The sequence below is a fragment of the Lysinibacillus sp. FSL L8-0312 genome (assembly GCF_038003285.1).
In the GTDB taxonomy this organism is placed as follows: domain Bacteria; phylum Bacillota; class Bacilli; order Bacillales_A; family Planococcaceae; genus Lysinibacillus; species Lysinibacillus fusiformis_D.
Window position 1 is genome coordinate 1784832 of sequence record NZ_JBBOOV010000001.1, and the last position, 461373, is coordinate 2246204.

Annotated in this window: 410 protein-coding genes, 41 tRNA genes, 4 rRNA genes, 5 pseudogenes, 3 riboswitches and 6 other annotated features (2 of these 469 running past the window's edge); of the genes and pseudogenes, 112 read left to right on the plus strand and 348 right to left on the minus strand. The window is 38.3% G+C overall.

Annotation, left to right across the window (positions count from 1 at the left end; genetic code table 11):
* The 7 genes from recJ to MHI22_RS09115 form a co-directional block, all read right to left on the minus strand.
* Positions 1-1160, minus strand: the 5' portion of a protein-coding gene (gene recJ, locus MHI22_RS09085) for a single-stranded-DNA-specific exonuclease RecJ (protein ID WP_101966517.1). Its footprint begins 1159 nt before the window's first position; 1160 of the gene's 2319 nt are visible here — the first part of the coding sequence; it begins with the start codon at positions 1158-1160; its stop codon lies beyond the left edge, outside the window.
* Positions 1161-1324: 164 nt separating this feature from the next.
* Complete coding sequence (trpA, locus tag MHI22_RS09090; RefSeq protein WP_340811785.1) at positions 1325-2116, minus strand: tryptophan synthase subunit alpha; 792 nt, start codon at positions 2114-2116, stop codon at positions 1325-1327.
* Complete coding sequence (gene trpB, locus MHI22_RS09095; RefSeq protein ID WP_340811786.1) at positions 2113-3324, minus strand: tryptophan synthase subunit beta; 1212 nt, start codon at positions 3322-3324, stop codon at positions 2113-2115. Before trpB ends, trpA begins: the two co-directional genes overlap by 4 nt.
* The gene (locus tag MHI22_RS09100; protein ID WP_058845304.1) at positions 3324-3938 is read right to left on the minus strand and encodes a phosphoribosylanthranilate isomerase; all 615 of its coding nucleotides are present in this window, start codon (positions 3936-3938) and stop codon (positions 3324-3326) included. The genes trpB and MHI22_RS09100 overlap by 1 nt, the downstream gene beginning before the upstream one ends.
* On the minus strand, positions 3935-4726 hold the full coding sequence (gene trpC / locus MHI22_RS09105) for an indole-3-glycerol phosphate synthase TrpC (RefSeq protein ID WP_340811788.1): 792 nt from the start codon (positions 4724-4726) through the stop codon (positions 3935-3937). Before trpC ends, MHI22_RS09100 begins: the two co-directional genes overlap by 4 nt.
* Positions 4723-5754 (minus strand): anthranilate phosphoribosyltransferase, encoded by a 1032-nt coding sequence (gene trpD / locus MHI22_RS09110; RefSeq protein WP_089934892.1) that lies wholly within the window; start codon positions 5752-5754, stop codon positions 4723-4725. The genes trpC and trpD overlap by 4 nt, the downstream gene beginning before the upstream one ends.
* The gene (locus MHI22_RS09115) at positions 5754-7121 is read right to left on the minus strand and encodes a chorismate-binding protein (RefSeq protein WP_340811791.1); all 1368 of its coding nucleotides are present in this window, start codon (positions 7119-7121) and stop codon (positions 5754-5756) included. The genes trpD and MHI22_RS09115 overlap by 1 nt, the downstream gene beginning before the upstream one ends.
* Before the next feature lie 99 nt (positions 7122-7220).
* Positions 7221-7465 (minus strand) — a binding site (T-box leader).
* A gap of 322 nt (positions 7466-7787) precedes the next feature.
* Here MHI22_RS09115 and MHI22_RS09120 point away from each other — a divergent pair.
* Positions 7788-9476, plus strand: coding sequence for a methyl-accepting chemotaxis protein (locus MHI22_RS09120; protein WP_058845300.1), 1689 nt, complete (start codon positions 7788-7790; stop codon positions 9474-9476).
* A 74-nt stretch (positions 9477-9550) separates the two neighbouring features.
* Here the strand turns inward: MHI22_RS09120 and secDF are convergent, their stop codons facing one another.
* Positions 9551-11818: a protein translocase subunit SecDF gene (secDF, locus tag MHI22_RS09125; RefSeq protein WP_101966519.1), complete on the minus strand. Its 2268-nt coding sequence runs from the start codon at positions 11816-11818 to the stop codon at positions 9551-9553.
* 347 nt (positions 11819-12165) lie between these two features.
* Positions 12166-12474 carry a post-transcriptional regulator gene (locus MHI22_RS09130; RefSeq protein ID WP_036124425.1) on the minus strand — a complete coding sequence of 103 codons (309 nt, stop codon included), beginning with the start codon at positions 12472-12474 and terminating at the stop codon, positions 12166-12168.
* A gap of 93 nt (positions 12475-12567) precedes the next feature.
* Here MHI22_RS09130 and MHI22_RS09135 point away from each other — a divergent pair, with 93 nt between their 5' ends.
* Positions 12568-14085 carry a putative polysaccharide biosynthesis protein gene (locus MHI22_RS09135; protein WP_036124428.1) on the plus strand — a complete coding sequence of 506 codons (1518 nt, stop codon included), beginning with the start codon at positions 12568-12570 and terminating at the stop codon, positions 14083-14085.
* Here the strand turns inward: MHI22_RS09135 and MHI22_RS09140 are convergent.
* A complete protein-coding gene (locus MHI22_RS09140) occupies positions 14082-14717 on the minus strand; it encodes a DUF421 domain-containing protein (RefSeq protein WP_036124431.1) in 636 nt (211 codons plus the stop codon). The two genes, MHI22_RS09135 and MHI22_RS09140, sit on opposite strands and share 4 nt — an antisense overlap.
* A gap of 136 nt (positions 14718-14853) precedes the next feature.
* Between MHI22_RS09140 and MHI22_RS09145 the strand changes: the two genes are divergently transcribed.
* Positions 14854-15696 (plus strand): polysaccharide deacetylase family protein, encoded by an 843-nt coding sequence (locus MHI22_RS09145; RefSeq protein WP_101966520.1) that lies wholly within the window; start codon positions 14854-14856, stop codon positions 15694-15696.
* 74 nt (positions 15697-15770) lie between these two features.
* Here MHI22_RS09145 and yajC read toward each other — a convergent pair whose 3' ends face one another.
* The 7 genes from yajC to MHI22_RS09180 all read right to left on the minus strand — a co-directional run bounded on the left by yajC (position 15771) and on the right by MHI22_RS09180 (position 22728).
* Positions 15771-16037 (minus strand): preprotein translocase subunit YajC, encoded by a 267-nt coding sequence (yajC, locus tag MHI22_RS09150; RefSeq protein ID WP_036124438.1) that lies wholly within the window; start codon positions 16035-16037, stop codon positions 15771-15773.
* 779 nt (positions 16038-16816) lie between these two features.
* On the minus strand, positions 16817-17962 hold the full coding sequence (gene tgt, locus MHI22_RS09155) for a tRNA guanosine(34) transglycosylase Tgt (protein ID WP_036124159.1): 1146 nt from the start codon (positions 17960-17962) through the stop codon (positions 16817-16819).
* A 56-nt stretch (positions 17963-18018) separates the two neighbouring features.
* Positions 18019-19059, minus strand: a complete 1041-nt coding sequence (queA, locus tag MHI22_RS09160) for a tRNA preQ1(34) S-adenosylmethionine ribosyltransferase-isomerase QueA (protein WP_036124157.1) — start codon at positions 19057-19059, stop codon at positions 18019-18021.
* A 16-nt stretch (positions 19060-19075) separates the two neighbouring features.
* On the minus strand, positions 19076-20080 hold the full coding sequence (gene ruvB / locus MHI22_RS09165) for a Holliday junction branch migration DNA helicase RuvB (protein ID WP_036124152.1): 1005 nt from the start codon (positions 20078-20080) through the stop codon (positions 19076-19078).
* Positions 20081-20098: 18 nt separating this feature from the next.
* Entirely contained in the window at positions 20099-20719 is a 621-nt protein-coding gene (gene ruvA / locus MHI22_RS09170; protein ID WP_058843999.1) for a Holliday junction branch migration protein RuvA, read from the minus strand.
* A 112-nt stretch (positions 20720-20831) separates the two neighbouring features.
* The gene (locus MHI22_RS09175) at positions 20832-21710 is read right to left on the minus strand and encodes a phosphotransferase (RefSeq protein ID WP_334312335.1); all 879 of its coding nucleotides are present in this window, start codon (positions 21708-21710) and stop codon (positions 20832-20834) included.
* Positions 21700-22728 (minus strand): LysM peptidoglycan-binding domain-containing protein, encoded by a 1029-nt coding sequence (locus MHI22_RS09180; RefSeq protein ID WP_036124142.1) that lies wholly within the window; start codon positions 22726-22728, stop codon positions 21700-21702. The genes MHI22_RS09175 and MHI22_RS09180 overlap by 11 nt, the downstream gene beginning before the upstream one ends.
* A 141-nt stretch (positions 22729-22869) precedes the next feature.
* On the opposite strand from MHI22_RS09180, the gene MHI22_RS09185 reads away from it, so the two are divergent.
* Entirely contained in the window at positions 22870-23403 is a 534-nt protein-coding gene (locus tag MHI22_RS09185; protein ID WP_089934703.1) for a transcription repressor NadR, read from the plus strand.
* Between the two features lie 175 nt (positions 23404-23578).
* Here MHI22_RS09185 and MHI22_RS09190 read toward each other — a convergent pair whose 3' ends face one another.
* The 41 genes and pseudogenes from MHI22_RS09190 to MHI22_RS09390 all read right to left on the minus strand — a co-directional run bounded on the left by MHI22_RS09190 (position 23579) and on the right by MHI22_RS09390 (position 67962).
* Positions 23579-23971, minus strand: coding sequence for a thiol-disulfide oxidoreductase DCC family protein (locus MHI22_RS09190; RefSeq protein WP_036124137.1), 393 nt, complete (start codon positions 23969-23971; stop codon positions 23579-23581).
* Positions 23972-23989: 18 nt separating this feature from the next.
* Positions 23990-24871 (minus strand): prephenate dehydratase, encoded by an 882-nt coding sequence (pheA, locus tag MHI22_RS09195; protein WP_036124134.1) that lies wholly within the window; start codon positions 24869-24871, stop codon positions 23990-23992.
* 164 nt (positions 24872-25035) lie between these two features.
* Positions 25036-25491, minus strand: coding sequence for an ACT domain-containing protein (locus MHI22_RS09200; protein WP_004226679.1), 456 nt, complete (start codon positions 25489-25491; stop codon positions 25036-25038).
* Between the two features lie 24 nt (positions 25492-25515).
* A complete protein-coding gene (gene obgE / locus MHI22_RS09205; protein WP_036124130.1) occupies positions 25516-26805 on the minus strand; it encodes a GTPase ObgE in 1290 nt (429 codons plus the stop codon).
* 5 nt (positions 26806-26810) lie between these two features.
* Positions 26811-27338: a Spo0B domain-containing protein gene (locus MHI22_RS09210; protein WP_036124127.1), complete on the minus strand. Its 528-nt coding sequence runs from the start codon at positions 27336-27338 to the stop codon at positions 26811-26813.
* A gap of 179 nt (positions 27339-27517) precedes the next feature.
* Positions 27518-27817, minus strand: a complete 300-nt coding sequence (gene rpmA / locus MHI22_RS09215; protein WP_016991892.1) for a 50S ribosomal protein L27 — start codon at positions 27815-27817, stop codon at positions 27518-27520.
* Entirely contained in the window at positions 27814-28170 is a 357-nt protein-coding gene (locus tag MHI22_RS09220) for a ribosomal-processing cysteine protease Prp (RefSeq protein WP_036124121.1), read from the minus strand. The genes rpmA and MHI22_RS09220 overlap by 4 nt, the downstream gene beginning before the upstream one ends.
* Positions 28171-28186: 16 nt before the next feature.
* A complete protein-coding gene (rplU, locus tag MHI22_RS09225; protein ID WP_036124117.1) occupies positions 28187-28495 on the minus strand; it encodes a 50S ribosomal protein L21 in 309 nt (102 codons plus the stop codon).
* A 14-nt stretch (positions 28496-28509) separates the two neighbouring features.
* Positions 28510-28587, minus strand: a sequence feature (ribosomal protein L21 leader region).
* A gap of 45 nt (positions 28588-28632) precedes the next feature.
* Entirely contained in the window at positions 28633-29244 is a 612-nt protein-coding gene (locus MHI22_RS09230) for a stage IV sporulation protein FB (RefSeq protein ID WP_036124114.1), read from the minus strand.
* Positions 29234-29788 carry a peptidoglycan DD-metalloendopeptidase family protein gene (locus MHI22_RS09235; RefSeq protein WP_036124111.1) on the minus strand — a complete coding sequence of 185 codons (555 nt, stop codon included), beginning with the start codon at positions 29786-29788 and terminating at the stop codon, positions 29234-29236. Before MHI22_RS09235 ends, MHI22_RS09230 begins: the two co-directional genes overlap by 11 nt.
* A 93-nt stretch (positions 29789-29881) precedes the next feature.
* The gene (gene minD, locus MHI22_RS09240; protein ID WP_036124107.1) at positions 29882-30679 is read right to left on the minus strand and encodes a septum site-determining protein MinD; all 798 of its coding nucleotides are present in this window, start codon (positions 30677-30679) and stop codon (positions 29882-29884) included.
* Between the two features lies 1 nt (position 30680).
* A complete protein-coding gene (minC, locus tag MHI22_RS09245; protein WP_036124102.1) occupies positions 30681-31349 on the minus strand; it encodes a septum site-determining protein MinC in 669 nt (222 codons plus the stop codon).
* Positions 31350-31376: 27 nt separating this feature from the next.
* Entirely contained in the window at positions 31377-31901 is a 525-nt protein-coding gene (gene mreD, locus MHI22_RS09250) for a rod shape-determining protein MreD (protein ID WP_080717089.1), read from the minus strand.
* Positions 31901-32815 (minus strand): rod shape-determining protein MreC, encoded by a 915-nt coding sequence (mreC, locus tag MHI22_RS09255; protein ID WP_036124096.1) that lies wholly within the window; start codon positions 32813-32815, stop codon positions 31901-31903. Before mreC ends, mreD begins: the two co-directional genes overlap by 1 nt.
* A 13-nt stretch (positions 32816-32828) precedes the next feature.
* Entirely contained in the window at positions 32829-33848 is a 1020-nt protein-coding gene (locus tag MHI22_RS09260; protein WP_036124163.1) for a rod shape-determining protein, read from the minus strand.
* A gap of 571 nt (positions 33849-34419) precedes the next feature.
* A pseudogene (locus tag MHI22_RS09265) lies at positions 34420-34623 on the minus strand (JAB domain-containing protein); the annotation flags it as partial.
* A 105-nt stretch (positions 34624-34728) separates the two neighbouring features.
* Positions 34729-36541 (minus strand): annotated as a pseudogene (locus MHI22_RS09270) (reverse transcriptase domain-containing protein).
* Between the two features lie 556 nt (positions 36542-37097).
* A pseudogene (gene radC, locus MHI22_RS09275) lies at positions 37098-37571 on the minus strand (RadC family protein); the annotation flags it as partial.
* A 33-nt stretch (positions 37572-37604) separates the two neighbouring features.
* A complete protein-coding gene (locus tag MHI22_RS09280; protein WP_036124089.1) occupies positions 37605-38198 on the minus strand; it encodes a Maf family protein in 594 nt (197 codons plus the stop codon).
* A gap of 98 nt (positions 38199-38296) precedes the next feature.
* Entirely contained in the window at positions 38297-38941 is a 645-nt protein-coding gene (locus MHI22_RS09285; RefSeq protein ID WP_058844888.1) for a hypothetical protein, read from the minus strand.
* Between the two features lie 199 nt (positions 38942-39140).
* A complete protein-coding gene (locus MHI22_RS09290) occupies positions 39141-40391 on the minus strand; it encodes a bifunctional folylpolyglutamate synthase/dihydrofolate synthase (protein WP_089934699.1) in 1251 nt (416 codons plus the stop codon).
* Positions 40388-41668, minus strand: a complete 1281-nt coding sequence (locus MHI22_RS09295) for a bifunctional folylpolyglutamate synthase/dihydrofolate synthase (protein ID WP_196243747.1) — start codon at positions 41666-41668, stop codon at positions 40388-40390. The genes MHI22_RS09290 and MHI22_RS09295 overlap by 4 nt, the downstream gene beginning before the upstream one ends.
* 328 nt (positions 41669-41996) lie before the next feature.
* Positions 41997-42155 (minus strand): hypothetical protein, encoded by a 159-nt coding sequence (locus tag MHI22_RS09300; RefSeq protein WP_244504887.1) that lies wholly within the window; start codon positions 42153-42155, stop codon positions 41997-41999.
* Positions 42156-42379: 224 nt separating this feature from the next.
* Positions 42380-45025 carry a valine--tRNA ligase gene (locus MHI22_RS09305; RefSeq protein ID WP_036124012.1) on the minus strand — a complete coding sequence of 882 codons (2646 nt, stop codon included), beginning with the start codon at positions 45023-45025 and terminating at the stop codon, positions 42380-42382.
* 82 nt (positions 45026-45107) lie between these two features.
* Positions 45108-45366, minus strand: a binding site (T-box leader).
* Between the two features lie 272 nt (positions 45367-45638).
* The gene (locus tag MHI22_RS09310; protein WP_170829907.1) at positions 45639-46313 is read right to left on the minus strand and encodes a valyl-tRNA synthetase; all 675 of its coding nucleotides are present in this window, start codon (positions 46311-46313) and stop codon (positions 45639-45641) included.
* A 171-nt stretch (positions 46314-46484) separates the two neighbouring features.
* Positions 46485-46931 (minus strand): CoxG family protein, encoded by a 447-nt coding sequence (locus tag MHI22_RS09315; protein ID WP_036124000.1) that lies wholly within the window; start codon positions 46929-46931, stop codon positions 46485-46487.
* A gap of 307 nt (positions 46932-47238) precedes the next feature.
* Positions 47239-48531, minus strand: a complete 1293-nt coding sequence (gene hemL / locus MHI22_RS09320) for a glutamate-1-semialdehyde 2,1-aminomutase (RefSeq protein ID WP_058844884.1) — start codon at positions 48529-48531, stop codon at positions 47239-47241.
* Positions 48532-49512 (minus strand): porphobilinogen synthase, encoded by a 981-nt coding sequence (hemB, locus tag MHI22_RS09325; RefSeq protein WP_036123992.1) that lies wholly within the window; start codon positions 49510-49512, stop codon positions 48532-48534.
* Positions 49509-50270: a uroporphyrinogen-III synthase gene (locus MHI22_RS09330; protein ID WP_141905008.1), complete on the minus strand. Its 762-nt coding sequence runs from the start codon at positions 50268-50270 to the stop codon at positions 49509-49511. The genes hemB and MHI22_RS09330 overlap by 4 nt, the downstream gene beginning before the upstream one ends.
* Entirely contained in the window at positions 50260-51192 is a 933-nt protein-coding gene (gene hemC / locus MHI22_RS09335) for a hydroxymethylbilane synthase (RefSeq protein WP_058844882.1), read from the minus strand. The genes MHI22_RS09330 and hemC overlap by 11 nt, the downstream gene beginning before the upstream one ends.
* Positions 51193-51210: 18 nt before the next feature.
* Positions 51211-52023 (minus strand): cytochrome C assembly family protein, encoded by an 813-nt coding sequence (locus MHI22_RS09340; RefSeq protein WP_231745107.1) that lies wholly within the window; start codon positions 52021-52023, stop codon positions 51211-51213.
* 197 nt (positions 52024-52220) lie between these two features.
* A complete protein-coding gene (hemA, locus tag MHI22_RS09345; protein ID WP_036123975.1) occupies positions 52221-53585 on the minus strand; it encodes a glutamyl-tRNA reductase in 1365 nt (454 codons plus the stop codon).
* A 198-nt stretch (positions 53586-53783) separates the two neighbouring features.
* Positions 53784-56705 carry a VWA domain-containing protein gene (locus MHI22_RS09350; protein ID WP_340811802.1) on the minus strand — a complete coding sequence of 974 codons (2922 nt, stop codon included), beginning with the start codon at positions 56703-56705 and terminating at the stop codon, positions 53784-53786.
* Between the two features lie 18 nt (positions 56706-56723).
* Positions 56724-58172 carry an S-layer homology domain-containing protein gene (locus MHI22_RS09355; protein ID WP_036123969.1) on the minus strand — a complete coding sequence of 483 codons (1449 nt, stop codon included), beginning with the start codon at positions 58170-58172 and terminating at the stop codon, positions 56724-56726.
* Between the two features lie 193 nt (positions 58173-58365).
* On the minus strand, positions 58366-60024 hold the full coding sequence (locus MHI22_RS09360; RefSeq protein WP_340811804.1) for a hypothetical protein: 1659 nt from the start codon (positions 60022-60024) through the stop codon (positions 58366-58368).
* Between the two features lie 140 nt (positions 60025-60164).
* Complete coding sequence (locus tag MHI22_RS09365; RefSeq protein WP_082673761.1) at positions 60165-60338, minus strand: YjfB family protein; 174 nt, start codon at positions 60336-60338, stop codon at positions 60165-60167.
* Positions 60339-60476: 138 nt separating this feature from the next.
* Complete coding sequence (gene yihA / locus MHI22_RS09370) at positions 60477-61058, minus strand: ribosome biogenesis GTP-binding protein YihA/YsxC (RefSeq protein ID WP_036123963.1); 582 nt, start codon at positions 61056-61058, stop codon at positions 60477-60479.
* Between the two features lie 4 nt (positions 61059-61062).
* Positions 61063-63387, minus strand: coding sequence for an endopeptidase La (gene lon, locus MHI22_RS09375; protein WP_058844880.1), 2325 nt, complete (start codon positions 63385-63387; stop codon positions 61063-61065).
* A 230-nt stretch (positions 63388-63617) separates the two neighbouring features.
* Positions 63618-64889, minus strand: coding sequence for an ATP-dependent protease ATP-binding subunit ClpX (clpX, locus tag MHI22_RS09380; protein WP_036123956.1), 1272 nt, complete (start codon positions 64887-64889; stop codon positions 63618-63620).
* 681 nt (positions 64890-65570) lie between these two features.
* Positions 65571-66860 carry a trigger factor gene (tig, locus tag MHI22_RS09385; protein ID WP_036123952.1) on the minus strand — a complete coding sequence of 430 codons (1290 nt, stop codon included), beginning with the start codon at positions 66858-66860 and terminating at the stop codon, positions 65571-65573.
* Positions 66861-66978: 118 nt separating this feature from the next.
* Entirely contained in the window at positions 66979-67962 is a 984-nt protein-coding gene (locus MHI22_RS09390; protein WP_058844879.1) for a DUF3196 family protein, read from the minus strand.
* 215 nt (positions 67963-68177) lie between these two features.
* On the opposite strand from MHI22_RS09390, the gene MHI22_RS09395 reads away from it, so the two are divergent.
* The 7 genes from MHI22_RS09395 to MHI22_RS09425 all read left to right on the plus strand — a co-directional run bounded on the left by MHI22_RS09395 (position 68178) and on the right by MHI22_RS09425 (position 75493).
* Positions 68178-68642 (plus strand): hypothetical protein, encoded by a 465-nt coding sequence (locus MHI22_RS09395; RefSeq protein ID WP_036123947.1) that lies wholly within the window; start codon positions 68178-68180, stop codon positions 68640-68642.
* A 242-nt stretch (positions 68643-68884) separates the two neighbouring features.
* A complete protein-coding gene (locus MHI22_RS09400; protein WP_058844878.1) occupies positions 68885-69727 on the plus strand; it encodes a DUF2785 domain-containing protein in 843 nt (280 codons plus the stop codon).
* A gap of 830 nt (positions 69728-70557) precedes the next feature.
* Positions 70558-71451 (plus strand): cytochrome aa3 quinol oxidase subunit II, encoded by an 894-nt coding sequence (qoxA, locus tag MHI22_RS09405; protein WP_036123941.1) that lies wholly within the window; start codon positions 70558-70560, stop codon positions 71449-71451.
* 56 nt (positions 71452-71507) lie between these two features.
* Positions 71508-73451: a cytochrome aa3 quinol oxidase subunit I gene (qoxB, locus tag MHI22_RS09410; RefSeq protein WP_205444708.1), complete on the plus strand. Its 1944-nt coding sequence runs from the start codon at positions 71508-71510 to the stop codon at positions 73449-73451.
* Position 73452: 1 nt separating this feature from the next.
* Positions 73453-74052 (plus strand): cytochrome aa3 quinol oxidase subunit III, encoded by a 600-nt coding sequence (qoxC, locus tag MHI22_RS09415; RefSeq protein ID WP_004226587.1) that lies wholly within the window; start codon positions 73453-73455, stop codon positions 74050-74052.
* Positions 74052-74336: a cytochrome aa3 quinol oxidase subunit IV gene (gene qoxD / locus MHI22_RS09420; RefSeq protein ID WP_004226585.1), complete on the plus strand. Its 285-nt coding sequence runs from the start codon at positions 74052-74054 to the stop codon at positions 74334-74336. Before qoxC ends, qoxD begins: the two co-directional genes overlap by 1 nt.
* A 299-nt stretch (positions 74337-74635) precedes the next feature.
* Positions 74636-75493 carry a DUF6612 family protein gene (locus MHI22_RS09425; RefSeq protein WP_058844877.1) on the plus strand — a complete coding sequence of 286 codons (858 nt, stop codon included), beginning with the start codon at positions 74636-74638 and terminating at the stop codon, positions 75491-75493.
* A 55-nt stretch (positions 75494-75548) separates the two neighbouring features.
* On the opposite strand, the gene MHI22_RS09430 is transcribed toward MHI22_RS09425, so the two are convergent.
* From MHI22_RS09430 to MHI22_RS09460, 7 genes are all read right to left on the minus strand, one after another.
* Positions 75549-75968: a universal stress protein gene (locus MHI22_RS09430; RefSeq protein ID WP_036123932.1), complete on the minus strand. Its 420-nt coding sequence runs from the start codon at positions 75966-75968 to the stop codon at positions 75549-75551.
* A 51-nt stretch (positions 75969-76019) separates the two neighbouring features.
* Complete coding sequence (locus MHI22_RS09435) at positions 76020-77099, minus strand: PQQ-dependent sugar dehydrogenase (protein ID WP_340811806.1); 1080 nt, start codon at positions 77097-77099, stop codon at positions 76020-76022.
* Positions 77100-77732: 633 nt separating this feature from the next.
* Positions 77733-77897 carry a hypothetical protein gene (locus MHI22_RS09440; RefSeq protein ID WP_186436205.1) on the minus strand — a complete coding sequence of 55 codons (165 nt, stop codon included), beginning with the start codon at positions 77895-77897 and terminating at the stop codon, positions 77733-77735.
* Positions 77898-78049: 152 nt separating this feature from the next.
* Positions 78050-78466 carry a YugN family protein gene (locus MHI22_RS09445; RefSeq protein ID WP_036128457.1) on the minus strand — a complete coding sequence of 139 codons (417 nt, stop codon included), beginning with the start codon at positions 78464-78466 and terminating at the stop codon, positions 78050-78052.
* Positions 78467-78602: 136 nt separating this feature from the next.
* On the minus strand, positions 78603-79556 hold the full coding sequence (locus MHI22_RS09450; RefSeq protein ID WP_058844355.1) for an alpha/beta hydrolase: 954 nt from the start codon (positions 79554-79556) through the stop codon (positions 78603-78605).
* 32 nt (positions 79557-79588) lie between these two features.
* Positions 79589-80314, minus strand: a complete 726-nt coding sequence (locus MHI22_RS09455; protein ID WP_196243750.1) for an SDR family NAD(P)-dependent oxidoreductase — start codon at positions 80312-80314, stop codon at positions 79589-79591.
* A gap of 26 nt (positions 80315-80340) precedes the next feature.
* A complete protein-coding gene (locus tag MHI22_RS09460) occupies positions 80341-81966 on the minus strand; it encodes a flavin-containing monooxygenase (RefSeq protein ID WP_340811811.1) in 1626 nt (541 codons plus the stop codon).
* Positions 81967-82110: 144 nt separating this feature from the next.
* Between MHI22_RS09460 and MHI22_RS09465 the strand changes: the two genes are divergently transcribed.
* Positions 82111-82806 (plus strand): response regulator transcription factor, encoded by a 696-nt coding sequence (locus MHI22_RS09465; RefSeq protein ID WP_036124263.1) that lies wholly within the window; start codon positions 82111-82113, stop codon positions 82804-82806.
* Positions 82807-82918: 112 nt separating this feature from the next.
* On the opposite strand, the gene MHI22_RS09470 is transcribed toward MHI22_RS09465, so the two are convergent.
* From MHI22_RS09470 to MHI22_RS09490, 5 genes are all read right to left on the minus strand, one after another.
* Complete coding sequence (locus tag MHI22_RS09470; RefSeq protein WP_058844358.1) at positions 82919-83380, minus strand: SAM-dependent methyltransferase; 462 nt, start codon at positions 83378-83380, stop codon at positions 82919-82921.
* Positions 83381-83609: 229 nt separating this feature from the next.
* Positions 83610-84959 carry an IS1182-like element ISBsp5 family transposase gene (locus tag MHI22_RS09475; RefSeq protein WP_340811474.1) on the minus strand — a complete coding sequence of 450 codons (1350 nt, stop codon included), beginning with the start codon at positions 84957-84959 and terminating at the stop codon, positions 83610-83612.
* 280 nt (positions 84960-85239) lie between these two features.
* A complete protein-coding gene (locus MHI22_RS09480) occupies positions 85240-86430 on the minus strand; it encodes a Ger(x)C family spore germination protein (protein ID WP_340811813.1) in 1191 nt (396 codons plus the stop codon).
* Positions 86427-87524 carry a spore germination protein gene (locus MHI22_RS09485; protein WP_036124259.1) on the minus strand — a complete coding sequence of 366 codons (1098 nt, stop codon included), beginning with the start codon at positions 87522-87524 and terminating at the stop codon, positions 86427-86429. Before MHI22_RS09485 ends, MHI22_RS09480 begins: the two co-directional genes overlap by 4 nt.
* A 21-nt stretch (positions 87525-87545) precedes the next feature.
* A complete protein-coding gene (locus tag MHI22_RS09490; RefSeq protein WP_036124257.1) occupies positions 87546-89213 on the minus strand; it encodes a spore germination protein in 1668 nt (555 codons plus the stop codon).
* A 405-nt stretch (positions 89214-89618) separates the two neighbouring features.
* Here MHI22_RS09490 and MHI22_RS09495 point away from each other — a divergent pair, with 405 nt between their 5' ends.
* From MHI22_RS09495 to MHI22_RS09530, 8 genes are all read left to right on the plus strand, one after another.
* Positions 89619-90623 (plus strand): hypothetical protein, encoded by a 1005-nt coding sequence (locus MHI22_RS09495; protein WP_340811815.1) that lies wholly within the window; start codon positions 89619-89621, stop codon positions 90621-90623.
* A 642-nt stretch (positions 90624-91265) separates the two neighbouring features.
* A complete protein-coding gene (locus MHI22_RS09500) occupies positions 91266-92393 on the plus strand; it encodes a hypothetical protein (protein ID WP_036124253.1) in 1128 nt (375 codons plus the stop codon).
* A 174-nt stretch (positions 92394-92567) separates the two neighbouring features.
* Positions 92568-94058: a serine hydrolase domain-containing protein gene (locus MHI22_RS09505; RefSeq protein WP_058844350.1), complete on the plus strand. Its 1491-nt coding sequence runs from the start codon at positions 92568-92570 to the stop codon at positions 94056-94058.
* Positions 94059-94542: 484 nt separating this feature from the next.
* A complete protein-coding gene (locus MHI22_RS23415) occupies positions 94543-94734 on the plus strand; it encodes a YjcZ family sporulation protein (RefSeq protein WP_036124248.1) in 192 nt (63 codons plus the stop codon).
* A gap of 163 nt (positions 94735-94897) precedes the next feature.
* Positions 94898-95461, plus strand: a complete 564-nt coding sequence (locus tag MHI22_RS09515; RefSeq protein ID WP_340809175.1) for a helix-turn-helix domain-containing protein — start codon at positions 94898-94900, stop codon at positions 95459-95461.
* Positions 95347-96288 carry an IS3 family transposase gene (locus tag MHI22_RS09520; RefSeq protein WP_340812710.1) on the plus strand — a complete coding sequence of 314 codons (942 nt, stop codon included), beginning with the start codon at positions 95347-95349 and terminating at the stop codon, positions 96286-96288. The genes MHI22_RS09515 and MHI22_RS09520 overlap by 115 nt, the downstream gene beginning before the upstream one ends.
* Before the next feature lie 253 nt (positions 96289-96541).
* Positions 96542-97327, plus strand: a complete 786-nt coding sequence (locus MHI22_RS09525; RefSeq protein ID WP_051891677.1) for a hypothetical protein — start codon at positions 96542-96544, stop codon at positions 97325-97327.
* A gap of 17 nt (positions 97328-97344) precedes the next feature.
* Positions 97345-97809, plus strand: a complete 465-nt coding sequence (locus MHI22_RS09530) for a hypothetical protein (RefSeq protein ID WP_036124246.1) — start codon at positions 97345-97347, stop codon at positions 97807-97809.
* A gap of 455 nt (positions 97810-98264) precedes the next feature.
* Here the strand turns inward: MHI22_RS09530 and MHI22_RS09535 are convergent, their stop codons facing one another.
* From MHI22_RS09535 to MHI22_RS09550, 4 genes are all read right to left on the minus strand, one after another.
* Entirely contained in the window at positions 98265-98846 is a 582-nt protein-coding gene (locus MHI22_RS09535; RefSeq protein ID WP_340811818.1) for a hypothetical protein, read from the minus strand.
* A 639-nt stretch (positions 98847-99485) separates the two neighbouring features.
* The gene (locus MHI22_RS09540; protein ID WP_058844347.1) at positions 99486-100097 is read right to left on the minus strand and encodes a hypothetical protein; all 612 of its coding nucleotides are present in this window, start codon (positions 100095-100097) and stop codon (positions 99486-99488) included.
* 34 nt (positions 100098-100131) lie between these two features.
* Positions 100132-100746 carry a hypothetical protein gene (locus MHI22_RS09545; protein WP_340811820.1) on the minus strand — a complete coding sequence of 205 codons (615 nt, stop codon included), beginning with the start codon at positions 100744-100746 and terminating at the stop codon, positions 100132-100134.
* Between the two features lie 267 nt (positions 100747-101013).
* Positions 101014-101499 carry a DinB family protein gene (locus MHI22_RS09550; RefSeq protein ID WP_340811822.1) on the minus strand — a complete coding sequence of 162 codons (486 nt, stop codon included), beginning with the start codon at positions 101497-101499 and terminating at the stop codon, positions 101014-101016.
* Positions 101500-101768: 269 nt separating this feature from the next.
* Between MHI22_RS09550 and MHI22_RS23420 the strand changes: the two genes are divergently transcribed.
* Together MHI22_RS23420 and MHI22_RS23425 are read left to right on the plus strand one after the other, a co-directional pair.
* Positions 101769-102008, plus strand: coding sequence for a DDE-type integrase/transposase/recombinase (locus MHI22_RS23420; protein WP_141904983.1), 240 nt, complete (start codon positions 101769-101771; stop codon positions 102006-102008).
* Positions 102009-102182 (plus strand): IS3 family transposase, encoded by a 174-nt coding sequence (locus MHI22_RS23425; RefSeq protein WP_139149539.1) that lies wholly within the window; start codon positions 102009-102011, stop codon positions 102180-102182.
* Positions 102183-102192: 10 nt separating this feature from the next.
* Here the strand turns inward: MHI22_RS23425 and MHI22_RS09560 are convergent, their stop codons facing one another.
* The 3 genes from MHI22_RS09560 to MHI22_RS09570 all read right to left on the minus strand — a co-directional run bounded on the left by MHI22_RS09560 (position 102193) and on the right by MHI22_RS09570 (position 103617).
* Positions 102193-102420, minus strand: coding sequence for a hypothetical protein (locus tag MHI22_RS09560; RefSeq protein ID WP_036125924.1), 228 nt, complete (start codon positions 102418-102420; stop codon positions 102193-102195).
* A 185-nt stretch (positions 102421-102605) separates the two neighbouring features.
* The gene (locus MHI22_RS09565; protein ID WP_141904982.1) at positions 102606-103178 is read right to left on the minus strand and encodes a hypothetical protein; all 573 of its coding nucleotides are present in this window, start codon (positions 103176-103178) and stop codon (positions 102606-102608) included.
* A gap of 365 nt (positions 103179-103543) precedes the next feature.
* Positions 103544-103617: transfer RNA gene (locus tag MHI22_RS09570), tRNA-Arg, on the minus strand.
* 220 nt (positions 103618-103837) lie between these two features.
* On the opposite strand from MHI22_RS09570, the pseudogene MHI22_RS09575 reads away from it, so the two are divergent.
* Positions 103838-104562: pseudogene (locus MHI22_RS09575) on the plus strand (SDR family NAD(P)-dependent oxidoreductase).
* Positions 104563-104690: 128 nt separating this feature from the next.
* Positions 104691-105305, plus strand: coding sequence for a hypothetical protein (locus MHI22_RS09580; protein ID WP_445668849.1), 615 nt, complete (start codon positions 104691-104693; stop codon positions 105303-105305).
* A 14-nt stretch (positions 105306-105319) separates the two neighbouring features.
* Here MHI22_RS09580 and MHI22_RS09585 read toward each other — a convergent pair whose 3' ends face one another.
* The 13 genes from MHI22_RS09585 to MHI22_RS09645 all read right to left on the minus strand — a co-directional run bounded on the left by MHI22_RS09585 (position 105320) and on the right by MHI22_RS09645 (position 115552).
* The gene (locus MHI22_RS09585) at positions 105320-105988 is read right to left on the minus strand and encodes a YqjF family protein (RefSeq protein WP_340811827.1); all 669 of its coding nucleotides are present in this window, start codon (positions 105986-105988) and stop codon (positions 105320-105322) included.
* Between the two features lie 59 nt (positions 105989-106047).
* Positions 106048-106218 (minus strand): DUF2639 domain-containing protein, encoded by a 171-nt coding sequence (locus MHI22_RS09590; RefSeq protein ID WP_170829897.1) that lies wholly within the window; start codon positions 106216-106218, stop codon positions 106048-106050.
* A gap of 98 nt (positions 106219-106316) precedes the next feature.
* Positions 106317-107777, minus strand: a complete 1461-nt coding sequence (locus MHI22_RS09595; RefSeq protein WP_340811828.1) for a protein adenylyltransferase SelO — start codon at positions 107775-107777, stop codon at positions 106317-106319.
* Between the two features lie 130 nt (positions 107778-107907).
* Positions 107908-108411: a metallophosphoesterase gene (locus MHI22_RS09600; RefSeq protein WP_036128211.1), complete on the minus strand. Its 504-nt coding sequence runs from the start codon at positions 108409-108411 to the stop codon at positions 107908-107910.
* 12 nt (positions 108412-108423) lie between these two features.
* Positions 108424-109017: an XTP/dITP diphosphatase gene (locus tag MHI22_RS09605; protein ID WP_036128214.1), complete on the minus strand. Its 594-nt coding sequence runs from the start codon at positions 109015-109017 to the stop codon at positions 108424-108426.
* A 2-nt stretch (positions 109018-109019) separates the two neighbouring features.
* On the minus strand, positions 109020-109769 hold the full coding sequence (gene rph, locus MHI22_RS09610) for a ribonuclease PH (protein ID WP_036128216.1): 750 nt from the start codon (positions 109767-109769) through the stop codon (positions 109020-109022).
* Between the two features lie 134 nt (positions 109770-109903).
* Positions 109904-110701 (minus strand): glutamate racemase, encoded by a 798-nt coding sequence (gene racE, locus MHI22_RS09615; protein ID WP_036128218.1) that lies wholly within the window; start codon positions 110699-110701, stop codon positions 109904-109906.
* A gap of 10 nt (positions 110702-110711) precedes the next feature.
* Positions 110712-111164, minus strand: a complete 453-nt coding sequence (locus MHI22_RS09620; protein ID WP_016991542.1) for a MarR family winged helix-turn-helix transcriptional regulator — start codon at positions 111162-111164, stop codon at positions 110712-110714.
* Positions 111165-111238: 74 nt separating this feature from the next.
* Entirely contained in the window at positions 111239-111460 is a 222-nt protein-coding gene (locus MHI22_RS09625) for a helix-turn-helix domain-containing protein (RefSeq protein ID WP_004226437.1), read from the minus strand.
* A 187-nt stretch (positions 111461-111647) separates the two neighbouring features.
* Positions 111648-112112 carry an acyl-CoA thioesterase gene (locus MHI22_RS09630; protein ID WP_036128221.1) on the minus strand — a complete coding sequence of 155 codons (465 nt, stop codon included), beginning with the start codon at positions 112110-112112 and terminating at the stop codon, positions 111648-111650.
* A 225-nt stretch (positions 112113-112337) separates the two neighbouring features.
* Entirely contained in the window at positions 112338-113117 is a 780-nt protein-coding gene (sdhB, locus tag MHI22_RS09635; RefSeq protein WP_058844339.1) for a succinate dehydrogenase iron-sulfur subunit, read from the minus strand.
* A 5-nt stretch (positions 113118-113122) separates the two neighbouring features.
* Entirely contained in the window at positions 113123-114877 is a 1755-nt protein-coding gene (gene sdhA / locus MHI22_RS09640; protein WP_036128225.1) for a succinate dehydrogenase flavoprotein subunit, read from the minus strand.
* A 66-nt stretch (positions 114878-114943) separates the two neighbouring features.
* The gene (locus MHI22_RS09645) at positions 114944-115552 is read right to left on the minus strand and encodes a succinate dehydrogenase cytochrome b558 subunit (RefSeq protein ID WP_036128227.1); all 609 of its coding nucleotides are present in this window, start codon (positions 115550-115552) and stop codon (positions 114944-114946) included.
* Between the two features lie 272 nt (positions 115553-115824).
* On the opposite strand from MHI22_RS09645, the gene MHI22_RS09650 reads away from it, so the two are divergent.
* The gene (locus tag MHI22_RS09650) at positions 115825-116259 is read left to right on the plus strand and encodes a YslB family protein (protein WP_036128229.1); all 435 of its coding nucleotides are present in this window, start codon (positions 115825-115827) and stop codon (positions 116257-116259) included.
* Between the two features lie 95 nt (positions 116260-116354).
* Here the strand turns inward: MHI22_RS09650 and MHI22_RS09655 are convergent, their stop codons facing one another.
* The 14 genes from MHI22_RS09655 to zapA form a co-directional block, all read right to left on the minus strand.
* Complete coding sequence (locus MHI22_RS09655) at positions 116355-117581, minus strand: aspartate kinase (RefSeq protein WP_271910643.1); 1227 nt, start codon at positions 117579-117581, stop codon at positions 116355-116357.
* A gap of 113 nt (positions 117582-117694) precedes the next feature.
* Positions 117695-117873: riboswitch (Lysine riboswitch) on the minus strand.
* 109 nt (positions 117874-117982) lie between these two features.
* A complete protein-coding gene (uvrC, locus tag MHI22_RS09660) occupies positions 117983-119773 on the minus strand; it encodes an excinuclease ABC subunit UvrC (RefSeq protein ID WP_340811830.1) in 1791 nt (596 codons plus the stop codon).
* Positions 119774-119896: 123 nt separating this feature from the next.
* Complete coding sequence (gene trxA, locus MHI22_RS09665; protein WP_004226420.1) at positions 119897-120208, minus strand: thioredoxin; 312 nt, start codon at positions 120206-120208, stop codon at positions 119897-119899.
* A gap of 121 nt (positions 120209-120329) precedes the next feature.
* Complete coding sequence (locus tag MHI22_RS09670) at positions 120330-121646, minus strand: amino acid permease (protein WP_445668850.1); 1317 nt, start codon at positions 121644-121646, stop codon at positions 120330-120332.
* Positions 121647-121737: 91 nt separating this feature from the next.
* Positions 121738-121970, minus strand: a binding site (T-box leader).
* Between the two features lie 129 nt (positions 121971-122099).
* Complete coding sequence (locus MHI22_RS09675; protein WP_058844336.1) at positions 122100-123077, minus strand: electron transfer flavoprotein subunit alpha/FixB family protein; 978 nt, start codon at positions 123075-123077, stop codon at positions 122100-122102.
* A gap of 47 nt (positions 123078-123124) precedes the next feature.
* Positions 123125-123898, minus strand: coding sequence for an electron transfer flavoprotein subunit beta/FixA family protein (locus tag MHI22_RS09680; protein ID WP_036128240.1), 774 nt, complete (start codon positions 123896-123898; stop codon positions 123125-123127).
* Between the two features lie 113 nt (positions 123899-124011).
* Positions 124012-124785: an enoyl-CoA hydratase gene (locus tag MHI22_RS09685; RefSeq protein WP_340811834.1), complete on the minus strand. Its 774-nt coding sequence runs from the start codon at positions 124783-124785 to the stop codon at positions 124012-124014.
* A gap of 14 nt (positions 124786-124799) precedes the next feature.
* Positions 124800-125381: a TetR/AcrR family transcriptional regulator gene (locus tag MHI22_RS09690; protein WP_036128243.1), complete on the minus strand. Its 582-nt coding sequence runs from the start codon at positions 125379-125381 to the stop codon at positions 124800-124802.
* A gap of 147 nt (positions 125382-125528) precedes the next feature.
* Positions 125529-127223: an AMP-binding protein gene (locus MHI22_RS09695; protein WP_036128244.1), complete on the minus strand. Its 1695-nt coding sequence runs from the start codon at positions 127221-127223 to the stop codon at positions 125529-125531.
* 428 nt (positions 127224-127651) lie between these two features.
* Positions 127652-128065, minus strand: coding sequence for a DUF350 domain-containing protein (locus MHI22_RS09700; protein WP_036128246.1), 414 nt, complete (start codon positions 128063-128065; stop codon positions 127652-127654).
* A 22-nt stretch (positions 128066-128087) separates the two neighbouring features.
* Positions 128088-130454 carry an endonuclease MutS2 gene (locus MHI22_RS09705; protein ID WP_340811836.1) on the minus strand — a complete coding sequence of 789 codons (2367 nt, stop codon included), beginning with the start codon at positions 130452-130454 and terminating at the stop codon, positions 128088-128090.
* A gap of 18 nt (positions 130455-130472) precedes the next feature.
* A complete protein-coding gene (gene polX / locus MHI22_RS09710; RefSeq protein WP_058844334.1) occupies positions 130473-132182 on the minus strand; it encodes a DNA polymerase/3'-5' exonuclease PolX in 1710 nt (569 codons plus the stop codon).
* 59 nt (positions 132183-132241) lie between these two features.
* Positions 132242-132781, minus strand: coding sequence for a CvpA family protein (locus tag MHI22_RS09715; RefSeq protein WP_036128251.1), 540 nt, complete (start codon positions 132779-132781; stop codon positions 132242-132244).
* Between the two features lie 5 nt (positions 132782-132786).
* Positions 132787-133047, minus strand: coding sequence for a cell division protein ZapA (gene zapA, locus MHI22_RS09720; RefSeq protein ID WP_036128254.1), 261 nt, complete (start codon positions 133045-133047; stop codon positions 132787-132789).
* 135 nt (positions 133048-133182) lie between these two features.
* Between zapA and rnhC the strand changes: the two genes are divergently transcribed.
* On the plus strand, positions 133183-134109 hold the full coding sequence (rnhC, locus tag MHI22_RS09725) for a ribonuclease HIII (RefSeq protein ID WP_036128256.1): 927 nt from the start codon (positions 133183-133185) through the stop codon (positions 134107-134109).
* Between the two features lie 279 nt (positions 134110-134388).
* Here the strand turns inward: rnhC and pheT are convergent, their stop codons facing one another.
* The 3 genes from pheT to MHI22_RS09740 form a co-directional block, all read right to left on the minus strand.
* Positions 134389-136806, minus strand: a complete 2418-nt coding sequence (pheT, locus tag MHI22_RS09730; protein WP_058844333.1) for a phenylalanine--tRNA ligase subunit beta — start codon at positions 136804-136806, stop codon at positions 134389-134391.
* Positions 136807-136818: 12 nt separating this feature from the next.
* Complete coding sequence (gene pheS / locus MHI22_RS09735) at positions 136819-137856, minus strand: phenylalanine--tRNA ligase subunit alpha (protein ID WP_036128260.1); 1038 nt, start codon at positions 137854-137856, stop codon at positions 136819-136821.
* Positions 137857-138248: 392 nt separating this feature from the next.
* Positions 138249-139013: a TrmH family RNA methyltransferase gene (locus MHI22_RS09740; protein ID WP_058844332.1), complete on the minus strand. Its 765-nt coding sequence runs from the start codon at positions 139011-139013 to the stop codon at positions 138249-138251.
* 172 nt (positions 139014-139185) lie between these two features.
* On the opposite strand from MHI22_RS09740, the gene MHI22_RS09745 reads away from it, so the two are divergent.
* On the plus strand, positions 139186-139581 hold the full coding sequence (locus MHI22_RS09745) for a (deoxy)nucleoside triphosphate pyrophosphohydrolase (protein WP_058844331.1): 396 nt from the start codon (positions 139186-139188) through the stop codon (positions 139579-139581).
* A gap of 6 nt (positions 139582-139587) precedes the next feature.
* Here the strand turns inward: MHI22_RS09745 and MHI22_RS09750 are convergent, their stop codons facing one another.
* Entirely contained in the window at positions 139588-139866 is a 279-nt protein-coding gene (locus MHI22_RS09750) for a diguanylate cyclase (RefSeq protein WP_058844330.1), read from the minus strand.
* 281 nt (positions 139867-140147) lie between these two features.
* Between MHI22_RS09750 and MHI22_RS09755 the strand changes: the two genes are divergently transcribed.
* From MHI22_RS09755 to MHI22_RS09765, 3 genes are all read left to right on the plus strand, one after another.
* A complete protein-coding gene (locus tag MHI22_RS09755; RefSeq protein WP_340811838.1) occupies positions 140148-141557 on the plus strand; it encodes a LysM peptidoglycan-binding domain-containing protein in 1410 nt (469 codons plus the stop codon).
* A gap of 140 nt (positions 141558-141697) precedes the next feature.
* Positions 141698-141862, plus strand: coding sequence for a YfhD family protein (locus MHI22_RS09760; RefSeq protein ID WP_139149533.1), 165 nt, complete (start codon positions 141698-141700; stop codon positions 141860-141862).
* A 12-nt stretch (positions 141863-141874) separates the two neighbouring features.
* Complete coding sequence (locus MHI22_RS09765) at positions 141875-142066, plus strand: H-type small acid-soluble spore protein (RefSeq protein ID WP_036128267.1); 192 nt, start codon at positions 141875-141877, stop codon at positions 142064-142066.
* A gap of 51 nt (positions 142067-142117) precedes the next feature.
* Here the strand turns inward: MHI22_RS09765 and MHI22_RS09770 are convergent, their stop codons facing one another.
* Together MHI22_RS09770 and MHI22_RS09775 are read right to left on the minus strand one after the other, a co-directional pair.
* Positions 142118-144262 (minus strand): bifunctional diguanylate cyclase/phosphodiesterase, encoded by a 2145-nt coding sequence (locus MHI22_RS09770; protein WP_231745058.1) that lies wholly within the window; start codon positions 144260-144262, stop codon positions 142118-142120.
* Between the two features lie 197 nt (positions 144263-144459).
* On the minus strand, positions 144460-144987 hold the full coding sequence (locus tag MHI22_RS09775; protein ID WP_271910658.1) for an RNA polymerase sigma factor: 528 nt from the start codon (positions 144985-144987) through the stop codon (positions 144460-144462).
* 238 nt (positions 144988-145225) lie between these two features.
* On the opposite strand from MHI22_RS09775, the gene sspI reads away from it, so the two are divergent.
* Entirely contained in the window at positions 145226-145435 is a 210-nt protein-coding gene (gene sspI / locus MHI22_RS09780; protein ID WP_036128269.1) for a small acid-soluble spore protein SspI, read from the plus strand.
* A gap of 78 nt (positions 145436-145513) precedes the next feature.
* Positions 145514-146893, plus strand: a complete 1380-nt coding sequence (locus MHI22_RS09785; protein WP_036128270.1) for an FAD-binding oxidoreductase — start codon at positions 145514-145516, stop codon at positions 146891-146893.
* Between the two features lie 46 nt (positions 146894-146939).
* Here MHI22_RS09785 and MHI22_RS09790 read toward each other — a convergent pair whose 3' ends face one another.
* The 24 genes from MHI22_RS09790 to MHI22_RS09905 form a co-directional block, all read right to left on the minus strand.
* Complete coding sequence (locus MHI22_RS09790) at positions 146940-147452, minus strand: GNAT family N-acetyltransferase (protein ID WP_036128271.1); 513 nt, start codon at positions 147450-147452, stop codon at positions 146940-146942.
* Between the two features lie 15 nt (positions 147453-147467).
* Positions 147468-148181 carry an amino acid ABC transporter permease gene (locus tag MHI22_RS09795; protein ID WP_036128272.1) on the minus strand — a complete coding sequence of 238 codons (714 nt, stop codon included), beginning with the start codon at positions 148179-148181 and terminating at the stop codon, positions 147468-147470.
* 12 nt (positions 148182-148193) lie between these two features.
* Positions 148194-148898, minus strand: coding sequence for an amino acid ABC transporter permease (locus tag MHI22_RS09800; RefSeq protein WP_036128280.1), 705 nt, complete (start codon positions 148896-148898; stop codon positions 148194-148196).
* A 23-nt stretch (positions 148899-148921) separates the two neighbouring features.
* Positions 148922-149746, minus strand: a complete 825-nt coding sequence (locus MHI22_RS09805) for a transporter substrate-binding domain-containing protein (protein ID WP_089934420.1) — start codon at positions 149744-149746, stop codon at positions 148922-148924.
* Positions 149747-149766: 20 nt separating this feature from the next.
* Complete coding sequence (locus MHI22_RS09810) at positions 149767-150045, minus strand: glutaredoxin family protein (RefSeq protein WP_036128274.1); 279 nt, start codon at positions 150043-150045, stop codon at positions 149767-149769.
* Between the two features lie 13 nt (positions 150046-150058).
* Positions 150059-151072, minus strand: a complete 1014-nt coding sequence (locus MHI22_RS09815; RefSeq protein WP_340809308.1) for an LLM class flavin-dependent oxidoreductase — start codon at positions 151070-151072, stop codon at positions 150059-150061.
* 45 nt (positions 151073-151117) lie between these two features.
* Positions 151118-152446 carry an LLM class flavin-dependent oxidoreductase gene (locus tag MHI22_RS09820; protein WP_036128276.1) on the minus strand — a complete coding sequence of 443 codons (1329 nt, stop codon included), beginning with the start codon at positions 152444-152446 and terminating at the stop codon, positions 151118-151120.
* Between the two features lie 184 nt (positions 152447-152630).
* A complete protein-coding gene (locus MHI22_RS09825) occupies positions 152631-153527 on the minus strand; it encodes a LysR family transcriptional regulator (protein WP_036128277.1) in 897 nt (298 codons plus the stop codon).
* A gap of 852 nt (positions 153528-154379) precedes the next feature.
* Entirely contained in the window at positions 154380-155345 is a 966-nt protein-coding gene (gene argF, locus MHI22_RS09830; RefSeq protein ID WP_036121573.1) for an ornithine carbamoyltransferase, read from the minus strand.
* Positions 155346-155574: 229 nt separating this feature from the next.
* On the minus strand, positions 155575-156345 hold the full coding sequence (locus MHI22_RS09835) for a thioesterase II family protein (RefSeq protein ID WP_271910663.1): 771 nt from the start codon (positions 156343-156345) through the stop codon (positions 155575-155577).
* Complete coding sequence (locus tag MHI22_RS09840) at positions 156336-157418, minus strand: Gfo/Idh/MocA family oxidoreductase (RefSeq protein WP_340811846.1); 1083 nt, start codon at positions 157416-157418, stop codon at positions 156336-156338. Before MHI22_RS09840 ends, MHI22_RS09835 begins: the two co-directional genes overlap by 10 nt.
* The gene (locus MHI22_RS09845) at positions 157415-158539 is read right to left on the minus strand and encodes a saccharopine dehydrogenase NADP-binding domain-containing protein (protein ID WP_271910667.1); all 1125 of its coding nucleotides are present in this window, start codon (positions 158537-158539) and stop codon (positions 157415-157417) included. The genes MHI22_RS09840 and MHI22_RS09845 overlap by 4 nt, the downstream gene beginning before the upstream one ends.
* The gene (locus MHI22_RS09850; protein ID WP_340811848.1) at positions 158523-164039 is read right to left on the minus strand and encodes an amino acid adenylation domain-containing protein; all 5517 of its coding nucleotides are present in this window, start codon (positions 164037-164039) and stop codon (positions 158523-158525) included. Before MHI22_RS09850 ends, MHI22_RS09845 begins: the two co-directional genes overlap by 17 nt.
* Position 164040: 1 nt before the next feature.
* Positions 164041-165078: a methyltransferase gene (locus MHI22_RS09855; protein WP_330493084.1), complete on the minus strand. Its 1038-nt coding sequence runs from the start codon at positions 165076-165078 to the stop codon at positions 164041-164043.
* Between the two features lie 11 nt (positions 165079-165089).
* Positions 165090-165854, minus strand: a complete 765-nt coding sequence (locus MHI22_RS09860) for an ABC transporter permease (RefSeq protein WP_330493083.1) — start codon at positions 165852-165854, stop codon at positions 165090-165092.
* A complete protein-coding gene (locus MHI22_RS09865; protein WP_036121594.1) occupies positions 165838-166596 on the minus strand; it encodes an ABC transporter ATP-binding protein in 759 nt (252 codons plus the stop codon). Before MHI22_RS09865 ends, MHI22_RS09860 begins: the two co-directional genes overlap by 17 nt.
* 14 nt (positions 166597-166610) lie before the next feature.
* Complete coding sequence (locus MHI22_RS09870) at positions 166611-167579, minus strand: ABC transporter substrate-binding protein (protein ID WP_340811851.1); 969 nt, start codon at positions 167577-167579, stop codon at positions 166611-166613.
* The gene (locus MHI22_RS09875; RefSeq protein WP_340811853.1) at positions 167576-175378 is read right to left on the minus strand and encodes an amino acid adenylation domain-containing protein; all 7803 of its coding nucleotides are present in this window, start codon (positions 175376-175378) and stop codon (positions 167576-167578) included. Before MHI22_RS09875 ends, MHI22_RS09870 begins: the two co-directional genes overlap by 4 nt.
* A complete protein-coding gene (locus MHI22_RS09880) occupies positions 175375-177018 on the minus strand; it encodes a (2,3-dihydroxybenzoyl)adenylate synthase (RefSeq protein ID WP_340811854.1) in 1644 nt (547 codons plus the stop codon). The genes MHI22_RS09875 and MHI22_RS09880 overlap by 4 nt, the downstream gene beginning before the upstream one ends.
* A gap of 37 nt (positions 177019-177055) precedes the next feature.
* Positions 177056-178768: an ABC transporter ATP-binding protein gene (locus MHI22_RS09885; RefSeq protein ID WP_036121611.1), complete on the minus strand. Its 1713-nt coding sequence runs from the start codon at positions 178766-178768 to the stop codon at positions 177056-177058.
* Between the two features lie 108 nt (positions 178769-178876).
* Entirely contained in the window at positions 178877-180625 is a 1749-nt protein-coding gene (locus MHI22_RS09890; protein WP_340811857.1) for an ABC transporter ATP-binding protein, read from the minus strand.
* A gap of 65 nt (positions 180626-180690) precedes the next feature.
* Complete coding sequence (locus MHI22_RS09895) at positions 180691-182160, minus strand: ABC transporter ATP-binding protein (RefSeq protein ID WP_330493078.1); 1470 nt, start codon at positions 182158-182160, stop codon at positions 180691-180693.
* Positions 182154-182876 (minus strand): energy-coupling factor transporter transmembrane component T, encoded by a 723-nt coding sequence (locus tag MHI22_RS09900; protein WP_051891635.1) that lies wholly within the window; start codon positions 182874-182876, stop codon positions 182154-182156. The genes MHI22_RS09895 and MHI22_RS09900 overlap by 7 nt, the downstream gene beginning before the upstream one ends.
* A 40-nt stretch (positions 182877-182916) precedes the next feature.
* Positions 182917-183510: an MptD family putative ECF transporter S component gene (locus tag MHI22_RS09905; protein ID WP_036121640.1), complete on the minus strand. Its 594-nt coding sequence runs from the start codon at positions 183508-183510 to the stop codon at positions 182917-182919.
* Between the two features lie 185 nt (positions 183511-183695).
* On the opposite strand from MHI22_RS09905, the gene MHI22_RS09910 reads away from it, so the two are divergent.
* Together MHI22_RS09910 and MHI22_RS09915 are read left to right on the plus strand one after the other, a co-directional pair.
* On the plus strand, positions 183696-184655 hold the full coding sequence (locus MHI22_RS09910) for a helix-turn-helix transcriptional regulator (RefSeq protein WP_036121620.1): 960 nt from the start codon (positions 183696-183698) through the stop codon (positions 184653-184655).
* Positions 184656-184720: 65 nt separating this feature from the next.
* Positions 184721-185380, plus strand: a complete 660-nt coding sequence (locus MHI22_RS09915) for a 4'-phosphopantetheinyl transferase family protein (protein WP_051891636.1) — start codon at positions 184721-184723, stop codon at positions 185378-185380.
* Positions 185381-185550: 170 nt separating this feature from the next.
* On the opposite strand, the gene MHI22_RS09920 is transcribed toward MHI22_RS09915, so the two are convergent.
* The 3 genes from MHI22_RS09920 to MHI22_RS09930 all read right to left on the minus strand — a co-directional run bounded on the left by MHI22_RS09920 (position 185551) and on the right by MHI22_RS09930 (position 188981).
* Positions 185551-187071 carry a thiol-activated cytolysin family protein gene (locus MHI22_RS09920; RefSeq protein WP_423791690.1) on the minus strand — a complete coding sequence of 507 codons (1521 nt, stop codon included), beginning with the start codon at positions 187069-187071 and terminating at the stop codon, positions 185551-185553.
* Positions 187072-187312: 241 nt separating this feature from the next.
* Positions 187313-188401, minus strand: coding sequence for a M42 family metallopeptidase (locus tag MHI22_RS09925; RefSeq protein WP_036121625.1), 1089 nt, complete (start codon positions 188399-188401; stop codon positions 187313-187315).
* A 94-nt stretch (positions 188402-188495) separates the two neighbouring features.
* Positions 188496-188981, minus strand: a complete 486-nt coding sequence (locus tag MHI22_RS09930; protein WP_036121628.1) for a dUTP diphosphatase — start codon at positions 188979-188981, stop codon at positions 188496-188498.
* A gap of 107 nt (positions 188982-189088) precedes the next feature.
* On the opposite strand from MHI22_RS09930, the gene MHI22_RS09935 reads away from it, so the two are divergent.
* Positions 189089-189484, plus strand: coding sequence for a hypothetical protein (locus MHI22_RS09935; RefSeq protein WP_036121631.1), 396 nt, complete (start codon positions 189089-189091; stop codon positions 189482-189484).
* A gap of 24 nt (positions 189485-189508) precedes the next feature.
* Here the strand turns inward: MHI22_RS09935 and MHI22_RS09940 are convergent, their stop codons facing one another.
* The 24 genes from MHI22_RS09940 to citZ all read right to left on the minus strand — a co-directional run bounded on the left by MHI22_RS09940 (position 189509) and on the right by citZ (position 213258).
* Positions 189509-189772 (minus strand): DUF1294 domain-containing protein, encoded by a 264-nt coding sequence (locus tag MHI22_RS09940; RefSeq protein ID WP_058843380.1) that lies wholly within the window; start codon positions 189770-189772, stop codon positions 189509-189511.
* A 176-nt stretch (positions 189773-189948) separates the two neighbouring features.
* On the minus strand, positions 189949-190308 hold the full coding sequence (gene rplT / locus MHI22_RS09945; protein ID WP_004226314.1) for a 50S ribosomal protein L20: 360 nt from the start codon (positions 190306-190308) through the stop codon (positions 189949-189951).
* Positions 190309-190363: 55 nt separating this feature from the next.
* Positions 190364-190564 (minus strand): 50S ribosomal protein L35, encoded by a 201-nt coding sequence (gene rpmI, locus MHI22_RS09950; protein ID WP_004226312.1) that lies wholly within the window; start codon positions 190562-190564, stop codon positions 190364-190366.
* Between the two features lie 31 nt (positions 190565-190595).
* Positions 190596-191099: a translation initiation factor IF-3 gene (infC, locus tag MHI22_RS09955; RefSeq protein ID WP_025114499.1), complete on the minus strand. Its 504-nt coding sequence runs from the start codon at positions 191097-191099 to the stop codon at positions 190596-190598.
* 414 nt (positions 191100-191513) lie between these two features.
* Complete coding sequence (gene thrS / locus MHI22_RS09960; RefSeq protein ID WP_036118963.1) at positions 191514-193445, minus strand: threonine--tRNA ligase; 1932 nt, start codon at positions 193443-193445, stop codon at positions 191514-191516.
* Positions 193446-193947: 502 nt separating this feature from the next.
* A complete protein-coding gene (dnaI, locus tag MHI22_RS09965) occupies positions 193948-194877 on the minus strand; it encodes a primosomal protein DnaI (protein ID WP_255358782.1) in 930 nt (309 codons plus the stop codon).
* 27 nt (positions 194878-194904) lie between these two features.
* The gene (locus MHI22_RS09970; RefSeq protein ID WP_036118960.1) at positions 194905-196269 is read right to left on the minus strand and encodes a replication initiation and membrane attachment family protein; all 1365 of its coding nucleotides are present in this window, start codon (positions 196267-196269) and stop codon (positions 194905-194907) included.
* A 16-nt stretch (positions 196270-196285) separates the two neighbouring features.
* A complete protein-coding gene (gene nrdR, locus MHI22_RS09975) occupies positions 196286-196756 on the minus strand; it encodes a transcriptional regulator NrdR (protein ID WP_036118958.1) in 471 nt (156 codons plus the stop codon).
* A 188-nt stretch (positions 196757-196944) separates the two neighbouring features.
* Positions 196945-197967: a glyceraldehyde-3-phosphate dehydrogenase gene (locus MHI22_RS09980; RefSeq protein ID WP_036118955.1), complete on the minus strand. Its 1023-nt coding sequence runs from the start codon at positions 197965-197967 to the stop codon at positions 196945-196947.
* A 204-nt stretch (positions 197968-198171) separates the two neighbouring features.
* Entirely contained in the window at positions 198172-198765 is a 594-nt protein-coding gene (gene coaE / locus MHI22_RS09985) for a dephospho-CoA kinase (RefSeq protein ID WP_141904696.1), read from the minus strand.
* 13 nt (positions 198766-198778) lie between these two features.
* A complete protein-coding gene (gene mutM / locus MHI22_RS09990; RefSeq protein ID WP_058843381.1) occupies positions 198779-199651 on the minus strand; it encodes a bifunctional DNA-formamidopyrimidine glycosylase/DNA-(apurinic or apyrimidinic site) lyase in 873 nt (290 codons plus the stop codon).
* A 12-nt stretch (positions 199652-199663) separates the two neighbouring features.
* Complete coding sequence (gene polA, locus MHI22_RS09995) at positions 199664-202291, minus strand: DNA polymerase I (protein WP_036118950.1); 2628 nt, start codon at positions 202289-202291, stop codon at positions 199664-199666.
* Positions 202288-202515 carry a hypothetical protein gene (locus tag MHI22_RS10000; protein WP_340811864.1) on the minus strand — a complete coding sequence of 76 codons (228 nt, stop codon included), beginning with the start codon at positions 202513-202515 and terminating at the stop codon, positions 202288-202290. Before MHI22_RS10000 ends, polA begins: the two co-directional genes overlap by 4 nt.
* Positions 202516-202598: 83 nt before the next feature.
* Positions 202599-203015, minus strand: coding sequence for a hypothetical protein (locus MHI22_RS10005; protein WP_036118946.1), 417 nt, complete (start codon positions 203013-203015; stop codon positions 202599-202601).
* Positions 203016-203198: 183 nt separating this feature from the next.
* Positions 203199-204209 carry a protease modulator HflC gene (hflC, locus tag MHI22_RS10010; RefSeq protein WP_330493077.1) on the minus strand — a complete coding sequence of 337 codons (1011 nt, stop codon included), beginning with the start codon at positions 204207-204209 and terminating at the stop codon, positions 203199-203201.
* Positions 204209-205171: an FtsH protease activity modulator HflK gene (hflK, locus tag MHI22_RS10015; protein WP_036118942.1), complete on the minus strand. Its 963-nt coding sequence runs from the start codon at positions 205169-205171 to the stop codon at positions 204209-204211. The genes hflC and hflK overlap by 1 nt, the downstream gene beginning before the upstream one ends.
* Positions 205172-205310: 139 nt before the next feature.
* On the minus strand, positions 205311-206024 hold the full coding sequence (locus MHI22_RS10020; RefSeq protein ID WP_340809328.1) for an LrgB family protein: 714 nt from the start codon (positions 206022-206024) through the stop codon (positions 205311-205313).
* Positions 206021-206389, minus strand: coding sequence for a CidA/LrgA family holin-like protein (locus tag MHI22_RS10025; protein ID WP_036118937.1), 369 nt, complete (start codon positions 206387-206389; stop codon positions 206021-206023). Before MHI22_RS10025 ends, MHI22_RS10020 begins: the two co-directional genes overlap by 4 nt.
* Before the next feature lie 366 nt (positions 206390-206755).
* Entirely contained in the window at positions 206756-208291 is a 1536-nt protein-coding gene (gene pnpS / locus MHI22_RS10030) for a two-component system histidine kinase PnpS (protein WP_036118935.1), read from the minus strand.
* Entirely contained in the window at positions 208288-209004 is a 717-nt protein-coding gene (locus tag MHI22_RS10035) for a response regulator transcription factor (RefSeq protein WP_036118933.1), read from the minus strand. Before MHI22_RS10035 ends, pnpS begins: the two co-directional genes overlap by 4 nt.
* Before the next feature lie 52 nt (positions 209005-209056).
* Positions 209057-209497 (minus strand): MaoC/PaaZ C-terminal domain-containing protein, encoded by a 441-nt coding sequence (locus MHI22_RS10040; RefSeq protein ID WP_036118931.1) that lies wholly within the window; start codon positions 209495-209497, stop codon positions 209057-209059.
* A gap of 186 nt (positions 209498-209683) precedes the next feature.
* On the minus strand, positions 209684-210622 hold the full coding sequence (gene mdh, locus MHI22_RS10045) for a malate dehydrogenase (RefSeq protein ID WP_036118928.1): 939 nt from the start codon (positions 210620-210622) through the stop codon (positions 209684-209686).
* 178 nt (positions 210623-210800) lie between these two features.
* A complete protein-coding gene (icd, locus tag MHI22_RS10050) occupies positions 210801-212063 on the minus strand; it encodes an NADP-dependent isocitrate dehydrogenase (protein WP_036118927.1) in 1263 nt (420 codons plus the stop codon).
* A gap of 79 nt (positions 212064-212142) precedes the next feature.
* Entirely contained in the window at positions 212143-213258 is a 1116-nt protein-coding gene (citZ, locus tag MHI22_RS10055; RefSeq protein ID WP_036118926.1) for a citrate synthase, read from the minus strand.
* 249 nt (positions 213259-213507) lie between these two features.
* Here citZ and MHI22_RS10060 point away from each other — a divergent pair, with 249 nt between their 5' ends.
* Entirely contained in the window at positions 213508-214473 is a 966-nt protein-coding gene (locus MHI22_RS10060; protein WP_082673687.1) for an AI-2E family transporter, read from the plus strand.
* Here the strand turns inward: MHI22_RS10060 and MHI22_RS10065 are convergent.
* The 8 genes from MHI22_RS10065 to MHI22_RS10100 form a co-directional block, all read right to left on the minus strand.
* The gene (locus MHI22_RS10065; protein ID WP_051891590.1) at positions 214457-214846 is read right to left on the minus strand and encodes an FxsA family protein; all 390 of its coding nucleotides are present in this window, start codon (positions 214844-214846) and stop codon (positions 214457-214459) included. The genes MHI22_RS10060 and MHI22_RS10065 overlap by 17 nt on opposite strands.
* Before the next feature lie 201 nt (positions 214847-215047).
* Entirely contained in the window at positions 215048-216808 is a 1761-nt protein-coding gene (gene pyk, locus MHI22_RS10070; RefSeq protein WP_271910704.1) for a pyruvate kinase, read from the minus strand.
* Between the two features lie 26 nt (positions 216809-216834).
* Positions 216835-217794: a 6-phosphofructokinase gene (pfkA, locus tag MHI22_RS10075; RefSeq protein ID WP_036118919.1), complete on the minus strand. Its 960-nt coding sequence runs from the start codon at positions 217792-217794 to the stop codon at positions 216835-216837.
* 323 nt (positions 217795-218117) lie between these two features.
* The gene (locus MHI22_RS10080; protein WP_036118918.1) at positions 218118-219074 is read right to left on the minus strand and encodes an acetyl-CoA carboxylase carboxyltransferase subunit alpha; all 957 of its coding nucleotides are present in this window, start codon (positions 219072-219074) and stop codon (positions 218118-218120) included.
* Positions 219067-219924 carry an acetyl-CoA carboxylase, carboxyltransferase subunit beta gene (accD, locus tag MHI22_RS10085; protein ID WP_036118916.1) on the minus strand — a complete coding sequence of 286 codons (858 nt, stop codon included), beginning with the start codon at positions 219922-219924 and terminating at the stop codon, positions 219067-219069. The genes MHI22_RS10080 and accD overlap by 8 nt, the downstream gene beginning before the upstream one ends.
* Before the next feature lie 24 nt (positions 219925-219948).
* Entirely contained in the window at positions 219949-220590 is a 642-nt protein-coding gene (locus MHI22_RS10090) for a FadR/GntR family transcriptional regulator (protein ID WP_036118914.1), read from the minus strand.
* A 131-nt stretch (positions 220591-220721) separates the two neighbouring features.
* Entirely contained in the window at positions 220722-223805 is a 3084-nt protein-coding gene (gene dnaE / locus MHI22_RS10095) for a DNA polymerase III subunit alpha (RefSeq protein ID WP_340811866.1), read from the minus strand.
* Between the two features lie 22 nt (positions 223806-223827).
* The gene (locus MHI22_RS10100) at positions 223828-224772 is read right to left on the minus strand and encodes a DHH family phosphoesterase (RefSeq protein WP_089934172.1); all 945 of its coding nucleotides are present in this window, start codon (positions 224770-224772) and stop codon (positions 223828-223830) included.
* Between the two features lie 90 nt (positions 224773-224862).
* Here MHI22_RS10100 and MHI22_RS10105 point away from each other — a divergent pair, with 90 nt between their 5' ends.
* Positions 224863-225168, plus strand: coding sequence for a YtpI family protein (locus tag MHI22_RS10105; protein WP_036118909.1), 306 nt, complete (start codon positions 224863-224865; stop codon positions 225166-225168).
* A 55-nt stretch (positions 225169-225223) separates the two neighbouring features.
* On the opposite strand, the gene MHI22_RS10110 is transcribed toward MHI22_RS10105, so the two are convergent.
* Both MHI22_RS10110 and MHI22_RS10115 read right to left on the minus strand, forming a co-directional pair.
* Positions 225224-226531, minus strand: coding sequence for a DRTGG domain-containing protein (locus MHI22_RS10110; protein ID WP_058843387.1), 1308 nt, complete (start codon positions 226529-226531; stop codon positions 225224-225226).
* Positions 226532-226683: 152 nt separating this feature from the next.
* Complete coding sequence (locus MHI22_RS10115) at positions 226684-227367, minus strand: metal-dependent hydrolase (protein ID WP_089934174.1); 684 nt, start codon at positions 227365-227367, stop codon at positions 226684-226686.
* Positions 227368-227600: 233 nt separating this feature from the next.
* Between MHI22_RS10115 and MHI22_RS10120 the strand changes: the two genes are divergently transcribed.
* Positions 227601-228689 carry a M24 family metallopeptidase gene (locus tag MHI22_RS10120; RefSeq protein WP_089934177.1) on the plus strand — a complete coding sequence of 363 codons (1089 nt, stop codon included), beginning with the start codon at positions 227601-227603 and terminating at the stop codon, positions 228687-228689.
* Positions 228690-228737: 48 nt separating this feature from the next.
* Here the strand turns inward: MHI22_RS10120 and ald are convergent, their stop codons facing one another.
* Positions 228738-229853 (minus strand): alanine dehydrogenase, encoded by a 1116-nt coding sequence (gene ald / locus MHI22_RS10125; protein WP_036118902.1) that lies wholly within the window; start codon positions 229851-229853, stop codon positions 228738-228740.
* Positions 229854-230278: 425 nt separating this feature from the next.
* Here ald and MHI22_RS10130 point away from each other — a divergent pair, with 425 nt between their 5' ends.
* Positions 230279-230728 carry a universal stress protein gene (locus MHI22_RS10130; RefSeq protein ID WP_036118901.1) on the plus strand — a complete coding sequence of 150 codons (450 nt, stop codon included), beginning with the start codon at positions 230279-230281 and terminating at the stop codon, positions 230726-230728.
* A gap of 209 nt (positions 230729-230937) precedes the next feature.
* Here MHI22_RS10130 and MHI22_RS10135 read toward each other — a convergent pair whose 3' ends face one another.
* The 5 genes from MHI22_RS10135 to mbcS form a co-directional block, all read right to left on the minus strand.
* Positions 230938-231867, minus strand: a complete 930-nt coding sequence (locus MHI22_RS10135; protein WP_271910709.1) for a class I SAM-dependent methyltransferase — start codon at positions 231865-231867, stop codon at positions 230938-230940.
* Between the two features lie 90 nt (positions 231868-231957).
* Positions 231958-232461: a thiol peroxidase gene (gene tpx, locus MHI22_RS10140; RefSeq protein WP_004226187.1), complete on the minus strand. Its 504-nt coding sequence runs from the start codon at positions 232459-232461 to the stop codon at positions 231958-231960.
* A 134-nt stretch (positions 232462-232595) separates the two neighbouring features.
* Positions 232596-233222, minus strand: a complete 627-nt coding sequence (locus MHI22_RS10145) for an RDD family protein (RefSeq protein ID WP_340811868.1) — start codon at positions 233220-233222, stop codon at positions 232596-232598.
* 12 nt (positions 233223-233234) lie between these two features.
* Entirely contained in the window at positions 233235-234248 is a 1014-nt protein-coding gene (sppA, locus tag MHI22_RS10150) for a signal peptide peptidase SppA (protein WP_036118896.1), read from the minus strand.
* Positions 234249-234414: 166 nt separating this feature from the next.
* Positions 234415-236016, minus strand: coding sequence for an acyl-CoA synthetase MbcS (gene mbcS / locus MHI22_RS10155; RefSeq protein ID WP_340811870.1), 1602 nt, complete (start codon positions 236014-236016; stop codon positions 234415-234417).
* Positions 236017-236206: 190 nt separating this feature from the next.
* Positions 236207-236304: riboswitch (TPP riboswitch) on the plus strand.
* A 92-nt stretch (positions 236305-236396) separates the two neighbouring features.
* On the opposite strand from mbcS, the gene thiM reads away from it, so the two are divergent.
* The 3 genes from thiM to thiE are packed head-to-tail and all read left to right on the plus strand — an operon-like array spanning position 236397 to position 238607.
* Positions 236397-237164 carry a hydroxyethylthiazole kinase gene (gene thiM, locus MHI22_RS10160; RefSeq protein WP_036118892.1) on the plus strand — a complete coding sequence of 256 codons (768 nt, stop codon included), beginning with the start codon at positions 236397-236399 and terminating at the stop codon, positions 237162-237164.
* A complete protein-coding gene (thiD, locus tag MHI22_RS10165; protein ID WP_036118890.1) occupies positions 237152-237976 on the plus strand; it encodes a bifunctional hydroxymethylpyrimidine kinase/phosphomethylpyrimidine kinase in 825 nt (274 codons plus the stop codon). Before thiM ends, thiD begins: the two co-directional genes overlap by 13 nt.
* A complete protein-coding gene (gene thiE / locus MHI22_RS10170) occupies positions 237966-238607 on the plus strand; it encodes a thiamine phosphate synthase (RefSeq protein WP_036118877.1) in 642 nt (213 codons plus the stop codon). The genes thiD and thiE overlap by 11 nt, the downstream gene beginning before the upstream one ends.
* 70 nt (positions 238608-238677) lie before the next feature.
* Here the strand turns inward: thiE and MHI22_RS10175 are convergent, their stop codons facing one another.
* The 5 genes from MHI22_RS10175 to ezrA form a co-directional block, all read right to left on the minus strand.
* On the minus strand, positions 238678-238893 hold the full coding sequence (locus tag MHI22_RS10175) for an alpha/beta-type small acid-soluble spore protein (RefSeq protein ID WP_036118875.1): 216 nt from the start codon (positions 238891-238893) through the stop codon (positions 238678-238680).
* A 144-nt stretch (positions 238894-239037) separates the two neighbouring features.
* On the minus strand, positions 239038-240249 hold the full coding sequence (gene thiI, locus MHI22_RS10180) for a tRNA uracil 4-sulfurtransferase ThiI (RefSeq protein ID WP_340811872.1): 1212 nt from the start codon (positions 240247-240249) through the stop codon (positions 239038-239040).
* Positions 240249-241403: a cysteine desulfurase family protein gene (locus MHI22_RS10185; RefSeq protein WP_340812711.1), complete on the minus strand. Its 1155-nt coding sequence runs from the start codon at positions 241401-241403 to the stop codon at positions 240249-240251. Before MHI22_RS10185 ends, thiI begins: the two co-directional genes overlap by 1 nt.
* Before the next feature lie 106 nt (positions 241404-241509).
* Positions 241510-241956 (minus strand): GNAT family N-acetyltransferase, encoded by a 447-nt coding sequence (locus MHI22_RS10190; protein ID WP_254777867.1) that lies wholly within the window; start codon positions 241954-241956, stop codon positions 241510-241512.
* 108 nt (positions 241957-242064) lie between these two features.
* Positions 242065-243765, minus strand: a complete 1701-nt coding sequence (gene ezrA, locus MHI22_RS10195) for a septation ring formation regulator EzrA (RefSeq protein WP_036118869.1) — start codon at positions 243763-243765, stop codon at positions 242065-242067.
* 163 nt (positions 243766-243928) lie between these two features.
* Between ezrA and hisJ the strand changes: the two genes are divergently transcribed.
* Both hisJ and MHI22_RS10205 read left to right on the plus strand, forming a co-directional pair.
* Positions 243929-244723, plus strand: coding sequence for a histidinol-phosphatase HisJ (gene hisJ / locus MHI22_RS10200; protein ID WP_271910712.1), 795 nt, complete (start codon positions 243929-243931; stop codon positions 244721-244723).
* Positions 244724-244747: 24 nt separating this feature from the next.
* Positions 244748-245227 carry a GAF domain-containing protein gene (locus tag MHI22_RS10205; RefSeq protein WP_036118867.1) on the plus strand — a complete coding sequence of 160 codons (480 nt, stop codon included), beginning with the start codon at positions 244748-244750 and terminating at the stop codon, positions 245225-245227.
* A gap of 86 nt (positions 245228-245313) precedes the next feature.
* Here MHI22_RS10205 and MHI22_RS10210 read toward each other — a convergent pair whose 3' ends face one another.
* Positions 245314-247197 (minus strand): sensor domain-containing diguanylate cyclase, encoded by a 1884-nt coding sequence (locus tag MHI22_RS10210; RefSeq protein ID WP_036118866.1) that lies wholly within the window; start codon positions 247195-247197, stop codon positions 245314-245316.
* 473 nt (positions 247198-247670) lie between these two features.
* Here MHI22_RS10210 and rpsD point away from each other — a divergent pair, with 473 nt between their 5' ends.
* On the plus strand, positions 247671-248273 hold the full coding sequence (gene rpsD, locus MHI22_RS10215; protein ID WP_036118865.1) for a 30S ribosomal protein S4: 603 nt from the start codon (positions 247671-247673) through the stop codon (positions 248271-248273).
* Positions 248274-248392: 119 nt separating this feature from the next.
* Here rpsD and MHI22_RS10220 read toward each other — a convergent pair whose 3' ends face one another.
* Both MHI22_RS10220 and MHI22_RS10225 read right to left on the minus strand, forming a co-directional pair.
* Positions 248393-249589: an MFS transporter gene (locus tag MHI22_RS10220; RefSeq protein ID WP_340811876.1), complete on the minus strand. Its 1197-nt coding sequence runs from the start codon at positions 249587-249589 to the stop codon at positions 248393-248395.
* A gap of 90 nt (positions 249590-249679) precedes the next feature.
* Positions 249680-250228 carry a MarR family winged helix-turn-helix transcriptional regulator gene (locus tag MHI22_RS10225; RefSeq protein ID WP_340811878.1) on the minus strand — a complete coding sequence of 183 codons (549 nt, stop codon included), beginning with the start codon at positions 250226-250228 and terminating at the stop codon, positions 249680-249682.
* 540 nt (positions 250229-250768) lie between these two features.
* On the opposite strand from MHI22_RS10225, the gene MHI22_RS10230 reads away from it, so the two are divergent.
* Both MHI22_RS10230 and MHI22_RS10235 read left to right on the plus strand, forming a co-directional pair.
* The gene (locus tag MHI22_RS10230) at positions 250769-251974 is read left to right on the plus strand and encodes an iron-containing alcohol dehydrogenase (protein ID WP_340811880.1); all 1206 of its coding nucleotides are present in this window, start codon (positions 250769-250771) and stop codon (positions 251972-251974) included.
* Positions 251975-252118: 144 nt separating this feature from the next.
* A complete protein-coding gene (locus MHI22_RS10235; RefSeq protein ID WP_340811881.1) occupies positions 252119-252922 on the plus strand; it encodes a cobalamin-binding protein in 804 nt (267 codons plus the stop codon).
* A 57-nt stretch (positions 252923-252979) separates the two neighbouring features.
* Here the strand turns inward: MHI22_RS10235 and tyrS are convergent, their stop codons facing one another.
* Positions 252980-254248 carry a tyrosine--tRNA ligase gene (gene tyrS, locus MHI22_RS10240; protein ID WP_340811883.1) on the minus strand — a complete coding sequence of 423 codons (1269 nt, stop codon included), beginning with the start codon at positions 254246-254248 and terminating at the stop codon, positions 252980-252982.
* An 84-nt stretch (positions 254249-254332) separates the two neighbouring features.
* Positions 254333-254541: a binding site (T-box leader), on the minus strand.
* 102 nt (positions 254542-254643) lie between these two features.
* Here tyrS and MHI22_RS10245 point away from each other — a divergent pair.
* Together MHI22_RS10245 and MHI22_RS10250 are read left to right on the plus strand one after the other, a co-directional pair.
* Complete coding sequence (locus MHI22_RS10245; RefSeq protein ID WP_089934189.1) at positions 254644-257652, plus strand: transglycosylase domain-containing protein; 3009 nt, start codon at positions 254644-254646, stop codon at positions 257650-257652.
* A gap of 124 nt (positions 257653-257776) precedes the next feature.
* Entirely contained in the window at positions 257777-258658 is an 882-nt protein-coding gene (locus MHI22_RS10250) for an NAD-dependent epimerase/dehydratase family protein (RefSeq protein ID WP_340811885.1), read from the plus strand.
* Positions 258659-258829: 171 nt separating this feature from the next.
* Here MHI22_RS10250 and MHI22_RS10255 read toward each other — a convergent pair whose 3' ends face one another.
* From MHI22_RS10255 to acsA, 5 genes are all read right to left on the minus strand, one after another.
* Positions 258830-259960 (minus strand): acetylornithine transaminase, encoded by a 1131-nt coding sequence (locus MHI22_RS10255; RefSeq protein ID WP_036118851.1) that lies wholly within the window; start codon positions 259958-259960, stop codon positions 258830-258832.
* A 73-nt stretch (positions 259961-260033) separates the two neighbouring features.
* Entirely contained in the window at positions 260034-260819 is a 786-nt protein-coding gene (argB, locus tag MHI22_RS10260) for an acetylglutamate kinase (RefSeq protein WP_249645898.1), read from the minus strand.
* Positions 260782-262014: a bifunctional glutamate N-acetyltransferase/amino-acid acetyltransferase ArgJ gene (gene argJ / locus MHI22_RS10265; protein WP_340811889.1), complete on the minus strand. Its 1233-nt coding sequence runs from the start codon at positions 262012-262014 to the stop codon at positions 260782-260784. Before argJ ends, argB begins: the two co-directional genes overlap by 38 nt.
* Positions 262015-262071: 57 nt before the next feature.
* Positions 262072-263106, minus strand: a complete 1035-nt coding sequence (gene argC / locus MHI22_RS10270; protein ID WP_170829887.1) for an N-acetyl-gamma-glutamyl-phosphate reductase — start codon at positions 263104-263106, stop codon at positions 262072-262074.
* A 235-nt stretch (positions 263107-263341) separates the two neighbouring features.
* Positions 263342-265069 carry an acetate--CoA ligase gene (gene acsA / locus MHI22_RS10275; protein WP_371327990.1) on the minus strand — a complete coding sequence of 576 codons (1728 nt, stop codon included), beginning with the start codon at positions 265067-265069 and terminating at the stop codon, positions 263342-263344.
* A gap of 321 nt (positions 265070-265390) precedes the next feature.
* Between acsA and MHI22_RS10280 the strand changes: the two genes are divergently transcribed.
* From MHI22_RS10280 to MHI22_RS10290, 3 genes are read left to right on the plus strand one after another with little or no spacing between them, the layout of a single operon-like run.
* Positions 265391-266023, plus strand: coding sequence for a GNAT family N-acetyltransferase (locus MHI22_RS10280; protein ID WP_036118837.1), 633 nt, complete (start codon positions 265391-265393; stop codon positions 266021-266023).
* A gap of 24 nt (positions 266024-266047) precedes the next feature.
* Complete coding sequence (locus MHI22_RS10285; RefSeq protein ID WP_340811891.1) at positions 266048-266695, plus strand: acetoin utilization AcuB family protein; 648 nt, start codon at positions 266048-266050, stop codon at positions 266693-266695.
* Positions 266695-267855, plus strand: coding sequence for an acetoin utilization protein AcuC (locus MHI22_RS10290; protein ID WP_036118833.1), 1161 nt, complete (start codon positions 266695-266697; stop codon positions 267853-267855). Before MHI22_RS10285 ends, MHI22_RS10290 begins: the two co-directional genes overlap by 1 nt.
* 246 nt (positions 267856-268101) lie before the next feature.
* Here MHI22_RS10290 and ccpA read toward each other — a convergent pair whose 3' ends face one another.
* Complete coding sequence (ccpA, locus tag MHI22_RS10295; RefSeq protein WP_340811893.1) at positions 268102-269106, minus strand: catabolite control protein A; 1005 nt, start codon at positions 269104-269106, stop codon at positions 268102-268104.
* Positions 269107-269280: 174 nt separating this feature from the next.
* Positions 269281-270366 (minus strand): bifunctional 3-deoxy-7-phosphoheptulonate synthase/chorismate mutase, encoded by a 1086-nt coding sequence (locus MHI22_RS10300; protein WP_036118830.1) that lies wholly within the window; start codon positions 270364-270366, stop codon positions 269281-269283.
* Between the two features lie 174 nt (positions 270367-270540).
* Between MHI22_RS10300 and pilM the strand changes: the two genes are divergently transcribed.
* On the plus strand, positions 270541-272694 hold the full coding sequence (gene pilM, locus MHI22_RS10305; RefSeq protein WP_036118828.1) for a pilus assembly protein PilM: 2154 nt from the start codon (positions 270541-270543) through the stop codon (positions 272692-272694).
* A gap of 52 nt (positions 272695-272746) precedes the next feature.
* On the opposite strand, the gene MHI22_RS10310 is transcribed toward pilM, so the two are convergent.
* From MHI22_RS10310 to MHI22_RS10350, 9 genes are all read right to left on the minus strand, one after another.
* Positions 272747-273238: a YtxH domain-containing protein gene (locus MHI22_RS10310; RefSeq protein ID WP_340811895.1), complete on the minus strand. Its 492-nt coding sequence runs from the start codon at positions 273236-273238 to the stop codon at positions 272747-272749.
* A 133-nt stretch (positions 273239-273371) separates the two neighbouring features.
* Complete coding sequence (locus tag MHI22_RS10315; RefSeq protein WP_340811897.1) at positions 273372-273875, minus strand: DUF948 domain-containing protein; 504 nt, start codon at positions 273873-273875, stop codon at positions 273372-273374.
* A 109-nt stretch (positions 273876-273984) separates the two neighbouring features.
* Complete coding sequence (gene murC / locus MHI22_RS10320; RefSeq protein ID WP_036118824.1) at positions 273985-275298, minus strand: UDP-N-acetylmuramate--L-alanine ligase; 1314 nt, start codon at positions 275296-275298, stop codon at positions 273985-273987.
* Positions 275299-275527: 229 nt separating this feature from the next.
* The gene (locus tag MHI22_RS10325; protein ID WP_340811898.1) at positions 275528-278782 is read right to left on the minus strand and encodes a DNA translocase FtsK; all 3255 of its coding nucleotides are present in this window, start codon (positions 278780-278782) and stop codon (positions 275528-275530) included.
* Positions 278783-279043: 261 nt separating this feature from the next.
* On the minus strand, positions 279044-279658 hold the full coding sequence (ytpR, locus tag MHI22_RS10330) for a YtpR family tRNA-binding protein (RefSeq protein ID WP_036118820.1): 615 nt from the start codon (positions 279656-279658) through the stop codon (positions 279044-279046).
* Positions 279655-280479, minus strand: a complete 825-nt coding sequence (locus tag MHI22_RS10335; RefSeq protein WP_036118818.1) for a DUF1444 domain-containing protein — start codon at positions 280477-280479, stop codon at positions 279655-279657. Before MHI22_RS10335 ends, ytpR begins: the two co-directional genes overlap by 4 nt.
* A 70-nt stretch (positions 280480-280549) precedes the next feature.
* The gene (locus MHI22_RS10340; protein ID WP_231745133.1) at positions 280550-281035 is read right to left on the minus strand and encodes a hypothetical protein; all 486 of its coding nucleotides are present in this window, start codon (positions 281033-281035) and stop codon (positions 280550-280552) included.
* Between the two features lie 127 nt (positions 281036-281162).
* Positions 281163-281684 carry a DUF84 family protein gene (locus MHI22_RS10345; RefSeq protein ID WP_036118814.1) on the minus strand — a complete coding sequence of 174 codons (522 nt, stop codon included), beginning with the start codon at positions 281682-281684 and terminating at the stop codon, positions 281163-281165.
* Between the two features lie 59 nt (positions 281685-281743).
* On the minus strand, positions 281744-282820 hold the full coding sequence (locus MHI22_RS10350) for a M42 family metallopeptidase (protein WP_340811901.1): 1077 nt from the start codon (positions 282818-282820) through the stop codon (positions 281744-281746).
* A 165-nt stretch (positions 282821-282985) separates the two neighbouring features.
* On the opposite strand from MHI22_RS10350, the gene MHI22_RS10355 reads away from it, so the two are divergent.
* Positions 282986-283300, plus strand: a complete 315-nt coding sequence (locus MHI22_RS10355; protein WP_036118810.1) for a peptidase M4 — start codon at positions 282986-282988, stop codon at positions 283298-283300.
* A gap of 53 nt (positions 283301-283353) precedes the next feature.
* Here MHI22_RS10355 and MHI22_RS10360 read toward each other — a convergent pair whose 3' ends face one another.
* From MHI22_RS10360 to pepV, 7 genes are all read right to left on the minus strand, one after another.
* Entirely contained in the window at positions 283354-284580 is a 1227-nt protein-coding gene (locus tag MHI22_RS10360) for a carboxylate--amine ligase (protein WP_036118808.1), read from the minus strand.
* Between the two features lie 129 nt (positions 284581-284709).
* Positions 284710-285573, minus strand: a complete 864-nt coding sequence (locus MHI22_RS10365; protein WP_058845063.1) for a YtnP family quorum-quenching lactonase — start codon at positions 285571-285573, stop codon at positions 284710-284712.
* An 11-nt stretch (positions 285574-285584) separates the two neighbouring features.
* Positions 285585-286235, minus strand: a complete 651-nt coding sequence (trmB, locus tag MHI22_RS10370) for a tRNA (guanosine(46)-N7)-methyltransferase TrmB (protein ID WP_058845062.1) — start codon at positions 286233-286235, stop codon at positions 285585-285587.
* Between the two features lie 95 nt (positions 286236-286330).
* On the minus strand, positions 286331-287263 hold the full coding sequence (locus MHI22_RS10375) for a diacylglycerol/lipid kinase family protein (protein WP_058845061.1): 933 nt from the start codon (positions 287261-287263) through the stop codon (positions 286331-286333).
* Between the two features lie 3 nt (positions 287264-287266).
* The gene (locus tag MHI22_RS10380; RefSeq protein ID WP_058845060.1) at positions 287267-288271 is read right to left on the minus strand and encodes a nuclease-related domain-containing protein; all 1005 of its coding nucleotides are present in this window, start codon (positions 288269-288271) and stop codon (positions 287267-287269) included.
* Between the two features lie 480 nt (positions 288272-288751).
* On the minus strand, positions 288752-289606 hold the full coding sequence (gene dat / locus MHI22_RS10385; protein ID WP_340811902.1) for a D-amino-acid transaminase: 855 nt from the start codon (positions 289604-289606) through the stop codon (positions 288752-288754).
* A 27-nt stretch (positions 289607-289633) separates the two neighbouring features.
* Positions 289634-291040: a dipeptidase PepV gene (gene pepV, locus MHI22_RS10390; RefSeq protein WP_058845059.1), complete on the minus strand. Its 1407-nt coding sequence runs from the start codon at positions 291038-291040 to the stop codon at positions 289634-289636.
* A 357-nt stretch (positions 291041-291397) separates the two neighbouring features.
* On the opposite strand from pepV, the gene MHI22_RS10395 reads away from it, so the two are divergent.
* Both MHI22_RS10395 and MHI22_RS10400 read left to right on the plus strand, forming a co-directional pair.
* Positions 291398-291619 (plus strand): DeoR family transcriptional regulator, encoded by a 222-nt coding sequence (locus MHI22_RS10395; RefSeq protein WP_036118795.1) that lies wholly within the window; start codon positions 291398-291400, stop codon positions 291617-291619.
* A gap of 272 nt (positions 291620-291891) precedes the next feature.
* Positions 291892-293061: an MDR family MFS transporter gene (locus MHI22_RS10400; RefSeq protein ID WP_080717032.1), complete on the plus strand. Its 1170-nt coding sequence runs from the start codon at positions 291892-291894 to the stop codon at positions 293059-293061.
* Positions 293062-293109: 48 nt separating this feature from the next.
* Here MHI22_RS10400 and MHI22_RS10405 read toward each other — a convergent pair whose 3' ends face one another.
* From MHI22_RS10405 to asnB, 4 genes are all read right to left on the minus strand, one after another.
* On the minus strand, positions 293110-294627 hold the full coding sequence (locus MHI22_RS10405) for a GGDEF domain-containing protein (protein WP_036118791.1): 1518 nt from the start codon (positions 294625-294627) through the stop codon (positions 293110-293112).
* A gap of 158 nt (positions 294628-294785) precedes the next feature.
* A complete protein-coding gene (locus MHI22_RS10410) occupies positions 294786-295499 on the minus strand; it encodes a pseudouridine synthase (RefSeq protein WP_036118789.1) in 714 nt (237 codons plus the stop codon).
* A 10-nt stretch (positions 295500-295509) separates the two neighbouring features.
* Positions 295510-297123 (minus strand): putative polysaccharide biosynthesis protein, encoded by a 1614-nt coding sequence (locus MHI22_RS10415; RefSeq protein ID WP_080717031.1) that lies wholly within the window; start codon positions 297121-297123, stop codon positions 295510-295512.
* 271 nt (positions 297124-297394) lie between these two features.
* Positions 297395-299245 (minus strand): asparagine synthase (glutamine-hydrolyzing), encoded by a 1851-nt coding sequence (gene asnB, locus MHI22_RS10420; RefSeq protein ID WP_036118787.1) that lies wholly within the window; start codon positions 299243-299245, stop codon positions 297395-297397.
* 287 nt (positions 299246-299532) lie between these two features.
* On the opposite strand from asnB, the gene MHI22_RS10425 reads away from it, so the two are divergent.
* Entirely contained in the window at positions 299533-300783 is a 1251-nt protein-coding gene (locus MHI22_RS10425) for a BaiN/RdsA family NAD(P)/FAD-dependent oxidoreductase (RefSeq protein ID WP_036118785.1), read from the plus strand.
* 467 nt (positions 300784-301250) lie between these two features.
* Here the strand turns inward: MHI22_RS10425 and MHI22_RS10430 are convergent, their stop codons facing one another.
* The 6 genes from MHI22_RS10430 to MHI22_RS10455 all read right to left on the minus strand — a co-directional run bounded on the left by MHI22_RS10430 (position 301251) and on the right by MHI22_RS10455 (position 309388).
* Positions 301251-301943 carry an AIM24 family protein gene (locus MHI22_RS10430; protein WP_036118779.1) on the minus strand — a complete coding sequence of 231 codons (693 nt, stop codon included), beginning with the start codon at positions 301941-301943 and terminating at the stop codon, positions 301251-301253.
* 276 nt (positions 301944-302219) lie between these two features.
* On the minus strand, positions 302220-303488 hold the full coding sequence (locus MHI22_RS10435) for an L-lactate MFS transporter (RefSeq protein WP_036118777.1): 1269 nt from the start codon (positions 303486-303488) through the stop codon (positions 302220-302222).
* Between the two features lie 765 nt (positions 303489-304253).
* Entirely contained in the window at positions 304254-305159 is a 906-nt protein-coding gene (locus MHI22_RS10440) for a DMT family transporter (RefSeq protein ID WP_058845057.1), read from the minus strand.
* A gap of 167 nt (positions 305160-305326) precedes the next feature.
* Positions 305327-306538, minus strand: coding sequence for an amidohydrolase (locus MHI22_RS10445; RefSeq protein WP_340811905.1), 1212 nt, complete (start codon positions 306536-306538; stop codon positions 305327-305329).
* Positions 306535-307785 carry an amidohydrolase family protein gene (locus MHI22_RS10450; RefSeq protein ID WP_340811906.1) on the minus strand — a complete coding sequence of 417 codons (1251 nt, stop codon included), beginning with the start codon at positions 307783-307785 and terminating at the stop codon, positions 306535-306537. Before MHI22_RS10450 ends, MHI22_RS10445 begins: the two co-directional genes overlap by 4 nt.
* Positions 307786-307828: 43 nt before the next feature.
* Positions 307829-309388, minus strand: coding sequence for a glutathione ABC transporter substrate-binding protein (locus MHI22_RS10455; protein WP_340811907.1), 1560 nt, complete (start codon positions 309386-309388; stop codon positions 307829-307831).
* A gap of 181 nt (positions 309389-309569) precedes the next feature.
* Here MHI22_RS10455 and MHI22_RS10460 point away from each other — a divergent pair, with 181 nt between their 5' ends.
* The 8 genes from MHI22_RS10460 (at position 309570) to MHI22_RS10495 (ending at position 317865) form a co-directional block, all read left to right on the plus strand.
* Positions 309570-310472, plus strand: coding sequence for an ABC transporter permease (locus MHI22_RS10460; protein WP_340811908.1), 903 nt, complete (start codon positions 309570-309572; stop codon positions 310470-310472).
* 14 nt (positions 310473-310486) lie between these two features.
* On the plus strand, positions 310487-311407 hold the full coding sequence (gene nikB, locus MHI22_RS10465) for a nickel ABC transporter permease (protein WP_036118771.1): 921 nt from the start codon (positions 310487-310489) through the stop codon (positions 311405-311407).
* 14 nt (positions 311408-311421) lie between these two features.
* A complete protein-coding gene (locus tag MHI22_RS10470) occupies positions 311422-312435 on the plus strand; it encodes an ABC transporter ATP-binding protein (RefSeq protein WP_058845054.1) in 1014 nt (337 codons plus the stop codon).
* Complete coding sequence (locus tag MHI22_RS10475; RefSeq protein WP_340811910.1) at positions 312432-313424, plus strand: ABC transporter ATP-binding protein; 993 nt, start codon at positions 312432-312434, stop codon at positions 313422-313424. Before MHI22_RS10470 ends, MHI22_RS10475 begins: the two co-directional genes overlap by 4 nt.
* 37 nt (positions 313425-313461) lie before the next feature.
* The gene (locus tag MHI22_RS10480) at positions 313462-314214 is read left to right on the plus strand and encodes a sensor histidine kinase (protein WP_058845052.1); all 753 of its coding nucleotides are present in this window, start codon (positions 313462-313464) and stop codon (positions 314212-314214) included.
* Positions 314215-314252: 38 nt separating this feature from the next.
* Positions 314253-314951 (plus strand): response regulator transcription factor, encoded by a 699-nt coding sequence (locus tag MHI22_RS10485; RefSeq protein WP_036118767.1) that lies wholly within the window; start codon positions 314253-314255, stop codon positions 314949-314951.
* A gap of 4 nt (positions 314952-314955) precedes the next feature.
* The gene (locus MHI22_RS10490; RefSeq protein ID WP_340811912.1) at positions 314956-316218 is read left to right on the plus strand and encodes a permease; all 1263 of its coding nucleotides are present in this window, start codon (positions 314956-314958) and stop codon (positions 316216-316218) included.
* Positions 316219-316683: 465 nt separating this feature from the next.
* Positions 316684-317865: a NupC/NupG family nucleoside CNT transporter gene (locus tag MHI22_RS10495; RefSeq protein WP_036118765.1), complete on the plus strand. Its 1182-nt coding sequence runs from the start codon at positions 316684-316686 to the stop codon at positions 317863-317865.
* A gap of 137 nt (positions 317866-318002) precedes the next feature.
* On the opposite strand, the gene leuS is transcribed toward MHI22_RS10495, so the two are convergent.
* The 4 genes from leuS to MHI22_RS10515 all read right to left on the minus strand — a co-directional run bounded on the left by leuS (position 318003) and on the right by MHI22_RS10515 (position 324256).
* Entirely contained in the window at positions 318003-320420 is a 2418-nt protein-coding gene (gene leuS / locus MHI22_RS10500; RefSeq protein ID WP_089934496.1) for a leucine--tRNA ligase, read from the minus strand.
* 87 nt (positions 320421-320507) lie between these two features.
* Positions 320508-320718: a binding site (T-box leader), on the minus strand.
* A 66-nt stretch (positions 320719-320784) separates the two neighbouring features.
* Positions 320785-322527 (minus strand): SulP family inorganic anion transporter, encoded by a 1743-nt coding sequence (locus MHI22_RS10505; RefSeq protein ID WP_089934498.1) that lies wholly within the window; start codon positions 322525-322527, stop codon positions 320785-320787.
* 56 nt (positions 322528-322583) lie between these two features.
* Positions 322584-322931 (minus strand): ArsR/SmtB family transcription factor, encoded by a 348-nt coding sequence (locus MHI22_RS10510; protein WP_036118762.1) that lies wholly within the window; start codon positions 322929-322931, stop codon positions 322584-322586.
* 146 nt (positions 322932-323077) lie between these two features.
* Positions 323078-324256, minus strand: coding sequence for an MDR family MFS transporter (locus MHI22_RS10515; RefSeq protein WP_036118761.1), 1179 nt, complete (start codon positions 324254-324256; stop codon positions 323078-323080).
* Between the two features lie 236 nt (positions 324257-324492).
* Here MHI22_RS10515 and MHI22_RS10520 point away from each other — a divergent pair, with 236 nt between their 5' ends.
* Complete coding sequence (locus MHI22_RS10520; RefSeq protein WP_036118760.1) at positions 324493-325449, plus strand: TIGR01212 family radical SAM protein; 957 nt, start codon at positions 324493-324495, stop codon at positions 325447-325449.
* Positions 325446-326021, plus strand: coding sequence for a class I SAM-dependent methyltransferase (locus MHI22_RS10525; RefSeq protein ID WP_058845048.1), 576 nt, complete (start codon positions 325446-325448; stop codon positions 326019-326021). Before MHI22_RS10520 ends, MHI22_RS10525 begins: the two co-directional genes overlap by 4 nt.
* Positions 326022-326085: 64 nt before the next feature.
* Here MHI22_RS10525 and MHI22_RS10530 read toward each other — a convergent pair whose 3' ends face one another.
* Together MHI22_RS10530 and MHI22_RS10535 are read right to left on the minus strand one after the other, a co-directional pair.
* Positions 326086-327594, minus strand: a complete 1509-nt coding sequence (locus MHI22_RS10530) for an alanine/glycine:cation symporter family protein (RefSeq protein ID WP_340811915.1) — start codon at positions 327592-327594, stop codon at positions 326086-326088.
* 127 nt (positions 327595-327721) lie between these two features.
* On the minus strand, positions 327722-328528 hold the full coding sequence (locus MHI22_RS10535; RefSeq protein ID WP_036118754.1) for an alpha/beta hydrolase: 807 nt from the start codon (positions 328526-328528) through the stop codon (positions 327722-327724).
* A gap of 134 nt (positions 328529-328662) precedes the next feature.
* On the opposite strand from MHI22_RS10535, the gene MHI22_RS10540 reads away from it, so the two are divergent.
* On the plus strand, positions 328663-329175 hold the full coding sequence (locus tag MHI22_RS10540) for a gamma carbonic anhydrase (RefSeq protein ID WP_036118752.1): 513 nt from the start codon (positions 328663-328665) through the stop codon (positions 329173-329175).
* 177 nt (positions 329176-329352) lie between these two features.
* On the opposite strand, the gene metK is transcribed toward MHI22_RS10540, so the two are convergent.
* A complete protein-coding gene (metK, locus tag MHI22_RS10545; protein ID WP_058845047.1) occupies positions 329353-330549 on the minus strand; it encodes a methionine adenosyltransferase in 1197 nt (398 codons plus the stop codon).
* Between the two features lie 257 nt (positions 330550-330806).
* Positions 330807-330925: riboswitch (SAM riboswitch) on the minus strand.
* 389 nt (positions 330926-331314) lie between these two features.
* On the opposite strand from metK, the gene pckA reads away from it, so the two are divergent.
* Both pckA and MHI22_RS10555 read left to right on the plus strand, forming a co-directional pair.
* The gene (gene pckA, locus MHI22_RS10550; protein ID WP_036118749.1) at positions 331315-332901 is read left to right on the plus strand and encodes a phosphoenolpyruvate carboxykinase (ATP); all 1587 of its coding nucleotides are present in this window, start codon (positions 331315-331317) and stop codon (positions 332899-332901) included.
* An 85-nt stretch (positions 332902-332986) separates the two neighbouring features.
* Complete coding sequence (locus tag MHI22_RS10555; RefSeq protein WP_340811917.1) at positions 332987-333943, plus strand: alpha/beta hydrolase; 957 nt, start codon at positions 332987-332989, stop codon at positions 333941-333943.
* 91 nt (positions 333944-334034) lie between these two features.
* On the opposite strand, the gene MHI22_RS10560 is transcribed toward MHI22_RS10555, so the two are convergent.
* The 10 genes from MHI22_RS10560 to MHI22_RS10605 form a co-directional block, all read right to left on the minus strand.
* Positions 334035-334811 carry an alpha/beta hydrolase family protein gene (locus MHI22_RS10560; RefSeq protein ID WP_036118745.1) on the minus strand — a complete coding sequence of 259 codons (777 nt, stop codon included), beginning with the start codon at positions 334809-334811 and terminating at the stop codon, positions 334035-334037.
* A complete protein-coding gene (locus tag MHI22_RS10565; protein WP_036118781.1) occupies positions 334795-335262 on the minus strand; it encodes an NUDIX domain-containing protein in 468 nt (155 codons plus the stop codon). The genes MHI22_RS10560 and MHI22_RS10565 overlap by 17 nt, the downstream gene beginning before the upstream one ends.
* A gap of 236 nt (positions 335263-335498) precedes the next feature.
* Positions 335499-336422 (minus strand): aminopeptidase, encoded by a 924-nt coding sequence (locus MHI22_RS10570; RefSeq protein ID WP_089934503.1) that lies wholly within the window; start codon positions 336420-336422, stop codon positions 335499-335501.
* An 11-nt stretch (positions 336423-336433) separates the two neighbouring features.
* Positions 336434-337195: an IclR family transcriptional regulator gene (locus MHI22_RS10575; RefSeq protein WP_036118741.1), complete on the minus strand. Its 762-nt coding sequence runs from the start codon at positions 337193-337195 to the stop codon at positions 336434-336436.
* 135 nt (positions 337196-337330) lie between these two features.
* Positions 337331-338599 carry a M20 family metallopeptidase gene (locus tag MHI22_RS10580; protein WP_340809370.1) on the minus strand — a complete coding sequence of 423 codons (1269 nt, stop codon included), beginning with the start codon at positions 338597-338599 and terminating at the stop codon, positions 337331-337333.
* Entirely contained in the window at positions 338592-339545 is a 954-nt protein-coding gene (locus MHI22_RS10585; RefSeq protein ID WP_036118738.1) for a DUF1177 domain-containing protein, read from the minus strand. Before MHI22_RS10585 ends, MHI22_RS10580 begins: the two co-directional genes overlap by 8 nt.
* Before the next feature lie 50 nt (positions 339546-339595).
* Positions 339596-340603 (minus strand): ABC transporter ATP-binding protein, encoded by a 1008-nt coding sequence (locus MHI22_RS10590; protein WP_036118734.1) that lies wholly within the window; start codon positions 340601-340603, stop codon positions 339596-339598.
* Positions 340587-341609 (minus strand): ABC transporter ATP-binding protein, encoded by a 1023-nt coding sequence (locus MHI22_RS10595; RefSeq protein ID WP_036118732.1) that lies wholly within the window; start codon positions 341607-341609, stop codon positions 340587-340589. The genes MHI22_RS10590 and MHI22_RS10595 overlap by 17 nt, the downstream gene beginning before the upstream one ends.
* A gap of 17 nt (positions 341610-341626) precedes the next feature.
* Positions 341627-342493 (minus strand): ABC transporter permease, encoded by an 867-nt coding sequence (locus MHI22_RS10600; protein WP_058845041.1) that lies wholly within the window; start codon positions 342491-342493, stop codon positions 341627-341629.
* A 2-nt stretch (positions 342494-342495) separates the two neighbouring features.
* Positions 342496-343458 (minus strand): ABC transporter permease, encoded by a 963-nt coding sequence (locus MHI22_RS10605; protein WP_036118726.1) that lies wholly within the window; start codon positions 343456-343458, stop codon positions 342496-342498.
* 215 nt (positions 343459-343673) lie between these two features.
* Here MHI22_RS10605 and MHI22_RS10610 point away from each other — a divergent pair, with 215 nt between their 5' ends.
* The 4 genes from MHI22_RS10610 (at position 343674) to MHI22_RS10625 (ending at position 348224) form a co-directional block, all read left to right on the plus strand.
* Positions 343674-345275 carry an ABC transporter substrate-binding protein gene (locus MHI22_RS10610; RefSeq protein ID WP_089934507.1) on the plus strand — a complete coding sequence of 534 codons (1602 nt, stop codon included), beginning with the start codon at positions 343674-343676 and terminating at the stop codon, positions 345273-345275.
* A gap of 62 nt (positions 345276-345337) precedes the next feature.
* Positions 345338-346408 carry an amidohydrolase family protein gene (locus MHI22_RS10615; protein WP_340811921.1) on the plus strand — a complete coding sequence of 357 codons (1071 nt, stop codon included), beginning with the start codon at positions 345338-345340 and terminating at the stop codon, positions 346406-346408.
* A complete protein-coding gene (locus MHI22_RS10620) occupies positions 346405-347547 on the plus strand; it encodes an amidohydrolase (protein ID WP_058845038.1) in 1143 nt (380 codons plus the stop codon). Before MHI22_RS10615 ends, MHI22_RS10620 begins: the two co-directional genes overlap by 4 nt.
* Positions 347544-348224, plus strand: a complete 681-nt coding sequence (locus tag MHI22_RS10625; RefSeq protein WP_249645902.1) for an AroM family protein — start codon at positions 347544-347546, stop codon at positions 348222-348224. The genes MHI22_RS10620 and MHI22_RS10625 overlap by 4 nt, the downstream gene beginning before the upstream one ends.
* Before the next feature lie 392 nt (positions 348225-348616).
* Here the strand turns inward: MHI22_RS10625 and MHI22_RS10630 are convergent, their stop codons facing one another.
* Positions 348617-348934, minus strand: a complete 318-nt coding sequence (locus MHI22_RS10630) for a hypothetical protein (RefSeq protein ID WP_016992524.1) — start codon at positions 348932-348934, stop codon at positions 348617-348619.
* Positions 348935-349071: 137 nt separating this feature from the next.
* On the opposite strand from MHI22_RS10630, the gene ytzI reads away from it, so the two are divergent.
* The 4 genes from ytzI to MHI22_RS10650 all read left to right on the plus strand — a co-directional run bounded on the left by ytzI (position 349072) and on the right by MHI22_RS10650 (position 350811).
* Positions 349072-349218: a YtzI protein gene (gene ytzI, locus MHI22_RS10635; protein WP_094029263.1), complete on the plus strand. Its 147-nt coding sequence runs from the start codon at positions 349072-349074 to the stop codon at positions 349216-349218.
* 30 nt (positions 349219-349248) lie between these two features.
* Entirely contained in the window at positions 349249-349410 is a 162-nt protein-coding gene (locus MHI22_RS10640; RefSeq protein ID WP_180957787.1) for a hypothetical protein, read from the plus strand.
* Entirely contained in the window at positions 349407-349640 is a 234-nt protein-coding gene (gene yidD, locus MHI22_RS10645) for a membrane protein insertion efficiency factor YidD (protein WP_036123166.1), read from the plus strand. The genes MHI22_RS10640 and yidD overlap by 4 nt, the downstream gene beginning before the upstream one ends.
* Positions 349641-349749: 109 nt before the next feature.
* The gene (locus MHI22_RS10650; protein WP_089934515.1) at positions 349750-350811 is read left to right on the plus strand and encodes a metal ABC transporter solute-binding protein, Zn/Mn family; all 1062 of its coding nucleotides are present in this window, start codon (positions 349750-349752) and stop codon (positions 350809-350811) included.
* Here MHI22_RS10650 and MHI22_RS10655 read toward each other — a convergent pair.
* From MHI22_RS10655 to MHI22_RS10680, 6 genes are all read right to left on the minus strand, one after another.
* On the minus strand, positions 350808-352031 hold the full coding sequence (locus MHI22_RS10655; RefSeq protein WP_340811930.1) for a transglutaminase domain-containing protein: 1224 nt from the start codon (positions 352029-352031) through the stop codon (positions 350808-350810). The two genes, MHI22_RS10650 and MHI22_RS10655, sit on opposite strands and share 4 nt — an antisense overlap.
* Before the next feature lie 131 nt (positions 352032-352162).
* Positions 352163-353587 (minus strand): o-succinylbenzoate--CoA ligase, encoded by a 1425-nt coding sequence (locus MHI22_RS10660; RefSeq protein ID WP_340811931.1) that lies wholly within the window; start codon positions 353585-353587, stop codon positions 352163-352165.
* A 902-nt stretch (positions 353588-354489) separates the two neighbouring features.
* Entirely contained in the window at positions 354490-355308 is an 819-nt protein-coding gene (gene menB / locus MHI22_RS10665) for a 1,4-dihydroxy-2-naphthoyl-CoA synthase (protein ID WP_036123154.1), read from the minus strand.
* A gap of 63 nt (positions 355309-355371) precedes the next feature.
* A complete protein-coding gene (gene menH / locus MHI22_RS10670; protein WP_089934524.1) occupies positions 355372-356181 on the minus strand; it encodes a 2-succinyl-6-hydroxy-2,4-cyclohexadiene-1-carboxylate synthase in 810 nt (269 codons plus the stop codon).
* On the minus strand, positions 356178-357893 hold the full coding sequence (gene menD / locus MHI22_RS10675) for a 2-succinyl-5-enolpyruvyl-6-hydroxy-3-cyclohexene-1-carboxylic-acid synthase (RefSeq protein ID WP_271910756.1): 1716 nt from the start codon (positions 357891-357893) through the stop codon (positions 356178-356180). Before menD ends, menH begins: the two co-directional genes overlap by 4 nt.
* Complete coding sequence (locus MHI22_RS10680) at positions 357886-359271, minus strand: isochorismate synthase (RefSeq protein ID WP_340811933.1); 1386 nt, start codon at positions 359269-359271, stop codon at positions 357886-357888. The genes menD and MHI22_RS10680 overlap by 8 nt, the downstream gene beginning before the upstream one ends.
* Positions 359272-359518: 247 nt before the next feature.
* Between MHI22_RS10680 and MHI22_RS10685 the strand changes: the two genes are divergently transcribed.
* Complete coding sequence (locus MHI22_RS10685) at positions 359519-360439, plus strand: 1,4-dihydroxy-2-naphthoate polyprenyltransferase (protein ID WP_036123142.1); 921 nt, start codon at positions 359519-359521, stop codon at positions 360437-360439.
* A gap of 13 nt (positions 360440-360452) precedes the next feature.
* Here MHI22_RS10685 and MHI22_RS10690 read toward each other — a convergent pair whose 3' ends face one another.
* The 3 genes from MHI22_RS10690 to MHI22_RS10700 form a co-directional block, all read right to left on the minus strand.
* Positions 360453-361379 carry a dipeptidase gene (locus MHI22_RS10690; protein WP_089934526.1) on the minus strand — a complete coding sequence of 309 codons (927 nt, stop codon included), beginning with the start codon at positions 361377-361379 and terminating at the stop codon, positions 360453-360455.
* 47 nt (positions 361380-361426) lie between these two features.
* Positions 361427-361876: a TraR/DksA C4-type zinc finger protein gene (locus MHI22_RS10695; RefSeq protein WP_089934527.1), complete on the minus strand. Its 450-nt coding sequence runs from the start codon at positions 361874-361876 to the stop codon at positions 361427-361429.
* Positions 361877-361951: 75 nt separating this feature from the next.
* Positions 361952-362713 (minus strand): MerR family transcriptional regulator, encoded by a 762-nt coding sequence (locus MHI22_RS10700; RefSeq protein ID WP_036123132.1) that lies wholly within the window; start codon positions 362711-362713, stop codon positions 361952-361954.
* A gap of 254 nt (positions 362714-362967) precedes the next feature.
* Here MHI22_RS10700 and MHI22_RS10705 point away from each other — a divergent pair, with 254 nt between their 5' ends.
* From MHI22_RS10705 to MHI22_RS23430, 3 genes are read left to right on the plus strand one after another with little or no spacing between them, the layout of a single operon-like run.
* Entirely contained in the window at positions 362968-363117 is a 150-nt protein-coding gene (locus MHI22_RS10705; RefSeq protein ID WP_230593846.1) for a hypothetical protein, read from the plus strand.
* Positions 363118-363138: 21 nt separating this feature from the next.
* On the plus strand, positions 363139-363321 hold the full coding sequence (locus MHI22_RS10710; protein ID WP_340811936.1) for a hypothetical protein: 183 nt from the start codon (positions 363139-363141) through the stop codon (positions 363319-363321).
* Positions 363305-363430: a hypothetical protein gene (locus MHI22_RS23430; RefSeq protein ID WP_340809375.1), complete on the plus strand. Its 126-nt coding sequence runs from the start codon at positions 363305-363307 to the stop codon at positions 363428-363430. The genes MHI22_RS10710 and MHI22_RS23430 overlap by 17 nt, the downstream gene beginning before the upstream one ends.
* Before the next feature lie 127 nt (positions 363431-363557).
* Here the strand turns inward: MHI22_RS23430 and MHI22_RS10715 are convergent, their stop codons facing one another.
* The 23 genes from MHI22_RS10715 to MHI22_RS10825 all read right to left on the minus strand — a co-directional run bounded on the left by MHI22_RS10715 (position 363558) and on the right by MHI22_RS10825 (position 368387).
* On the minus strand, positions 363558-364760 hold the full coding sequence (locus MHI22_RS10715) for a diaminopropionate ammonia-lyase (RefSeq protein WP_340811938.1): 1203 nt from the start codon (positions 364758-364760) through the stop codon (positions 363558-363560).
* A 260-nt stretch (positions 364761-365020) separates the two neighbouring features.
* A tRNA-Glu gene (locus MHI22_RS10720) sits at positions 365021-365092 on the minus strand.
* Between the two features lie 2 nt (positions 365093-365094).
* Positions 365095-365185, minus strand: a tRNA-Ser gene (locus tag MHI22_RS10725).
* 9 nt (positions 365186-365194) lie between these two features.
* Positions 365195-365271: transfer RNA gene (locus MHI22_RS10730), tRNA-Asn, on the minus strand.
* Between the two features lie 7 nt (positions 365272-365278).
* Positions 365279-365352 (minus strand) — tRNA-Ile (locus tag MHI22_RS10735).
* A gap of 1 nt (position 365353) precedes the next feature.
* Positions 365354-365427 (minus strand) — tRNA-Gly (locus MHI22_RS10740).
* A gap of 5 nt (positions 365428-365432) precedes the next feature.
* Positions 365433-365508 (minus strand) — tRNA-Phe (locus MHI22_RS10745).
* 57 nt (positions 365509-365565) lie between these two features.
* Positions 365566-365641: transfer RNA gene (locus tag MHI22_RS10750), tRNA-Asp, on the minus strand.
* A gap of 3 nt (positions 365642-365644) precedes the next feature.
* Positions 365645-365719, minus strand: a tRNA-Met gene (locus MHI22_RS10755).
* A gap of 53 nt (positions 365720-365772) precedes the next feature.
* Positions 365773-365865, minus strand: a tRNA-Ser gene (locus MHI22_RS10760).
* Between the two features lie 15 nt (positions 365866-365880).
* Positions 365881-365957, minus strand: a tRNA-Ile gene (locus MHI22_RS10765).
* A 7-nt stretch (positions 365958-365964) separates the two neighbouring features.
* A tRNA-Met gene (locus MHI22_RS10770) sits at positions 365965-366038 on the minus strand.
* A gap of 27 nt (positions 366039-366065) precedes the next feature.
* Positions 366066-366141: transfer RNA gene (locus MHI22_RS10775), tRNA-Ala, on the minus strand.
* A gap of 16 nt (positions 366142-366157) precedes the next feature.
* Positions 366158-366234: transfer RNA gene (locus MHI22_RS10780), tRNA-Pro, on the minus strand.
* Positions 366235-366241: 7 nt separating this feature from the next.
* Positions 366242-366318, minus strand: a tRNA-Arg gene (locus MHI22_RS10785).
* An 8-nt stretch (positions 366319-366326) separates the two neighbouring features.
* Positions 366327-366415, minus strand: a tRNA-Leu gene (locus tag MHI22_RS10790).
* 5 nt (positions 366416-366420) lie between these two features.
* Positions 366421-366495: transfer RNA gene (locus MHI22_RS10795), tRNA-Gly, on the minus strand.
* Positions 366496-366530: 35 nt separating this feature from the next.
* Positions 366531-366615: transfer RNA gene (locus MHI22_RS10800), tRNA-Leu, on the minus strand.
* 17 nt (positions 366616-366632) lie between these two features.
* Positions 366633-366708: transfer RNA gene (locus MHI22_RS10805), tRNA-Lys, on the minus strand.
* 8 nt (positions 366709-366716) lie between these two features.
* A tRNA-Thr gene (locus MHI22_RS10810) sits at positions 366717-366792 on the minus strand.
* A 3-nt stretch (positions 366793-366795) separates the two neighbouring features.
* A tRNA-Val gene (locus tag MHI22_RS10815) sits at positions 366796-366871 on the minus strand.
* A gap of 10 nt (positions 366872-366881) precedes the next feature.
* A 5S ribosomal RNA gene (gene rrf / locus MHI22_RS10820) occupies positions 366882-366997 on the minus strand.
* A 319-nt stretch (positions 366998-367316) separates the two neighbouring features.
* Positions 367317-368387 carry a cysteine desulfurase family protein gene (locus MHI22_RS10825; RefSeq protein WP_082673677.1) on the minus strand — a complete coding sequence of 357 codons (1071 nt, stop codon included), beginning with the start codon at positions 368385-368387 and terminating at the stop codon, positions 367317-367319.
* Between the two features lie 100 nt (positions 368388-368487).
* On the opposite strand from MHI22_RS10825, the gene nadB reads away from it, so the two are divergent.
* The 4 genes from nadB (at position 368488) to MHI22_RS10845 (ending at position 372595) form a co-directional block, all read left to right on the plus strand.
* A complete protein-coding gene (nadB, locus tag MHI22_RS10830) occupies positions 368488-370074 on the plus strand; it encodes an L-aspartate oxidase (RefSeq protein ID WP_058843238.1) in 1587 nt (528 codons plus the stop codon).
* Positions 370031-370891, plus strand: a complete 861-nt coding sequence (gene nadC, locus MHI22_RS10835; protein WP_249646160.1) for a carboxylating nicotinate-nucleotide diphosphorylase — start codon at positions 370031-370033, stop codon at positions 370889-370891. The genes nadB and nadC overlap by 44 nt, the downstream gene beginning before the upstream one ends.
* On the plus strand, positions 370878-371981 hold the full coding sequence (nadA, locus tag MHI22_RS10840; protein WP_058843236.1) for a quinolinate synthase NadA: 1104 nt from the start codon (positions 370878-370880) through the stop codon (positions 371979-371981). The genes nadC and nadA overlap by 14 nt, the downstream gene beginning before the upstream one ends.
* 197 nt (positions 371982-372178) lie before the next feature.
* Positions 372179-372595, plus strand: a complete 417-nt coding sequence (locus MHI22_RS10845; RefSeq protein ID WP_340811941.1) for a VOC family protein — start codon at positions 372179-372181, stop codon at positions 372593-372595.
* Between the two features lie 60 nt (positions 372596-372655).
* Here the strand turns inward: MHI22_RS10845 and MHI22_RS10850 are convergent.
* The 24 genes from MHI22_RS10850 to MHI22_RS10965 form a co-directional block, all read right to left on the minus strand.
* Positions 372656-372727, minus strand: a tRNA-Glu gene (locus MHI22_RS10850).
* A 2-nt stretch (positions 372728-372729) separates the two neighbouring features.
* Positions 372730-372820, minus strand: a tRNA-Ser gene (locus MHI22_RS10855).
* Positions 372821-372829: 9 nt separating this feature from the next.
* A tRNA-Asn gene (locus MHI22_RS10860) sits at positions 372830-372906 on the minus strand.
* A gap of 7 nt (positions 372907-372913) precedes the next feature.
* Positions 372914-372987: transfer RNA gene (locus MHI22_RS10865), tRNA-Ile, on the minus strand.
* Position 372988: 1 nt separating this feature from the next.
* Positions 372989-373062: transfer RNA gene (locus MHI22_RS10870), tRNA-Gly, on the minus strand.
* 5 nt (positions 373063-373067) lie between these two features.
* Positions 373068-373143, minus strand: a tRNA-Phe gene (locus MHI22_RS10875).
* A 57-nt stretch (positions 373144-373200) separates the two neighbouring features.
* Positions 373201-373276, minus strand: a tRNA-Asp gene (locus MHI22_RS10880).
* A gap of 3 nt (positions 373277-373279) precedes the next feature.
* Positions 373280-373354, minus strand: a tRNA-Met gene (locus MHI22_RS10885).
* A 53-nt stretch (positions 373355-373407) separates the two neighbouring features.
* Positions 373408-373500: transfer RNA gene (locus MHI22_RS10890), tRNA-Ser, on the minus strand.
* 15 nt (positions 373501-373515) lie between these two features.
* Positions 373516-373592: transfer RNA gene (locus MHI22_RS10895), tRNA-Ile, on the minus strand.
* Positions 373593-373599: 7 nt separating this feature from the next.
* A tRNA-Met gene (locus tag MHI22_RS10900) sits at positions 373600-373673 on the minus strand.
* A 27-nt stretch (positions 373674-373700) separates the two neighbouring features.
* Positions 373701-373776, minus strand: a tRNA-Ala gene (locus MHI22_RS10905).
* A gap of 16 nt (positions 373777-373792) precedes the next feature.
* Positions 373793-373869: transfer RNA gene (locus MHI22_RS10910), tRNA-Pro, on the minus strand.
* A 7-nt stretch (positions 373870-373876) separates the two neighbouring features.
* Positions 373877-373953: transfer RNA gene (locus MHI22_RS10915), tRNA-Arg, on the minus strand.
* Between the two features lie 8 nt (positions 373954-373961).
* Positions 373962-374050 (minus strand) — tRNA-Leu (locus MHI22_RS10920).
* Positions 374051-374055: 5 nt separating this feature from the next.
* Positions 374056-374130: transfer RNA gene (locus MHI22_RS10925), tRNA-Gly, on the minus strand.
* 35 nt (positions 374131-374165) lie between these two features.
* Positions 374166-374250 (minus strand) — tRNA-Leu (locus MHI22_RS10930).
* A gap of 17 nt (positions 374251-374267) precedes the next feature.
* A tRNA-Lys gene (locus MHI22_RS10935) sits at positions 374268-374343 on the minus strand.
* 8 nt (positions 374344-374351) lie between these two features.
* Positions 374352-374427 (minus strand) — tRNA-Thr (locus MHI22_RS10940).
* Positions 374428-374430: 3 nt separating this feature from the next.
* Positions 374431-374506: transfer RNA gene (locus MHI22_RS10945), tRNA-Val, on the minus strand.
* A 10-nt stretch (positions 374507-374516) separates the two neighbouring features.
* Positions 374517-374632, minus strand: a 5S ribosomal RNA gene (rrf, locus tag MHI22_RS10950).
* A 190-nt stretch (positions 374633-374822) separates the two neighbouring features.
* A 23S ribosomal RNA gene (locus MHI22_RS10955) occupies positions 374823-377750 on the minus strand.
* A gap of 367 nt (positions 377751-378117) precedes the next feature.
* Positions 378118-379669, minus strand: a 16S ribosomal RNA gene (locus MHI22_RS10960).
* Together the 16S, 23S and 5S rRNA genes with 20 tRNA genes alongside form the textbook arrangement of a ribosomal RNA operon.
* A 269-nt stretch (positions 379670-379938) precedes the next feature.
* A complete protein-coding gene (locus tag MHI22_RS10965) occupies positions 379939-380838 on the minus strand; it encodes a DMT family transporter (protein WP_340811942.1) in 900 nt (299 codons plus the stop codon).
* A 369-nt stretch (positions 380839-381207) separates the two neighbouring features.
* Here MHI22_RS10965 and MHI22_RS10970 point away from each other — a divergent pair, with 369 nt between their 5' ends.
* On the plus strand, positions 381208-381930 hold the full coding sequence (locus tag MHI22_RS10970) for an MgtC/SapB family protein (RefSeq protein WP_340811944.1): 723 nt from the start codon (positions 381208-381210) through the stop codon (positions 381928-381930).
* A gap of 14 nt (positions 381931-381944) precedes the next feature.
* The gene (locus MHI22_RS10975; protein WP_036119886.1) at positions 381945-382928 is read left to right on the plus strand and encodes a cation diffusion facilitator family transporter; all 984 of its coding nucleotides are present in this window, start codon (positions 381945-381947) and stop codon (positions 382926-382928) included.
* Positions 382929-382982: 54 nt separating this feature from the next.
* Here MHI22_RS10975 and MHI22_RS10980 read toward each other — a convergent pair whose 3' ends face one another.
* The 5 genes from MHI22_RS10980 to pruA form a co-directional block, all read right to left on the minus strand.
* On the minus strand, positions 382983-383720 hold the full coding sequence (locus MHI22_RS10980) for a hypothetical protein (protein WP_340811946.1): 738 nt from the start codon (positions 383718-383720) through the stop codon (positions 382983-382985).
* 364 nt (positions 383721-384084) lie between these two features.
* Positions 384085-385248, minus strand: coding sequence for an iron-containing alcohol dehydrogenase (locus MHI22_RS10985; protein ID WP_340811948.1), 1164 nt, complete (start codon positions 385246-385248; stop codon positions 384085-384087).
* Positions 385249-385523: 275 nt separating this feature from the next.
* Positions 385524-386768 (minus strand): Glu/Leu/Phe/Val family dehydrogenase, encoded by a 1245-nt coding sequence (locus MHI22_RS10990; protein ID WP_036119879.1) that lies wholly within the window; start codon positions 386766-386768, stop codon positions 385524-385526.
* A gap of 83 nt (positions 386769-386851) precedes the next feature.
* Positions 386852-388045 (minus strand): ornithine--oxo-acid transaminase, encoded by a 1194-nt coding sequence (locus MHI22_RS10995; RefSeq protein ID WP_036119876.1) that lies wholly within the window; start codon positions 388043-388045, stop codon positions 386852-386854.
* A 251-nt stretch (positions 388046-388296) separates the two neighbouring features.
* Entirely contained in the window at positions 388297-389841 is a 1545-nt protein-coding gene (gene pruA, locus MHI22_RS11000) for an L-glutamate gamma-semialdehyde dehydrogenase (protein WP_036119871.1), read from the minus strand.
* A 145-nt stretch (positions 389842-389986) separates the two neighbouring features.
* Here pruA and MHI22_RS11005 point away from each other — a divergent pair, with 145 nt between their 5' ends.
* On the plus strand, positions 389987-391294 hold the full coding sequence (locus tag MHI22_RS11005; RefSeq protein ID WP_058844857.1) for a sigma 54-interacting transcriptional regulator: 1308 nt from the start codon (positions 389987-389989) through the stop codon (positions 391292-391294).
* 43 nt (positions 391295-391337) lie between these two features.
* On the opposite strand, the gene yugI is transcribed toward MHI22_RS11005, so the two are convergent.
* Both yugI and MHI22_RS11015 read right to left on the minus strand, forming a co-directional pair.
* Positions 391338-391715: a S1 domain-containing post-transcriptional regulator GSP13 gene (gene yugI, locus MHI22_RS11010; RefSeq protein WP_036119858.1), complete on the minus strand. Its 378-nt coding sequence runs from the start codon at positions 391713-391715 to the stop codon at positions 391338-391340.
* An 84-nt stretch (positions 391716-391799) separates the two neighbouring features.
* Positions 391800-392342 (minus strand): RNA polymerase sigma factor, encoded by a 543-nt coding sequence (locus MHI22_RS11015; RefSeq protein ID WP_058844856.1) that lies wholly within the window; start codon positions 392340-392342, stop codon positions 391800-391802.
* Positions 392343-392561: 219 nt separating this feature from the next.
* Between MHI22_RS11015 and MHI22_RS11020 the strand changes: the two genes are divergently transcribed.
* Positions 392562-393902: a sodium-dependent transporter gene (locus MHI22_RS11020; protein ID WP_036119854.1), complete on the plus strand. Its 1341-nt coding sequence runs from the start codon at positions 392562-392564 to the stop codon at positions 393900-393902.
* Positions 393903-393983: 81 nt separating this feature from the next.
* On the opposite strand, the gene MHI22_RS11025 is transcribed toward MHI22_RS11020, so the two are convergent.
* The gene (locus MHI22_RS11025) at positions 393984-394244 is read right to left on the minus strand and encodes a DUF1871 family protein (protein ID WP_080717041.1); all 261 of its coding nucleotides are present in this window, start codon (positions 394242-394244) and stop codon (positions 393984-393986) included.
* 72 nt (positions 394245-394316) lie between these two features.
* On the opposite strand from MHI22_RS11025, the gene MHI22_RS11030 reads away from it, so the two are divergent.
* A complete protein-coding gene (locus MHI22_RS11030) occupies positions 394317-395486 on the plus strand; it encodes a MalY/PatB family protein (protein WP_036119849.1) in 1170 nt (389 codons plus the stop codon).
* A gap of 112 nt (positions 395487-395598) precedes the next feature.
* Positions 395599-397017: a hypothetical protein gene (locus MHI22_RS11035; RefSeq protein ID WP_036118111.1), complete on the plus strand. Its 1419-nt coding sequence runs from the start codon at positions 395599-395601 to the stop codon at positions 397015-397017.
* A 60-nt stretch (positions 397018-397077) separates the two neighbouring features.
* Here MHI22_RS11035 and MHI22_RS11040 read toward each other — a convergent pair whose 3' ends face one another.
* A complete protein-coding gene (locus MHI22_RS11040; RefSeq protein ID WP_089934031.1) occupies positions 397078-397290 on the minus strand; it encodes a hypothetical protein in 213 nt (70 codons plus the stop codon).
* A gap of 22 nt (positions 397291-397312) precedes the next feature.
* Positions 397313-397900 carry a peptidylprolyl isomerase gene (locus MHI22_RS11045; protein WP_036118107.1) on the minus strand — a complete coding sequence of 196 codons (588 nt, stop codon included), beginning with the start codon at positions 397898-397900 and terminating at the stop codon, positions 397313-397315.
* Positions 397901-398138: 238 nt separating this feature from the next.
* On the opposite strand from MHI22_RS11045, the gene MHI22_RS11050 reads away from it, so the two are divergent.
* Complete coding sequence (locus tag MHI22_RS11050; RefSeq protein ID WP_330493967.1) at positions 398139-399989, plus strand: transglycosylase domain-containing protein; 1851 nt, start codon at positions 398139-398141, stop codon at positions 399987-399989.
* 64 nt (positions 399990-400053) lie between these two features.
* Here MHI22_RS11050 and MHI22_RS11055 read toward each other — a convergent pair whose 3' ends face one another.
* The gene (locus MHI22_RS11055) at positions 400054-400617 is read right to left on the minus strand and encodes a DUF5366 family protein (RefSeq protein ID WP_089934034.1); all 564 of its coding nucleotides are present in this window, start codon (positions 400615-400617) and stop codon (positions 400054-400056) included.
* A 154-nt stretch (positions 400618-400771) separates the two neighbouring features.
* Between MHI22_RS11055 and MHI22_RS11060 the strand changes: the two genes are divergently transcribed.
* From MHI22_RS11060 to mnhG, 7 genes are read left to right on the plus strand one after another with little or no spacing between them, the layout of a single operon-like run.
* Complete coding sequence (locus tag MHI22_RS11060) at positions 400772-403183, plus strand: Na+/H+ antiporter subunit A (protein ID WP_340811951.1); 2412 nt, start codon at positions 400772-400774, stop codon at positions 403181-403183.
* Entirely contained in the window at positions 403170-403592 is a 423-nt protein-coding gene (locus tag MHI22_RS11065) for a Na(+)/H(+) antiporter subunit B (protein ID WP_036119837.1), read from the plus strand. The genes MHI22_RS11060 and MHI22_RS11065 overlap by 14 nt, the downstream gene beginning before the upstream one ends.
* The gene (locus tag MHI22_RS11070; RefSeq protein WP_004228379.1) at positions 403592-403933 is read left to right on the plus strand and encodes a Na(+)/H(+) antiporter subunit C; all 342 of its coding nucleotides are present in this window, start codon (positions 403592-403594) and stop codon (positions 403931-403933) included. The genes MHI22_RS11065 and MHI22_RS11070 overlap by 1 nt, the downstream gene beginning before the upstream one ends.
* The gene (locus MHI22_RS11075) at positions 403926-405413 is read left to right on the plus strand and encodes a Na+/H+ antiporter subunit D (protein WP_340811953.1); all 1488 of its coding nucleotides are present in this window, start codon (positions 403926-403928) and stop codon (positions 405411-405413) included. Before MHI22_RS11070 ends, MHI22_RS11075 begins: the two co-directional genes overlap by 8 nt.
* A 4-nt stretch (positions 405414-405417) precedes the next feature.
* Complete coding sequence (locus MHI22_RS11080; protein WP_340811955.1) at positions 405418-405897, plus strand: Na+/H+ antiporter subunit E; 480 nt, start codon at positions 405418-405420, stop codon at positions 405895-405897.
* Complete coding sequence (locus tag MHI22_RS11085) at positions 405894-406175, plus strand: Na(+)/H(+) antiporter subunit F1 (RefSeq protein ID WP_004228375.1); 282 nt, start codon at positions 405894-405896, stop codon at positions 406173-406175. Before MHI22_RS11080 ends, MHI22_RS11085 begins: the two co-directional genes overlap by 4 nt.
* Positions 406159-406527 (plus strand): monovalent cation/H(+) antiporter subunit G, encoded by a 369-nt coding sequence (mnhG, locus tag MHI22_RS11090; RefSeq protein WP_036119829.1) that lies wholly within the window; start codon positions 406159-406161, stop codon positions 406525-406527. Before MHI22_RS11085 ends, mnhG begins: the two co-directional genes overlap by 17 nt.
* A gap of 52 nt (positions 406528-406579) precedes the next feature.
* Here the strand turns inward: mnhG and cysC are convergent, their stop codons facing one another.
* From cysC to MHI22_RS11110, 4 genes are all read right to left on the minus strand, one after another.
* Positions 406580-407173, minus strand: a complete 594-nt coding sequence (cysC, locus tag MHI22_RS11095; RefSeq protein ID WP_340811957.1) for an adenylyl-sulfate kinase — start codon at positions 407171-407173, stop codon at positions 406580-406582.
* A complete protein-coding gene (sat, locus tag MHI22_RS11100) occupies positions 407170-408309 on the minus strand; it encodes a sulfate adenylyltransferase (RefSeq protein ID WP_340811959.1) in 1140 nt (379 codons plus the stop codon). Before sat ends, cysC begins: the two co-directional genes overlap by 4 nt.
* Positions 408310-408380: 71 nt before the next feature.
* Complete coding sequence (locus tag MHI22_RS11105) at positions 408381-409445, minus strand: inorganic phosphate transporter (protein ID WP_340811961.1); 1065 nt, start codon at positions 409443-409445, stop codon at positions 408381-408383.
* A gap of 12 nt (positions 409446-409457) precedes the next feature.
* On the minus strand, positions 409458-410159 hold the full coding sequence (locus MHI22_RS11110) for a phosphoadenylyl-sulfate reductase (RefSeq protein WP_036119818.1): 702 nt from the start codon (positions 410157-410159) through the stop codon (positions 409458-409460).
* Between the two features lie 464 nt (positions 410160-410623).
* On the opposite strand from MHI22_RS11110, the gene MHI22_RS11115 reads away from it, so the two are divergent.
* The 4 genes from MHI22_RS11115 to MHI22_RS11130 are packed head-to-tail and all read left to right on the plus strand — an operon-like array spanning position 410624 to position 414493.
* Positions 410624-411676, plus strand: coding sequence for a sulfate ABC transporter substrate-binding protein (locus MHI22_RS11115; RefSeq protein WP_340812712.1), 1053 nt, complete (start codon positions 410624-410626; stop codon positions 411674-411676).
* 11 nt (positions 411677-411687) lie between these two features.
* Positions 411688-412521 carry a sulfate ABC transporter permease subunit CysT gene (gene cysT / locus MHI22_RS11120; protein WP_036119812.1) on the plus strand — a complete coding sequence of 278 codons (834 nt, stop codon included), beginning with the start codon at positions 411688-411690 and terminating at the stop codon, positions 412519-412521.
* 10 nt (positions 412522-412531) lie between these two features.
* Positions 412532-413407 carry a sulfate ABC transporter permease subunit CysW gene (gene cysW / locus MHI22_RS11125; protein WP_036119808.1) on the plus strand — a complete coding sequence of 292 codons (876 nt, stop codon included), beginning with the start codon at positions 412532-412534 and terminating at the stop codon, positions 413405-413407.
* Between the two features lie 15 nt (positions 413408-413422).
* Entirely contained in the window at positions 413423-414493 is a 1071-nt protein-coding gene (locus MHI22_RS11130) for a sulfate/molybdate ABC transporter ATP-binding protein (protein WP_271910783.1), read from the plus strand.
* A gap of 577 nt (positions 414494-415070) precedes the next feature.
* Here MHI22_RS11130 and cysI read toward each other — a convergent pair.
* The 7 genes from cysI to MHI22_RS11165 form a co-directional block, all read right to left on the minus strand.
* A complete protein-coding gene (cysI, locus tag MHI22_RS11135; protein WP_271910784.1) occupies positions 415071-416786 on the minus strand; it encodes an assimilatory sulfite reductase (NADPH) hemoprotein subunit in 1716 nt (571 codons plus the stop codon).
* 122 nt (positions 416787-416908) lie between these two features.
* Entirely contained in the window at positions 416909-418702 is a 1794-nt protein-coding gene (locus MHI22_RS11140) for an assimilatory sulfite reductase (NADPH) flavoprotein subunit (protein ID WP_340811965.1), read from the minus strand.
* Positions 418703-418743: 41 nt separating this feature from the next.
* Positions 418744-418893: a YezD family protein gene (locus tag MHI22_RS11145; protein WP_080717104.1), complete on the minus strand. Its 150-nt coding sequence runs from the start codon at positions 418891-418893 to the stop codon at positions 418744-418746.
* Positions 418893-419633, minus strand: a complete 741-nt coding sequence (locus MHI22_RS11150; protein ID WP_340811967.1) for a sirohydrochlorin chelatase — start codon at positions 419631-419633, stop codon at positions 418893-418895. The genes MHI22_RS11145 and MHI22_RS11150 overlap by 1 nt, the downstream gene beginning before the upstream one ends.
* A gap of 12 nt (positions 419634-419645) precedes the next feature.
* Entirely contained in the window at positions 419646-420419 is a 774-nt protein-coding gene (gene cobA / locus MHI22_RS11155; RefSeq protein ID WP_340811968.1) for a uroporphyrinogen-III C-methyltransferase, read from the minus strand.
* 298 nt (positions 420420-420717) lie between these two features.
* A complete protein-coding gene (locus MHI22_RS11160) occupies positions 420718-420921 on the minus strand; it encodes a hypothetical protein (RefSeq protein ID WP_036119794.1) in 204 nt (67 codons plus the stop codon).
* 134 nt (positions 420922-421055) lie between these two features.
* Complete coding sequence (locus MHI22_RS11165) at positions 421056-422564, minus strand: leucyl aminopeptidase (protein WP_036119791.1); 1509 nt, start codon at positions 422562-422564, stop codon at positions 421056-421058.
* Positions 422565-422647: 83 nt separating this feature from the next.
* Here MHI22_RS11165 and MHI22_RS11170 point away from each other — a divergent pair, with 83 nt between their 5' ends.
* Entirely contained in the window at positions 422648-423172 is a 525-nt protein-coding gene (locus tag MHI22_RS11170) for a divergent PAP2 family protein (protein ID WP_058844844.1), read from the plus strand.
* 90 nt (positions 423173-423262) lie between these two features.
* On the opposite strand, the gene MHI22_RS11175 is transcribed toward MHI22_RS11170, so the two are convergent.
* The 5 genes from MHI22_RS11175 to MHI22_RS11195 form a co-directional block, all read right to left on the minus strand.
* Positions 423263-423592 carry a YuiB family protein gene (locus tag MHI22_RS11175; protein WP_036119784.1) on the minus strand — a complete coding sequence of 110 codons (330 nt, stop codon included), beginning with the start codon at positions 423590-423592 and terminating at the stop codon, positions 423263-423265.
* 318 nt (positions 423593-423910) lie between these two features.
* Positions 423911-425704 carry a carbon starvation CstA family protein gene (locus tag MHI22_RS11180; RefSeq protein WP_058844843.1) on the minus strand — a complete coding sequence of 598 codons (1794 nt, stop codon included), beginning with the start codon at positions 425702-425704 and terminating at the stop codon, positions 423911-423913.
* A gap of 118 nt (positions 425705-425822) precedes the next feature.
* Positions 425823-426560 carry a LytR/AlgR family response regulator transcription factor gene (locus tag MHI22_RS11185; RefSeq protein WP_340811970.1) on the minus strand — a complete coding sequence of 246 codons (738 nt, stop codon included), beginning with the start codon at positions 426558-426560 and terminating at the stop codon, positions 425823-425825.
* Between the two features lie 6 nt (positions 426561-426566).
* Positions 426567-428318 (minus strand): sensor histidine kinase, encoded by a 1752-nt coding sequence (locus MHI22_RS11190; protein WP_058844841.1) that lies wholly within the window; start codon positions 428316-428318, stop codon positions 426567-426569.
* Between the two features lie 24 nt (positions 428319-428342).
* Positions 428343-428840 carry an NUDIX hydrolase gene (locus MHI22_RS11195; RefSeq protein WP_058844840.1) on the minus strand — a complete coding sequence of 166 codons (498 nt, stop codon included), beginning with the start codon at positions 428838-428840 and terminating at the stop codon, positions 428343-428345.
* 169 nt (positions 428841-429009) lie between these two features.
* Here MHI22_RS11195 and MHI22_RS11200 point away from each other — a divergent pair, with 169 nt between their 5' ends.
* Positions 429010-429561 (plus strand): hypothetical protein, encoded by a 552-nt coding sequence (locus MHI22_RS11200; protein WP_036119763.1) that lies wholly within the window; start codon positions 429010-429012, stop codon positions 429559-429561.
* Between the two features lie 186 nt (positions 429562-429747).
* Positions 429748-430269 (plus strand): annotated as a pseudogene (locus MHI22_RS11205) (GNAT family N-acetyltransferase).
* A 212-nt stretch (positions 430270-430481) separates the two neighbouring features.
* Here MHI22_RS11205 and MHI22_RS11210 read toward each other — a convergent pair.
* Positions 430482-430856, minus strand: a complete 375-nt coding sequence (locus MHI22_RS11210; RefSeq protein WP_036119760.1) for a HesB/IscA family protein — start codon at positions 430854-430856, stop codon at positions 430482-430484.
* A 186-nt stretch (positions 430857-431042) separates the two neighbouring features.
* On the opposite strand from MHI22_RS11210, the gene MHI22_RS11215 reads away from it, so the two are divergent.
* The gene (locus MHI22_RS11215) at positions 431043-431735 is read left to right on the plus strand and encodes a DUF2225 domain-containing protein (RefSeq protein WP_058844838.1); all 693 of its coding nucleotides are present in this window, start codon (positions 431043-431045) and stop codon (positions 431733-431735) included.
* Positions 431736-431783: 48 nt separating this feature from the next.
* On the opposite strand, the gene MHI22_RS11220 is transcribed toward MHI22_RS11215, so the two are convergent.
* On the minus strand, positions 431784-432020 hold the full coding sequence (locus MHI22_RS11220) for a NifU family protein (RefSeq protein WP_004228295.1): 237 nt from the start codon (positions 432018-432020) through the stop codon (positions 431784-431786).
* A gap of 83 nt (positions 432021-432103) precedes the next feature.
* Here MHI22_RS11220 and MHI22_RS11225 point away from each other — a divergent pair, with 83 nt between their 5' ends.
* Positions 432104-432439, plus strand: a complete 336-nt coding sequence (locus tag MHI22_RS11225) for a YuzD family protein (RefSeq protein ID WP_141905624.1) — start codon at positions 432104-432106, stop codon at positions 432437-432439.
* A 71-nt stretch (positions 432440-432510) separates the two neighbouring features.
* Here the strand turns inward: MHI22_RS11225 and MHI22_RS11230 are convergent, their stop codons facing one another.
* A complete protein-coding gene (locus MHI22_RS11230) occupies positions 432511-433575 on the minus strand; it encodes an NAD(P)/FAD-dependent oxidoreductase (RefSeq protein WP_340811972.1) in 1065 nt (354 codons plus the stop codon).
* Between the two features lie 269 nt (positions 433576-433844).
* On the opposite strand from MHI22_RS11230, the gene MHI22_RS11235 reads away from it, so the two are divergent.
* A complete protein-coding gene (locus MHI22_RS11235) occupies positions 433845-434081 on the plus strand; it encodes a YuzB family protein (RefSeq protein ID WP_036119739.1) in 237 nt (78 codons plus the stop codon).
* Positions 434082-434161: 80 nt separating this feature from the next.
* Here MHI22_RS11235 and MHI22_RS11240 read toward each other — a convergent pair whose 3' ends face one another.
* Positions 434162-434914, minus strand: coding sequence for a TIGR01457 family HAD-type hydrolase (locus MHI22_RS11240; RefSeq protein WP_340811973.1), 753 nt, complete (start codon positions 434912-434914; stop codon positions 434162-434164).
* A complete protein-coding gene (locus MHI22_RS11245; RefSeq protein WP_036119733.1) occupies positions 434911-435369 on the minus strand; it encodes a DUF86 domain-containing protein in 459 nt (152 codons plus the stop codon). Before MHI22_RS11245 ends, MHI22_RS11240 begins: the two co-directional genes overlap by 4 nt.
* 88 nt (positions 435370-435457) lie before the next feature.
* Between MHI22_RS11245 and MHI22_RS11250 the strand changes: the two genes are divergently transcribed.
* Positions 435458-435724: a DUF3055 domain-containing protein gene (locus tag MHI22_RS11250; protein WP_036119730.1), complete on the plus strand. Its 267-nt coding sequence runs from the start codon at positions 435458-435460 to the stop codon at positions 435722-435724.
* A gap of 84 nt (positions 435725-435808) precedes the next feature.
* Here MHI22_RS11250 and MHI22_RS11255 read toward each other — a convergent pair whose 3' ends face one another.
* The 15 genes from MHI22_RS11255 to sufC all read right to left on the minus strand — a co-directional run bounded on the left by MHI22_RS11255 (position 435809) and on the right by sufC (position 449821).
* Entirely contained in the window at positions 435809-435997 is a 189-nt protein-coding gene (locus tag MHI22_RS11255; RefSeq protein WP_170829885.1) for a hypothetical protein, read from the minus strand.
* 59 nt (positions 435998-436056) lie between these two features.
* The gene (locus MHI22_RS11260; RefSeq protein WP_058844836.1) at positions 436057-436584 is read right to left on the minus strand and encodes a D-glycero-alpha-D-manno-heptose-1,7-bisphosphate 7-phosphatase; all 528 of its coding nucleotides are present in this window, start codon (positions 436582-436584) and stop codon (positions 436057-436059) included.
* Between the two features lie 117 nt (positions 436585-436701).
* The gene (locus tag MHI22_RS11265) at positions 436702-437049 is read right to left on the minus strand and encodes a YutD family protein (RefSeq protein ID WP_036119722.1); all 348 of its coding nucleotides are present in this window, start codon (positions 437047-437049) and stop codon (positions 436702-436704) included.
* 33 nt (positions 437050-437082) lie between these two features.
* Positions 437083-438000, minus strand: coding sequence for a lipoyl synthase (lipA, locus tag MHI22_RS11270; protein ID WP_036119719.1), 918 nt, complete (start codon positions 437998-438000; stop codon positions 437083-437085).
* A gap of 106 nt (positions 438001-438106) precedes the next feature.
* On the minus strand, positions 438107-438904 hold the full coding sequence (gene yunB, locus MHI22_RS11275; protein WP_051891599.1) for a sporulation protein YunB: 798 nt from the start codon (positions 438902-438904) through the stop codon (positions 438107-438109).
* Positions 438905-438927: 23 nt separating this feature from the next.
* Positions 438928-440037 carry an HD-GYP domain-containing protein gene (locus MHI22_RS11280; protein WP_036119715.1) on the minus strand — a complete coding sequence of 370 codons (1110 nt, stop codon included), beginning with the start codon at positions 440035-440037 and terminating at the stop codon, positions 438928-438930.
* 33 nt (positions 440038-440070) lie between these two features.
* Positions 440071-441438 carry a bifunctional metallophosphatase/5'-nucleotidase gene (locus MHI22_RS11285; protein WP_058844835.1) on the minus strand — a complete coding sequence of 456 codons (1368 nt, stop codon included), beginning with the start codon at positions 441436-441438 and terminating at the stop codon, positions 440071-440073.
* 20 nt (positions 441439-441458) lie between these two features.
* On the minus strand, positions 441459-442283 hold the full coding sequence (locus MHI22_RS11290) for a sulfite exporter TauE/SafE family protein (RefSeq protein ID WP_340811975.1): 825 nt from the start codon (positions 442281-442283) through the stop codon (positions 441459-441461).
* Entirely contained in the window at positions 442283-443140 is an 858-nt protein-coding gene (locus tag MHI22_RS11295; RefSeq protein WP_058844833.1) for a DUF72 domain-containing protein, read from the minus strand. The genes MHI22_RS11290 and MHI22_RS11295 overlap by 1 nt, the downstream gene beginning before the upstream one ends.
* A gap of 177 nt (positions 443141-443317) precedes the next feature.
* Positions 443318-444313, minus strand: coding sequence for an ABC transporter substrate-binding protein (locus tag MHI22_RS11300; RefSeq protein ID WP_340811977.1), 996 nt, complete (start codon positions 444311-444313; stop codon positions 443318-443320).
* 259 nt (positions 444314-444572) lie between these two features.
* Positions 444573-445970, minus strand: a complete 1398-nt coding sequence (sufB, locus tag MHI22_RS11305; protein ID WP_271910798.1) for a Fe-S cluster assembly protein SufB — start codon at positions 445968-445970, stop codon at positions 444573-444575.
* A 101-nt stretch (positions 445971-446071) separates the two neighbouring features.
* Entirely contained in the window at positions 446072-446497 is a 426-nt protein-coding gene (gene sufU / locus MHI22_RS11310) for a Fe-S cluster assembly sulfur transfer protein SufU (RefSeq protein WP_036119698.1), read from the minus strand.
* A complete protein-coding gene (locus MHI22_RS11315; RefSeq protein WP_340811980.1) occupies positions 446487-447716 on the minus strand; it encodes a cysteine desulfurase in 1230 nt (409 codons plus the stop codon). Before MHI22_RS11315 ends, sufU begins: the two co-directional genes overlap by 11 nt.
* Positions 447716-449023, minus strand: a complete 1308-nt coding sequence (sufD, locus tag MHI22_RS11320) for a Fe-S cluster assembly protein SufD (RefSeq protein WP_340811981.1) — start codon at positions 449021-449023, stop codon at positions 447716-447718. Before sufD ends, MHI22_RS11315 begins: the two co-directional genes overlap by 1 nt.
* 18 nt (positions 449024-449041) lie before the next feature.
* The gene (sufC, locus tag MHI22_RS11325) at positions 449042-449821 is read right to left on the minus strand and encodes a Fe-S cluster assembly ATPase SufC (protein WP_036119680.1); all 780 of its coding nucleotides are present in this window, start codon (positions 449819-449821) and stop codon (positions 449042-449044) included.
* 526 nt (positions 449822-450347) lie between these two features.
* Here sufC and MHI22_RS11330 point away from each other — a divergent pair.
* Positions 450348-451250: a LysR family transcriptional regulator gene (locus MHI22_RS11330; protein WP_036119678.1), complete on the plus strand. Its 903-nt coding sequence runs from the start codon at positions 450348-450350 to the stop codon at positions 451248-451250.
* A gap of 509 nt (positions 451251-451759) precedes the next feature.
* On the opposite strand, the gene MHI22_RS11335 is transcribed toward MHI22_RS11330, so the two are convergent.
* From MHI22_RS11335 to MHI22_RS11370, 8 genes are all read right to left on the minus strand, one after another.
* A complete protein-coding gene (locus MHI22_RS11335; RefSeq protein WP_230593772.1) occupies positions 451760-452806 on the minus strand; it encodes a glycosyl hydrolase family 18 protein in 1047 nt (348 codons plus the stop codon).
* A gap of 22 nt (positions 452807-452828) precedes the next feature.
* A complete protein-coding gene (locus tag MHI22_RS11340) occupies positions 452829-454580 on the minus strand; it encodes a polysaccharide deacetylase family protein (RefSeq protein ID WP_340811983.1) in 1752 nt (583 codons plus the stop codon).
* Positions 454577-456448: a glycosyltransferase family 2 protein gene (locus MHI22_RS11345; protein WP_330493981.1), complete on the minus strand. Its 1872-nt coding sequence runs from the start codon at positions 456446-456448 to the stop codon at positions 454577-454579. The genes MHI22_RS11340 and MHI22_RS11345 overlap by 4 nt, the downstream gene beginning before the upstream one ends.
* Positions 456445-457875, minus strand: a complete 1431-nt coding sequence (locus MHI22_RS11350; RefSeq protein WP_340811985.1) for a polysaccharide deacetylase family protein — start codon at positions 457873-457875, stop codon at positions 456445-456447. Before MHI22_RS11350 ends, MHI22_RS11345 begins: the two co-directional genes overlap by 4 nt.
* A gap of 16 nt (positions 457876-457891) precedes the next feature.
* Positions 457892-459217 (minus strand): nucleotide sugar dehydrogenase, encoded by a 1326-nt coding sequence (locus MHI22_RS11355; RefSeq protein ID WP_058844825.1) that lies wholly within the window; start codon positions 459215-459217, stop codon positions 457892-457894.
* A 521-nt stretch (positions 459218-459738) separates the two neighbouring features.
* Positions 459739-460587, minus strand: a complete 849-nt coding sequence (locus tag MHI22_RS11360; RefSeq protein WP_036119645.1) for a MetQ/NlpA family ABC transporter substrate-binding protein — start codon at positions 460585-460587, stop codon at positions 459739-459741.
* 70 nt (positions 460588-460657) lie between these two features.
* Positions 460658-461326, minus strand: a complete 669-nt coding sequence (locus MHI22_RS11365) for a methionine ABC transporter permease (RefSeq protein WP_036119643.1) — start codon at positions 461324-461326, stop codon at positions 460658-460660.
* On the minus strand, positions 461316-461373 hold the final stretch of the coding sequence (locus MHI22_RS11370; protein WP_036119655.1) for a methionine ABC transporter ATP-binding protein. 971 nt of this gene lie beyond the right edge of the window; 58 of the gene's 1029 nt are visible here — the last part of the coding sequence; its start codon lies off the right edge, out of view; it ends in the stop codon at positions 461316-461318. The genes MHI22_RS11365 and MHI22_RS11370 overlap by 11 nt, the downstream gene beginning before the upstream one ends.

Here is a 461373-nt window from a genome sequence, read left to right on the forward strand (position 1 = left end):
GCTGTGCCCTTTTCAGGATCAAGTGAAAGGACAATGGTTGGACGATAGTACTGCTCAACAAGTCGTGAGGCAACTATTCCAACAACGCCTGCATTCCAGCCTTCCCCCGCCACAACAAGAACTAAGGAATTGCCGATTTTTTCATCCGATTCAATAAGTGCAATGGCCTCATCTGTAATGCTTTTCACAATATCTTTGCGCTCTGTATTGCAGGCATTAAGCTGCTTTGCCAATGCGCTTGCTTTAGCACTATCATCTGCCATTAATAACTCGACTCCTGGAGCTGCTTCTCCGAGTCGACCAACAGCATTTAATCGAGGACCAAAATAAAAGCCAATTGTCTCTTCCGTAATTTTTGCCTGCTCTGTACTGGCTATATCACACATTGCTTGTACCCATGGACTAAGGGAACGACGCATTTCCTGTATACCTCGCTTCACGAGATAGCGATTTTCATCCACTAAAGGAACTAAATCGGCTACAGTTCCAATCGCCACCAATTCCATTAAATGAATTGGTAGTTCACCATATAAAGCATGTGCTAACTTAAAGGCTACACCTACTCCAGCTAGCTCTCCAAACGGATAATGACCTTCTGGTAATCGAGGATGAAGAATAATATCTGCTGGCGGTAGTTCCTCACCTGGCTCATGGTGATCTGTCACAATGACATCCATGCCAAGCTCTTTAGCCACTCGAACAGGTTCGATACCAGATATCCCGTTATCTACTGTTATGATTAACTGTACACCCTCTTCATATGCTTCACGAAATAATGCCTCATGTGGACCATAACCATGGATAAAACGATTGGGGATTTTAAAGGATACATCCGCTCCAAGATCTAGTAAAACATTTAGCATAACAGTCGTGCTTGTGACACCATCGGCATCATAATCGCCATAGACTAAAATCTTCTGCCCATTTTCTAATGCTTGCTCAATTCGTGCTACTGCTTCAGCCATACCGTACATAAGAAATGGGTCATGGACATTTGCTTCAGTCATATTTAATAAGCTTTCTGCTTCAGCCGTAGTTTCACAGCCTCGTGCTGCTAAAATTTTTGCAGCAATCGCGGAAAGTTGTAAGTCATTTTGTAATGCTTGTACAAGTGTGGCATCTGGACGCTCCACCTGCCATCTTTTTTTCGATAGAATCATCTTCTCACTTCCTTACGAAAGCTATTATACCGAAATTCTATTGGATACGCACTATCCGTTAGATTGATAGTTTTATCCATCAATGTGAAATTTCTATCCGCCCCTTTTACTGATTAATCCATCAGTTTAAACTTACTATCCATCTAGCAGCAAAAAAGCCTACTCTATAGAGTAGACTTCTCGAATACACCTTTTGAAGCGGCCACTAATGCTGCTACGGTGGTCATATCTTCTTCATGCAATGCTGTTACAATAGCACTACCAACAATAACTCCATCTCCCAATGACCCCATCCTTTTCACTTGCTCAGGTGTTGAAATACCAAAGCCTGCAAGCACAGGGATTGAACTTGCTTGACGTAGACTTGCAAAATGCTGCTCTAAGTTTGCAGCAAAACGGGACCTTGCCCCTGTAATTCCATTCACAGTCACAGCATAAACGAAGCCCTGACTAGCTGCTGCAATACGAGCAATACGCTCAGGAGGGCTTGTTAAAGAGACAAGTTGAACAACATCAATGGTATATGGGTTTAATGCCTCGCGTAATAGAGCACTTTCTTCTAATGGAACATCTGGTACGATTATTCCCTTAACGCCCCCAGCTACACAGGCTTTTGCAAAAGCCTCTAAGCCATACGCTAACACTGGATTGAAATAAGTCATGATAACTAGAGGTACCGTGATTTCATCTCTAAATGAAGTGAGCGTTTGCAATACCTTCGTTAATGTTACGCCAGCTGCGAGTGCACGTTCTCCTGCCCGCTCAATTGTTGGCCCATCTGCAACAGGGTCTGTAAAGGGGATACCTACTTCAATAGCTGTCACACCTAGCTGCTGTAGTGTTAGGATGGTTGGCTTGATCGTTTCTAGCCCTCCATCACCTGCCATGATATACGGAATAAAAGCTTTATTTCCTGCTACCTTTGCTTGTTCAATTGCTTGTTGTAACGTCGTCATTTGCCATCTCCTCCAAGTACCGCCCTAACCGTGTGTACATCCTTATCTCCGCGACCAGACAAGCACACAACAATGATCTGATCATTCTGCATGGTTCTAGCAAGTTTTGCTGTGTAAGCAATAGCATGGGAACTTTCAAGCGCAGGAAGTATCCCCTCTATTCGACTTAACAATTGTAAGCCTTCTAGTGCCTCAGCATCTGTGATAGCGTCAAACTGCGCTCGACCGATATCATGTAAATAACAATGCTCTGGCCCTTTTCCAGGATAATCTAACCCCGCGGAAATCGAATGTGCTTCTTGGACAAAGCCATTTTCATCCTGTAATAAATACATGTAGGCACCATGCAATACACCTAATTGTCCACCTGCAATTGCCGCAGCGTGTTTCCCCGTTTCAAGACCACTCCCTGCCGCCTCTACACCATATAAAGCGACTGATGCATCATCTACGAACGGATGAAACATACCAATTGCATTACTGCCACCACCAATACAAGCCACAACAGCATCAGGTAAACGACCTTCCTTTTGCAAAATTTGCTTTCTCGTTTCTACCCCAATGACACGCTGAAAGTCTCGAACGATTTTAGGAAATGGGTGAGGCCCTAAGGCAGAGCCTAAAATATAATGCGTATCCTCAACATTTGTCACCCAATAGCGTAGCGCTGCATTCACAGCATCCTTTAAAGTTTTAGAACCACTTTCCACCGATTGAACCTTTGTGCCAAGCAACTCCATGCGAAAAACATTTAACTGCTGACGTTTCATATCTTCCGCACCCATAAAAACAACACATTCTAGATTTAATAAGGCACAAGCAGTAGCCGTTGCCACACCATGCTGTCCTGCACCTGTTTCAGCAACAATTTTCTTTTTGCCCATGCGTTTGGCAAGAAGCGCCTGCCCAATCGCATTGTTAATTTTATGTGCACCTGTATGATTTAAATCTTCACGCTTTAAATAAATCTTAGCTCCTCCAAGTGCGCTCGTTAAATTTTCTGCGTAATAGAGTGGGGTTTCTCGCCCTACATACTCCTGTAAATAATAGGATAGCTCCTCTGTAAACATTGAATCCTTCATCGCTTCTTCATAAGCTGTTTCTAATTCTAGTAAAGCTGTCATTAATGTTTCTGGCACATAACGTCCACCAAATTGTCCGTAACGACCTTCCTTAGTCGGTACATTAAATGCGATTGAATTTCCCATTATTCGCTCCCCCTCTTTACTGCCTGCAAAAATGCCTGTATTTTTATAGAATCTTTGACTCCGTCTGTTTCCACGCCACTTGATACATCCACCATTACAGGAGCTACACTTAAAATGGCCGCTTCAATATTGTCCACATTGAGACCACCCGCTAATAATAATTTCTCTCGTGGAATACCTACTTCCTCAAGTAACGTCCAATCAAAAGTATGACCGCTACCACCTTTAAAATCTGTTCCAGGGGCATCAAATAAATAATAATCCACCTGATAATGAACAGCTGCTTGAACATCCTCTCTTCCTCGTATCGACAATGCCTTAATGGCTGGGTAGCCTTGCTCCTGAATAAATGCTGGCGTTTCCTCTCCATGATATTGCACATAGTCTAAAGGCACGCGCTCTACCGCTTCCTTTAATTCAGCTGGTGTGGGATTGACAAAGACACCTATTTTCAAAACACCTCGTGGCACCTCCTTCGCTAACTGTTGGGCTTGCTCAACAGTTACACGACGTTTACTTGGTGCAAAAACAAAACCAATGGCATCTGCGCCAGCATGAATAGCTGTTTTGACATGTACTTGTTCTTGTAATCCACAAATTTTGACTTTTGTCATATAGAAGCTGCCTCCTTTAGTACCTGTAAACGTTGTAGTGCTTGCCCCGCGTCTTCACTGCGCATCAATGCCTCCCCTACAAGAACGCCACTAGCTCCCATTGTGGCAACTTGATTGGCATCTTCCTGTGACCAAATACCACTTTCACTAATTAATACACGTTCCTCACTGAATGGGAAAACTTCGGCAATTTCTTTTGTCCGTTGTAGACTAACCTCAAAGGTACGTAAATCCCGATTATTGACACCAATCAACTTTGCATCTACTGCAAGAGCACGTTCAAGCTCCTCTGTATCGTGTACTTCCACTAAAACTTCTAGGCCTAAGCCCGTTGCATAACTATATAAGTCGCGTAAAGCGTCATCCGTTAAGGCCGCCACAATTAATAAAATAATAGAGGCACCTGCTGCCTTCGCAAATCGAATCTGCACCCGATCTATCATAAAATCCTTACAAAGAAGAGGCGTGTCAACAACACGAGCAACTGCCGCTAAATCTTCAAAGGAGCCTTTAAAAAACGCCTTATCTGTTAAAACAGAAATAGCTGCTGCTCCTGCCTGTGCATAGACCTGTGCTTGAGCAACTGGATCCGCCGCACCAGCGATGACCCCCCTGGAGGGCGAAGCACGTTTCATTTCAGCAACGACCTGTAATGTTGTAGCTTGACGTAATGTTTTGACTAATGAGGGTCGTGGCTTTTCTGTAAAATTTGCTAAAGGATCTGGCTGCTCTAATAAAGCACCTACCTCAATTTTCTTTTGCTGCAGAATTTTATAGAGTATATTCATTGCCCTACCTCCACTTCTTTCATTTGTTCACTGTAAGTAATAACTGCTTCCAATTTTTTCAATGCTCTCCCACTAAAAATACTTTCCTTCGCCATCGCCACACCTTCTTTAATGGTTTCTGCTTGACCATAACCGAATAAGCCAATACCCGTATTTAATAACACCGTATCTAAGTACGCACTGTGCTCTCCAGCCAATATTTTTTTCATAATGACCGCATTGTCATCTGCATTGCCACCACGGATAGCTTCTAAAGGTGCTGCTTGAAGACCAACATCTTCAGCCGACAAGGAGAAGGGAATTAAATCTCCTCTATCTACTAGGACCAATGTATTTTGTCCTGCTAAGGAAGCCTCATCAAGCCCCTTAGGACCTGAAACAACAATGGCTCGCTCCCGCCCAAGCATCTGTAGGACTGAGGCATATTCCATGACAAAATCAGGACGATTAATACCTGTGAATTGCGTAAATAATGGTACTGGATTGGTTAAAGGACCGACTAGATTAAAAATCGTTGGTTTTCCTAATGAACGACGAACTTCGCCAATTCGCTTTAATTTTGGATGAACATTCGGTGCATAGATAAAAGCGATTCCTTCTTTCTCTAGCAATTCAATCGTTTGAGGTATGGAAATAGCTGTATGAATACCTAATGCCTCCAACACATCTGAGCTACCCGAGGATGAAGATATTTTACGATTCCCATGCTTTGCCATTTTGACACCTGCTCCAGCTAGTACAAAAGCAGAGGCTGTACTAATGTTGAAGGTATGAAGACCATCTCCACCCGTACCACAATTATCCATATAGTCGTCTTCTTTTACAGCTACATCACGTGCAAAAGAACGCATAATGGTTGCTAATGCTGCTACCTCGTGTGCTGTTTCCCCCTTCACAGCTAAAGCCGTTAAAAAACTGGCGATTTCCTCTTTAGGTGTCTCATCCTGAAATAACCATTGCGCGACCTTCAGCATTTCCTCATACATCAGATGTTCACCTTGCACTACTTTCCGTTGTAATTGTTCCATCAGTTTCGCCCTCCATCGTTAACCAATAACTGTAAAAAACCTCTTTCTTCCTCTTGTACTTGCTGTAACACGTTAGGGACATTCGTATATTTAGTCATTGTTATTGTGGATTGCATATGCACCGTTTCATGTTCAACTACAATGGATTGCGCTGTTAAAGCAAAATCCAAATGGCCATTGAATCCAATAAAGCCAAGAGCATCACCAAAAATACCTGCCATGTGTGACCCATTCTCTAAGTAACGTGTCACCTGCTTCTGAGAAATCCCTGTAACTGAAAATGGTGGGATTGTTACTGCCAGTACATCCAGAGCGTGCAACATAGGTAAAAGCCGACCTTCTACTCTCGACGTCAAGTGCAATGCCTGTTTTGACCTTTCAATACGCATGGCCTCAATGACCTGAACAGAGTCTCGAAAACAAACAGACTGTAATTTTTGCTGAATGGCACTAACGAGTATTGCATGTGAATTTCGAATGTCCGTTTGTTCATATAATGTGCGCTCATTTTTTAGGTCTTCACTTTTAGTCTCCCCACGTGGATAGGTGCCCTCCGTTGGTGTGGCTATCACTCGCTCCCCCTTCACTCGTATAAGGCTGTCAGGAGAAGTGCCTAATATAACGTGATCCTCAAACTCTACATAATACATATAGGGTGCAGGTTTTTTTTTGCGTAGCTGTCTGTATAAGGAAAACGCATCACCTTGAAAATTTGCTACATAACGCTTAGGCAGTACTACCCTTGTTATGTCATCATTTAACTTGGTTTGCATCGCCTGTAACTCTGCTGCAAAGGATTCATCCGTTGCCTTTTCTATTGCGTGATAATGATAAGTTGCTTCGTCATAAGCATCACCATTTAATAATTGTTGGGCCAGCACTTCCAAATCAGGTTGCTGTTTTTCCGCATCAATATTTGTATGAATCAGTGTCACTTCATCTGTTAAATGATCGAACACAATGATCGTTTCATACACATGGAAGTGCGCATCAGGAAGCCCTATTTTCTCGTCAGCGAACATTGTCGTTCCGCCATGACCTATATATCCGACAGCACCTCCTGAAAAAGGAAATTGTGTCGTATTAGAGATACGTGGCATAAGTCGTTTAAGGAGGACAAAGAGCTCCCCTTTATGCACATATGTTTTTCCCGTTTTATAGGATATCTCCTGAATTTCTTGTCCCACACCTTTATAGGTTTTTCGTGGATTCGCACCAATAAATGAAAATCTGCCTGCTCCCTCATGCTGTGCAGAGCTCTCCAGCAAAAATTTATATTTCCCCTGTAAACGTCTGAAAATTAAAATAGGTGTTAAAGAATCGCCATTGATAGTTTTCATTTTTGTTCTTGAACTCGTTGTTTGCATAGCTTATAAGCTCCTTTTCAAAAATTCCTTTTGCTAATGTCTAGACGAATGCTGAAGCAAAATAAAAAAAGCCCTCTGCAAAAAGGATTATTCCTAATTGCAGAGGACGATCATGACCGCGTTGCCACCTCATATTAGAGCATATGCTCTCACTTTTGTGCTTTCTATGATGACCAGCTTCATTTTAGCCATACATTCAAAGCACCCCTATAACGTGGGGAATCACGTTCGCTTTTAAAAGCGACTCTCATAAGTCCATTCACATAAGCTGTAAATCAGTTCACACCACCCACTGACTCTCTAAATTACATACCTATGCTACTACTCTTATTCAACAATTTCTCAGCTATTCTCATCTAAACTCAGCTCATCTGTTCTTAGGCTGACCTCGCTCCCGAAGCCTTCTACCTTGACCGAACAAAAAGTTAGCCTTAATTCTATGCCAAACCAATTTAATTGTCAATCAATTCTGAAGAAAAAGATTGAAATTTATGTTTTCGTAAGAACTTTTTATGTAGGTATATTATCCTTCAAAAAGACCTTAAAAGGGAAAAGGTTTCCTTACTATTGAATATTTTCTGAGTATTGACCATGTAAATATATCAAGTTATAGTAATTTCAGAACAATAATTTTTTCCATATAATATATAGAAAGTAGGAACGTATATGTCCGTTCGCAAAAAATTAAATTTAGGCTTCATTTCTTTAACCTGTTTACTACTCATTTCAAGCATCTTATCATTTCTTCAATTCAAAACAACACAAAATGATTTAGAGGAAGTATTGAAGCATCGTATTGTTCAAATTCAATTAACGGAGAATATACAGCAACAACTTGCGTCTCAAGGTTTATTTTTACGCTCCTATGTTTTAAATAATAAGGATGAAGCAGCTCGGGATAATTTAGAGCGTTATCACAAACTTTTACCTGAAACAGTTCAAGAACTTTCTGGTCTTGTTCGCTCTGATTATACAAAAGATATTATGCAACAAGTCACTGCATTACAAAACGAGTTACTAGCCTCTTCAGCGAAAGCCTTGCAGACGTTTAATAGTGGCAATACGGATTTAGCTCTCACTTACATAAATAACGATGTCACAAAATACAATAAGGAAATCTTCAAGCTAACAACTGATTTATTAGCTTATCATGATGAGCAGCTTCAAAAGGTCGATCAAGAAGTAAATCATACCGTTTCACGTGCTCTTATTATTTCCATTAGTCTACTAATTGCTAGTATTATTATTGGTATATATTTTATGTATTTTGTTAAAAACTCCATTGTTCAGCCATTACGGAAGGTCACTGAAGCAGCAGACACATTAGCACAAGGAGATTTAACAATCGCTGAGCTTGACCATCAGACAAAAGATGAAATTGGCATACTTGCGGGTGCAGTCAATACATTAAAACAAAGTCTAGCTGGTCTGATGACGAACATTCAAGACAGTGCATCCCATTTATCAGCTGTCTCTGAAGAGCTTACTGCGAGCACAGAGGAAGTAACGGTAACATCCGATGATATTGCACAAAGAATTCAAGAAAACGCAACATCGCTCACTTCTTCCGCTCGTACCTCGCAGCAAAGTGCTCTGGCAATGGATGAAACAGCAGCAGGTGTTCAACGCATTGCTGAGGCGACACATAGTCTTCACCACAATGCAGAGAGTATGCGCCAACTAGCCCATACAGGAGGAGCAACGATTTCAACAGCGGAAGAACAAATGAATATCATTTCTGTGGCTACCTCTGAAATTGCCACATTGACTCAAAAGCTAAGTAAGCAATCGGAAGAAATTGGACAAATTACAACTGTCATTACAGCCATTTCAGAACAAACAAATTTACTTGCTCTTAATGCGGCCATTGAAGCAGCAAGAGCTGGAGAACATGGTAAAGGCTTTGCCGTTGTAGCTGATGAAGTACGTAAACTAGCAGAGGAATCCAATCAATCTGCTAATCAAATTGTTGCCATTACGAAGGAAATCCTAACAGATACGCGCAATGTGGCTAATGCAGTGGACCATGGCTTAGCTTCTGTACAGGACGGCGTGTCTAAAATTCACGAAGCAGGAGATGCTTTCTACTCTATTACCTCAGCGGTCACAGCCTTTACAGAGCAAATTGAAGAAATATCTGCCACATCCGAAGAAATTTCAGCAAGTGCCGAGCAGGTTGCCGCCTCTGTCACCGAAACAGCCAATGTTTCAAATCAATCAGCTAGCAATTCTCAACTGATTGCAGAGTCTGTTGACGAACAAGTGGCGACAATGCAGCAAGTGAATGCGGTTGCTGAGGAATTAAGTCAGAATGCGCAACAGCTCCAAGAAGTCCTTCAGCAATTTAAATTATAAATACACTCGGCAATCTCGCCTACAAAAAAGCAGGGAATAGAAAACGAATCGTTTTCTATTCCCTGCTTACTAAATTATACTGTAGGTTCGTCAGTTCCCCATTGTTTTTTCTCTTTCTTGAGTAGCTTTCCATCTGATTTTTTCATTTCACGAATTTTTAATGAATACCAGATTTGAGCGGCGATACAGATAGAAGAATACATACCTGTAATTAAACCAATCAATAAAGCGATAGAGAAGTTTTGAATAGATGGTGCACCAAAAATTAATAGGGATACAACAACGATAATAACAGTTAACACTGTATTAACAGAACGTCCCATCGTTTGGCGTAGCGATTTATTCACAATATTTGCCAATATTTCACGGTCATTAATGGTATCATATCGATCTAAGTTTTCACGCATACGGTCAAAGGTAACGATTGTATCATTAATGGAATAACCAACAATTGTTAAAACAGCCGCAATAAACGTAATATCTACCTCTAAACGCATGAAACTAAACACAGCAACAATTAAGAATACATCATGCAGAAGCGAAACAATTGCCCCGACCCCCATGCGCCATTCAAAGCGAATAGCCACATAAATGATAATACCTAGTGCTGCAAGAGATAATGCCTTAATGGCATTTTTCACAAGTTCCTTACCAACAGTAGGAGATACTGTACTTACAGTAGGTTTATGACCATATTCCTCAGTTGTTTCTTTTTGGAATTTCAAAATATCTGCTTGAGATAAATCGGTTTTATAACGTACAACCGCTGAGGTACTCTTTTCTCCTGAAAGAACTACATCTTCCGAAGGGAAGCCGATGCTATCAACATATTTTTCCACTGCTTCTTTTGTTAATGTTTGATCTGCTTCAATTTGAATACGTGTACCACTTGAGAAATCAATACCAAGGTTTAGACGGAAAATACCAAGAACAACTAAACCAGCCACTAAAATAGCTAATGAGAATGTATAGAATTTCTTACGATTGTGTACAAAGTCAAAGCGATCAAATTTCGTTGATAAATCTAATGCACCAATATTTTCATCCAGACTATGTTGTTTTGATTTCGCAATACCATACCAGGCTGGATTATTGAAATAGCCACTGTTCACAAGTAAACCTAATAGTACACGTGAGCCCCACACTGCTGTTAAGAAGCTCAATAAAATACTAATGATTAATGTTGTAGCGAATCCTTTAACAGAGCTTGTCCCAAAGTAGAATAGTACACCTGCTGCTAATAATGTAGTTAGCTGTGCATCAACAATGGCTGATAAAGATTGTTTAGAGCCTAGTAGGAAGGCTTGCTTCGCCGAGTAGCCGACACGTAATTCTTCTCGAATACGTTCTGCTGCTAAAATATTGGCATCTACTGCCATTCCTATACCAAGCACAATGGCTGCTATACCAGGAAGCGTTAAGACTGCATTAATCCAATCAAATACAACCAGTACTAGGAATGTAAATACACCAAGTGTGATGATCGAAATAAAGCCTGGTAAACGATAGTAGAATAGCATAAATAAGAAAATGATTACTACGCCAACAATACCAGCGAAAATAGTGCTTTTCAGTGCTTCATCACCAAATTGAGCACCCACAGAAGTTGAATAAATTTCATCAAGTTTAACAGGTAATGCCCCTGCATTTAAAATACCTGATAGATTTTTTGTTTCTTCAACAGAGAAATTACCACTTATCATTACATCTGTTGTATTTAATGTTTGAGAAACTGTTGCTGCAGATGCATAGCGAGGCTTCGCTTTCTGTGATTCCGCTTTATAAGAATCAACACCCTCTTCGAAGTCTAACCATACAACCAATAAATTTTGTCCTGCGGGTTTCGCAGCAATCTTACTTGTTACATCAGCAAATTTTTTCGCATCTTTTAATTTTAGCGAAACAATTGGGCGATTTTGTTGGTCAAAGGAAGCACTTGCTCCATTTTCTTTTAGATCATCTCCATCTAATAATAAATTATCATCAACATCACGGAATGTTAAATTCGCAGAAGTAGACAATAACTTACGTGCAGATTCTTGATCTTCAACACCTGCTAATTGCACACGGATTCGGTTTTCTCCCTCAACTTGAATGCTAGGTTCACTTACCCCAATAGCATTTACACGGTTGCCAAGAGCTGTTGCCGTAGCAGTGACGATTTCAGGTGTAATTTTTTGACCATCTTTTAATTCATTTACCTCGTAAAGTACTTCAAACCCGCCCTGTAAGTCAAGACCAAGCTTGATGTCCTTTAAGACGCCGTTTACAGTCGTACTAATTCCTGCTGCGAAAAGCACTAGAATTAATAGGAATGCAACTATACGACTTTTTAGTTTCATCAATAAATCCTCCTCGAATTGGTGTAAGGGCTGTCCTTACACGCCAAACAAGTAACTAGCAATACCTTTTGAAACGTTTAATCCTCCTTTTCCTTTAGAATCGTGTTACCTGTGCCTCAAAAAGGTTGCTCTACTTATTCAATCGTTCATAACGCGCAAGTTTATCTTTGTATTATTAGGTACTAGCCTTCCAAATGCAAGTAAAAGAGCATTCAAGACTTATGTAAGTAAAAACTTATTCAAAATAAAAACAGCGCAACACACTTATTATGAAACAGGTTGCGCTTGGTGTCAATTCAACACATTTAGGATTCTTTGAAATATTGTAAAATTTGACACATCCTTGATTACGTTCTAACTGGACCAAGCAGTAATTGTAATTCTTCCATACCTACTTCTTCAAACCAATTATTACTTTGTAAAAACTCTACTTGATTAAATGAGACAATATCAGATGGTGATACCGCAAAAATGGTCGCAATCACCTCATGTAAACGTAGCTGTTCGATTTTCTTTTTACGCCATTTTTTTTCAATACAGTAGCGCCAAAGTTCTTCCGCCGTAATGGCATCATATTGATAATGTTTGAACTCTGCCATCTTACTATCAATTGCCGGACGGATTTTTTCAAATAGTTGCTCATATTGCATACTCATTTTGAATCATCTCCAATCAAAGTCGTAACGTAAGACATGTTTGCATACAAATAGTGTAAATGAATTTTTGCGGCTTGAGAAGGGACGGATGGCATGAGTTCTTTTGTAAGAGGTACATTATTTTTAATGTTCGTGATTTTTTTATCTAAACTTTTTGGCTTCTTTTATAGAATGCAATTTATGCGTATTGCTGGTGAAGAGGCTGTCGGCATTTATATGACCGTCTATCCAGCATTTATTTTCTTTATCTCACTCATTCAACTTGGACTACCTATCGCTGTAGCTAAAATCGTGGCAGAATTACTAGCAAAAAATAAGCGCGAAAACATCTTTGGTGTCATGCGTACGGCCATTCTTTGGTCATTCATAGGTATGATCATTTTTATGCCACTCGTTGCACTCACAATACCATATATTTCGACGACGCTCTTACATAATGAACAGACAACATTTACGCTATGGATTGCACTCTTTGCTGTACCTGTGTCCGTTGGATCTGGGTTATTACGTGCTTATTTACAGGGTGTAGCTAAAATTACCCCAACTGCTTGGGCTCAAATGATTGAGCAAATTGTCCGAATTAGCTTCATTACGTTAATGCTGCCTTATGTGGCTAATTACAATAATGCGGCTGTTACTGCTGCTGCTGCAATGGGTATTACACTTCTTGCTGAGGTTGTAGCATTCCTCTATTTATGGCTACATTATATCGTTTCGAAAAAGAGACTATTGACGCGTAAAACTAAAATCGAAGGCTACCCTGCATCACCTATGCTACGTATTGCCCTTCCCTCTGCGGGCAGTAAGCTGTTTGGTTCTTTCACTTGGTTTTTAGAACCGATTATCTTTTTAAAAGCTTTGACAGTTGCAGGTTTAACCGCTTCTGCTGCTACTATTTTATATGGTGTCATCTCTGGTGTTTTAGTACCCTTACTATTGTTTCCAGCTTTTGTATCAACAGCCTTATCCATTGTACTAATTCCAGCTGTGAGTGATGCCGTCGCTCGACAGCACATCCCGCTGTTACAAGAGCGAATTTCGGTCTCCCTAAGATTATCTTCCTTAGTAGGCTGCTTTGCTGCTACGTATTTCTTTGTACATGGTGATGAATTAGCTATGAAGCTCTTCCATCTAGAAGAAAATCGAGGGTACGTTAAAATTTTAGCACCAATTTTTTATTTTTATTATATTCAAAGCCCACTCCATTCTATCTTACAAGCGATTGGTGAAGCTAAAGCTGCTATGATGAACTCCATCTATGGTGGACTCGGTAAATTATTTGTGATGTTTGTACTAGCCTCTCAACCTGGCATTCAGGAAAAAGGAGCCGTCGTAGCTATTGGCTTTGGTGTTTTACTGACGTCCTTCCTGCATATCGCAACTGTTAGACAAAGAAAAAACCTACGTGCTGGCTTCAGAATGTTTGTCGTACCTTATAGTTGCTTTATTGCCGTTTGTGTCGCACAGTATTTTCTTATTCCAATCTTATCACTACCATTTATTTTGAGCAGTGGTGTTACATTATTTTTACTGTTTACTTTTTTATTATTTACCAATCAGTTACGAATCACTGATTTCCGCTACATCAAAAAATTAGCGAAGAAGGTTTAAGATTCTTTTAATTGGATGTGGAGCTTATGGTCTTCCCAAATACAAAAAAATACCGTTTCACTGTTTGTTATATTGTTTTTAGCTAGCTCACCCATTAACCAATCCACATCTTTATGCATGGTCAATAAATGTCTTTCTTGAATATCGCCATCGATAATAAGTGGATACACGAAAGCTTTTTCATCTTTTTTATAGATGGAAAGATTGCCTGATGGCTCTAAATAGGCAAATGCCACATCTGTCACTGATGCAACGCCATTTTCTCGTAATTGCTGACATAAATCATCTAAATTATAGCGGTGTTTTCGCATCTCACTCTCTAAAATAACACCATCTTTTACTAATAAAGCTGGGTCACCATCCACTAAATCTCGTATTTTTTTGAACTTTAACGATAAGTAAGCACTTAAAATTTGAATAAAGAGCAAAATAATGATAGGTAGTATGGCATTAAAGAGAGGATTTTTAAAGTCATCTAGCGCAAAAGCAGCAACTTCTGCAATCAATACAAATACAACCAAATCTATGACTGATAATTCTCCTACTTCTCGTTTACCCATTAAACGGAAAACAATGATAATAAACACATATAAAAAACAAGTTCGAAAAATAATATGGTAATATTCTTCCATAAAAACACCCCCATACTATCAAAGTGACCTTACTTATTGTTTTTTATACAATTTTCAAGGAATAGTCTCCACTTGTTCGTACACAATAACAAAGAACAAAATGCTTAACGACTATAAAAACAAACAAGGTGAGAACATGACAAGGAAAATAATTGTTTTCGTTGTTGTTTATATGCTGCTGTTGCTAATAAGCTCCTCCCCTATTTACGGATACCAAGAGCCGGAAATACCGGTTCTTATGTATCATCATTTAGAGGAACATATAAATAATACTACAGTTATTTCACCCGAAAATTTTGAAAATCAAATGAGGGCGCTGAAAGGTGCAGGATATCATACCATTTCTGTTCAGCAATTATATGATTACTTAAATGGGCAAACGCCATTACCTCCAAAGCCTATATTAATTACGTTTGATGATGGGTATTTAAGCAATTATGAAAAAGCATACCCTGTTTTAAAAAAATACGATATGCATGCAGAAATCTTTGTGATTGCAAGCCGAATCCTAGAAAATGATGAAAAAATTCAACAGCCAAAAGAAATTCCAAAGATGAGCTGGGAGCAGTTAAAGGAAATGAAGGATTATATGACAGTTCAGAGTCACACATGGGATTTGCATTATAAATTACCTTCAGAAAACGGTAGGCTAAATGGTGCGGTATATGGACCAGGTTTTGTAGACGGACAACTTGAAAGTTATCATGCATACGAAGAAAGAGTTAGAAATGATTTTATTCGCTCACGAAAAATAATAAAAGAAAAACTTGGCTATGAGCCCATTGCTATTAGCTATCCTTACGGAATTCATTCACCATCCACCATAAAATTAGCAAAAGAAGCTGGTTTTAAGATGGCCTTTGTTATTCAAAATAAACATGTGAAAAGGGGCGATTCTCTGTTTACGTTAAGCAGAATAACTGTAAACGGCAAAGATTCTGGTGAAGTATTGATCCATAAAATAAAAACAGCTAACTAGCCATGAGTTCGCTTCATGTGTAAAAAAAGACTTACAACATAGCTAATGCCCTATTGTAAGCCTTTTCTCTTTTGTTACTGATTGTCATTAACAATTCGCCCAATTGCTTGACGGTCAAATTTCACTCGTACATTGTCAGCGATTTTTAATGTCACTGCTGTGTCCTCAATCGCATCTACGACACCATGTAGACCACCGATTGTAATGACTTTATCTCCACGTTGCAAACTACTTTGCATATTTTGTGTTTCCTGCTGTCTTTTTTTAGCTGGACGGATTAAGATAAACCACATTGCAACGAACATTAATAATATTGGCGCTAATCCTAATAATTGATCCATAATATATCTTGCCCCCTTTCCAAATCTCACTTTTTTAGTATAGACTATTCCACCAATAAAAAGCGATGGACAAGCCAAAAAATTTTCTCAATTACTAATATTTTTTCTATGATTGACATTATTTTGCTAGAAATATTCACTTTTTACAAAGATTTGAATGCTTTTACAAAACGATTGCCATAGTATAAGGACATTAGGCACTGCCTAATGTCCTTTCATAGTGTTGAAAAACAAAACCATCCATAGAATTTATATGAAAGGTGAAAAAGGATTTCCGTTGCAGGCTACTTGCTTTCCTGTGGACGAGCGCCGAGCCGCTTCCTCTGCTACCGCTCCGTTTAGAGGCACGCCTGTCTCGCTATTCCCACGGGAGTCAAGTAGCCTTCCAATCCATAAAAATGTTCACTTTTTAGCAAAAAAGTGAAGGTATTCACTACTCTTTTATGGAGGGTGTTGTCACTCATCACTTCTCCACTTTGAAAATAAGAGGCTATCCTTTCTCTAATCATACAAATACGGCTCGTATGAAGGATGATAAGGAAAAGACATTTTTGCAGAATGGTTGATTGGAGTGGAGCCAGTGTCACTCCTAGGGGATTTAGCGTCATAGAGGAGACCAGGAGACCCTGGAGCGAACGCAGTGAGTGAAGCGACGCCCCCTCTGGAAAGGACGCTGGTGGAACGGAAATCAACCCCTCGCCTTACAAAATTGCTTATTATGCCGTTGACATTACCTTTTTTATTTCGATTCAGTAACATAAAATGAAAGACGTAATGGCTTAAAAGTTCTTAGCATTTGGCCCATTGAAGCCATATTTTTCAAAGAATTCTTCTCGGAAATCACCAAGGCGGTCTTGACGAATGGCTTCACGCACTTGTTCCATCAGCTTCAATAGGAAATGTAGATTATGATAAGACGTTAAACGAATACCAAACGTTTCTTCCGTACGGATAAGGTGTCGAACATAGGCACGAGAATAGTTTTTACATGTATAGCAATCACAATTCGGATCAATTGGACCAAAATCACGTGCATACTTAGCATTTTTCACCACTAGACGGCCTTCAGATGTCATTAGTGTACCATTACGTGCAATACGTGTTGGCAGCACACAGTCAAACATATCAATCCCACGAATTGCTCCATCAATTAAAGAATCTGGTGAGCCAACCCCCATTAAATAACGTGGTTTATTTTCAGGCATCATTGGCGTCGTAAATTCTAACACTCGGTTCATCACATCTTTCGGTTCACCAACAGATAATCCACCAATTGCGTAGCCTGGGAAATCTAATTCCACTAATGCTTCTGCTGAACGACGGCGTAAATCCTCATACTCTCCGCCTTGGATGATCCCAAACAAACCTTGCTCCTCTGGACGCTTATGCGCTTCTTTACAGCGTTTTGCCCAACGTGTTGTACGATCAACTGATTGCAGCATATAATCATGTGTCGCAGGAAATGGTGGACATTCATCGAACGCCATCATAATGTCAGACCCTAAATCATTTTGAATTTCCATTGCTTTTTCAGGGCTTAAAAATAGCTTATCTCCATTAAGGTGATTACGGAAATGAACGCCTTCCTCCTCAATTTTACGGAATTGACTTAGGGAGAACACTTGGAAACCACCTGAATCCGTTAAAATAGGACGATCCCAGTTCATAAATTTATGGAGTCCGCCTGCTTCCTTGACAATATCATTGCCTGGACGAAGCCATAAATGGTACGTATTGGACAAAATGATCCCAGCATTCATTTCTTTTAATTCCTCTGGCGACATCGTTTTAACAGTTGCTTGTGTGCCCACTGGCATGAATGCTGGTGTTTCAAAGGAGCCATGTGGTGTATGGACGATGCCAAGACGTGCTCCTGTTTGTTTACAAGTATGAAGTAATTCATATCGAATTGCTGGTTGTGTCATAAACTAAAAATCCTCTCTTATCTGAAGTAAAAACAGTACTTCGATTATATCCACTATTATTTTTTCGGACGTATAAACATCGCATCTCCAAAACTAAAGAAGCGATATTTTTCCTCCACTGCTTGCTGATAGGCACTTAAAATAGTTTCTCGAGTAGCTAGCGTACTAACAAGCATGACAAGTGTTGATTTCGGTAAATGGAAGTTTGTAATTAACCCATCCACCACCGTAAAGTTGTAGCCTGGATAAATGAAAATAGACGTCCAACCTTGTTCTGCTCGCACTTCCCCCTCATATTTAGAGCCAATTGTCTCCAATGTACGTGTAGAGGTTGTCCCAACAGCTATGACCTTGCCGCCGTTTTGCTTAACACGATTAATCGTATCTGCCGCTTGTTCGGTCACACTATAGAATTCAGCGTGCATTTCATGGTTTTCAATCGAATCAACACTAACAGGACGGAAAGTGCCGAGACCCACATGTAGCGTGATAAAGACCACTTCTACACCTTTCGCTTTTACCTGCTCTAATAATTGCTCCGTGAAATGCAGTCCCGCTGTTGGTGCTGCAGCTGAGCCACGTTCTTTGGCATAAACCGTTTGGTAACGATCCTTGTCCTCAAGTTTTTCACGAATATATGGAGGCAACGGCATTTCACCAAGTTGCTCTAATATTTCATAAAAGATGCCATCATAATGAAAGTCAAATGTACGTCCGCCATGTTCAAGCTCTCCTGTACAAGTAGCTGTTAATAAACCTTCACCAAATGTGATAACAGTTCCTACTTTTACACGCTTAGCTGGTTTTACAAGTGTTTCCCACTCATCTGTACCAGCTAATTGCTTTAATAACAATACTTCTATATGTGCACCTGTTTCCTCTTTCACACCCATTAAGCGAGCAGGTAAGACTCTTGTATCATTTAATACGAGACAATCTCCAGCATGTAGCTCATCTAAAACGTGAGCAAAATGGTGGTGCTCTACTTTAGTAGCGCCAGGTGTAACAACCATTAAGCGGCTCGCAGTACGATCAATTAATGGCGTTTGAGCAATAAGCTCCTCTGGTAATTCAAAATCAAAATCTTCTACACGCATGAAAAAACTTCCTTCTTTATGTTTGTTGTGGATACTCATATCCAAAATGTTCATAGGCTAAATGTGTGGCAACTCTTCCCCGTGGTGTACGTTGAATAAGGCCAATTTGCATCAAATAAGGTTCATATACATCCTCTATCGTAACCCGTTCCTCACCAATCGATGCCGCAAGCGTATCTAAGCCCACTGGACCGCCTTGGAAGCGCTCAATCATGTTCGTTACAAGTTTATGGTCGATATGATCAAGCCCTCTAGGATCAACTTGTAACAGCTCTAGCGCTTGCTGTGCAAGACCCTCCGTTATCATACCATCTCCAAGCACTTGTGCATAATCTCGTACTCGTTTTAATAGACGATTCGCAATTCGAGGTGTTCCGCGTGAGCGTCTCGCCATTTCCATTGCCGCTACTTGCTCAATTTTCACCTCAAATAAATGAGCACTTCGCACCACAATTTCAGCAAGTGAACGATCATCATAATATTCTAAGCGTAGTAACACACCAAAGCGATCCCTTAAAGGGGCTGATAAGGCGCCAGCTCTTGTTGTAGCACCTACAAGGGTAAAGGGAGGTAAATCAAGGCGTACAGAACGTGCTTCTGGACCTTTCCCCACCACAATATCTAAACAGAAGTCCTCCATTGCTGGATATAGCACTTCTTCAATGGCACGGGAGAGTCGATGAATTTCATCTATAAATAAAACGTCCCCAGGCTCAAGTGAACTTAAAATAGCTGCTAAATCCCCTGGGCGCTCAATTGCAGGGCCACTCGTCATGCGTACATTGACATTCATCTCATTCGCAATAACAGCAGCTAATGTCGTTTTACCAAGTCCCGGAGGTCCATATAACAGCACATGGTCTAAACTTTCTTGGCGAAGCTTTGCCGCTTCAATGAATATTTGTAAGTTTTCCTTCACTTTATGTTGCCCAATATACTGCGTTAATTTTTGAGGGCGTAAAGATAATTCAAACTGCTCATCATAGCTACCTGCCTCACTTGCCATCATACGTTCAGACATGCACCTTCCCTCCTTTCCTTATTTTATTTTTAGCAATAGTTGCAACGCTTGTTTCATAAAGGCATCTGTCGTTTCCAGCTTGTCGTTGTCCTCAAGCTGTGGACGAATTTTTTCGAGCTCTTTTTCAGAATAACCAAGTGCCATTAACGCCAGTATAGCTTCTTCTAGCTCATGCTTATAAGGATTCACACCAAACAATGGTAGCTCATGTTCTGCACTAGGAAGCTCCAATGTATCTAATAACGAGCCTAGCTTGCCCTTCAAATCAAGAATCATTTGACGTGCCGTTTTTTTCCCAACCCCAGGGAACTTCACTAAAAACGCTTCGTCCTCCCGCTCAATGGCACTAATAACCTGTTGCGGATTCCCAGTAGCTAAAATCGCTAGAGCCCCCTTTGGCCCTATGCCAGATACTAATATTAGCTTTCGAAATAGCTCACGTTGATCTAGATTAGGGAAACCATATAAAACTTGTGCATCCTCTCGTACATGCAAATGAACATATATCTGTTGCTCCAGGGCTGATGTGCGGAATGCAAACGGATTGGGCGTATGAAGTTGCCAGCCAATACCTTGTTGTTCTAATACTATAAACTCAGGTGTAATACGAGTTACTTGTCCTTTTAAATAATCATACATCTATAATCCCTCACAATCATCGTCTTCGATTATAGCATATAGCGAACGAATGCTCGACAAAAAGTAGTGGCAAAAGCGCTGTTGCCAAACAAAAATGACCGCCAAATGACGGTCATTTTTTAACAAATCTATCAATATCGTACCACAGTTTTGGCCAATAGGTGAGGGCTCGTTTTGTGAATGGCACTAAATAATCTAAAAATACTAGCTGTTGCTCTAGTGGTAAATCCACTGCAAAAAGCCATTCTCGTAATAGCTCATTCGGATATTTCAAACGATGGAGCTTTCTTTTATCCAGTCGTTTCAGCTCAGGTAATTCGGCAAAAATTTTCCCAAGATCATAATCAACAGCAGGTAATACACGATGCAACCATAAAATATATTCATCATCTGCTTCGCCAAGATGTGCTAAATCAAAATCAATTAAACGTAATTGGCCATCAGAGCACCATAAAAAATTATGATGAACCACATCCCCATGTAATAGTGTGATTTCTTTTTCAGGCGCATCCTCTAATGCAATCAGTTGTAAAGATTTATCACTATAATGCACAATTTGATCGATTTCTTCTTTTGTTAAAAAAGCTCGAAACTCATTTCTTCTACTTTTAAAACGCATATGACGCATTTGCCATTTTAAAAGCTGCGAGTAGGTATGCAAGCCTGGCATTCGCTGCCAAGCTATTTTTTTATGTGTATCATGTAAAGCTATTAATAATTTAAGAGATTCTTCACGATCTTTTTTATATGCAAAGTTAGCACCATGGCTTCCTTCTTGCCATACTTGCACAATTAACTGCTCATCATCACTCTGGACCAATGGTAAGATTAGAGAAGGCTCCATGCGTCCTAACTGGCGATGAATTGCTCTCACCTTCTCTGCAATTTCCACTTGCTTCGCTCGTTTGACAAAATAATGATTCGATTCATACTTATATTTCCAAATGTTTGACTTTAACTCTTCTACAATATACGCTTTTTCACCATCGATAAGGCGTCATCCCGCCTGGGAAATAGTGCGGTGACATCCATTGTCCCCCTGCTGGTGGGCACGGCGGTGGACAATGTGTCGGACATGGTGGTGGCGGACAATGACAAGGATCCATTTGCCATGTAGGCATCATCATTGGTTGTTGATGACAGCCACAGGATTGACCCATGTTCATATCAGGCATCATCATTGGCTGTGTACCACAGCCACAAGATTGACCCATATTCATATCCATTTGTGGCTTCATTTGCTGATCCTGTGTATGGAAGAATGGTGATGTAGACTCTAAAAAGTCTTCCATCCCACCTACTTTATGATCTGGCATGTCACAAGACATTGGCTGTTGTGGCATCGTATAATGCTCGACCTGAGGTTGCATTGGCATCATCGGCCACCACATTTGATGATAGATCGGTTGATGACAACTTGAGCAATGTGGGACAGCAGGCATTTGTGGCATGATATGCATCGGTGGCTGTGGCGCTGGTTGTGGCATTGGCTTCGGTTGAGCTACAGGTGGTGGTGTAGGTGCTGGCGGTGGTGGTGGCTGTATTTGTACAGGTGGTGTTGTAACATTTTGCTCCATTTGTGGCATCACCAATTGTTGGTGCCAATTCATTTCCACAGGCTGCGGTACCCACATCGGTTGTTGTGGCATTTGCATAGGCATTGGCATCGGTATTGGAATCGGAATCATTTGTGGTTCTGGCATTGGCATAGGAGCTGGTGGTGGCGGTACAATAGGCGGCGGTGGTGGCATCGGTCGCTGTACCTCTTTTTTAGGACTTTCCTTCGGTGCCTCCTTATGCACTTGTGTTTCCTTTTTCGGCATTTCTTTATGTGATTCTCTATGCGGCTCTTTGTTTATTTTTTCAGGCAATATAATTTCCATACCTGGAACAATATAATCTGGGTTGGCAAGATGGACATTGAGCCGCTTCAAATCTTCAAACGAAATGCCGTACTCTTTCGCAATCTTCCACAAGGTGTCTCCCTTTTGAACAATATGAATACGCAATTTTTTCCTCCCTTCCTCTCTACGTATCATATGTTCAATGTTTCATTTGGATACAAAAATTTCAGCAAGTTAGAAATGCTTCATGGTACACTAAAACATAAGGAATGCTGATTCCTTTATTATGAGCAGAGGTGAACTCTTATGAAAAAAATGTTAGGCGAAGAACGCCGACTGCAACTTTTAGCGCAATTAAAAAACAGTAAAGCACCTATAACTGGGACAGACTTGGCTAAGTTCGCCAATGTTTCTAGACAAGTTATCGTCAATGATATGACTCTATTAAAGGCAAGAAATGAGCCCATTATTGCCACAAGCCAGGGCTATCTTTATATGCATCAGGAACAATTACAGCAAACCGTTGAACGTACGTTCCCTTGCTTGCATACCTCAGAGCAAACAGAGGATGAATTAATGACCATTGTCGATTGTGGTGGTACTGTCAAAAATGTTATTGTAGAACATCCAATATATGGTGAACTCACTGCCTCCATTATGGTATCAAATCGCCATGAGGTGAAACAGTTTATCGAACGTGTCAATGCCACACAGGCTAATTATTTATCCGCCCTTACTGGTGGCATTCATCTGCATGTCATCTCTGCACCCTCTGTTGAAGTTTTAACTTTAATTGAACAAGCCTTACAAAAAAAGAGTTACTTAGTGTCAGATCAATAAATAGCAAAAGCACCGTATGATATCCTTTTTCATACGGTGCTTTCTGTTTTGATTGCAAATGTTATGCTTCTGATTGGACGCTTGAGCGACGGTATTTCTTTTCTCTTCGCGAGTATTTTGATCCTGAGCGAAAGTATTTTTCCACTCTCTGCGGATATTATAAACCCGTGCGCTACTAGGAAAGAAATCGTTGCCGTTGAGAAGGTGTGGGCAATAAGCATTCACTTTTTTGACCAAATAAACGATAGCGTTGTTTAGCAAATAATCGATACAGCGCATTACGGATAATGGGGGGAACAAGAATCAAGGCATAGAAGCAAGGCCACAGTCCATCCAATTTCCTGCATATGTTTAATGCTGCGGTAGATTCCAGCGAGACGTTCCCTTGTTCAATCAGAATCACACTATCTATATTCTTTGGTATATTGTACTGATTGAGCAATGCTTGGCCGATATCACTTTGAAGTGACGCAAATTGAAAATAGCCAGCTTCATCGTGTTTGATAATAAATTGAACAGTGCTATCACAAAAATTACAGATACCATCAAATAAAATGATGCCAGCCATTACCATTCCTCCCTACAGCTATTCTGCCTCGTCTGATGTAACATAAGTGAAGTAAGTACCCAAAGATTTTACCTTACAGCCTAGTGCAGCTAATTCTTCCATGGCGCCACGCATCATCGGTTCTTTTTCATCTGCTAATACATCAATCATAAAGAAATAATCACCTAGGCCCGTTTTAAGTGGACGTGATTCAATTTTACTTAAATTCAGTTGACGCCATGCAAAAACAGAAAGCACCTGATGCAATGCCCCTGAACGATCCGTTGGCAATGTAATCATAAACGTTGTCTTAGCTTGCCCTTCAGATAGCTCTTGCGGCAATCGTTTATTTTGCTTGGACAGTACAAAGAAACGTGTATGGTTAAAATGGAAATCATGGATATTCGATTCAACTATGTCAAGGCCATATTTTTCGGCTGCTGCTGCATTGCCTACTGCGGCTATACATTCTTGTGGATTTTCTGATACATATTTCGCTGCTGCCGCTGTGGAAGTTGTTTGATGTAATGGCACATGACTGAAACGATAAAATAAGTATTTATGACATTGAGCTAGTGCATGTGGGTGGGAATAAACACCTGCGATAGACTGCCAATGATCCTTTTGCGCTTTATTCACCATTAAATGCTGCTGGATTTTTAGCAATAATTCACCTGTCACATAGAGTGTTGCCTCATGGAATAAATAATCTAATGTTAATGTTACAGAGCCCTCTAAGGCATTTTCTAGCGGAACGACGGCTAAATCCACCTTTCCCTCCGCGACAGCCTCTATACATTCTGGAATCGTCGCACACGGTACAAGCCACTCATTTGGAAAAGTAGCCTTTGTTGCTAAATATGTAAATGATGCTTCTGGTCCTAAATAGGCGATTCTATTTTCCCATTGTTGCTTTGTCATTGCAAATACCTCCTTTATGGCACAATAAGGAGCAGTCCCGCGAGATTACTCACTGTTGGGACAGCTCCTTATTTGAGCTTGTTATCGCATTCTGACCTAGCAGTCTTATTAAACACGATAATTCATTTTTGTCAAAAATTAAAGGATTGAACACTGTACTGTTATTATAATGCTCCAGAACTAATTACTTCTGCTGATTCTACAAAATCTAAGCGCTTTAATTGCTGAATGAGGTCATCAAGATCACAGGTCATGCTTGTTACATCTAATGATAAAGTAACATTGGCACGTCCCTGAATCGGAATCGTTTGATGAATTGTCAATACATTACAATGTGTAATTGTCACAGTTTCTAAAAGCTTAGCAAGTGTTCCTTTTCTATCTTGAAGCTGTAAAAAGACTGTTAAAATGCGTTCCTGCACAATTGAATGAAAAGGAAAAACCGCATCACGATATTTGTAAAACGCACTTCGCGATAAATCCACCTGCTTTACCGCATCCCAAATGGAAGATACTGAACCACTTGATAGTAAGTGTTTCGCTTCCAAAGTTTTTTGCATTGCATCCGTTAAAACATCCTCACGAACTAAATAATATCGCTGATTCGCAACATTCTTCATACGCTTCCCCCTAAAACTCATGTCTTAATCGACAAATTCAAATTCAAACTCTTGTAGGCGTACTGTATCGCCATCTTGTGCTCCACGTTGACGCAGAGCCTCATCCACACCCATTGCACGCAATTGACGAGCAAAACGACGAATACCATCTTCACGGCTAAAGTCCGTCATTTTAAATAAACGCTCAATGGCATAACCATTAATAATAAATGTACCATCATCGTCACGAGTGATCTCGAAATCTTCACCTTTTGCCTCATGCTTGTACATGACAGTTGCGTCTGATTGCTCCTCTACATCTTCATATAGTGGGAATTCAGGCGTTACTTCCAGTAGATCCGCAATGGCAAACAACAGCTCTTTTAACCCTTGACGTGAAACAGCAGAAATTGGGAAAATTTGAACATCTTCTCCTACCTTTTGGCGGAATGCTGCTAAGTTTTCTTCTGCATCTGGCATATCCATTTTATTGGCTACAATTATTTGTGGGCGCTCCGTTAAACGAAGATTATATTGTTTTAGCTCTTCATTGATTGTTAAATAATCTTCATATGGATCGCGACCTTCCATTCCTGACATATCAATAACATGGACAATAACGCGTGTACGTTCAATATGTCGTAAAAATTGATGGCCTAATCCTACCCCTTCATGTGCCCCTTCAATAAGCCCAGGTAAATCTGCCATCGCAAAGCTTCGGTGATCTTCCGTTTCAATCATGCCTAAGTTCGGTACAATTGTCGTAAAATGATATGCACCAATTTTTGGCTTAGCAGCAGAAACCACTGATAAAAGCGTTGATTTACCAACACTTGGGAAACCAACTAATCCTACATCTGCTAAAACTTTTAACTCTAATATAACATTTAATTCTTGTCCTGGCTCACCTTTTTCAGAAAGTTCTGGCGCTGGGTTGGCAGGAGTGGCAAAACGAGAATTTCCTCGTCCACCTCGGCCAGCTTTCGCAATAATGGCTCTTTGCCCATGCTCGACTAAGTCGGCAATAACTGCATTTGTTTCTTCATTCATAACCACTGTGCCTGGTGGAACTTTAACGATTAAATCCTCTGCATTTTTACCATGCATGCCTTTACTCATCCCATGTTCACCACGAGGCGCTTTAAAATGACGTTTATAGCGGAAATCCATTAACGTTCGTAAGCCTTCTTCTACTTCAAATACGACGTTACCGCCATGTCCACCATCTCCACCAGCTGGACCACCATTTGGTACATATTTTTCTCGACGGAAGGCAACCATACCATCTCCACCGTCGCCACCTTTAACAAAAATCTTTACGTGATCGACAAACATTTAGTTCACTCCCTATTTGCACTCAAGACATATTGCCAGCGCGTAGTTGTCTGCTCAATTGTTTGAATGTCGAATTGTTTCAAACCTTTTTCGGTGAATGCATCAGCACTCCATAACCCATTTAGCGTGAATGTCACGGCAAATGTATGATCGTCAACACGTACATCAAGCGTTAGGATCTGCTCTGTAAATGGATCTAATGTATCATAAACATGCATAACTGTTTTGTTTAAATAATCTACAACTTCCCGATCAATATTGTTGGTCACTGGCTTTTTTATCTCACCACTTAGCTTCCATGCTAGTGATGGATAACGCCATCCTGCTGTTTGTAGCCACTCAATTGTTTGTGGTAATTGTAGTCGATTGAGGATAGAAAACACGCGTAATTGTTCTGAATAATGTTGAATAAGTTTCTTTGATTCATCAATTCTACCTAAATCTAAATTCATGCGAATCAGTTGCAGTTGATTCACATAATCATGATTTGCAAAACGTAATACTTCACTAATGGTTAGTGATTGATTGTTCATCCCATTCACTCCAATAAAGTTATCCTTACTAGTATAACAAGTTTTGCTCTATTTTTCCCTTAATTCTTTAATCAATTATGCCTCAGCTTAATTGAGACCAGAATCGGCATTGTTGAAATTTAGCCAAAAAAAGGACTGCAATAAATGCAGTCCTCCGCTTTATGTTATCTTATAAAAGATTAAGCTTCTTGTGTAGTTGGATATACAGATACTTGTTTGCGATCGCGACCTAAGCGTTCGAATTTAACAACGCCGTCAACTTTAGCAAATAGTGTATCGTCACCACCACGACCTACGTTTGTACCTGGGTAAATTTTTGTACCGCGTTGACGGTAAAGAATTGAACCACCAGTTACGAATTGGCCATCAGCACGTTTAGCACCAAGTCGTTTAGACTCAGAATCACGTCCGTTTTTAGTAGAACCTACCCCTTTTTTCGATGCGAAAAGTTGAAGATCTAATGCTAATAATAATTTCATCGAGTTCCACCTCCTACTTGGTTGTAGTTGATTTGGATGTATTGTCCGTAATTTTGCACCATAGAATACACTTGGGCAGTCATTACTTGAACAATTAACTGTAGTTTTGCATCTACTTCAGGCTCTAAATCTGATGGTAAATCTACCTTAAGATAGCCTCCACCTTCAGCAGCTTGTTCGACTTCTGGTTGAATTTGTAATAATGCATAAATAGCATTTACTGTACCAATGGCAATAGTAGATGCTCCTGCACACACTAAATCTTTACCAGATTCATCGTACCCAGCATGTCCTGAAAATTCAAATGCTGACACATGTCTATTTTCATTGTGATGAATCGTAACTTGTATCATTCGCTACACCTCACAATTAAGCGTTGATTGCTTCAACAACTAATTTTGTGTAAGGTTGACGGTGACCTTGTTTACGACGGTAGTTCTTTTTAGCTTTCAATTTGAAAACAACGATTTTTTTCGCACGGCCTTCTTTAACAACTTTAGCTGTTACTGTAGCGCCTTCTACGAATGGAGCGCCAACTTTAACGTTTTCGCCACCTACGAATAATACTTTATCAAAAGTAACAACCTCATCAGCTTCTACGCCTAATTTCTCAACATAGATTTCTTGACCAGCTTCTACTTTGATTTGTTTACCACCAGTTTCAATAATTGCGTACATTTTACTGCACCTCCTCTTAGACTCAGACTCGCCTGTTTTAAAAGGTGATCTTATTAGATACTTAAACCTTTCCAGAGCGGTTGTAGTAGCACGGGTGCTACAAACAATAACATTAAAATATTACCATACGTTTTTTTTTAAGTCAATCTATTCATAACATATTTTTCAAAAGCAACTCTATATTTTCGATAGCGCCATTCTTTCAATGCTTGCAGCCAAATGAATAAATTAATGATGGCTAAAAAAATAGACTGTGGCAAGAACTTGAAAGTGACTAGTAATAGTGTAGTGGCAATGATGAAAGACAACCAATAATACATTTCCACCACTTGAGCTCTTGGATAACTTAAAAATAGCCAGGCTAATACTAGCCTGCCACCATCTAACGGTATGATGGGCACAATATTTACAGCCAGTAACACTAATTGTACAGTTATTAGCTTAGTGGCGAGCAGATCAGGCATAAAAAAAGCGAGGCCAATCCCAATAATGGTAGCGATTGGTCCTCCTAATGCAATCCATAGGAGTGACGAAGCTTGCACAACCGCTGGATTTTCAAATTGAATTTCTCCCCCATATGGTGTAATAACGCATGATTTCACCTTCACTCCGCACAATACTGCTGCTACTAAATGACCTGCCTCGTGCCACAGCAAAGAAAATAAAATGATGGCGTAATAAGCTAATTGTCCACTAAAAATCATGACAAATACCAGAGGGATACATAGAAGATGTAATTTAATCCTCATTGGTCTCCGTCGATTCAAGCCATTGTACAATTTGCTCTAAATCATAATGAGTATCTCCCTTTTCAATGGACATATATAATTGACCAGCTTCTTTCATACCAATTAAATCATTAGCTTGAATCGATGTATAAGGGAGCTGCGCTAAACTATCTAACATACCATAAGATACCGTTGTCCCGTCCTCATAGCTGATTGTCATAGTCTTGCCCGTATACTTTGTATGACCAGTAAAAACCACCAACCCATTCTGCCCAGCATAGATCGGTAAACCAACATCATACTGCAATAAATAACCTTCTTTAAAAACTTGGGCATTAGCAAATGTTAGAAGATCGGCCTGCCCTACATCACTTGATACCATGATGGTCTCTTTTTCTTTTTCGAACCAACTTTGTCCGAGCTCACTTAAATAGGTTAAATCTGCAGAGGTTGTTACAAGCTTTCGAACGGGTGTATCTACTACGCCTTGATCTTCTAAACGAATTACAAGCATGATTGCTGCCACAAGTAGTATCGTGACGAACCATTTCCATTTTTTAAACAAGCTCTCATCCTTTTTTCCACACTATATGAGATTGCATGTCCAAACATGCACAAGAAAAAACCTTCTCGTACATTTGTACGAAAAGGTTGTCATTTATTTTGAAAATAGAGCCTTAAGTTTTGAAAACATACCTCTTTGCTCATTTTGAATAGCCATCAATGGCACGGACTCACCAAGAATACGACGGGCAATATTGCGATAGCCCAATGATGCTTTATTTGATGGGTCCATGACGATTGGTTCACCTTTATTGGAAGATGAGATGACACCCTCACTATCGACAATAATGCCTAATAGATCAATAGAAAGATGTGTAGTAATTTCATTGACATCCAATGTATCACCGCTCTTCATCATATGCTGTCGAATACGATTAATGATGAGTTTAGGTGCTGTAATCTCTTCTTGTTCAAGTAAACCAATGATACGATCTGCATCACGAACAGCGGAGATTTCAGGTGTTGTCACAACAATCGCATGATCTGCACCAGCGACAGCATTACGATAGCCTTGTTCAATACCGGCAGGGCAATCGATTAATACATAATCATAATCCCTTTTCAATTCCTCTACTAAGCTCTTCATTTGCTCAGGGGTAACAGCGTTTTTATCCGTTGTTTGAGCAGCAGGTAATAAAAATAGTTTCTCATCTACGCGCTTATCCTTAATTAATGCTTGATGGATTTTACAGCGTCCTTCCACCACATCAACTAGGTCATAAATAATACGATTTTCGAGACCTAAAATGACATCTAAATTGCGTAGGCCGATATCTGTATCAACTAAACATATTTTTTTACCCTGTAGAGCCAATGCAGTCCCAAGGTTAGCCGTTGTCGTTGTTTTACCGACACCGCCCTTACCTGAAGTTATGACGATCGCTTCTCCCACACTAGCTTCCTCCCTTAGACACATTTAACAATGGTCGTATATTTTTTAAGGCATGAATTTGATCGTACGTAATGCGTCCATCATAGCCAAGAAATGCACAAGTCATTTCTGCCTGATTGATCGCGTTTACATGTTCATCTGACATTGCCTGAACTTGATCAGCAATCATGATATGTGTGGCTTCAAATCGAGATGCTGCAATGATTGCTTCTTTATTGCCATGCACACCCGCATGTGCAATTCCTTTTAGTCTACCTAGGACATATACATTACCGCCAGCCTCTACTCGACCGTTTGGATTTACATTGCCTACAATGATAATGTCCCCTGATGAACGCAGAACTTGTCCTGATCTGACCACACCAATATATGTATCTTGTTGACCTTCAATCATTTTCTGGTTGCTTTCTTGGACAGTCAGTACTTCACTTTGCACCTTAGATACAATAAGTTGCTCCGTTTCTTCTACAATTTTTATCAGCTCATTCATTTGTTCATCAGTACAGTATCGATAGCCTAAGTATAATTGTACATCTACTTTACCATCGATACCGCCTTCTAACACTTTCTTCTTCAATTCTTCTACTAACTCGCTATACGAACATTGATCGTCTAGACGTAGTACAAAACCGTCCTTCGTTCCCTTCATATTAACTAACTGTTTTTTCATGAATGCCTCACCTCACGTTGTTCTTTATTAAGAAACTTCACGTGCTCTCTGTAAGACACGCGCATTAATTAGATATTTGAAGGCCCAACCAAGAATCATTAAAAATAAAGCATTAGCAATAATTGTTGGTAGTAGTCGTGAACGTAAGAAATCCGCTAAAGGTATTGCTGTAAAATCAATTAGGAAGAAAAATTGATATAGTATGAATTCTAAAATGGCTACTAGTACAACTGAAATTGTCGTTGTCACAACTAAGTGCTGATGGATAACTTTCACGATAGAGCCTGCTAAAAAACATATAAGTGGATAAAGCACTGAATATAATCCAATAATATCAATGTAAAACACATCATACAAGACACCAAAAAAAACTCCATACATTACCGCACGTTTACGGCTGTAATAGATGGATATAAAAATTAAATATAAGATTAAAAAACGTGGTACCAGAAAATAGACTTCCCCTTTAATTTCAATCGGGGAAAGCATAGCAAATTCTGGCTCTAATAAGAATAGTAAAACCGCTACAGAGGGGATGAGAAATCGAACCATCATTCCGCCTCCTCTTCACTCGCCTCTTGCGGATTCGATAAATCTTCATTTGTTGTATTGCCGTCTGAGCCATCAATAACTGTTGATGTACGTTTAGCAATGACAACATGTTCTAAAATTGAAAAATCAGCAGATGGTTTGACATAAGCCATTTTTGTTAAGCCATGATCATCTGTACTAACTTCTGTAATTTCTCCGATTGGGACACCTTTTGGGAAAATACCACCAAGCCCTGAAGAAACTACTTGCTCGCCTTCTTTCACCGTTAAGCTAGAATCGATTCGCTTCATAATGAGTTTATTACGTTCTTCATCAAAGCCCTCGATTAAACCGTATGCTTCTTTTTCTCCTAATACCATCGCAGAAACACGATAGTTTGGATTATTTGTATATAAAAGCTCTACCTCAGATGTGAAAGGTGTTACTAGTATAATTTTCCCTACTAAACCTTTCGCCGTCATAACTGCCATATTTTTTTGGACACCATGAGAAGACCCTTTATCTAAAATGATTTTCTCTTCCCACTGGTCTGGATTTCTAGCAATCACTGTTGCATGAATTGGATTAAATGCCTTCAAGCTCTCGGTTTTATCCAATAGCTCTCGTAGCTTGTTATTCTCTGATTTTAAATCCGTAGCTTCAGCTTGTACAACTGCAAAATCTTCTAAGCGTGCTTTTAAACGTTTATTTTCTTCGTACGTGTTTAAGAGGGAGTCAATACTATTAAAAATACCATTAATATAATTCGCCGGCTTCGCAACAATCGATTGTGCGACGCCGACAGTATCTTTAATAATTTGCTCTGGTAAAGTTGCATTCGTCCGATCACGTAATGAGAAGCTAATCAATGCCACAAGAAAAACCATACCTACGAGCAGCAAAATTACTTTCTTATTGAAGAAAAAGTGTGGCATTGCCTCAACCTCCTTACCCTTTTACTTGTTGTTGACGAATTAAGTCGATATGATCTAATGCTTTACCTGTGCCAATTGCTACACAGTCTAACGGATCTTCTGCGATAAAGACTGGCATGTTTGTTTCTTGGCTAATAACTTTGTCTAAGTTTGTTAATAGCGCACCACCACCAGTTAATACAATACCACGTTCCATTACGTCAGCAGATAATTCAGGAGGAGTTTGTTCTAATGTTTTGCGAACGCCGTCAATAATAGAGGCAACCGCTTCACGCAATGATTCAGAAATTTCCTGTGAAGAAATTTCGATTGTTTTTGGTAAACCAGTTAATAGGTCACGTCCTCGAATATCCATTTTATCCTCTGGACCTTCTGCCAATGCCGTACCAATTTCCATTTTCACAGCTTCTGCAGTACGTTCACCAATTGTTAAATTATATGTTTTACGAATATACGAAATGATGGATTGATCCATCGCATCCCCACCAACACGTACGGATTCACTCGTTACAATACCACCTAAAGAAATAACGGCAACTTCTGTTGTACCACCACCGATATCAACAACCATTGAGCCAGTAGGATCCCATACAGGAAGATTTGAACCGATTGCTGCTGCAAATGGCTCTTCAATTGTGAACGCCTCTTTTGCACCCGCTTGTCGTGCTGCATCAATAACCGCACGTTGCTCCACTGATGTAATGCCATAAGGCACACAAATCATCACATTCGGTTTTTTCCAGTTGCCTCCAGAGTTTTTACATGCCTCTTTTAAGTAATATTCGATCATTGCTGTTGTAATATCGAAGTCAGCAATAACGCCATCTTTCATTGGACGAATTGCTACGATTGAGCCAGGTGTACGACCAATCATATTTTTCGCATCATTACCAACGGCAACGATATCTCCTGTTTTTGTATTTTTTGCTACAACTGAAGGTTCACGTAAAACGATCCCCTTTCCTTTAATAAACACTAATGTATTCGCTGTGCCGAGGTCAATCCCGACATCTTTGCTTCCTAGTCCAAACAAATTGTGTACTCCCTTTCTATATAAGCCATACTTTCGTTGACATCCATTATCTTTGACGACAATGTGCAGGAACTTTAATTGTGTAAAAAACACAATTGACTCCTCTCAAAGCCTATCACACCTGTCAAAGCTTTTATCTTCATCAGTTGGTGATTGACACCTCGAAAAAATTACACACTCATTCACCTCACCACCAATTTCGATGGGAGTCCTTCCTGAATAAAGATAAAATTCATACCGTTCATTATAACGGAAAAGCGCAAGAATTTGTAGTGTCACATACTACATCTCACAGAAAAGATACTATTTTAATTCCCTCTTAAACTAAAAATAGTACGTATAGATTAGCATATAATTTTTATTCTCATAAGACAACGTGTATCAGGCTACCAATTTTTGTGAAGATAATAGCGTTTCTATGAATACATTAACGATTTGTAAAGAAAAAGGTTCGCCAATAAACCACAAAAAAATACAAAAATTTTATAGCTGCCTAACGAAGACGTTTAACTTTCTGTATAAAAAGCATTTGCTGGCTCAACATAAAAAACTCTGCATGCTTCATGCAGAGTTAAAAATACCCTTTTTCTTTCATGCTAATAAATTGATGATCACCAATGATCACATGATCAATTAATTCAATACCGATAATATAACCGGCTTCAACAATTCGCTTCGTTACCTCAATATCCTCCGTACTAGGTGTTGGCACACCACTTGGATGATTATGAGCACAAATAATGGAAGCGGCAGACCGTTTAACAGCTTCTCGAAAGTAGGGTGAGAACCCAGCGCCTTCATATATTTCTATATTAGGTTTCCAAGAACTCCCCTCCAAACCGTACGTACTCCTCTCAGAGTATACGGCTTTCCATTTACTTTAATCTAACTTACCATTATGTAAATCGTGATGACACGATGTACATAACGCCATTGTCTTTCTTCTTTGGGCAATCATTTTTTGTTCCCACATTTTCTTGCCTTTTAAACCTTTTAGTTTATGGATGTGATGCATTTCAAGTGGTACTCCCACTATACTGCACCATTCACATTTTTCGACAAGTAATCGGTCAATCATACTCGTTCGCCCTGTATAAATTAATGTATTTTCAACTATATCAACTGTTGGCTGTTTAATCGTATCGTTCTTTTCCATTCGTTTCTCTATAAAATATAGCAATTTTTAGACCTTCTTTGGTTTCATATCGAACACCCAATTTCCCATTAATCTTATATTTAGTGATAATTTTGCTGATAGTACTTTTATATTTATTCGTATACGTTTTAATCATGCTGTATTTCATCGTTTGACGGAAAGACTGTAAAACATGTACATTACTCGCTAGACGATAGTAATTGTAGTAACCCTCTATTTCCGCATTGTACGTACGTAAAATTTCAAGATCATCATTATGCACCAAATACGGGCGATGAATGGGTTTCCAACCATTGTTTGCTCCTATTTTTAACGCATTTAACTGTAGAAGTTTTTGGATATATTTTTCATGTGGAACGAAAAGCTTTGCTTGATAGTTGAACTTACGCTTTTTTGTTCCATTTGGCATTTTCATTCTATGCCAATCTCTCATAACACGAATATCATACCCAAGAAAACGCGCATTTTTCTTACTGTGAGTAATTAAGGTCTTTTCATCGCGTAACTCTAACTTTAGTTGTTTTTTTAAGAACGTTTTCAAGTCTTGCTTAATTTGTTCGGCTTCCTTTTTACCACCGATGACACCTAGTATAAAATCATCTGCGTACCGCACATATTTTAAGCGTCGGTAATTTGGGTCAAAAAGGTCTTTACTATCATGGCTTTGTAATTCTTTATAAAGCGCTTTTAATTCTTTTAACCGTTCTTTCTTTTGTTCTTCACTTAATTTAGACCAATCACGTTTATTGTTACTTTTTCTCTTCGCAATTTTTGATGCTAAGTTATGATAAGTAAGATTGTGTGTACGTTTATCACCTTTATTATAGCTTTCTATATATTGCTCCACATATTTGTCGAGTTCATTTAAATAAATGTTCGATAACAGAGGACTAATAATCCCGCCTTGTGGTGCACCACTATAAGTTTTGTGAAATACCCAATCTTCCACATAGCCTGCTCGCAAAAACTTCCAGATTAAATTGATGAATTTTTCATCTTGAATCTGTTTTCTTAAAATATTTATTAATACATGGTGGTCTATATTATCGAAGAAGCCTTTAATATCCCCCTCAATAAACCATCTTGTCCCCGTAAAAGTATTGCGGATTTCTTTCAATGCTGTATGACAGCTAAGATTTGGTCTAAATCCATGAGAGTGTATGGAAAAATGCGGTTCATAAATACTTTCAAGTAATCGCCGAACAACTTCTTGGACTAATTTATCCTCGAAGGTAGGAATGCCAAGCGGTCTTGTTTTCCCGTTCTTTTTTGGGATATACGTCCGTCGTGCTGGATTTGGTTGATACGTTTGCGTTTTTAATTTTTCAATGAGCTTTTCAATACGTTTTATACTCATACCATCAATCGTATCTTCATTGATCCCTCTTGTATTACTACCCTTGTTTGTATACAATTTTGCGTAAGCTTCAAAATAGAACTCTTTATTGTATAAGTTACGATATAGCCGTTCAAATACATAATTCTTATCTTTTGCTTTGGCAGTTAGACGATTTAATACTACTTTTGGAATTCTCATAGAGCCTCCGCTCCTTCCCAATTTTGTATTAACGTTGTAAACTGCTCCCCTTCGCCATGTACTAGGCTTTCCCTAGCTCGGACTACTACGAGAGCTCCGTTACCATATCAGATATTCAGTGTCTATACACATAGCCCAAAGGCATTCTGACTTAGGTAATCCCCATTTAGATTTATAAAGACTTGTCGCATGTATAATGTCGGATATGACGTTCGCTCGTTACTTTTACACGAAAGTTGGGTGAAATGGTATCACATCATTGACCTCGAAATCTTTAAGGACAATGCACATTTCAAATAGCGTAAATCATGACCTCCCGCTAAAGGTCCCCGTAGTCCCCCTTGAGCTGTCATTCAAGCAGTTTAGCCTTTATCCTTATTTATACAATTCATCTCGCCATTCAGTCGTACTTCGGTCATTAAGTAACTTATGGCTTTTCCAACATGCTACACTCCCTGTCCGGTTTCCCTTTCAGATAAGTTGGCTGATGATAGGGTGAAGCTTGTGATATGTCCCTACTGCTATGCGAAAGCAGATTCCTTATAAACCCTTATGGGCGCACAATTTCCCTGGGATGAACGATCGAGGCGTTTAAACTACCTATAAAAATGGTCTGTTTATGAATAATTTGATTCTTGATATTCAGAAAAAGAACAACAAAATGCTCTTGGTTAAGCGACGTCATATCAGGCATTAAGTAGGCTGCTGCATCTTGCGGAGAACGTATCGTAAATTTCTCAATATTTTGTTTTTGAGCCAATCGTCTACCAAGTTCAATGGCTGCGAGTAATTGAATGGCTTTCACCTCACCGATTCCTTTAATAGCCACCATTTCTTCGATGGTTGCATGCTTCAAATGATGTAAACGTTCAAACACATTTAATACTCTATTTGCAAGAGCAAGTACAGATTCTTCCTTCGTCCCTGTTCTCAATAAAATGGCGAGCAGCTCTTGATTGGATAGACTTTCAGCCCCTTGCCGTAACAGCCGTTCACGAGGACGATCCTCCATATGGACATCACGTATCATCAAACTTGGTAAAACCTCTTCCAGCAAAAATACTCACTCCTTCGCAAATTGGATAATTTGTCGTGCTACCAATTGCGAAAACAAAGCTGCAAGTGGTAGACCTACAACATTGTTATAATCTCCTTCAATTCGTTTAACTAATAGTGTGCCTACTGTCTGAATACCATAACCACCAGCTTTATCAAATGGATCTCCAGAATCTACATAGGCTTCAATTAACTCTTGTGATAAATGATGAAAAATAACTGTAGTTTCCTCTACAAAAATCGTTTCTTTTCCATTTGGTTCGATAATTGCTACCGCTGTCATAACAACATGCTTGTTGTCTGACAATCGCTGTAAATGTGAAATAGCTTCCTCACGTGTTTTTGGTTTATGTAGTAGCTCATCCTTGTAAACCACGATTGTATCTGCACCAATAATCGTGGCATTAGGTGCTTTTCTGGCTACATCACGCGTCTTTAATAGAGCCACTCCCTTTACATAATCCTGCATAGTGTTGGCTTGTACACTTGTTTCCTCCACTTCACTAGTCATTACTTCAAACGGAAGTGCTAACATGCCCAGTAATTCCTTTCTCCTTGGTGACGCAGAAGCAAGGACAAGCTTATAATTTGTTTTCAACATGATCTGACCATTCCTCCTTATCCTTATGATAACGAAGAATAGACGATTTGAAAATTTTCAAAAAATCAAGATAATGATACTTTCGCGATCTTTTATGCTTAAAACTTCACCTGAAGACATGTATTTTTAGATTGATAATGCGCAAAAACATGCAGTCGAATAATGTTAACATCGTTGGAAATAGTAGAGGCAGCCGCTCCAATTGATTGCCAATCCTCTGGTAATGTAGAGTCCTTTCCATTTTCTTTAAAATTTAATTTTGTAGCTTTTTTGTCTGCTAAGGCTGTTGGCAGTTCTGCAAGTGTTGGTTCCTTACAGCTTGCGCCACTGACAGTAAATGCTTTTTTAAAGGTTGCGGGTTCCTGTAAAAATTCTAGCTGACTTTCTTCTGTTACCATGCTTGTCCATACATAGAATTTTCCATCAACCTGAACAATCGCACTCTCTTTTAATGCTGGGTATTCCGCAACAAAAGAACTGGCACTCTCATAATTCGAATACACACCTGCTTGACTGGCAAAAAACATAGGGGCATTAGATGTATTGGTTGTCTCACCGGCAGTTGGAATCGTCTCTGTTTTTGATTGATTATTTGCTACTTCACTACCATTTATCTTTAACGGTAACTGTGTACTGGCCTGTAACACGCCTAAAAAAATCGCCACACCTAATAAACCAACAAATCCACCAATAATCATTGCTCGAAATATTTGTTTTTTTATCACATGACTTACAATTTTCATGCATCTATCACCTCACCCTTCCACCGATCTATCCAACTAGTAGCGTTGCAAAAATTCGATGACTCAATATGATATAAGTATATGTAGATTACGAAGTGTAAATGCGAGTTAATTGTGATTTGCTACAGAACTGTTGAAAGGAAAACATGGTCTCTAGCTATAAAAAAACTAGGACTCCCTCTCAAGAGTCCTAGTCGGTTTATTCTTTTAATCTATTACGTACCGCTGTTAGTAAATACAATGAGCCAGATACGATTGTTCTTTGCTGACTTAGTGACTGCGCCTGTAAAAAAGGTACATAATCCACAAGGACAGCTTTGGATGCTGCATTGGAAAGGGTTAGCATTTGTTGCGCAGTCATCGCTCGCGGATTGTCAAAATCAACAAAATAAAAATTATCGCTGACCTGCTCAAAAAGGCGGAGAATCTGCTGTACGTCTTTATCTGCTAATATACCGATAACAAATGTTATGCGCTCATTTGGAAACTCACATTGAATCGTTTCCACTAATTTTTCCGCACTTGCTGGATTATGAGCACCATCTAAAATAACACAGGGCATTATTTCTTCAAAACGTCCTAAAATAGTAGCCCTTTGCACTGCCTGACGTATAGCTGCTTCACTCGTAGATACATCTAATACAGATGCCACTTCAAAAAATGCTGTAATGGCAAGTGCCATATTATTCGCTTGATGTGTTCCCTTCATAGACCGAGTTAGTTTTGCTATTTGAAACTGTTGCACTACATTGGTATAGCATTCTCCATCAGCTGTTGATTTGACAGTAAAATGTTGACCTAATGCTAGAACATTGGCATTTTTCCGAGCGGCTTCATCATCAACAATACGCTTAGCTTCATCTGGTAAATCACCTATAATGACAGGGCGAGATCGTTTAATAATGCCTGCTTTGTGACGGGCAATATGGGCAAGCGTATCTCCTAAAAATTTTGTATGTTCTAACGCGATGCTTGGGATAATGGAGACAATCGGTGTTACCACATTCGTGCTATCCAGTAACCCACCCATACCTGCTTCAATAAGCGCGATATCCACGTGCTCATTCACAAAATGTAAAAATGCAGCTACAGTTAGTAATTCAAAATCCGTTAGTTTTTCACTAAGCTCTGCCTGTTGCATTTGTTGAAAAACTCGATCCATTTCAGCTTCCGTTATAGGGTGACCAGCTATTTGAATTTGATCATGGACATCCACTATACATGGAGACATAAATTTGCCTACGCGTAAGCCATGTTCTTGAGCAATTGCCTCCAGAAACGTTAACGTAGATCCTTTACCATTTGTGCCTGCTAAGTGGACAACACGCAATGTTTGCTCGGGGTTTCCTACTAAGGACAAGGCCTCTTCAATCGCCTCAAGACCAGGTTTAATCACATCATCGCTTTTGACATGCCATTTTTCTTTATAATGATCAAGTTTTGGAATCATTGTCCTTCCTCCTGTAGCCATTGTCGAACTTCCGCTATAAAGTATAAAGAACCTGTAATGACCACAATATCCTCTTCATGGCGTTCATGTAGTACAGTTTGAACAATTTCTAGCCATTCTTCGTGATGAGTTTTATGTGCATGTGTCGATAACATCGCTAAGCTCTCGGCAGGCATTGCATTGGGCAGGTTTATTTGCGTAAAAGCAATTGAAATCGCCACAGCATCCATTAGCTCTATACTGTTGGCATGATCCTTATCAGCCAATGCTGCATAAATGAATCGATATTGGTTGTTAGGATAGACATCCTTGAGTGTTTGGATTAGGGCAGCTGTACCTTCTGAATTATGAGCGCCATCTAGCACAATATGATTTGGCCATTGCTCGAAACGGCCAGCCCACTGTGCGCGTTGTAGTCCTTGACGAATTGTATCATCAGCAAAGGAAAGGTATCCGTCTTCACGTAATAAAAGTAGAGCCGTAATAGCAAGACTTGCATTATTAATTTGATGGGGACCAGCCATTTTTAAAGGTACATCCATCATCACGACCTGTTCTTTTTTATATGTAAATTGCTGATAATCTGTGCCTTGCTCACTATTTGTCACCGTAAAATCTTGTCCTAAAACGAAGCATGGTGCGTGTCGTTCCTCTGCCGTGGCTTTAATAACAGCTAATGCCTCCTCATTCCTAACTCCTACTACAACTGGTACGCCTCTTTTGATGATGCCTGCTTTTTCACTGGCAACCTTTGCGAATGTATCACCTAAAAATGCAGTATGCTCTAGCGAAATCGTTGTAATAATCGCTAAAAGCGGCGTGACGACATTGGTCGCATCTAAACGTCCTCCAAGCCCTGTTTCAATAATCGCTATATCTACTCCTTGATGGGCAAAATATTGAAACATAATCAGTGTGACTACCTCAAAAAAGCTGGGAAAATCTCCATTGTATTGTTCTTCTATAATTTTGGCTAGTTGATTGAAATAGGCTAAAAATTGCTCATCCGAGATTTGCTTGCCGTTAATAGTCATCCGTTCATTGACTCTCTCCAAATGCGGGGACGTAAATGCTCCTACTTTGTAACCCGCATGTTGTAGCATTTCTCTTAAGGCATTCACCGTAGAGCCTTTGCCATTTGAACCTGCCACATGAATTACACGTAGTTGATTGTGCGGATGACCTAAATGGGCAAGTACTTCTCGCATGAGGACAAGTGGTGCACGTTTATGATCAACTGCTTTTAATGTAAAGATAAATTTTGTACATTCGTTCATTGTGTTAAACAAAAGAAACACTCCCTCTTACTGCAATACCTTTATTTTAGTACAAGTAATGTTTAATAACATCGTTAAATAGCAAAACACTCGAAAAAACACGCAGCTAGCGACTGTGTGTTAGTTTTATTTTTTCAATTAATGTACTTGGTGAGCACCTAATAGAGCCCCCATATTGTCAATAGCGGGAGAATATTTGGACGTTGTACTCATTCAAAGGGGTTTTTTAACATTTAAATATCGAAATTCGAGCAATACTCATTTATTTTTTGAATCGTTAATAAATCTGTACGTGATAACTGGATACAATTCTGTTGAGGTTTATTTGCTAATAGAGCACACGTCCACTGGCATTTAATAAACGATAATACTTTGCTTCTAATAATTTCAAAAGATTCGTTTCTATCAGTACCCTTGCACTTACAAAATCTAATTCATCACATGCTTTATTGACTTTCGTAATAATTGTGGCAATGTGTCCTGTCAACCTCAACACCTCCATTTTTCATACAATAGGCTCTACAAAAAGGGGGCTAGCCATCCCAATTTACCAAAACATTCAGGTTTTTTATCCTACTGAACGAATGATAACACCAATCTATTAGACTTATTATTCGAATAACACTATATTTTAACCTAATTACACACATACCTTTTGCTCCATATAAAAAGAAGCAACGGATGACTTTACAGCCATCCATTGCTTCCTCATTACATATTTTTTAATTCTTCTAAACGTTTTAACACAACAGCATGCTTGCTTTCATAATCTGCTAATTTTTCACGCTCTGCATTGACTAACGCTTCAGGTGCTTTCGATACGAACTTCTCATTTGATAACTTACCAGTAACAAGCTTTACTTCTTTTGCCCATTTCTCTAACTCTTTTTCAAGGCGAGCAATTTCTTCCTCTAAGTTAATAAGACCAACAAGTGGTAGGAACACTTGCGCTCCTGTGACAACAGCCGTCATTGATTGACCTGGAGCCTCTAAACCTTCACCAATTGTGAGGGTATCAGGATTACAGAATTTTTCTAAATAGCCTTGATTCGCTTCAAGAACAGCTACTGTTGCTGCATCTTTCGCTGAAATAAATAGCGGTACTTTTTTGCTCATCGGTGTATTCACTTCCGCACGAATATTACGTACTGAACGTATAATATCCATTAGGAGCTTCATATTATCTGCTTCATCAGCAAAATGAAGATCCGCACGTACTGTTGGCCATGCAGCCACTGTAATCGATTCACCTTCATGTGGTAAGTGCTGCCAAATTTCTTCTGTAATGAATGGCATAAATGGATGTAATAAACGCATTGTTTGATCCAGTACGTAAGCTAAAATAGAACGAGTAGTCTTTTTAGCTACTTCATCCTCACCATAAAGTGGTAATTTCGCCATTTCAATATACCAAGAACAGAAATCATCCCAAATGAAATTGTATAATTCACGACCAACTTCTCCAAATTCATAACGTTCTGCAAGAGAAGTTACACGTTCAATCGTTTCATTTAAGCGTGTTAAGATCCATTTGTCAGCAACGGATTTTTCACCTGTTAAGTCGATTTCATCATAGGTCATACCGTCCATATTCATAAGTGCGAAACGTGATGCATTCCAAATCTTATTGGCAAAATTCCATACTGCCTCTACTTTTTCAGTTGTATAGCGTAAATCTTGACCAGGTGATGAACCAGTCGCTAGGAAATAGCGTAAAGAGTCTGCACCGTATTGCTCAATAACATCCATTGGATCTACACCATTACCAAGTGACTTACTCATTTTACGACCTTCGCCATCACGTACTAAACCGTGAATTAACACATCTTTGAATGGGCGTTGACCTGTAAATTCAAGGCCTTGGAAAATCATGCGAGATACCCAGAAGAAAATAATATCATATCCCGTTACTAATGTGCTGGTTGGGTAATAACGTTTATATTCTTCATTTGCCTCATCTGGCCAGCCCATTGTAGAAAACGGCCAGAGCGCAGAAGAGAACCAAGTATCGAGTACATCTTCATCTTGCGTCCAATTTTCGGAATCAGTTGGGGCTTCTTTTCCTACGTAAACTTCGCCTGTTTCATTATGATACCAAGCTGGGATTTGATGGCCCCACCATAATTGACGAGAAATACACCAATCACGGATATTCTCCATCCAACGAGAATATGTGTTTTCAAAACGAGCTGGGACAAAGTTTACTTTCCCTTCTTCATCTTTTTGAAGCTCGAGGGAAGTGTCAGCAAGTGGTTGCATTTTAACGAACCATTGTGCTGAAAGGTATGGCTCAACAACAGCACCAGAACGTTCAGAGTGACCTACTGAATGCATATGCTCTTCAATACGAATCAGCACGCCTGCTTCTTGTAAATCAGCAACAATTTGCTTACGGCATTCAAAACGATCCATCCCTTTATATTTGCCAGCAAGATCATTCATTGTACCGTCTTCATTCATCACAAGAATGCGCTCTAGGTTGTGACGATTTCCAACTTCAAAGTCGTTCGGATCATGGGCTGGTGTCATTTTTACAACTCCAGTACCAAATTCCTTATCAACATAGTCATCAGCTACAATCGGAATTTCACGACCTACAATCGGTAAAATAACTGTTTTACCAATTAAATGCTGATAGCGCTCATCGTTCGGGTGAACAGCTACCCCAGAGTCACCGAGCATTGTTTCAGGACGTGTTGTAGCAACTTCTACATATCCTGAGCCATCCGCTAAAGGATATTTCATATGATAGAATGCACCTTGCACATCCTGATAAATTACCTCAATATCAGATAATGCTGTTTTCGCTGCTGGATCCCAGTTGATAATACGTTCGCCACGGTAAATTAAACCTTTTTCATATAACTCAACAAAAACTGTTTTAACTGCATCTGAAAGACCTTTATCTAGTGTGAAACGTTCACGTGTGTAGTCTAAACCAAGGCCAAGCTTTGCCCATTGATCACGAATATGTCCAGCATATTCTTCTTTCCATTCCCATGTTTTTTCAAGGAATTTTTCACGGCCTAAATCATAACGTGTAATATTATCCTCACGCAGTTTTGCTTCTACTTTTGCTTGTGTTGCGATCCCTGCATGGTCCATACCTGGTAACCAAAGGGCATCATAGCCTTGCATGCGTTTCATACGAGTAAGGATATCTTGTAATGTTGTATCCCAAGCATGCCCAAGATGTAATTTACCTGTTACGTTCGGTGGTGGAATAACGATGGAATAAGGCTTTTTCCCACTTTCAGGCTGTGCCTCGAAAAATTTCCCTTGTAACCACCATTCATAGCGACCGGCTTCAATGGACTGTGGGTCATATTTAGTTGGCATTGAAATGTTTTCTGTCATCTTGACTCCTCCTATTGTTTGAAGACTATTGGTAAAGAAATGCTGTTCATTTTTTTACCCAATAAAAAAAACTCCTCTCGTCTAAAAGGACGAAGGAGTTTTAATTCGCGGTACCACCTTTAATTCCAGCAGCGGTTAAGATCAATGCTAAATGACATATTTTCTCAGCCTTCCCTACTGGCTCTTAATTCGGTAACGGTGTTTAACCGGCTTTAACTACTGTTAGTTCACTAAAGCTGCTCAAGGGCTACCTTCAATTAAGTACAAATAGAAACTTCTCAGCTACCGTTTCCTCTCTGAAAATGTAGACATAATTTACTCTTCCCTATCATAGCATCTGTATTTGATTTTCCTTATTGTACCGCAGAATCGTGTCATTTTTCAAGTGATTTAGTCATCTTTTAGTAAGAGTAAAGTAAATAGAAAAGGAAGTGACAATTCAATGCGTCGACGCAAGTATAACCCTTGGCTTTTACCTCCTTGGCTACGACAAGTTCGTTTTTATTGTAGAACCATTATTGTGCCAATTTGTGCTTTTCAGTTCATCCGTGTCATTATTGTGCCAACATCAGGCGATTTAGTCTTCTTATTGCTCCTACTACTTCTCTGCTATTTACTTTTGAAAGACATCATTTGAAACACGGACTTTAAGCGGTGTATACTCTTCTGTTAGGTCCCAAATCATGGAAGGCACTTCATGCCAAGTGCTGGATTCACGTACAACAATATGGCTTGAGGATTCTCTCATTACTATCTTTTGGTCAACTGTTGTAGAGGTCTCTTGGCGTGAAGCTGCTGCTACTGCGGTAGGTTGTTTCACTTGAACACTTTCCTCGATCACAGCCATTTTTTCTTCTTGATCGAAAGCATGAGCCATTAGGTGTGGATTGTCTAAAGTATCATTTTCAACAACGGGTTCATATTCGTTAAAAATACTTGTAACTGTCCACTCAAGCTGACACATCTGATTCGACAGACTAGGGCGAATATCTTTGACCATTAAATCTTTGACATCCGATTCTTTTGGTAAATCCACATGTAAAGGGACAGCATACTCAAAATAACCAGTATCTCCTTGGACATCAAGGGCATCAATTGTAATTAAATTATCATCACCTGTAAATGCTTGCATATCTTGAAAATCAAAACGAACATGTGCCGTAATATGGTAGATGCCCATTAATCGAAGTGAATCCTCTAACTGCATGGCTTGCCACTGTGGTTTAATTTGTACAGCAGCTAATTCTGTTGGGCAACCATATCCAGGAAAACAAAATGTTTCTCGCATATTCCAAGTTTTTTGTTCGATAATAATCCCTCCCTTTGCATCATATGACGATTTAAAGGATAGTATGCTAGGGTGTTTCAAGTTGAACATAATTATAAATAGATACTACTAGAAAAATGGCATGCTAGAATATTACTTCTAGCATGCCATTTTCATGGATGTTCTTACCATTTAAACATTGACTAATTTAATTTTATTAGCTACACGATCTGTTAGCATTTGTGTTGCCTTTGGTACAATCGGTTTAAAAATCGGATTTAACACAGGGCCAGCTAAGCCGCCAGCAACGACTTCTAAAAAGCCTGTCATTTTTGTGTTTTCAGCATCAATGCTTTCTGCAAGGAAATAGCCATTTCCAGTGAAATTATCAGAAAGACCCTTTAATTCGAATGTAACTTTTGATGGTGCTACCCATTCTAAAATTGTAATTTCTACTTGTACCGTTTTTTTCAAAACGCCAACATTGCCTTTAAAAGTCCATGTTGAATGTTTGTCATCAATCATTTCGTGTGTATTATAACCTGGGACAAGCTTTGCCCATTTTTCCATATCACTGACGAATTCCCATACATTATCAATTCCTACGGGTACTTCGACCATGTGTGTGCCAGTTGCCATATTAATTCACTACTTTCTATTATGAATAGCTATATTATAAACGATATCGCCCACAATTTGGCTATGCTGAAAGATATAATTTTAACAAAAACAGGTCCTTCATCCAGTATAGAAGTTCTTATTTGCTAGTTAATATATGCTATACTTTCTCTTTTGCTCATTCATTGCTCAAGTACTAGAATGACTTCTATCATAGAAAACCATTAATCGTAAGCGCTTGCGGTTTTCTGTCTCTGTCGCTTCACTTTAAGCTGAATTAAGCTAAAAAAGGCACGCTAGATTTGTTTCTAGCATGCCCTAAACTTTGTTATCTTGCTAATTGTGCAAATACTTTATGGAAGGCATCCACTGTTTTAGCAATATGTTCTTCCGTATGCGCTGTGGAAATGAATAATCCCTCAAACTGAGAAGGTGGTAGGAAAATCCCTTCCTCTGCCATCAGGCGGAAGTATTCAGCGAATAATTGTAAATCAGATGATTTAGCAGAAGCAAAATCAATAACATCTTCATTCGTAAAGAAGAAACCAATCATAGAACCAGCACGATTAACTGTGTGCGGAATATTGTATTTTGTTGCGGCTTCACGGAAACCTGCTTCCAGCAGATCACCTAATTTTTTAAAGTAATCATACGTACTATGGTCTAAGCGTGATAACGTTTCGTAGCCGGCTGTCATCGCTAATGGATTCCCAGATAGTGTACCTGCTTGATAAATAGGACCAGCTGGTGCTACTTGCTCCATAATCTCTTTTTTCCCAGCAAACGCTCCTACTGGCAGACCACCACCGATTACTTTTCCTAAAGTAGTTATATCAGGCGTGACATCAAAATAGCCTTGTGCACAGCCATAATCTACACGGAAACCTGTCATAACCTCATCAAAGATTAATATTGCACCGTGCTCCGTTGTAAGGGCACGTAGACCTTCTAAGAAACCTGGCTGTGGTGGTACAACCCCCATATTCCCTGCAACTGGCTCCACAATGACTGCTGCTAGCTCTGCACCAAATTTCTCGAACACCGTTTTTGCCCCTTCTAAATCGTTGTAGGCAACTGTTAACGTATTTCGAGCGATATCTGCCGGTACACCAGGGCTGTCAGGTAAGCCTAATGTGGCTACACCAGAGCCAGCCTTAATCAATAAGGAATCACCATGACCATGATAAGAGCCTTCAAATTTTAAAATCTTATCACGTCCAGTAACACCACGAGCTACACGTAAGGCAGACATAGTAGCCTCTGTTCCTGAAGAAACAAAGCGAATCATTTCCATACCTGGCAGACGATCTAAAACTAATTGAGCTAAACGATTTTCTGTATAGCTTGGCGCACCAAAGGAAGAGCCTTTTGCTGCTGTGTCAGCAATTGCTTTCACTACCTCTGGATGAGTATGGCCTAAAATCAGTGGCCCCCAAGATAATACATAATCAATATATTCGTTGCCATCAATATCTTTAATAATAGCACCGTGGCCAGATTCCATGAAAATCGGATCCATATTTACTGATTTGAATGCACGTACTGGGCTACTAACGCCACCTGGCATTAATTGAACAGCTTCAGCATAAGCTTGCTTTGATTTTTCGTAAGAACGTGTCATTTATTTCTCCTCCAACCAACGTGCAGCATCTTTTGCATGATACGTAATGATTAAATCAGAGCCTGCACGTTTCATACCTAATAATGTTTCAAGCACAACTTTTTTCTCTTCAATCCAACCATTCATAGCAGCCGCTTTAATCATTGCATATTCACCTGAAACATTATACGCAACAAGCGGTAATGGATAGTTATTTTTCATATCTCGAATAATATCTAAATAGCTAAGGGCAGGTTTTACAATTAAGAAATCTGCGCCTTCTTCGATATCTGACTCTGCCTCACGGAAAGCCTCTAAACGGTTCGATGGATCCATTTGGTAGGACTTCCGATCACCAAATTGCGGTGCACCATCTGCAGCGTCACGGAACGGACCATAGTAGCTAGATGCATATTTGACTGCATACGACATGATTGGAATATGCTCGAATCCTGCTTCATCTAGACCAGCACGGATTGCTGTAACAAAGCCATCCATCATATTAGATGGAGCAATAATATCTGCACCAGCTTTTGCTTGTGACACAGCTGTACGGGCTAACACATCTAATGAAGGGTCATTTAAAATCTGATCGCCTTCAATTAAGCCACAATGTCCATGGTCTGTAAATTCACATAAGCATGTATCGGCAATGACTAATAGCTCAGGATGACGTGCTTTAATAAGTCGTGTCGCTTCTTGAACAATGCCATGATCATGGAACGCACCTGTTCCAACAGCATCTTTTTCAGCTGGTAAACCAAATAAAATAACCGCAGGAATTCCTAATGCTACAACCTCATCAATTTCAGCTTCTAGTTTATCCAATGAAAATTGAAAAACGCCAGGCATTGAATGTACTTCATTTTTAATATTTTCGCCTTCAATTACAAAAATAGGATAGATCAGGTCCTCTTTATGTAAGTATGTTTCTTTTACCATTGATCTCATCGTTGCATTAGCACGCAAACGACGATGTCTTTGAAATTGTAGTTTTGTCATGATTTGTCCCCTACTTTCATAATTTCTTCGATAACTGCTTGCATGGTATATACACTTGGCATAATCTCCACAGTAGCACCATATTGTTCAAGAGCCGCTTCCGTAATATGACCAATGGCTGCAATACGAGTTGCTCGCCAGCCAACATGTGATGCTACATCCCTTGCATACACATCAACAGCTGATGGACTAGCAAAAATGACCGTGACATCTTGATGTTGCTCGATGCATTTGAGAATAACTGAGGTTTGATCATGTCGTTCCCTCGTTTCATAAACAGTCCACTCTTTTACTTCAAAGGGCAGTCCATCCTTCAGCGTACTTTTCGCCTTCTCTCCACGAATAAACAAACATCTCGGAAGATTACCTGCTACACTCGGAAATTCTTGGACGAAAATATCAGCACTAAATACAGAAGGCATAAAGCTCACTTGAAATCCTAGCTTTTCTAATGCTGTCGTTGTTTTTGTTCCAATGGAAGCAATTTTCCCTTGGAAGTGATCGGCATTCAAATGATGCCGCAGCATTTTACGAGCAAAAGCATCGACAGCATTTTGACTCGTAAAAATAAGCCAATCAAATTGATTCGCACAATTCAATCGTTCAGCATCATGATTGTCTAATCGTTCGCATGTTTCAATTAATGGGGCAATGATGGCATGGCCACCTAAAGCTGTTATATTGTCGACAATGGTTGTTGTCTTAGATGTCCCCGTTAAAAGGATCGTTTTACCTTTTAGAGGTAAATTACTTGGCATCTTGCTCTGCCTTTACACGTTGAATCAGTTCGAAAGCGCCCTGTTCTGTTAAAATAGCAGCCAGCTCTTCCCCAATTTTTTGTGCGTCTGTTCCTACTACTGTTTCCTTATACAAAACAGAAGCATCTGGAGCTGCGACAAGGCCAGTTAATGTCATTTCGCCCCCATTTGAAGTGGCATACCCAGCGATTGGTACCTGACAGCCACCATCCATTGCTGCCAAAAAGGCACGTTCCGCATGTGCCTCTTGCCAAGTGGATGGATCCGTTAATTTTCCTAACTCAGCTAATAGCTCCGCATCATCTCCACGACATTCAATACCAAGAGAGCCTTGCGCTACTGCTGGCAGACAATGTTCTACAGGTAAAAACTCTGTGACTACATCATCACTCCAGCCAAGACGTTTCAAACCAGCGGCTGCTAGAATAATTGCATCATATTCCTCTGTCTCCAACTTAGCTAAACGTGTATCAACATTTCCTCGAATCCATTTAATCTCGATATCTGGGCGTACTGTTAATAGCTGTGCACTGCGACGTAATGAACTTGTCCCAACTACCGCTCCCGCAGGAAGTTCTGCAAATTTAACATGACCTTTCGAAATAAAGGCATCACGTGCATCTTCACGTGGAGGAATGCAACCAATCACTAACCCTTCTGGCAACACAGCAGGCATATCTTTCATAGAATGCACAGCAAAATCAATTTCTTTATCGTAGAGGGCTTGCTCAATTTCTTTCACAAACAATCCTTTTCCCCCTACTTTTGAAAGCTGCACATCTAAAATTTGATCCCCTTTTGTTACGATCTCTTTTACTTCAAATTCGAATGGGGCACCAGCCGCTTTTAATTCATTAATGAACCAATTTGTTTGAGTTAGCGCTAGCTTACTTCTCCTAGAACCTACAATAATTTTTCTCAACAGTCTCCAACCTTTCTTCTAATACCATAAATGGAATCGCGATAAACTACTTCCTAGGAAGAAGTTCACAACAACTAATAGATAGGCATAGATATGTACCCATGCATAAGTTGTTCCTGTCAGCTTGCTTTTGCGATTCACATATAGTATAAAGCAATACAAAATTAAAATAATGAAGGACCCTATGATTTTCGAATCGAAAATCGAAAGACTCTCTAATGTTAATAGTGCCCATTCAAACCCTAATATTAAACTTATAAATAACATCGGAATCCCAATAAAAAATGAAATATTCATCCAGCTACTCGTTTGCTGTAGGGATGGTAATCTTGTCCATAAATGTGTCCACTTTTTCTTTTTCAGTAAACGATATAGAACGAGATACAAAATGGCAAACACGAATGTTAAAGTGAACGCTGCATATGACAGTATCGCAAATGATATATGAATAAAAAGCATTTCCGAAATTAATGTCTCTCCGACGGCTCCTGTAGGGCGTTTAGGCATAAATGTAAAGATACTAGCGAATAAAAATCCTAGTATATTAATAATAAACACCGGTAAGTCCACCTTCGCAATACAGTGAAGGATAATCGATAACGTCACAAGTAACCAGGAATAAAATAAAATTCCCTCGGACAAGGATAGAATCGGAAAACGCTTTGTTTCCACAAATGTTAAAATAATAATGGCACTTTGAATCACCCATACAAATGAAACAAGCCAAAAAGCAATGCGTCTTGCTCGTACTTGCTTATAAAAATAATCAGTAAAGTAAAAAACTAGACTGATCGCATACAAGACGATCATCACTTCATATAGTCTCGTCATGGTCAAATCAGCCAATAGACATCCCTTCTTTGTAGTAAAATGGTCAAGCTAGTATCTCTCAGAAAACAAAAAAAACGTTTTCGTATCCTTAGTTTACCATACAGATACGAAAACGCCTCTTGTAATATCAGTAGAGAATCCAATTGCGCGAAGTACTTACGTACAACCATTTTGGCTACGCGTACACATTGGATATTTTAGAAAGAGTACTTTGGCTCAGCAGAAGTTTGAGATGCCTTTGAGCGTTCTTTACGCTCAAGATCTTGCTTTGTCATCTCCTGAACTTCAACTTCAACAGCCTCTTCTATACCAAAAATTTGTTGGAATAAACGTAACTGTTCATTTGCTTTTGGTTCATTTGCCAATTCTTTAGCTTGTAAAATTGGCTCTTTTAACAATTGATTGATAATAGATTTTGTATGTTTGCTTAAAATTTTACGTTCACGATCCGTTAAATCTGGCATTTTATTTTCGATACTAATCATCGTCTCTTCTTGAATACGATTAGCTTTTTTACGTAACGCTGAGATGACTGGTACTACACCAAGCGTTGCTACCCAATCTTTAAATTGGTCAACTTCTTTGCCAATCATATCTGTAATATCAGCAGCAGCACGTTCACGCTCTGCTAAATTCGCTTCAACAATACCTTGTAAATCATCAATATCGTATAAGAAAACATTTGGTAAGTCGCCTACTCGTGGATCAATATCACGAGGAACAGCAATATCAACCATAAACAAAGGTTTTCCTTTACGTAAACGTTCCACAAATTGCATCAGCTCATAATCAATAACAAAATCTGTTGCACCTGTTGAAGTGATTAAAATATCCGCCTCTAAGAGAGAACATTGCAATTCCTTCATTGACTTGGCTTCTCCGTGGAATTTAGCTGCTAAAGTTTCTGCTTTTTCAAATGTACGGTTGATGACAGTAACTTTTCCTACACCACTACCGTAAAGATTCTCAATAGCAAGTTCCCCCATTTTTCCTGCACCTAAAATAGCTACATGCTTACGTTGTAAAGAGCCAAAAATTTTCTTAGCTAATTCAACGGCTGCATAGGAAACAGATACTGCATTCTCACCAATCGCTGTTTCATTATGTGCACGTTTTGCAAATGTTACCGCTTGTTTAAATAGCTGATTATAAACCGTACCTGTTGTACCAATCTCTTGTCCACTTAAAAAGCTTTTTTTTACTTGCCCTAAAATTTGCGTTTCACCAAGAACCATTGAATCAATTCCAGCTGTCACTTTAAATAAATGTTCGATTGCCTCATCTTCTTCACGAATCGTTAAATACGAAGAAAATGTCTCCACAGGCAAATCAAACCATTTGGCTAAAAATTGTTTCACAAAATGACGTCCAGTATGCAATTGATCCACAACAGCATATATTTCTGTACGGTTACAAGTCGAAACAATAACGTTTTCTAAAATACTTTTTTGCTTTTGCAGCGCTTCCATTGCTTGTGGTAGTTCACTCTCAATGAATGATAACTTCTCACGTATTTCAACAGGCGCTGATTTATAATTCAAGCCTACTACGATGGTATGCATGAATAACACCTCACACGTTCTAATTCACAAATCTCATTATAGCACAGTTCGACAATAGTTCATCACTAATTTGTGAACATGTCATGAAGAACTGCAATTCGTCATCTACATTAGAATTATTATAAAATAAGTGTAACAAATTATACGTCTTGTTTCAAATTAAAAAACTGCCCCCATTGTTTGGGGGCAGTTTGCTTATTAATTTGTAATTGTAACTGTTTGTAACGCGATTATATTGCCATCTTTATCATATGCCACAAACTGGATTTCATTATTGACTTTAAAGTCCTGCATCGTTTGTACAGTTTTCGTTAACATATAAACATGATCACTACGCTTTTGTAATTCAAATTGGACATCTCCACTAATCGAATTGTAGCGTACATTCATCTTATCAACGTTTTGACAATTACCATCAACTCGAGCGCTCATTGTAAGATAGCCTTTTCGTAGCGAAACGCTTGTTTCTTCAAATAAATCTTCCGGGTTGATACAGCTTGAAGCAGGTGTTTTACATAAAATAGTATCAATTAACTTCTGGAACACTTGATGCAATTTTAGATTATCAATCGCATGGAAATATGCTCCGCCAGTTTCTGTAGACAATTGCATTAATGTGGCATCATTTACTTGTGATTTTTTGCCCATACTTACAGTGTACACTTTAACGCCTTGCTTTTTCGCCTCATTAATAACCTTCGTCATTTTGGTTTTACTTGTTTTACCGTCAGATACTACGACAATCGCTTTGGCTGTTTTTGTATCATTTGAGAATTTTGTTAGTGCGATATCAATACCAGCAAAAATATCTGTCGCACCCTTCTCTTTGGATGCTTTGTAAAGATCTTTCTTCAGCACAGCATCTGTCGTCCCTTCACCAAGAACCGTTGCTTTTGTATTCGTTTCGATGACGATATTATTTTTTGCTTTCAATTGATTGATTAGCTCAATCATTTTTTTGCCACGATAATTCGTTGGATCAACTGCCTTCATAGAAGAAGAATAGTCGACTACATAGGCAATCTCTGTTGCTAACGAACATGAATTTTTACTAAAGTATGGATTAGTAAAAATATCTTTCGTTACTGTTTTATCTTTTAAACCCCTTAAAATTGTTGCATAGCGAGGATCTATTGGATTAACGAGTGTTGCCTCCACTTTTGATTTTCCATAAATAACTGAGTCAAAGTAGGCTACGGCCGTACCTGGGCTACCTGTATTATTTAATGGATCTGAAGTATTCGTAATGAATGAAGCTGTTTTTTCCACGCCATCATACTTAATTTTAACGGTTCCTTGATAATCCGTCACAGGCTCTCCACCAGGGCGAACTAAAGTCACCATAACTTTTGTATATCGATCTTTCCCAGATGGTCTTGAGGCTGCATCGGCACTTTCTTTCAATGCATCTACACGTTTTTTGTAGGCCTCTACTTGCCCAAGTAATTTCCCGCCTTGATATTTTAATAACACCGTACGGTCATAGTTACTTAAGTTAGTGAAGATAGCATAAATTTTCATCACACTATCATAGTGCTCTAATGTTAGATTTTTTTCATCTGGCATTTCTTTCATAAGTTGAATAATGGCGCCGACCGGATTAATATTTTCAACCTGTGATGCAATATCATCATCAATCCCTTGAACGCGATAAATTGGACGACCGTCTTCCGAAATCATATACATGATTTCAGTTTTAGCAGGTGTAGTCACAGAGTCGAGAAGACGACCTTTTATTAGTTCTTCAAATAAGAAAACGGAAATATCATAGTTTTCAAATTGTAATATTGCATGTTCATACCCTAATGCTGGATATCTAGGGTCAGATCCACCATAACGCAAATAGACATTTTGTACATTCCCCAAAGCATCTGTTACATTTGTTTGCTGCCCAATACTAAATAGCTTTTTATCCCCATCATAAGCAAAAGGAATTGGATCATACACATCAATTAAGTTTTGTGTGAAGAACTCTGGCAATTTTTCATAAGGGATATATGGAGGTGTCACATTGCCATTATCATCATCTGAATTTGCAGGATCATATACTTGATAATCAATACGTAATTCTGGCTGTGGTGCGTAACGAACTTCTGCATTTAGCTTCTCCCCAACAAGACATTTCATAGCTGGATCTGTATTATTCACTAGCTCAAAAGAGATAGTATCACGTACTGATTTAGTTAATGATGGTGCGATAACGATAGCTGATACAGTCGAGCCGTCAGATTGGACAGTTTTAACTGCTTCTCCAGATGTATCAACGATTGTGCCGTAAGATGACGTAACTTTGAACGTATACGATTTATCATCCGCAATCGGGTCACCATTACAAGCCTTTAGCGATACGGTCACAAGTGTAGAATCTACATCGTTCGCAATTAAATCTGGCTTTTCCACCACAATGCTTTGCAATGCATTATTAACATTGCTAGGACCAGTAAAATCATTGGAATTATCCTTTGGTACTTCAAAATCAGAACTGTTGGAGCCCATGAAACCAGGCGGTAAAGTGATACTGTCATTATCACGACCTGCTGCACTACGTTTTAATCCTTGTACAGCAAAATTGCCATTTTGAACAGCTCTATATAAAAAGGTTGCAACATCACCACGTGTTAGTTTAGTAGAAGGATTAAAACTAGCAAATGTTTTTTTGCCTGAACTACTTGTAGATAGTTCATTTGAATATAAATATTGTACAGCCTGTGGTTCATCTAAATCTAAGCCTTTAAAGGCAGCATAAATTCGAGCAAATTGGCCACGTGTAACGGCTTTTGTTCGATTAGCATTCACATTTGTACCATTAAACGGTAAATAAAAATCACTATAGAAATTATAAGCAACACTATCAATATATGATAATGCATAGTTACGATCCAGCTTAGCAAACATCAAGATAAGCTCTCGTTCCGTTACTTGTTCATTTGGTAAAAAGTTATTGGCATTGTTCAAAGACATTAGGTCATTGTCAACTGCCCAAGAAATAGCCTTATAATTATTGCTATTTGTAGGAACATCTTTAATTGTTGGAGCTGCTTGCGTGACGACAGGCGTTGCTGTCATCAGTATTAGCATGAAGCAAAGCGTAGTGAGCAGTGCTTTTTTTACATAGGTCATTTTTGTTCAGTCCTTTCCTTAGTTAAAGAACAATATGTCATCACGATAGTTTTGCTTTAAGTCATCTTCTAAATATTTCAAGAAACGCTCTAGAACAACTGATGCCTCTGCACGAGTTAATGGTTTATTTGGATTAAAACGACCGGCCGAGTCGCCAATCATAAGACCAATTTCATTTGCAATATAGATGCCATCTCTTGCATAGTTTGGAATCTGGTTTTCATCTTTAAATTTCGTTATATAGCCAGGATTTGGTGCTCTATTTTCAAGGCCTAAGGCACGAACAAAAATAGTAGCAGCCTGTGCTCTTGTTATGGCACTATCTGGCTTAAAGTAATCAGCAGATACACCCTTAATTATCCCTTTGTTTAAGGCTGACTCTATATAACCATAATCTTTAACTGAACGCTTTAAATCTCTAAACACGCTTGTAGTTGCAGTCTTTTTCGATTTCTTTTCTTCAAACACACGTAAATCTACTGCTTTACCAATTGCTGTTGTAAAGTCTATGCGTTTCATCGGTGTGTTTGGAGAGAAGAAATTACTTGAATCTGAATAAATTCCTAGAGAATATAGCTTTTCAATGGCTTCTTTTGCGTAGTGATTAGTTAAATCACGGAATTTAGGAATAATAAGGCGCTCGATCGTTGGCATGTATTCTGTATCTAAATCAAGCGTACCTTTTTGTCCAGAAGATAAATCATAAGTGTATTCTGAAATAACATCCTTTTCACTTAAAACTGCATAGCCACCCTCAAAACTTCCTAAACTACCAAGGTTTTCTTCATAATTTAAAACACGTGATTTACTTGTAGACAAACGATTTTTCACATGGCTTGTCTTGCCATTACTATAGGAATAAACTGACTCTGTAATTTGTGTTTCTGTTGCTCCCCAAAAATTTTCATAGCCAGCATGTCGACTATCTGTTTCAATCGTTACTGTGTTTTGAACTGCGTTTTTTCCTTTTCCTGTTTCAAATGCATACGTTTTTCGCGAGATTACATTTCCTGAGTAATAATCAGAGGCTGCACGATTATCCGTAACCGTTCCTTGAGAAAATTGATAATCGACTAATGTATAAGTAATAGATCCAATCGTAATTTTCTCCGTATACTTTTTAACCTCACCATTGGATGTTTTTTGGCCGAGTACCGCATAATCTACTACATCAGATTCGTAGGCAATATTTCTTGTCAATGTAGCCCCATTGCTTGCCGTTAGCTTCATGCTATACGTTTCTGTTAACTTACCTTTGGATTCCTTTTGTGCAATTTTAAGATCTTTACTTGTTCCCTTAAAAATAACTGGTGTCCCTGACAGGAACACGGCTTCCTCATATGTATACTCGTTTTTTACAGCACCTGTTGTTTCTAATGAAGCAGCCGATGCATTGAACGGGATAGTAGTTCCAATTACAAAAATAACAAGAACTACCAACGTTATTTTGGATAAATATTTTTGCATTTGCTTTTCCTCTCTTTCACTGTGCATGAAGTGCATAATGAAGCTTGGTCTCATGACTAACAAAAAATCTGCTCGTCTATCGAATGTATTCAAGCCTATGCGAAGTACCTTCCTCTTTTCAGATCATGTATACATCGCCTTTTTGCAAATACTATTCGCATTAGACTCACAGATTCTTTCTTTGTCTTTTATGCTAATCTACTAAAATAAAATGAGCTTTCACAAATCGATCGGATAAGACAACTAAACGATCGGATGGTTGTAAGTCAGAAGCTTGAATGACTTTTCCCGCTTTAATCAACGTCGCTTGGTCAATATTCACATTAACCATTTCACCCGCTTCATACCAACGACCATTTTGCCATTGGCTCACACTCTTGACATTTAGCACAGCAGGGTACGTAGATTTTACTGATTGTAGCTTCCCTGTCAGCATTAATGGAGCAACAGGTTTAGCATTATTTAAAATATGAAGTGCTTGTACATGCCCTTCCTTCACATAGAAGTAACCATAATCACCTTCAGATAAGTAAAGTTCAATATCCGGCATAACACTATACGTTTTATTGCCATCATCCACTAAAGCTTTTGTGGAATTACTTACTGACAGTACTGTACGTTCGGTTTTCTTGAAAACATTCGATTCAATTTTCATCGCATCGTCAATCTCAATTAAATAACCATCTGCTTGAGCTAAGCGTCCATAATATAATTCATGACCAGCTAAGTTAGGTGATATAAAGCTATCACTTGTCACTTGTACCACCTGTGCATAATGATCACGAGCAGCACCGTCTGTAATGACAAAAGCAGTACCATACGCCATCAGCCCAGTAGGTTCAATTAAACGCCCATTCCGAATTAAAATGGTACCATTATGGAAGTACATTGAGCCCGCTGTTTTTAGTTTCAACAGTTTATAATCTGTATCTACAGAAAGCATTGGCTCATAATACGTTCGCTCATTATTTTTCAATACTACAATCTTCTCAATGACTTCTTTCCCAAATTGTTTAACTGTCGCATAGTATGCTTCACTACCTATATAATTTTTCAGTTGACCTTTCTCTACTTTCGTATTGCCAACATATATTGGCACCTTGGATGTAAAAGACATTGTCGAAAGGTCATTTGTTGTTTGTGAGCCAAATTGCCAATTCACAAAGGCATGTTGGTTTTTCACGGTTAATTTATTAGCATTTGGATTGACCGCTTGTATTTCGCCTTTGTATAAGTTTTCCACTAGAGTACCTGTTTCACTAATGGCTACTTTCGTCACCACAGAGGTATTTTTATTTTTAAAACTTAATTTAACTCGATCTCCAACATATAACGCACTAATATCTGTTGCTGAAGAGCCTTTTTGATAATTGGTTTCTTTGTTTATATAGTAGGTTGTTTCTGCACCAACATCTGGTTTTACCATAATAAATAATCCATTTGGATCAATACTCGTTACGACACCAGCCGACGTTTTAACGCTACCTCCAGTTGATGTTCCATTCGTTTCTATTGGTGTATTAGATGTACCACGAAGTTCTACAACACTTCTTAAGGATATTTCAGCTTCCACTGCCATGCCCATTTTAAAGCCCTCAATAGTCGTAGACGTATTATTAATTGATAAACGAGTGTTCTTATTAATATTGAATGTGACTGTTCGTCCACGATCATTTTGCAATGTCACTTTGCTAAGCTGCTTTTCTATCGTACCATCTGGCTTTGTATATTCTGAATACGTTACATCGACAAAGGTCCCCGTCACCAATTGGGCTGCTTTTGCAGGTTGGCTAAAGGAAAAAGCAATAACCATCAGTAACATCAGCATTAGTATGTATGAATACTTTCTCAAAAATCCTGCCTCCTTACTAAATATTAGTAATAGTATATCGTATTATTGGTAGTTTTTCTTATTCGAAAAGTTACATTTTAGAAGTTTCAAACATTCTTAAAAGTAAAGGTAGCTTTCAACTTCAAGCTACCTTGCCTGCATTACACTTGAATATCTATTGTATGTCCGGCTGTTGGATGTGGAGCATCTAACATTTCAACTAATTGTTCTGTGTTTTGTTGCTGCATATCCATAGCCTGTTTCGTAACAGCTAAAGATACATTTTGCATAAGTGTCGCTTGATTCATTGCCATTGATAAAGCTGCGATATCCATCTAGTCCACCTCCTATCTCATTTATCGGACAAATTGTTTAATCATCAAGCGTTTTCCCCAATTTTCTACTTATCTTACTGGTAAAAAGACAAAAAACATCTACTGTCCTAACGACTAGACACAATAGATGTTTTTACATTACATTTTATTTTCAATTGTTTCCCAAACTTCTTCAAAGCCAAGACCCGTTTCCGAAGAAAAGACAATAAGTGGATCACTTTTCTCCAGTTCCAATGTCTCTTTGACAATTTTTTTATGTTTATCCCATTTACCTTTTGGGATTTTATCTGCCTTCGTTGCAATAACAATACAAGGAATATTGTAGTGCTTTAAAAAATCATACATCATGCGATCATCTGCTGTTGGTGGGTGACGCAAATCTATAATTTGTACAACCGCTTTTAATTCCTGGCGCCCTGTAAAGTAACGCTCAATCATTTTTCCCCAAGCTTCGCGTTCAGACTTAGAAACCTTTGCATATCCATAACCCGGAACATCCACAAAAAATAATTGTTCTTCGATTTTATAAAAGTTAAGGGTTTGTGTTTTACCAGGCTTCGAAGAAATCCGCGCTAAAGCTTTACGTCCAATCATTCGATTAATGAAGGAAGATTTCCCTACATTCGAACGACCAGCTAATGCAAATTCTGGCAGTCCATCTTCTGGATATTGGTCTGGCCTTACCGCACTAATGACCATTTCGACATTATGGACTTTCATTTTTCTAAAAACCTCCGTCCAGTGCATAGGCTAATACTTCATCAGCCGACGACACTAGTTTAAATGTTAGTTGCTCACGCACACTGTCAGGAATATCTTCTATGTCACGTTCATTATCTTTTGGACAAATAATCGTTGTTAAGCCTGCACGGTGAGCACTTAATGTTTTTTCTTTTAGACCGCCAATTGGCAATACACGGCCGCGTAACGTAATTTCACCAGTCATACCTACCTCACGGCGAATCGGACGATGTAGAATCGCTGAGACAATAGCTGTTGCCATTGTAATACCAGCGGATGGTCCATCTTTTGGTACAGCCCCTTCTGGCACATGGATATGAATATCATGATTATCAAAATATTCTGCATCCACATTAAGTTGTTCCATTTTCGTACGAACATAGGATAATGCTGTCTGAGCAGATTCCTTCATGACTTCACCAAGTTTACCAGTTAGCTGTAACTTCCCTTTACCTGGTGTTAAGGATACTTCAATTTGAAGTGTATCTCCACCGACTGTTGTATAAGCAAGCCCTGTAGCGACTCCCACTTGATTTTCCTTTTCAGCCTGTCCATAACGGAAGCGATGTTTACCAAGTAATTCTTGTACAGACTTTGAGCTAACTGTTACTCGTTTTTTCTCACCAGATACAATTACTTTGGCGATTTTACGACAAAGTGTAGCAATTTGCCGTTCTAAACCACGAACGCCTGCCTCACGTGTATAATAACGTATAATGTCGAGGACTGCTTCATCCTTCATTACCACTTGTGTTTTTTTCAAGCCATGTTCTTTAAGTTGCTTTGGTATTAAGTGGTTTTTCGTTATTTGCGCTTTTTCAATTTCTGTATAACCTGCAATGGAAATCACTTCCATACGATCTAACAATGGTCCTGGAATACTGCTTAAATCATTGGCTGTTGCAATAAATAATACATTCGATAAATCATACGGTTCCTCAATATAATGATCACTAAATGTATTGTTTTGCGCAGGATCTAAAACCTCTAGCATTGCCGCTGCTGGGTCCCCTCTAAAATCATTCGACATTTTATCAATTTCATCCAATAAAAATACCGGGTTAATGGTACCCGCTTTTTTCATTCCTTGAATGATACGTCCTGGCATTGCGCCTACATATGTTCGTCGATGTCCACGAATTTCAGATTCATCACGCACGCCACCTAATGAAATACGAATAAACTTACGATCTAAGCTCTCCGCAATAGAGCGAGCTAACGATGTTTTCCCCACACCTGGTGGTCCTGCCAAGCATAAAATAGGTCCTCTAAGCGAATTTTTCAGCTGACGCACAGCTAAATACTCCAAAACTCGTTCTTTGACTTTTTCTAATCCATCATGATCTCGATTTAAAATATTCTCAGCATGGGCAATATTCATGCGATCTTCTGTTGAATTTGTCCATGGTAATGAGATGAGCCAATCGATGTAATTGCGAATAACGCCGCTTTCTGCACTGGCACTTGGTATTTTTTCATATCGATCTAATTCTTTCAGTGCCGCCTCTTTTGTTGACTCTGGCATACCCGCTTCGTCAATACGCTTACGCAATTCCGCTACTTCTCCAGTCTTCCCTTCGCGGTCTCCCAGCTCTGTTTGAATAGCTTTCATTTGCTCACGCAAATAATATTCCTTCTGCGTACGCTCCATTGATTGCTTTACTTTAGAATTAATTTTCTTTTCTAAATCTAACACTTCTTGTTCATCGTGCAAACGAATAATTAAGTGATCTAATCGTTTTTTTACATTCAGCATTTCCAATACTTCTTGCTTATCCGCAATCTTAAATGGTAAATGAGAAGCAATGATATCTGCTAAACGGCCAGGCTCTTCAATATCTGTTACAGTGTTGATGGTTTCAGTCGTAATCTTATTGGAGGATTTTGCATATTTTTCAAAATACGTCATTAATGTACGCATCAATGCCTGCGTTTCTACATCTTTATCTATTGACTCCTCTTTTACGTCAACATCCACAACAGTATACTTCTCTAGCGCACGGTAGTTATTCCAGGTAGCACGCGATACCCCTTCTACTAGTATACGCAATGTGCCATTTGGTAATTTTAGCATTTGTTTAACAAAAGCCATCGTACCAACTGCATACAAATCTTGCTCTTCTGGCTGTTCATCGTGCATTTCTTTTTGTGTCACCAATAAAATCATTTGGTCCTCTAACATCGCCTGCTCTAGCGCCGCTACAGAACGATTTCTACCCACATCAATATGTAACACCATCGATGGGTATACTAAAAGTCCACGTAAAGGCAATAATGGTACATTTGTTGTTTTTTGTATTGTCACCATGCGGGCATTCACCTCCGTCAAAATTTTCATGTTCACATCCCGCGCTACTAGTATGTGTTTAAAAAATTGATTCACACTAGTTATTGAAGCGAGCCAAAAATTTCTTCAAGTTACAGCTGGCTTTATGTAGGAATGAATAAAAAGCTGACTGTCGATATGTGCGAATATTGCACAATCGAAGTCAGCTAATTACTCTCTATCTCACAACGGTAGACAGCCACATCTATTCGTTATGCTGAAGTTTTAGTGTCGCTACCTTCATCGAGTTCAGTGCCATCTTCAAGAAGCAATTTCGGTTTTTCTTTATCCGTAATTGTTTTTGCTGTAATGATACATTTTTTTACGTCTTCACGGGAAGGCAATTCGTACATTACATCAAGCATTGTTGACTCAATAATTGAACGAAGACCACGCGCACCTGTTTTACGCTCAATCGCTTCCTTCGCAATTGCCACAAGAGCCCCTTCATCAAATTCAAGCTCAACACCATCTATTTCAAGCATTTTTTGATACTGCTTAGCTAGTGCATTTTTTGGCTCCGTTAAAATTTGTACAAGTGCAGCTTCATTTAATTGCTCTAGACTCGCAAGTACAGGTAATCGACCAATGAACTCTGGTATTAGACCAAATTTCAGTAGATCCTCAGGAATCAGCTTGGACATGATAGAACCTTCATCAACTTCTACTTTATTCGGATCTGAACCGAACCCAATTACTTTTTCCCCTTGTCGGCGTTTAATGATAGTTTCAATACCATCAAATGCACCACCAACAATGAAAAGAATATTGGTTGTATCAATTTGTAAAAACTCTTGATGAGGGTGTTTTCGTCCTCCTTGTGGTGGAACACTTGCAACTGTTCCTTCTAAAATTTTAAGGAGTGCCTGCTGAACACCTTCGCCAGAAACATCTCGTGTAATCGATGGGTTTTCTGACTTTCGTGCAACTTTATCGATTTCATCAATATAGATAATCCCTTTTTCAGCACGCTCGATATCATAATCTGCTGATTGGATTAGCTTTAATAAAATATTTTCTACGTCCTCACCGACATAACCTGCTTCAGTTAGTGAGGTAGCATCCGCAATTGCGAATGGAACATTTAATATACGTGCTAACGTTTGAGCTAATAAAGTTTTACCGCTACCAGTTGGGCCGATTAACACAATGTTCGATTTTGCTAATTCAACATCATCAATTTTACTGTTCGTATTGATGCGTTTATAGTGATTGTAAACTGCGACTGCCAATGCTTTTTTAGCACGCTCTTGTCCAATTACATACTCATCTAGAATCGTTAGGATCTCTTTCGGTTTTGGGATATCTTGGAATTCGATTTCCTCTTCTACACCTAGTTCCTCTACAACGATTTCGGAACAAAGCTCGATACATTCATCACAAATATAAACACCTGGACCTGCAACTAATTTACGTACTTGTTCCTGTGGTTTTCCACAGAATGAGCATTTTAAATTGCCTTTTTCATCATTAAATTTGAACAATATGTTTCACCCCTATTCAAGCAACAATCTTACAAGATTATTGAACCTTTATCAAATAAATTGTCTGCATCATTTACTGCTCGGCGTTCCTGCCTACATAGATTATAACGCATCGTCATGTACTTTACTTCATTTGTCTCCTGAAGCACTGTAGAAACCTGTTACCTTCGCCACCTTACGCGCTATAAAGTTACGGCTCTTCACTCCAGTTATACAAAAGAATAACTGATCTCTATTTATAAATCTACTACATGCATGGACCGAGGGCTTTTTTCATTCAAAAGAATAAGTCATGTTAATAAGATCTATCTGAATGAAGTTAAATTTAGCATCGTATCAATTTCGCCTTGACGCAAGGTCATCTAAATTTTAAATTGTGCTAGCACCTTTAATTTTTCGAAACCTGTCAATGGCTCTATCTTCATTCAGTGATTGGACACACACTACAAAGTCTATATAGAATACAACACTCCCCTAAAGAGAAGAGGTCTTTTGTACTGATCTATACTTTCAGTACAAACATCTGCTGAATGAAAATAAAAACTAAAACAATACTATGTATAAGTGAAGTAAAAAGAGAACTAAACTTTAAGGGGACTGATTTTAAGAGTTTATGTGATAAAACAAGGCACGGATTAATGCCGTACCTTGTTTTTTTTAACTATCTAATTACACAAAAACCTATTCAGTAATTTTAGCGTTTTCTACTAAAAATTCAACTGTTTTTTGGATTTTGATGTCGTTTTCAAGTACTGCTGTTCCACCTAAAGCACCTGTGATTTGATCTTTTGTCATATTGAATTGAGCAGCCATTTTTTCTAATTCTGCTTCAATATCAGCTTCAGTTGCCTCAATTTTTTCAGCTTCAGCAATCGCTTCAAGTGTTAATGACACACGTACACGGCTTTCTGCTTCTTCTTTCATTTGGCCACGTAGATCTTCTTCTGATTGACCAGAGAATTGATAGTAAAGATCTAAGTTCATACCTTGCGTTTGTAAGCGTTGACCGAACTCTTGTAACATACGATCAGTTTCAGAGTTAATCATACCTGCTGGTACTTCAAATTCAGCATTTTCAGCAGCTTTTTCTACTAGCTCATCACGAAGAGCTGCATCTGATTCTGCTACTTTTTGCTCTGCAGTTTGTTCTTTAATTTTAGCGCGTAAAGCTTCTACGCCTTCCACTTCTGGATCAATTTCTTTTGCGAATTCATCATTTAACTCTGGAAGAACTTTTGTTTTAACTTCTTTCACAGTTACTTTGAACGTAGCTTCTTTACCAGCTAATTCAGCTGCATGGTATTCTTCTGGGAATGTCACAACAACATCTTTAGATTCGCCAGCTTTTACACCTACTAATTGCTCTTCAAACCCAGGAATGAATGAACCTGAACCGATTTCTAGTGGATAGTCTTCACCTTTACCACCTTCAAAAGCTTCTCCACCTACGAAACCTTCGAAGTCGATTACAGCTGTATCACCATCTACGATTGCTTCGTCTTCTTTAATTTCTAGCTCAGCTTTACGAGCTAATTGTTCTTGAATTTGAGCATCCACTTCTTCATCTGTTACTTCTACTGGAAGTTTAGATACTTCTAGACCTTTGTAGTCACCAAGCTTTGGTTCTGGTTTCACTGTTACTTGTGCAGTGAAAGTGAAGTCTTGGCCATGTACAAAGTTTTCTGTACCAGAGATTTCTGGGTAATCAACTGGCATAATTCCAGCATCATCAATTGCTTTTGCATAAGAATCAGGAACGATGATTTCTAATGCATCTTGGTATAGAGATTCGATACCAAAACGTTGTTCAAACATTTTACGAGGCATTTTACCTTTACGGAAACCTGGTACGTTAATTTGTTTTACAACTTTTTTGAACGCTTGGTCCATTGCTGCATCTACTTCTACAGCAGGTACTTCGATTGTAAGAGTACCGATATTACCTTCTTGTTTTTCCCATTTTGCTGACATGTATAAATACCTCCAAATAAATAATCAAGTTTAGATGTTAGACAATTCATTCGTAACTACGATTTTGACAACCATTTTAGTATAACATAGATGAGTATAGTTTCAACTTATTTCATACCTAATGTAGTTCTGTTAGCTTTTCTAACATTTGTAAAAAGTCGATGAGTTCATAGTCCATTTCCTGCACATTACCTAGCATCGCTGAGACAAAATCAATATAACTATAGGCAACATCATCGGCTTCGAATGGATGCCATTCAAACGGATACGTTACAATAGCATGTTTCGCCATTAAATATTGTACCATTTCTAATGTCGTTGGGTCTTGTTCTAGCTTCTTTTCTATTATATTTTTTATCTCGCCATACTGTGGTAGCTGGTTAGGTAATACTAACTGGACAGGATTAACGTTTTTGGTTTGCTTAAATTTGGCTATGGTAACGTCAATGGCTACTTCTTGTTCCACTAATAAAATTAATGCCAAGCTCTGGACAAAAGGATGAATCGTTGAACATTCAATAATCGCTTTTAGTGCCGTTTTTAATTGTCTTACATTTGTATCCATCAGACGATGTAAACGAATGGATTGTTCATTTGGAGTAAGCGCACAAAATTTCTCCAGCTCATATTCCTGTTCCTCTATTAAAAGCTGAGCATTTTCTCTTTTTTCTAGATTTTTAGACACTTCTCTATTTAAACTCTTCAATCGTTCAAATTTCTCCACTTGATCATGAGGCAATACATTTTCTTCAAGAAGCGTCGTAATTAATGTCTCAACCTGATGGTATTCTTTCAACTGCATACATATTGTAATGTACAATTCCATCACTTCCACATAAAGTGTCGTTCCCATCGTAAATAACTGTTCACAAACACCTTTCGCTTTGTCATAGTCTTTTAATTCATATAAAGCAAAGGCATATGCACTGAGTGCAAATTCATCTCCCGCTTCATAGACAAATGCCTTTTCAAAACTGGCTACCGCCTTTTCATATTGATAATTCTCAGCAAACATATGCCCTTCACGTAGTAACGTTTGGACAGTGCCAGGAAAAACAACAATATTGTCATGTTTAAGAACATGACGCTTTCGTTTTGTCATTTTTCTCACCTCTTTATTTCTATTTTTCATTTCGGTTATTTACTAAAAAATCCACAAGTTTCTTATTTTTAACAAAAAATCATTGCTTTACATTCATATTTTGTAATAAATTGTATTATAATTAGAATAATCTAAAATTTATTACAAATTGCGGACGCTCTTTATTAATGTCTGCTACTTCAAGAAAATCAAGTTCTTAATAAGGAGTGGAATCCATGCAATTACTAGATACAATCACAGAATTTGATCATTGTATCTCATCTGCATTTGAGGCATTATCAATTAAAGTCATTTCATTTTCTACAGCGGACGGACCTTTTCAAGATAAGCCGATAGAATTTGAATTTTTAACACGCACCAAAATTGACGTCTATACGCAAGAAGCCTGCACCTATATTTTACGTATTCAAGGGTGTATTCCTGGTTCTATTGCACTTGGTCATCAAAATGAATCACTTGCCATTATTCCTCAAAAAGTAAACATTGAATGTAACTACAAGCTGTTACATGTTGATAAAAAAGATATGCAGCAAATTTTACAACATCCTGAGCCAAATCATCATTACAGTGAATGGCTTATTGATGCGATCAAAAATACCCACATTCTTGTCGAGTTAAAAACAAATCAGCACACCCTTATTGAATGGCCCATCGGCATAAAAGCGGCAATCATCGTCTAACTAGACTAAGACATACTTAAATAGGTATGTCTTTATTTATTGTTCACATTTAAGCTTTACCATTTTGTAGCGTTTCTATCATAACAACTTTCTGTAGTTTCTGGAAATAATATTGTAAAAGTTATATTGGTAATTAGCCACGTATCCTTTCTTCATATAAATGAAGGTTTCAAATTGCTCCATTCGAAATAAAAAAGGCTATAATATATAGTACAAAAATGATGATGGGGGCTTTCTCAAATATGAACATTAAAGAAACATTACAGTCTTTTTCTACAATGACACTTTCTGAACGACAGGCACTTATGCTACAGCATAGTGATTGGTTATTACAAGAAATGTTAGCTCATATCGGCTCAGTTGATGCAGAATTACGCGACCACCTAATTTATCGGACTTTCATTGAATTACTAAGTGACAATTTATTAACTCCCCAACAACTACACTATTTATTTGAAACAGCAATTAGCGAGGATTTCTTATATTTACATATTGGTGAAAAAGCTACAGATAGCGTCTTTACTCGTTCATTTTCTGCTTTACTTGTAGCAGGGCTTCTTGCAAAGGATGCTGAATTATTAGTTTTAAACGATGATGACTTACACATTTTCTTTAAAAAAATCGGACGCTATCTATTATTGGAGCAAGATATAAGAGGTTATGTACAGGATAAAGGATGGGCACATAGCATTGCACACGGTGCTGACTTAGCTGCAACGACCATTAAACATCCAAAATTCGATTTACAATACGCACCATCAATCTTACACGCATTAAAGCTTGTAACTTGGAAGGACAATGTCTATATCAATGATGAAGAGGAGCGCTTAATCAACATAGTTGACGCACTATTACAACAAAATTATTCCGAAGAAGCACTAATAGAGTTTGTAGAGCAGGCTTTTGATAGATTTGAAATGCATTTAATGACACAAGGTTATAATAATTCCTTCTTTAGTGGGCGCACCTGTACCTTAAACTTTATGAAAACATTGTATTTTTCGTTGAAAATGAATAATAAAGCACATCAACTGCAAAACACGATTTATGGGCAAGTTTCTAAATGGCTAAAGCTCGGGGATTGACAGTCAACTTCAAAAATGCTGATTTACTACATTTCCTTCTCCATAACTTAAAAATTTTCTAAAACACCAGCAAACTAGGACAAGTCTTAGTTTGCTTTTTTACTTTTCAGATAGAATAAACAAAGTAAAAAATTGGATATTAAAGAAAAGCAATAATTATATTAACATAATTAATAATCCCCTCCAATTATTCCCTTATTGCAAATTCCTTACATTGAAAATTCATCCTATAGTTTCCACACAACGCTATTGCGTGTACTCCTTTTTTTAAAAAAAGGCAAACAAAAAGTGTTGTAACGACTTATTAGGCGCTGATTTTATTACAAAACAGCGTCCAAAATGTGAAATGCTATTTTTCACAAAAAAATTTATTTACTTAGGTAAACATGAGGAATCCAGTATTTTCAACGTTTCCACAGTGTTTATTAATAAAAACCTATAAATACCAATACTAAAATAACGATTTTCGTTCAAAAAATGTTCAAATTCGGTGTCGTCTTACTATCATTTTCATAACAAAATTATGTTTTTTCTTAAAAACAGGGCGTATAATCCAATGTGCAAACAACGACAAAATGTGACAATCGTAGTCAGGCAAGTACGTCTTTAGAAACGATTGCACATCGCTTTGATTTTGCTAACGCTTGCATCACATCAATCAACACTAGATTTTATGTTTCATATTGAACCATGCCATTGTAAATTCTTATGCTGTTGATTGATACTCCAAGATAAAAGAGGTGACCTCAGTATCTACTATTTGTAAATGTGAGACTGACAAAAAACACATGAATTTTATGAATAGCCGTTCTTATAGAAAGGAGTCAAACATGAAGAAAAAATTAAGTTTAATGTTTGTAGCATTGAGTGCGCTTGCTCTTCTTGCTGGTTGTGAACCATTAACAGTGTTCAACCCAAAAGGACCTAATGCCGAAACATTATCAAACACAATTATCTTATCCATTATTACAATGGCCTTTATATTACTAGTCGTGTATGTGCTTTTAGCCTTTATGCTAACAAAATATCGCGCATCAAAAGCATCTGCAGATTATGAGCCTCCTCATGAAGAGGGTAGCCATCTTCTTGAAATTACATGGACAGTAATTCCAATTATTATCGTAGCTTTCTTAGCTGTTGTTACAGTAAGAACAACTTCTACAGTAGAAGCCCAACCTGCGGGTTATGACGATAAGGAGCCTTTAGTTATTTATGCATCATCATCAAACTGGAAATGGCACTTCAGTTATCCTGAAGAAGGTGTTGAAACAGTTAACTATGTAAACATTCCAGTGGATCGTCCAATAGAGTTTAAGCTTTATTCATTTGGTCCAATTACAAGTTTCTGGATTCCTCAATTAGCAGGTCAAAAATATGCCATGAGTGATATGTTAACAACGATTCACTTGGCTGCAGATGAAGTTGGTTCATTTATGGGACGTAACTCTAACTTTAATGGTCGTGGCTTTGCAGAAATGGAATTTGAAGCACAAACTATGACGCAAGAAGATTTCGATCAATGGGTTGCTGATGTCAAAGCAAAAGAAGCACCATTAACTGAAGAAAAATTTGACGAGCTATTAGAGGCGGAGCATGTTGGTCGCCAAAGCTTCTCATCTACACACTTAGACTTCAGACCAGCTCCAATGGAACATGGTAAACACATGAATATGGATGACATGGATCATGAGGATATGTCTGAAGAGCATTCAGGACATCACTAATTTTTTATTCGAACGAATATTTACATTTATTTTTAATTTTGAAAGGAGCGCATCCAATGAGTATGGAAGAATTATTCCATCCAATGCAAGAACCGATGATTTTAGCGGCAGCTATTAGTATCGTAGTTGGTGCAGTGGTTATCGTAGCAGGCCTTACTTATTTCAAAAAATGGGGCTATTTCTACAAAAACTGGCTATCAACTGTTGACCATAAAAAAATCGGGATTATGTATATCGCAGTAGCCTTATTAATGCTATTCCGCGGTGGTATCGATGCACTGTTAATGCGTGCACAAACAGCCGTTCCAGATAACGGACTTCTTGACGCACAACACTATAATGAAATTTTCACAACACACGGTTTATTAATGATTCTTTTTATGGCGATGCCATTTGTGATCGGCTTAATGAACATTGTCATTCCACTTCAAATCGGTGCACGTGACGTTGCTTTCCCACGTCTAAACGCTGTCAGCTTCTGGCTATTTGCAGCAGGTGCTGGTTTATTAAACTTATCATTCATTATCGGTGGTTCACCAGACGCTGGTTGGACAGCCTACTTCCCTCTTGCAAGTACGGAATTTAGTCCGACTGTAGGGAATAACTATTATTCTTTAGCACTTCAATTATCAGGTATTGGTACTTTAATGACAGGTGTTAACTTTATCACGACGATCATTAAAATGCGTGCCCCTGGTATGACATTAATGAAAATGCCAATGTTTTCTTGGTCTATTTTAATTACAAACATTATTATCGTATTCGCGTTCCCAGTATTAACTGTAGCGCTTGCACTTATGATGTTTGACCGTCAATTCGGCACAAAATTCTTTGCAATGCAAGACGGTGGTATGGATATGCTTTGGGCCAACCTATTCTGGGTTTGGGGACATCCTGAGGTTTATATCGTTATCCTACCTGCTTTCGGTATTTTCTCAGAAATCATTGCAACGTTTGCACGTAAAAACTTATACGGTTACAAATCAATGGTGATGAGTATGGTGGTCATTTCCCTACTATCATTCGTAGTTTGGGCCCACCACTTCTATACAATGGGTCACGGTGTAATGGTTAACAGTGTTTTCTCTATTACAACAATGGCAATCGCAGTTCCTACTGGTGTTAAAATATTTAACTGGCTACTCACAATGAGGCACGGGAAAATTCAATTTACAACACCGATGCTTTATGCACTTGGCTTTATTCCTATCTTCACTATTGGTGGGGTTACAGGGGTTATGCTCGCGATGGCAAGTGCCGACTACCAATATCATAATACGATGTTCTTAGTTGCCCACTTCCACTATGTATTAATTCCAGGTACAGTATTTGGTGTACTTGCAGGTTACCACTACTGGTGGCCAAAAATGTTCGGTTTCCGTTTAAATGAAAAATTAGGGAAAGCTGGCTTTTGGTTCATTGCCATTAGCTTCAACGTAACATTCTTCCCACTATTTATTTTAGGTTTAGATGGTTATGCTCGTCGTATGTACACTTATTCAGAGTCTACTGGTTATGGTCCATTGAACATGTTATCGTTCGTCGGTGCGCTAGGACTTGCAGTCGGCTTTGCATTAATTGTTTATAACATTTACTACAGCTGGAAACATATGCCTCGCAATGAAAAGGCAGATGTTTGGGATGGTCGTACACTTGAGTGGGCTACACATTCTCCAGTACCAGAATATAACTTTGCCGTAGTGCCTACTGTTACTCGCTTAGATGAGTTTTGGTTCGCGAAAAAAGAAGGTCGCGATATTACTGCAGGTCCAATCGAAAAAATTCACATGCCAAATAATACAGGCACACCATTCTGGATGAGTGGATTCTTCTTCCTTGCAGCATTCTTCGCTGTATTCAATCTATGGATTCCAGCCATCATCAGTATGCTTGGTGTATTTGGCTTCATGATCCATCGTTCATTCGAAAAAGATCATGGTCGTTACATTTCAGTTGAGGAAGTAATGGCAACTGAAAAAAGCTTGAGAGGTGATAAATAATATGAAAATCGATTCTTCACTTCCATTAGAATATAGTACAGAGGAAAACCGTCTAAAAATCTTTGGTTTCTGGATTTTCCTCGGCGCCGAAATCGTGTTATTTGCCACACTATTCACAGTGTATTTCACACTTCATACACGTACAGGTAGTGGCCCAAATGGTGCCGAAATTTTCGAATTAACTCCAGTGCTATGGGAAACATTCTTATTATTAACAAGTAGTTTCACAATTGGTCTTGGTGTTCATGCAATGCGTATTGGTCGTAAAAAAGCGATGATGACATTCTTTATCATCACTCTTTTACTAGGTCTTGGCTTCTTAGCTATTGAGATTGATGAATTTGTCACTTATGTACACGAAGGTGCGACAATTCAAACAAGCGCATTCTTATCGTCCTTAATGACTTTACTTGGAACGCACGGTGCCCACGTAACATTTGGTTTCTTCTGGGGCGTAGCTATTTTAATCCAAGTGGCTAAACGTGGTTTAAATCCACAAACAGCGAACAAAGCGTTTATCTTCTCATTGTACTGGCATTTCCTAGACGTTGTTTGGATTTTCATCTTCAGCTTCGTCTACTTGAAAGGACTGATTAGCTGATGAAGGAATTATTCCCAAAACAACATGTGATGGGCTTCGGCTTCTCACTATTACTAACAATTGTAGCTTTAGCTGTTGTTAAATTCGATATGTCTCTTAATATGGCATTTGGAATTTTACTAGTAACTGCCCTTGCACAAGCAACTGTACAATTAGTATTATTCATGCACATCGGTGAATCTGAAGATAAGAAAACGTTGTATACAACGATTTTATATTCAGTATTCGTAGGTGTAGTCACAATCATTGGTACATTATTCGCCATGATCTGGGGTTATAATTAATCCATTACATCAGGGCATTATCGCGATCAGCGGACACTTAAATCTCTGCAGAACAAAGATAATCAAAAAAGCTGTCCCAAGCTATTGTCATTGGACAATTGCTTGGTGACAGCTTTTTCCTTTTTAATTATGGCTTCTGTACCTTTATTAATTTTCACATGTTTATCACGTGCAGTTGTGAAAAGAATGTTATTTTTTTAATAAAAGATTAGTCTTTTTTAAAAAATAACGAAACTTTTCCTTTTTTAGGGCGTATAGTAGTAGATAGTGTTTTTTACCAAGAATAGGAGATGAAAGTAATGAAGAAAATTTTTAAAGTATTAGCAGTTGGGACACTAGCATTGACACTTGCAGCTTGTAACTCGAGTGCTACCCCTACGAAAGACACAACTAAAACAAGCAAACTCACTTTAGAACAAGTGTATGACAAAGCAGTGGACCGCCAGGCTGACATTAAAAGTGCAAGTGCCAATATGGACATGACACAGGTAACAAAGGTTGGATCTGGTAAAGAGGCTATGGAATTTTCTATCGACTCTAAAATGGACATGGACATCATTGTTGACCCACTTGCAATGCATTTGTCAGGTTCAATGTCGATGCCCGATATGATGAGTGAAGGCGAAGAAACAACGGACATGCCAATAGAAATGTACATGAAGAAAGACACTGGTCTTTTCATGAAAGATATGACAACTGATAGCTGGATCAAGCTACCTGATGAGAATTTTGATGAGATTTTAGATCAAACGGCTGCTTCTGCAGATGCGAAAGAACAGCTAGAACATCTAAAAAAATTCATTGGTGATTTTAAATTTGAACAAACAGACGATGAGTATGTCCTTACTTTAGAAGCAAAAGGCGATAAATTTAAAGAGCTAATTGATTCTGAGATCACTAAATCTATCGAGGATATGGGATTAGAAGAAAATCCAATGGATCAATTAACAATTGAAAAAATCAACTATGTATTACACATCGATAAAGAGACTTTCGATACAAAAAAAATGGATATGAATTTTGATTTAAAAATGGCCGTAGAAGGTGACGAATTAATCATGAATACAAAGTCAGTCGTTACTTACACTGATTTCAACCACCTAAAAACAATTGATATTCCTCAAAGCATTATTGATAACGCTCAAACAATCGAATAATAATGAAAAAACCTGCTTGTCTACTAGCACAAGCAGGTCTTTTTTATTCAAAAAATTAACGGACAATTAGCACATCACATAGAGCATAGCGCACTACTTTCTCTGCAACAGATCCTAACATCATTTTCTCCATACGATTTAACCCTGTTGCACCACAGACAATTAAGTCCACATTCGGTAATTGCGTTAAAATACCTTTTGGTGAGCCTGCTTCTACTACAGATTCCACGGTTTTGACTCCTGTCTGCAATGCCTCTTTTTCCAACTGTTCCATTTTTACAACGTTTTCTTTCTTTAGTTCCTCCGCATATTTCAAATCATATGCAGATACCGCTCCAAATGATTTTGTATCAATGACGTTCACTAATTGCAAAATAGCATTGTGTTGCATGGCTAAGTGACTTGCTCGATCCAATGCTTTTAATGATTGTTCCGAGAAATCAATTGCCACTGCGATTTTAAGATAATTAGCCAATGTTAGTCCTCCCCATTCCTTATACCCTTCTATGTCTTCACAAATAGTATATCACAATGGTATCCGATATAGTTTATCGTCCTGTGACTGTGGGCTTCCTCGACCATCTGTATTATTGCTAATAAAATAAAGAAATGCGTCATCCACAAAGACATCACGAATTCTTCCAAATTCCGACAATCGTTCAATATATTTGTTTTCTTTCACAGCAAACGCTAACACTGCACTACCTCTTAAAGCTGCGACATATAATTGATCATCCATCATATCAATGCCAGATGGTGCCCACGTTTTAGAAGTACCTGATGTAAAGAGAGGTGTGATCATACCTTGCTGTTTTTTTGTTCCTTCAATATCGGGCCAGCCATAATTCTTCCCCTTCTCGATTATATTAATTTCATCGTTTGCGGCATTGCCATGCTCACTGGCATACATCGTACCATCTGTTGCCCAGGTCAAGCCCTGTGGATTTCGATGTCCATAGCTGTATACATAGGACTGTGGAAAAGGATTATCGTTCGGTATGGAGCCATCCAAATTGATGCGTAAAATTTTTCCCTCTAGAGCATCTATATTTTGTGCTAAGGAAGGTTGCGTCGCATCACCTACTGTTGCATACAGTTTACCATCAGGCCCTATTTTTAAACGACCACCATGATGATATGTACCACTCTTTATTCGATCTATGATAAGATCCGTTTCTAACCACTTATTATCGTTCAAGGTTAATGTAACAATTCTATTAAACTGCTCGCTTCCTTCAACATACGTATAATAAGCAAAGGCAATCTGTTTGTCTGAAAAATTAGGTGCTAATACAAACCCCAATAAACCAGCTTCTGGCGCTGTTGAAAGCTCCTTATCGAGGATGACCTGTTGCCTGTCAACTGCTCCTCCTTCCTCAATTTTCACAATACTACCAGGCCTTTCTGCTACATAAAAAACAGTACCATTTTTTTGAATCGACCATGGTGTTTGCAATTGATTTGCTAGTATTTCTACTGTTGAATTTATTGAAGGAGCCATGCGCGTTTCCTCTTTTTCTAAACCTCCGTCACTCTTGTCCTTAGGTGGCACACAAGCAACACATAAAACCATTACTAGCAGTAATAGTGGCATGATACATTTCATTGTTGTTCACCCTTTCATTTTTAATGCATTAAGAAAATAGAAAAAGACGCCCCTAGACGTCTCTTAGTGTTGAAAAACAAAACGATCTATAGAAATTTTGTGAAAGGTAAAAATAGATTTCCGTTGCAGGCTACTTGCTTTCCTGTGGGCGAGCGCCGAGCCGCTTCCTCCGCTACCGCTCCGTGCAGGGGCTCGCCTGTCTCGCTATCCCACGGGAGTCAAGTAGCCTTCCATTCCAATCCATAAAGATGTTTCTTTTTAACAAAGGTTTTCAAATAAAGCGAAGGTGTTCCCTACTCTTTATGAAGAGGTGTTGTCACGCATCACTTCTCCACATTGAAAATAAGGAGCTTTCCTTTCTCTCATCAGGCAAATAAGGAGCGATTTTGATCGTGACGGCTCGTATGAAAGAGAAAGAAAAGCCACTTTTGCCAAATGGTTGATTGAAGTGGAGCCAGCGTCACTCCTAGGGGATTTAGCGTCACAGCTGAGACCCTGGAGCGAACGGAAGTGAGTGAAGCGGCTCAGCGGACGCCCCCTGGAAAGGACGCTGGCGGAACGGAAATCAACCCCTCGCTAAAAGTTCTTTTTCTGCTATTGACATGATCTTATTTCAACAACAAGAGACGTCCCCTAGACGTCTCTTTTATTACCTTTTATACCTTCAAAAGTGATTATTTCACCAAATGCTTTTGTTTTCGCTAACACATCAAGATACGCTTCTTTTCGATGGATGAGTCTTTCTTGTTGCAATTTCTGATGGGAATGTTGAAAATCATCTATAGCTATTTTGTCCATAAACTCACCTCTTCTAGTAGTGTACGTTAACACTATTATAATGTTGGAAAATTCTTACGACAATTCTATTTCTATTTTTGATTACAAGTTCCCAATAATAAAAAGGAAAAAAGGCATATAATTTTAGCCATTAGCTATTCAAATTTATCTAGCTAATGCATAAAAAAAGGTAGCACTTTTTCTTCAACAGCTTGTTCGCCTGCTTGAATCCATCTACTTTTATCGTGAATATACCCGTCTTTATCAAGCGGAGTTTGGAATTGACTAACACCAGTTGCATCAAGTAAAGACCCCTCATCATAATCTAGACCTATATTCTCAACATGCTTAATGACAAATGGTTTTTGAAAACGAATTTGGGCATCCTCATTATCAAGTTCCCCTGATGTTACGATAAAGGGAACACGCAAATAAATAGTTTCCCCTGCCTCTTTCCATAGTATCGAATCGAAGCTTCCTTTATAATACTCCCAATTCCCACCAATCGTAAAACCTCGATTGGCAATTTTATCACGTAAATAGCCGAAACCAATCTCTTTTCCAACAATTTTTGAATCAAATTGTAGCAATTTGTATTCTCCTCCTTTCACTCGATAAAAGTCTAACCTAAAAGGTGGCATTACAAACTAGTTATGATGTAATTATGATTGCCAAAAAAGTCTCGAAACTTTTTTAAATCAAAGTTTCGAGACTTTTGTAAGTTATTTATAAAGGCACTGAAATCTTTCGATGCAAAACATATTTAGCAGCTTCTACATACTCTGTGGCAGCCCTTTGACTGACTGCGGCTGTTGGAGCAATACTTTCAAAGCCATGATAGCAACCTGGGTATAAGTGAAATTCGACATCTACTCCAGCCTGACATAGCTTTGTCACATATTGTAAAGTCTCGTCACGGAATGGATCTAATTGACCAACACATGTATACGTAAACGGTAATCCTGATAAATCATCTGCTCTAGCTGCTGCGGCATATGGTGACACATTGTCGCTGCCGTTCTCTCCACTCAAATACATTTCCCAGCCTTTTTGATTGAGCGAGTGGTTCCAGATCATATGTCCCGTAATTTCCAATGAAGATGGTGTGTTATTCCGATCATCTATCATTGGATATAGAGGCATTTGGAAACTAAGCTTTGGATAATTACGATCTCGAGTAAGTAATGCGAGTGCAGCTGTGAGTCCTCCTCCAGCACTTGCTCCAGCAATTCCTAAACGACTGGGATCAATCCCTAATTCGTCCGCATGGTCTGCTACCCATTTTAACGCAGCATAACAATCTTCAAGTGGTGCTGGATAAGGATGTTCAGGAGCAAGTCGATAGTCTACAGATACAACCACACACTTCGCTTCATTAACAAAGCGCTGACAAAGCAAATCATCTCCTTCTGGAGCACCTAAGACATAGCCGCCGCCATGAATCCATAGTAGCCCTGGGGAAATTTCTTTCTGCTCTTTTGACTTATAAATACGAATGCGAAGAGAATCGTTGTCATCAGGCCCTTGAATCACTTTATTTTCAACTGTTATCTGTTCATCTATCGGAGCTGGCACAGCAACAGCTGCCATTCCTTCTCTTGTTGCCTGTACATTATCTAAATCTAATGGGGGGAAAATTGCTAACGTTTCTCTTAGTTCTGAATCAATACGATGTTCCATTAAAATTCTTCCTTTCTTATTTAAAATATTTTTTACGATGTTAAACCGCCATCAATTGGTACGACAGCGCCATTCACATAAGAGGCTTCCTCCGAAATTAAGAAAGCGATTACATTTGCGATTTCAGAAGCATCTGCTAATCTTCTTAGGGGGCCGTTTTCCTCTGGACTGGACGTTAAGCCCTTTGTCATATTAGTCATTACACCACCTGGACAAATAGCATTTACTCGTATACCGCTAGGACCATATTCAATGGCAGCAGTTCTAGTTAACCCAATAACACCGTGCTTACTAGCAGCATAGCCGCCTAAATAGGGTTGTCCTTGTATTCCTGCCGCTGAAGAAGTATTCACGATGACACCTGACTGTTGTTGCTCCATCTCTTTTAATACATATTTTAAGCCTAAAAAAGTTCCTTTTAGATTGACCGAAATGACGTTATCAAATGTCTCTTCCTCTAAATCTGCTAGTAAAGATGGCGGGCTTAACACACCTGCATTATTGATGAACGCATCAATTCTACCAAACGCTTCTTTTGCAGCCTCCACATATTTCTTCACGTCTTGGCTTTTAGAAACATCTGCGTGGACAAAGATAGCCTGTTGTTGATGTTCCTTCACAGCGTGTAGTGTGTCTTGACCACTTTTCTCATCAAAATCTACTAATACTAATGCCTTGTCCTGTGTGGCTAGTAATTTTGCTGTTTCTCTCCCTATACCATTTCCTGCACCTGTAATAATGACTACTTGTTGTCCCATATTGATATATGCTCCTCTCTTGCAAACTATGATATTGGTTTTAATCTCATTAATTTAAAGCCTTCATAATTATTTTGAGCCACCTCATGACAATGCTTTGTATAATAATCAAATCCGCCCAGATAAATTAAAAAACTGCGGGGTTTACCTTCAATATTAGCTCCCGTATACCAGGAATCACCTTTGACGTAAAGTGTTGTGTTAGCAATCTCTCGACAATGCTTGCTCCAAGCTTCCTCGGCTTCTTTATTTGGTTCCACAAGGTCAATGTCATGCTCACGCAAGTAATCGATACATTGTGCAATCCATTCTACATGCTGCTCAATAGCGATTGGCATATTCACGAGGACAGATGGACTTTCTGGACCAGTAATCATAAATAAATTAGGAAAACCTGCTGTTGTTAGTCCGAGATATGTTTGAACAGAAGCACCATCCTCCCATTTTTCCTTTAATGTCTCACCGTTCCTTCCCCTTATATCAATTTTAAATAATGGTCCTGTCATGCCATCATAGCCTGTTGCAAAAATGATACGATCTAAATCGTAATGTTCATCCGTCGTTTGAATACCTGTTTCTGTTATTTTTTTGATAGGTGATTCTTTTACATCCACCAGTACAACATTCTCCCTGTTGTAGGCTTCAAAATAATCACTATCTAAAACCTGTCTTTTCGTGCCATACATATACTTCGGACATAATTTTTCTGCTACCACAGGGTCTTTCACAATTTGTCGTATTTTAGAGCGAATAAATTCCGCTGCTTTTTCATTGGATTGTTCATTTGTTAACAGATCATCATAAGTGGCTGCGAAGGCAAAACCACCTTGTGCCCAAGCTTTCTCAAAAACCGCCATCCTTTTATCATCACTATGCTCCATTGCAGATTGCTGATTTTGTGCAAAAGGTGTACCTGATATAGAATTTCTCATCGACTGCTTTAAAGCTTCGAAATTTTGCTTGGTTTCTTTGATAAAGTTCTCATCATATGGATGATTACGAGCCGGAATCGTATATTGTGGTGTCCGTTGAAATACAGTAAGCTGCTCTGCTTCTTTCGCAATTACAGGTATGGCTTGAATACCACTGGAGCCTGTCCCGATAATTCCTACTCGTTTCCCTGTAAAATCAACCTTTTCATGTGGCCAATGCCCCGTGTGATACCAATTTCCGCTAAACTGTTGCAGTCCATGAATGTTAGGAACATTGGCAGCAGACAGACAGCCTATTCCTGTAATAAAATACTTAGCTAAGATGTGCTGTCCGTCGTTTAGATAAACAATCCATTTATGACGTTCCTCATCAAAATGTGCTGCAGTGACCCTTGTATTAAATTGGATATCCGTTCGCAATTGAAAGCGATCTGCCACGTAATTTAAATAACGTAATATTTCCGCTTGTTCTGGAAATCTAGATGTCCAAGTCCATTCTTCATACAACTCTTTTGAAAATGTATAGTTATAATAGATGCTTTCTATATCACATCTAGCGCCCGGATAACGATTCCAATACCAAACACCGCCTACACCATCTCCAGCCTCGCATACAATGGTAGAAAAACCTTTACTCCTCAGCTGATGTAACATATACAAGCCTGCAAAGCCAGCGCCTAAAACAACTGCATCCACCTCTTTAATTGTTTGGCTACTCATCCACTACACCCCTCACTCCAATAAATTATTAAATACAAATACAAGAAAATACTGGATTTCCTTAGCTTAAATACTACAACTTACAGAAAATATTGAAAATTCCTTATTTTAAGCGTAGTATATACTTAAAAAAGGGGATAGGTCATGTCCAATCTTTATACCATTCAAAAACGTTTCGACACGGTACAAAGTTATGCCAATCATGAAGAGCTGTTGATACATATTTTGCAGGTATATTTAGATTCTTTTCCTATCAAAGATGCCTACTTATTAAGGTATTCTCCAATAGGCTTTGTAGCTGAAGGAATCATTTTTTTGAATGAATCTGGAGGTAGTCATATCGGTGAAATTCGAGAGGAGATTCGTAGCTTCCCTATTATTTATGCTGCTATTGAGGATAAGAAGGCTAAATTTTGTACAGGAATGGATTATTTAAAAAATATAAGTATTAAATATTCTATTCCCTCACAAAATAATTCATTTTTAATCATTCCCATCTTCATTGGCCAATATGTTTTCGGCTATATTTGTAGTACACAATTGGAAGAGGAAATCGCTATAAATGAAAAGCTATTGGATGACATGACAGCTTTTGGAAATGTTATTGGTCAGCTTATCATGCAAACTAGAAATAGCAAAAAGGAAGGCCTTCTTAGCAAACGTGAGCTGGAGGTGATGAGACAGGTAGCACAAGGGGGAAGTACGAAGGAAATTGCAGATTTTATGGATTTAAGTGAATTAACTATTACCCAATATGTCAAATCTGCTATCAAAAAATTACATGCCAGAAATCGTTCTCATGCCATTAGCATTCTTTATCAAGAGGGAATTATTCTATAAAAATTCAGGGGGAGCATGCAACTCCCCTCGATTACTACACAAGTATGCTCTGCATCCATTGCATAATGCAACAATTTTCTTAGACTCAAATGTCTTCGCTTTAACAACTTTATTACCCCCAGTAGGCCCTCATTAAATCTATTGACCATGCTGGCTGTTGAACATCCTTTTTAGGTAAAAACTCTTTCATCACAGGCTTTATATCTAGTATAGGTGTGCCATCAATGGCATCTAGCCCTTGGACGATTAATGCTCTTGGTTTGACCTCTAATAACTCAACGATTGTACTTCCTAATTTATTGGGTCTATTCTTACCCCTTTGCGCGAAAATGCCGACCTCGGGATAATTTTGATTATTTCTAGGATGTCTCGCCTCATATTGGATATGATCGTCTGTAACTTTATCAAAATAAAAAATAATTTCTAGATGAGAAAAATCTCCTATTCCTTTTAAGGATGCCTCCTGGATATGATCAGCAAGTTCAATAGTTGAAATAATCTCTCCCCAATAATCATCTTTGATCATTTGCCGATTGTTATAAACTGTAGCGATTGATTGAACGATATATTGCATGTCTTTTATCTCCCATCTTTTCGAATGTTTAATAATACGGACTTTAATTCCAGTATATACAAAATAGACAAAAAAAGATGATTAACCTCGTTAATCACCTGAGACTGTAGACAAAAGCCCATCGAGAAGTTCACTCTCGATGGTTTTTGTCATTTTTCTTCCTATTTTATTTTTAACATTTGGTAATATACTACCAAATTCAACATACTCTTCGAGCTTAGTTGCTCTCTTAAGCTACTTGCCACGTCCAAGTAGCCAGTTTCTTCAAATTCATGGCAGCAAAAGTAAGCATCGCCTGCATGGACAATTTTTTTAGACCTCTTAAGGTTGTCCATCGCATACCATGCTTTTCTTTTGCATCGGCAAAGACACGCTCAATCGTTTCTTTGCGCTTTGCATAAATTTGTTTGATGTCATAGGAATGGCGTAAATGTTCAGCTTCCTCCACATACGACTCCCAAATATGGCGTTGAATGAGTTTTTGATGATGCTTACTTTCTGTACATTGGGAAAGGCTTGGACACTTCGCACAAATCAAAGGATTCGATTTATATTGGCGATATCCTTCCTTCGTCGTTGTCGCATACTTCAATATCTGCCCTTGTGGGCAAAGATAACAATTATAGTGCTCGTCATATGTGTACTCGTGCTTTCGGAAGAATCCATCTTTCGTTTTAGGACGTGTATACGGAAGAACAGGCAACATTTGATTCTCTAACAAAAAGTTCGTAATCGCTGGTGTTTTATAGGCTGCATCTGCCGCAACAGCGATTGGTTTTTGAACGTTTTGAATGACCCTTTCAACAAGTGGCTGTAATACATGGCTATCGTGCACATTTCCCGGAGTCACAATGGCACCTAAGACAAAGCCTTTTTCGTCTGTGGCTGCATGGAAAGAATACGCAAACTGTTTCGTACGTTCATCCTTCACGTAATAGCCACTTTCAGGATCTGTCGTGCTTTCCTTTATTTCTTTCCATTCTTCCTTTTCAAATTTCTCCGGGGGAAAGGGCTTTTTTCCGTGTTCTTCACGATCCATATTTAACTCTAATTGAAGTTTTTCTTCATAAGCCCGTGTTTCTTTTCGCACGACCTTTTTATCATACTTCCGTTTATTCGCACTCGCTTTCACATGCGTAGAATCGATAAATAAATGGTCTGCATGGAGGAGTCCTTGATGCATAATCTCTTTTAAAATACGATAGAATATCTGTTCAAATATATCAGTGTCTTGAAAGCGACGGGCATAATTTTTACCGAAGGTAGAGAAATGCGGGACTTCTGTATGGAAGCCAAATCCTAAAAACCAGCGATACGCCATATTCGTTTCAATTTCTTTGATGGTTTGACGCATGGAGCGAATGCCAAAAACATATTGAATAAACGTCATTTTGAAGAGAACGACAGGATCAATACTTGGACGCCCATTAGGTGAATAGAGATGTTCTACTAAAGGATAGATAAATGAAAAATCAATAGCAGCCTCTAGTTTTCGCACTAAATGATCGTTGGGAACTAATTGATCAATCGTTAACATTTCTAATTGTTCACGTTCATTGGTTTGATTCTTCGTCATCATGGTTGATCACCTCAAAAGTTTACTTTTCAACACCCTATGTAGATAGAGTATTTTATATAGAAGTTGATTGGAACGAAGGGCGGCGACTCCTGCGGGAAAAGCGGGAAAGTCGAGATCCTGGACTGAGCGAAGCGAGGGAAGCAGCTCGACCCCGCCCGCGGAAAGCGTCCGCCCGTAGTGGAAATCAACGGCTTTACTTTATTTTATTGTAAAAGAAAAAAGACTGTAGGCAAACTCAAAATTCAGCGAGTTTGTCTACAGTCTGAGATGATTAACCTCGTTAATCACCTGACGTCCCATAATCTTTAATGGTTACATTCACTTCACATGTGATTGGAACCTCACTAAATGTTTGATCCCAATCTTTTTTTATTTTTTGCCATACCTTTGGATAATCTATTCTTATTTTATTGCCAAATCCAGCAACATCCGTTTGAAATTCATGTTGCGTTTTTTCCAAAACCTTCTTCACTAATCGTTCAATCTCATTTTCAAATACTTTCTCCGCTTTTTTCAAAAATCGATTGTCAAATGCCTTATCTGATAGGACCCAATGTTCAGAGATTCTACCCTCTGTTTGGATTTTTATGGTAAAAGAGATTTGATCGTCCTTTATGAGAGGAATAATTTTACTTTTATCTGAAATAATTTCATAGATAATGGGTGCTCCTGACTCCTCATCAAAGCCTTTGACTAAACCACCTTTCCCTTCGCCTGTTATCCATGCAATTCCTTCCAAGTCACTTTCATTTAAAAAGCCACGCAACTTTTTCGTTTTGCCTTCAATGACAGCAGCTCCTGCAAACCTTACTTCCCCATCTTCCGCTAACACATTTTGCAATAAAAAGCTTGAGTCTGAATAGAGCTTTCCTTCTAACTTGGCAACGGTCATCGGTGGTAAAATCTTAGTCGTCCTTTCATGCCCCTCCATCATTTCCACTAATTGAAAAGCTGGAATTTTCGTTGGTTCATTCGTTTCAAGTGCCTGACTTGCACGATTTTGAGCAATAAGGAGCAGGCCACTCGGTCGTATTTCTAATTCTCTTAGAAAAAAATCTAGTGTTTGTTGAAGATTGACGGTACTGGCTAAATCTTCCCCAATAATAATCACTTTGGAATGTTCAGCAAAGGAGCGTTTATCAACTTTTAGAAGCATATTTCGTAATGTTGGCAACACCGCATCGCCCGTTTCAGTGACATTTTTATATGCTTTTTCAGGTAAGGTACCCTCTTTCGTTCCAGAAACTGTTGTCTCTGATGTAATGAATTGATTGGTAATTGTTAGCAGATCCCTATTTGCATATCTAGCATCTTGTTGCTCCTCAGAAGATACATCACCTGTTTCTAAATCCAATGATGTGCCTACAATAATACCTAAATCCTCAATCTCTTTACTACTCCAGCAACCAGTAAGAAGAAAGGATACAGTCATTAATAGAAGGTATCGGATATATTGATGTTTTCGCTTCATGCTTTATTTCCTCTCCATTTCGATATAAGGAGTAAAATTATAGGTACGGCACCAAATAAAATTAGTGCAGCATGGCCAATCTTATCGCCAAATGTAAAAAGATCATTAATATTTTTTGGCGTCATCGCAATGATATAAATAATCGGTAATAATCCGTATAAGAAAGGATTCATACTTTTCTTAAAAAGTTGAGCTAATCCTAAAGCAGCTGCATAATAGGTAATCGAGAAGGTAGCAAATATTTGCATAATCCAGATGACCAGTAAAAACGACTCAAAGCGTTCAAAAATTAATCCAGGAATTTCAAAACTTCGCATCAATTCAATCGTGGGCCATGTCCTTGTCATAACCCCTTCAATGGATAAAGCTCCAATAACCATAACAACTGTAATAACATAAAAAAGTAAAGGAATCGTTATGCCCACTAGTACAACCTTTACAGCTTTTGATTTATCTGATGGATACATAAATGCTACTATAAGCAGCATAATTTCAGGACCTAAAAATGCCAGTGTCGCTGTTTTGATCCCCTTTAACATGGGTACAACACCCAAACCTAATACTGGTCTAAGATTATCGATTTCAAAGATTCCTAAGCTTAAAAAGGCCACGAGCAAAAAAATCACAAAGGTTATAGGGAAAATGATTTCAAACAAACGAGCAATTGTATTGATGCCACCACTAATCAAATAAATCCCTACCCACAAAAAGGGCAAAATGATAGCCCATGTAGGTGTTCCTTCTAATAAGAAGAGAGAGGTTACTTCAGCCATTATGCGAACCTCAAAAGCAGAAATGGTAAAAAAGTAGACAATTACACATATACTTATGAATGAGCCCAACCATTTCCCTATAATATCTTGATTGTATTGATAAAATGTTTTGTCAGGATATTGTTGGCTTAGCTTGACAATAATTACGCCCGCAATCATGGCAACAACTCCACCTAAAAAAACACTAATCCATACATCCGGCGTTTTTACTTTTTCTACAGATGCACGAGGTAAGGTAAGAATTCCAGTGGCAAGAATATAGTTAATAATAATAACAACTGCTTGTGATGTCGTTATTTTATCTTTTAAAGTGCTGTTCATGGCTGTTTTTCTCCTTTCCTCTTATTTCCCTTTGCGGATAGAATCTTTTGGCTTTAATAATCTCGGACGATGTTTCATCACCCTGAACGGCATACGAACCATAAAGTCTTTCCAGTCACCTGCTCTATACGGAACAGTAGGACTAAGATATGGTACGCCGAAGCTCTTTAGTTTCACTAAATGACTGCAAAGGAATAAGAAAAATAGGATGATGCCATATAGTCCAAATAAAGCAGCAGAAAACATTGAGACAAATCGCAGCATTCGTAGCGTGATGCCAGCATTATATTGAGGAATAGCAAAGGAAGAAATCGCCGTTAGTGCAACAACAATAACCATAATTGGACTAACAATTCCTGCCTGTACTGCTGCTTCTCCAATGACAAGCCCCCCAACAATTCCCATTGTCGGACCAATCGGCTTAGGCAAGCGAAGGCCCGCTTCTCGTAGTATTTCAATGGCAACCTCCATAATGAGAGCTTCGATTAATGCTGGGAAGGGTACCCCTTGCCTTGTCCCCATCATGGACAACGCTAGTTTAGTGGGAATTAACCCCTGATGAAACGACACAAAAGCAATATACAAGGATGGTCCAAATAAAGTGATACCTGCAGCAAAATAACGAAGCAAACGGATAAGAGAGCTAGGCAACCAACGTTCATAATAATCTTCTGGTGATTGCAATAACATATTAAATGTGACAGGTACAATTAAAGCAAAGGGAGTGCCGTCTAATAGAATTGCAACTCGTCCTTCCAGTAAAGCTGCAACAACACGATCAGGACGCTCGGTACTCTGTACTTGCGTAAACGGACTAAGATAATTGTCCTCAATCAATTGCTCAATATAACCTGATTCAGCTACATCATCCAAATTGATTGTTTCAATCCGTTTCCTCACCTCTTTGACGAGATCAGGTTCCACAATTTCATCTATATAGGCTAAGACTAACTGTTTTTTTATTCGCTCCCCCACTTCCATTTCAATAATAGATAAATGTTGGTTTTCACCATGTTGCCTCAATAAAGAAGTATTGACACTTAATTTTTCCGTGAAGCCCACCCTTGGTCCACGTACCAATGCTTCAGAAACAGGCTCCTCAAGATTTCGAGTCTTTCCATGTGCGGTACCAATGATAAATACACTCGGTATACCGTCAACAATTAATACAGTAGAGCCAGTTAATACCTTTCCCACGGAATTCATGACATTCGATTCATCTATAAGATCACTCACTGGTAGGATTTCATTTGCAATCAATTGTTGTAATTCATAACCTCTTATCAACGTGGAACTTTCTGAAAGTCCATTCATTAATGATTTTAAAATATGCTTGTCAATCAGCTCTTTATCGCATAACCCTTTAAGAAAAACGATAGCTGCACGATTACCAGTATTTCCAATGTGAAATTCTCTGAAATGAATATCCCAATTATGACCAAGTTCTTTCCTCATTAGTAAGAGATCTTCACTGTAATTACCTGTAAATTGCTCTAACGTTTTTTGAATAGGTTTATGCACCGTCTCACTTTGATCACTATATTCTTTTATATCAATTTTGCCGTTGCCCTTTTTGACAATAAAAAAACCATTAAACAATTTGAAAATCAAATATGGAATGAAAAATGCTAAAAAGCCCTGAAAAAAAACTTGCCAATGCGGCACATAGGAAATCACCTTTTCCCACATATTGATCACCCTCTTTAGTACAATCGTACAGAGTATCCCTACATGTTTTTAGCATTATCTAAGCAACGGCATTTTAAACTTCTAATCCCCAACATTCTTCACAAAACAAGACATCTGATCTTTGATAGTCATAAAAAAACCAGCCTCAAATAATTTGAGAACTGGTATTAATAAATTGTTGTAGTATTGGATAAGTTGACTTGTCTTTCCTAAGTATTCTTCAATATCGATTCTACTTACTTTCTAAATCCAATTTTCTTTAACGACATTGATTTCATGCGTTATGAGCAGGACTCCCCATTCCCCTCTCATGCCTTATTTCCACCTTTAATGTTTAGGATAAATGAAATCTATTAAATAGGATATGGTATACTAGCTACTATGAAAAATTAGAAGGTGAAATTTATGCTAGAAGTCAGTGAAAGTAAATTAGCACAATATAGTCTACATTTTGTGAGCGAAACACTTATTTTAGGAGAAGAAGCCTTGTCTCAACCCGAAGTCATGCTAGAAGCAGCCTTTACACAGCTTGCATTTAGTAAAATAGATATGGAGCAGCAATACGAATTTTTCCATGAAACCAATATTGAGCTTAATGAAGTTTTTACGTATTCTAAGACTATTTTTGAACAGAACAGTAACTTTCTAGAACAGTCACAAAATATGGCTAGGCACTTACATAGTGTCTCACAACATCCAAACATCAAAAGCGGTGAACTGTTTATTGGTTTGTTCGAAAATTGTTTACTATTGAATGAAGCTAAAAAAGTTATTGCCATTGTCAAAATTGATGAAAAAGAAATATTTTTAGATGTAAAAAATGACCACAATCAAATGATTATCAACGGCGTTGATGGTATTAACGTCAAGAAAATAAATAATATGGCTATCATTGTTGATATGGGACCAGATCAAGCACCTGCTGTGTTTATGAAAACGAAACGTAAAGAAGATATTGTTTATTGGCAAGAACGATTTTTAAAAATTAAAGCAGCAGATGAACATTATCATAAAACGGATTTAGCATTAGCTGAATGTAAAAAATACATCTTAAAGGAAGAAAATTATACAAACACGGAGAAGCTGGGACTTCTGAATAAAACACTAGATTATTTTAGAAATGAAGAGGAGTTTCAAGTAAACCATTATATCGACACCGTATTTGAGCAAGCAGATGCTAGCCAAAAAGATATCATCATCAACTCAGTCAAACCCTATGAAACAGTCATTTCGGACAGTGCTTTAGAAAAGGCTGAGAAGAAGTATAAACGTAAAATCAAACTGGATGCCAACATTGAAATACAAGTAAATATTCAACATATCGATCAAATAGATGAGCTGATTGAAGTTGGCTATGATGAGGCAACGAATCGTAAATTCTATAAAATCTATTTCCAGGATGAACAGTAGAAAAGGCATTCACTTTTTATGAAAGCTGATTTAACATAAACAGATAAAAAATAATCATTCCCATTTCAGACTACCCGCTTTCCTGTGGATTGGCGTTAAGCTACTTCCTTCGCTATCTCTACGTGCAGGGTCTCAAAAAGGCTCGCTTACCCACTGGAATCGGTAGACTTTCACTATAGTCAGTAGTAGTGGAACATTTTAAACATTAGAATTCAATTGATGTTCATCAGAAAGTGCTCCTAAAGCTAACAATTAGGAGCACAAAGCTAAAACCATCATACTCTGCACTAATGCCTTCGTTACTCGTGCAATTCCAAGGACGTACTAGGTCGTAACGGAAAACGCTCCTCCCCTTGCAGAATAGTAACGTTCAGTTCTCTTTCTCCCTATAGAAAACACTTTCGTCATGTCCTTGTACATATACTCCTTCCTTCAATCTAAATAAGACCCAATCTTTTGTGTAAGTTGTACTGTAAATAATGGCTATTTTTCAAAGCAATCGGGTACTAAAAAAGAGAGGGCATGTCTTGAACTCCGCTCTTTTGATTTCTTTAAAAATTTTTAAAAAAGATAAAACCTTTTCAATTGGTAAAACGTCTAATTATTGGTAACACAAGTTAACCTAAAGGAGAATTGATAAACATGAAAAAACCTGTTAAAAAAACATGGCTACTGGCTTCAGCACTAACACTAGGAATGGCTGTATTAACACCGCTGCAAGCTGGTGCAACATCTGTGGAAACAACAAATAATGTCATAATGCAAATAGAACAAAAAATACAAGGTACCGTTAAATATTTTGGTGGTGATGGCCTTACTATCAAAGGTACAGATGGCAAAAATTATTATATTGGGTTACACAAATTCTCTGATCAGCAAATCGAGCAATTGAAGCTAGTGGAAGGACAGGAAATTTCAGTTGAAGGTAGCATTATAGAGGATTACTCGGACTTCTATACCTTTGATGTGTACAAAAAATCACTACCTAAGGGCGTAACGAAAGAAGAGTTAATCCAATTAGAAAAACTCTTTCATGACATGAAAAAAGCAGGAAAAGAAGAGAATTATGAGGAAATGGAACGTCTCTATCAAGCGATGGATAACATCACAAGACCCTATGAATTAGCAAACTGGCAACCTGAGCCGTTTGAAGAATTTATCAATGAAGCAGCATTTACTGAAAAGAACATTGTTATTAAAGCTCAAGATAAAGAGCAGTTGAAAACTCTTTATACAGAATGGATAAAATTCACAAAAGAAGATAAAACGGAAATGGCACAAGAAAAAATAGATAAAATTTACACGATCCTTGAGCCGTATCACCAAGAGCTGTATCCGCCACTAACGTTTGAGCAATACATGGCGGACATGGAAGTAGATTTGACAAAAGAGGAACTCACAGAGTTAAAATCTATCTATGATGAAGCTCAAAAAGCAGATAAAGATAAAAACGAAGAGTTATCAATGAAGCTTTGGGATCAATTCTACGAAAAGTTGAACTCACATTTTAAATATGAACAAATTTCCTTTGAAGAATATATGGCTGATATTGAATTCGAAATTAGTCAATCGGATTACACAAAATTAAAACAACACTATGAAAAAGCTGTTACCCTTGAGAAAGATGGGGAAGAAGAAAAAGCTGGTGAGCAATGGGAAGCCTTCTATAAAATTTTAGATCCTTATTATGAGGCCAATAAAGATATTCTCATCTCTGCATCTAAACTCATAATTAATGGGCAAGATTTACTTCCAGAGCAAACTAAATAAATTTTATTGGGGCTCTCCTATTGATATAGGAGTAGCCCTTTTTGAGTTTTCTGATGTGACAAAATTGTCATGTTATCCCTCGAATAGTCATGCTAATCGATGGTTTGACCATATTTTGGTTGTTATAGTAATCCATGTTGTAACAAATATATTTCATTCTAAGGAGAAAACAACATGACACGATTAATGAAAAAATCGATGATGATTGCTGTAATATTGATCTTTTATATTTTGATACCCAAATTAGTACAGGCTGCATCAAATGATACAATTAGGAAAATTGATCAATTTATTGAGGAACAGCAAACCATTAGCGAAATCCCAGGCCTTTCGGTAATCATTGTTGATAAAGGGAAAACGGTATATCAAAAGGGCTTTGGTTTTGCAGATATGAAAACAAAAACGCCTGTCACTTCTCATACCCTTTTTGAGCTAGGCTCCACCTCTAAAGCATTTACGGCGCTTGCTATTCTGCAATTAGAAAATCAAGGTTTGTTAAAACGCTCTGATAATGTTCAAAAATATATCCCTTGGTTATCATTAGCCTATAAAGGGGAGGAACAGGTCATGACAATTCAGCAGTTATTGTCACATACAAGCGGAATTCCCTCTAATTCAATTACTCGTATTCCAGAAAGCACGGCTGATAACGCCCTTGAGCTAACGGTCAAAACATTACTGGATCATCCATTAAATCGCAAACCAGGTAGCTCCTTTGAATATGCAACGATTAATTATGATGTCTTAGGACTAATTATTGAGCATGTTTCGAAACAGCCATTTGATCAATATATCCAGCAAAATATTTTACAACCTATTAACATGGATCAATCTTTTGTAGGGGTTCATCAAGTACAATCTAGTAATATGGCTTCTGGTTATAAAATTGGCCTTATGAGAGAGCAGGCATATATACCACCTGTCTACAGTGGGAATATCCCTGCTGGCTATATCATCAGTAACGCCAATGATATAGCGAGATGGTTGAAATTACAGTTAGGAAACAGCGAAATCTATTCACTCAGTAACAATCTCATTCAAGAATCCCATATTCCCGATCAAACAGTGGAGCCTTTTGATACGAATACTTTTTATGCAAACGGTTGGGCAGTTGTTGAAAAGGACAATAAACCATATATTTACCATGCTGGTGAAAATCCAACCTTTACTTCATATTTCATCATGCAACCAGATGAACAAATAGGCGTAGCTATTTTAGCCAATATGAATACAAGTTTTACAACAGCGATTGGACAAGGGGTCATGGATTTATGGGAAGGCAAAACGATTCAAAATCAACATGTTAGTAGCTATCAAAAGCTAGATAAAATTGTAACAATTATAAGTGCTATCGTCATCGCAATTAGTATTTTCTTCTGTTACCTATTATTTAAAAATATTCAAAGCCTCTATAACAAGCAACGTGGTTTGGCAAAATTAAATTACAAAAGAATATTCCTTTTATCTGTACATTTTGTACTCGCTACTACACTACTGGCCGCGATATTTTTTACGCCCACTATTTTACTCGGTGGCCTAAATTGGACATTTATCAAAGTTTGGGCTCCCACTTCTATTACGATATTGTTGTATAGCACCATTGTGGCAAGTTTCCTCTATTTTTCACTAGGGTTTACACTCATTGCTACAAAAAAGAAAATCTAGATAACGCCTACATTTTCGATGAAGAAAAGAAGGATAGTTCGTCACAATCAATGGATATATTTCACACATTTAAATGATAGATAAGAATTTTATCCATCTATTTTCATTGTAGGTTGAAAATTAAATGGTAGGTCCAAACAGGAAAGGTCACCTCTATACTTTTTAAGATTCTATTCGTAATGCTGAGGAGATGACAGAAGACTTTCACCTGCGCAAATTAAAAAGGCAAAAAGAATGGGTAGTCTTATGAATTGAACGATGAATGGTAAGTTGGTTCGCCCATATTGCAATAACACCAAATAATAATAAAAGCGGCGTTTTTGAAACTTGACATTTATTTTTTTATAAAAGCATCACCGCTTCATTTAAGCTAAAACACTAGCTACAATTCTGGATTGGGTCAATATAGAATAATCAATTAGACGAATACCCCTCTCCTTTCAATATCCCCACATACAATAAATTGAAGAAAGGAGAGGTCACAATGGGATACTTTGGAAACACAGGCGGTTTTAATTGTTGTTACGGAGGCTATAGTCAAGGCTTTGGTCAAGACTATGGCGGAGGTTATTGCATGGACTACGGTAAAAATAATAGTTCCACATTCGTTTTAATTGTTGTTCTATTTATTCTTTTAATTATTGTAGGCGCAACTTTCGTGCAAAAAGAATATTAATATGAATCATCTTTCACTGTAAGAAAACGAATATAAGCTAGTGCCTTCATTATTGGCAACTATCGATCATGTCGTTACAGCACCATAACAAAAGGGTCACCTCCAACTGGTCCTGCACCCCTAAAGTTAGAGTCAAAAATCTAAACTTTAGGGGTGTTTTTATATGGCGAAATACAGCGAAGAATTCAAAATACATGTGGTTAATGAATACATGAAAGGCCCTTTAGGTTATAAATTATTAGCGAAAAAACATGACATACCAAATCATTCGCAAATAAAGCGGTGGGTACGTGCCTTCAAAGAATTTGGAGAAGTTGGATTACGTAGAAAAGTAACAAAAAAGGCTTATTCTGTTCAATTCAAGCTCGATGTATTACACTTTATGAAACAAACAGGTGCTTCTTATCAAGATACAGCGATTGAATTTAACATGAATAATCCAGGCTTAATAGCGAACTGGAACAGTAAATTTTTGAAGGAAGGTATAGAAGGCCTGCAAGAAAAAGCGAAGGGACGGCCACCTATGTCTACTAATCCTAAAAATAAACCTGTCAAACAACCAAACACATTGTCTCGTGAAGAACAGCTAGAACGTGAAAATGAGCTTCTCCGATTAGAGATTGCGTACTTAAAAAAGTTAGACGCTTTCGAGGCGAATCTGGATGCCTTCCTCGAAAAGCACAAGCAGCGTTGGCATTCGAACTCAAAGAAGAAGGGTTCCGATTGAAAGATGTATTGAAAATCATTGAGATCCCAGAAGCAACGTATCATTACCATATTCAACAGTTAAAAAATGAAGATCCCAATCAAGAATGGAAAACGTTGATTTCAGCGCTATTTGAGAAGCATGAAGGTAGATATGGTTATCGCCGAATCCATGCAGAATTAAAAGCGCAAGGATACGTCATCAATCACAAAAAAGTACAGCGAATCATGAAGGAATTGGACTTAAAGTGTGTAAAATTCGTTCGTAAATCTCGTTATAAATCGTACAAGGGCAAGGTGGGTAAAGTCGCAAATAATCGATTAAACCGCCGTTTCAATACGCCAAACACTTTACAAAAACTGGTGACAGACGTAACAGAATTCAAGTGTACAGAAGATGAAAAACTTTATTTAAGTCCAATTATGGATCTCTATAATGGCGAAATTATTGGGTTTAGTATGTCTAAACGCCCAACATTGGATTTCGTATTAGAATCGCTACATCAAGTTCTACCAATTATTCAGAACCAAGCTACATATCGTGCAACAATTCATTCGGATCAAGGCTGGCATTATCAACATAATTCATGGGTGAAAACATTACGGCAAAACAAGGTTTTCCAAAGCATGTCTCGCAAAGCGACATGTGCAGATAATGCGGCGATGGAAAACTTCTTTGGCATACTTAAACAAGAGATGTATTACGGTGAAGTATTAATCCCGTTTGAAGAATTGAAGGAAAAAATCGAACGATATATCGACTACTATAACAATGAACGTATTAAACAAAAATTGGCTGGCATGAGTCCAGTAAAATACCGAACTCTAGCCAGCCAATTAGCTGCATAATAAAAACTCTAACTTTAAGGGGTCACTACCACTGGTGACCCTTTTCTTATGGCGAGAACATCTTGTTGATGTCATTATAAAACTTGCCTCGTCAAATTTTGTTAGTCCACGTAAAAAGCCAGTTCTTTTCCAAGCTTTTCATCATAAATAAATCTTATTTAAAATGAAGTTAATAACAAAATTTTACTATTGATTGTTTTTATTTATAACAATATACTATAAAATGTAAAAAACAAAAAAGGAGTTTTGTATTATGGTTTCTAGGATTACCAATTATTCTTCTAATGACTATACGATCACTTCAGCATCTAACTATGATAAAATATTTGTTAGTGCCGAAAGATTAAAAGCAGAGGGTTATAATGACTCAGTAACCATCTCTAATGAATCGAGACAAAAACATTTAGTTGCTAAACAATCTTCTTCGAATTTATTAGATAAAGTAAAAGATTGGACTAATTCAAGTGTTCAATGGTTAAAAGATGCTGGTAATTTTGTAAAGAATGCAGTAAAAGAAGGTATAGACTTCCTTGTACTGGACGATGTAAAAACTATTTTCAATCCCGATGCTGGAGTAGTTGATAAAGGACTTGCTATCATTTCTTTATTTCCAGCAGGTAAAGTCGTAAAATCGGGGAAAATCTATAGTTTATTGAAGAAATCAGGTAAAAAGGATGAGGTAAATGCATTAGCAGGATTAGGGAAAGTTCAAAAGTTTAATAGCAGAGGAATCTTAATGGATGGAAATTCTAAGACTGGATGGCAACATATTGATAAAAGACATGTGTCAGGAACTGCTGCTACAAAAGGGACAACACTTTTTCCAAAACACCTTGGTGAGGCGAAAATTAAAAATTTAATTATGGAGTCTCTAGAAAAAGGACAATTAGCAAGTGTTAATCCAAAAGATGGTACTATGGTATATAAATATAAACCTAATAAATATGGTATTGATGAAATGACAACAGTTGTGACAGATAATTATGTTATAAAAACTTCTTACCCAACCAGTGGGAAATCAGTCATCACTAAAAAATAATTAGAGGAGAACACTACATGCGAATAAAATTTAATGTCGATGAAGATATATTCGTTTTAAAAAACGAGGATCTTGGTTATGATTACTATTTCGATAGTTATTTAGAAGTATTAGTTAGTGATGGAGATGTCGAAGAATTACTCTTTTCTACAACTATGCACAGTACTATTGTAATTGAATTAAATGAGTTATTAATACGACTTCATCAAACAAATGAAGTACAAAAATTAGACCCATTTGGAAACGCTAATATTATTAGCTTTGAAAAGAAAGGTCATAATCTCATTATTACGAACTACAGTCAATTATCTGGTAATAATGAATGGGTACATACTTTCGATTTATTCGATTTTACAAGTGCTTATATTAATGAATTAAAGAGATATTTAAATTCTTTGATGGCGGTAGATAGTAATGTAATAAAATATAAAAGTTTTGTATATCTTAAAGAAGGGTTAGACTCATTACAAGCAATTAATTAATAATAATGGAGTAATTCCCTTCAAAAAACAGAGAATCATATGAACTAACCCCATAAAAGTCAGATACTAATTTAAACTTTTATGGGGGTTTTTTTATTCAAGTAGTCTAGCGATACTGCATCTATGATTGAAATTGCGAAAAATAATCTTAAACCTTCTAGCTTTCCTTTAATCAGTTCATTTTTTGTCAAACCAAGCTTTATCGACTGCTTGCTGTAATCTAGTAAGGAGCGAGAATGGAAAGGGTATACTTATCTATTCTCAACTGAGTTTGGTAAAGCTTATCTTCGTTACTCCTTCAGTAGTGATGGGATTATATTATAAAAAAATCCAGATTCGTGTTATCGATTAACGACACACTTTTGCTAATTTATATAAATAGTTATTTAATCAAGAAGCAAGAATGTAAAAACTATTTGATAATTAAAGTTATCTTATAAACATATTGTAAGGCTTTATATACTTGTTCCATCCGTAAAGATTATGGATTTAATTTTATAGTTAAAAGTCATATTCTCAAATGGTAAATTATAAAAGCGCATATCTACATCATTGAATTGATTTAAATCAACAGCAGTATTAAAGTTTGTAGAACCATTTGCAGGAATAACATCCCATTCATATTTCATTGCTGACTTGTATACTAACTCGCCGAACATATCATAAAAATATGTTTCTGCTAAAAATCCTTTAATATCTTTATCTGTGTGATTTATATATTTCATAATAAAATTTAATTCATATCCATAGACATTATTATCAGTACTAGGATCTCTAGGAATAACATCTTCTAAAACCAATGTCAAAGATGTATTTAAATGATTGTCTTCATCAGTCTCTTCATTAGTGGAAGCTTTCTCGATAGCTAAATTATCTTGATTTGTTGTTACTGCTTTTTCCTCTTGATGTAAATTCTCTACTTTTTCTTGTTCATTCTCACCTGATTTATCAACACGCTCTTCTTTCTGATTACATGCTGATAGAATTAAAATATACAATAAACATAGTAATAATAACTTTATTTTACTCTTTTCCATAATAATTCCTCCATATATGTATTAATCTATATGGTATCATAATTAGGAAATTCCACTCAATACAAAATAATCATTTTAAGTGTTAATAGTATAAATCAAATTAAAAAAATGTCCTTGCAATAAAGCTAAATAACTAGGAAAAGAAAATATGACATCTACATTGCATTTATAAATATAGCTAAGCTACTTTCCCAAAGAATGAACTTATTTTAAACAAGTAAATTTTTCACTATACCTTAGCAAACTTTTTTAATATGTTATTAATCTTAACAAAGCATATTCGTCTACACATATTGTTTTCTCATGAACGTAGCAAACGATATTTAAAATGACTACTATGTTATTTGAAGAAGATTTATTACCATCTAGATGGCTTCACGCTAAATGTTTTTTATCCTCCTTGTCGGAGAGTTGTGTGCCGAACAAAACTATACTATTAGATACTTTTGAGGTAACTGTAGCTACCTTGAAGCTTGATTGCTTCCTATTTTAGGAGATATAAAGATAAGTTGAACAGCCTTGTATTACTCTCATGGCTGGCTCAAACGATCGTCGATTTGGATTACTGTTCGAATAGTTGCTGTCTCTTTTTAACATAGTAAAAAGCACCCAAATAGGAGTGCTTAATACAATAAATAGCTATCTAATTATTTGTTCATACGTTTTCCCTTTTACAGTAATTATCGCTTTAAGCGGCTTCCCATCCTGCTCTACTTGTTCTGGAACGGAAGCTAAAAAATGTAGTGTACCATTTTTCAGAGGTTCAATTGATGTAATATTTGTAAACGTGAAATCTGATCCACCTCGATTTTCTATTGTTGAGAAAGTCTTGTATTCGTATTTTCCATCATAAATAATTTTTACATCTACAAATTCATTAGATGTTTGACCTGTTGTTAGTAAACTTTTTACTGAAATAATTGTATCTAAGTATACTTCCCCCTCCTCTTCATTTTTGTAATATGTATACACAGAACTTGGATTTGGTGGTGAAATTTGTTTACCAAAAATATTGTTGTTAATTGTGATTTCTGCATAATTATCAACTACTAATACATTACCTTTAGTAATCGTCAGAACTTCCTCTACCTCTGGTTCATTTTCTTCATTATTTTCAGATGCCTTAACTTCTTCCTCTGCATTTTTCTCAACAGACTCTTTTGTTTTGTTATCTGAACTGCTGTTTTTATCACTTTGACCACAAGCTACCAATAAAATAGACACCAATAATAATAATCCTAGCTTTTTCATGACAACTCCTCCTGTATATTAGGTGCTCTTCAAGTTACTTATCGTTATTTTCATTTAATTCATCTGGATAAACCATAGTATCAAATACTTCTCCATTTGATTCATCTTTAATATATACTGTGACTTTATAATGTTCAACGTCTGCACCGTTAAATAATTGGTAGTACATGCCTGCTAAAGCAAGCCCAAAGGATGCCAGTGCATCGAAACTACCTTCAAACTTTTCCTTATTTACTGTGAGTGTAAACTCAGAAAAAGATTTGTTATAAGCCACATCATTTATAGAAGCAAAATCTTCACTTGTTTTAAGTTCTTCTACACTTTTTACTATTCTTTCTTTTAATTCCTTCATCATTTTTTTGTGCTCGGATTTAGACATTTTATAAGTTAAAGATCCATCATCATTCTTAATAACTTCCTTAATTCCACTATTTTTTGCCTCCGAAATAATAGAATCTATGTCTTGTCCCTTGTAAAGTGTAGCCGGTATGGTAACTTCAACATTTAAAAGTCCTTTATCCACTTTTAATGTTTCTTCTGATGCTTTTTCAGCACCTTCTTTTTTCTTACCACTATCATCACCTTGGCTACAAGCTACTAACAAAATACCTAGTAGCAAAATAAGTGGTAAAATAAGCAATTTTTTCATTTATTCAAACTCCCTTCTCCACAAATATACATGGATAATCGAGGTAATTCTATGATTATTTTCATATTTCTACATTTTTTACTCCTATCAATAAAAAAACACCCTCATGCGAGAGTGTCTGATATCAAAGCTATTTTTACTTTTTCTATCCATTACTATGTTTTCATTTTCCTCTATCTAAAACCTATTTTTATAGCTTTTTATCAATCAGTATATTAAAAACTTATTAAATCTTTCCATCTATTTATATTTATTTGGTCCCTACCTCTAACCCTTCAATGATGAAGAGAGACCCCGTCTAATTAGGTTTGCAGAGATAGGCTCTCTTCCCATCTCTCTAGCCCAAATTGATAACTGTCCTATATGATGGATTTCATGTGCAATCGTATGGCGAATGACTTCACCCCATGTATGTGTCTCAATCCTTCCATCTGCTAATGTATTATGGAGTAAACGCTCTTCCATACTGTCGTCCCATTGGTTTACAAAGTTTTCTACTTCTAAATGAAATTCAGCTTCCAATTTACGAACCTTTTCCAAGCTATTATATTCCTCAAAACTCTCCTGAAAATCAGTTTTACCTTGTAAAAGTCGTATCCAACTCCATTCGACATCAATTATATGGAAAAGTGTATGTAATATACTTCCCATTCCACCAGGTCGGTTTTGCAAAAGCTCTTCTTCACTCAACTCGTCACACCAACGAAACCAGTCTTCTCTTACCATCCAATTATATTTAAAAAGTAATTGCAAAAAAGTTCCTCCTTAATTAAAAATGATTGAGTCATCTCAACAAGTTACTACTTCTTCATATAGAGTTAGGATTCCTTCTCTTTAATTCCTTCAAATGTGAGAAATTCGTACGCAAATCACGCTATAAATTATATAAAGGCACTGTTTGGGAACGTTTAAACCGTCGTTTCAGTACCGTATACCCTTCAAAAAGTCGTAACAGACATATAGACGAAAAAGCCTAATACTGGATTTATATAATGGTGAGATTATTGCTTTAGCATATCAAAATGCCCGACACTCGATTTTGTGATGGGTTAGTGCTCCTAATCATTCATGAACGTGTAAAATACCATACGACCATTCACTCAGATCAAGCGTGGCATTATCAACATAATTCGTGGGGGCAAACATTAAAACAAAACAAGATTTTCCAAAGCATATCTCGTAAAACAACTTGTGCAGACAATGCCGCAATGGATAACTTCTTTGATTTACTCAAACAAGAAATATATGACGGGGAAGAATGAATCTCCTATGAAGCGTTAAAAAAGAAAATAGAGAAGTTTATCGATTACTACAATAATGAACGAATTAAAACAAAAACTGGCTGGCTTGAGCCCAGTAAATTACCGAACTCATGCCAGCCAATTAGCTGCATAACTAAAACTTTAACATTAAAAGGTCACTACCTTTGGATGTGACTTATAATGATTAATCAAATTCTACAGTGTCTTGCACTACTGATACCTTATAAACATTTTTAGTATTAATTAATACTGTTTTATAATTTTCTGTTTCAGTAAATGAATACCAGGACTTCTCATTGAATCCATTAGTAATTTCTTCTGCAAAAGTTTCTTGTCCAATATTAGTCTTGATTTTATATTCTTCTTCACGACTTTCTTCAAAGTAAAACTTTACAGTATATTCATAATCCATTAACCAACACCCCCCATCTATCTATATCATGGGACAAATAGGATGGAAGTAATCAACGCTTTTGATCAATTCACACTGTTTTTTTGCGAACTTTCCTAGTATTAAGAAATTCATTTTCTTACTTATTTATTTTTATGAGTTAACAAAATAAAAACCACACTCTTTTTTGAATGTGGCTTTAGTATTTATTCATTAAAAAAATCACCTTTGAAAAAAGGTTTTATTCCAACTTCTCTAAATAAATATTTTATTGGATGGCAATCATTGACCAAATTTCTGTTGGGAATTAAAATTTCCTCCCTGAGTTCTTTAAATATTTCTGGATTAATTTCCGGAAACCATTCTTCATAACTCAAATGTTTATCTTTCTCTATCAGAAGTAAATAAACAACAATAATTTCAAACATATAAGGAAATTCTCGTTTAATATTTTGATAGTTATCTAACAATGAAGTTATATAGTCCTCAAAATTAAAAAATTTTGCTCCTTTTTCATTGTTATATTGTAAACGTTCCTTTTCAGGTTTAAAGACAAAAGTCGATTTATTATACCAGTTACCTAACATGCATGTAAAAAGTAGTAATGCATATTTTTTAGTTTCTTGATCCTCATCATTAAAATATTTAAAATATTCATCGTAAATATAACTCTTGGCAGTGGTAAAATACCCAATTTCAATCCCAGAAATAGTTTGTTTCACATTTTGTATAATTTTATTATTTCCCATCCCATAGTCACTTTCTTTAAAAATTTCCATAATATAGATTGTAACATAAATTTAAAATACAGGGAACATTGATACTATAATCCAATCATACTTTGAATATGACCCTGACCATGAACTCCCTTTTTGAATTGCAACCCTAACTCTTTGTCCTTCTTTAAACGAAACAAATTCTTTTGTATAACGATCTTTAACTGTAGGATCTTTTATCAATTCGTCTGTTCCATTTTAATTTCTTTGTTCACCATGTTTACATTTTGTTTACCTAATTTATTTTTTATATGTATGCGATTCTTAAAAAGATTAATATAAACAAAAAAAGCGCTCAAAACCTATTGTTCATAAGGTTTCAAGCGCTTTTCAATTTGGTTAAAAATTAACCTTTGATTTGTTATTGACGTCCCAGGAGGGATTCGAACCCCCGACCGACGGCTTAGAAGGCCGTTGCTCTATCCAGCTGAGCTACTGAGACATGGTGTCGTTTCTATGTATTTCATAGGAAGGACAATACTTATTATATGTACTTTATGGCATAATGTCAACATTAATTTTACTATGTAGGCAAGGTTTGCCTCATATTGTTCATCATATGTTGCTACAGCTTCGATTATACCATGTCTTACTCCTCTCAAGAAGACGAATATGAAAATATTTGCTACACTATTGGCGATAAAAAATTGGGAGGTATGTAGATGTTTAAGGATTCGGTCGTTGTTGTTACAGGTGGCGCACAAGGGATTGTACTTGCATATGCACGGCATGGCGCAAAGGTGGTAATTGCTGATTTAAATGACGGTTTAGGTCAACAATTAGAACAGGATATGCTTGCACAAGGCTACGCTGTTTTATTTGTTCAAACAGATGTAACGAAGGAACAGGATATCGTTCAGTTAATGCAACGAGCTGTTGAGCAATATGGGACTATTCATATTTTAATTAATAATGCTGGGCAGTTTCAGCATATCTCTCCGTATGATGTGACGTTTGAGGAGTGGAATCATCTACTACACACAAATTTAACGAATGCCTTTTTCTGTGCCAGAGAGGCTGCGAAGGTGATGAGGCACAATGTGAAAGGTGGTTCGATTGTTTCGTTAGCATCTACACGGGCTGACCTAATACAGAAGCCTACGCGGCTACAAAAGGTGGTATTGTGGCGTTAACACATGCTTTAGCGCGGTCTTTAGGTCCTGATCAAATCACGGTGAATTGTATTTCGCCTGGCTGGATTGAAACAGGCGATTATGAGGCACTTCGACCAGTCGATCATGTACAGCATTTATCAGGAAGGGTTGGTGTGCCTGAAGATATCGCACAGGCTTGTCTCTATTTAACAAACCCCGTAAATAATTTTGTGACAGGCATTAATCTTACGGTCGATGGCGGCATGACAAAGAAAATGATGTATGAAGAGTAGTTTTGTCATTTGCTCTTCCTTACTTGTTCTTCATACCCAGAGTTTCCTTAGAGTATGCTACTGTAGGAGAAAGAACAAGAAGGAGTGAAGCCTTGTACCCCTATTCAAATGGGTTTTCATTAAGCCAGCTGTATCAAGCCCCCTCTACTCAATATACGGCACCGATTCGTCACTTTTTACATTCACATGATTACCGGCGCTGTATCAGTAAAGCCGAAGCTGATTTTATGGCGATGAATCGCTTACTTTGGATGGAGCATGTCAATTGGACGCGAATGACGATTATTAGCATTGTCTTCAATTTACCTGATCTTCCTTTTGTGCAGCAGCGTCTGTTACGAAATGCGACTGATTTAGGAAATTGTCTACGTCCCTTTTACGGCGACTCTATAGCAGATCGATATACAGCATTAATTAAAGAACATCTGCTGCTGGCTGCTCAATTAGTGACAGCTGCTTCTAAAGGAGAGGCTACCACAGCGGAAGCAAAAGAGAAGGAATGGTATCGCAATGCAGATGATATTGCGCTATTTTTGCATACGATTAATCCTTACTTAAGTAGAGAGGCTGTCCAAAAAATGTTTTATACGCATTTAGCTTTAACGAAAAATGAAGCCGTGACGATGATCCAGAAAGATTATCAAGCTGATATAGACGTTTTTGATGAAATTGAAGCAGAAGCTCTAGCCATGTCAGATATGATTGCTGGCGCCATTGTGATGCAATTTTGTTATCTTTTTTAATGTAAAAATCCCATTTATTTGCGTTCAACTACTGGTGGAAAAACTTTCGCTACTTTGTTTTTAGCAAAATGAGCAATAGGCTGCGTTCCCTGAAAATTCCCCTTCATAAAAGAAGCTAATGTATTACTGTGAATCGTTGCGCTTGCCCGCTGTATTTCCCATGGTGAGTGGTGGATATCAATTCGAAAAAGGGTATCCTTCCACTTGACCCATGAATGATAACGTTCTACAATCCATTGGTCAAAATTAGTATTCGTGTGATCTTCTATTGTATAAGTAACCCTTAATCTTTCGTCACAGGCTTTGTAATGGCTTGTATATGAAAAGTGATTTTCTCTTTGTTTTGCTAAGATTTTGGAGAAGCGGTATGGTAAACTACCTAATGCCGTGATTTTTGACACGAAATAATTCGTGACATCTAAATGAAAAAAATAGATGCCTTTCATGCCGTTATACTCTACATATGTTCGGACATTCAATTGTAAATAGATATTCATTCCAGGAATGGTTGGTAGAAATCGTAGTCGATGTCGATGAACTTTAAAAAGGACAGCACTTAGCCAAGCATTTTGTTCAAAGAGATCAAGTTTTAGTTCCTCAGGTAGATGTTTTTCTAACTCTTTGGGGTCTATGGGCCAGTGTAAAAATAGAACATCTTGCCATGTCTGTGTCATCATCCACATAGAAAAACTCCTTTCTAACTACTAGCTTTTCCTAGAAAGGAGTTATTCAAACAACTGGACTATTGATCTTGCTCAGCATATTCTATTTCAACATACCGATAATATAAATTTCGTAATTCAGATTCTTTAAATAAGCCTAAATGGTTTTTAAATTGAGGATGAACCATTATCCCATGAGCTCGTAACTCTTTGACAAACCAACCTTTTGAAAATTTATGCACCGACCCCATTCTCCTTTATCTTTATTCATACATAGAGTATGCGATCGGATTCTGTAGAGTGCCTATATACAATAAAAAACGAGAGAATGAATGTCTCTCGTTTTTACTCATGTGCCACAAAAAGTACGATATGGTTGATTAGACGGTTCAGGTAATGCAGCATATTCTTGTTGCTCTTTCGTATGGGCATAAGGCTGAGCAAGGACTTTTAATAAATTATTCATAACACGATAGTCGTCTCGTTCTACAGCTGCTTCTAAAGCTTCTTCTACCCTGTGATTGCGAGGAATAACAGCAGGATTATGTTGACGCATTAATTGTTGTGACATTTCTTTCGTTTGCTGCTGTCTCGCTAATCGCTCCGTCCATTTTTGATGCCATTCTTGAAACCCTGATGCATTCATTAATGGGGTATCTTCCATTTGCTCAAAGGTTAAAGCGATAAACGTATTCGTATAATCTGCTTCGTATTGTTGCATAAGCTGTAGAAGCCCTTCAATAAGCTGGACATCTTCTTGCTCTTCATTAAAAATACCTAGCTTTGCGCGCATCCCCTTTAACCAATTTTCAACGTAGAAGTGAGGATATTGTTGTAGCGTGTCTTGTGCCAATTGAATAGCTTCTTCTTGATCATCGTGAATGAAAGGGAGTAACGTCTCAGCTAAGCGTGTTAAATTCCAGCCACCAATGTTGGGCTGATTTCCATAAGCATAACGACCTTGCCGATCAATAGAGCTAAATACAGTCGCGGGATCATAGGTGTCCATGAAAGCGCAAGGACCATAATCAATGGTTTCACCGCTAATGGTCATATTATCTGTGTTCATGACTCCATGAATAAAGCCCACTAACTGCCACTGTGCTATTAAGGATGCCTGCTTCTTCATGACTTCCTTTAGCAAATAAAGATAGCGATTTTGAGTGCCAGTATCAGCTGAGAAATGACGTTCTAATGCATAGTCAGCCAAGCGTTGGAGCTCTTCATCTGTTCCCCATTGTGCGGCATATTGAAAGGTCCCTACTCGCAAATGACTGCTGGCAACTCGCGTGACAATTGCTCCTGGTAATTCAGTTTCTCGCATAATCATTTCACCTGTAGCCACTACTGCAAGACTACGTGATGTGGGAATCCCTAACGCAAACATCGCCTCACTCATGATGTACTCCCTTAGCATTGGCCCTAACGCAGCTCGTCCATCTCCACCACGAGAATAAAGTGTTCTACCAGAACCTTTTAGTGCGATATCATACCGTTCCTGTTGAGGTGTTATATGTTCTCCATATAAAAGTGCTCTACCATCACCCAACATATTAAAATGACCAAATTGATGCCCTGCATAGGCTTGTGCAATTGGTTCGCCACCTTCTGGGATTTTATTGCCAGCTAAGATAGCGACTCCTTCTTCCCTCTGTAAAGCTTGAGCATCTAATCCAAGTGACACTGCAACAGCTTCATTTAACAAAACTAGCTTTGGTGAACGAACAGGATTTAACGAAATATCGGAATACATAATACTTGGTAGTCGAACATAACTATTATCAAAATGCCAGCCAATTGTCTTTTCCATGTTTTCTCCTTTATTGCCTTTTGATTTATTTTTGCAATTTCAACATTAATCATTCCTAGTCAAATTTACCACTAGAAAGCCTACATAAAAATCCACATAACTTTAATGTTATGCGGATTTTTATTTTATGTTAATTTCGTTGAAAAATATGAGTCGCAATACTTTGATGATCATCTGTCAAGCAAGCGACTTTAAAAGAGGTTGCAGTGATTTCCACAACCGCAAAGCTTTTCTCTTTACGACCACGTGGTTTTAATAAGCTTCCAGGATTTAAAAATAAAATATCATCAATCATTTCGGCACCAAGGATATGAGAGTGACCAAAGCATACGATTTGTGCGTCCACCTCTTTGGCCCGATAGGTTAATGATAAGATGGAATTTTTCACATTGAATAAATGGCCATGCGTCACAAAAATTTTAACATCATTGACTGTGAAAATTTCCTCTTCGGGGAAAGCTGTTTCACGATCACAGTTTCCTCTTACTTTTTTCACGCCTTTTAATGCCTCATGTGAGAAAGGAAGTTCACTATCTCCACAATGAATGACAACATCTATTTCAGGATAAAAACCTTTAACCTTTTCGATGACATGGCTATCACCATGTGTATCGCTCATAACAAGTATTTTCATGGATATCACCTCTTATTTTATAAGATTCGGTAATTGTTCCTTTAACTTGCGAATGGCATTGCCACGGTGAGAAATAGAGCCTTTTTCCTCTGGTGAAAGCTCAGCCATCATACGATTTAAGCTTGGTACGAAAAAGATTGGATCATAGCCAAATCCATTCGTTCCACGTTTTTCATGTGCAATAACCCCTTCACATGTGCCGAATACCGTTGTCGTTACAAAATCAGGTCCTGCAATTGCAATGCAGCAGCAAAAACGGGCAGTACGTTTGTCATCTTCGACACCATGTAAATTAGCTAACAATTTTACCATGTTTGCTTCGTCGTCATGATCGCCAGCATAGCGGGCAGAATACACGCCTGGCTCACCATTTAATGCATCCACTGCTAAGCCACTATCATCTGCAATCACAATTGTGCCAAGTTCCTTCGCCAACGCTTCTGCTTTTAAGATTGCATTTTCTTCAAATGTTGTACCAGTTTCTTCTATTTCCATTTCTGGTGCTACTTCAAACATTGTCACTACTTCATAACCTAGTGGACCAAATAATGCTTCAAAATCTTTTGCTTTTCCTTTATTTTTTGTGGCGATGACTACTTGTTTCATAATTATTGATTCCCTCCGACTTTGTTGGCCAGTTCACCAAGCGTTGTTTTTTGAAGATTTACTAATTGCTGAATGCCTTTTTCACCCAATGCTAACAATTCATTCAGTTCTTCACGAGAAAAGGTAGCTTCCTCACCTGTACCCTGTATTTCAACAAATCGCCCTGTGCCTGTCATCACAATATTCATATCAACAGCAGCAGCCACATCTTCTACATAATTTAAATCAAGAATGGCACCTTGTTCTTCTACAATGCCAACACTTGTTGCCGCTAAAAAGTCTGTTACTGGGAACTTCTCAAATGGCTTTTCTTCAGCAAACTTAGCAATTGCCTGTGTCATTGCAACAAATGCTCCTGTAATAGATGCTGTACGAGTGCCACCATCAGCTTGAATAACATCACAGTCAATCCATACAGTGCGTTCTCCAAGGGCTTCTAAATCGACAACAGCACGTAATGCACGCCCAATTAAGCGTTGAATTTCCATCGTACGGCCATTGACTTTTCCTCGTGAGGATTCACGTGGTGTACGTTGAGCGGTTGCACGAGGAAGCATTGAGTACTCGGCTGTGATCCATCCTTTCCCTTGGCCACGTAAAAAGCCAGGTACTTTGTCTTCAATTGTTGCTGTGCAAATTACTTTTGTATTACCTACTTGAATTAATACGGAGCCTTCTGGGTGTAATAGATACTCTGTATCCATTTTTACAGGTCGTAGCCCGTCTTCATTTCTTCCATCAAATCTTGTCATATCATTCGTTCCTCCTAAAAACTTTCGCGCCCTCATCTTATCACAATTTGTGCCATCAAAAAAGTACTCGGACGTTTATGTACATAGCTAAAAAAACGGCAAAAATCAGCCTAGCCTGTTGCTAAGCTGATTTTTTATTTTAATGTCATACGTTTTATGTCAAGAGTACCTTGCTCCAGCCAATTCTCAGCGATTGAACGGAAAATTGGAACAGAACCAGATGCAAAAAATTTATGGGCAGGCACCGCATCAGCATTTGCTAAAGTGCCGTTATACGCTAACATTTCTTGAACATCTTTTGCTGTTTCCTCCGCAGAAGATAACACATTCACATCTCCTCCGACAACAGCTTCAATTTGTTTTTGTAAAATAGGGTAATGTGTACACCCTAAAATAACCGTATCAAATTGTCGATTTTTCAACGGCTTTAAGCCTTCAGCTATTAACTTATTTGCAAAGTCACCTTTGTATTCGCCACTTTCTACAAGTGGTACGAATGTTGGACATGCTAGTGGGATAATATGTGTTGACGTATTAAGTGATAATAAGGCTTCTTCATACGCCCCACTTTTAATTGTTCCTTCTGTTGCAAGCACAACGACTTCATGTCGCTTCGTCTTTTTTACAGCTGCACGTGCGCCAGCATTAATAACGCCTAGTACCGGAAAAGGCATATTTCTTTGTAAACTTTCGAGTGCTACTGCAGTCGCTGTATTACAAGCAATAACGAGCATCTTAATATTCATTTTTTCGAGTGCTTTTGCCATTTGCCAAGTGAAATTCCGTACTTCCTGACGACTTCTTGGACCATACGGACATCTTGCTGTATCGCCAATATAATAGATCGTTTCGTTTGGCAATCGCTTCATGATTTCTTTTGCTACGGTTAAACCGCCTACTCCTGAGTCAATAACGCCTATCGGGGCATTCATACTTTCCGCCTCAATCCTGTTTCATGTGTACATGTAGTTTTTCTAAATAGCTTGATAATTGCGCGACTTCTTGTTCATTAAAACCAACAAGCATCTCCTGCAAGTATTGCTGCCTTTTTTCAATAACTTCTTGAATAATACGTTCGCCCTTTTCGAGAAGATGAACGACAACAACACGGCGATCATTTTCATCACGCACACGCTTGACTAATTCATTTTTCTCCATTCGATCCACTAAATCTGTTGTTGTGCTAAAGGCTAAATATAAACGGTTTGATAATTCGCCAATTGTAATATCACCAAGCTCTTCTAACCACTGTAATGCAACAAATTGTGGCGGCGTTATCGCATAGTCGGAAACAATTTCTCTTCCCTTTTGCTTCACGATGGCCGCTATATAGCGTAATTCCTTTTCAACCGTTGCAACGGTTTCAGGTGAGTGCTTTGTTACTTCATCCGACATATAACTATTTCACTCCTAAAAATACGTTGAATAGTTCTATTTTGTCGTTTTTTTCACGAAATAGCAAGTGTCCATTAGTCTAATTTAAATTCTTCCAAGCGTAACAGCTCAATTAACGCCTGAGATCGATTCGTTACACCTAGCTTTTGAATTGTATTGGAAATGTGATTCCGCACTGTTTTTTCACTAATACCAAGCTGCTCTGCAATATCTCTCGTTGTTTTTTCAGCTAATAAAAGCGCAAATATTTCACGTTCTCGGTTTGTTAAAAGAGAACGATGATGAGAGCCATTCATTCAGTTACACCCTCCTCCCCCGCACGTATTGTAACTTATGTTAAGGGGCTGGAAGCGGTGACGGCTATTTGCATGATTATTCCATGTTTCCTTAAAAATTTCGAAAATTACATCGATACATTCATAAATTTTATGTAAAATGCAATTCCTACTTTTTCAATAAACTTTCATATAATTACACTATAAACTAATGAGGAAGAATCGCCAATTGAATGAATTTCGTCCTATCTTCCTCAGAAATCGGCACACTCTTGCCTGTTCGAGGATCCATTTGCACAATTGTTCCACGACCAGTGAAGCAAATTTCATTCTTTTGATTTTTAGCAAGATAATGAATGTCCAGTGATGAATTTCCAACTTTCGCGATCTTTGTGTAAATTCGGAGAACATCATCAAAGAAGACCTGCTTCACATAATCACATTGTAAATCGGCCACTATCGGTATAGCCTCCACATCCTCATTAACTGCTGAAGGCATTAAAATACCTAAATGATGGAAATAATCAATTCTTGCTTGCTCAAAATATGTAAAGCTAACGGTATTGTTCATATGACCAAACATGTCTGTCTCTGAAAAACGTACACGTACCTCACTATAAAAGGAAAAATCCTTTTCCCACTCTTGAAAATCTTCAATATAGTTTGCTTTCATGTTACACCATCCCCTGTTATGTATTTGCCTGTTTTAATTATAATGACGGCAAATGAAATGAATACATATTCATTATAAAAGAAAATACTATATTATCATAGAAAAAACCGCAATTTACGCCTTTTATCACAAATATTCCTTCTGTTTATATCATATGCAACTTCAAATAAAAAAACTCCCTCACACAAAGTGTAAGAGAGTTTGGGCATTTAGCTTGTCCGTATATTAATCTACGTAGTGATCAGAACCGAAGAAGTTACGGAACATTTGCACTGTAGTTGCACGGTTTAGTGAAGCGATAGATGTTGTTAAAGGAATACCTTTTGGACATGCAGCTACACAGTTTTGAGAGTTACCACAGTTCGCAAGGCCACCATCACCCATAATAGCATTTAAACGTTCATCTTTAACCATTGCACCAGTTGGGTGAGTGTTGAAAAGACGTACTTGTGATAATGGAGCTGGTCCGATGAATGAAGCTTTTTCAGACACGTTTGGACATGCTTCCATACATACACCACAAGTCATACATTTAGATAATTCATAAGCCCATTGACGTTTACCTTCTGGCATACGTGGACCTTCACCTAAATCATAAGTACCATCAATTGGTACCCAAGCTTTCACTTTTTTAAGTGCATTGAACATACGTTCACGGTCAACTTGTAGGTCACGAATAACAGGGAATGTCTTCATTGGCTCAAGCTTAATTGGCTCAGTCAATTGATCAACAAGTGTTGAACATGATTGACGTGGACGGCCATTGATGACCATTGAACATGCACCACAAACTTCTTCTAAACAGTTCATATCCCATGATACTGGCGATGTATTTACACCATCCTCAGTAACAGGATTTTTTTGAATTTCCATTAAAATTGAGATTACGTTCATACCATGACGGTAAGGCACTTGGAATTTTTGCCAGTAGCTATTGCCGCCTTGTGTATCTTGACGTAAGATTTCCACTTTGACCATTCTTCCAGTATTAGCTGCGATTTGCATAACTTTTAGTCTCCTTTCGCAGAGTAGTCGCGTTTACGTGGTGGGATTAAAGAAACGTCGACTTCTTGGTACGTGATGATTGGATTACCAGTAGTTGGGTCAAACTTCGCCATTGTTGTTTTTAAGAACTGCTCGTCATCACGGTTAGGGAAATCAGGTTTATAGTGTGCACCACGAGATTCATTACGTAATAGTGCACCTTTTGTCATTACTTTTGCAAGCACTAACATATTTTTAAGTTGACGCGTAAAGTGCGCGCCTTGATTACTCCATTTTTGCGTATCGTTAATGTTGATGTTATTCCAACGCTCAGTAAGCTCATCAAGTTTTTTCAATGTATCTTCAAGCTGATCATTGTAACGTACTACAGTCATTGTAGCAGTCATCATTTCACCAAGCTCTTTATGCAGTAAGTAAGCGTTTTCTGTGCCTTCCATTTTCATGATAGCATCCCATTTCGCTTGCTCCTCTTTGACACGAGCATCGTAAATCTCTTGTGGAAGATCTTCTGCATGCTTTTTAAGGTGTTTTACATAATCTACTGCGTTTGGTCCTGCAACCATACCACCGTAGATAGCAGATAATAATGAGTTCGCACCAAGACGGTTTGCACCATGTTGAGAGTAATCACATTCACCTGCTGCAAATAGACCAGGAATTTCAGTCATTTGGTTGTAATCAACCCATAATCCACCCATTGAATAGTGAACTGCTGGGAAAATTTTCATTGGTAATTTACGTGGATCATCCCCTACGAATTTTTCGTAGATTTCGATGATACCACCAAGTTTAACGTCCAATTCATGTGGATCTTTATGAGAAAGATCTAGGTATACCATGTTCTCGCCATTAATACCAAGTTTTTGGTTTACACAGACATCAAAAATTTCACGTGTTGCAATATCACGTGGTACTAAGTTACCATAAGCTGGGTATTTTTCTTCTAAGAAGTACCAAGGTTTACCGTCTTTATAAGTCCAAATACGACCACCTTCACCACGAGCTGATTCTGACATTAGACGGTTTTTGTCATCTCCAGGAATCGCTGTTGGGTGAATTTGAATGAATTCACCATTCGCATATGAAGCACCTTGTTGATAAACGATAGAAGCAGCAGAACCTGTGTTAATAACAGAGTTTGTTGTTTTACCGAAGATAATACCAGGGCCACCAGTCGCCATAATAACAGCGTCTGCACGGAATGATTTAATTTCTTCTGTACGCATATCTTGCGCTACGATACCACGGCAAACGCCGTCATCATCGATGATAACACCAAGGAATTCCCAGTGTTCATATTTATTTACTAAACCAGCTACTTCATGAGAACGAACTTGCTCATCTAGCGCATATAGTAATTGTTGACCAGTTGTTGCACCAGAGAAAGCTGTACGGTGCATTAAAGTACCACCAAAACGACGGAAATCTAAAAGTCCTTCTGGTGTACGGTTGAACATAACACCCATACGGTCCATTAAGTGGATAATGCCAGGTGCTGCGTCACACATACCTTTTACTGGTGGTTGGTTCGCTAAGAAGTCCCCACCATATACTGTATCATCAAAGTGAATCCATGGAGAATCCCCTTCACCTTTTGTATTTACCGCACCATTAATTCCGCCTTGCGCACAAACAGAGTGTGAGCGTTTTACAGGAACTAATGAGAATAAATCAACTTCAGTACCAACTTCAGCTGCTTTAATCGTTGCCATCAGACCGGCAAGACCACCGCCGACAACAATTATTTTGCTTTTCGCCATGATTATTTCTCACTCCTCTTAAAAAATTGCAATGATTGCTGTTACTCTATCGTAGCTTCTATTGAATTATACGAAAGCTAAAATAGCAGCCACACCAACTACACTTAGAATTACGAAAATAATGTTTGTTACGTAAGTAGCAATCTTTTGAGACTGAGGAGATTGTGTAATACCCCAGCTTACTAGGAATGCCCATAAACCGTTAGATAAGTGGAAAGTTGCTGATATAATACCAACAATGTAGAATCCAAGCATGAATGGATTAGCAACGATATTCGCCATCATGTCGTAATCAACGTGTGTGCCAAGTGCTTTTTGAATACGAGTTTGGAAAATATGCCATGCAATGAAAATCACTAGGAATACACCAGTGAAACGTTGTAAAGAGAACATCCAGTTACGGTATGTGCTGAAACGTCCTGTGTTTGGTGTAGCAGTGAATGCAATGTAGACACCATAGAATGCGTGGAACATTAATGGAATATAGATGACAATCCATTCAACTAGGATAAGGAATGGAATCTTTTCCATTACTGCGGTAGCATCGTTGTAACTTTCTGCCCCGCCTGTTGCTGTAAAGTTAATGAACAGGTGCATCGTTAAAAACAGACCTACTGGAATGATACCAAGTAGAGAATGTAAGCGACGCCATAAAAACTCTCGATCTTTCGACAAGACTGTTACCCCCCTTAGTACTTAAAATAGCACAACAAAAGAAGTCATCATTTTGTAAATGATACTTCATTGACTGTGTATTTCATCATGGTACAATATTATGACATGTTTATTGTACTCTCAAGAGCTACGAGCGTCAAGGCAACTCGGAGTTTTTCATAGAGCTTATTAAAGAACTAATCTAGTACATGATGCGTTGTTTTTTCTCGAAAAATCTATCATTACTTTATTACTGTTGAATTTTAAGAAAATTCTAAGAAAGAAGGATAACAATGTTAAACACTCCATCTCCTACAATTTCATCATTTGGTTATGAGCTCATTCGCGATCATATTCTATCTTCTATCCTTGGTAAACATGAGAATGATGTCCTTTATTGGGCAGGTAAAGAGCTTGCTCGCAAGTTCCCATGCAAAAGTCAAGACGAACTTATCGCATTTTTCGCAGATGCCTGCTGGGGTACACTAGAGCTCATGAAGGAATCAAAGGATGGTCGCATTTTCCAATTGACAAATGACCCTGAAATATTGCAAATCAAACAACGAAGCTTTAGACTGGAAGCAGGATTTATAGCAGAGCAAATTCAATTAGCTAAAGGCTACCTTACAGAATGCTATGATGAAAAGCGAGAAAAGCAGCACTATGTCATGTTTACAGTCAAATGGGATGTCAAGGAACGTATTATGAATACCATCCCTACTGAATGATGAAAAGGATTGTCTCCCTATTCAACGGGATGACAATCCTTCTTTTTTCTTCCTTTAATTTCGGACTATTACATAAAATACTGTTTCTTCTATTATTATATATAAAGTGCTTGCTCTAAATTGAATTCATCATGCAAGGCATTTGCTGCACGAATCATATCATCCTGTGGTACAACAACAGACACTTTTATTTCAGACGTACTAACCATTTTTATAGGAATATCTTCACGACGTAATCGATCAAACATGCGAGCAGCCACACCTGGATTAGAGGCCATACCTGAGCCAATGATAGAAACCTTCGCCAACCCTATTTCAAAGTCAGCAAAACTAAAGCCAAGTGACAATTTACTATCTTCTAGAACACGCAATGTTTCCGCAAATTCTTCTTTTAAAATGGAAAAAGACACAGTTGGTTTTAAGCCATCAATGATTGCCTGTACAATAATATCTACATTAATGCGGTTTTCTGCAAGGATTGTAAACATATCTGCCAATGCACCATCGGCATACGCATCATACCCCACTGTTAAACGGATAATATCTGACTCAAAGGCTACACCACGGACGACTAAATTTTTCTCCATTTCCACTTCCTCCTTCAATAAAGTACCTACTGACTCTACTAAGCTAGAGCGTATAATAACGGGCATTTGAAATTTTTTTGCTAACTCCACTGCACGAGGATGAATAACATGTGATCCTAAATTAGATAACTCCAGCATTTCATCATAGGAGATTTCCTGCAGCTTTTGAGCTTTGCTGACATAGCGTGGATCTGCTGTATAAACACCGTCAACATTTGTGTACATATCAGTTCGCTCTGCTTCCAATGCTACCGCGAGTGCTATAGCTGTTGTTTCAGCTCCGCCTTTGCCAAGTGTAGTAATATTTTGTTCCTCATCAATACCCTGTTCTCCAGCAATCACTACAATTTGTCCCTGTACAAGATGTTCTTCAATACGACTGTCATCGATATAGTCAATACGTGCATGACGATACTTACAATCTGTATGTATACCTGCTTGCCATCCAGTTAAGGACACTGCCTCATAGCCCGCTTCCTGTAATGCGATGGCAAATAAAGCGCTGGATAATTGAGAGCCCGTAGACACGACTGCAGCTAATTCTCGTTTGGGCACTTCGTCCGTTAGTTGATGTACCATCGTTTGCACATCTTTCATTGTGTGTCCCATTGCTGCAACGACCACGACTACATCGAAGCCTCTGTCCTTTTCAGCAATCGCCTTCCTTGCTGCCTCTTGGATTTGTTCAGTAGAAGCTAGTGCAGCCCCTCCAAACTTCATCACTATTTTAGCCATTTCTTGCGTTCTCCTTTCCAGTCATATATTTCACCTGCTTCTAGAAAACTAAAAGGCAGCCTCCACATAACGTGAAAGCTGCCTATAACATGTACAATGATCGTAACTTGTGCATGTGTGATAGCTCTCCGAAACTTTTAGAATCGACAATCTTACATTTCTTAAATGTAAAACCAGTACAACAAAGGAAACAACAATGCTATACTTCGGCAAGCTCCCCTTTCACACACGATCTCTGGACTTGTTCATCCTCCATTGTGTTACTCTTGAATCTTGCACCTCTATCATCACCATAAAGTGAATGTATTCAATTGGTTTAACGCTGGCGTCAACATGCTAGCCACACCAGTTCGCTATTCATCACATTGACGAACAATGTTATTTACAACCTTAGCACATGTCTATTCCTTTGACAATGACTCTTGCTGAAAATAGCTATAAATTTGGCTCGCTAAATTAGCAGGTATTCCTGCCTCCTGCAAAGTTAGCTCGCTCGCCTCTCGAATTTTCTTAACTGAACCAAAATGTTTGAGCAACTGCTGCTTGCGTTTTGGCCCCACACCTTCAATATGGTCTAACACCGATTGAATGGCATGCTTCTCATGCTGTTGGCGCAAGAAGGTAATAGCAAAGCGGTGAACTTCGTCCTGAATTCGTTGTAATAAATAAAAGCCATCACTAGTACGCTTTAAGGCAATTACTTCTGGTGGATCACCAAACAATAGCTGCGACGTATTATGCTTATCATCTTTTGCTAAACCTGCAATCGGTATAACAAGTCCAAGCTCATCTTCTAGTACTTCACGGGCGACTTCCATTTGCCCCTTGCCACCATCAATTAAGACCAAATCTGGCAATGGCAAGCCTTCCTTTAAGACACGCGAATATCGCCGACGTATAACCTCTTGCATCGCACCGTAATCATCATGCTTTGCAGCCGTACGCGTTTTGTATTTACGATATTCCTTTTTCGCAGGCTTTCCATCAATGAAGACAACCATAGCCGATACAGCATCCGTGCCATGCATATGACTATTGTCAAATGCCTCAATTCGTAATGGCGTTGAAATACCTATTGCTTCACCAAGTGCCTCACAAGCACCAATTGTCCGTTCTTCCTGCCGTTCAATTAGCTGGAATTTAGCTGCCACAGCAATCTCAGCATTTTTAGTTGCTAATTCAACCAATTCCCTCTTTTGACCTCTTTTTGGTGTAAGAACTTTAAGCTCTAATAACTCCGTTAAGATGGCTGCATCAATTGCTTGTGGAATAAAAATTTCTTTCGGCTTAATATGCTCTGGTTTTTCATAAAAGCGGCCAACAAATGTTAAAAACTCTTCCTCAGCATCTTGATAAATTGGGAAAACCGAGACATCACGCTCAATCAGCTTTCCTTGGCGAACAAAGAAAACTTGCACACACATCCAGCCTTTTTCGACGGCATAGCCAAATACATCGCGGTTCGTTGTATCACTTGATACTATTTTTTGTTTCTGCATGACCGTATCAATATGTGCAATCTGATCGCGAAACTCCTTCGCTCGCTCAAATTCTAAGTTTTCAGCAGCTGCAAGCATTTTAACTTCAAGCTCTTTTTTGACTGCCTCGACACCACCATTTAGAAACTTCGTCATATCCTCAATCATCTCTTGATAAACCTGACCATTAATTTCTTTTACACAAGGTGCTAAACATTGCCCCATATGATAATACAAGCAAACTTTGGAAGGCAATTGGACACATTTGCGCAATGGATACAATCGATCCAATAGCTTTTTCGTTTCACTTGCCGCATAAGCATTGGGGTAAGGACCAAAATATTTAGCCTTATCCTTTTTTACCTTACGTGTCGTAATAAGACGTGGATGTTTTTCATTCGTAATTTTTAAATATGGATATGTCTTATCATCTGTTAGCATGACATTGTATTTTGGATCATGTAATTTAATGAGATTCAGCTCTAAAATAAGTGCTTCAATATTAGATGATGTCACGATATACTCAAAATCTTCTATTTCACCGACAAGCCTTTGTGTTTTGCCTTCATGTGTTCCCGTAAAATAAGAACGTACACGGTTTTTCAGTATTTTCGCTTTGCCCACATAAATGATTGTCCCTTGACGATCCTTCATCAAATAGCAGCCAGGCTGATCCGGTAAAATATCTAGTTTACGCTTGATTAAATCGTTCATTACCTACCTGCCCCCCTACGTAAAAATTCCCCTCAATTGAATATGATAGATATTACCTTTATTATATAACGAAAAAAAGCCGAACACATCTATTGATGGCCCGGCTTTTGTGAACTTCATTAATTACGCATGTTTTGCGATAAATGCTTCTAAAGCTTCTTTCGGTTGGAAGCCTACAGTTTTGTCAACTAATTCTCCATCTTTAAATAATAGTAAAGATGGAATTGACATAATTTGATACTGAGCTGCAGTACCTTGGTTATTGTCTACATCAACTTTTACAATTTTAGCCGCACTTCCTGCAGCGTCCATTTCTTCAAGAACTGGCCCAATCATTTTACAAGGTCCGCACCAAGCAGCCCAAAAGTCTACAAGTACTAACCCTTCTTTAATATCGTCCTGGAACGTAGCATCTGTTGCATGTACAATTGCCATTTGAAATCCTCCTTAAACTTACTATGATTGTAGTATAGCATGGATAAATTCACTTGAGCGAACAATCTGCCTGCAATGTATTTTTTATGAAAAACTGTGTCGAAAAAAACTATAAAGACCATTAATTGGCTTGATAACGACCTTTCCATACATAGGTGAATGTTATAAAAAGATAAATGCCTAACGTAATGCTTGTCACGATAATAGATGTTGTAAAAATAATCCCAATTAAAATCGCACTTAACGCCATAATGGCAATCCATGTTGTATACGGGAACCATTTTACTTCATAGGCACTTGTATGTTCTGCTTGTTTTTTACGGGATTTCAAATGGGCAATCGCAATAATTAACCAAATAAATAACACGGTATAGCCAAGTGATCCCATTAGAAAATCAAAAGTCTTGCTGCCAACATATAAAGATAGAATAACTCCTAAATACATCGCTAATGTACACATTAAAATAGCATATACTGGCACTTTTCTTTTAGATAAGTGGGCAAATATTTTAGGAACCCGTCCGTCTACAGCTTGTGTATATAGTACACGGGATGAGCCATAAAGCCCTGAATTCATGGAAGAAATAATGGCAAGTATCACAACAGCATTCATAATGTGATCTGCGCCTGGAATGCCAATCATTTTGAACACCATTACAAAAGGACTTTCAGGAACTCCGTTTACTTCATTCCATGGAATCAAGCTTACGATAATAAAGAAAGGCAGTAAATAGAATGTAACAATACGTACTAATGTACTACGAACCGCTTTTGGCACTACTTTCTCAGGATTTTTCGTTTCTGCTAATGTAATCCCAATGATTTCTGTACCACCATAAGAATAAATAACAACTAACATAGCAGCAATTAATCCCATAGATCCGTTAGGGAAAAAACCACCGTGCTCAGTTAAGTTAGAAAAACCAACGGCGCTATGGTTTCCAAACGTAGCAAGTAATAAAATAAGTCCTGCTATAATAAAGACAATAATAACGGTAATTTTGATCAATGCTAGCCAGTATTCTGTTTCCGCAAATATTTTCACCGATAATAAATTAATGGCTGTCACTAACACAGAAACAGACAGGGCAAGTATCCAAATTGGATATTCTGGCAACCAATATTGAATAAAAATAGCGGCGACGACAGATTCTGCTGCAATATTTAAAACCCACATTTTCCAATAGATCCAATCTAGGAAATAAGCAGGGTATTTTCCCAACACTGATTGAACTAAATCTCTGAACGTTCTTGCTTCTTTATTTCGAACAGCCATTTCTGCTAGACCTTGCATGACAAATAATAAAATAATGCCCCCTATTAAATAGGCAATCAGCACTGAAGGTCCTGCCATATCAATGGCTGCACTACTTCCTTTAAATAGACCTGCTCCGATGGCTCCACCTAACGCCATCATGGTGATATGACGCGAGGTCATAGTTCTTGTTAATTGTTGCTTGTTTTTTTCCACTTTCTTACCTCCTAAAAATCAAAAAAGCATATCATCTACTCCTTCATCATCAAATGAAAGAAGAGACGATATGCTATCAGCAAACCGCGGTACCACTCTAATTGGTTCTTGAGAACCCAGCTTAAAAACCTTGTAACGAAGGTTAATCGTCAAACAAATAGAATAATCCGACAATTCTATTTATGTTACCACTCCTAGGCAAGTTCAAAGTCTTATTGGTCTGCGTTGCACCATCCCGCAGCTCTCTTCACCGAATAATGAGCTTTTACTACTCCTAATCTTTGCGTTTCTAATCATTATTATTGTATCAATCACTATACTGGCTAACGTTAATTATGTCAATATTTTATTTTGCGATAATTTTCAAATAGTACTTCATCACAAAAAAAGCAGGAAGGATTAGCCCTTCCCGCTTGTGCATTACGCGTTTACTTTTAACGCTTTAAATTCTTCTATTAGAAGTGGGATCACATCGAATAAATCTCCAACGATACCATAATCCGCTACTTTGAAAATATTAGCTTCTGGATCTTTATTAATTGCAACAATTACTTTTGAATTTGACATTCCTGCTAAATGTTGAATCGCTCCCGAAATACCAGCCGCAATATAAAGATCTGGTGTGACTACCTTACCAGTTTGACCGATTTGTAGTGAATAGTCACAGTACTCAGCGTCACATGCACCACGTGATGCTCCAACTGCACCGCCTAGTAAATCTGCTAGCGCTTTTAATGGTTCGAAACCTTCTTCAGATTTCACCCCACGACCACCAGCAACGACTACTTTCGCTTCTGATAAATCAACACCTTCTGAAGATTTGCGAACAACCTCTTTAATAATTGTGCGAAGGTTTGTAATATCAACAGTGATTGCAGACACATCGCCAGTTTTACCCTCTGCTTTTTCTAAAGGTGTAATGTTATTTGGACGAATAGAAGCTAAAACAACGCCTTCTTTCACTTTCACTTTTTCAAAAGCTTTACCAGAGTAAATTGGTCGGATGAAGACAACATCATCGCCTGCACCCTCAATAGCAGTAACATCAGATACTAGGCCTGCTTGTAATTTACTTGCGATTTTTGGCGATAAATCTTTTCCATTTGCTGTATGTCCAAAGACAATGCCAGCAGGTTTTTCTTGCTCGATAACAGCTAATAGTGCTTGACTATAGCCATCAGATGTATATTGTTTTAAATGTGGGTGTTCCACTGTTACTACGCGGTCAGCACCATATTCAAATAATGGTCCTGTTAAACTTGCTACAGCATCTCCTAAAAGTACCCCAACAACTTCGCCACCATCAGCGATTTGTTTTGCAGCTGCAATTGCTTCGAAAGAAACATTACGTAAGCTTCCTTCACGAACTTCACTTAATACTAATACTTTTTTTGACATAGCATATTCCCTCCGTTACCCTTTAAGATTCGATTAACATCAAATAATTAAACAACTTTTGCTTCTGTGTGAAGTAGATTTACTAGCTCTTTTACTTGTACAGAAAGGTCGCCCTCTAGAATGCGGCCTGCTGCTTTTTGAGCTGGCAAGAAGATGTCTACTGTTTCAATCTTCACTTCTACATCATCTTCATCGATATCTAAATCATCTAACTCAAGCTCTGCAAGCGGTTTCTTTTTCGCTTTCATAATACCTGGTAGAGATGGGTAACGTGGCTCATTTAAACCTTGCTGAGCTGTTACTAGTAATGGTAAAGAAGTTTCAATTACCTCTGAATCTCCTTCGATATCGCGAACAATTTTCGCAGATGTTCCATCAATTTCAAGCTTTGTAATCGTTGTTACATAATTTATATCTAATAAGTCTGCAACACGTGGACCTACTTGACCTGAACCACCATCGATCGCAACATTTCCTGTTAAAATTAAATCCGCCTCTTTATCTTTTAAGTATTCCGCTAATAGATAAGCTGCTGCATTTTGGTCTAACTCATCTAAATCGTCTTCCGTATTAATTAGCACTGCTTCGTCTGCTCCCATGGCAAGTGCTGTACGTAATTGCTTCTCTGCATCCTCGCCACCAATTGTCACTACTGTTACTTTACCACCAGCAGCATCGCGAACTTGGATTGCTTCTTCAATGGCATATTCATCATAAGGGTTAATAATGAATTCTGCGCCGTCCTCTTGGATTTTACCACCCGACACTACGATTTTTTCTTCTGTATCAAACGTACGTTTAATTAATGCAAAAATATTCATATATCCATACCTCCTGGAACGTTTTATAATTCTAAGTAAACTTATAAATATTATATATTTTCAGTTTCGATAACGCCGATAACATCTTAAAACTGTTATCGACATTTGGGAAATTATTTGCCAGTAAACACAGGCTCACGCTTTTCAATGAATGCTTGAATTCCTTCTTTGGCATCTTCTGATACGAATACTGTCCCAAAGGATGTTGCCTCTGCTTCAATGCCCTCATAAAATGATGCATGCTTTGCATATTGCAATGTTTGAATAGCTGCTTTTAAAGCAATTGGGCTTTTCTTTGCAATATTTTTCGCAATTTTCAGCGTTTCATCTAGCAGTGCTTCGTCTGAGAATGTACGATTCGCTAAGCCCCACTGCACGGCTTCTGCACCAGTAATTGGCTCACTTGTAAACATCATTTCAGCAGCCTTTGCTACACCTACATAACGTGGTAAGCGCTGTGTACCGCCAAAGCCAGGTATAAGACCTAATTGTAGTTCAGGTAAACCTAGTTTTGCCGATTCAGTGACAAATCGCATATGACAGCTCATGGCTAATTCAAGCCCACCGCCTAATGCCGCACCATGAATGGCTGCAATAACAGGCTTCGAAAATGATTCAACGCGCTCAAATACTTGCTGCCCGTTGCTAGCTAGCTTCGTAAATTCTTCTCCAGATTCTACCCCAGTAAATTCTTTAATATCTGCCCCTGCAGAGAAGAAACGGCCTTCGCCATGAAGTACAAGGACTCTTACTGCATCATCGTGTTCAACAGCATTTAAGACAGCGTTAACTTCTGCAATAATACCGCGAGATAATGCATTTGCTGGTGGACGTGCAATTGTAATAATCGCTACCCCATCTTCTACTTTCCAACTTAGAAATTCCATTTCTCCACATCCTTTTAAGCTTTAATGCCGTTCAGGATTAATGCCTGAACCTTTGGAACTTGTTCCATCAAATCATATCGATAGTCATTCATAACCCACGACGTAATCGTTTCATCAATTGTTCCAAAAACCATTTGTCGTGCCAAGCGTACATCCATCGTCTGATTAAACTCCCCTGAAAGCATACCTTCGACTAAAATTTGATCGAGTAAATGTAAATACTCACGTAGTACACCATTAATTTTTAATCGTAAGTCTTTGTTTGACTGGCGAAGCTCTAATTGTGTGACGGTTGCTAGGTATCGATCTGTCGCAAGAACATTAAAATGATTGGCAATCATTCGTGAAAGTTTGTCACGAGACGTACTTCCATTTTCTATTATATCTTGTAATGACTCTACAAAAACAGCCATTTTTTCATTAAAGACAGAAATTAATATATCTTCTTTATTTTTAAAATATAAATAGATTGTTCCATCGGCCACCCCTGCCTGTTTGGCGATTTTCGATACTTGCGCTTGGTGATACCCATTTTCCGCAATAACGATGACAGCTGCATCAATAATTTGCTTATATTTCGGCTTATCTCGTTTCACTTTTATATCACCACCTAAAAAACATGCGCACGTCTACAATATCAATATGACGTGTGAACCTAAAAAAATATGAAAATATGAATGGTCATTCATTCATATTTTCATATTATATTTTACAGCATTACTTGTCAATACTTTCACACGTATTTATTTCGCTTCTTTATTCGCCAATTTTGTTTTTTCTTCGTCTACCAAAGAGCGGCGTAAAATTTTTCCTACGGCTGTTTTTGGTAGTTCCTCTCTAAATTCATAATAACGAGGAACTTTAAATGCCGCTAGATGCTGACGGCAATATTTATTTAATTCGTCCTCCGAGATCGAATATCCTTCTTTTAAAACAATATAAGCTTTTACCGTTTCTCCACGATACGGGTCAGGTATGCCTGCAACAACACACTCTTGAATTTCTTCGCGTTCGTATAACACTTCTTCCACTTCACGAGGATAAATATTAAAGCCACCCGCTATGATCAAATCTTTTTTACGATCCACTACATAGAAGAAACCTTGCTCATCCATATAACCAAGATCACCTGTTAAAAACCAGCCATCGACAAATGTCGCTGCTGTATCCTCAGGTCGGTTCCAGTAGCCCTTCATCACTTGTGGACCTTTGACAGCGATTTCACCCACTTCGCCAACTGGAAGCTCTTCCGTATCCCCTGTACGTAAAATAATAGCTTCTGTATTAGGCCAAGGTAAACCGATTGAACCAATCACTCGCTTACCCCAAATTGGCGTAGCATGTGTTACAGGTGATGTTTCTGTTAATCCGTAGCCCTCTACGAGCTTCCCACCAGTAACCGCTTCAAATTTCTCCTGAACTTCAATTGGCAATGAAGCAGAGCCACTTAAGCACGCCTTAATAGATGATAAATTATAATTCGCAATGTCTGGATGATTTAGAAGACCAATGTATAAGGTTGGTGCACCGGGGAAAAGTGTTGGTTTTTGTTTATCAATCGTTTTTAATGCCGTTTCAGCATCAAATTTCGGTAAGAGCACCATCTTATTTTGAGTGAATACTGATAATAGCATAACCGTTGTCATACCATAGACGTGGAAGAATGGAAGAATGCCCATAATGGTCTCTTCACCATGCACACATTTATACATCCAGGCATCACACATTGTCGTATTGGCAATTAAATTTTTATGGGTTAACATAACCCCTTTTGGGAACCCCGTTGTTCCACCAGTATATTGTAAGAGTGCTAGGTCTTCTTCAAAATCAAATGAGATATGATCAATTACCTTAATCGGTGCAGAGCGCATGATTTCTGAAAATAAATGATTTTGCCCGCTATGTTCAACCTTGACACTAAAGCCATACTGCTTTTTTTGAATAAATGGATAGACTAAATTTTTTGGGAATGGTAAATAATCTTTAATGGCTGTCACGATAACATTTTCAAGTGCTGTCTCTTTCATAATTTTCATCACTCTTGGATATAAAATATCCATGACAAGAATAACCTTCGCACCTGAATCAGCCATTTGGTATTGAAGCTCACGTTCAGTATAAAGTGGATTTGTTTGTACGACAACAGCACCTGCATACATAGCGCCGTAGTAAGCGATTACACTTTGTGGCGAGTTAGGTAGCATAATGGCTACTCGATCTCCCTTTTCCACACCTAATGCTTGTAAATAGTTTGCGAACCTTAAAGCTGACTCATATAGCTCGGTGTACGTCAAATCCTTCCCCATAAAATGAATCGCAACTTTGGATGGATTCTTTTTATAGGCGCGTGTCAAAAACTCTTGCACTGGAATTTCCTCAAACGTTAAAGACGGTGGTACTTCTTCAGGATAATTTGCTAGCCATGGTTTTGCTGTCATACGTCCTCTCCCCTTTGTCCCAAACTTTGTCAATTCTTATATTTATTATAATGAAAAAGAAATGCAGTTTCAAACAGAAAATAGAAAATAAATGCATTTTCGATTAATTATTATGCAATTCACAACATTAATATGACAGATGTTTAGTCTGTTTTATTTGCATACACCTTATGAATCCTCATTCATTCTCAAATCTTTCAAATAGAAAATTATGAGGATATTCCTATACTATAAAAATAATTATTTATTCAGGTTATGGAGGAAAATGAATAGCTGTTAGCAGAAATTGAAGTAAATACAAAAAACGCACCCTCATAAGAGAATGCGTTTTTTACTTAAACAGTCATCATATAGTAGACGCCCACTGCCAAAAATGCAATACAGACAATGATTAGTACTTTTGCTAATTTTTCCATGTCATGACACTCCTATGCAATACTTGCCCCAATTACAAACGATAGACCGACTGAAATGGTAAAGGAAATGAAACCAACTGAGCGATTATCATTGGCAATCTCTTGATCTACATTAAAACGAGGTGTCATAAATTCAAATAAGAAATACGCTACAATCAATAGTGTAAAGCCAAAAAGACCCCAGCCAATCATTTCACTTAATGTGCTATGGCGTGCAATGGAAAAACGAAAGATGTTGCAAATCCCTAGTATTTTTCCACCTGTTGCAAGGGCCACAGCAACATTACCATTTTTAATTTCTTCCCAATTCTTATATTTCGTAACGACTTCGAACAATGCCATCGAGACGACTAAACATAATACAACAACACTAAAATATCCTGCCGTTTCGATAATTGGATATCGCCAAAAGCCAGAATTCAGCATTTTTCTCCGTCCCCTTTATAGCTTATTTCAATTCAACAACTGTGACGCCTAAGCCCCCCTCGCCGGCTTCACCAAAACGGAAGGATTTCACGCGCTTATGCTTCTTTAAATAGCTTTGAATACCTTGACGTAAAGCCCCTGTACCAACCCCATGAATAATAGACACACGCCCATAATTAGCGAGTAACGCATCATCAATATATTTCTCTGTTCTTAAAATCGCGTCCTCATAGCGTTCACCACGCAAATCTAATTCTAATTTTACATGGCTATTGCGATTTTTCACACCAGCTGTTCGTAATACCGTCTCTTTTTCAGGCTTAATATACTCTAAATCACTATCAGCGATTTTCATTTTTAAAATCCCCATTTGGACAACCCATTCGGTATTTGACACTTTTTCTAACAAAGTACCTCGTTGACCATAGCTTAACACCTTTACCTCGTCCCCGACAACTAAGTTTTGCGCACGTGCTTTTACTTGCGCTGCTTTTTTCAGTACTTTATTGTCTTCAAGTGGTGTTGCTTCTTCCAGACGTTTACGTGCTTCAATCAATTCGTGCTCCTTGACAACTTGATCAGCATTTTTGCGCATTTCTCGAAGCTCTGTAATAATCGCTTCCGCTTCTCTTTTCGCTTCATCAACAATTTTACGAGCTTTTTCCTTTGCTTTCTTATCAAGTGCCTCTTTACGCTCTTCATAGGCTTGTAATTTATCTTGAAGCTCTTTACGTAAAGTTTCCGATTCTACTAGCAATGCATGGGAACGTTCTGCATCATCTTCTGATTGGCGACGTGTTTCCTCCAATGAAGCAATCATCGATTCAACCTCATGTCGGTCTGTCCCTGTAAAGCCTTTCGCACGATCGATAATGGATTCAGGCAGTCCAAGACGACTGGATATTTCGAATGCATTAGAGCGCCCAGGTACACCAATAAGTAGACGGTAGGTTGGACTCAAAGTTTCAATATCAAACTCTACACTAGCATTGGCAACACCTGGTCGATTATAGCCATACGCTTTTAGCTCAGGATAATGAGTTGTAGCCATTACACGTGCACCGCGTCCATGTACTTCGTCTAAAATGGAGATAGCTAAGGCTGCTCCTTCCTGAGGATCAGTACCTGCTCCTAATTCATCGAAAAGAACAAGTGATTCATGATCAAATTTTTGTAGAATATCTACAATATTGACCATATGAGACGAGAACGTAGAAAGTGACTGCTCAATTGATTGCTCATCACCAATATCAGCAAACAATTGCTCAAATACAGCAAGTTCTGAGCCATCTAATGCTGGCACTGGTAATCCTGCCTGCGCCATTAATGTACACAGACCTACCGTTTTCAATGTTACCGTTTTACCACCTGTATTAGGACCCGTAATGACAATAGCTGTAATTTCTTTGCCCAATTCAATATCATTCGGAATAGCTATCTCTATTGGTAGAAGTGGATGACGTGCACGAACTAGTCGAATATAGCCATCCTTATTCATTTTAGGCATTGTACATTTATTGGCTTGTCCATATTTGCCTTTAGCTAAAATAACATCAATATCCCCTAAAACTTTCACTAAATTAAATAAATCTGATGCTACTTCTTGCACCATTGCACTTAATGCCAGTAAAATACGCTCAATTTCCGCCTGCTCCTTCATTTTTAAGCGATGAATTTCATTATTCGCTTGTACAACAGAGTCTGGCTCGATAAATAAGGTTTGACCAGAAGAGGATTGGTCATGGACAATCCCGCCATAATGGTGACGATATTCTTGTTTAACAGGAATAACAAAGCGATCATTACGAATTGTCACAAGTGTATCAGAAAGCATTTTCGCTGCATTACTTCCACGAATTAAACTTTCCAGCTTAGAACGGACTTTCCCTTCTTCAGCTCGTAAAGATTGGCGTATAGAACGCAACGTTTGACTAGCCGAGTCTAAAACAGCTCCATTGTCATCAATACAGTTGTTGATTTCATGTTGCAAACCTGTTAAAACAGGTATCGCTTCCTTTTTCGCGATGAAATGTGGAATTTCAATCACTTCATCAGCCTCTAAATCCTCAATGAAATTACGTAAAATTCTACTCGCTCGAATTGTGCTCGATATTTCCATTAATTCTATTGCTGCTAGCATGCCTCCTATTTGGGCACGTCTTGCAGATGGTCGTACATCAAATATTCCCCCCATTGGAACATTGCCTTTAACACGTAAAATGGATAATCCCTCATCCATCTCCTCTAATAATTGTACTACTTTATCAAAATCTGTTTGTGGTACAAGCTCCTCAATGGCAGATTTCCCAATAGAGCAAGTACAATATGAGGCCACTTGTTGCCGAACTTTATCGTATTCTAGTGTTTTCAATGCGCGTTCTGCTATCACTGAGAACACCTCCTCAACCTATTTATTTCGTCGTATGAACGCCTCAAATTGTTCAAGCGTCCATGTATTCACTATCATATCTTTCGGTAGCCATGCTCTATTGGCATAGCGAACACCGATATCCATAAAACGTAAATGCGCTATATCATGAGCATCTGTATTAATGGCTACAGGTACACCTGCAGCTAAAGCCATTTCTAAATGTTCCACACATAAATCTAAACGATACGGATTTGCATTTAACTCTAAAATTTTACCATATTCCTTCGCCCACGCAATCAGCTGTTTCATATCAGGATTATAGCCATCACGATCCTCAATAATTCGACCAGTTGGATGGGCAATCATATGAACATAAGGATTTTGCATGGCCGTTAGTAAACGTGCCATAATTTTATCTTGTGATTGTGTAAAGCTCGAATGAATAGAAGCGATAACAAAGTCTAACTCTTTTAACACTTGATCGTCGAAATCAAGGGAGCCGTCTGGCAAAATATCCATCTCTGTCCCTTTAAACAAATGGAAATCTGGATGTGTTGCATTAAATGCCTCAATTTCCACACGCTGTTTTTCTAAACGCTCCGGTGTTAAACCATTTGCTACTTTTAGAAATTGTGAATGATCTGTAATAACGCTATATTGATAGCCACGCGCTCGTAATGCCTCGCCCATTTCTGCAACAGAGTATGCACCATCAGACCAGGTCGTATGCATATGTAAATCTGCCTGAATATCCTCTAATCGCACTAACTGTTGAATCGTCTTTGTATTATCAAATTCCACAGTTCCTGTGCGTAAGCTTGGTGGAATCCAAGGTAGGTCAAAATGAGCGAAAAATGCCGCTTCATCTGAAAACGTTATAACGGTACCATCTTCCTGTTCAACGCCATATTCACTAATTTTTTCACCACGCGCTTTGGCAAGTTGGCGCATACGCACATTGTGGTCTTTTGACCCTGTAAAATGATGCAAGGCAGTTGCATATTCATTGTCCTTCACTAAACGGAAATCAACACCAACTGGCTCCTCTAAGTCTAAAATCACTGAAATTTTAGTATCTCCCGCTGCCACTACTTCTTGGATGGCTAATCCATTTAATAACTTTTCACGTACAGCCTCAACTGCTTGTGTCACCACAATAAAATCAATATCTTTACTTGTTTCTAGCGCCCGACGGAAGCTTCCAGCAACTGAAAAACGTTCCACTTCCTTCATACTACCTAGAAGCGCCTCTATTTGTAAAACCACAGGCTCAAGCTGCCAAATTGGTAAACGTTCTGAGCGATTCGCCAAATTAGCGAGTTCCTTTAAAATTTTTTCCTCTGTTTTTACAGCAAAGCCTGCTAATTCACGAACTTTCCCTGCTTCACAAGCTGCCTTTAAGCTTTCTGCTGAGTCAATGCCTAGCTCTTGGTGAAGCTTCGCAATCTTTTTACCTCCCAAGCCTGGCAATTTTAACAATGGCAATAATCCTTTAGGGACAATGTCTTCTAGTTCTTTTAACAAACTAGATTCACCTGTTACCATCAAATCCTCAATGACAGCAGCCGTTCCTTTACCAATCCCTTTAAGTTTTGTTACATCGTCCATTTCACTTAATGAACGCTCGTCCCCCTCCAGTGCTGCAGCTGCTTTCCGAAAAGCAGATACCTTGAATGGGTTTTCTCCTTGTAGTTCCATATATAAAGCAATTTTTTCGAGTGTGCGAATAATTGTTTTTTTATTCATTGGTAATTCCCCCTATCGTAAAAACACTTCTCTCAAAACAGAGAGAAGTGCACAGTTTACTATTGCATATAAATATACCACCAGTTTTGGAACATCTTCGTAATAATCGGTGTATGCTCCAACATAAGCCCACTTAACAATGACTTCGACATTAAATTTTGAATGACATCAATCGGCAATAAAGCGCACACGTATAGCAAAATAAACATAATTAAATAGTTTTCAATCATGCCAAGTAATGCGCCAAGCCAACGATTCACTGTATTGAGCACAGGTAAATACGCAATAAAATCAAATATCGATGCCACGATTTGCAATGTTATTTTAACAGCAAAGAAAATTACCGCAAAGGCAATCACACGATAGAAGGTGCGATCTAAATCGAGACTATCAATGACGACACCAAGGCTACCTGTATCAGTGACACCTGGATAAGGCACCCAAAATACAAATTTTTGTGCTAATGGCTTATAATAAATATACGCAACAATTAGGGCTACGACAAAGCTGACAATGTGCATCATTTGTACAATGAAACCTCGTTTTGCACCGACACCAATTCCAGCTAGCAGTACCACTAATATGATTAAATCTAACATTCTCTTCAACCCTTTAGTTTTTTCAATTCTTCTTCTAGTTGCTCCATTCGTTCTTTTAATAGTAAATAATCATGTACTGTATTTACTGCCGTCAGAACAGCAAGTTTTGTGCTATCAAGTGAGGGATTATGTACGCTCATCTCGCGCATCCGGTCATCAACAATCGAAGCAACAAGTCGCATATGGCCAATGGATTCTGAGCCGACCATTTTATATGTATGACCATATATTTCCACAGAAATTTTATTTTTTTCTTGTTTTTCCATAGTCGCACCCTCCTATAAATTCGATGCACACACGATCTTTTCAGCTTGTGAGCACCATCACACAAAAAAGCTATTTATTATCATACCATGAAAGGTATAAAATTGTGAACAATGAGGACAGAAAGGAACGATTAAATGTCAAATATTGTGCTTTCCATTTCAACAAATATTCAAAAAGAGGTGATGGCTTACTACGCAACCTATTTTATCGAGCGTAAGGCTCCTGGTGTCATCTTTGCTGCAAAGCTACCAGATACCGCCATTACTATGTATAAATCAGGAAAATTAATGTTTCAAGGAGGTGGTGCTGAACGCGAGGCGGCACGTTGGGGAACTATTGAAAAAACAACTAGCCAGACATCCTCATCTATCGGGGCAAAGGGTGATGTACTACCTGAAAATTTCGCAGCAATGTCTGTCTTAGGCTCAGATGAAACTGGCACAGGTGATTATTTCGGCCCTATCACAGTGGCTGCGGTATATGTACCTACCTCCAAAATCGAACTTATTAATGAGCTTGGCGTAAAAGATTCGAAAATGCTAACGGATGATTACATGCGAAAAATTGCACCGGATTTACGAGCAGCTTGTGTCCATAGTGTCCTCGTATTACACAACGAGAAATATAACAGCCTACAGGCAAAAGGCTATTCCCAAGGAAAAATGAAAGCCATGATGCACAACAAGGCTCTAAAAAATACGCTGACGAAAATGGCACCTGAAAAACCCGAATTCATTTTAATCGACCAGTTTGCCGAACGCGGTGTCTATTACAATTATTTAAAAAACGAACATGAACTTGTACAAGAAAATGTCTATTTTTCTACCAAAGCAGAGCAATTACATGTCGCTGTCGCTACAGCATCTATTTTAGCGCGTGCTGCATTTTTAAAGGAAATGGATCGATTGAGTGCAATCGCAGGGCTTACCTTAATGAAGGGGGCTTCTAGCAAGGTAGATATGCAAGCAGCTCGCATTTGGCGTAGCCATGGCGAGGAATTTCTACGCTCCATAACAAAATGGCATTTTGCCAACACCGAAAAAGCACGAAAGAAGATTTAAAAAGCATTCCATGTTCTTTTAAGTAGCAGGGGGAGTCTTATGGGTAGTTCCCATATCTAGGTTCTTTTGAAAAATAGTAATCTTGCTAGATTCCAATTGTACGAGAACGCTTTTAATTCGATTGAGAGCGACTTGGACTACTTTGAGCAACTACCTTCTCGGAGTGAACGCTTTGAGCCTCTTTGAGAGTGCCTTTCTGCTTGCGCTGACCCTCCCCCTTAGCTAAATTCCCCAAGTAAAAAAAGACTGCCTCAAAAAGACAGTCTTTTTTCAAATAGATTAGCGTACTTCTGTACCTGCAATCGTAGCAATAGCTTTTAACACTTTATTGTGTGCGGCTACTACTTCTTCGTCCGTTAAAGTACGTTCTGGATCGAAGTATGTGAGAGAAAATGCAACGGATTTTTTACCTAGCTCCATTTTTTCCCCTTCATAAACGTCGAATATGCGAATGTCTTTTAATAATTTCACGCCAGCTGCGCTGATAGCTTCGACAACTTCACCTGCTGTTGTTGCACGGTCCATAATGAGCGCGATATCACGAGACATGACTGGGAAACGAGGCACTGATGTATATGCAAGTGGGGCTTCTTGTGCATTTGCATTTAATAGGGCAACTAAATTCATTTCCATAACATATGTGTCTTTGACTCCCCATGCTTTTTGCTCTGCAGGATGGAGTCCACCAATAATACCGACTTGCTCGCCATCTAATAAGATGCTAGCCGTACGTCCTGGATGTAATCCATCCACTTGTGCTTTCACAAATGTCATGCGATTTTCTAAGCCAAGTTTACCGATTACACCTTCGATAATACCTTTTAGCACAAAGAAATCTACTGTTTTTTTCTCACCTTGCCAAGCATGATCTAGCCATTTACCTGTTAGTACCGCTGCTACATGCTCTTCTTCGTAAGGTTGCCCTTCATCTGATTGACCAAGGAACACAGAACCAATTTCATATAAAGCAACACCCTCAGCCTGGCGAGCCACATTATACGCAGTCGCTTCGATTAAGTGTGGAATAAGGCTTTGACGTAATGTAGAGCGCTCCTCACTCATTGGCATTAACAATTTAGTTACTGGCTCTGCTTTTAAGGCAAAACGTTGTGACAATGCATCAGATGTTAATGAATATGTTACAGCTTGGTAGAGGCCAGCCCCTTCCAAATAATGACGAACAACACGGCGATTAGCTTGGTATGGTGTTAGATTGCCTACTTGTGTTGCCCCCTCTGGCAATGTCATAGGGATTTCATCATAACCGTAAAGACGAGCAATTTCCTCTACAATATCCTCTTCGATTTTAATATCTTGGCGGCGTGTTGGTGCATCAATCATTAGTAAACCATTTGCTGCCTCTACACCAAATTTTAGACGCTCTAAAATCGAAAGCATATCTTCCAATGCAATCTTCATCCCTAAACGCTCATTAATAAAATCTGGAGAAACGACTACTCGCGCTGCTGTTTTATCTAACTCATCTACTAGACATGTACCCTCTAATACTTCACCGCCAGCTAATTCAGCAAGCAATGCGGCAGCACGTTCAGCGGCTGGTAAGACACGATTTGGGTCTACCCCTTTTTCAAAACGAGCCGATGCATCTGAACGTAGACCAAGGTGACGAGATGCTTGGCGTACTGTTAAACCATCAAAATAAGCTGATTCAATGACAACAGTCGTTGTTGCGTCTGTTACCTCTGAATTGGCACCACCCATTACGCCAGCAATCGCCACTGGTTCTTTTCCATTCGTAATGACTAAATCAGAAGCTTTTAAAGTTCGTTCTTGGTCATCCAGTGTTGTGATTTTCTCACCTTCTTTTGCTTTACGAACGACGATTTCACCTGTTGCTAGGCTATCATAGTCGAAAGCATGCAATGGTTGACCATATTCCATTAACACATAGTTGGTTACATCCACGACATTATTGTGAGGGCGTACACCCGCTGCCATTAAACGATTTTGTAACCACATTGGTGACTCACCAATTTTTACGTTTTTCACCACTTTTGCGACATACATCGGATTTGCTTGTAAATCTTCTACACGTAGCTTTAATAAATCCTGTGCTTTTTCATTAGCCGTTTTATATGCAATCTCTGGATACTTAATTTCCTCAGTAAGGATGGCACCTACTTCATAGGCTACACCAAGCATAGAAAGAGCATCTGAGCGGTTTGGTGTTAAGCCTAGCTCTAGCACTGTATCACGTAAGCCTAAAATAGCCAGTGCATCAGAGCCAACTTCTGCATCTGACGGTAATACGTAGATTCCTTCTGAATATGCTTTAGGAACAAGCTTGCCTTCGATTCCAAGTTCTTGCAATGAGCAAATCATACCGTTTGATTCATGACCACGAAGTTTTGCTTTTTTTATTTTAATGCCACCTGGTAAATGTGCACCGGGACGAGCAACAATGACTTTTTGACCAGCATCTACATTTGGTGCACCACAAATAATTTGTTGTGGCTCTGCTTCTCCAACATCAACTTGACAAATATTTAACTTATCAGCTTCTGGATGTTTCTCTTTAGACACTACATAGCCAACCACTACTTTATCCATAGCGTTTGCACGATCAATAACTGCATCTACTTCGATACCAGAGCGTGTAATTTTTTCAGCTAATAGCTCAGGCGCTAAGTCCTGTGTATTGACATAATCTTTTAACCATTCTAATGATACTAACATGTTTTATCCCCCTTACGCTTCTGTTCGCTCGAATTGTGATAAGAAACGAGTGTCACTTGTATAGAAATGACGAATATCGTCAACACCATATTTCAACATCGCAATACGTTCTGCACCAATACCGAAAGCGAAGCCAGAAACTTTCTTCGGATCATAGCCAGCCATTTCTAATACATTTGGATGCACCATACCTGCGCCTAGAATCTCAATCCAACCTGTGCTCTTACATACATTACAACCAGCGCCACCACATTTGAAACAAGAAATATCCATTTCTACTGATGGCTCTGTGAATGGGAAGAAGCTCGGACGAAGTCGAATTTCGCGGTCTGCACCAAACATTTTTTTCGCTAAAGTATCTAATGTTCCTTTTAGATCACTCATACGAATATTCTCGCCAATGACTAAACCTTCAATTTGCATAAATTGATGGGAATGTGTTGCATCATCATTATCGCGACGGAATACTTTACCTGGACAAATGATGCGAATAGATTCACCCTTTTTTGCTTCCATTGTACGAGCCTGTACTGGCGAAGTATGCGTACGTAGCAATATTTCCTCGGAAATATAGAACGAATCTTGCATATCACGTGCTGGGTGTCCTTTTGGTAAATTTAGTGCTTCAAAGTTATAGTAGTCCTTTTCTACTTCAGGACCTTCAGCAATTTCATAACCCATTCCGATAAATAAATCTTCAATTTCTTCAATGACGCGTGTTAACGGATGGCGATTTCCTACTTTCACTTCACGACCTGGTAAAGTGACATCAATCGACTCACTTGCTAATTTTTCAGCAATCGCTGCTTCCTCTAGAACAACCACCTTTGTTTCTAGTACTGCTGTTACATTTTCACGAACATTATTCACTAAAGCCCCCATTTTCGGACGTTCTTCAGCTGATAATTTCCCCATCCCTTTTAGTAAATCTGTGATAGGTCCTTTTTTCCCTAAATATGCAACACGCACTTCATTCAATTCTTTTAAATTTGCTGCTGCTTCAATTTTAGCAAGAGCTTCTTGCTCTAATTGTTTTAATTGCTCTTCCATGTTAAAACCTCCTTAGAAAATAAATGCCTGCATTTTAGGCATAAAAAAAACTCGCCCCTAAAAAGGGACGAGGACATATTCGCGGTACCACCCTAGTTATTGCAAGCAAAAAACTTACAATCACTTCATTGACATAACGACTTGATGAAGCCGGCACACCTTTACAGCATCACGCTGGTCCCGGTAGCTGCTCACGGGCTGAATTCAAAATTGCATTGGTACGGCGTCGGCTCTCAATCTCCGGCCTTACGCTCCCTGTCGTCCATTCACAATCTTTACTACTTCCCGATCAAAGCATTTATTATTTAAACATACATTTTAGAATAAATTATACAATAACGAATAGTAGCAAATCAAGAGACAACTACCTGAATCCCACAAGGATCTGTCAATTATTTCACAAAGCCATATAAAACAATACCTGTTGCAACTGCTACGTTTAATGATTCAGCTTGTCCAAAAAGTGGAATAATCATATTTTGATCTGTCATCGCTAATAGCTGTGGCTGGATGCCACTTCCTTCATTCCCCATAATAATAGCAAATGCACCCGAATGCTGAATGTCACTATATGGCACTGCCTCCTCATCCAAAGCAGTACCAAAGACAGGTACACCTTGATTTTGTAGCAAGTCTACCCATTCTGCTAAGTCTCCGCGTACTACTGGGATATGGAAATGGGAGCCTTGAGCTGCGCGTAATGTTTTAGGATTGTAGGCATCTGCACAGCCTTTTCCTAAAATCACGGCATCTAATCCTGCTGCATCGGCAGTGCGTATCATTGTTCCAATATTACCAGGATCTTGGACTGCATCAATTAATAGCACTTTACGCCAAGTGGCCTTCACTTCATCCTCTAAAATTGGCTGTTTACATACAGCAAACACGCCTTGAGAAGTTTCTGTTTCTGCGAATTCCTTTGTTACTGCTGCTGTTACTTCTACAATAGCAACATCATCAATCGGCCATAACATTGGCAAATCAATACCTTCACGTACAATAATTTGTAATACTTGCTCTTTATTTTTTAAAGCTTCCTCCACAAGATGAAAACCCTCTATTAGAAATTCACCTGATCGTTCACGCTCTTTTCTTGTTGTCGCTAACTTTTTCCAATATTTCACTAACGCATTTTGCGTAGATTCAATTCTCTTCATATGCTACCTCTTACCGCCTTTTTCCTATATATTGACCACTATTATACCTTAGCAAATGGCAAATTTCATAGTTATGTGAGAAAACTATTATTTTCTACAGTCGTTCAGTAAAGAACAATATAGACATGCTATAATTAGACACAGCATACTAAGTCAAGGCAGCTGAATATAAATGAAAAAAACGATACATGTCGTTGGTGTCATTATAGAAAATGAGCAGCAAGAAATTTTCTGTGCTTTAAGAAATCCACATATGGTACTAGCAAATTACTGGGAGTTTCCTGGTGTGAAGATAGAACACGGCGAAACACCTGCGCAGGCGCTTTATCGTGAAATTTTTGAGGAATTTGACTGTATGATTCAAGTAGGTGATCGAGTCGCAGTAACCCTTCATGAATACGACACATTTTTCGTTCACTTAGAAACATATAAGGCAACGATTGTGAAAGGCGTACCCAAAATACTAGAACATGCTGAAGCAAAATGGGTTCCTCGCAAGCAATTGCTCGAACTTCCATTCGCTCCAGCAGATCTACCTTCTATCCAAAAATTATTAGCCGAAAAATAAAGACATTCATTTCATCTCATGATAATGAGTAACTCGGTTGCATCCATACGCTTTCAATACATACAGTGCTTCATCTGCTTTTTTTATGAAAGGCATGTCTGTATCCCCAGCTGTTATTGTAGCAATCCCTCTACTGAGCGTAATACGTCCTGTCGGCCAATTATCCTGCTTAACAGTTTGTCTTAATTGTTCTCCAATTGCTTTTGCCACAGCTATTTCGTTCACTGGTAAGATGCTGATAAATTCCTCATCGCCGTAACGAGCAACATTGTCTTTTACACGCACTCGATGCTGCAGTAGCTGTGCTAATTGAACAGGACATCATCTCCCACTTAATGACCCTCTATATCATGAACGTTTTTAAAATGATCGATATTTAAAATACATAAGGAGAAGGGCTCTGCCGTCCCCGTGAGCCTCACCTTTTTCAACAACAAGCACCTTTCTCCCCATGAAACTTATCAAAGAATTTGAAGTTTCAACTATTTTACTGGACTCACATGAAAATACTCATTTTCACCTTTGAAACATATGATGCACTAATAACATCGTGTAGGAGGTGTTCTATGCTTATTCATGTAGTGAGTGCTGGCGAAACATTATGGCAAATAGCCAATCATTATGCTGTACCTGTTCAATCGATCAGTCTATTAAATGCATTAGCTACACCCGATCAATTAGCTATCGGGCAATCACTAGTTATTCCTTCTCCTTATACCATTTATACTGTTCAAAGTGGGGACACGTTATGGTCAATTGCACAACGTTTTAGTGTTCCTTTACAGTCCATCATTTCAGAAAATCATCTAACAAATCCTGATATGTTAACACCAGGAACGAAATTAATAATTCCCCCCATCATCCATATCGTGCAGCCAGGAGAAACATTATGGCAAATAGCTCAGCGCTACGGTACGACCGTTCAAGTCATTGTGGTGGAAAATCAAATAAACAATCCTAATATGCTATATGTAGGAACTAATTTAATCATCCCAAGAGAATTACCGATGATTGAAGTCAATGCTTATTCCTATCAGCCGTTTGAAGAAGCGATTGATTCAATTAATGCCGTTGGTCATCTTTTAACGTACTTTAGTCCCTTTGCTTATAAAATGAAAGAAGACGGTACATTACAGCCCATCAGCGACGAAAGTATGATAGCAGCTGCAAAGGCTAAAAACATCATCCCTATGTTAACGCTCGCTAATTTTACTGCTACAGAGGAAGGCTCTAATTTAGCACATGTCGTCTTGTCCGATGCTGACCTACGAAAAAAAGTCATGAATAATGTTTTACAAGTGATGCAAGATAAAGGCTACCAAGTATTGAATATCGATTTTGAAAATGTTTTGCCAGCAGATCGTGAAAATTTCAATGCTTTTATACAATTAGCCGCTGATATGCTTCATCCAAAGGGCTATTTAGTGTCAACTGCCCTTGCACCAAAAACAAGTGCTACGCAAACTGGCACATTGTATGAAGCACATGATTACGAAGCACATGGGAGAATTGCAGATTTTGTAGTATTAATGACGTATGAATGGGGATATCGACTTGGCCCTCCACAAGCCATTTCCCCTATTAATGAAATGCGAAGAGTTGTGGAATATGCCTTAACTGAAATTCCAGCCGATAAGATTCTATTGGGCTTTGAGCTGTATGCGCGTGATTGGCTCTTACCTCATGTCAAAGGACAGGAAGCAGAAACGTTTAGTCCGCAGGAGGCGCTTAATAGAGCCATCAAGTACGGAGCAACAATACAATTTGACCCGACTGCACAATCTCCTTTTTATCAGTATGTCGATGAGCAAGGAAGGCATCACGAGGTATGGTTTGAAGATGCAAGAAGTGCACAGACGAAATTTGATATGGTTAAACACTATAACCTTCGAGGTATTAGTTATTGGGCATTAGGTTTCCCGTTCCCTCAAAATTGGGTTTTATTAAGCAATCATTTTTCCATTAAAAAACCGTAGTGCTCGTTATTGTTCTCAAAAAATAAAGAGCTATGCAACTTTTTCCCATGTGAAGTAACGACTTACTACCTGTGATGTCGGGATAAAAAATGCTGTTTGAAGCCATATTAACCTATATCAACAGGAAAGGAGCAACTCACATGGGAAGAGACAATAAACAAGGTCAAAGCAATAATAAAGCTTCATTACCTCAAACACCAAAAAACCAAAAAATCGCACCAAATAAGGTGAGTGAAGAATTTTCTCAAGAGTTTATGGAGCTCATTAATTCAGTCACACAAAACAAAAATAAACAAAAAAAATAAGGGGGGCTTCCGTTGAATTTTCAACGTGCACAAGAAATTGTTGCCTCACCGTCAGAATATGAAGTGAGCTATAATGGCGTTTCCGTCTGGATCGACCAACTCCACAATGATGAGAAAACAGCGACTGTTCACCTTCGCCGCTCTTTAGAGGAGCGATCTGAAGTAGCTATTTCCGAATTAAAGGAAGAATATCTCGTTCATTAAACAGATAGAACCCGCTTATTTGCATAGTCAATAAGCAGGTTCTTTTTTTATTTAAATAATATAATCCTCAATATATTGAAGCTGTGTTAACACTTCATCTATATGGTGGTGTAAATCCGTATAGGTTTCTGAAATTTGCTGAGGTGAGATTGGCTTACTAAATAGATAGCCTTGAATATAATCACAACCGCCATCCATCAGAAATGATAGTTGTTCCACTTCTTCAATACCTTCTGCAACAACCTTTAAACGCAAATGTTTAGCCATCGAAATAATCATAGAAACAAGTGCTTCATCGTTTGGATTATGCGGCACATTTCTTACAAAAGTACGGTCGATTTTTAAACAATCAATGGGAAAATCCTTTAAATAGGATAAAGATGAATAGCCTGTTCCAAAATCATCTACAGCAATTTGAATGCCTAATGCCTTTAATTCATGTAATAGCTGTGTCATTTGATCAATATTCATCGTCATACTTTCCGTAATTTCTAATTGTAGATATTTAGGCGTCAATTTTGTGCGTTGTAAAATTTCTTCCACCATTTCTACTAAATCCTGCTGAAATAATTGCCCAAGTGACAAATTCACTGCCACCTTCATCGGGGGTAACCCTTGTTTTTCCCATGTTTTCGCTTGCATACAAGCTGTTTCTAATATCCATTTACCTAATGGGATAATAAGCCCACACTCTTCGGCAATGGGAATAAATACATCTGGTGGTACAAAGCCACGCGTCGGATGCCGCCAGCGGGCCAATGCTTCGACGGATTCAATTGTGCCCGTTTTTAAATTTACCTGTGGCTGATAATCTAAATAAAACTCATTATTGGCTAATGCATTATGTAAGTCTTGCTCTAACAAAATTCGATCTGCAATGTCTTTTGACATATAAGGCTTATAAAAAAGAAATCTTTGGGGTATTTGTCTAGCCTCTCTCATTGCTAATTGGGCATGCATCAATAGCTCTTCGCCCGTCCATTTATCCTCATAGAGGGCAATGCCCATATTCAAGTTGCCATTTAATGAAAATAATTGTACCTGCAAAGGGTCTTTCATGGCACTTTTGAGATTTAAGCAAAATTGTAATAATTCTTCAACCGTCTTTACATGATTAATATAAATAACAAATTGACCCTCTCGCAGCTTCGTTGCAAAATAATGAGGAGGTACAATCGCTTGAATGCGCTCTGCGACAAGCTTCATCATTTTATTAGAATTACTTATCCCGATAGAGGAGCGAATGGCTGCAAAACGGTCAATTTCTATGGCAATGATGGCCTTCTGCACTTGATTATCATGTAAATTTTCCTTTAACGTCTTTAGTAATAAATGCTCATTTGGCAGTAGTGTTATATCATCGTGATAGGCCTGAAATCGCAGCTCTTCTTGAGATTGTTCAAGATCCTTTTTAATTTTTAATAATTGTTGAAACGGCTTTTCCACAGATGTATAATAAATCGCCTTTAAGAAAAAGTAAAAGGCTAAAAATTGATAAATTAATGCCGAGAAATCCCATATCGCATTTTGATCTTGACTAAAAATAAAAAAGACATCACTTACAATAAGCGAGATGGCTGCACTGATTAACCACATCGATCGCTTCGGCATTTTTTTTAGATACCTACTTACTATCACAATGGTTATAATTTGAAGAATTATAGCAAAAAGGTGTACCATATTATCAATATACACTAGCAATTGTTCTGACAATATGTTGGATACCATATACACTAGAGAAATACTGACTATAACGAATAGCAAAGAACTACCATATGTAAACAACCGATAGTTCATTGATAATTGTTGTCTTTTGAATAAAATAATCAGTAGAAATCCAATGGATAGATACACACGCATTAATATATGTATTGACTCGTCCATATAGCCCCATTCAGTAGATTGACTAAAGAACAAGCTAACTAATTCAAGTAATGCAATTATAAAAAAAATGTTCCCTATGTATAAAGTTTGATTGGATAATAAGTGTGAAAATACTAAATAAGATTGGATCGCAATAGCCATTGTAAAAACAATGATTAAAACTTGGATCACCAATTTTAAATTTTGATAAATGTCACCTTGGAATACACCATACATTTGATTGCTAAAGCTTAATAATGGTATGACAAGTAATAACGGCAATATTATGTACCAAACCTCTTTTTTCTCTATTTGATTAAACCATTTCTCCACTACAAACCCTCCATACAACTATCTAAACATTGACTAGGAAATTCTAACTAACTATATTAAATAATACACTTAGAATTGTATATTTCTTTGACTTCTTACAAATCATAACACTTTTATCTGAATTTGTATGCATTCATATCAAGTATGCTAATATTCATTTTATTTCAATATTAGCATACTTTTGATATTTTAGTACTTCATTCCACTTCAAAAACTTGGTTACTTAGCCTCTGGAAGATTCTAGCCCGTCTTTTTTTACTAGCAGCGACAGATAAACCTAGTACTTTGGCTATTTCTTGATCATTGTAGCCTTCTACATAATAAAGGAGTAGTATTTTTCTTTCTATCTGCTTTAACTGGGTCAAAATACTTTCAAGGTCAATAGAATTTTTTTGATTCTCCCCTCCTTTGAACTCACTACGAACATAATCGAGTGTTTCATCATCAACGACTGTTATTCGCTCTTTATAGCTTCTTTCCTTTGATAATTCATTTAAAATCTCTCCTTTGATCGATGAATATATATAAGCGGAAAATTGTCCTTTTGCTGGATCTGCTTTTAGCCATGCCCTCCATACAGCAATGGAAGCAATATGACGATAATAATCAAACTCCTTATAGATATGAAGTTGCTTAAGAATAACGGTAATCATTGGTTGCACACATTCTAATATTTCTTCAAAGGATTGTGTTGGTGAAAGCTTTTGCTCGTTCTGAATAGACATTTTACTCTTCCTGTCGACTATGCACAGTCCAATATTCCTAGGTGATACTATCTTAGTCCCTGGCGTTTATTGAAAGCGAGTACACATTTTCATCATTTCATCGTTGAGAATGACTAAAACCCCTGTCCTATTTATACATAATCTCAGCAATTTATTGTAAAAATCATATATTTTTCTTTGGCATTTCATACATATTTAAACGATGATTGGACAAATTACTACTAAGGAGGCGAAATAGATGAATTTTCAAATAAGAGATGCCATTACTGCAAATGTTCATGGTCAATCTGCAGCAGAATTTAAAGATATTGTGGAAGATGCCATTAACCGTGGAGAAGAACATTTACTGCCAGGGCTTGGGGTGTTTTTCGAAAATTGGTGGAAGCAATCAAGTCCATCTGAACAAGATGAATTCGTTCAAAAACTAGAAAAAATATTTGCAAACTGATTTTTAATGCACAGTGCATTCCATTTCCAATAAATGCGTGATAAAGTTTTATTTATCAGAAAATTTGGAGGGATTGGAATGACTGTTGCAGTAGAATTACTTGTCAATCAACTCAAACAGGTGTTATTAGAAGAACAAGTGTCAACAAACGAAACGGTACGACAGCTACATGGGAAGGATGAATCTCATCATGCGGTGAGCCTACCTGATATCGTTGTTTTTCCACGCTCCACAGCAGATGTCAGTGCCGTTTTAAAAATTGCACATGCACAACGTGTACCAGTTGTACCATTTGGTGTTGGCTCCAGCCTAGAAGGAAATGCAATTCCTATTGCACATGGTATTTCCATCGACTTCTCTGAAATGAATGCTATTTTAGAAGTTCGACCTGATGACCTTCTTGTAAAAGTACAGCCTGGGGTCACACGTTCTCAATTAAATAAGGAATTAAAAAAGCACGGTCTACAATTCACAGTAGATCCAGGTGCAGATGCAACATTAGGTGGCATGGCAGCAACGAATGCTAGTGGTACAACCGCAGTACGTTACGGTGTTATGCGGGATCAAGTTCGTGATTTAGAGGTTGTACTTGCAGACGGCTCCGTCATCCATACTGGTAATTTAGCCGCGAAGTCCTCTTCTGGTTATCATCTCAACGGTCTATTTGTAGGCTCAGAAGGGACACTTGGCTGCTTTACAGAGTTAATATTGAAAGTCTACGGTATACCTGAATTTGTAACAGCAGGACGCGCAGTTTTTGATACAGTAGGCGATGCTGTCTGTGCCGTCACTGCTTTATTACAGGTAGGCATTTCAATCGGCCGAGTGGAATTAGTTGATGAAGCCTCTATGAAACAAGCCAATATCTATAACGATACTTCCTATAGCGAAAAACCAACATTATTTTTAGAATTTCACGGAAATGAAGCAGGTATGCATGCAGATATAGCATTTGCTACAGAAATTTTTGAGGACTTCGGCTGTCTATCCGTTGAATTTGAACAAGATAATGCGGCACGTAACAAGCTTTGGGAAGCACGTCATTCCTTAGCCTATGCGTATATTCATGCTTACCCTGGGAAAAAGCTTATGTCAACAGATGTCTGTGTACCAATCTCCATGCTTGCAGAAACCATTTTGTATGCGCGTGAGCAGCTCGATCATATTGGTCTTGCAGGCGGGATTGTCGGACATGTGGGCGATGGAAATTTCCATGCACTACTAATGTTAAATCCTAATGACATAGAGGAGCAGGCAAAAGCAGATCGCTTCAATGAACAGATTGTTCAATATGCTTTACTTCGGGGTGGTACATGTACAGGTGAACATGGTGTTGGCATTGGCAAAATGAAATATCAAGCTACTGAGCACGGTACCTCTTTAGCTGTCATGAAAAGTATAAAAGCAGCACTCGATCCATATAACATTATGAATCCAGGAAAAATTTTCACCCTATAACTAACGATAAACCCGCTGAATGACTATGTCATCAGCGGGTTTATGTTTATAAATCATAGCGGAAGCTCTTGACTAAAATGTCGCCCTTATAAAATTCCTTTGACTCGTCTCGTACAAAGCCTAGAGATAAATAAAGATTAATAGCAGCCTGCATGATATCACCTGAATGTAAATAAAGAGCCTTATCCTGTCTCTTTCTGGCAAAGGCAAAACTTTCGTGTAATAATTTCTTAGCGACCCCTTGCCCTCTCCCTTTCGGATGTACGCCTAACAAGCGTACGATCGTAGATTGAATATTCAGCTCTGGCAAGCCATATGCTTTTTCCGCATCAGTAAATATTTGTAGCCCTCCTACTATCTCCTCACCACGCTTTGCTACAAGAATTGTTTCTGCGTTCGGATTGCCGACTGAAGCACGGATATCACTTAAATATGACTGCCAATGTTCAGGGTCCTGATAGTCTTTTTCGTATTGCTCATAGCTCTCGACTAAAACCTCAAGATAGCGTTCATAATCTTCCTCTTGTAAATGTTCAATCACAATGTCAGCTACTGTCATGCTAGTTTCCCCTTTCTATGATGAAAAGCCACCCTTACGATAGGCGGTTACTCTTTTTTCAATGCGATGTGAGATCCATTCTGCCACAATTGATATTCCCCAATAAATGATTCCCACAGCAATAAATGACTCTAAAAACTTTAAATTCACAGAAGCAACGATATTCGCAGCACCAGTCAACTCTTTAATAGATAGAAAAAATGCTAAGGATGTGGCATGTAAAAAGCCAATAAAGACGTTTGTCAAATTCGGAATAGACTGCCCAAATGCTTGCGGTAAGATATAACGTCGCATCGCTTGAGTAAATGTTAAACCAATCGCATAGGCTGCTTCTAATTGTCCTTTCGGTACACTTAATATTCCTGAGCGAATAATTTCAGAAGCATAAGCTCCCGCACTAAGTGTTAAGGCGAGTATGACAAAAAATAATATAGGAATGGTGCTTGATTGTATCTTTAACTGTAAAGTACTTGCCATCATATCCACTAGCATTGGCAAGCCAAAATAAACGAGCATGATATGCATAATAATGGGCGTGCCTCTAAAAAAAGAGACATAAAAATTAAGTATAGGCGCAATAAATTTTATTTGTTTAATGCGAACAAAAGCGACGATTATCCCTATAACAATACCTAATAAAACAGGTGTAATGGTCATGAATAAGGTTAAAGGTATTACTTTACTAATTTCTCGTAAGGCTTCTACTATAAAAGCCAGATCAATGGTCATACTATATTCCCCCTATTGTGAAGCCAATTCCTTTGGCATATAACGATTAAAATAGCGTTCATTGAACTTAAATAGTTTTTCCAGCACGATCACGATAATATAGTAAACAATAGACAATGCTACATAGATTTCAAACGCTCGTGTCGTTGAAGCAATCAAGGTTTCTCCACGTCCAACCATATCCATTACGCCAATAGAGAACGCTAGTGATGTATCTTTTAATGAACTAATCATCGTGTTTGCTATATTTGGAAAAGCAACACGAATTGCCTGTGGGAAAACAATGCGCATAAAAGCCTGTGTTCCATTTAAGCCTACTGAATAGGCAGCCTCCATTTGTCCTCGGTCAACGGTTAAAATAGCAGCACGAAATATTTCGGCAAAGGCTGCCGCATTGCTTAGTGTGTAGGTAATAATGACAAAATACATCGCATCCATGCGAGTAACGTCAATATGAATCAATTTTAGCAATGCAGGTATGCCGTAAAATACTAAGAACAACTGCACTAAAATAGGGGTTCCACGAATAAAGGATATATAGACCGTGATGATCTGCTTCAATACGGGTATGTGAAGTAGCTTCGGTATGGCTAGCACAATCCCTAGTACCATACCAAAAAGTATGGAGAATAGTAGTATTTCAAATGTTACTGGTAAATATTGAAGCAATGTTGGAATGATCTTCGCAATGAGCATGACATCAAAGTTATTTTCCATACTTCCGCCTTCCTTTCCTGTCATTAGAAGTCTACTGTGTAATCATCACCTAACCATTTTTTACTAAGTTCACTTACCACTCCCTCTTTCTTTAATTCAACGATAGCTTCATCTAAGCGCTCCTGTAATGTCACTTCATTTTTATTGAGTAAAAAGTATACTTTTGAATTTAATAATGCGTCACCTACAACCTTTTGTTGTGCTTCATTGCTCTCGTTATAGTATCTGACTGCGAACGGTGTTGTAATAATGGCATCAATACGACCAGTAGCCAGTTGATTATTGACATCTACTGAACCAGAAGAATAGACGATATTCGCTCCTAAATTATGCTCTTTATTATATTTTTCAATAAAAACAGCGGAGTTACTCGTTGGTGAAACACTGATATTCTTCCCTTTCAAATCCTCAACGGATTGAATTTCTTTATTTTTCTCATTCACTGTCACCTTTAATGGGAAGACATTATACGGCTCTTTATTGAATAAAAACTTCTCCTGTCGTTCACTATTGACTTCCATTTGATGGGCAATAAAATCAATTTTCCCTGTCTCTAAACTTAGTAATAAATTGGAAAATTCCATTGTTTTAAACTCAAATTCATATTCTGGTAGCTTCTCATCAATTGCTCGAACAAGCTCCACGTCATAGCCCGTTAAATTGCCTTTATCATCTAAAAAGCAGATGTTTGGAAACTGTGTCCCCGTACCTACAATGATTTTTTGAACATCTTTCCCACCCTGTGCTGTATTTTGGGCACTCGCATCTCCATCTGATTTTTCTGAGCTTACGCAGGCTGTTAATAGTGCCGCTAGTACAAATAGTAGATAAAACGATATTTTTTTCATAAAATCCCTCATTCCTTCTGTTATGCATGTGAGGGTAAGCTCACAGCAAGTGCCTTCTGCAGGTGTTCTAAACCTATTTCTGTTACAGCTTGATAGATACCCGTTTCACTTGATCCAATTTCTACAACAGGTACATATCGAACACCATATTTTATTTCAAGGATGTCGCGGAACGTATCATTCGACGTGACATCCACCGTTTTGTATGCTATTCGTTGTTCCTGTAAATACGCTTTTATATCCTCGCAATAACTACAACCTTGTTTCGACCAAACAATTATCTCTACATTTTTTGTCATGATGATGACCTCCTTAGCTGACTGCCACTTTTTGCTGTAGCTGTAAATTAACTGGACTTAATAGTTCGAATGAGCGTTTACGTTCAAACTCCTTCAATACAGGAGTATGCAAAATGAATTCATCTACCTGATATTGAACATGAAAATCATCTAATATTGCTTTAATATCCTTAGGCGATCCATAGACAATATCTGCCTCATATTGTTTGACCGTATACGCCTCTCCAGACTCTTGACCAAATTTTTCAGCTAGCTCTATGGATTGTAATGTCAGTGTTCTACCACTCGCTAAATGCACCTTCGTAATTTTTTGATCCCCAATCAATTCCTTTGCTTCCTTTTTGGTTGGAGCTGCAATGGCTGCGATTGATATGGCGAAGTGGCCACTGGCATTATACTCACGATAGATACGTGCTGCTTGCGCTAATACATCATTGTCACTATTAATAAATCGAGCAAAGACAAATGCAATGCCGAGTTTTCCTGCAAGAGCAGCACTTTCTGGGCTAGCACCGAGTAAAAATAATGTTGGCTTTATCTTCGGAATCGGCGTTGCTTGTATACCATATAATTCGTGCTCTTTTGGTATTGATTGCTCCATTAATTGCTGTAAAAATGTTAGTCTATCTTCAAAATCGTCCCCTTGATTGAGCGTGCCATATTGTAATGCCTTTGTGGAAAGAGGTAAACCACCTGGTGCTTTTCCAATACCTAAATCCACTCGTCCTGGCTCCAACGCTGCCAGTACATGGAAGTTTTCTGCCACCTTGTATGGGCTGTAATGTTGTAGCATCACACCACCTGACCCGATATGAATGGACTTTGTCTTTGCCAATAAATAGGAAACTAATACTTCTGGCGAGGAACCTGCTAATGTTTCTGTATGATGGTGCTCCGACACCCAAAAACGTGAGTAACCTAACTGCTCCGCTTTTTGTGCAAGTGCCACTGTTTTTTGCAAAGTTTGTTCGTTTGTTGCACCCTCGATAATCGGACTTTGATCTAATATGCCTAATGTATAGCTCATCCAATGCCTCCTAATTTCTTTTATTCTAATAAATTTACTAGGTTTTTAGACAGACTGTGTGACATAGCGACTTTCTTTGAATGGTAATCCCAAATTCCCGCGCAGTGTTTCTGCCTCATAGTCTTTACGATAAAGTCCTCTTGCTTGTAAAATAGGCACGACCTTATCCACAAAATCTTCAAGAGCACCAGGCACTGTCACACCAATGATGAAGCCATCTGCCGCTTCCTTTTCAAACCATTTCTGTACAAGATCCGCTACCTGCTCAGCTGTCCCAAAAAAGGCTGTTTTAGGTGTAGCTTCACGTAAAGCAACCTGACGTAATGTAAGACCCTCTTGTTTAGCATATCGTTTAATATAATCAGTTGTACTTCTAAAGCTATTGGCTCCAATGTCACCTAGTTCAGGAAACGGAGCATTCACATCATACTGAGTAAAATCATGATGGTCGAAATAACGCCCAAGATAAGCAAGTGCACGGTCTATGGAAACTAGTTCAACGATTTCTTGATATTTTGCCTCTGCTTCCTCCACTGTATCGCCAATAATAGGTGAAATTCCTGGGAAGATTTTTACTTCATCTGGATTACGCCCAAATGCTGCCACCTCTGTTTTTACTCTTCTGTAAAATGTTTGCGCCTCTTCAATTGATGCACCATGTGTAAAAATAGCATCTGCATCCTTGGCAGCCAATCGAATGCCTGCATCTGATGACCCAGCTTGGAAAATAACAGGCTGACCTTGTTTTGACCGTCCAATATTGAGTGGACCTTGAACTGAAAAATAGGTCCCTTTATGATGTAAAATGTGTAATTTTTCTGGATCAAAAAATTGATCATTGTCAACGTCAGCAATAAATGCATCATCATCCCAAGAATCCCATAAGCCTTTGACAACCTCTAAATATTCTTCCGCAATTTGATAACGCTCTGCATGGTTAGGATGTTGGTCGATTGTTTTATTGTAGTTCAAAGCAGTACTTTCTAATGGAGTAGTTACTACATTCCAGCCTGCACGCCCCGCACTAATATGATCTAATGAAGCAAATTGTCTTGCCACTGTAAATGGTTCGCTATAGGAAGTTGAAACGGTTCCAACTAAGCCAATATTCTTCGTCGCTACAGCCAATGCTGATAAAATTGTAATCGGCTCAAAGCGGTTTAAAAAATGAGGGATGGATTTTTCATTAATAAATAAACCATCTGCAATAAATGCTACATCAAATTTCCCTTGCTCTGCCTTCTGAGCCTGCTGAATATAAAAAGGCAAGCTTACACTTTGATTACTCGCTACCTTTGGATGACGCCAACTAGAAATATTGCCCCCCACTCCATGAATGATGGCCCCAAATCGAATTTTATCCTGTCTAGCCATGTCAATTCCTCCTCAATCCTCATTATTTACTAAACTTAGTGGTTAAGTATGTTTTTGTTTAAAAATTTTTTATTTATGCTAATTCATAAATAAATTTGGATTGAAAATGATATTACAGTTCCTTTAGACAATATGCAATAGGCTACGTAATAGAAAAAATTTTAAGTTCTGAAAAAATATTTAATCAATGCCTTTCTTGCATGCTTTCAAATTGCTTAGCGGTCTCACAGATTGTCTGCCAAAAGGCTGTCGTCAACACCTCTTTATCTTTATAGGTTAAAAATATGTGTTGATTCATATCCAATAAATGCTTGACGTCTATCTCCACAAATTCACCGCTTTCGAGCTCCTTTTTGACGCAAAGATGTGGTAAAAAGCTAATATAGTTCTTTGTCCGAATAAATTCCTTTGCAACTTCTAAATGATCCGTACGTACTTCAATATTGGCTGTCACGCCCTCTATCTCAAACATTTTATGCACATAATTCCAATCAAACGCTCCACATTCAAAAAACACCATTTTCTGTTGGGCTAACTCCTTTGCTTGCATGCGTTCACGTTGTTGTAATAGATGATCACGATGTTTCACAAGTTTCACCGCATTGTTTAATAATAGCTCATTACTGATGCCATCTCGATGCACATATTGAATAAGACCTAGATGAATTTGATGGCTTTGTAACTTTTCTAAAATCATCGTAGTTGAACCTGTAATTAGTTGAAATCGCAAATAAGGAAATTGTTCTTTCCATTTCGGCAATGCATAGGCTAAGAAATACTGTGCTGTCACCCCATTTGCCCCAATACATACTTCATCTGTTTCCTGTGTTTCCTCTAATTGCTTCTTTCCTTGCTGAAACGTTTGGACAATTTGTGTAGCAAACGGTATAAAGTCTTTTCCTTTCTCCGATACGCTCACACTTCGCCCATCTCGGTAAAACAATTCAACACCAAGCTCCCTCTCTAACGATTTGATTCGTGCTGTCACAGTCGGCTGTGAGAGAAACAACGCATTGGCTGCCTTATGGGTACTTTTGTAATGGACAACATATAAAAATGCCTCGATATGGTCTATATTCACGAGAAGTTCACCCCTTCATACTTATTTATCCTATTATATAAATAATTCTTTATATTCTCTATAATTTATTGGAAAACTATGTTTTTAATTTTTATCAAAAGAAAAAGTAACCTAGCGTCTCCTAGGTTACTTTCATAGTGTTGAAAAACAAAACCATCCATAGAATTTATGTGAAAGGTGAAAAAGGATTTCCGTTGCAGGCTACTTGCTTTCCTGTGGGCGAGCGCCGAGCCGCTTCCTCCGTGCAGGGGCTCGCCCGTCTCGCTATTCCCACGGGAGTCAAGTAGCCTTCCACTCCAATCCATAAAATAAAATGTTAACTTTTTAGCAAAAAAGTGAAGGTATTCACTACTCTTTTATGGAGGGGTGTTGGCACACATCACTTCTCCACATTGAAAGTAAGAGGCTATCCTTTCTTAATAATATAAATAATGGGCTATTTTGTTCAGGAAAAGACACTTTTGCAGAATGGTTGATTGGAGTGGAGCCAGCGTCACTCCTAGGGGATTTAGCGTCACAGAGGAGACCCTGGAGCGAACGCAGTGAGTGAAGCGGCTCATCGGACGCCCCCTGGAAAGGACGCTGGCGGAACGGACATCAACCTCTCACCTTGCAAAGTTGGTTTTTCTGCTATTGATATCACCTTTTTTCAACAACATGAAAGTAACCTAGCGTCTCCTGGGTTACTTTACTATGTAGCGATGTCGCCATCCATCTTGACAACAAACATCGCGCGTGGTTTACAGCCCTCTGTCTGCGCTACCACTGTTATGTTATTCACTTGAACATCCTCTGCTGCGCAAGTAAACTCTTTTTATCGTACTTCTCAACTCGAGAAGCATATGTCCAAATTTAAGCAAGAATCGATGCCAGTACGGCTTTTTGTGCATGTAGTCTATTTTCGGCTTGTTCAAAGATATAAGAATTAGGTCCATCAATAACTGATGTTGCCACCTCTTCCTCACGATGTGCTGGTAAGCAATGCAAGAACATATAATTTGGTTTTGCGTAGGCAACTAGCTCATCATTAATTTGATAACCAGCAAAGTCTTGTAAACGTTTAGCCGCTTCTTCCTCTTGACCCATGGATGTCCAAACATCTGCATAAACCACATCTGCATTTAACACAGCTTCAACAGGATCATTTGTGATCGTAATCGTACTGCCATTTGCCGATGCAATCGCCTGTGCTTTGGCGATTACTTGCGCATCACACTCATACCCAGCTGGTGTTGCCACAGCGACATTCATGCCGACATGTGCAGAAGCTACGACTAGTGAGTGCGCTACATTATTGCCATCGCCTACATAGGCAATTTTAAGCCCTTTTAAAAAGCCTTTATTTTCTGCAATCGTTTCTAAATCCGCTAATGCCTGACAAGGATGATAAATATCCGTTAGTCCATTGATGACTGGAATAGCTGCATGCTCTGCAAGCTCCTTGACCATCGCGTGAGAATTTGCACGAATCATAATCCCATCTAAATAACCAGATAATACATGTGCTGTATCATAAATCGATTCACCACGACCAATTTGCAAATCGCGCGCATGCATAAACATACTTTTCCCACCTAATTGATTCATGCCAACTTCAAATGAAATACGTGTACGAGTTGAATGTTTTTCAAAAATCATGCCAAGTGTTTTACCTTCTAATAATCTTGGACATTTTCCCTCTTTTGTAATCATTTTTAGCTGTGTTGCTAGTTCAATCAGTTCTTGAACCTCTTGACTTGTATAGTCTAGCAATGTTAGAAGATCTTTTCCTTTTAAACTAGATACTAACTTCAACTGTACTTCTTCGAGTAATTTCATCGCCTTCGCTCCTTACATCGTTGCTGTTGAAATTAGTATATCATGCATAAATATAAAATCAACTGAATTTTTATAATTTATTTCAATTAGTAAGCACGAGACTTTAAATGTGACAAAAATTCGCCATATAGAATATTTATGCATACATTAAGATTCATCTATACTAATCTTTTAAAGCACAAAAAGGATACCTCCGTTTTAAGGTATCCTTTATATATTCTTTGCGTAACTAATAACTCATATGACAGGTGTTTTCCTGACAACTCTGTTCTAACTCCTTATAATAATCCTGTTTATTTTCATATGGGAAAAAGTGACTTCCGGAAAACTCTTTCAAATGAAAGGTATTAGTCGTGACAACTTGCCAATTTTTCACATTACATGCTGGTGCATCAGGATCATTCGTTCCACAATGTGCAAGAATCGGACCATGGAATAATTCATCTTGATAATCAAACGACTCATTCAAGCGATAATCATTTTTTACAATAGGTAAAATATATTGCAGCACTTCTTCATTTTCTAACAATTCATTCGGTGTACCACCTACTCTTTTTAACTCTTGAATGAGCTCACTATCGTCCATCGTTGTTTGATAGTCATCAGGAAAATCATCCTGTGGGGCATGGCGGCCAGCTACTATTAATAAATTCACCTTTTTCTTATATTTTTCTTCTAACAAACAGGCTGTCTTAAATGCAAGAATAGCTCCCATGCTATGACCATAAAAATAAATTCGTGTTTGGCTTGTCACTTGATGAATAGCCTCTGCAATTTGTGGTATGACATCATGATAATTTGTCATGTACTGTTCTTTTATTCTTGTTGACTTTCCAGGTAGCTCGATCGGAAAGACAGCTAAGTTCCTCTCCCATGTTTTCCAATTTTTAAAAATGGCTGCACTGCCACCAGCATGATGAAAGCAAAAAAGCTTACAAGGATGACCATAATCTAACGCTTTCACAAAAGGAAACCATTTTTTCACATTCATCATATCCATTCTTTTTCTCCCTTAATATCCCTCATTCTTAACGGCTCTCGTTCCTGTATACAGACTTTTTGGGACGGCCCCATTTTCTTCCCAATATTATTCCATAATTTACAAGCTATTAAATAATATTGTGTTGTTTGATTGAAGTAAGAACGACTCCAAATTTCTTCTGAAAATGTTATAAGAGAGCGTTCAACACTTTTTGGCCATACCTTTATATATAAATCTTCAAAGCTCGTATTTTGTGCAGGAAAGACAATCTCCTCAACCGGATAGCTTAAGAATTTATTGTCTCTTTTCTTATTAAATATAGTTGACTCGTTTAATGATGAGCTCATACATGGCATCCAGTGTACTGATCCATGCGGGTCTGGTAGATACAATGTTCCTCTGTTCGTTCCTAAAATCACTCTATGCAACAAATAAATATTACTTTCTGGATTAGCTAAATCCATTTGATTGAAAATGCGTAACGTCACTGGAATATCCCGGATTTGTCCAGATAGCGTATAAAAGGGATCATGCTCTGTATGATTATTAATTGGTTCAAGTGTACAAGTTTGTAAGCCCCCAAGTGCTTGTCCGATAATATCAAGCATTGGAAATAATACTTGGATACTACACGCCGCCTCTAAATAAATAATGTCGCTGGCTTCTCTTAATGTTTGCGCTGTTTGTAAAAAGGCATATACGGCATCAACATTTGGGTAAAAACTATTCAAGTGATACTTACAATTACCAGCTTTCGCACTTTTAATTAGCTTTAAATAATCATCTTCATGCACTGGATGCTCCTGAATAACATGTATACCTTTTTCTAAAAACGCTTGTGCAATGCTTGTCCCTGCTCCACCCACGATAGTCGATTTAACAACAACACAGGCAACATCCACCTGCTCATTTGTTATTTCATCCACATCGGTGTAAAGCGGTACATTAAATGTATTAGCAAGCTCTTCCGACTGTTTACTACCTTTAGATAAAATACCTACAAGCCTATAATGAGATGGTAAGTTTAAAATTGCCTGCACATAATACGCTCCAAATTTCGTACCACAAACCACTACCCTTAACGGTCTCATAATAGCCCTTCTTCCAACAAGCTTACATGATTTTCTGAATGTGAAGTGATGCTAAAATCTTCTATCGCACCCTGCACACGCAATTCTCGCATCACAATAGTAGGGTTTAATACGTCATATGCCCAATAAACACCATTTTCGTGCACCATTCCTTCTATAATTGCTTCTACAGATAATGCACAAATAATGCCACTAATCATAAAGCTATTTTGACTAAGTAATTGAGCTTTTCGTCGTATTGGCTGTTGCTGATACTTTCCAATCATTTCAATGATAACGGTGTACCATGTTTGCCGCACAGGGAATACAGTGAGTCTTTCCATCAATTCATCTATAATTTGATGTAAATGTTCTGATGTATTTTTCATCGCCAATCGTATACATGCTTGTTGTAATAATGAAAAAACAGCTTTATTTGGATACATATTATACCAATGTGCTTCAGTTATCTGTAGCTTTTTTGCGAGGCGGATGGTTTCATTTGTTATATACCTTTGAGTATAGATTTCTTTTTCCTCACCATAAATGGTGACATTTATTTTTTCTGGCTGTACAGTATCTCGTACTATTTCTTTATTCTTATAAAAGGCATTCGCTGTGCCAAATCCATAAATGGAGCTAAGCATTAAATCAGCAGCTGCTCCTTTACTATATGTTTCTTCACCACCTGCATAGCCGATTACTTTCTCTATTTGATCAAACCCTTCTTGAGCTAATAAACGAGGAAGAATCCCAGATAAACCGGGAAAACTTCCTGCTGAAAGAATCATGATATTCGTTAGCTCCTGCTGCATAAATTTTTTTTCCAACAAATCGGCACCAAATGCATCAACATAATGGGCTCCCACTTTTTTTGTAGCCTGTGCTACTCTATCAATAATGCTATACGATGGGCCTGCACAATTTAATACAATTGTACATCCTGTACAAAATGTCTCTAGCGCCTCTTGGTCATATATATCTACTTGCCTATAATCTATATATTCATGTGAGTGAGCATGTTCTTTATTGCCACTTCTACTACCACAGCGTAGTGGATATTTATCCTTTAAAAATCGTACAGCTGCTTGTCCAACGGATCCACTGTAGCCAATAATTCCTATTTTAAATTGATGGTTCATGACTAACTCCTTTAAGCAGTAAATGAGCAGTCTCTTTCACATATGGCTCTTGTAAACAGGTAATGTGATTGCCATTTATAGGTATAATATTCAAGTGACCAAATGTAATCTCTTTCCAAAATTCTTCATTTCTTGTACCCATGACTGGTAAAAAGGATGACGTTTTATCGATACAGCTAAATGCAGCTACATCTCCCATGAAAGGCTCTGTTCCATACGATACAACACCTTTAAAGCTTTGACAGAAAATTTGATATAGCGTTTCCATTCGCTGTTTTTGATAGGCAGAAATATCACCCTGCAAAGCTGGAACAGTCGTATATAAATCTACCAATCTTTGTTCAGGTGACTTACTAGCAAGCTTTTGATAACAGTGTGCAACTGGTGTGAACTCTCCCGTTAGTTCACATAAATCTTCAATCGTAATCATGTTCGTTTCTTTTTTGATTAAATCTTGTAATGCTTTTTTGAGTAATTCATCGTCAACAGCATGACCGCTTTTTTCAAGATCTGCACCTATTAATAAACCAAATGTTCTTTCCATTAATAAATCATTTCGAAGCTTGGCATCACACGGCGTAGTATCTATAGTTATGACCGGTTCAACTTGAACACCCTCTGCAAGTAACACCTTTGCTGTTTCAATAGCGATAAGTCCACCCATGCAGTATCCTATCAGTTCATAGCTTGCAGCATTTAGCTCTAACAATTGTTTGGCATATTTTTGCCCTAAACTTTGAATGAGTGATTCAGATGGATAGGCTAAATAATCTGCTTCATCGCCAAAAATAAACCCTGCTATCGTATCTTTGCGATTAGATTCTTCTATTAAATAAGGGAGCAATTGATTGTATGGTGTAAGTGTCCCTGTTCCATCATGAAATAGGACTTTCATGTTACCGCCCATTTCACCTTCAGCTAAAATAACGAAAGACGTTTTCTTATCTGAAGTAGTTTCATCCTGCACTGTTTGATGATTTTCCACTGAGTGACTTATCTTTTCTGCAATCTCTGCAATGGTTGGCGTTTGTAAAATCTCTACCATTAATTGATCCCACTCCCAATACTTCACCTCTGGTAGTGTATCTCTCATGGCGGCCACAATTTGTGCCACTAGTAATGAATCACCACCTGCTTGATAGAAGTTTTCATTACGCCAAATACTTTCTCGATTTAATGCCTTTGCCCAGATAGCTGCAATTCTTTTCTCTAAATCGCTTTGTGGGGATTCTCCAGATTGTGCAATAAATGGATTAGATGCTTCTAAGCGACTTTGTAACGCACCACGATCCACTTTACCATTTTCAGATAACGGTAATTCACGGAGTACTTCAATATGCGCTGGGAGCATATATGCTGGTAATTGTTCTTCTAAATATTGTTGAATCTCACTCGCATAAATTCGCTTGCGTTCACCTCTAAACTGACCAACAAATACTGCCTGATCGGCTGCTGATAATGGATCATTTGGGGTAGGATATACACCCGCTATCTCCATTTGTGCTGCTGCAAATAACTCATGCCACTGTTCACGATTGAAAAATACTTGATCATTATCTTTACGAAAATCTTCAAAATCATTTAGACCCGCATGAAATTCCATCGATGTAAGGAGGGAATAGTTTTCCCCTGTTGTATCCGCCACGATCAATGCCCCGCCTTCCACTGTCATTTCCTTAAAAGCCTGTAGCACTTGTGGTGCTTTTTTAGCATTGTGTAAAACATTATTACATAAAATCAGGTCAAAGGAAGATGCTTGAATTCCTTGAGACCAATAGGATTGATTGATATCATACAAACCATATGTAACCCACTTATAAGGTTCAAATGATTTACGTGCTTCATTTAAAAAGAATTGTGATAAATCTGTAAAAACATATTCTACATTTTTTTGATCTAATGACGGTATTAACTCTAAACTTACACCACCTACGCCTGCTCCTACCTCTAAAATTCGAAATGGTTTATTTGGATAACTCGCTCTAAATTCATCTATAATCGTATGAACAGCTTGAATCGTCACTTGATTTAATGAACGACTAATCAGATTGTCTTTATATGCTGCTAAGGCAATCTCAAAGCTGCCTTTTGGGAAAAATAAATCTAACGAATCTATTTCGCCCCGAAGTAAACCTAGAAGATGCTTACTTGAATCCTCAAAGTAATCCACAAGCTTTTTACCATATTGCATTTTTTCCTCAATTTCTCTCCATTGTAGCCAAGATATTGCTGAAGCATTATGCGGTAAATCTGTATGAATTAGATAATAGTTTGTCGTAGCTGGATTTTGCTGAATAAGATTCTCTTTACATAACACATTCAGCCATCGTCTGAGTAGCTGATGATAATAGGGATGAACTTTCACAATTTGCTGAATCTCACTAAAAGAAAATTCTCGATCATCTATAAATATATCTAAGTCCTGGAATGTTTTCATAATATCTAGGACGGCTGTCCAATTGGAAATTGTAGACCATTGTGCAAATAGCTCGCGATCTACAGCATGAGTTGCTCGATCTCCAGCAGTCTTCACTATAGCTGCTAACTTGTCTGAAGGAACGAAGGTTGTGACTTCATTTGTATTTTTTCTTGCTTGCGCGAATGCTGAAATACTAAATTCTTTTGCTGCCGAGTCCTTACTTGCAATAACGGCAGCGTGCTCTATCTGCTGCATCCGTTGTAGAGAGCTTTCAACTTCGCTTAGTTCAATGCGGTGCCCATGAATTTTTACTTGCGTATCTTCTCTTCCCAAAAATTCAATCACACCATCTGGTCGGTATCTGCCTAAATCGCCAGTGGCATATAACCGTTCTTCTGTGTAAGGATGGATTATAAATTTCGCTGTAGTATTTTTTTCATCGTGTAGATAGCCAGTGGCAAGCCCCTCTCCTCCAATATATAAATCACCAATTGTCCAGTCAGGGCATTCTTCTAGCTCCTTATTCAACACATAAAAATTTTGATTGGCCAATGGCTTACCATAAGGAATGCTATTTTTATAAGCCGTATTCATATCTATTGGATAATAAATAGACCAGATGGCTGCTTCTGTAGCTCCACCAAGACTGATAAATTGCGCTTCTTCAAAATAATGTGCCATTTGTTTAGGTAATGTAACAGGTATCCAATCACCAGATAAAAATACTAGACGCAATACGTTATGAAGAATTGTTGTCGTATCCTGCATATAAGCGGAAAGAAGTTGCATTTGAGCTGGTACTGAATTCCAAATAGTGACCTGCTGAGATGTTATAAGTTCCAGCCAATGTTTTGGATCTTTATGACGTTTATGCTCTGGTAATATAATGCTACCACCAACACTTAATAAGCCAAAAATATCGTATACGGATAAATCAAATGCTAAATTAGCAATGGCTAAAACTCGATCATGCTCTGTTACATGGAAACGCTGATTTATATCCATTATTGTATTTAGCGCCGCTTTATGACTGACAATAACGCCTTTTGCTTTACCTGTACTGCCTGATGTATGAATAATGTAAGCTGGCTGCTCAACGTCTACACGTACAGGAACTAATTGTGCTTCTGATACAACGTTTAATTGCTCGACACTAATAAAAGAAAGAGCATCTTGTTCGTATAATTTACTAGAATGACTATGACTTAAAATAAATGTGATTTGCGATTCATTGATAATATCTTTCTTCCGTGCAATCGGTTGCTCTCTCTCTAAAGGTACATACACGCAACCCGCTGTTAATGTTCCTAATACAGCAGCAATTTGCCAAATCCCTTTCGGTAAATCAATGGCTACAAAATCCCCTTGCTGTACACCTTCCTTCAGCAATGCCTGTTGAATAGCAAATACATAGCGACCGAGCTCCTCATATGTAAAATATTTGCCATCTGCATAAACAGCCCTATTTTTAGGATATTGTGTAATGGCATCTAGCACTTTGTCATACAGTAATCCTTTAGGTAAATTAACTGTTGTATTCTTTATTTCATTTCTAACCTTTTGCATTGCTTCTGGTAAGCCTATCACATTGCGATCAGTCCACGCTCCCTCGTTATTTGCCAGGTTTGTTAGGTGATCCACAAAAAACTGAAAAGCAGTATCCATTAAACCATTTGGAAAAATGCCCTCTCGTACATCCCAATTTATCAATATCCCATCTGGTTGTTCAGATACTTGACAATCAATCCACACTTGAGGAGTCTGACTAATTTTATAGGCTAGCTTCAACTTAGGCTCATTATCAGACATATGGCTATTTACCTCAGCACCTAATGTGCTTGTATAAACAACAGGAATAATAACATCTCGATTGCGCTGTCGCTTTAATTCACGCAATACCTCAATTCCTGAAAAGTCTCGATACTCTAAATCTGTCCAGAGCTGCTGTTGAATTTCAGCCGCATGCTCATAAAAAGCTCTATCTCTTTTTGCATATATTTCCAATAGATTAATCGTTGTAAAGTCTCCAACTATATCATGAATTTGAGCATGAATAGTAGGACGGTTAAGCATCGTAATATTCAAGCAAAAATGCGATTGTTTTGACCATACACCGATAATTTCAGCAAAAGCCGTCAATATAATACTAGATGGTGTTAGTCGATGCTCTTTTGCCTTCTGACTTAAACTTTGCCACTCGTGTTTCGGTAATAAAAAATTAAATTGTTCAAAACGAATGGTATGACTATCCATTTTGTCACTTACAACTGGTAACTCTGGCGCTTCTGGAAAAGTCTCTAAACGGCTAGTCCAATAATTTTTAGCTTTGTCATAGGCTGCCGATCGATTATATTTTTGTTCATATTGTTGGGTCATGACATCTCTAAATTGAATGTCTAAAGCTGGTAATGGTGTATTTTCTGTATAATAAAAGTGTTCTAATTCAGCTATTAATACATTGATACTGACAAAATCCGCAATTAACATATCAATGGATAGATGAACAGTACTTTGATTCTTTTGCTGTGTCAGGACGAGGTCGTACAACGGCCACTTATCAGGAGCATACTGTTTAACAGATAGCTCATTTCTTACTTGTAATAATCGTTGATTTGCAGCTTCAGGTGCTTCCTCTGTTAAATCAATAACCTGTAAAGCTGGAAGCTCTACATTTTCTAGTACTTGCTGATAGCCCTCCTGATGCACTATCGCACGAAGCATATCATGACGCTTTATGACATGATGCCATGCCTTTTCAAGCTGTATAGGATCAAAAATAGTACCAACTAGTTCAGCATATACTTTACAGCCTACTCCACCGTAATGATAATTGCCGCTTCTTCCTACTAAATAGGCTGATTGAATATCTGTAAGTGGAAAGGAATCATAACGTCTTTCTGCATCATGGGTGATTGGCTGATGTTCTTTTTGTAAAAAGTCAAGAAGCTGCTCTTTATGCTGTCGTAACCGCTCTTTCCGTTCATGTGTAAGTACACCAGTTGGAGCCTTAAAATGCAATTTCCCATCTTCTACCCAAAGATTTACGCCCAATTCGCGATACTCTGCTACTAATTTTTTCATATTATATTATGCCCTCCTGATATTCGAAGTCCTTTTTGACAATTTCTATTAGATAGTCATCTTCCTTTAATGGATAAAGTGCTTTGATCTTTAAGTCGCTTTGATGGAATAACGCTTCAAACTGCGATTGTGTTCGTTCCTTGCCTCCGCACATCGTCCAAATATTTAAATCCGTCATATATAAATGCGAGGCATTTCCTTCTATGACCTCTGGTAATATTTTTTCAATAATAGTTAGTGCAGAATTTTCGCTCATACTTTCGGCAATATTACGTAAAATTGTAATTGCTGCTTCATCCTCCCAATCATGGAGAATTCTCGATAGAATATAGAGATCACCTGACCGTGGCACTGCATGAAAAAAATCTCCTGCCTGAAACGTACATCGACTATCGAAACCGTAAAGTGCCAGCTTCTCCTCCGCCTTTTGTTGAACATGTTGTAAATCGATTACAACCCCTTGAGCATTGCGATAATATTCCAAAAATTTCACAATTATCTCTCCAGATCCACCACCAATATCAATAATTGTCTTGATACAGTGCCAATCCTTTTTTGCTGCGAAATAGGTGTCTAATTGAAGCTGTTCACTTGTTTTACTCATCATATTATGAAACACTTCAAATTTTTCGTTTTGCTGTATTTGTGCTTGAAAATAAGGCTGTTTCTCTACTAATTGATATGGGATTTTGTTCATTTTTATTGCCTCACATAGTTTTGACCAATAAGGCATTGCTTGTCTCCCTGTAAATAGCAGAAAATCCTTTAAAGAATCCTTTGCTTGTCCTGCCAACCGTTCCCCTAAAGGAAGTAAATTAAAATAATTTTTTTCTTCATTCACATACTTTAAAGCCACTAATGGTCTCATAAAACGAAAGAGTATGTCTTCATCAATTGCTAATTCCTCTGCCAATAACGATACATGTCTTCGTTCTTGATATAAGGCATCAAATATTCCTAATTCACAAGCTGTATAGAGCAAATAAGATGTAGAAAAGCCTTGAATCGTTGAACGTATCATATTTCCTTGTATATCCATAGTTTTTCTCCTTAATGGTTACTGCTATTATCTGCCATCAATTTATACCATTTACAAACAGTGTTTTCTGCGATATTAATAAGGGCATATAACCCTCCACCCAATAAAGCTAGTCCTATCACACCTGCATACATAGCTAGATAATCTCTACTATCCATTCGATTTAAAATGTAATATCCTAATCCGCTAAAAGATGCAAAAGTTTCTGCTATAAATAGAATGGCTAATGCTGTTCCTAATGAAGCCCTTAAAGAAGTCATTACACTCGGTAAGCAATAGGGTAATGTCAAATGAGACAATGTTTGTAGTTTTGTAGCATTTAATGACCGGATAACTTGCTTCTGATCATAAGGAATTCCCTTCGCTGCATCACGGATGACTACGACTAATTGAAAATAAAGAACAAAGGCAATTAAAATGATTTTTGGGGCATCGCCTAATCCAAATAACACAAGAATAATTGGTAAAAAAACAACCTTCGGGATAGGGTAGAGCACATATAATAAAGGACTTAATATGAGGTCTATTTTGTTATTCCATCCCATAAGTAACCCTGTAGGAATCGCTAATAAAAGAGCGCAGCCAATACCAATAGCTACTCGATAACTACTAATGACAAAATGTGGTGTTAAATCACCGTTTGTTACTACTGTTAAAAATGATAGTCCTGCTTTAAAGGGAGAAGGTAAAAAAGGTTTATTTAATGCAATGCTAGACAGATGCCATAATAAAATAATCATGATGGCAGCAATCACTATACTATATGTCTTCTTCACAGGGCTCTCCCTTTAATAATTGTTTAATCCGCTGTTGCTGACGATACATGCAAGCAGGATGATGACGCCCCTCTATTTGATAATCATTCTCAATAATTCCTGCAATTGTTTTTCCATTCGTGTGAAATACAACAATTCGATCGCTCATCATCAGCGCTTCATCAATATTATGTGTCACGAATAGTAAGGTTAAATTTCTTTCATGACGTATTGTTTGTAATGTCTGCATGAATTGCTCCTTCGTTAAAATATCTAACGCAGAAAACGGCTCGTCCATTAACAAGACTTTTGGTTTTTGAATTAAAGCCCTACCGATGGCAACCCGCTGCTGCTGCCCCCCAGATAGTTGGAAAGGGTAGCGGTTCTGCAAATCGTGAATATTCAATTGCGATAAAATTAATTGTGTGTCCCTGTCCCTTTCCTGCTTAGAGCGTTTAGCAAGCTTTAAAGGGAGAGCTATGTTAGCTTTCACGCTTTTCCATGGAAACAGGCCATAATTTTGAAAAATAATCGCTATCTCCTGCTGTGGTCCTTTCAGTTCTTTACCATCAAAATAAATGGTTCCTTTAGTCGGTTTCTCCAAGCCAGCTACAATATTTAAAAATGAGGATTTTCCGCTACCTGAGACACCAACAATAGCTACACATTCACCTAAAGATATATGAAGGCTAATATTTTGCAGAGCGTTCACCATACCTGAGGCTGATTTGTATGCTAAGTCAACATGCTGAATTTGATACATGGCCTATCCTCCTTTTACTGTTCTTCTAAGGATGTCTCTACTAGCTCTTCATATGAAAAGGCTTGCTCTAATAATCCTTTAGAAACTAACCAATCCGAAAGACGCTCAATATTTTCTTGTGCTGGTACACGATTAGGCGTAAAGGCTGGAACTGTATATTGTTCTTTTAAAATTTCTGGTACATTCGCCACTTGTAAGGCAAGCTCAAAGTATTTTTCTGGCTGCCGATTTACCTGTTTAATGGCTTCATTGTAGGCTTCCAGAAATTTTTTAACCTCAGCTCTATTTTTTGTTATATTTTTTTGTGTCATCACGATGACTGATTGAGAAAAGTTCTCGCCAAGCTTTGTATCATCAATGACAATATTCGCACCTTGGGCAACTGCATAGCTTGCCAATGGCTCTGGTAGTATAGCTACCTGCGCTTCTTTTCCAGCTAATATGGCATCTACACGTAATGAAAGATTCGGCAAATGAATTTTTGTTATTTGGGAGGATTCTAGTTTTAAATGGCGCTCATATTGCTCCATTAGATAATCCATCATTGTATTTTCAGCGATCATTACAGATTGTCCTTCTAGCTGTTTCGGTTCAACAATAGCGCTTTGCGGAGAAGAAACGACTAAAAATCTTCCCTCCTTCTCCGTCGCACCTAATGCTAATGCAATGGTTTTAACATCCAAGCCTCCTTTTTTTATTAAATTTTGGACTATCATATCAGTCATCATGCCGTCGAGCTCACCAGCCTCCATCGCCTTGGATTGGTCAGAAGCACTGCCAAACTCTATCAGCTCAACATCGACACCATATTTTTGAAAAAGTTGATCCTTCTCAGCTACATATAAAGGCAGACTATCATCGATTCGTAACACACCTATTTTTAATGAAGAATGCTTAGCTATTTTTGTTTCTTCACTACAGCCACTTATGCAAACCATCATGATAATCATGAAACATAGTCGGGCAAGGAGATGCTGTCTCATAGAGCTCCTTCCTCCATAGTGACACTTTGCTCTTCAACATATGCTGCTAGTTGTTCAAGGCGTGTATGCGTGAATAGTGTTTGAATAGAAAGCTCTATAGTGAATTGCTCTTTTATTTTTCCGATCATTTGAATGGCCATTAAAGAATTACCTCCACATGTGAAAAAGTCATCATCAAGTCCAGGCTGTTCGTAGGATAATATTTCTTCCCATATTGCTGCTACGTCTTTTTGCATCTCTGTATAAGGTGCTCTATACTTCTTTGACAGCTCTTGCTCATTCAATGGTAACTGTTGTAAAAACTTACGGTTTACTTTCCCATTTTCTGATAGAGGCATTTTATCAATAGATTTATAGATTGTAGGCAACATATAATGAGGCAATTTTTGAGCAAGTAATTGTTTAAATTGTTCATTATTTAGTCCATCTTGTTCATCTTCTAATACTACATATGCCACTAGTATTGATGTTCCATTACGTTCATGAACAATGGTTGCTGCTTCCTTCACACAAGGCAATTTAGCTAAGTGATAATCTATTTCGCCTATTTCAACCCGATAGCCATTTAATTTGATTTGTGCATCTGCTCTTCCTAAAAATTCAATATTGCCATCAGGCAAATATCGCCCTAAGTCGCCTGTAGCATATAGACGCTCTTTTGTCATTGGATGAATTAAAAATTGCTCATTTGTACGCTCTTCATTTTTCCAATAGCCTTTTGCAAGCCCTACTCCTCCGATATATAAATTTCCTGGTACATTCACAGGGCAGGCCGCCATTTGGTCATTTAAAATATAATAATATTGGTTGGCTAAAGGTTTCCCATATGGAATACTCTTCCAATTCCCATCTACTGTTTGTATATCGAAAATATTCGACCATATAGACGCCTCTGTTGCACCACCTAATCCTAAAATTTGTGTCTTTGGCGCAATTTCCCAAATTTCACTTGGCAAGCTTATTGGAATCCAGTCTCCACTCAGTAGTACTGCTCTTAATGTTGGATATGTGAAAAACTCTATATTTTTAGTATATTGTGCCAGCATTTGCATAAAGGCAGGTACTGTATTCCAAATGGAAATGTGCTGCGTTTGCAATAATTCATTCCAATGAACAGGATCTTTTATGCGCTCAGCTCGTGGTACTACTATGGCTCCTCCAACAGCAAGTAAACCGAAAATATCATAGACCGATAAATCAAACGTCAAGTTAGATAACGCAAGAATGCGATCCTCTGCACAAACGCCAAGTCGATCATTAATATCTACTATCGTATTCACTGCACCTCGATGATCAATCATGACCCCCTTCGGCTTTCCAGTAGAACCAGAAGTATAAATGACATACGCTAAATCAGAAGACAATAATTCAGGACTAGTAATAAAACATTCTTGATGTGCCCATTCAGGATCAATGACTGTCACATGATAATCATTTAAAAAAGGTAGCTGTTTAAGCACATGTGCTTGCGTCACAATGGATTGAACTTCTCCTTCCTGTAAAAGAAATTTCATCCGTTCAATCGGTGTTGTACAATCTATCGGCAAATATGCCTTCCCTGCCTTCATAATGCCTAAAACAGCAACTATCTGTTCCCATCCTTTTTCCATAACAACAGCAACTAATCTTCCTTTAGTACGATCCATTGCGAGTATTGCTTGCGCAGTATGGTTCGTTAAATGACTTAGCTGTTCGTACGTCATATTTTTTTCTTCCGAAATCACTGCCAGATTAGTAGGATTTGCTGCTATTTGTTTTTCAACAAGACTGATTAATGTCTCGTCGGAGATAGCTGTGTCTGGTCCTTTCAATTTCCCTTCTTGCTCTTGACATGGGAAACATACAAGACTCCTAATTGGCTGTTGCCATAAGTCTTCTTTCCTAGCAAGCTCCTTTAAAATACGTGTGTATGCTTCAAACATGTCGCGAATTAGATACTGCGGGAAAAGCTCCTCTATGGCATCCCAGCTTAACCATAATTCACCCTTTTGCTCTGAAACTTGATGATCTAGCCAAACTTGAGGTGTCTGAGATAATCCATATACAATATCCCCTAAATAGCTAGTTTTTGTTGTAGACCCATTATTTTTTTCAAGCCCTAAGCCACTCGTGAAGACAAAGGGCATCATAATCCCCATTTGTCGATTCCATTTTTTTGCTAGTGCTCGTTCGACATAAACACCACTTACATAAGGATGTTCTAAATCCTGTAATAATTGCTTTTGAACAGTTCTTGCACGCTCTAAAAAAGATTCTCCTTTTGACATATCAATAGATAACAGATTAAGAGATGTAAAATCACCTATGAGCTGGTCAACATCTGGTTCGAACAACACACGATGGAAACGAGTAAGATTAATCGTAAATTTCGGTTGGCTACTCCATCTCGCTAACGTTTCAGCATAAGCAGCTATTAACAACGAGGCTGGTGACAAGTTCATTTTGGCAGCCAATTGCTTTAATACTAGCCATTCTTCTGTCGATAGCTTTTCCTCGTATCTTGTAAATTTACAGTTAGATAAATCTTCTTTATAATCAAGCAGTGGTAAATCAGGTGCTGGATACATATTGTCAATTCGCTGATGCCAATATTGAATATCCCGCTTATACATTTCGGTCTCTCGAATTTTTTGATAAGCCAGTATATAATCTCTAAATGTCATTTGAAGTGTTTGTAGTTTTGCTGAAGAATCATCATATAGCCGCTTCCATTCTTTAAATAAATAGAACATACTAAAGCCATCAAAAATGATATTGTCAAAACTAATATGGATTCTTGTTTTTTGTTCATTAATGGCCGACATACGAATATCAAATAATGGCCACTCACTCGGAATAAAAGTTTGATGTTCCATCTCACTGCGCACTAACGTAAGCTGTTCTTTACGTTGTTCTGCTGAAAGATTCGTAAGATTATAGGAAGCAATGGAATAATACGCTACAAATTCTTGGACTTGTTGCTGTTGTCCATCATTTAAAATAATGGCTCTCATCATATCATGATGTTGGATAAGACGATTCCATGTTTGCTCCACCCTTGCATGATCGAGGGAAGAACAATCCATTTCAAAATAGCAATGAGTAGATACATCCCCGTACGCATAAATGCCGCTACGGCCTAACCAATAGGCTTGCTGAACGTCTGTTAATGGGAACGGCTTAAAACGATCCTGCTCATTAGGCTCTATACTTGGTAACCTTTTCTCCGAGTCCTCATTTGACTTTTGGCACACTAGTTCCTCTAATAACAAGGCCATTTGTTGAAACACTGGTTGATTAAAGATGGCTTCTAAACTCATTTTGACAGCAAATTGCTCTTTTATTTTTGCACTAAGCTGAGTAGCTAATAATGAATCTCCACCAAGCTCAAAATAATGATCGTCTATGCTAATGGCTTCTTGCCCTAATACTTCTTTCCATATTTGTGCTAATCTCAATTCGATTGAGGTTGTTGGTGCAATAAAATCCTTTTTAGCTAGATCAGCTTGCTCTTGTTGAGGGATTGGTAATGCTGCTCGATCTACTTTTCCATTAGCAGTAATAGGCAACTGCTCTAATTGAATAATGACTTGTGGAATCATATAGTTTGGTAATCGTTGTTCTAAGTAACGGTGAAGTGGTTCTAATTGGAAATCTAATGTTGATTGTCGTTCAACTTGCGCTACAAATAAATACTGTGTAAACGCGGTATCAATAGACTGCGTCGTCATATTGGTGAAGCCCTCGTCTGTCAATACTGAAAGCCAATCATTTTCTGATAATAAGGGAAGGCATGTCTTTGCCCTTTCATCCTCATAATGTATAAAGCCATCCTCTAAAAATGCTGTACTGACTAATTGCAGAGGATTATTTTCCGTCATTTCTAATTGAATGAATAAACCGCCATGCTTTAATAGCTTTTTTAAATGTTTAAGTGAATTTCTAATATGGGCTGCTCTATGTAAAGAATGAGAAGCCACAATCACATCATAGTCACCATCTACAAAGCCTTGAGAAATCGGGCACTTATTTATATCAAGCATTTTGTAATGGATATTCGGTTGTGACCCTACAATTTGTTGAGCACGATTTAAAAAATAGTTGGATTCATCTGTAGCCGTATAATGTAGCTCATCTGTCGAAAATGCTTCCATTACTATTTGAAGCGTGTTGATATGACGCGTCCCAATCTCTAATATTTTGAGTGGTGCTTGACGTTCTATTCGATGATTTAATACCGTTTGAATCAAGTTTATGAATACTTCTTGCTGTTTGTTTCCATCAGATAGGTTATCTGTCAATTGCTCTAAAGTGTGTACATTATGAGGAAGCAATAATTCTAAAGGCTCTATTTCACCAGTTAAAAGTGCATAGCTTTTTTCAAAAAAGGTAGAAATAAATTCATTTATATATGTTGTTTGTTTTTTATTTAAACGATGAAACGATTCTTCATTTTGGACAATTAAGCATTGTTTATTATGAATAATCGGCCCATCACATGAAACGATATTGTTTTTTTCTAAAAATCTAAACCATTGATCGATTAAGCTTTGATATCGACTGTTGATCTTTTCTCGCTCTATGATCGTTATCCTATTGTAGCTTGCATCTTTTTCTATTGGAAAACCACATCTGACAAGTATTTTACAAATCGTTTCCGTAGTGAGGTGGGTACAATAATTTTTAAACAATCGATAACGATATTCATTCTCATTTACATTTTTTAAAAAATACCCTGACGCTTTTAATTGATCTATGTTAGACCAATCAATCATGGGTTTATTGTTCTTTATAGATTGTACCTGCTCTTTTTCTGAACAACTTACAATATAAGCAGCTAAATATTGGCTTTCCTCTCCTCTGACAGTGACAACGGCATCCTCCACTTTCTCATAGCTTCGCATAACACTTTCGATTTCACCTAATTCAATACGATGACCCCGTACCTTTACCTGGGAATCATTTCTTCCTAAAAATTCAATAAGCCCATTATGCCAAAATCGCCCATTATCCCCTGTCTTATACCAGCGAATACCTTTTTCTTCTATAAAACGCTCAGCAGTTAATTGTGGTTCTCCTACATACCCTTTGGCTATACCAGCTCCGCCTATCCACAATTCTCCTGCTTTCCAATTCGGACAATCTTCTCCATTTACATCAATCACTCTATAAAACTGATTTCTCAATGGTCTTCCATAAGGGATAGATCGCCAACTTGCTGGTAACGGGTGATCAACATTATAGTAATTGGACCAGATTGCCGCTTCTGTCGCACCACCCATCGCTACTAATAAACCTCTCGGTGCTACTTTTAACAATCGGTCAGGAATATCTAAGTTAATCCAATCACCTGACAGCATGACGATACGTAAATCTAAACAAATTAATTTTGCACTTTCTGCCTCTATTAAAAACATTTTCAATAAAGCGGGTACAGAATTCCATAGTGTAACATGATAATGACGAACCAACTTTAACCAAATATCAGCGTTTCGAGCCGTATCGTCTGAAAGAAGAACAATGCTGCCACCAACACTCAAAAGACCAAATATATCGTATATAGACAAATCAAAATCTAATGAGGATACTGCTAAAATACGATCTTCCATGCTTATGTTATATTTTTGATTGATATCTGCAATTGTATTCCAAGCTGCTTTATGACTAATTTCCACACCTTTTGGTTCTCCCGTTGAGCCTGATGTAAAAATAATATAAGCTGAGCTGTTTACATCCACTTTAGGCAATGTCACATGACCAAATTGTTGTGTTTGTTCTATTTTAATAACTTGTACTTGATCAATATTTTTATATTTTGCCTCATAGGGAGCAGCTGTTAAGATAAAGCTTACATTAGCCTTTTCCATAATTTTTTTATAGCGCTCACTTGGCTGTGTCACATGTACTGGAACAAAGCATCCCCCAATAGCCAAAACCCCTAAAATTGCTTGAATTTGCTCTAATCCTCTCGGCAATGAAATCGCTACTCGATCACCTTTTTTAAAGCCGTTATGTAACAATGTGGCAGCCACCTGTTCCGCCTGTAAGGTTAGTTGTTTATAAGTTATTTCATGATGGTCTATCCCATCTATTAGCGCTATAGCATATGGTTGTTGCTTTGCTATTTCAAAGAAAGACGTATGCAAGCACTGTGCAGAATCTGTTACTATGAAATCTTCTATTACTTGACGTCTTGCTATTTGTGCTTTCGTTTCGATAGCTGGATGTTGGAGCCAATGCTGTTCGTCTTCAATTAACCAATGAATGGTTTTGATAAACAGATCAAACATGTCATCCAATAAGCCTGATGGAAATATGTCATCCAAACCATCCCAAATACATAATAAACCACCATCCATATCAAACATTTGAAAGTCTAACCAAACTTGAGGTGTTTGAGAAATCATGTAATGAATCTTGCCAAATGCATCTTTAAATTCTTCATTAATAAGTGGTACACCTAAATTACATGAAAAAACGATTGGAGCAAAGACTTTTTCATCTGGGTGATATTTAGCTAAATCTCGTTGAATTTTAACCCCTGAATAAGCCGTATAGTTCATATCTTGATGAAATTGCTGTTGTAAACTTTTTGTAAAGGCTAAAAAAGACTGTTGTGTTTCACTATCAACCTCCAATAATAACAAGGTAGTAAAATCAGCTACAACATGCTCTAGCTCTTCAGACAAAGTATCTCGATTGAACAATGGTATATTCATAAGAAAACGGGATTCACCGCTCCACTTATTTAATGTGTAAGCATAAGCTGCTAACAATACCATCGCAGGAGTAACTTTATAACGAGACGCAATCAATTGCAGCTTGCTCCAAGCAGTATCTTCTAAAAAGTACTCTCTTCTTGTAAATTTAGGTTCGTGTTGTATCAACGCAGCATTGTTTGACAACGGTAGTTTAGGACCTAATGGTAAAGTGGCTAACCTGTTTTTCCAATAGGCTTCGGCATGACGTTCTTCATCAGCATTTGCTAATTTTTTATCATAAAGATATTTCGCAAAGTTCCAATTTTCAGGTGCTTTTGGTTTTTGTTGTCTAGTATAAGCGGCCGCTAAATCATGTAAAATGATTTGGAAACTTTGCACATCAGCTACAAGTAAGTCGATATCGAAATGAAGTCGCGTTTTACCATCAGGCAATAGAGATAGCTGTAATCGAGCTACTTCCCCTTGATCAATTGCCAATAGCCGATGTGAAGTATTCGCACGAATAGCTTCTAATTGTTGATTAACCTCGTCTTGTGAACATGCTGTTAAATCGTGAACAGCAATAGCTGTAAAAGGGGATGCTGTTAAAACTTGCTGTTGGCCATCCTCCGTATACTTAACACGGAGCATAGGATGATGCTGAACAATGATGGCCCATGCCGATTCAAGCCGCTCTATATCAATATGTTGACCGTTAATTTCCATATAACCATGACAGCCATTTCCACCTAAATATTGACTGCTTTGTCGCCCAACCCAATAGGCATATTGTACATCTGTTAATGGAAATGGCTCATACATATTAGGTATTGTTTTATCTTGATTTTCTAATAGGGAGTTATCACTATTTATTGAATGGACAGCCTCTCTCTTTAATAATTCGTACCAAGCGCTCAAATAAGGTTCCGATATTAATTCTTTGAAAGTAATGGTAATGCCAGCTTTTTTTAGTTTGCTGACTAATTTCATGACTTGTAAGGAGTTTAAGCCTAACTCCAATAAATTTTGATCCGCGCGTATTTCTTTCTTTATACCGAGGAGTTGATTGACTTCTAATGCTAGATTTCGGATGATGTCTAAATCACTTTCTAATTTCAATGCATAGACGCCTCACTTTCCATAGCCATCTGTTTTAATTTTTTTTTATCCACTTTCCCTACATTTATAAACGGTAATCGCTCAACATATATGATTCGATCTGGAAGTTTATATGGAGCAACACCTATATGAAATAAATAACTACATATCTCATCTCGTTCCATTCTTTGTCCATCGGTCACTATAAATGCACAAATGCTTTCTCCTAGATCCTTATCTGGTAAACCAACAACAGCAGCATCTTTTATCATTGGCTGTGTACGTAAAAAACTTTCAATTTCAGATGGTATAACATTTTCACCTGCACGATTAATTTGCTCCCTTACTCGACCGACAATTTGTATATTTCCATCTGATGTAATACGAGCCTTATCACCAGTACGTAAAAAGTAATCCTTGGTAAAAATTTCCGCATTTAAAGCAGATGCTTGATAGTATCCGCCAAATGTATACGGACCTTTTGCCACCAATTCTCCAAGCTGACCCTGAGGAACTTCTCTTCCTAGCTCATCTATAATCTTTATTTCATCACCTATCGAAATTGCCTGCCCTTGACAGCTTGTAACAATTTCCACAGGATCATTTAATGCTGTGAAACAAGTAATCCCTTCGCCGAGTCCGTATCCTTGTTGTATTTTACAGTGAAATGTATTCATAAATTGAACAGCCATTTCCTGCTCTATATGAGCAGCGCCAATTAAGACCACCTCTAAGCTCGACATATTCAAATCTTCATACCATTCAAATGCTTCTAACCAAAGGCTAGCAATTGTTGGTACAATGGCGGTATGTGTCACCTGTTCTTTTTCGATTTCATGAAATGCTTCATCAAAGCTAGAGGTTTGACATAATACCACTTTTCCACCTGTAAAAAGAGTACCTAATATACCTGGTGAGCATAACGGATAATCATGTGAAATCGATAGTACAGCCATGTATGCCGTTTCAGGAGTCATTCCACATTTTTCAGCAGAGGCGAATGCATTATAGGCATAAGCTTCATGTATTTTCGGAATTATTTTGGGAATGCCTGTTGTGCCACCAGACAATAAGTATAATGCAGTATCTCTATAGTGAGGTGAAGCGCTAATTGCTAATGAATAGTTCCTTTCTTTCAGCTGATCTACTGTTACATGTGTATAGGATGCTGGCCACTGTATGGTGGATTCCCCAACCGTCACAATATATCGAATACTTTTATGCTGAGGAATTACCTGTGCGGCCATACATTCATACTGGAAACCTAGATAACTACTGCAACATATATAAGCTATTGGCTGAACCATTTTGGCAACTGTATCGATTTCTACTTCTCTATGGGATGGCAACATCAAAACAGGCTGCACACCTATTTTTAACAGACCAAATAAAACAGTAATAAATTCAATTGTATTTGGTAACTGCATTAAAACCCGATCACCCTGCTGCCAACCTAAAGATAAAAAGCCTGTCGATAATTGCTCAATTTCTTGAAGCAGCTCTTCATAAGTTAAGCGTCGATTCCCTTCCACTACTGCCAGATGATGCGGAAATCGTTGAGCAATGATGTCAAGCTCTTCCATTAATGTTTTCTTTCTTAAAAAGCCCAATTCTTCATATCGTTCTACTTCTTGTAAATACCAATCCATTTGCTGAGACATCCTTTTCGCCTCCATTCTCTCTGTTAACATCTATTTGTTAGACGATACTTAATTGATGTTCTTTTTTCCACATAGCTGCATATTTGCCCTCCTTAGCGATAAGACTTTGATGTGACCCTTCTTCAACGATTTGTCCTCCATCCACAACTAATATATTGTCTGCATTTTTAATAATGGAAAGTGTATGGGCAATCATCACAACTGTTTTTTTCTTTTTCAAAAGATTTTTAATCGCTTCTTTTACAGCTAACTCATTTTCGATATCTAACGAAGCGGTCGCTTCATCTAATAAAAGTATAGGACTGTCCTTTAAAATGGCACGTGCAATGGATATACGCTGCCTTTCACCACCAGATAACTTATTACCATTTTCCCCAATGATTGTGTCATAGCCATACTCCAACTTCTCAATAAAATCATGGCAGTTGGCCTCTTTTGCAGCATTAATAATTTCTTGTTTTGTTGCTTCTGGCTTTGTATAGCGAATATTATTTAATATCGTGTCATTAAACAAAAAAGTATCTTGATCAACCATTGAAATTTTTTGCATTACTTTTTCAGTAGCGATCGATTGAATCGTTTGCTGACCAATTAAAATATCACCACGATTAGGCTCATAATATTTTGTGATTAAATTTAAAATAGTTGATTTTCCCGAACCCGATGGCCCGACAATTGCTACAAACTGGGAAGACCCAATTTCAAAATTAATATCACGCAATACAGGTTCTTCTTGGCTATAGGCGAAATTCACATTGTGAAAAGCTATACTATATTGTTCAGGTTCAAAAAAGGCATCACTTGATGGCTCTTCCTCTGCATCTAATACAGCTTCAATTTGGCGTTTGGCAATCATAAAATTTTTATAAGAGGTAAGGTCAATAAAAAGTGTGCCAAACAATTTACATGTAAATAAAGGGCTGATGCTAATTAGAAAGAAGGAAGAAGCCTCTAGATTTCCTGCCAACCATTGATGACCTGCTAAATAAAGAACAATCGGTAAACTGAACCAACAGAGAATACTAAATATCGTACCAATTGGAATTACTTTGATCTCATATACATAACTAATATCACTATAGGCTTTCATAGAATCAGTTGTTGCTTTATTTTTAACACCACCTAAACCAAATGATCGTAGCGTTTGAATACCATTAATATACTCCACTACATCACTTGTATTTTTTGTCATAATATTTTTCTTCTCGTTCCCGTATTTTTTTACCATTAAAAAGGACAAGTAAAGTGATGGTAATAATAATAAGCCTGAACATAAAAGAACTATTCCAGCAGATATCGAATGCGTTGCAACGAAGCCAATTAACAGTAAGCTAAACGAAGTATTTTTTATAATATCACCAATTTTATGAGTCAAAATATTTTCATAATTATTAACACTTGTTGTCGTTGCATTAATGTACTCGCCAATTTGTGCCTTCGTAAAGGAGGAAAGTGGTATTTTTTTCATTTTATCGCCCAGCGACAAGCGAAGAATTCTACTCACTTGCGCACCACCAATTTGCCCTCTCGTATAACCAAATGCATAGACAATTAAGCGAATAACAAAAACAGCACCTAATAATAATATAGTTTGAGTTAACATGCTCATCGTTAATTGCTCTGTAATTAAGGCTTTGATCGTGTAGTATAAAACGATAAAATTAAAACCAGCTAGCATCCCTTCGATGACATTGAAAACAACAGAAAGATAAAAAGAAATATTTTTTCTAAATGCATGTTTTTTGTCCATACTAAATTCTCCTTCATCCATTAATTACGCCTTGGCGTAATTGTACCCGTCGCCACGTAGGTAATTTTCTTCCAAATATGTGATATCTGCTGAACCAAGATAAATATCTTACAATTCATACGTAATTTCTCTAGCTTTGCTATAATCCTGCCAAACTTTTTTATATGAAGGGCATTCTTCTAGCATATCTTGATGTGTTCCACACGCTTGAATTGTTTCATTTTCGACAATGGCCACTCGATCACAATGCTTAATCATTCCAAGACGATGTGCAATGATAATAACCGTTTTACCTATACAAAGCTCAGCAATGGCCTGATCAATTTCGGCTTGATTTTCTGGGTCGGCTGCGGATGTGGCTTCATCCAATATTAGTATAGGCGCATTTTTTAAAATGGCACGTGCAATCGCAATACGCTGCTTTTCACCACCAGAAAATCTAATGCCAAAGCTCCCTACCTTCGTATCATAACCATCTGGTAATGAAATGATAAAATCATCAATTTGGGCCTTTTTTGCTGCTTCTCTTACTTCATCAAGTGTGGCGCTAGAGCCCATAACAATATTTTCGAAAACGGTCCCACTCGTTAAAAATGTCTTTTGGAATACTATCGTTATATTTTTTAATAATTCCTCATACTCAATAGCCTTCACGTTTTGATGACCGATTAACACTTCCCCTTGTTGAACGTCATTAAAGCGTGAAATCAACTGGACAATTGTACTTTTCCCTGAACCTGAAGCACCGACAATAGCTATTTTTTCATTTTCAGCAATCGTTAGATTCACATTTTTTAAATGTTCTTTCTGCCCATCATAAGAGTAGTTAACATTTTTCAATTCAATAGTATAATTCTTTGGAAATGCTTGCCCTTGTTCAAAAACAGGTGTTTCTAAAAAAGTTACACATTTCTTTACAGCATTTAATACTTGTGCAAAGTTCATGCCTAATTCTTGTAGAGGGCGTAGTTCTGTTAAATACAATGAACCTACAAATGCAAAAAGAATAAAGACACTTCCTGTTAAGCTACCATTTAAGAACCACATGCCACCTATGGGCACCATTAGCAATAAACCGCACTCTATAATAATGATATAGCTCGCATATGGTGGGCCCATTTTCAAAGATATTTCTTTCCATGTCTTAAATTCATCATCTACAGCTTTAGCAAACTTTTGAAAAGATGAACTGCTCATGTTAAATGCCTTAATTAAACGCATGCCTTGAATATATTCGATAATGATTGCATTTAAATTAGCTATAGAACGTGCTGCACGATCCATCATTTGATTCGTACCACGAAACATGATGGCCATAACTGCTACTGCAATGATTAATGGAATAAACGAAATAAGCGCTAACGGTACATTTACCGTACATAAATAGATAAAGACAGCTATTGGACCACTCATATAAAAGATGAGCTCTGGTAAATGATGGGCTAAAAATAATTCTAATTTTTCGATTTCTTCATTTAATAATGTTTTAATTTCCCCTGTATTTCGTTCATTTAAAGAGCCTAATGGTACTTGTGCCATATGCTCTGTTACTTGACAACGCACTTTAAATAACGTTCGATAGGCTCCTTTATGCGAGAGAGTACCAGAAATAGCAAAGAGCCCAAATCGAACAATAATCGATGTAATCAAAAGTAATAAATTTTGAATTAATAAGGCTTCCGTTAAGGTATTGTGATAGACTTGCTCAATAATTTGATAAATAACGAAATAAGGTACAATTGTAGAAAGACCACTAATTAAAGAACATAAAACCGATAAATATAAATATTTTTTATCTTTTCCTGCCCAAGAAAGAAGCATGAAGATCGGATTTTTATTTTGTAGTGCTTTTTCCATTGTTATTCAGCCCCTTCCTACACAATCATCTGTGTAATTTTACATTGTACTTTACTCAGCAGCCGCTAACCTTGCTGTAGAGTGAAAGCATCAATTGTATACTGCTGATTTTCTTTATTCAGTATATAATCGTCTTGCTTCTTTCCATCTTCAAAACGAAGAATACGGTGACAGCAGGTCGCTATAAATTCCAGGTCATGTGTTATAACAAAAACAATTTTATTAGCCTCCGCTAAACTTTTTAAAATACTTGCCACCTTTTGCATACTGTCATAATCTAGTCCACTTGTCGGTTCATCAAATACTAAAATTTCCTTTTCACTTATTAAACTAGCCGCTACTGCAAGCCTTTGTTTTTGTCCACCTGATAATGTATTAGGGTGTCGGTCTGTCAACTCTAATAAATCCATCTCCTCCAATACCTGTTGTACTAAATTTGAATCAGGATTTTTCACCCCAAAGACACATTCCTTTTCGACTGTTTCAGCAAATAACTGATAATTAACATCTTGCATCACCAGATAGGAGAGCTGTGCTTGTTTTTTCGAAGTTAGTTTTTGATTATTAAAATAAATATTTCCAGATGTTATTTTATGTAGACCACATAGCGATCTAGCAAAGGTCGTTTTCCCTGCCCCATTATGTCCTGTGATGGCAATAATTTCGCCGCTTTTTGCTGCAAAGTGTATATTTTCCAGTATATTTCTCTTTTTATGTGAAATCGTAACATCCTTCACAACAAGTTCATGGACTTTATGTTTAGCAGGCTGCTGTCGATGTTGAAACTGTACATTGCTTAAATAAAGCGTGCGTAGCCCCAATTGTTCCAGCTGTTGATTCGAAAGCTGTAAAAATTCCTTTTGTGTATAAGTTGATACAATTTGTCCCTTATTTAACACAATGGCAGTATCAATTAAATCTCTTAAATAATAAAGTCGATGTTCAGATATAATAATCGTCTTACCTTGCCTTTTTAGTAAGGCAATCATCTCCTTTAATTCTTCAATAGCAGCCGCATCTAAATTAGACGAAGGCTCATCTAGCACAAAAACATCTGGTGCAACAGCATAGACACTCGCAAAGGCAATCTTCTGCTTCTCACCACCTGATAAATGAAAAATATTACGACGACGAAGCTTTTCTAAACGAAGTTCCAATGTAATCTCTTGCATTCTTTCTTCCATCATTTCTTTTGGATATGCCATGTTTTCCATTCCAAATACAATCTCACTATCTGTATCAACGTTAAAAAACTGTGATCGTGGATTTTGAAAAACTGTCCCTACCTGTTCACTTAATTCATACATCTTTCTATTTTCTACAGGTAGATTATTTAACATCACTTGCCCTTTAAGTTGGCCGAAATAAAAATAAGGAATTAAACCGTTAATTGCTCTGATAATCGTTGTTTTCCCACAGCCACTTTTACCACATAATAAAATGCACTGTCCTCTTTTCACATGAAAATTTATATTTTCGATACCTTCACTTTTCTCATCTGTATAATGGAATGAATATTGCTCGATTTTCAACATATGAACAGCCCTCCAAATACAAAAAACGTCAATACAAAAACGACAATACTATCGCTTAGTTGAAAATGTACATGTTGAAAGCAAGAGCGCTCTTTCGGGTTTTCAATTCCTCTCGCTATACTTGCAGCAGATAATTCATCAGCAATTTTGGATGCTGCCATCATTAAAGGAACATATATGCATTCAACCGTTTGCATAGGTTTTGTTAGAAAGCCTATGATGGAGGGAGAAATGCCCCTTAATTTCATCGCATCCTTTATATAGCGCCAATCTTCCCCAATCATAGGAAAATAGCGTAACATGACGGCTAATGGAATAATTACTTTTTTTGAAAGTCGTAGTTTTCCTAAGGCCGTCATAAATTCATTGATTTTGGTAGTCCCAACTAGTAACCCTCCCATGACAACACATGGAAAAATTTTTCTAATAAACATAGCAAACGAGACAAACATTAGCTCCCATGTACCAGATAAAAATCTTTCACTTATAAAGTGAATACCTAGAATAAATCCATATCCTAGCATCATTTTTATTGAAAATGACAACATACCCATCAATAGACAAAGACTAAATATGATGACCATTAATAGCAGTTCGTATTGAAAAGAAGGTGACAAAAACACCGCAACATTCACTAACAGTAGCAGGTATATTTTTGTTCTTGGATCAAGCTTGACGGTGGAAACTTGCATATGCACATTGCTCTGCTCATACATATAAATCTTCTCCCTTAATCTTAAAGTTTCACCACTCTAGCTATGCCAGTACCCCAGATTTCTCAAACTGTTTTTTCAATAATTTTTTCCCTAAAAAACCACTAATGAGTGCGCAGAGCATTGTACCAATAATCATTGCTGGTAGCATCCAGTTTTGGGCCGTTGTTAGCATCGTATCCATATAAGCTTGTTCTGTTCCTTGACCTACTAAATACTCCTTATATGCTTGTTGATTGAACCATAGCATTATGTAAGACCCCATAGGATGAAGTGAAAAAACAATATAACTCATCATATTAATCGTATTATTTTTATACTTGCCAATTGATGCAATGAATTCGCCTAGCAAAGCTAGTACTATACATGCTAATGACCATAACCAGTACATCCCTGTTACGAACGTAATAATCGCTATCAATATCCCCAAAATTAGTATTGGACCAAATTTCGGTACTTTCGCTAGCATTAATAAATAAATAGGGCCCGTTAATAGGGCTGCACCCGCTGGCATTAAAAAAGTCAATACAGGGTTGGGTGCGAAAAAGGCTGACCCAATCATCATAAATATAAAGAAAAGCGCTGAGAAAATACCGACTGTTATTAAATCTTTCATCGTAAGCGTTTTTTGTTGCATCGTTTGTGTATACATATTTACATCACAATCCCTTTCTATTGTAATTTTTACTATAATTAGCATCTTTAATTGATAACGATTATCATTATCTATTATAATGAATAACAGTACATAAAAATATGCCCACACTGTGTTTACGTCTAATCAAGGAAAAGGAATGTCTAATTGAGGGAAGGGGAAAGCAAATGACTTTACAACATTTTGAACCTCTATTATTAAAAAATGGATTTTCACAAGATGATCAGAAGAGTAAATATAACGCCATAGGAACTACTTTCACAATTGATCCAGCTTTAGGTAACGGGTATTATTGGATATATCATGCCAAAGATATGTTTTCTATTCTTATTCATGATTTTTATTTTTTTGAGGATCATCGATTAGAATTAACGATGCCTGAGCTACTAACAATCACATACTACGAATCTATTTCAGGCGAGGAGCTTCATCCTTATCAACCATTAAAGTCTGGCTATATAAGAAGCTATTGGAGCAAAGGTGAAAAATATAGTGCTATTATTCATAAAAATATTCCAGTACAATCAATTGGCATTGAGTTTACTGCTACATTTTGTGATCAATTTTTAGCATATAAATATGGTGAAAAATATGTGAATCCACGACAAGCGTTAACAACATTAAAAGCGACATCTACTTTTTCAGAGATGGTTATTCTCCTTCGACAAATAGCTGCTTATCGAGGTTCCGACCTAACTTCTGCCCTTTTTTATGAAGGAAAAGTATATGAAGCATTGGCTCTCATTATGGAACGAGCCCTTTCTGATAAAACATGTCATTGCTCACAAATTTCTAAAGAAGATATTCACCATATTGAGCATGTAGCCGCTCATATCGAAAATTACTATACGCTTCAACTAACATTAGATCATTTAACGAAAATTTCATGTATGGGTGCTACAAAATTAAAAAAGCTATTTAAAGAAGTGTATCATTGTACAATTACTGAATATATCCAAAAGCAACGAGTCCATCAGGCTGAGAAACTACTAGCTCATACAGAGCTTCCTATTAATGAGATTGCTCGGAAAGTAGGCTATCAAAGTGCCGGAAGGTTTTCAGAACTATTTAAACGTTATCTAGACCTCACACCTAAAGAATATAGACAGCAATTATCGAAAGGCTAAACGAATAGGAGGGTATAATTATTATAAAACTGGCTTTACTTTCAATTACAGATGTACACTTTGACATGTACCATTCGAAACTTACAGCTTTTATTTCCAATGAGAAAAAAAATAGACTTCAAAAATTTCACTATAAAGAAGACTACAAGCGAGGGCTATTAGGGGATATATTAGCTAGATATTTAATTTCAACAAATTTTAATATAGCCCCCTGTACTATTGAATTTGCTAATAATTCGTATGGCAAACCTTTTATTAAAAATTTACCAAATGCCTTTTTCAATGTTTCTCATTCAGGAAATTATGTTTTTTGTGGTGTCAGTAATACAGAAATTGGCGTTGACATTGAAAAGCATCATTTATTGGATCTCAATCTTGCCCAGCATATATTCTCCTCTGAGGAATATAAGGATCTCATCACGTTATCGGACAAGGATCAATTAGATTATTTTTTTAAGCTTTGGACATTAAAGGAAGCCTACATCAAATACTTAGGCATTGGCTTATCAACGCCACTTCAATCTTTTTCTTTTAAAATAATGGATGGCACTATTCATTTCCATGGTAACCATTGTGACATTCTTTCTTTTTTATCCACCCATCTCGAAGGACAATATTCGCTTGCTTGCTGCTCTACTGAAGCTATTGAAGCAAATGCTATTGAATTATTATCTTTACAGACTATCATCACCTCTTTCAACAATAAGATGGTTTATGAATCTTGAATGCAATCCGTGGGGGGCTTTCATCTCCCACGGATTAATTGCTTTCACCAATCGGACTTGTACAGGTTCTAACCAACGCAAAAAACCTCCTAACAATAATTTGTTAGGAGGTAAAACGCTATTATCGAAATTGAATATCATTTTTCACATCATTATGATGAATTTTGATGTTAATTAATACTACCTGTTGGGTATAATGTCGTTCCTCCAATGGAGACTTTGATTTCATTAGACATTGGAACATTATATTCATCAATAACCGTTCTCCACCATTCCCAGGCAAGACCTGTACACTCTCTTGCATAAATTCTTATATTTTTTGAATTAGCAGGAAGTGGTATTACTGTAGAGAAATGAGCTGTTTTGTCCTTCCAATTTCCATCCCAAGTTTTATGGGTTAATACTTCATTTCCATTTTCATCATAGGAAAATTCGTCCCAGGCTACTTCAAATTGAGCAACATATGCACCATAATGATCAAGGATGATCTTTCCTTTAGAATATTCTGTAGATGTCGTCTCAATATAATCTGTATTATTATGAACAGCAGCAATTGAATGATCCTTTAAGAAAACACTTGTATACGAAATTGGATATGCTGGATTTTTAAGACTAAATTCTGCATTATCTTTAATTATTCCTCGAATATCATTAAAGTCCTTTGAGACAATTTGATTATGCTTTTGTGAATCTCCTCCTAATACTACAGCCGTAAAGGAGCTTTCTTCAAAAATATCCTTGTACTGTGCACTAGTTTCTACATTCGTATTGACATTCTTCAGTAAGGCTTTAAAAGCAGCTTGTACATCCTTGCTCTTAGAGCTTGTTTCTAATTTCACATAAATTGTTCTACCATAAGCTACATTTGATACCATAACGGGAGGAGCATCATTACTTACCCCTTTACGCGTTAATTCTTCAAAATGGACACTATCATCAAAAAGGTCTGATGGATTGTTAGGTAGTTCAGCACTTACGGTATAAAATATTTGTTTGTATGCTGCAACCATCACTTTTTTCTCGCCGTTCGCAATCGCATTAAAGTCAATCCCTAGTGAATTGTCAAGAACTTGAGCGTTGACATTCAGAGCACTCGCTATTTGAGATTTGCTATAAACCATAGATTCAGAATATTGTAGTCTTGCAGGTAAAGTATGTGTTGTGGAATATTTCTCACTCCAAGTAGATACTAACTCATCTACTGCACCAGACACATTACCATATGTTGGATTATCCACCGTTATAGTATTTTCCCTTTTCATGCCAGGTAAATCAATGCTAATATTTAGGGGTTTTCTTTTAGCTACCAATAAACTAGGTTGATTGTCTACAAAAGCTCGGTTTGCAAGTTGTAATGCTCCTGGATATGTACGATTCACCATAGAATCAATAATTGAAATATCCACCGGTGAAGTTGTAAGTGATTTTTTATTACGTTCAACCACTATAAATTTATTATTTGAGTTAATACCTTCTTTTGGAACAAAGCTATCAACCTTGTCACCATTCACTGCTAATACTTCCTTGTTATTGTAGTTCAAGTTTGCTATACCTGTATCAATGTCAGATATGCTTTTTTCACTAGATGTATTCATATCAAGTGTTTCAGCAAAAGAAATACTAGGATAATTTATGATACATAAACTAAGAGATAAACATAATAAAAACTTGATTACTTTTTGAATTCCCAAATAAATCCACTCCTTTTATAGGAAATTATACCATACAAAATTAATTTTCAAAAATAGTATTTTGGTTTCATTTTCAACTTGCTATCTAGTATGTACTAATGACTATTGTGTAATATTTGCTATGATATCCTAACTATTCCCTCTTAAGTAAGCTATATTGGTTTAAGCAACGAAAAAAGCCTCCTAACATTGTCGTTAGAAGGCAAAACTATGGGAATTCTATTTAGTTCTTATCATTCAATCAATCAAATGTAATTTTATTGACTGCATCACGGTCTAATTTTTTAATAACTTCTACCATTAATTTAACAGCGTTATCATAATCATCACGATGTAGGATACCTGCATGTGAATGGATGTAGCGTGTCGCAATACCGATGGATAGTGCTGGTACGCCATTTGCTGTTACGTGGATGGAGCCAGCGTCTGTCCCACCGCCAGCCATCGCTTCAAATTGATATGGAATATTGTGCTCATCTGCTACATCTAATACGAATTCACGTAAGCCACGATGTGATACCATAGATGCATCATACACAACGATTTGTGGGCCAGCACCCATCTTACTAGTTGATTCTTTAGCTGTAACACCTGGCGTGTCTCCTGCTACACCTACATCTACTGCAAATCCAATATCTGGTTGGATTTTATGTGTTGCTGTTTTAGCACCGCGAAGCCCCACTTCTTCTTGTACATTCCCTACTGAATAAAGAATGTTAGGATGCTTTTCATTTTGTAACGCTTTCATAACATCAATCGCAATAGCACAACCGATACGGTTATCCCAAGCTTTTGCTAATAGATACTTATCATTTTTCATAACATTAAATTCAAAGTATGGTGTTACCATATCGCCAGGACGCACGCCCCACTCAAGTACTTCATCTTTAGAAGCAGCACCAATATCAATAAACATATCTTTAATGTCTACTACTTTATTACGTACATCTGCAGGTAAAATATGAGGTGGTTTTGAACCAATAACCCCAATCACTTCATCACCCTTACGAGTAGTAATCGTTACACGCTGTGCAAGCATTACTTGACTCCACCAGCCACCTACAGTTTGGAATTTAATAAAGCCTTTGTCATCGATTTGCGTTACCATGAAACCTACTTCATCTAAATGTCCTGCTACGACAATTTTAGGACCGTTTTCATCGCCTACTTTTTTAGCAATTACACTACCTAAGTTATCTGTTTCTACAGTGTCTGCATATGGTGCAATGTATTTTTTCATGACCTCACGAGGTGCACGCTCATTACCTGCAATACCATTCGCATCTGTTAAATCTTTAAACATTTGCAATGTTGAATCTAGTTGTGTCATCCTTTTGCCTCCTACTTCTCGTATCTACTTTATTATACTTCGTTTACCGAAATATTCCTAGCTTAATCGTCTGAAAATTAGTGTATTTCTTACTTTAATATCCTGAACGCTGACGCTGGTAATTTTCTTGGTTTTTCTCAATATAAGCGCCAACCACGTCCTCAAATGTAAAACTGAGGTTATACGCGAGTACCCCGTAGCATTGCCAAATGGCTAAGTAGCGCTCCTTGGTAGGTTGCTGAATAAATGTTAAAATAGCACTTTGTGTCTCTAAAAAAATGGCTGTTAAATCTCGATTTTCTTCTACCACAGGCCACTTTTCAATCGATGTATAGCCCTTTAATAAGCCAAGCGATAAGATAAAGTGAATAGAATCCACATATTCTTCTAAAATAACCTCACGTGCTGAAGGCCCCTTTGTGCTCCAAAACTTAAAGCAGCGCGTTTCATTCGCAAGCTCTGCTAACTCTACCATTAAGGCTAAGCCCTTTTCCTGAAACACATCTTGCTGAATATTTTGTGTTTGCTCGATAAAATCATCCAGCTCTTGTTGCATTGTAAACAATTGTTGTAAATTCATTTTTATCTCCTAAATTTCTAAAAAAATATTTTAAATAAAATGAAACTATTTGACCTCTCTAATCGTATAGGAAAGAATAACCTTTCTTCAAGGGGGAAAATTTAAAAATGTTGCCGTTACTAATTCGACTTGCTGTGATAGCGCTTATTATCTATGTATTTTATAAAGCGATTCGTTATATAACCGATCCTAAACGCAAACTTGATGAAGCCTATGAAAAAGGCCAATATTATTTTTACGATGACGTTAAAAATGTGCGAAAGAATTTCTTCATTTCCTATAAGGGTGCTCTTTTTGAAGGTGAAAAATACCTAGGCACGACAGAGGATGCTTTCGAGGTTGTGACTATTTTTGTCGGTGCGCGTGACGCTGCGACGCTGCAAGGCCTCTCCAAAAGCGACTTTGAATATTTACAGCAGGAAATTTTATTGAACTATCCAAACGCAAAAATTAATTGGAAGCAGCCCATTGAACAGCTTATGCGGAACACATCCCCATCATGAGGATGTGTTTTTAATTCATGTCAATTATGACCACAATTGTACGATGATAAAAATTTGAATGGCTGCTAATAGTGGAAAACCAAATGCAAAACGATTGTGGCGTGTTTTATGGCGGAATAAATACATACCTAGCACGCCACCTCCTGCCCCTCCTGCTATGGCAAGCGTAAACAACGTGCGCTCCGCAATACGCCATTCATGTTTTTTAGCACGTGATTTATCCATACCCATTAAAATGAGCAGCACAATCGATACAATGCTCATATACGCTAATAATGCTTGTCCCATTTCTTACTCCTTTATCTAGAAAACGTTATACTACTAATCTAACACAAAAAAGACTGATGGAAAAATCCATCAGTCTTTTTTAACACCTGTCGCTTATGCTTTCGGTGCAGAAAATTCCTATTTTGCACCTGCCGCTGCGCTTTCGGTGCAGAAATAATAGTTGACTACGTCAACTATTATTTAGCTACTGCTTTTTTAGCAGCGTCTGCTAGTTGAGTGAATGCTGCAGCATCTGTTACAGCAAGGTCAGCTAACATTTTACGGTTAACTTCGATACCAGCAACTTTTAAACCGTGCATTAAACGGCTGTAAGAAAGACCGTTCATACGAGCAGCTGCATTGATACGAGTGATCCATAATTTACGGAAATCACGTTTTTTCTGACGACGGTCACGGTATGCATATTGACCTGACTTCATTACCGCTTGGTTAGCAACTTTATATAATGTATGTTTTGAACCATAGTAACCTTTAGCTAATTTTAATACTTTTTTACGACGTTTGCGCGTCACTGTTCCGCCTTTTACGCGTGGCATATGAATTACCTCCTGCTTTTCATTTAAAAATGAATGTTAGTATTTTTGTAGTCAATTATTTCATGTAAACAAGTAAAGATTTGATGCGTTTGAAGTCACCAGATGAAACGATGTTTGCTTTACGTAAGTGACGTTTTTGTTTCGTAGATTTGTTTGCGAATAAGTGGCTTCCATAAGCACGGTCATATTTTAATTTACCTGAACCCGTTTTTTTGAAACGTTTCGCAGCTCCACGGTGAGTTTTCATTTTTGGCATGTCGAATTCCTCCTAAACTGTTCGTCTAATATTATTTCTCGTTCTTTGGTTGAAGAACTAAGAACATGCTTCGGCCTTCCATCTTCGGTTTTTGTTCTACCGTTGATACTTCAGCACAAGCTTCAGCAAAACGATCTAACACACGTTGACCAATGTCTTTATGTGTAATCGCACGACCTTTGAAACGTAAGCTACATTTTACTTTATCGCCTTTTTCAAGGAATTTAATCGCATTACGTAACTTCGTTTGGAAATCATGCTCATCGATTGATGGGCTCAAACGAACCTCTTTCATGACGATGACCTTTTGATTTTTACGAATTTCACGGTCTTTCTTTTGCTGTTCAAACTTAAATTTACCATAGTCCATGATACGAGCGACTGGCGGCTTGGCTTGAGGGGCCACAAGGACAAGATCCAAGTTTACACGAGTGGCGATTTCTAGCGCTTCATTACGTGTCTTTACACCAAGCTGGTCACCATTGTGATCGATTAATCGAAGTTCACGTGCGCGAATGCCTTCGTTTACATACATGTCTTTGCTAATAGTAATCCACCTCCAAGTAGTTGTCGCGAATACATGGTTTGGGCAAAGTCTTGCCCGGTTGAACGGTACATCCTCTTGTCATGTCCATAAAAAAAGGACGGACATTTTTGAAGATGTCCGCCCGCTATATGTGCATGCGCAAGTCTACGCAAAACAATTCAACGTGTCATACCTGTTCACAGCCTTTAAAGCGTTGTATCAGGTGAGAAGCGGGCAGCCTCTACTTCAACCACAAACTTTGTATTCATTAACCTTAACTATATTAGCATGTATATGATAAGCTGTCAAATGTTTATTTTCTTATCACTACTAGCTTAGCCTAAATGCAAATGTTCTATACAAAAACAAGATTCATTTTACACAGAAACCCTCACTTTGGCAAGCGTACTTTATTATGAAAGCTTATTTTGTAATTTCGGCTTTTATAGTTGCTAGGAAATCCTCAAAGCTAATTGTTTCTGAATCTTTTGAGCCATAGCGTCGAACATTTACGCCATTCGCCTCTACTTCCTTGTCACCAATTACTAGCATATACGGAATCTTTTTCATTTGTGCTTCACGGATTTTATAGCCTAATTTCTCTTCACGATCATCCATTTCCACACGCAAGCCAGCTGCTGTTAATTGCTCTTCAATTTGTTTTGCATAGTCGAAGTGTGCTTCATTCGATACTGGAATAACTTCTACTTGTACTGGTGCTAACCAAGTTGGGAATGCCCCTTTGTATTCTTCAATTAAGAAGGCAACGAAACGTTCCATTGTTGATACAACTCCACGGTGAATAACAACTGGACGGTGTGGTTTTCCATCTTCCCCAACATACGTTAAGTCAAATCGCTCTGGTAATAAGAAGTCTAATTGAACTGTAGATAAAGTTTCTTCTTTACCAATCGCTGTTTTTACTTGAACGTCAAGTTTAGGACCATAAAATGCCGCTTCACCTTCTGCTTCGAAGTAATCTAAGCCAAGCTCATCCATTGCTTCTTTTAACATGCTTTGTGCTCTTTCCCACATTGCATCATCATCGAAGTATTTTTCAGTATCTGCTGGGTCGCGATAAGATAAACGGAATGAGTAATCATTTAAATCGAAATCTTTATAAACCTCTAAAATTAACTGTACTACTTTTTGGAACTCCGCTTTAATTTGATCTGGACGAACAAAAATATGTGCATCGTTTAAAGTCATTCCTCGTACACGTTGTAAACCTGAAACCGCTCCTGACATTTCATAACGGTGCATTGTACCAAGCTCTGCAATACGTAATGGTAGGTTACGATAAGAATGCATGCTGTTTTTGTATACCATCATATGGTGAGGACAGTTCATCGGACGCATAATTAATGTCTCGTTATCCATCTCCATTGGTGGGAAAATAGAATCTTGGTAATGATCCCAGTGACCCGAAGTTTGATAAAGCTCTTTCGAACCTAGTACAGGTGTATAAACATGTTTATAACCTAGTGATAATTCTTTATCGACAATATAACGTTCAATAACACGACGGATTGTTGCACCATTTGGTAACCAAAGTGGTAAACCTTGACCTACTTTTTGAGAAGTTGTAAACAGTTCTAACTCTTTTCCGATTTTACGGTGATCACGTTCTTTTGCTTCTTCTAGCATTTGTAGGTGATGTTTTAATTCTTCTTTTTTGAAGAACGCTGTACCATAAATACGTTGTAGCATTTTGTTATCAGAGTTCCCTCTCCAATATGCACCTGCTAATGATAACAGCTTGAATTCACGTAGTTTCCCAGTTGATGGTACGTGAATACCACGGCAAAGATCGAAAAACTCGCCTTGATAATAAATAGATACTTGCTCATCTGCTGGAATGGCCTCAAGTAATTCTAATTTGTATTCATCGCCAATCTCCTCATAGATTGCTTGTGCTTCGGCACGGCTTACATTTTTACGTTCTACCTCTAGGTTTTCAGCAATAATTTTTTTCATTTCTTTTTCAATTGTTGGCAAATCTTCAGCAGTAATTGGTGTTGGTGAGTCAATATCATAGTAGAAACCACCTTCAATGACTGGGCCAATACCAAGCTTCACATCTGGGAATAGACGTTTAATAGCTTGTGCTGTTAAATGGGCAGTAGAGTGACGTAAAATTTCAAGTGCTTCCACATCATCTTGTGTAATAATCGCAATTGTTGCATCCTCTTCAATTGGTGCTTTTAAATCTACTAACACACCATTGATTTTACCGGCATAAGCTTTTTTACGTAAGCCAGGGCTAATAGATAATGCTACATCATCAGTTGATGTACCTTTTGCAAATTCCTTTACAGCGCCATCTGGGAAAGTTAATTTAATCATTTCTGACATATTCTTTGCACTCCTTCATTTTGTTGAATACATAATGCTTGATGATTAGCTTGAGTCATTGTTTGTGTGACTTCGGCTTGAATTGAGCGGGGTCCTACTCGGTTAGAGTGGAGACATTACTTTCATGAGCTACTTCTTTCCTTTTATGAGCGGAGCCACCATTTCACACAACGATTTCAATGAAATCTGAGACAAATAAAAAAGCCCCGTCCCTACGAAAGGGACGAAGCGTATGCTCGTGGTTCCACCCTTCTTCCTTCCGACTTATCCAAAGTCAGACGAAGCTCAAGGCTAGCTAACGGGCTAGGGACCGGCGAAAGATTATCCCTTTCGCTGCTCAGTAGGTAGTAAATGATGTGCTCACACTAGGAAGTTTTCAGCCAATGACTTCCCTCTCTATAAGCCGATACACAAAATTCATGTCCTCATCAATGCATATTGATATTAAGTATATGAGTCAGTATACGCTCGATTGTCGAAAAATGCAACTATCAATGTCATGTTACATTCTACGATTATTACCTCGCATTTCAATGGGCTCAGTCAAGGCTTTTATTCGTTCCATAATACGTCCTGCCTTTACAACCTCGATATCACCTTTTTGTGACTGTGCTAAATGATGCTCTAATTCATCGTAATTAAAATTAGATGTAATAAACGTTGGCAATTGCTCTGCCATACGATAATGGAAAATAGTTCCTAATATTTCATCTCGTGTCCAAGCCGTCATCGTTTCTGCGCCTAAATCGTCTAGCATTAAAACAGGAGCTTTTTTTATATAATCAATTTTCTCGTTCAAGGTATTGTCGCCAATGGCGTTTTTCATTTCTCGTAAAAACTCTGGAACAAAAACCACAACAGAGCGAATTTTAGTGGACGCTAATTCATTAGCTAGTGCTCCAAGTACAAAAGATTTCCCTACACCAAATTTACCGTATAAGTAAAAACCTTTTGAAGGTAATTGACCTGTTTCTTTTGTCATTTTTACAAATTGAGCTGCCTTTTGTGCAATTGTCACACGTGATTCATCATCAATACTTAAATCTTGAATAGTTGCTTGAAGCACGTCTTTTGGCATGTGCATACTGGCAATCATATTCGCAACATCTCGACGTTCTTCTTCTCTGATTTTTTGCTCACAGCGTACATAGTCCATTTCAATAGAATTCCGTACTACCCTTAATGTAGGAAGGAAGCCTTTTAAATAGTTTGTACAATGTTCCGTATTGTCACAGCCACAGCACTCAGTAGATTGACTAATAAACTCATGAAGCTTAGGTAAATTTCGCTCTATATTGTCATAGTTTAATTCATCTGCATGCTGAGCTAAGAATTCCTGCACACGTGGATGTTCTAAAATTTCACGTCGCATTGCTTCATAGCGTTCTTGAAACGAGGGTACATTAATTGCTCGTTTTAATGGTCCATTTATAGGTTCGATAGTTGTTCACCTTCTTTACTATTCACTTTTTCCTAGCATCTCTAATATTTTCTGTCGCTCTTTTTCAAAATCTATTGTGCTAGAAGTAGATTCCTCTTGTTTTTCATTCCGTTTATAGAACCATTCAGGCACTTTTTCTTCACGTTGCTGTCCTGAACGTCTTTTGTTTTGCTGATTCGTTTTACTTGTAGTCTGTGGCTTATTTTTCCAAGCCGTATATTTATCATGCTCTTGACGTGCAAGCTCCATAGCTTCCTTGGCTGTTTGAACATTTTTACGTACCCAGTGATCCGCAATCGTTTCCACATATTTTTTTGGCAGCTTCATATCTGTCGTTAGCATAACGTATTCTAACAAAGCATTGACCACTCCAATAGGCATACCATGCTGAACGATTAAATTTTCCGCTAGCTGGACAGAAGTTTGCAAAGGCTCTTTTCCATTATTAATATCACGTAACACTTGTACAGGTGCTGTCGTTTCTAAATAGTGTTGGAGCTCTTGATCCTTCGTTTTTTGCCCTGCTTCTGCTGCTGGTAATGGTTCAGTTACCCGTGCTAATTTTGGCGGCTCCTTTGACACGGTTAATTTATAAAAATCGGCAGCGGCCTTACGTAAACGTTCCTGGGAAATTCCTAAATCATCATCCAAAGCAAGAATCACAACTTTTTGCATATCAAGGGCCGTTAAATGATATAAAAACGCCAGTTTTGCTATCGCTTCACGTACTTCTAATGTCAGCAAATTGGAAGGTACCAATTGCTCTGACAAACCTGCTTGTAATAGCTCAAAATCAAATTGCTCCAAATAAAAAGGATATACTTTCGGTTGTTTATCCTTATGACTCGTATCTACTTGTATATCTGCTGGAATATTAGCGTGAACAGGCTTAAAGACATCAATAAAGGCACGGGACACATCCTTAAGCTCCGTATCCTTTATTGGTGACATAAAGCGCTGACGTAAATTTCGATAGGCCTGTTCGCCAATTTTGCTAAACAAAAACATCGACAGCAACGGGTCTTTCATAAAGCTATCTGCATCTAGTGGGCGCTGTAGCTCATATAAAAAACTACGCTCACCAGCATTTTCCTTTTTCCATGTACGCAGCAAACCAATTGCCTCTAGTGCAATACGAGCTTCAAACACTTTACCAATGGGCAATCCAAGCACATTCATTAAATAATAATGTGTCATTTGTTGTTTTGGCATTTGCTCTGCTTCCGCCCATAATGTTAAATAAAGGCTGATTGGCTCTGAACCCGTTAATGGTTGATAAAATAATGTAACTAATTGACGCTCCTGTGTAGAAAATGCATGAGGTAGACGAATGTCGAAAGGATCGCCAGGCTGCAATTCCTTATATAAATGAATCAACGTCATTCATCCTCTCTGTTTGCTATAATTTCTTCTCCGTCTGACGTTGAATAATGTCCTTTATTTCCTCAATAAAGACATTGATATCTTTAAACTGACGGTAAACCGATGCAAAACGCACATAAGCGACCTCATCGATTTTGGCTAGGCGGTCCATTACCATTTCACCAACATCTTCTGAACGTACTTCTGAATTTCCAATACGGCGAAGATCCTTTTCAATTGACAGGACAAGCTCCTCCAGTACATCAAGCGCCACTGGACGTTTTTCACAAGCACGAATAAGCCCACGAAGTACCTTCTCACGGCTAAACTCCTCTCGTGAACCTTCCTTTTTCACTACAACTAATGGTGTTTCTTCAATCTTTTCAAACGTTGTAAAACGGAAGCCACATGACTCACATTCACGACGTCTACGAATTTCTTTGTTATCATCTACTGGCCTCGAATCCACAACACGCGTTCCGTTAAATTGGCAAGATGGACATCTCATATAATTACTCTCCTGATTTACAACATTTTAATATTTCTATTATAACAAATTTCCTACATGTAAGAAAAGTGCATTCATGTTTGTGTGCTCATGATAAACCTAAAGAACCTAAAGCACAAGGAAAGTTTCTCCAAAAAAAGAGCACATTGAAACCATGTCGATTTCAATGTGCTCTCTATAAAAAATTATTACGCGTTTACTGTCTCTAAAGCATTCGCCACTTTTTTCACAAGGTCTACAACACGTGCAGAGTAGCCCCACTCGTTGTCATACCAAGCAAGTACTTTCACTTTGCGATTGCCTAAAACCATTGTAGAAAGTCCATCAACTGTTGAAGAGTAAGTAGTTGTATTGTAATCAGCAGATACTAATGGTTCTACTGAGAAGTTGAGAATGCCCTTCATTGGCCCCTCTGTTGCAGCTTTTACGAATGCTGCATTGACAGAGTCAACTGTGACATCCGTATTTAAATCTACTACAAGGTCTACTAAAGATACGTTTGGTGTAGGAACGCGAAGTGCCATACCATGAATTTTACCTTCTAATTCAGGTAAAACTAATTTCAATGCTTTTGCAGCACCTGTAGATGTTGGAATAATAGATTGTGCGCAGCCGCGTGCACGACGTAAATCTTTATGTGGATTGTCTAAGTTCTTTTGGTCGTTTGTATATGCATGAACCGTTGTCATTAAGCCATTTTCAATGCCAAATGTGTCATTCAATACTTTTGCAACTGGCGCTAAGCAGTTTGTTGTACAAGAAGCATTTGAAATAACATCATGTTTCGCAATATCGAGTTTGTCATCATTTACACCTAAAACAATTGTGACATCTTCGTTTTTACCAGGTGCTGTTAGGATTACTTTTTTTGCCCCAGCCTCTAAGTGCATAGCTGCTTTATCACGCTCATTAAATTTACCAGTAGCTTCAATAACAATATCTACACCCATTTCAGCCCAAGGTAATTTTAATGGATCACGTTCACTAATAATTTGAACACGTTTACCATTTACAACTAAAGCATCGCCTGCTGGTTCTACCGTACCCTCAAATGTTCCGTGATTTGTGTCATACTTAATCAAATGTGCTAACGTTTCTGCTGGATAGCTTGCATTAATTGCAACGATGTTTAAACCTTGTTGTACGATAGCCTGGCGGAAAACCATACGTCCGATACGCCCGAAACCATTAATAGCAATTGATACTGTCATTTATAATATCCTCCCGTGAGTACAAACTCAAATTAATTAATTATATACTTTATGGTGATTAGTATAACACAATTTTAAAAAAGATGAACATTATATATTGAGAATATAAAAGTTCTTATTTTCTGAAAAATTATTCTTTATTATGGCATTTTCCCATAAAAAAATGCGCAGCAAGATTGGCTTGCTACGCACCTGATTGACCAATTAAATAACACCCCAATAGCGCAGGATTTTTATTAATTGTTCCTCTGTGTTTTCTATATTCTCATTATTATAAATGACCGCATGTGCACCTTTTTCTTTGACAGACATCGGTAGCTGCGAGTGCATACGCGCCAATGCATCCTCTTTCGATAAATGATTGCGTTCCATTAAGCGACGGAGCTGAACTTCTTCACTGACTGATACCACAATGATACGCTCTACAAAATGCTGCAGCTTACTTTCAAATAACAATGGAATGTCCATTACCACATGCTCATGTCCTGCCTCTAAATAGGCATCGCGCTGACGTAGCATTTCTTTGCGAATAGCTGGATGCATAATATCATTTAATATTTTGCGCTTAGCAGGCTCATGGAAAATGATATCCCCAAGCATTGTTCGATTTAAATGGCCATCCTCAAGCAAAATGGCTTGTCCAAAGCTTTCAGCAATGAATGCTAAAGTCTCTGTTCCTGGTTCTACAACATCTCGTGCTACAACATCTGCATCGACAATCGGTAACCCCAGTTCGATCATCATTTTTGCTACTGTACTTTTTCCGCTTGCAATACTCCCTGTAAGTCCGATAATCATCGTTAAATCCCCTTTAATGTTGACAATTTGGGCAATAAACTGAGGTACGCCCACCAATCGTCATTTGACTTGTTGCCGTTTCACATACTGGACATAGCTTTTTCCCATACATTTGCAGTCGATTTTGCATACTCCCAGCTTCCCCATTAATGTTTCGATAGTCAGATATTGTTGAACCGCCTGCTTCAATGCTTTGACGTAGGACAGTAACAATTTCCTTGAATAATGCCCGCTTCCGCTTTTCACTGATGCGGTTCATTTTGCGTGCTGGGTGAATTTTCTGAGCAAACAATGCCTCTGTAGCATAAATATTGCCACAGCCCGATATAACTTGCCCATCCATAATCACTTCTTTTACCGCCTTATTTTCATATTTCGGTAATTTAGATTTTGCTATAAAAAAGTCACATGCATGCTCATCAAATGGCTCTGGGGCCATTTTTGTTAATGGCGCATGATCTTCAATTTTTGTTAGAAAGCGAAGTTCGCCAAAGCGGCGAATATCCGAATAAATCAAGTATCCTCCATCAGCCATTTTAAATGTGGCATGAATATGCTTTTGGAATTTTGCCTCATGGATTTCTTCTGGTGAATTGACAACAAACCAGGCACCTGTCATGCCTAAATGACTGACAAGGACATATGGAACATCATCCCTCAGCAAATGAAAGAAAATGTATTTCGCTCGGCGTTCAATTTTGGTAATGGTCATCTGGGACATCGTTATTTCAAAAGCATCAGGCTCTGCTTGTTTTACAATACATTGTTTCCCTTCACTAAAAGAGAAATGTACTCTTTCAGATAGTTGAACCTGTTGAATGGTGCGTCCTTCAATCTTTGGTTTCAATGCCTGGACGACACCTTCCACCTCTGGTAATTCAGGCATTTGAATCCCTCCTTATTTTGCCTCGTACCATGTCGAGCCATGGTTAAAATCTACTTTGAGCGGTACTGAAAGCTCAATAGCATTTTCCATTACCTCTGGTACAATTTTTTCTAGCAATGCAATTTCTTCCTGAGGTGCTTCAAAGATCAATTCATCATGCACTTGAAGAAGTAGCTTTGCCTGCATTTTTTCTTTTTTCAATCGAGCATCCATATCGATCATCGCTTTTTTTATAATATCCGCAGCACTTCCCTGAATCGGCGTATTCATCGCAGTACGCTCTGCAAAGCTTCTTAAATTAAAGTTGGAGCTTGTAATGTCTGGTAAATAGCGACGTCTATTTAAAATCGTTGTGACATAACCATTAAATTTCGCATTTTGCACAATATCATCCATATACTGTTTCACACCTGGGAAACTTGCGAAATACTTTTCAATAAACGTGGCTGCTTCCTTACGTGTAATATCTAAGTTTTGTGAAAGGCCATAATCACTAATACCATAGACAATACCAAAGTTAACAGCCTTCGCTGCACGACGCATATTGCTATCAACCTCTTCTTCGGCTACATGGAATACATCCATAGCAGTACGTGTATGAACATCCATCCCTTCACGGAAGGCCTCTACAAGGTTTTTATCTTCCGACATATGTGCAAGCACTCGCAATTCAATTTGTGAGTAGTCAGCAGAAAACAGAATCCACCCCTCTTTTGATGGGACAAATGCTTGACGGATTTTGCGACCCTCTTCTAAACGAATCGGGATATTCTGCAAATTTGGATCAGTGGAGCTTAAACGCCCTGTCGCCGTTAATGCTTGTTGGAAGCGTGTATGGACCTTGCTATCTGATTCATGGATTTCCTTTAATAAGCCTTCAATATATGTGGATTGTAATTTTCCAAGCTGGCGATACAACAGAATATGTTTGATGATAGCATGCTCTGACTGTAATTTTTCCAGTACATCAGCCGCTGTTGAATAGCCCGTTTTGGTCTTTTTAATGACAGGTAACCCTAGCTTATCGAATAAAATAACACCTAATTGTTTAGGGGAATTAATATTAAAGGTTTCTCCAGCTTCCGCATAAATTTCTTGCTCAATCACTATCAGCTTATCATTAAGCTCTTGACCCATTTTCTCTAACGTAGCACGGTTAACAGTAATCCCTTCACTTTCCATCTCGCCCAAAATCCCTGCCAATGGTAGCTCTAGGTTTTTATAAAGTTCAAATTGTTCATTCTCTTTTAATAAGGTTGCTAACTTTGGCTGTAATGACCACACAGCAAAGGCTTTACGGCTAACATGCTGTGCAAGTTGATCCATGTCAGGAATTGCACGCTTAGCTCCCTTTCCATAAACCGTCTCATCTGCTTGAACATCATAGTAACCTAATTCCTTCGCAAGTGTTGCTACATCATCCCCACTTAATCCAGGATTATTAATATAAGAGGCTAGTAGCAGATCAAAGTCAACGCCTGCCAATTGAATACCTACTCGCTTTAATGCCGCTTGAGCTGCCTTTGAATCGGACATATATTTTATTTTTGTAGCATCTTCTAGCCAGCGACGGAGCGCATCCGATTTTGCTGCAATATCAAATGGAATATATTGCGTCTTTGTTCCATCTGACAACGCAATTCCTAGTAGCTGACAAGTGTGATAATGCTCATTTTCCAGTTCAACATGGACAGCCATTACATCTAGTAAATCCTCTGGTTGCACTTCTTCGGCTAGTACATAATCGAAAGGTGCTTGCTCTTCTTCCTGCATTGTAAAATCACTTTTATCAAGGAGTGATTTAAAGCCAAGCTCACGCCAGACATTGATTAATTCTTCTTCATTTGGTCCGTTATAGGCGAGGTCAGCAAGTGAAATCGTAATAGGGGCTTCTGTATAGATCGTTGCCAGCTTCTTACTCATGATAGCCTGCTCTTCATTAGCCACCAGCTTTTCCTTCATTTTAGAAGCTTTCAATGTATCCATCGCCTCATAAAGTGCCTCAACGGAGCCATGCTCTTTCAATAATTTAACAGCGGTCTTTTCACCAACACCTGGCACACCAGGAATATTATCGGAGGCATCCCCCATTAAACCTTTCATATCGATAATTTGTAGCGGTGATAAACCGTATTTTTCTGCAATAAAGGCAGGTGTATTTTTCTCAATTTCTGTTATGCCTTTTTTCGTAATATAAACGGTTACTTGCTCTGTCGCCAGCTGCGTTAAATCGCGGTCTCCCGTTACGATGATGACATCCATATCTTGTGACGAAGCCTCTTTAGCAAGCGTCCCAATAATATCATCCGCTTCATATAATTCTTGCTCATATTGCTTAATACCATAGGCATCTATAAGCTTTCGTAAATAAGGGAACTGCTCTGATAGTTCTGGTGGTGTCTTTTGTCGTCCACCTTTATATTCCGTGAAAGTTTCATGGCGAAACGTAGTTTTTCCTGCATCAAAGGCCACCAATATTTTCGTTGGCTGTTCTTCCTCTAATATTCTTTGTAGCATTGTTGTAAAGCCGTATACAGCATTAGTATGAATGCCACTATCATTCGTTAACAATGGCAACGCAAAAAACGCGCGATACGCTAAACTATTACCGTCCAATAATAGTAATTTTTCTTTGGTCATGATTTTATCCTCCTGCGTTGTCTTCTACTTCCCTCTACTTTATCATAACAATGCATTTCAAGTAAAAAAAGCAGACGGTCATCCGCAAGATTATCCGCTACCTTCGAGGTGCTAACCGTCACTTTCGGCACGCTATCCATCACATTTGTGGTTTTATCCATCACTTCTAACATGCTATCCATCACTTCTGCATCTCGATCCATAGCAAAAAGCCAACCGCTCAATGCGATTGGCTTTATTAATACATCATCAAACCGTTAAAAGGTTATAATCTGGGTCCATCTGAAATTTCAATATTCGATAGCTGTTATTGATTGGATGTACGATAAAAAATTTCTTCATATATGACGGTTAATATAAATGCATTCATAAAGGCAATCACTAGAAATAATGGCATACCACCTAATTGTGGCTGTGTCAACTCTTGACTAAATACCATTACCATACTGATTTGTGCCAAAAAGAAAATAAAGCCGATCCCTACTTGCCAAATAGGACGCTGAATCTTACGTTTTTCATACCAAAACAATTTTTTAAACAAATTTCTTACATCCGCTGCAATAATAATACTCATTAAAAAGATACAAACAAAAAAGACTGGTATATGATAAACACTTTTCGTCACCCAGGAAAATTCAGATAGGCGAAAGAAGAGTGTCAATAACGATGCTATACTACAAGCGATCCCTAAATTTTGGAGCCATGTGCTAATTTTTAATTTCAAAGCTCTTACCCCCAACTATTCATTTTAAACATTTTCATTCTATCAAATTATAGTAGATTGGGGAATATAAAATTATAAATTTCTATTATTTTCATAAAATAACAATCCAAATAAATAGATAATTATAATTCTGTAGCAATAAAAAAGACGCCTCTTTCATAAGAGACGACTTTAATTGACTGTTTATTTTATATAACCAGACAAAATATTGGCATATGGTGAAGTAGAAGGTAAAATGATGACCGTATCTTCTCCAACCGTTTTCTTATATGATTCTAGCGTGCGGTATAAAGAATAAAATTCAGGATCTTGAGAGAATGATTTATTATAAATTTTTGCAGCTTCTGCTTCACCTTCAGCTTGAATAATGGCAGCTTTTTTATTGGCTGTAGCTAGCATTTCTTGTACTTCTTGATCTGTTTTGGCTTCAATACGACGTTTCTGAGCATCTCCCTCAGAAAGATATTTTTGGGCAATGGATTCACGATCTGAAATCATATTCGTAAAAACAGATTGCTCATTTTCAGTTGGCAAATCAATGCGACGAATACGTACATCTACTACTTCAATGCCGTATTTATCGTTTGAAAGCAGTTCATTAACACGTTCAGTCACCGTATCATTAATGCTGCCTCTCGAAGAATCCTCATCATTAATTATTTGATTATAATCAATTCGTCCAAGCTCAGATCGAATAACAGAATAAATAAATTCTTCCATTCGTGATTCCACTTTTTCAATCGTCCCAGCATTAGAAATTAATAATTTTGGATCTGTAATACGCCATACAGCATAATTATCGATAATTATTCGCTTCTTATCCTTTGTATTAATCTCTTCTTCTGAAATTTCATATGTCATTTGGTTTTTTGGTAACTTAGTGACACTTTGAATAAATGGAATTTTCATATTTAAACCGGGTTCGCGCTCGAACTTAACAACCTCTCCGAACTGTCGAACAACTGCATATTCCGATTCCTTCACTATATAAATATTCGTTAATAAAATAATCACTAGAGCAAATACAGCTGTTAATGTTACAGCTAGAGAGATATACTTCTTTGGATTATTAGGACCTTTTTTTGACATTTTCACTACATTGTCCCCTGAGTCGCCTTCTGATGGAGCAGCTTTTTTACTTTTGCCCGATAAAAAATTGAGGAATTTGTCAAGATCCTTATTTTTTTGGTCCATTAGTTACCGCTCCCTTCTTTTTTCTCTGTTTGTGTCTGCTGAGGTTGTAGTGACTGTAGCGGCAAGTACTTCATCGTACTACCATCATCATTCATAATGTAAATTTGTGCTTTTGGTAAGACATTTTCTAGCGTCTCTAAAATTAAACGCTCACGTGTAATTTGTTGATTGCCTTTATACTGCTCATACATTTTATTAAAGACAGCTACATCCCCTTGTGCTTGCTCAATACGAGCTGTTTTAGCACCTTTTGCCTTTGACATAATCGCATCTCGTTCACCCTGGGCTTCATTAATGCGTTGGTTTTCATATTTTTCAGCTTCATTTATTTTCGTATTTTTCATTTCACGTGCATCTGTAACAGCTGTGAATGCTGCACGCACATCTTTATTTGGCAATTCTACATCTTGTAATTTTACACCTAAAACACTAATTCCAATATCGTACTTTTCTATAAGAGATACTAATAATTGACGCGTTTTTGCTTCGATATCAGCTTTACCTTCTGTTAACGCTGCATCGATAGAAGAACTTCCGATAATAGAACGAATGGCACTCGATGTCGCGCTATGTAATATTCTTTCAGGATCTTGTGAATTAAATAGAAACTTATTAGGCTCAGTAATTTTCCATTGAACAACAAGGTCTGTTAAAACAATATTTTCATCCCCTGTAATCATCTTTGTTTCAGCATCGTAGGCCTCTAGATCTCCCTCTTTATTTTGCTTATAGCCAAATTGTAAACTAAATGTTTCTTTTGATAAAATTTCGACCGACTGCACTGGCCAAGGTAATTTAAAGTGAAGACCTGGATTTGTAACCATATCATCGGCACGACCAAATGTAATGACAACAGCTTGTTCTGATTCATCCACCGTGTACCATGATGTAAAAACTGTAATAAGTGCAATAATACCAAATATTCCAAGTCCAACTATCATTAGTGTCCTTTTCACACTCATGTCTATTCCTCCCTTTTGCTTAGTACTATTGTTTACGGGAGACCTTAAGAAAAAGTTTCAAAATATTTTCATATAATTATTTTTACGTGACGCTTTGTAAAAACATTTCTGAAGCAAGATAAAAAAATCCTGTTACCTTTTATGGCAACAGGATATTGATAACCAGATGTTCAAATACTGGGAAAATGGTTGTAGATAATACAATGCTGATTAAGGCGGCAACGATCATTGCCAGGCTAGCAAATGTTCCTTCTAGCTCGCCAAGTTCAAATGCTTTAGAAGTACCAGTTCCATGAGCACCCATCCCAAGCATTAGGCCTCTAGATGAAGGTCTGTGGAAACGGCATATTTTAATAACGATGGGTGCCAACAAGCTCCCTAAAATACCAGTCGTCATAACAAATACGGCTGTAAGAGTAGGGGAACCTCCAATCATATTTGAAATGTCCATCGCTATCGGTGTTGTTACTGAACGTGGCACTAAGCTATGCACCAACTCATCATTTAGCCCTACCACTAGAGCCATGATAAAGGATGATACGATAGCAACTGCAGAGCCAACCGCAATACTGACGAAAATTTCGAATGCGTGTTTTTTTAATAGATTCACATTTTTATAAATCGGAATCGCAAACGCAACGGTTGCTGGCCCTAGTAAATTTGTTAAAACATTCGCTCCAGTATTATAGGTTTTATAAGGTATGCCTGTCAGCAATAAAATACCTATAATCACTAAAGGCGTCATCAGCATGGGTGATAACCATTCTTTTTTATATTTCTTATAGAACATTTTACAAATATAGAAAATAGCAATAGTTCCTAATAAGCTGATGATAGCAATAAATAGACTCATACTGTATCACTCTTCTTTCGTTGCTCTAGCCATTGTGCTGTATAGCCCGTTACAAACATCACGACAATTGCACTTACAGCAATGACCAGCACAACCTTCATTCCTTGCACACCGAATAAGGCATGATAATCAATTACACCGATGGCAGATGGGATAAAGAATAGTAAGAGTTCACTTAGTAATACAGCTGCTCCTAATTCAATCCATTCAAGCTTGATTATATGAAACTGTAAAAGTAAAAATAATAGGACGAGCCCTATTATGCTCCCTGGAATCGGCAAGTGAAGTAGGCGTGCAATAGTATTTCCGATAAATAATAAGATGTAAAGATAGCCGATCTGCACGATACTTTTGACGATTTTCATGGTCATCCTTCTCTCATTTTTTTCTCTGCCTCAACAGTCAGAAAAACACAATTCAAAATGAAAAGAAGGTTGATTCACTGACTGTCAAAGCGATGGTTTAACAAACAATTGCCAAAAAAATTGTTGTTAAACTTTATGCTACTATACTTTACACCTATTTTTCCTCCCTGTAAAACAGAAAAAGAATGTAGTGCCTAAAAAAGACACTACATTCTTTCTGTGGTGAAAATAAAATCCTTATTAAAAAATCTCCAACTAGATAGTAGATTTTTTATGGTTATCGTCTTAACAATCATATAGGGGGTTTCTAGTAATTAGTATAGTACCCAAATATGAATATAACATGTTGTTCATGTAAAGGAATTGTTAATCTTTCGGAATCATGACAATCATTTTAGTCCCCATTCCGACTTCGCTTTCTACTTGAATACGACCATGATGGGCCTCTACAAGATGCTTCACAATCGCTAACCCTAATCCTGTTCCGCCAGAATTACGACTTCTTGCTCGGTCCACACGATAAAAACGCTCAAAAACACGGGCAATTTCATGCTTTTCAATACCGATTCCTTGGTCTTCTATTTCGATAATGCCATGTGTTTCATTTTCCTTTAAACGAATGGAAACAGTCGTGTTTTCAGGAGAATATGTAATAGCATTGGTAATTAAATTCGTCACGATTTGAATAATACGGTTGGCATCTCCCATTACTTGGACATCTCGTTCGAAATCTACTTGGAAGCTCATATTTTTCTCATCTAACCGCGGTGCAGTCAGCTCTGCTCCACGGATTAAAACATCTTGTAAGCCCATCGGCATAATATTAACAGTAAAGCCATGCTGCTCAATTTTTGACAGCTCTAATAAATCTTGAATGAGCATTTGAAGTCGATTACTTTCTTTATAAATGATCTCTAAAAAGGAGATCAGCATTTTTTCATCCTTATAGGCCCCATCCAATAATGTTTCCGAAAAGCCTTTAATAGAAGTAATAGGTGTACGTAATTCATGTGATACATTAGCAACAAAGTCTTTTCGAATTTGCTCCAATCGAACAAGTTCCGTTATATCGTGCATAACGATAACAACGCCTAGCCATCGTCCATGATCCCCGATGACAGGTGCCCCGTAGACTTCTTTATTATAGAGCTCCTGCTGTATTTCCATTTTGATTTGTTGTCGATAAGGCATCTCTGTTAGAAAGACATGATCGATAAATTGCTCTAATGATTTTGGTAAACCTATTGTACGAAATACCTTTCCTTGTACATCATCAAGCTGCATATCAAAGCGCTCTAGAAATACCCGATTCACGATGGAAATATTTCCTTCACGGCCAATCATCATGAGAGAGCTTCCCATATTTTCAATTAGGGTCTTCAGTCGTTCTTCCTCTACTTCACGTATCGTCGTAATATCCTGTAAATTACGTGCTAAAATATTTATGGAATGACTGAGTGGTATCATGCGTTCATGTTCATTTTCATGGGCACGTGCACGGTAGTTTCCCTTGGCAAGCTCAAGAGCCGTTTCTGTCACGTTATCAATAGGTGCCGTAAAATTGCGAATCATATAACGGCTTACAATGGCGATTAAAATTAATGTGATGGTGAAAAGAACAGCTAGTACTAAGTAGAGTCGGGCATGCACATAGGACAACAAGGATTCCTCTTGTTTCATGCTCTGTACTGCATACAATGCTTCCTGATCTTCCTTTGATAATTCCATCTTGCGTTCATCGATTACTTGATCCATCGACGCCTGTAATTGCGTGGTTGCTTGTTCATTGTATTGCTTGATATAAACAGGAAAAAGCTGACCTATAACAATCATTAGGACAGCTAGTATCGTTCCAAGTAAAAGCATGAATGTCAAGAATAAGCGGTTGCTCATTGATTTCATGTCGTTTTCGGCTCCTCAAATTTATAACCTAGGCCTCTGATTGTTTTAATGAACATTGGCTTACGGCTATTTTCCTCGATTTTATCGCGAAGGTGGCTAATGTGTACATCCACAATTCGAGTATCGCCAGCAAAATCATATTTCCATACAGCACTTAATAGCTGATCACGTGTTAAAACTCGATTTTTATTTTCAAGTAAGTAAATAAGTAGCTCAAACTCTTTTGGTGTAAATTCCAATGCTTCGTCTTGTAAAAAAACTTCAAAACGCTCTGGAAACACTCTCAATTGTCCAAACTCATACATTTTTTCTTTAGGCTCATCCTTATCATCTACCACAACATTTTGTGTGAAACGTCTTAACACAGCCTTGACACGTGCCAATACTTCACGTGGACTAAAAGGCTTTGTCATATAATCATCTGCGCCTAGCTCAAGACCAAGAACTTTATCAAATTCGTCATCTTTTGCAGTTAACATAATGATAGGCGTATTCATACGTTGCTGTCGGATTTGTTTACATACCTCCATACCATCTAGTTTTGGAAGCATCAAATCCAAAAGAATTAAATTGGGCTGTAGGTCGATTGCTTTTTCAAGTCCTTCCTGACCATCAGCAGCCGTTTCAACGACATAGCCAGCCTGTTCTAAATTATATTTCAATAATGTTGCAATCGAAAATTCATCTTCAATAACTAAAATTGTTTTTGTCATGTATAATGCCTCCGTAAGTGATTTGAAACCCCCATTTCAAATCTCAAGACGTCTATAATATAAGCGGTGGTGTCACCAACAGCATCCCTTCAATCACAAGCTCCTTTTGCTCATTATATGAGTGTACAGATACCGTAATCGTATTGTCGTATTTATTGACTGCCGTTACCTCTAAAAGCGTATCAAATAATTCATAATGATAGAGAGGACCTAAATATTTTAAATGTTGCTCAATAATTCGCGCACCTGGCCCCGGAATATACTTGGACACAGCTGATGTAATAATTCCATTTAACATAATTGTCGGCACAATTGGTTTTTGAAAAGGTGTCATCGCCGCATAATCATGTTGAATATAAAGCGGATTACTATCGTTTGTCAGCCCTAAATACAGCAATAAATCCCTATCCTCGATTTTTTCTGTTATATGGATCTTCTCGCCAACTGTAATTTCATCAATTGTGAGACCAAGTTTACTATTTTTTTGAAGCAAAGATACGCCAACCCCTTTTCTATCATACTACATTCATAGTATCAATTTTATGCTAAAAGTACAATGAAAAGCAGAAGGACCTTAAGCTTCCTAACACTTGAACATAAAAAAACGAGCAGGAATTATCCTGCTCGTTTTCGAGTAAGCTCGAAAAAATCTGTTTAATAACGCTGATGCATTATTCATTTACACTAAAATTTTCATCACATTACGGACTGCATCTGCCGATTGGTCTAAAGCTGCCTTTTCTTTGTCCGTTAACTCAAGCTCAAAGATTTTTTCAATACCATTGGCTCCAAGTAAAGTAGGAACGCCTAAGTATAAATCATGGTAGCCATATTCACCTTCTAAATAAGCGATAGATGGCAAAATACGTTTCTGATCTTTAATAATGGCTTCAGCCATTTCAATCAGTGCCGCAGCTGGCGCATAATAGGCAGAACCATTGCCAAGTAAGTTGACAATTTCTGCTCCACCATTGCGTGTACGATCAACAATCTCTTCCAAACGTTCGGCAGAAATTAATGTTTCTAACGGAATGCCACCTGCAAATGAATAGCGTGTTAATGGCACCATTGTGTCACCATGACCACCCAATACAAAGCCAGTAATGTCTTTCACTGAAATATTGAGCTCTTGTGCTACAAATGCACAGAAACGAGCTGTATCAAGAACACCCGATTGACCGATAACACGATTTTTCGGGAAGCCAGTTTCTTTGTATACTGTATAAGTCATGGCATCAACTGGATTTGTCAGTACAAGGATTGTAGCATTTGGTGAATGCGTAGCAATTTCTTTTGAAACAGTTTTCATGACACCTTGATTGATTTGAACGAGATCATCACGACTCATACCTGGTTTACGCGCAACACCAGCAGTAATGATGACTACATCCGAATCAGCCGTATCTGCATAATTGGAAGTGCCTTGTACATAAGAATCAAACCCTTGTATTGGTGCTGCTTCCCACATATCTAGTGCCTTTCCCTTTGTTGGATTTTCTGCTTGTGGAATATCCACTAATACGACATCACCAAGTTCTTTCTGAGCTGCTAAAAATGCTGCCGTAGCGCCTGTAAAGCCGCCACCGATTACTGAGATTTTTTTACGTTTCAGAGACATTTTGAATACGCTCCTTTAAAATTAGGTTATATATTTTAAAAGAGGGAGGAGACATACATCTCACTCCCTCGTTTAAACAAGTTTATCGTAAATATTCAATTTAAATTTACTTTCACCCTAATTATATCGGCAGAATAAACTATCCGCTTTAGTGATAATTCCTATTTTAGAATAGAAATTATAGGTTTTTGATTAACTCGTTCGCGAATTCTGAACATTTCACTTCTGTAGCGCCGTCCATTAAACGTGCGAAGTCATAAGTTACAACTTTAGAAGAAATTGTTTTCTCAACAGATTTAGTGATCATGTCAGCAGCTTCTTGCCATCCTAAGTGTTCAAGCATTAATACACCTGAAAGTAAAACTGATGATGGGTTTACTTTATCTTGGCCAGCATATTTTGGAGCTGTACCGTGAGTAGCTTCGAAGATTGCATGTCCAGTTACATAGTTGATGTTTGCTCCTGGAGCGATACCGATACCACCAACTTGTGCAGCTAGAGCATCAGAAATATAGTCACCGTTTAAGTTCATTGTAGCTACTACATCGAACTCAGTTGGACGAGTTAAAATTTGTTGTAAGAAGATATCAGCGATAGAATCTTTCACTAAGATTTTACCAGCTGCTAAAGCGTCAGCTTGCGCTTTGTTTGCTGCTTCTTCACCTTGTTCAGCTTTGATTGCATCATATTGATTCCAAGTGAATGTTTGATCAGCAAATTCTTTTTCAGCTAATTCATAACCCCATTTTTTGAATCCACCTTCAGTGAATTTCATGATGTTACCTTTATGAACTAAAGTAACAGATGGGCGTTTATGTTTAATTGCATATTCGATAGCAGAACGTACTAAACGCTCAGTACCTTCTTTAGATACAGGTTTTACACCAATACCAGAAGTTTCTGGGAAACGGATTTGGTTTACACCAAATTCAGTTTGTAGGAAGTTGATGATTTTTTGAGCTTGTTCAGAGCCAGATTCGAATTCAATACCAGCATAGATGTCTTCTGTGTTTTCGCGGAAGATAACCATGTCAACGTCTTCTGGGCGTTTAACTGGAGAAGGCACTCCATCAAAGTGACGTACTGGACGTAAGCATACATATAAGTCAAGTTGTTGACGTAATGCTACGTTTAGAGAGCGGATACCACCACCGATTGGCGTAGTAAGAGGACCTTTGATTGCAATTAAGTATTCGTTAATTTTGTCTAAAGTTTCTTGTGGTAACCATTCACCAGTTTGGTTAAATGCTTTTTCACCAGCTAAAACTTCTAACCATTCAATTTTCTTTTCACCGTTATAAGCTTTTTCTACAGCTGCGTCGATTACGCGTGATGCTGCTGCCCAGATATCTGGACCAATTCCATCACCTTCGATGAAAGGAATTACTGGATTATTTGGTACATTAAGTACGCCATTTTCAACTACAATTTTGTTTGACATTCTGTTGCCTCCTAAATTCATAATCATAGGACTGTGTTAGTGATAACACAGTCCCAAACATTCTAGCATATTTTCCAAATTAGCGCTCGCTGATTGGAATATATTTTTGCATGCCTGGTCCAACATATTCAGCACGTGGACGGATTAGGCGGTTGTTTGCATATTGCTCAAGGATGTGTGCCACCCAACCTGAAGTACGAGATACTGCGAAAATTGGTGTGAACAGGTCATGATCAATACCTAAAGAATCATACACTGACGCAGAGAAGAAATCTACGTTTGCAGGTAATTTCTTTTGTTCCACGATCATGTCATGGATTTTAACTGACATCTCATATAGCTCTGGTTTACCAGTTAGCTCAGTTAATTTTTTAGACATTACACGTAAATGTGGTGCACGAGGGTCGCCTTTACGATATACGCGGTGACCGAAGCCCATGATTTTTTCTTTGTTGTCTAATTTATTTTGAATGTAAGATTCAACATTTTCAAGTGAGCCGATTTCAGATAACATTTTCATCACTTGCTCATTTGCTCCACCATGAAGTGGTCCTTTTAATGCACCGATTGCTGCTGTTACACCTGAATAAACGTCTGATAAAGTAGCTACACATACACGTGCTGTAAATGTAGATGCGTTTAATTCATGGTCAGCATGTAATACTAATGCTTTGTCAAATGCTTCAATTTCAATAGCTGCTGGCTCTTCGCCTTTTAGCATGTATAAGAAGTTTGCAGCATATCCTAATTCAGGTTTTGGCTCAACTGGCTCTAAACCTTTACGAACACGTGCAAATGCAGTTACTGCTGTAGCAATTTTAGCTTGTAGACGAATTGCTTTACGGTAGTTTGCTTCTGGATCCATAACATCCGCTTCTTCATCGAATACACCAAGTAAAGATACTGCAGTACGCAATGCAGCCATTGGATGTACAGTTGAAAGTGGGTATGTTTTGAATTGGTCGACAATCGCTTGCGGAATTGACATATTGTCTGCCAATTGTTGTTTTAATTCAGCTAGCTCGTCCTCTTTTGGTAAACGAGTATGCCATAACAAGTAAATTACCTCTTCGAATGACGCATTTTCTGCTAAATCATCAATGTTGTAACCAACATATGTAAGTGTGTCATCGATAATTGAACTGATTTTAGATTCCGCTGCTACGATACCTTCTAAACCTTTAGTTGCTGACATAAATTATCGCTCCCTCATATTTAAACTTTGTTATAAATGCGTTTTTTTGTTGCATTTACGGTTTTTGCTCATATGAACCATTAAGTAAATCGCTTACATTGCTATTATAATCATTTTTGACAGCTTTGTGAATGAAAATCCTCCAAATAAAGAAAAAGACGTCCGAACGACTATATATTTGTTCCAAAGAGATTTTTTTGTATATTTTGACAATCGTATTATCAATTGATTTGAGGTGAATTTGTAAAAATGAGGAATTTAAAGTATTTTTCATATGAAAGAACTACAAGTGTTTTACTTTTTATTTTTTATTTAGTAATACTTTGGTTTGTATTACCTGTTTCACTTGCAATTTTTTTATCCTTTTCGACGTATCCTGTTATAAATTTCTTACATAAATATTGTAGGATTGCCTATTGGATCGCAGCAATTATTGTGGAAGTACTCATATTAACTTGTATTTTTCTTCTTGTCGTCATATCCATTAACAGTATCATTGTTATCTTTCCAGAAATTCGAGAGACATTACAAAATTTCCCGCTTTTTAGTGAATATGAATCCATGTTTGTACAAGTATTAAAAGAAAAGTCACTGTCCATATTTGATTCTATCATCATTTACACAGCAGATCTTTTCCAAGTATTAATGAAGCATGTTATCGAGGTGTTTATTTTTTTAGTCGCTTATTATTTCGCTTTATTAGAAACACGGAAATCACGCTATTGGTTTTTTCAATATGTCCCTAAGAAATATCGCCATGAGTGGCAATCTCATTTTGCAAAAATCATGCAACTCTTTCATTACTTCTTATTCGTGGAGTTTCAATTATTCACCATTACCCTACTAATCCTTTGTGCAGGGTTTATGATCCTCCAGTTTGAACAAGCCATCATTAAAGCTTTTATTGTAGCATTTGCAGATGTATTACCATTTTTCGGAATCGGTGTTTTTCTTGTACCAATGAGCATTTATTTTTATTTCAACGGCAACACCTTTTTATGTGTAGCCATTTTACTACTGTATTTATTTGTTCAATTAACAAGGCAGCTAGCTGATTCAATGCTTTGGTCCAATACGCTACAATTACGTACATTCCATACATTTTTTATCAGTGCTGCCTCTATTCTATTGTTTGGCTTTTATGGGATCTTGCTTAGCCCTATCTTTTTATTTTTAGCAGTAAAGCTAAAGGAAAACTCTATCTTTGAACGATAATGAATTGGCCTTTTTTCATTTTTTTACGCATCCAGTAATAGACAACTGGTTGGAACATTTTTCGAGAAAATGGCATGAGCAATAGTAGACCAATCAGATCTGTTAAAAATCCTGGTAATGCTAAAAGCAAACCACCACTAAACGTTAGTAATGCATCCACTAAAGCAGCACCTGGTGCCTCTCCGCGTGCCAACGTATTTTTTACATTTTGGACAGAATTCATACCCTTATTCTTCATGACATAAATACCAATAACGCTCGTTGCAATAATGAGCAATAAAGTACTTAAAACACCAATATTTTGTCCAATGACTATTAATAACGCCAATTCGGCTAAAGCGTAGACAACGAAACCAAGAAAAATTTTACGCATATTTTTCTCCTTTCTACATGAAAAGCTATACCTTTTATACGTTATTATAGCCCATTTAGTTTCATAAAAAAATGAATACCCTCATTCAAAGAGAATGTCTATTCCTTAGTATTGATAGAGAAAAGAAGTTACCACAAAATGTGTACAACCTTATTTAAAAGCTCTAGTACAAAAAATCGCACTAGAGCTTTTCGTTACTTGTTAAAGAACACTCGCATGTCCTTTGTAAATAACTCCTGTTTCAGCGTCCATTGTAATCTCTTGATCATGACGTATTAATGTTGTGGCTTCTTTTACGCCCACAATTACTGGAATACCAAGGCTTAGACCAACAACTGCTGCATGACTCGTTAGACCACCTTCTTCAGTAATCAGACCAATACAATTTTCTATAGCTGGCATCATATCTCGATCAGATCCAACTGTTACAAGAATGCATCCTTCTGTATCGTAAGCAAGTGCCTCAGCAGCATTTTTGGCAACGACTGTCTTCCCTACAACAGAGGCTTTGCCAATCCCTTGACCACGAGCTAGTAAATCTCCGATAATGTGTACTTTCATTAAGTTTGTTGTACCTGCTTCACCTACTGGCACACCTGCTGTAATGACAACAGCATCTCCGTGCGTAACGAAACCATGTTTCAAGCTTTCATCTACAGCTAGCTCTAAAATTTCATCTGTTGTTGTCACTCGTTGACAAACAATTGGATACACACCCCATACTAATGTTAAAGTATTGGCTGTATTTGGAGAGCCTGTCACTGCAACAATTTGCACACCTGGTCGATACTTGGCGATCATTCTTGCTGTATTACCACTTTCAGTTGGTGCTAATACGGCTTTTACCCCTAAATTGATAGATGTATATGCTACTGCTTGAGAGATAGCCTCCGTCATATTCGCTTCTTTTTCACGACTACGGGCAGAAACAATTTTTCGATAGTCTAAAGAATTTTCAGTATGCTGTGCAATTTTATTCATTGTTTGAACTGATTCTACTGGATAAAGACCCGCAGCAGTTTCACCTGATAGCATGATGGCATCTGTTCCATCGATGATTGCGTTCGCTACATCACTTGCTTCTGCACGTGTTGGACGTGGGTTACGCTGCATAGAATCTAACATTTGTGTTGCCGTAATAACCGGTTTACCTACTTGATTACATTTTAAAATCAATTTCTTTTGAACAAGTGGTACTTCTTCTGCTGGAATTTCAACACCAAGATCTCCACGAGCAACCATTAATCCATCAGATACTAGGATGATTTCGTCGATATTATCGACACCCTCTTGGTTCTCGATTTTCGGGATAATTTGAATATGACTACCACCATTTTGTTCAAGCAATTCACGGATTTCAAGCACATCCTTTGCACGACGAACAAATGAAGCAGCAATAAAGTCTACACCTTGCTCAATACCGAATAGAATATCTTGCGCGTCTTTTTCTGTGATCCCTGGTAGCTGTACAGAAACACCTGGTACATTTACACCTTTTTTATTTTTTAGGACGCCAGCATTTTCAACAATCGTATGAATTAAACCTTTTTCCAGATCAGTTGCTAATACGCGTAACTGAATAAGACCATCATCAAGTAAAATAATTGAGTTTTGCTCAACATCTTCAATTAAACGCTCATATGTGACAGAGAAGCTTGTCTCAGTACCTTCTACTTCAGTCATTGAAATATCAATCACTTGGCCTGCTGCTAAATGTAGCTCACCATTTTTCATATTATGTGTACGAATTTCAGGTCCTTTTGTATCAAGTAAAATTCCTACTGGTTTGTTTAACTTTTGTGCCACTTCACGAATTAATTGAATACGCCCTGCATGTTCTTCATGAGATCCGTGTGAAAAATTCAAGCGGGCTACATTCATACCTGCTTCCATTAATTTTTCTAAAGTTTCTGCCGACTCACTTGCAGGTCCGATTGTACATACGATTTTTGTTTTTCTCATTTTTGCCCACTCCGTTTTATAACAAATTATATTGATAGTTCTTTCATTAGTGTATAAAGGCTTACATCTGCCTCATGATTTTTTTCAAAAGCTTCTGGCATATCATAATCAATGACTTGGTGATTACGAATACCTACTGCTCGACCAGCCTTGCCTTCCATTAGCAATTCAACTGCATGTGCACCAAATTGACTTGCCAATACTCGATCTCGTGCGGTCGGTGAACCGCCTCGTTGAATATGACCTAGCACTGAAACGCGTGTTTCTTTTCCTGTTTTTTCATTTAACAACTTTGCCAGCTCACTGCCAGACATGACCCCTTCTGCTACAATAATAATGCTATGTTTTTTACCACGTGCAGCTCCACGGTCTAAGCGTGCTACAATATCATCTAAATTATAATCTTCCTCTGGAATTAACACTGTTTCAGCACCAGCAGCAAGGCCTGCCCACAAGGCGATATCACCTGCATCACGCCCCATGACCTCAACAATGAAAGAATTTTCATGAGATGTAGCTGTATCTCGGATTTTATCGATGGATTCTACGACTGTATTAAGAGCCGTATCAAAACCGATTGTATATTCCGTTCCTGGAATATCGTTGTCGATTGTTCCTGGCACCCCTACAACAGGGAAACCTTTTTTTACTAAATCCATTGCACCTCGATAAGACCCGTCACCACCAATGACAACAAGTCCTTCAATTCCAGCAGCTCTTAAATTGTCAATACCTTGTTGTTGGATAGCATCCTCTTTAAACTCTGGACATCTGGCCGAATTTAAATGCGTACCACCACGCTGAATAATACCACCAACTGCACCTAAATCAAGTTCTTCCATATATCCTTTTATTAAGCCTTCATAACCATGCTTAATTCCGACAACATCAATCCCATGAAACGCTGCCTTACGAACGACCGCTCGAATAGCCGCGTTCATTCCAGGCGCATCTCCACCACTAGTTAATACAGCAATTTTTTTCATTGTCGAACCTCCTGCAGTTACTATTATTATTCACATTAACATGAAAAAACAAACTATGTAAGGGCTCTGAGGATACAAAAACATAACTTTTACATAAAAAATGAAAAGAATGCGCTTTCACACACTCTTTCCATTCCAAAACATCCTAAATCTAACATTTCTTCAAGAAGTCTGGCGTTTATCATGCGCTATTATCTTCTTTAATTTTTATAGCCTTTTAATATGTTAAGATACAAATTTTGTCTCTTTACGAGCAAATTTATACGCTTAGATTTTTTATACACGATCAGATAAGAGCATTCATTTGTTATGAACAACTATGTTTACGCTTCTGTATATTGTCCTATTTTTTTGAATTTTTCATAACGATCTTCAATTAATTGTTCTCCATTTAGAGAATTTAATGTATGAAGTGTGTCGCTAATGCATTCTTTAATAGAAAGAGCCTGTTTTGCCACATTGCGATGGGCACCACCGATTATTTCAGGGATAATGCCATCTATTACACCAAGTTCTTTTAAATCTGGTGCTGTAATGCGCATAGCTTCTGCCGCTTGCTTAGCAAGGCTACCATCACGCCATAGAATTGAAGCTGCGCCTTCAGGAGAAATAACGGAATATGTTGAGTTCTCTAGCATAAAGACACGGTTTGCTACACCTAGTGCTAGTGCACCACCACTTCCTCCTTCACCAATGACGATACTAATAACAGGTACAGTTAAGCCTGCCATTTCAACAAGATTTCTAGCAATTGCTTCACTTTGTCCTCGTTCTTCAGCAGCTTTACCTGGGTAAGCACCTTTTGTATCAATAAAACAAATAATCGGTCGCTTAAATTTTTCAGCTTGCTTCATCAAACGTAGCGCTTTACGATAGCCCTCTGGATGCGGCATACCAAAATTACGGCGTATATTTTCTTTTGTCGATTTACCACGCTGATGACCAATAATCGTTACTGGCTGCCCTTCAAAAATGGCAATCCCACCTAGAATAGCTGCATCGTCACCAAACGTACGGTCACCATGCAGTTCAATAAAGTCTTCACACATCGCTTCAATATATTGTAAAGTTGTTGGTCTTTCTGGGTGTCTTGCTACCTGCACACGATCCCAAGGCTTCATATTGGCATAAATCGATTGCTCTAATTGCGATAAACGTGTTTCAAGCTTTTCGATTTCTCCTGACATATCTACATCTGCTTCAGCAGCAATTGTTTTTAATTCATCAATTTTCTCTCGTAATTGTACGACTGGTTCTTCAAATGCTAAATTTTTAGGCATGTTGGACGCCACCTTTCGTATGCATTTTTACAAGTAATGAAACTTGTTTACGTAAATCCTTGCGAGGGAAGATAGCATCAAGCTGACCATGCTCTAATAAAAATTCTGCTGTTTGGAAATCGCTTGGCAATTTTTCTCTTACTGTTTCTTCAATAACACGACGACCTGCAAAGCCAATTAATGCTTGTGGCTCGGCAATATTTATATCACCAACAGAAGCAAAGCTTGCGGAAACTCCACCCGTTGTTGGATGCGTTAAAATAGAAATGAACAATAAACCATGATCACTGTGACGCTTTAAAGCCACACTTGTTTTAGCCATCTGCATTAATGACAATACGCCCTCTTGCATACGAGCACCACCACTAGCAGTAAAGATGATAAATGGCACACCTAATGCTGTTGCCTTTTCTATTGCTCGCGTGATTTTTTCACCCACAACGGAGCCCATTGAACCCATGCGGAAATGAGAATCCATAATTGCTACGACGATTTCTTCACCATCTAACGTTCCGACACCCGTTAGGACAGCCTCATTTAAACCTGTTTTCTCTTGGTCGGCTGAAATTTTTTCTACATAGGCTGGGAAATTAAGGGGATTACTTGTTTGTAAATGATCATCCATTGATTCGAATGAGCCTTCATCTAAAAAATAGTCCACACGCTCTTGTGCTGTCATTTTGAAATGGTGACTACATTTTGTACATACTTTATCGTTTTTTTCTAATTCCTTTGTCAGTTGAATGTGACGACATTCAGGACATTTCGTCATTAACCCTTCTGGAAATGTCTTTTCTTGTCCGTCCTCTTTCTTTTTTCGATTACCACTAAATAAGCTGCGTATTGCCATGTTCGACTCCCCCTTTGTTGTTAGCTAAATGCTTTGTACAGTACTCATCCACTGTTCATAAGCTTTCAATGCTTCTTTTTCGTACCCAAGCTGCATCGATTTTAACATCGTTTGAATGATTAATTTTTCATCTTCTGTTGAGTTTCGATTTAAACGGTCGCCATCATAAGCTGCTAATTGAAACCAGATTTTTAAAGAAAGACGATTCCCTGTCGTAATCAATAACTCTCGTAAAATATCTCGACAATTAACCGCTCCCTCTATTTCTAGTTTCACAAAAAAACTATCCCACACAGGTAGTGTGCGAAGAATCTCTGTACAACTTATTACGCGGATTGCTTCCATTTCATGAATTTGTCGCGTTAATGCGACATCTTTCTTCGATTTTTCATCTTCTAATATAAACATCGACAGTATTTCTACGAGCTGATGCTTATGTGTGGACGCAAGAAAAGTACCACCACCGTGTCTTGTTTCAATAAGCCCTAGCAATTCTAAGCTTCGCAAAGCCTCTCTCACAGAGGATCGCCCGACACCTAGACGCTCTGATAGAACTCGTTCGGAGGGTAGTTTTTCACCTGCTTGGATTTTTTCCATTTTAATGAGTTGACGTAGTTGTTGGACGATTTCTAAAAACACTTTTTTTTGTTCGGTTTTTTTATCCATACGACTAACTCCCCTTATCAAAAAAGTGGTCTGACCACTTTTTAACGTTGATTCTAGCTTACAAAAGAACCGTTCAAAAGTAAAGGAAAAACTGCATAAAATTTATGCAGTTTCTATATTCTTGTTTCATTTCATATCTTTTTTGTCGCTTGTGCATGTTTTACTTTGATTTGTAGCTTACCAAAACGCCTCTCCAACACACCATCAATTACTAGCATCTCATCCTCTAGCAATAAATCTTGGACAAGTTGAAAAACTTGAGGGAATAATGTAATCGAAACAGCTCCATACTCATCCTGTAGCTGAACGAAAGCCATTTGCTCCCCTTTTTTTGTACGAATTTTTTTCACTTCTTCAATCATACCAATCATTTTTACATAACTACCATCACGAAGTTGCTTTAACTCGCGACAAGTACTATTGACATCATGCCAGTGTAGTCTTTCTTGTGCTACTGGATGGGTAGAAATATAAAAGCCTAAGCTTTCCTTCTCATGTACTAATTTTTCCTTTTGAGACATCTCTTCTGCCTGCATATATTTTGGCTTACCAAAACTAAGTGTCATAGCTGATGCGAGATCTATATCTTCAGTAGGTCTTAATAACTCCGCATGTTTTAAGGCTGCGTCTACTGTCATGAGAAGAACAGCCCTGTCCTTCTCAAGATAATCAAGCGCTCCAGCATAGATTAATGCTTCCATCACTTTAGCTTTAAAATGCTGTGCACTTAAGGCAACAGCCAAATCAAACATATTATTCAGTACTTCTGGACTTGTTTGACGTAGCGTATTCACTTTCTCTATCAGTGTATGGGGCACACCTTTGATGCCAGATAAGCTATAGCGAATACCTTCATTTTCTACTGTAAAATACTTTGTACTGTTTTTTAAAGAAGGTGGATAAAATGGGATGCCTTTATCCTTTGCCTCATGGACAAGTTGTTGAATCTTATCGACATTACCTGTTGCATTAGATAATAACGCTGCATAAAAGCTTCGAGGGAAATGCGCCTTTAAATAGGCCATTTGATAGGAAATGACACTATAGGCAACCGCATGACTTTTAGGGAAACCATAATCCGCAAAACGCACAATCAGTTCATAGACTTCTTCCGCTACTTGCTGATCAAAGCCTTGCTGTAATGCCCCTTGAATAAATGCAGCACGTTGCTCCTCTAAAACTTGACGATCTTTTTTACTCACTGCACGGCGCAGTAAATCGGCTTGTCCCATTGTAAATCCTGCGAGAACTGAGGCAATTTTAATAATCTGCTCTTGATAGACAATTACACCAAATGTCTCTTGTAAAATAGGCTCTAACACTGGATGGGGCATCGTAACCATTTCTTTGCCAGCTTTTCTTCTTGCATAGACCGGAATAAAATCCATTGGACCAGGACGATAAAGTGCATTTATAGCTACAATATCTAAAAAGTTCGTAGGATGGATATCACGTAAAGCTTGTTTCATTCCGTCTGATTCTAATTGAAAAATCCCTAGCGTATCCCCTTTTTGTAAAAGTTGAAACGTCTTTTCATCATGCATAGGGATTCGTTCAAATTCTATCCAAGGTCCTCCCACTTTATAAATAGACCAACGTATTTGCTCTAAAATGGTGAGATTACGCAAGCCTAAAAAATCCATTTTGACGAGACCGCACGCTTCAATATCTCCCATCGGCCATTGCGTACTATAAATACCATCATGCCCTTCTTCAATTGGTACCGTATTCACTAATGGCGAAGGGGCGATGACAATACCAGCTGCATGTGTAGAGGAATTTCTAGGCAGACCTTCTAATTTTAGCGCTACCTCGAACCATCGCTGATGCTTTTCATTGTCTGCAAGCCAGTTTTGAAAGTCATGTGATTCTGCCATAGCTCTTTGCAATGTAATACCAGGCTTATTTGGAATCATCTTCGAAATTTTTTCTAATGTCTCTGCCTCAAAACCAAAAACCCTTGCAACATCCCTCGCAACTGCCTTTGCAGACAGTGTGCCAAATGTAATAATTTGCGCAACATTGGCTTTGCCATATTTTTGGGCAACATACTGAATCACTTGATGTCTTTTACTATCAACAAAATCAATATCAATATCAGGTAAAGTAATTCTTTCAGGGTTTAAAAAACGTTCAAATAATAAACCATAGGCAAGTGGATCTACTTGTGTAATGGCGAGGCTATATGCCACAAGGGAACCTGCGGACGAACCACGACCAGGTCCAGTCAAAATGCGATTTTCTTTCGCATAGCGCATAAAATCCGCGACAACTAAAAAATAGTCAGCAAAGCCCATGGAACAAATAATTTCAAGCTCATATTGTAGCCGTTCCCGATAGGCTGTAGGTATCGTCATTTGCTGAAATCTTTCTTCTAATCCTGTAAATGCTTCCTTCATCAGCAAGCTTTCAGCTGTTTCATCTACAGGTACAGGAAATTTAGGCATTTGCACAGACATTTCAGGTACAACAGCTTTACAGCTAGCGAGCATTTGTACACTTGCTTCAAGCCACTGTGGATGATCAGCAAACCAATTTTGCCATTCATCTGCTGTCGGTGCAAAATAGCCTTGCACATCGGCCGTTAGCATAGTGTTTCCTAGCTTATCACCTGTATCAATTGCTCTTGCTACTTCATAAGCAAAATGATCTTCTGGACGTAAAAAATAACAGCTTTGAGTGGCAACAAGCGGAATAGACTGTTCTTCGCACCAAATCACTATTTCTTCTTCATTCGCTGTTTTTACTCCATCTGGTCTAGCGATGCCCACATATAATTGCTGTTGAAATAGCTGAATTAAAGCAGTGACCGCAGTATGCCAATCCTCTAAATCTGCAAAATCATTTGTGGAAAGCAGAGCTATACAACCCGCTGCGTATCCCTCAAGCCACTTCCAAGGCAACACTTCGTCTTGTCTAATGGATATAGCACTACTAATCTTTAATAGCTGTTGATAGCCCTCCTGCGTTTGTGCATACAGAACAAGAGGGATGGTTTTCTCATGCCACTGTACGTTAACGGAAAGCCCAATGACAGCGTGGATACTTGCTTGCTGCAATGCTTTACAAAAAGGCAAAAGCCCGTACAATTTCGTATTAACGATTGCACAGGCCTGTGTCTTTTGCTCTTGTAAAAAAGGAATCAATTGCTCAAGCCGAATTGTGCTTTTCAATAAATCCGCGCTCGTATACATTTTCGTATATACATGTGTCAAATGAATCCCTTCCTTTTCTCTGTTAATGATACGCCTTACACATTTCTTGTAATCTTGAAATAACGTGGTCAGCTTCCTCCCATGAATAAGCTGTCGCACCAGATGCAAGCGGATGTCCTCCACCATTAAATTCTTTTGCTAATGTATTAATAACAGGTCCCTTCGAACGTAGACGTACTCGTATTTGATCTACTTCTTCAATGAAAACAACCCACGCGCATATCCCTTTAACACTGCCAAGGCAGCCTACTAATAAAGAGGCCTCAGATGGCACTGTATTATATTCCGCTAACAATTCCTTTGTTAGCTTTACATAGGCAGCTCCATGCTCATCCATTGTAAAGTTTTGATATATATAGCCTTGTAAATTAAGTAGCTTTTGCTCCATTTCATACATACCATCAAAAATTTGATTTCGATCAAAATCATATGTAATCAGCTCTGAAGCCACTTTAAATGTTTTCGCTGTCGTGCTCGGGAACTGGAATCTTCCTGTATCCCCTACAATTCCTGCAAATAATAGGCGTGCAGCAGCATCTGTAAGTTGCCAGCTAGCAACTGCCTTGCCTTCTTCATACAACGCATAAATCATTTCACTGCATGAGCTTGCTGTCGTATCTACCCATAATAAGTCACCATATGCATCGTCATTTGGGTGGTGATCAATTTTTATCACCATTTTTCCTTTTGTATAGCGTTGATCGTCAACCCGCTCTGTATTGGCCGTGTCTGTGACAATTACTAAAGCATTGTCGTACATATCATCTGCTATTTCATCAGGCTGTGCCATAAATGATAAGGAAGCATCATGTTCACCAACAGCAAAGACCTTTTTCTCAGGGTAGTTGGCTAAAATAATCTCTTTTAAACCTTGCTGAGAACCATAAGCATCCGGATCTGGACGTACATGACGATGAATAATGATTGTTTCAAAGGCCTTAATTGTGTCGATGATTTGTCTTTTCACCTTACATTCCTCCAAAATGATAGTAAGAACCGTTAGCATTTTTTTATAATTATCGTTACAATAATGTCTAGTTATGCTAGGAGGTTTACTATGCTCAATTTAATATTTGTATTTGCGATTATCATATCTTTTGTTTTTTATTTCTATTTTAAAACAAAACAATTCCGTTCTCCACTACCAATTGCTAAAAATTGGTATAAAAGTAAGGCGAATATCGGCTTAGGTTCCTTAATTTTATCCTTCGCTTTAAATCAAGCTTATTTATTCCCAGGCTTATTTACATTTATTATTGTAGCAATTCTTGTCGCACTAGGCATCTTAGTTGTTATAGAAAATATAAAAAAAGCACGCCATTATGGGCAATTTGTTGAGGAAGAATTCCGCATTAATCAATAATATATGTACAAAGGGATGACCAAGCAATTGCGCTAGGCCATCCCTTTTTCAATACTTAACGTTCTAATAGTTGGAACATCATCATTGCCTTACCGACAAGCATTTGTTGATTATACACTTCGAAGTCCATTTTCACAAACTTACGACTCATGTCTAAAATGCGAGGCTTAACCGTAAGCGTACTTTCCATTTGAACCGGCTTAATAAAATAAATAGTCATATTCTCAGCCACTGCATCACCACGTTTACGGCGTTTTAAGGCAAATGAACCAACTTCAGCTAGTAAAGTTGTAAAAGCACCATATGAAATGGCCCCATATTGATTGGTCATTTGTGGTGTGACTTTAAACTCTACTATTAGTTCTTCATCACCCAGTACCTTCATCTCATTTTTCACTAAATCATCAATCGTTTCACCATGCTGAGGCTGTCTTTGTGCTAATTGCAGCGCCTTAAGTACATCCTGACGACTAATAACACCTTGCAAAATATTGTCATCATCAACAATTGGTAAGAGATCAATCCCTTCCCAAATCATACGATGCCCAGCAGAAGCTACACTCATTTTCATGGAACCAGCAATCGGATTTTTTGTCATTACTTTTTCAACTAGCTCGTTCTCTTCACGACCAATAACGTCTTTTACGGTAATCATCCCGACTAATTTATTTTGATGTGTGACAACAGGAAATGCACCATGTGTTGTGCGTTCATTTAACTTATGAAAATGATGGATCGTTTCATCATTTTTTAAGGCAGCCGTGTCAGTCATTGGGACATAAATATCTTCAATAAATAAAATATCTTTTTTGATTAATTGGTCATAAATTGCTCGGTTAATCATTGTTGCTACTGTAAACGTATCATAGCTTGTTGAAATAATGGGTAAATCTAATGAATCCGCAAGTATTTTATTATCTTCCGTTGTATCAAAACCGCCAGTGATTAAAACAGCTGCACCCGCTCGAAGTGCATTTTCATGTGCCTTAATCCGGTTACCAACAATCAATAAGCTACCTGCATCTGTATAACGCATCATGTCTTCTAATTGCATTGCACCAATGACAAATTTCGTTAACGTTTTATGTAGACCCGATTTTCCACCTAAAACTTGGCCATCGACAATATTGACAATTTCTGCAAAAGTTAAGCGTTCAATATTTTCTTTCTTTTTTTTCTCAATGCGAATTGTTCCAACACGCTCAATCGAACTTACTAAGCGACGATTTTCCGCTTCCTTTATGGCACGATAAGCCGTCCCTTCACTCACTTGCATTTCTTTCGCTATTTGACGTACTGAAATTTTATCACCCACGGGTAGTGATTCGATGTATTGTAAAATTTTCTCATGTTTTGTAGACAAAATATCACCTATTTCCTAAGCTTCTATTCTGCTCTTAGTGTACCATATTTTTTATAAAAATATTTAATATAAAGTGATCAAATTGTTTAACTTTCCCCATCATTTCAACTACTAGCGTGGTGTCAATTCATATAGTACAGCCCTGTCAACGATTAGAAACAGTTTACTTTTTCGCCAGCTTTCAAAATTTGAACCTCTGTATTTTGCACTAAATCTGCAAAAATTTGTGGATCCTGCTCGATTGGTGGGAATGTATTGTAATGAATTGGTACGACAATTTTCGGCTTTAAGAATGAAACCGCGCAAGCTGCATCCTCTGGTCCCATTGTAAAATTATCCCCAATCGGTAAAAATGCAATATCAATAGGGTGTCGTTCGCCAATTAATTTCATATCACTAAATAGAGCTGTATCACCTGCATGATAAATCGTTAATCCCTCAACAAATAATAAAACCCCTGCTGGCATACCCATATAAATTATCTCATTATTCTCTGTTACATAAGATGAACCGTGAAAGGCTTGTGTAAACTTCACCTTACCAAAGTCAAACTCCTTAGCACCTCCAATATGCATTGGATGCGCTTTTACACCTTGCCAAGAGATCCAATTAGCTAATTCATTTGGGGCAATGACTAACGCATCTTTTTTCTTCGCTAGCTCCACTGTGTCCCCAACATGATCATTATGTCCATGTGTAAGTACAATAATATCTGGTGCTTCTCCTGCCACCGTTAAGTCTGTTTGCCCATTGCCATTAATAAAAGGGTCAATTAAAATTGTTTTCCCGTTTGTTTGAATTTTGACAACTGAATGTCCATGATAACTAATTTCCATTTTAAAATCCTCCTCGAAAACCAAATTACAGTTCATCATTTTAATTCGCTACTCATGCGCTTTTTCCCTTTTTTTGATATGCTTGTACAGAGAATAATCGTAGTGTTCTCTAACAGCCTTATACCCTGTTAGCGCACAATTATTCAGTACTAGAAAAGGAACATCGACATTGCTTTATAGAGTCGACGCTTTTTTACGTAAAATTTCCCATGTACTAAAAGGAGGACATATTGATGTCAAAGGTCGAAGAAATCCAAAGTTATTTACAGCAACATCACATCGATGCAGCATTCGTAACAACACCTGACAATGTTTTTTACGTTTCAGGCTTTAAAAGTGATCCACATGAAAGATTACTAGGAGTCATGATTTTTAAAGATGCCGAGCCTTTTCTAATTTGTCCACAAATGGAGATTCCAGATGCGAAGGCAGCAGGTTGGTCTTATGAGGTAATCGGCCATCAGGATACTGAAAACTCAATGGACGTTCTTGCGCAAGCAATCATTTCACGCCAAGTTAATCCGACTACGTTTGCTATTGAAAAAGCGCAACTAATCGTCGAGCGTTTAGAAGCTTTACAGCAATCATTCCCACAGGCTAACTTTGTTCGCCTTGATGAAAAGATTAATGCTATGCGCGTCATCAAAGATGGGACTGAATTAGAAAAATTACGTAAAGCTGCGGAGCTAGCAGACTATGCAATTGAAATCGGTTGTAAGGAGATCGCTGAAGGGAAAACAGAAATGGAAATTCTAACAGCGATTGAAAGTGCTATTCAAGATAAAGGTTGCAAAATGTCCTTTGAAACAATGGTATTAAGTGGTCCAAAAACGGCCTCTCCTCACGGCAAGCCAGGTGCACGTAAAATTGAAAAAGGGGATATGGTATTATTTGACCTTGGGGTTATTTACGATGGCTATTGCTCAGATATTACGCGTACTGTTGCCTTTGGGGAGCCTAGTGAAGCACAGAAGGAAATTTATCACGCTGTTTTAGCTGCCAATACAAATGCTGTCGCAGCTGTAAAACCAGGTATTCGTGCGATGGACTTAGATAAAATTGCACGTGATACTATCACAGAAGCTGGCTATGGTGAATATTTCACTCACCGTCTTGGTCATGGCCTTGGAATTTCTGTGCATGAATTCCCATCCGTTACAGGTGCAAATGAAATGACGATGGAAGAAGGCATGGTCTTTACAATTGAGCCAGGGATTTATAAATCAGATGTGACAGGCGTACGCATTGAGGATGATGTAGTTGTAACGAAAGATGGCGTTGAAGTATTAACAAAATTCCCGAAAGATTTAATTGTTCTATAATTACACACAAAAAAAGGAAGCAACTAGTGTAGTGCTTCCTTTTTTGATTTATTGAATTAACTCATCCACTTCGACAAATGGAAGACCTTGTGAATCTGCCACTGCTTTATAGACTAGTTGTCCATCTAATGTATTCACACCTTTTTTCAGTGCCGCATTATCTAGGCAAGCTTGTTTATAGCCTTTGTTTGCAATTTGAAGTGCATATGGAATTGTATTATTTGTTAAAGCAATTGTTGATGTGCGCGGTACTGCTCCTGGCATATTTGCTACTGCATAATGTACTACGCCATGTTTCACGTATGTTGGGTCATCATGAGTTGTCACACGATCAGACGAAGCAAAAATACCGCCTTGGTCAATCGCAATATCGACTACAACAGAGCCAGCTTGCATTGACTGAATCATTTCTTCAGATACAAGTTTCGGTGCTTTTGCGCCTGGTATTAACACCGCACCAATGACTAAATCTGAATCTTTCACTGATTCTGCAATATTATAAGGATTTGAAATTAATGTTTGAACATCACGACCAAACAGATCTTCTAATTGACGTAAACGTTCTGGGCTTAAATCGATTACTGTCACATCCGCACCCATGCCAACAGCGATTTTTGCAGCATTTGTTCCTGCGATACCACCACCGATTATTGTCACCTTGCCACGCTGCACACCTGAAACGCCACCTAATAAAATACCTTTACCAGCATGGTTTCTTTCTAAGAACTGTGCACCGATTTGCGTAGCCATTTTACCAGCTACTTCACTCATAGGCGTTAACAATGGTAATGAACCGTTTGCTAATTGCACTGTTTCGTAGGCAATACCTACAACCTTTTTATTTAAAAGTGCCTGAGTTAGTTCAACCTCTGGCGCTAAGTGTAAATACGTAAATAAAATTTGACCTTCATAGAAATAATCATATTCAGAAGCTACAGGTTCTTTTACCTTCATGATCATTTCTTGTGACCATGCTTCTTTAGCAGTTTGAACAATATGAGCTCCTGCTGCAATGTAATCAGCATCCGTAAAGCTTGACCCTAAGCCTGCTCCAGTTTCAATGTATACCTCATGACCTGCGTGTGTTAAAGTTACAACTCCTGCTGGTGTCATGGCTACACGATTCTCATTGTTTTTAATTTCCTTTGGAATACCAATCTTCATTGTTTCCTATCCCCTTCCATAGCATAAAAAATAAGCATCATTATTATGTAACTAAGAATTGATGCACCCCTTGCCATTCCATATTACCAAACAAATGCAAAAAAAGCTTTAACTAAAGCAAATACAAATAAAATTTCTAACATTTATAAAATACTAAATATTTAAACGATGAATAATGGTATAAATTATTATATTTGAAAACTAAAAAGACGGCTATAACAGTTGCTAACGAAGTAAATACTTCCACAAGTTCTACCGATCAAAAGGCGTTTACACGCTGTAAATAGTGGGAATTAAGTAAGTGTATATAATTGACATTTTGAAATGAAATGTCTTCACTTTTTCATATTTTTCTTTCGGAAAGTATTTCCTTTAGAAAATCATTTGGTATAATCAACATATACAAATTAGGGAGGTTTTTCAAAATGGCTAATCATTATAAAAGCATTGTTGTTGCAGTAGACGGCTCAAAAGAAGCTGAATATGCATTTCGTAAGTCAATTGATGTTGCAAAACGAAACGAAGGTGCTGTCTTAAATCTAGTAAATGTTATTGATACACGTTCATTCGCTGCAATCGAAGCATATGACCGTTCCATTGCAGAACGTGCTCAAGCATTCTCTGAAGAGCTATTAAATGGTTACAAAAAACAAGCTGAAGATGAAGGCTTAACAAACGTTAATCTTATCATTGAGTACGGCTCTCCTAAAAATATCATTACAAAAGAGCTTTCTAAAGTCGTAGACGCAGATCTAATCATTTGTGGTGCAACTGGTCTAAATGCAGTTGAACGCTTCCTAATCGGTTCAGTATCTGAAGCAATTGTACGTTCAGCTAAATGTGACGTACTTGTTATCCGTACACCAGAAAACTAATTCGCAATACATAAAAAGGTATCCTTCCATAGGATACCTTTTTACATTGTGTTGAAAAACAAAACGATCACTAGAATTTCTATGAAGGGTGAAAAAGGCTTTTCATTCTAAAGGACGCTGGTCCAACAGAAATCACCCTCACCTTACCAAAAGGTCTTTTTCTGCTAGTAGTAACATCATCTTTTTACTTATGTCGGCTTCCAGAGCAATTATTTGCCCTCTTTCCACATCCTCACTTTTTCAAAGAACAGCGCAAGAGCTTGCTTATTCTGCATATTCGGTACTTTTGCTAATAGTACTTCTTTAGGTGCTTTCAATTCCTTTGCTTGCTTTTGCAAAATCACAATACTTTTTTCTAATGCCTTATTGGCAAACATAGCCTCAGGTAATTGAATAATGGCTTGAATCCAAGCATGCTTTTGAATGTACTTGTGTAGTTGCTTAGACTGCTCGGAGTCAAAAAGATGTGATGGCGCAAGGAAAAATAAATAGCCGCCATCCTTCGTATAATTCATCGATTGCTCAATGAATAGATGATGAGCATAACTCATCCCCTCTGCTGCGCATAATTCATAATCGAGTGCTACTTCTTCATTAGGATAATAGCCTACAGGTAAATCACAAACAACGGCATCCACTGGGTTTACCAATAAATCTTCTAAGGCATCTTGACGGTATAAGGAAATAGGCTGTTCTGTTAAATCAGCAGTAGCAGCAGCAAGACGAATTAATAGCTCGTCAACCTCTACGCCTGTCGCTTCCACTTTTCCATCTAATAAATTCATGACTGTTAGTAGTAAATTCCCCGTACCTACGGCTGGGTCCATAATTGACATTTTTTCGTTTGCAAGGCGCTCTTCAAATATTTGCTCCACAAAATAGCCAACTAGTAACCCTAACGTATCAGGTGTCATTTGATGGTTTGGCTGCGACCCTTTGCGCATTCCTTTTAAAATAGCGATTTGAATAGCTTTGCGAATATCCTCTTTTGTTGCATCCTTTTGTGAAAAATTCACTTCGCCATCAAGCCATGCCTCAAGACCATCTAGCAACCCTTCTAACAATGTTAAATCTTGTTCTTTTTCGATCTTTTCAGCATGCTCATTTAGCAGACCAAATAATTTCTCGATGTTTTCCATATTTAAACTTCCTTTCACGCAGAAAAGAGCCGTGACAAACTCTCGTCACAGCCCCTTTGTCTAGTATTATCTTAGCCTAAAAGCAGCTCATTATGCTAGTGCTTTAACAGCTGCAATGGCCGCTTCATAGTTTGGATGATCTGTAGCTTCAGGTACATATTCAACATATGTTACTTTATTATTTGCATCCACAACGAATACTGCACGTGTCAGAAGACGTAATTCTTGAATGTACACGCCATACGCTTCACCAAATGAAAGATCGCGGTGATCTGATACAGTTTGCACTGCATCAATACCTGCTGCACCACACCAACGCTTTTGAGCGAATGGAAGATCGACAGATACTGTATAAATAACTACATTGTCACCCAGGTTAGCTGCTTCTTCATTAAAACGGCGTGTTTGTGCATCACATACACCAGTATCTAATGATGGTACAACACTAAATAGACGAATTTTACCTTCTGAATCATTTAATGTTACAGGTGATAGGTCATTCGCTAATACCGTAAAATCTGGAGCTTGATCGCCCACCTTTACTTCATTTCCTACTAGTGTTACTGGACCATTTTTAAATGTTACTTGTGCCATATAAACGCCTCCTTATTTCATATGTACATAATATTACTAAATGAAGGGAATTAATTGCAACTAAGATAGCTTACTTTAGAAGAACTAGCTTAGAAATAGGAAAGACTGTCTCGAATTAGGAGACAGCCTTTTGTTTATTGTTCATTTTTTTCCTCTAGCTTGGCTAGTTCTATTTTTTCCTCTTGCACAGTCGTTTCTATCTGCTCTTGCTGTTTTGGCAAAGCGGCTGGTGCTGGATCCTTTTCAACAAAGACTTTTTCGTGCACCACTGCTGTATCTGCAAAATAATCATGTAACCCTTGATTTTCTGGTAAAATGACTACCAAAATATACAGAGGCATAAAAATATTATTGATAATGCGGCCAATCCAATCACGGAATAACACATCTGACCAAGTAAGCTTATCATGCTTTAATGAAATAACACGTAAGCCAAAAACCATTTTTCCAAGTGTTTGCCCAAAGAACTTTGTCATCAGTACAAAATAGCTATAATAGAGGCTCGCTGTGATGATTGAAATCGGTGCATACCAAACAGATTCTGATAAGGACCAATCCATTAGATAAAAGATAGGATTGATAAGTATTCCAACTACAGCAGAAATAATGAATCCATCTAATAAAAATGCCCAAAACCGAATCCAAAAACCAGCCGTTTTTAAAGCATAGTTTTTATGCTTTACTGACTCATCTGGAGCGTTCATAAGAAAGCCATTTTCCATAGAGGGTGAACCTTGCATAACAAATTCATTGTTTGTCATTGTACTCCCTCCTTAGTATTCCCCGTATAAATACATCATTTTCGGTGCACTGTAGTCGGTCATAATTTTCATTAGCATTTTTTCTTCTGCAGATGGACCAAACATGGAGCCAATTTTCATCCCAACGTATGATTGCCAGCCTCCCATATCGTACGCATACTCAAATAAAGCAGCATCTTCCAGTCCATAATCTGCACGTAGAGCAGCGATGGCTGCTTCTTCATCACCAATTTCATCGATTAAACCTGCTTCAAGCGCTTTTGTGCCACCAAGAATACGACCATCTGCAACCTTCTTCACTTCTGCTTCAGACATATTACGTCCCTGCTCTACAATGTCTACAAATTCTTCATACGTTTCATTAATCATATCCTGCATCATTGCACGTTCTTCTGGTGTCACTTCACGCATTGGGCTTAGCATATCCTTATGCTCCCCTGATTTAAACGTTTCAAATTTAACTCCTACTTTTTCAGCCAATGCTTGGTAGTTAATGGATTGCATAATGACGCCAATTGAGCCTGTTATTGTATCACGATGGGCAAAGATTTTATCTGCAGGTGCTGAAATATAATAACCACCTGATGCTGCCATCGAATCCATCGATACATAAATTGGAATTTGTCGTTCTTCTTTAATTTTTAGCAGCTTTTTATAGATTTCTGCAGATTCTTTCACACCACCACCTGGTGAATTGACGCTTAAAACAACGCCCTGTATCGAATCATCATACAAAATATTATCCAATTGCTCTAAGAAAAATGTATGATCATAGGCAACTGGTTGCCATAATGTACTTGAGCCGATATCTTGAATCGCTCCATCTACCTTTAAATAAGCAATTCGCTTATCAAAATTGTCCCCTTCAATGACATTTTCATATACATCTAAATTATTCCCAGCCATCAAACTATCAAAATTACCTAGGAAATCTGCTTTAAATAGGGCAAAAATGGTATTAATTCCTAATGAAAATAGTAAAAGAACACCTGCGACTACTAAAGCAACCCACCTTTTTACATTCATGTCTTTCCGCCTCCTCAACACGTAATACGAATGACTTGCTTATTTGTTTCATTTTTTTGCAATAATATGCAAAAAGCTTGTTGCTATTTATTTCCTCATATTACCTTACCTAAAAAAATAAAAAAAATCAAAGTCCATACCTTTGCATGAACTTTGATTTTCGACATTATTTCCTAGGAAATGATGATGAATGGCATTGCTTTGTTTCTTGTTGTCGTAATTCAACTCGTCGAATTTTTCCAGAGGATGTTTTGGGTAGCTCTTCGACAAATTCAATAGCACGTGGATATTTATATGGGGCAGTCAATGATTTCACATGACTTTGAAGTGTTTGAATAAGTGTTTCATCACCAATTTCACCATTACGAAGAACAATAAATGCCTTTACAATATTTCCTCGAACTTTATCTGGACTGGCAATGACAGCAGCTTCTTTCACAGTTGGATGCTTCATCAAAGCATCCTCTACTTCAAAGGGACCAATTGTATAACCCGAGGAGATAATGACATCATCTCCTCGACCCTCAAACCAAAAGTAGCCATCTTCATCTTTGTAGGCACGATCTCCTGTTATATACCAATCACCACGGAATTGTAAATTTGTACGTTCAGGATCATTTAAATATTTTTTAAAGAGAGCTGGTGTTTCACGATGAACAGCAATATCACCCACCTCTCCCACTGCAACAGGATTGCCGAAATCGTTAATAATATTAACAGTGTTGCCAGGAGTAGGTTTTCCCATTGAGCCAACTCGCGCCTCCATCCCTACCATTGTACCAACAAGTAATGTATTTTCCGTTTGACCATAGCCATCTCGCACTTGTAAATGGAATGTTTCTGAAAATACGTTGATAACCTCACTATTTAACGGTTCACCTGCTGATACAGCTTGGCGAATTGCATGTAAATCATATGCGTGTAAATTTTCAAGTGATGCCATAAAACGATATTCAGTTGGTGTACAGCATAATACATTGATTTTGAATTTTTCAAGCATTGCCAAATAGGAAGCAGCATCAAATTTACCTTTGTAAACAAATGCAGTAGCACCACTGCCTAATGTAGCGAGAAAGGGACTCCATATCCATTTTTGCCATCCAGGTGCTGCTGTTGCCCAAACAATATCATTTTCTTGTACACCTAACCAATGTGGTGCTGTTGTTCGTAAATGAGCATAGCCCCAGCTGTGTGTATGTACCGCTGCCTTCGGGTTACCTGTTGTGCCGCTTGTATAGGCTAAAAATGCATTATCAGTACTTTTTGTCGGAGTCGGATTTATGTAAGTTGTAGGTTGATGGTGCATTTTTTCTAGTAAAGGCTGCCAAGGCTCATGTGCTTTCCCTATGACAAATTGCTGTATGCCCTGTAAATTTCCAACTTCATCAAATTGTTCAATATAGGGCTCATAGGCAACAACCCCTTTAGCATTGGCGTGATGAATGCGATACTCAATATCTTTTGTTCTTAACATTTCTGAGCTTGGAATGATGGTTAAACCTGCTTTTAATGCTGCAATATAAACAATATATGCTTCCACTAAGCGTGGTACCATCACTAAAATCACATCACCCTTCGTTAAACCTTGTAAGGTGAAAACATGTGCTGCTTGATTCGCTTTTTCCATCAAATGTGCATATGTAATAAATTGTACAGCTTGATTTTCTTCATAAATAATTAAAGCATTTTTCGTTGCATCCTGAGCATATTTTTCAATTTCCTCTGTTATGTTATACCATTCTGGTGCAACTAAATCTTGTCTTTTCATGGCAAATGCCCCCTTTTGCTATGACACATTATAAAACTCCTTTTTCAGTATTTTCAATGGTTTGCGCTTAATTTAGGTAAAGTCATGACAACTATCATACCTAGCTATATGGCATCAGTCACGTTTTGTCGATAGGAAAACTAGCTATTGAATACAAATGAAAAGTATGGTACATTTTGGTCAACTAAAAGCAAAATTGCAGGGGGACTCGAAAGAGTTGAGAAGGTAAAACCTGACCCTTTGAACCTGTTAGTTAATACTGACGTAGGGAGCAACAGACATCGATTTTTTCAGATGAAAGGCTCTTTTTCGTGTATTTTCACATAAAAAGAGCCTTTTTGCATGCTTACGTCCATCCACAAAGGAGGACTAAAATTAAAATGATATTTCAAACAATTCGTCAACAGCAACCACTTATTCATTGCATCACAAACTATGTGGTGGCAAATTTCCAAGCAAATGGTTTATTAGCATTAGGTGCTTCGCCCGTTATGGCTGACGATAGCCAAGAGGTTGAGGAAATGGTAGCAATGGCACAAGCATTATTAATTAATATCGGGACACTCAATACTCGCACCAAAAACGCCATGCTGTTAGCAGGAAAAAAAGCTAATGCACTTGGCATTCCAGTTATATTAGATCCAGTTGGGGCAGGGGCTACAACTTATCGCAAGGAAACCGTTCAATACTTACTTGAAAACATACAATTTGCCGTAATTCGCTGTAATATCGGTGAGCTTGCGGCTATAGCCAATGTAGATTGGCAACAGAAAGGTGTAGATAGTGGTCATGGCTCCATGTCACTGGAGACGGAAGCATTACTAGTGGCACAACGATATAATTGTATCGTTATTGTAACAGGTGAACGTGATCTTATAACAAATGGTGAGCATAGCCAGTGGATAGCTGGTGGCCACCCACAAATGACAGAGGTCACTGGTACTGGCTGTTTACTTAGTGCGCTTTGTGGTGCTGCCTATGTCGCAGGTAACAAGCCATACAACCAATTAGCAGAAACACTCACTTACTATAAAAAGGCAGCAGTACTAGCTTCTGCATTCACTGCAGATATCGGTGATTTTCAAATAGCTTTGCTTAATGCTATACATCGTTTATCAAAGGATGGTGAAGCATCATGCATATTGTAACGACGATTGCTGGATCAGATAGTGGTGGCGGTGCTGGTATACAGGCTGATTTAAAAACATTTCAGGAATTAGAGGTGTTCGGCACTTCCGTTATTACAGCTTTAACTGCACAAAATACAACAGGCGTGACAGGTGTTTTCCCCATTGACATTTCGTTTGTGGAAAAACAATTTCAAGCGTTAGTCGAAGATTTTCCGATTGCTGCAATGAAAACAGGCATGCTTTATTCCTCTGGTATTATCCAAGCCATCGCACGCATGATCGGTGAATTAAACATACCACTAATTGTGGATCCCGTGATGATTGCAAAAGGTGGAGAAAGCTTATTACAGCAAGAAGCTATTGAGGCGTTACGCTCATCTTTACTACCACTAGCTACGATTGTTACGCCAAATATACCCGAAGCAGAGGCTCTCACGGGGAGAACCATTCGCCATTTTGAGGATATGAAACAAGTGGCTCAAAGCTTTTTACAGCTAGGTGTACAATGCGTCATTGTAAAGGGTGGGCATTTAGCAGAACCACTTTATGCCATTGATTATGTATTTTTCAAAAATGGACAATCTTTTTCGATGCAGTCTCCACGAATCCAAACCAAAAATACACATGGTACTGGCTGTACATTTTCAGCAGCACTCACTGCTTTTCTTGGACGAGGTTTAGCGATGGAAGAGGCTATTATCGAAGCTAAAAAATTTATTCAATTAGCGATTATGCATGATTTAGCCATCGGCAACGGGCACGGACCTACAAATCATTTCGCTTATCAACAGCATAAGGAAGCCTGTGAGGTAATTATTCATGAAACGTGAGGATTTACAGCTTTATTTTATTATGGGGACAGGCAATGTTTTTCAACAAAATCCCATCCATCTCCTCGAAAAGGCATTGCAAGCTGGCATTACGATGTTTCAATTTCGCGAGAAAGGGTCTCTTGCCTTAACTGGATTAGCCTATGAACAATTTGCACGCCAATGTCAAAAACTTTGTCAGCAGTATAATGTACCGTTTATCGTTAACGATGATATAGAGCTCGCTTTGCGAATTGGTGCCGATGGCGTTCATATTGGACAAGATGATTTAGATGTTGAAATAGCACGTAAAAAAATCGGGAACATGATACTTGGTGTTTCTGTACATTCACAGGAAGAATTACAAACAGCTATAGACCATCATGCTGATTATGTAGGAATTGGTCCAATCTTTGCAACAACATCTAAAAGTGATGCACAACCACCATGCGGTACAAATTTTTTACAGCAAGCTTATCATCTTTATCCTGAATTACCGATTGTAGCGATTGGTGGGATTACTTGTACAAATGCACATTCTGTTTTTCAAGCAGGTGCTGATGGTGTTGCCGTTATTTCTGCTATCTGTGAAAGTCAAGACATTGCACACACTGTATCTACATTTACGTCATTATCTCGCATAAAAAAATGATCTATAAACAAACTAAAACCAGTGCCTTTTATGGTCACTGGTTTTAAGTTTATAAATGCTTAGTCAGCATTTATTGGTTGTTTGGCATACCTTTTAATTGAGATTCTGCCATTTGTACAAGACGTTTAGTGATTTCACCACCAACGGAACCGTTAGCACGAGCTGAAGCTTCAGCTCCTAATTGAACACCAAATTCTTGTGCAATTTCGTATTTCATTTGATCTAGTGCTTGTTGTACACCAGGTACTGCAAGCTTGTTTGAACTGCGGTTGTTGTTTGAAGTCATGTGTCTCACCTCCTTGTGAATATAGAATGTGCGATATTCGATTTTTAATACGAAAATTTTAAAGGTAAATTGTACCTCTAATGGCATCTAGCCAGTAATATAAAAAAGCCGTCTCAAAATGGACTTTGAGACGGCTTTGAATCCTTATAATAGTTCTGCAAACTTATCTTGTTGTTGCTCTTCTTTCTTAGGGAAAATATAGACCTCTCGATTTTTTACTGCTCGCTCGATTAGCTCATCAAAATCAGAGAAGCTTTCATAATGCTCGACCTTTTCAAGCTTCGGCTTTGTTTTTGGACTTGTAGGTGTAAAAATCGTACAGCAATCTTCAAATGGCTGAATAGATGTTTCGTATGTGCCGATTTTTTCTGCAATATCAATGATTTCGAGTTTATCTGATGAAATTAACGGACGCAAAATAGGTGTATTCGTTACAGCATTAATCGCTGTTAAACTTTCAAGCGTTTGACTCGCTACCTGCCCAAGACTTTCACCTGTTACAATGGCAAGTGCCCCAATTTCCTCACGCACCTGATCAGCTACTTTCAACATCATACGGCGTGTTGTTGTCATCGATACATTAGAAGGCACTTTCTCTTTAATAAGAACTTGTATTTCAGTAAATGGAATGACATGTAAACGAATACTAGCACCAAATTTCGTTAGTTCATTGGCAAGTACCTTTACTTTTTCTAATGAATTTTCGCTTGTATATGGTGGACTAAAGAAGTGAATCGCTTCTAATCGCACGCCTCGCTTCATCATTAAATAACCTGCAACAGGGCTATCAATACCACCAGATAACATTAATAAAGATTTTCCATTAGACCCTACAGGCATTCCACCTGCGCCAGGAATAACTTGTGCCATCATATATGTTGCATCATGACGAACTTCTACACGTAGTTCAATATCAGGCTGCTTCACTTTGACTGATAAATTTTGAAATTGCGGTAAAACATAGCCACCAATCTCACGTTGGATGGCATGAGATTCTAAAGGAAATGTTTTATCGGTACGTTTCACTTCTACTTTAAATGTATGCTGCTCATCTTTAAATGTCTCCATTATAGTGATGGCAAGTTTCTTCATACTTTCTATATCTTTTTCACATGCAGCCACAGGGCTAAAAGATTGAATACCAAAAATTTTAGGTAAGCCTGTTACGAGTGCCCGCATTTGTGTTTCGTTTTCTATAGCAATAAACATACGATCACGCTCTGTACGAATATGCAGCTGTCCTAGATCGGCAAAAGCATGACGAATATTTTCACGTAAGCGACGGATAAAATCCATTTTGTTGCGACCTTTTGTAGAAAGCTCACCATATCGAATTAAAATTTCTTTCCAAATCATTACTTAATTTCTCCTTTGAGTTCCAGTATGACTTCTGCTAGTACTTGTTTAAACTTTTCTATATCTTGTGCTGTGTTATGCGCACCAAAGCTCATACGAATTACACCTTTTTTATAATGCTCATCGAGGTGCAGAGCCTCGACAACATGGCTTGCTTTCGTTTGCTTCGATGAACAAGCACTTGATGTTGACACAATGATGCCACGTTTTTGCATAGCATTAATAATGACTTCCCCTTTTAAATCACGAACACTGAACGATAAAATATGTGCAGCTCCTTGTGGAGTCGATAAAATATGCACTGCCTCTCCGTATCCTTTTAGTTGCGTACGAATTTCATCTTGCCATTGACGGTATTTCATTGCACGGTCATTCAATGTTTCTACTGCTAATCGAGCCGCTTTTGCTAATGCAGCTGCTTGCGGTACCGCTACAGTACCACTTCGCAAACCAAATTCCTGACCTCCACCAAGTGCATAAGGCTGCCATCTCATGCTTTTACGAAAAGCTAATACACCTGAGCCTTTAAAGCCATGAATTTTATGACCAGAAATAGCAATACTGTCTGGACCTTCTTCTCCATTAAAGGACACAGCTAATTTCCCAAAGCTTTGAACAGCATCAACATGAAGAGCTGCTCTACTCATTTCATGAATCATTGCTGCTGCTTCCTTAATAGGCTGGATAGCACCCATTTCATTATTCACATGCATAATGCTAACTAAAATTGTATCTTTACGTATTTTAGCACGCAGCTCCTCTAAAGAAATGACTCCATGTTGATCAACTCGAAGATAGTCAACCTCATAGCCCTCTTTTGTAAGCTGTTTAACTGTTTCTAAAACCGATGGATGTTCTATTTCAGTCGTTAAAATATGCTTTCCTATATGTGTATTACTACGTGCTATACCAAAAATAGCTGCATTATTTGACTCGGTCCCACCTGAAGTAAATAGCACATTTTTTGCCTCTGTCTGCAAAATATCTGCTACTTGCTCACGTGCACGCATTAATAAATCATTTGCTTCAACTCCCATGGCATGGATGGATGCAGGATTGGCATAATACTGCTCATTCACTACCATAAATGTCTGCATAACCTCTGTTAAAGGTTTTGTTGTTGCACTATTATCTAAATAAATTGTCTTAACCATCACTTTTCACACACTTTCAAAACGTTGATTTAACGGTATTTATCATAACGCAATCTTTGGCGATTGACCACTAACTTTCACGATTCTTCAAATTTTAAATAGCATATTACACTTTTTTCAACATTGTAATAAAAACTGTTGGTGTACTAAATTCACTATCTTTGACAAAGCCGAATTTTTCATAAAGACAAATGGCTCTCTTATTAAATCGGGCCACAGTTAAACGAAGCGGTAGTTGATGCTCTTGTTGAATTGTTTTGACAATAAACGAAAAAAATGCCGTCCCTAAGCCTTGACCAGTTAGATTGGGCTTCATACCGATGCCGATATCTACATAGCATTCTGCATATGCCCCAATGTCATGTCCTTTCGGTACTTGTGCGGCTGTGCCTGTGCAATAATAGCCGATTAACTCCTCCCGCTCATTAAAGATAGCATAGTAGGGATTTTCGAGCATTTCTTGTAAGGTTTCATCTGATAAATCATTATTATAAAAATCGTATGGTGCTGCATAATGCCATTGTAAAATTTCACTCGCATACTTCTCATTCATTTCTCGTAGCGACAGCTTCAACCGTATCACACCTTTCCCTCTATTTAATAAAGAAAGCTGTCTAAAAAGTAATCGCTATACTTTTTAGACAGCTAACAGTTATTTGAATTAATTTGACATAGACTCTTCTGCAACCATTTCTTGAATACGTTTTAAAGCACCTGGCTCCATCTCTTCAACAGCTGTTCCTGCTTCTTCTAATGCTTTCGCATAACGGAATTGATGGAATGCCTCTTCAGCTTCTTTTAAACGCGCGTTCAATGTTGGATTCGAAGCACGATGACGATTTCCATACTGAATAATACGTTCAATAAGCATAACATTTTCTATTAACTCATGTGCTTTGACTTTTACATCCTCTACGCACAGTGTGGCAGCATTTAAATTATTATGAACAGTCCCCATATTTAGCGGTACTTCTTGCAGGCTTTGCATAACAATGTAGATGTGCTCTGCAGCCTCATCAAGACGTGCATCCATTTCCTCAGGGATTCCTGGGATATTGGCCTTGTTCAATAAGCGATCTGTATCTTGTAATATTTTCTTTAAATTTTCAACTTGAGCGCGGGCTTTATTTTCATCAATTCGAAGTTTCTTCATTGTATTTGATAAATGTCCTTGCTCCTCATGAATTCGTTCAAGCTCTTCACTAATTTCGATTAATTCTTCCTGTAAACTAGAATAAGCCGATTTTTCTTCTCTCACACGCATAGCTAATAAGTCGTAGCGACGTTGTAATGCTTCTAATTGCTTTAATGCAGCTTTCGGAATTTCTGCATCCTTTTCGTTCAAATGATAACTTTGTTGCACATAGGTCGCTTCATCATTCACTAATTTTGTTGAAGAAATAACATTAGTGATGGAGCTTAATAAACGCTCACAATTTTGATCAACGTAATTTTTAGCAATAACCTCTTTTTCAAGTAAATCATAAAAATGATCGATTTCTTCATTTATTTCTGTCACACGAGGTTTAACTACTGTTAAATTAAGCGCTGCTAAGTCTTTTTTTAATTCATCAAACTCTTTTTCATACTTATTTAATGCCTCAGTCAATTCTAAATGCTGTAAATAGTAAGATTGATCTTCCATTTCACGCTGACCATTCCGCAATTCCTGAACCGCTCCTGGTAGCTTCACTTGTAATTCCGTTAAAATAGTTGGGACATCATTAATAAATTCAAAGGTCTGCTGTGATTCTTGATTTAAACTAATGACAATTTCGCGTGCTTGCAAATAATTCCCATCATTTGTCAATACATCAAACTCTTCAAACTTTTGTACAAATGTTTCTAGCTTTTTCTCAAGTGCAGGTAACGCTACACCAAATGAATGTTGGTGAGCAAGCAAAGTCTTTCTTGCTGAGCGATAATATTCCTTTAATTGTTCAATTTCAATTCGATTTTTTTCTTCGCTGCCAATTAATTCATTCAGTTCTTCTAAAATTTTATCTTTATCTTGTTCGCATTTCTCAATATAATCTTCAATTTCACGTTCTATAAACGTCGCTTTTTTAAAACGAAGTCGATTAATTTGATCCTCAGCATCAAATAGCAATGAATCAATTTTAGTCATATGTACATCGATGACCTCATCCCAAGTATTGCGCCATCGTTCAAACATTTCTTCCGTTTCACCGTTCATGTTTAAAGATTTTACTTTTGAAATTTCTTCATTTATAGGATTATGTTGAATTTGTAATTTTTCATTTTCAAGTTTTGCAATGATTGCAACATGTTTTCTTCGCATCATAAATCCTACTATGGCTAAAATTAATAGTAGGATAATCGGAATGATGATATACTCCATCGTAAGCCTCCTATTCTACAATAAACGAATTGGCTAGTTGTCTTTATTATATACTATGTTTTCGCCTTTTGTACTAAAATTTAAGTGTTTTTCAGAAAACTGTATTTTCGCTATTGTGAAATACTTAAATAGCGCATCTATAGAGCTAAAGGAGTGGTAAATTATGAAACGTGATGGGCATATACATAGTCCTTTTTGTCCACATGGCAGTTCAGACTCTTTCGTGCAATATATTGAAAAAGCAATTTCTCACCATTTCACTGATATCACCTTTACTGAACATGCCCCATTACCAAAAAATTTTGTCGATCCTACCCCGCAAAAAGATAGCGGAATGAATCCACATGATCTCATGCCCTACTTTGAGGAATTGCAACACCTACAAAAACAGTATGCACAAGATATTCGCATCCGAATTGGGTTAGAAGTTGACTATATCCAAGGTTTTGAACAAGAAACTCGGCAATTCCTTGATACATATGGACATTTTTTAGATGATGCGATCTTGTCTGTCCATTTTTTGCAATGGCAAGATTCCTTTGTCTGTATCGACTTTTCTCCTGAGTGCTTTATTGATTTTTCAAAAAAAGTTGGCTCTGTTAAACAGGTTTATGATTTATATTATGATACTGTCCTACAATCCATTAAGGCCGATCTTGGTCCATACAAGCCGAAGCGGATTGGGCATCCATCTCTTGTTCATAAATTTCAGCTAGTGCATAATGAAAAAATCAATGATGCCTCACGCATCAAAGAAGTATTAGACAGCATGAAATGTGGGGGCTATGAGCTAGATATAAATAGTGCTGGTTTAAGCAAACAATATTGTCAGGAGCCTTACCCTCCATTTACTTTTATCAAGTATAGTCAAGCTATTGAACTGCCATATGTATTTGGTTCGGATGCACATAGCACAACGGACTTACATCAACATCATAATGTTATATTACCAATATAAATAATTTTTAAACGAGGTGCTTATATGTTTACAAAAATTAATTACGAAGGATCAATTGCTGGCCAATATCTGACATTATCCAAACAATTAGATGCACTACTGACTGGCGAAACAGATTTGATCGCCAATTTAAGTAATGCCTCAGCACTTTTAAATCAGTTTTTAACTGACATTAACTGGGTTGGCTTTTATATCCTACAAGAAAATGAGCTTGTACTCGGACCATTTCAAGGTCTTCCAGCCTGCGTGAGAATCCCCATTGGTCGTGGCGTTTGTGGAACATCCGTGGCAACGAAAGAAACGATTGTTGTCAAAGATGTGCACGAATTTCCAGGACATATTGCCTGTGATGCTGCTTCACAGTCCGAAATTGTGATTCCATTGATAAAACAAGGCAAGATCATTGGTGTCCTTGACATTGATAGCCCCATTGTGAGCCGTTTTTCAGAGGAAGACCGCAATGGCTTAGAACAATTTGTCCAAACATTACTTCTTCATTTATAAAATATTAAAAAATTGCCCTGAAATGTTTTATATTGTCATTTCAGGGCAAATTATTTGTACAGCCATAGACATTTCGCCTTATTCGCCTATACATTAGTTTGATAAGAGCCGTCATGAATGCAAAAACGATTTTTCCCACTATTTTTCGCTTCATATAAGGCTGTATCAGCATGTAAAAAAACAGATTGGAATGCTGGTCGGTCTCGTTCATCCCATGTTATGAGGCCCGCAGAAATAGTTACTTGTGGATCTGTAGTACTCGGAATAACCTCCACAATGGCGGATGCTAATTCTAATGCTTCCTGCTCCTTAATATTTGGTACATAAACAGACATCTCTTCTCCGCCCCATCTTGCACAAATCCCACGACTACCAATCGTCTCTTTCAATTGGAGCGCTATTTGCACAAGAATTTTATCCCCTACTTGGTGACCGTACGTGTCATTGATGCGCTTAAAATTATCAATATCAATTAACAAGAACATCCCAGATTGGTCGTATTCAAGCGACTTTTCTACAAATTGATCGAGATAACTGCGTGCATATAGTTTTGTTAAATGATCCAAATCGACCATTTCCTGAAGTTGTGTTCGTAAAATTGAATTTGCAATGGCTAAAGAGGAGTGATGAATTAACGATTGCATTAATTTAAAACTATCGAACGAAAAGAAATATGGCTCTTTATGTAAGACAATACTAAAACCATTGATCTTTTCTTCCATTAATATAGGGATCGCCATAATGGAACGGTACTCAATTTGATTCGCTGTTAAACGACTGAAATCGGCAATAAACAGTGGATCATTCGTTTGAGCAAAATGCTGCTCAACATGTTTTATATAGGTCTGCCCCTCTTCTGCATTGAACAAAGATGTACTTGCGCCCGTCACTTCAAACGTATCATTTTTTTTAAATGCAAAACAAACTTCCATTGGTTGAAAAGATTTCAGTAACTGCTTTTGTAGGAAAAGTAACATTTCATGAATGTCAATCCGCATATTTAAACGATGTGATGTTTCATTGATGAGTTGTAAATCGCTTACAAGACGATGCGATTGATGATATAATTTTGCATTTTCAAGTGCATTTCCTGACGCTTGTGCAAGCATTCGTACGAAGTCTTTTTCAGTCGTTGAAAAAAGATAAGTCGTTGGTGCACTTACTTGCAAGATGCCATAGATAGCTTGCCTGCCCTTTATCGGCGCATTTAACAATCGACAATTTAAATCACTCGCTAGTTCTGTTGTTAACTCTCCTGATACAAAAGCCTCAATTGTAGCAGGTCTTTCTGATAAATAATCAAAAAGCTTAATATCGATGGTCGTATGTCGATCTTGATCATTCGATAATATAAGCTCTACATTAAACTCAGGGAAATTATCCCTTATATTTTTCAATACATTTTCTAAAATTAAATCAATATCCATTGTTGAATGAAATAAATCAGTCATATTATAGAGTTTTCTATATTGATCTTCGTTTATTTTGACATCTAAATTGTCCCTCATCATTTGAAGAACCTTCGAAAGTATTTCTATACACTCTTCACCATAATCCGAGGTCATAAAGTCATTCCAAGACTCTGATGCCTCCACAAGTAATACACCAATGGGATGTTTGCCCTCTGCTTGGAAAAGCACCATATCTGTCATCATTGAATAGGCCTGTCTTGCTTTTATTATATAAGGAATTTTCACTACTTTTTGTTGATAAAAACTAGCTTCGATCATCAGCCATGACACAGCATTTAGCTTTGTTTCAATTGTTAATGAAGCCATCTCCTCAATAGGTATTAATGAATTACCTTCAAAGCTGAGAAAAGCTGCATTATCAATTTTCAAGTGCTTCTTTAGACACTGTTTTAATGAATAAAAATACCCATTAAAACTAGCTTGTTCTTCATTAGAACTCACCCAAAAGCTCAAAACATCAGATTTTATATATTTTAGCGTTTGTAAATGGTCTGTCATGAAATCACCTTTTCTATATAACGTCCAAATCAATTACTATTAACTTATAATATATTATACATAATTTGTGTCATTTTGACTATGTAATTATCCCTTACTTTTACATTTTACATTACACAGCGTATCATTAACTATTTTCACATCATTTGAAATAGGTCTTAAGGAATTTCCTACTATGAAAACTCATGATGAAATTTTATATGTTAATAATTGACGTCCTTGTCCTGAGCAGTTACAATGGAGTTTGTGTAAAATAAACGCAGCAGTGGTATAAGCTTATAACTGTATTTTATTCCTCTATTTTCATATGTACAACTACTTAGATTCTTCTAGCAACGGAAATTAGATGGTGTATTGCGTAACCTAACGGCTGCATAGGCGAAAATACATGAAAATAAAATGCGTGTAAGAATGGGTACTACTGGTTTTTGTTTTACAACAAAAAAACCAAATTTAAAGGAGGAGACAACAATATGTCTCGTTATACAGGTCCATCTTGGAAATTATCACGTCGTCTTGGTATCTCACTAAGCGGTACAGGTAAAGAAATCGAAAAACGCCCTTACGCACCAGGTCAACACGGTCCAAACCAACGTAAAAAATTATCAGAATACGGTTTACAACTTCAAGAGAAGCAAAAACTTCGTCATATGTATGGTATGAACGAACGTCAATTCCGTACACTATTTGACCGCGCTGGTAAAATGAAAGGTGTTCACGGTGAAAACTTCATGATCCTTCTTGAAACTCGCCTTGACAACTTAGTTTACCGTTTAGGTTTAGCTCGTACTCGTCGTGGTTCTCGTCAATTAGTTAACCATGGTCACATTTTAGTAGATGGCAAACGCGTTGATATCCCATCATACAGCGTAAAACCAGGTCAAACGATTTCTCTTCGTGAAAAATCTCAAAACCTTGCTGTTGTAGCAGAAGCTATCGAAGTAAACAACTTCGTACCTGACTACTTAACATTCGACGCTGACAAAAAAGAAGGTACATTCACTCGCCTTCCTGAGCGTTCTGAATTATCAGCTGAAATCAACGAATCATTCATCGTAGAGTACTACTCTCGTTAATGACAATAAAAGCCCTGAAATCCCTTATATATCAAGGTTTCAGGGCCTTTTTATTGTCTTCACCATATAATTGTAATAATAATTTTTACTTAGAGCTTCATCCTAACACCCCTAAACAATCAATTTAAACTTTTGTTGTTTCCAATTGTAATCATTAGTGCGGAAACGAATCCGATACTAAGTGTGATAGCTAGAAGAAGAAAGGCTACAGCAAAGCTACCAGATTGTATCAAATAAACAGATATGAATGGTGCAACACTTGTTCCAGCAAATAAAATGACTGTATACATAGAGACCGCAATCCCTCCCATATTCCAGCCTAACTGACTAACAAGTGTTACTAATGAAGGAACCGCCAGTGCAATCCCACCGACAAATAAAATACTAATAATCGTTAAACCAGCTATGGTTGAAACAAAGCTCATCACCGTTAGTGAGATAATCGAAAGACATAAGGCCAATTTTAATACAAATAGTACATTAAAACGCTTCGCTAATTTACCTGCAAATGGTGACATCACCATTCCTACTATCCCAAAGGCACGAATGTAAATGAGGTTTTGACTATTCATACCGAAGGAATCACTCGTTAAATATGCACCTAAAATAATATACATACTGACAAATGACATTAATAATACAAACGCAATGATATAACTGAATATCAAATTTCTATTGGTAAAAATAATACCGATTTTCTTCAGAGGAGCCCATATATTTTTAGATTGGTTCTGAAGTATTCCCTTCGGTAAGATCCACACGACTAACAAAGCAGTCATAGCATACACTACTGCAAGCACATAAAAGATGACGTGCCAATGACTATGTTCACTTACATATCCACTAAATACCTGACCAACTATACCCGCTACAAGAAATCCCGTACTAATAAAACCAACTGCCCCAACTTTTCGATCATTTGGAAAAACCTCAAGAGTATAAGCAAGCGCTACTGGTGAAAATGTAGCTGCCGCAAGCCCTTGTAATCCTCTCATTAGAAGAATAAAAGAAAAATCATTAACTAAACCTAGAAGTAACGTTATCACACTTAATGAAAAAAGCCCAAATACGATGACATTTTTACGTCCATATTTTTCTGATATTGCACCATAGAAAAAACACCCTAGCGCAAAGCCAAGTGAAAAAACACTTGATGTAAAACCTGCTTTAGACAATGAAATATGAAAATAATCACTGAATAAACTAATAAGAGGTATTGTTAAATAGAGGCTCGACATCACCACCATACCTGTCCAGGCTAGAATAGTTGTCATTAAAGTATAATTTGCGCGATTTCCTGAAATTACAATGTTCATTAAATAAATCACCCTTTTAGTTTGATTAGCTTATAGTTAGATAATCTAATTAAACAACTAAAAATTAAACTGTATCAATATAGCTACAGTTTAACGTTCCACCTTTAGTTTTCTTTGTATAGATTTTAATAATTTACTCACTAATTTCTCGAATACTTTTCGTTCATCAGGTTCCAAATCGATTAAATTAGAAGCACATGACGACCAATAAGTCGGTAAAACCTCAGCGATAAAAGTATGCCCTTCATCAGTTAAACTTACATAGATCTTCCTCCGATCTTCTTTACTATGATTCCGTACAACAAGATTTCTCTTTTCTAGCCAATCCAGCATTGATGTTGCTGATGCCCTCGTAATTCCCAATCGTTTAGCTAAAGCAGACGGAGTCGCACGTCTCTCTTCATGTAGTGTCAGCAATAGTAATAAGTCCAATTTACTTTCTGTAATTCCAAAAGGAGCTAACTCATTGTCTGTTACATCTAAAACATGATCACTTAACCATAACAACATTAATCCCAATTTTGCATCTTCTTGATTTGTCTCACTTGAAGAGGACGCCTGAATCAGTTCAATATATGGCTCTACCCCTAACACTGGTAAATCATCTTCATTTGTGTACGTTTTCTTAAGTTTTGTCATTGAATCACCTTTTAATTAGATTATCTAACTATTAACCATTCTAACTATAAAATTAATCTAATGCAAGAACTTTTATTTCCACAAATTTCTTCAAAATAAAGCCACTATTTTTTAGCGCAGACGTATTTCATTATAACGAACAATAATTATTCCCCTCTCATATGATGACAATCTTATGTACTTTAAAATAGTAATTACACCGTTTCAAAATAACATAATCACTACCTTAATAATAAAAACAAAATATCAGTTATTTACTATTCAACTACTCATAAAAATAGAACCATTTTCTAAAAAATATATTTTACTTTCATAGTAAAATATTTTTCAAACCACATTAAATTCAATATTCTTATACAAAACTACTTTCTAAACGCCCTTTCAACACCTTAACTTTTTTGTGAAATAATAACATGAATAAAATGAACAATTTTAATAAAAATACGAGTTGAACTTTTACAAAAAATAGAATACGATGAATTCCGAAAGGTGGTTCACCATCATTCAAGCAATAATAATTTTTAAAAAGGGGTTGGAAATATGTCAGACGTTCTAAAGCAATTTGTTATGCCGAAAACAAACTTATTTGGACCTGGAGCAATTCAAGAAGTTGGTAAACGCTTAAATGATTTAGAAGTGAAAAAGACATTAATCGTAACAGATGAGGGATTACACAAATTAGGTCTCTCAGAACAAATTGCAAACATCATTACAGCTGCTGGAATCGATGTAGCAATTTTCCCTAAAGCAGAACCAAATCCAACAGATCAGAATATTGAAGATGGTGTAACAGTATATCATGCTGAAAACTGCGATTCCATTGTTTCTCTTGGAGGAGGCAGCGCACACGATGCAGCAAAAGGTATCGGACTTATTGCTTCGAATGGTGGACGCATTCATGACTATGAAGGCGTTGACAAATCACAAAATCCATTGGTGCCATTAATTGCGATCAATACAACTGCTGGGACAGCAAGTGAAATGACTCGATTCACAATTATTACAGATACAGCACGTAAAGTGAAAATGGCCATTGTTGACAAACATGTAACACCGTTATTGTCCATTAATGACCCCGAGCTTATGATTGGCTTACCACCGGCTCTAACTGCGGCTACTGGCGTAGATGCATTAACACATGCGATTGAATCCTTTGTTTCTACTAATGCTACGCCAATTACAGATGCATGTGCTGAAAAGGTACTTCAACTCGTTCCTGAATTTTTACCGCGTGCTTATGCGAACGGTGCTGATTTAGAAGCGCGGGAGCAAATGGTGTATGCTCAATTTTTAGCAGGAATGGCCTTTAATAATGCATCGCTTGGCTACGTGCATGCGATTGCTCATCAATTAGGTGGCTACTATAATTTACCACATGGCGTGTGCAATGCTATTTTATTGCCACATGTTTGCCGCTACAATGTAACAGCACGTACAGAACGCTTTGCTCGTATCGCTGAATTATTAGGAGAGAATGTGGAAGGATTAAGTAAACGTGATGCCGCTGAAAAGGCTATTACAGCTATTGAAAAGCTATCACAAGATTTAAATATTCCTAGCGGCTTCCGTGCATTGGGTGCAAAAGATGAGGATATCGAAATCTTAGCGAAAAATGCAATGTTGGATGTTTGTGCTGAGACTAACCCTCGTAAAGCAACACTAGAGGATATTAAACAAATCATTACTAATGCAATGGGGCCTCTTGCGAAAAAAGAGGAGTCACTCGAAGCGGTTGTCCTTTCTTAATCGAGGAATTCATATAAGCCTACCATGACAATAGATGGAGAAAACGCTTGTTTTCTCCACTTTTTTATAGGTTCAGTATACATACATTGTCTATACTAGAAACTCTCGCTATACTTTTCTTAAAAAGAATAGGAGAAAAACGATATGCGTTTAATTTCAATTTGTCCTAGCAATACAGAATTAGTCGCTTATTTAGGGCTGACAGACCAGCTCGTTGGTGTCGATGATTTTTCTGATTGGCCAGCTACGGTTAAAGATTTACCACAGCTTGGACCAGATTTATCGATTAATATGGATGCACTAGAGGCATTACAGCCTGATCTTGTCCTAGCTTCCTTAAGTGTGCCTGGGATGGAAAGAAATATTGAAGCATTGAAAGAAAGAAATATTCCCCACATCATTTTTAATGCAAACTCACTAGAGGAGATTGCCCAGGACCTTCTGACACTTGGAAGAGCTTGTCATGTGGAAAAACATGCACAGGCCATCGCCGAACAATACATGGATTCTATCAAAAAGATGCGTTCCATTGCACAGACTATCCAAAAGAAACCTACTCTTTATTGGGAATGGTGGCCCAATCCTATTTTTACACCAGGAAAAATAAACTGGCTTACGGAAATTAGTACTATTGCAGGTGGGGTTAATTTATTTCAAGATGTAGATCTTGCCAGTGTTCAAACGGATTGGGCAGATGTCGTTGAGCGAAAGCCCGACTACATTATGATGGCTTGGGTAGGTGTAGCATTTGAGCGTATACAGCCTGCTAATTTATTAAAACGTCCACATGCTAAAGAGCTACATGCCGTTCAAATGAAACAGCTTCACGTAATGGAAGAATGGCTGTATTGCCGCCCCTCTCCACGGCTGATCGAAGGTGCCATAAAGCTTGCGAACCTATTGCATCCTAAAGAATATAAACAGATAAAACCTCCAAGTTTCTTATAAATGAAAAAAAGCAATATCCCCCAAAACAAGAGGATGTTGCTTTTTCATTTATAGAAATTAAACGAACTTCACCATATGATATTTTTTCTTCCCACGACGCACAATGCTGAATGCATCCTCTAAACGGTCCTTGGCATCGAATACATATTCTAAGTCCGTCACCTTCTCACCATTTACACTAATCGCACCATTCGATACGTCCTCACGGGCTTGACGTTTTGAGGATGAGATCCCTGCTTCCACAAGAAGGTCTACAATATTTTTGGCCTCTTTAGCCATTTCAATAGAAGGAACATCTTTAAATGCATCCTTCATTTCTTCAGCTGAAAGTGCTTTTAAATCCCCTGAGAATAAAGCTGCTGTAATACGAATGGCTTGCTCTAATGCCTCTTGACCATGAATTAAACGAGTCATTTCTTCTGCAAGTGCTTTTTGAGCCTTACGTAAATGTGGTTCTTCTTCTACAGAGACTGCTAATGCTTCAATTTCTTCACGAGAAAGGAACGTAAAGATTTTTAAGTATTTGATCACATCTGCATCAGCAGCATTGATCCAGAATTGGTAGAACTCATATGGAGATGTTTTCTTACTATCTAACCATACAGCACCACCTGCTGTTTTACCGAATTTTGTGCCGTCTGCTTTCGTTACTAAAGGAATCGTAATCCCGAATGCTTTCGTTTCTTCCTCATGTGTTTTACGAATAACTTCTAAGCCTGTTGTAATATTACCCCATTGGTCAGAGCCACCTACTTGTATACGACAATTGTAGTGATTGTATAAATGATTGTAATCAATACCTTGGATTAACGTGTATGCAAACTCTGTAAACGAAATCCCTGTGTCTAGACGAGAAGCAATCGTATCCTTTGCTAACATGTAGTTTACGTTAATTAATTTACCGTAATCACGTAAAAATTCAATTGTATTGATATTGCCAATCCAGTCGCGGTTGTTCACAAGCTGTGCACCGTTGCCATCTTCTGCAAAATCAAAAATACGTTCTAATTGGCTACGGATTCCTTGGACATTTTTATCGATTTGCTCTACTGTTTGTAATTGGCGCTCTTCTGAACGACCAGATGGATCACCTATCATCCCTGTTGCACCACCAACAAGTAAAATTGGACGGTGACCAGCTTTTTGGAATCGACGAAGTGTTAACAATGGAACAATATGTCCTATATGCATGGAGTCTGCTGTTGGATCGACACCACAGTATAAAGATACCGATTGATTATCTAATAATTTTGCCATACCTTCCGCATCTGTTTGTTGGTATAGCAAACCACGCCATTCTAAATCTTGTAATAATTCGTTTGTCATATTAATTCCTCCTAAAAATGGTTGAAATGCGTTACGTGTATGGGCTTATTTAAATAAAAAAGTCCCTACACGCAAATAATTGCATGCAGGGACGTTAAGTTACAAACTAACGCGGTACCACCCGGCTTGAAGATGTCATCCATCTTCCACTTCATTCAACCGCCTTTATCGCAGGCGCGCACGTCTAAGCTCCAAGCACGTAATTCGTCTCTACACTATGACCAGTTTTCACCAACCACTGGCTCTCTAAACAGGGAATATAGATACTACTGCAAACTTTTCATCACTAGAAAACTATAAACATAATTCTATACGAATCTATTTCAAAGTCAATAACTATGTTCGAGCTAAAACATTATGTGCTATAATAGACAAGATTTTAGGAGGTCGATACATTGAAAGATTGGATTGAAAAAATCAATGCGAAGATCGATGAATTACTTGAACAAAAATGGATGAAGAAATTACGTATTTCAGGTAGTGTTACCTGGAACTTATTTTTACTATTTTTAGTCTTTGCATTGGTGGGCACTGTATTTGTCGGATCAGTTGGAGCTGGGTATTTCGCTTCTCTCGTAAAAGAAGAGCCATTACGCTCAAAAGAAGAGTTGCGCAATCAAATTTTTAGTTATGAAGAAACCAGTGAAATTTATTTTGCCAACGATATTTATATTGGGAAGTTACGGACAGATTTGGATCGCCGTGAAACATCACTTAGCAATGTAGCACCAGATGTTGTGAATGCTGTTCTAGCAACAGAAGACGAATATTTCCGCGATCATAACGGCATAGTACCAAAGGCGGTTGTTCGTGGTTTATTACAAGATGTCACTAACTCTGCTACGCAAACAGGTGGATCTACCCTTACTCAACAGCTTATTAAAAACCAAGTACTAACAAACGAAGTATCCTATGAACGTAAAGCTAAGGAAATCTTACTGGCAATGCGTTTAGAACATTTTATGACGAAGGAAGAAATATTAGAGGCTTACTTAAATATTATTCCGTACGGTCGTAACTCTTCAGGTCGAAATATTGCTGGTGTTGAAACAGCCGCTGAAGGGATTTTTGGTGTGAAAGCTAAAGAATTATCTCTTCCACAAGCTGCTTACATAGCTGGTATTCCACAGGCACCATTTGCCTACACACCTTTTACGAATACAGGTGAACTGAAAAGTGAAGAAGCTTTAAAGCCGGGTATTGATCGTATGAAAACGGTACTATATCGTATGAAAGAAGCTGGTTATATTGACGACGCGCAATACAAAGAAGCTTTAGATTATGATATAGCGGCAGATTTCCGCGGACCAGAAATGCGTGCGGAGGATCGTTACCCATGGCTAACATATGAGCTTGAAGCTCGTGCAAAAGAAATTATTGCAGAGAAACTAGCAAAAGAAGATGGGGTTGACCCAGAACGATTAAAAGCAGAAAAAAAACTAAAGGATAAATACACAATTTTAGCAGATCGTGATGTTCGTTCAAAGGGCTATCGTATTTACTCAACCATTAATAAAGATATGTATGATTCCATGCAAAAGGCCGCGAAGGACTTCCAGTATTACGGTCATACGTATACTGGTAAAGGAAAAGATCCTGTCACTGGTGAAGAAATAGATATTGAGATGCCTGTACAAGTGGGCAGTATTTTAATAGAAAATACTACAGGGAAAATTTTAAGCTTTGTCGGTGGTCGAGACTTTAAAACAACACAAGTAAACCACGCTACACAGGCTTTTCGCTCTAACGGTTCTACTATGAAACCATTACTTGTTTACGCTCCTGCTATAGAATATGGGGTAATCGGTGCAGGTAGCCCACTCGTTGATGTGAAATTCTCGATTGGTTCCTGGAGTCCAAGTAACTATATTACGAGTGATGAACGAGGTCTTATTCCAGCTCGTGAGGCATTAGCAGACTCTCAAAATATTTCAGCGCTCCGTTTATATAATGACATTATTAATAGACGCCCTGCTGATTTATTAGTAAAAATGGGATTCACAAAATTACATCCTGATGATTTTACAAACTTAGCAACGGGTATCGGTGCTTTAAGTGAAGGGACTACTGTTGAAGAAAACACAAATGCCTTTGCAACTTTTGCAAATGGTGGACAATTCATTGATGCTTATATGATTGATCGAATTGAAGACCAAGAAGGAAATATTGTTTATCAACATGAAGTGGAACCTGTCCAAGTGTTCAGTCCCGAAACATCTTATATCGTGACAGATATGTTACGTGATGTTCTAACGAAGGGAACAGGGACAATGGCACGAAATACGTTAAAATTCTCTTCTGATTTCGCTGCAAAAACAGGGACTTCTCAAGAGTATAAAGATGTTTGGTTAGTTGGCTATAATCCAAATGTATCCCTTGGTGTTTGGATGGGGTACGATCAGCCTCGTACACTTTATGCATTTAACAATACGTATTTACAGCCAAGTGTTCGTGTCAATAAGCTATGGGGCACTTTAATGAATGCTGTTTATGATGCAGACCCTCAATTAATTGATCCGCCGACAAGCTTTAAGGCGCCTAAAAATGTTGTGACTGCTTCATTCTGTGGTATTTCAGGTATGGCACCTTCTGCCGCTTGTGCAAACGCAGGTCTTGTACGTTCAGATTTATTTAATGCGAAAGTATTTTTACCGTCACAGCCTGATGATAGCTTAGCATCTTCAAGTGTTGTAACGATTAAAGGAAAAACCTATAATGCTCTGCCAAATACACCAGCAGAATTTGTTAAATCAGGTGGTGCAGGCATTAATCAAGCATTTATCAAACGAATGCTAGGAAGACTTGGTGGTAACCCAGCTAGTCTATTACCAAAGAATTCAACATTGTCGAATTCATCTGTATCAGCAGTTGATTTCCCAGCGGACGATAGCCCACCAGCAGCTGTAACAGCTACAGTAAATGGCTCGACATTATCATGGTCAGAGTCATCAAATGATGTTGTTGGTTATCGTATCTACAACGTTACGAATGGTGGTAACACACTTGTAACGTCTGTGCTAGAGTCAACACAAAGTATCTCTGTTGCTAGTGGACAAGCATATGTTGTGGTCGCTGTAGACATTACAGGTCTAACATCACCACAGTCTAATGTTGTTTCTACTGGTGGTAGCGAAAATGAACCTGACCCAGAGGAAAACGAGCAAGAACCAATTCCACCAACAACGCCACCTACAAATGGCAATGGCTCTGGTAGTAACGGTAATGGTTCTAATAATGGGAATGGCTCTAATAATGGCAACGGCTCTGGTAATAACGGCAACGGCTCTAATAACGGCGAGGGCTCTGGTAACAATGGCAATGGAACTGAAAACCCGGAAGATGGCTCAAATGGAGGAGACAATGGCAACACCCCCCCTCCTGACACATCAACAACAAGACGCTAATCTATGTTGCTTAGCATAAAACAATCTAGCTAAACAGACTTACTACATCATTACTTATGAATTGTAGTAAGTCTGTTTTTTTGTCATTATAAAGAGGACTACTATTTTGAAGGGGTGGAAAAATATGAACATATTAGTTTTAGGAGGCACACGTTTTTTTGGTAAAAAGCTGGTGGAACTTTGTATTCAAAATGGACATGATGTAACGATTTTAACACGTGGTCAAAGCGGTAATCCCTTTGGTACAAATGTTAAGCAATTAGTGGCCAATCGTAATGATCGTGACGCTTTAGCACAGGCACTAGCTAATACTACATGGGATATTGTTTATGATAATATTTGCTATTCTCCCAACGAGGCACAAGCAATTTGTGAGCTATTAAAGGGGAAAACTAAAAAACTGGTTTTCACCTCTACTCTTTCAACCTATGAAGTAGATGGAAAGATGAAAAAGGAAGAAGACTTTGACCCATTACAGTATCAAATTCGCATGGGTCAACAAGAGGAATTTTCTTATGGCGAGGGCAAACGACAAGCAGAGGCTGTCTTATTTAAAGAGGCTTCGTTCCCAGTTGTCGCTGTACGTTTTCCGATTGTGATGGGGGAACATGACTATACACATCGTTTACATTTCCATGTTGAACGTATTTTACAGGATCAACCGATCACTCTACCAAACATAGATGCAAAAATGAGCTATATTACAGATGAGGAAGCAGCTGCATTTTTATATTTTACTGGTGTTACTCCTATAGAAGGTCCATACAACGCTACTGCGTCTGGTACTATATCACTTAAGGATCTAATAGCTATGATTGAAGAGATAAGTGGTAAGCGTGCAAAAATTTCACTTATTGGCGGAAATGAGGAATCACAGTCACCCTACGGAGTTCCTGCAGACTGGTATATGTCGAATGAGAAAGCAGAGAAAGCAGGATTTACATTTAGTCAGCTTGAAAAGTGGCTACCCGAATTAGTGAGCACTTTAGTAAAACAGCTCCAATAACTTTTTAACAACACAAGACGGCTGGTACAAGAGGATTTTATCCAATGAAAAACCCAAACTATTTAACGAAACGCTCATCTAGTGTTTCGTAATAGTTCGGGTTATCTATTTATATAAGAAAATGTCTAGCCTTCATCATGGACAATTAATTATAACCCATCCTCTATTCGTTCAATGTAAAATCGTCTTTAAAATAGCTACTGCTTTGTCTATCTCTTCCTTTGTGACCGTTAATGGTGGCAAGAGGCGAATAACAGTTGGTCCTGCCCCCACTAATAAAAGACCACGCTCTTCTGCTGCGGCAATATAAGGTGCTACCTCTGTATTACCACAACCAATCCCTAACAACAGACCCTGTCCCTGAATGGTATAGCTAGAAGGTAAATTTGCTTTTAGCTGAGCCACAAAATAAGCCGATACTTCTCGTACCTGCTGTAAAAATTCCGGCTCAAATACATGGCTCAAAACAGCTTGTGCTACATTCATTGCAAGAGGGTTTCCACCAAATGTTGTACCATGTGTTCCAGGGCTAAATGTCGCATGAAGCTCGGCAGTTCCTAGCATGGCGCCAACAGGGAAACCACCGCCTAATCCTTTTGCCAATGTCATAATATGTGGTTTTAATACCGTTTGTTCAAAGGCATAGCGTGTGCCCGTTCGTCCAATACCTGTTTGTACTTCATCAATAATTAGCAGTATCCCTTTGTCATCACAAGCTTTTGTAATAGCTGCTGCAAATTCTGCTGATACGCTATTGACACCGCCCTCTCCCTGAATCATTTCCAGCATAATAGCTGCTACCGAATCATCAATGGTTGCTTCAAGTGCGGCCACGTCATTGAATGGCAAAATCGTAAACTTTTCTACGAGTGGTCCAAAGCCATTATGTACTTTGCCTTGACCTGTTGCAGACATGGCGCCAAAGGTACGACCATGAAAGGATTTTTCAAATGTAATAATATGATGTTTTCCTGTATGCTTCCGCGCTAATTTAATAGCCGCCTCATTAGCCTCTGCTCCACTATTACAGAAAAAGGCATGAGCAAAGTGCGTATGGGCGATTAATTTTTGTGCTACCTTCTCCTGACCCGGTATATCAAAAAGGTTTGATATATGCCATAGCTTTTCACTTTGCTCTTGCAGTGCCTGCACAATGGCTGGATGGGCATGACCAAGGCTCACTACAGCAATTCCACTAGTAAAATCTAAATATTGTTTCCCTGTAGAATCTTCCACAACGGTCCCATGTCCTTTGACAATTTGTGCGCGGCGCTTACCGTAGTTCCCAAATAAAGCACTCATGTTATCATCTCCACTATCATTAGAAATAGTCTTCTTTCAACAACTATACTTATCACATTATCTTATTAGAACTCTAGGGCGAATGAAGTTTACTCGAAGCGATAATCGTTGTCCCTATTAATGTTTCTCCCACAATTTGCACAGAAGGAATACCTGCACGTAAACCGTCAATAGCCCCTTGTACTTTCGGAATCATTCCTCCGTATATATGCCCCTGCTCTGTCCACTGATCGATGAGAGCAGGTGTAGCTATTGATTGATATTCATCCTGAATACGAATACCACTCACATCCGTTACGAGTAATAAGCTATCTGCCCCTATCGCTAGCGCAATTTCACTTGCCACTGTATCACCATTTATATTGAGAGCCTGACCTGCTTCGTTAGCACCTACACAAGCAATAACTGGAACAATCCCCCCACTCATTAACATTTCCAATAATGATGTATTGATGGTTTTGATAGCTCCAACATAGCCATAAATAGCTTGATCTAAAAAGTCTGCGACCATCAATTGACCATCAAAGCCATTTAACCCAAGAGCAGCTATACCTGCATGTGTTAATTCATGAACTAGCGCAGGATTCACTTGACCGATTAAAGTCGATTGGACAACTTTCATAGCTGCCTCATTCGTAACACGTATGCCATTTAATGTATGTGATTGTATACCTCGAGCAGCCAGTTCGCGATTAATGGCTGGACCACCACCATGGGTGATAATCAGTTCTACCCCACTTTCTTGTAACCTTTTAAAATTATCAAAGAAAGCTTCATTTAACCCTTCCAGTGTACTGCCTCCAAGCTTAATCACCATACGTTTACGAGCGGTATGAGGCATTGATTTGGACGTAGTCATATGTTAAGTCACATCCCCAAGCATGCCCCTTACCTTCACCCAGACCAAGAGACACATAGATTTTTACTTCATGCATTTTTAATATTTGAATTAACGCATCTTCGGAGAAAGCAATTGGCTCACCGTTTTCAACCATTGTGGCACCACCAATTTTTATAGTAATTTTATCTGCATCTATAGTTGCACCACTATACCCTACCGCAGCAATAATACGCCCCCAGTTAGCATCACAGCCAAAAACGGCCGTCTTCACAAGTGGTGAACCCACGACAGTTTTAGCAATTTTTCGTGCCTCTTCATCTGAAATTGCCCCAACAACTTCCACTTCTATGAGCTTTGTTGCCCCTTCTCCATCTTTGGCAATCATTTTTGCTAAATCTTCCGCCACTGTTTGCAACGTGTAATAAAAATTTTGCCAGTCTGGATGCTCAGGCGTTAGAGTATCATTTCCCGCTAAACCGTTTGCCAATACAACCACTGTGTCATTAGTGGATGTATCCCCATCCACTGTAATAGCGTTAAATGTCAAATTTGTAATAGCTGAAAAAGCCGCTTGTAACACATCAGATTCAATGTTGGCATCAGTTGTAATAAACCCAAGCATTGTTGCCATATTCGGTTCGATCATGCCTGAACCTTTTGCAACACCAGCGATAATGACTTCCTTGCCATCCACCGTTGTACTATAGCTTGTGTTTTTCATAACCGTATCTGTCGTCAAAATAGCTTGTGCAAAGTCAATGGCACTTTCTAAATTATCCTTTGGCTCTAGCTGTTGAATACCATTAGCAACTGGCTCCAATTTCATTATTTCGCCAATAACACCCGTTGAACAAACACCTATCAAATTCGGTGCAATTCCTAGCTTTTCAGCAGCTAACGCCTGCATCGTTTGGGCATCCTTAACCCCTTGTTTACCAGTGCAGGCATTCGCATTGCCAGAATTCACAACGATTGCTTGCATTTTCTTTGTTGTATAGACAACTTCTTTCGTGACTTTTAATGGTGCTGCTTGGACAGCGTTTGTTGTAAAAACACCAGCTACACTTGCGGGTACTTCGCTTACTAAAAGTGCTAAGTCTTTTTTCTTATGCTTTAAACCGCAATGTAATCCTGCCGCTTTAAAGCCTTTTGGTGAAACGATATTTTTACTTGATAATTTCTTCATTACAGTTGTTAACGTAGTGACTGTCATTCGAAATTCCTCCTTTGATGGATAAAATAAGACAAGCATACAGTTCCCTGCATGCTGTTAAATAAAGAACGGTACAACATCTAGCCCTGTCGTTTGTGGTAAATCAAATTGCACATTCATATTTTGAATGGCTTGCCCTGCTGCCCCTTTGACAAGATTGTCAATTACACTGACAATCGTGGCACGATTCGTACGGGAATCAACTTTTACCAAAATATCACAATAGTTTGATCCTTTCACACGATTTGTCCCTAAACCGTTTGCATCCGTAACTACTCGAACAAATGGATGCTTTTCATAGGTTGTCTGTAAACAAGTGATCAATTGTGCCTCTGTAATGCCAGGCATAACAGGTGCATAGGATGTCGCCAAAATCCCCCGTGTCATTGGCACCAAATGCGTATTAAAAGTAATCGTTGTATCTACATGAGCAAACATGGAAAGTGCCTGTTCGATTTCTGGTATATGCTGATGTGTATTTACTTTATAGATTAAAAAGCTCTCATTCGCCTCACTAAAGTGGGTCGTTTGTGATGGCTTATTGCCAGCTCCCGAAATACCGCTCTTAGCATCAATCACTAAAAAGCTCGGATCAATCAACCGCTCCTTTACAAGTGGCAATAAGGATAACAAAACCGCTGTTGGGTAACAGCCTGGATTAGCAATAAGTGTTGCTTGCTGGATAAGTTCTGTATTCCATTCCGTTAAGCCATACACACTCTGTTGCACACTATGGGATGGTGCCGCTTTTTTGCCATACCATGCTTCATAGCTTGCGAGATTTTTTAAGCGATAATCACCAGATAAATCGATTAATCTTGGTCCTTTTCCAATCAATGGCGGTAAAAGCTCACTAGTCACGCCAGATGGTGTACTCGTAAACAAAACATCAAATTTTTCTAAAGTGTCATACTCTATTTTTTGTAATGGCGTATCTACTATCGTAATAAGATGACCAAATTTTGAAGAAAAAAGTACACCCTCTTCTGATGAGGTAAATAAATCAATCTGATCCACAGCCGGATGGTTATGTAAAAATCGAATAAGCTCTAGTCCACCATATCCAGTTGCTCCAACAATACCTACTTTCAATGCACTCACCTCTGAAATAAGTTAAAAATAGTATACGTCTGCATATTTATTAAATCAACTGAATTTTTATAAAATTATATATTTTCTCTGTAGACTTTACTTCATCTTTAGAATGCTTATGTAACATTGTAAAGTCAGAAAAAAGAAGGCAAGAATCCTTTCGTTCATCGAATGAATCCTTGCCTTCCTTTTATGCATATGTTGTATAAATATCAATTGTTGTTAGCTTACTTGTTTAATCTTCCATCGTCGATAAATCACCAGTTGGCAAATTTAATTCCCATGCTTTCAATACACGACGCATAATTTTACCACTACGTGTTTTTGGCAATTTATCCTTAAATTCAATTTCACGCGGTGCTGCATGTGCAGATAAACCTTTCTTAACAAAATCACGGATATCTTCAATCAATGCATCAGAAGGTTCAACCCCTTCTCGTAAAGATACAAAGGCTTTAATGATTTCCCCCCGCACTGGATCTGGCTTCCCGATAACACCTGCTTCGATTACATCTGGATGCTCAAGTAGCTTGCTTTCTACTTCAAACGGTCCTACACGTTCACCAGCTGTCATGATGACATCATCCACACGTCCTTGAAACCAGAAGTAACCATCATCATCCATATAAGCCGAATCACCGGATACATACCATTGTCCTTTTAGGAAATAAGATTCATAGCGCTCTGGGTTGCCCCAAATTTGGCGCATCATGGCTGGCCAACCACGTTGAATAGCTAGATTACCCATTGTAAAGGGTGGCACTTCATTGCCAGCATCATCAACAATCGTTGCATGAATACCTGGAAGAGGTTTCCCCATCGAACCCGGCTTAATATCCATCGAAGGATAATTACAAATCATATGAGCTCCTGTCTCGGTCATCCACCATGTGTCATGTATACGATGTCCTAATTCCTCCATTCCCCAACGAATAACTTCTGGATTCAAAGGCTCACCGACAGATAACACATGTCGTAAAGAGGATAAATCATAGCTTTCGAGTAAACCACTACCTGCCCCCATGAGCATACGGAACGCAGTTGGCGCACTATACCAAACTGTTACACCATAATCCTCAATGGCTTGATACCATGCTTGCGGTGAAAATCTTCCGCCAACAATTAGCATTGTCACACCGTTTAACCAAGGCCCAAAAATACCATAGGCTGTTCCAGTAACCCATCCAGGATCGGCTGTACACCAATAGATATCGTCTTCCCGTAAATCAAGCACCCACTGTGTTGATTGATATTGCTGAATCATTGCATTATGGACATGCAACACACCCTTTGGAGCACCTGTTGAACCTGAAGTATAATGAAGAATCATCCCATCTTCTCTCTCAACCCACTCCACTTCAAATCGTGCCGAAGCCTCTTTTAAATGTTTATTAAAGTCTAGAATTTGAGCTGTTTCCTCAATATCCTCCCCAACTAAAAAAACATGTTCTAGCTGAGGCAATTTGGCTAATGGCACACGTTCAAGCAACGCTGGTGTTGTGACTAATACTTTCGCCTCACTATCTGCCAGACGATCATACACAGCTCCTTCCATAAAAGCTTCAAACAATGGTCCAACAATAACACCCATTTTCAGTGCACCTAACAATGAAAAGTAAAGCTCAGGTGAACGTGGCATAAAAATAAATAAACGATCACCCTTTTGCAGGCTAGTAGCTGATTTAAAAACGTTTGCCGCTTTATTTGTTAATCTCTTCATTTCATTAAAAGAGTAAGCCTCTTTTCGTTTACCATCATTAAAATAAAGTGCCACCTTATTTTTACGTTGTGTTTCTGTATGACGATCAATTGCCTCATACGCCATATTTACTAAACCTGTTTCGTACCAGCTAAATGCCTTTTCCGTATTCGTCCAATTATGAGACTTTGCTACTTCTTCGTAATTCGTTAAATGGTGTTGACCAGGTAAAGCCATTAGCTTCTCCTTCATTTTCATCCCCATAAAACTACCCCTTTCTTTGCTTTTGCATTTGTCTAAATTTCAACAATCCCCCCTGTTGAAATGTAGAAATAATCGTAAAAGCAAATTTGATATACAGCCTTTGTTATATAACAGTTTACTACTGTAATAATGATAGAATTCTTAATCACACTACTTTCATCTGTTAAATAACAGAAGCATTATATTTTTATTTTACACGAATTTTGATGGATTGTCTTAATATTTTCACTTTTCAAAAAATACAGGTATATTTTGCAAAAATAAGCGTTTTTCCGCAAGAAATCAGCTATAATGGAATTATTAAACTCAGGTGGTGTAATTATGGAACATAAAAAAACTTTTTTTTCTGTCACAAAGGAAACTAAGCATGGTACTGTGTATGTGGAAGGACCTGTACCTCCAGAAAAATTAGCTACATATTCATTCCATGAGGGCTTGGTTGCCTTCAGACCTCCAAAACAGCAGCAGCAGGCCATCATCGAAATTGCAGGGCTCCCAGAAGGTCGTATTATTATTATTCGAAACGAAGATATTATCGTAGGCTATGTTACCTATCTTTATCCTGATCCACTTGAACGATGGGCAGAAGATCGAATCGATGACATGATTGAATTGGGAGCCATTGAAGTCATTCCAGACTATCGTGGAACGGGTTCAGGTAAGGCTCTGCTAGCCGTTTCATTTATGGGAGATGAAATGGAAGACTATCTGGTGATTACTACCGAGTATTATTGGCATTGGGATTTAAAAGGAACGGGTTTAAATGTTTGGGACTACCGCAAAATGATGGAGAAAATGATGAGCTCCGTCGGCTTTGAATATTTCGCTACGGATGATCCCGAAATTACTTCACATCCAGCAAATTGCCTTATGGCACGTGAAGGAAAACGTGTGCCTCCTGAGACAATGGAAAGATTTGATAGGCTTCGTTTTAGAAATCGTTTCATGTATTAAAACCAACACAAAGGGGATGCGTATATGATCGTAGAAGAAATTATGAATGATGAGCCTTACACATTAGCGCCTACTAATACCGTGCATGAAGCACTAAAGCTAATGCGTGAAAAAAAAGTTCGTCATTTACCAGTTATAGATGAGGAACGTCATGTTTTAGGTGTAATTACTGAACGAGATATTAAAGAGGTCTTACCGTCATCATTACAGGATGAACCTCACTCTCCTGTTTTTAATGCAAAAGTAGAGGAAATTATGGTGAAAGACCCGCTTATCGGTCATCCACTAGATTTCGTTGAAGAGGTAGCTCTTACATTTTATGAAACGAAAATAGGCTGTTTACCGATTGTCTCTGGTGGAAAATTAGTAGGGATTGTGACAACAACAGACTTACTCTATACATATATAGAGCTGACCGGTGCTACGGAGCCTGGCTCAAAAATCGAAATCCGAGTATCAGATACGCCAGGGGTTTTATTTGAAATCACCAAAATATTTCATCAACATCATGCCAATGTCCAAAGCGTCTTAGTTTATCATGATTCTGAAAATACACAAAATAAAATTTTAAGTGTCCGAGTAAAAACACTGAATCCTTTAGCCATGATTGAAGACCTTCGCAAAGAGGGCTTTGATGTTCTCTGGCCCAATTTACCAGGTGTTTCATTATAATGAAAAAGGCCGTATTCGTTTACTCGCCTGAACAACTCGGATATAAATTTTCAGATACACATCCTTTCAATCATAAACGCTTGACGCTAACTATGGATTTATTAAAAAATATCAATGCTCTTGATGATGTGGATATTGTGCCTGCTCGTGTTGCAACGGAAGAAGAGTTATTGCTTGCACATGATCCAAAATATATAGACATCGTGAAAAGAGCTGGACATGGTGAATTATCGGAAGCACAATGTGAAAGCTATGGTATTGGCACTGAAGATACACCTATTTTTGCCAATATGCATGAAGCAAGTGCACAGCTCGTTGGTGGAACGTTAACCGCTGTTGATTATGTAATGGAAGGTAAAGCCGAACATGCCCTCAACCTTGGCGGAGGGCTACATCATGGTTTCCGTGGTCGTGCATCAGGATTTTGTATTTACAATGATAGTACGGTTGCTATTCGTTACTTGCAGGAAAAATACAATGCTCGTGTACTTTACGTAGACACAGATGCTCATCATGGAGACGGTGTCCAATGGAGCTTTTATGAGGATCCAAATGTTTGTACATTGTCTATTCACGAAACTGGCCGCTATCTCTTTCCAGGAACAGGAAACATCACAGAGCGCGGCAATGGTCAAGGCTATGGAACCTCGTTTAATTTTCCAATGGATGCTTTCACAGAGGATGAAAGTTTCCTAGATATTTATGAACAGTCCATGCGAGAGGTCTTTGAATTTTTCAAGCCCGATGTTGTGTTAACACAAAATGGTGCTGATGCCCATTTTTTTGATCCGTTAACACATTTACACGGAACGATGAATATTTATCGTGAAATTCCAAGGCTCGCCCATCAATTAGCACATGAGTATTGTCAGGGGAAATGGATTGCTGTTGGTGGTGGTGGCTATGATATTTGGCGAGTGGTGCCTCGCGCCTGGTCCATGTTATGGTTGGAAATGACTGATCAAGTATGTCCAACAGGATCACTCCCTCAGGCATGGCTTGATCGCTGGCAGCCAGAAGCACCTGTTCCTTTTATACCAACTTGGGAGGACCCAATTCCTTTATATGAGCCCATTCCTCGAAAAGCTGAAATCGAAGAGAAGAATGCTCAAATGTTAGCCAAAGCGCTACATATTATTCGAAATGAAAAAAGAGATTAACTTTTTTTGCCTCACGATCAACGTGAGGCTTTTTCATTGGAGCGATAATGGCCGCCGCATTTAATCCATCGCTTCTATAGTTCTATTCTCCATCATTTTGGAGTTCTATCCACCACTTTTATAGTTTTATCCACTACTTTTAGAATTCTATCCTTCATTTTTATAGTCCTATCCACCACTTTTGCAGTTCTATCCATCCATATAAAAAAACACGCAAACTCTTCACAAGTTTACGTGTTACAATCATTATTTACTTTTGACCGATTGTCGATGCTCAATACGGTGGGGTAGAATAACTGCCTCGTCCTCGACAGGCTCCTTGCTCATTAATTTTGTCAGCAAGCGCATGGCAACTGCTCCAATATCATATAGCGGTAATGCTACACTTGTTAGCTGTGGGCGTACCATTCGCGCTAGCTTTGAGTTCTCAAAGCTGATGACTTCAATATCCTCTGGAACATTTTTGCCTGCGTCTTGTGCGCCATGAATTAAGCCTATTGCCAGCTCATCACTGCCTGCAAAATAAGCTGTTGGTGGATGTTCGAGAGTAGATAATATTTCCCAAGCCTCTAAGCCCATGTCATAGCTAGACTCTTCTGCGGCAATTAATGCCTCATCTATTGGTAAACCAGCATCCTGCAATGCTTTCTTATAGGCTGCTAGCTTGAATTTTCCGTTAATTGTATACGAAAGTGGACCAGTTACGAAACCAATACGTGTATGTCCATTTTGAATAAGTAATGAAATTGCTTCATAGGCCGCTTGGAAATAATCGATATTCACAGTGGCAATTGTCTGCGATTCATCAACCGAGCCAGCTAGCACAATCGGTACTGGAGAATGATCCATCGTTTGTTGCATTTTTTCTGTGACCTCATCACTCATCATAACAATTCCATCTACTTGTTTTCCAAGCATCGTATCCAGTAGCTGTAACTCTTTATCTTCATGTTGATCTGAGTTGGCTAAAATAATATTATAACGATACATCGTGGCAATATCCTCTACACCACGAGCCAGCTCCGCATAAACATTGTTTGCAATATCTGGGATAATCACGCCAACTGTTGTTGTTTTCTTACTTGCTAAACCTCGCGCTACTGCGTTTGGACGGTATTCTAATCGCTCAATTACTTCTAATACTTTTTTTCGTGTTGCTGGTTTTACATTTTGATTACCATTGACTACACGAGAGACCGTTGCCATGGAAACATTCGCTTCTCTTGCAACATCATAAATTGTAACAGTCATCGTACGTGCCTCCCTTTTTTCCTATTATAGCCTTATCATACGATAATTTTCATATTATTTTCAAGAAGAACTACGTAAAAACCAAGTACTAATAGTCCTATTCTAGACATTATTTTGTCACGATATAACAAACACCGCCTGCCGAAGTAAGCAAGCGGTGTTCGCTGTTAACAATTAAGCATGAATTTCATGATTCTTCATGAATTTTTGTAGTGTTTCATAGAATGCGTCAAATGTTGGAATGTCCATTTGTTGTTGTGAATCAGACAATGCTACAGATGGATCTGGATGCACTTCTGCCATAACGCCATCAGCGCCAATTGCGATGGCTGCTTTAGCACATGGTAATAATAAATCACGACGACCTGTTGAATGCGTTACATCTACGAATACTGGCAAATGCGTTTCTTGTTTTAAAATTGGTACAGCTGAAATATCTAATGTATTACGTGTTGCTTTTTCATAAGTACGAATACCACGCTCACAAAGGATAATGTTTTCATTGCCTTTAGACATAATATACTCAGCAGCATGAATGAACTCATCAATTGTAGCAGCTAAGCCTCGTTTTAATAGGACAGGTTTATTTGTTGCACCTGCTGCCTTTAATAATTCAAAGTTTTGCATATTACGTGCACCAATTTGGATAACATCTATATAGTCTAATGCTTCCTCTAAATGACCTGGTGTTACGATTTCTGTAATCACACCTAAACCATATTCCTCTGACACACGTTTTAAAATTTTAAGTCCTTCTAGCCCAAGACCTTGGAAGTCATATGGAGAAGTACGTGGTTTATAAGCACCACCGCGAATTAACTTTTCGCCTTTTGCTTTAATAGAAGCGGCAACAGCTGCTACTTGCTCATACGACTCAACTGCACAAGGACCAAATACGAAAGATGGCTTCCCTTGTCCAATTAATTCACCATTGATATTAACAACTGTATCTTCGGATTTCTTTTTACGAGATACAAGCAATTCCTTCTTCTTATCAGCTTCTAATTGTTTTAAAGCTGTTTTAAAGATTTGCTTAAATATATAATCAACCGTCATTTGGTTTAATGGTCCTTGATTGTGTTCTTTAATAAGATCGAGCATGTGTCTTTCACGTAGTGGATCATAGCGATTCACACCTTGCTTTTCTTTAATCTTACCGATTTCATCAACTACAGCTGCACGTTCGTTAATTAGACGAAGAATTTCTAAGTTTAAACCGTCAATTTGACTACGTAAGCTTTCTAAATCTTTTTGGCTCATGCTTACTTGCTCCTCTCCTCATGACAGACACTTTCAGAACTCTGAAATGTATGTTACATTTTTAGATAATAGCATTATTATAATCAATGTTGTTCAGAATGTCACGCATTTTTAATTTAGCGCTTCAACTCGCTAAATTATTTTTCAAGTATGACGCGAAAGGAAGCGATTACATTGAGTTCTAAATTATTCGCACTTGATATTGGTACACGCTCAGTGGTCGGGATTATTCTACAAGAAGAAAATGACCATTTTCATGTGGAAGATATTTTAGTGAAAGAGCATAAAGAACGTGCCATGGTAGATGGTCAAATACATAATGTCATGTATGTGGCAGATTTAATAAATGAAATAAAACGTGAACTCGAAGAAAAACATGGTCCTCTTACAAAGGTAAGTGTGGCTGCCGCAGGTCGATCTTTGAAAACTGAACAAGCTAGTGTGACCATTAATATACGTAATCGGCCTATTTTTACTGAAGAAGATATTAGTCGCTTGGAACTTCAGGCCGTTCAACAAGCACAGCAACAACTTTTACAACAAAAGGAGGATGCAAAGATTAGCCACTATTATTGTGTAGGCTATTCAGTCCTCTATTATCGCTTGGATGGCGAGGAAATCGGCAGTCTGCTCGATCAACAAGGTGATGAAGCACAAATTGAAGTGATTGCCACTTTCCTACCTCGCGTTGTTGTGGAATCACTTATTGCTGCTCTTAAACGGGCAGATTTAGAAATGGAAGCACTGACATTAGAACCTATTGCTGCCATTAATGTGCTCATTCCGCCAACGATGCGTCGCTTAAATGTGGCACTTGTTGATATAGGGGCAGGAACATCTGATATCGCGATCACTGATAAAAGTACAGTTGTGGCCTATGGTATGGTGCCAACAGCTGGCGACGAAATTACAGAAGCATTAAGCGACCACTATTTACTAGACTTCCCTGTAGCAGAAGAGGCAAAACGTCAGCTCCAAACAGCAGAAGAAATATTAATTCAAGATATCCTAGGATTTGATCAGTTTTATCCAAAGAATGAGGTGTTATTAGCAATTGAGCCTGCAGTGAAGCAACTGGCAAAGTCTATTGGTGAGGAAATCTTACGACTCAATAATCGTGTCGCACCGAAAGCCGTTATGTTAGTTGGTGGTGGTAGCTTAACACCCAATCTGACTACAGAACTTGGACAAGTCCTTGACTTACCAGCAAATCGTATCGCTGTTCGAGGTATTGATGCTATTCAAAACCTTACAAAGGAAGAACATATAAAAGCATCACCTGAGTTAGTCACGCCGATTGGAATTGCGATTGCTGCTAAAAAAATGCCGATTCAATATATGAGTTTAACGGTTAATAATCAAGTGGTTCGCCTTTTTGAATTAAAGGAAATGACTGTGGCGGATGCTTTTTTAGCGGCAAATATACGAGCAAAGCAATTATATGGAAAACCTGGACTTGGGCTATCTGTCAGTGTCAATGGACAAGATATTTTTATCCCAGGTGGTCATGGGCAACCAGCAGAAATATTGGTCAATGGCCAACAGGCATCTACCAAAACATTGATTAAATCGGGTGATGCTATTCAGCTAATTGAAGGGCAAGATGGGCAAACTGCAACAGCTACAGTGAGAGATCTTGTTGATGATGCAGCGATAAAAACAATTACAATACAACAAACCAAATATGTGATTGAGCCAAAAATTACTGTCAATCAATCACCTGCATCACTTGATACAATTTTAAATGATCGTGATAGAGTAGTTTTTGATATAGCTGATACAATTGAAGATGTATTTAAAGTCACGAACAACTGGAATTTAGTCAAACAATTTGAATCCTATTCTATTCAAGTGGACAGTCAACCTTTGTATTTACCAGAATTCTCTTCACAGCTAATGATTAATGGAAAAATAGCTAAAATGAGCTATGCGGTTCAAGATGGCGATATCATTAGCTTTCACCAACCATCTTTACCAACCGTACAACGTATAGCAGACCAAATGAACCTTTTGCTAGAGGATAAAATCATTATTCATTTCCAACAGGAAGTTTTAGAACTTAAGAAAACAGCAAATGAGGCGCTCGTCAATCAAAACGTTGTATCACCACTGTCCACTGTGCCGAATGGAGCAACTATCGAATTTAGAGAAAAGGATCGCAGTCGTTGGATTTATCAGGATGTATTCCGTTTCTCTAATTGGCAGTTACCAGGTACATTTAAAGGGAATTTCACGATTTTAAGAAATGGTCAACCAGCAAGCTTTGATACAGAAATATTTGGTGGCGATCAACTAGAAATACTATTAGAAGCTTCACCCATCACTTAAAAAAGGGATACGTTACATCATTATCATGTAACGTATCCCTTTTTATTATGCATTATGCGCGTACTTCTTTATTTGTCTCTTCTGTTTGTTCCTTTATTTCTTGAGCTTTAGGTTCCTCACTAGGAATAAATTCCTCTAGCGGTTCTTCACCCTCAAAGGAAACCGTACCATCATCAAAAACAGCTGGTGCTTTTGCCGTTTTCAATGTTTTTACTTTTTCCACTAATTGTGTAGATTGTTCTTGAAGTTGTTTAGAAAGTTGAACCGTTTTATCTTTTGCAGTTGTCGAGAAGTCTGCACTCTTATCTTTTAACTGAACAGCTTGTACCGCCACATCACTACGTAAATCTTTTCCTGATTTTGGGGCTAACAGTAGACCTGCCGCAGCACCTACGATTCCTCCGACTAATGCGCCAATCACAAAATCTTTCATGTTTACACGCTCCTCTTCATAAATCGAGTCTTGTGAATGATAAAGCTGAGGTAAAGAACTTTCAAGCTGTTGTTCCTTTACTTCGTTAAAATTTGGCTTTTGAGTTGTCATACAACAATTCCTCCCCATCTTATTATCAAATTTGTCTAGACTGGTTGTCCATCTACTTTCACAGATGCATCTACAACTTATGTCTAAGACTTTATTTTTATTCAGTCAGCATGTAATACTCACTGAATAATTATCATTTTTTACGACCCCATTTTCTTTTTGGCTTTTCTTCTACCTGTACCGTTTCAAATGCATAGGCATCCTCAGAAACTGACTCTTGCTCAATGATTTTGCGTTTTTTCCACTTATCCGCAATACCCATCGCCACATTACTCCATTGTACAACCTGTGCAATTTTTTCTTCGTTTTGTTCTACGCTTTTAGAAACAGAAGAAGTGATTTGATGTACAGAATTATTTAAACCATTAACGGAATCACCAATACCTTTAACAGCTTGAACAACTGAATTTAATTGTTCCGATTTATGTTGAATATCATCTGCTAAGCTATTTGTTTTTGTTAATAAGGACGTTGTTTCACGCGTAATGCCTTCCATTTGTCCTTCAATCCCAGATAATGTCCCAGCTAAACTGTTTAAAATGGACTTGAGCGAAAATAATGTCATACCAACGCTCACACATAAAATTAAAAATCCGATTGCAGCAATAATGGCTGCAATATACAAAATCACTTCCATAAGATAACCTCCTGCTAGTAAATTGTCTTTACTATTACTTTCCCTATCTTCGACAAAAAAAACGGAATTCCTTCTCAAATTTGAGAAAAAACAGCTTAACCCCTACGGACTAAGCTGTTTCATTGTTTGTAAGCACGTCTTCAAAAGCATCTTGGAACTTGTGAACATCACCAGCGCCCATAAATAAAAATACTGCGCCTTTATGTTTTGTTAATATATCAATTCCTTCAGTGGTAATCACTGCACTGCCTTCGATAAGAGACGCTAAATCATGAATAGATAGTGCACCTTGCGTTTCTCTTGCAGAGCCAAATATATCACATAAATAGGCTGTATCTGCAAGGCTCAAACTATCCGCAAAATCTTGTAAAAAAGCTTGGGTACGTGTAAATGTATGTGGTTGGAAAATAGCAACTAGCTCACGTTCAGGGAACTTTTGTCGTGCCGATTGAATTGTTGCACGAATTTCCGTTGGATGGTGTGCATAGTCGTCTATTAAAACAGTATCCCCTATATCGGTTTCAGTAAAACGTCTCTTAACACCTTTATATGTGTGTAGACGCTCCTGAATAATATCAGGTGAAATGCCTTCATATTCGCATAGCGTAATGACAGCCAATGTATTTAAAACAGCATGATCCCCAAATAACGGGATAAAGAAAGTACTATAAAATTCATTGCGAACAAATACATCAAATTTTGTACCTTTAGTTGTTTTTTCTACATTACGCGCTTCGAAGTCATTTTCAGCACCAAATCCATAATAGACAACTGGTACTTTTGCTTGAATACGCTGAAGCTGTTCATCATCACCACATGCGATGATCGCTTTTTTCACTTGTAACGCTAATGATTGAAATGCAGAATATACATCCTCTATGTTGGCAAAGTAGTCTGGATGATCAAAATCGATATTAGTCATCACAGCATAATCTGGATTGTAGGCTAAGAAGTGACGGCGATATTCACATGCTTCCATCACAAAGAAATCAGCATTTTCATGCCCTGCACCTGTACCATCACCAATTAAATAAGATGTTGGCTTATAACCGCCTACAACATGTGCCATCAAGCCTGTTGTAGATGTTTTACCATGCGCACCTGTGATTGCAATGGATGTATAGTTGCCAATATATTCACCTAAAAATTTATGGTAACGAATGATTTCTACACCGATTTCTTGGGCACGTACTAATTCAGGATGATCATCTGGAAACGCATTTCCTGCAATTACTGTCATGCCTTCTTTAATATTATCTGCATTAAATGTAAAAATTGGAATATTACGTTCACGTAACGGCTGCTCCGTGAAGAAATATTTATCGACATCTGAGCCCTGTACTTGTTCACCAGCATCAAATAAGATTTGTGCAAGCGAACTCATGCCAGAACCTTTAATGCCTGTGAAATGAAAAACTGTCATTAATTAAACCCCCCGGGAATTTCAATATCCCATCTATCATCTATTAGGTGTAACGTATTATTTCACGAATCGTTAGGTATTAATACCTTCACAAGTGTTAAAAAATACGTACTATTCAACACATCCTGTCTATTATAGCACTTTTTATGCATAAGGATAGATGTGTAACTTTTCTAAAAAAACTAAAATCGACGTAAATTAGATAATCTAGACGAAAACAATGCAATTCTTATTCAAACATAGTAATTAAATCTTCTTCTGTAATGTAACTTTCACGCGGCTTACTTCCTCTTGCCTCCGAAACAAAGCCATGTGATTCTAACATATCAATTAAACGAGCAGCACGATTATAGCCAATATGATACTTTCGTTGAATCAATGAGGTTGAGGCACCACCTTGCTCATAGACAAATCGGCAAACATCTTCAAACAGATCATCCTGTTCTGCGGACACCTCTGTTTTCTTCAATAACTCCTCTTGATCGAAAATATAATCAGGCTCTCCCTGCTCACGAACATGCTCAATAATGGCTTCAATTTCATCATCTGTCACAAATGTTCCCTGTAGTCGCACTGGCGCTGACATACCATTACCTAAATATAGCATATCCCCTCGCCCAAGTAATCTTTCTGCTCCCTGCCCATCTAAAATGGTACGAGAATCAATTTGTGAGGAAACAGCAAAGGCAATACGTGTAGGGATATTTGATTTGATTAACCCTGTAATAACATCCACAGAAGGTCTTTGCGTCGCAACAATTAAATGAATACCACAAGCACGTGCCTTTTGAGCAATTCGACAAATGGCCTCCTCTACATCAGCCGGAGACATCATCATTAAATCAGCTAACTCATCAATGACAATTAAAATATAGGGTAGCTTCAAGCTATGCTCATTATTTTTATCTGCTATTGCATTATAACGTGTAATATCACGTGCACCTGCATGAGCAAATAGCTGATAGCGACGCTCCATTTCCTCCACTGCCCATTTCAGTGCAGCCGTTGCTGCCTTCACATCTGTAATAACAGGGCTAACTAAATGCGGAATATGGTTAAATGGTGCAAGCTCTACCATTTTAGGGTCGATCAGCATGAGTTTTAACTCATGTGGTGCAGCTTTATATAATAAACTAACCAAAATAGAATTAATACAAACAGATTTACCCGAACCCGTTGCACCAGCAATTAAGCCATGAGGCATTTTTCGCAAATCTAATGTAACAGGCTTTCCTGTTAAATCAAGACCTAACGCTGCCTCTAATGGAGAATCCGATTCAAGGAAAGAGGCACTATTTGTCACCTCTGACAAGCGAACAGCACGAGATACGCGGTTTGGAATCTCAATACCTATTGAACTTTTTCCAGGGATTGGTGCCTGAATACGAATATCTTTTGCTGCTAAGGCCAGTTTTAAATCATCGGCTAAGTTTCGGATTTTACTAACCTTTGTACCATGGCTCACCGTTATTTCGAATTGCGTAACAGCTGGCCCCTGCATAATCGATTCAATTTGAGCGGAAACCTGGAAATAAGAAAGTGCCTCGACCAATGTATCTCCCTGTTGTTCCATCCAATCCGTATCCTGTGTTTTCTCCTCTGGTGGCTCTAAATACTCATCTGTAGGCTTTTGATAGACATGAACTGGCTTTGCAGGTTTTTCAGCTTCCTGTGCTTCCACTTCAAATACTGGTGGTTCCTCTTGCTTGTCAACAGACTGTACAGGACCATACGCTACAATTTCTGAAATTTCATCAGTGTTGGTAGTTAGTTCTGGTTCTGGTTCTGGTTCTGGTTCTAGCTCTGGCTCTAAATCTGGTTCTGGTTCTGGTTCTAGTTCTGATTCTAGCTCTGACTCTAAACCTCGTTCTAGTTCTGATTCTAGCTCTGGCTCAGTAGTAGCTGAAATTTCATCATTAGCGGCTTTTTCAATTTCTGTTCTTTCTTGCGTTAATACACCAGACATTGTTGTCACAGGTGTCATTGTAATGACTGCTACATTGTCTTCAGAGCTATGTGGAGTAGTAGCATTTCGCGTATCGTCCTTGGCATATTGATGGGATGCTAACTCATCTTGCAATGGCATATGCTCTGTCATTGACTCAACAAGATCCTCTTCTGTTAGCGAATCAGCTGGTTGGGGACGATCTATTATTACAACGCTGTCTAGAGAACATGATTCTTCCTCTTCATAGGCAACCGCCACATCCACTGGTTCGTTTTCCATTGCTTTCTGAGTACTTTCTACATGAAGAGGCTGTGCCTTTTTCATTTGCTGTTGGATTCTCCATTTTTCTTTATCCGTTTTTAACATGAGGACATTAAAAGGAATACGACTTGTTTCTTCCTTCTGCACCGTATCAACAGATTGGTCGTCAACAAGTAATGGGTCATCCTTCGATGGCTGTACAACTGTTACCTCTCCGATATGAATCGTGGAATTTTCGATTTGTACTTGCTCTACTATCATTTCTTTCACGTGAATTTCAGATTGATCGGCAGAAAGTTGTTGAACTGTTTGGTCTTGCAGAACAGCTTCCTTCACTTGATCTTCAAAGGCCATGGCAAATGATGTTGTTTGAGGTATAGCCATATTAGATAACATACTCTCCTGCTCACCATTAGCCTCTACCGATACATCATCATCAAAATGAATAGGCTCATTTGCTAAAGGTAGCTCATCAGGTTCAATGATTTCATGCTGCTCTACTTCAACCATTTGACCTATGCTAGCCGGCTCTTTTTCTTCTAGTATATTTTCATTAGCCTCATTTGTTGTCGTTTCTTTTATAGAGTTCGTAACCGTCACCATTTCGGTATCATGTACCGAGGTTTCTTGCTCCTCGTATTCTTCTTTTCTTTTATCTAATAATTCTTTGATGGGACTTGGTTTTGCAAATCCATAGACGGGTGAAGGTACATCTGTTGGCACAAAGCGTTTACGATTCTCAGGTAAAATGCTTTCAACTTTTTGTTCCTTCCACTGCTTTTTCTCTTTCGAAACAGATGCTGGTGCAGACGCAGACTTAACATTGACTGTCTCATGTTGTGCATCCCGAAACACTAAGCTTGCTCGTGAACGATATTGCTGTTCTACAGGCTGACTTTTCATCGTTGTTTTTCGACCAGTGCGTTTTGAACGATTTGCTAATAAATCACGAATCCCTGAAACCTCCACATCATAAACACTGGAGTCAACAATATGGTGGTTTAAATGCTTCGGTAAAGATAAATCACCAATCTGTCCATAATCATCATTACCCATTTGATCAAACATTTCTTTTTGTGGTGTGTAGGATGTCCCGCTTTCATCATCGTCAATCAATGGAAAACGGAAAGTCTTCTGCTTAGCCATCGGTACTTCATTTTGCGTATGTAGTTGCTCGGTCTGCTCTTCTTCGTAGCCATCATAATATTCTTCATACTCGTAATATTCATCTTCTTTATTTATAAATTTACTAATTTGTTTTTTAAACCAGTTCACTTCGTTTCACTCATTTCTCTTACACTTCATTTATAGCATTGGCTTGATTCATATAATTAATAGCTCAATGTCTATATCAAAAAGCATACCATAAAAACGCTCTTGAAACTTGCATTTAGAGGCTCATTCTAAACAAAAAAATCGTTACGCTACTAGCATATTAGTAACATAACGATTTAGGGCATTTCACCTTGATACAAGGAATAATATCATGATAAAACATTTACATTTTAATAAATTCCTTTTCAAATAAAGGCATTTCTATTTAGTTGGTGTTTCAAAAGCACTACCAATAGTGGCATCTCCCGGTAATACTAAAATTCCTTTTTCAGAAGGAGCGTTAGGAATGGCTAATTCACGAGCTGAGCAAAGCATGCCGTAAGACTCAACACCACGTAAATTTCCTGCTTTAATGAGCATACCTGAAGGCATTACTGCACCAATTTTTGCAACAACTACCTTCTGACCTGCTTCTACATTAGGAGCACCACAAACAATTTGCAATGTCTCATCGCCTACATTTACGGAACAGATACTTAATTTATCAGCGTTCGGATGCTTGTCCTTTGTTTCCACATAACCCACCACAAATTTTGGAGAAAAGTCAACATCAAGGTTGATTGTAGCTCCATTTTTCTCGATGGCTGCAGTTAGTTGTGCTACTAGTTCTGGTGTCACTTCCACTAAGCCTCTTGCATCTGTTTGGATGTAGCTGCTTGCATTAAATAAATTAAACGCCTTTATTTCTCCTGTTTGTGCTTCTTTTAAAATAGCGATATCTCCAGCTCGTTCTACTACTGTTTTCACAATAGACTCAGTTGCTAATTGAACTAGTAAGACATCTCCTACATGCTCTTTGTTGTAAAATACGTTCATTGTTTTTCTTGCTCCTTTTTCACTCTGTTTTTGGCTAAAATAAAGATTGGTTCTAGTTCCCCATCTTCATAAATAAAAGATAATGATGTGATCGGTACTATACCGACAGTAAAGAAATGCATCGTCATCTGTGCTAATACATCATACCCTGTTTCATTGCGAATATCACCTATAATTAACACATCTTGATGTGGCACAGACAATGTCATATCGCCTTCCACCAGTGCTCGCATGTCTGTCAAAAAACTCTCATTTAAAATACGGCTAGCATCGTAGCCATCATTCACATTGACAAAATAAAATAGATTACCTGCTACCTCATCTTTTTTATATGCGGTTGGTAATTGCTTTACTGAAAAGCGTGCCATTTCTCGAATTTGCTCTACCGTTAATTGTAATGCTTCTAGCATGGATTCATCAATAAAACGATAGGTTTTACCCAAATCGAGCGCATAAAAAATACGTGTCTCCGCTGTATGCTCAGTTGTAATAAACGCATGTCCTTCTTTAGATGCTTGGGGATAAGAAGTCGCACGTATAATAGGATAAATTTGTGTAGTCGTTTGAAAGCCTTGTTCTTTTTCTTGCTCCATCGCATTAAAAGTCTGCTCAATCGTATAGACAACTTCCTCAATCGCTGCCTCTTGCTTATCATTGTATTTTGCTAAGATACCAGGTAATGAGAGCTCCATTCCTTTGTCAATCGTCTTATGATTCAATCGTAATTTATCATGCTTTTTATCAAAATGAAATTCGTATTTCTCTTCATTCAATCGTTTTTTTAATAGCTCTATCAGTTGTTCTGATTTCAATTGCTTCATTTCTCTCACATCCTGACTTCAAAATGAAACGGCTCACATGTTTGTGAACCGTCTGTTCAATCCAATCTATTTACTTCATTTTAACCGAATGTACAATTTTCGTCATCTCACGCAAATTAGTTTCAATATGTTTGGTCTGAGAAATCGTTGTCATTTTCACGCCGCCGCTACTAACAATGAGCTCCATCTCATTTTTATCTTCCGTCTTTAGAACCGCAGTGAAGCCAAAACGACCATTCTTGTCATAAGTTAACTCTTCGATAATTTTGTCCGCTTCATTTTCTTTTAAAAGATTATAATAAAGTTTACTGTCTTGTGCTTCTTCATCATTAATAAAAAGAATATAGCTTTCTTTTCCTTTTGAAATCACAATATTATAAGCATCTGAACTGTCTTCAACTTTAAAGTTTGAAGGTAAGTATAATTTGATATCTCCAATTTTCTCCGTATGTTCTTCTGGCTCTTCAGCAAAAACCGTCTCCGTTAATTGGAGCCCATTCGCAATTTGGTCATCAATCGATTGATTACAGCCAGAAAGGACCAGAAGTAAAAGCATCAGGCCGATAGTTTTTAGCCAGGTAAACGACATGTTCCTCTTCCTTTCTCTGCTAACTTTTTTCTATTTTAAAAAAATTATTCATCAGATGCAACCTAACTGCATGCTGAATACTAATTCTATTTAACTATTTTTGTGAAAATGTGAACAAATATTGACCAACCAATAGTGATACAATATGCTCAAACATCATCTGTCGACTCACTAAACCTTGCGTAAAAATACCTACAGCACCTGCACCTTGACGAATATCTCGACGTTTTGTGTATTGCTCCATAATAGGGCCAAGCTCTCCACCACCTCTTATTTCCTGGGCAATTTCTTTTGGTAATATAATTTGTGCACCAGCAGCTGTGAAAATTGTTCCATCAGAAACTGTTAATGCACCCCAATTACAAACATACATTTCATCATCTATTTCAGTTACGCCACCCTCTAAGCCAAATGCGAATTGTGCACCTGTTGTGTTCATGGCGTTTTTTGCACGATTAATCGCCCCTAGTCTCGTTTCTTCATTACTTATTGGTTGATCTGACACTTCAGAAGCAGCTTTCACATGCGTAAAGATGGCATCTTCAAAATATTGTCGAGCAATTACTTCAACTGCCTCTGTCTTCGCTTTATTCATTGTCCCAATGGCTATATTCATCTAATCCCCACTTTCTTTCCATAGAAAAAGATGCCTCTAAAAGGCATCTTGTTAACTTCTTATACATTAGCGCGAATTGTCTCTAATGTCGAACGATCTGCTTTTTTCACTAATTCAACAATTAATGCCTTGGCAGCTGCGTAATCATCAATATGAATAATGGACGCTGACGTGTGAATATAGCGTGAGCAAACACCAATAACAGCGCTTGGAACACCATCATTTGCTGTATGTACTCGCCCTGCGTCAGTTCCTCCCTGAGATACAAAGTACTGGTAAGGAATATGATTTGATTCGGCAGTATCTAAAATAAATTCTCGCATACCACGATGTGTGACCATTGTGCGGTCTAAAATACGAAGTAATGTACCTTTGCCAAGCTGTCCAAATTGATTTTTTTCTCCTGACGTATCGTTGGCAGGAGAAGCATCTAATGCGAAGAATAAATCTGGTTTAATCATATTTGCTGATACTTGAGCACCACGTAAACCTACTTCCTCCATAACATTTGCGCCTGAATATAAATGCGATCCTAGTTTTTCATTTTGTACTTCTTTCATTAACTCAATCGCTAGACCACAGCCATAACGGTTATCCCAAGCCTTAGCCATAATTTTTTTCGGATTGGCCATTGGTGTAAATGGACAAATAGGAATGATAGATTGTCCTGGACGAACACCCATACCCATTGCATCTTCTTTGTTGTCAGCGCCAACATCGATAAGCATATTTTTTATATCCATCGGCTTAGCACGTTCTGCATCTGTTAATAAATGCGGTGGAATAGATGAAACAACGCCAGGTATTGCGCCATTTTTTGTATAAACTTCTACACGCTGTGCAAGCATAACCTGGTTCCACCAGCCACCTAATGTTTGGAAACGGATCATGCCATTATCTGTAATAGAAGTAACCATAAATGCTACTTCATCCATATGTCCAGCAACCAACACTTTCGGCGCGTCAGCAACCCCACTGCGCTTAACACCAAAGATGCCCCCTAAATTATCTTGAACGATTTCATCCGAGTACTTTTCTAACTCAGAACGCATGAACGCACGTACAGCATGTTCATTCCCCGGAGCGCCTGGTAGTTCTGTTAATGTTTTAAATAATTGTAATGTTTCCTCATTCATGATGACTCTCTCCCCACGAAGTAGAATATTCTTCCTTGCCTATTGTAACACATTTATTTCCGAATTCGAAATATTGATACATTTCCTAAAACTGTTAAAGTGTGAACGTGCATTCACTCCATAGGCTATGCTAAAATATAGGTATAGAAAAAGGAGGAAAGATGTATGAAATTACGTGATTTTTTAATTGGTGTTGCAACTGGCTTAGCTGCCGCAGTCATTATTAAAGAAGCTAGTGAAAAAGTTTCTCCGTTCGTACCTGCAGGACAAGTACTTGAAAACATAAAAAGAGAGTTTAAAAAGGATGCACCGATTGACGGTTCTTGGATTTTTATGAAAACAGAAGATTTCACAAACGGTATTATGACTATCCCAGTATATCGCGGAGGAATCTCTCGTATGAATGAAGGGGAAATGCAGACTTTCGAGTTTGCTGCCGACGCACGCTCTGGTGTTGTCGTGGAACTAACAGAAGTTTAATCATGTATAGACAATAAGAAGCCATCTCCAATGAATGAGATGGCTTCTTATTGTTATTCGGATAAACCTTTATTATTAAAGTACTTTTTATACTTACGATAATAATTCAAGTTATTGAGCGTTAACTTCACCCAACGCTTCGTATTCATATCCTCATTAAAGTAAAGAGAGTTTGTATATTTGCCCTCACTAATTAATTTTTTTGCTTCTAGTTTAAGCTTTTCATTTGATGCATATTTGAATAATACGCCCTTAGGGATAATCATCCATAAATGTTTGTCCTGCACATATGTGACATCTTGCTCGATATTTAACATATGGTCATCAGCGACATACTTCATTAAATTATGACCACTGGCTGTTACATAGTAGCTAGAGCGACCATTACGTAAATTAATTTCAAATAGCTTATACTGCTTGTCTCGAATATCATATTTCATATCGAAATTTGCAAAGCCTGTATAACCGATATCCTCTAAGAAGAATCGTACTTGATCCATTAATTCTTTATCATAGGTTGTAACGATGGCTGCATAACTTCCGATTCCTTCAGGAGAATGTTCTTCTAGAATAGGATTACCTAGACACATCAGCTTTACTTTTCCATCTTTCCCTACGTAAGCATTTAACACACGCATATAAGAATCATCACCAGGAATAAATTCTTGGATAATCATAGTATCCTGATATGTTGAGCTATAAATCGCTTTTAATATGGCCGTTTTTTCCGCATCATCATGCGCAACAAATACTTTTTTCTTACCTGGGAATTTACATGCCCAATATTCTACAGAGTTTGAAGCTTTTAAAATAATAGGGTAATCAAATGGTGGTGTAAAGTTTTCATAGTTATCGGCTGTCACCGTTGTTGTACCTGGATATTTAAAATTATATTGATCACACATTTTATAGAAGTTTTCTTTCAATAAAATTTCATCCATCAACGATTCATCGATGTACGGTACAGTAAAATGCTCTTGTAACGCTGGCTTATTTTTAATAATCAGCTTAGCATAATCGTCTCCACATGCTAAAAGTAATAGTTTTTTATCAGCATATTTTTTTGCAACTTCTGCAAGTGCAGGTGCAAAAACATCTTGTTCATTTAAACGGTCTATTTCTTGAAATTGTAGGATATGGCTATCTTGAGTCGCTGTTAAATGAGAACGTCCTAAGACAAGTGGTTTAATACCATATGCTTCATAAAACGCGCGTGCCATACCATATGCATTCATATCTGATCCTAGTAAAACTGGTAAAAATGGTTGTTCAGTTGCCATGTTTATTTCAACTCTCTTTTGTATTTTAGTATCGTGTTAAGTGTATCATATTTTCTATCCTGTTCACGAACAAAAAAGCGAGGTAATTGACATTTTATATGTCAATTACCTCGGCCTTTGCTGGCGCTATTAAAATGTAATAACAGCTTGTCTACTACGCTCAAGCTTATTGACAATTTCTTTGCCCGTTTCATCCCATTTAATCATACGGTAATATGCATCGTGATAGAAAATAAAGCTATAGCTATTAGTAAGCGCCTCTTTCATAAGTCGCTCTTTGGCAAATACACTTGTCATTGGGTAATCATCATACGCTAATACCCATAATGGATTCTGGTGAGCATGTGTTGGCATAATATCCGCCATATGCAATAATACTTCACCATTTTGCGTTAGCTTAATAACGGCATGTCCCTCACTATGTCCACCTGTATGAATCATTTCGATCCCTGGTACCACTTCCAACGTATCTTCATAGGTTTCAACTAAGTGCTGCACTGGCTCCCAATTCTCTTTCCAATACGTATTTTTAGAGCGGATATTAGGATTACGCATTTCATCCCATTCAATTTTCGTAACAAAAATTTTGGCATTCGGAAAAGTTGGTACAAGTACATCCTCTTCCCATTGTGTTAAGCCACCAGCATGATCAAAATGTAAATGAGTCATTAACACTGCATCAATATCCGCTGTTGTTAATCCCAGTTCCTGTAAGCTTTCCGTTAATGAGGATTCCTCGGTTACACCAAAGTTTCGTAATTGTTTTTCGTTTAATTTATTAAAACCAACTCCTGTATCAATCAGGTAGTTTTTGCCCTCATATTGAATGAGGATGGGTTCTGTTGGTAATTCAATTTGATTTTTTTCATTGACTGGATATTTACGTGACCAAAGCGGCTTCGGTACAACACCAAACATTGCCCCGCCATCTAGGCACGTAACACCCCCGTTAAGCCATGTTAATGACATTTTGTGAAACTGTAACTGATCCATCCATATTCCCCCTACAATTTAGTGATAAATTGTGATTCTAAGCGATAAATCGGCTGCCCTTTCGCAGAAAATTTCTCCTCATATTCCGTCATCACATTATCCTCTGGCATATTTGCATGTAGGTCGAGAGATACATACTTTAGTAACATACCATATTCAGACATACTGATTAAAGAATACTCGAACAGACCACGGTTATCCGTTTTAAAATGGACTTCCCCATTATCCACTAAAATCGACTCATATAATTTCAAAAAACCCTCGTGCGTTAAACGTCTTTTTGCATGACGTGTTTTTGGCCAAGGATCTGAGAAATTCAGGTATACACGTGATACATCATTTTTATCAAAGAATTTATATAAATCTGCGCCATTTACTTTTAGTAAGCGTAAATTCGCTGGAGATTTTGCCTCTAGCACTTTTTCTAGTGCACAAACAATCACACTATCATAAAGCTCAATGCCAATATAATTAATCGTTGGGTTTTGCAAAGCCATACCTGTAACAAATTGCCCTTTTCCAGAACCTACTTCAATATGGATAGGATTGTCATTTCCGAAAACAGACTGCCACTTTCCTTTAAAGTCTTCAGGATTTGGAATAATCACCTCTGGGTGATCTGTAATCATTTCCTCTGCCCAAGGCTTATTTCTTAATCTCAATGTTGTTCCTCATTTCTTTCTTGTGAAGTTATTGATGTTTTATAGTATAACGTATTCCCCTACAATTCGCATGAAATTATTGCACAATGATATTTTTAGGCATCTTTAGCAATAACCTGCCATGCATTTTGCTGTACTGTACAGTGTATAGGGATCCCTTGATTCACAACGCCCACGTAATTGCCATCCGTATGACAATCAACCTGATGAGCGCGTACACTCATATCAAAGTGTTGGCCCTGTAAAAAAGTAATTTCCTTAAATTTTGTATGCTTTTCAAAAAAAACAGTGATAAAAACAAGTAATAATTTGATACGTGATATTCCATGGACAATCGTTATATCCACAAGGCCATCATCTGCTTTTGCAGCTGGTGATATTTTCATGCCTCCCCCGAAATAAGGCTGATTACTCATCGCTACAAACCATGCCTGCTGGAATTGCCATTCTTGTTCACCTGAACGAATCGTTACATCAAAACGCTCAAAGCGAAATAATCCTCTCATAACAGCTACAGCATAGGAAAGCTTTCCTAGCCCAATTTTATTGAGATAAAATTTAAGACGAGATGTATTAATTGATTTTGTCACATAGGCATCGAAGCCTATACCCGCATTATTAACGAAAATTTCATTCCATTTATCACCGAGCTGAATAATTCCAGCATCCATCTGTGTATTGGCCATAGTGGTCCTTACATAGGCCTCTATTTGCCTCGCATGTTGAAAGCTTGGGAAAAAGCGGGCAAAATCATTGCCAGAGCCTGCTCGAACGACACCTATAATGACGTATTTATTATGTACAACACCACTAACTACCTCATGGATGGTGCCATCACCACCAACAACGACAAGTAACATGTGTTCTTGCTGTTGCTGAGCCCATTGTTTGGCTATTTCCTTTCCATGTCCTTCATATTCCGTAAAAGCTACTTGATAGGTGATCGTTAGTTGCTGTTGCAGCTGAAGCCAAACCCTCTTGCCTTTCCCGTTTCCTGCTGCCTCATTGACAATAAATAATACCTGCATATATCAGTCCTCTGTTGGTTGTGGCGCTTGCTGCCAAATGTCTCGATTAAAGGAGGTTGTTTGGACAGTATTTAAAATTGTTTGAGCAGCCCGTATTTGCATATGCTTCATAGGAGAGGAAACTTTTCTCAACTGCTCTATCCATTCGTGGTAATTTCGACGATCAACAAAGCGAATCCCAAATGGTGCACCAGGATAATCAAAATAACCATTCCGAGTTAGCACAACTTTACGGATAGGCATATCTATATTCTCTTGTTTAAATAATTGCGATAGCACCGATTCCATCCGCCCTAAATTAATTGTTGGATTCAGTACTTTAACGTCCTTAGTTCCCACTTTCTTCATCCAGAAGCGATCACTCCCACCTACATAGACAGCTTGATTTTCAGCTTCTAACACCGTAATACAAATACATTCTGTTGGTGACATGAGTACTACATCAAGCTCAATAGGGGCTTTTCTTATTTGTAGAATAGGATAATAAAACAACAAATAGTTATCTGGTAACGTTTGCAATAATGTACGTAGTAAAGAGTCACGCATGAAACGAGGATCTACATATGATTTTTCACGTAATGTTGAACTAGCCCATTTCATTTGAAAATGGAAAAATTGATCGATAAACATTCGTTTCAGCTCATGGATGGATTGTGGTGCAAACACAATTTTAGGTTCAAATGTGAGCGTCGTTTCTTCTTCTGGAATGGTATCTTCATCACTGACAAGCTCGTTGGATATTTCTAGTTTTTCAACATCCTCAGTTGCTTCCTTTTGGCGGCCAGCAAAGATTTTTTTGAAGAAGGAAAACCGTTCCTTTTCTTCGAAGGCATTTGTTTCTGCCTCATTGTCGTCATGTTGCCATTCGCTTATATCCTCTCCCAATTCCCACTGACGCTTAATGCGCTCCCACTGACTTTTCTTTAAGCGCACAAATTGAGTTGGATATCTCGCTAAATCAATTTGATAGCGTGAAATATAATCTTGTAATTTCACCAATTGTGCCATGTAAAGGTCACTCCATTCTTACTCACCATATCTATATTTCTTTTTATCTTGATTCAGCAATTGTTTTTTGTACTAAAAGCGTGTGTTCAAACGCTCGCTGAAATAGGGAGAACACTGTCAAAAAGCATCATGCCCTGAAGCAATGACGACGTGATCTACTCCATGTTGTCCCGAATTCCCCGACGAATGTTACAACCTTTAAGAGAAGATAGTTAACTGCTATCACAGCACAGGATGGCTTGAGGTTAACTTCTTACTTGCAGGCTTGAAAAAATTTAGACACTATTACACCGAGGCATCATGGATTACGATTGCTTTAGTAGAAAAAGAGGCAATTGTATACATTACATCGACATTTGTTCTACGAATTTCAATCTGTAAAATTATTCTTTCCTATCCTTTTTATTTTACATGACGACACTCAACATTACATCCATAAAAAAGAGAACTATCCTTATTGGTAGTTCTCTAAAATGTTTTTTATTTTGTATTTGAAGAAAGTGGTAATTTCGCTTCAAAAGCTTGTTGCAATTGACGTGTCCAGTCCCCTGGTACACCAGCACCAATTTGGTTTCCATCAACATCCACTACAGGCGTCACTTCAGAAGATACAGACGAAACAATGATTTCATCCATCGTTAATAAATCCGCTTTTGTCATCGGCTCTTCCACGACAGGTAAATTAATTTCCTCTGCACATTTTAAAATGACTTGACGGGTAATGCCATTTAAAATGAAGTTATTCGCTGGATGTGTATAAAGCTTGCCGTCTTTAATACCATAAACATTCGCTGATGAGCATTCTGTCACGATATCCCCACGATGTAATATCGCTTCATAGCAACCTTTTTCAGCAGCCTCTTGCTTTGCTAATACGGCACCAAGTAGGTTTAAAGATTTGATATCACAGCGTAACCAACGAATATCCTCAACAAAAGTAGCCTTTACCCCTTTTTCAAAGTTTTCATATGCACGTTCACCCTCTTTAACATTACCAGTTAATACAGCTGGAACACTCGCATCTGGGAAAACATGATTACGGGCATTAGCACCACGTGTAATTTGGAAGTATACATGCCCTGTATCTAGGTTATTTTTTTCAATTAGCTCATGTAATAATTTGTGTAAAACGTCCTTTGTATAAGGAATAACAAGACGAATTTTTTCGGCGCTTGCATAGAAACGATCAATATGCTCTTGTGCTGTAAACATATTTCCGTTATAAACTTTGATTACCTCATAAATGCCGTCACCGAATTGATAACCTCGGTCTTCTGGAGATATCACAATCGATCCTTCTTCAACAATTTGATCATTCCATAATGAATATGCCATGTTTTGTTCATCCTTTTCGTCTTTGAGTTATTTTTTTCCTGCAAGTTCAACAATTGCTTCAGCATAAATTGCTGCAGCTTTAACGAGATTTTCAACGACAACAAACTCATCTGCACGATGCGCTACATCTGGCTCTCCCGGAAACAGCATGCCAAATGCCACACCTTTTTTCATCACACGTGCATACGTCCCACCACCTGTCGATAATAGAGGTGTTTCTCTATCACCCGTTTGACGTCTATAAATAGCTGCTAATGTTTGGATAAATGGATCATCTTCACTGACATAATGCGGTTTGGAGTCGTCTTGAATATCTAGTGAGAACCCTTTTTCCACCGTTAAGCGTTGAGCCGCCGTTATTTTTTCATCGAATGGGTAGGACACAGAATAGCGCATACTAATTACTAAACTGCCACCTTTATGAACATCATAGCTGACGATACCTGGATTTAATGTAGTTTTTCCTGACATTGCATCCTCAAACTGTAGCGCAAGCTGATGGCCGTAATGATCCTGATAAAAAACATGTGCGATAAAGTCAACAAATTGTTTACTTGCCTCTGTCGTCAACTCTTGTTGTAAAAATGCTGCAAGATAAACAGCTGCATTAACACCTTTTTCTGGTTCCATTGCATGGGCTGCTTTACCTTTGATAGTTATTATATAGCGAGAGTCCTCCATTAATAAAGAGCCATCTAGCTGATTTTTGCTTAAAAATGTTTGAAAATTCTGTTCGAATGACTCGGAGACATGCTGAATTGTTGCTTTCGCAAAATCTGGTACCATATTTGGGCGCTTTCCTGCATTAAATAGTAGTAGTTGTTCTTTCGTTGCATCACCTATTTTATTTTGAGAGAACACAAGCTCGGCAATGCCTTTTTCCGCATTGATGAGCGGGAAATCCGCATCTGGTGCAAAACCAATTGTCGGCATTTCCTCTTGTTTAAAATAGTGGTCGACACAGCGGAATCCTGTTTCTTCATCCGTACCAATAATCATTCGTACTCTTTTTTCTAATGGAATACCCGCTTCTTTCACAAGCTTCATAGCCATCCATGCCGCAATCGTAGGACCTTTATCGTCAATCGCACCACGTGCATATAACTTACCGTCTGCTACTGTACCGCTGAATGGTGGGTATGTCCAGTCAGCTTCGTCTCCAATCGGTACAACATCAACATGACATAAAATACCAAGTAGTTCTTCACCTGAACCCATTTCAATATGCCCAGCATAATTATCAACATTTTTCGTTTGTAAGCCTTCGTTCTGACCTTTTGCTAGTAACCATTCAAGCGCTTGAAGTGGACCATCTCCAAATGGTACTTCAGTAGTTATTGTATCCTCATCAAGAACACTATTAATTTGCACAAGCTCCTGTAACTCTTGTATCAATTCATCTTGCCTTTCTTTTGCAGCCTGTAACCAATCCATACCATATACCTCCTTCAAAGTATCAACATTATTCTACACCTTACAACATATATGACAATCAGCTTTCTGACAACTATTTTCAGTAACTTCTACTGACACTACCACATATAGCATGTTTTTCACGTATTCCCACAAAATACAGTATAAAATTTATATTTCAAATGTAAATTTCTCTTGCATTCACTAGAAAATTAAGTAGTTTTTCTATATAATGAAGTTATCAGAATAATTGTTCTGACTATAAAATTAGAAAAGGGGATGTCTAAGGCAGCTACTTATTAGCCTAAGTGCACTCCGCACATATTGTCGTCCGCTAGTCTTTGCCAAGAGAATTAAGATGAAGGAGTGGTTCATTTAATGAAACCAACTACTGATCGAATGCTTAATCGTATTAAAGACGTGTACATGTTTATTTTAGACAAAGGAACCGTGTCTACACAGGATTTAGTCGAAGAGTTTAGTATCACTCCTCGCACCGTTCAAAGAGATTTGAACGTGTTAGCCTTTAACGATTTGGTAATGAGTCCAAGTCGAGGCAAATGGACAACGACGAAGAAAAAAGTAAAAATGACGTCTTAGTTTTACGTTTTGTACGTAAAGCATTGTGTATGGAAAAAGAATGACCTTTCGTCGGGGTCATTCTTTTTTGTCGTTATAAGCGTATTAGATTTTTTTATGGCTTATTGGAAGGGCCAGTCATTTCACTATTGTGCATTCAAAACATACCCTTTATGCTCCATACTTACAGAAAAATTTCCCTATGTGCTCCTTCAAGATTATTTTGACTATTTACAGTTGCTTAACAATCCGTTAAACTCGAAACATTCTAAATGTTGAGAGGAGGATTTTATTTGAAATTGTCAACGTACTTTCATCCATTAGTTTGGATTATCTTAGGCGGAACAATATTTACACGTATTGCAAGCTTTATGGCAATGCCTTTTTTAGCTATTTATCTACATAATGAAATTCAAGCCTCCCCTTTACAAATTGGGTTGACGATTGGAATTGCGCCACTTATTTCCACTATTGGTGGATTTTTTGGTGGTTATCTAACAGATCGCTTTGGTCGAAAAAGTGTTATTTTACTAACGATTATTGTTTGGAGCCTTGTATTTTTCGGCTTTGCAACTGTTCATACCGTATGGCTCTTTGTCCTATTCAATGCCTTGAATGGTCTTTGTCGTTCATTTTTTGAACCTTCCACACAGGCATTAATGATTGATTTTACACCTGCTGATAAACGAAAAAGACTATTTTCGTTACGTTATACAGCCATTAATATTGCAGCGGTCATCGGCCCTATTATCGGTGTGTACATCTCACAGCTATCAAGTCCAAGTATCCCCTTTATGCTGACAGGTATTATGTATATCATTTATGCTGTATTTTTATTTTTCGTGTTAAACCGTTATCAAATGCAACAACCTAAAGCTGTCACTCAAACAAAAATACTAAGTACATTCACAATTTTATTAACAAATCGTGTACTACTTAGCTTTATTTTAGGTGCCATCCTAATCAATATAGGATACTCTCAATTTGATTCTACATTACCACAAATCATTGAATTAAAAATCGAGGAAGGTGCGAAACTTTATTCGCTATTAATCTCTCTCAATGCAGCGGTTGTCTTATTATTACAATTACCAATAAGCATTGTATCAGAGCGGTTTTCATCGTCCGCAACATTATTGGTAGGTATACTGTTCTTTGCAATTGGTCTATTTTTATTCGGATTCTCCAATAATTATACGCTCTATATCATCGCCATGATTATTTTTACAATAGGTGAGATTTTTGCCTTCCCAACAATGAATGTTATGATTGATGAAATTGCACCAGATACACAAAAAGCAACTTATTTGGGCGCTGCGCAATTTAAAAATTTAGGCGGCTTTATTGGACCCATAATAGGTGGTTGGTTATTGACTCATTATATGAATGCTATGTTTGCTGTCATCGCCATTCTTGTATTATGTAGTTGTTTCTTTTATAGATCCAAAACGACAACGCATTAAAAAACGCTCCATTGCTATCATTGGCTAATGATAGAATGGAGCGTTTTTTTAAATACTATAGTCTTCGTCAGCAGCGACCTCAGCATAACTAGAATATTGATCTTTACCTGCATTTTTAGATTGATATAGTGCCTTATCCGCCCGTTCAAATAAGCTCATTTCTGTCTCTTCAACATGATGATAAATGGCGCCACCCATGCTGACAGATAATACGGACCATTTTTCACTAGCATATCCCTCATATTTTACGGTTCTGATTTGAGTCAAAATGGCCTCTGCAATTTGTTGCATCTGTTGTTCTGTCGTATCGTACAAGACAATAGCAAATTCATCTCCACCGAATCTCACGACAAAGCCATTGTTTTTCACTACATGCTTTAAAATCATGGCTGTTTCAATCAGGATACGATCCCCTTCCACATGCCCAAATTGATCATTTACTTGCTTAAAATTATCCAAGTCGATTAACAACAAACCAGGCACATTCATTTTTCGTTTTTTTAATAAATTGTCAAACTTCCGAATATAGGTAGCACGATTATAGACACCCGTTAACGGATCGAATGTGGCAAGATAGATTGTTTTAGATAAAATTTTATTGATGACTAATAGCATAATAAATGCTGTTAGCAAGGCAATGGATAGTAAAATCCAAAATTGTTTTGTATTTTTTTGGAGCGCTTCTATTTTAGTAGAATTGACAAATTTCACATAAACAAGCCTTTTTGAAGACTCCCCTCTCACTGTCTCTGCTTCATAAGGCAAAAAAAGATGCGTTTCTATATAACCATGATGTAATGCTTTTTGAAATTCAACTGGCTCCATTTTTTTCTTCGCTAGCTCAAAATATTGCTGAAATTGTTTGGATTGATCTCGCACGGTGATCTTCTTCAATCTAGAATCATCAAAAAAAACTCCACCGGCGTTAATGATTTGCACTTCTACTAAATCCTCGTATTTAGCAATTAAGGATTCTGCGGTTTTCTCAAAATTAAAGGTTTGAAAGACTGGATCATTCAGTAAGTCTATGCCTAACTCAAGCAGATATTTCTTATCATGCGTTGCCAAATAGCCGAACTTTCGGTATTCTCCTGTCGTTGTCGAAATATCTATTCCATCTGTATAAAACTCACCACTAGCACGCCGCTCATCCAATAATGCCGAAAAACGCTGACAGCAGCTCGAAAAATCCAAACCAATATCTTTCTCAAATGTCGTGTAAATCACCTTGTTGGATTGATCTACTATGTAAATATCCATACCATGCTTCTGTTTCTTCTGTTGCAAATCCCAAGTTTCAATAGCAGGATTTTTGCGATAATCGTTTTGTAATTTTCTAAGTTCCTGTTCCATATTATCTGACATATTTTTATCAAAATAAAAATGAGCATTATCGATCGTTTGCATATCTGTCAGAATATGATTTTCAATTAATACTTTATTCATGGCCACTTGCTTCTCGATATCTGCCACTAGTATTTGTCTGTTGACATATGAAATGACAGCAACGAGTATGACTGCAAAAGCTATTAAAGATAGTAATAATTTTATACGCAGGTTCTTCATATATTTGTCCTCTACCTATTTTCACCATCATATTTTAAAAACTTTAGATAATGATAAGCTACATGAGTACATCACAGTAACTCATTCATATTATACCGTTACTGTCATCATACTGTATATAAAAAATCCCCGATGCTATAGTAGCACCGAGGATTGTGTTAATGATTGTTTTGTAAGCTGGCTAGCTCTTCTGCAGTTAGTTCACGATATTCACCTAATGCCAGCTTATCATCTAGGTGAAGATTCCCCATAGACAACCGCTTTAAATACGTTACACGTTTACCCACAGCCTCAAACATTCGTTTCACCTGATGAAATTTGCCTTCCTGAATTGTCAGCTCTATTTCTGATTGCTGTGCAGATTGTAGAATCACAAGCTTTCCAGGCTTTGTAACGTAGCCATCATCTAATTCCACGCCATGCGCAAATTTCTCGACATCTTCTTCCGTCACAACGCCCTCAATCTGTGCAAAATAAACCTTTGGCACATGTTTTTTCGGAGACAATAAATTATGGGCCAGCAAACCGTCATTGGTTAATAACAGTAACCCTTCTGTATCTTTGTCCAGCCGTCCAACTGGGAAAGGTTGAAAATGCTGATGCAATGGCTCTAATAATTCAATCACCGTTTCGTCTCTTAAATCTTCTGTTGCAGAAATAACATCAGGTGGCTTATTCATCATAAAATAGACAAACTCTGTATAAACAACGCGCTCTCCAAACACTGATACAATCTGCTGTTCTGGGTCTACATGTAGCGCTGCGTCTTTAACATAAGCACCATCCACTGTGACAGCCTTTTGCTTTAATAGCTGCTTCACTTCTTTACGGGAACCATACCCCATATTCGCTAGTAATTTATCTAAACGCATAGTACCACTCCTATTTCATTCCCAGTTTGCTCATAATGCGCGTTAATCGTTCACCCAATAACTTTTGTGCCAAACCTAAGCGCAGTGATAAAAAGCCGTAAACAGCCACACCAACACCCGCACAAATAATAGAGAATAGTAATGCTGAGAATTTACTATCTACTGGGCCCATAAGCAATTCCAATAATTTATGCACAACGAGCACGCTAATTGCCATTGCCATTGTCAATAAAGCAATCAACATAACACGACGAACAACCATTTCTGATCGATAATTCAATGTTTTTCGTAGCACAAGGATATTGATAAGAATCGATACACTATAGCCAATTGCAGTTGCCACAATGGCACCATCTGCCTCCAGCCAACGAATGAATGGAATATTTAACGCTAGCTTAACGAATATCCCTGATAATAAGCTGAAGACAATCCACTTTTGAAAATCAATTCCTTGTAACAACGCTGCTGTTACTTGGAATAATGCAAATAAAATCGCAACTGGTGCATAATGCGCTAATATAGTAGCACCCATTTCACTTTCTGAATAAAGCATGAAGTAGATTTCATTAGCTAAAAGAGAAATACCTACTACAGCTGGCAATGTAATAAAAATTAAAATTTGATAGGTTTTATCCATCGCATGGCGTAGCGATAAATACTCACCCTGTGTGTAATATTTTGTAATCGTCGGTACTAATGCCATTGAAAAGCCTGTCGCTAGCATGACCGGAATGATGACAACCTTATGTGTCATAAAGTTTATCATCGATAAATAAGTATCTGTCACTTCTGCTAAACCAATGGAAGTCATCGCCCCATTAAATGTAAGCATGTCAACTAATTGGAATAACGGGTTGGCTACTCCAACAAACACCATTGGTATGGAATAGGTAATCACTTCTTTATAAATATTGGACATCGGTAGCTGTGTAGACGTCACACTTTGGCTACGTAATAAGTTGAATTCAGGCTGATATTTTTTCCAGTAGTAATAAAGAACACCTAATCCACCGATTGCCCCAATAAAGGCAGCAAACACAGCAAACGAAATCGCTGTCTCTGGCTTCCCTTTGAACACCACAACGACTAAGAAAGAACCACCAAGTAACACAACAATTCGCACAATTTGTTCTACCAATTGAGAAACTGCCGTAGGCTCCATTTTGTCATAGCCTTGGAAGAAGCCGCGCCATAGACTCATAAATGGTACGACGATTAAGGCAAAGCTGACCCAGCGAATCACCGAAGCAATTTGTTCAACCGTAAAGACTTGTTCCTCACTTTTAATAACTAGCCCTGCTATCGGCGTTGCAAGCAGGAAGAGTGCGATAAATGCCCCGAAGCCTGTTACCATCATAATGAGTATGCCCGATTTCATCAGCTTGCGACCTGATTGATAGTCTCCCATTGCATTATACTTGGAGACAAATTTAGAGACGGCTATTGGCGCACCTGAAATAGCTATTGCCAACATAATAGAATAGGGAATATATGCATACTGATAAAGCGCAATGTTCTTTTCGCCAACAATTGCATAAAACGGAAAAATATAAATTAATCCGAGTACCTTCGATAAAAACATCCCCAGTGTTAATATCGCAGTACCTTTCATTAAATTGGACATCATACCCATCCATTCATTGTAAAATCAATATTAATATCGTAACACTTCAAGGATACTTATAAAACATTTTCGTTTCTGTTACTTCAAAGAAACCAACATGCAAGCGCTATCACCTTGTGAATAGCATAAGTAAACCAACTGTAATCTTAACATATTTATAGGAAATGAGACGCATAAATACACCAAAAAGTTCATTCAAAAATACCTGATGAAAAAAGACCTTAAAATAATCGGTGAGGAATGGAACATCCCCACCGATTAACCGTATTTCTTATACCATGTCCACAAAGAACTTTTTATACCACACTAGGAATACATAAACCGTCCAAATATATCGACCGCGATTTGCTTTCCCTTCATAGTGCTCATCTAGATAGCCCACTAATTGTTTTGTATCAAAGAATTCATTCGCAAAGTCCGTTGTAAACATTTCTTTGACCATGCTGTAATACTTTTCTTCACGTAACCAGTGACGAATTGGCACTGGGAAACCAAGTTTTGGCCGTTTCGCCCATTCCTCTGGTAATTCTTGATGTGCCGCTTGACGTAAAACATATTTTGTATCAATGTCGTTGACACGATATCTGGATGGAATATTTTTCGCTAATTCCATAACTTCTTTATCTAAAAATGGTACACGTAATTCAATTGAGTGAGCCATACTCATTTTATCTGCTTTTAATAAAATGTCACCAGGCATCCAAAGGTTTAGATCCAGGTATTGCATTTTTGTCACATCGTCATCACCAGGCACTTCATCATAAATTCGTTTTGTAATCGATTTTACAGATGGCGCATTTTTATAAGCTGGTTTTAAAACATTAATGGCATCTACTTCATCCCACACGACTGCTTCTCCAATAAAACGCTCTTCTACCGTTTGAGCACCTTTAATAAGGAAGTTCGTATATTGATTTTTCGGTAGGGCTTCTGCCATTCCTCGTAATGTTTTACGAAGACCTAATGGTAGTTTTTCGTATTTTTGCATTTTCCCTGAGTTTTGATACCAAGCATAGCCACCAAAAATTTCATCTGCGCCTTCACCTGATAGCACAACTGTTACATCTTTTGATGCAAGCTCTGAAAGGAAGTAAAGTGGCACTGAAGATGGATTGGACTGTGGCTCATCCATATGCCATTGAATTTTAGGAAGAGCTTCAAAGCACTCATCCGCTGTAATATATCTACGTTCATTTTGAATATTCAACGTATCTGATAAATCTTTTGCAAGATTTGTCTCATTGAACATATCTTCATAGTCAGCAAATCCTACTGAGAAGGATTTATCTGGGCGTAATAAAGAAGTAATATAACTAGAGTCAATACCACCAGATAAGAATGAACCAACTTTTACATCACTAATTTTATGAGCTTCTACAGACTCTTTAACCGTTGACTGAATTTCTTCGATATATTTTTCAATCGGTGCGTCTTTTGCATGGAATTTTTTATCCCAATATTGCACAATTTGCTTTTGTCCATTTTGAATCAGCATATAGTGTGCAGGTGGTAATTTAAAGACACCTTTAAAGAAGGTTTCATCCATTGAAGAATATTGGAATGTTAAGTATGGGCGTATCGCCTGTTTATTTAATTCTTTAATAAATGAAGGATGTGGTAAAAACGATTTTATTTCAGAACCGAAAATAAATGTACCATCTGTTGTATGCTCAGAATAGTACAATGGTTTAATACCAAAACCGTCACGTGCAATAAATTGTAAATCATTCTTTTTATCCCAAATACAGAAGGCAAACATCCCACGTAGTTTTTTCACAAAATCTACGCCATATTCTACATAGCCATAAATAATGACTTCACTATCTGACTGTGTTTTAAACGTATGACCTTTTTCAATAAGATCTGCACGTAACTCTTGGAAGTTGAAAATTTCCCCATTAAATACAAGCACAATATTGCCGTCTTCACTATATAATGGTTGATTTGCTACTTCTGATAAGTCAATAATACTTAATCGACGGAAACCTAACGTTACTTTATCGTCACTATGAATACCGCCGCTATCTGGTCCGCGGTGAATAATTGTATTCATCATATTTTCTATTGTTTGATGATGATCAATCACATTTGTTCCATTAATATAACCAATAAATCCGCACATTCTATTTTTCACCTCATAATTTAGTGCATAACCTTTACCATAATAGCATGAAAAGACGTTCATTTCATGCTGACAATGCTAATAAAGGAAAACTTTCATCGAAACAATTGTATAACAAAGATTCATGTGTTTCATTCTACTATAAACACTCTTCATCACGAAAGATGAGATAAGGAATTATAAAACACTTTTCTATTATTTTCAATGTCCAAGAAAACCCCTCTCTATATAGACTTCATGTATAATAGGAAAGATTCCTAATTTGAACAGAAAGTGAGTTTCTAACTATGTATGATGTAATCGTGATCGGTGGTGGCCCATCTGGTTTAATGGCGGCGATTGCTGCCGGAGAGCGTAAAAAGAAAGTGTTATTGTTAGAAAAAGGCGCAAAACTTGGCAAGAAATTAGCCATCTCTGGCGGTGGACGTTGTAATGTTACTAATCGTTTACCTGTCGAAGAAATAGTTAAGCATATACCTGGCAATGGTCGTTTTCTTTATAGTCCATTTACAGTTTATAATAACGAAGATATTATCGCATTTTTTGAAGGGCTTGGTGTCGCCCTAAAAGAAGAGGATCACGGCAGAATGTTCCCTGTATCCAATCGGGCACAAGATGTAGTTGATACACTAATTCGTCAGCTTCAACGACTACATATTGAAGTTCGTTTACACACAGCCGTCAGTAAGCTTCTGATGGACGAAAATAAAATTTTGGGTGTACGTCTTGCGGATGGCTCCGAAGTCCGTAGTCAAGCAGTCATTGTAGCTGTTGGTGGCAAGGCGGTCCCACAAACCGGTTCAACAGGTGATGGCTATCCTTGGGCAGAGCGTGCTGGTCATACAATCACGACGCTCTTCCCAACAGAGGTGCCTGTTCTATCAAAAGAGGACTTTATCCAAGCGCGTGAGCTTCAAGGGCTAGCATTGCGTGATGTCGCTGTCTCTGTGCTCAACAAAAAAGGCAAGACACTTGTCACACATCAAATGGATATGCTCTTTACCCATTTTGGCTTGAGTGGTCCCGCTGTTTTACGCTGTAGTCAGTTCGTTGTGAAAGAATTAATGAAAACAGGCTATGAACCAGTGACAATACGTATTCAGACACTGCCTCATTATAATGAAGAAACATGTCTGCAATATTTAAATAAACTAATCAAGGAAGATCCAAAAAAGGCTGTGAAAAATGTCTGGAAAGGCATTGCACCAGAACGGTGGCTCTTATTCTTATGTGAGCGAGCAAATATCGATGTCCAATCAACAGGTGCTGAGTTATCCCAAGAGAAAATTCGTCAATTAGCACATTTACTAGTCAATTTCACATTAAAAGTGAGCGGCACACAGTCACTTGACAAAGCGTTTGTTACGGGCGGTGGTGTCTCTGTAAAAGAAATCGAGCCAAAAACAATGGCATCAAAGAAAAAAGAAGGTTTATTCTTCTGTGGAGAAATTCTTGATATTCATGGCTATACAGGGGGCTATAATATTACCTCTGCGCTCGTAACGGGACGTATTGCAGGAATGCATGCTGCATTATAATAGAAGAGAAAGACCTTTTGGCAAGGCAAGGGGTTGATTTCCGTTCAAGGGGCGTCCGATAAGCCTTCTCCACCATGTTTCTTTATCTTTCATTTAGCTGTTGCAATCGAATAGCCCTTTATTTGTATAATGAGAGAAAGAACAGGCTCTTACTTTCAATGTGGAGAAGTGTTTAGTTACAACACGCTTTCATAAATGCGTAGTGAACACCTTCACTTTATTTAAAAACCTTTGCTAAAAAGTTAAATATTTGTGGGTTGAGGGCAGGCTACTTGACTCCCATGGGATAGCGAGACAGTTGAAACCCTACACCGAGCGGTAGCGGAGTAAGCGGCTCGGCGCTCGCCTACAGGAAAGTAAGTAGCCAGCAACGGAAATCCATTTTCATCTTTCACAAAAATGCTATTGATTGCTTTGTTTTTCAACACTATGAAAAAGCGTGTCCAAGAAAAACGGACACGCTCTTTTTAGCTTTCACTAGACATATAAACTTCTTCAAACGGCTGGATAATGACAAAGCCTTCACCTGAAAATGCCATCTGAATGGATTCGCCACTGCCACGACCGATAAATGTACGGAAGCTGATATCTGTTTTAAACTCAGGTGTTAAATTTCCTGACCATGCAACGGTAGCATGTGGATCAGTATAAACTGTTTCACCTGGTTTCACTAATAATGTCAATGGTTCAAAATGTGTTGTAATGGCCACTTTCCCTGTTCCTTGTAGTGTCACATTGAATAGACCACCTGACATGATGCCAGCCATTTTACGCATTAAGCGTATATCCCATTCAATACTAGGCTCAAAGGCAAGTAAATCATTTCCGTTTACACAAATACTATCATTTTTCAAATCAAAAACCGTTACTTTCTTTCCTTGGTCTGCTAAATAAAGTCTTCCCTTTCCACTTGCTTTCATCAATTGCGTGCCTTCACCTGTTAAAGCCTTCTTAAACATCTTACCAAGACCATGCTCCAGCACACGCTCACGTTCAAATTTAATATCACCCGTATAGGAAATCATTGCACCCATTTTTGACCATACTTCACCGTTTAGATTCACTTCTAATACTCGTTCAGTTTCCAATTCAAAATAATCATTCTCATTGTCATCTTGCTGTGTTTTATGAACAAATTCATCTAAAGAAAATTTCCCCAAGATTCATCCCTCCTAATTACCTTATATACGTTTACAGTTGAGAAAAGATTCAAATTTTAGCGGATTGTCCCTGATTGTGCATTTCGTTACAAAATTTCTCTCTTAATAACAAAATCACTTCATTTCCAGTCATGTTATTGACATCAAATATATACTGTTATACATTAAACGAAGAAACGATGATTGTTATATAACAATTGCTACAAAAAAATAACTATATAAGTGCCATGTGCGAAATGACACTTATATAGTTCCTGTCTCAATTGAAAGTTCACTTTATTGAGTAGCGGAGACATCTCCAACATTTTGTGCTGCTTTTAAAGCAGTTTGTTTACGTACATCTGCACGTAGTGTTAACGAAATAATTAATGAAGCTGCGATTAACCCAGCAAATACATAGAACACAGGAATATAGCTTCCGTAAGCATTTTTAATTGTACTTACTAACAACGGTCCGAAAATACCACCTAATGACCAAGTTGTTAATAAATAGCCATGAATAACGCCAAGTTGCTTTGTACCAAATAGATCACTAGCAAATGCAGGTAAATTCGAGAATCCACCACCGTAGCAACTAACAACTAAGAAAATAAGTGCTTGGAAAATAATTACGTTTGTTGTATGTGGTAGAACAATAAATGTAATTAATTGTGCTGTAAAGAAAATAACAAAAACGTTTGAACGACCAATATAATCAGACACAGCGGCCCAAATTAAACGACCACCACCATTAAATAGCCCCATTATTCCTACCATTGCAGCAGCACCTGCAACTGATAGACCAACAATCTCCTGTGCCATCGGAGAGGCAACAGATATCATCATAATCCCCGCAGTTACATTGACTAAATGCATGGACCATAACATCCAGAAATGCTTTGTTTTGACAGCCTCACGCGCTGACATCACTGCTAAATCTTTCTTTACTACTTCTTTGCCTTTATCGGCAGCTGCCTTCATATTCGCTGGCATATAACCAGGCTTAGGCGGCGCTATATATGAAGCCCCTAAAATCATTAACGTGAAATAACTTGCCCCTAAAATAAAATACGTTGTAGAAATGCCAACTGCCTCCATTAAGTTGGCTGCGACTGGCGCTGTAATTAATGCACCAGATCCAAATCCAAGTACGGCCATACCTGTTGCTAGACCACGGCGATCTGGGAACCATTTTACAAGTGTTGATACAGGGGCTATATAACCAATCCCCATACCTAATCCACTAAGAACACCATATGTTAACCAGTACATGACAACAGAATCCATTGAAATCGCTACACCCGCACCAGCTTGTCCTGCTCCAAATAAGACAGCTGCTACCATCGCCGATTTACGTGGCCCCATTTTTTCTACTAAGCTACCAAATAATGCGGCAGAGAAACCTGCAAGCCCCATCATAATGGTAAAGGCAACCGTTACCTTTGTTTCACTCCATCCCATTTCTGTGACAATCGGTAGCTTATATACACTGTATGCATAGGCTCCACCGATTGAAAGGTGAATAGCGATTGCAGATAATGCAATTAACCATCTATTTTTATTCATAAATTCTCATTTCTCCCCTCTTTTGCTACCTGTGAAAATTCTATGAACGTCCATGTAAAACAATTTACCACTTAGAATTATTCAAATGCAAGATGTTTTTCTAAAAAATATTATTTCTCCAAAAAGTATTTTGTTTTTTTATCAATGATTTTTATCACATAAACCTTACAGTCTCTAAGTATAAATTCGTTTTTCCTACAAAAAACATGACAGCTTTTAGCTAATATTACTTTTCTACTCTATTATCCTAGGTATCATTATTTATATTGATATAATTATTTTTGTGCATAACTTCACATTCTGATGTTGTATACGTCTTATTTTACCAACGATATTTTTATGCTCATTTCTCTAAAAAGGAAGCAGATCAAATCAATGAATAATAGAAATTTTTAGAACAAAAGAGAATTTCACCATATAAATGTACGAAATTTTAATTTTTAGAAGTAGCAATAAAAATTAAAAATCAATTCTGTTTTTACTTAAATTTTCAAAAAAATAATTTATTTACAATACAGAGTATGCATATTTTATAAATAGCTTTCAATCGCTCCCTATTTTTATTATTCAAATATACATTTTTATTTCAGGAAATTGAATATTAATGGCAACTAAACAAAATCAATTGCTTCTTATAGAATACAATTAATCTGGAACAAGACGATTTTCGAAGTCATATTGTTTTTGTAAAAAAATAAAACAAGCGCTACAAAAAACAGCATGTTAGAAGCTACCTCTAACATACTGTACAGAAAAATACATTTTTTAATTTGTTTTTCCTTTCATAAAAAGCATAACTTTTATTTCTTTATAATAAATACATAGCAAAATCCCTAGTAAAATCAGTAAGGAGCCATAAATTTGGACACTGGTAGGAAATTGCTTTAAAAAAATCGCACTCAACAGCATGGCAATAGCTGGCTCAAAATTCAATAACAGCGAAGCATTCGTCGAGCCTATTTCCTTCATTTTTTGATTCCACATTAAATTACTAACCCCATGAATAACGATTGCTGATAAAACTAGCAAAATCCAATAGGGGTATGTTACTTGCCAATTTGTTTGCGGCAATATAGTAAAAGAAAATGGTATAAGCATCAGTAAGCCAATTAGATTTGTATAAAAGGTGATGGACTGAGCTGACATTTTTAGACTAAGATGATTCACAATAATAAGAAATAAGGAAAAGCTTAGCATTGTAATTAAACTTAGCACCTCTCCCTTACCAATAGAAATGGTGATGAGGGCTCCTTTTGTAATGATGAGACCCACTCCTACAAATGAAATGATCGCACCTAGCCAAAATATGCCGTTCCGTGATTCATGATAAATCAATTTATTCAATAATGATGTGACAATCGGTGCACAGGCTAATATTAAAGCCGCAGTGATAGGAGAAGTATGCTGAAGGCTGGCATAAAAACTATAGTGATTAATGGAAACGCCCAGTATTCCTGCAATGACCAACAATAGTAAATTCTTGCGCGTAAATATTGTTCGGGTAATAGCTTTCCAACTAATACATCCCAAAAATAAAACAATGATAATTAGCCTAAAAATGGCGACTGTTATAGGAGCCCAGTGTTCAATTAAAATCGAGCCAATAATGAAGTTACTGGCCCAAAAAAATACACAGCTAAATAAAATCATATAGATAGTGAATTGCTTCATATTAATCGTACCTGCATGTAAAGAGACTTCTACATAAGTTCTGGGTCAACTATTAAAAATCTACTTCCCTTTCCTTTATTAATCTTTTCTATTAAAACATAAGTATAGCAAACTAGAAATCTTCTAGTTTGCTATCATATCTAAATAAGGGGGATTTAGATTTATACTTAGTTGATAAACTTACCATTTGACATAACCACTCGGTTAGATAGTTTACGTGCAATGACCTCAGCACTTGATACTGCGTCAAAGAATACAAAGCTTGCTTCGTCTTTCACATTCGGCCAAACCTTTTGACCATTTGCATCTAATGGTGTTACACCATTTGTAATATATTTTAATGTTTGTCGAATAGAGCGTTCATCTAGCTTACGAGAAATATCAGCAAAAGTAGTCGCTTTTTCTAAAATATCTCCAGAGCCATTAGGACTCCAAGAATCATAAAAGCCATCGCACCCAAAGTGGACATCTACTCCGTGCTCTGTTAGTAAATCAATTGGTGGAATTAAACGTCTTAAATCGAATGGCACAGTAGACATAATTTTCACTTGCTGTTGTGCGAGACGATCAGCGATTTTATGCTGTTCCATAACGGATACATCCCCAAGTGAAAATGCATGACTAATCGCCGTTCTACCTTGATATTGTGCATCCTCAACGATATCTATCCATTTATCGATTGTATAATACCCAACATGACCACCATCATGGAGGTGAATATCAACATCTACATTAAACTCCTGTGCGATATCCATCACTTCATAAAGAGAAGGCTCAATTGAATTATCAATCCCTGCTGGATCTAAGCCGCCAATCATCGTTGCCCCATTGCGTAAGGCTTCACGCAATAATTTAGGGACATCATCTCTTAGTAAGCCATGCTGTGGGAAGGCAATGACTTCTGACGTCACGACATCTTTATATTCATCCAATGCCGCTAGTACACCTTCTAAATTTTTCAAGCCAATGTAAGGATCAATATTAACATGGGTACGAATATGGTTGGCGCCATTCTTAACGATTTTCTCAATCATTGCAGCTGCACGTTGTTTACCTGTTGTAGCAAGAACGGATAACTCTTGTGCTTCACGATCAAGTCGTTCCTTTAAATTTTTTACGGGTACACAAGCCTTCCATGGTAAAGTTAAGTATGTTTTATCTAAATGATTATGCATTTCCTTAAAGGCAGGTAATAGCAGCTTCCCGTTCATATTTGTTACTTCATTTGGAGAATCGATTACCTGCGTTGCTGGTACAATTTGAGAAATATAGCCATCTGTAATTTTAAGGTTAAAAAGCTCCACTTTCGTACCAACTGTATCATTTTCTTTTACATATTCTCCTGTTTCAAGTAGAACATTTGTAAGCCAGTGCTTCATCTGAATTCTCCTTTCAACTCTCCTACTTCCTGTTGGTGAATAATTTTGCCCTGTGAAATAACAGTAGAAATTGGGCATCTTCTTGCTATAACATGAGCAGTGCTAACGCCATCTACTAACAGCATATTGGCTTTATCACCAGCTTGTGGCCAAACACGTTCTCCCACGTCGTTCAAAGGTGTGATACCACCAGAAGCGTATCTCCAAGCACGACTTAATGAATATTCGTCGATAAAACGGAATCTCTGTGCCATCACATTTAATTTCATAATCGTATTGCCCGTACCGTATGGTGACCAATGGTCTGTTAAACTATCATGTCCTACAGAAACCTTTACACCATTGTTATAAAGATAAGGCATTGGTATTGTTGAACGATTCAGGTCTGTTGGTACAGTTGTTGTGACATCCATTTGTACAGCAGCCATCGCCTGTACTAAATCTTCTAATCGTGACTGTTCTAAATCCGCAAGTGCCATCGCATGGCTAATTGTCACTTGTCCTTCTTTTTTCGCCTGTTTCGTTAACTCGATTAGCTTATAAAATTCAAATTCACCAAGTGTGTTAGCTGTATGAATATGAATATCTATTCCTGCATTATAGTCTTGGGCAATACCCATCGTTGTGTGCAGTGATTTCTCAATATTGCGATCTACAATGGATGGGTCAACGCCCCCAACGAGCGTTGCACCCATTGCCATTGCTTCACGGATCAATTCTTCCACATTGGAGCGTAATAAGCCATGTTGTGGAAAAGCCACAATCTCATAGGTGATTTGATCTTGATATTTTTCTAATACTTGCTTTGTGATGTCAATGTGTTTTGTCCCAATTTGTGGGTCCACATTACAATGTGAACGAATATGTGTATGTCCTTGGGAAATAAGCCACCTCACCATTTCCTCTGCTCGATAAGCAGCCGTTGGTAATTGCTTTGGTAATAGCGTTCTTTCTTCTTCAATACGCGTTAATATCCCTTTAGTAATGGGTCTTGGCGCTTGCCATTCCCCACCAAAATACGTTTTATCAATATGGATATGCATTTCTCGGAAAGAAGGGACTAATAGTTGCTTTTGAGCATCCACTACTTCTACGTCTCCATCGGCCACTATATTGTTATCCACTTGTTGAACATGTCCATCTACGATTAGGACATCATAAATACCTGTACGAGTTGCAACAATATGTTCATTTTCGTGCTCATATGCTTCTTCTAATCTTACATTTTTCAGCAATAGTTTACTCATAGTTTCCTCCCAATTGGTATTTTTTATCTTTCACCAAATTCGATTATTCTACAATTTCAACGCCACCGATTATTGTGTAGTTAGATGCGTCTAACCAGAAACCTTTTACAGCATTGCTGTAGACTGCTAAATGCTCATAGTTACGAACTGGAATGTATACAGCTTCATCTAACTCTATTTGCATTGCCTTTTTGTAGATTTCATTACGTGCTTCTTGATTTGACTCAGAACGCCCTTGCTCAATTAGCTTGTCTACCTCTGGATTTGAATAGTAGAAATGGTTGCCTGGAGGTCCCATAGAAGCCGTGTGGAATAAATTAAATTGATTATAATCAGCATCCCCAGTAGCATTACCCCAACCACTAATAAATATTTGGTGCTGTTCTTTCGTGATTTCAGAAATAAATGCACCATACTCCATTACTTGAATTTCAACATCTAATCCAATACCTTTTAATTGAGATTGAATAACCTCAGCCATATTGATACGCTCTTTACGGTCACTTGTCAGTAATTTAACTTTTGTTCCTTCTTTAACGCCAGCTTCTTTTAGTAACTCTTTTGCCTTTACTACATCATAGTCATATGGTTTTGTTTCACTAGAATAACCAATAATTTTAGGACTCATTGCCGAATTTGCAAGTGTACCTACATTATCATAAATACCACTAATAATTGCTTCGCGGTCAACTGCATAACTAATTGCCTGACGTACTTTTACACCTGATAATAGTGCATCTTTCACATTGAAACCGATAAATTCTACTGCAAGTCCTTCGGCACGGAATAAATTCATCGTTGAAGAATTTTCTATGCGGTCAATCTCTGTTACGGGTACTTGTTCAGCGATATGTGCTTCTCCACTTTCAATCATTGCTAAACGAGTAGAGTCCTCTGGTACGACTTTAAATGTTACTTTATCTACTTTCGGTACAGTGCCCCAGTAATCTTTGTTTGTATTTAATGTAATTTCTTGACCAGATTTCCAATCCTCGAATACAAATGGACCTGTCCCTACTGGATGTGTTGCTAATTCATCAGCCGCTTCCGCAATAGCTTTCGGGCTGATCATACTACCTTCTTGACTTGCTAAAATAGATAAAAGCGGTGCATATGGTTCTTTTAACTTCAACGTGACAACATACGTATCATCTACCACTGCTTCATTAATCATTGATAATTTATCACGTTGTGGTGAACCAGTTGCAGGATCTAAAATACGATCAAATGTAGCTTTAACAGCCTCTGCATTAAAATCTGCTCCATCATGGAATTTAATGCCCTCATTTAATGTAAATGTCCAAGTGACATCATCTTTTTGCTCCCACTCTTTTGCAAGTAATGGAACAATTTTGCGATCTCTATCAAAAGCAACAAGTGTTTCATATATTTTGCCATGGATAATATTCGCTGACGGAATATCTGTAATAAAATGAGGATCAAGGCTTGTCGCATCCGATGCTCTTAAAACAACTAATTCTCCTCCTACACTTTTTGATCCCTCCTTAGAACCTTCTGAACTTTGATTACTTGCAGTTGAACATGCCTGTAAAACAAGTACGGTAATGAGTGTCATAAATAAAATCAACTTCATTTTCTTCATAAACATTTCCTCCTTATATGATTTGATCCTTACATTTCGAATTATAAAGAAATAAAATTCACTTGTTTTTTAAAATCTTTACATGTTTTTTTAATTTTCTGACTAATACTCCATTAATCATTTACATTCTTTACGCTTTTCACTAAATTGAAAACAAATCAAATAGAAAAGGAGATTCGATATGGATAAAGTAACTACTACTATCGATTATTCTGTTTTAGTGAATGCACGCAAGGCCTCTAGAAAAAAGAATCTTGTCTCTTTCCTAAACAAAATAAAAAAAAATAAAGCGGCGGTCGCTGGGGGCATCATCATTCTTCTATATATATTGATGTTTCTTATCGGACCTATTCTAGCACCTTATGATCCTTACGACGTACAGTTAGATCAAAAATTACAAGGGCCAAGTTTAGATCATCTAATGGGCACCGATGACAAAGGACGAGATATTTTAAGTCGAATTTTATATGGTTCACGCTTATCCATTGGAGTTGGTATTTCAGCTGTGTTATTTGGTGGATCGATTGGCACATTCCTAGGACTTATCGCTGGTTATTATGGTAAATGGGTTGATTCTATTATTAGTCGAATTTTAGATATCATGCTTGCCTTTCCAGGTATTTTATTAGCTCTAGCTATTGTCAGTGCATTAGGGCCAAGTCTAATTAACGTCACAATTGCAGTAGGTTTTTTCTCTATTCCCATGTTTGCTCGTATCGTACGTGGCTCGACAATGGAAGTTAAAAAACTAGAATATATCGATGCTGTCAAAACACTCGGAGCAAATGATATGACGATTTTAATTAAACATATTTTCCCGAACATTTTATCACCGATTATTGTACAAGCATCTATGCGTTTAGCAACGGCTATTCTATCTGCGGCAGGTCTATCCTTTTTAGGATTAGGGGCACAGCCACCATCTCCTGAATGGGGTGCCATGCTATCAAACGGAAGAGATTTCTTATTTACTGCTCCTTATATGGCGCTATTCCCTGGTATTATGATTTCCATCCTTGTTTTAGGATTTAACTTATTTGGCGATGGTTTACGCGATGCGCTAGACCCAAGAATGAAAAATTAAAGGAGAGAAGACACATGACATTATTTATCATAAAACGGCTCGCTCAAATTATTCCTGTGACCCTTGGTGTAACGCTTGTTGTTTTTTTAATTATGCAAATGATCCCCGGTGATCCCGCCATTATTTTAGCAGGAGAAGGAGCTTCTCAAGAAACGGTTGAAGAATTACGTGAAAATTTAGGGCTTAATAAACCATTAGCTATCCAATATACAGATTATATTAAAAATCTTGTACAGGGAGATATGGGGCATTCGTTAAAAAATAAACAACCTGTATTTGAGGAAATTACTGCACGTTTACCAATTACAATTGAGCTAGCCTTTTATAGTATTTTAATCACTATTATTTTGGGGTTGATTGCCGGCATCATCTCAGCAATCCGTCCATATTCGTTTATGGATGTTGGACTAATGATTGTCGCCTTATTAGGGATTTCCCTACCAAGTTTTTGGTTAGGTATTTTATTGATGTATGTTTTCTCTGTACAGCTACACTGGCTTCCTGTAGCAGGTTGGGATAGTGCCAAACATATTATTCTACCAGCGGTCACACTAGGTGCTGGTGGCGCTGCAATCGTTGCGCGTATGACTCGCTCTAGTATGCTAGAGGTTGTGAACCAAGACTATATTCGAACAGCGAAGGCGAAAGGTTTAAAAGGCTATATTATCATTTTAAAACACGCACTACGCAATGCCTTAATTCCAGTTATTACAGTTGTAGGCTTACAGTTTGGTAGTTTACTTGGGGGAACAGTATTAGTAGAATCTGTGTTCGCTGTCAACGGCTTAGGACGAATGATTGTAGATGCTATTCGTACACGAGATATACCTGTTGTTCAAGGCGGCGTTCTCGTAGCCTCATTAATATTTGTTTTCATTAATCTTTTCGTAGACATATTATATCGAATTTTTAATAAACGAATGGATTTAAACTAGGGAGGGAAAAAGCGATGAAACAAAATACCGTGTTAGAAGTAAAAAATTTACAAACTTATTTTTATTCGAGTGAAGGCGTTGCCAAAGCTGTGGATGGTGTTTCCTTTATACTTCAAAAGGGAGAAACGCTAGGCATTGTTGGTGAATCTGGTTGTGGGAAATCAATGACCTCCCTATCGTTACTTCGTTTAGTACCGTCACCTCCTGGTAAAATCATCAACGGTGAGATTTTCTTAAATAATACAGATATCTTAAAATTATCAGATGAGGAATTACGCAAAATTCGAGGCAATAAAATATCAATGATTTTCCAAGAGCCTATGACAAGTCTAAATCCTGTGTTATCCGTTGGGGAGCAAATTGCTGAATCTATTCGCTTACACCAAGGTTTATCACGTAAAGAGGCATGGCAAAAGGCCGTCGATATGATCCGTCTAGTGGGAATTCCTGCACCAGAAAAAAGAGCGAAGCAGGAGCCGTACCAGTTAAGCGGTGGGATGCGTCAGCGCATTATGATCGCAATGGCATTAGCGTGTACACCAGATGTTTTAATTGCAGACGAACCTACAACGGCACTTGATGTAACCATTCAGGCTCAAATTATTGAAATTATACAAAATCTGCAAAAGCAATTAGGCATGAGCATTATTTTCATTACTCACGATCTAGGTGTTGTAGCAGAAATTTGCGATAAAATTGCTGTGATGTATGCGGGGCAGATTGTAGAAGAAGGCACAACAGAAAGTCTTTTTGAAAAACCGTTACACCCCTATACAAATGGATTAATACAATCATTACCAAAGCTCTATGAAGAGCAAGAAGAATTATCTACTATTCACGGAACTGTTCCAAGTCCATACAATTATCCGGTTGGCTGTCGTTATGCAGAACGTTGCCCATTTGCTACAGATTTATGTCATGAACAACAACCTGAGCTTATGACTGTGGAGCACGAGAAAAAAGTAAGATGCTGGATGTACAGTAAGGAATGGCAGGGAGCAACACTTATGGAGGAGATGACCATATGATAAAAGAGCAGCAAGCACAGCCACTATTACAAGTAAATAATTTAAAACAACATTTTTCCTTAAAAAAAGAAAAGCTCTTCGGTCCTCAGCAAATTGTAAAAGCTGTGGATGGTGTTTCCTTTGACATTATGCCTGGTGAAACACTTAGCATTGTTGGAGAATCTGGCTGCGGAAAATCAACGACGGGGCGTTCTATTTTAAGATTAGATGAACCTACTTCTGGAGAAGTAATGTTATTTGGTAAAAACTTAGTGAATATGAACAAAAAAGAGCTACGTGCTGCACGCAAGGACATCCAAATTATTTTCCAAGATCCGTATGCATCCCTTAACCCACGAAGAACCATTCGTAAAATGTTAACAGAGGCCATGTCTATTCAAAAAATAGTACCACCTGAACAACAAGAGGCACGCATGATTGAATTAATGTCGCTTGTTGGATTACGTCCTGAATACTTAGAGCGCTATCCACATGAATTTTCTGGTGGTCAGCGTCAACGTATCGGAATTGCAAGAGCTCTTGCAGTCAACCCTAAAATTATTATTTGTGATGAATCGGTTTCTGCGCTAGACGTTTCTATTCAAGCACAAATTTTAAATTTATTAAAGCAGCTACAACGGGATTTAGATTTAACATTTTTATTTATCTCGCACGATTTAAGTGTTGTTCGACATATTTCAGATCGTATCATGGTCATGTATCTTGGAAAGGTTGTCGAAATTGCTGATAAGCATTCCCTTTTCACACAGCCATATCATCCTTATACAAAAGCATTATTTTCTTCTATTCCAGTAATCGACAAACAACATCGCAAGGAGCGCATTATTTTAAAAGGAGACCTACCGTCACCTCTTAATCCTCCTACTGGCTGTAGCTTTCACACACGTTGTCCATTCGCCACAGAGAAATGTAAAGCAGAAGTTCCAGCATTACGAGAAATCACCGCAACACATAAGGTAGCTTGCCATTTTGCAGAAAATTTAGTTTAATGTATCTTACACTTATAAAATAAATGGAGAGATCATTATGTTACAACTAGAAACCTTCAACATATATATTCTCCTATGTGTAATTGCTCCAATTATTGGAGCTTTTCTGCTTACTTTTATATTTATTTTCGAAAAACAAATCGATAGCCTTGAGGAAGAAAAGAGAAGTTTAGAGCTCAAGCAGGATTTACAACGAGCGAATATTCTTCAGTTAAATCAGCAAATACAACCACATTTCTTTTTTAACGCATTAAATTCATTGCTAAGCCTAGCCCGCATCAATCGTAAGGAAGATTTGGTTGCGGGTATTGAGGCCTTAGCAACGTTTTTTAAATTTAAATACAATAATCATGAGGTTTTAATCACGTTAAAGAACGAGATACAATTTATGGATAGCTATTTAAATATTCAACAGTTACGCTTTGGACATCGTTTGACGATTCATAAGGATATGGATGATGAAGCTCTATCTGTACAAATACCTCCATTTATTTTGCAGACCATTATTGAAAATGCATATAAACATAGCTTTGAAAAGCATATAGGACCTGCTGAGTTATCCATTACGATTAAAAAAATGGACAAGATCTTATTAATAGAAATAAAAAATACACAGCCCTTAGAAAAGATAGAAACTGCTATTGAACAGCTAGAAGATGAATTACAGCAAGGTTATGGTCTTGAAAATATTAGACAACGGCTTGAGCTTATTTATGGTCTCGAAAATGTTTTATTTTCGATTCAAAATAATGAACAGTTTTACACAGTTACAATTCACGTTCCCGCTTAGCCCTTCTATCAATTTGAATGTGAAAGGAGAATCTCACCATGCATATTTTAATCGCAGATGATGAGCCGTTAGAGCTAGAGCAAATGATTTATTTATTAAAACCGCATTTCCCTAATTGGACATTCCATACTGCTCAGGATGCCTCACAAGCTCTGCAATTAGCTAAAAAACACCGTATGACTATCGCCTTTTTGGATATCCAAATGCCTGGGAAAGATGGTATCACTTTAAGCAAGGAATTAAAAGAAATGTATGAAATAGACATCATTATGGTAACTGCTTATCAGACCTTCGAATATGCCCAGCAAGCATTGCGTATCGGGGTAAAAGATTATCTTACAAAACCTGTTATTGCTAGTGAATTAGATGCGATTGTGGAGAAATATAAAGTATGGAGCTCCAACCATGATGCGATTCAAAGTGCGCTTTCCTATATCCATGAAAACTATTATGAAAAGCTCGGTTTAAATATTATTGCAGAAAAGATCCATTTGAATCCAAGCTACTTAAGTCGTAAATTTTTGGAGGAGCAGTCTATTGGCATTAATGAGTATATAAATAATTACCGCCTCGAAATGGCCGTGAAGAAAATAAATGAAAACCTGGACGCAAGCATGTCTGCAATTGCGGAGAGCTGTGGATTTAATAGCCAACACTATTTTAGTGTGGCCTTTAAGAAAAAGTATAATCAATCGCCACGTCAATATAAATCCGCTAAAATGAGTAAAGGTATTTGATAGTATGTTAAAAAATTATTCATTGCTCGTACCATTTGCAAGTTTAAGCACAGCAGCAGGCGTCATCATTCTTTTAGCAAGATGGATTAACGGTAATTTATTATTGTCCTCTCCCTCAGCTCTTATTTCTTATGGCTTTATGGCAGGCATTTGTTATACATTAGCAACAGCTATTTCGTTTATTGTAGTGAGCTCCTTGTTAAATAAAAGGAATTACAAGCAAAACCAGCATACACAAAGCTTTTTACTCTTTACCATACAACAAAAATTGAGTGGTATGAATTTAAAAGTGATACGACTGTTTTACCTTTTGACAAGCATTGAACTTTGGTTAATTCAATTAATTAGCATTAGTGTCTTGTCTGAAATCATGTTAAATATCCCGATACCCATTACGCTTTTTTTATTTCTAACCGGTATGTTACTGCTTGATCGCATCATGTCTGTGAAAAGTATACTTTGGCTAGAAATTTTATTTATCATCGCCCTGTTTTCATTACTTATTTTTATCCCTATTTACTACTTTGTACAAAATGGAGCAAGCACCGTTTATGAAGGCATTCGCTTATACCACCCTTATTTATTTTATTTTAAAAATAGCGAAATCCTCCTGTTCTATGTCATTATTCAATTAGCCGTTTTAGGACAAGTACTTTTCGATAAATCAACATGGTATTTAATTGCATTTATCAAGCCCAAAAAAATACGTCGAAGCCTATTTTCATCAGGCGTGATTTTAGCATTATTAACATTATCCTTTACAGCTATTTTAATGATTGCTTTATACAGTGGCTCCTTTGGTCAGTTTCAAGTGCTAATTTTTACGTTCTTATATGAAGTACAGCCAGGGTTTCTGACATTCGCTTTCCTTGTCATTGTCCTGTTAGCCGTTGTGACGTCCTTGCTTGTAGATATGCGTGCAACAAAACGATTTTTTATGAAGAAAAGACCCTATTATTTTTACTTAACTGGACTTATGGTCATTTTACTTACCTTTTTCTTATCTATCGATTTAACGATTTTAGGGGTTATTTATTCTTTCGCGTTCCTGCACATTACCATACTGCCGTTTATGTTAATTCTTTTATTTACGAATCGCCGTATTCATAAACATAGTTGGTTTGTCATACTGCTATCTATCCTCATAGGAATTGGCGTTGCCCTAAGCTTCAATGCACTTTACGGATTAGCAACTAGCTTTATGATCTCTAGCATTTATCAATTAATGCTTCAGACCGATACTATAGAAAAAATGCCTGAACCCTAAAATATATGGAGGTCAGGCATTAGGCTGTAGTTAACTAAATATATGTCTTTTATGTTTTCGTAAATAATGATTAGGTAAAAAAATACATCCTGAATACCTTCTTCTACATCTTTAAATAACACCACTCGTACGTTTGCCACAATGGTCAGAACTTCCCAAACACGCCTATACACTTTCACTTCCCTAGTTGGTTTCCTACGTTTTCATTTACACATTGGTCATAAAATTTTAAAAACTTCACACAATAAAAAAGTGTTTTAACATGAGCTTTTCTTGTTATAGAGCTGTATTTATCGTATTCGTATGCCCTGTTGCATACTTTTTTTCTATTATCTATTGAATAACTAGCAAAAAAACTGTTATAGTGAGATTGTTTGTCTGACGTCTGACTAATTAAGATCTTTAGCTGTTCTTCTGAATTTGGAACATCAGGACAAACTATTACACATACTTATGGAGGAACTTATGAGATACTTAATATCCTTTTGTGGATTGTTACTTGTTTTTGCCCTAGCTTTATTAATGAGTAAAAACAAAAAAGAAATAAAATATAAATATATAGTGGTGATGTTAATCATCCAATTTTTATTGGCAGCTCTACTACTCAATACGACAATTGGTTTTGTTTTAATCAAAGGAATCACCAAAGTATTTGATCATTTATTGTCTTACGCAAATGCAGGGATATCATTTGTTTTTGGTGGATTAGCAAATGAAGGAGAGTCTCCGTTCTTCCTAGCTGTATTATTACCGATTGTCTTTATATCAGTCTTAATTGGGATTTTGCAGCATTTTAAAATTCTCCCTTTCTTCATGAAATGGATAGGATTACTGTTGAGTAAAGTAAGTGGAATGGGAAAATTGGAATCCTATAATGCTGTTGCTTCCGCAATGGTTGGACAATCGGAAGTATTCATTACAGTCAAAAAACAATTAGATAAGATTGCGCCACAGCGTATGTATACATTATGTGCATCCGCGATGTCGACCGTCTCGATGTCAGTTGTTGGCGCGTACATGACGATGATTGAACCAAAGTATGTCGTAACGGCGATTGTTTTAAACTTATTTGGTGGTTTTATAATTGTTTCCATCATTAATCCGTATACCGTAAAAGAAGAGGAAGATATCTTAACCATTGAAGATGAGCAGAAGCAAGCTTTCTTCCAAATGCTTGGTGAATATATTATGGATGGCTTTAAGGTAGCCATCATTGTTGGAGCCATGCTAATTGGTTTCGTAGCATTAATGGATTTAATCAATTCATTGTTTGATATGATTATCGGTGTTTCTTTCCAAGAAATATTAGGCTATATTTTTGCACCAATAGCTTTCCTAATGGGTATCCCATGGGCAGACGCTGTTTCAGCTGGTGGAATAATGGCCACTAAATTAGTAACGAATGAATTTGTTGCTATGATCAACCTTGGCGACGTCTCAGAGTCCATGAGTGAACGTACACTGGGCATTATTTCGGTATTCCTTGTATCCTTTGCCAACTTTTCATCCATCGGTATTATTTCCGGAGCAGTTAAAGGGTTGAATGAAAGACAAGGTAATGTCGTTGCTCGTTTTGGCTTAAAGTTATTGTACGGAGCCACACTTGTCAGTATCCTAACAGCTATTATTGTTGGATTGATTATTTAAACATCATCATTTGAACTGCACTCCGATAGTTATGGAGTGTAGTTTTTTAAATTATCCACTATAAACTCTTCACGAAAAATAAAAAATGTACATCACTAAAATTTCATTTAGTAATGTACATTTTAATTTATGTCTCTTTATTTAACGACAATATTGACAAGTTTGCTTGGAATAACGATAATTTTCACTAGGTTTTTTCCTGCCATATATTCTTGTACTTTTTCATCAGCAAGCGCTACTTTTTCGATATCCTCTTTTGAAGCATCTTTCGCTACGACGATTTTTGCACGGACTTTACCAGCCACTTGCACGGCAATCTCCACTTCATCATCCACAAGCTTCGTTTCATCGTATGTTGGCCATTGCTCGTAAGAAAGTGTTGAATCGTGGCCTAATAGCTGCCATAGCTCTTCTGCAATATGCGGCGCCATTGGTGCTAGCATTTTAACAAAGCCTTCCGCATACTCTGCTGGAATAACGTCAGCTTTATAGCAATCATTAATAAATACCATCATCTGTGAAATAGCTGTGTTAAAGCGGATACCTTCGTAATCCTCTGTCACTTTTTTCACTGTTTGGTGGTATGCTTTTTCAAGTGTTTGATCGTTAGACACTTGAATTTTTGATGAAATAGCACCATCTTCTTCATTAACAAATAGACGCCAAATACGATCTAAGAAACGACGTGCCCCGTCTAAACCATTTGTTGACCATGCAACAGATGCCTCTAGTGGTCCCATGAACATTTCATACAAACGTAATGTATCGGCACCATGTGATGAAATGATTTCATCTGGGTTTACAACATTACCTTTCGATTTAGACATTTTTTCATTACCTTCACCAAGAATCATACCTTGGTTAAATAATTTATGGAATGGCTCTTTCGTGTGAACAACACCTAGATCATAAAGAACTTTATGCCAGAAGCGAGCGTAAAGTAAGTGCAGTACTGCATGCTCCGCTCCTCCAATATAAATATCTACTGGTAACCAACGTTTTAGTAACTCTGGATCTGCAATCGCCTCTGTATTTGTAGGGTCGATATAGCGTAAGAAGTACCAGCTAGACCCAGCCCACTGTGGCATTGTATTTGTTTCACGGCGACCCTTTTTGCCTGTCTCTGGATCTACAACATTCACCCATTCAGCGATATTAGCTAATGGTGATTCACCAGTACCCGATGGACGGATATTATCTGTTTTTGGAAGCACTAATGGTAATTCTGATTCTGGAACAGGTGTGATCGTGCCATCTTCCCAATGAATCATTGGAATTGGTTCACCCCAGTAACGCTGACGTGAGAATAGCCAATCACGTAGTCGATAAGAAATTTTCTTCTCTCCAACGCCTTTTTGCTCTAACCATTCAATTGCTTTCGCAATGCCATCTTCTTTATTTAAACCATTAAGGAATTCAGAATTAATATGTTGACCATCACCTGTAAATGCTTCTTTGCTAATGTCCCCACCCTCAAGTACAGGAACGATGTCTAAACCAAATGCAGTCGCAAATTCATAGTCACGTTCATCATGTGCTGGCACCGCCATAATAGCACCTGTACCGTAAGACACTAACACATAGTCAGCAATCCAAATCGGCGCTTTTTTCCCGTTAATCGGATTCACGGCATAAGCACCTGTGAATACGCCTGTTTTTTCTTTTGCTAAATCTGTGCGCTCAAGATCCGATTTCATTTTCACTTTCTCTAAATATGCCTCAACAGCTTGACGTTGCTCAGCTGTCGTTATTTGTTCTACCAATTTATGTTCAGGCGCAAGTACACAATATGTAGCACCAAATAATGTATCTGGACGTGTTGTGAAGACCGTGAAGTTTTGATCTGAACCATCAATAGCAAATGTTACTTCTGCCCCTTCTGAACGACCAATCCAGTTGCGCTGCATATCTTTAATAGATTCTGGCCAATCAACTTCTTCTAGGTCGTCGATTAAACGATCAGCATACGCAGTAATTTTAAGCATCCATTGTTTCATTGGTCGACGTTCTACTGGATGCCCACCACGCTCTGATTTCCCATCAATTACTTCTTCGTTAGCCAATACCGTACCAAGCGCTGGACACCAGTTAACAGCTACTTCATCCACATAGGCTAAACCTTTTTTATAAAGCTGGATAAAAATCCATTGTGTCCATTTATAATACTCTGGATCCGTCGTGTTAATTTCGCGATCCCAATCATAACTGAATCCTAGCTCTTGAATTTGGCGTTTAAAAGTTGCAATATTTTTAGCTGTAAATTCTGCTGGGTCATTTCCTGTATCGAGTGCATATTGCTCAGCTGGTAAACCAAAAGCATCCCAGCCCATTGGATGTAATACATTGTAGCCTTGCATACGTTTAAAGCGTGATAAAATATCTGTCGCTGTATATCCTTCTGGATGTCCTACATGTAGTCCAGCGCCAGATGGGTATGGAAACATATCTAATGCAAAAAATTTAGGCTTCGCTGTTTCATTTTCAGTTTTGAATGTTTTGTTATTAGCCCAATATTGCTGCCACTTTTTTTCAATTTGTAGATGATTAAAACTCATTCTTTTTCCTCCTTCGATTGAATCATGTTGCTCTTCATCATAATTGACAAAATATTTAAAAAATAAAAAAACTCGTCCCTTTCTTATAGAAGGGACGAGAGAATTTGTACTCCCGCGGTACCACCCAAATTAGTGATTACACTCGGCTCAAGCTTCCTTAACGCGGAAGAAACGACACACGCTGTTTCACGCGGGCAGACTCAGAAGGCGAGTTCAACTTGCTTTCTTACTAGCTCCCACCAGCCGCTAGCTCTCTAAAAAGAACGACAAATTTACTATTCCTCATCACAGTCTTTACATGATATTGCATTTATTCTAATGGAAAGTATTGAAAAGCACAAGCCTTTGTTTACAGACTAACCCATTACTGAAGAATTAATTCCTTTTCTTCCTTAGATTTTGATAAATCCTTACATTCATGAAAAGCAAAATGCTGGCATCCGATGCATTTCTTTGTGTCCAAATAGCCGAGAGCCTTAGTAATCGCTTCTCCAGTATGCTGATAAAAATGATGCGCTCCAATCTTATCGTAAATACCATTGTGCTGAAGAGCTACTTTTAAATCACCTTGCACACCTGTTACCAGGATTTTACCACCCTGTGCTGTAAAGTTTTCAATAATATTGCTAAAATATGCTTCACCAGTGGAATCCATAAAGGGCACTTTCCCCATTCGCAATATCAAAACTCTTGGTTGCTGATGCAAAGTGCTTTCAATTTTTTGTTCAAACATTTGAGCAGCTCCAAAGAACAATGGTCCTTCAATTGTATACATGCTAATTTGCGGACAATCATGCTGCTGGTGAACGACATGGGGCTGTACCTTCCCACTTTTGTTTGAATGGTCTGGGAGTACCTTTGTCACAACAAGCTTTTCACTCATGCGTTTTGCAAATAATAGCACAGCTAATACAAGCCCTACTTCCACTGCTAATGTGAGACTTGTAAACACCGTTAATAAAAAGGTAATCAATAACACTAGCGAGTCACCCGATTTTAATTTCACAATATGTGAGAAATGGTGTCGTTCGCTCATATTCCAGGCTACAACCATCAATACAGGAGCCATACTTGCTAATGGAATATGAGACGCATATGGTGCTAATAGCAATAATGTAACTAAAACAAATACTCCGTGTATGATACCTGACATAGGCGATACTGCACCTGTTTTAATATTAGTTGCAGTCCGTGCAATAGCACCTGTAGCTGGAATCCCCCCGAACAAAGGCGTCACGATATTAGCAATTCCTTGACCAATCAGCTCTCGATTACTGTTATGCTTACTATTCGTCATCCCATCTGCAACGACTGCCGATAGTAGTGACTCTATGCCCCCTAGCATGGCGATGACAAACGCTGGTCCAATAAGCAGTTGTAGGCGTTCAAAGGTGATATCAGGTATAGCAAAATGAGGCAATGAATTCGGAATTTGCCCATAAGCTGTCGCGATCGTAGCAACATGTCCTGTAAAGAGGAAAGTGGCCACAAGTGTAGAAACAACAATACCTGCTAATGCTCCAGGAACCTTTGGAAAAAACTTCGGCGTCATCAGTATTGTCACAAAACAGATAACAGCCGTCAAAATACTATACATATTGGTCGTTCCAAGCTGCTTCATAATTTCTTGTATATTGGCAATAAAATACTCATGTCTTTTAACATTTGTTAACCCTAAAAAGTTGGCAATTTGACCTGTAAAAATAATAACTGCTATACCTGCTGTAAAGCCAACTGTTACAGGGCGAGGAATAAATTTAATTAAAGATCCTAACTTAAAAATGCCCATTAAGCAAAGCATAATCCCAGCCATTAATCCTGCAAGTAATAAATCCTCATAGCCATAGGTAATGACAATTCCTAATAAAATCGGTACAAACGCCCCAGTTGGCCCACCAATTTGATATTTCGATCCACCAAAAAGAGAAATAAGAATACCCGCAATACAGGCGGTATAAATCCCATATTCGGGTTTCACCCCCGATGCAATGGCAAAAGACATGGCAAGTGGAATAGCGACGATCCCAACTATAATTCCGGATAATAGATCCTTCTTGACGTGATGAACAGAATACCCTTCAAAGCGTCCTGTAAACAGTGACTTCATAGATAAATCTTCCCTTCGAAATAATAAGCAAAGCATAATTTTTCAACTTCTTTGATTTACTTATTGCCTTCGTCACCTTCATTGCTCGTCATTTCCTCTAATCTCGAAATGGTGTTAACTAAATGGTTATTGAAAATATCCTTTGCCACCCCAAGTAATTCACCAATCATCGGATCACTTAAAGAATAGTAGACTTTTTTACCTTCCTTCACACCATAAACGATATTTTTGGCGCGTAATACACTTAATTGCTGAGAAACAGCAGAACCCTCTTTCTCTAAGCAATCTTGAATCTCATTGACACTTTTCTGACCTTCTACAAGGAGTTCCAGTATTCTAATGCGTAACGGATGTGCTAATGCTTTAAAAAAATCCGCCTTAAATTGTTGTAAACCCTCTTCCATAAAAAACACCCTCCACATTACTACATATTCAAATATTTGAATATGTATGATTGTAAGCCTGTATCGATTATTTTTCAATAGCTTCAATAAAAAAAGAGCAAAACCAAGTGCTGATCACTCGTTTTTGCTCTTTTCCTTGCCCACTATTAATCTGCAACGATATTATTCTTTTTTAAAGGATAATCATAAGTTAAACATGGAATAATAGCCAACAGCACAACGACCACTAAAGTTAATACAAGAGGTATCATGCCAAATTGATCCACCATTATCCCACCGAATAATGGCCCAATCATCCGACCACCTGTCGCTGCACTATTGATAATGCCCTGATAGAATCCTTGTCGACCTTTTGGTGCGAGCTGATTCGCGATGGTTGGTAATGCTGGGGTATAGAACATTTCACCAAACGTTAAAACAAGCATCGCGGCTCCAAACATTTTAAAATCACTCGCAAAGGCGATGATTCCAAACGATAGGGCAATCAGAATTACACCAAATACGAGCTGACGCTTTAAATTGTTTTCCCATCTTTTCACAAGCGGTGCAATGAGTGGCTGACCTACAACTATAAGCAAACCATTTATTGTCCAAAGTAAACTATATTGCTTTAACCCTAAGCCTAAATCTTGAGTATAGGATGAAATAGTAGCACTCCATTGAGAATATGCAAGCCAACATAACACTGAGGATGCGCTAATAATTAACAAAGCATAGAATGGTGCTTTGTTAACAATTCGTTTACTTTCACTGACGACATTTTTAGGGGCAATACTGCCTGCCTCTAAACGTTTAAATGTAAATAAAGCAATAAAAAAGAATAAAATATACATGCCTAAATTCACTTTAAAAACATAATCAAATTGATAATCAGCCACTATACCCGCAAGAGCAGGGCCAACTGCAACACCAACATTCTGTGCCAAATAGATCGCATTAAAGGCTTTTCGTCCGCCCTCAGGCCATGCAGCCCCTGCTAATGCGAACATACTTGGAAAAACGATGCCCCCACTAAAGCCTAGTATCGTTAAAAACCACACATAATGTGGCCAACCATGCCAAATTGTTAAGCCTATTAATGAAGCAATCGTTAGCAGGATGCCAAACATAATCGCCTTATAGCCACCGATTCTATCAAATAAGTAACCACCTAATAGATTGCCCAATACTCCAGCAGCAGAGTTGAGCATTAAGACAAAACCAGCCATCGCTAAAGTTTTCCCTAAATAATCATGCATATATATGGCATTTAAAGGCCATAAAAAAGAGTTACCTGTTGTGTTCACAAGCATTCCAATAAGTAAAAACCAAACACGTTTTGGCATATGATGACCTCCATTATTTCGCCTCTCTAAATAGCTAGTTTATGCTGAAAACCTTAAAAGCACAAGAAAAATAATTTTACCCTTTTTACAAGTATGCCATCATACTTTAACTAAGTTTTAAAAGTCTTTTTCTTGTTTTCATTACAATTTTTCTTCATTGATGTAACGATCAAGCCCTTCCCCCATGACGGAACGAAAAGCACATGATAGAATAAAGCGTTAGAGGAGTGAAATAAATGACAGAAACGAATTTTCCTTTTCCTTCAGAAGGAAAAAGGTATTATACATGGAATCGCTATTTACGTGATCAATTCGGACATAAAGTATTTAAAGTCGCATTAGACGCAGGCTTTGATTGTCCAAACCGTGATGGCACAGTCGCTTTTGGTGGCTGTACATTTTGCAGTGCTGCAGGCTCTGGTGATTTTGCCGGTAATAAGGTAGATCCAATCGATGTACAATTTGCTGAAATCCGAGACAAAATGCATCAGAAATGGAAGGACGGCAAATATATGGCGTACTTCCAAGCCTATACAAATACACATGCCCCACTGCCAGTTTTAAAGGAAAAATTTGAAGCTGCTTTAGCACAAGAAGGTGTTGTTGGTCTTTCCATTGCTACTCGCCCTGATTGTTTGCCAGATGATGTCGTGGAATACTTAGCAGAGTTAAACGAGCGTACGTATTTATGGATTGAGCTTGGTCTTCAAACCGTGCATGAAAAAACAGCGAATCTGATTAATCGTGCCCATGATTATGCAACCTATGTGGAAGGCGTTGAAAAATTGCGCAAGCACGGCATACGTGTTTGCTCACATATCATTAATGGCCTGCCTCTTGAAGACTATGACATGATGATGGAAACTGCTCGAGCAGTAGCACAGCTAGATGTCCAAGGCATAAAAATCCACTTACTACATCTACTAAAAGGGACGCCAATGGTGAAGCAATATGAAAAAGGCATGTTAGAATTTTTAGATCAGGATGTCTATACAAAACTAGTAGCAGATCAATTAGAACTTCTCCCACCTGAAATGGTCATTCATCGTATTACCGGCGATGGACCGATTGATTTAATGATTGGACCAATGTGGAGCGTCAATAAATGGGAAGTATTGAATGGTATTGATGCCGAGCTTGAACGTCGTGGCAGCTGGCAAGGGAAGTTTTATAAGGCTGAGGTTACAAAATGAAACTACAACGTGTTTTACAATATGCACAGCAGCTTTTAAAGGACAGTATAGATGAGGGAGATACGGTCGTCGATGCTACTGCTGGAAACGGTCATGATACATTGTTTCTAGCACAGCTTGTGGGGGATAATGGACAAGTTTATGCCTTTGATATTCAAAAAGAAGCGGTTGATGCAACACTCCTTCGCCTTTTAGATCACGGTTTAGAACATCGTGCACTGGTCCTTAATAAAGGGCATGAAGACGTAGCACAGTATGTACACAAACCTGTAGCTGCAGCCATTTTCAACCTTGGCTATTTACCTGGCAGCAATCATGACATTATTACAAAGCCCGCTACAACGACACAAGCTATTGAGGATTTACTAAAGCTTTTGAAGGTTGGCGGCCTAATCATTCTTGTTATTTATCATGGTCATCCTGGTGGTAGGGAAGAACGAGATACGGTCATGGACTATGTTAGTAGGCTTCCACAAAAACATGTACATGTCTTAAAATACGAGTTTCTCAATCAACAAAATGATCCACCTTTCGTTATTGCGTTAGAGAAAATGAAAGAATTTCCTATTTAATACATGACATGCAAAAGGCTATCTACTAGTTTAATAGAAACTAGTAGATAGCCTTCGTCATTTACTATTTATTTTTACGTTGCTCATTATAATCAACCCAGAAATCTGCACCCTTAATGCCTAGTTTACGAGGATCAAAGACAGGGTCTTTCCCCTCTTTTTTCTGTTTCTCGTAATCTTTTAATGCTACGATAGCTGGTTTCATAATAATTAAAATAGCAAGAACGTTAATCCAAACCATTAGTCCAAGACCCACATCTCCCATTGCCCAAGCTAGGTCAGACGTACGGACTGTACCATAAAAGGCAGCAACTAAAATGGCAATTTTCGCAATCCAAATGAAAATCTTCTCCGTGCTACCTCTGAATAAATAGGCGACATTCGTTTCAGCAATATAGTAATAGGCCATAATTGTTGTAAAGGCAAAGAAGAATAACGCGATTGCTACGAATGGAGCTCCAAAACCAGGTAATGATGAATCAACTGCATATTGTGTATAAGCAGCACCTGCTTCAATACTTTTCGCAAATGTCATTTGCTCATCGCCTGCTAATCCGCCACTATTGAATTCCCCAATATGGATAAATGGATCTGCTCCTTCAGCGGCCTTTTCATCATGTACATTGTACATACCTGTAAATAAAATCATAAATGCAGTAGCAGAACAAATTAATAATGTATCAATGTACACAGACGCCGCTTGTACTATCCCTTGTTTAGCAGGATGTGATACTTCCGCAGCAGCAGCAGGGTGCGCCCCTGTTCCTTGACCAGCTTCATTGGAATAGATGCCACGCTTCACTCCCCAAGCTATCGCAGAACCAATGATACCACCAAAAATCTCTTGTGCACCAAAGGCACTTGAGAAAATTAAAGCAAAGACTGTAGGTACCTCAGAAATATTCATAGCAATAATGATAATAGCCATAATAATGTATGCTAATGCCATGAACGGTACAATGATTTGGGCAGCATTCGCGATAGATTTAACTCCCCCAATAATAATAGCACCTAACAACACTACAATAATCAGTCCTGTAATCCATGTATCCAGACCAAAAGCGTTTTCAACAGCTCCTGCAATGGCGTTAGACTGCACACCTGGCATTAAAATTAGCATTGCAATCAACGCAGCTACAGCAAAAATAACTGCAAACCATTTTTGACCCATTCCCTTTTCTATGTAAAAGGCTGGTCCACCACGATATTCCGTATCTTTTTCTTCTTTATAGATTTGTGCTAATGTTGACTCTACATATGCGGTAGCCGCACCAATGAAAGCGATTGCCCACATCCAAAAGACAGCACCAGGTCCCCCCATCCCAATTGCAGTTGCAGTACCAGCAATATTACCAGTACCTACACGGCCTGATAATGCAATCGACATTGCTTGGAAAGATGAAATCCCCTTTTCCGATTTCTCCCCTTTAAACATTAAAACAAACATGTCTTTAATGTGTCTTACTTGCAGAAACCTTGTGATGATTGAGAAAAAAAGTCCAATCAATAAAATACCATAAATAAACCACGGTCCCCATAAAATACCATTCAACTTACCAACGATTACCTCCATTTTACCCCTCCAATTTGAAAATACCATACTTTAAGTCATTATAGTATTACACTTTTCTGAAAATTACAACATTATATTTAAGTAACAATATTTAAGTAAGTCTTCTAGTAAATGGAAGGGATAAAACCTATTTAATGATATAACCGATTCTTCGAAGAGCATTATTAATAAAATCACGAATATACATAAAAATCTCTTCTCGTTCTACTTCGTGAAATAAATTGTGATAGCAATTTGCCCATTCTTTAAATTGAAACTCTGTAAACTCTTGTTGATGGAGCCAATTTCGAGTTTGTCGTGTTTCCGTAATTTTATCTTTCTCAGCTGTCATAATGAGCATAGGCATATTCGGAAATTCACCTTTTGGAAGCATCACTAAATTTTTCATCATCTGCTGAAGCTCTCGATACCATTTCACTGAAACGACTGACATGAATGGTACCTCATCTTTCATTTCGTCCCTACCTTCAACATTGCGTGTAAGGTTCTCATATGAAATATTGTGAGTCATTTTAACATTTGCAGTCAATGCACTTAGACTCGTTAAAGCATTTGATAATTTACCTGGTAAAAGCTTTAATTGCAGCCACGGTGATGTCAAAATAATGCCTGCACATTCATATTGCTTCTTTTGCATTGTGTGAAGAACTAACGTTGCTCCAAGCCCATGTCCTATTACAAAAGTTGGTAAATTATATGAAAAAGCATTCTCAATCAGATTTCTTGTATATTTATTGTACAATTTGAAGTCCTCATCATGGACACGAGCAAACCTTGCATTCACGCCATGATTAGGTAAATCTCCCATGACTATGTGGAAGCCTTCCAATCTTAATTTCTCTATCAGCCATGCATACCATCGGTGATTTTCATATGCACCATGAACTATAGCAATCACAGCCTTTGCTTGTCCTTCAGCTTCCCATTTCCACATTCACATAGTCCTCCTAAAAAATAATTACACATTGATTATATCGAAATAAATAGCTCATTTTAATTTTATATTTCCATAAAGTTGCGTATTTGATACGATAATACTACATTATAGAAAGAATTGAGGCGATTTTCATGATTTATCCATTTAAAGATAAAATGCCAAAGATCGATCCATCTGTCTTCATTGCTGATTACGCAACTGTTACGGGCGACGTAACAATTGGTGCTGAAACAACCATTTGGTTTAATACGGTCATTCGTGGTGATGTTTCCCCAACCATTATTGGGAAACGTGTCAGTATCCAAGATCTTTGTTGCTTACATCAAAGCCCAAAATTTCCGCTAATTATTGAAGATGAGGTAACAGTTGGACACCAAGTCACTTTACATAGCTGTACAATTCGCAAAAATGCTTTAATTGGTATGGGCTCCATTATATTAGACGGGGCAGAGATTGGAGAGGGTGCATTTATTGGGGCAGGTAGCCTAGTACCTCCTGGTAAAGTCATTCCTCCGAATAGTTTAGCATTAGGTCGTCCGGCAAAAGTAGTCCGTGAATTAAATGCAGAAGATAAAGAGGATATGGAACGTATCGTGCGCGAATATGCAGAAAAAGGACAATATTATAAATCCCTTCAGAAGTAAACAATATACACAAAAATTCAATATTAACGAAAAAAATACCTCGCATTTCCGTGTAACCAAAATGTTCACGGATCGTAGCGAGGGATTTTTTGTAAAACAAAGGGGACAATATTGCCCCTTTCCTTTTTAATACATTAGAATAATTTTCTAATGTATTCATTACTTTAGCTCAATAGTTTATAGATGTGCCTTTTCTCGTAGAGCATCTGCTTTATCGATTTGTTCCCATGGTACATTTAAATCTGTACGACCAAAATGACCATAAGCTGCCGTTTGTTTATAAATCGGACGACGTAAATCTAGCATTTTAATAATACCTGCTGGACGTAAATCAAATAGCTCACGTACCCACTCTACGATTGCGCTTTCTTTCACTTTACCTGTACCAAATGTGTCAACCGCAATGGAAACTGGTTGAGCCACACCAATCGCATAGGCAAGTTGTACCTCAGCGCGTTCTGCCAAGCCAGCTGCTACAATGTTTTTTGCTACATAACGTGCCGCATAAGCCGCTGAACGGTCTACCTTTGTTGCATCCTTACCAGAGAATGCGCCACCACCGTGACGTGCATAACCACCGTATGTATCAACAATGATTTTACGTCCTGTTAAACCAGCGTCCCCTTTAGGTCCACCGATAACAAAACGGCCAGTCGGGTTAATAAAGTATTTCGTGTTTGCATCTAATAATTCACTTGGCACAACGGGTGCAATAACAAATTCTTTCAGATCAGCTTGAATTTGTTCAAGTGTTGCTTCTTCATCATGTTGTGTTGAAATAACAATTGTATCCACTCGCACAGGTACATTATTGTCATCATATTCAATCGTTACTTGTGTTTTTCCATCAGGACGTAAATACGCTAATTCACCTGATTTACGAACTTCTGTTAATCGGCGTGCTAATTTATGTGCTAAGCTGATTGGCAATGGCATTAGTTCAGGTGTTTCATTACATGCATAACCAAACATTAGACCTTGGTCACCAGCACCAATTGCTTCAATATCAGCATCTGTCATAGAGCCTTCACGAGCCTCTAAAGCTTGGTCAACACCTTGTGCAATATCAGGCGATTGTTCGCCAATAGCTACAAGCACCGCTAGATTTTCAGCATCAAAGCCATATTTACCACGTGTATAGCCAATTTCTGCTACAGTATCACGAACGATACCTTTAATATCAACGTAAGTAGAAGTAGTTATTTCTCCTGCTACTAATACTAATCCTGTTGTGACAGTTGTTTCACACGCTACACGTGCATTTGGATCTTCTGCTAAAATAGCATCTAAAATGGCATCCGAGATTTGGTCACAAATCTTATCTGGATGTCCTTCTGTTACACTCTCTGATGTAAACAGTCGACGGTTTGTCATTTGGTTTTCCTCCTATTACTCTTACAAAAAGTAGTTGTGTATGAATACGGTACTCATTACCCATGTCAAGTCCGCTCCTAAGGATTGAACTCTCAAGCCGTTACTGCTGCTTTTAACACGAGGATTTCGAAAGATCTGTCATTATAATAAGGAAAGAACTACATATACTTACCTTTACATTCTTTTTTAGCAATAAAAAAATCCTTTACTCACGTTACTGCACATGAGGAAAGGAATAATGACTTCGTAACCTTTCACTCTTATCGTTCAAGGGATGTTCCCTTGCATCAGGTTGGCACCAACGCATGCTGTGAAATAAAACATGCAGGTTGCCGGGTTTCACAGGGCCTGACCCTCCACCAGCTCGGGATAAGAGTATCCGTTCATTTTCATGTTACTGAAAAGGTTGAACGTTGTCAAATATTTTCTTATGTATTACTGTATAGAAAGGAAGGAACTGATTACACAAAAACTTTTCATACTTGGATGATGATGTAAATAGAAGCAAATTAATCCCTACAACATACCTAGCTACTTGTGGTAACATATGTGTGGCTCAATTTTTGCGCCTAATTACAGTAGGATTGATCGGATTCTACTCGAAAAACATTATTTTTTGTCAGTTTATTGAAAAGTGATAAAAACTCTAAAATAATTTCTTAATTAGTATAGATTATTTAAGCAATTGTGTTATACTATTTTTGAAATTAAGAAAAAATCCCTCTAAATCAAGGGAATACTATAAAAAAGGATGGTATTTAATCGATGAATTCAGTAGAAATTGCAAACGAACTGAAGGAATTATTAAACGGCGGTAACATTAATGTTCAACTTTCAGTACCACAATTAGCAGAAAAAGCTACATCTCGTGGTGAAGCAATGTTAACAGTAGATGGCGCAGTTCGTGCAGAAACTGGCAAATACACTGGTCGTTCACCTAAAGATAAATATACGGTAGAAGAAGAAAGCACAAAAGATCAAATTGACTGGGGTAAAGTCAACCAACCGATTTCTTCTGAAGTGTTCGATAACTTATATGTAAAAGTAATAAAATATTTAAAAGAACGTGACGAGTTATTCGTATTTAAAGGCTTCGCAGGTGCTGACAAAGATTCACAATTAAGCATCCAAGTAATTAATGAATACGCTTGGCACAACCTTTTTGCTCATCAATTATTTATCCGTCCAACTGAAGAAGAATTAGCTTCTCATGTTGCAGACTTCACTGTCATCTCTGCTCCTAACTTTAAAGCAGACCCTGCAGTTGATGGTACTGCTTCTGAAACTTTCATCATTGTATCACTTGAAAAGAAAATGATCTTAATCGGTGGTACTGAATATGCTGGTGAAATGAAAAAATCTATTTTTGGTATCATGAACTACTTATTACCACAGCAAGGTATCCTTTCAATGCACTGTTCAGCAAACGTTGGTGAAGCTGGCGATGTGGCATTATTCTTCGGTCTATCTGGTACTGGTAAAACGACATTATCCGCTGATCCAGATCGTAAGCTAATTGGTGACGATGAACACGGCTGGTCTGATAATGGTGTATTCAACATTGAGGGTGGCTGCTATGCAAAAACAATCAACCTTTCTGCTGAGAAAGAACCAGAAATCTACAATGCAATCCGCTTCGGTTCTGTTTTAGAAAACGTAGCTGTTGATCCAGAAACTCGTATTTGTGACTATGATGATGGTTCATTAACAGAAAATACACGTGTAGCTTATCCAATCCAATACATCGAAAATATTGTTGATCCTTCTGTTGCAGGTCATCCAAAAACAATCATCTTCCTAACAGCTGATGCGTTTGGCGTATTACCTCCAATCAGTAAATTAACAAAAGAGCAAGCAATGTATCACTTCCTAAGCGGTTTCACTTCTAAGCTTGCTGGAACTGAACGCGGTGTAACAGAGCCAGAACCAGTATTCTCTACTTGCTTCGGTTCTCCATTCCTTCCACTTCCAGCAACAGTGTACGCAGAAATGTTAGGTCAAAAAATTGACGAGCATGGTGCACAAGTATTCCTAGTGAACACTGGTTGGACTGGTGGCGAATATGGTACAGGTAGCCGTATGAAGCTGTCTTACACACGCACAATGGTACGTGCAGCAATCGACGGAAAATTAACAAATGTTGAAACGACACAAGATGCTGTCTTCGGTTTACACATTCCAACAGCAGTTGAAGGTGTACCGTCAGAAGTGTTAAATCCTCGTGAAGCATGGGCAGATAAAGCTGCATATGATGCGAAAGCTGCTGAACTTGCAGGCTTATTCAACGAAAACTTCAAGAAATTCTCAAACGTTTCTGATGCCATTACTACACTTGGTGGCCCATTAAAATAACGACTAGACACAAGAATCAAAGGGAACGAATTCATTCGTTCTCTTTTTCTTTACTTTGAAGGTAGCTAGTATTAGGGAGATACATATGACAAAAAAATATAAAATACTATTTTCTATTCTTATAATGTTGTTAGCTTTATTTGTTGGCGCTGGTTTTTTTGCAGGAAATTACTTTTATAATCTGGCATTAAATCCTGACACTGATAAAACAGCAGTGCTAGATGCACCTCATAATGTAATAGCTGTCAATCCTGTGGAAGCTAAAGAGAAAGAAACAACTGAGCAATGGTTTCATAAGCAATATGAAGATGCTTCGCTTCAATCCTATGATTCGCTAAAGCTCCATGCTTACTCCATCCAAAATGATCACCCCACTGACAAATGGGCTATCATCTTTCATGGCTATTCAAGCGAAGGCGCACAAATGACAAAGTATGCTAAACATTTTTATGATATGGGCTATCATGTACTTATTCCAGATGCGAGAGGCCATGGTAAAAGTGAAGGAGATTATATTGGCATGGGCTGGCATGATCGTTTTGATGTTGTTTCATGGGTCAATCACATTGTCAGCTTAAATGAGAGCGCTGAAATTGTACTTTATGGTGTTTCGATGGGTGGAGCCACTGTCATGATGGCTTCAGGAGAGAATTTACCAACAAACGTTAAAGCAATCATTGAGGATTGTGGCTATTCTTCAGTATGGGATGAATTTTCCTATCAGTTGAAAGCAATCTTTCACTTACCTGCATTTCCAATCATGCATTTCTCTTCTGTAGTGACGAAACTAAAAGCAGGCTATACATTAGGTGAAGCGAGTGCAGTTGAACAAGTGGCAAAATCGAAGACACCCATGTTGTTTATTCATGGAGACAACGATACGTTCGTTCCATCTACCATGTTGAATGAAGTATATGAAGCGGCAAATGTACCAAAGCAAAAGTTGATTGTTGAGGGAGCTGGGCATGGTGGCGCAGAAAGTGTTGCAAGCGAGCTTTACTGGGCTACCATACAACAATTTTTAGAAAGTAACATGAAATAATCATCACCCCTTTATTGCCCCCTACTCCTTAGAATAGCTATCTTGCCTGAAGCGGATAGCTATTCTAAGGAAGGGGGTATTTTTTTATCATTCATTGCTGTTTCATCCATTCACAAAGTGCACGGACGGTTTCACGATTTTTTGCTGGTGGGTATTGATGTGCATGGTCTGGATCATACCAGGTTTCGTATGATTTATTCGCATCTTCTAAAAAAAAGGCTAGTTGTCTGGCATGTTCGATATCTACATTTTCATCACGATAGCCATGTATGATTAATACAGGCGCAGTGATCTGCTCTATCTCGAAAAGTGGGGTTCGCGCATCATATGCTTCTGGTACACGATTCGGTGTTCCGCCAATTACACGCTTCATCATTCTGCGCATATCCGTACGTTCCCAATAAGTGGCTGTTGCGTCCGAAACACCTGCCCATGTGACGACCGAGGTAATATCCTTTCTTAAAATGGCTGTCCAAAGAGCCATAATTCCCCCACGAGAAAAACCAAAAACATGTATATTGTCATTACAATATTGCTTGAGAACATCTACGGCATAAACAGCATCATAACGGTCTGCTCCTGCAAACTCATCACGGCCTTCTCCACCACGATTTCCACGATAGTATGGGGCAAAAACGATAAAGCCCTGTGCAGCAAATTGGGCAATACGTGAAGGTCTTACCATCCCAATGCTTTGCATGCCCCCTCTTAAATATAAAAAACCATCATATGTACCTTCTGCCTTTGGCTCTGCTAATAATCCTTTTATACGTAAGCCTTGTGATAGATAGGTTATTTCTGTTAGTCGTATGGCTGGATTCGGTGAGGGATAGGCACGTTTTTCCACAATTTCACCATTGTATGTCACGGTCTTTCAACTCCTCCAGCATTTTCTTCATACCCTCATCCTTCATATGAAAGCTTAAATTAGGATGATGAGCAAATTCTTCATCCGTTAGCCAAAGCATACCCGATGTTTCTAAATCAAATTCAATGTCCTCCTGCGTTAAAAATTGTGCAGTAAAAACAGATTTACAAAACACAATGGCATCATGAACGGCATATTCTGCGAACCATTGGAGATTTTTCACACGGACACCCGTCTCTTCGAAAACTTCCCGAATAGCCGCCTCCTCTAAAGTTTCACCTTGCTCTAATTTGCCCCCTGGCACCTCTACACCACGTCGTTTATGAATAGTACATAGCCATTTATTTTCATGCTTTAACAAAACAAGGACGTGCTTTGGCTCGACTTCAAATTCCCCTCTTGAAAAACTCAAATCTACTTGTAGACCATGTAAATCTGTAAATGTTAGCATATTTTCAACCTCACGTTCTTTCTTGATGACCAATAGAAGCTATACCTATTCTTTGCTCCTATTTTATGGACAGGATCTAATGTTGGTTCCTAGTTTAACGGAATGCTAGATGCAAAATGTTTCCTTTCCTCTAGCTTATCTATGTTAACTATAGTGTAATCCTACAAAGACAAGCAACTGTAAACTATAGTGAGGTAAAGCAAAAAAGCGTGCTTCATATGAAGACACGCTTTTCCTTAGATGACTTGCTGACCATCGAAATAGACAGTGGGGTTTTTCACAACGCAATCAATATGGACATCAGCCATATTTGCTCCACCGAATGGCTTATTACTACCAAATGCAATATGGATTGTCCCATACACCTTCTCATCCTCTAGTACATTACCACATAGGATGGCACTTTTATTCGCTCCGATGCCAAACTCTGCAATGATTCTACCATTTCCTTCACCAAGTAAAGCAAGTAATTGAGGACCATCAGGACCGATTGCCTCCTCTAAACGACCATTCGTGATTTTTAATAATAATGGCTCCTTTAAAACACCTATATTAGCAATCGAACCATCCACTAAAATCTCTCCATTCGCAGATGTTTCTAGTGGTGCAATATAAGATTCTCCAGAAGGGATATTTCCATGCTCTCCAGCTTGGCGTATAACACCTGTAGAACGAATTCCCAAACGATTTTCTACACTAAACGTTAATGTATGCCCGTCTTTGTCAATGCGAATATTTTTTGCTGCATCAAGTAAATGAACATATTTTTCTACCATATCTTCTATTTCCTGTGCATCTGCATGTAGCGCACCTTGCTCTAGCATATCCATTGTAACACCTGGCATTGTCGCCACTCGGCCACCCTGTTCACAGGCGTTTTTACGAGCAGCTGTATGTGTTAATGAGTGCGAGGTAATACAAAGCGTGACATCGACATTCGTCATCAGCATCGAAACAGCTTGGATTGGCTCCTGTCCAGATTTATCTAATAGCGGCATTACCATCAACATTGTCTTCGCTGTAATAGATTGCCCAGCTTTATAAAAGATTTGCGCAATATCTTGCTTATGAATATCTGTTAAGATTAACAGTGTTTCAGATGATTGAACATTTAGATTACCTTTTAGTATAGTAAGTGCAATATCATGTAAATGTTGCATAATAAAACTCCTTAATTAAAATTCAAATGATATCTACGAATAATTCCTTCTATTTCATTTCTCGCCTCTTTTAATGGTTCTAAAACTTCTGGAACACGTTGTTCCGTAAAACGATAGATTGGTCCAGAAACAGTAATGGAGGCTACGACCTGATCTTCACTATTGAATATGGGCATGGCAAGTGCCAGTACATCAACAGAATATTCACTGTTACTGAGTGCATAACCACACGCACGAATTTTTTCCAGCTCTGCTCGTATTTCATTAGCATCTGTCATCGTATTATTCGTATAAGCTGTTAAAGGCTCGTCAATCACCTTGGCAATTTGCTCTTCATTTAGAAAAGCAAGCATCGAACGATAGGATGCCCCTACATAAAGTGGGGATCTACTTCCTCTTGAAACAGTAAATTTCACCTTATTAACAGGTTCGGCTTTTAGTAATGTTAACGCTTCCAGTCCATTCAGAACAGTAAAAATAGCTGTTTCGCCTGTGACATCCTTTAATTTCTCAAGAACTGGCATACATAGCTGATCTATGTTTAATGAATCATACATATTCATACCAATCTCCCATAAAGCAATACCGAGTGAGTATTTTTTTGTTACAGGATCTTTTGTAATAAACCCATTATTTTCAAAGGTTTCAAGAATGCGATATAAATTTGTATGATTCATATTCATCGCCATTGCTAACTCTCTTCCACCCCATATGGGCTTTTCTTTTGTAAACATTTTTAAAACCGCAATTGATAAATTTAACGTCTTTAGCATATCTCTCATCCTTTTGATCTATTTATCTGTACAAACGGCTGCAAATCTTTCTCTTAAAGGGGGAAATAAGCGACAGATTTAGCAGCCGTCAGCACCTGATATCACTTTATCAAAAGTAAGAGAGTAGCTAATCTCTTACTTTTGATATAGGAAATCAACAGCAGCAGTAATATATACTTTTGCACAGCGTACTATATCCTCAACACGCACTTTTTCATTGTAACCATGAATACTTGGTAAATAGGCTGGGCCGTACTGCAATACAGGAATATTATATTGTCTGAAATGTCGAGCATCACTACTTGCCCATTGCATAACGCCATATGCCTCTTGCCCTGTTACAAATGAAATATTTTCCACAATGGATTGGCATACAGGATTTTCGGCAGGCGTATAATTTGCTACACTTTTGAAGCCAAAACGTTTGATTGAATAATCAATAGCCAAACCATCTAGTTTATGTTTCAAAATTTCTGTTACTTCTTCTTGTGTAATACCGAATGGTAAGCGACAATCGACCTGAACCTTGCAATAATCTGGGATTACGTTGGACTTCGTACCTCCCTCAATTGTACCAATATTTACAGTAATTTTCTCTAAAACTTCTTGATATTTCAAACGATCTTTTTCCACCTCTCGCATGTATTTTTTAGATACCTCGATAAGTGGCAGTACCTCTTCTGGGATCGTAATTTCCAAATCCCATAGTGTACGAATCTCTTGAATAGCTCGAATGGCATCGACAATAGCATTTCTCCCAGCTAAAGGTGATAGGCTTCCATGTCCAGGTTCCCCACGAACCTCTAATTCAAACCAATAAGAACCCTTTTGCCCAATGGTTGGATTTAGCGGTGAAGAAGGCTCAGCGATTAAGCAACCATCTCCTTGCACAAAACCTCGCTCTAACAACCACGGAACACCAAATTCGCCGCCTGTTTCTTCATCTGGCACAATCGCCAATGTTAGTTTCCCTGGTAATTCAATATTCAATTTCTTTAGTAGCTTTGTTGCAAAAATAATACCAGCTAAACCAGCTTTCATATCACTTGCACCACGGCCCAGCATCCAGCCATCCTTCACCTCCCCTGAAAATGGATTGAATTCCCACTTTGATAAATCACCAACAGGAACAACATCTGTATGACCACAATAAATGAGTTCCTTGCCCTCACCACTGCCAATAGAAGCTACTAAATTAAACATTTTATCTGCAGCTTCGTATTTTTGATAAGTAATGCCAACATCCTGTAAATAGTTTTCGATAAAAGCTGTTATTTCAGTCGTATCTCCTGGAGGATTGACACTAGGAATTTGAATGAGTTTCGAACAAAATGCAATCAGTTCATCTTGATGCTTTTCAACTGCCTCTAATAATTGCGCTTTGAGTGCTTGTAAATCATTCATGTGTATATACCTCTTTTCCTTTCGTTTGTAGATGATGCATGCTTCCATATAAATTTTTCATATGTGTAAACTGCTTTTCGTCAAAGAAGGAACATTTATGAGCTCCATACGTTTTTGCTACTTCTAACACAAATCGAACTACATTTTCTACATCTGTTACATGTGTGGCGCCTGTTGCACAGCCTGCCACGACAGATTCTGTTGTGATAGCCACACCTACAACAGGGCTTGTTGTTGCCACAGCTGGTTGTAAAATACTATTAATATGGAATAAACCATTGCCATATGGTGTAATGTCTTGCATGGTAATCGGTAGTACAACTGGAGAAATTCCTGCTGCTTGTGTGTAAACATGCAATAAATCATCACTGATTTTTAATATGTAACCTTCTTTGACGGTTGGCGTAATGGCAAACCCTTTATGGTTACATACTTGATTGCCTTTCGTTGTATCGATTGATAGAATGGCATCCATTGTTTCTTCCACTTCATTTTCGTTCATGACACTAATATCCACTGGAGAGTTCATAAATGGCACTGGCTCATGTGGCAAAGTGGGTGCTGTTGGACAAATATGCGTTGAGAAAATAACATCTCCTTCTAACTGATCACCCTTTAACGCCATATCAATGGCTTTGGCTGCACCTGCCATACATGCTAGTGCTCCATCTCCATCTGATACAAAGCCTGTCATTTCAGGACGTGCTCCAATACCACCGAGACGACCAATAATGCCTAACGTCGGTGCCTGACCACCAGAGGATTTTCCTTGCTTTCCTTTCACTAGTACACGCACAAAATCCGTTGAGCCACTTTCACCTTTAATCGTTTTGATCTTCACATCTGCTGTTGGATCAATGCTGTGTAAATAGGCTTTAATCGTTTCTCCGTTAACATGGAAATTATCCATTACCTCGTATAATTCAATAACATGCTTCAATGACATAATCAGTCCGCTCCTTTTTACTTCTATAATTTATTCAATTACTTTCTGCTCTAAGTCGTCGACACTTCTTGCTGTATCGACGAAAATAAATGACAAGAAACTTGATGTGTAGCTGTCACAGTATCGAGTGTCGGTTGGACGTCTGCACATTTGTCTGTAGCAAAACGACAACGCTTGTGGAATGCACAGCCACTCGGTGGATTTACTGGACTTGGAACATCTCCAGATAAAATAATACGGTCCTTTTTATCAAAGGGATTTTCCTTAGGAATTGCCGATAATAAGGCTTGTGTGTAGGGATGTTGAGGGTTCTCATAAATTTCCTTATATGTCCCGATTTCCACAATTTTACCCAAGTACATGACGGCAATCCGATCACACATATAATTCACAACATTTAAATCATGTGAAATAAAAATATATGTTAAACCGAAGTCTCTCTGTAAGTCTTTTAATAGATTGATTACCTGTGCTTGTACAGAAACATCTAATGCTGAAACAGGTTCATCGCATACAACAATATCTGGATTAAGCGCAAGGGCACGAGCAATATTGATACGTTGTCTTTGTCCCCCAGAAAATTCATGTGGATGGCGCTTTGCATGATAAGCACTTAATCCTACTGTTTCAAGTAATTCAATAACACGCTTTTTACGTGATGCTTCATCACCAATACCATGGATGACTAATGGCTCGGCAATGAGATATTCAATCGTTTTTCGAGGATCGAGTGATGCATATGGATTTTGGAAAACCATTTGTATCGACTTTCGAGCAGAGCGAATATCCTTTGTATTTAAGCTTGCTAAATCCGTACCCTTAAACTCTACGATTCCCTCTGTTGGAGAAATCAGCTGGTTGATTAAACGAGCAACCGTCGATTTCCCACAACCTGATTCACCTACAATCCCAAGTGTTTCGCCCTTATATAATTCAAAACTGACGCCATCTACTGCTTTCACAAATTGTGTTGATTTTTTAAAAGGGATTGAACTTTTAATGGGAAAATGCTTTTTTAAATTACTTACCTTTAAAACAAGTTCATTGTGCTGTTGCATTAAAAATTCCCTCCTTCCTTGCGACAATTTGATTTTTCGCTTGTAAATGGCAGGCTACAAAATGGTTGTCCTGCACTTCCACTAAGTCGGGTACTGTATGACGACAAATATCTGTTGCTAAAGGGCAACGTGATGAAAAGTGACAGCCGCTATGTGGCATTGTTAAATCCGGTGGACTACCTGGAATGGCTGGCAATCTTTGTTGCTCCTGTGTGCCCATTGTAATTTGAGACTCTAATAATCCCCACGTATAAGGATGTAAAGGTTTTTCATAGAGCTGTCTTGTTGTAGTCGACTCAACTGTTCGACCTGCATACATAACATTTACTTTGTCACATAACTCCCAAACCACACCTAAATCGTGTGTAATCATAATGATGGCTGTATCATGGTCTTGTTGTAATTTTTTCATTAAATCAAGAATTTGAGCTTGTACAGTTACATCCAGTGCAGTTGTTGGCTCATCGGCAATGAGTAGTTTCGGGTTACAAGCAAGAGCAATAGCAATCATGACACGCTGACGCATTCCTCCTGAAAATTCGTGAGGATACATTTTTAATCGTTTCTCTGGCTCGGGAATACCAACCATTTTTAACATATCGACGGCTTTGATAGCGGCATCTTTCTTCGAGATCTTTTCATGTGCTTGGATGACTTCAATAATTTGATTGCCCACTGTTAATACAGGATTCAAACTTGTAATAGGATCTTGGAAAATCATTGAAATATCATTACCTCGCACATTGCGCATTTCTTTTTCAGAAATGCCAATTAAATCACGACCATTAAAGTCAATTTTTCCATTCGTTATTTTTCCTGGCGGAGATGGAATTAAACGCATGAGAGCAGTGGCTGTAACACTTTTTCCCGACCCTGATTCTCCAACAATCCCTAGTGTTTCCTTCTTATTTAATTGTAAATTTACTCCATTGACAGCTTTCATTGTAGAGCCGCCACTTTTAAATTCTACTGTTAAATTTTCTACATCTAGTAAACGTTCAGTCATGACTCCACCCCCTTCCATTAAACTTTCATTTTTGGATCTAACGCATCACGTAATCCATCTCCTAAAAGGTTAATACCAAGAACTGTTAATAAAATACAGATTCCTGAAAATGTCGCCATTTGAGGATTTAATACTAAAAAATCTTTACCATCTTTTAAAATACTACCCCACGAAGCTGTTGGCGGTTGAACTCCTAATCCTAAAAAGCTCAGTGCCGCCTCCGAAATAATAGCGCCCGCTGTACTCATCGTTCCATAAACAATTAAAGGAGCTAAACAGTTCGGTAATATATGGCTAAAAATAATTCGACTATGTGTAGCACCTAGAGAATGCGTCACTTCGATGAATTCTTCTTCTTTTACACTTAAAACCTGACCACGAACAAGTCTTGCGAACCCTGGAATGTTGGCAACACCAATAGCAACAATAACGTTGACAAGTCCTTGCCCTAATACCGTCATTAGTGTAATAGCAAGTAAAATGAATGGGAATGCAAAAAGACCATCCATCGTACGCATAATGATCGAATCAATGCGACCACCGAAATACCCTGCCACTAACCCTAATAATGTTCCAAACACAGCTCCAAATAGCACCGCTGCAATGCCGACAATCATCGATATTTGTGTACCGTAAACTAAACGACTAAACAAATCACGTCCATAATTATCCGTTCCTAGCAAATGCCCTTCTGTGTTCATTGGTAAAAATGATTTGCCAACGATCATTTCATTTGGTGGATGGGTAGCAATCAATGGTGCAAAAATTGCAACAATGGCCATCAAGGTGACAATGACTAACCCAATTGTCGCTAATTTATTTTTTAGCAACTTGCGCAACAACGTATTTCTTTTTCTTGTTTCATTGACGATTGCTTGAGTCATTGTTATTTTTTCCCTCCATCCGATTCTAAATTGACCTTAGGATTGACAACTTTATAAAGCACGTCCACTACTAAGTTAACAAGTACAAAGATAAATGCGATGAAAATAACAGTACCTTGTACAACAACAAAATCACGTTTATCAATGGCATCTACAATTAGTCGCCCCATTCCAGGCCAACTAAAAATCGTTTCTGTTAAAACCGCTCCCCCCAGTAAATTGGATATCTGCATCCCTAATACCGTTAAAATAGGTGTTAGCGCATTTTTAAAGGCATGTTTACCAATCACTAAATATTCTTTAATGCCTTTAGAACGAGCTGTTTTAATATAATCTTGCGAAATAACCTCTAACATGCTTGAACGGGTAATCCGTGCAAATGTCGCCATTGGAATCGTTGCTAATGCAAATGCTGGCAAAATTAAATGTTTCAAATAGGTCCATAGACCATCACTGATGTTGCCCATTCCAGTGGCTGGGAACCAACCAAGATTGACACTAAAGAATAAAACAAGCATGATCCCCAACCAAAAAATAGGCATAGATACACCAACTAATGATACAAGCATGACAATATAATCAATGATTGTATTTTGCTTTCTAGCAGCTAATATTCCTGCTGGGATACCGACCACAACCGCTATAAACAAGGCTGCCAATGCTAGTATCACTGTGTTAGGGAATCTTTCTATAATAAGCCCGATGACAGACTCACTATAAGAATAGGAATATCCTAAATTTAACTGTGCTAAGTCTCCTACATATGAAATAAATTGCGAAGGCATTGATTTATTTAATCCTAGCTCTTCTCTTAAATTCTCTACATCTTCCACACTGGCTTGTGGCCCAAGCATTACTGAAGCTGGGTCACCTGGAATCATTCGCGTAATAATGAAGACGATGATTCCTACTACTAGCAGTGTCGGGATAAGGTTGACTAACCTTTTTAAAATAAATGAGCCCATCTTATTAAGACCTCCTTTTCATTATTAGAATCAGTGGTTCATATTGTGAATAACCACATACTACACCATGTGATAATTATTTGTAAATATATTTTTCTGAATTTTTTTAATTTTATATTTACTTTCTGTTTACAAATGTGCTAATTTTAATTCGAACCTATCATTTTTGAATCAACGGTTCATATTGTGAAACAAAATAAAGGAGGCTTATGCAGATGAAGAAGATAAACGTAAAAAAACCTTTACTACTACTCTTTTTAACTTTATTAATTGGTGTTTTAGCAGCTTGTGGTGGGAACACAGAAAAAAGTAATTCTTCAAATGAAAAAGATGGAGAAGTCACTTCAGGTGGCAAATTAAATATTGGTCTTTCAGCCAATGCCAAAACATTTGACCCTATCAAATATACAGGGGTTTATGAATCGCAAGTTATGCGTCAAATGGGTGATACTTTAGTTGTTTATAACAAAGATCTATCAGATATCATCCCCTCTTTAGCAACAGAATGGAAAGTGTCAGATGATATGTTAGTCTATACGTTCAAATTACGTGAGGGTGTGAAATTCCAAAAGGGGCAATACCAGGATGGCCGTGAAATGACAGCGGAAGATGTGAAATATTCTTTAGAGCGCTCCGCCAAAGAATCCGCTATGAATCGTTTAAGTGGTGTGACAGAAGTTAAAGTGTTGTCAGATTATGAAATAGAAATTCACTTAACTACACCGAATGCTGCCCTTCTTGCTATGCTAACGGATGCAGGAAATATCATTATTCCAAAAGAAGAGGTTGAAGGCTGGGGCGATAACTTCTCAGAACACTTCATTGGTACAGGCCCATTCCAGTTAACAGAATGGAAAAAAGACCAAGAAGTAAAACTAGTTCGCCATGACAATTATTGGGGTGAAAAACCTCACGTTGATAATTTATCCATGAAGTTTATCTCCGATCAAAATATGATGACAAATGCATTACGTTCTGGTGACATAGATATTGCTATGGATGTCAAAGGCCAAAACAGAGAAATTATTAACCAAGATAGCAACCTTGAGCTTTTAACGAATCCAGGTTTATCTATTGTTTATCTTGACCTTAACAACAAAGTTGGTCCGACTGCTGACAAACGTGTTCGCGAGGCACTTTATATGGCAACAAATGTTGAGGAAATCATTTCTGGTGTTAACCAATGGGGTGGCGGTGATGTTTCTTATTTACCATTACCACCAGGTTCATGGGGATATGATAAATCATTAGTTGATTTAGTACCAAAATATAATCCAGAAGAAGCAAAAAAATTGCTAGCAGAGGCTGGTTATCCTGATGGCTTCAAAACAGAGATTTATGTATCAGAAGCACGTGTGCCTTACGCAACGATTTTCCAAAGTCAATTAAAGAAAAACTTAAACATTGATGTGGAAATTAAAGTGCTTGAATGGGGTACTTACAGTGATACTGTTGCAAAAGGGAACGCTCCAATGAATATTGGTGGCTGGACTTGGTATCCAGATCCTTATTTCTTCCTATATCAATTATTCCACACAAATCAAATCGGTGCGTTAGGTAATGGTAAAGGCTATAGCAACCCAGAGGTAGATAAATTATTAGAACGTGCCGTATCTGAAACAGTGGTACAGGAAGAACGTGCTAAATTATACCAAGAAGCATTAAAACTGATTTTAGCAGATGTTCCGCGTATTGAATTAGAAGCAACACAAACCGTTGCAGGTGTAAACAAAAAAGTACAGGGCTTTGAGGTTTCTACTGACAACTCCGTACAAATTGTACATCCAAACGGTACGAACGTATCCATTTCTAAATAATTAACTGGAAAAGTGGAGATGCTTGTCTCCGCTTTTCTCTTCATAAGGAGAGATCTAATTCCATGACTCGATATATAAATGGACTTGTTTTTAACTCTGAGACACGTAGCTTTAACAAACAGTCATTTCAAGTACAGGGGCAATACTTTGCTCCATCTTCTACAACGTCTGAAATAGACATCGATTTAGATGGCTATTATATTACACCTGGCCTTATCGACAGTTGTTCACAAATTGGCTTAGCTGAAATAGGGATTCGTTGGGAGGGAGATGATAGCTATGAATTTGACTCACATCTGGACTATTCTGTAGTTGATGGCATTTATCCATTCGATGCTGCCTTTCAAAAAGCTATCTCCCATGGGGTGACAGCCTCTCATATCGTTCCCTCCCCTAAAAGCTTGGTCGGTGCAAAAACAGCTATTATTCATCATACACATACAACGGTTGATGAAATGGTCATTGCCAAAGATATTGCTTATTCCTTCTCCATTGGACACCAAGCAAAAAGCACTTTTTTCGCTGAAAGGAGAAAGCCACTAACCCGTATGGGGATTGCCAAAATTTTAAGAGAAACATTGCAACAGATTCAGCAACAAGAACCTTTAATTAAGAAAATTGTCATACGGGCACATAAAGCTGTGGATCTTGAATTCATTGACCGTCTTCAACAAGAGTTTAAGTCTACTTTTGATTTTCATATTATTCACGGCACTGAAGTTTCACTGCTTCAAGGGACATCCTTCAATACGGTCATTGCTGGCCCAACGTTTCGATATATCGAGCATAACGAGATGATGGCATTATCACCAAAACTATACCGCCAGTTGTCCCAACAACATACTCCGTTTGTTTTTTGTACGGATCATCCTGTTAGTAGCACCTCTCACCTAACATTAGAAGGTTGCTTAGCTGTAAGAGAAGGGCTGACACGTCAGGATGTTCTGTATGCACTAACAACAGGAGCTGCTAATTTCCTTGGAATCGCTCATAAAACTGGCACTATTCGTGATGGCCTTCTAGCTGATTTTGTCATATGGGATAAGCATCCATTAAATTTAGATGCACAGGTTGTAGCTACTTTTATTAAAGGAACAAAAGTTTATGCAAGGGAAGAAGGGTTCTCAGAATGATTATTTATCATCATGCAAAGTTTCTCACAGTCAATGAACAAAATGATATTTTTGAACAGTTATGGATCGAAGATGGGCGTATAGTCTATGTCGGTCCAGCCAAAGATTATCCTCCTCAAGCAGAGTTAGTCGATCTTCAGGGAGCTTATGTCACACCAGGCTTAATTGATATTCACGCCCATGTTGGGACATGGGCAGAGGTTACTGAAGACATTAATGATGCTAATGAATATAGCGAGCCCTTTACACCTCTTATGCATGCTCTAGATAGTGTAGATATCCGACACTTTTCCTTCCAACATGCGTTAGAAGGCGGTGTGACGACTGTACAAACTGGTCCAGGTAGTGCCAATGTCATTGGGGGCATTTGGAGTATTCTTAAAACAGCAGGGCCCACTCTTCCCTCTCGTGTTTTAGTAGAACGAAGCGGCTTAAAGGGCGCGTTAGGAGAAAATCCAAAGAATGTTTTTGGCAATCAATACAAACGAAAGCCAATGACTCGCATGGCCATTGCCCAGCTTTTACGTGATGGTTTCCAACGTGCAAGTCAACTGAATGAACAACAACGGGCTGAGCAAATTAAACAAAATTCAGAGTTGCGTCCATTCATTGAAGTGCTACGAGGTGACATGCCCCTTCGCCTTCATTGTCACAGAGCAGATGACATTATGACAGCTATAAGAATTGCTAAAGAATTTAATGTGAAGCTCCATTTAGAGCATTGCACAGAAGGCTATTTAATAGTCGATGCGGTAAAAAACAGTGGCTTTCATGCGACACTTGGGCCCTATATGTTAACGCCATCTAAATATGAAACACGTAATTCTACACCAGCGATTGCAGCCATTTTTAAAGAGCATAATATCCCATTTGCCATCATGACAGACCATCCATTCGTACCAATTCAGTACTTAAAATATTGTGCTACTGAAGCTATTCGCTATGGTTTAGATGAGGACACCGCCTTAAAAAGTATTACAATAAATGCTGCTAAGCTCGTACAGCTAGATCACCGCATTGGCAGCCTTGAGGAAGGCAAGGATGCTGATTTTGTTGTTTGGTCACACCCTATTTTTGAAACAGAAGCAAAGGTCTTACAAACGTATGTCAATGGACAAAAATATTACGAAGCGGAGTGAGCTTATTGAAACATTCAAAAATTGCCGTAGTCACAATTGGTCAAGCGCCTCGCAAAGATATGGCGGAGGATATTCAGCAATTAAGAGCATCTGGTTTACATGTTCATGAGTTTGGCGTACTGGATTCACTCTCTCCAGCCGAAATCGCTTCCCTTTCACCCTCTAGTGAAGACACAGATGTTTTAGTGACACTTTTGACAAATGGACAACAAGTCAAGCTAAGTAAACAAAAGCTGATGCCCTATATTCAGACATGCATTGATGATTTACATGAATTCACTTGGGTTTTGCTTATGTGTACAGGAGATTTTACGAATAAGCTGTCATGTAAAAACCTGTTACTACCTGATCGCATGATGACAAATTTAGTGAAAGGGTTACAAACAGAATTAGCACTTGGTTTAATAGGCCCTGAGCCTGAGCAACAACAAACTGTTGCGGAGAAATGGCAAAGTGCACAGTTCGTTGTCACCTTTTCAGCTAGCTCACCCTATCAGTTCAATGCACAACATTTATTAGCAAAAGCACAGCTATTAGAATATCAAGGAGCTGATTTGCTCATTCTTGATTGTATGGGTTATTCCACAACAATGAAAAACATGATTAAAGATCAACTCACTATTCCCGTCATTGTTCCTAGAGAAGCAGTATTTACGGTTTTAAAGGCCATTTGTTAATGGTAAAAAAGGTGATGTCAACAGTAGAAACAACCATTTTGAAAGGCGAGGGTTGATTTCCGTTCCGCCAGCGTCCCTTCCAGGGAATGCCCGATGAGCCGCTTCACTCACAGGGTCTCATCAACCATGTGGAGAAGTGATGAGTGACAGCACCCCTCCATAAAGAGTAGTGAATACCCTCACTTTATTTGAAAACCTTGCTAAAAAGAAATATTTTTATGGATTGGAAGGCTAGTAGACTCCTGTGGGCGAGCGTCCCTACACGAAGCGGCTCGCCAACAGGAAAGCCCATGGAAATCCATTTTCACCTTTAACATAAATTCTATGGATGGTTTTGTTTTTCAACACTATGAAAAAGGGCACTGCCGATGCAGTGCCCTTTTCCCGTTCCACTAGACACGTTTATTGAAATAAGGAAGCTGCTCAACAAATGCCTTTGTGTCATCATCCCCATATTCATGAACGAGTGCATAAATTTTCATTAATCGCTTATCGATTTCATCATTTTCCCTGTCTAAGTGATACTGTATATACGGTAATTGTGCACGCCAAGCATTTGAAATTTCTAGCAGCTGCATTTGCTGAAAGATTCTCTCAAATACATCTAATGCCTGTCGATCTACATTCAGTTCAAAATTCCACGGCCCAGCATAAGGATTTGTATAATAGGTTCTATTGGCAAGTGAAAAATATACGCGCTGACGATCCATCTTTATGATTCACTCCTTTTTCCATAGTATGGAGAGAACGGAGTTGTTTTATTCGCTTTAATGTCAAACTTCCTTCACAATTAATAGAACCACATAATTTATAATAGGTATGATGAACAAAGAACGGAGTGAATACTATGAGTTTAACTACGCTCTTAATAGTCGCAGTTATCATTGTTATCTTTATCACTATTGCGACGATTATCAGTGTCAACCGTGCCTATGCCTTTAAACATACTATTGATGAAAAACCACAGCAAAGCTATCATCAAGAGGATAACTAATCATAATTTATTGAATTTGGAGTGAAAGCAATGGGTGTACCTTTACCAATTATCATTATGATTGCCATGATGATGCTAATGTTTGGTCTTTCTGTCATTATTATTTTGAAGAAAAAAAATCATATCTTTACACAAACTATTGATCCGAAGCCTGAACAAATGACGTCTCAGCAAGAGGAAGAACAACGATGAAATACCCCTTTATTTGGCTCATTCAGTTTTATAGAAAATTCATTTCACCTATGACGCCACCAACTTGCCGTTTCCATCCTACTTGTTCTTCTTACGGGCTGGAAGCTTTTCAAAAGCATGGAGCATTGAAAGGCTCCATCTTAACCATTACACGTATATCGAAGTGTCATCCGTTTCATCCTGGTGGCTTTGATCCTGTGCCTGAAAAATGGCCTTCGAAAAAGAATTAACTTTCGGAGGGCATTTTTTTCTTGTACTTTTTTAAGTTGTGCGTTATTATAATAACTGTTCTAAAAAATAAATCGTAATGATTACTATTTAAGAGAGGTATCTGATTATATGAAAAAATTGTATTTATTATTGTTAGTCGCAGTCCTTGCCTTATTCACTGCTGCTTGTGGAGACAAATCTTCCACTTCCCAAAAGTCTGATGACAAGGATACGTTAAGCATCTATACAACGGTTTATCCGTTAAGCTATTTTGCACAGCGCATTGGTGGCGATTTTGTTGAAGTATCTTCTATTTACCCAGCTGGTGCGAACGAGCATACATTTGAACCCACTCAAAAAGATATGATGAAATTAGCAGATGCAAATATCTTCTTCTATATTGGCTTAGGACTGGAAGGCTTTGTCGAAAACGCTAAAAAGACTTTAGCAAACGAAGATGTCACGATGGTGGCAACTGCTGACACAGTTTCAGATGAAAAATTAGCTATCAGCACAGGTCATGTTCATGCAGAAGATGAGCATGACGAGCATAATCACGCTGCCACAGAGGAAGAGCACGATCATGAGCACGATCACGCTGCCACAGAGGGAGAGCACGATCATGAAGCTGATGAGCACGGACATGATGAGCATGAACATGGCGATATCGACCCACATGTTTGGTTATCTCCTACAATTAGTCAGGATTTAGCACTTGCTATTAAAAATACACTAGTTGAAAAAATGCCTGCTCAAGAATCGACTTTTAATGAGAATTATGAAGCACTAGTAAAAGAACTGCAGGATTTGGATAATGACTTCAAAGCAATGGCTGACAAAGCACCAAATAAAACATTCTTTGTATCACATGCTGCCTTTGGCTATATTGCAGGTCAATATGGTTTTACACAAGTGCCAATTGCCGGCTTAAATTCACAAAATGAGCCATCTCAAAAAGAATTAACAAAAATCGTTGATAAAGCAAATGAATTGCATATTCACTATATTTTATTTGAACAAAATGTTTCTTCTAAATTAGCAGAGGTTATTCAAAAAGAAGTTGGCGCAGAATCTCTTGTCCTGCATAATTTAAGTGTATTAACAGCTGACGATGAAAAAAATAAAGAAACCTACTTCACCTTGATGCAAAAAAATATTCAAACACTAGAAAAAGCGTTAAACGCACATTAATCAAGTAAGAGCCAATAAGTAGAGATTAAGCCAGTGTAAACCAACATATTATGAGTAAGGAGGTGCCCCGACGAATGGGACACCTCCTTTATTATGACGTATTTTTCTTGTGGCATGCGTTTCCCCGTTCGATAAAAAGATGGTCGGCATTTTGTTGTTTTTAGTTCCTTATCCTGCATCACTTTTGGCTGAATCGCAATAAAAACGGACATACTTCCCACTAACATTGGTGTCCATTCAGTAAAGTCAAACTGAACTAAAGTGTTTGGATCATTTGTTTTTTGTGCAATAAGCTTTGTCGGCTGTTCCACTAATTGTTGTACTGAAAGCTTATTTTCTCCAATAATAGAGATTCCTTTATTTTCAGTAAAGCTAGCTTGTAAAGGCATTGTTACACTCTGTATTTTCGTTTCTTCTAGCATCTCCGTATACTTCTCGCTTGTTGCAGCAGGAAAACTTGCGTAGTCCCAAGTATGATCCTGTGCTAATTGACGATCCGACACTAAAAAATATTGATAGCGTACTTCTCCCTTACGATCCGGCAATGGATCATCCCAAGTGACATCAATATGATACCAATCACGATCCAACTTTACTAATACCCAGGCATGGAGCTGTTCACCCACTTTTCCTGGCACATATTGTACCTCAAAGCCCAACATTTCTAACATTCGATAAAGCACTAAAGCATATGCCTGACAAACTCCCTTATTTTCTGTTAGTAACGTGTAAGGGGAATATTGACTTCCTTCTGTTTCTTTGGAGTATTCAGCAGTTAAAACAATAAAATCATGTGCAGCCTGCAGTTTTTCTATGTCACTTAATCCATGCATGGGTGCAATAATATTCGCCAAAGTTTGCCCTACAAATGCTTCCTCTGCTGGGGAAATATGATAGGTAAAGGCAAATGCAATGACAATATTATTGTTATAACCATCGTACTTCCATTTAAAGCTAGAAATATTAGTATAAATATAAGAGTTTTGAATCGCAGTTTTTGTAATGTCTGTTAGTCCATCTTTTATTTCAGTTATGTCACCAGTATAGCGAATGGAAAATTCCGAAGATAGCTGCGTAACTTCTTTATTAATGAGAGATTGTAGTGTTTCAATTGAATGAGCAGTTGCTACATTATCTTTTTCATCGTTTGCAAATACTTGCACATGACTCATTTGTAGAACAAATACTATAATGACAACATTATATATATATTTCCTCATATGAGTCATTCTCCTTTACTAACTAGTTTATGCCTCTCATTTTTTATTATGTTAATGAATGATTAATTTCATGCTAAAAGTGCGAATAAAAAAGAAGCCTTCATTTTAAGAAGACTTCTTTCACAAATTTTTTATTGTAATAATTTTCGTCTCAGCAATTTATCCGCACCATTTCGCGGAAGACTGTCTGTAATAATAATTTCTTTAGGTACTTTATATTTAGCAAGTTTCTGTAAACAAAAGGCTTGGAGCTGCTCAACAGATGCCTGCTCATGTAACACGATAAAGGCAATCGGAACCTGTCCCCATTGCTCATCTGCCACACCACATACCCCCGCTTCTTTGACAGCAGGATGTGTGAGTAACACATTTTCTATTTCTGCAGGATAAATATTTTCTCCCCCTGAAATAATTAAATCTGCTCTACGATCAATGACGAATAAATAACCTTCCTTATCCATATAACCAATATCACCCGTATGCAACCAGCCATCCATCGTTGCATCTTTTTGTGCAAAACGTCCAATATAGCCAGGAGTAACATGAGGCCCTCGAATACAAATTTCTCCCTCACCTTTCGCATTGGGCTGCGCAATCTTTATTTGATTAAAAAATAAAGGCTTGCCAGCAGAACCAATTTTTCGCATGGCATCTTCACTTGCCAATGTAGCTGTTTGTGAGGAAGTTTCTGTCATGCCATAGGTTTGCGCGACAGCTAAGTTTAACGCATGTGCTCTCACTAAATAATCAACGGGCACTGGCCCACCTCCAGCTAACATCAACTTAAAGTGCGGCGAAGCTTTCGCATTATGCTGCTCTAACGTATGTAGAATCCGTTCCAATGTCACTGCTACAACAGACATATGAGTTACTTCCCCAGCTATAATATGTTGTGAGATAGCCTCTACATCAAATTGATCGTATAAAACAACCTGATTGCCATACAGCAGTGAACGTACTAATATTGAAAATCCACTAATATGGAATAATGGTACAGCACATAACCAAACATCATGAGCCTGTAGTCCAATGTTTAAAACAGAGGCAGTCGCACTCGTCTGATGATTCCCAACCGTTTGGCGAACTCCCTTTGGAAAGCCAGTAGTACCCGATGTATACATGATCGTTGTAGTTTGATGTAAAGGCCACTCCTTTTCAATATCTACGGTGCGCTCAACCCCCTCTTCAATCGTTGAAAATAAATGATGACCTGTTTCAGGTGGCAACTTTTCTATATCCTCATCTGCAATCAACACGCACACCGCTCCTGAATCCTCTAGCTGATAAGCCAGTTCATCCTGTGATAGTCTACGATTAAGCATCACCATCTCACATTGTAAATGCATACAAGCATACATCACAATAACTAGTTCAGGCTTACTTGGTCCCATAATCGCAATTCGGTCTCCCCGTTGAATACCGAGTGCCACTAATTGTCGGGCACGTTTTATAGATAAATCCTGTAGTTCCTGAAAAGTCCAGCTTTGTTTTTTATAAGCCAATGCCTTCCGTAATGGTGTTAAATAGGCTCGTTGTAAAATCCAATTTGGATACATCTTTGTCACTCCAATCACCCTACATCTTAACGCTTTCCCATCAACTTTGTCTATTAGTCGATGGTCTTTCTCGCCCTTTTGTATGTCTATCTGTTCCGCTAATCGCTCTATCCTTCTCTCTTTTTCAAAGTACTACTCTATCCCTCACATCTTGAATTCTATCCACCACTTTTGATGTTTTATCAACCTCTTTTTGCATTTTATCCTCCAATTTGAGCGCTCTATCCTTCTCTCTTTTTCAAAGTACTGCTCTATCCCCCACACCTTGAGTTCTATCCAACACTTTTGATGTTTTATCAACCTCTTTTTGCATTTTATCATCCAATTTTGAGCGCTCTATCCTTCTCTCTTTTTCAAAGTACTACTCTATCCCTCACACCTTGAGTTCTATCCAACACTTTTGATGTTTTATCAACCTCTTTTTGTATTTTATCCTCCAATTTGAGCGTTCTATCCATCTCTTTTTCAAAGTACTACTCTATCCCCCACATTTTGAGTTCTATCCAACACTTTGTGCATTTTATCCACCATTTTGAGCGTTCTATCCACCTCTCTTTTTCAAAGTACTACTCTATCCCTCACATTTTGAGTTCTATCCAACACTTTGTGCATTTTATCCACCATTTTGAGCGTTCTATCCACCTCTCTTTTTCAAAGTACTACTCTATCCCTCACATTTTGAGTTCTATCCAACACTTTGTGCATTTTATCCACCAATTTTGAGCGTTGTTCTATCCATCTCTCTTTTTCAAAGTACTACTCTATCCCTCACATTTTGAGCTTTATCCAACACTTTTGGCATTTTATCATCCAATTTGAGCGTTCTATCCACCACACTCCTCCTGCATGCATACAAAAAGCTCGTATCTCCAAAAAGATACGAGCTTTACACCCTTTCATCATCAAGGGAATCTTGGGAATTGACCAAAGTCTGGTTGACGTTTTTCTTTGAATGCGTCGCGACCTTCTTTTGCTTCATCTGTAGTGTAATAAAGAAGTGTAGCGTCACCAGCCATTTGTTGAAGACCTGCTAAGCCGTCAGTATCTGCATTCATCGCTGCTTTTAAGAAGCGTAGTGCAGTTGGTGACATTTGTAGCATTTCTTCACACCATTGAACGGTTTCATCTTCTAATTGCTCATAAGGAACAACTGTATTGACTAAGCCCATATCAAGTGCTTGTTGTGCATCGTATTGACGGCAAAGGTACCAAATTTCACGTGCCTTTTTATGTCCAATAATACGAGCAAGATAGCCTGAGCCGTAACCAGCATCAAATGAACCTACTTTTGGTCCAGTTTGTCCAAAACGGGCATTGTCAGCAGCAATTGTTAAGTCACAGACAACATGTAAAACATGTCCTCCACCAATTGCATAGCCTGCAACCATTGCCACTACAGGTTTTGGAATTACACGAATTAAACGTTGTAAATCAAGAACGTTTAGACGTGGGATTTCATCATCGCCTACGTAGCCACCATGACCGCGAACTTTTTGATCTCCGCCTGAGCAGAAAGCATGTTCACCTTCACCAGTTAAAATAATCACACCGATATTTTTGTCATCGCGTGCACGTGAGAATGCGTCAATCATTTCCATTACCGTTTTCGGGCGGAATGCATTGCGCACTTCTGGACGGTTAATCGTAATTTTTGCGATACCGTTATAGAATTCATACTTAATGTCTTCATAAGTATGTAATGTAGTCCATTGACGTGTCATTGAATTGCCTCCTATATCAATAAATTCGTCTCGTTACTAGCGAGGCGCTAACGTAACAGTATATTACGTTAAATACTCCTCTACTATTGTAGCAAATTCAGCGGGATTTTCCACATGAATTGCATGTCCAGCGTCATTTACTGTAAGATGGCTAACAGTATTTAATAGCGCTTTCATTTCTAGTGCAATTTTACAAAATTTCTCATCCAATGAACCAGTAATGAGTAGTACAGGTATTTCCACTTGCGCTAGGCTCTCCCAATTTGAAGGCTGAACACCTGTTCCAATACCTCTCAGGCTTCCAGCCAGTCCCTCTTCTTTCTGAGAAAGTCTTTCTGCTCGAATGGTTTCTCGTACGCTTCTAGGAAGACGATGCTGTGTTGCAAAAAGAGGTATGTTCTCCCAAGCATGGACAAATGATTGTAACCCATTTGCCATTATTTTTTGTGCCAGTACTTCATCTCGCTCACAGCGTTCCTTTCGTTCTTCTGCTGTTCGTAAACCTGGAGAAGCACTTTCTAAGATAAGCTGTTGAATATGGCCTGGGTGTGCAATAGCATACGATAAGGCAATTCTTCCTCCCATTGAGTAACCTAACAACGTAAATTTCTCTAGATGAAGCTGGCAAAATAATTCTTCTAAATCTTGTAATTGTTCCTCCATGGAGAAACGCTGTATATCCTCTGGAATAGCTGTTTGACCATGACCAATTAAATCAATGGCAATAACACGAACATTAGGTAGAGCTTGCGCTAGATCGTGCCATGTAGCCGTGCTGCCTGTAAATCCATGTAACGCAACAAGTGTATGTTCACTATTGTCATTCCATATTTCAATATGTGTTTCAAGTCCTCGAATCATGCATTTTGTCATGCTTTTAGCTCCGCATTAATTCGATTCCATAGCGCTCGATGAGCATTAACATTTTCGGTTCTATCGGTAAATATTTCAACCAAACGTAAAGGATGATGTTGCTTTGTTGAAAATTTCTCTGAAAGCTCGGAGATTGTTTCCACACGCACATAGTCCATCTCATACATATGGGCAATGTCACGGAATTCAAGTGCAGTCGGTGTGCCAAATAAATCTTCATAATGATCTTCGACAGTTGACTGTGGTAAATAAGAAAAAATACCGCCACCATCATTATTCATGACAAGAATGGTTAAGTTACACTTCTGATATCTGGAGGCAATCAATCCATTTACATCATGTAAAAAGGCTAAATCCCCAATCAGCAAATAGGTTGCTCGTTTATTTCCTTGACTGAAGCCCATCGCGGTTGATACTACGCCATCGATTCCATTCGTGCCTCGATTGGCAAAAATACGCAAATCTTTCGGTGTGGCCAATAAAAATGTATCGATATCACGCACTGGCATACTGCTACTAACGAAGATATCACTACCGTCAGGAATCATTTTAAGTAAACGGCTAACTATAGCGCCTTCATCTTTCTCTACTTCTGAATACTGCTCAATAGAAATGGATGCCAGCTCATTCGCATTTTGCCATTTGGCTAAGTATGTTTCTTCAAGGGCTGTATCATTGATAGCTAATTGTGTCAGCCACTGACCGATAGTAGCATGAATAAAATGCGTAGATACGCCCGTAGCATCTCTAAACATAGGATCTTCATCAATAATCACATAAGCGTTTGGCTGTGATTTTGTGATGAATTGCATAATAAATTTTGAGACAGGTTGGGCCCCAATACGTAATACTGTATCTGGTTGAACAAGTGCTTTAAAATCCTCGCTTTTCATAATGGCATCATAGGTTGTTACGATATATGGTAAACAATCCTCTGGTACAGATGCACGCATATTCGATAAGCTTTCAACAAGGACTGGCCACTTGAGCTGACGGACAAATTCCCAAACGATGGATAAGTCCGTGCCAAGCGCTAATTCCCCAATTATAATAAAGCCTCTTTTAGTCAATTGTAGTATAGAGGAAAGCTCCTGCTGATTAGCCAACGTTGGGGTTAGTTGTCCCATGCTGCTATGTTTGAATGTTACTGTTGGCAGTTCATGCTGTAAATCAATTAATAATGGTTCGCGGAAAGGTACATTAATATGTACTGGTCCAAATGGTGCACTTGTGGCAATCGCTACCGCACGAGCAAGGTGACGCTCAATCAAAGGTAATGTCGGATCAGCCCCATCTGCTAACGGAAAATCTACACTCCATTTCACATGTGAACCATATAAATTAAGCTGATTGATAGCCTGTGGTGCACCTACCTCACGTAATTCATGAGGGCGATCTGCCGTTAAGACAATCAATGGAACTCGTGCATAGCTTGCCTCTACAATTGCAGGAAAATAGTTTGCTGCTGCTGTACCAGATGTACATAAGAGGACAACAGGCTTTGCAGTAGCCTTAGCCAGGCCTAACGCAAAAAATGCAGCTGAGCGTTCATCTACTTGACGATACATGTTTACTTCTTTCGTTGAAGCAACTGCATAGGCAAGAGGAGTGGAACGTGAGCCTGGACTGACGACAACATTTTCTACACCGGCTTGTACTAACGATGCAACCATTTTATAAACATAATCTGTTAATCTTTTTCGTTCACTCATGTAATCGTCCCCCTAGCGCACGAAGCATTGGACGGAATTTCACTAATGTTTCTTCATATTCAGATTGTGGTTCTGAATCTGCTACGATCCCTCCACCTGCATATAAATAAGCTTTATCACTTAGTAACGCAGCTGAACGTATCGCAACTGCAAATTCACCATTCCCTTCAGCGTCTAGCCATCCAATTGGCGCGGCATATAGACCACGATTCATCGGCTCATACTTACGAATGGCTGCCAATGCTTCTTTGCGTGGTACACCACCTAAAGCTGGTGTAGGATGTAATGATTTTGTCAATTGTAAAATTGTAGCATTCTGATTTAATTGACCTTCTACAGGTGTATATAGATGTTGAATATCACGAATTTTTAATAGGCGTGGTCTATCTGGCACTGTCATGTCCACGCAATTTTTACGGAAAGTATCCACAATCATATCGACAACATATTGATGTTCACCACTATTTTTCGGATCATTTAATAAACTTTGTCCATAAGTCTCATCTTCCTCTGCCGTCTTGCCTCGTTTAATCGAGCCAGCAATGCAAGAAGAAAACGCACGACCCTTTTCTACTTTTACAAGGCGTTCAGGTGATGCACCAAAAAACAATAAATCTTTATGCTCTAAACCGAATAAATAGCTTTCTGGCTGCTCATGAATAATTTGAGAGAGTACTTGTGGTGCAGATACATCCTCTTTAAATTGCAATGCAAGTGAGCGTGCAATAACTACTTTATCCGCTTTTTTCTGTTTGATTAATGCTGTCACTTGGTCAATCGAGGCTAAATAAGGTTCCTTATAGGGTTCGAAATAATTTGTGATATCAGGTTTTGTATACGTTTTCACTTCTTTAACCTGGGCTGCATGAATTAAATGATCTCGCTCTTTTCTCAATACTTCTAGCTGATCTTCAGCCTGATGATTTTGTGTCAACAGATGAATACTCACGTATGCTTTATCATCACGAATCACAAGTTGAAATGTTGCTAATGCAAAATAAGCCTCAGGAAAATCCGTCCATTCTCCATCAACATTATTTTGCGGATCAAATGTAAAACCACCAAACAAAATAGGCTGTAACTCACTTTGTCCTTTTGGACAGTTTTTCGTTAAGTTTTTCCATTCTGCTTCCACAGCATCGAAACGTTCATGTTGAGCATTGTTTTGAATAGTATGAGCATGTCCTAGCCCAACTAATGTCATTGTTTTTTCTCTATTTTGCCAATAAAATCGTTCACCTTTATAACACTCTTCGCCTGCTGCATAGAACGCCAGTGCAGATAAGCGACTTACTTCAATTGTTTCCATATAAAAATGAAGGCTTTGGCCCAAAGAGTCCACTTCTACCTCTGTGGATTGGTACCACTTCTGTTGCATGAAAATTACCTCCGTTGCTGCAATGTTCATAATCAATGATGATTAAAATACATCATTTTTTTGGTTGGCAACACTGTTATTCGTACTGTTGCTAATCATTCTTATTTATTTTCAGTTCATAAATGCATGTTCTATTGTATCATTTTTTTTCATTAAACAGTATGTAATAAGCTGTGAACCTACCCATTTTCTCATTCTTCGTTTAAAATAAGAAGAGTCGACAACATTTGAAGGAGAGAAAGACCTTATGACCAAAGTCATTGAAGCTGATAGGGGTTTGAAAGTTTGGTGGCATTTAACACGTCCACATACTTTAACCGCTTCATTTGTTCCCGTATTTCTTGGGACAGCAATTGCTCTAGCAATTGAAAAAGAAACAATTGATTTTGGACTATTTTTTGCTATGCTCATTGCAAGTATGCTTATTCAAGCAGCAACGAATATGTTCAATGAATATTATGATTACAAATTAGGATTAGATAACGAGCATTCTGTGGGAATTGGCGGAACGATTGTCCGTCATGGTGTACAGCCGAAAACAATTATGTTGATTGCGTTAAGCTTCTATGCCATTGCTATGCTTCTTGGCATTTACATATGTGCCTCAACATCTTGGTGGTTAGCAGCTGTAGGGCTTGTTTGTATGCTTATTGGTTTCTTATATACAGGTGGACCTTATCCAATCGCCTATTCCCCATTTGGAGAAATTGTTTCTGGGGCAGTAATGGGCATGGGCATTGTGTTAATCGCCTTCTATATTCAAACGCTTACAGTGACACTCGATGCTGTATTGCTGTCTGTGCCAAGCATGATTTTAGTCGGTGCTATTATGTTATCGAACAATATCCGTGATATTGTTGGCGATACAGAAGGTGGACGAAAAACATTGGCTATTTTAGTAGGACGCGATAATGCGATTTCTGTGTTATCTGGCTTTTTTATCGTCTCGTATTTATGGGTAATCGCCCTTGTAGCAGTTGATGGCATTACTTTTTGGGCATTAATTATTTTCCTAAGTATTCCAAAACCATTACGTGCTATTCAAATTTTCCGAGACAAAAAAGAAGCTAAAGAAGTAATGCCTGCGATGAAATATACAGCACAAACGAATACATTCTTCGGCTTCCTATTAGGAATCGGTTTATTAATTTATTATTTCTTTTATTAAAAATGCGGCAGCCTTAACGGGTTGCTGCTTTTTTTATATAACGTCTGAAATTTTGACTTGCGATACCATGCACTTCTTCGGCTGAAAAACGTGAGCGTAGTGCCTCTACTAAATTTTGTGCTTCTCCTGCATGCGCTAAGCCTTTGACAGTCCTATCAATCCCATCGAAATCTGAACCTAATCCTATGTGCTCGACACCTACTAATTTTGCTAAATGCTCCACATGATCCACTAAATGTTCTAGTGTTGCATCTTTACCAATGAAGGGTGGGAAGTAAACTACATGGATATGTCCCCCATGTTCTACAAGCGCCTTTGCTTGAGCATCCGTTAAATTACGTGGGTGGTCACATAGTGTACGTGCATTACTATGACTTGCAAGAATATGCTTCGCTAAAGGCAACACGTCCCAAAAGCTTTGTTCATTCAGATGAGAGACATCAATAATAATATCTCGCTCATTTAGTAATTGTATAACTTCTTGACCAAACGGCTTCAATCCTAAACTTGCATCCTGTTCAGCTCCATGTGCAACAGCATTTTCTTCATTCCATGTTAAGCCTACTAATTTTACACCAGCATCTAGTACGGCTGTCAGTTTTGCTAAATCATCACCAATGGCATTGCAGCCCTCTAAGCTTAAAATAGCTCCTATCTCATGTGGAGCTATTCGGTCTAACTGCGCCCAATCTGTTATATGCACCATGCCCTCTGTTTGTAAAACATGGGTATGAAATGCTTCAATTTGGCGCATGACCTCAAGAAATTGCAGATTTTGTGGGATTTCTGGGTCAATAAAGATGGCGAATACTTGAGCCTCTATTTGCCCTAATTGCAGTCTTTTTTGATTGGTATGAAGACGCTCATCCTCTGCAAAATTTGCCGTTTCAAGAGTTGTTAATTTTAAAAGCGCATCACAATGTAAATCAATAATCTTCATATCCTCACCTCTACAGCTATTATACTGCTTTCACGAGGAAAAACTTACTAAATTTTATCTTGCGGTGTATCGGAAGAGCCAAATTCCTCAAGTTCAATAAAATCATCAGATCTTGGTGTTGAAGATAGTACATCTTCTTCCACCGGTCGTAAATTTTCTTCTTTCTGTTCTGCATGCTCCACGCATGTCAGAGCTTGCGGCATAGCCTCTAAACGTCCTAATGGAATGTCTTCACCACAGACCACACATTTACCATATGTTCCGTCTGCCATTGCTTGAAGAGCTTTTTTAATTTCCTCCGCATTGTCGCCAAGATGCTCATCCATAGCCATTTCTGTTAGCTGATCCGTTAAATCACTCGCATTATCAGCAGGATGATTATCATAATTAGATAGCTCTGTCGCTTGGGGACGCTCTGATTCCTCTAATCGTCGTTCAATTTCTTGCAATTCTTGCTCTAGTTGTCTTTTTAATTGTTGCATTATTTGTTGATCCAAAAAAATCTCCTCCTCACGCCTTCATTTTTTCCTAATTTACGATTTCTAAAACATGTCAGCATAAGGAAGACCTATTTATTTACTCGTGTAAGCTATGATTGCATCGTGTAAAAATTGTGCAGTTCCCATTGCACCTCGCTCATCATAATAAGCCGTAAATCGTTCGTCAGCTATATACATTTGTGCAAGTCCTGCATGGGCCTCTTGAGAATATTCATTCCATGTAAAGCTTAGCCAGCGTTTATGCAATTCTGCCACTTCCATCGCAATGTCACTTGTAGGATTCCCGAGCTCCATAGCCTCTGCTAACCGCTCAAACATTTGCTGTTCTAGCTCTTGCATCGCCTGATATTGTTGCTCTGTCATATTCATAAGCTTAGCATTCGAAGCATCCACTGTGCCTTCTCCATATTTCGCACGAATTTCTTGTCCGTATTGCTTTTCATTATCTTCGATTAACCTTTCTTTAAAACCTTTAAATTTTTCTTCATTGGACATCGGTTGTTCCCCCTCAATGGATTGTATTGTTTTTTCTACCGTCTGTAAGATTGTTACAAGTTGTTCCTGGCGTTGAAGCAAAGCTGCTCTATGTGTTTTTAGCGCCTCTGCATGTTGAAAATTTGGCGCCTTAATAATCGCTTGAATCGTCGCAAGTTTCATATCTAATGCACGATAAAATAAAATCTGCTGTAGCATATCGACCTCCAATTGGCCATAGAATCGATACCCTGCCTCATTTGTTCTGGCTGGCTTCAACAACCCAATTTCATCATAATAACGCAATGTTCTCGTGCTAACACCCGACAATTGAGCAAGCTCCTGAATGGAATATTCCATGTGCTCACCTCCTCTAATGCTACTGTAAACTTTGACGCAACGTTAAGGTCAAGACAAAATAAAAAATATTAATCGAACTATAATCATCCTTTCAGAATATATAATTCCATAAAAATCTATAATCTGAGTTTTTATACACCGATATGAATAATAAATATTTCACAGGAACGTGATAGGATGAAGTGTCCAAATTGTCACCATGAGAGTCATACAAAACAAGTACTAACTTTGCCTTCTCCATCCCTCTTTACAGTATGCTTGACCAATTTGGATGGATTGCTAAGCCACTTTCAGCAAATGAAGTTCGTGCTGTTGCGAATGTTTATGAAAACAGTCAACTATCTATTATTGAAACAGAATCCACTAACGAAGCAGACGCTATACTAGCTGGTCAATTCGTGTAAGCATTCCGTTTGTATTATGAGATGGCACTCAATGAGGGTGATTTTTATTGGATTGCTGATATGCTTGCACTTGGCAGTTCAGCTTATCAAAAATTAGAGAAATATAGTAATGAAATTACATATTACTTCTATTTAAAACAATGGGGTATTAGATGTACAATTTTCAAATGGTCAATACTATGTGGATATGAACGAAACGTGTGATTTTTATGATGCACAAGAAAATTATCAATTCTATGATTGCTATAAGACCTATACTGTTACAATAGATGATTATGGTGCTTTTAAAATTGCCCATATTACTATTCACTAATAAGGTCTTTTACAATCGTAAAATAAGCAAGGAAAAAATAAACTATCGCGAGATACTCTTATTTCGCAATAGTTCGTTTCTTCTGCATTGTTTTGGTAGTTTAAAAATGATCCAGCTATCTTACTGTTCATTGATTCGCATATTTCCCATGCCACACTATGTGATGATAATTCTTTTTATCTGTGTCACCCTCTGTATTAATAAACAACACCCTCGCATGTTCGTCTAGCTGTAGGTCGAGTATTAAATCTTTGTAGTGTTCATTAGTCATTAATTCATAAAAGCAACCAAACGGAGCCGCTCCTGATTCTCCTGCTATAATACGTGAGTCTGAAGCCAATGGATTTGCAAGAACGCGCATTCCTGTTGCTGCTATTTCTTCTTCACAGGAGATGCTTATTTTTATATGGGCTTTTAAGAGTCGCCAAGCCTGTGGATTAGGTTCACCGCAAGCAAGGCCCGCCATTATGGTTTTCATCTCTCCACCAACAGTTACATATTGCTCAGTACCTGCCTTAAAGCTCTCATAATAACAATTAGCAACATGTGGCTCAACTAACACAAATGTAATATCCTGCTCATAATATTGTTGTAAAAAAGCTACTACTGCCCCTGCAAATGACCCAACACCAGCTTGTAAAAATACATGTGTCGGAGCTTGCTGCATCTGTTCAACGATTTCATGTACAAGTGTTGTGTAGCCTTGCATAATCCATAATGGTATTTCTTCGTAGCCATCCCACATCGTATCCTGAATCAGGACCCAGCCATTTTCTTGTGCTAGCTGCGAGGAATAACGCACGGTTTCATCATAATTCATTGTCGTTATTTCAGCATAGGCTCCTTCTTTTTTAATATGCTGTAAACGTTCATCGGCACTGCCAGCTGGCATATATATTCGCGCTTGATACCCTAGTTCACGAGCCGCCCATGCCACACCACGACCATGGTTACCATCTGTTGTTGAAATAAAGGTTAAATTTCCTACCTGCGCTTTTACTTCTGATGATTTTAATTGTTCAAACGATAGTTCCTCTATATTTTTCTGGAGTCTATTGGCAACATACTGCGCAATTGCATAAACTCCGCCTAATACTTTAAATGCGTTTAAGCCAAATCGATAGGATTCGTCTTTTACCAAAATTTTTTCTACACCCATCCATGAAGCAAGTGAATCAAGATGATGGAGAGGTGTCTTTTCAAATTGCTCATATGTACGTAGAAATTGCCCCACTTTCTTTACTTGTTCCAATGTAAAATATGGCAGTAAAGCTGTTCCGTCATTTGCTTTATCCAGCTGATTGTGCACCCACTTTAATTTTTCATTCATTCCTATCCCTCCTTTATCATTAGCTTAGTCCATCTAGCTTCAAAATACAAAATTATACAATACAGAACTTACATTTGTCTAAGTTCCTTGTTATGCGTTTATGATCCCCTACGGAAAAGGGAGAAAAATTTCTTAACTTCCTATATAATTAACAAGCCTTCACAGATTCGATGTTCTGTGAAGGCTTCATTTTTATAGTAACTATGTTATCAAATCAATTAAAAAGTGCAGTAGATGTAATTCATCTACTGCACTTAGTATGACCCGTACGGGATTCGAACCCGTGTTACCGCCGTGAAAGGGCGGTGTCTTAACCACTTGACCAACGGGCCAATGGCGGAGAAGGAGGGATTTGAACCCTCGCGCCGGTTACCCGACCTACACCCTTAGCAGGGGCGCCTCTTCAGCCTCTTGAGTACTTCCCCACATAAAAATGGCTCCGAAGGCAGGACTCGAACCTGCGACAACCTGATTAACAGTCAGGTGCTACTACCAACTGAGCTACTTCGGAATAATGATGGGCCTAAATGGACTCGAACCATCGACCTCACGCTTATCAGGCGTGCGCTCTAACCAGCTGAGCTATAGGCCCTTGGAGCGGGTGATGGGAATCGAACCCACGACATCAGCTTGGAAGGCTGAGGTTTTACCATTAAACTACACCCGCATAAATGGTGGGTCAGGACGGAATCGAACCGCCGACACTTAGAGCTTCAATCTAATGCTCTACCAACTGAGCTACTGACCCATTTCGTCCATGCTAAGCTTATTTTCTTTTGCTTTTCATATCTTCTTATGAAAATAATGGCGGTCCCGACCGGGATCGAACCGGCGATCTCCTGCGTGACAGGCAGGCATGTTAACCGCTACACCACGGGACCATTTGGTTGCGGGGGCCGGATTTGAACCAACGACCTTCGGGTTATGAGCCCGACGAGCTACCACTGCTCCACCCCGCGATAATTTTATACGGTTTCGAGTTTTTAAAGCACCATTTATAAAGATTTAAAACTGGAGGAGGTAGAGGGATTCGAACCCCCGCGCGGTGTTACCCGCCTGTCGGTTTTCAAGACCGATCCCTTCAGCCAGACTTGGGTATACCTCCGTTGCAATATATAAATGGTGGACCTTGCAGGACTCGAACCTGCGACCGGACGGTTATGAGCCGTCTGCTCTAACCAACTGAGCTAAAGGTCCTTTAAGATGGCGGCAGAGGGGATCGAACCCCCGACCTTACGGGTATGAACCGTACGCTCTAGCCAGCTGAGCTACGCCGCCAGGATCTTTATACTGGTTAATTTATTATGGTGGAGCCTAGCGGGATCGAACCGCTGACCTCCTGCGTGCAAGGCAGGCGCTCTCCCAGCTGAGCTAAGGCCCCATAATTTCTTTGGAAATGGTCGGGAAGACAGGATTCGAACCTGCGACCCCTTGGTCCCAAACCAAGTGCTCTACCAAGCTGAGCTACTTCCCGTTCTTTTTGGCGCGCCCGACAGGAGTCGAACCCATAACCTTCTGATCCGTAGTCAGACGCTCTATCCAATTGAGCTACGGGCGCATTAAAAATGGTGCCGAGGACCGGAATCGAACCGGTACGGTAGTCACCTACCGCAGGATTTTAAGTCCTGTGCGTCTGCCAGTTCCGCCACCCCGGCACATTTGGAGCGGAAGACGAGGTTCGAACTCGCGACCCCCACCTTGGCAAGGTGGTGTTCTACCACTGAACTACTTCCGCATGTGCATAAGTTTTTTTATCTGGCAATGAAATAATGGTGCGGGTGAAGGGAGTCGAACCCCCACGCCTTGCGGCGCTAGATCCTAAGTCTAGTGCGTCTGCCAATTCCGCCACACCCGCTTATTATTATTTAAAAATGGTGAGCCATGAAGGACTCGAACCTTCGACCCTCTGATTAAAAGTCAGATGCTCTACCAACTGAGCTAATGGCTCTAAAAAAATGGTGCCGGCTATAGGAATCGAACCCACGACCTACTGATTACAAGTCAGTTGCTCTACCTGCTGAGCTAAACCGGCATATGGTGGAGGATGACGGGCTCGAACCGCCGACCCTCTGCTTGTAAGGCAGATGCTCTCCCAGCTGAGCTAATCCTCCTGGGTATTATGCCTAGCGACGTCCTACTCTCACAGGGGGAAGCCCCCAACTACCATCGGCGCTAAAGAGCTTAACTTCCGTGTTCGGTATGGGAACGGGTGTGACCTCTTTGCCATCATCACTAGACTTGCACATGGATGTGCTGGCTTCTGCGTTCTTAGCAGAAGTTTCTTTATGTATCTTGTTTTGAAGTTGTTTACCTGTCCTTCAAGACAAGAATTATTGTATAACGTTTTCTCACATTGTGCAATACTTTTTTATAAAAAAAAGAAATTATTACTTTTTGAAGTTATTTTTGCTAAGTAAGAGAAAATATTGCCCTGCAAAATATTATAACAATTGTTGTTTCAAAAGAAAACAATTATTTTATTTCACCTATTTTCTTAGCTTATAATCTATTTCTAAACAAGGAAAGGGTATAGAAAACCCTTCACTTGTTGTTTCATTAAATAGTTAAAAGCTCTTGTTTCAATCTTAGAATTTCTTCAAATGTAGTGGAAGCTCCAAAAGATAGTCTAAAAAATTGGCGTGCTGCTTCCAAAGAGTAACCCATTGATAAAATGGCTTTCGTTCCAGATTCACTATGAATATCACATGCACTACCCGTCGAAATACAGATTCCTGCCTCATTTAACTTTAAAAGAACATATTGTCCCTCTATTTTATCCATCATTACGCCACAAATAGTAGGCAATTGTTGGTTACATTCTATTAATTGGCATGTTTCAGGCAAATTGTTTTTCAAAAATCTTCTTAAAGTCTCATAATGTTGTCTTTCATATTGATAGTTTTCAATTGCTGCCGCAAAGGCTACAATTGCTGGTGTATCTAATGTGCCGCCTCTTAAACCCCTCTCATGAGTCACACCCGGTGTTAAGGCAGGTACTCGGAGCGCAGGATTCAGATAGACAGCACCACACCCCTTTGGTCCACCTATTTTATGAGCTGAGATTGTGATGGCATCTACTCCACTTGGTATAGCAAGCTTCCCAAATGATTGTACACAGTCAATATGGCTGAAAACATCAGATTTTTTAGCCATCTCTATTATTTTCTCTACAGGCTGAATAGCACCAATTTCAGAATTGACATGTTGAATTGTAATCAAAGCCGTATCTTTGCGGATTGCTTGCTGTAATTGTTCAAGGTCAATCCATCCATCCATCTGTAAAGGCAATTTTGTCACTATAAAACCCATTTTCTCAAGCGTATTCAACGCTGCATGCACAGACGTATGCTCAGCTTGAGATGAAATAATGTGTTTTCCTTTTTTAGAGGCCAGCGCTAATGACAAGATAGCCAGGATATTTCCTTCTGTCCCGCTCCCTGTAAAAATAATACCGTCACTATTTACGCCTAAAGCATTGGCTACAACCTCTCTTGATTGCTGGACAAAATAATAGGCTTGTCCTCCTAAATCATGAAGACTTGCACTATTTCCATAATACCGCTGTGCTACCTCTACATAAGCTGCAAGAGCCTCCTTCGTCATCGGTGATGTCGCAGCATAATCCATATAAATCATTGTCTTCTCCCTCTCTAGTTCATCAAGTCTTGTTTTCTTTTTTATTTTATGTAAAGATAAGTGTCAAGACAACTGTAAAGAGGGTATAACTATGGATGTAAAGGCAGATGTCCTTATAATCGGCAGTGGAATTGCTGCACTTCAAGCTGCTTTACTGCTCGAAGAACATTTTCAAGTACAAATTGTTACAAAATCATCTCTTTATATGAGTAGTTCTTATCGTGCACAAGGTGGCATCGCTGCTGTTACAAGTGAGAAAGATCATATTGAACACCACATTGCTGATACATTGAAAGCTGGAGAATATCATCACGAGAAAAAACATGTTACTACACTCATAGAAGATGGCACTAAAATCATGCAGAAATATTTAAAGACTGGTCTCCCTATCGATCGTCATGTTGATGGAAAACCGGCTCTAGGACTCGAAGGGGCACATAGTCATCATCGTATTCTACATGCAGGTGGTGATCGTACTGGTCAAATTTTCATAGATTACTTACTTCATAAACTTTCGCCTAAAACAAAGGTGAATTGCTATGAAATGGCTTATGAGCTTTTACGGAATACAGATGGTGACTGCATAGGCGCACTTACCAAAGGACAAAAAGGCATTACACGCTATTTGGCCCATCATGTCATTTTAGCGACAGGTGGTGCAGGTGCACTCTATTCAAGCACATCTAATTATCCAACCAATACAGGTGACGGCATCGCGTTAGCATTTCGCGCAGGTGCTGCCATCAGTGATATGGAATTTATGCAGTTCCACCCTAGTCTGCTTTGGTGTGAAAATGAGGCGAAGGGATTAGTTTCCGAAGCTGTTCGAGGTGCTGGTGGCATCTTTGTCGATGCACAGCGTCAGCCCATTATGACAGGCTTACATGCCCAACTTGACTTAGCACCAAGACATATTACGGCACTTGCACTTTTTAAAAAACGTGCTGCTGGTGAGGAGACGTTTATTGATATTACTAACATTCAAAATTTTGAAGTGAAATTCCCAACAATTGCTCAGCTTTGCTATGACAATCAAGTTTATTTACAAGATGGCTTAATTCCTGTAGCTCCAGGAAGTCATTTCTTAATGGGGGGCGTTATTGCTGATGACAAAGGAAGAACCACTATACCTAATCTATATGCAGTGGGGGAAGTTGCCTGTACAGGTGTCCATGGTGCGAACCGTTTAGCAAGTAACTCCCTATTGGAAGGTATTACGTTTGGGCAAAGAATGGCTCAGTTCATCATTCAACATGGTTGCCATCAAAAAAATTTCACACATGACCACCATCAATGTGCTGAAATAATGCCATCTTTATTTAGCAAACAGCAGTTACAGCAATACATGATGCAGTTTTTAGGCATCGTGCGAAACGTTAATGACTTGCAGCATTTTATTCAGCAATTACCCTCCTTGCAATCACTTCTTTATACGAATCTAAAGGGTCTAGAACAAGCTGAATTGGAACTATTTATGATGCATGTTGTTGCAACATTAATGGCACATGCTGCAATTACACGAACGGAAACGCGTGGTGCTCACATTCGTACGGATAAATTAGAAATGGACGCACACTGGGCAAGTCGTTGGATTATTTTTTCGCAAGGCCAAATGAAAGTGAGGAACTCATTGTATGAATATCATCAAACTCGAGGAAATGCTCAAGCAATTTTTTAATGAGGATTTAGGTGATGGGGATTTATCGAGTGAATATATCTTTTCAGCTGAACAGCAGGGATCATTTTCTTTTTATGCTAAAGAAAATGGGGTTTTCTGCGGGGCGCTCATTATTGAGTATGGCTTTCACTTACTCGATCGATCAATAAAAATCCAACTTCTAAAAAAAGATGGAGAGACAGTAAAGACCGGTGATGTGCTTGCTGTGGTAAAGGGACCCTTACAAAAATTATTAATAGGTGAGCGCGTTATATTAAATCTTATTCAGCGTATGTCCGCTATTGCGACAGCGACCCATCATGCCGTTCGAGAAACAGCTGGTACGCATGCGAAAATATGTGATACGCGTAAAACCATGCCTGGATTGCGTATGTTGGATAAATATGCTGTTAGAATCGGTGGTGGCTTTAATCATCGTAATGGCCTGTATGATGCCATCATGCTAAAGGATAACCACATTGCCTTTGCTGGTAGCATTACAAAAGCTGTTCAGGCTGCTAGAGCAAAAGTCGGTCATACTGTAAAAATCGAAGTGGAAATTGAAACAAAGGACCAGCTAGAAGAAGCCATCATTGCTGGAGCAGATATTATTATGTTTGATAACCGTAGTCCAGAAGAAATACGAGCATGGCTTCCCACTGTCCCTTCTTCTATTGTGACAGAGGCATCAGGAGGCATCACACTTGAAAATTTAAAGGCCTATGCACAATCAGGTGTTCAGTTTATTTCACTTGGTTCATTAACGCATTCCGTTAAAGCCTTTGACATTAGTGCACTCGTTCAAATGAAAGGAGATCATTCCCTTGTCCATAACTAGTTTATTACAACAAACGACACTACTTCCAGAGCATTACCGGGCATTATCCGTAAAGGAAATGGAATCTCGTATTTTATCAATAAAGCAAAAATTAGGATCTAAACTATTTATACCAGGACATCATTATCAAAAAGATGAAGTCATTCAATTTGCAGATGCAACTGGTGATTCCCTACAGTTAGCTCAATTATCTGCCGCAAACAAGGAAGCTGAGCATATCGTATTTTGCGGTGTGCATTTTATGGCTGAAACTGCTGATATGCTGACAACGAAGCAGCAACATGTCTATTTACCAGATATGCGTGCAGGTTGTTCAATGGCTGATATGGCTGATATTTATCAAACAGAACAAGCATGGCCGATTCTTCAGCAACTCTTTGGTGATACAATTATCCCGCTAACTTATGTCAATTCAACTGCTGCCATTAAAGCCTTTACGGGAAGACATGGTGGTGCCTGTGTCACTTCATCGAATGCTAAGGAGCTTGTTCAATGGGCATTTACACAAAAACAGCGTATTTTCTTTTTACCTGACCAACATTTAGGAAGAAATACTGCCTATGATTTAGGTATTCCACTTAAAAATATGGCTGTTTGGAATCCCCATAAGAATATACTTGAAACAAATGAGCCGCTTGAGAACATTCAGGTTATTCTATGGAAAGGTCATTGCTCTGTACATGAAGGATTTACGGTTCACCATACGGAGGTCGTTCGCAAAGAACATCCAACTATGCAAATTATTGTTCACCCTGAATGCAGTCGTGAAGTTGTAGCAGCTGCTGATGATGCAGGTTCCACAAAATACATCATTGAGACAATCAATCGTGCACCAAGCGGATCGGCATGGGCTATTGGAACAGAAATGAATCTTGTCAATCGCATAATGAAGCAGCATCCAGATAAACATATTATCTCTTTAAATGAAAATTTTTGTCCTTGCTTAACAATGAATCGCATTGACCTTCCCCATCTGTTGTGGAGCTTAGAAAGTATTGAGCAGGGGCAACCACATAACCGTATCCAAGTAGATGAATATACTACAGCTGAAGCACTTAGCTCTCTCGAAAGAATGCTAGCACGAGGATAATTAGGTTGCTTTAAAAGCAGAGATGGTGTAAAAAAACGTCTCTGCTTTTTATGTTCATATAACATCTATTTTGAATAGCTTAAACAACTGCCATTTTCAAATGCATCATCATCGATCCAATCAAAGAATATCCATCTATTGCTAAAATTGACATGGCTTTATGCTCTATGCTACTGTCGATTTGGAGGTGAAAATAAATGGCTTTTCAATCGAAAAATATTTTTATCAATTTACCAGTGAAAGATCTAAACAAATCCATCAACTTCTTTAAGGAACTAGGCTTTGAGTTCAATCAACAATTTAGCGATGAGACTACAGCCTCAATGATTATTAGTGAAAATATCTTCGCATTAATGATGGTGGAAGAACGATTCAAAGGGTTTAGTAAGAAGGAAATTACAAATACTGCTACGTCTGCAGAAGCAATTTTATGTCTATCTGCTGAAAATCGAGAGCAAGTAGATCAATTAGTAAATAAGGCACTGGTCTCCGGTGGTAAATCTTATAGTGAACCCCAAGATCATGGGTTTATGTATGGCTGGGGATTTCAGGATGTAGATGGGCATATCTGGGAAGTAGTTTATATGGATGAAAATGCATTGAATCAAGAGTAATATTTATATCTATGAATATGAAAAAACAGTAGATGCGTGTGCATCTACTGTTTTTTAGTATGACCCGTACGGGATTCGAACCCGTGTTACCGCCGTGAAAGGGCGGTGTCTTAACCACTTGACCAACGGGCCAATGGCGGAGAAGGAGGGATTTGAACCCTCGCGCCGGTTACCCGACCTACACCCTTAGCAGGGGCGCCTCTTCAGCCTCTTGAGTACTTCCCCACATAAAAATGGCTCCGAAGGCAGGACTCGAACCTGCGACAACCTGATTAACAGTCAGGTGCTACTACCAACTGAGCTACTTCGGAATAATGATGGGCCTAAATGGACTCGAACCATCGACCTCACGCTTATCAGGCGTGCGCTCTAACCAGCTGAGCTATAGGCCCTTGGAGCGGGTGATGGGAATCGAACCCACGACATCAGCTTGGAAGGCTGAGGTTTTACCATTAAACTACACCCGCATAAATGGTGGGTCAGGACGGAATCGAACCGCCGACACTTAGAGCTTCAATCTAATGCTCTACCAACTGAGCTACTGACCCATTTCGTCCATGCTAAGCTTATTTTCTTTTGCTTTTCATATCTTCTTATGAAAATAATGGCGGTCCCGACCGGGATCGAACCGGCGATCTCCTGCGTGACAGGCAGGCATGTTAACCGCTACACCACGGGACCATTTGGTTGCGGGGGCCGGATTTGAACCAACGACCTTCGGGTTATGAGCCCGACGAGCTACCACTGCTCCACCCCGCGATAATTTTATACGGTTTCGAGTTTTTAAAGCACCATTTATAAAGATTTAAAACTGGAGGAGGTAGAGGGATTCGAACCCCCGCGCGGTGTTACCCGCCTGTCGGTTTTCAAGACCGATCCCTTCAGCCAGACTTGGGTATACCTCCGTTGCAATATATAAATGGTGGACCTTGCAGGACTCGAACCTGCGACCGGACGGTTATGAGCCGTCTGCTCTAACCAACTGAGCTAAAGGTCCTTTAAGATGGCGGCAGAGGGGATCGAACCCCCGACCTTACGGGTATGAACCGTACGCTCTAGCCAGCTGAGCTACGCCGCCAGGATCTTTATACTGGTTAATTTATTATGGTGGAGCCTAGCGGGATCGAACCGCTGACCTCCTGCGTGCAAGGCAGGCGCTCTCCCAGCTGAGCTAAGGCCCCATAATTTCTTTGGAAATGGTCGGGAAGACAGGATTCGAACCTGCGACCCCTTGGTCCCAAACCAAGTGCTCTACCAAGCTGAGCTACTTCCCGTTCTTTTTGGCGCGCCCGACAGGAGTCGAACCCATAACCTTCTGATCCGTAGTCAGACGCTCTATCCAATTGAGCTACGGGCGCATTAAAAATGGTGCCGAGGACCGGAATCGAACCGGTACGGTAGTCACCTACCGCAGGATTTTAAGTCCTGTGCGTCTGCCAGTTCCGCCACCCCGGCACATTTGGAGCGGAAGACGAGGTTCGAACTCGCGACCCCCACCTTGGCAAGGTGGTGTTCTACCACTGAACTACTTCCGCATGTGCATAAGTTTTTTTATCTGGCAATGAAATAATGGTGCGGGTGAAGGGAGTCGAACCCCCACGCCTTGCGGCGCTAGATCCTAAGTCTAGTGCGTCTGCCAATTCCGCCACACCCGCTTATTATTATTTAAAAATGGTGAGCCATGAAGGACTCGAACCTTCGACCCTCTGATTAAAAGTCAGATGCTCTACCAACTGAGCTAATGGCTCTAAAAAAATGGTGCCGGCTATAGGAATCGAACCCACGACCTACTGATTACAAGTCAGTTGCTCTACCTGCTGAGCTAAACCGGCATATGGTGGAGGATGACGGGCTCGAACCGCCGACCCTCTGCTTGTAAGGCAGATGCTCTCCCAGCTGAGCTAATCCTCCTGGGTATTATGCCTAGCGACGTCCTACTCTCACAGGGGGAAGCCCCCAACTACCATCGGCGCTAAAGAGCTTAACTTCCGTGTTCGGTATGGGAACGGGTGTGACCTCTTTGCCATCATCACTAGACTATGGTCGACCTTCAATACACGGCGTATTACTGCGTCAGCTGCTCTCGTTCAATCAGTCACGTACAGAAGTACGCTCCTTCAATCACTCGTTTGCTTCCTTGTTCTACTTGTGTCTTGAAGCTCTTTTTTTATTGAAAGTTTTGTTCTTTCAAAACTGGATAAACGGTTCATTGAATGGTTCAAACATTTTGGTTAAGTCCTCGATCGATTAGTATTCGTCAGCTCCATGTGTCACCACACTTCCACCTCGAACCTATCTACCTCATCGTCTTTGAGGGATCTTACTTACTTGCGTAATGGGAAATCTCATCTTGAGGGGGGCTTCATGCTTAGATGCTTTCAGCACTTATCCCGTCCACACATAGCTACCCAGCGATGCCTTTGGCAAGACAACTGGTACACCAGCGGTGTGTCCATCCCGGTCCTCTCGTACTAAGGACAGCTCCTCTCAAATTTCCTACGCCCACGACGGATAGGGACCGAACTGTCTCACGACGTTCTGAACCCAGCTCGCGTACCGCTTTAATGGGCGAACAGCCCAACCCTTGGGACCGACTACAGCCCCAGGATGCGATGAGCCGACATCGAGGTGCCAAACCTCCCCGTCGATGTGGACTCTTGGGGGAGATAAGCCTGTTATCCCCGGGGTAGCTTTTATCCGTTGAGCGATGGCCCTTCCATGCGGAACCACCGGATCACTAAGCCCGTCTTTCGACCCTGCTCGACTTGTAGGTCTCGCAGTCAAGCTCCCTTGTGCCTTTACACTCTACGAATGATTTCCAACCATTCTGAGGGAACCTTTGGGCGCCTCCGTTACCTTTTAGGAGGCGACCGCCCCAGTCAAACTGTCCGCCTGACACTGTCTCCTGCCCCGCTAAGGGGCATGGGTTAGAATTTCAATACAACCAGGGTAGTATCCCACCGACGCCTCCTTCGAAGCTGGCGCTCCGAGATCTCTGGCTCCTACCTATCCTGTACAAGTTGTACCAAAATTCAATATCAGGCTACAGTAAAGCTCCACGGGGTCTTTCCGTCCTGTCGCGGGTAACCTGCATCTTCACAGGTACTATAATTTCACCGAGTCTCTCGTTGAGACAGTGCCCAGATCGTTACGCCTTTCGTGCGGGTCGGAACTTACCCGACAAGGAATTTCGCTACCTTAGGACCGTTATAGTTACGGCCGCCGTTTACTGGGGCTTCAATTCGCAGCTTCGCTTGCGCTAACCACTCCTCTTAACCTTCCAGCACCGGGCAGGCGTCAGCCCCTATACGTCACCTTACGGTTTTGCAGAGACCTGTGTTTTTGCTAAACAGTCGCCTGGGCCTATTCACTGCGGCTCTCATGCGCTTGCACGCTCAAGAGCACCCCTTCTCCCGAAGTTACGGGGTCATTTTGCCGAGTTCCTTAACGAGAGTTCTCTCGCACACCTTAGGATTCTCTCCTCGACTACCTGTGTCGGTTTGCGGTACGGGCACCTCTCACCTCGATAGAGGCTTTTCTTGGCAGTGTGAAATCAGGAACTTCGTCCATACGGACTCGCCATCACAGCTCAACGTTACAGTGTGCGGATTTGCCTACACACACGCCTTACTGCTTGGACGCGCATAACCAACAGCGCGCTTACCCTATCCTACTGCGTCCCCCCATTTCTCAAACGGTGAGGAGGTGGTACAGGAATATCAACCTGTTGTCCATCGCCTACGCCTATCGGCCTCGGCTTAGGTCCCGACTAACCCTGAGCGGACGAGCCTTCCTCAGGAAACCTTAGTCATACGGTGGACGGGATTCTCACCCGTCTTTCGCTACTCATACCGGCATTCTCACTTCTAAGCGCTCCACCAGTCCTTCCGGTCTGACTTCAACGCACTTAGAACGCTCTCCTACCACTGACATCGTAGATGTCAATCCACAGCTTCGGTGAATCGTTTAGCCCCGATACATTTTCGGCGCAGCGTCACTCGACCAGTGAGCTATTACGCACTCTTTAAATGATGGCTGCTTCTAAGCCAACATCCTGGTTGTCTGTGCAACGCCACATCCTTTTCCACTTAACGATTACTTTGGGACCTTAGCTGGTGGTCTGGGCTGTTTCCCTTTTGACTACGGATCTTATCACTCGCAGTCTGACTCCCGTGTATAAATATCTGGCATTCGGAGTTTGTCTGAATTCGGTAAACCGGGATGGCCCCCTAGTCCAAACAGTGCTCTACCTCCAGTATTCTCATCACGAGGCTAGCCCTAAAGCTATTTCGGAGAGAACCAGCTATCTCCAAGTTCGATTGGAATTTCTCCGCTACCCACACCTCATCCCCGCACTTTTCAACGTGCGTGGGTTCGGGCCTCCAGTAAGTGTTACCTTACCTTCACCCTGGACATGGGTAGATCACCTGGTTTCGGGTCTACGACCACGTACTATTTCGCCCTATTCAGACTCGCTTTCGCTGCGGCTCCGCCTTCTAAAGCTTAACCTCGCACGTAATCGTAACTCGCCGGTTCATTCTACAAAAGGCACGCTATCACCCATTAACGGGCTCTAACTACTTGTAGGCACACGGTTTCAGGATCTCTTTCACTCCCCTTCCGGGGTGCTTTTCACCTTTCCCTCACGGTACTGGTTCACTATCGGTCACTAGGTAGTATTTAGCCTTGGGAGATGGTCCTCCCGGATTCCGACGGAATTTCACGTGTTCCGCCGTACTCAGGATCCACTCAGGAGAGAACGAACTTTCGACTACAGGGCTTTTACCTGCTCTGGCGGACCTTTCCAAGTCGCTTCATCTAACTCGCTCTTTTGTAACTCCGTATTGAGTGTCCTACAACCCCAAGAGGCAAGCCTCTTGGTTTGGGCTCTTCCCGTTTCGCTCGCCGCTACTCAGGGAATCGATTTTTCTTTCTCTTCCTCCAGGTACTTAGATGTTTCAGTTCCCTGGGTCTGCCTTCAAGACGCTATGTATTCACGTCAAGATACTACGCGATTAAACGTAGTGGGTTCCCCCATTCGGAAATCTCCGGATCAAAGCTCACTTACAGCTCCCCGAAGCATATCGGTGTTAGTGCCGTCCTTCTTCGGCTCCTAGTGCCAAGGCATTCGCCGTGCGCCCTTAATAACTTAACCTAACGGCTTTCAATACACATCACATTTCGTTGTCAGCTTCACTCGTTCAATCAGTCACGTACTCAAGTACGCTCCTTCATTCACTCGATTGCTTCCTAGAACTGCTCGTGTCTTGAAACCTTCTAATGTTATTAAGCCTATAAAAAACTTAAAAAATAAATGTGTTTGTTACAATTTCAATGTCGTTTTATCCAGTTTTCAAAGAACAAAGCTACTGCCTGCTTCTACATCTCGCAGCTTTGCGACGAAAGCGTAGCGACAGGAGCACATAATTAGAAGTAATTCATTCAAGAAGAATGAACCTTCAAAACTGAACGCAAAACGTAATCTTACAAACCCTAGGTTTGTATTCCGAAATAATCCTTAGAAAGGAGGTGATCCAGCCGCACCTTCCGATACGGCTACCTTGTTACGACTTCACCCCAATCATCTATCCCACCTTCGGCGGCTGGCTCCAAAAGGTTACCTCACCGACTTCGGGTGTTACAAACTCTCGTGGTGTGACGGGCGGTGTGTACAAGGCCCGGGAACGTATTCACCGCGGCATGCTGATCCGCGATTACTAGCGATTCCGGCTTCATGTAGGCGAGTTGCAGCCTACAATCCGAACTGAGAACGACTTTATCGGATTAGCTCCCTCTCGCGAGTTGGCAACCGTTTGTATCGTCCATTGTAGCACGTGTGTAGCCCAGGTCATAAGGGGCATGATGATTTGACGTCATCCCCACCTTCCTCCGGTTTGTCACCGGCAGTCACCTTAGAGTGCCCAACTAAATGATGGCAACTAAGATCAAGGGTTGCGCTCGTTGCGGGACTTAACCCAACATCTCACGACACGAGCTGACGACAACCATGCACCACCTGTCACCGTTGCCCCCGAAGGGGAAACTATATCTCTACAGTGGTCAACGGGATGTCAAGACCTGGTAAGGTTCTTCGCGTTGCTTCGAATTAAACCACATGCTCCACCGCTTGTGCGGGCCCCCGTCAATTCCTTTGAGTTTCAGTCTTGCGACCGTACTCCCCAGGCGGAGTGCTTAATGCGTTAGCTGCAGCACTAAGGGGCGGAAACCCCCTAACACTTAGCACTCATCGTTTACGGCGTGGACTACCAGGGTATCTAATCCTGTTTGCTCCCCACGCTTTCGCGCCTCAGTGTCAGTTACAGACCAGATAGTCGCCTTCGCCACTGGTGTTCCTCCAAATCTCTACGCATTTCACCGCTACACTTGGAATTCCACTATCCTCTTCTGCACTCAAGTCTCCCAGTTTCCAATGACCCTCCACGGTTGAGCCGTGGGCTTTCACATCAGACTTAAGAAACCACCTGCGCGCGCTTTACGCCCAATAATTCCGGACAACGCTTGCCACCTACGTATTACCGCGGCTGCTGGCACGTAGTTAGCCGTGGCTTTCTAATAAGGTACCGTCAAGGTACAGCCAGTTACTACTGTACTTGTTCTTCCCTTACAACAGAGTTTTACGAACCGAAATCCTTCTTCACTCACGCGGCGTTGCTCCATCAGGCTTTCGCCCATTGTGGAAGATTCCCTACTGCTGCCTCCCGTAGGAGTCTGGGCCGTGTCTCAGTCCCAGTGTGGCCGATCACCCTCTCAGGTCGGCTACGCATCGTCGCCTTGGTGAGCCGTTACCTCACCAACTAGCTAATGCGCCGCGGGCCCATCCTATAGCGACAGCCGAAACCGTCTTTTAGTGTTTCACCATGAGGTGAAACAGATTATTCGGTATTAGCCCCGGTTTCCCGGAGTTATCCCAAACTATAAGGTAGGTTGCCCACGTGTTACTCACCCGTCCGCCGCTAACGTCGAAGGAGCAAGCTCCTTCTCTGTTCGCTCGACTTGCATGTATTAGGCACGCCGCCAGCGTTCGTCCTGAGCCAGGATCAAACTCTCCATAAAAGAAATTTGAATAGCTCAAATTGTTTTGCTGGCATCATTTTGATGTCCAAAATTTCGTTTCGTTCACTAACCGAAGTTAGTTACTGAAAACTTTATTGATTACGTTTTGCTTGTTCAGTTTTCAAGGTTCATTTTATTCAAGTCGTTTTCAGCGACTTTATTATCATATCTTGTTCACAACAAGAAGTCAACAACTTTTTAAAACTTTATTTTCAAGCGTTCCTTCTTGTTAAGGACAAGTAATAATATATAATATAGCATTATAAAAATCAAGCATTTTTCGTAAAAAAATTAAAAATCTTTTTAACATCGATGACAAACAATAGAATCCCTGCTAATACAATCAATCCACCAATGATTTGTGTCATAATCAAATACTCTTTAAATATCAGCAAGGCTAAAAGAGCTGCCCCTACAGGTTCAAATAATATAGCAATTGAAACAACATTCGTACTAACATATTTAATAGACCAATTAAATAGAGTATGACCCAATAAATTAGGGACTAACGCTAATAAGAAAAACCATAACCAATCCATCGAAGAGTATGGACCAAAAGATTCTCCTTTAATCAATACATAAAAAAGTAAAGTAATGGTACACACAACATACACAACCATCGTATACGTCATTAAAGATAATCTTTTACGCACATCCTGTCCTAATAGAAAATAAGCCGTAGCAAGCGCACAAGCAATGAGCGCGAGTATATCCCCATAAAAAGCTGTTCCACTTACTTTAAAATCTCCCCAACTGATTAACACACTGCCTACTACGGCGATGGTACCTGCAACGATCGTTTTCTTTGTTATCTTCTCTTTAAAGAAAAAGTATGTTCCCACAAATGCAAACAACGGCTGTAATGTCACCAAAACTGTAGAGCTTGCTACTGAAGTATAGTTGAGTGATTCAAACCATAAAATAAAATGGAAAGCTAAAAAGATTCCCGCAACTGAAGAAAATAACCAATCACGTCTCCTTAAAGCTGTTAACTCCTTTGTATACTTCCTCAAAAATAACGGTGCCATTATTAAAACAGAAAATAGCATACGATAAAAAGCTATGATGCCAGCTTCCGCTGATGCTAATTTCACAAAAATAGCGGACATGGATACTGAAATAACACCAATTACGATTGGGATGTATGGATGAATTTTAGGTTGCTCCAAAAATCTCACCTCCATCATTGATGCCTCGCGCGTAATATTCAAACTGAATCCCCAGAAGCTATTACGTCTTGTAACAACAGTTAATTGATCTGCCTCATGCAAACACATTACCTTAGCACATAGGTTCCCCTATTTCACCAGGTGTTTGAATCCCCGCTGAAAAAACAAGCTCCACTCCATTCATTACAAGAAGGAGATTTTCTACGTCTGATGCTTCTCTTTCATTTCCAAAAAAACATCTGCTTAATCAAGAAAAAAATAATTATATTTCCTTACTTCCATGATGTACAATACAAAAAAGTAATGCACATATAATAATGACAGCTTGCATATCTCTTAGCAATACGAAATATCTATGGAGGGTTGTGTATGGAAACATTATTGGAAAATATGATTACATATGAAGTTGGCATAAAATTAATTATTGCAGCCACATTAAGTTTAGTGATCGGTATCGAAAGGGAATTAAAGAAGAAGCCAGTTGGATTAAAAACCAGTTTAGTTATTGCTACTTTCAGCTGCCTATTAACCATCATCTCCATTGAAACAGCATACTCAACTCCTTCCAGAGAAGATATTAATATTACGATGGATCCTCTCCGTTTAGCTGCACAAATTGTCAGCGGGATTGGGTTTCTTGGAGCAGGTGTCATTTTAAGACGTGGCAATGATAGCATTACGGGATTAACAACTGCAGCCATGATATGGGGAGCCGCTGGTATCGGTATTGCAGTTGGTGCAGGATTTTATATGGATGCAACGCTAGCTGTCGTAATTATTGTATTCGGCATTGAAATACTATCGCCTTTCCTGATGAAAATTGGACCTAAGCGAATTCGAATGCGAGAAATTTTATTAAAAGTCCAAATTGATGATGACAACCATACGGAATCATTTCTATTATTTTTAAAGGACAACAACATTATCGTCGAAAATATCCGCATTAAAGATGTACCTTTAAAAAATGATAATGTTTTACATGAATTGGACTTGCGGCTATCCTTAATTGTCTCTGATAACCTATTATCATTTTATCGTTCATTACGAGCACTATCTTATATAGAAAAAATCGAAATGGAAATTTTAAACTAGTTGGAGGATTTTTTATGGCAGAACTATTAAAATTACTAAAGGATGGCAACAAACCCTCCCTATTGGCAGCATGTGTCAACACCTTTTTAGGAATCATCAAAGGAGTCGCCTTTTTCTTAACTGGTAATGTTGCCATGTTTGCAGAAATGATGCACTCTCTCGGTGATGCAGCAAACCAATTATTTGTGTATATAGGCTCAGCACTTTCAAAAAAGGCACCTACAAAACAATTTCCCGGTGGTTTCGGTCGAATTGTCAATTTAGTCTGCTTATTTGCTGTCATTATTGTAGCTATCCTTTCTTATGAAACGATAAAAGAAGGTTGGCATCATTTTATTCATCCTACAGGAGAGTCTAGTGGAATACTAATTGCACTCGGGGTATTATTCATAGGGATTGTTTTAGAGGGTACAGTGCTTGCCAAAGCAGCTGCTGAAGTGCTGCATGAAGCGGGTCAAGAAAAAGCAGGTCTCTCCACAATTCCAAAAGCGTTTTCTTATTTAAATCGTGCAAAGCCTGCAACCAAATTAGTCTTTATGGAAGATTTAGTTGCTACTAGCGGAAACTTTTTAGCCTTTGCTGCCATTTTAATTGCCTACTTTACTGGTTGGGGCCGAATAGAAGGTCTTGTTTCGATGATTATTGGCGCGATGATGTTTTATGTTGTCGGTAAAGTATTTCTAGATAACGCTCGTGGCGTCATTGGGGAGACTGACGAGGAAATGTTAAATCACATCGCCCATATTGTAATGGATGATCCCAATATTAAAGATATCTTCCGCCTTGAAGTAATTAAAGAAGGAGAATTTTTGCATGTCGAATTAGTAGCTGAAGCGGATCCTCATTTATCGCTGGCTTTTTTAGATGACGTACGTGACCATTTAACAGAGGTCATCTTAAGCCAAAAAGGGGTATCGAAAGTAGCGATTTTATTTGATGAAGATGATGGAAAAACAAATTGGGTACATGTTAACGAAAAACCAAAAGACACCATATAATCATTTAAAGAAAACAAATAGCCAATTGCCATATTTCAGGCAGTTGGCTATTTGTTATACTGGTATTAAACAATCTCGTTTTACATAATTTTCAACTCCATTTTGATAATCAGGTATATCCTCGTACCCAACAAAGACATGGTTGGTAATCATAAAAGTAAGCAGTCTGTCACAGGCTATCGCCTTTCTCTTCCCCCTTTGTAGAATGATGATTTTCGAAAATTGTAATGAAGCTTGACGGTTAGCTAAAGCATATTCATTAGCATTTTGAATTTCTCTGCCATCCATATGACAACCTAATACAAAATGTCCAGCAAAAGAATCCTTTAAAACATTTGGATGCATGGATTGATAGTGCACCTCTGCAATCGAATCTTCTCTGTTCATGAATTGATGGGCCACCAGATAATGTTTTAAAGCACCTTTTAAATCAATTGCGATAAATGTATCCGCTAAAATTGTTCGATAATACACAGTGACAATTTCAGCTTCTCCTAAATAAGGCTTTACTTCTACAACAATTTCTCCAGAAGGACGAACAAATAATTGTACAATTGCTTTATTTACACCATCCGAAAAATGAATAATCGTTTGTCCAAAACGTAAGCTTTTGAAAAATATACTTTGATCATCAATGTATCCTGTGATAATTTTATTATTTTCAATTTGTAGAGATTTCGCTTCAATTCCCAATACTTCTACACAATTTTGCATTTTATAAACATGCTGTTGAAATGGTATCTCCACACAATTTAATGTAACAATGCGCTTCTCTAACAATCGTTTCAACATTTGATCCCTCTCCCCTTTGTTTTAAATTGTCATTATTTTAATAAAGATGGCTGAACAATTTCTGAACATCTTTACATCATTCGAGCAATTACGACAAAAATACTTTTCTTCTTATTCAAAAGTAATATTGTTTTCAACAATTAACCAACAATTCAATTTTCACATGACTTTTCTCACCTAAAAACAATGAAAATTATATTTCTACCATCTTATTCATCTATCTATTTCACTATATCGCAGGACTTAAGAAACTTCTACGACAAAATTCAACATAAATCGTTAATTTTTCTTAACATTTCGATTCATGAAACCTAAAAAAAACAATGCGTGCAAGACCATAAATCATAGCCTCACACTCATTGTTTTAAAGAGAATTTTGTAAAATGGTTCTTACATCTTCCTCTTGCAGTTTATTAAAGTTTCCAAAAGGACCGTTCTGCATAGCATGCTCCACAATCTGTTGGAATTTCGAATCATCAATATCATAATCAGCCAAGCGATTAGGCGCCCCTAATGACGTCCAAAATGCTGATAGACGATCGATTCCTTCGTAAGCAACTTCTTCTACTGTCTTGCCTGTTGCGTCGACCCCAAATACACGTGTTGCTATACCCGCAAAACGCTCAGGATTCACAGGCACATTTAAACGCATCCAATATGGCTGGAGGATAGCTAATCCCCCTGCATGTGGAATATCGTATACAGCGGATACAGCATGCTCAATATTATGAGATGCCCAATCACCACGAGAGCCGATTGATAAGAATCCATTTAAACCAATTGTCCCCGCCAATAAAATCGTTTCACGTAATGTCGTATTCTCTAAATCCTCAAGTAATTTGGGCGCTGTCGTAATAACCGTTCGTAATACTCCTTCACACATTTCATCTGTAATCGGGGTATTCGTTGTGTTATGGAAATATTGTTCGAAAACATGTGACATCATATCAACGATTCCATAAACGGTGTGGTTTTTAGGTACCGTCACCGTATAGACTGGATTCAGTATTGAAAATTTCGGGAATGTCGCTGGGCTACCCCAGCTTAGTTTTTCTTCGGTAGCTGCATTGGTAATAACAGATCCTGAGTTCATTTCAGAACCAGTAGCTGCAAGCGTTAATACCGTTCCTAACGGTATGGCTTGCTCTACAATTACCTTACGTTTTACGATATCCCAAGCATCACCATTATATTTTGCACCGGCAGCAATTAATTTGGAACAATCAATAACAGAGCCGCCACCAACAGCTAGCACTAAATCAATGCCTTCAGTTTTACAAATTTCAATACCACGTCTCGCTGTTTCCACACGTGGATTTGGTTCAACACCACTTAATTCAACTATTGTTTTATTTGCCTGTTGTAATTTCTCTATAACAGCATTGTAAACACCGTTCGCTTTGATGCTTCCGCCACCATAGACAACTAGTACCTTCTCGCCATAATGCGCTAATTCGTTCGGTAATTTTTCCAGTGCATCTTCACCAAAATGGAGCTTCACTGGGTTAAAAAATGTAAATGAATCCATTTAATTCGCCCCTTTCTAGTTGGATTTTCTCATATTTATATTGGAGAAAGCAAAGATTAAACGCCGACTTTGCAATCATAATACTAGTGATTGTTCAGATTTTGTTGAGTCACCCTCTATATAAATGAATGGAATATTGCGTATACTCATTAGCGTCATTTCTACTTAGATTAGTACAACAGCGCCTCGAGCACCTTATTCAAACAAATAAACAAGAAAAAACGAGTCACCCCATTATTATAGGAATGACTCGTTTCATTTCATTTATCTTCTACTTAAACCCATCCACGGAAGCGTGAAGCTTCAGCAGTACGGCGAACACCTACCATGTAAGCCGCTAAGCGCATGTTGATGTTACGTGTTGTTGCTGTTGTATAAACATTGTCAAATGCTTCAACCATTTTTTTGTATAGACGCTCTTCAACTTCTTCTTCTGTCCAATAATAACCTTGGTTATTTTGTACCCATTCAAAGTAAGAAACTGTCACACCACCAGCAGAGGCTAATACGTCTGGTACAAGTAAAATGCCACGTTCTGTTAAGATTTTAGTTGCTTCAGATGTTGTTGGACCGTTTGCTGCTTCTACTACGATAGTGGCTTTAATATTGTGTGCATTGTCAGCAGTAATTTGGTTTTCAATAGCAGCTGGCACTAAAATATCACAATCAAGCTCTAATAATTCTTTGTTTGAAATCGTGTTTTCAAATAAAGTTGTTACTGTTCCGAAGCTATCACGACGATCTAACAAATAGTCGATATCTAAACCTTCAGGATCATGCAGTGCACCATAAGCATCTGAAATACCGATTACTTTTGCACCTAAATCATGCATGAATTTCGCAAGGAAGCTACCTGCGTTACCAAATCCTTGAATTACAACGCGAGCACCTTTAATGTCAATGCCACGTTTTTTTGCTGCTTCTTCGATTACGATTGTAACACCTTGTGCAGTCGCACGATCACGACCTTGAGAACCACCAAGTACTAGTGGCTTACCAGTGATGAAGCCTGGAGAGTTGAATTCATCCATGCGGCTATATTCATCCATCATCCATGCCATAATTTGTGCATTTGTAAATACGTCTGGCGCAGGAATATCTTTTGTTGGTCCTACGATTTGACTTACTGCACGTACATAACCACGGCTTAAACGTTCGATTTCGCCCATAGACATTTGACGAGGATCACAAATGACACCGCCTTTACCACCACCGTATGGTAGATCGACAATACCACATTTCAATGTCATCCACATTGAAAGCGCTTTAACTTCCTCCTCAGACACTTGTGGGTGGAAACGAACCCCACCTTTAGTTGGTCCTACAGCATCATTATGCTGTGCACGGTAACCAGTAAATACTTTTGTTGTACCATCATCCATTTTCACTGGAATGCGTACTTGTAGCATGCGAAGTGGTTCTTTTAGTAATTCATACATTGCTTCATCATAGCCAAGTTTATTTAGAGCATCTTGAATGACATCTTGTGTTGATGTGAAAAGATTTAAGTTTTCAGACATATTAAATCGCCTCTTTGTTTTTTTTAATGATAGTATATCGGCATCATTGTAACATACTTCCGAATTAAAATGTGAACATTTTGTTAAAGTTTAAATACTTTTTCAATTTGTTCAATTGACCAATCTAAATCCTCTTGAGAAATAACAAGTGGTGGTGCAAAACGAATAACTGTATCATGTGTTTCTTTACATAATAGACCTAATTCTTTTAGTTTTTCACAGTATGGACGCGCTGCCTCTGTTAATTCCATACCGATAAATAAGCCACGACCACGTACTTCTTTAATAACCGGGTTGTTAATTTCTCTTAATTTACCTTTGAAATATTCACCAAGGTCATGTGAACGTTCTGCTAATTTTTCATCTAATAACACTTTAATTGATGCAATTGAAACTGCACAAGCTAAAGGATTTCCACCGAAAGTTGAACCATGAGAACCTGGGTTGAATACGCCTAGGATATTACGGTTTGCAGCCACACAAGAAATAGGGAATACACCGCCACCTAGTGCTTTACCTAAGATGTACATATCTGGTTCTACTTCTTCCCAATCACAAGCAAACATTTTACCAGTACGTGCTAGACCTGCTTGAATTTCGTCAGCAATGAATAATACGTTGTTTTCACGGCAAAGTTCACGAGCAGCTTTTAAGAAGCCTTCTGTTGGAATAACAATACCAGCTTCGCCTTGAATTGGTTCGATTAAGAATGCTGCAGTGTTTGGTGTAATAGCTGCTTTTAATGCTTCAAGATTACCATAGTCTACTAATTTAACGTTTGGTAACATTGGACCGAAGCCACGACGGTATTCTTCGTCAGAAGATAAAGATACAGCAAGCATTGTACGACCGTGGAAGTTACCATTACATGCAATAACTTCAGCCTTGCCATCTTCTACGCCTTTTACATCATATGCCCAACGACGAGCTGCTTTAAAGGCAGTCTCTACTGCTTCAGCACCAGTATTCATTGGTAAGACCATTTCTTTATTTGTTAATTTTCCTACTAGCTCATACCATTCACCAAGATTTTCGCTGTAAAATGCACGTGAAGTTAACGTTACTTTATCAGCTTGTTCTTTTAAAGCAGCAATAATTTTTGGGTGACGGTGTCCTTGGTTTACAGCTGAATAAGCTGATAGCATATCTAAATATTTGTTGCCCTCTGGATCTTTAACCCAAGCACCCTCAGCCTCTGAAATTACGATTGGCAGTGGATGATAGTTTGCTGCACCATAATTTTGTGTTTGTTCAATAACTTGTTGAGTTTTTGTCATATCCTATTCTCTCCTTACTAAATCATGATGAAAAATCTATGGAAGATAGGGACTATGTATCTCTATGAGTAGAATAATTAAGAATTCAGCAACAATTCAACCATAAATTTGCTCACTTCTCCAAAATAAACTACCTCGTCATGAGTGTCTACGGTTTGAGCCAGGGATAGTATTACCTGGAGAAGTTTTGCAAATCTTGTCATAATGCTTTAATTTCTACTTATTAGAGTAGCCCTAACGTCAATATAAAATTAAAGCATTTCTGAAGTTGTTTTTGCTTGCATATGCAGTTGTAGGTAGTCTGGTCCACCTGCTTTTGAGTCTGTACCTGACATGTTGAAGCCACCAAATGGTTGGTAGCCAACGATGGCACCTGTACAGCCACGGTTGAAGTAAAGATTTCCTACATGGAATTCTTCACGTGCTTTTTCTAAGTTCACACGGTTTTTCGTGATGACTGCACCTGTTAAACCGTATTCTGTATCGTTCGCAATTTCAATAGCGTGATCGAAATCTTTTGCTTTTGCGATCGCTACCACTGGCCCGAAGATTTCTTCTTTCATAATACGTGCAGAAGGTTCTACGTCTGCGAACACAGTTGGCTGTACAAAGTAACCAACTGAATCATCTGCTGTACCACCAGCCACTAGACGACCTTCGCCTTTACCGATTTCGATGTATTCCGTAATTTTGTTGAATGCCGCTTGGTCAATAACTGTTGCCATGAAGTTGCTGAAATCTGTTGGATCTCCAACTGTTAAAGCATTTGTTAATTCTTCTACACGATTAACAACTTGCTCATATACATCTTCTACGATGACTGCACGAGAACATGCTGAACATTTTTGACCTGAGAAGCCAAATGCTGATTTGACGATTGATTGTGCAGCTAATTCTAAGTCTGCTTCTTTATCAACCACGATTGTATCTTTTCCGCCCATTTCAGCGATGACACGTTTAATCCAAATTTGACCATCATTTAATACAGAAGCACGTTGGTTGATACGTAAACCAACATCACGTGAACCTGTGAAGCTGATGAAGCGTGTTTTTGGATGATCAACTAAGTAGTCGCCTACTTCAGCACCAGAACCTGGTACGAAGTTCACGGCACCTGCTGGAAGACCTGCTTCTTCTAATACTTCGATAAATTTATACGCCACTACTGGTGTTGTAGAAGCTGGTTTTAATAAGACTGTGTTCCCTGTTACTAAAGCGGCCACTGTTGTACCAGCCATGATAGCAAATGGGAAGTTCCAAGGAGAAATAACGATACCGATTCCTAATGGAATATAGTCATAACGGTTGTATTCGCCTGGACGGCTTTCTACTGGTTGACCGCCTTTAATGCGTAGCATTTGGCGACCATAGTACTCCAAGAAGTCGATTGCTTCCGCTGTATCTGCATCTGCCTCTGCCCATGGTTTCCCTGCTTCTTTTGTTAATAATGCAGAGAATTCATGTTTACGACGACGAATAATAGCTGCAGCTTTGAATAAAACGTCAGCACGAATCGCAGGGTCAACTTTTTTCCATGTTTTAAATGTTTCATCCGCTGCTTGCATCGCTTTTTCAGCTAACTCTTTGCTTGCTTTTGACACACGGCCAATCACTTCTGTTTTCTTTGCAGGATTGTACGAAACGATTTTGTCTTCTGTTGTAATGCGCTCGCCACCAATAATTAGTGGGTAGTCTTGACCTAAGTAACCTTCAACTTTATTTAAAGCCTCCACATAAGCATTGTAGTTTGCCTCTTGTGAAAAATCTGTGAATGGTTCGTGTTTGTATGGAATCATACTTAATCCTCCCTTGTGAGATGTATTTGGGTATGCAAAAAACATTGACGCAAAATATCTTTGCGTATAAAATATTCTTACACTTATTATAATGCAAAATTTCGTTGCATATTTCAAGTAAAAAATTTTTGAGGTGCACATTTTTATGAAAAATTCTGAACCTTTACTGCCTTTTTATGAGTTTATTGCAACAAATGTATCCGTTGGTATCCATGCAGTAGACCTATCTGGTAAAACAATTATTTACAATACAAAAATGAAAGAAATTGAAGGATTTCATTTTGATGAACTTGCGGACCGTTCCATTATTGAAATGTTTTCGTTCCGTCAACACGAAAGTACATTAATGCGTGTTTTACAAACAGGAAAAAAGGAAATTAATGTTAAACAATCCTATTGGAATAAAAATGGTCATGAAATTACAACAATCAATGATACTTTTCCACTTTTTGTGGAAGGTAAACTCATCGGGGCAATAGAATTTGCTCGAGATATTACCTCACTTGAAAAGCTTGTTTATCAACCCCTTCGTCGTTATGATGAACCATTAACATTTGATATGATTAAAGCTGATTCAGAATCAATGAAGCAGGTTATCGAGAATGCTAAAAAAGCAGCAGCCGTAAAATTACCTGTATTATTAATTGGTGAATCTGGCACAGGGAAAGATTTAGTGGCTGAAGGAATCCACCATGCAGCCTCTCCAGATCCTGAAGCTTTTGTGACGCTTGTCAGCCGCCGTTCTGCTCAATCCGTGCTGGATAAATTACAGCAACTGTTAGAAGAAGATACGGACTATACCTTTTTCTTTGAACGCATAGATTTTTTGAGCTTAGACATTCAGGAACAACTTTTAGCTATACTACAATCCCTTCCACAGTCCAAATATATGCTGATTGGAAGTGTGGGCAGTGACCCCATTACATTGATCGCTGAAAAAAAGCTGTCTAAGTCACTTTATTATTTCTTTGCAACAATGGCTATTACCATTCCTAATTTAACGGATCGAAAAGAAGATATTCTTCCATTTGTCGATGATTATTTTACTCGACATCGAGAACGCTTTGCCTCCCAAGTCACTGAACTTGCACCAGATGTACAGGAATTATTCTTACAATATGATTGGCCAGGAAATCTTAAGGAACTTGAGCTGCTGTTGGATGAAATCGTTTCATTCATGACAACAGAGTCAACGGTTACTTCAGATTTATTGCCACTCCATTTCCGCTTCAAGGTACAACAGCAAGACACAAACAATCGTGAGCCAGAATTTTTTATGTTTCATCAAAATCATGAAGTCATGCCACTCGATGCTTATTTGCGTGAAGCCGAATCATATTATGTGCAAAATGTCTTAAATTTATATGAGGGCAATATTACAAAAGCAGCGAATGCACTTGGCATGAGTCGCCAAAACCTGCAATATCGAATCCGAAAAATAAAAAAACAATAGCAAAAAAACGAGGATCCCTTCAGTCGAAAGTATCCTCGTTTTTTTAGTGTCCTGATTGTTCGATCCAGTCTTGCAACTTATCTTTTAAGGAATTAAAACCATTTGCATCCGATTCATCTACACGGTCCTGCAATGTTTTACGCGGCGGTGCATCTTTTTTTCGTACTGATGTGGGGCGTTCCTGTAGCGCTCTCATCGATAAACTAATTTTTTCGGCCTCTTCATCGATTTCAAGAATTTTTACTTCTACTTCCTGCCCAACAGCTAAAAACTCACTAACGTCTTTAACAAAGCCGTATGTTATTTCCGAAATATGCACAAGGCCTTGCGTATTGTCATCTAGTGCTACGAATGCACCGTATGGTTGAATACCTGTAACTTTTCCGGTCAACACGTCTCCTAATTCATATTTTTTTACCATAACCTTTGCCCACTTTCTTTTTGTTTGCTACGTATATATCGCTTAAATTATAACATACGTGTAAAAACGGGGCAAAAAATCTCCTTACTCGGAAATGGCCGTAATGATGCAACGTTCTCCGCCTTTTTCTGTAGACATTGTACTTAGCTGGAAGGTTAAATGCTGACCAATCTTCTGCATTGATTCTAGTTTAACGCCCACTTTAATTGTTGTTTGGGATGGATCTGTTGCATAGCGATACTTTTCATCCAGAGGTTGCATGGCACTATGTAACAGCCTGTCCTCCTCAAATAGAAGAACATTATCTTCTGCAGATGAATAGTTATTTTGTTGTTGAGCGTGTAGCTTGTCCTCTTTTTCCTGCTGTCGTTGTTCCTTGCGATAGTAATCACGAGTAGCATTTAAGGTGATTTTATAGAGCCACGTTGTAAGACGATTCTGCTTAAATTGATGTAAAAAGCGATACAACTTGACAAATACCTCCTGTGAAACATCAGCTAAATCATTCCTATGTACACCACATTGAAAGGCAAATTTTTCAACAGTTCGTTGATGGATACGAATAAGCTCGGTATAGGCCTCCTTATCTCCTTGTTGGGCCCTTGCTATTAAGTCCGACTCCATCAAAGCGATCCCCCCTTTTGTTAGTGAAACGAAATATTATACCCAATTGTTACAAAAATAATATACCTTTTACTCAAAAAGAAGACCCCTCCTAATATGTTATTATTTCATTTCTAAACAGCTGCTGATATAGGAATATCCATCGTCAATTTTCTGATATCTGCTTGTGTTATGAGAATATTGAGGTAAAATAAAACTTTAGTATAAGGAGGATTTATTTTCGTGTCATCGAGAGATCAGTTTACAACTAAAATTGGTTTTATTTTAGCTGCTGCTGGAAGTGCTATAGGGTTAGGAGCCATTTGGAAATTCCCCTATATGGCAGGTACTAATGGCGGTAGTGTCTTTATTTTATTATTCATTTTATGTACATTTTTTATCGGCTTACCAGTGCTTATTGCTGAGTTTATGATTGGTCGTCGAGGGCAAAAAGACGCTGTCACTTCCTTTAAGGAACAAGCGCCAGGAAAGCCGTGGTATTTGATTGGCTGGGGTGGCATGGTGATTGCGGGCCTTATCTTATCGTTTTATAGTGTTGTTGGTGGATGGATTTTAAGCTATTTGGGTCGTGCCATTACATTTAAGCTAACAAATGCTAGTTCTGAGATGAATTACGCAGATTTATTTACCAATATTATTTCAAGCCCCTCCGAAGCCATTCTAGTACAGGGACTATTCATGCTATTAACAGTAGTGATTGTATCGGCAGGTATTAAGGGTGGAATCGAAAAAGCCAGCACATGGATGATGCCCTTGCTCTTTATTTTCTTCATTGTCTTAGTTATACGCTCTTTAACTTTAGATGGCGCAATGGAAGGCGTTAAATTTATGTTTGTGCCTGATTGGTCTTACTTTAACGCTGAAACATTTTTAATGGCTTTAGGACAAGCCTTCTTCTCTTTAAGTGTAGGTATTGCCGTTATGATTACATATGCTTCCTATTTGTCTAAAACAGAGAAGATTGGTAATTCAGCAATCAATGTAGCTTCCATGAATATTATTATTTCTTTACTTGCGGGTCTTGTTATTTTCCCCGCAGTATTCGCTCTAGGCTATACGCCTGACCAAGGGCCTGGCCTTGTTTTCATTATTTTGCCAGCTGTTTTCGAGCAGTTGCCACTTGGTGGTCTATTCTTAACCATTTTTTTCATCCTGTTGCTATTTGCTACCGTCACTTCCTCCATTTCTATGTTAGAAATTGTTGTAGCCATTGCGATTGGAGACCATCCAGAAAAACGTAGAAAGATTGCTTGGATTGGTGGAATCATCATTTTTATTTTCGGTATCCCAAGTGCGCTGTCGTTTGGTATATTATCAGATGTAAAAATATTAGATCGCTCTATTTTTGACTTTGTTGATTTTCTGACGAACAGCATCGGCATGCCGATAGGAGCTTTCCTTATTTCTATATTTGCAGGTTATTATTATACGAAGGATATTTCACGTAAGGAATTAGCCGCATCTAGCTTAATGTTTAATATCTGGTATATTTTAGTTCGTTTCGTTTCTCCAATTGCCATTTTCATTATTTTCATTCAGGGGATTTTACCTTTATTTAAATAAGAACTAGCCTCAAACGTGCACATTAAAAAAGAGGTTGTCGAATGACAGCCCCCTTTTTTTATAAGAAATATGCAAAATATTTTAAATAATACATTTTGCTTCAAATTTAATAGCAATTAGTTTGTAAGAAATGGCTACACAATCTTCAAATGGTATCCATTGTTCAAACGAATGCTCATATGTTTCTTGAATAATTTTTGCAAGTGTCGATGGATCATCTATCCCTTGCAATGCTGCTACTACATCTGCCGTTTCTGTATCATAATGGTCTGGACCTAAGTGGAATGGATCCCACTCCTCTAGCAGATGTACAGCTGCTTGATTCATTTTTATATTTTCCAAAATACTCACCTGTTATCCTTTGATCATACCCGTATGATACCATATTAAATAAAAAAGAAAAGAGTGATTTGCTTGTCTATTTTTGATCAAACTTTCAAACGTCGATGTACAAACTCTGTAAAATGGGACGCAATGGAAAAGGTATATGGCCTAGATGATGCGTCAGATATCTTGCCAATGTGGGTAGCCGATATGGATTTTGCAGCACCAATAGCCGTTTCAAAGGCATTACAGAAACACGCTGAACAAACTATTTTTGGCTATAGTTTTATGGGTGAAGAAGCGATTCAGTCAATCGTAGACTGGCAAAATACTCGCCATGCCTGGCATATTGATAAAGAATCTATCCTATTTTGTAATGGTGTTGTAGCGGCATTAGCCAATAGCATTGTAGCCCTAACAAACCCTGGTGACAAAGTACTCATTTCGCCACCAGTCTACCCACCATTCTATAACATCCCCAAAAGTAATGGGCGTGAAGTTGTAAGCTGCCCATTAGTTGAAAAAGATGGTGTGATTGGCTATGATTTCGAAGCCTTTGAACAGGCATTAGCGCAAGATGTGAAAGCCTACATATTATGTAACCCTCACAATCCAGGAGGCTATGTATGGGATGAAGCTACTTTAAAGGAGATTGTACGACTTTGTGCTAAATACGATGTCATCATTATTTCTGATGAAATACATGCTGATTTAATGTTAAACGGGGATAAGCATATTCCTCTAGCAAAGGTTGCAGGTGATGAGATCAATCGTATTATTACTTGCATGGCTCCTACCAAAACATTTAATTTAGCAGGAATTCAAGTTTCTTATATGATCGTAACAGATAGGAAAAAACGTCTACAGCTAGAGGCAATAAATATGGCAAGTGGACAAGGCTCGTTAAATACATTTGCCTCTGTTGCACTTCATGCCGCTTATACAGAAGGAGCTCCTTGGTTAGACGAGTTACTTCCATATATTTCTACAAATATGGAATATGTAAAAGCCGAGTTAGAGCAGCTTCCAGGCATTCGTGTCACAATACCACAATCCACTTATTTAATCTGGATTGATTACCGCGAGCTAGAGCTTGAAGAAAAGGACATCATGAATCGCTTATTAAAAATCGGAAAGCTTGCATTAGAGCCAGGGACAAAATATGGGGAAGAAGGTCATGGCTTCCTACGTATGAATGTCGCTTGTTCATTTGAAACCGTTCAAGATGGTGTAAAACGCTTTAAAAAAGTGTTTGAATAGAAAATGACAGTAAAAAGGATATCTCAACTTTTGGAGATATCCTTTTATATGTTTAAAATAATGATTTTGTGGAAAAGTTTCTTATCAATCGGATGTAAAAAGAGGTGTTTTCATGGACTTAGCGCCATTAATGATTAAACGTGCATATATGACATTCTTATTTCCCTTTGCCTATTCCACGAAAAACCGTCAAAAAATTGGAGAGGTACTACTAAAGGAAGGTTTTACTTTTTTCACCCTAAATAATACAGCTCTTGAAAATGCCTTTTATGGTGATACGACAATCATCCATGAGGAGCTTGCCCAGTTTTTCTATCCCTTTTTAGAGGATAAATTATTCCCATACGATATGAATAGCCCTGACTTTATTCGGTTTTCAAAAGCATTCTATACCCAAGGCTCCTTACATCATCTAGACAGTCGTATTCATTATGAAATCACGAGTATTGATGTAACACTATGTCCTTTTGGAAACGGTATTATAACCGTGAGAACAAATATAACAGATACCCCACATGATATAAGTGACATTTTAAATTTTATTCACTATTTTAGAGTACTGGAGGCTAAGCTTCGAGAAGAAAAAGGGGCGAGTCATCATTTTTCCTTTGGCCATTGTTCTTCAACCAGTGAACTATTATTTAACTATTTTATCCCCTATTTACAGCCTTTTTTACAGCATCAACAAGACACTAGCTACGAAGGATTACCGTTTTTCGAGGATGAGCGGATGTATGCTTCTGCCTATTTAATTGCTGAGAAAGAAGCAGACATATTACCTGAGCATTTATTTCGATTAGGACAAGTAGATGGTAGAACACCTGCAGGCAAGCCCTTTATTTCCAGCACAAACGCTCAATATATTGCGCAATATGTGCAAGACCATGCACATACACGTTGGGCACCCAATAGCTATATTATTACTTCGGCACAGGCACAAATGACCCTTACGAATTTGCCCTTTGAAAAGTGTACACATAGCATTCAAGAGTTTATGGGAACACACTATTATAATCTTTTCATTCATTATTTTTACAAAATGATGCTCTTAAAGTTGTCCTATGAATATAGTGAAATCAAATGGGGCAAGGATAAGCTCGTTGTGAATGAATTAATTGAATTAATTACAAAATTTTCGGCACGCTATTATTTTGAAGAAGTGATTGTTCGAACGGAAGGAAGAGAAATTTCCCAAATGCTACGAAAGCTGTTCCGTATTAATGAGCATTATGTAGAAACCAAAGCGACATTGGACAGTTTGTATCGCACACAAGAGGATCAATCAGATAATAGAAGTAATAATTTACTTTTTATTTTAACTGTATTTACTGTGGTATCTGGTATTTACGGTATGAACTTAGTTATTGAGGGGTGGAAGGATAGCAGTGATTTCGAGAGTATTTGGAGTTATACACTATTCGAATGGCTAGCGTTTATTACCGCATTAAGTGGGATTGGTTTATCGCTTGTACTCGTTTGTTTCACTGGCTTCAAGACGGTGCAAAATATGATTCGTCGTTATAAAAAATGATCTATAAAAAAGAATCTGCTTACCCTTAACATCTAATGTGGGAAGCAGATTCTTTTTTAGCTAAATGTTTTGTTGATTGTTTGTATTTTTCTTATCTGCTAGAATACGTGCTTCGATTTCTTTTGATTTCATTTCCTGTTTCTTAGAAATTTTTCTAAAAAGCATAAACACGATAATACATAGAATAAGCATGATTAAAAACTCAAAAGCCGCTGGAATATAACCTGATTTGTCTTCAGGGATATATAAAAATTGGTACATAAAGTTTTGCATACTCTACACGTCCTTATAAGTATTATTCAAAAACTGTAATTGACTCAATTTTCACATCTTCTAATGGTTTATCGCGGAAATCTTTTTCAACATCCGCAATTTTGTCCACAATGTCCATACCTTCCACAACATGACCGAATACTGTGTGTTTATGGTCTAACCAAGGTGTACCACCATTTTGTGCATAAGCTTCAATGATCTCCTCTGGGAAACCAGCTCCTTGTAATTGGCGAAGCATATCACTTGGCAGATGCTTCATTTGTACGATAAAGAATTGAGAGCCATTTGTGTTTGGACCCGCATTTGCCATTGATAGCGCACCGCGCAGGTTAAATAAGTTATCTGAGAATTCATCTTCAAAAGAATTACCCCAAATCGATTCTCCACCCATACCAGTACCAGTTGGGTCTCCACCTTGAACCATGAAGTCTTGAATAACACGGTGGAAAATAATGCCATTATAGTAACCTGATTTAGCATGGCCTAAAAAGTTCTCAACCGTTTTGGGTGCATGCTCAGGGAACAACTTAATTTTGATAGCACCTAATGTTGTGTTCATTTCTACAAGCACTTCGCCTGCTTGTACGTCTGTTGTTAATTGTGGAAACATGGAAGTCTCTCCTTTAATGATAAATTTCAGTTTCAATGAAAAAAATGACTAATGCATCCTTTCCGACCTCATTTTAGTCTAACATACTTCTTATTGGTTTTCTTCATCAAAGTATTGACGATTTTTGCAATTTTAACTTTCATAATCAAAACCAAGGAAATAGGTCTGAGCGAGTATTTGGAATCAATCCAAAATATGTTATTCTGATGAAGGATTTATCGAAAGAGTGGAGGCACACATGAAAAAGGCTTTTGGTTTTTTTATTATATTACTATCCCTACCTGCTTTATGGTGGATTAGTACAAACATTAGGACAGAAATCAATATCGCTCAAGCACATGAGGAACAAATATCGAGTGCTATTCATTTACCTGAGGTACAAACCCAACTTCCTGTCACTCTAATTGATCGAAATGGGCAAACATTTAGCGAGGAATATGTCGAATGGCGACAGCCGTTAACCTTACAAGAAATTCCACAAATTGCCCAGGAAATATTCATTACAAGTGAAGATGCTGATTTTTATGAGCATATCGGTTTTGATTTAAGTGCAATCATTCGTGCAGTTGTAGCCAATTCGAATAGCAACACAGCCTCTCAAGGTGGTAGTACGATTACACAGCAGCTCGTTCGAATGCGTTATTTATCTGATGAAAAAACATATGAGCGGAAATTAACAGAGCTTTTTTATGCGCATGAATTAGAAAAAGAATTTGATAAAGAAACTATTTTAACAATGTATCTTAATGAATCCTATTTTAGCAACCAAGTTTATGGTATCGGTGGAGCAGCGACCTATTATTTTCAAAAGCCACTTCAAGAATTAAGCATTGCTGAAATTGCTTTTATTGCGGCTATCCCAAATAACCCCTCACTTTATAATCCTTTGAAAAATTTCGATCAAACTAAAGCGAGGCAGGAGCGTTTGTTAGATACGCTAGCAGTTAATGGCGCTATTACAAAGGAAAATGCAGCTACCTACAAAGCTGAGCCGATTACATTAAATGTGAAAGATAAAATTCAAAGTTATCCAATGTATAGCACTTACGTTCTTCAAGAGCTAAAGTGGTTAGTTGCTGAAAAAGAGGGTTATGCGGATCGACTGAGCAATACAGAGAATGAGGAAGAAAAGAAAAAAATTAAAGCACAATTAGATAATCGACTAGATACACTATTTCAAAATGGACTCATCATTCAAACTGCACTTGATCCAAATAAACAGCAACATGATGAGGTTAAAATGTCAGCTATTCTCGGTACAGGTTCGTTGCAAGCAGCTGGTGCAGTCATTGAAAACCAATCAAGAGAAATTGTCAGCTTGTATGCAGGAAAAAACTATGAAAAATTTGATTATCATCGTGCATTCCAAGGAACACGTCAGCCTGGATCAGCCTTTAAACCTTTAGCAGTCTATGCCCCTTTCTTTGAAACGTCAGCACATACACCTGATTCTATTGTCAATGGAGGTAGATACTGTGTTGGCTCGTTCTGTCCGCAAAACTATGGGGGCTATACGTATGGTGATGTGTCCCTCCGTACAGCTTTTCGACACAGCTACAACACATCTGCACTGCGTCTCTTTGAAACTATTGGCGTTGAAACGGCCTTTCAATACCTTAATCGCTTTCACTTCCGTTCGATTGTAGCGAAAGATCATAATTATGCCGCTTCATTGGGTGGGCTAACTTACGGTGTGACAGCCTTAGAGCTAGCAGATGCCTATACAAGCTTTATCGATGGCTCCTATGTTTTAGCACATGGTATTCGTAAAGTGACAGCTTTAGATGGAACTGAGCTTTATAGTTGGGATACACAGCGTAATCAAATCTGGTCTCCGAAAACGGTGAAATATATGCGTGAGCTTCTTGCTGATGTTGTGGCAAATGGGACAGGACAAGGGGTTTACAGTAACAGCGACTATATAGGAGCAAAAACAGGCACAACTAATGACTATCGGGACTACTGGCTTGCCGGACTTAATGATGGTTATACTGCGGCTGTATGGCTAGGCTATGATAAGCCTCAATCCATGCAAAAATTAGAGGCATACAAAATTCATCATCAATTATTTAATGTTTTATTAGAGTAGTGAAACAGCCAAGAGGTAGCAGTCTTACATGACTGCTACCTCTTTTCACTAGTATGTAATGTAACTAATTGGCAAACGGCAAACTTGCCAAAATGCCATTATATAGCTTCAGCACAACATAAATAATGAGTGTTAAAAGAATGGTCCACATAAAAAGCTCAAAGATTAATAGACCAATTGTGCCGCCCATCGACATAAAATGACTCATTTTATAAATCAGATAAATAAAATAGGTAAACACTGTTATGATAAAGATACCAATCAAAACATAAATAAATTGGATGGCAAATGCGGAACACATGGCGCCGATAAACAAGATAATGTAGCCACCTCGAGCCTGACTAACAGTAGCTCCATCATTATCTTTTGAGAAAAACAGCATTCCTAGCTCATGAATCGTTTCCCCTACTAGTTTGAGTGCAGAGAATAACATAAAAAAAACAATAGCAAAAACAATGAGCAAAAATACGCGTAACTCAAAATCAGATAAAAATTCTCGCATACCTGAATAAACACCGATTGCTTGAAAAATCTGTAAGGATTCGCCAACAGCATACATGCCAAATGTCAAACTAAACAATAAAATTGTAATTAATGGTAGATAACCATAGATATAAGGATTCCTCATAAAAAATTTTTTCCTCTATTTTTATTGATAACTTCCTATTTATAATATAACGAAAATTCTTCCACTACCGCAAGCTAAATCCCATTCGTCCATATGCATTCGCAATTAAAGTACGTTATAATTGGTATACTTACCTGCATAAAGGAGGGTTTTTTTGTTACAAGTACTTTATATTTTCATTCCAATGCTTGCTGCAATATTAGTGCCTTTTTTATATAAACGCATGAAAAATATTCACACAGGCTGGTTTGTTCTTGCTGTACCTGCTACACTCGCAGTTATCTATGCAACATATATTGCACAAGTAGCTGAAGGAGAAGTATTTATTGCAGAGCTACCTTGGATTCCATCACTTGATATTTCCATCGTTTCGTATTTGGATGGACTTAGCTTATTATTCTCACTACTCATTACCGGAATTGGTTCATTGGTTGTACTTTACTCTATCTTTTACTTAGATAAGCATAAAGAAAAATTACATAATTTTTATGTTTACTTATTGCTATTTATGTCAGCCATGCTGGGAGTAGTACAGTCAGATCATTTAATAACACTTTATTTCTTTTGGGAACTAACATCTATTTCGTCATTTTTACTCATTGGCTATTGGTATAACCGTGATGCCTCACGCTTCGGTGCACTGAAGTCCATGATGATAACAGTCGGTGGCGGCTTAATGATGCTAGGTGGTTTCGTTCTTCTTTATTTAATGGGAGGAACCTATTCCATCCGTGAACTGATTGTGATGGCACCTAATTTAGTAGACCAACCTTTATTCACTTGGTCGCTCGTTTTATTACTTTTAGGCGCATTTACAAAGTCCGCACAATTCCCATTCTATATTTGGCTACCAGATGCAATGGAAGCACCGACACCAGTAAGTGCCTATCTTCACTCCGCAACAATGGTCAAAGCAGGTATCTATTTAGTGGCACGCTTTACACCTATTTTTGCTGCCTCAGAGCTTTGGGTATGGCTTGTAACAGGAGTAGGTCTCTTAACATTATTCTGGGGTTCCTTCTTTGCAGTGAAGCAAACAGACTTAAAAGGCATTCTTGCATTTTCTACAGTCAGTCAACTGGGACTGATTATGTCACTGCTTGGGGCGAGCGCCGTTGCCTTTCATGCTAACGACACAGTCGATACGATTAAATTTGCGGCATATGCAGCTATTTTCCACCTTATCAACCATGCAACATTTAAAGGCAGTCTATTCATGATTGCAGGGATTGTGGATCATGAAACAGGAACTCGTGATATTCGAAAACTTGGTGGTTTAATGAGTATCATGCCGATTAGCTTTACTGTGGCAGCAATTGGCAGCTTATCAATGGCTGGTCTTCCACCGTTTAATGGCTTCTTAAGTAAAGAAATGTTTTTAACAGCTATGCTTGCCCTTCAAAAGTTTGAATTTTTCGGCTTTGAAACATGGGGAGCACTCTTCCCTATTATTGCTTGGATCGCTAGTATTTTCACATTTATCTATAGCTTTTATTTTGTTTTCCGAACATTTAATGGCAATTACAAGCCGGAACAATTACCTCATAAACCACATGAGGCACCAATAGGGATGCTTATTTCGCCGATACTTTTAGCAGCATTAGTCGTAATTATTTTCTTCATCCCGAATTTGATAGGCAATACCTTTGTCAAGCCTGCTGTTCAAGCCATTCAGCCATTTTTATATGATACGCCACAAGCTGTTGATATACATGTATCAGCTTGGCATGGCATTAACCCTGAGCTACTGATGACAATCGGAATAATTATCATTGGGGTATTATTATTTGTTGCCTTACCAAAATGGCAAGGAATATACCAACGATTCCCACAAGCATTCACATTAAACAATGCCTATGACAAAATCATGCAGGGGTTGGGTGTTGGCTTAAATCGTTTATCACGACGCTATATGACTGGCTCGATGCGTCACTATTTACTCTATATGTTTAGTGGAATCGCTATTATCGTCATTGGCTCTCTTTTCGTGAAGGATGCTTTTAGTCTTTCATTCCAAGGGGCCTCACCAATTAGACCATATGAAATTATATTGATTGTGGTTTTATTAATTGGTACAACCATTACTATCTTGGCCAAGTCACGTTTAACAGCCATTATTGGACTGGGTGCTGTTGGCTACACTGTTGCATTATTCTTTGTTATTTTTAACGCGCCGGATTTAGCGTTAACACAGCTCGTTATTGAAACGATTTCAGTAGCACTATTTTTATTAGCATTTTATCACCTCCCGAAGCTTGGTAAGCGCGAGGAAAGAATGAGATTCCAATTAAATCGTGCCATTGTTTCAATTGCAGTTGGTGTTATGGTAACACTTGTGGCACTATCTGCGCATTCACAAAAACTGATTCCTTCTATTGCTAAGTACTACGAGGAAACCGTGTACTCATTAGCTGGTGGAGGAAATATTGTAAACGTAATTTTAGTAGATTATCGTGGTTTCGATACATTATTTGAAATTACAGTACTAGGCATTGCGGGCATGGCGATTTTAGCCATGATTAAGTTACGTATGAATAGAAAGGAGAAAACACATGAAAACAAATGATGTGATAATACAATTTACAGCTAAAATTGTGTTTTTCATTATTTTCTTCTTCTCCATTCATATATTTTTAGCTGGTCACTACACGCCTGGGGGCGGCTTTGTTGGAGGACTGTTAACATCAAGTGCACTTGTTCTCTTAGTGTTAGCTTTTGATATCAATACAGTGCGCCATATCTTACCTATCAATTATACGTATGTAACAGCTATTGGCTTACTATTAGCCCTTGCTACTGCGGCATTCCCAATGTTTGTGGGCAAACCGTTTTTTACGCATTACTTTGATTATTTCGATTTACCGCTTCTGGGCAAACAGTCATTACACACGGCCATGCTTTTTGATAGCGGTGTCTATTTGGTTGTTGTCGGCGTTACGATGACCATTATTCAAACGATTGGGGAGGATGAATAATGGAAATAATTATGGCCTTTGTCATCGGCTTTCTCTTTATGGCAGCTGTCTATTTAATTTTATCGAAAAGCTTATTACGCATTATTATTGGAACAGGTCTTTTAAGTCATGGTGCCCACCTGCTCATCTTAACAATGGGGGGCCTTGGTGGCGAAGCACCACCCGTTTTAAACGAAGGAGCCAAAACTTTTGCGGACCCTTTACCCCAGGCGCTTATTTTAACAGCTATTGTTATTAGCTTTGGGGTTACAGCATTCTTCCTTGTACTTGCTTATCGTTCCTATCAGGAGCTTAACACAGATGATATTAGCTTAATGAGAGGAAGTGATGAGGATGAATAACTTCCTATTATTGCCCATTATCATCCCGTTTTTCTTCGGTATGATTTTAATGTTTGGGCAAAAAAATCTAACCTATCAACGGTCATTTTCATTACTTGGTATTGGACTCGCCTTCATCTCTGCTATTTCACTTCTTTTAAAAGTGAAACAGGATGATATTCAAAAGGTAACATTCGGAAATTGGCCTGTTCCTTACGGTATTACAATGGTATCTGATATGGTATCTGTATTACTCGTTACAACGACATTGCTTATTGCATTTTTTGTTGTTTGGTATGGTTTCGGTTCCATTACGAAGGAACGTGAACGCTTCTTTTATTACCCTGGTATTATGTTTATTTTAACGGGGGTCAATGGGGCCTTTACGACTGGCGATATTTTCAACTTGTTTGTTTTCTTTGAGGTATTGTTAATGGCTTCCTACTTACTCATCGTTCTAGGTGGTGAGAAGGGACAACTGAAAGGGTCTATTAAATATATTTTAATTAATGTTATTTCTTCGGCCTTATTCGTTATTACCGTTGCCTTTTTATATTCCGTAGTCGGTACATTAAACATGGCGGATATTGCTGTCAAAATTGCTGAAATTAATCAGCCGGGAATTATTACAGTTATTGCCGTCCTGTTTTTAATGGTATTTGGACTAAAAGCAGCCATTTTCCCATTATACTTTTGGCTTCCTACTTCTTATGCGGCAGCGCCAATTCCTGTCCTAACTCTATTTGGTGCTTTGCTTACAAAGGTGGGTGTCTATGCCATTACACGTACCTATACGCTATTTTTTGTACATGATTTATCCTATACGCACGATTTATTAATGGTACTAGCCATTGCTACTATCGTAGCTGGATGTATTGGGGCACTAGCTTATTTTGATGTCAAACTCATTATTATCTACAATATTGTTATTGCAGTAGGTGTCATTTTATTTGGTGTTTCTCAAATGAATGAGGTTTCCTTAAAGGGTGCTATGTTTTATTTAATTCACGATATGCTTATAAAGGCAGCACTCTTTATGTTAATCGGCATTGTCATCTACATTACTGGTACATCTGATTTGCGTAAGATGGGTGGTCTCATGAAGAAATATCCTGCCCTAGGCTGGTGTTATTTGATTGCAGCTTTTGGTTTAGCCGGCATTCCGCCACTTAGTGGATTTGTTGGAAAGCTGCTTATTGTACAGGGAGGCTTTGAGGCTGGTAGTATGTGGAGTAGTATTTTTATCTTAGCATCTTCACTGCTTGTCCTCTTATCCGTGATTCGTATTTTCCTTTATGCTTTTTGGGGTGAGGAGAAAGAAACACACGGGTCTGTCGATAAATCTGTCTATAAGATGCTGTTTATGCCTACTGCCCTTTTAGTACTCATTACTGTAGCATATGGTGTTGGTTCAGAATGGATTACGCCATTCATGGACGATGCAGCAAAATTATTAACGGATCCATCTATCTATATAGATGCTGTCATGAAGGGGGATTAACACAATGGCATTTCAAATGATTTTAAATTTTGTACTTGCCTTCGTCTGGATGTTCCTCTCCTCTAGTTACACAGCAGCTGGCTTTATCATAGGGTTCATCATGGGGATCATTTTACTTATCATCATGCGAAGATTTTTCAAATCACGTCTTTATGTCTACCGCTTATGGGCCCTTATTAAACTGACTTTGCTGTTTTTTAAAGAGTTAATATTAGCCAATGTGCAAGTTTTAAAGGTCGTGTTAAAGCCTAAATTGGACATGCAACCTGCCTTTTTTGCCTATCCTACTGTTTTAACCGAAGACTGGGAAATCACTTTATTATCAAGTCTTATTACGTTAACACCCGGAACAGTGGTAGTGCATGTATCAGATGATGCGAAAACATTGTATGTACATGCGATTGATATTAATGATGTGGATGAAGCTGTTGCTTCCATTCGAGATTCATTTGAGAAAGCGATTTTGGAGGTGAGTAAATCATGACAACATTTATTATTGCTGTGATCGTAGTGATTTGCTTATCGATGATTGCAGTTATTTACCGAATGGTAAAAGGCCCTTCTGCATCTGATCGTGTTGTCGCTTTGGATTCACTTGGTGTTTCACTTATTTCTCTTATTGGACTATTTTCGATTTTAGTGGAAACAAGCTTCTTTCTAGAAATTATTTTATTGCTTGCGATTTTATCGTTTATCGGGACAATGGCTTTCTCTAAATTCATAGAGAAAGGAGATATCATTAAACGTGACAATTCTCGCTAATAGCTTAGTTATCTTTTTCATTTCTGTTGGCGTACTGTTTATCGTCGTCACAGCTATCGGACTTGTCCGCTTACCTGATTTGTATACGCGTGCCCATGCCGCTTCTAAAAGTGCAACACTGGGTGTCATGTGTGTATTGATTGGGGTATTCTTTCACTTTTGGCTAATAGAAGATCATTTCAATCCCCGAATTTTACTAGGGATACTGTTCCTCTTCATCACTGGTCCTGTAGGGGGACACATTATGACTCGTTCTTCCTATATCGCTGGTGTAAAGCCTTGGAAAGGTACAGTACGTGATGAGTTAGGTCCTGAAATTGACAGAATGAAAAAGGAACAAAATGTAAAATAAACATAAAAGAACTGCTCGTTCGTACTACTGTCGAGCAGTTCTTTTAATTTCTTTAAATGTATCCCTTCAAAGTTAAAATCTTCGTCAGTTGTTCAACACACTCCTCGATGGAATGCTGTTCTGTGTTCAAAATAATTTCTGGATTCTCTGGTTCTTCATATGGGGCACTAATACCTGTAAAATTCGTAATTTCAGCATTCCTTGCCTTTTTATATAAACCTTTCGGATCTCTTTTTTCACATGTTTCTACTGAACACTTTACATAGACCTCTAAAAATTCACCGTCGTCTACAAGTCCACGTACTACTTGACGATCTTCTCGATAAGGTGAAATAAAAGCGGTTAGCACTATTTGACCACTTTCAATAAATAGCTTAGAAACTTCCCCTATTCGGCGAATATTTTCCTTTCGTCCGAACTCATCAAATCCTAAATCCTTATTCAAGCCATGGCGTACATTATCACCATCTAAAACGAAGGCTTGATTGCCCCGTTCAAATAATCGACGGGCAAAAGCATTGGCCACGGATGATTTCCCTGAAGCAGATAATCCCGTAAACCATAAAATAAAGCTTTGATGTTTGTTTTTTGAACGACGTTCCTCTTTCGTAATGGAGGCTTCATGCCAAACAATATTTGAACTCATTTAACTACCTCCTTACGCATGCCTTTGATTAATACATCTACAACTTCTTTGCGGCTAAATGTACTAGGTGGTACTTCTCCATTACGAAGCATTTCACGTACTTTCGTTCCTGATAGAATAACATGGGCAGAGCCATCATGCGGACACGTTTTGGTAGTAGCCATCCCCTCACATCGCTGGCAATAAAAACTATGTTCGAATTTTAATGGCACTATTCCTAATTCATCTTCCGTAAACTGTTCAAAAATCTTTTGTGCATCGTACGTACCATAATAATCACCTACACCTGCATGGTCACGACCAACAATAAAATGGGTACAGCCATAATTTTTCCTTACAAGCGCATGGAAAATGGCCTCCTTTGGCCCAGCATAACGCATTGCGGCAGGAAAAACGCCTAATTGTACACGGCTTTCAGGATAGTAGCTTTTCAATAAAACCTCATAGCTCTCCATACGTATTGTAGCTGACACATCATCCGATTTTGTTTCACCAATAAGTGGATTTAAAAATAACCCATCAATCGTTTCAAGCGCTGCCTTTTGAATATATTCATGCGCCCTATGAACTGGATTACGAGTTTGGAAGCCAACAATTGTTTTCCATCCCTTGTCGGCAAATAATTGACGTGTTTCTACGGGATCAAACGAATACGCAGGAAATTGTTGTGCGATACGTTTGATTAAGGTAATTTTTCCACCGACATAAATAGCAGGTCGGTCATGAAGCTTTTGAACTCCTGGATGTGCTAAATCCTCTGTCCCATATACAAGCAAAGCCTCTTTTTGTTTATTCGGCTCATAAATATCAACTACTTCAATAACGCCATAAACTTCATCTTGATAGACCAGTTTCACCTCATCACCAGGCTGTATCGTAGCTGCTTTTTCTTGTGTAACAGGTAATGTAATCGGAATACTCCATACTACGCCTGATGCTAAGCGACTTTGTTCCACAACTGACTCATAATCTTCTTGTGTTAAAAAGCCTTCAATTGGGCTATAGCCACCTATCGCAATTAACTCTAAATCACTTAAAGAAATAGCATCCAGCTCAATTTCCTTGTGAATGGTTGCTATCTCCTTTTCTGGGTTAAACGCTTGCACAAGAAGCCCACCATGTGGTTGTAAACTCATGAAAATCTCCTCCTACTTCTAGTTAAATACTAAGTTTTATAGTCAAAATAGTAGTTCTAGCATGATTCAATTTATATGCCTTCACCTGCGTCATAAATGGACTGCTCTTCTTCTCGCATCGTCCGCATTAGGCTAATGACACCTAGTGTCCCAACAATAATAGTGCCAATCAAAATAATGGCATAGAGGTCCTTTTCTAAAAATAGCTGCACTAAAAAGTACGAAATAGCTAACGAAAAGATAGGCGATACAATCCAAATCCGAATGATTTTTTTGACAATATGCTGATGGAAAATTTGTTTTCCATTCTTCGCCATGCCCATCCCGATGATGGATGAAGATGTTACTTGTGTTAAAGGAACTGGAAGCCCAAAAAGCGAGCTTACGCCAACAAGAAGGGCACCTGTACTAGAAATTAAGATTCCTTCTGCCTTTTGAAAGCGCACAATTTTTTTACCATTGGTTTCAAGCACCCGTTTGCCAAGTAGCATAGCACCTAGTGCCACAAATGCCCCACCTAGGACAATGCCCATCGTAACATCTATCATCCCTGCACCAACAAGTGGTCCAACAGCATTGGCGACATTGTTCATGCCAGCTGAAAAGGCTTCGAAAAATCCAGCTAATACGAGCAGAACCGTTAAAATCGGACGATCTTTTAGCAGCCCTCTGTTTTGTAATTTATATAATAATTTTCCAAAGACAAGTGCAATGACAAAGGCGACAAGCGGTACAATGATCCAAAATGATATGATAACTAGCAATGAACGCACGAATAATACTTTATAGGCTATTCCTACTCCAACAACAGCGCCAACCGTTACTTCGCTCGTTGATAAGGGGATACCTAAAAGATTGGCGAAAAATAAGGAGCTTGTCGCCGAAATTAGGATAATGATGACAACCTTTACCGTAATATAGTCCTGCGGCATAATGCCTGAGCTAATCGTTTTGACAACCTCTCCTCCGCCTAATACAGCTCCACTATAGACACCTATTGCACATAATAGTAATGCTTGCCAAGCTTTTTTGATGGCACCTGCACCGTAAGCAACGCCCATTGAGGCTGCTGCTCCGCTTGCCCCTATATTCATCGCAAAAAATAAACTAATAGCTATTGCAAAATATTCAAGCATGGCAAAACTCCTTTATTCATGTAAACCACACTCCGTTTTACCAGAACCTTGCCATCGTCCTGAACGTAAATCATCCATCGTAAATGCTGGCTTTGTACAATGCTCACAGCCGATACTCGGATAACCTTGATCATGCAATGGGTTGTATGGCAGATTGTGCTTAGAAACATAGCGCCAGACATCCTTCCATGTCCAATGAATCAGTGGACAAACTTTAATCGATTTAAATTTATCGTCCCGATTTAGAAAGTTTGTCTGTTGACGTGTTGGCGATTGTTCACGCCGCAAGCCAGATATCCAAGCCTTGTTACCTGACAAGGCTTCATGCAAAGGTTTTATCTTGCGAATGTCACAGCATTTATTTGGATTGGACTTCCAAAGCTCATCACCATATTGAGCAGCTTGTTGTTCTAATGTAAGGATAGGCTTCTTCATGACAATGTTTAGTTGTGGATATTTTTCTTTGACTCTATTAATCGTTTCATAGGTTTCTTTAAAATGGACATCTGTATCTAAAAAAACAATTGTAGCATCTGGTTTTACCTTTGAAATGAGATCAATTAAGACAATACCCTCAATGCCAAAGCTACATGCATAGACGATTTCCTCTCCATATTCTCGATAGCCCCACTGTAAAACTTCCAGTGCACCCTTATACAGATCATCGACTTGAAAATCAATAATCGGTTCTTGCCAATTTTCGTACGTTAACATCAAATCCCCCTCATAGCAAAAAAGGCATTTTAACAATAGACACAGTAAAACAGGTCTTTGTTAAAACGCCTCTAGTTTGACTAGCCAGCTCTTTATTTAATGATTGTTCACTAGTATTTGCTACCTCGTACCACAATCATTCTTCTTATTACCAAATATATACTAAAATACACCAAGTAGTCAACTAGGTTTTTTGACATATCTTTTTCATCCACCCATTTTTTCAGTTCCTTCCTGCATAGAATGAGTGGTATCTAGTGACCGTTATATTCATTTTCAAAATAATTAATTTTTTATTTAATTCCTTGTTGACTAATAGGAAATATATGTTTAATGTATTATTAAAGCTTTGACATAAATAATAAGTTGCTGATCAGAGAATCTGAAGGCCATCTACCCATGAAGTCATAACATTATGGGGGATGGCTTTTTGCATTCTTTAGATGGAAAAGGAGCGAAATGATATGAAAAAAAGGAGCTATGTTCTCCAAACGTTAGCACTATTAGCTGCAGTAACGTTAAGTTTAACTGGCTGTGGAAGTGCTAATTCAGATGAAAAAGCAAGTGGTCAGGAAGCAAAGAAGTCTGTAGAACTACTCAATGTTTCCTATGACCCAACACGCGAGCTTTACGATGAATTTAACAAGGATTTTATAAAAAAATGGAAAGACGAAACAGGTCAAGATGTCAAAATCAATCAATCACATGGTGGATCTGGCAAACAAGGTCGAGCTGTGATCGATGGTCTCGAAGCTGACGTTGTCACCCTTGCACTAGCTTACGATATAGACGAAATTGCTCAAACACGCGAGCTATTGAATAAAGATTGGCAGACAGAATTTGATTATAACTCGACCCCCTATACATCGACTATTGTGTTTTTAGTACGCAAAGGGAATCCAAAAAACATTCAAGACTGGGATGATCTAATTAAAGAAGATGTGTCGGTCATTACACCCAACCCCAAAACATCTGGTGGTGCACGTTGGAACTACTTAGCGGCTTGGGCTTATGCTGGAAAGTTATATAACAATGATGAAACAAAAATAAAAAAATTTATGAAATCACTCTATAGCAATGTTGAAGTATTAGATTCTGGCGCTCGTGGTGCTACAACGACATTCGTAGAACGAAAGATTGGAGACGTCTTAATTGCATGGGAAAATGAAGCCTACTTATCTTTAAATGAATTAGGGAAGGACGAATTTGAAATCATCACACCATCATTAAGTATTTTGGCAGAGCCACCAGTTGCAGTTGTTGACAAAATCGTTGATAAAAAAGGGACACGTGAAGTTGCGGAAGCTTACTTACAACATTTATATAGTGATATCGGGCAAGAAATTGCGGCAAAAAACTATTATCGACCACGTAATGAAACCATTCTAGCAAAATATAAAGAGCAATTTCCTCAGCTTGAACTTGTGTCCATTGATGATTTTGACGGTTGGTCACAAGCACAAGCTACCCATTTTAAAGATGGTGGTACCTTTGATGAAATATATGTACCACAATAAGGAGCGTTTTGATGAGTCAGTTAATCCTTCCTAAAAAATCACGGCGAATAATTCCAGGCTTTCATCTGTCTCTTGGTTATACAATGCTCTATGTTAGTTTACTAGTGTTACTACCACTTTCAATGATTTTCATTCATACCATGTCCTTAAGCTGGACTGAGTTTATCGCTATCATTACAGAGCCTCGTGCTGTTGCCTCTTATAAAGTGAGCTTCAGCACAGCATTGATTGCGGGCTTACTAAATGTACTTTTCGGCACCATTATCGCATGGGTTCTCGTTCGCTATCAATTTCCATTTAAACGAATCATTGATGGGCTAGTAGATTTACCCTTTGCCTTGCCTACTGCTGTTGCTGGTATTGCTTTAACATCACTCTATGCGCCAAATGGCTGGATCGGTCAATTTTTTGATTTTAAAATTGCCTTTACACCTCTTGGTATTATGATCGCGTTAACATTTATCGGGCTACCTTTTGTAGTACGTACAGTCCAACCCGTATTACAAAATATTAGCGCTGAGGTCGAGGAAGCTTCGGCAAGTCTTGGTGCCAATCGTTTACAAACCTTCAGTAAAGTCATTCTGCCAGAGCTATTACCTGCCATTTTAACTGGCTTTTCATTAGCCTTTGCCCGTGCACTTGGTGAATATGGCTCCGTTGTTTTCATTGCAGGAAATATGCCGATGAAAACAGAAATTACACCGTTAATTATTATGACGAAGCTAGAACAATATGATTATGCAGGTGCTACCGCAATAGCAGTTGTCATGCTTGTGACATCCTTTATTCTGTTGTTCACCATCAACTTAATCCAATGGCTAGCCAATCGTCGTTTTGTACAGTAGGAGGTACCACATGGAACAATCAACATTTATTCAGCAGGCTAGTAGTGAGAAAAATAAAGCAGCCCCAAAGTCTGCTGCATTACAGGAGCCCCGTATTGTTCGCTATTCGTTAACGTTCATTGCCTTAGCTTTTTTAGCTTTCTTTATCGTACTACCTTTACTATCTATTTTTATTACAGCCTTTCAAAAGGGAGCCGACGTTTATTTTGCTGCTATTACACATCCAGATGCGTTAGCTGCTATTAAGCTTACGTTAACGGTTGTAGCTATTGCTGTACCACTTAATGCTCTTTTTGGCGTAATGGCTGCATGGGCCCTTACAAAGTTTAATTTTAAAGGGAAAAATCTATTACTTACCATCGTTGATTTACCATTTGCCGTCTCCCCTGTTATCGCAGGACTAGTATTTATTTTATTGTTTGGTTCACAGGGACTTTTCGGTGATTGGCTGTTCGCACATGATATTAAAATTGTTTTTGCCTTGCCTGGCATTGTCCTCGCCACTATTTTCGTCACTTTACCCTTTGTTGCACGTGAGTTAATACCACTCATGCAAACACAGGGCACATCTGAGGAGGAAGCGTCCATTTCACTTGGTGCCAACGGCTTTAAAACATTTTGGTATGTTACATTGCCCAATATTAAATGGGGATTGTTCTATGGTTTGATTTTATGTAATGCACGAGCCATCGGGGAATTTGGGGCGGTCTCTGTTGTATCAGGTCATATCCGTGGCATGACCAATACGATGCCACTTCATATTGAAATTCTCTATAATGAATATCAATTTTCAGCAGCCTTTGCTGTTGCCTCCTTAATGAGTGTTATGGCCATCTTTACATTAGTTGTGAAAGATATAATCGCATGGAAATCAAAATCTAGTTAAAAGGAGATGGTCACGTTGAGTATACAAATTCAAAACATATCCAAAAAATATGGTGCTTTCCAAGCCTTAGAGGATATATCAGTTCATATTCAGTCAGGGGAGCTAGTAGCACTGCTCGGCCCTTCTGGTTCGGGAAAAACCTCTTTATTACGTGTGATTGCGGGGCTGGAAACCACTGATGTTGGTGACATCTTATTTGATGGTCAGTCCATAACCAATCGACATCCAAAGGAGCGCAATGTGGGCTTTGTCTTTCAGCATTATGCCCTTTTTCGTCATATGACAGTCTTTGATAATGTCGCATATGGGCTAAAGGTTCGCCCGCGAAAAAGCAGACCCTCAAAACAAGAAATAACAAATAAAGTGATGGAATTATTGCAACTAGTCAAACTCGAAAATTACGCTAATCGATATCCAACACAGCTTTCAGGGGGGCAACGGCAACGTGTAGCACTGGCAAGAGCCCTTGCTGTAGAGCCTAAGGTTCTTTTATTGGATGAACCGTTCGGAGCACTTGATGCAAAAGTTCGCAAGGAATTACGTCGCTGGCTAAGAAAGTTGCATGATGAATTTCATATTACCAGTATATTTGTGACACACGACCAGGAGGAAGCACTAGATGTAGCGGATCGCATTGTCGTAATGAATAATGGCAAAATCGAACAAATTGGCAGCCCAGATGAGGTGTATACGAACCCAAATAGTCCATTTGTTTATGACTTCTTGGGCAATGTCAATCTTTTTAAAGGTCGCTTACATAATGGTAAGCTCATGCAAGGCGAAGTTGCACTGGATGTACCAGATGCCCTCACACATACGAATGATAACGTAATTGGCTATGTACGCCCTCATGACATTCATATCGAAAAAACAAGTATTCCAGGGACAGTTCCTGTTAAAATCAGTCATATTCATTTGCTAGGACCTATTGTCCAAATTGAGCTACGCCGTGAGGATCTTGATGAATTTTTAGAGGCGGAGTTATCAAAAGAACAATTTTTCCACCTACAGCTTAAAGTTGGCGATCAAGTATTTGTAAAGCCAAAACAATTAAAAGTATTTACCCCCGAAGATTACTCCATTTAAAAAGCCATGTAGCAGAGCAATTTGCTACATGGCTCAGTGTTGAAAAAACAAAACCATTAATAGTATTTTTGTGAAATGTGAAAATAGATTTCCATTGCAGACTACTTGCTTTCCTGTGGGCGAGAGCCGAGCCGCTTCCTCCGCTACCGCTCCAATCCATAAAAATGTTTCTTGTTAGCAAAGGCTTTCAACTAAAGTGAAGGTATTCACTACTCTTTATGGAGGGATGTTGTCACTCATCACTTCTCTACATTGAAAATAAGAGGCTATCCTTTCTCTACAAATAATGGGCTATTTTGTTCACTACGGCTCGTATGAAAGAGAAGGAAAAGACACTTTTACCACATGGTTGGTTGGAGTGGAGCCAGCGTCACTCCTAGGGGATTTAGCGTCCACAGGTGAGACCCTGGAGCGAAACGCAGTGAGTGAAGCGGCTCATCGGACGCCCCCTGGAAAGGACGCTGGCGGAACGGAAATCAACCTCTCGCCTTGCTAAAGGTTCTTTTTTTGCTATTGACATCACCTTTTTTCAACAACAAGCCATGTAGCAAAGCAATTTGCTACATGGCTTTAATCATTAGTGAAATTCTCTCCCATCATTAACAGCTGTCACATATCCAGCACGAATAACAAAGTCACCAAAATGCTCCCCCTCTAAACGCTCCTTCGCAAAATGCAGAAGAATTGGTCGAAGCTCTGCTAATATTTCTTCTTCGCCAATATTTTCACGATAGATTTTATTCAATCGGTTGCCTGTAAAACTTGCCCCTAAATACATATTATATTTCCCTGGTCCTTTACCGATAAAGCCGATTTCAGCCATAGCTGCACGTGAACAGCCGTTTGGACAGCCAGACATGCGTATAACAATTTCTGTTTCATTTAATCCTGCCTCATCGATAATGGCATCAAGCTTCGTAATGAGCGAAGGTAAATAGCGTTCTGCTTCCGCCATTGCTAAACCACAGGTTGGTAAAGAAACACAGGCAATGGAATTGCGACGTAAGGCAGAATAATGCGCACCATCTGTTAGTTTGTATTGTTCAATAATCGTATTAATTTTTTTCTTTTTTTCTGGAGTCACATTGCTAATCATTAAATTTTGGTTCGGTGTTAGGCGAAAATCACCTGTGTGTACTTTAGCTATTTCGCGTAATCCTGTTAACAGCTGATAATCTTCAAAGTCTTTTATACGACCATTTTGAATAAATAACGTGTAATGCCAATGACCATCTGCCCCTTTAATCCAGCCAAATTCATCACCAGTACGCTCAAATGTATAGGGACGAGCCTGCTGAATTTCCCAGCCTAGCCGACGTGTTAATTCTTCTTGGAACCAGGCAAGCCCTCTTGCATCGATCGTGTATTTAAAACGTGCATTTTTGCGCACAGAACGATTCCCATAATCACGCTGTATCGTAATAATTTTCTCTGCTGTTTCCAATAATTTATCTGGCGTAATAAAGCCAATTAAACGAGCAAGCTGTGGATAGGTTTCATGGTCACCATGGGTCATGCCCATTCCTCCACCAACAGCTACATTAAAGCCAATAAGCTGATTTTTTTCAACGATGGCAATAAGTCCAATATCTTGTGAAAAAACATCCACGTCATTACTTGGTGGAATCGCAATCCCTATTTTAAATTTACGAGGCAAATATTGTGCTCCGTAAATCGGTTCAATTTCTTCATCCTGACTATCTATCACCTTTTCCCCATCCAACCACAATTCATGGTAAGCCCGTGTTCGAGGTAATAAATGCTCACTTAGTTTGGCAGACCAGTTGTAAACCTCTTCATGCAATGCCGATTGGTTTGGATTCACATTACACATCACATTGCGGTTTACATCTCCACAAGCTGCCAGAGAATCCAATAGTACCTCATTGATTTCCTGCATATATTTTTTGACATTCCATTTTAAAATACCATGTACTTGAAATGCTTGACGTGTTGTTAACTTTAAAGAGCCATTACCATACGTTCTAGCCATTTCATCCATGACTAGCCATTGTGCTGGTGTAGCTGCGCCACCTGGTGTTCGTACACGCACCATAAATTGATAAGCAGGCTCCAGCTTTTGACGTTGACGTTCATTGCGCAGATCTCGATCATCCTGTAAATAACTACCATGGAATTTCATGAGACGGTTATCATCCTCTGGAATACCAGAGCTTAATGGATCATTCATGGTACGTTCAAGCGTACCACGTAGGTAATTACTGTCAGTCTTAATGCGCTCTACATCACTTGGTTCTCCAGGCTGTGGAGGTAAAACTATCTTTTCTGTCATTCTTGATCGCTCCTTTAATCCTTCACCTTGGCGTTTTGGCTTCCATCTGGGGCTGTGCTTTTTAGCTAAGGTACGAGCCTCACTAGAGGAATCATTTGCTAAAGAACTCATGCTAAATACAGTTAGTAAACGTCACGTTGGTAGCGTTTCTGCTGTTTTAATTCATTCACAATGATTTTTGCTTCCTCTGGTGTTTTCTGCCCTTGCTGCTCAATGATGTGATGAATGGTTGCATCCACATCAGCTGCCATCGACTGCTTATCACCACACACATAAATGACAGCACCCTGCTCAAGCCATTCATAAAAGCTCGCCGCATTTTCTTGTAATTTATGCTGAACATATACTTTTTGGTCGGTATCTCGTGAAAAGGCTACATGCATTTGGCTTAATGTGCCCGATGCAAGCCAACGTTGCCAATCCGTTTGATAAAGAAAGTCCGTAACAAAATGCTGGTCGCCAAAAATAAGCCACGCTTTCCCCTCAATCCCTAACTCTTCTCGCTCCTCTAGGAAAGCTCGATACGGGGCAACTCCTGTACCTGCTCCAATCATAATAATTGGCGTATCTTCATTCTCTGGTAATCTGAAGTTCGGGTTTTTATGAACATAGATTGGTAATGTATCACCAATTTGAACGTGTTCTGCTACACTGCCAGAACAAACACCCAAACGTTTTCTGCCAGCTGTCTCGTAGCTAACCTTTCCAATGGTTAAATGAACTTCTTCGTTATTGGCCTTTTGGCTACTAGCGATGGAATAAAGTCGTGCTGGAATTTTACGTAGCATCTCTACAAATTGCTGAGCACTCCATGTAAATGGTGCAAAATCCTTTACCACATCAAGTAAATCTCTACCTTTTGCATAGCCCTTCCAAGCATTCGGTTCCTCAAATAGCTTTAAAAATTGTTGATGCTCTGTATAAGCACCTATTTTTTCGAGTAAAGGCCTAGATAACACCGTAATCTCTAATTTTTTCTGTAACGCATCCTTCAATGCTACCGTTTCCTCAAAAACAGTCACTTCCGTTTCTGGATTGAATTGAAGGGCTGCCAGCAATGTATGGACTAATTGCTCATCATTCTCTGGCAGAATGCCAATGCTATCTCCAGGTTCAAAATGAAAATGGGCTCCCTCAATTGATAATTCAAGATGACGTGTCTCTTTATTCGAGCCACGACCATTTAAATTCAGATTTTCAAGTACTTCAGCGTAAAATGGATTTTTTCTTGAATATGTAGATTCTTCTAGTAGTTGCGTGTCTTCGTTTGATGTTGAAGTAGACCCCACAGCAGTTGCTTGCTGCAGAAATTTTTGTTGAACTGCTGAGAACCACTGTGCAGCTGCGTCGTCATAATCCACATCACAATCAGTTCGGGGAACCATTCTTGTTGCACCTAATTTAGCGAATTGCTCATCGAAATCCTTCCCCGTTTTACAGAAAAATTCATAGGAGCTATCCCCTAAAGCAAGGACCGAATACTGTAGATGCTCTAGCTTAGGTGCGCGCTTACTGTGCAAAAACTCATAGAATTGTATCGCTTGATCTGGTGGATCACCTTCCCCATGTGTACTAACAATCAGTAAAAGATTTGTTATCTTTTTTAAATTAGTTGCTTTAAATTTTCCTAATGATGAGATAGTAACCTCTACATGTTGAGCTTTTAAAGCAGCTGCATATTTTTCAGCTAACCCTTGACTATTGCCTGTTTGAGAGCCATATAAAATGGTCATTGTTTGGGTAATGGGTTGGGCTGCTGGTGTTGGCTGTTCCTCACTTGCCTCCAACATTGCTAGTGGTGCACTTAAATAACCGTTAAGCCAAATTTTTTGTTCGGTTGTTAATTTAGGAAGAAGCTCATTTAATAACTTCACCTGCTCTTCATTAAATGGACTGTTTATTACTTGCAATTTCAATCTTTGCCACCTCACGAATCATCATCATTTCATTTTTTAGATTATCGAAGCCTGATTTTTTCCTTTTTTTCAATTTGAACCACGTAAGCATTTTGTACAATTAATGTAATTGATCCGTGGTTCACAGTATTTAACATTTGGCGGACATTCTCTAATGCTAGATTTACGTTTTCAGCTCTTTTATCTACCATTACGAAACACCTTCCTCTTTAAAATGTAATAATTCATCAATACGTTCCACTAACACCTTTTTCACATTGTCATCGTAGCCTAAGCTTTCACAAAGCACGATATCTTGGCTGTCAAAACTCTGTATTCGCTTGGCAATACTTTTCCTTAAAATACCTGTAAATAATAAATACGGTACAATAAAGACTTGCCGTTGCTTCCCTTTTTCTTGTTGGAGCCAGTCTTCAAAAGTCGGTCCCATCCCATATAAAAAGCATGTATCAACAACTTTATAGTGATATTTAGTACGTAACTTTGCTGCAATTTTTGCTAGATCTCTTTTGACGGCTGGATCACTACTCCCACGCCCTATGAGTAAAACACTTGCATCAAACTTAGGTTGCTGTTTTTCTATTATCCTAGCTTGTAATGAGTCAATTAATCGTTCATGGATTCCAAGAGGCTCACCATAAGTAAACTTTACAGATGGATATTGCTTTTGAGCTTTTGCCACTTCTTTCGGAATATCTTGTTTGGCGTGTTGGGCAGCTAGTAGTAAAATGGGCATCACTGCAATCGCTGTTGCACCTTTTCGAATACAGCTCTCAATTCCTTCAGCAATGGTCGGTGTTGCAAGCTCCAAAAAGCAGACTTCTTGAATGGATACATGAACTTCCTGTTGCACGCGTTGAAGAAACGTTACGGCCTGCTCTACGCCTGCCTTGACTCGGCTGCCGTGTGCAATATATAAAATTGCTTGCATCATTCCACATCCTTACCTCGTTATTTGGGCTGGCTGTGGCGTGTTATGCTCAAACCATTGAATTGTTTCTCTTAGTGTCACAACTTTCCCTACTAATATGATGCTAGGGTTTTGAATAGTTTCCGTACACACAATTTCTTCAATTGTAGCTAAAGTACCCGTAACGGTTTGTTGCTTTGTGGCTAATGTGCCCCAATGAATAACAGCCACAGGCGTATTTTCATCACGGCCATATTTGAGTAATTGCTGACGAATGTATGGCAGATTACCAACCCCCATATAAATGGCAATCGTGTCAATTCCCTTCGCAAGACTTTCCCAACGTATCGCATCTTCTTTCCCATCCTGCATATGCCCCGTAACCATGGCAAAACTTGAACCTAATGCCCGATGTGTAACAGGAATGCCTGCATACGCTGGCGCTGCTATACCTGAAGTAATGCCAGGTACAATTTCAAATGGAATCTGATGCTTAGCTAGTACCTCAGCTTCCTCAGCCCCTCTACCAAAGACAAACGGGTCTCCTCCTTTTAATCTTGTCACGACATACCCTTGCTGTGCATAATTGACAAGAGTCTGGTTGATCTGCTCTTGAATCATTGCATGCTGTTGTGGTAATTTCTCACAAAAAATCAATTTAGCGTCTTGCTTGGCATAATCCAATAGCTCTTTATTAATGAGTCTGTCATATAAAATAATGTCAGCACATTCAATACAACGTAATCCTTTGACCGTAATGAGGTCAACATCTCCAGGACCTGCACCTACGATATAAACTTTCCCCATTCCGTTTCACTCCTTCTATCCTCTATTTATAGTGGAGGGAGTCTTCTGTACTTGGTGGTTCAAAAAACACTTATTGAATCAAGATAATAAAAGAGGCCAATATTATCCTTAGGCACAACAATGCCTATGAACAATAAAAGCCTCTAGTTTGCTAGTCAGCCACCTATTTAATTCTTAGTAATATAATAAGAATAATAAATAATTTAGTATATTCTGTCAACACCCAATTTGCTACTTCGTAAGGCACAACAAAAACCAGTTGCCGATTATAGGGCAACTGGTTGATCGTTTTATGTGCTTACCAAGGTCTGCGATACCGTGGACCTGGTCGAAAATATGGACCTGGCTGATATGGTCGATAGTTTGGATAATATGGATTATAAGGATATTGATTAAATTGAGAGCCAAGGAAACTTCCTAAAAAACCACCGAAAAACGGTGCACCAAATGGCCAAATAAAGCCTCCAAATCCTCCTCCTGGGTAACCTCCGAAATTGCGCATATGCTACCTCCCTTTTTACTCTATCGTATGAAGGAAGATACATCTATCATATGTAGAATGCCTATTCTATCGGGATTAGTGCTTAAATCACAAAAAATCAGCGAGAACAAATTCCCGCTGATTGCCATTCTCTCTTACTTTTCTTCCCCTAAACGTTGAACAAAATTCGCAAGCGTACGTACCATAACCCCAGTACCGCCTTTAGGCCCTAAATCATGTATAGCCACTGCATCAGATGTGCCAGCAATATCTAAATGAATCCATGGCGTATCGCCAACAAATTCGCCTACAAAGCCTCCACCGAAAATCATATGACCATCACGACCTGGAGAGTTGTTTAAATCAGCTACATCTGATTTACGAATTCGTTTTTTATCATTCTCTGTTAAAGGCATACGCCAAACAAATTCATCTGTCTCATTTGCAGCTTCCATAAATGCTGCGAAAAATGCATCATCATTCGCAAGAGCACCTGTTTTATCCATACCTAGCGCAGTAATGACGCCTCCAGTTAAAGTAGCAACATCAATCAGTGATGTAGCACCTTGCTGTTTAGCATATGTAGTTGCATCTGCCAGAACTAAACGTCCTTCTGCATCCGTGTTTAAGACTTCAACCGTTTTCCCACTATACGTAGTAATCACATCATCTGGTTTAAATGCTGTATCAGATACCATGTTATCTGTAGAACCGATAACAGCTACAACATTTTTATTTGGACGTAATTCACCGATAATTTTCATCGCTCCAAGCACAGCTGCTGCGCCGCCCATATCGCCTTTCATACCGACCATTGAGTCTTTTGGCTTTAAAGAATATCCACCTGTATCATACGTTACCCCTTTACCGACAAGGCCAATTGGATCTTCAAAATCTTCAGTCGCTTTATATTTTAAAGTAATTAATCGTGGTTCTTCATATGAGCCTTGGTTAACACTTAAAATACCGCCCATACCTAGTTCCTCTAATTGAGCTTTACCTAAAATCTCTACTTCAAAATCATACTCTACTGCAAGTGATTGTGCATAATTGGCTAAATCAGTTGCTGTTAGTAGATTTGGTGGTAGATTAATTAAACTACGAGCTTCATTGACAGCATCCGCATAAATTACACCTACTTCAAAGCTAGCCACAACCTCATCTATATCCTCTGACATTGTCACAAGATGAACAGCATTAATACGTTTATCTACTTCGTTTGAAGTTGTTTTGTAATGAGGAATAGCATAATAGCCAAGTCCAATTCCTTCTCCTGCTAAAAACGCTACATCTGTAGTTGCAATTGAATCTGTTGTAAATGATTCAAGCCAAATGGAATACTCTTTTGCCTTTAAAGCTTTTAATTCTTTTCCTACTAAACCAAATGCTGCGCGAATATCACCTTCTGTTAAGTTTTTACGCTCGTCCAGGCCTACAAATAAAATACGTTTAAGGTTCGCATGGTCTTTCACAAATGGCAATTTCGTTAGTTTCTTTAATTCTGTTGATACATCCCCAGCACTAATCCACGTATCAAGTGATTCACCGTAAAAAGATGAAAAGCTTGTCCAATCCTGCATTTGTTCACGATGTTTTGTGACTCCCACCACTAATAGTTCTGTAGAAATCGTTTCAAATGTTTTTGCTTCTTTTACAATATGCATGTAAATTCCTCCATTCCATATACTATTATAACGAAGTTTCTGAAAAGTACGTAATATTTGCCTGTATCTTCTTTTAGAAAATAATGAATGTTATAATAAAAGCAATTATTTGCGAAGGTTGTGATGAATTGAGTTTACTTCAAAATACCCCATTACTAATTGCCCTCTTTGCCGTTCTCTTTGCACAGTTTGTCAAAATCCCCATCCATTTTTTAATGACTAGACAAGTGAATTGGAGCCTGTTTACCTCGACGGGTGGTATGCCTAGCTCTCACTCTGCCTCAGTCACTGGACTGGCAACCTCGATTGCTTATGAGACGGGGTTGGAATCCCCTATTTTTGCAGTAGCCGCTATGTTTTCCATTATTGTGATGTACGATGCCAGTGGTGTTCGTTACCAAGCAGGACAGCATGCCGCTATATTAAATCAGCTGCGCAAGGACTTCCAAACATTGCTCCATGATTTAAAAAAATGGCCTCAGATGGATGGGCAGGAGAAAATGGAGGAATTAAAAACATTATTAGGTCATAAACGAAGCGAAGTATTTTTTGGGGCTCTCACAGGTATTTTTATCGCCATCATAACCTACGAGTTTTTCATATTATAAGCAATAAAAACACATCCTCTAGAGGGAGGTTGTGTTTTTTTGTATAAAAAAAGTATTCTTCCTTCGATTGAAAGAAGAATACTCAGCAAGTTAGAACATTCGATATCCACTTTTTCGTAAATAAATCATCACGATACCTGCCACAATGGAACCCGCAAAACCACCTGATAAAATAGCAATATCTACAAACTGTAGCGCCTGTAATTTATCGATTAGTGCTGGGAATGCAGAACCTGGCTTAAAAATATAATCTAAGAAGCTTACTTCATCTACAATAAAGATGACAACGATTGGATACACAATCGACATTAACCATGTCATACGTAACAGCATATTTAACAAAAATCCGATACCAAAGAACATGACGAAAAATAACAATATTGAAATGATTAACTGTACTAATGAAACTGGACCATCCATGTATGTATAACCTCCGTTTTCCTCTCATTAGTTTACATGATTACGACAACGCTTTCAATGAACATATCCTTGTTTTCGCTTGTTCGACATATTTAGTTAATCTTTCAGTTATCGCGGGTATTCCCCTGTTTTTTTTGCAGGTATTCTTTCTCTTACCGAGAGTATTTCTTTGTCTTCCGCGAGTATTCCTCCTCCTATCGAGAGTATTTCCCTGTCTTCCGCGAGTATTCCTTCCTTCATCGCGAGTATTTTCCCGCTTTTATCATCAAAAAACTATTGAAGATAGGACTTCTAATCTTCAATAGTTTTACTGTTTCTTTATGAAGCTGTTTGAGCTAGCAAGAACTTCGGTGATTTCCAAAGCTGTGCCCATTTTTTAAAGGCTGTGATGACGATTAATAAACCGAGCATCAGCATAATAACGGATAAGATGCCATTTAACATATTGAAGCCTGCAGCTGCTGGATTCCAATACACATTTTTAATCATCCAATAGCCTGCAACATTGACAGTGACGTATAAATAAGCCAATGGAATAAAGCATGTTAACGCATAAACTCGCTTATCTGCCACCTTCAATACCATCGTCACTCCACATACTAAACCAATAGCTGCCATCAGTTGATTGGATACACCAAATAATACCCAAATGGAGCTAATATCCCCCGAATACAATAAATAGCCCCACATAAAGCAGGCGAGTGCACTGGCAAAAATTGTACCCGGTACCCAATTGGTACGCTTCAATGGTTTATAAACATTGCCACCAAAGTCTTGAATCAAATAGCGAGCTACTCTCGTTCCTGCGTCAATAGCTGTTAGAATAAAGACAGCCTCAAACATTATTACAAATTGATAGAAATAAGAAGATAACTCTGCGAACCAAGGAATGCCTGTAAAGATATCTGTCATTCCAACAGCCAAGGTTACAGCGCCTCCTGTTCGTCCCTCTAAATCCATGCCAATGCTTTGAGACAAGGCTTGTAAATGAACAGGCTCCATCCCTAATGTGGCAAATACAGCTGGTGCTGAATTAATCGCAAAATAGTCTGCTGGATGAAGGGCTGTAGCTGCAATCAAGGCCATCACGCCTACTAATGACTCTACTAACATTGCGCCAAAGCCAACAATACGAATATCTTCCCAACGATCAATCATTTTAGGCGTCGTTCCTGAGCCTACAAAAGCATGGAAGCCTGAAATAGCTCCGCAGGCAATCGTAATAGACACAAATGGCCATACAGGACCTGCAATTACTGGGCCACCGCCATGAATAAATTCTGTTAACGGCGGGAACTGAATAGCAGGATTGACAAAGAAAACGCCAATAATTAATGCAATAAATACACCAATCTTCATGAAACTACTTAAATAATCACGTGGGGCTAGTAATAGCCATACAGGCAAAGCAGCGGCGAAAAAGGCATAAATCGGTAAGATAATAGCTAATGTATCACGGTCAAACGTTAAAAATTCACCAAATGCTGTACCTTGAATAAGTGGCCCGATAAATACGCCAATCATCAATAAAATAAAGCCTACTGTGGATGTTAAAATTAAATTGCCTGTTTTTCGATAAGCAATCCCTACTAGTATCGCGATTGGAATAGTAATTCCTACCGCAAACGTTCCCCATGGATTACGTTCTAAAGCTCCTAACACCACCATTGAAAGACCTGCCATAGTAATCGTAATAATAAATAGCATCGCAAGGCCTGTACAGAAGCCAGCAATAGGACCAAGCTCCTCCTTCATCACTTCTGATAAGGATTTCCCCCCATGACGCATGGAAGCAAATAACACAACAGCATCATGGACAGCCCCACCAATTACCGCTCCTATTAATAACCATAGAAGTCCAGGTAAATACCCGAACTGTGCAGCTAAAATCGGTCCAACTAACGGCCCTGCGGCGGCAATCGCTGCAAAATGATGCCCAAAGGTTACCCATTTATTCGTCGGAACATAGTCCTTACCATCTTCCAAAGCATGCGCTGGCGTGGGCGTATCATCTTTTATTTTGAGTACCTTTTTTGTAAAGAATATGCCATACAAACGATAGCTAATCACCAAAACACAAATAGATCCTATCACAATTGTAATCGCATTCATGCAAACACCCCTTTTACTTTTTTCACATCATAGCAAAGGAATGTCCCCCATATTCATAAAATTAACTGAAATGTCAGAAATCAGAGTTGAAATGTCGTATTCTTCTATTGAAATGCAACTATTTTGATAGGTCAAAAATTTTCCGTACATCCTTCATATACAGCCTACTAACCGGAATTGAATGTCTGTTGTGCAATATTAAATTATATTTAGAACTACTCCAAGGCTCTAGTTCCACAATATGCTCTAAATTAACAATGAACGCACGATGGACACGCACAAAACCTTTTAAAGCCAGCTTCTTCTCTAACGCTGCCAATGACTCCGAAGCGAAAAATCTCCCTCGCTCTGTCACAACCACCGTTTTACTGTCCTCAGATGTACAATATAAAATATCCTGTATTTTCATTAATAAAATTCGATCGTTTACATAAACCGTTAATTTATCGAGCTTGTCCAACTGTGAAAACTTTATTTCTTCCATTGTTTTTACCTGGGCAGCTCTTTTTTTAGCTAATAGCTTTTCCACAGTAGCTTGTACTCTTTGTGCCTCAAATGGTTTCAAAATATAATCAAAGGCACTGACCTCAAATGCCTGTAATGCATATTCATCATAGGCTGTAGCAAAAATAATTTCGGGTCTTTGTGCATCTAACAGTAGTTGCTTAGCTAAATCGAGTCCATTATTCATTCCTAACTCAATATCTAAAAATACACAATCTATCTGTTCATACTGTTTGCAAAAGTCCTCTAGATTTTCAGATTCGCCACAAACATTTACTAACGCTGTTTGCTCTAATAAATACCTCAACTCAGCGCGTGCCAACGGTTCATCATCCACAATATATACATTCAATCTTTTCTACTCCCATCTAGTCGCCTTTAGCGGCAGTTGAATCATTATTTTCGTTCCTACATCCAATGTACTCGCTATATGAAAATCTGCCTCTGTGCCGTAAATTTCATGAATGCGTTGGTAAATATTCCATAACGCCGTTCCTGTTCCTTGCTCCGATTGCATAATATGTTTACCGAGCTGTTTCACCTGTTCTTTTCTCATACCACAGCCATTATCTTCCGTTACTAGTACTAGCTTATCGTTCACTCGTTGTACTTTGACAAAAATCTTGCCTTCCTTGCGGTTTTTAAAGGCATGATAAATAGCATTTTCAACAAGAGGCTGTAATGTAAATGGAGGAATTTGCACATCAAAGAGTGTTTCATCCATCATAAATTCGACTTCGTAACGATTAGGAAATCTTGTTTGCTCAATGGATAAATAAGCCTCAACATGATCAATTTCATTTTTTAATGGAATGAGCATTTGCCGTGCTCCTTGCAAATTGCTTCTAAAAAATGTGCTTAGTTTGATCAATAGTGCTCTTGCCGCATCTGCATCTGTTCGGATCAAGCTCGAAATCGTGTTCAGACTATTAAAGAAGAAATGAGGATGAACTTGTGCCTGTAATGCTTTAATTTCAGCGTCTTTTAATAACTTTCGCTGTTGTTCAATTTCAGCATATTCGAGCTGTGAGGAGAATAGTCTACTTAAGCCCTCCGCAAGCTCCTTCTTCACTCCTGTTAAAGATTCTGCTTTCGTGAAATAGAGCTTTAAGCTTCCAACAGTGCGCTGCTGTACCATTAAAGGCAGAACAATGGCAGCGCTTAATGGGCAACCATCATGTGGACATTGAATCTCCTTTGCCGAAGTAGCCATTAAAATTTCGCCTTCCTTTAATACACGTTTCGTTAGAGCTGTCATAATTTCACGATGAATTAAATGATGATCCTCACCAACACCGACATGTGCCAATATGCCCTTTTTATCAGTAATAGCGACCGCCTCTACTTTTATTTCCCTTTTAATAATTTCAGCAACCGTTTGGCATGATTCTTCATTCAAACCCTTACGAAAATGCTCAATCGTTTGTTGGGCAATCGAAAAAGCTTGATGTGTTTGTAAAGCTTTTGTCCGTTCTTCCTCATCAATAAATGTTTTAATAATCATGAAAAATAAAAATATCCCAAAGGCATTCATCAAAATCATTGGCAGCGCAATTAACGATACTAACTGCAAAGCTTGCTCGAATGGCTTCGCGACTACTAAAATGACAATCATCTGAATCGTTTCCGCACAGATTCCAATAATGACAGCTTTCTTATAGGAAAAAGTTTGACGTATTTTGAAACGTTTGCTTAATCCACCTGTCATAAAGCCAGCAAGAATCGTCGAAACACCACAGGCTATCGCTGTAAAGCCCCCAAGTGTAATTCGGTGAACACCTGCAATAATCCCTACACAAACACCTACAAGGGGCCCACCAAAAATACCTGCAATGGCTACGCCGATTAACCTCGTATTAGCAATAGCCTCCTCAGCATTGATCGTACTATGTATCATCTGATTTAAAGGATGAATCGTACCGCTTTCAATTTTAATACCTGTATAGCTACTAATAATACATAAGCTACTAAAGATAATGATAAGCCATATTTTCTCCTTCTTTCCTTGCTCCTGAAACAGCTTCTCTCGAAAAAGTCTCCATCTGGACATTAAAAAGGCAAACACAATGATCAAACCGACTCGCTCCAGCATAAATAAAAATAACTCCATCATAGCCTTCCTCCTGAAGTCATATCATTTTTTAAAGAACAGTCGATAAGAGGTATAACCAAAAATATCGCCAGGATTAATCCCCTCTATCGCTTCTAATTGATGTTTTTCGAATTGATTGGATGCCATTTCTTTTAACATAACCGAGGTTGTTTCATCCTGTGCTAGCTCATGAGGATACAACCATTTGGCTTCTAGTATTTCTTTTTCCTGAATGCATACCTGTTGCTGCTCATCTAGCATATGACAATAAAAAATCGCCATATTATCACTAATGTCATCACGGATGACACCCGTTCTAAATCCAATTAAGCCTGATACACTGCAATCAATTCCTGTTTCTTCTTTGATTTCACGAATGACCGCCTCATCCACTGTTTCACCTGCGTTGACAAACCCTGCTGGCAATGACCAACGTCCTTTCAAGCCGCTATAAGCCTTTTTCACAACTAACCATTGTCCAAGCTCATTGACCGTAACACCTGATACACCCAACCATATTTTTCCTCGATCTTTTTTCATAACCTTCACCTCTATCTAACTATTATACCTGCTTGCTTTCAATGGAATGAAGCTTTTATTCAGAATTTTAAGACCAATCTTTATATACTATAAAAATGCGTATACATACCTTATTTGTAAATATGTTACACTTTCAATAACAAGGAAGTTTGATTTAGGAGGAGACCTTATGTTAAATGCACTCTCAGTGCGAGCAAAGTACTTTATAACAGCACTTATGTTAGCAATATTAACTCCTTTTCTTGCCTTTTTTATGCCCTTAACTATATCGCATACATTTTATTTTAATAGGGATAATGTCGTACTGATTACACCTCCTAGCAACTTTATTATGCTTTTAATAGCCATCGGATTGATAGTATTAGCTTTGATTGTCCTCGGATTAAAAAGAAATCCATATATTTACGCCATTTCTTCTGCAATCATCTTAAGCAGCTTCGTATTAGGTTATTATTCTTTTTTAAGCTATAGCGCCATACAAAAGGATCAAATCGTTTTTCAACATTATCACAAACAAATTATTTATAAATGGCAAGATATAAATGAGGTTATCTACGAATATGAAATAGGCTCTGTAGGAACGTATTACTTTCAAACAACAAACAATGAACAATTTGTTATCGAGGAAAACGGACAATTTGGTCTCGATGAAAAAAGGGCCATTTACCAGCTAGCTATTTTAAATGAGGCAAAGTTTATTGAGCGTGAAAAATCTGATTAGCCCATGAAAGAAGCCCTTTTCTTAGAACTGACTGTACATTAACTATTATTTCATCAAAGAGGGTCCCACCAATGTAAACATGTAAATTCCAATTTCCTGCTGTCGGGAATTCCATTAAAGAAGGTAGATGTTAGTTTGGCTTAAGATAGGTAGAAATCCTACCTCAATGGAGAAAGGGAGATGAAAATGATTATTAAAATGACTCAAGATAATATAAAGGATTTTAATAAAACAAACGACGGTTTTATGGTTTCAGGAAGGATTGTACCGACATATGCAAATAATATTTGGACATTCACAGAGGAAATATTTGTTGATCCTTACTTCAAGAAATATGATGATGATGAAATGGACCTTCGTTACATAGAGGAAGTTGAGAAAGCTGTATTTTTTTATTATATTGAAAACAACTGTGTTGGGCAGATTAAGATGTGCTCCAATTGGAATGGATATGCACTTATTGAAGATATTGCTGTTGCAAAGGATTATAGAAAAAAGGGTGTTGGTACTGCCTTACTAAATAAAGCAATTGAGTGGGCAAAAGAAAGGAGCTTTTGTGGTGTCACGCTTTAAACACAGGATATCAATGTTTCAGCTTGTCATTTTTATGCCAAAAATCACTTTATAATAGGTGCAGTGGATACAATGCTTTATGCAAACTTTCCAACAGCAAATGAAATAGCGATTTTTTGGTATTATAAATTTTAGATTATTAGAATGCCCTGTTTCATTATATAAACGGGGCTTTCGTTTTAAATTTTTATGTTTGCAAACCATAGTAAAAGCCTCTTCAATTTGTTGTTATCCCAACATACAAATCAAAAAGGCTTGGTATCTATAACCCTAAACCGCTATTTTAGGGTTGTGTTCTTATTTTAAGGATTGTGTACACTTATCTATCAACTTCCTGATACAAGTTTTTATTCACAAACCTCAGGTGTACCTTCACGTTTAGCTGTTTTAAATGAAGTACCACAGCCACATGATGCAATAGCATTTGGATTATCAATTGTGAAGCCACCGCCCATTAGCGATTGTTTATAGTCAATTTTTGTTCCCATCAAAATCGGCGCATCTTCACGGGAAACAAGAATTGTTAAACCATGCTGTACATCTTCAAAGTCATCCTCTTTTTTCTCTTGATCAAAGTGCATGCCATAGGATAGTCCGCTACAGCCGCCACCGTTCACCACTACACGTAAAAAAGAACCTTGTTCTTCATTATGCTCCATCATTTCATTAATATGAAAGCCAGCAGCTTGTGTAACTTCAATTACTTTTTTTGTACTTGTCATCCCAATCACCTTCCTTCTTACGTATTATCATATCAATTTTGACCATTGTATGACAAACATTCAGCTTCAAGTCGATTTTTAGTCATAATTCTAATATTTTTCACATTTTTAGTATTTTTTATTCATGTTAATAAAAACTCTATTGGTATAATAGTTACAACGACTTCTTTGTAGGGGGGAATATATATGGAGATTTCACCATATTACGAAAAAAAAATTCAATGTTTGAATTGCAAAAAAGAATTTCCAACATTAAAGGTACGCTCAAAATTTATTAAAGTAGACCATACCGAAACAGATTTTCAACCGATCTATGCAGATGATGTCAATGCTCTTTATTACAACGTCTTTGTTTGCGAGCATTGCGGCTTCTCCTTTACAGAAGACTTTACAAAATATTTTGCACCAGGTATTCAAGATGAAATTCGTACACACATCACGGAAAAATGGGTGCACCATGATTTCAAGGGTGAACGTACCGTATTTCAAGCGATTCAAGCCTATAAGTTAGCTTTTCTTTGTGGCACAATTAAAAAAGAAAAAAATGTAGCGATTGCCGGATTAACTTTACGTCTTGCTTGGCTCTATCGTTCGTTGAACAATAGTGGACAAGAGGAGCGCTTTATGAAATTAGCACGTGATTATTATATGGAATCTTATTCTACCGAGGATTACAGCTCCACACAAATGTCAGCTGTCCGCATCATGTATATGATTGCTGAATTATCCAGACGCATTGGAGATATTGAAAATGCCACACGTTTCTTTTCAAGAGTCATTGAAAAACAAAGTGCTGGGGGCGAAGCAAAAATTGTGGATATGGCGAAAGAGCAATGGGCCATTATACGTGAAGAGAAAGAACATGCACGCCATGTATAGCTGAAAAAAGTTCTAGCTGTGCTGACAGCTAGAACTTTTTATGATAGCTTAGAATACTTGCTCTACTTCCACAATACCTGGTACTTCTTCTAGTAAAGCACGTTCAATACCAGCTTTTAATGTAATCGTAGAACTTGGGCAACTGCCACATGCACCTAATAAACGTAATTTAACAACGCCATCCTCAACATCTACTAATTCACAGTCTCCACCGTCACGTAGTAAGAATGGACGTAATTTATCTAATACCTCTTGTACTTGGTCGTTAATTGTTGCTTCTGCCATTTATCTCGACTCCTTTCCTTATAATGATTATAATGTTAGCAACAGAAAAAATCCAATATTGAATCACAAGGAGAGAAAATACTATGCCATCAACAAAACCGATGATTGAAATTTATGGAACAGCTGTTATCTGTGCTAGCTGTGTCAATGCTCCATCTTCAAAAGATACATATGAGTGGCTTCAAGCAGCCATCGACCGTAAGTACCCAGATCAAACCTACGATATTCGCTATATTGATATTGAAGGTCCAATTGAGAATGATCGCGACCAAGAGTATGCCAAACGTATTCAAGAAGATGAGTTTTTTTACCCTCTTGTCCTCATAAATAATGAAGTTGTTGGTGAAGGCTATGTGCAATTAAAGCCTGTATTTACAGCACTTGAAAATTTAGGCTTTGTTCCAGACGAAACTGTTTAAACAAAGCTAAGGGATTGCTTCAACATGATGTTAGAGCAATCCCTTTTCTCTCTATGAAAGACAGTAGCTAATTAATCATTTTGACGTTTGTAATACCATAATAATCCTGATTTCATTAAGCGCGCGATACGTCCAGTGACTGTTGTATCAGCTAAGTACACAAAGCCTTGTTTTTTACCAAGAGCCCCCATGAAGCCTTTTAATTTAATGTCCGGCATCTTCTCTGGTAAATGTTCACCTTTCCAACGCATACGAAGTACTTTTACGATTTGCTCCGCTTGTTCCTCAGCTAACTGTGCTGTTGGAGGTAAATCTGATGAAGCACAATCCCCTACAATATAGACATGTTCATCATCAAATACATTAAAATACTGAGTGACAAGTGGACGGTCATGTTTATCTTTCTCAACATCCATATCACGAACGATTTTGACAGGCTGTACACCTGCAGTCCAAACGACAGCATCGAGTAAAATTTCATCTTCGTGATTAAAAATTTTACCTGGTTCTACTTTTGTAATATTGGAGTTGGCTATAACATCAACATTATGCTTAACAAACCAATCCTTTACATACTTACTTAGTTTTTCTGGAAAATCCTTAAGAATACGTTGACCACGGTCAAATAACTTTATTTTTAAATCTGATCGACTTTCACGTAGCTCACTTGCAAGCTCAATTCCACTCAAGCCAGCCCCTACAATTCCCACTGTAGACCCAGCTGGTAAACCACAAAGTGCTTGGAATGTTGCGCGCGATTGTCCCATCGTTTGAATGCTATATGTGTGCTCTTCCGCACCTGGTACACCATGATATTTATCTTCACAGCCAAGCCCAATGACTAAATCATCATATTCAATACGTTGCCCATCTTCTAAAAGGACTACTTTTTCTGCACGATTAATTTCAACGACTTCTCCATATACAGCCGTTAAACGTTCATGCTCTGGGAAGCTTACACGAATTTCTTTATCTGTTGCAGTCCCTGCCGCCAATGCATAAAATTCTGTTTTTAAACTATGGAAAGGGGCTCTATCTACTATAACTACCTCTCTGTCTAATGGTAAGCTATTTAATAGACGAAGCATGACACGCATATTGCCGTAGCCGCCACCTAAAAGTACTAATTTACCCATAATAGTCTCCTTTTATATCTCTTTTAATAATTGTTCACAAAGTATCCACAAACGAGTATAACCGATTGTGAGAAGTTTCACAATATCAGAATGAAATTTTGTGAAAGATTTCACATAATAAATGAGAACTTGTTCATTTCGATTGATTTTAGAGCTATTAATAACGAATTCCCTTTATCTTTTATCAAAAAACGTTTCTTTTACCTTAAACATAAATAATTGACGAAAATCGTAAAACCGAGTAGCATTACTTTGGTGAGGTGACATGAATGAATCCAATGGTTGAATTTTGTATAAGTAATTTAGCAAATGGCTCTCAAGCAACTTATGAAGTACTCGAACGCGATCCAAACATCGACGTTTTGGAATATGGCTGCCTCAGTTATTGTACAAAGTGCTCGGAATCTTTTTATGCAATTGTAAATGGTGAATTAGTAGAAGCCGATTCTCCTGATGCATTAACGAAAGCCATTTATCAATTTATTGAAGAAAATCCATTATGGTAGTTTTCTAAAATGCCTATATGAAATAAATTTGAACAAATAAAAAGGATGTTATGCTAAAAATCAGCATAAACATCCTTTTATTATTTTAATACATCCACTACATATGTAGGTTGACATTCTTTTTCTAGTACAACCTTTGTAGGAGTAACACCTGTATTCACATGAATGGTGTCACAGCCAAAATGAATACCACACATAATGTCCGTGTCATAGTTATCACCAATCATCACCATGTCTTCTTTAGCCATTCCATGTTCTGTAGCGATTACTTCCAGCATGGCTGGTGATGGTTTACCAATATAGATTGGTTCAACATCTGCAACCTCTCCTACTAAGCGAGCAAAAGAACCATTGCCTGGTAAAAAGCCGTACTCTGTCGGGAATTTAATATCTTGATTAGTCGCAATAAAGGTTGCCCCTTTTTGGACAAAAATCGTTGCTCTAGCAAGTGCCATATAATCAAGCGTACGATCAATCCCCATAACAAATACTTCCGGCTCATCTTCAACAGGCTCAATATTTTCATTGAGTAATGCCTGACGTATTCCATCTGTGCCCATCATGGCTACTTTTTTGCCTGCGAAATGGAGTGCCACATATTTTGCTGTTACCAATGCACTTGAATAAATATGCTCTAATGGTGCGCTTACACCAATAGACATTAAAGCTTCCTGCAGTTGTTCTCGCGTCTTCGAAGAATTATTCGTTACATAAAATGGCTCAATTCCTGCTTGCTGTAAACGATGAATAAACGCAACCGCTGAAGGAATTCCTTCCTTCCCGCGATAGACAGTGCCATCTAAATCAAAGCAATAGGCTTTATATTGTTTCATTGATGGTCCTCTGGTAAAAAAGCAGAAACTGGACCTAATTCATTTGTTAAATAATGGTGGACTGCTGGCGAGAATTGCTTTAAAGCCTCTAAATTGGCTGTTAGTACCTGAATAACCTCTGGGATATCTACATCTATAAACTCGCGTACAAGCATTTTACGCAAGCCAACAACTGCTTTATATGGTGCTTCCATTTCAGCAGCTACAACTTTTTCATCGACTAAAATATCGATGATATCCTCGTAGCTTCCTGGATCACGCATAATGAAACCGTCAATCATTAAATTGCCTACATCCATCATTGACTCCATAATGTTGTGTCCAATTCGCTCGATAGCTAATTTCTTTATATCATTTTGAAGCCAGTTATCATTATCCTCTGTCTCCAAAATAGTTAATAGCCCATCTAAGTACTGTAAATTTTTTGTGATTTTATTACGATCTACAAAATACACAAGGAAAGCCCCCATTCAAATCATTAAAAGTTGATAGTCTTTTCTCTTCTATAGTACCATAACTATAGGACTGGAAGGAGATTAAAAGATGGAACGTTTTTTTTTATATGATGATGTAGAAGATACAAAAACACGCTTTGTTAGTTTTGCTGGGAAAAAGCTACGTTATGATTTAGCTATTTTACAATCAGGCCGCTTCTTTGGAAAAGTGCTTGTCATGGATATTCAATTTGGTCGCTTTGCTATCATCGGCCCTGATGATATAGAAGAACCTGGTTACTTAGAACATGTGTACAATCGCACAGAGGAAGAAACGATAGAATTACGAGAATATTTACGTGAATTATTGAACTAACACCCTTTTTATTGGGTGTTTTTTTTAGGGCATAAAAAAATTCCGCGTTACCTGTAGGCGATTGCGAAATCTTTTTACGTATTGTTATTTATTTAAAGTAGATGGATTATTTTTATTATGGGGCTTATTGTCTTTGTTTTCTTCATCATTTTGTTTTTTTGCTTGCTGATTTTGACCAATAACCGCTAAATCATCTACACTTATATCAAAACCATATCCGTATTCCTCACGATCTAATGGCTTTTTATCGCGCTTGTTCTTTGCCAATATCATCACCTCCACTCATAAATTATCCTTTTTTTAATGTTTTATACTTCTTTTTTTCACACTAATTAAGTCGTTGAATCCTCAATAATCCAATGTGCAGCACTTATTAAATCTGGGAAAACGGCATCTGCTAATGGATCTTGGTCTCCTAAAAATACACCCTTTGTTCCTGCTTGTTTGCCTGCAATTATATCCGTGTCCGTATCACCAACCATATAGGATTTAGATACATCAATGTTATATTTCCTCGCTAAATCCACAATTAATTTACTATTGGGCTTTCGGCAAGCACAGCCCGACCTAGGCTTATGTGGACAATAAACGACCTCATGGATAGTGGCGCCTTTTTTCTTGAGCTCCTTCACCATATGCTCATGTATTTTCTGTAAGCTCGTTTCCTTCATGAAACCTAAACCGACACCACCTTGATTTGTCACAACAAACACATAATCAAAATGTTTATTTAACTTCTTGATCGCCTCAGGCACCTGTGGTAAAAAGTATAAATCCTTAGGCTTATTGACAAATTTCACACGACTCGTTAGTACCTCATTGATGACACCATCGCGATCTAAAAATACGGCTCTTTTCATATGCAACACACCTTTAATAAGCTGTTTTGTGCTTTAGTTTTCCCCCATTACTGCAAAAGAAAACAAGGACACAAGAAAAAACCTGATGCCTATCACATCAGGTTTCTCTTATCTTTTTTATTCCGCTAAAGGTTCTTGGTCTGTTGGCTTTGTTACCACACTTGTATCCAACACTTCGGGCTGTTTCATGACTTTGCCCGTTTTACGTAACACAAAATAAGCACAGCCAAAATTACAATACTCATATAGATAGTCTTGAAGCGTACTTATTTTCGTATCAAAAGTTGATTTTTGATTTTTATCATCAAAAAAACCCTTTAAACGTAATTGATTATAGCCCCAATCCCCTACAATATAATCATATCTGGCTAAAATATCTGAATACCTTTCCTGAAAAACTTCCTCCTGAAAGGCTTCTCGATAATCCTTTATTAGTTCATATTCTAATCCTTCAATTATGATCAAAGTGACACCACCCTTTTCGTTCAGCCTTGACGTTTAGAGTTCTGCTTGTAATTGACGTTCTTTTGTTGCAGCATTTACTTGTTCATCTGCATGATAACTACTACGTACAAGTGGGCCTGCTTCACAATGTTTAAAGCCTTTTTCCATGGCAATCTTACGCAGTTTACCAAATTCAATTGGTGAATAATATTTTTTAACTGGTAAATGCTTTTTCGTTGGCTGTAAATATTGACCGATTGTCATAATATCTACATTATTCGCACGTAAATCGTCCATTACTTCTAAAATTTCTTCGTGTGTTTCGCCTAAGCCAATCATTAACGATGATTTCGTTGGAATTTCTGGCTGCATCTCTTTAGCCAAGCGAAGGAACTCTAATGAGCGTTCGTATTTTGCACGAGCACGTACTCTTGGTGTTAAACGGCGTACCGTTTCAATATTATGGTTTAAAATATCTGGTTTCGAATCCATTAGCAGTTGAAGGTTTTCTTTTATACCACCTAAATCTGATGGCAGCACCTCAACAGATGTGAAAGGACTTTTACGGCGAATAGCACGAACTGTTTCGGCTAATACTTGCGCACCGCCATCCTTTAAATCGTCACGCGCTACCATTGTGATTACAACGTGCTTTAAGTTCATAATTGCTACTGAATCTGCAACGCGCTCTGGTTCAGCCAAATCTAGTTCATTGGGTAACCCTGTTTTGACTGCACAGAAACGACAAGCACGTGTACAAACGGAACCAAGAATCATCATGGTAGCAGTACGTCTTTCTCCCCAGCATTCATGGATATTTGGACAGCGAGCTTCTTCACATACTGTATGCAGATTTTTCTCACGCATCAGCTTTTTAAGCCCTTTATATTCGTCGTTCGTGTTTAGTTTTATTTTTAGCCAGTCTGGTTTTCTTACATGTTCTTCTTTACTTGTAGGTTTACAAGATGTCATACGAATATCGCCCCTATCAAAAATATGCATTTTTTAATATTAACTATCTTCACTGTTGTCAATGTAACATATTAAAGGAGCTCCAACAACTATCACAATAACATTTCTACTTATAAGGGACAGGTATTTCGATGGAGGGTTGCGGTGCATCACTACTATTTGTATAAATGTTTGGAACAGGACCTCTCGTTAAGCCCATTGCTACAGGGATATCTTGTGCAACGGTTGAAGATTTACTAGCGAACGGGACAATAATCTGTACATTGACTTCTAAATGAATACCTACCTCCACATAAGCACTGTTGATCCCAAATTCCTGAATGGAGGACGTCACATTGCTATGAACATTTCCAATCACGTGGAAGCGTATCGGAATCTTTGGCCCTAAATTTCCGAGCAAAGGTATATTGGCCGCTTGACCAAGAGGTACAAAGAAGACAATACCATCACCTTCCTGAATTCTGTTAATATCATATTCAACATTATCTAATTCAGGTAAATGCGATAATTCTCCTTGTTCAGCTTGCTCTAAATACATTTTAACAAGCTCTAATGTCTCTGCTCGAACACGATTAATAATTTCTGTATTAAACTTAGTCGTCATCATTTCAGATGTACCGGGAGGAATATCTTGAATGATATCATTGACATCTAATACATTTGAGGTACGTGAATTAATGGCTTTGCTCACAACGTATGACGCAATCTTAGTGGTTTGTACCTCGGCATACTGCAAATAGGTTGGCATGAGCCGTTCGTTTAAATAATAAATAAATAATATAAGGCAAATAACCGTACTCACAATTAAAATTGTTAATCGATTAAGACGTATTCCCCTTTGATTATATGAGCGTAATTTCATCCTTTTTCGAGGGAAAAACAAAAAAATCTCCTCCTGTTCCATAACGTATGAACAGGGGGAGCAATTTATTCTACTTTTGCGGAAGCCACGTAATCGGTCTCAACACTTTCAATTGAAACACTAGGATAATCCACTAAATTGATTTCATATGTAGCTGCGAGCAATTGATTTTGCTCTTCAAAAATACGAATCCACGGTAATGCTGCATCCAATGTATTTTGTCTGGATACAATACCGCGTCGTCCATCCGATAATTTTAAAATAACGCCATTTGGATAGTGGACCACTGCCCTTTTTAACGCTTTTACAACACGAGCATCATAAAGAGTACCAGAGCCTGCTTCAACAATTGCTAACCCTTGTGAGGGTAGCATCTTTTCACGGTAAACACGATTGGTTGTAACTGCGTCAAAAACATCTGCCACGCCAATAATCTTGGCAAAAGGATGAATTTCAAAATCAACAAGCCCTCTTGGATAGCCGCTTCCGTCAATTCGCTCATGATGCTGAAAAGCACAATGTGCCACAAGTAATGAGATAGAATGTAGATTGCGCAATAAATCGAAACCATAACGAGCATGCATTTTCATTGTTTCAAACTCATCATTAGTGAGACGATCAGGCTTTGTTAATATATCTTTAGGTACCATGAGTTTACCAACATCATGCAGTAAAGCACCAATACCGATTAAGCGTAAATCCTCAGCCGAATAACCAAGCTCTTTGGCAATCGCAATGGAGTACAAGGTCACTTGGAAGGAGTGTTGATATAAATATTCATCAAATAAATAAGCATCTGTTAAAATAGTTAAAATTTCATCATTTCCAGTAACTGCAGAAAGTAGTTCATCTACAATTGAGACAATTGTCTTTGATTGCTGATCTAATATATAAGAGGCATTTACGGGATTACAACCATCAATGGATTGGAATGAATCCTTTATAGTTGTAATCACTTTATTTCGCATAGCAGGTGGAACGGTCTCTTCTACTTCTATACCTTCAGAAATATCATCGTTAATATATAGATAATGCATATTTAACTGTTGAAGTCGTTGAATAATCCGGTCATTAATAACAACATCTTTCTTTAAAAGTGGATGACCTGCCTCATTCCAAATGGTTCTACCTAATACCATTCCTTCTTTTAATACATCGATTGAAATTAATCGCATGATTTCTTCCCCAATCCATTCTTTAAACTCTCTCTATTGTTTAAAGAATCTTTGACCATAATCTATCATAATGTTTCGTAAAAATTCAGGTAAAATATATTGTTTCTTCGCATATTTAAAGCTTGGATAAAAATAACCAAATGTAAATAAATCTAACGTCACAAGTTTATAAATATGATCGTGATCCGCTAGCTTGCCATTAATCAATAATTGGCGATTGTCATTCATTGAAAATCCGTATGTCAACATTTTCCCAAAAATAACGCCTCTAAACCCTAAACCTTTTAATTCGATATAGGGCCACTCTTCATTTTTGGATTGCATATAAATTTCTTTCATTTCTGCAACGGATAATTCAATTGTACATAAATTAATAGGATGTGGAAAAATTCGATGCAAATCTAGCGCAGTTACAGTGCCCTTCGGTAAACCATCTAAAAAGATACCTGCATTGAACAATGCACAGTCGGCACCGCTTTTTTCCAAAATGGCATGTGCAAATAAATCTGATAGCTGTGAGTAATGGAACCATTCCTTGTTATAGGATTTATTTGTTGTAAAGACTGGTGTATCCAGTATTCTGTTACCTTCATCCTCCCAAAACTGTACCATTTTCTGTTCATTATTAACAATTGGCAAATCCTTATTATGAATTAAAGTATCCTCTTTTTCAACAATTTTCCTCATTTTTTTATCATATTCTATGACAAGATGACCTGTATATTGGCCAAATTTCCCTCCACCTGTCAGTAAAACACCATTGATATGTTTGCCAGTTGGCAAGACATGATGTGTATGGGACCCGAATATCACATCAATTTCGGGACATTCTTCCGCTAAGAGCTCATCCTCTGTAATGCCTAAATGTGACAAGCACACAACAATGTCAACCTCTTTACGTAGTTGATGTGCTAGACGTAGCAATGTACTGCGGGCATCGTCCATATGCCAATTTAATTCTTGATAATACACTTCAAACATGGCTGTAGCAGCAATTACACCTATTTTTGTACCTGTTTCTGTTGTTAAAATAACATAGGGCTTCATCCAAGATGGCTTTTCCCCTTGAGAGGCATAGACATTCGCCACCACAACTTCAAAATTGGCATCATCATATAAATGGAAGAGCTCTTCATGTGACAATGTAATGCCTTCGTTGTTACCGATTGTCACTACATCATAACCTGCCTCATTAAGTAATTGTACATTGCCTCTCCCAACCGTCGCCTCTGTATAAATATTAGAACGGTCTAAGTGATCTCCAACATCAAATAAATAGCTTGTTTCCCCTATTGCCGCTAGATTGTTACGCATCTCTTTCACATAGCTTTGCATACGTGGCCAATACTTAAAATGACTATGCAAATCATTTGTGTGAAAAATATGGATTTTTTCAAGCATTAAAGCCACCTCATTTCAAATTAAGCTAATATGCCTTCTATAATGGAACGAATTCCTAATAATAATAAAATAATCCTTAGGGCGAGTACAAGCGTATCTGATTTAATTCTTTTATTTAATGCCGCCCCCAATTTTGCCCCAATATAGGCCCCTGGAATAACAGGGATTGTATAGAGCCACGGCACATGTCCGAAGTAAATATGGCTTGAGGAATTTACAATGGACGTTAAAAACACCATAAACATCGATGTTGCCACTGCGACATGTGGTGGAAATAAAAACAAAATAATCATTGCTGGTACAATCATCGAGCCACCACCAATGCCGAACAACCCAGAAGCAAAGCCAATACAAAATGTTAATATAAAGGCAAACCAAATAGGATAGCCATATACAAAGGTATTGCCCTCAGAGTCTGTAAATTCTTGTTGCGTACCATTTTTCACAAACCATTTTACTGGCTTCAACTTGTCACGGACAAGCAAAATGATTGATAAAATAATAAGCAGAATACCAAAATATAAATTGAAGGATGGTAAGTCTAATCCTTTATTGACCCAAGCTCCAAGAATCGTTCCTGGAATACTTCCAAGAAAAAATATAAAGCCACTTTTATAATCCACCGTTTTGGATTTCATATAGCTTAATGTGGAGGCTAGCCCTGTAAAGATCATCATAACAACTGATAAACCCACTACTTTTTGAGGCGTAATATCTGGAATCATTCCTAGATTTAAACCAATATATAAGGTTGCTGGTACTAAAACGATACCACCACCTAGCCCAACCAATGAGCCAATTAGACCCGCCAATAGTGCAATGATAACTAATAAAATAAATTCCATTATAGTTCCCCTTCAAACATGTTTAATTGTTTAGGCGCTAGTCCAACATCTTTAATATTCAACATGTCTTGTAGCTCCTTTGCATTTTTCGCTGCATGATTACCTGAATTATTATTAAATAATACGAAGAGTTCATTGACCTCTTTTTCAAGCTTTTGCATGCTATGCCCAAGCTGTTGTAATTCTTCTTTATTATAATCATATAAAAAGCGAACTTTACGCCAATTTTCAGCATTCCCTGTGTTGCGCCACCCATGGATATTGCGCCCATGGATACGGATAAGTGCTTTACTCGCCGTCACTACAGGATAGAAGGGGACTGAACCTACACCAGCCTGTGGTTCATCACAAATCGTATGAATAAATTGATGTTCACGTAAAAAATCCATCGTCTGCTGTACGACATTTTCTGCATACCATGTTTGATTTCGAAACTCAATAGCTACTTCAAAATCCTTGAGCTGCTGCCGTATATACAATAAATATTGTACATTTTTTGCCTGGCAATCAAACCACGGTGGAAATTGTGCTAATACCATCGCTAGCTTTCCATAACGTTTAAATTCATTCGCACATTCGATAAAAGCATTGAACATATCATTTTTTGTTTCAAAAGGTATATCACCACGCAAATGGCCAGTCATACCTTGGTACGCCTTTACAACAAAACGAAAATTTTCGGGTGTATCCTCACACCATTTACGAACATGCTCCTTGGACGGGATGGCGTAAAAAGACGTATCGACTTCGACCGTTAAAAAATGACCTGTATAATCAAATAATTTATCTTTTGAGGTAGTCACTCCACTAGAAAGTGAAGGGTGATCGCCCCAACCAGTTAATCCAACTACAATCATGTGACACCCTCCTCTATGTACATAATCATAGCACACAGTATGATACTAGAAATAAACATCATGTAAAAAATATCGCATTCTTTTGTACATTCAAAATGAAGGTTTGTCTCTTATATGCAAAAGAAAAAGCATGAGTCCATATACCCTTGAACTCATGCTACTTAATTCGGCTACCTATTATTTCACAAGATTTTGTTGGATAGCCTCTAAAAACTTAATTCGGCTATAAGCTGGGCCACCTTCCATTAATGGATCAAGTACATTGACAAACACTTGGTCATTTTTAAAGGCATTAATATTTTGGATGATTGGATTGTTTTTAAAGTCTTCTAAAGCATTTGGTGCATCCGCATTTTCATCTGTTGAAAACTGTACAAATAAATAATCAGGGTTCATATCTGCCAGTTGTTCCACAGAAATGGCTTCTTGTGCTTTTGCTTTCGCAACTTCATCAGGCACTGCTAAACCGAGTTCTCCATAAAGAACAGCATTTAAAAATACTTCTTTTGGATAAACATAAGCCTGTCCACCACGAATACGAACAGCAGCTACTTTTTTATCTTGTAGTTTCTCAGTTAACGTCGTTTTAGCAGCTTCAATATCTGCCTTATATGTAGCTAAGATTTTCTCTGCATCTGCTTGCTTACCTGTTAATTCAGCTAATAAGTTTAAATTAGACTCCCAGTTCGTCGATATATGTGACACTAAAATAGTAGGAGCGATTTTCTCTAATTTACTTTGTACTTCTTCTGGGAACTTTGTTGAACCTAAAATGACATCAGGATCTAATTCTAATATTTTTTCAAAATTTGGTTTGATTTTCTCACCAATTGATTCTGCTTTGTCTGTTACAGAAGCATATAGCTCAGGGAACTTGCCACCAATAGCAATAGCTCCTACTGGATGAACATCAAGAACAACCATATCCTCCATCGCTTCCATAGCACCTGTTACAACAATTCTTTCGACCTTTTCTGGTACTTCATAGCTTTCACCAAGATATTCAATTGTTCTCGTACCATCTTCATTTGTAGATTCATCTTTTGTTTGCGTTGCTTCTTCTTTTGGCGTATCTGTGGATGTTTCCTCTTCCGTAGTCTTTTTCTCACCACATGCTGCTAGGATCAGCATAAATAATGCGATGACACTAATAAATAGAAACTTCTTTTTCATTGACAATAATCTCCTTTAAATTGTTATCGTTATGACAAACAGCTATGTCATCTGGCATATTGAAGCATTGAACATGAAATTATTTTATCAGCTCCTACTTTTCAATTGATATTGATTCTCATTATCATTTTAGTATGTATTCATCCAAAAATCCAGTATTATTTTAATATATTACAAAAATCCATTTTCGATCTGATATATCAGATCATAAAAAAACCCCTAGTCACAAGTTTTACTGTGACTAGGGGTGGTAAGTTAATTACCCGATAGACCCTTCCATCTCGAATTTAATCAGACGGTTCATTTCTACTGCGTATTCCATTGGTAGTTCTTTTGTGAATGGCTCGATGAAGCCCATTACAATCATTTCTGTCGCTTCTTCTTCAGAAATTCCGCGAGACATTAAGTAGAATAATTGCTCTTCAGATACTTTTGAAACTTTTGCTTCATGCTCTAAAGAAACATTATCATTTAAGATCTCGTTGTACGGAATTGTATCAGAAGTCGATTGATTGTCCATGATTAGTGTGTCACATTCGATGTTCGCACGTGCACCACTAGCTTTAGGACCAAAACGAACTTGTCCCATATAAGTTACCTTACCACCTTGTTTAGCAATCGATTTCGATACGATTGTTGAAGATGTGTTTGGTGCCATATGGATCATTTTTGCGCCAGCATGTTGGTGCTGTCCTTTACCTGCTAATGCAATGGATAATGTCATACCACGAGCACCTTCACCTTTAAGGATACATGCTGGGTATTTCATTGTTAACTTAGAACCGATGTTACCATCAATCCATTCCATTGTACCGTTTTCTTCAACAACTGTACGTTTCGTTACAAGATTGTAAACGTTATTCGCCCAGTTTTGAATCGTTGTATAACGGCAATAAGCATCTTTACGTACAACAATTTCTACAACTGCAGAGTGTAAAGAGTTTGTTGTATAAACAGGTGCTGTACAACCCTCAACATAATGTACGTGTGCACCCTCGTCCACGATAATTAATGTACGTTCGAATTGACCCATGTTTTCAGAGTTAATACGGAAGTAAGCTTGTAATGGTGTTTCTACTTTTACACCTGGTGGTACATAGATAAATGATCCACCTGACCATACAGCTGAGTTTAATGCAGCAAATTTATTGTCCGTGTAAGGAATTACTTTGCCCCAATATTGTTTGAAAATATCTTCGTTTTCACGTAAAGCTGAGTCAGTATCTTTGAACACAATACCAAGATCCTCAAGATCTTTTTTCATGTTGTGATAAACTACCTCAGACTCATATTGTGCTGATACACCAGCAAGATATTTTTGTTCTGCTTCTGGAATACCTAATTTATCAAATGTAGCTTTGATTTCCTCAGGTACTTCATCCCATGATCGTTGTGTAGCTTCTGATGGTTTTACATAGTACGTAATTTCATCAAAATCTAAATCTCCAAGATCGCCACCCCATTGTGGCATTGGTTTTGTATAAAATGTTTCAAGTGCTTTTAAGCGGTACTCAAGCATCCACTCTGGCTCTTGTTTCATATTTGAAATTTCACGGACGATTTCTTCAGTTAAACCACGTTTTGAACGGAAAATTGATACGTCCTTGTCATGGAATCCGTATTTGTAATCGCCGATATCAGGCATTTTTTTAGCCATCGTTTCTCCTCCGTTCACTGAGATGTATTTTCTCCAGGTATTCAACCCTTGTCTTGGATGAAAGCCATGTTGCTTTCATCCAAGCAACAAGGATGTAAGATTTATTTCACGCCTTTTTCCATTGCTTTCCAAGCTAATGTCGCACATTTAATTCGTGCAGGAAATTGTGAAACACCTTGCAGTGCTTCTACATCCTCAAGGTCGTATTTATCGCTATACTCTTCCCCCATCATCATCTTAGAAAAAATATCTGAAAGCTCTATTGCTTCTTCAACCTTTTTCCCTTTGATGAGCTGTGTCATCATCGATGCAGAGGACATGGAAATAGAGCAGCCTTCGCCGTCAAATTTTGCATCCTCTACGATACCGTCAGTCACTTTTAATGTTAAGTGAATGCGGTCGCCACATGTTGGATTGTTCATATCAATCGTTACAGCATCCTCTTCTAAAGATCCTTTATTACGAGGATTTTTATAGTGATCCATAATGACCGAACGATATAGTTGATCTAAATTATTAAAAGACATCTCCAAAATACTCCTTCGCAGAACGTAACCCTGCAACTAAACGGTCAATATCCTCCTCTGTATTGTACAGATAGAAGCTTGCACGCGCTGTTGCTACTTGCTGAAGACATTTCATTAGTGGCTGTGCACAATGATGTCCTGCACGAACAGCAATCCCATTCATGTCAAGCACCGTTGCAACATCATGTGGATGTACATCATCTAAGTTAAATGTCACCAATCCACAACGCTTCATTGGATCACGTGGGCCGAAAATTTTCAAACCGTCAATTGTCTCAAGCTGATCCATTGCGTAGCCTACAAGCTTATGCTCATGTGCTGCAATATTATCTAGCCCAATGTCAGTTAAGAAATCAATAGCGGCACCTAAACCTATTGCACCTGCAATAATAGGCGTTCCACCTTCAAATTTCCACGGTAATTCCTTCCACGTTGAATCATAAAGCCCGACAAAATCAATCATTTCGCCACCAAACTCAATTGGCTCCATCTTTTCAAGGTGTTCCTTTTTACTATATAGTACACCTATTCCAGTTGGTCCGCACATTTTATGCCCTGAGAATCCGAGGAAATCCACATCCAAATCTTGCACATCGATTTTCATATGTGGGGCAGCTTGTGCACCATCGGCCACCATAACCGCACCATTAGCATGTGCAATTTGAGCAATTTCTTTAATTGGATTTATTGTTCCAAGGACGTTTGACGCCATAGAAACAGAAACGATTTTCGTTTTAGGTGTGACTGTTGCACGAACTTTCTCCAGACTAATAGTACCATCTGCTTCTAGCTCAATGTATTTCAATGTTGCATTTTTCTCTTTAGCCAGCTGTTGCCAAGGAATAATATTGGAGTGGTGCTCCATATGGGTAATAACAATTTCATCACCCTCCACGACATTAGCACGCCCATAACTTGACGCCACAGTATTTAAAGCCGTTGTTGTGCCACGTGTAAATATAATTTCCTGCGTTGATTGTGCATTGATAAACTTACGAACTTTTTCACGTGCACCTTCATATTTATCTGTTGCACGATTTCCTAATGTATGCACGCCACGGTGAACATTAGAATTATCAAATTCATAATATGCTTTAATAGCTTCAATCACTTGAACAGGTTTTTGAGACGTTGCAGCACTATCAAGATAAACAAGTCTATGACCGTTGACATCCTGATTTAAAATTGGGAAATAGCTTTTAATGTCTTTATTCATCATTAGCGAACTTTCCTTTCAATAACCTCCGTCAGTTGCTTTTGAACGCCCTCAATTGGTAATTGCGTAACAACTGGCGCAAGGAATCCATGGATAACAAGGCGCTCTGCCTCTGCTTTTGAGATACCACGGCTCATTAAATAATAAAGCTGTAATGGATCTACTCGACCAACAGACGCTGCGTGTCCTGCTGTTACATCATCTTCATCAATTAATAAAATTGGGTTTGCATCCCCACGAGCTTTTTCTGACAGCATTAATACACGTGATTCTTGTTGTGCATCTGCTTTTGTCGCACCATGCTCGATATAGCCAATACCGTTAAAGATTGATTGAGCTGCATCTTTCATTACACCATGCTTTAAGATATGCCCGTTAGAGTTTTTACCCCAGTGACGAACCTCCGTAGTGAAGTTAAGTTTTTGTTCTCCACGACCAACTACTACTGTTTTTGTATCTGCATGAGAACCGTCACCAATTAAATGTGTAATGTTTTCAGAGATTGTATCTGAGTCATTCATCAAACCAAGAGCCCAGTCAACTTTTGCATCACGTGCTAATCGTGCACGACGATTTACGTATGTCGTAAAGCCTTTTGCAAGTACATCTACTGCACCATATGTTACTTGTGCATTATCTTGGACAACGACTTCAGCAATAATATTTGCTTGACCTTTTGCCTCTTCAATTGTTGAAATATATGTTTCTACATAAGTTACAGCAGAATTAACTTCCGCTACTACTAAAACGTGGTTGTATAATGAAGCTTCTGCATTGTCGTTTAGGAAAACAACTTGAAGTGGTTGCTCAATGATTACGTTCTTTGGTACGTATACAAACACACCACCATTAACAAGCGCTGTATGAAGTGCTGTTAACTTATGCTCCTCCACTTTAACAGCTTCTGTCATAAAGTATTTTTGAACAAGTTCACCATGTTCACGGACTGCTGTGAAAATATCAGTAAAAATAACACCTTTATCAATAAGTTCTTGCGATGTCTTAATGTACGCTGGTGTATTATTACGTTGGATATATAGGTTTTCTTGTGATTCAAGGTCAATTAACCCTTTTGCTTCTTCAGGTAGAGCATCCAATGAAGAGAATGCCTCACTATGAACCGCCAATTGCGGGAATTCCATGAAATCCCATTTTGTAATATTCGTTCTATCTGGTTTTGGCAAATCTAAACCAGTTACTTTGTCTAGTGCTGCCGCGCGAAGTTCTGTAAACCAAGTTGGTTCACCATTTGCTTCTGAGAACGAGCGCACGTCCTGTACTGTTACAGGCAAGTTAAGTTCCTCTGTCATGCTAGTTCGTCCTCCTTCTTATGCTTCTTGTTCTTCTGCTTCTTCTTCGATACCTAATTCTTTTTTAATCCAATCATAGCCTTCTGCTTCTAAGCGTTGTGCAAGCTCTGCACCACCAGATTTTACAACACGTCCTTGCATCATTACGTGTACATGATCTGGAGTAATGTAGTTTAATAGACGTTGATAGTGTGTGATCATTAAGCAGCCAAAGCCTTCACCGCGCATTGCGTTAATGCCTTTTGATACTACTTTTAATGCATCAATATCAAGTCCAGAGTCAATTTCGTCTAAAATGGCAAATGTTGGTTTAATCATCATTAATTGAAGAATCTCATTACGTTTTTTCTCACCGCCAGAGAAACCTTCATTTAAATAACGTTGAGCCATATCTTCATGCATTTCTAGGAAATCCATATTTTTATCTAATTCACGAATAAATTTCATTAATGAAATTTCATCGCCTTCTTCACGACGTGCATTAATCGCCGAACGTAAGAAATCAGCATTTGTTACACCAGCAATTTCTGATGGATATTGCATTGCTAGGAATAAACCAGCTTGAGCACGCTCGTCCACTTCCATTTCAAGTACATCTTCGCCATCAAGCTCTACAGTACCTGAAGTGACTTCATATTTAGGATGACCCATAATTGCAGAAGCTAGTGTCGATTTACCAGTTCCGTTTGGTCCCATGATTGCGTGAATTTCATTTGTATTAATTGTAAGATTTACGCCTTTTAAAATCTCTTTCCCGTCGATCGCAACGTGAAGATCTTTAATAACTAAAGTTGACATGAAAATACCTCCATAGTGTTCAGTGAATGGGTCAACCATTCCTTAATTATTATCATTCTAATCTTAACTGAAAATCGTTCTCTATGCAAACCATTTCAATTACTTTCCCATTTCTCAAATAAAATATTGAAAAACAAAGGATTTATAAGCATTTTCAGATTATTACTAGTTCAGCTAGACAATGAGAATAGACTTTCTTCATTTTCAATGAAATATCCCTAATTGAGAATAGATTTCATCTAGCTACATAGTGAAAACCCCTTGGAAAGTGTTAATTGTAGCGGTTTTATGACAAATTTGCATAAACAACCATAACTATACTATAACCTATTTCATTAAAATGGAATCAATTAAAAACAAGATATTTTAGGCAAAGTTTCTTCTAGACTTCAATAACCAAATCCATCTCGCAAGATAACATAATATTCTAATTATTATTTTGGCATTTACAATCATTTTTCATCTTAAATAATATATAATTAAGGTAAAATCAATCTTATTTTTAGATTAATAGAGGTGAATGTTTGTGGAGTTACGTCAATTACGCTATTTTGTAGAGGTTGCTGAACGGGAGCATATTTCAGAGGCCGCGGAGCATCTCCATGTAGCCCAATCTGCCATCAGTCGGCAAATCGCAAACCTTGAAGATGAATTAGGCACGCCGTTGTTCGAGCGCGTTGGTCGAAATGTGAAATTAACTCCCATTGGGAAAACATTTCTTGAGCATACCATTACAGCCTTAAAGGCCATTGATTTTGCGGCAAAGCAAGTAGAAGAATATTTGGATCCTGCCAAAGGTTCTATTAAAATTGGCTTTCCAACAAGTTTGGCTAGCTATGTTCTGCCTACTGTTATATCCGCCTTTAAACGAGAATATCCCGATTTACAATTCCAACTACGTCAAGGATCTTATCGATTTTTAATTGATGCGGTCAAAAACCGGGAGTTAAACCTAGCCTTTTTGGGACCATTACCCCCTAAGGACGAATCCATTCAGTCCACAATTCTGTTCACTGAGAACATCGCCGCACTACTACCTGCTAATCACCCATTAGCTAAAAGGGAAAGTATTCAGCTAGCAGAGTTGAAAAACGATTTATTTGTCTTATTTCCAGATGGCTATATATTACATAAAGTAGCTATGGATGCTTGCCGTGCTGCAGGCTTCTTACCAAATGTTATTTCAGAAGGTGAGGATTTGGATGCACTGAAAGGTTTAGTAGCTGCTGGTATAGGTGTTAGTCTATTACCTGAAAGCTCCTTATATGATTCAGCCGCTCGATTTACCGTCAAGGTTCCAATTGAATCACCCACAATACCTAGAACTGTTGGCATTATCTCACCCGTAAATCGAGAAATCGCACCATCTGAAGCAATCTTTTTAGATTTTGTGAAACATTTCTTTTCTCGTCTTTCCCAATTCCAATAAAAAGGCGATGTCAATAGCAGAGAAAGACTTTTTGACAAGGCGAGAGGTTGATTTCCGTTCCGCCAGCATCCTTTCCAAGGGGCATCCGATGAGCCGCTTCACTCACCGCGTTCGCTCCAGGTCTCCGCTGTGACGCTAATCCCTAAGAGTGACGCTGGCTCTACTCTAATCAACCATACTGCATTTTGTCTTTCTTACTAACTTAAGGAACATAGCCTATTATTAGAGAAAGGATAGGCTATTATTTTCAATGTGAAGAAGTATTGGTCCCAACAGCCATCGATTAAATGAGTAATGAACACCATCATTTTATTTGTGCAACCTTTATCACTTTGCAGATGAGAGTGGCAGACTACTTGACTCCCGTAGGATAGCGTGACAGGGGGCAACTGCTTTTATTCTGCACAACAAGCGGAAAGCAAGTTTCCTAAAACGAAAAGCCCTTTTCACCTTTCACTTTCAATACTATGAAAAAAATCGCCTGAAAAGGCGATTTTTTTGCATGATTGCTATTCAATTGATTGCTCACTGATCCATTGTAAAGTTCTTGCACCTAAGCCTCCAGCACGCCATAGCACCACGTCATGATAGCTTCTTTTTTGTATATAGTTTACCCATTTCTCAAGTGTTTCTTGATCTGCATACCAAACCTCATGACTGACATTGTCATCATCTACATACGTAAAATAAACGGCCCCACTCCCCTTATCACGCTGCTTCACTGCATTCGTTTCAGCTAATAGTTGTTCAGCCTCAAGCTCTGTTAAAGCAACAATTTGACCTTCGGCTACCCAATCAAAGCCTCCTGTAGCAAAGGCAATCGCTAAATCCTGATTGGACTTCTTCACTTTTCTCACTAAATCATTGAGAAAAGAGTAAGTGGCCTTCGCACCTGGACCACTATGATAGCCATGAACATTATAGGCCATGACAGTATAGATTGGTCCATTTGGCAATTTCATATTAAATGGAAAACTTGGCTCTAGAACGACATGTAATGTCACATCCTTTTTTGAAAGAGCTTTGTACAGCTCTTTTAAAAAAAGAATGTAGTTTCGAAGGTCTTTCTGTGCTACCTTTTCATAATCAATCTCAATGCCACTCACTTGGTATTGATCGACTACTTGCAAAATATTATTGATATGCTTTTGCCTCGCAGAAGAATCCTGCACGAGTCTATGCAAAAGCGTACTGTCCTTTTGAACAGAAGGGGCATTATCTGTTACATAATCATTGATAAGCGTTAGGATTACAGGATGGGAATCATTAAATTGTTGCTGCGTTTGTTGTAGCATGTCAATCGCATTTTCAGTTAATAATAGTTCATCTTTGCTATTAAAATAAGCACCAAAAACCCGTATATCTTGTAATCCATCTAGAGAATTTTTCACATCCTCCATCGCAGATTTATTTTGCCATTCTGGTAACCAGATGGACAATCGAAGCTTCTCCTTGTCCTTTATTCCTACCTTTGCTTCAGCTGGTGGCTCTTTACTATTACTACAAGCAGTGATAAATAGTAGTGCTATACATATAAACAATACAAAGTTCTTCACTTGAATCAAATTTCACCCCGATTTAGAAGGTTTCAATAAAGAAATCCACAACATGATTAAACATGGTGATGGTTTTATGCTTCACCTTCTCAAAATTCGTATATTGGTTCGTAAATATGGTTTGATCTTTACTGTCTGTAATTAATATATCCTCTATCAATGTATCGTAAATATCATCTGCATACTGTTCATGTGAAGTATCCTTTTTACTGTACAATGCACCAAATCCAATTTGTGACCCTTGTAACAATGGATTTATTTGAACGGTCCCGGATAATACATTATCAACATCTATTTCTATTTTATCCTTATTCACGGTAATGTTAAATACTCTTTTTTTCGTTAAGTTTCTTGGGTATTCTTTGTCATTAATCCGTGACCCATTTTGTGTATCTTGATAGGAATAAACGGTCGCTTTGTTAAAGGCATATTCCTCTTCATTCCATTTTATTTCATTTAACTGAAAACGCTGCTTTTCAACAATTCCTGCTCCTGGTAATTTTTCGCTAATCACAATCTCATTATCTACTAATGCAACTCGCAAATAGCTATTCGTTTTTTCATCGTAATTAATATAGAAGGCTTGCTGACCCACAACATTTCCCTTAAAAGTAAAATGCGCCTGATAGTTTTCGGGTAAGGCTTCCTTAAAGAGAATTCTCCCTTCACTTGATGGTGCTGATGTTAACGTAACTTCATTGTTTTCAAATTCAGCAGCACCGTTCATTACATCCCACTTCTGTGCTAATGAAAGATCCCCTATTTTGAATTCAACATTTTGTTTACTAGCTTGACGGATTTTCATCATGACATGATTGGTTGACCAATAGGGGGAGACTTGCAAGCGATTTAAATTATACAAATCTGCCTCTCGATCATTATAGGCACCTAACTCTAAATTGAAGTGCATACGAAACTTGTCTTTAATTTCCTTATCATTGACATGCTGAACAAGTGGGTCCATATTGTTATACAGTGAGTTGGCATGCATAATTGCATAGGCTTTCGGCACTTCGCCAAACTCCTGTTGATAGATTTCCTCCATCAATGTGTAATCCTTGCGAATGCGTTTTTCCATCTCTAATCGTGTTTCACTTGGAATCATATATTGATTTCGAATAAAGTCCATTAAATAGTGGTTATAGTATTCTATCGTTGTTTTATTTGGTACATTATTTTCATCAATCACACCAAGAGACTGTCCCTTATCATTAAAAATATTAATATAGGTTAGCCTATATCCATTAGATCCTAGCTCCCAATAACCGCTTCGTTCCATTAGCTTTAAATCTTTAGGCTTTAAAAATTTATTGTCTCGCGTATCCATTTTATTAGCATACGTAAACATCGTCGCCTTATAATTTAATTTTTCCATAATATTTTGAGCAAAAATACTGGAGTCTGTTCGTCCATCCTCAAACGATAAATACAATGCTTTTTCTGGCAATGGTTTATCTTTTTGATAAAAATCTAAAATATCCTGTTGCGTAATGGTTTGATAACCTTGCTTTTCTAGCAATGTTAATTGTTCTTCTAAATTCTTTTTGGACACATATTTAGGTGAATCATTTCTACTCACACCGAAATAGGAAAGGGCAATAAAGCCCTCTTTATTGTTTAATGGTACCGTTTCAGCTGTTCGTTTCTCTGTTAAAAATACAGCTTTTATTAAAATAACAGCTAACAAAACTACAATGATTAATTGCACGATTGAACGGATGATTTTTCGACGATTTTTTTTTGCTGGCTGGAGTTCTATATTTCTCTCATTCATTCCTTCTCACCCATTTTTCTAATTTTTAACATCGAAAATCGGGATTTTCGTAATTTTTGCTTTTCCATTTTCTTTTCTTTCGCGAGAATGTCCTGAGGTGTCTCCCTTGTCCCCCATGTAGATTTCCAAAACGTCACCCAAGCAACTGGCATCTGCCAAAGCAAAATAAATTCATAATAGAGAACAAAGATAAAGCCAAATCCCCATAATTTACTTTTTCTAAAGAATAAATGAGCCAAACTCATTAACATGGCCATTAGTAGTAAGCCAATTAAAAAAGTGGTTGGAAAAATACCATACATCAGTGGTACATAAATTAAGTTATAAACAACGACAATTGGTGCAGCAATCGGCACAATTAAACCAATAATGAAGAAAAGGAACATAAACGGTTCTTTTTTCCACATAAATAAAAATGCTCGTAATGATTCTCTTAGCCAAGAGCGTTTCCATCTCATTTGCTGTGATAAAAAAACTTTTGTGTCAGAGGGTACGATCGTTGAGCAAATGGCATTGTCCTGATAACCTGTTCGATGCGTTTTCAAAATATAGTTAGTCATACTGCGATCATCACCAAATGTCGCTGGCTGACCAAGAAATTTTTGATTGAGCCAGGCCTTTTCATTTTTTAAAATAAGCTCTTTTCGATAACATGCTAATGGCCCAGATAAGCAAGTAACCGTATCAAACCATGATTCAGCCGCTTTCATAATGCGGAAGGCGATATAATAACGGACCGTTTGTAATTTCGTTAGAGCATTCGTAAATTTATTTTCAACCTCAGTTCGGCCAGCTACACCGCCCATTTTAGGATCTTGAAATGGCTGTACTAAATTGCGGATTGCATGTGGCTCTAAAAAGCTATCTGAATCCACAAAAACAACTAAATCATGCTTTGCTTGATGAACACCAGCTACTAACGCTTCCCGTTTCCCTCCATTTTGTGGCAGCTTATAAAACTGTAAGCGATCATTTGTCCTAAAACGCTGGCCCTCTTGATGAATAAGGTCAATCATGTCCTTTGCCTTTTCTTCCGTACGATCTGTTGAACAATCATCCACAACAATGACTTCTAATTTATCTACTGGATAATATTGATTGATACAGCTTGAAATTGTGCGATGAATCCATTCTTCCTCATTAAACACGGGGATAATAATCGATACACCTGGTTCAAACTTCGGATTGATTGGTACATTCTTATAGAAAATACCAAATATATATCTACTTAGTAGAAACGTAGCCGCAATAATACTATATAAATATAAAAATTTATTAAACCTAAAGTAAATCACACTTTCGGCTCGCATTAACATGACAATAAGTGATACAACCAATAAAAATAAACTGGCCATAAAAATAGAAATGCCCCAACGTTTTTTTGTCATATATTCATTCAAAGGCTGTAAAAATTCACAGGCAACGTAATACCGGATTTGTCCATCTATCTCTTTCGTAAAAAAACGTTTAACCTTAGCCTTTAACTTTACTTTAGCTTCATAGCCCTCAGGCATCGCTCCACCTGGTATTGTAAAATTCATTGTTAAAATTTCATCGATGAGTAAATGATGGGGCTGATTCGTGTAAACAAGGATACCTGTTACTGAAATATCCTCCGCATAGTATTTGTCTGAACTCACTTGACGTCGTGCTCGTTTAATTTGCACCTCAAAATGAGTTTCATAGCGCAAGCTTAGTTGTTGGAGCCGATAAATTTCATTCACATCGGCAGGATCAATTTCATCTTTCTGGTAAGATGCGCCACGCCGATTGACAAGGCTCCGTACATTTTCGGGATCAGGAATATTTGATAAAATCCGACGATCAGAGCGTGGTATGGTTAAAACCTCTTTTTTCGTTTTCATCATTCATTCACATCCCTATTTGAATCTTCTTCAATCCAAGTCGACATTTTACTAAAGCTGTAACCATCTTGTTGCAGCTTTTCAATGATGAGTGGCAGTGCTTCTACCGTATTAGTTCCATCTAAAATGTGCATGACAATGACCTTTCCTGGCCCGACCCTAGACATCACTCGATCATAAATGTCTTGTGCTGTATACTCTAAATTCCAATCAAAAGAAGCTATATCATACATAGCAATCGTTTTAATGCCCGCAGCAGTGATGATTTTGGCTGTTCGCTCATCCATTATGCCTTGTGCTGGTCTAAAATAGAGTAGAGGTGGCTCTTGTAGCGCATAGGTCAAAGCCCTATGTGCTTTTACTAAATCGTCCTGTAAATCTTCGGGTGTCATTTTCGTAACATCTAGATGGTAATAGGAGTGACTAGCTACCTCATGACCTTCCTCTACAATCATCTTTGCTAATTGTGGATTTTTCTCCACGCCACTACCGATCAAGAAAAAGGTGCTTTTGATTTCATATTTACGTAAAATATCCAACACTTCTTTTACTCTTTTTTCATGTGCCCAGTCATCAAAAGTAATCGCAATCTCCTTTTTAGTCGTCTCTTTCCGATAATATAAATTCGGCTTGACCTGCTCATAATTTAAATTGGGGCTAACAGCATCATAACCAGCTATCTCTTCTACAGACTTTGTTAAATAGCGCTCATCTAATAAATCACTTAAAGTAGTAAAGGTATACTCCCGTTCATTCGCTAATTGGGCTAATAAAGGAATGGCATCCATAATAGCAGGGTTAATGTATGTGTTGAGATGAATAATAGAGCCCCTATCAATATATTGGCCGATATAGTCGATCAATTCCTGAGCACTTTGCATTTTTCGATCAAGTGGATTAATAGATAATCCAATAACGGCCTTCATATTTAGTGCTGCTGCTGCTAAGCGCATATTATCGGTAACATCACCTGAGCGACTGCGAACAAATTGTGGTGTATAACCTAAATGCTCTTTAAAAATTTGATTGGTTAAAACGATTTCTTCATACGTTTGGTCATAATCTAAAGTTGATACATCTGGAAATGTCAATGTACCATTTTGCACCTCATGTCCCCTTTTTAATATTTCTTTAACAAGCTCTGGCTCCTGAGCAACACGCATCCCCTCTAGAAAAAAGGTTGCTTTCATATTCGATTCATCTAATTTTGTCAGTAGTAACTCCATCGTTTCATTATCTGCGAAGCCATTAAATGTTAAGGCAACCTTTGGCACAACTATATTGGCATGACTGATTAAGTCACTCATAGTACCATCAGATTTTTTGACGTCTATGGTAGAATCAACTGGGTGAATCGTTTCTTTAGGAGTAGATTGACAGCCTGCTAACAACATTAGAATGAGCAGACCACATAGTTTAAGTTGTTTCATTTCCCATGAATTCTCCTTATAATTTGTAATAATTTTTATTTTTAAACAGAAAATGGGTATTTCGTGTATCAAAAATTAAAGAAGCCTGTTGGTCAATTAAAGAGTAATCAATATCTGAATGATTCGTTAAAATTAATACTGCGTCTGCCTGTTGGATTATTTCTACTGTTAGTAGGTCCGTCTTGACAAGAGCTTGCTCTACAGAAAAGGTTTCAATAAAAGGATCGATAATCTTTAACTGACACTGATTATCTAGTAGTTGTTGAATAACACGAAGTGCTGGAGATTCACGTGAATCATTTATATTGGGCTTATAAGTAACGCCAATGACAACAATGTTTGCCTTACACAGCTCTTTACTTTGTAGACGTAAGTAGTTTTCTAATCTGTTCACCACAAAATGAGGCATGGAATCATTGACTTTATCTGCCGCTTCAATTAGCGTTGCCGAGATCCCGTGTTGTTGTCCTGCCCACAATAAGTATTTAGGATCGACTGGAATACAATGCCCTCCTACTCCTGGTCCAGGTGTAAATGGCATAAAACCATATGGCTTTGTAGAAGCTGCATGAATGACTTCCCAAATATCGATATCCATTTTGTAGCAAATCTGACTTAACTCGTTGACAAGGGCAATATTAATTTGACGAAATGTATTTTCCAGCAATTTCTCCATCTCAGCCACTCTTGGGCTTGAAACAGGACAAACATTGGTATGAATGACTGTTTCATAAAAGATCTTTGATACTTCTAAGCATGCTGCAGTTATTCCACCAACCACTTTAGGCGTATTTGATACGGAAAAGTTGATATTTCCTGGATCCACACGTTCTGGTGAATAGGCTAAAAATAAATTTTGACCAATCACAAAACCATAGTTTTCTAAAATAGGCTGGACAATTTCTTCTGTTGTCCCAGGATACGTTGTGCTTTCAAGAATAACTAACCCATTCGTCTTGATATATTGTCCGATGGTATGTGTTGCTTCTTTTATATATGAAATATCGGGAGTTCCTTCTGCAGTAGTAGGTGTAGGCACACAAATCATAACGACATCCACTTGTGAAAGCTTAGAAAAATCATTCGTTGGCTCAAATTGATTACTCTTTAGCATTTGCTGTATATTTTCTTTAGGTAGATCAGCGATATAACTATGACCATTTTGTAACTGCATGATTTTATCTTGGTTTTTATCAAAGCCTATTACCTGAAACCCACTTTGAACCATTTCCACTGCAAATGGTAACCCTACATAGCCAAGCCCAATAACCCCAATTGTAGCTTTTTTTGTGTGGATTTTTTTTGATAAAGCTTTGCTTAATGATGTCGTTTCAATTGTCATAAAAAATTACTCCTTTATCTAATCTAGTAGTCCATTGTCATCGTTCTTTTCGTTACAGCTTCGTTTGACCATAGTTATTCATGGCAAGCATTCTGCAAAGTAATTTATCACTTCTCATCATCGTACTGTACAGACTCCTTTCATCGCTACATACTTACGTATGATTTTTCTAGTCAAAATAGATTAAAAAAATAAATTTAACTCAAAAAAACTTCATCAACATTTATATAGTACTAATTATAACTAAACAATTTCTAAACAATTATAAAATATACTCATAAACACCTACATTTTATGTAATTTAATAATATTTGTGCAATAATGTTCATCCTATTTAACAAATAATTTCAGAATTACTTTCTAACTCTAAAAAAATCAACACTAAATTATATTAATTATTGGTAAATCAACATTTTTTAATAATTGCAATAAAAATAACCCCCTCAAGTATCATTAATGAGCAATACTTGAGGGGGCTAATAAAAAAGTAAGTGAGTTAGATCACTCACTTACCCTTTGAATTATTGTACTGGTACTACTGCACCTTTCCATTCTTCTAAAATGAAGTCTTGGATTTCTTTAGAAGTTAATACTTCTAATAATTTTTTAATTTCTGGTCTTGTTTCGTCGCCTGCACGTACTGCGATGATATTCACATATGGAGATTCTTTGTCTTCAAGAGAAATAGCATCTTCGATTGGATTTAAACCATTATCGATCGCAAAGTTAGAGTTGATAAGTACTGCATCGCCCTCATCATTTTCATACATTTGTACAAGCATTTCTGGTGCAGTATTCGCATCGAATTTAAAGTTTTTAGGATTTTCTTCAATATCCTTTATTTCTGCTGCCGTTTTATCAATACCTTCTTTTAATTTAATTAAGCCTTTAGCTTCCAGTAATGATAGCATACGACCGTGGTCTGATACTGAGTTAGAAAGTAAGATTGTTGCGCCTTCAGGCAGATCTTCTAAAGTTTTATATTTTTTTGAGTAAATACCGATTGGTTCAATATGAACGCCACCAGCATTCACGAAATCATAGCCATTATCTTTAATTTGTAACTCCAAGTATGGAATATGTTGGAAGTAGTTTGCATCAAGTGTTTTTGAATCTAGATCTTGGTTTGGAAGAACATAATCTGTATAAGTTTCAATTTCAAGGTCGATGCCTTCTTTAGCTAAAATTGGTTTTGCTTTATCTAGGATGACTGCGTGTGGTGTATTAGAAGCACCTACTTTTAATGTTACATTGTCTTTACTATCTGTTTGATCAGATGCTGAATTGGCATCTTCTTTTTTATCTGTACCACAAGCTGCTAATGCTAGTACAAGTATAGATAAAAATAATCCTGCTAATAACTTTTTCATTTATGACACTCCCTTTTATTTGTTTCAAATATGTTAGCGGTTAGAACCGGATTAACCTCTTTTAGTCTTACTAACGTTTATCGATCTTCACCGTTATGAGATCACCAATCCATTGAATGATAAATACAACTACTAAGATCAAAATAGTTGCCATTAATGTCACATCTTGGCGATTTCGTTGGAAGCCGTCTAGGAAAGCTAAGTTACCAAGACCACCTGCACCGATAATCCCTGCCATTGCAGTATAACCAACGAGGGCAACAGCCGTTACAGTAATTCCTGAAATTAGTGCTGGTAAAGATTCAGGGATCAGTACTTTCCAAATAATTGTGGATGTTTTTGCCCCCATTGAACGGGCTGCTTCAATGACACCTTTATCTATTTCACGTAACGCAATCAATACCATACGAGCGTAGAACGGGGCTGCACCAATAATTAGAGCAGGTAATGCCGCATTTGCTCCCCGAATCGTACCAAGTAAGAATTTCGTAAATGGAATTAATAAAATAATTAACACGATAAATGGGATGGAGCGGAAAATATTAACGATTGAACCCGTTAAAAAGTTAACCATTTTATTAGCCCATAGCTGATTAGGGCTTGTTAAAAATAGAACGATCCCAATGACTAACCCAAGAATAAATGTGACAACTGTAGAAATTGCCGTCATGTACAATGTTTCATACATAGCTTGCCACATATTTTCCCAGTCTACGTTTGGAAAAAGATTAGTTAGCATTTGCGATCACCTCCGTTTGTACTTCGACTGTATTTAAATAACGAAGG

Bases quoted from the DNA above. Each gene is read 5' to 3' on its own strand.
- MHI22_RS11050 (WP_330493967.1), top strand. From the start codon at position 398,139: ATGAAAAAGGCTTTTGGTTTTTTTATTATATTACTATCCCTACCTGCT.
- MHI22_RS09800 (WP_036128280.1), bottom strand. From the start codon at position 148,898: ATGGAAAATAACTTTGATGTCATGCTCATTGCGAAGATCATTCCAACA.
- rpmA (WP_016991892.1), bottom strand. From the start codon at position 27,817: ATGAAATTATTATTAGCATTAGATCTTCAACTTTTCGCATCGAAAAAA.
- MHI22_RS10080 (WP_036118918.1), bottom strand. From the start codon at position 219,074: ATGCCTAAAAATTTAGCATTTGAAGAACCAGTCGTACAATTACGAGAG.
- MHI22_RS10300 (WP_036118830.1), bottom strand. From the start codon at position 270,366: ATGAGCCAAAAAGATTTAGAAAGCTTACGTAGTCAAATTGACGGTTTA.
- MHI22_RS09460 (WP_340811811.1), bottom strand. From the start codon at position 81,966: ATGAGTAGCCAAACAATTAAAGAGGTGGATGCAGTTGTTTTAGGCGCT.
- MHI22_RS09925 (WP_036121625.1), bottom strand. From the start codon at position 188,401: ATGACACAACTAGATTCAACATTGCAAATGTTTAAAGATTTAACAGAT.
- MHI22_RS10105 (WP_036118909.1), top strand. From the start codon at position 224,863: ATGCTCAATTTAATATTTGTATTTGCGATTATCATATCTTTTGTTTTT.
- MHI22_RS10235 (WP_340811881.1), top strand. From the start codon at position 252,119: ATGCGTTTAATTTCAATTTGTCCTAGCAATACAGAATTAGTCGCTTAT.
- tgt (WP_036124159.1), bottom strand. From the start codon at position 17,962: ATGACACAACCAGCAATTCGATATGAATTACTTCATACTTGTAAACAA.
- argJ (WP_340811889.1), bottom strand. From the start codon at position 262,014: ATGACAGTCACTACGTTAACAACTGTAATGAAGAAATTATCAAGTAAA.
- MHI22_RS10285 (WP_340811891.1), top strand. From the start codon at position 266,048: ATGATCGTAGAAGAAATTATGAATGATGAGCCTTACACATTAGCGCCT.
- MHI22_RS09630 (WP_036128221.1), bottom strand. From the start codon at position 112,112: ATGAAAGCAAACTATATTGAAGATTTTCAAGAGTGGGAAAAGGATTTT.
- MHI22_RS10575 (WP_036118741.1), bottom strand. From the start codon at position 337,195: ATGCTAAAGACGTTAAATTTATCAATTGCGGTTTTAAAAATGTTTACA.
- MHI22_RS10410 (WP_036118789.1), bottom strand. From the start codon at position 295,499: ATGCGTTTAGATAAATTACTAGCGAATATGGGGTATGGTTCCCGTAAA.
- MHI22_RS10990 (WP_036119879.1), bottom strand. From the start codon at position 386,768: ATGTCTGAAAACTTAAATCTTTTCACATCAACACAAGATGTCATTCAA.
- MHI22_RS09230 (WP_036124114.1), bottom strand. From the start codon at position 29,244: ATGAGGATTAAATTACATCTTCTATGTATCCCTCTGGTATTTGTCATG.
- MHI22_RS09530 (WP_036124246.1), top strand. From the start codon at position 97,345: ATGCGAATAAAATTTAATGTCGATGAAGATATATTCGTTTTAAAAAAC.
- MHI22_RS09480 (WP_340811813.1), bottom strand. From the start codon at position 86,430: ATGAAGCGAAAACATCAATATATCCGATACCTTCTATTAATGACTGTA.
- MHI22_RS10020 (WP_340809328.1), bottom strand. From the start codon at position 206,024: ATGAGTCTATTTATTGCTATCATCAGCTTATTAGGAACTATTGCTATT.
- rpmI (WP_004226312.1), bottom strand. From the start codon at position 190,564: ATGCCAAAAATGAAAACTCACCGTGGAGCTGCGAAACGTTTCAAAAAA.
- MHI22_RS11340 (WP_340811983.1), bottom strand. From the start codon at position 454,580: ATGAATGAGAGAAATATAGAACTCCAGCCAGCAAAAAAAAATCGTCGA.
- MHI22_RS09525 (WP_051891677.1), top strand. From the start codon at position 96,542: ATGGTTTCTAGGATTACCAATTATTCTTCTAATGACTATACGATCACT.
- qoxB (WP_205444708.1), top strand. From the start codon at position 71,508: ATGAGTATGGAAGAATTATTCCATCCAATGCAAGAACCGATGATTTTA.
- MHI22_RS10120 (WP_089934177.1), top strand. From the start codon at position 227,601: ATGTCAAAGGTCGAAGAAATCCAAAGTTATTTACAGCAACATCACATC.
- MHI22_RS10615 (WP_340811921.1), top strand. From the start codon at position 345,338: ATGACTCGATATATAAATGGACTTGTTTTTAACTCTGAGACACGTAGC.
- sufB (WP_271910798.1), bottom strand. From the start codon at position 445,970: ATGGCTAAAAAAATGCCTGATATCGGCGATTACAAATACGGATTCCAT.
- MHI22_RS09880 (WP_340811854.1), bottom strand. From the start codon at position 177,018: ATGTCTCAGCAAATGGATTGGTATTTACAAGAAGTAGAACGATATGAA.
- pnpS (WP_036118935.1), bottom strand. From the start codon at position 208,291: ATGAAATCAATGAGCAACCGCTTATTCTTGACATTCATGCTTTTACTT.
- minC (WP_036124102.1), bottom strand. From the start codon at position 31,349: ATGAAAAAACAGTTAGTTAATATGAAGGGAACGAAGGACGGTTTTGTA.
- MHI22_RS09935 (WP_036121631.1), top strand. From the start codon at position 189,089: ATGTTGCCGTTACTAATTCGACTTGCTGTGATAGCGCTTATTATCTAT.
- MHI22_RS11070 (WP_004228379.1), top strand. From the start codon at position 403,592: ATGGAAATAATTATGGCCTTTGTCATCGGCTTTCTCTTTATGGCAGCT.
- MHI22_RS09350 (WP_340811802.1), bottom strand. From the start codon at position 56,705: ATGACCTATGTAAAAAAAGCACTGCTCACTACGCTTTGCTTCATGCTA.
- MHI22_RS10375 (WP_058845061.1), bottom strand. From the start codon at position 287,263: ATGCAGGTATTATTTATTGTCAATGAGGCAGCAGGAAACGGGAAAGGC.
- MHI22_RS09295 (WP_196243747.1), bottom strand. From the start codon at position 41,668: ATGAACGAATGTACAAAATTTATCTTTACATTAAAAGCAGTTGATCAT.
- MHI22_RS10230 (WP_340811880.1), top strand. From the start codon at position 250,769: ATGTCAGACGTTCTAAAGCAATTTGTTATGCCGAAAACAAACTTATTT.
- rplT (WP_004226314.1), bottom strand. From the start codon at position 190,308: ATGCCACGCGTAAAAGGCGGAACAGTGACGCGCAAACGTCGTAAAAAA.
- nikB (WP_036118771.1), top strand. From the start codon at position 310,487: ATGACATTATTTATCATAAAACGGCTCGCTCAAATTATTCCTGTGACC.
- MHI22_RS09465 (WP_036124263.1), top strand. From the start codon at position 82,111: ATGTCCAATCTTTATACCATTCAAAAACGTTTCGACACGGTACAAAGT.
- sspI (WP_036128269.1), top strand. From the start codon at position 145,226: ATGAATTTTCAAATAAGAGATGCCATTACTGCAAATGTTCATGGTCAA.
- MHI22_RS09200 (WP_004226679.1), bottom strand. From the start codon at position 25,491: ATGAAGAATGTTGCGAATCAGCGATATTATTTAGTTCGTGAGGATGTT.
- MHI22_RS10825 (WP_082673677.1), bottom strand. From the start codon at position 368,387: ATGGATTATGCTGCGACATCACCGATGACGAAGGAGGCTCTTGCAGCT.
- MHI22_RS11300 (WP_340811977.1), bottom strand. From the start codon at position 444,313: ATGAAAAAGAAGTTTCTATTTATTAGTGTCATCGCATTATTTATGCTG.
- MHI22_RS10495 (WP_036118765.1), top strand. From the start codon at position 316,684: ATGAGATACTTAATATCCTTTTGTGGATTGTTACTTGTTTTTGCCCTA.
- MHI22_RS09395 (WP_036123947.1), top strand. From the start codon at position 68,178: ATGCAATTACTAGATACAATCACAGAATTTGATCATTGTATCTCATCT.
- MHI22_RS10335 (WP_036118818.1), bottom strand. From the start codon at position 280,479: ATGAAGCAATTGAAATCAGAACAACTGATAGAGCTATTAAAAAAACGA.
- MHI22_RS10520 (WP_036118760.1), top strand. From the start codon at position 324,493: ATGACAGAAACGAATTTTCCTTTTCCTTCAGAAGGAAAAAGGTATTAT.
- thiI (WP_340811872.1), bottom strand. From the start codon at position 240,249: ATGATTTGGAAAGAAATTTTAATTCGATATGGTGAGCTTTCTACAAAA.
- MHI22_RS09210 (WP_036124127.1), bottom strand. From the start codon at position 27,338: ATGAACAATCAATCACTAACCATTAGTGAAGTATTACGTTTTGCAAAT.
- tig (WP_036123952.1), bottom strand. From the start codon at position 66,860: ATGTCAGCAAAATGGGAAAAACAAGAAGGTAATATCGGTACTCTTACA.
- MHI22_RS10970 (WP_340811944.1), top strand. From the start codon at position 381,208: ATGGAAACATTATTGGAAAATATGATTACATATGAAGTTGGCATAAAA.
- MHI22_RS11195 (WP_058844840.1), bottom strand. From the start codon at position 428,840: ATGAAAAAAGATCGAGGAAAAATATGGTTGGGTGTATCAGGTGTTACG.
- MHI22_RS10475 (WP_340811910.1), top strand. From the start codon at position 312,432: ATGATAAAAGAGCAGCAAGCACAGCCACTATTACAAGTAAATAATTTA.
- thiM (WP_036118892.1), top strand. From the start codon at position 236,397: ATGATATTTCAAACAATTCGTCAACAGCAACCACTTATTCATTGCATC.
- cysI (WP_271910784.1), bottom strand. From the start codon at position 416,786: ATGACAGAAAAGATAGTTTTACCTCCACAGCCTGGAGAACCAAGTGAT.
- MHI22_RS09140 (WP_036124431.1), bottom strand. From the start codon at position 14,717: ATGGAAGAATATTACCATATTATTTTTCGAACTTGTTTTTTATATGTG.
- MHI22_RS09910 (WP_036121620.1), top strand. From the start codon at position 183,696: ATGACTTTACAACATTTTGAACCTCTATTATTAAAAAATGGATTTTCA.
- trxA (WP_004226420.1), bottom strand. From the start codon at position 120,208: ATGGCAATTGTACATGCAACAGATGCTACGTTCCAGGACGATATTAAA.
- MHI22_RS09675 (WP_058844336.1), bottom strand. From the start codon at position 123,077: ATGTCAAAAAAAGTATTAGTATTAAGTGAAGTTCGTGAAGGAAGCTTA.
- MHI22_RS10690 (WP_089934526.1), bottom strand. From the start codon at position 361,379: ATGAAGATTATTGATTTACATTGTGATGCGCTTTTAAAATTAACAACT.
- MHI22_RS10595 (WP_036118732.1), bottom strand. From the start codon at position 341,609: ATGACTGAACGTTTACTAGATGTAGAAAATTTAACAGTAGAATTTAAA.
- zapA (WP_036128254.1), bottom strand. From the start codon at position 133,047: ATGGAAAAACAAGAAAAAAATAAAATTTCTGTGGAAATATATGGTCAT.
- MHI22_RS09560 (WP_036125924.1), bottom strand. From the start codon at position 102,420: ATGGATTATGAATATACTGTAAAGTTTTACTTTGAAGAAAGTCGTGAA.
- MHI22_RS11075 (WP_340811953.1), top strand. From the start codon at position 403,926: ATGAATAACTTCCTATTATTGCCCATTATCATCCCGTTTTTCTTCGGT.
- MHI22_RS09305 (WP_036124012.1), bottom strand. From the start codon at position 45,025: ATGACAGAAAACATTTCAATGCCAACTAAATATGACCCACAGTCCATT.
- mreC (WP_036124096.1), bottom strand. From the start codon at position 32,815: ATGCCACACTTTTTCTTCAATAAGAAAGTAATTTTGCTGCTCGTAGGT.
- MHI22_RS11115 (WP_340812712.1), top strand. From the start codon at position 410,624: ATGAAAAAAAGGAGCTATGTTCTCCAAACGTTAGCACTATTAGCTGCA.
- MHI22_RS09440 (WP_186436205.1), bottom strand. From the start codon at position 77,897: ATGGACAAAATAGCTATAGATGATTTTCAACATTCCCATCAGAAATTG.
- MHI22_RS10530 (WP_340811915.1), bottom strand. From the start codon at position 327,594: ATGGAGGTAATCGTTGGTAAGTTGAATGGTATTTTATGGGGACCGTGG.
- MHI22_RS09865 (WP_036121594.1), bottom strand. From the start codon at position 166,596: ATGTATCAAATTCAGCATGTTGACTTAGCATACAAATCAGCCTCAGGT.
- MHI22_RS09595 (WP_340811828.1), bottom strand. From the start codon at position 107,777: ATGGAAAAGACAATTGGCTGGCATTTTGATAATAGTTATGTTCGACTA.
- pheA (WP_036124134.1), bottom strand. From the start codon at position 24,871: ATGACAAAGCAACAATGGGAAAATAGAATCGCCTATTTAGGACCAGAA.
- MHI22_RS10640 (WP_180957787.1), top strand. From the start codon at position 349,249: ATGGGTGTACCTTTACCAATTATCATTATGATTGCCATGATGATGCTA.
- MHI22_RS09290 (WP_089934699.1), bottom strand. From the start codon at position 40,391: ATGATTCCAAAACTTGATCATTATAAAGAAAAATGGCATGTCAAAAGC.
- MHI22_RS11065 (WP_036119837.1), top strand. From the start codon at position 403,170: ATGAAAACAAATGATGTGATAATACAATTTACAGCTAAAATTGTGTTT.
- hemL (WP_058844884.1), bottom strand. From the start codon at position 48,531: ATGACACGTTCTTACGAAAAATCAAAGCAAGCTTATGCTGAAGCTGTT.
- MHI22_RS11055 (WP_089934034.1), bottom strand. From the start codon at position 400,617: ATGAGGAATCCTTATATCTATGGTTATCTACCATTAATTACAATTTTA.
- MHI22_RS09590 (WP_170829897.1), bottom strand. From the start codon at position 106,218: ATGGGGTCGGTGCATAAATTTTCAAAAGGTTGGTTTGTCAAAGAGTTA.
- MHI22_RS09625 (WP_004226437.1), bottom strand. From the start codon at position 111,460: ATGAATGGCTCTCATCATCGTTCTCTTTTAACAAACCGAGAACGTGAA.
- MHI22_RS11175 (WP_036119784.1), bottom strand. From the start codon at position 423,592: ATGGATGGTCCAGTTTCATTAGTACAGTTAATCATTTCAATATTGTTA.
- pheS (WP_036128260.1), bottom strand. From the start codon at position 137,856: ATGGAAGAGCAATTAAAACAATTAGAGCAAGAAGCTCTTGCTAAAATT.
- mutM (WP_058843381.1), bottom strand. From the start codon at position 199,651: ATGCCTGAATTACCAGAGGTGGAAGGTGTCGTCCAGGCATTGAAACCA.
- accD (WP_036118916.1), bottom strand. From the start codon at position 219,924: ATGGCAATACGCAGCTTATTTAGTGGTAATCGAAAAAAGAAAGAGGAC.
- MHI22_RS11355 (WP_058844825.1), bottom strand. From the start codon at position 459,217: ATGACAATTGAAACGACATCATTAAGCAAAGCTTTATCAAAAAAAATC.
- MHI22_RS09835 (WP_271910663.1), bottom strand. From the start codon at position 156,345: ATGGATATGATGAATGTGAAAAAATGGTTTCCTTTTGTGAAAGCGTTA.
- MHI22_RS10345 (WP_036118814.1), bottom strand. From the start codon at position 281,684: ATGAATATAGCCATTGGGACAATGAATAAAGCGAAGACAGAGGCAGTT.
- MHI22_RS11085 (WP_004228375.1), top strand. From the start codon at position 405,894: ATGACAACATTTATTATTGCTGTGATCGTAGTGATTTGCTTATCGATG.
- tpx (WP_004226187.1), bottom strand. From the start codon at position 232,461: ATGGCACAAGTAACATTTAAAAATGGTCCAGTAACACTAGTAGGAAAT.
- MHI22_RS10590 (WP_036118734.1), bottom strand. From the start codon at position 340,603: ATGCAACAGCACAATGAACTTGTTTTAAAGGTAAGTAATTTAAAAAAG.
- sdhA (WP_036128225.1), bottom strand. From the start codon at position 114,877: ATGGCGAAAAGCAAAATAATTGTTGTCGGCGGTGGTCTTGCCGGTCTG.
- MHI22_RS10405 (WP_036118791.1), bottom strand. From the start codon at position 294,627: ATGAAGAACCTGCGTATAAAATTATTACTATCTTTAATAGCTTTTGCA.
- qoxA (WP_036123941.1), top strand. From the start codon at position 70,558: ATGAAGAAAAAATTAAGTTTAATGTTTGTAGCATTGAGTGCGCTTGCT.
- MHI22_RS11080 (WP_340811955.1), top strand. From the start codon at position 405,418: ATGGCATTTCAAATGATTTTAAATTTTGTACTTGCCTTCGTCTGGATG.
- MHI22_RS10185 (WP_340812711.1), bottom strand. From the start codon at position 241,403: ATGGTTAAGACAATTTATTTAGATAATAGTGCAACAACAAAACCTTTA.
- ytpR (WP_036118820.1), bottom strand. From the start codon at position 279,658: ATGAACGTATTTTACAACAAAGAGCATGTAGGAGATGTCTTACTAGTT.
- MHI22_RS09695 (WP_036128244.1), bottom strand. From the start codon at position 127,223: ATGACAGCAAAACCATGGCTAGCAAATTATCCTGAAGAAGTACCACCG.
- MHI22_RS09220 (WP_036124121.1), bottom strand. From the start codon at position 28,170: ATGATACAAGTTACGATTCATCACAATGAAAATAGACATGTGTCAGCA.
- MHI22_RS10090 (WP_036118914.1), bottom strand. From the start codon at position 220,590: ATGGATAAAAAAACCGAACAAAAAAAAGTGTTTTTAGAAATCGTCCAA.
- citZ (WP_036118926.1), bottom strand. From the start codon at position 213,258: ATGTCAGCAACTAAAGGTTTAGAAGGTATCGTAGCAGCGGAATCTAAA.
- MHI22_RS10710 (WP_340811936.1), top strand. From the start codon at position 363,139: ATGGCACTCAATGAGGGTGATTTTTATTGGATTGCTGATATGCTTGCA.
- MHI22_RS10145 (WP_340811868.1), bottom strand. From the start codon at position 233,222: ATGACAAACAATGAATTTGTTATGCAAGGTTCACCCTCTATGGAAAAT.
- MHI22_RS09940 (WP_058843380.1), bottom strand. From the start codon at position 189,772: ATGGGACAAGCATTATTAGCGTATATGAGCATTGTATCGATTGTGCTG.
- MHI22_RS10980 (WP_340811946.1), bottom strand. From the start codon at position 383,720: ATGTTGAAACGATTGTTAGAGAAGCGCATTGTTACATTAAATTGTGTG.
- MHI22_RS10450 (WP_340811906.1), bottom strand. From the start codon at position 307,785: ATGAGTAAACTATTGCTGAAAAATGTAAGATTAGAAGAAGCATATGAG.
- MHI22_RS11365 (WP_036119643.1), bottom strand. From the start codon at position 461,326: ATGCTAACTAATCTTTTTCCAAACGTAGACTGGGAAAATATGTGGCAA.
- ruvA (WP_058843999.1), bottom strand. From the start codon at position 20,719: ATGTATGATTATTTAAAAGGACAAGTAACTCGTATTACACCTGAGTTT.
- MHI22_RS10985 (WP_340811948.1), bottom strand. From the start codon at position 385,248: ATGGATTCATTTACATTTTTTAACCCAGTGAAGCTCCATTTTGGTGAA.
- MHI22_RS09785 (WP_036128270.1), top strand. From the start codon at position 145,514: ATGACTGTTGCAGTAGAATTACTTGTCAATCAACTCAAACAGGTGTTA.
- MHI22_RS10555 (WP_340811917.1), top strand. From the start codon at position 332,987: ATGACAAAAAAATATAAAATACTATTTTCTATTCTTATAATGTTGTTA.
- murC (WP_036118824.1), bottom strand. From the start codon at position 275,298: ATGACAGTTTTTCATTTCACAGGCATTAAAGGTTCTGGCATGAGTTCG.
- MHI22_RS09685 (WP_340811834.1), bottom strand. From the start codon at position 124,785: ATGGAATTTCTAAGTTGGAAAGTAGAAGATGGGGTAGCGATTATTACA.
- MHI22_RS10340 (WP_231745133.1), bottom strand. From the start codon at position 281,035: ATGCTTTTACTTCTGGTCCTTTCTGGCTGTAATCAATCGATTGATGAC.
- yihA (WP_036123963.1), bottom strand. From the start codon at position 61,058: ATGAAAGTCCATAATGTCGAAATGGTCATTAGTGCGGTAAGGCCAGAC.
- metK (WP_058845047.1), bottom strand. From the start codon at position 330,549: ATGACAAACCGTCGACTGTTTACATCAGAGAGTGTAACAGAAGGACAT.
- icd (WP_036118927.1), bottom strand. From the start codon at position 212,063: ATGTCAAACAAAATTGTAGTTGAAAATGGCGTACTTAATGTACCAAAT.
- MHI22_RS09760 (WP_139149533.1), top strand. From the start codon at position 141,698: ATGGGAAGAGACAATAAACAAGGTCAAAGCAATAATAAAGCTTCATTA.
- MHI22_RS09540 (WP_058844347.1), bottom strand. From the start codon at position 100,097: ATGAAAAAGCTAGGATTATTATTATTGGTGTCTATTTTATTGGTAGCT.
- MHI22_RS10535 (WP_036118754.1), bottom strand. From the start codon at position 328,528: ATGTGGAAATGGGAAGCTGAAGGACAAGCAAAGGCTGTGATTGCTATA.
- MHI22_RS10680 (WP_340811933.1), bottom strand. From the start codon at position 359,271: ATGCAACAGAAGTGGTACCAATCCACAGAGGTAGAAGTGGACTCTTTG.
- MHI22_RS11235 (WP_036119739.1), top strand. From the start codon at position 433,845: ATGAATCCAATGGTTGAATTTTGTATAAGTAATTTAGCAAATGGCTCT.
- MHI22_RS09120 (WP_058845300.1), top strand. From the start codon at position 7,788: ATGTCCGTTCGCAAAAAATTAAATTTAGGCTTCATTTCTTTAACCTGT.
- MHI22_RS10515 (WP_036118761.1), bottom strand. From the start codon at position 324,256: ATGCCAAAACGTGTTTGGTTTTTACTTATTGGAATGCTTGTGAACACA.
- MHI22_RS10580 (WP_340809370.1), bottom strand. From the start codon at position 338,599: ATGAATGATTTACAAGCACTCAAAGCGCAATTATTAGAGGCAGTTGAA.
- MHI22_RS10460 (WP_340811908.1), top strand. From the start codon at position 309,570: ATGGATAAAGTAACTACTACTATCGATTATTCTGTTTTAGTGAATGCA.
- MHI22_RS10505 (WP_089934498.1), bottom strand. From the start codon at position 322,527: ATGAAGTCACTGTTTACAGGACGCTTTGAAGGGTATTCTGTTCATCAC.
- MHI22_RS10455 (WP_340811907.1), bottom strand. From the start codon at position 309,388: ATGAAGAAAATGAAGTTGATTTTATTTATGACACTCATTACCGTACTT.
- asnB (WP_036118787.1), bottom strand. From the start codon at position 299,245: ATGTGCGGATTTATTGGTTATATTAATGGAACAAATGTGATTGATCAT.
- MHI22_RS09670 (WP_445668850.1), bottom strand. From the start codon at position 121,646: ATGACCTCGCGTCATATCACCATGATGGCGTTAGGTGGAGCCATCGGA.
- coaE (WP_141904696.1), bottom strand. From the start codon at position 198,765: ATGATTATCGGACTTACAGGGAGTATTGCAAGCGGAAAAAGTACAGTA.
- MHI22_RS10290 (WP_036118833.1), top strand. From the start codon at position 266,695: ATGAAAAAGGCCGTATTCGTTTACTCGCCTGAACAACTCGGATATAAA.
- MHI22_RS09435 (WP_340811806.1), bottom strand. From the start codon at position 77,099: ATGAAATGTATCATGCCACTATTACTGCTAGTAATGGTTTTATGTGTT.
- MHI22_RS11040 (WP_089934031.1), bottom strand. From the start codon at position 397,290: ATGCAAAACTTTATGTACCAATTTTTATATATCCCTGAAGACAAATCA.
- polX (WP_058844334.1), bottom strand. From the start codon at position 132,182: ATGAATAAAAAAACAATTATTCGCACACTCGAAAAAATTGCTTTATAT.
- MHI22_RS11240 (WP_340811973.1), bottom strand. From the start codon at position 434,914: ATGAAACAATATAAAGCCTATTGCTTTGATTTAGATGGCACTGTCTAT.
- rnhC (WP_036128256.1), top strand. From the start codon at position 133,183: ATGTCAAATATTGTGCTTTCCATTTCAACAAATATTCAAAAAGAGGTG.
- MHI22_RS09795 (WP_036128272.1), bottom strand. From the start codon at position 148,181: ATGACCATTGATCTGGCTTTTATAGTAGAAGCCTTACGAGAAATTAGT.
- MHI22_RS23430 (WP_340809375.1), top strand. From the start codon at position 363,305: ATGAACGAAACGTGTGATTTTTATGATGCACAAGAAAATTATCAATTC.
- MHI22_RS09185 (WP_089934703.1), top strand. From the start codon at position 22,870: ATGAAAAAAATGTTAGGCGAAGAACGCCGACTGCAACTTTTAGCGCAA.
- mdh (WP_036118928.1), bottom strand. From the start codon at position 210,622: ATGTCTCTGAAACGTAAAAAAATCTCAGTAATCGGTGGCGGCTTTACA.
- MHI22_RS09390 (WP_058844879.1), bottom strand. From the start codon at position 67,962: ATGACAAAACGAAAGCGTCATGTTCTTAAACATGACAATATTGTTGTT.
- MHI22_RS11150 (WP_340811967.1), bottom strand. From the start codon at position 419,633: ATGCAAGCAATTTTATATATTGCACACGGCAGCCGAGTCAAGGCAGGC.
- MHI22_RS11230 (WP_340811972.1), bottom strand. From the start codon at position 433,575: ATGGGTAAATTAGTACTTTTAGGTGGCGGCTACGGCAATATGCGTGTC.
- nadB (WP_058843238.1), top strand. From the start codon at position 368,488: ATGGATGTAAAGGCAGATGTCCTTATAATCGGCAGTGGAATTGCTGCA.
- trpD (WP_089934892.1), bottom strand. From the start codon at position 5,754: ATGGAACAATTACAACGGAAAGTAGTGCAAGGTGAACATCTGATGTAT.
- mbcS (WP_340811870.1), bottom strand. From the start codon at position 236,016: ATGAAAAGACAAGATTTAGTTGCACCAGAATGGTATAACATAACAGAG.
- MHI22_RS11110 (WP_036119818.1), bottom strand. From the start codon at position 410,159: ATGTTAACGTACGAAAATTGGCAAGAACCGATTATTGATTTTCAAGTC.
- MHI22_RS09600 (WP_036128211.1), bottom strand. From the start codon at position 108,411: ATGAAAATACTTGTTATGAGCGATACACATGGTGATAGCCATGTCATC.
- MHI22_RS09400 (WP_058844878.1), top strand. From the start codon at position 68,885: ATGAACATTAAAGAAACATTACAGTCTTTTTCTACAATGACACTTTCT.
- MHI22_RS09620 (WP_016991542.1), bottom strand. From the start codon at position 111,164: ATGTCGGATGAAGTAACAAAGCACTCACCTGAAACCGTTGCAACGGTT.
- MHI22_RS09845 (WP_271910667.1), bottom strand. From the start codon at position 158,539: ATGAACCATCAATTTAAAATAGGAATTATTGGCTACAGTGGATCCGTT.
- MHI22_RS09890 (WP_340811857.1), bottom strand. From the start codon at position 180,625: ATGGAAAAAGCACTACAAAATAAAAATCCGATCTTCATGCTTCTTTCT.
- MHI22_RS09535 (WP_340811818.1), bottom strand. From the start codon at position 98,846: ATGGAAAAGAGTAAAATAAAGTTATTATTACTATGTTTATTGTATATT.
- MHI22_RS09715 (WP_036128251.1), bottom strand. From the start codon at position 132,781: ATGTTAGATTTAATCATATTAGTGGTACTGCTAGCTGGAATTGGTGTC.
- MHI22_RS09700 (WP_036128246.1), bottom strand. From the start codon at position 128,065: ATGCTGAATTCTGGCTTTTGGCGATATCCAATTATCGAAACGGCAGGA.
- MHI22_RS09495 (WP_340811815.1), top strand. From the start codon at position 89,619: ATGCTAGAAGTCAGTGAAAGTAAATTAGCACAATATAGTCTACATTTT.
- MHI22_RS09310 (WP_170829907.1), bottom strand. From the start codon at position 46,313: ATGCGAGAAACATTTTGTTTTCCTGGATATGGTTGCCCAACAGAATTA.
- MHI22_RS10310 (WP_340811895.1), bottom strand. From the start codon at position 273,238: ATGACAACTCAAAAGCCAAATTTTAACGAAGTAAAGGAACAACAGCTT.
- MHI22_RS09905 (WP_036121640.1), bottom strand. From the start codon at position 183,510: ATGCAACAAAAAACGCTTACGATGAAAGATTTAATAACAGTCGGTATT.
- MHI22_RS10540 (WP_036118752.1), top strand. From the start codon at position 328,663: ATGATTTATCCATTTAAAGATAAAATGCCAAAGATCGATCCATCTGTC.
- MHI22_RS09755 (WP_340811838.1), top strand. From the start codon at position 140,148: ATGCTTATTCATGTAGTGAGTGCTGGCGAAACATTATGGCAAATAGCC.
- MHI22_RS10355 (WP_036118810.1), top strand. From the start codon at position 282,986: ATGAAATTACGTGATTTTTTAATTGGTGTTGCAACTGGCTTAGCTGCC.
- MHI22_RS09870 (WP_340811851.1), bottom strand. From the start codon at position 167,579: ATGAGACAGCATCTCCTTGCCCGACTATGTTTCATGATTATCATGATG.
- MHI22_RS10210 (WP_036118866.1), bottom strand. From the start codon at position 247,197: ATGACAGACCATTTACAAACGCTAAAATATATAAAATCTGATGTTTTG.
- MHI22_RS23420 (WP_141904983.1), top strand. From the start codon at position 101,769: ATGCCCGACACTCGATTTTGTGATGGGTTAGTGCTCCTAATCATTCAT.
- pheT (WP_058844333.1), bottom strand. From the start codon at position 136,806: ATGTTAGTATCATTAGAATGGTTAAAAGATTATGTCAATACACAGGAC.
- MHI22_RS09355 (WP_036123969.1), bottom strand. From the start codon at position 58,172: ATGCAAAAATATTTATCCAAAATAACGTTGGTAGTTCTTGTTATTTTT.
- sppA (WP_036118896.1), bottom strand. From the start codon at position 234,248: ATGAATGTAAAAAGGTGGGTTGCTTTAGTAGTCGCAGGTGTTCTTTTA.
- MHI22_RS11315 (WP_340811980.1), bottom strand. From the start codon at position 447,716: ATGATGAATAAAGACATTAAAAGCTATTTCCCAATTTTAAATCAGGAT.
- acsA (WP_371327990.1), bottom strand. From the start codon at position 265,069: ATGGGGATGAAAATGAAGGAGAAGCTAATGGCTTTACCTGGTCAACAC.
- sufC (WP_036119680.1), bottom strand. From the start codon at position 449,821: ATGTCAACTTTAGTTATTAAAGATCTTCACGTTGCGATCGACGGGAAA.
- MHI22_RS09895 (WP_330493078.1), bottom strand. From the start codon at position 182,160: ATGTTGAAAATCGAGCAATATTCATTCCATTATACAGATGAGAAAAGT.
- sufU (WP_036119698.1), bottom strand. From the start codon at position 446,497: ATGTCTTTTAATAATTTAGATCAACTATATCGTTCGGTCATTATGGAT.
- MHI22_RS11295 (WP_058844833.1), bottom strand. From the start codon at position 443,140: ATGATTGTAGTTGGATTAACTGGTTGGGGCGATCACCCTTCACTTTCT.
- MHI22_RS09500 (WP_036124253.1), top strand. From the start codon at position 91,266: ATGAAAAAACCTGTTAAAAAAACATGGCTACTGGCTTCAGCACTAACA.
- MHI22_RS09840 (WP_340811846.1), bottom strand. From the start codon at position 157,418: ATGAGACCGTTAAGGGTAGTGGTTTGTGGTACGAAATTTGGAGCGTAT.
- MHI22_RS09130 (WP_036124425.1), bottom strand. From the start codon at position 12,474: ATGAGTATGCAATATGAGCAACTATTTGAAAAAATCCGTCCGGCAATT.
- MHI22_RS11345 (WP_330493981.1), bottom strand. From the start codon at position 456,448: ATGATGAAAACGAAAAAAGAGGTTTTAACCATACCACGCTCTGATCGT.
- MHI22_RS09115 (WP_340811791.1), bottom strand. From the start codon at position 7,121: ATGCAAACAACGAGTTCAAGAACAAAAATGAAAACTATCAATGGCGAT.
- yidD (WP_036123166.1), top strand. From the start codon at position 349,407: ATGAAATACCCCTTTATTTGGCTCATTCAGTTTTATAGAAAATTCATT.
- MHI22_RS09100 (WP_058845304.1), bottom strand. From the start codon at position 3,938: ATGACAAAAGTCAAAATTTGTGGATTACAAGAACAAGTACATGTCAAA.
- MHI22_RS11280 (WP_036119715.1), bottom strand. From the start codon at position 440,037: ATGCGATTAATTTCAATCGATGTATTAAAAGAAGGAATGGTATTAGGT.
- MHI22_RS10220 (WP_340811876.1), bottom strand. From the start codon at position 249,589: ATGAACATTGTAATTTCAGGAAATCGCGCAAATTATACTTTAATGACA.
- MHI22_RS10115 (WP_089934174.1), bottom strand. From the start codon at position 227,367: ATGGAAATTAGTTATCATGGACATTCAGTTGTCAAAATTCAAACAAAC.
- yunB (WP_051891599.1), bottom strand. From the start codon at position 438,904: ATGGAACAGGAGGAGATTTTTTTGTTTTTCCCTCGAAAAAGGATGAAA.
- MHI22_RS09585 (WP_340811827.1), bottom strand. From the start codon at position 105,988: ATGTGGATGATGACACAGACATGGCAAGATGTTCTATTTTTACACTGG.
- MHI22_RS09850 (WP_340811848.1), bottom strand. From the start codon at position 164,039: ATGAAAAAATTAGTAGCAGAGTATCGCGAATTGGGCGTAAATCTTTGG.
- hflC (WP_330493077.1), bottom strand. From the start codon at position 204,209: ATGGACCAAAAAAATAAGGATCTTGACAAATTCCTCAATTTTTTATCG.
- MHI22_RS11290 (WP_340811975.1), bottom strand. From the start codon at position 442,283: ATGGAATTTATTTTATTAGTTATCATTGCACTATTGGCGGGTCTAATT.
- MHI22_RS23415 (WP_036124248.1), top strand. From the start codon at position 94,543: ATGGGATACTTTGGAAACACAGGCGGTTTTAATTGTTGTTACGGAGGC.
- MHI22_RS10715 (WP_340811938.1), bottom strand. From the start codon at position 364,760: ATGAATGAAAAATTAAAGTGGGTGCACAATCAGCTGGATAAAGCAAAT.
- ccpA (WP_340811893.1), bottom strand. From the start codon at position 269,106: ATGACTGTTACAATTTATGATGTTGCAAGAGAAGCGAATGTTTCCATG.
- menB (WP_036123154.1), bottom strand. From the start codon at position 355,308: ATGACACGTCAATGGACTACATTACATACTTATGAAGACATTAAGTAT.
- MHI22_RS11350 (WP_340811985.1), bottom strand. From the start codon at position 457,875: ATGAAACAACTTAAACTATGTGGTCTGCTCATTCTAATGTTGTTAGCA.
- MHI22_RS10350 (WP_340811901.1), bottom strand. From the start codon at position 282,820: ATGAATGAGGAAACATTACAATTATTTAAAACATTAACAGAACTACCA.
- MHI22_RS09545 (WP_340811820.1), bottom strand. From the start codon at position 100,746: ATGAAAAAATTGCTTATTTTACCACTTATTTTGCTACTAGGTATTTTG.
- MHI22_RS09915 (WP_051891636.1), top strand. From the start codon at position 184,721: ATGTACCATTCGAAACTTACAGCTTTTATTTCCAATGAGAAAAAAAAT.
- MHI22_RS09855 (WP_330493084.1), bottom strand. From the start codon at position 165,078: ATGGATATACAAGGAAATATGATACGTTCAACGATTCAAGGCTTTTCT.
- MHI22_RS09805 (WP_089934420.1), bottom strand. From the start codon at position 149,746: ATGAAAAAAATATCGTTTTATCTACTATTTGTACTAGCGGCACTATTA.
- sat (WP_340811959.1), bottom strand. From the start codon at position 408,309: ATGAGTTTACAACCACATGGTGGGCTTCTTGTGCAAGCGTTTAACCCA.
- MHI22_RS10025 (WP_036118937.1), bottom strand. From the start codon at position 206,389: ATGAAAATCGTCAAAAGTATCGTGCAGATCGGCTATCTTTACATCTTA.
- MHI22_RS09980 (WP_036118955.1), bottom strand. From the start codon at position 197,967: ATGACAGTATCAATTGCTATTAATGGTTTCGGGCGTATCGGACGTATG.
- MHI22_RS10650 (WP_089934515.1), top strand. From the start codon at position 349,750: ATGAAAAAATTGTATTTATTATTGTTAGTCGCAGTCCTTGCCTTATTC.
- MHI22_RS09315 (WP_036124000.1), bottom strand. From the start codon at position 46,931: ATGGCAACTGGCACACACATGGTCGAAGTACCCGTAGGAATTGATAAT.
- secDF (WP_101966519.1), bottom strand. From the start codon at position 11,818: ATGAAACTAAAAAGTCGTATAGTTGCATTCCTATTAATTCTAGTGCTT.
- MHI22_RS10995 (WP_036119876.1), bottom strand. From the start codon at position 388,045: ATGACAAAAACTCAACAAGTTATTGAACAAACACAAAATTATGGTGCA.
- MHI22_RS10190 (WP_254777867.1), bottom strand. From the start codon at position 241,956: ATGAATGAGAAGTATGCGAGTGAAATTTTACAATGGCATTATGCAGCA.
- MHI22_RS09505 (WP_058844350.1), top strand. From the start codon at position 92,568: ATGACACGATTAATGAAAAAATCGATGATGATTGCTGTAATATTGATC.
- lon (WP_058844880.1), bottom strand. From the start codon at position 63,387: ATGGTGACAATACAAAAAACAACAAATGTACCATTATTGCCTTTACGT.
- MHI22_RS10525 (WP_058845048.1), top strand. From the start codon at position 325,446: ATGAAACTACAACGTGTTTTACAATATGCACAGCAGCTTTTAAAGGAC.
- hemB (WP_036123992.1), bottom strand. From the start codon at position 49,512: ATGACAAAACTACAATTTCAAAGACATCGTCGTTTGCGTGCTAATGCA.
- MHI22_RS10395 (WP_036118795.1), top strand. From the start codon at position 291,398: ATGAAACCAACTACTGATCGAATGCTTAATCGTATTAAAGACGTGTAC.
- ald (WP_036118902.1), bottom strand. From the start codon at position 229,853: ATGAAGATTGGTATTCCAAAGGAAATTAAAAACAATGAGAATCGTGTA.
- menD (WP_271910756.1), bottom strand. From the start codon at position 357,893: ATGAGTGAACGAAAAAGATTAACAGATTATGTTTATAAAATGGTTGCA.
- MHI22_RS11170 (WP_058844844.1), top strand. From the start codon at position 422,648: ATGAATGTTATAATAAAAGCAATTATTTGCGAAGGTTGTGATGAATTG.
- MHI22_RS10700 (WP_036123132.1), bottom strand. From the start codon at position 362,713: ATGGAATATTCCATTCAGGAGCTTGCTCAATTGTCGGGTGTTAGCACG.
- pckA (WP_036118749.1), top strand. From the start codon at position 331,315: ATGAATTCAGTAGAAATTGCAAACGAACTGAAGGAATTATTAAACGGC.
- MHI22_RS10280 (WP_036118837.1), top strand. From the start codon at position 265,391: ATGGAACATAAAAAAACTTTTTTTTCTGTCACAAAGGAAACTAAGCAT.
- MHI22_RS10060 (WP_082673687.1), top strand. From the start codon at position 213,508: ATGAGGAATTTAAAGTATTTTTCATATGAAAGAACTACAAGTGTTTTA.
- nrdR (WP_036118958.1), bottom strand. From the start codon at position 196,756: ATGAGATGTCCATCTTGCCAATTTAACGGAACGCGTGTTGTGGATTCG.
- MHI22_RS11220 (WP_004228295.1), bottom strand. From the start codon at position 432,020: ATGGCAGAAGCAACAATTAACGACCAAGTACAAGAGGTATTAGATAAA.
- trpB (WP_340811786.1), bottom strand. From the start codon at position 3,324: ATGGGAAATTCAATCGCATTTAATGTACCGACTAAGGAAGGTCGTTAC.
- pepV (WP_058845059.1), bottom strand. From the start codon at position 291,040: ATGGATTGGTTACAGGCTGCAAAAGAAAGGCAAGATGAATTGATACAA.
- MHI22_RS10585 (WP_036118738.1), bottom strand. From the start codon at position 339,545: ATGTCATTGAAGCATGTTATTGAATTATACGAGGTAATGGATAATTTC.
- MHI22_RS10380 (WP_058845060.1), bottom strand. From the start codon at position 288,271: ATGGCACAATTGGTGAAATTACAAGATTATATTTCACGCTATCAAATT.
- MHI22_RS10705 (WP_230593846.1), top strand. From the start codon at position 362,968: ATGCTTGACCAATTTGGATGGATTGCTAAGCCACTTTCAGCAAATGAA.
- MHI22_RS11225 (WP_141905624.1), top strand. From the start codon at position 432,104: ATGCCATCAACAAAACCGATGATTGAAATTTATGGAACAGCTGTTATC.
- MHI22_RS09330 (WP_141905008.1), bottom strand. From the start codon at position 50,270: ATGCCAAGTAATTTACCTCTAAAAGGTAAAACGATCCTTTTAACGGGG.
- argB (WP_249645898.1), bottom strand. From the start codon at position 260,819: ATGACTACGTCCAAATCAATGCCTCATACCGCTCGTAAACGTATGGTG.
- MHI22_RS10435 (WP_036118777.1), bottom strand. From the start codon at position 303,488: ATGAATAAAAATAGATGGTTAATTGCATTATCTGCAATCGCTATTCAC.
- MHI22_RS09815 (WP_340809308.1), bottom strand. From the start codon at position 151,072: ATGAGCTATACATTAGGCATATTAGATCAAAGTCCGATTATCGAGGGT.
- MHI22_RS10845 (WP_340811941.1), top strand. From the start codon at position 372,179: ATGGCTTTTCAATCGAAAAATATTTTTATCAATTTACCAGTGAAAGAT.
- MHI22_RS09475 (WP_340811474.1), bottom strand. From the start codon at position 84,959: ATGATGACGAAGAATCAAACCAATGAACGTGAACAATTAGAAATGTTA.
- hisJ (WP_271910712.1), top strand. From the start codon at position 243,929: ATGAAACGTGATGGGCATATACATAGTCCTTTTTGTCCACATGGCAGT.
- MHI22_RS09485 (WP_036124259.1), bottom strand. From the start codon at position 87,524: ATGAACAGCACTTTAAAAGATAAAATAACGACATCACAAGCAGTTGTT.
- MHI22_RS09650 (WP_036128229.1), top strand. From the start codon at position 115,825: ATGTTAAACACTCCATCTCCTACAATTTCATCATTTGGTTATGAGCTC.
- MHI22_RS10605 (WP_036118726.1), bottom strand. From the start codon at position 343,458: ATGGGCTCATTTATTTTAAAAAGGTTAGTCAACCTTATCCCGACACTG.
- racE (WP_036128218.1), bottom strand. From the start codon at position 110,701: ATGAATGCCCCGATAGGCGTTATTGACTCAGGAGTAGGCGGTTTAACC.
- MHI22_RS09775 (WP_271910658.1), bottom strand. From the start codon at position 144,987: ATGTCTATTCAGAACGAGCAAAAGCTTTCACCAACACAATCCTTTGAA.
- MHI22_RS10610 (WP_089934507.1), top strand. From the start codon at position 343,674: ATGAAGAAGATAAACGTAAAAAAACCTTTACTACTACTCTTTTTAACT.
- MHI22_RS10225 (WP_340811878.1), bottom strand. From the start codon at position 250,228: ATGACAAAACTTAAGAAAACGTACACAAATGAAGATGATTTACCAGTG.
- obgE (WP_036124130.1), bottom strand. From the start codon at position 26,805: ATGTTTGTCGATCACGTAAAGATTTTTGTTAAAGGTGGCGACGGTGGA.
- MHI22_RS10365 (WP_058845063.1), bottom strand. From the start codon at position 285,573: ATGGATCAGTTACAGTTTCACAAAATGTCATTAACATGGCTTAACGGG.
- hemA (WP_036123975.1), bottom strand. From the start codon at position 53,585: ATGCATACCATCGTAGTAGGCTTGAATTATAAATCAGCGCCTGTTGAA.
- menH (WP_089934524.1), bottom strand. From the start codon at position 356,181: ATGACAAAATGCATGATTCGAGGACTTGAAACACATATTGAAATATGG.
- mreD (WP_080717089.1), bottom strand. From the start codon at position 31,901: ATGGTTCGATTTCTCATCCCCTCTGTAGCGGTTTTACTATTCTTATTA.
- MHI22_RS09970 (WP_036118960.1), bottom strand. From the start codon at position 196,269: ATGACGTTGATTCATTTATATAAGGAATTGCAGCCTGGCGATCCTTTC.
- MHI22_RS10415 (WP_080717031.1), bottom strand. From the start codon at position 297,123: ATGTCCAATTTAATGAAAGGTACTGCGATATTAACACTGGGGATGTTT.
- dat (WP_340811902.1), bottom strand. From the start codon at position 289,606: ATGGCATATTCATTATGGAATGATCAAATTGTTGAAGAAGGATCGATT.
- cysT (WP_036119812.1), top strand. From the start codon at position 411,688: ATGAGTCAGTTAATCCTTCCTAAAAAATCACGGCGAATAATTCCAGGC.
- MHI22_RS11145 (WP_080717104.1), bottom strand. From the start codon at position 418,893: ATGGTAGATAAAAGAGCTGAAAACGTAAATCTAGCATTAGAGAATGTC.
- yugI (WP_036119858.1), bottom strand. From the start codon at position 391,715: ATGGTAAAAAAATATGAATTAGGAGACGTGTTGACCGGAAAAGTTACA.
- ytzI (WP_094029263.1), top strand. From the start codon at position 349,072: ATGAGTTTAACTACGCTCTTAATAGTCGCAGTTATCATTGTTATCTTT.
- MHI22_RS09810 (WP_036128274.1), bottom strand. From the start codon at position 150,045: ATGACAAAAAATGTAGAGATAATTGTTTGGTCGAAACAAGGTTGTAGT.
- MHI22_RS10485 (WP_036118767.1), top strand. From the start codon at position 314,253: ATGCATATTTTAATCGCAGATGATGAGCCGTTAGAGCTAGAGCAAATG.
- MHI22_RS09455 (WP_196243750.1), bottom strand. From the start codon at position 80,314: ATGGGACAACAAGTAGTCATTATTACAGGTGCAGGAAATGGTATAGGG.
- MHI22_RS10445 (WP_340811905.1), bottom strand. From the start codon at position 306,538: ATGAAGCACTGGCTTACAAATGTTCTACTTGAAACAGGAGAATATGTA.
- ruvB (WP_036124152.1), bottom strand. From the start codon at position 20,080: ATGTCTGAACGTATGATGGCAAGTGAGGCAGGTAGCTATGATGAGCAG.
- MHI22_RS11160 (WP_036119794.1), bottom strand. From the start codon at position 420,921: ATGCGCAATTTCGGAGGTTACCCAGGAGGAGGATTTGGAGGCTTTATT.
- MHI22_RS11200 (WP_036119763.1), top strand. From the start codon at position 429,010: ATGTTAAATGCACTCTCAGTGCGAGCAAAGTACTTTATAACAGCACTT.
- cysW (WP_036119808.1), top strand. From the start codon at position 412,532: ATGGAACAATCAACATTTATTCAGCAGGCTAGTAGTGAGAAAAATAAA.
- MHI22_RS11165 (WP_036119791.1), bottom strand. From the start codon at position 422,564: ATGCATATTGTAAAAGAAGCAAAAACATTTGAAACGATTTCTACAGAA.
- MHI22_RS11180 (WP_058844843.1), bottom strand. From the start codon at position 425,704: ATGAATGCGATTACAATTGTGATAGGATCTATTTGTGTTTTGGTGATT.
- MHI22_RS09490 (WP_036124257.1), bottom strand. From the start codon at position 89,213: ATGTGGGAAAAGGTGATTTCCTATGTGCCGCATTGGCAAGTTTTTTTT.
- MHI22_RS09885 (WP_036121611.1), bottom strand. From the start codon at position 178,768: ATGGACAAAAAACATGCATTTAGAAAAAATATTTCTTTTTATCTTTCT.
- lipA (WP_036119719.1), bottom strand. From the start codon at position 438,000: ATGACATCTTGTAAACCTACAAGTAAAGAAGAACATGTAAGAAAACCA.
- MHI22_RS10250 (WP_340811885.1), top strand. From the start codon at position 257,777: ATGAACATATTAGTTTTAGGAGGCACACGTTTTTTTGGTAAAAAGCTG.
- cysC (WP_340811957.1), bottom strand. From the start codon at position 407,173: ATGAGTTCAAATATTGTTTGGCATGAAGCCTCCATTACGAAAGAGGAA.
- MHI22_RS09135 (WP_036124428.1), top strand. From the start codon at position 12,568: ATGAGTTCTTTTGTAAGAGGTACATTATTTTTAATGTTCGTGATTTTT.
- MHI22_RS09820 (WP_036128276.1), bottom strand. From the start codon at position 152,446: ATGGCTAGACAGGATAAAATTCGATTTGGGGCCATCATTCATGGAGTG.
- MHI22_RS10660 (WP_340811931.1), bottom strand. From the start codon at position 353,587: ATGTATCCAAATTGGATTTTACAACGAGCCTATTTAACACCATTACGG.
- MHI22_RS11255 (WP_170829885.1), bottom strand. From the start codon at position 435,997: ATGATATTGGCAAAGAACAAGCGCGATAAAAAGCCATTAGATCGTGAG.
- MHI22_RS10255 (WP_036118851.1), bottom strand. From the start codon at position 259,960: ATGAGTGCTTTATTTGGGAACTACGGTAAGCGCCGCGCACAAATTGTC.
- MHI22_RS11285 (WP_058844835.1), bottom strand. From the start codon at position 441,438: ATGCTTGAAAAAATCCATATTTTTCACACAAATGATTTGCATAGTCAT.
- MHI22_RS10035 (WP_036118933.1), bottom strand. From the start codon at position 209,004: ATGACAAAAACAATTTTAGTTATTGAAGATGAATTTTCGATTGCAACA.
- pruA (WP_036119871.1), bottom strand. From the start codon at position 389,841: ATGATTCCATACAAACACGAACCATTCACAGATTTTTCACAAGAGGCA.
- MHI22_RS10135 (WP_271910709.1), bottom strand. From the start codon at position 231,867: ATGGAAAACATCGAGAAATTATTTGGTCTGCTAAATGAGCATGCTGAA.
- MHI22_RS10490 (WP_340811912.1), top strand. From the start codon at position 314,956: ATGTTAAAAAATTATTCATTGCTCGTACCATTTGCAAGTTTAAGCACA.
- MHI22_RS10565 (WP_036118781.1), bottom strand. From the start codon at position 335,262: ATGCTAACATTTACAGATTTACATGGTCTACAAGTAGATTTGAGTTTT.
- argF (WP_036121573.1), bottom strand. From the start codon at position 155,345: ATGAAATTACTCGAAGAAGTACAGTTGAAGTTAGTATCTAGTTTAAAA.
- MHI22_RS10130 (WP_036118901.1), top strand. From the start codon at position 230,279: ATGGCTAATCATTATAAAAGCATTGTTGTTGCAGTAGACGGCTCAAAA.
- MHI22_RS10480 (WP_058845052.1), top strand. From the start codon at position 313,462: ATGTTACAACTAGAAACCTTCAACATATATATTCTCCTATGTGTAATT.
- MHI22_RS10685 (WP_036123142.1), top strand. From the start codon at position 359,519: ATGACCAAAGTCATTGAAGCTGATAGGGGTTTGAAAGTTTGGTGGCAT.
- nadC (WP_249646160.1), top strand. From the start codon at position 370,031: ATGAATATCATCAAACTCGAGGAAATGCTCAAGCAATTTTTTAATGAG.
- hflK (WP_036118942.1), bottom strand. From the start codon at position 205,171: ATGAGTGTGAAAAGGACACTAATGATAGTTGGACTTGGAATATTTGGT.
- MHI22_RS11215 (WP_058844838.1), top strand. From the start codon at position 431,043: ATGGAGATTTCACCATATTACGAAAAAAAAATTCAATGTTTGAATTGC.
- thiE (WP_036118877.1), top strand. From the start codon at position 237,966: ATGAAACGTGAGGATTTACAGCTTTATTTTATTATGGGGACAGGCAAT.
- MHI22_RS10205 (WP_036118867.1), top strand. From the start codon at position 244,748: ATGTTTACAAAAATTAATTACGAAGGATCAATTGCTGGCCAATATCTG.
- MHI22_RS09425 (WP_058844877.1), top strand. From the start codon at position 74,636: ATGAAGAAAATTTTTAAAGTATTAGCAGTTGGGACACTAGCATTGACA.
- MHI22_RS10470 (WP_058845054.1), top strand. From the start codon at position 311,422: ATGAAACAAAATACCGTGTTAGAAGTAAAAAATTTACAAACTTATTTT.
- MHI22_RS09930 (WP_036121628.1), bottom strand. From the start codon at position 188,981: ATGAATTTACAACAATTGTTTACAATGCAACAAGAGCTGGATGATTTT.
- MHI22_RS11035 (WP_036118111.1), top strand. From the start codon at position 395,599: ATGGACTTAGCGCCATTAATGATTAAACGTGCATATATGACATTCTTA.
- MHI22_RS09280 (WP_036124089.1), bottom strand. From the start codon at position 38,198: ATGTTGAAAACAAATTATAAGCTTGTCCTTGCTTCTGCGTCACCAAGG.
- MHI22_RS11360 (WP_036119645.1), bottom strand. From the start codon at position 460,587: ATGAAAAAGTTATTAGCAGGATTATTTTTATCTATACTTGTACTAGCA.
- sufD (WP_340811981.1), bottom strand. From the start codon at position 449,023: ATGACAGAGGAACTTAACTTGCCTGTAACAGTACAGGACGTGCGCTCG.
- MHI22_RS10510 (WP_036118762.1), bottom strand. From the start codon at position 322,931: ATGGAAGAGGGTTTACAACAATTTAAGGCGGATTTTTTTAAAGCATTA.
- MHI22_RS09655 (WP_271910643.1), bottom strand. From the start codon at position 117,581: ATGGCTAAAATAGTGATGAAGTTTGGAGGGGCTGCACTAGCTTCTACT.
- trpA (WP_340811785.1), bottom strand. From the start codon at position 2,116: ATGACGACGTTACAACAAGCAATTGAACAAGCAAAGGTAGCAGGAAAT.
- MHI22_RS09340 (WP_231745107.1), bottom strand. From the start codon at position 52,023: ATGACGAGACTATATGAAGTGATGATCGTCTTGTATGCGATCAGTCTA.
- pfkA (WP_036118919.1), bottom strand. From the start codon at position 217,794: ATGAAAAAAATTGCTGTATTAACTAGTGGTGGAGATGCGCCTGGAATG.
- MHI22_RS09680 (WP_036128240.1), bottom strand. From the start codon at position 123,898: ATGAATATTTTTGCATTAATTAAACGTACGTTTGATACAGAAGAAAAA.
- MHI22_RS10440 (WP_058845057.1), bottom strand. From the start codon at position 305,159: ATGAAGCAATTCACTATCTATATGATTTTATTTAGCTGTGTATTTTTT.
- rplU (WP_036124117.1), bottom strand. From the start codon at position 28,495: ATGTACGCAATTATTGAAACTGGTGGTAAACAAATCAAAGTAGAAGCT.
- polA (WP_036118950.1), bottom strand. From the start codon at position 202,291: ATGACCAAAGAAAAATTACTATTATTGGACGGTAATAGTTTAGCGTAT.
- sdhB (WP_058844339.1), bottom strand. From the start codon at position 113,117: ATGCAAATCGCAGCTAATACTGGAAGAATGGTCAAAGTGGAAATCTTA.
- MHI22_RS09745 (WP_058844331.1), top strand. From the start codon at position 139,186: ATGAAAAAAACGATACATGTCGTTGGTGTCATTATAGAAAATGAGCAG.
- infC (WP_025114499.1), bottom strand. From the start codon at position 191,099: ATGTATGTAAACGAAGGCATTCGCGCACGTGAACTTCGATTAATCGAT.
- trpC (WP_340811788.1), bottom strand. From the start codon at position 4,726: ATGAATATACTCTATAAAATTCTGCAGCAAAAGAAAATTGAGGTAGGT.
- ezrA (WP_036118869.1), bottom strand. From the start codon at position 243,765: ATGGAGTATATCATCATTCCGATTATCCTACTATTAATTTTAGCCATA.
- MHI22_RS09900 (WP_051891635.1), bottom strand. From the start codon at position 182,876: ATGTATGAGCAGAGCAATGTGCATATGCAAGTTTCCACCGTCAAGCTT.
- MHI22_RS09605 (WP_036128214.1), bottom strand. From the start codon at position 109,017: ATGAAACAAGTAGTCATCGCCACAAAAAATAAAGGAAAAGCAAAAGAT.
- MHI22_RS09740 (WP_058844332.1), bottom strand. From the start codon at position 139,013: ATGAAGAGAATTGAATCTACGCAAAATGCGTTAGTGAAATATTGGAAA.
- MHI22_RS09470 (WP_058844358.1), bottom strand. From the start codon at position 83,380: ATGCAATATATCGTTCAATCAATCGCTACAGTTTATAACAATCGGCAA.
- MHI22_RS11250 (WP_036119730.1), top strand. From the start codon at position 435,458: ATGGAACGTTTTTTTTTATATGATGATGTAGAAGATACAAAAACACGC.
- MHI22_RS10425 (WP_036118785.1), top strand. From the start codon at position 299,533: ATGTATGATGTAATCGTGATCGGTGGTGGCCCATCTGGTTTAATGGCG.
- MHI22_RS11005 (WP_058844857.1), top strand. From the start codon at position 389,987: ATGAAAAATTCTGAACCTTTACTGCCTTTTTATGAGTTTATTGCAACA.
- MHI22_RS10630 (WP_016992524.1), bottom strand. From the start codon at position 348,934: ATGGATCGTCAGCGCGTATATTTTTCACTTGCCAATAGAACCTATTAT.
- MHI22_RS09145 (WP_101966520.1), top strand. From the start codon at position 14,854: ATGACAAGGAAAATAATTGTTTTCGTTGTTGTTTATATGCTGCTGTTG.
- MHI22_RS10315 (WP_340811897.1), bottom strand. From the start codon at position 273,875: ATGGAAGTGATTTTGTATATTGCAGCCATTATTGCTGCAATCGGATTT.
- cobA (WP_340811968.1), bottom strand. From the start codon at position 420,419: ATGGGGAAAGTTTATATCGTAGGTGCAGGTCCTGGAGATGTTGACCTC.
- MHI22_RS09790 (WP_036128271.1), bottom strand. From the start codon at position 147,452: ATGACAGTAGCTGACATTGTGATTGAACATTTACAAGAGGAAGATTAT.
- thiD (WP_036118890.1), top strand. From the start codon at position 237,152: ATGCATATTGTAACGACGATTGCTGGATCAGATAGTGGTGGCGGTGCT.
- yajC (WP_036124438.1), bottom strand. From the start codon at position 16,037: ATGGATCAATTATTAGGATTAGCGCCAATATTATTAATGTTCGTTGCA.
- queA (WP_036124157.1), bottom strand. From the start codon at position 19,059: ATGCGTGTAGAAGATTTTGATTTTGAATTACCAGAGGAGCTTATTGCT.
- rpsD (WP_036118865.1), top strand. From the start codon at position 247,671: ATGTCTCGTTATACAGGTCCATCTTGGAAATTATCACGTCGTCTTGGT.
- MHI22_RS10655 (WP_340811930.1), bottom strand. From the start codon at position 352,031: ATGAGGAAATATATATATAATGTTGTCATTATAGTATTTGTTCTACAA.
- MHI22_RS11105 (WP_340811961.1), bottom strand. From the start codon at position 409,445: ATGCTTGAATATTTTGCAATAGCTATTAGTTTATTTTTTGCGATGAAT.
- MHI22_RS10570 (WP_089934503.1), bottom strand. From the start codon at position 336,422: ATGCAACATTTACATGATATTGCACTTACTATACTAAAAGGTAATCTA.
- MHI22_RS10620 (WP_058845038.1), top strand. From the start codon at position 346,405: ATGATTATTTATCATCATGCAAAGTTTCTCACAGTCAATGAACAAAAT.
- MHI22_RS10975 (WP_036119886.1), top strand. From the start codon at position 381,945: ATGGCAGAACTATTAAAATTACTAAAGGATGGCAACAAACCCTCCCTA.
- MHI22_RS11210 (WP_036119760.1), bottom strand. From the start codon at position 430,856: ATGACAAGTACAAAAAAAGTAATTGAAGTTACACAAGCTGCTGGCTTT.
- pyk (WP_271910704.1), bottom strand. From the start codon at position 216,808: ATGAGAAAAACAAAAATCGTATGTACAATCGGACCTGCAAGTGAGTCG.
- qoxD (WP_004226585.1), top strand. From the start codon at position 74,052: ATGAAGGAATTATTCCCAAAACAACATGTGATGGGCTTCGGCTTCTCA.
- MHI22_RS10175 (WP_036118875.1), bottom strand. From the start codon at position 238,893: ATGACTTCAAACAACAACCGCAGTTCAAACAAGCTTGCAGTACCTGGT.
- thrS (WP_036118963.1), bottom strand. From the start codon at position 193,445: ATGTCAGAAATGATTAAATTAACTTTCCCAGATGGCGCTGTAAAGGAA.
- tyrS (WP_340811883.1), bottom strand. From the start codon at position 254,248: ATGACAAACGAATTATTACAAGATTTAGAATGGCGTGGTTTGCTATAC.
- uvrC (WP_340811830.1), bottom strand. From the start codon at position 119,773: ATGAACGATTTAATCAAGCGTAAACTAGATATTTTACCGGATCAGCCT.
- qoxC (WP_004226587.1), top strand. From the start codon at position 73,453: ATGAAAATCGATTCTTCACTTCCATTAGAATATAGTACAGAGGAAAAC.
- MHI22_RS10360 (WP_036118808.1), bottom strand. From the start codon at position 284,580: ATGGCAACTGAACAACCATTTTTACCAGTTTTACTAGGATCAGATATG.
- MHI22_RS10065 (WP_051891590.1), bottom strand. From the start codon at position 214,846: ATGCGTAAAATTTTTCTTGGTTTCGTTGTCTACGCTTTAGCCGAATTG.
- MHI22_RS11260 (WP_058844836.1), bottom strand. From the start codon at position 436,584: ATGAAAAGAGCCGTATTTTTAGATCGCGATGGTGTCATCAATGAGGTA.
- MHI22_RS09450 (WP_058844355.1), bottom strand. From the start codon at position 79,556: ATGGAACATCGTATTGATTCAGAACTAAGAGAAACGTTAGCAATTTTC.
- MHI22_RS09365 (WP_082673761.1), bottom strand. From the start codon at position 60,338: ATGGATATCGCAGCTTTATCAATGGCAATGAATCAAGCGACACTTATG.
- MHI22_RS09515 (WP_340809175.1), top strand. From the start codon at position 94,898: ATGGCGAAATACAGCGAAGAATTCAAAATACATGTGGTTAATGAATAC.
- MHI22_RS09190 (WP_036124137.1), bottom strand. From the start codon at position 23,971: ATGGCTGGCATCATTTTATTTGATGGTATCTGTAATTTTTGTGATAGC.
- MHI22_RS11045 (WP_036118107.1), bottom strand. From the start codon at position 397,900: ATGTTTCCACAATTAACAACAGACGTACAAGCAGGCGAAGTGCTTGTA.
- MHI22_RS09565 (WP_141904982.1), bottom strand. From the start codon at position 103,178: ATGGAAATTTTTAAAGAAAGTGACTATGGGATGGGAAATAATAAAATT.
- rph (WP_036128216.1), bottom strand. From the start codon at position 109,769: ATGACAAGATTTGATGGAAGAAATGAAGACGGGCTACGACCTGTAAAA.
- MHI22_RS10600 (WP_058845041.1), bottom strand. From the start codon at position 342,493: ATGACTCAAGCAATCGTCAATGAAACAAGAAAAAGAAATACGTTGTTG.
- MHI22_RS11190 (WP_058844841.1), bottom strand. From the start codon at position 428,318: ATGGAGTTATTTTTATTTATGCTGGAGCGAGTCGGTTTGATCATTGTG.
- leuS (WP_089934496.1), bottom strand. From the start codon at position 320,420: ATGAGTTTTAATCATCTACAAATTGAAAAAAAGTGGCAGCAATATTGG.
- MHI22_RS09285 (WP_058844888.1), bottom strand. From the start codon at position 38,941: ATGAAAATTGTAAGTCATGTGATAAAAAAACAAATATTTCGAGCAATG.